Origin of the sequence: Thioclava sp. F28-4, from assembly GCF_002020045.1 — a bacterium.
Taxonomy (GTDB): domain Bacteria; phylum Pseudomonadota; class Alphaproteobacteria; order Rhodobacterales; family Rhodobacteraceae; genus Thioclava; species Thioclava sediminum.
Genome location: NZ_MPZQ01000002.1, coordinates 54,756 through 505,052, shown reverse-complemented (window position 1 = coordinate 505,052; position 450,297 = coordinate 54,756). Strand labels below are relative to the sequence as shown.

The window sequence follows — 450,297 nt, the reverse complement described above, 5'->3', positions numbered from 1 at the left end:
GCATCACACAGCTGCTGAACGATAAGCAGAAAGCGGAATCCGAACTTTCCGATGTGCGTGAGCGCCTCGACCTTCAACGTGGGTTGATGCGGCTGGCCGTGCCGAGCGCTATCGGCGCAGGCTTGGCAGGCGAAGAGGGCGGCCCGCAATTGCAGGTCGTCGTCACGCCTGCAGGCGGGGGGGCTGCGAAGACCGTTGCCGATTTCGACACGCGGCTTTCGCCGGGTGACCTCGTGGAGGTGACGCTTTCGCGTGACCCCAACGAGACAGCGGCCACGACGGAAGCTCCGCAAAAGCAGGCAACCGGAAGCAACGGCTGAGGCGCGTCCTGCCTATTCGCCCCGCTTTATTCGCCGCGTCGCAATCGGATCGCGTAAACCATCGCGCCGACTGTGATCACCGTGATCGGATCGAACTGGAAGAAATATGTCACTTCGACCAGCGACAGGACGAACTGGCGGATCATGAAGGCCGCGAAAAAGATCGTTTCGGCGCGCACATCGCGGATCGCCCAGACAATCACGACATAGCCGGCCCAGAAGACGATGCCGGTCTGCAGCAGCGCGAAGGGCAGGCCGAGCTCCACGGCGTTCGTGAGCAGGGTGTTGTGGAAGTGGAACCCGGATTTCGATGCGATCCCGAACTGCGCCCAGATTTCTTCGGCAACGGGCTGGCCCGGTATCCAGAACGCCTGGAAACCTGTGCCAAGAACCGGACGTTCGGCAATCTGTCTTATCGCGATCGCCCAGAGGTCGGTGCGCCCGGTGAGCGTTACGTCCTTGCCCGTCGAATGGAAGAACCACGACTCGACATGGCTGAAATTCGCCATGATGAGCAGAACTACCAGAAGCAGTAGCATCGACATCATGACGAGCAGGAAGAACCGCTTCCATGCCGAGGTTCGCGAGAGAAGCACGATCCCCACGGCGACGGCCAAAGCTCCCACGCTCGCAAGGATCGCGCCGACGGATTGCGCTTTCACGAGAAGCAGCGCGGCCAGCAGGGTCATCGCCACGCCCGAGTAGCGCAGCCATCGCGGCAGGCTGCGGTCGAAAAACAGTGGCGCCGCCGAGATGAGCAGCATCGAGGCGGTGCTCGCCATTGCGTTCTTGCTGTGGAATATCCCGAGGAAGCCCAGCCCATCCGCGCGCTCGCGCCCCAGCACCGCACTGATGATGTTGACCGCGGCAAACGAGTAGAAAACGGCCTTGTAGTAGTTGAGCGGGGACAGGCGCCGCGCAATCAGGATGGCGACCATGAAGGTGAATGTCAGAAGGATGCCGTATCGAAGGCTGAGAGCTGGCGCATCCGACCAGAGCACCGAAAGCAAGGTCCAGCCGGGCAGAGCGAGAAGCCACCACATATCGACGATCTCATCGCGCGAACGCCACGGTTGCCGAAGGATCAGGAAACACCCGACGATCAGAAAGCCAAGCGCGCCCAGCGTCCCAATCTTCGGCGTGATGTGCAGGATGAACAGCGCCAATGTCGCGAAGAGCGCCGTCGGGCTGATCACGATCTCATTTCGATACGGATAGCCGCCATGTGCAGTTTGGGCCGTCATGGTTCCTTGCACAACATCGATTCAGGGAATTGGCATGTCTCGCCGAGCGGCGTGTAACCGACCCAGTCGATCGTGTAGCGCAAGGGGCCGGGGGGCTTCTTATAGCGCCCCATCCATTCGCTCAGCGTCTGCGTGCTCCAGAAGGACAGATAGATCTTCTGAGCCGCGCTGGGTACGCCTGAAGTGACCTTCAGGATTTCCTTGCCGTCGGCATACCATGTGATCGCGCCCGGCTCCCAGCGGAAGGCAAGCGCCTGGAACCCTTCGGTCGTCGGTTTCGGCAGGGGGAATTCCCCGCCGCCCATCGGTTTGCCCGAGAGGTATCGATTGAGCGAGACTTTCGAGGGATCCTTGGTGAGAATTTCGATGTCGATCTCGTCATGGGGCATGCCGTGGACCGGCCCGATATAGGTGAAGAACGAAGCGTTGAGCCCCGAATTCTTCGGCGTGTTCAGCCGCACCTCGTAAGTGCCGTAGCTGTATCTCGCGCGGGTCTGAATTTCGGCGCACAGGTTGGTCTTGTCCGGTCCCGCTTCGGGTAGGAAGAACATGACCAGTTTGCTTTTCTCGAGCTTGAGGGCACGCCGTGCCCAGGTGCAGCTCTGGTGGTCGCCGTTGGTCCAGCCATCGGAGATATACCATCGCTTCTTGTTGAAGCTGTCGAAACTGTCGAAGAAGGCACCGCCCAGAGGTTTCTCCGCGCGGGCGAGGCTCGGTGCCAAAATGGCGAGAGCGACGAGACAAGAAAGGATGCGTAAGATCGACATGCAGCCTTTGTACCGCGCTCCGCAGTCGAATCGCTTGGGCTTTGGTGGCAGATGCAGGAGGCCTCCGGCGTAGCTGTCTTAAAGCGATGGATTTTTTGGCGTTTCGCCTTCTATGGCTCGCAAATGCAGCGTGATACAGACCTGACTTCGGCAGCTTTCTTGTCAGGCGCCCGTGCCGCCGACTCGGCAGCCTGCATGGGCTAGCGTGTCTTCATCACTGGTGGAGACTGTCTTGGCCGAGCGCATCACGGTTATCATGGCGAACTGGTGCGGCGCGTCCTATCTCGCGGCTGCAATCGCATCGCTACGCCGCCAAACGGTATCGGACTGGCGGCTGATCGTCTCCGATGACGGATCGGATGATGACAGCGTGGCGATAGCACAGGATTTCGCGCGGCAGGATCCGCGCATCGAGGTGCTGACGGCAGAGAAGTCGTCGGGACCGGCCACCGCGCGCAATCGCGCGCTCGAACGGGCCAAAGGCGAGTGGGTCGCCATTCTCGACAGTGACGACCTCATGCATCCAGAGCGGCTGGAGCGGATGCTGGAAGGAGCGGACGCGCTGGGCGCGGATGTTATCGCGGATGACATGGTGTTCTTCGGGACCGTGCCGGGCTCGGGGGGGCGTACTCTGCTTGAACCGATGTCGCTGGTGGCGCCGCTCGAAATTAAGGCGAAGCTGTGGGTCGAAGCCGCCGCGCCGGCAACGGAGCTCCCGCCGCTTGGGTATCTGAAGCCGATGATCCGTCGCGCGATCCTTGGCGATCTGCGCTACGACCCCGATCTTCGGATCGGTGAGGATTTCGATTTCGTCCTGCGTCTCTTGCTGAAGGGGGCGAAATTCTATGCTTTGCCCGACCCGATGTATCTGTACCGTCGACATAACGCCTCGATTTCACATCGGCTTTCGCCTGCCGCCATCGACGCAATGGTCCGCGCTCAGCAGCGGTTGTCGGAGGGGCTGGACCCAGCCGTCGCCGCGCAGCTGGCCGCGCGCCATCGCGGGTTGCAGAGGATGGCTGAGTTCGAAGCGCTCGTGGCCAACCTGAAAGCCCGGCAGTTCTCGGCGGCAGCGATAAAAATCGCGCGGCGTCCGTCTCTGGCGCAGGACGTTCTCCGAAGTCTCGCCGAGAGACGCAAAGGCAAAGACGCGACTGGCCCGGAGCGCCGGGCGGTTCAGGTCTCTCTCGGGGCCGAGGAAGGGGCTGACGTGCTGGCCGATGAAATCGCGACCGCATCCGTCGCGGAGAAAATGCATGTCAGCGTACCGAAGCCGGTCGCGCCCGGTGCGATGTGGGCCTCGCCGCCCGCGAAAATGGCCGCGAAGTTGAGCGCCCTTTCCGAAGCGAATGACGTCATTCCGGAGGCTCTGGATGGGGCAGGGGCCTGGGCGCGGTGGCTGTTGCCGCAATGGGCGCAGGAGCAGGCATAGGCGGCAGGCAGCGCTCTCTAGTCCTCGGGTCGAAGCAAGAGGCGGAGCGTATTCGTCACCGGTGCGGCGGGTTGCTTTTGTGCACGCAATTTGTCCCGCAGGATACCCGACGCGATCGGCATGAAGTTCCGCGGCGGCTTGATAGAGAAGCCGAAGGCCGCCCCGAGACCGTCCTGCGCCTTGATGTCGAGAAAGCGCCGCAGCAGGTAGCGGTCGCGGATCTGGTCGTGATGCCGACGCATGGCGGAATTCGCCGCGCGGGGCACCGATTGGTCGTCGAGATGTGCAGAGGCCGCTGTCATCAGCGCGCCGAGATCCTTCGTCCCGTGCCGGCCCGAGAGCGAATTTTCCCGCACGCGTGCAGCGTAGCCGCATTCATTGGAGACAAGAAATTTCGCGCCGCGCGCGAGCATGCGCACATAGAAATCGAAGTCCTCGCCCAACCGCAGGCTTTCGTCATAGCGCAGGGCGTGCCGCTCCAGAAAGGCGCGCGACATGAGCGGTTTGAGAAAGCCAAGTTCGCCCCGCGTCTCGCCGCGTTTGCCCATATTCCCTTCGACGAACCCAGCCAGATCGAGTTCGAAAACCCGCGTCTCACTGTCGGGAAGCCGGGTAGGGTCGAAGGCCTGCGCCATATCGGCGGGCACGAAGGCGATATTGTCCGCGATCAGATCCCAGCCTTCATAGGCGAGAAGGCGCGAGAAGCGGCCGGGGAGCAGAAAGTCGTCGGCATCGAGCACTGCCAGAAACGGGGACCGGGAGGCGGCGATCGCACGGTTGCGACCCGCGGCCGGTCCCTGATTGCTGTCGTTTCTAAGAACGATCAGGCGCGCGTCACCCGCTGCGGCGTCCTGCGCAGCCTCTGCACTTCGGTCCGTGGAGGCATCATCGACCACGACAACTTCCGCAACCTCTGCCTGTTCGAGTGCGGACCGGACCGCATCGCCGATCGTGTCTTCGGCGTTATAAGCCGTGATTACGACGCAAATCTCGGGGGTCATCGCTTGGTTTCTCCCACTTCGCCGACGGGCTTTCGTGTGCGCGCGATCACGTTAAGGAAGGCGTTCGAGAGGAAGGCCCGATTGCTTTCGCGCACCAGACGCCACAGGTCGCGCCCGCAGAGGCTTGCCAGAATTTCGCGCCGTCTGGGAAAACTCAGCCCTTTCTTCCAAGGCTGAAAGACCATGTCACGAACGGTTTCCGCAGAACGGTCGGCAAGCAGTTCGTGCGATCGCGGCGGGAGGCCGTCTTGCCCGATGCTGGTCGTTGCGAGGGCCATGGCGAAATCCAGCGTTTCCGAGAGGCCCGTCTGTCGGGCGAGCTGTTCGAGTTGATCGCGCTCGTCCAGCTCGAGACCCTCGAATGCCTTGATCATGTCGAGGGCCACAGAGCCCGCAGGTTCATGCGAAAGAAAGGCTTTGCAGAGCGTGATTGCGGCGATCAAACACATATCTGGCGGGGACGGCACCGGCAGTGTGCTGTTCGCGACCGACTGCCTCACCGCCCGATGCAGGAAGCCCACCAAGTTCCGAGGGCGCGGCAAGCCGGGCTGTTGGACGCTATGGTGCAAGTCCACGAAGATGGGTTGGTCGGGCGCTTCGAAATGGCGTTCGCCGAGGAAATGCACCCACCAGCTGCCGAGTTCGGCTTCCGTGGGCTTGAACCCAGCCTCTTCGAGGATCTTTCCCGCCGCGATCCGGTCCTTGGGGGCGACCAGTATGTCGACATCGCCGGACGGCTTGAAAAGGGGCGTGCCGTAGAGCCGGATTTGCTGCAGCGGGCCTTTCAGGTGGAGGTGCGGAATCTGGCCGGCATCGAGCGCTTCGGTGATCTCGGCGGCGAGCTTCAGCCCGCGATTATTCGAAAGCATTCCGCGCATGCGTCCGAAGTTGAGCTCAGCGTTCACCTGCTCGGCTGCATCGCCTTGAAGGTCTGGCCACCCGGGGTGCATCAGCAGCTTGTTCACGCGCGCGATTTCAAAGAGAAGGCGAGGGTCAGTGCTGATCGGCGGCGCTTGACCGGATGCCATCTTCCTGAGAATTTCGACCTGTGTCGAACAGTCGCGCCGCTTCACGTAAGTGAGCTCTTTCTCCGGAAAGCTCACGCGCCTACCTTCACGAAATCGCGAATCGAATCCATTGAGAAATCAACCCCAGGTTGAATTGCGCGACTTTTTAATTCCCCCAAGGTTGCAATTTTAAATGTCCAGCTTTCTGGCGAAATTTTAACGCGCTCATTTCTTGAGCGGGTTTTCGGACAGGATGCTCGCATATTGGACCCCCTGAAATCGGCCGCGGGAATATTGCCTTGATTTTGCCTGTTATTTTCGCAGCGAACTGAAGCTGTGACGCTCCGAATGGACTAAGGTTTGACTCAAGTGGAGCCTGATTAAAGACTTTAGGAGGCGCAAGCCAAAATGAGTACGTAACGTCAAAAGGGGGTATCTACTGATGAAAACGTATACTCGTCCGCAGCTGCAAAAGCACGGCAAGCTCGAAGACCTGACCCACGGTGCAGGTAGCACCACGATCGCCGACCAGGTGCTGCCGCCCGGTACGGATATTGCGGGTCTTACCTTCTCGTAATTCGTAAAAAAATGAGAAGGACAGGGGCGTGGTCTCGCCTCTGTCCACTCTATGCAACGTGGCTCTCAAGGTGTGGGTGGGTAGTCTATGAATGCAATGTCCCAGTATCGGGTTCGTTCCGAATGTGTTGCCTGTCCGTATGGTGACGGCGTCGCGATTTTGGATTTAAATTCCAATGCCTATTTCAGTCTGGATTCGATCGGCGCCATCGTCTGGAATCTATTGGGCGACGAAAAGAGCGTCGAAGAAATTATCGATACGATTTCGGGCGCTTATTCTGTCCCGCGTGACACCGTTGCCGAGGATGTCTCGGTGCTCTTGACCGACCTTCACGAAAACGGTCTCGTCGAGGCTTCTTGAAATGCGTTGGAGGCGGCCGATCCTTCACGACGCTCGACTGTTGTTCGAGGCGCTCGTGACAGTCGTGCGTGTGCGTATCGATCTGTGGCGCCACCGCCACGATGCGTTGCGCAAGATCGTGGTGTCCAACGCCGCGCGTTTTCCGGAGCCGAAAGCCGCCGACCGCGGCACTCTTGCCGAAATTTCATGGGCTGTGGCCGCTGCTGCGCGTCTCGTTCCGCAAGCGACCTGCTTGACGCAGGCCACGTCGGGGCAGCTCTTGCTCGCACGTCGCGGGATCGACTCCACCGTGCGCCTGTCGCTGCCGATGGGCGGGGATGAGTTTCGCCCGCATGCCTGGTTGATGTCGGACAATATTATCGTGCTCGGTGGAACGCGCGCGGAGTTCGCCCGCCATACGCTGTTGAAGAATATGACGGCGTTTTCGCAAGGCGAGGCGCGCCCATGAGCCGACCCGCCCTGCATTGCGCAATCGGCGGGTTCGCGGATCCCGCCAAACTGGCAGCCATTCCCGAGCTGCGGAACGCGGTGGTTGAGGCATCCGCGCATTGTTCTGTTCTCATGTCGGGGCCGCAGACGACGCGCAGCGCCACCGGCGCGCTTGTTGCGGCAGATCTGGACCTGACCCACCTGAGCGACACGGCGCGGCGTCTGGCGATGCCGCCAAACAGCTCGGCCATCGAACTTGTTGCCGCAGCCTATGATCGCTTCGACGACGAGCTCGGCCATGTGCTCGAGGGAGCTTTCGCGATCGCAATCTGGGATCCGAAGCGCGCAACCCTTGTTGTCGTCCGGGATAGGTTTGGTCTCAAGCCGGTGGTCTACCGGGCCAATGCGCGCGGGCTTGCGTTGGCGAGCGATCCCGAAGCTGTCATCGCGATGACCGGGGAACGCCCGGAGCACGACGTCCTCTGGATCACCGAACATCTCTCGGGGCAGCTGACCAATCAGACGCGCACGGCTTGGAAAGATATCGTCCGCTTGCCTCCGGGAAAGCTGATGCACTATCGCGATGGCATGCTGTCACCACCGCGCACGTGGTGGAGCCTCGAGCCCCGCGAGTTGAGCGCGGTCGAGCAAACTGACGAGGCCTTGCGAGATGCGCTCTCGGACGCCACCGGCGAGGCAATGAGCGGAGGCTCCGCCGCCGCGATGCTAAGTGGGGGGCTGGATTCAAGTTCGCTGGCGATCCTTGCATCGCGATTGTCGTCGGAGCCTTTCCCGACCTACTCGCTGCGGTTTCCCTCTGCGCCTGAACTCGATGAGGGCGAATATATCGATGCCGTTCTGGAGGCCGGAAACTTCCGGCCCAAGATGTTGAATGGCGGCGTTGGAACAGCACTCGATCCAACGCTTTCGGACCTTTTTCTGACGAACCAGCAACAGCCGTTTCCGGGCTTTGGCATGGTGACGACGCACACGATCTGTTCCGCGGCGCGCGCGGATGGGCATGCCGTTCTGATCGACGGGCATGGCGGCGATGAAGTCATCGGAGGCGCGTCCTTCTCCTATCTCAACGAACTCGCCCGGTCCGGTGAGTGGGCGAAGCTTTGGACGTTGCTGAGAAAGCTGCACGGGTTCGCGGGGGGGCGTGGTGCGGTCGCGTCCTTTGTGATGGCCTATGCGCGCCACGGCGGAAACCGTAGCGCCGCGAAATTGGCGGGTCGGTTGCAGCGTCGGCTTTTCAGCTCGAGCGATCCGGCCCAACCGGATTGGTTCAGCATTGTCGCGCCGGAGCTGGTTTCGCGTTTGGATCTGCGCGCGCGTTCCGAAGCCGCGAGCACCGCAATCTACTCGAACATGCCATTTGGGTTTGCGACGCATGCGCGCGCGCTGGCGGGGGATTTGACGCCGAGTGCGTTCGAGCTGCTCGACCGAGCCACGCGCCCCATGGGGCTACAATTGCGGTTCCCGTTCTACGACCGGCGCGTCGTCGAGCTTTGCGTAAACCGATCCGATGTGGACAAGATAAAGAACGGACAGCCGCGCGCGCTGATGCGCGATGCGATGAAAGGCATCCTGCCGGAGCATGTCCGATTGAGACCGACGAAGGTCGACTTCACCGCCAACAATCGCCGCGCGATGCGCGAGGATCCACAGGGTCGGCTGCGGCGGTATATCGACAACCCGCCCGAACGACTTGAGCCATACGTCAATATCGCGCGCCTTCAAGAGACCGCGCGGGCGCTTTTCGACACCTCCGCCGATGCCGGTGGATTGGAGGTCATGCAGCTCTGGCGCGCTGCTTGGCTCGACATGTGGCTCGAGCGCGAAGAACGCGCCCGCCAACCGATTGCATCTGGAATAGAACCGATAAGGGAGGTCCACGCGTGACCGAACTCGAACATATTGAAGCCGCGCAGGGGCTCGGCGCCCCCGCATATTCCTACAGCACATACGGCATGCAGGTCGTTTCCGATATTGAACTCCCGGAACTGGCCTCTGTCGTTGCCGGCTCGGTGGCAGAGCCGCGCAGCTTGCGCATTCGCCGTGCGCCGGTGGAACTGCCCGAAAACGCCAGATCTTTGCCGACCTGGTACGAGTTCGGGGCCACGGAAACACGGTTCTACTGGCAAACCGTCGGGGCCTTCTCCGTCAATCTCGACGGTACGGAAATTCTTTGCGAGCCCGCAGAGGGTGTCAGCGACGACCTCATCGCGTTTCCGCTGCTCGGTCCGATCCTGTTCGAGTCGCTCCGGCGTCAGGGGCATTTCGTCCTGCATGCGAGTGCGGTCGCCCTCGGGGGGCAGGCCGTCGTTCTGATGGCGGACAAGGGCACGGGGAAGTCGACCTCCGCGGCGGCATTGCTGAATGCAGGGGGCAAACTCCTTGCAGATGACCTTGTCGCCTTTACGCCGGATGGGGAGGTTCTGTCGGGCTTCGGTCAGGTGAAGCTGTCCGACGCGGCCCTTGAGGCCCACCGGCCGCAGAAGTCCGTCGCGCGGGGCGATGTGCATGCGGCAATCGACAAGAAGCGGGTGCAGCTTCCTCGCGATGCGACGGCAGAATATGCGGCTCCTGCCGTGCGTCTCTACATCCTCGAACGCGGAGAGGGCGAGATGGCTTCCACAGCCGACGTGGCCGCCAACCAGTCGCTACCCGCGATCCTGCGGTTTTCCTACGGAGTTCGCTTCGGAGAGAACCTGCTGTCGGGAGAGCCAGCCAATCGCCATTTCCGGGACGCCGTCGCGCTTGCCGGGAGGGTGAAAGTCCGCATCCTGCGCCTTCCCGCGACGCTTGACGCGATGACGACCCTCGCGGATGCCATTCGCGCCGATCTGAATTCGGATCGCGCAAAGGCTGGAGACGAGGATTGAGCGACGTTCTCTCCGCCAGGGCGTCTCTCAGCGAGGCGCGCAACCTCTTCACGACGATGCGTCGTGCGGCGGGCAACAAGCTCTATATCGCCTTGGGCATGCTGATGCTGAGCAGCCTCAGCGAAGGCATTTCCGTCCTTCTGCTTCTGCCGATCCTGAGCCTCGTGTCCCGGTCGGAGGAAGGCGCGCCGATCATTGAGATCACTGAGCGCGAATTCATGGGTGTGACGCTTCCCGCCTTCACGCTCCCGCTCGCCGTGCTGCTCTCGATGCTCGTCTGCTTTCTCATTCTGCAGGCTTTGTTCAACCGAATGCGCACGGTCTATGTCACCGACATCCAGCTGAGGTTCTCCGCGATCTTGCGGCATGGTTTGTTTTCCGCCATCGCCGAGAGCCGGTGGGATCATCTGGTTCGCCAGCGCAACGCAGACCTTGAACATGCGCTCGTCGGCGAGGTGGAGCGGGTTCGGATGGCGTCGATGTTGTTGATGTCGCTTATCCAGGGCTCTGCATCGCTTGTGCTCTACGTTGCGCTGGGGCTCATGATTTCCGTGCCGATGACGGTGTTATCCGCCGTATTTGGCGTCGTCGCATTTCTCGCGCTCAGGCCTTACCGGAAAATGTCTGCGGAATACGGAGTGAAGCTGCAGGGGCTACGGCGCGACCAGTTTCGTGCGGTCTCGGGTTTCCTGTCAGGGCTCAAGACGGCGAAAGCGATGAACCTCGAAGAGGCGGAGATCGCGGGGTTCGACGCGATCCTTGATATGGAGAGGACGGACACGCGCGAATTCGCGCGGCGCACCGCGACGGGCTCCGGGATTTTCCAGATCGCCCAAGCGATCGGTGCGGTGATCTTCATCTACCTGTCGCTCGTGCAGCTCGGCCTCGCGATTTCCGAGATCGTGGTCTTGCTGCTCGTGATGATGCGGCTGGCCCCGCGGTTCATGACGCTTCAGCAGCAAGCGCAGATGTTCCTGGTGAATTTACCGGGGTGGCAGCACATTCGAAATGTCCAGGGTGAGATGATCCGCCAGCGCGACGTTGCAGCGGGATTGCCGATCGCGACGCGCGCGCCGTGGCACGAAATCCGGCTGCAGAACGTATCCTATCGTCACGGCGAAGACCTGCCGCGTGCGTTGGAGGATGTCAGCCTTTCCGTTCGCGCGGGGGAGGTGACGGCGCTGATCGGGCCGTCGGGCTCTGGGAAATCGACCATCGCGGATCTGATTTGCGGCCTCATCCGGCCGGAGACCGGCAAGATCCTCGTAGACGGTCAAGACCTCGATCCGATGGATATTCGGAGCTGGCGGCACCGGATTTCCTACGTCACGCAGGACACCTATCTGCCACCGATGACGGTGCGCGAAGCTCTGCAAGTTGGCGCGCCGGAGGCGGATCAGCAAGACATGGAGGCGGCCCTCCGCGTCGCGTCCGCGGACTTCGTCTTCTCGCTTCCCGCGCAGCTCGACACTCTGCTGGGCGAGCGTGGCGTGCTGCTGTCAGGGGGCGAACGTCAACGGATCGCGCTGGCACGCGCTTTGCTGAGAAAGCCCGAGCTGCTGATCCTCGACGAGGCGACGAGCGCGCTCGACTGGCAAAGTCAGAACCGTATCGTGGCGAACCTTGCGAAGATCGAAACCCCGATGGCTATCCTCACGATCGCGCATCGTTATTCGATGGTCGAATTCGCGGATATGGTCTTCGCGTTGGAAGAGGGTCGGATCGTCGAAAGCGGTGCGCCTGCGATCCTGCGCACCAAGCCCGACGCAAGGTTCATGAAAATGCGTGATGCCGAACGCAGCACGAGCCGCGCGGTGTGACATTAAACGGTGCGCTGAAGCTCAGCGATTTTCCTGATTGAGGTAGGCGCCGCGCGAAACTTGCGACGTCGTATTGTCGTCCGAAGCCTCGCGACCGGCTTGCGCGCGCCCCTGATTCTTTCTCCGGGCCGTTTCCTCGCGGGTCATGATGGCGACGAGGCCGACGTACAGGATCTGACCGAGAAAGAAGATCGCAATACACAAAATCGCGACCATTCCCAAAGACATGCCATTCCAGAACCCGACCGCGCCAGCGATGATCGTGACAAGAGTCAGGACGACGAGAAATGGCATCAAGCGCATGGCTTGGCACTCCGAAACTTGGGCTGGGCTCCAGCGGTTACCTTCTCGATAATAACCGGTCAAGCATTTGAAATTCAATTGTTGCGTGTGTTGGTATTTGTGCCGCGCATTTCGGGCTTGTCCCAGCTTTTTCCCGGATCCCCGAAATACCCGTTGTAATCTTCGAAATAGGCCTCGGTGCTGGAGACATCGACGAAGTCACGCAAATCTTCCATATCCACGCGGTTCAGCACCGTTCCCAAGAGGCGCTCGCGCAACGCTGCATTGGCCGAGAGGATGCGGTTCAGCATCAACTTCGGCGTCTTGCCCCAGCTTGCCACGAGGAGCACGGTGTCGAGGTTCGGGATCATGGCACGCGCATCGACGATTGCGCCGAGCGGGGCGAGGTCGATGATCACGAAATCGAACTCGCCGCGCACCTCGGCAATCAACTCGCGCATGCCGCGTGAGGACAACAGCTCGGCGCTGTGGGTGAAGCCATTCGGCGGAATGCAGGGCAGGATATGCACACCGGTGCCTTCCACCTCACGCACCAAGTTGCGCCAAGGCGCGCGGCCGGCAAGCACTTCGACAAGTCCGTCGCCATGGCGGAAGTCGAGGCGCTGGCTGAGCCCCGGGCGCCGGATGTCGCTATCGATCAAGAGCACCCGTGCGTTGGACATGTTGAGCACGGCGGCAAGATTGAGAGAGACCGTCGATTTGCCTTCCTCGGGACGTGCGGAGGTGACGCCCAGAACGATTGCCCCGGTCTCGACCGGCGCGCGAATTTCTGCGGCGAGCCGCACGCTGCGCAAGGTTTCCGCGAAGAAAGATCTGGGGTGGCGCACGGCGTAGATGGCGCTTTCACTGGTCGAATGCGACCCGTTTCTCGGTTTCGAGATATTCTCGGCGAGCCCGTCCCGCAGGTTCTGGAACACGGCGGTGCTCGTGATCGATCGGACTGGTTCCGACTGCGCCGACGTTTCGAACTCCGGCAGATAGCCGAGGAACGGTCCGCCGGTTTCGTCCTGAACGTCATCCGAGGTGCGCAGGAAACGCTCCCGCCATTCCTGCCAGGCCGTGATCATCATCCCGATGATCAAACCGAGCACGATCGAGATCGCAAGCGCGCGCTTGGTGCTCGGACCGACCGGGTTGCGCGGCACGTCCGCCTTGGTCAGGATCCGAACGTTCGAGACGGGGAAGGATTTCTGTTGCTCGATCTCCTGAAACTTCGTCAGGAAGGCCTGGTACAGCGTCGAGAGCGTGTCGGCGCGTTGCTGTAGCGCGCTATATTGAACCTCGACGGTGCCGGAGCTCGTGTCACTGTCGATCGCGAGACCGAGGCTGTTCTTGAGCGCATCGACCTTCGCTTCGGCGCTTGAAAGATCGCTCTTCGCCTGTGCGCTTCCTTGCTTGAGAAGGGTGAACAGGCGTTCCGCAGCCGCCTGAACCTGCCGTTGGACGACCTTATACTGCGGGTGATCTTCGCCGAAATTGGTCTTGATCTGATTGAGCATCGCCAGCGAGTCGGTGAGCGTATCGCGGGCTTGCTGCAGGGCCGGGTCGCTCCCGCCGCCGACCCCGGTGGAGCCGCCATCGACGAGGGCTTGGACCCCGCCGGCAATGATCTGGTTGTAGGTATCGACGCGCGCCCGAGCGCGGGCCACATCGCTGACCGCATTGGCCATCTCGGCATTGAGCTGAACGACGGAATCCTTTGTCATCGAAACGCCGCGCGAGGAGACGAGCCCATGCTCGGCCCGGAAGGTCTCCGCATCCAGCGCGGCTTGCTGAGCCTGATTTTGCAGCTCCGTCAGCCGGTCCTGCATCCAGTTCGTCGTCCGCTCGGTCGCTTCGAAATTCGCATTGAGGACGTCGGCGATGTAGCCCTCGGCGAGCGAATTCACGATCGCGGCGCTCATGGCCGGATCGTAGGATTCGTAGCTGATCGAGATCACGGAGCTTCTGCCGACACGCCCGACATCGATGCGCGCTTGCAGGGCGCGCGCGGCGAGGTCTTGCCGCGCGGCGGTGATCTGTTCGGGCGTCAGAGTGGTTGTGCCGCTCGGTTCGGGCTTCGAGCGCAGCCAGTTGATCGGTGTGCGGATCGTATTGATCGCACCGCCGATCAGCCGGGAAAACAGCGAGCTCGGCGGCGACGTGAAGGAGGGATTATCGAGAAGATCGAGCTCTTTGACGACCGATTGCGAGATGCGGTCGGAGCGGATGATCAGCCGGGCATCTTCAAGGGCGGACTCGCTGAGATTGTTGCTCTCCGAAGCCCCGAGCTGTTCGATCGACCGGCTGATATTCGCATCCAGCAGCAGCAGTGAATTGGCAAGGTAACTGCGCGGCGTGGTCGCCAGATAGATGATCCCGAGGATGCCGAGGATCACGACGGGCACGATGATCGACCACCGCCGGCGACGCAGGATACGCGTGAGCTGGCCCAGCGTTACGGTCTCGGGCGGTTTCGAGATCGGCCGCTCGAGATCGTTGCTCGTATCTGCGAATTTGAATTGCGTCTGTCTCAAGAGGTCGTTCCTCGCGCGTTGCGCCTTGAGGCTGTGTTGTGCGTGGCATCGGCAGATGCGCCGCCATAGATTTCCGTTCGGCTTCCGCCGGCAAGTCGCCAGACGACACCGATATGCAAGGCCGCGCGCATCAGATTCCGGTTGCGCGCCAAGGGGTCGGTGACGTGGCCCAGCGAAAGTCCGAGGCAGGCGAGTGCTTTCGCACCGGCGCGTCCGAGTTCGATCATGCGTGCAGCGAACGTCTTGCCCTGCGAGACCAGAACGGCATGGGTCTGGCCCATGCGAAAGCGGCGCCGCAAAAGCCACGAAAGTGTCGCACGCTCCGCAGGGACATCCTCTTCGAGCCAAGCGTCCGGGGCGTAGGCAAGCGTCCCGCCGCGGCGCTTGATCTGGTCGAAGAAGATCGTGTCTTCGCCGCCGCTGCGACCGAATTCGGGATCGAACCGCAGGCCAGAGACGGCGGGGTGTTTCAGGTCGAGCAACACGTTGCAGGTGTAGCCCGCGCGCACGCGCCCTTCGCTATCAAGCTCGGCGAGGGTGTCGTGGATATGGCCTGCGCGCATCCACTCGGGGGCCGCGTCATTGTGGTAGGCGCGCACGGGGCCGATCGCCGCGGCGCTCTCTTCGGATCGGCGCGCCGCCATCAGGGCAGGGAGCCAGCCGGGCAGGGCGCGTTCGTCATCATCAAGGAAGGCGAGGCAGTCCAAGTCTTGCGCCTCGGCCGCGTCGAGAACCGCATTGCGCGCGATCGAGATGTTATGGGCGGGCGCGTGCAGATAGTGCAGCTCGAAGGGAAGCGGCACCGAACGAACCCGGTCTTCGGACGAGGGTTCAAGATCGTTATCCGCAACGATGACGCAGATATCGAGGTCCGGCGGGAGAGTTTCGGCAAGCGAGGCGAGGGTGTCGCGCACGATTTCGCGACGATAAGTACACAGGCCGATGCCGATCTTGTCTTTGCGCTTCGGACTGGTCACTCGGGCACCCCGCGACCGATGGTTGGCATGCTATTGCCCAAAATCTGTGCCCAGAACCCCGCGGACCAGGCCAGATGCATGATACCCGCAATCGGGCCAGCCGTGAGATTGGCGAGGCGCTTCGTCTGAATGGCGATCGCCAGTCCAGCAACCGCACAGCCCAGAAGCCAGACGATCGCAGGTAGGGCGAAGATCGGGTGCAGCGGGGCCAGCACGACAACGGCGAGTGCCGGCGCCAGGGCCGCGACGATCGCCTGCCGCATCGCCGGGCGTTCGCGATGCAAAGCAAGCGTGCGGGCACGTCCCTTGCCGAACCGGAAATATTGCGATGCGAGATCGCGCAGGGATTTGCGCGGGAAGTAGCGGACGAAGGTGCTTGCGGTCAGCCAGATCTTGAAGCCCGCGCGGATCAGGCGGTGATCGAGTTCCGCATCCTCGTTATGGCTGAATGTGGTGTTGTAACCTCCGACCGAGCGAAATGCGCTCAGCCGAAACAGGGCATGATGACCGTGAGTGACCCAACGGCCTTCCCCTGCGCCGCGATGTGCCGACCCACCATTCCCGAAACGAGAATTCTGAGCCCGCGCGATCTGGGTCTGTAGTGGGGACACCCCTTCGGCATGCATACGGACGACGACGCTGTCGGCGCCGGTGTCGATGGCCTCGTTCATCAGCGTTTCGCAGAAATCGCTCGGGTAGGCGCTATGTGCGTCCACGCGGATCAACCATTCCGCCTCGTCGCCGAAACGCTCCACGGCGAGGTTGACCGCTGCGGCCTGCAGCTTGTCGGGATTGTGCAGCAGGACGATTTGCGGCGTTGCCTGTGCCATCTTCTCAACCACGGCGCAGGTCCCGTCCGTCGATCCGCCGTCTGCCACTATGACGGTCGCGTCTTGGGCGCGCGCGAAGGGCAAAAGCGTCGAGAGGACCGAGGCGATATGGTCGATCTCATTCAGCGTAGGGATGACGATGAGGATGCGGCTCACGATTGCGCCTCCCGCAGATGCGTGGCGTCGCTGCGAGGCGCGCCAAGCGTGGGAAGATCCGCCAACCAGGACACGAGCGCGCGGCATTCTGCGCGACCCGCCTCCCAGGTGGAGCGCGGCTTTGCAGCGACCGCTTGCCGAAACCTCTGGATATCCGCATGGCTCAGACCGCTGAGGGCTTGCGCGACCGACGTGCTCGACGGTTCTGCCACCTCAACCCCGATGCCGAGAGTTTCGGTACGTCTTGCGACCTCGGTTCCCGCAAGAACCACCGGGATCGCACCATGCAGGCAGCCTTCGTAAAGGCGGTTTGGCAGCAACCAGTCCGAATTCTCTCCGGCCTCGTAGCGGTCGATTAGCCAGGCAAGATCGACCGCGTCGTAAATCTCATCGAGATCATCGGGCGCGGTATAGGGACCGCCAAATTCGAGGTCTGGATTTGCGGCGACGCGCTCATGGAAATCCGGGATTTGATCGAGCGCCGGACGTCCGCGCATTGTGACCCGGAAATGTCCTGGAGCACTGCGGGTGAGTTCGTCGAGCGTATCCAGCGACCAGCGGCACCGGAGAATTCCATTCCAGCCGATCTGCAGCGGCCCCTCCAGAGGGTGCACGCGTTCGCGAAGCTGTGCCGGATCAAGCGCGAGCGGCTTGTTTTCAATCAGGCACAGGTGCGGCGCGAGCTTCTCGAACGGCTGAGGGTGGCCGCGTTTGAACCCTTCCGAGGAATACAGAAGCCCCGATGCGGATTTGAGCGCCGCCGCTTCAATGGCGCGGATTGCCTTGGACGCCGGACCGTTCCCCGACAACAGGCGATGCACGTCGAGCAATTCGTAGACGAGACGTGCCGCCGGTGCGCGTCGCTTGAGGACCGCGCCGAGCGCGAGCATTTCGAGATTGCGGGCAATGATGACGTCAGTCTCTTGGAGCGTCGGAAACTGCTTGGCGAGACCGGGAAGGGCCTTGAGCACCGAGAGCGCGCGCTGGGCCATTTTCCCGTTTGCGGTATGCCCGAGAATGAGCGCAGGTTCCGGTAGTGGCCGTGCTGAGCGTTGGAAACCTGCGAGCATTACCTCGGCGCCGCCAGCGCGCAACATCTGAACGCGTCGCCAGATCGCGGCATCGTCGAGGTCGTGAACGAGGTAGATCAAACGCATCCTGAAAGCCGTCTTCCCCGCCGTCACGTCGCCGGGCGGCTAACAGCGTGGACCTCACCGATCCGCGAATGGTTCGAGCGACCGACGGTCTGCAGGGGCGGGACATTCGCATCGGGCCCATTTCGAGTCATTCAACTTCCTCCAGATCGCCTGAATCCCGGTGCGGAGCGGACGAAAACCGACCACCGCAAAATCAGGCTTCGATCTGGGCAGTTTCCGGTCAAATGCTAAGGAGGGCAGGTTTGCCGAATTACCGCGCGGCATGCGGAAACGTCGCGCGAATATCCAAGGCGCTTAGAAACTGTGCGTAATGTGAACGAATAATCGGCGGCGCTTTCTGCACTGCAGCGAGGCTGCTTGGCGCTTTGGTAGCGATTCTATTTACGCAATGAGAGTCCTTTCGACGCGCGCTCTGAGAAAACCCGGTTGGTTGCCTATTCAGAAATGGGGTTTGCGGGAATTCGTTAGTGGGTTGTCGACAAAATGCCTGCTGAATAGGCGCTTGGCATCTTTTGCACCCTTCACTGCTGAGTGATTGTGCGTCCATGGCTGCACGAGTGGCGGGAATTGCCTGCGGGCTGGCTCGGAGCGGCGCGTCATGGAAACCCTTGGAGGACATCTGAAGTGCATAGGGCGTCGCGTGCGGGGCATGTGATCCCCGAAAAGCCACTTCGGTTTGCGGCGCGATCGCAGCGCGAAGGGGAAGGTGGACGTTGGCTGGGGCAGCTTTCACGAACAAGGTTATTCCCGTCTTCTATGACGGTTACGAGATGCGCGCCTGGGAGATGCCTCTGGGGCGGCAGCTTTCGCAGCTGCGCGGGGTTGCGCGGCGCAGCTACCGCAAATTGAAGCGCAAGCAGCCCTATACCGGGTTCTTCACGGCGTTCCTGAACCTGACGGAAAGTCTTCGGCGAAACGGGTATGACGTTCGGATCAATGATTTCGCGCTCGCCCGTCGGTCACCGGACAGGCCGATCGCCATTGCCGGTCATCAGTCGGTCTGGAGCGATGTCGATCTGCCCAATCCGACCCTGTTCGGGCCCGGCTGGGTTCCCTATCCGGACCGCGCCGAGGCGATGCTGGCCGAGCGGAACTATCAGATCGTGACGCAGCCGTCGGAATGGCCGATCCGGCTGTATACACCGCAGGTCGCAGCAAAAATGGCCCCGATGTTCGTCGGGATCGATACGGACCGCTGGCCGCTTCTCGCTGAGAACCGAAAGCAGATCGACTGCGTTATCTACAACAAGATCCGCTGGAACCACGCCGCGCGCGAGGCGGATACGATGCAGCCGCTGCGGGCAATGCTCGAACGTCGCGGCCTGAGTTCGGTCGAGCTGAAATATGGCGAGCACGAGTTGGCCGAGTATCGCAGCGCCTTGGCCAAGGGGCGGGCGTTGATCTTCGTGACCGAGCACGAAACCCAAGGCCTTGCTTATCAGGAGGCGATGTCGTCCGGCGTTCCGGTTTTTGCGTGGGATGAAGGCGAACTCGTAGACCCGCTCGGTGCCAAGTTCGTCCCCGAAGGCTTGGAAGTCTCGGCCGTTCCTTATTTTGACGATCGATGCGGGCTGCGTTGGACGCGTGCGAACATGGAAGGCCGGTTCGAGGACTTCTGGGCGCGGCTGCCGGAGTATCAGCCGCGCGAATACATCCTCGACGAGCTTTCTCTCGAGCGTGGCGCGCGACGCTTTCTGGACCTGTTTGAGAGGATCGCGTGATGCCGAACTGTAAACGTCAGGCGTGCCGCGGTCGGTCAGACCTCTTTTCGACGAGGAAGGTGTTCCAATGCCGTTAGCGCTCGTGCGAATGCCGACCTATCGGCGCCCCGACCTGTTGCGGCGCGCCATAGGCACGCTTCAGGCGCAGACCTTCGAGGACTGGGTTTGTGAAGTGCGCGACGACTGCCCCGATGCGAGCGGCCGCGCGATGGTCGAAGAGATTGGTGATCCGCGGGTTCACTATGTGCAGAACCGCCCGCAGAAATTCATGACGCGCAATCTCGATGACTGCTTTCTCAAGGAGAACCCCTACAAGGCCGATTATTTCTGCATGCTGGAAGACGATAATCAGGTCTTCCCTGACTACCTTGCGCGAGGCCACGAGATTTGCACCCAGCAGGGAGTGAACCTCTGCATGCTGAGCCAGGTCATCGAGCACGAAAGCCGGACGCCAAACGCCTATCTCGGCGACAAGGGCATCTTCGATGATGTCTATGACGAGCGAACCTATATGCCCGAAGAGGTCCATCTGGCGATCTTTGGGTCGATCGGCGTGTCGAACGGTGCGCTGTTCTGGTCGCGAAACATGAAGGGCAGTCTGGCGGTGAAGGTCGATACGATCCCGACGCTGGAGGAATATCTGCGCACGGCCCTGATCTCCGAACCTGTCTATGTCAGCCGGGAGCGGTTGGCCGCGTGGGCAGAGAACGAGACATCGACCACTCGCAATCTGGGCCTCGACAAGGGGTGGCTGCGGCGCGAGCTCGATCTCAAGGCGTCAATCACGCGGCTTCAACGGGCGATCTGGGGCCGCACCTCGCCTGAAGCGAAGGACGCATTTCTGGCTGGCGAGGTTCTGCGGATACCGCGTTCGGCACGGATCGAGGCGCTCCAGAAGGCGGGGATTGCGGCGAATGGCGTGCCGGGAGATTTCCAGCCGAAGGCGGTCTTGAAGCGGAATGCCGTACGCTTTGTCGGCCGCGCTCATTCCTCCGTAGATGCCACTTTGCCGAGAGTAAGTAACTGAAATTAACACGCATTAAGTGTGTGAAAACAGAACGTTCCGCCGCGAATAGCTGACGGTCAGGCGATTCCCTCGTGTCTTGCGCAGGGGTTTTCGGCCAGCCGCCGCCGATCGCAATTCCGTTAAATTCAGGAATCCAGCCCGTAAATGCGCGTTTTTTAAGCATTTTTGGGTAACTTTTTAATGCGCGCGCAACCGCGGATTGAATCGCTGCAAAAACCGCTAGCGGTTCATCAGAGCTGTGTAACCCTTTCTATATTCAATCAAACGTGGGGGTATATGTGGTGATTGAAAATTCTCGAAGCAAAAATGACGCCATCCGGTATGAGCGGCCCAAATTGAAACATTTGGGGTCTCTCGAAGATCTGACGCATGGCGGCCGCGGTCGCGGACACAAGGATGACGATTATGACGGACACGGCTCGTACTGTCCGCCGGATTTGGCCTTCTCGCAACGGCGTTCGGAAAGCTCCGGGCGCTGCCAGTTGCCCGGTAAAGAAGTGGAAGCCTCGCAGCGATGCGAGGCTTTCGTCTTTCCCTTCCGCGCGTGTTGCTCTTTGATGGCGCGGCAAACGACAGGAAGGGAGCGCGCGCATGGCACGTATTTACGAAGACAATTCGCTCAGCATCGGAAACACGCCGCTGGTGCGGCTCAACCGCATGACCGAGGGCGCGGGCGCGACCGTTCTGGCCAAGATCGAGGGGCGCAACCCGGCGTGGTCGGTGAAATGCCGCGTCGGTGCGAACATGATCTGGGATGCCGAGGAACGCGGCGTGCTCGGTCCCGGCAAGGAGATCGTCGAGCCGACCTCGGGCAATACCGGGATCGCGCTGGCCTTCGTCGCCGCCTCGCGCGGCATCCCGATCACGCTGACCATGCCCGACACGATGAGCATCGAGCGGCGCAAGCTGCTGCTGGCCTATGGCGCGAAGCTCGTGCTGACCGAAGGGGCGCAGGGCATGAAGGGGGCGATCGCCAAGGCCGAGGAGATCGCGGCCTCCGATCCCAACCGTTACGTGTTGCTGCAGCAGTTCAACAACCCCGCGAACCCCGAGATTCACGAGAAGACCACGGGGCCGGAGATTTTCGAGGATACCGATGGCGTGGTCGATATCTTCGTCGCGGGCGTCGGCACGGGCGGCACGATCACCGGCGTTTCGCGCTATCTGAAAAAGGAAAAGGGCCTGCCGTTGATCTCGGTCGCGGTGGAGCCCGAGGCGAGTCCGGTTCTCACGCAGGCCCGCGCGGGCGAGGCGCTGCAGCCCGGCCCGCACAAGATCCAGGGCATCGGGGCGGGCTTCGTGCCGAAAGTGCTCGACATGGATCTCGTGGACCGGATCGAGCAGGTCAGCAATGACGAGGCGATCGAGACCGCCCGGCGGCTGGCGCGCGAAGAGGGTATCCTTGCTGGGATCTCCTGCGGCGCGGCTGCGGCTGCGGCCCTGCGCCTCGCGCGCGAACCGGAGAGCGCGGGCAAGACCATCGTCGTCGTGCTGCCGGATTCCGGCGAGCGTTACCTGTCTTCGGCGCTGTTCGAAGGGATGTTCGACGAGGCGTGAGCCGTCGCCTTCGCCGCATCCAGCAGTGCCGCCACCAGCTTCTGCGGGCGATAGTTCAGGTCCGACGGCGTCAGTCCCATCCGCACCACGACCATATCGGCCGAGGGGGTCACGGTGACGGTCTGTCCGTCATGCCCCTCGAGCCAATAGGTGTCGGCGGGCAGCCCGAACCGCGCATCATCGCCCGCTTTTTGCTGATCGCTCGGGCCAGCCAGCCATGTCATGCCCTGCCCATAGACCCCGTCGGTCGGGGCGGGCGCATGCATCCGCTGCACGAATTCGACGGGCAGCAATTGCCGCCCCTTCCATTTGCCATCTTGTAGCAGGAACTGTCCGAAGCGCGCCCAGTCCCGCGCGGTGGCGTAAAGGTAGGAGCTGCCCACGAAAGTCCCGGAGGCATCGGTCTCGAGCGTGGCCGAGCTCATCCCGAGCGGATCGAACAGCTTGCGGCGCGGCCAGGCGAGCGCGGTGGAGGTGTCGCCCACCGCATTTTGCCAGATGCGCGAGAGCAGAACGGCGGTGCCGCTGGAATAGCTGAAATGCGTGCCCGGCGGATGTTCGAGCGGCTGGGAGGCTGCGAATTTCGCCATGTCCGGCTCGAGGTAGAGCATCCGCGTCACATCCGAGACGTCGCCGTAATCCTCGTTGAAGCGCAGCCCGCTCGACATCGACATCAGCTGCGCGACGGTGATCTTCGCACGGTCGTCGCCCTGCCATTCGGGCAGCAGGTCGCTTTGGTCCATCCGCAGCTTGCCCGCCTCGATCGCGGTGCCGACAAGGGCCGCAGTGACGGTCTTCGTCATCGACCAGCCCAGAAGCGGTGTCGTCGCATCGAAGCCATCGCCGTAGCGTTCGGCCACCAGCTTGCCATCCTTGATCACCACCACCGCGCGCATCCCCGGCCCGGTCAGCGCATCGTCGCGCAAAACCGCATCGAAGCGACCTTGCCCGGTGAGGTCGGTTTTCGACCCCGTGGGCCAGAGGGCTGCGCTTTTGCTGGGCCCTGGCGCGGGCGGGGCGCTTTGATCGCCGGCGTCGGCCAGATTGCCATCGGGGTAGGTCGCGCAGCCAAGGCCCACGCGCTCCTCGGCGGTCGTGGGCGCGATGATCCCCGCGAAGGCGGCTCGGACCCGGCCTGCCCGGCGATCCGTGCTGACCCAGAAGGCGCGCAGCAACGGGTTGCCCGGCGCCTGCACATCGGTTTCGAGAACTTCGTCGGGGTCGCGACCTTGCAGCGCTTCCGCCGAGCAGGTGATCTTCGCGCTATAGCCAGCGCCCACGCGCAGCAGTTCCGGCGGCACGATCACCGCGTAGAGAACCGCCACCACGACAAGCCCGCCGATCCCGCCAAGCACCGCTTTCCATCCCCGCATCTCGTCCTCCCTCGGGTTCCCGCCGCGCCGGACGCGCCAAGTCACCCGCCTGTTTGCGCTCGCGCTGTAGTTTTGGCAAAGCGCGCGGCCTTGCCAAGAGGGCGAGGCGCGGACTGACGGAAGGTCATCTTGGGGTATGGTGCGTCTTTTGACACGAAATCCGCCCCTCGGTGCGGGAGCCGAGATCATGGACTGAGCGCTGCGAATGGGCTAGCGATAAGGGATGGGCGCCCGTTGCGCCCGGCTTTGAGAGTGTCATGTCGCGCGAGTCCGCACCCGATAGCCAGCACCCCTTGGACCCGACCTTGGCCGGGCTGTTGCGCCACGCGCCGGGCGCGGATGAGGGGGAGGGCGAAGACGTCTGGTTCGATGTGCTCTCGGCGGTCGACCGGACCTATGCCGATCTGGTGGACTATCAGGAGCGGCTGGAGCAGCAGAACCACGAGTTGGAGGACCTGCGGTCTTTCCTCGGGTCGATCCTCGCCTCGGTCTCGGATGCGCTGATCGTGATTTCGCGCTCGGGCGAGGTGCTGGAAACTTCGGCCTCGGTCGCGAGCCTGACGGGCGAGCCGCCCGGCGCGTGGCACGGTCGCAAGCTCGCAGGCATGTTCGACGCGCGCTCGGTCGATGCCTTGGATCGCGGGTTGGCGGAAGCTGCGAATACCCGCAAACCGGTGACGATCGAAGCGGCGCTGAGCGGGCCGGAAGGCCCCGCGCCGCTGGAGTTGTCGATCAGCCCGCGCATGGACGAACGCTCCCGCATCGCGGGCTATGTGCTGACCGGGCGACCCTTGGGCGAATTGCGCCAAGCCTATTCCGAGCTGGAGCAGAGCCACGAAGAGCTCAAATCGACGCAGGCGCAGCTGGTGCGCAACGAGAAGCTGGCCTCGCTGGGCCGTCTGCTTGCTGGCGTCGCGCATGAGCTGAACAACCCGATTTCCTTCGTCTACGCGAATACCCATGCGCTGGAACGCTACGCGGGCAAGTTCGAAGCCTATTTCGAGAAAGTGCAGGCGGGGGCGGATCGCGAGGCGCTGATCGCCCTGCGCGAGGAGCTGAAGCTCGACCGTGAAATCCGCAACCTGCGTTCGGCCATCGAGGGTGCGCGCGACGGGGCCGAACGGGTGCGCGACATCGTCGAGGATCTGCGGCGGCTGAGTGCCGAAGGCTCGGGCGAGATGGTCGTCTTCGATCTGGTCGAGACCGCGCGGGTGGCGGCGAACTGGGTTCAGCGCGGCTCCAAGGCCGGGGTCGAGATCGCCTTCACCGGCGCGGAGACGCTGCAGGTTCGCGGTCGGCAGGGGCATATCCAGCAGGTCGTGATGAACCTCGTGCAAAATGCGATCGACGCGCTCTCGGGGCTGGAAGAGGGCACCGGCCGGATCGAGGTCGACGCGCGCGTGATGGAGGGGCGCGGGACGCTGTCGGTTGGCGACAATGGCCCCGGCGTGACCGAGGAGCTGACGCAGGCGATCTTCGATCCGTTCTTCACCACCAAGGCGGTGGGTGCGGGCACGGGGCTGGGCCTCGCGATCAGCCATAAGATCATCGAGGAACATGGCGGGCGTCTGCGGCTCTGCCCGAAAGGGTCGGCGCTGGGCGGGGCCTGTTTCTCCTTCGATCTGGAACTGGGCGAGGGTGCGGAATGAAGGTTCTCTGGCTTCAAGCTGCAGGCTGCGGCGGCTGCACCATGTCGCTCCTTTGTGCGGAATCCCCGAATGTCTTCGACACGCTGGGCGGCGCGGGGATCGAGTTCCTCTGGCACCCGACCGTCAGCCTCGAGACCGGCGCGGAGGTGCGTGCGATTTTCGAGGCGGTCGAGAGCGGCGAGATCGCGCTGGACGTGCTGGCCGTCGAGGGCTCCATCGCCCGCGGGCCGCGCGGGACGGGCAGGTTCCAGATGGTGTCCGGCACCGGGCGCTCGATGCTCGACTGGGTGGTGAGCCTCGCGCCGAAAGCCCGCCATGTGGTCGCGGTGGGCACCTGCGCGACCTATGGCGGCGTGACCTCGGCGGGCGGCAACCCCTCCGATGCGGTCGGCGTGCAATATGACGGAGCGCTGCCGGGCGGGGCGCTGCCGGTGGAGTTCCGCTCGATCTCGGGGCTACCGGTGATCAACGTGGCGGGCTGCCCGACCCATCCCGACTGGGTGACCGAGACGCTTTTGCTGCTGAATGAAGGCGCGCTGGGGGCGGAAGATCTCGACGCTTTCGGGCGGCCTTTGTTCTATGCCAAGCATCTCGTCCATCACGGTTGCTCGAAAAACGAGTTCTACGAATACAAGGCCTCGGCGGTGGAGCTATCCGATATCGGCTGCATGATGGAGAACTTGGGCTGCATCGGCACGCAGGCCGTGGGCGATTGCAATATCCGGCCGTGGAACGGCGACGGGTCGTGCACCTCGGGCGGATACCCCTGCATCAACTGCACTGCGCCCGAATTCGAGGAACCACGCCATTCCTTCACCGAGACGCCGAAGATCGCGGGCATCCCGGTGGGGCTTCCGACCGATATGCCCAAAGCGTGGTTCATGGCGCTCGCCTCGCTGTCGAAGGCGGCCACGCCCGAGCGGATTGCGAAGAATGCGGTTGCCGACAGGGTCGAGGTGACGCCGACGATCCGCAAGCCGAAAGGACGCAGATGAGTGAGACGCCGCGCCTCGTCGTGGGCCCGTTCAACCGGGTCGAGGGCGATCTGGAAGTGCATCTCGATCTCGCCGGTGGGGCGGTGGCCGAGGCGCGCGTGAACTCGCCGCTCTATCGCGGGTTCGAGCGGATGCTGGAAGGCAAGGACCCGCGCGATGCGCTGACGATCACGCCGCGGATCTGCGGCATCTGCTCGATCAGCCAGTCGGCGGCGGCGGCACGTGCGCTGGGCGCGGCCATGGGGCTGGAGCCCACGCCGCAGGGCGCGGGTATGGCGGCGCTGATCCATGCGGTCGAGAATGTCTCGGACCATCTGTTCCATTTCAACCTGTTCTTCATGCCCGATTTCATCCGCCCCGTGTATGCGGACAGGCCGTGGTTCGACCCAGCCGTGGCGCGCTTCACCCCCGCCGAGGGCGGCGCGCAGCGCGCTGCGGTCGCGGCGCGTGCCGAGCTGATGCATATCCTCGGGCTGATGGCGGGCAAATGGCCCCATACGCTCGCAATCCAGCCCGGCGGCGTCACGCGCGCGCCGGGACCGCGCGACAAGGTGCGCATCGAGACGACGTTGCGCGCTTTCCGCCGCTATCTGGAGGAGGTGGTTTTCGGCGGGTCGCTGGAAGCCTTCTGTGCGATCGAAACCATTGATCAGCTGATGACGTGGGAGACCGGCGATGCGGGGCTGTTCCTGCGCATCGCGGCCGATCTGGATCTGGACCAGTTGGGGCGCGGCTCGGGCCGGTATATGAGCTTCGGAGCCTATCCGCTGGCCGAGGGCTATGGCTTTGGGCGCGGGCTGTGGGACGGAGCCTTGGACGCGGTCGATTTCGGCGCGATCACGGAAGACCTGAGCCATGCGTGGATGCTGGGGGCGCAGGCTCATCCCTGGCAGGGCGAGACACGGCCCGATGAGGCGATGCGCGAGGCGGCCTATAGCTGGTGCAAGGCGCCGCGGCTGGCGGGCCAGACGGTGGAGACCGGCGCGCTCGCGCGGCAGGTCGTGGACGGGCATCCGCTGGCGCGTGCGCTGGCGGGCGGCGGCGTTCTGGCACGGGTCGCAGGGCGGCTGTTGGAACTGGCGCGGACGCAAGCCTTCATGGAGGGGGTGGCGAAAGGCATCGATCCGCGTGCTGCGTTCATGGTGCAGGGCGACCTGCCCGAGGCAGGGCAGGGTGCGGGGCTGGTCGAGGCGGCGCGCGGCGCGTTGGGCCACTGGCTGCGCATCGAGGACGGGCGCATCGCTTCCTATCAGATCATCGCGCCCACGACGTGGAATTTCAGCCCGCGCGACGCGGAGGGTGTGCCGGGCCCGCTGGAGGCCGCGCTGGTCGGCGCGCCGGTCGGCGAGGGCGAGACCACGCCGGTCTCGGTGCAGCATATCGTGCGCAGTTTCGATCCCTGCATGGTCTGCACGGTGCATTGAGTAAGTTGGGAGCGCGGCCCCTGCCGTCGCCGGAGGGCGAGAAACGTTGACGAGAATGGGGGCTCTGCCCCCAAACCCCCGGGATATTTGAGCCAAGAGGAAGATGCAGGGTTTCGAGATCAGGGTGCGCGGGCAGGTGCAGGGGGTGGGTTTCCGCCCCTTCATCTGGCGGCTTGCGCAGGAGCGCGGGCTTGCGGGCCATGTGCTCAACGATCCCGAGGGGGTGCTGATCCGGGTGGCGGGGGCGCTGGACGGTTTGGCCGAGGCGATCTCGGATGAGGCACCGCCGCTTGCGCGGGTCGATGCGGTGGAGGTGTCGGAGCTTGTGTTCGACACCGCGCCTGAGGGGTTCGCGATCGTGGCCTCGCAAGGGGCGGGGGCCGAGACGCGGGTGACGCCGGATGCGGCGACCTGCCCGGACTGTCTTGCGGAAATCCGGGGTGACGGGCGCAGGCGGCACTACGCCTTCACCAACTGCACCCATTGCGGGCCGCGTTTCACGATCCTGCGCGCGCTGCCCTATGACCGAGCGCAGACCACGATGGCGCCCTTCGAGATGTGTCCGGCCTGTCGCGCGGAATATCAGAACCCGGCGGATCGACGTTTCCACGCGCAGCCGATCGCCTGTCCCGAGTGCGGGCCGCGGGTGTGGCTGGAGATGGGCGGGGAAGAGCGCCCTGCCGAAGAGGTCGGAGCGGTTTTGCAGGATGGCGGGATCGTCGCAGTGAAAGGCTTGGGCGGGTTTCATCTGGCCTGTGATGCAAGCAATGCCGAGGCCGTGGCGCTGTTGCGGGAGCGCAAGCGCAGGCCCGCCAAACCCTTCGCGCTGATGGGCGAAATCGAGACCATCCGCCGCTATGCCCAAGTTTCGGAAGCGGAGGCGGAACTGCTGCGCGATCCTGCGGCGCCGATCGTGTTGCTGCAAAAGGCGGGGGAGGCTTTGCCGGAGGCGGTGGCGCCCGGGCAGGACAGCCTCGGCTGGATGCTGCCCTATACGCCGCTGCATCATCTGTTGCTTCGCGAATGGGCGCGGGGGGAAGAGGGGCGACCCTTGGTGATGACCTCGGGCAATCTCTCGGGCGAGCCACAGGTGATCGGAAACGGTGAAGCGCGCGAGAAGCTGGCTGGCTTCGTCGATGCCTTCCTGATGCATGATCGCGAGATCGCGCGGCGGCTCGATGACAGCGTCGTGCGGGCCGATCCGCCGATGGTGCTGCGCCGCGCGCGGGGGCAGGTGCCGGGCACCTTGCCGCTGCCCGAAGGGTTCGAGGGCGCGCCCCAGGTGGCGGGTTATGGCGGGCAGATGAAGGCCGCGATCTGCCTGATCAAGAACGGGCAGGCGCTGCTGGGCCATCATCTGGGCGAGCTGGACGAGGCGCTGACATGGGAGGCGTTCGAGCAGGCCGATGCGGATTATGCGGCTCTGTTCGATCATCGTCCCGAGGTGGTGGCTGTGGATCTGCACCCCGATTTTCGGGCTTCGCGCCACGGGGCCGAACGGGCCGCGCGCGACGGGTTGCGGCTGGTTGAGGTGCAGCATCACCATGCGCATCTCGCCGCCTGCATGGCCGAGAATGGCTGGCCGCTGGAGGGCGGAAAGGTCGCGGGGATCGTGCTTGATGGGCTTGGCTTGGGCCTCGATGGCACGGTCTGGGGCGGCGAGTTGCTGCTGGGCGATTACCTTGGCTTCGCGCGGCGCGGCTGGCTTGAGCCCGCGCCACTGATCGGCGGTGACCGGGCGCAGGCAGAGCCGTGGCGCAACGCGCTGGTGCGGCTCGATGCGGCTGGGCTGGCTGGGCTGGCCGACAGCCTGTTCCCCGAGGCCCCGCGCGATCTGGCGCGTCAGGCGGCGGCGAAGGGGATCAACGCGCCGCTGTCGTCGTCGGCGGGGCGGCTCTTCGATGCGGTGGCGGCCTGCCTCGGGATTTGCCCGATGCGGCAGAGCTATGAGGGCGAGGCCGCGATGCGGCTCGAGGCGCTGGCGGCGCACGCGTTGGCCCACGGGGAGTCGGCGGAGGCCGGGGCCTATGCGTTCTCGGATGCGGGCGACGTGCTCGAGACCGGACCGTTTTTTCAGGCGCTCGCCGCCGATCTTGCCGCCGGGGTCGCGCCCGAGGCCGTCGCGCTGCGGTTCCATGCGGCGCTGGCGCAGGGCTTTGCCCGCCGGGCGCGGTCGCTGATCGAAAGTGGAGAGGCGAAAGCCGTGGCGCTCACGGGCGGCGTTTATCAGAACGCGCTGTTGCATCGGCTGACCTGCGCGGCGCTGCTCGATCTGCCGGTGCTGCGCCATCGCACGCTGCCGGCGAATGACGGCTCGCTGGCGCTGGGGCAGGCGGTGATTGCTGCGGCGCAGTCGGAAAGAGACTGACCGGAATCCCGGAAAGCTGGTCACTGACGTACCAGTGCGGCCCCGCACCGCACCGGGATTAGGGCCGGCAACATATTGGCAACAAACAGGAATTCGCGCCTGCGACATCCTGTCATTATTTCGTTCTGTTCGCGGATCCGACCTGCCAATCCTGAGACTACACATGCGAATTCCCCTCGGGAGGAGGGAGAATCCGGTCATCGGGATCACAGAGGGAGGGACACTTTGCCTGCGATCGAAACCTTTTACGACGTGATGCGTCGGCAGGGGATTACCCGCCGCAGCTTCATGAAATATTGCTCGCTGACGGCGGCCGCGCTGGGTCTCGGCCCGGCCTATGTGCCCAAGATCGCCCATGCGATGGAAACCAAGCCGCGTACCCCGGTGATCTGGGTGCACGGGCTCGAATGTACCTGTTGTTCGGAAAGCTTCATCCGCTCGGCCCACCCGCTGGCCAAGGATGTCGTGCTCTCGATGATCTCGCTCGACTATGACGACACGCTGATGGCGGCTGCGGGCGCGCAGGCGGAAGCCGCGCTGCAGGACACGATCGACAAGTACAAAGGGAATTACATCCTCGCCGTGGAGGGCAATCCGCCGCTCAACGAAGACGGGATGTACTGCATCGTGGGCGGCAAGCCCTTCGTGGACCAACTCCGCCACGCTGCCGAGCATGCGAAAGCCATTATCTCCTGGGGCGCCTGCGCCTCCTATGGCTGCGTGCAGGCTGCCGCCCCGAACCCGACGCGCGCCACCCCGGTGCACAAGGTCATCACCGACAAGCCGATCATCAAGGTGCCGGGCTGCCCGCCCATCGCCGAGGTGATGACCGGCGTGATTACCTACATGCTGACCTTCGACCGGATGCCCGAACTGGACCGTCAGGGCCGCCCGCAGATGTTCTATTCGCAGCGCATCCACGACAAATGCTACCGCCGTCCGCATTTCGACGCCGGTCAGTTCGTCGAGGCGTGGGACGACGAGAACGCGCGCAAGGGCTATTGCCTCTACAAGATGGGCTGCAAAGGGCCGACCACCTACAACGCGTGCTCGACCGTGCGCTGGAACGAGGGTGTCAGCTTCCCGATCCAGTCGGGTCACGGCTGTATCGGCTGTTCCGAGGACGGGTTCTGGGATCAGGGCTCCTTCTACGACCGGCTCACCAACATCAAGCAATTCGGGATCGAAGCGAATGCCGATGTGGTCGGCGGCACCACGGCGGCCGTCGTCGGCGGTGCGGTGGCAGTTCACGCTGCCGTCTCCGCGCTCAAACGCGCCCAGAAGAAGAACGAGGAGGCGTAATCCATGTCGGTTCTCAACACGCCGAACGGCTACACGATGGACAATTCGGGCAAGCGGGTCGTCGTCGACCCGGTGACCCGGATCGAAGGTCACATGCGCTGCGAAGTGAATGTGGACGAAAACAACATGATCACCAACGCGGTCTCGACCGGCACGATGTGGCGCGGGCTGGAAGTGATCCTGAAGGGCCGCGATCCGCGTGACGCCTGGGCCTTCACCGAGCGGATCTGCGGCGTCTGCACCGGCACCCATGCGCTGACCTCGGTCCGCGCGGTGGAAGATGCGCTGGGGATTCAGATCCCCGACAATGCGAATTCGATCCGGAACATGATGCAGCTCGCGCTGCAGATCCATGACCACATCGTGCACTTCTACCACCTGCACGCGCTCGATTGGGTCAATCCGGTCAACGCTCTGCGCGCGGACCCGAAGGCGACTTCGGAGCTGCAGCAGAAGGTCAGCCCGAGCCATCCGCTCTCCTCCCCAGGCTATTTCCGGGACGTGCAGAACCGTCTCAAGAAATTCGTCGAAAGCGGGCAGCTCGGGCTGTTCAAAAACGGCTACTGGGACAATCCAGCCTATCTGCTTCCGCCGGAAGCCGACCTGATGGCGACGACGCACTATCTGGAGGCGCTCGATCTTCAGAAGGAGATCGTGAAGGTTCACACCATCTTCGGGGGCAAGAACCCGCACCCGAACTGGCTGGTGGGCGGCGTGCCGTGCCCGATCAATATCGACGGCGTCGGCTCGGTCGGTGCGATCAACATGGAGCGGCTGAACCTCGTCTCCTCGATCATCGACAAGTGTCAGGAGTTCAACGAGAACGTCTATATCCCCGACGTGATCGCGATCGGCGGCTTCTACAAGAACTGGCTCTATGGCGGCGGTCTATCGTCGCAGGCCTGTCTCGCCTATGGCGACATTCCCGAGAACCCGAACGACTTCTCGCCCGAGCAGCTTCACCTGCCGCGTGGCGCGATCATCAACGGCAACCTCAACGAGGTGCATGACGTCGATCCGCGCGACCCCGAGCAGGTGCAGGAATTCGTCGATCACTCCTGGTACACCTATGGCGAGCCCGGCAAGGGCCTGCACCCGTGGGATGGCGTGACCGAGCCGCAATACGAGCTTGGGCCGAACGCCAAAGGCACGCGGACCAATATCATCGAGCTTGACGAGGCTGCGAAATACAGCTGGATCAAGGCCCCGCGCTGGAAGGGGCACGCGATGGAGGTCGGGCCGCTTGCGCGTTACGTCGTGGGCTACGCCAAGGGTCACGAGGACATCAAGAACCAGGTCGACGGTCTGCTGCGCAAGATGGACCTGCCGCTGAGCGCGGTCTTCTCTACGCTGGGCCGGACCGCGGCGCGGGCGCTGGAATCCGAGTATTGCTCGCGTCTGCAGCGGCACTTCTTCGACAAGATGATGACCAACATCAAGAATGGCGACGAAAGCACCGCCAATGTCGAGAAATGGGATCCGTCGAGCTGGCCGAAAGAGGCCAAGGGCGTCGGCATGACCGAGGCTCCGCGCGGCGCGCTGGGGCATTGGGTCAAGATCAAGGACGGGCGCATCGAGAACTACCAATGCGTCGTGCCCACCACCTGGAACGGTTCGCCCCGTGACACGCAGGGCAATATCGGTGCCTTCGAGGCGTCGCTGATGAACACCAAGGTGGAGCGTCCCGAAGAGCCGGTCGAGATCCTGCGCACCCTGCACAGCTTCGATCCGTGCCTTGCCTGTTCGACCCATGTGATGTCGCCCGACGGCGAAGAGCTCACCACCGTCAAGGTGCGCTGAGGGAGGAGGAAATCATGAAGAAACTCGCATTTGCTTTCAGCATGATCGCAGGTCCTGCGCTGGCCCATCCGGGTCACGCGGTGGCCCCCGGCGCGGAAGGGCACACCATCGCCCATGTCGCGATGGCGGCCGGCGCGATCGCCCTGGCCTATGTGGCCGTCGAGATCGCCCGCGCCGTCAAGCGCGTCCGCAAGGAGTAAGGGCGATGGAGGACACGATCCACACGCCAAACCCCAAGGCGACAGGGGCCTTCGAGGCCTCCCGCCTGACCGGCGACGCGACCGAGGAAGATCTCGACTCGATCCGCCGCCGGACCTCCGTCTATGTCTACGAGGCGCCCGTGCGCCTCTGGCACTGGCTCAACGCGCTGATGATCACGGTGCTGATCGTCACCGGCTATTTCATCGGCGCGCCCCTGCCGTCGATGCAGATCGGCGAGGCGACCGAGCAATTCGTCATGGGCTATATCCGCTTCGGCCATTTCGCGGCGGCGCAGGTCCTGACGGTGATCTTCTTCGGGCGCATCTACTGGGCCTTCGTGGGCAATCACCACGCCCGCCAGCTGTTCTACGTGCCGGTCTGGCGCAAGCGCTGGTGGAAAGAGCTGGGGCACGAGCTGCGCTGGTATGCTTTCCTCGAAAAGACGCCGAAGAAATACGTGGGCCACAACCCGCTGGCACAGCTTGCGATGTTCTTCTTCATGACGCTCGGGATCACCTTCATGCTGATCACCGGTTGGGCGCTCTATGCGGAAGGCGCGGGGCAGGGCTCTTTGCCCGACACCGCCATGGGCTGGGTGCTGGGCCTCGTGCAGAACTCACAGAGGCTGCACACGCTGCACCATCTGGGAATGTGGGCCATCGTGATCTTCATGATCGTGCACATCTACGCGGCGATCCGCGAGGACATCATGAGCCGTCAGTCGATGGTCTCCACGATGATCTCCGGCCACCGGACGTTTAAGGACGATCGTATCGAGTAACGGTTCGTGCGGTGGTAGGGCGAACGGGCGCGGGGCAATCCGCGCCCGTTCTGCATTCTGGCGCGGATTCGAGCTGTTTCCAGCGTTGCGCTGCCGGTGGAAGATTGCATTGCGAAAAATTCGCTTAGGTGGAAATATAGTTTCCACATTGGTGGCTTTGATAGTGGCGTAGTTCCAAATAAAATTTCGTAAAAACAATGGCTAGACAGATTGTCGCAGTTCCGCGCGATTTCCGTGAAACCCGCCCCTCTGCAAAGCCTATTGTCGATTCGAGGCGAGGATGGCAACGCGCTTGCCGCCTCGGGGAGAGGGAGGAAATCATGTCGGATTTTGCGCCGGACCGGGTGCTCGTTCTGGGTATCGGGAACGTTCTTTGGGCGGATGAGGGCTTCGGCGTGCGCTGCGTCGAGGTCATGGCCGAGACCCGCGCCGTGCCGGACAACGTCAAGCTCTTGGATGGCGGCACGCAGGGCCTGTATCTGCTGCCGTTTCTCGAAGAGGCCGATGCGCTGATCGTCTTCGATGCGATCGATTTCGGGCTGGAGCCGGGCGAGATGCGCGTGCTGCGCGACGGCGATGTTCCCGCCTTCATGGGCGCCAAGAAAATGAGCCTGCACCAGACCGGCTTTCAGGACGTGATCGCCACGGCGCAGCTGATGAACCGCTGCCCGGCGAAGCTGACGCTGATCGGCTGCCAGCCGGTCGAGCTGGAGGATTATGGCGGAGGCCTGCGCCCCGCGGTCGCCGCTCAGATCGAGCCCGCGATCCGCGAATGCGAAGCCGAACTGGCGCGCTGGGGCATTTCGGTCGCGGCAGGCGTGACGCAGGCCGATGACCTCGCCGATGTCTCGATCCGCCGTGGCGCGTACGAAGGGGGCCGCCCGACCGAGGGCGAGGCCTGCCGGATGGGCGATCACCGCTTCTTCCCCGGCGCCGAGAAGGTCCGCGCCTGATGTGCGTCGGAATCCCGGTTCAACTGGTGGCGGTCGATGGCATCCGCGGCGAGGTTCTCGAAGAGGGGCAGCCCAGCATTGTCGACCTGTCGCTGACGCCCGACGCCAAGCCCGGCGACTGGCTTCTGGCCTTTCTCGGGGCTTCTCGTGAGGTGATCACCGAGGACGAGGCGGCCAAGATCGCGGCCGCGCTTGGCGGGCTGCGAGCCCTGATGCAGGGCGGCGATCTCGGCGATGCTTTCGCCGATCTCGACGCTCGCGAGCCTCAACTGCCGCCCCATCTGCAAGCCGCGCGCGATGCCGGCAAAACGACTGCCTGAGGAGAGACACATGCACGATTTCGCAATGCCCGATACGGCCCCGCCCTCGGGCGCGATGCACCCGCTCGTGACCCGGCTGATCGATGAGATGGGCTATCCGCTTCTGGCGAACATGTCCGATGTGGCCGAATTCACCGCGCGTCCCGGGGCGCATTGCCTGTTCATTCCGGGCGACGCCAAGCGCAACCTCGAGACCCCCGATGCCGCCGTTGTGCTGCCGGAAATCCGGATGGCCTTCCAGCACGCCTTCGACTGCGCTGTGGTGGGCGATGCGATCGAGACCGAGCTGCGCCAGCAGACCCGCGCGCTGAAAGCCCCCGGTTTCCTGTTCTACCGCGAGGGCGAGTATCTCGGCGCGATCGAGAAGATCCGCGACTGGGACGATTACGTCGCCCGCACCTCTCATATCCTGACCGCGAAAGGCTGAGACGATGGTTTCCAATTTCCACCTTCCGCCCATGGGCTTCGGTCCCGGCTCGCAACCCGAAGACGAGGATGCGCAACTCGAATACATGCAGCTCCCTTCGGGTATGCGCACCTATTCGGCGCATATGCCTGACATCGACGACCCTTCCAGCGTGACGCCAGCGCTCAAGACGCTGGCCGATGTGGCGAAGGCCTGCGGGGCGGCGGCGCAAGGCGGCATGGCGAGCTTCGATCTGAGCCATCTCGACGCGGAGAACCGCGCGCTCATCGCAGAGACGATGGGGCAGGGCGAGGTCGCGATGAAGATCCGCGGTATCCCGGCGCTGGCGGTGCAGGAGTCGGTCTTCGCGGGCGTCTGGATGATCGCTGGCGCGGGTGTCGACAAGATCGAGGTCGGTCCCGTCCCCTCGGCGGCGCTGAGCCGCGCCTTCGAGCCGTTCCGCAAGGCCGAAGGTAAGACCCATCCGCGCGGTCCGGGCGTCGTGAACGCGCCGGCGCTGATGGCCGAACTGGAGGACAAATCGGGCAGCTTCATGGGCGGCGAGCCGCATGTGGTGAACCTGACCCTGCTGCCCCATACCGAGGAAGATCTCGTCTGGCTCGATGCGGCGACGGGCGAAGGCGCGGTGACGATCCTGTCGCGGGGCTACGGCAATTGCCGCGTCACCGCGACCGCGCTGCCTCATGTCTGGCGCGTGCAGTTCTTCAACTCGATGGACACGCTGATCCTCGACACGTTCGAAGTGACCACGATGCCCGAGGTGGCGATCGCAGCGAAAGAGGACCTCGTCGACTCCGCCGAGCGGATCGTCGAAGTGCTGGAGGCGATCCGATGAGCATCGCGGGGTTCGAGGGCAGCTACATGGGCGCCAATGACCGGATTTCCGATCAGGCGATCATGGAGTGCAAGATCTGCTGGACGCCTTACGATCCGGCGGAGGGAGACGATTTCCGTCAGGTCCTGCCCGGCACGCCGTTCTCGATGCTGCCCGAGGACTGGCATTGCCCCAATTGCGACGCGCCGAAAGAGCAGTTCATGGTGCAGGCCGATCCGGGCGCGCCCGCGATGCTGGAAGCGCGCCGGATCGAGGAACAGGTGGCCAAGCTCACGGCCGATTTCCGCGAGGTCTGGCATTCGAAAATGCGCGACGTGCCCTTGGTGAACAAGGCGCTTTCGGTCGAGCCGGTGGGCTTCGTCTCCCATGAGGGGCGCGGGCTCGGCGTACTTGTCAGCCCGTGGTTCATGAACCTGATCATGTTGCCGCGCGAGAGCGAGGATTGGTCGGCGCTGGTCCCCGGCGCCAAGGAAAACATCGATTTCCCGTCCGGCACGTACGAGTTCATCCATAACGTCCGCGAGATGGGCGGCGGCTACAAGGCGTGCTCGCTCTTCTCGCCGATGGGCGATTTCCAGACGCAGATGCAGGCGACCGATGTCGCCCGCGCGATCATGATGGAACTGTTCAAGGACGAGAACCGCGCCGAGACGGATCGCAAATCCGAAATCCGCGCCGGTCGCGAGGCCGAGCTTGCCGCGGTCGAGGAGGCAGAGGCTGCGCAGGCGGCGGAAGACGCACGCGTCGAAGAGATGGCGCAACCGACCCGGCGCAAGCTGATCTCGGCCGGTCTGGCCGAGGATGCACCGCGCGAAGAGGCGGATGACGCGGAATGAACCAGACGCTCGGCATAACCATTGCGCGCGACGGCGCTCGGCTGAAGGCGGTGCTAGCGCTGCCCGCGCCGAGCCCGGTCGAGGCGATGATGCTGGGCAAGACCCCCGAAGAGGTCGCTGAACTGATGCCCCGCCTGTTCAACCTGTGCGGCATGGCGCAGGGCCTCGCGGTGCGGTTGGCGACGGGGCTGGAGACCGCCGGATGCGACCCGCGGCGCGAGATCTTGCGCGACCATCTCTCCAAGCTGTGCCCGCGCTGGCCCGCGCTGATCGGTCACGACCCGATGCCGCTGCCTGCGGATTGGTCGAAGGGCGGCGCGGCGTTGCAGCGCTGGATCTGGGGCAATGCGCGGCCCTCGCAGCTCGAGGACTGGCTGAGTTCCGGTGCGGGGATCAGCCCGCTTCTGGCGGCGATCGCGGAGCGTTTCGCGCCGGGCGAAGCGGTGGCCGATCTGCCCGACCTGTCGCAGCCTCTCTCGCTGGTGCCGCAGGAGAATTCCGCCGCCGGGCGGGTGCGCGACGCGGATCTGATGCATCAGGCCGAAGCGCGCTACGGGCGCGGGCCGCTGTGGCGGGCGCTGGGGCGCGTGGTCGATCTGGATCGGCTGTGCTTCGATGCGCCGCCCGCGCGCCATTTCGCGCCGGGCGTGGCTTCGGTCGCGGCGGCGCGGGGCGCCTATACCTTGCAGGTCAGACTGAGCGGCGGTCGTGTGAGCGCGCTCACGCGGATCACGCCGACCGACCATCTGACCGTGCCGGGTGGGATGTTGCAGCGCAGCTTGGAGACCCTGCCCGCAGAGAAAGCGTCTTTGGCAAGCTTGGTTGTGGACATACTCGATCCCTGCGTGCCAGTTCTGATGCGGGAGGTCGCCGATGCATGAGATGTCGATCGCCGAAGGCATCCGCGGCGTGATCGAGGATGCGGCCAAGGCCAACAGCTTTTCGCGCGTGACCACGCTGCGGCTCGAAATCGGGCGTTTCGCAGGCGTCGAGAAACACGCGCTGGAATTCGCCTTCGACGTGGTGATGCGCGGATCGCCCGCGGAAGGCGCGGAATTGCAGATTATCGACATCCCCGGCAAAGCGCTCTGCTATGATTGCGCGGAGACTGTGGAAATCGAACATCGACTGGACCCTTGCCCGAACTGCGGCGGCGGCAAATTGCTGGCGCAGGGCGGCGAGGAGATGCGGATCAAGGATATGGAGGTGCTCTGATGTGCACGGTGTGCGGATGCAGCGGACATAGCGTGGAGGATCAGTTCCGCGCCCATCTGGAAAAGAGCAGTCAGGCCGTGCCGAAAGCGGCGCCTCTGGCGGTGCTCGCGCAAGGAGCTCCGGCACCCGCGCAGGGCCATCAGTCTCACGATCACGCCCCCCACCATCACCACCACGACCACGGCGATATCCATATCGGCCTTGGGGCGGCAGGCACCGAAGTGCCGGGTATGAGCCAAGAACGTCTGATCGAGATCGAGACCGATATCCTTTCGAAAAACAACGATTTCGCCGGGAAGAACCGGGCGCGACTGGCGCAGAAGGGCATCTTCGCGACCAACCTCGTCTCCTCTCCCGGCTCGGGCAAGACCACGCTCCTGTGCCGCACGATCGAGATGCTGGGCGATGCGCCGCTCGCAGTGATCGAGGGCGACCAGCAGACCACCAATGACGCGGACCGCATCCGCGCGACAGGCGCGAAGGCCATTCAGGTGAACACCGGCAAGGGCTGCCACCTCGACGGGCGCATGGTGGAAACCGCGCTCGACCGGCTCGCGCTGCCCGAAGGGTCGCTTCTGTTCATCGAGAATGTTGGCAACCTCGTCTGCCCCGCCGCCTTCGATCTGGGCGAGGATGCGAAGGTCGCGATCCTGTCGGTCACAGAGGGCGAGGACAAACCGCTGAAATATCCGGACATGTTCGCAGCCGCCGGTCTCGCGATCCTCAACAAGACCGATCTGGCCCCCTATTGCGATGTCGATCTCGATCTCTACGAGGCCAACATCAAGCGCGTGAACCCGGAGATCGAGGTGCTGCGCGTCTCGGCCCGCACGGGCGAGGGGATGCAGGCGTGGCTCGATTGGCTCAAGCGCGGGCTCGACCGGAAGGCCGCGTCATGACCGGCTCGACCCCGGCCATCCTCCTCGTCGATGACGAGCCCCATTCGCTTCAGGCGATGAAAATGGCGCTCGAGGACGAGTTCGAGATCCTCACCGCGCCGGGGGCTGAAGAGGCGATGTCGGTGCTCGAAGAGGAATGGGTGCAGGTGATCTTCTGCGATCAGCGCATGCCCGGCCGCTCGGGGGTCGATTTCCTCACCGAAGTGCGCGAGCGCTGGCCGGAAACGGTGCGGGTCGTGATCACCGGCTATACCGACAGCGCGTCGATGGTGGCCGCGATCAACGATGCGGGCATTCACCAGTTTATCGCCAAACCCTGGCATCCCGAGCAGCTTCTGGCCGTGGCGCGCAATGCCGCGCGGATGTTCCAGCTGTCGCGCGAGAACGAGCGGCTGACGCTGGAGATGCGGTTCCTCAACTCGACCACCGAGACGCGGGTCGAGAAGCGGCGGCGGTCCTTGCGCGAGGGGATGGGGTTCGAGACGATCCTGCGCGCGCCCAATTCCGCGATGAACGCGGCGGTCACTCTCGCGCGGCAATATGCCAGCTTCGACGTGCCGGTGCTGATGACGGGCGAGCCGGGCACGGGCAAGACGCAGATGGCCCGCGCGATGCATTACGGCTCGCTGCGTTCGGAGAAGCCGTTCTACGAATTGAATATTTCGGGCATGCCGGAAGATCTCGCGATGGTCGAGCTGTTCGGCGCCAAGCGTGGCGTGCTGCCCGGCGGCGTGGCCAAAATCGGGCTGGCGCAGAAAGCCGACCGCGGCACGCTCTATCTGGCGGGGATCGAGGGCGCGAGTCCGGCATTGCAGCTTGCGCTACACCGGATGCTGCGCGACGGGACCGTGACGCCGGTGGGCGGGCAGGAGGCGGTCTCGACCAATCTGCGACTGATCGCGGGTGCTGCGGGCGACCTGCGCGCAGGCGTCGCCGAGGGGCGGTTCCGCACCGATCTTTACTATGCGCTGAGCCTTGGCGAGATCGCGATCCCGCCGCTGCGCGCGCGGCGCGGCGATGTGGCGATGCTGGCGCAGGCGATCCTGTCCGAGGTCGCGACGAGCCACGGCAAGCCGGTGATGGGCTTCGAGGCGGCAGCGCTGGAATTTCTGGAAAATTACGACTGGCCGGGCAATCTGCGCGAACTGACCAACGAGGTCACGCGGATGCTGATCTTCGCGCAGGACAATGTGCTGGGCGCAGAGCTGATCTCGCGTCACATCCTGCAGGCCGATCCGTCGGATGAGGGCGCCGACCGCGCCGCCGAGGACGTGATGACCGCCGAGGGCACGCTGAAGGACCGGATCGAGCTGATGGAAATGCGCATCCTGCGCGAGACGCTCACCCGCAACCGCTGGAACAAGAGCCGGGCTGCGGCCGAGCTGGGCCTGTCGCGCGTGGGCCTGCGGGCGAAACTGGATCGTTACGGCATCGCCGACCCGTCGGTGGCCACTGAGGAGGAGAGTGACTGATGTGTTTGGGTATTCCGGGCCAGATCGTGGCGATCACCGATGAGACGCGCCAGATGGCGATGGCCGAAGTGTCGGGCGTGCGCCGCGAAGTGAATGTGGCCTGCGTGGCCGAGGGCGCGCTGGAGGGGCTCGTAGGCCAATGGGCGCTGATCCATGTCGGTTTCGCGATGAGCCTGATCGACGAGGACGAGGCCGAAAAGACGCTGATCGCGCTGCGCGATCTTGGCGAGGCGCAGGAGGCGCTGGAACAGATGGCCGCGGGCGACGCCGCGCTGGCAGGGGAGTGAGGCAGATGAAATTCGCATCCGAATTCCGCGATCCGAAAGCCGCCAAGGTGCTGCTGGCCGAGATCGCCAAGGTGGCCGATCTGATCGGCGCGACGAAGGACAAGCCCGTCCACATCATGGAGGTCTGCGGCGGGCATACCCATTCGATCTTCCGCTACGGGCTCGACAAGCTGGTCCATGAGGGCATCGAGTTCATCCACGGCCCCGGCTGCCCGGTCTGCGTGCTGCCGCGTGCCCGCGTCGATGAATGTATCGAGATCGCGGAACGTCCGGGCGTGATCTTCACCACTTTCGGCGATGCGATGCGCGTGCCGGGCACGAAGAAATCGCTTCTGCAGGCGAAGGCCGATGGCGCGGATATTCGCATGGTCTATTCGCCGCTCGACGCGCTGGAACTGGCGCGCCGTAACCCGGAGCGCGAAGTGGTGTTCTTCGGGTTGGGGTTCGAGACCACGACCCCCTCCACGGCGCTCGCGATCCGGCAGGCCGCGCGCGAAGGCTTGGGCAATTTCAGTGTGTTCTGCAACCACATCACCGTGCCCGAGCCGATCAAGGCGCTCTTGGACGATCCGCATATGTGCCTTGATGGCTTCATCGGGCCCGGTCATGTCTCGATGGTGATCGGGATCCACCCTTATGACTTTATCGCGCAGGATTACGGCAAGCCGATTGCGGTGGCCGGGTTCGAACCGCTCGATCTGCTGCAATCGGTGCTGATGGTGCTGCGCCAGATCGCGGAAGGCCGCGCCGAGGTCGAGAACCAATATGCCCGCGTCGTGCCCGAGCATGGCAATCCGGTCAGCCTTGCCGCGATCGACGATGTCTACGAGACGCGGCCGTCGTTTGAATGGCGCGGCTTGGGTGAGATCGACAAGTCGGGGCTGCGCATCCGTGCGCAATACGAAGCCTATGACGCCGAGGAGAAGTTCGGCATCGGCTATGCCACCGGTCGGCGCGAGGTCGAAGAGGCCGAGGGCTGCGCCTGCGGGCAGGTGATGACGGGGCGGATGAAGCCGGTGGAGTGTCCGCAATTCGGGCGCGGCTGCACGCCGGAAATGCCGCTTGGCGCGCTGATGGTGAGCTCGGAAGGGGCCTGTGCGGCATATTGGCAATATGGCGGCGCGCGCGCTGTCGAGCCGGCGGAGTAGGGGGCTCTGCCCCCCGTCGCCGGAGGGCGACAGTGATTGAGGGAGGAGGGGGCTCCGCCCCCGCGGCTTTGCCGCTCCCCCGGGATATTTGAACCAAAGCGAAGGTAGGTAGAATGGCTCTGCGCGACGAGCGGGTGACGCTGGCCCATGGCGGCGGCGGCAAGGCGATGCGGGATCTGATCGAGGAGGTGTTCACCTCGGTCTTCGCGCCGCCCGGCATGGAGGATCAGGCGCGGCTGCAGGCCGAGGCGCTGGCCGAGCCCGGCGCGCGGCTGGCCTTTACGACCGATAGCTACGTGGTGACGCCCATCGAATTTCCGGGCGGCGATATCGGCAAGATCGCGGTCTGCGGCACGGTGAACGATCTGGCGGTGGGGGGCGCAAAGCCGCTCTGGCTCTCGGCGGCCTTCATCATCGAGGAAGGCACCGAGATCGCGCTTCTGCGCCGGATCGTGGCGACGATGGCGCGCGAGGCTGAGGCTGCCGGTGTGAAGATCGTTACCGGCGATACCAAGGTCGTGGGGCGCGGGGCCTGTGACGGGGTGTTCGTCACGACGGCGGGCGTCGGCGTGATCCCCGGCGGGGTCGAGATGGCCGCAGGGCGGGTCGCGCCCGGAGACGTCGCCATCGTGAACGGGGTGTTGGGCGATCACGGCGCGACGATCCTTGCCGCGCGGGGCGATCTGGCGCTGTCGAGCGCGATCGAGAGTGATTGCGCTGCTCTGGGGCATCTGATGGTGGATGTGCTGACGGTGGCGCCGGGCGCGAAAGCCGCGCGGGATCTGACGCGGGGCGGGTTGGCCTCGGCGCTTAACGAAATTGCGGAGGCTGCGGGTTGCGGGATCGAGATTGAGGAGGATGCGTTGCCGCTGCGCACCGAGGTCGTGGGGATGTGCGAGATCCTCGGGCTCGATCCTTTGTATCTGGCCAATGAGGGGCGGCTCGTGGTCTTCGTGCCCGAGGCCGAGGCCGAGGCGGCGCTGGCCGCGATGCGCGCGCGCCCCGAAGGGTCCGGTGCAGTGATCGTGGGCCGTGCGGTCGGGGGGCATAAGCAGGTGCGAATGACGACGGCGTTCGGAGGTCAGCGCATCGTCGATATGCTGGTGGGCGAGCAGTTGCCGCGTATCTGCTAAAGCGCCCTCAGCAGGGCGCGCAGCGTGTTTGCGGCGCCGCTCAGCGCCCGTTCGTCGAAGGCGGCATAGCCCATGAGCAGGCCCTGCGGCGGGTCGGGCAAGCGGGCATGGGACGATAGCGCCCGCAGCGTGAGGCCCGCCGCTTTCGCGCGCTCGGATATTGCGCGGTCGCCCAAGGGAGCGAGGGCCGGGCCGAGGCCTGCGCAGAGATGCATTCCCGACGGGTCGGGCTGAAGCTGGAGAAAGTGCTCCAGCCCCGCCAGTTCGCTCAGCAGGTGACGCTGGCGCTTCGCGTAGTGGCGCCGCATCCGCCGCAGATGGGTTGCGAATTCGCCGCTTGCCATGAAGCTCGCCAGCGCCGGTTGCGGAACCATCGAAACCCGTGATCCAGTCGTCGCAATCGCGTCGCGCATCGGGGTCACCAGCCGTTCGGGCAACACCAGATAGCCGATCCGCAGCGCCGGGCTGAACAGTTTCGAAAAGCTGCCCATATAGATCACGCGCTGCAGCCCATCGAGCCCCGCCAGCGCCGGCAGGGGCTGACCGCGATAGCGGAACTCGCTGTCGTAATCATCCTCGACGATCAAAGCATCGCGCTCGCGTGCCCAGTCAAGCAGCGCCAGCCTGCGCGTCAGCGGCATCGCGATCCCGGTCGGGAAATGGCGCGAGGGGGTGATGGTGACCGCGCGGGTCTCGGGCGGCAGATCGGCGGGGTCGAGCCCCTCTGCGTCGATGCGCACCGGGCGATCGGTGATCCCGCTTGCGGCCAGCACTTGACCCATCGTCGCCCAGCCTGGGTCTTCGGTCGCCATCAGCGCGCCGGGGGGCAGCGCCGCCCGCGCAATCAGGTCGAACCCATCCCACGCACCGCCGGTGATCACCACCTGTTCGGTCGCGCAATCGAGGCCGCGCCACGCCGCGAGGTGGTCGCGGATCGCCTGCCGCAGCGGAGTCCAGCCGAACGGGTCGGGCCGGTCGAGAAGCGCGGGATCGGGGTTGCGCCATGCCCTTTCGAGGTGGCGTGCCCAGAGCCTGTGCGGGAACAGCGCCTGATCGGGCAGGCCGGGCTGAAAGGGCAGCCAGGCGGTGGCGGGCGTGTCCTGCCGAGCCTCTGATGCTTTGCTGGTCGCGTCCCGCGGCGCGGGCGGTGCGAGATGGGGCAGGTCCTCGGCCACATAGGTGCCGCCGCCGGGTCGCGTGCTCAGGTAGCCCTCGGCGATCAGCTGATCATAGGCGGTGGTCACCGTCATGCGCGAGACCGACAGCTCCTCGGCCAGTGCGCGGCTTGGCGGCAGGCGCTCTCCGGCTGCGGCGGGATCGGCGCGCAGCATCTCGCGCAGCGCTTGGGTCAGCTGCGTGTGCAGCGGCAAGCCGGAGCGGCGATCCAGCGACAGGCCGAAAAGGGAGGTGTTCAGATTGGACTGGTGCATTTTGGCGAAACTGGACATGTTTTACTATCCGATAGGGCGGTATCGCTGCCGGGACAAGATAGACCCGCTTTGATGAGAGCCCCATGACCGAGACCCTTCCCGTGACCGACCGTTCCCGCCTGCGCCGCCTGTATGAGCGGGGCCATTTTGACCGCGATACGATCAACGCGATCCTCGATGCGCAGCCGATGTGTCATGTGGGCTATGTCCGCGACGGCAAGCCTTATGTGACGCCGACCATGCAATGGCGCGAGGGCAATCACGTCTATTGGCACGGCTCTTCCGCGAGCCGCGCTCTGCGCAGCGAGACGCAGGCCGAGGTTTGCCTGACGGTGTCGATCCTCGACGGGTTGGTGCTGGCGCGCTCGGGGATGCATCATTCGCTGAATACGCGGTCGGTTATGCTCTACGGGACCGCGTTCAAGGTGGAAGACCCGGCGGAGAAGCTGCAGAAGCTTGGGAATTTCGTGAACCATCTCTATCCGGGGCGCTACGAGATGCTGCGCCCGGATCACGAACAGGATCTGAAAGCGACGACCGTGCTGGGGATGGAGATCGCCGAGGGTGCCGCGAAGATCCGCACCGGCGGGCCGAGTGACGACGAGGAGGATTACGCGCTGCCGATCTGGGCCGGGGTGATCCCGATCCGTATGGAGGTGGGCGACCCGATCCCCGATCCGCGCAACCTCGACGGTGTCGAAATGCCCGCGCATGTGCGCAATTTCCGCTATGGCGGTTAATTGGCCTGCGCGATCTGGTCCAATTCCCCAAGGCGCATCTCGTAAAAGAAGGTGAGGCAATCGATCAGGCTGCGGAATTGCAGCGGGTCGTTCGTGTCGATCCCGCCCGGACGACAGGCGCGGTCGCGAATCTTGAGCCAATGCCGCTGGCTCTGCTTCGTGCCCTCTGCGTCCTTCGCGACGGCGCGGGGATAGAGCTTGCCCAGCACCCCGTCGAGCTGCCCGAGCGGGCGGATCAGGCAGATCACCTCCGCCGCCGGATCGAGCTTGCCGGTGCAGTCGAAGCTGGGGCCGATGATATCGGGGAATTGGGCGAGGATCGGCGTGAGCTCTTCGGAGGGCTCGATGGCGGGGAAATTGTTCCAGACGCCGTCGGGGCCGAGGATGGTGAAATCGTTGATCGGGTAGGGGCCCTTGTAGTCGAGCACATCGCGCTGCGTGGCTGTTGTCCCGTTCATCGTGAGAAACGTATCGTTGTCATGGATGTCGATATTGTAGGTTTTGACATACCATTGGCCGTCAGCGTCCCTGAAAACATTGCAGTCGACGCGGCCCGGACCTGCGAGCTTCGCTTGCAGGTAATAGGAGTCGTCGCCCGCGGCGGGCAGTAAAACATTCGCCGTAAGGGGGCCGATTTTCACCTTCTTCAGCCTTGGGCGGGGATTGCCCGAGGTTTTAAGGCCTTCTTCCGTCGCATATCCGAAGCTTGAGTATCTTGACCACAAGCGGATCAGGCCGTGCTCGGGTATGGCCTCTGAAGATACTGGCGGGCCAGTCATCACCCGGCGACCGGTATTTGCGAATACCAGGAATTCGCAGGCGTTTATGGCGCCGAGAATGTCCACATTGGCCGGGTTCGGGGCGCGGTCGGCAAGGACAGTCGTTTTGGTCTGATCGAGCCGGTTATATGAATTGATCAGCAGGTACTGCTCGCCCAGCGGCCTGTCGTCGTCCTTCTGATATTTCTTGCCGATCATTTCGAAGACGAAACCCGGGGCGATATTCCATGTCCCCATCCGCTTCGTGAGTTCGTTGATCGCGTCCTGAGCCTGTGCGTAGAATTGCGTGGCGATTTGATTGCCGAGCGTGCTCGAAAACGGCGTGCCATCGGGGATCATCAGCGTATTCGAGAGGCTCGAGAACGGCGCGTGAAACCCGACGACGCCCTCGGTGTGAACGTATCGCGCGTTCCACATCGGGTAGCCGCGCAGCATCCTCTCTGAGCCGCCCAGGAACGCGATCGCACAGGCCGAGAGGCACCGGTCGCCTTTGCCGACGAATGTAGCGAAGCCGCGGATCGAGTCGGAGAGTTTGAGACCCTCGTAGAAATCGCCGCCGTCACTGTCGAGAGAGACGACGACGGGGCGCATATTCACCCCGCCCGAAATCGGATCGAAAATCTCGCTGGCCCTGTCGGTGATCAGGTTCCGGAATGTCTCTGCGTCGCCGGGCGCGATTTCGCCTCTAATATGAATGTGCAACGCGTTCTTGAAATCGAAGCTGTCGCCCGGCTTGGTCCCGGTGGCCATATCCACGCCGATATAAGGTAACACGAACTCATTCGTGATCGGCGGTGCCCAGTAGATGTCGGCTGCCTGGGCAGTCGGCGCGAAAGCGAGAGTGCTCAACAGGGCAACGGCGGGGATCAGTCGTCGCATCTGGCCTCCACGAAATTCTGCAGGCCGGCCCCGAGCCCGGAAGTGCCGAAGGTCTCGCGCACTTGGGTGAGCGGGCCTTGGTAGAGGTCGGCGAAATTCGCGGCGTAGCCACAGAAATAGTCGGTGGCGATCTGTGCGTCGCAGCGTTTGGTCGCGATGCATAGCTCGACCTGATCGAAGAAATTCGCCATCTCTGACACGGCCGCGAATTGCTCCTGACGCTTTACGGGAGGGCGTTTCTGGAACAGCAGGTCAAGAAATTTTTGCCGCTGCGCGGGAGGGATGCCGCCTTTGATCGCTGTGACTTTGGCTAGGGCGTCCGAGTTCTGCCACCAGAATTGCGCAAGTTCGCGGCGGGCGCTTCCTGCATATTCGAGGTCGGAAAACCGTGCGACCATTTCGAGCGAGAGATCGGCTTTCCGGTCCTCGCGCCATTGGTAGATTTGCCCGGCGGTGAAGAGGAGGGCAGCTATCGTGGCGATCCAGGAGCCCATCTCGATCTTATCCCGGAGGCTCATGGCCGCGTTGGACGCGACTTCGGGCGAAGCGGTCGTATCCGTTTCAGGCGCGTCTCTGGGCACATTGGGGGCGTCTGCGGCAGGGGGCGGCGTCTGCCCCGCGCTCACTGCGGGCATCCCGAGAAATCAAGCTCGGCCACCGGAATTTCGGTCTTCTCGTCGAGCTTTGCGACCTGCTTGCGCGCGACGCTGTCGAAACTGTCGCGCAGGCATTCGAGCTGCGCACGTGTCAACACGAGCACCGCAGCTTTGGGATTGGCGGGAATGACCGCGCCGGATTGCAACCGCGGCAGACCTTCCGAGTCGATGGCGGAATTGCGGCTCGTTCCCTGTGCGATCTCTGCTGCGGTGGGGTCGAAAACCCCGTCCTTACAGAAGCCCACGAAGAGGATTGACGGGAATGCCCGTTGCTCGAGGTAGTCGGTTGCATGATCGCGCAGGCATTCGGCCTGATCCCATCGCAGAGCGGGACCTTCACCGGAGCTTTGGGCGAAAGCTGCGCCCGTCGATGCGAGGGCGATCCCTGCGGCGGCAAGGATCGGAAAAGCAGAAAACTGATACGACGCAACGAACATGACGATGATCCGAACCGAATTGAACCATTTCAACAGGCTAGCAAATCGGAGGGATTCGGCAAAGCGCCGCCGGGGGCGAGGCGAAACATGCTCGGGCGTTGCGCGGAGCTGTCGGTTTTTGTTCGGTTTTGGTCGAAGCGCGCAAAAATGCGCTTCACAACATCGTGAGCAATGGATTGGCCTAACTTCGAGAAACTTCGAAATTCCTATGAAAAATAGGGATTGAGGGGGCGCGGCTCCGCATCGGGTAACGCGACCGAGCGTCAAAGCGAAAACGAAATCACTCTCTTGTTTTGTTCCTGTTACATCCGCACACTACGCCGCGTAGCGCGGAGGCTTCGCTTGGGGCCTCAGATCCATCCAACAATGAATCCCGCTACATATGGGAGGAAGACATGAAGAATTTTGCACTCGGTGCGGCGCTTGCGTCGGCCTCGCTCATTGCGCCTTTCACGGCCAATGCAGCGACGGAAATCCAGTTCTGGCACGCCTTCACCGGCCGTCTCGGCGAGCTCGTCGATCAGCAGGTCAAGGACTTCAATGCCAGCCAGGACCAGTATGAGGTCGTGGCGACCAACAAGGGCAACTACTCGGAAACGCTGAACGCCGGGATCGCGGCTTTCCGCGCCGGTGAGCAGCCCGACATCCTGATGGTGTTCGAGGTCGGCACGGCGACGATGATGGCCGCCAAGGGCGCGATCAAGCCGGTCTATCAGGTGATGGAAGACGCGGGCGTGGACTTCAATCCCGACGATTATATCGGCGCGGTGAAGGGCTACTACACCACCACCGACGGCAAGATGCTGTCGCTGCCCTTCAACTCCTCGACGCCGGTTCTCTGGGTCAACCGCGACATGCTCGACGAGGCAGGCGTGGCCAAGGATGCGCCGCTGACCACCTGGGAAGATGTCGGCAAGGTGCTCGACCAGCTGAAGGCTTCGGGCGTCGATTGCCCGATGACCACCGCGTGGCAGAGCTGGATCCAGCTCGAGAACCTCTCGGCCTATCACAACGTGCCGTTCGCCAGCCAAGAGAACGGCTTCGCCGGTCTCGACGCCAAGCTGGAATTCAACGGCCCCGTTCAGGTCAAGCATATCCAGACGCTGGGTGACTGGGCCAAGAAGGGCGAGTTCATCTACAAGGGCCGCCGCAACGAAGGTGGTGCGGACTTCCGCGCCGGCACCTGCGCGCTCTTCACCGAGAGCTCGGCCGGTTACGCGGGCATCAAGTCCGAAGCCAAGTTCAACTTCGAGGTTCACCCGCTGCCCTATTGGGGCGACGTGGACGGTGCGCCGCAGAACACCATCATCGGGGGCGCTTCGCTCTGGGTGATGTCGGGCAAGGAAGACAGCCATTACAAGGGTGTCGCCGAGTTCCTGAGCTATCTCTCCTCGCCGGAAGTGCAGGCGAAGTGGCACCAGGACACCGGCTACCTGCCGATCACCAAGGCTGCGGCTGATCTGACCCGCGAGCAGGGCTTCTATGACGCGAACCCCGGCACCGATGTGGCTGTGAAGCAGATGACCGCGAATGCGCCGACCGAGAACTCGAAGGGCATCCGCCTGGGCAATTTCGACCAGATCCGCGGCATCATCGACGAGGAACTGGAAGCTGTCTGGGCCGGTGACAAGACCGCTCAGGACGCGCTCGACAACGCGGTGGAGCGTGGCAACCAGCTGCTGCGCCGCTTCGAGCAAGCCAACCGCTAACCCAAATCCGGCCGCGGGCGGGGGAAACCTGCCCGCGGCTATTTCTATTCGAAGGCCCCGATCCCGACATGGAAAAACGCGTAACTTTCAAGGGCTGGCTCTTGCCGATGCTGCTGCTTGCGCCGCAGTTGATCGTCTCGGGCGTGTTCTTCTTCTACCCGGCGGGCGAGGCGGTGTGGCAATCGCTGTTCATCCCCGATCCGTTCGGCCTGTCGATGCAATATGTGGGCCTCGGCAATTTCGAATACCTCTTCAACGACCCCTATTATCGCGCGTCCTTCGTGACGACGGCGGTGTTCTCGACCCTCGTGACACTGGTCTCGATGATCCCGGCGCTGTTCCTCGCGGTGCTGGCGGATCGGCTGGTGAAAGGGGCGGGGACCTATCGCACGCTCCTGATCTGGCCCTATGCGGTCGCGCCCGCCGTGGCCGGTGTGCTGTGGCTGTTCATGTTCAACACGCGGATCGGTGTGGTCGCCTTCTATCTCAACCAGATGGGTTACGACTGGAACCATGTGCTCAACGAGCATGAGGCGATGGGGCTTGTCGTCGTGGCGTCGGCCTGGGGGCGGATCAGCTACAACTTCCTGTTCTATTTCGCGGCGCTGCAAGCGGTGCCGAAATCGGTGATCGAGGCGGCGGCGATCGACGGGGCGCGGTTCTGGCGGCGCTTCTTCACGATCGTGCTGCCGCTCCTGTCGCCCACGACCTTCTTCCTGCTGGTCGTCAACATCGTCTATGCCTTCTTCGAGACCTTCGGGGTGATCCACACGATCACGTCCGGCGGGCCGCAACAGGCCACCACGATCCTCGTCTACAAGGTCTATGCCGACGGGTTCGTCGGTCAGGATCTCGGAAGCTCCGCCGCGCAATCCGTGGTGCTGCTCGTGGTCGTGGGCTTCCTGACGGTGCTGCAATTCAAATTCGTCGAGAAGCGGGTGCATTACTGATGGCTGACATGCACAACGAACCGCCCCCGGGCATGGTGGAAAAGCGCGGCTCCGGTCTTTGGCTGACCCATGTGCTGATGATCGCGGGCGTGCTGGTGATCTTCTTCCCGATCTGGCTGGCCTTCGTGGCCTCGACCCACACGCAGCAGGAGATCGCGCAGGCGCCGATGCCGGTGATGCCGGGCTCGCACCTGATCGAGAACTATTCGGACGCGCTGTTCTCCGGGGTGAACGTACCGGTCGCGACGATGCTGGTGAACTCGCTGGTGATGGCGTTGGGGATTGCGCTCGGCAAGATCGCGATCTCGCTCTTGTCGGCCTTCGCGATCGTCTATTTCCGCTTTCCGGGGCGGCGCTTCTTCTTCTGGATGATCTTCATCACGCTGATGCTGCCGGTCGAGGTGCGGATCGTGCCGACCTACGAGGTCGTGGCGGGCTTCGGGATGCTCAACAGCTATTCCGGGCTGATCCTGCCTCTGATCGCATCGGCGACGGCGACCTTCCTGTTCCGGCAGTTCTTCCTGACGGTGCCGGACGAGCTGGCCGAGGCTGCGCGCGTCGATGGTGCGCGTCCGATGCGCTTCTTCTTCGATATCCTGCTGCCAATGAGCCGCACGAATATCGCGGCGCTCTTCGTGATCCTCTTCATCTATGGCTGGAACCAGTATCTCTGGCCGCTTCTCATCACCACCAATCCCGAGATGAACACCATCGTCATGGGGCTCAAACAGATGTTCCCGTCGGGCGACGATATCGCCGATTGGCCGGTCATCATGGCGACCTCGATCCTCGCGATGATCCCGCCGGTGATCGTGGTGATCTCGATGCAGAAACTCTTCATTCGCGGCCTCGTGGACAGCGAGAAATAAGGGCAGACAATGGCGACCGTTGAACTCGAAAATATCAAGAAACGTTTCGGCAAGACCGAGGTTCTGCACGGGGTCTCGATCGACATCCAGGATGGCGAATTCATCGTCATCGTCGGTCCTTCCGGCTGCGGGAAATCGACGCTTCTGCGTATGGTCGCGGGGCTGGAGAGCATCTCCGAGGGCGAAATCCGCATCGGCGAGGCCCGCGTGAACGAGCGTGAGCCGATGGACCGCGACATCGCGATGGTGTTCCAGAACTACGCGCTCTACCCGCATATGTCGGTGCGCCAGAACATGGGCTACGGGCTGAAGATCGCGGGCATGGCGAAACCCGAGATCAAGCGCCGCGTCGACGAGGCTGCGAAACTGTTGCAGCTGTCGGACTATCTCGAACGCAAGCCGCGCGAATTGTCCGGTGGGCAGCGTCAGCGGGTCGCGATGGGCCGCGCCATCGTGCGTGAGCCGTCGGTCTTCCTGTTCGACGAGCCGCTGTCGAACCTCGACGCCAAGCTGCGGGTGCAGATGCGCGTCGAAATCCGCGAGCTGCAGCGCAAGCTGGGCGTGACGGCGCTTTACGTGACCCACGATCAGGTCGAGGCGATGACCATGGCCGACCGGATGATCGTGATGAACGGGGGCGTGGCCGAGCAGATCGGCACGCCGCTCGAAGTTTATGAGCGCCCCGTGACCATCTTCGCAGCGCAGTTCATCGGCAGCCCGTCGATGAATGTCATCGATGCCGAGGTGCGCGCCGGTCAGGTGATGCTGGGCCATGTGACGCTTGGCCCGACCGATCTGCCCGATCGCCCGGTCAGCCTCGGCATTCGGCCCGAACATCTGCATCCCGACGATAACGGGCCGCTGACGCTGAACGTTACCCTGTCCGAGCCGCTGGGCGCGAATACGCTCCTGCACGGCACGCTGAAAGGGCGCGGCGAGGCGATGACCGCAGCGCTGCCGGGCGTGCATATGGAGAAGCAGGCGGTGGGGCAGGTGCGGCTTTCGGTGAACGCCGAGGACCTGCATCTCTTCGATCCGAAAACCGGTCAGCGGCTGAATTAAGCCGCCCCGATCCGGTGGCTGATCGCTTTCGCGGCCTGAGCGACCGCTTGCCCGAGGGCGGGCAGGCGGCTATCGGGAATTCGCTGTACGGGGCCGGAGACTGAAATCCCCGCCACCGCGTCACCATGTGCGTCGAAGATCGGCGCGGCGATGCAGCGCATGCCCAACGTGCGTTCTTCATCGTCCACCGCGTAGCCCCGCGCCGTGATCTGCTCCAGTTCTGCGCGCAAGGCTTCCGCATCGCCGATGGTGCGATCATTGAACTGCGCGAAATCGTAATCCGCGAGGAGCTGGTCGAGCCGGTCCGGGGCAAAGGTGCTCAGAAGCGCCTTGCCGATGCCCGACGCGTGCAGCGGCGCGACCGTGCCCGGCGGGAAGAACGCCCGGATCGGATCATGCGTCTCCACCTGCCCGGTAAACAGCACCTGTCCCGCGCGCTCGACACCCAGATTTGACGTTTCCCCGGTCGCGCGCATCAGATCCTGCATCAGCGGCCGGGCACGCTCGAACACATTGGTGCGCCTCAGGAAGGCTGAGCCGATGCGGAAGGCCGCCGGGCCGATATGCCAATCCTGCGCCTCGGGCTCCACGAAATCGCGGGCATGAAGCGTGGCCAGAACGCGGTGCATCGTTGCCGGAGACTGGTCCAGCTCGCGCGCGATGGCGCTCAGCGACAGCCCGCCATGCCGCGCCAGCAGGTCCAGCACGTCGAGCGCCCGGTCCAACGCAAGGATCGTGCCCTGCGCGGGGTCTGTGTTGAAGCCTTTCGGGCGGCCCTTCCGGCGGGGCGTGGTCATCGGGCGCACCTCTGAGCGGCAAAAAGAAATATCTTACGCAGTATAAAGCAAAATCTAATTTCACTGTGTGAAAAAATCAAAGCCCTGAATTCCCTAAGAATTCTCGAATGATGCGGTGCAAACGCCCACGAGCCGTAAAAATTTCTGCATCAGCCGCGCCATGGTAGAAACGCTTCCGACACATGGAGGAGGCGTCATGATCCATCTCAATCCCGTTTTCATTCCGGGCCCGACCAACATTCCCGAGACGCTGCGCAAGGCCGTCGATATCCCGACGATGGATCATCGCAGCCCCGGTTTCGCCGATATCATCCACCCGGCGCTGGACGGTGTGAAGAAGGTGCTCAAGACGACCAAGGGCGAGGCCTTCGTCTTCCCCGCGACCGGCACCGGCGGCTGGGAGACCGCGATCACCAACACGCTCTCACCCGGCGACAAGGTTCTGGCCTGCCGCAACGGGATGTTCAGCCATAAATGGATCGACATGTGCCAGCGCTACGGGCTGGAGGTCGAGGTGGTCAGCGTCGCATGGGGCGAGGGCATCCCTGTCGAGCGCTTCGCGGACATCCTCGGCGCCGACACGGGCCACCAGATCAAGGCGGTGCTTGCTACCCATAACGAGACCGCAACCGGCGTGACCTCGGATGTCGCGGGCATCCGGCGGGCGATGGATGCGGCAGGGCATCCGGCGCTGTTCTTCGTGGATGGCGTCAGCTCGATCGGGTCGATGGAGTTCCGGATGGATGACTGGGGCGTCGATGTGGCCGTGACCGGCAGCCAGAAAGGCTTCATGCTGCCGCCGGGCCTCGCCATCACAGGCTTTTCGCAAAAGGCGCTGGAGGCAGTCGAGGGCGCGAAGCTGCCGCGTTGCTTCTTCGACATTCGCGACATGCGCACGGGCTATGCGGCCAATGGTTATCCCTACACGCCGCCGGTGGGGATGCTGAACGGGCTGAAGGCGTCCTGCGACATGCTGCTGGAAGAGGGGCTGGGCAATGTCTTCGCTCGCCATGCCCGGATCGCGGAAGGCGTGCGCCGCGCGGTGGCCGCTTGGGGGATGGAGCTTTGCGCCGTCTCGCCCGATCTCTACTCCAACAGCGTCAGCGCGGTGCGTGCGCCCGATGGGTTCGACGCGGGTCGGATCGTGGCGCAGGCGCTGAATACCTATGGCGTGGCCTTCGGGGGCGGGCTTGGCGATGTCGCGGGCAAGGTGTTCCGAATCGGGCATCTGGGCCTGATGACCGATGTGATGGCGCTCTCGGGGCTGGCCACGGCCGAGATGGCGATGGTCGATCTCGGCCTGCCGGTGGAGCTGGGCAGCGGGGTTGCCGCAGCCCAGGCGCATTACCGCGAGACCGCCGCCACCCCTGTGCGACAAGCCGCCGCGTAAGAGCGGTCAGGTTCGGGCGCTGGCGAGCCTTCCCAGCATCGTCAGCGCCTGATCCATCTGCTCGAGCGAGACGAATTCGTCGGCCTTGTGGGCCTGCTCGATCGAGCCGGGCCCGCAGATCACGGCATCCATCCCGAGCGACTGGAACAGCCCGGCCTCGGTGTTGAAGGCGACGCAGCCTGCGTGGTTCTGGCCGGTCAGCGCGAAGACCAGATCACGCGCGGCATTGTCGTCCATCGGCTCGAGCCCGACGACCTCGCCGATGGTCTCGGTAGCGATCCCGGCCTCGGGCGCGATCGCGCGCATCTCTGGCAGCAGCGTGTCTTCGACGTAGCTCGCGATCTCGCCTTTGACGAACTCCATGTCGGCGGCGTTGATCGGGCGCATCTCCCAGGCCAGTTCGGCGCGGGGCGCGATCACGTTATGCGAGATGCCGCCTTTCAGCGCGCCCACGTTCAGCGTCGTCTGCGGCGGGTCGAAGCGCGAGCCTTCGGGGCAGCGCTTTACCAGTTCGGCGCGCAGCTCGAAGAGCCGGTTGATGTAGCGCACTGCGTATTCGACCGCGTTCACGCCCTTCTCGGGGGCGGAGCTGTGGCCCGGCAGGCCCTCGAAGCGCACGGTATATTCGCAGCAGCCCTTGTTGCCGTCGAAGACCTGCATCGAAGTCGGCTCGCCGATGATGCAAAGCGCGGGTTTGACCGGGCGTTTCGCGAGCAGCTTCACCAGTTCCTGCGCGCCCAGACAGCCGACTTCCTCGTCATGAGTGAAGGCGAAATGGATCGGGCGGGTTTTCGCGGCTTCGGCCAGCAGATCGAGCGAGCCGAGACAGGCCGCGATGAACCCTTTCATGTCGCAGGCGCCGCGCCCGTAGAGCTTGCCGTCACGCTCGGTCATGGTGAAGGGATCGCTGGTCCAATCCTGATCGGTGACCGGCACCACGTCGGAATGGCCCGACAGCACGAGCCCGCCGTCGCGCGGCGCGCCCAGTGTCGCGAAGAGGTTCGCCTTGTGGCCGCTTTCGTCGACCATCACTTCCACCGCCGCACCGACGGTTTCCAGTCGGTCCGCGATGTAGTGGATGATCGGCAGATTGCTGTCGGTCGAAATCGTCGGGTAGGCGATCAGGTCCGAGAGGATCGCGCGGGTGGTGTCGATCCGCATGGGCTCAGTCCTTGATGAACAGTTTGCGCTCGACGTTGCACAGGGGCAGGGCGGGGCCGTCCTCGGTGATCACGATGGTCTCCGTCGTCTCCATTCCCCAATGATCCATCCAGAGGCCGGGCATGAAGTGGAAGGTCATGCCGGGTTCAAGGATCGTCTCGTCGGTGTCGCGGATCGAGACGGTGTGCTCGCCCCAATCGGGCGGGTAAGAGCAGCCAACCGCGTAGCCCGCGCGGTTGGGCCGTTCGATGCCGACCTTCGCAAGCTCGACATTCAGCGCGCGCGCGATGTCGCAGGCGCGGTTGCCGGCGCGGGCGACCTCGATCCCGGCGTTCAGCCCCTCGGTCAGCGCCTCGGACGCGTCGATCATATGTTGCGGCGGTTTGCCTAGGAACACGGTCCGGCAGAGCGGCGCGTGATAGCGGCGATAGCAGCCGGATTGTTCGACGAAGGTCGCCTCGCCCGCCTTCAGCGCCTCGCCGTTCCATGTCAGATGCGGCGCGGAGGCGTCGGGGCCGGAGGGCAGCATCGGCACGATGGCCGGGTAGTCGCCCCAGCTGTCTTCCTCGCCCTGCACGGCGGTGCGATAGAGCTCGCCCACCAGATCGTGCTTGCGCAGCCCCGGCTCGGCCAGCTCCATCGCGCGTTCGATCACCAGTTCGGAAATCCGCGCGGCGCGGCGCATGAAGCGCAGCTCCTCGTCGGATTTGATCAGGCGCTGCCAGTTCACCAGCACCGAGGCATCGAGCAGCGTGGCCTCGGGTAGCCCTTCATAAAGGACCGCATGGGCCTTCGCGGTGTAGAAATAGGTCTCCATCTCGACACCGATCCGGGCTTTGCCGTAGCCCATGATCCGCAGGTGCGAGGCGAGGTCTTCCATCGGGTGCATGATGTCGGATTGCACCATCGCGTCGTTGTAGTGGAGGATGTTTTCCTCCTCCATCCAGACGGTGCGGCGCGCGCCATTGGCATCCATGAAGCGGCCCCACCAGTAGGGCGCGCCTTCCATCGGCAGGATCACCCCCTGATGCGTGTAGAAGGACCAGCCGTCATAGCCCGTCAGCCAGAACTGGTTCGAGGGGTTGGTGATGAAGAGAATGTCGATCTCGCGTTGCGCCATCGCCGCACGCACGAGCGCGATCCGGCGGGAATATTCGAGTTCGCTGAAGTGCACGTTTTCGATCGGCATTCGGGCTTCTTTCTGCTGGCGTTATTTCGGGCAGGTTGGGGCGCGCCCCCGAGCGAGGTCAAGGCCAAAACGAAAACGTGCGGCCCCCGGGAGGGCCGCACATTCGCGTCATTTGGGGCGGTGGATGTAACCGCTTACGGAATGAGCCGCTCGATGATCAGATCGGCCGCTTCCTCGGGGCTGATCGCGGTGGTGTCGATCCGCATCTCGGCATTCTCGGGCGCCTCGTAGGGCGAGTCGATGCCGGTGAAGTTCTTCAGCTGACCGGCGCGTGCCTTGGCATAAAGCCCTTTCACGTCGCGGGCCTCGGCCACTTCCAGCGGCGTATCCACGAAGACTTCGAGGAATTCGCCCGGCTGCATCATCGCGCGGACCATGTCGCGCTCGGAGCGGAAGGGCGAGATGAAGGCCGTGACCACGATCAGGCCCGCATCGGTCATCAGCTTCGCGACCTCGCCGACGCGGCGGATGTTCTCCACGCGGTCGGCCTCGGTGAAGCCCAGATCCTTGTTGAGGCCGTGGCGGACGTTGTCGCCATCGAGCAGGAAGGTATGGCGGTTCATCCGCGCCAGCTTCTTCTCGACGATATTGGCGATGGTCGATTTGCCCGAGCCCGAGAGCCCCGTCAGCCAGACCACGGCGGGTTTCTGGTGCTTCATGTTGGCATGATGCTCGCGCCCGATATCGGTCGCCTGCCAGTGGATGTTCTGAGCCCGGCGCAGCGCGAAGTTGATCATGCCCGCAGCCGCCGTCTGGTTGGTCATCTTGTCGATCAGGATGAACCCGCCCAGATCGCGGTTCTCGCCATAGGGCGCGAAGGGGATCTCGCGGTCGGTGGTGATGTTGGCCACGCCGATCGCGTTCAGGTCCAGCGTCTTCGTCGCCAGATGCTCCTGCGTGTTGACGTTCACCTCGTATTTCGGCTCGTGGACGGTCGCCGAAACCGTCTGCGTGCCGATCTTCAGCCAATAGGCGCGGCCCGGCACCAGTTCGGTCTCGTCCATCCAGACGAGTGTGGATTCGAACTGATCGGCGACTTCCAGCGGCTCTTTCGCGGCAACGATGACCTGACCGCGCGAGCAGTCGATCTCGTCGGCGAGCGTGATCGTCGTGGATTCGCCCGCCACCGCCGTGTCGCGGTCGCCCTCCAAGCTGACGATCCGCGCGACTTTCGAGGTCTTGCCCGAGGGCAGCACGCGGACTTCATCGCCCGGTTTCACGGTGCCCGAGGCGATCAGGCCCGAGAAGCCGCGGAAATCGAGGTTCGGGCGGTTCACCCATTGCACGGGCATGCGGAAGGGGCGCTCCTGATCGGAGGTCACGTCCACCTCGACCGCCTCAAGGTAGGGCAGCAGCGAGGGGCCCTTGTACCAAGGCGTGTTCTCGCTCGGGCCGGTGATGTTGTCGCCCTTGAAGCCCGAGATCGGGATCGGGGTGAAGCCTTCGATGCCGATGCTGTCGGCGAAGGTTTTGTAATCGGCCACGATCTCATCGAAGGTCGCCTGATCGTAATCGACGAGGTCCATCTTGTTCACGGCCAGCACGATATGGCGGATGCCAAGCTGGTGGACGAGATAGGAGTGGCGCCGCGTCTGGGTCAGCACGCCTTTGCGCGCGTCGATCAGGATCACGGCCAGATCGGCGGTCGAGGCGCCGGTCACCATGTTGCGGGTATACTGCTCGTGGCCGGGGGTGTCGGCGACGATGAACTTGCGCTTCTCGGTGGCGAAGAAGCGGTAGGCCACGTCGATGGTGATGCCCTGCTCGCGCTCGGCGGCGAGACCGTCGACCAGCAGCGCGAAGTCGATCTCCTGGCCCTGGGTGCCGACGCGCTTGGAGTCGGCCTCGAGGGCTGCCAGCTGATCCTCGAAGATCATCTTACTGTCATAGAGCAGCCGCCCGATCAGCGTCGATTTCCCGTCATCGACCGAGCCGCAGGTGATGAAGCGCAGCATGGTCTTGTGTTGATGCGCCTCGAGATAGGCGTCGATATCCTGCGCAATCAGCGCGTCGGTCTTGTAGATCGGATCGTTGGTCGTCATGTCGGCTCACCTGATAGGGTGGAAATGAAGGCGCGCGTGCGGCTCGGGAGAGGAAGGCTCAGAAGTAGCCTTCCTGCTTTTTCTTCTCCATCGAGGCGCTCTGATCGTGGTCGATCGCGCGGCCCTGACGCTCGGAGGTGGTGGTCAGCAGCATTTCCTGAATGACTTCCGGAAGGGTCTGTGCCTCGCTCTCGACGGCGCCGGTCAGCGGGTAGCAGCCCAGCGTGCGGAAGCGCACCGAGCGCATCTTCGGCTCCTCGCCGTCGCGCAGCGGGAAGCGGTCGTCATCGACCATCAGGATCAGCCCGTCACGTTCGACAGTCGGACGCGGGGCCGAGAAATAGAGCGGGACGATCTCGATCCCTTCAAGGTGGATATATTGCCAGATGTCCAGTTCGGTCCAGTTCGAGATCGGGAAGACGCGGACGCTCTCGCCCTTCGCTTTCTTGGCGTTGTAGAGGCGCCAAAGCTCGGGGCGCTGGTTCTTCGGATCCCAGCGGTGATTGGCCGAGCGGAACGAGAAGACGCGTTCCTTTGCGCGGGATTTCTCCTCGTCGCGGCGCGCGCCGCCGAAGGCCACGTCGAAGCCGTGTTTATCCAGCGCCTGTTTAAGACCTTCCGTCTTCCACATGTCGGTATGCAGCGAGCCGTGATCGAACGGGTTGATCCCCTTGGCCTTCGCCTCGGGGTTCTGGTGCACGATCAGCTCCATCCCCGCATCCTTCGCGGCCTTGTCGCGCAGGTTGTACATCGCCTGGAATTTCCACGTCGTGTCGACATGCATCAGCGGGAAGGGCGGCGGCGACGGGTAGAAGGCCTTTTTCGCGAGATGCAGCATCACCGCGCTGTCCTTGCCGACGGAATAGAGCATGACCGGATTATCGGCTTCGGCCACGACTTCGCGCAGGATGTGAATGCTCTCGGCTTCGAGCCGCTGCAGGTGAGTCAGGGTCTTGTTCATGAGGGAGGTCTCTGTCTGAACGCGGTTTTCCAAGATATAGGCGTCGGGTTTTGCTGGATAACCCCCCAAATGGGGGGTAAATACGGCTTATGTTGGGTCAGTCCGAAAACACACTGTTGATCAACGCGCTCTTCGCGGCGGCGAGTGAGGCGGGGAAAGCTGGCTGGGTGCGCTTTCTCGAGCGGCTATGTGAGGCTGCCCATGCCGAGGGCGCGGCGGTGCAGATTCTCGCGAACGAGGGGGAGGGCGCGGGCTGGCAGGTTGGCAGGATTGCTTTGCCCGATGCCGCGCGCCTGCACCCGATGCGTCTGGACCGCGTCTATTCGCAGATCGATCTGCCGGGCGATATCGAGTGGCCCGGGCCGCTCCGCGCGCTGAAAGTTGCGGCGGGGGCGGCGGGACAGGCTGTGTTGATGATCGCGCGTCCGCATCGGGATTTCCGCGCGGCCGAGGCGCTGGCGCTCTCGACGCTTGCGCCGCATCTGGGGCAGGCAATGATGATCCGCGAGGCGCTCGGTGGCGAGCGGGCCCGTGCTGCGCGTGATACTGAGGCTGCCGAAGCGCTCGGCGCTGGCTGGGTGGTGCTGACGCCTGCGGGCACGGTGCTCGCATTCGACCCGCGCGTGGCGGCGGAGTTCGATGCGCAAGGCTGGTTGCGGCTGCGCATGGGCGCACGCCCGGAATTCGCCGATCCCGACGCCGCGCTGCGCTTTCGTCAGAACCTTGCTGCACTTGGAGAGGGGCGGGAGGTCGTCCGGCCGATTCCACTGGGACCTGAGGGCCGGGGTGTTCTCTGTCTTGCGCCGGGACAATGGCGGGGCAGTCCCGCACTGATCGGTCATCTGCGCGACATGCCGCGGGCCGAAGCTTTGCCAGTCGCGCGGATCGCGGGCGCGCTCGATCTCAACCGCTCCGAGGCGCGGCTTGCGGCGCTTCTGTGCGACGGGGCGAGCCTGCGCGACGCGGCCGAGCGGCTGGGCTGGACGCTGGAGACCGCGCGCTCGACCTCGAAGCAGATCTACGCCCGCGCGGGTGTCAGCGGCCAGACGGGGCTGTTGCGCAAGATGTTCGGCTCGGCGCTCTGGCTGGGTTAGCCGCGTGCAAAGAAGACCGCCGCCATCACCAGCCCGACCGCGATGATGAAGCCGCGCAGCAGCGCCATGTTGGTGATCCGCTTCGACAGATGCGCGCCGAGATAGCCGCCGATGGCGCTCGCGATGCCCAGCACCAGCACCGCCTGCCAGTCGATCAGCCCGGCCACCGCATAGGTCACGACCGACACCAGCGACAGCACCGCCGAGACGAGGTTCTTCAACCCGTTCATCGCGTGCAGATCGGTGAAGCCGATCAGGCCGAGCGCCGCGAGCAGCATGATCCCGAGCCCGCCGTTGAAATAGCCGCCGTAGATCGTCACGGCCATCAGGAGGGCAAAGGCCGAAACCGCGCCCATCGTGCGGCCCGAGCGTTGCAGCGCCTTCAGCAGCAACGGCCCGAAAGCGAAGGCCGCCGTCGCCAGCAGCAACAGCCACGGCACCACGCCTGCGAACAGCTTCTCAGGGGTGATCAGCAGCAGCAGCGCGCCGAGAAAACCGCCGGCGACGGCCGCGATCAGGATCGTGCGCAGCGCCATCGGCCCCTTATGGCGCAGCTCGTGGCGGAAGGCCCATGCGCTCGACAGATAGCCGGGCAGGGCCGCCAGCGTCGCGGTCGCATTCGCGGTGATCGGCGGCACGCCGGTCCAGACAAGCGCGGGGAAGGACAGGAACGTCCCGCCGCCCGCGACCGCATTCAAAGCGCCCGCCGCGAGGCCGGCGAGCGCGAGGATCAGAAAAGACAGCATTATCTACCGTAATCAGCCGAGGTCAGGTGCGACCGGAACGACGATCCGCCCGCGCACCTTTCCATCGAGGAATTTCGGCGCGGTTGCAATCACGTCTTCCAGTGCGACTTCGGTCTCCATCGCGGCGAGCTTGTCCATGTCGAGATCGGCGGCCAGGCGACGCCATGCCTCGACGCGGTCCGCAACCGGGCACATCACGCTGTCGACGCCTGCGAGCGTCACGCCGCGCAGGATGAAGGGGGCCACGGATGTCGGCAGGTTCATCGAGCCCGCCAGACCGCAGGCCGCAACGGTGCCGCGATAGGTCATCATCGACAGGACATTGGCGAGGACTTCGCCGCCGACCACATCGACAGCCCCGGCCCAGCGTTCCTTGTTCAGCGGGCGTGGTTTGCCAGAGACATCCTCGCGCGGAACGATCGACGATGCGCCGAGGCCCTTGAGGTAGTCTTCCTCTTCGGGGCGTCCTGTCACGGCCGCGACCTTGTAGCCCAGCTTGCCCAGAAGCGCGGTCGCCACGCTGCCCACGCCGCCGGTCGCGCCGGTCACGACGACCTCGCCGCTCTCGGGCGTCACGCCATGCGCCTCGAGCGCCATCACGCAGAGCATTGCCGTGTAGCCCGCGGTGCCGATCGCCATCGCCTGACGCAAGGAGATCCCGTCGGGCAGCTTCACCAGCCAGTCGCCTTTCAGATGGGCGCGCTCGGCCAGCCCGCCCCAGTGCTTCTCGCCCACGCCCCAGCCGTTGAGCACGACCCGGTCGCCTTTCGCGAAATCGGGATGCTTGCTGTTGGCGACGACGCCCGAGCAGTCGATGCCCGGCACCATCGGGAAGCTGCGCACCACGGGGCCCGCGCCGGTAATCGCCAGCGCGTCCTTGTAGTTCATCGTCGAGTAGGCGACGTCGACGGCCACCTCGCCTTCGGTCAGATCGGGCAGGTCGATCTCCTTGAGCGAGGCGCTCTGGGTCTCTTCGGGTTTCTCGATCAGAATGGCTTTGACCATGGGGTATCCTTTCAGCTTCGGGCGAGCCGCAGGAAGCCGTCGGTAAAACGGCGCAGCGGCTCGGGGTTGCGTTGAAGTTTGGTGCGCAGGACCGCGCCTTCCCAGCCGGTCCAGAACAGCTCTGCGAGGGCGTCGGGGTCATGATCGGGGCCGACTTCGCCCACCGCTTGCGCGTCACGCAGGCAGGTCGCGGTGAGGCTCTGCCAGCGCTCGAATACCGCGATCAGGCGGGTGCGAAACTCCTCGGGCAGGCTGCCCATCTCCTGACCGAGATTGCCGATCAGGCAGCCACGGCGAAAATCGAACCGGGCCATGCCCGCCTCGGCCTCTTCGGTGAAGGCAGTGAGCCGGGCGAGGGGGCTGAGGTCGGTGCGATCGAAGGCGCGGCGGAGCTTGTCTTCGAAATAGCTGCCATAGGCGTCGATCAGGGTCGCGCCGAAGGCCGATTTCATCGGGAAGTAATGGTAGAAGCTGCCCTTGGTGACACCGGCGGCGGCGGTGATCTCTTCTAGGGCGACGCTTGCGTAGCCGCGCTCGGTCAGTTGCGCCAACCCCGCTTGGATCAGCGCCTTGCGGGCGTCCTGATCCTCCGGTTTGCGGCGCGGGCGCCCACGGCGCGATGGGGCTGGGGTAGCGGTCATGCGGAATTAATATACCATGCGGTATGATAAATCAATTGCCGCGATTTTCACCTTGAGCCGCGCCGGGTGTCATCGACCTGCGGCAGCGTTCCGAGCAGTAGCGCACGCTCTCCCAATCCCGGGCCCATTTCTTACGCCACGCGAAAGGGCGGCCACAGGTGGCACAGAGCTTGGTCGGCAGATCGGATTTGCGGCGCATCTTCATGCAGGGCGATACGCGGTCGGGGCGTCGCCGGATGACCCGCGCAAAAGAAAAGGGGCCGCCGCCGCGACCCCTTTCTCGTCCCTCTTCCCTGCGATCAGATCGCCGAGCTATGCCCGGCTTTCGACAGATCATAGGCATCGAAATGGCGCGCGATCATCCGGGTCAGGGGGCGGGCCTTGACCGGAATGCGCAGCCCCTCCGCACTCACCTGAACCATGTCGCCGAAATGCTCGGCGCAGGTGGCGAACAGCGCGGACAACTCCTCCGGATCGGCGCCGAAGTCCTGCACCAGTTCCGCTGCGCTCACTTCGAAATCGCACATCAGCGCCTCGATCAGCCGCGCGCGCATCTTGTCATCCGCGGTGAAGCGGTGCCCGCGCGAGGTCGAGAACCGATCCGCCCGGATCGCCGCGGTATGGGCCGAGGTGGCGGGCGCGTTCTGCGCATAGCCTTGCGGGAAGCGCGAGATCGACGAGGCGCCGAGCCCGACCAGCGCTTCGGCTTGATCGTCGGTATATCCCTGGAAATTGCGTCGCAGCTTGCCTGCCCTCTGTGCGATCGAGAGACCGTCGGTCGGCAGGGCGAAATGGTCGATGCCAATCTCGTCATAGCCGTCGGCCACGAACAATTCGCGCGCCACCTCGAAGAGCTTCAGACGCTCCTGCGGGGTGGGCAGGTGGTCCGACGGGATCATCGTCTGGCGCCGCGCCATCCACGGCACATGCGCGTAGCCGTAAAGCGCCACGCGGTCGGGGCCGAGAGACAGCAGCTTCTGCACCGAATCCGCGATCTTTGTCGGCGTCTGGTGCGGCAGCCCGTAGAGAATATCTGCGTTGAGGCTCGCGACATCGCGTTCGCGAATCATGTCGACCGCGGCCTTGGTGATCTCGTAGCTCTGATCGCGCCCGATAACGCCTTGGATTTGCGGGTCGAAATCCTGCACCCCGATCGAGGCGCGGTTCATTCCGGATTCGACCAGCGCGTCGATGCGCTCGGCGTCGATCTCATTCGGGTCGATCTCGACCGAGAATTCCGCACCTTCGCCCATGGGTACCGCGTCGAAGACCGCATCGGCGAGGCGACGCATCATGTCTCCGGGCATCAGCGTCGGCGTGCCGCCGCCCCAATGCAGTCGCGACAGCGTGACGCCGGGGGCCAAGCGTTCCTTGAATAGACGCAGTTCGGCCAGCAGCGTCTCGGCATAGGCGCGCACCGGTTCTTCGCTTTGCGTGCCTTGCGTGCGGCAGGCGCAGAACCAGCACAGCCGGCGGCAAAACGGCACGTGCAAATAAAGGGAGATCGACGCACCTTCGGGGATCGCTTCGATCCAGTGCGCGAATTCCATCGGCCCGACATCGCCCGCGAAATGGGGGGCGGTGGGGTAGCTTGTGTAGCGGGGCACCCGTGCGTCGAAGAGCCCGAGCCGGGTCAGTTGCGATTCCTGTTCCATAGGCGTATCTTTAGATGTAAGACGCGCAACAGAATTTGACCCAGATCAAGCAATATCCACATGGCACATGACGACGTTCAGCCGACTTCGCTCGCATGCGGAGACTGCCCGATCCAACATCGCGCGGTCTGCGCGCGCTGTGACGCAGACGAGCTCGCTCAGCTTGAGAAGATCAAGTATTACCGAAGTTTCGAGGCGGGCCAGACGATTATCTGGGCTGGCGACCAGATGGATTTCGTGGCCTCGGTCGTCTCGGGCATCGCGACTCTGACGCAGACGCTCGAAGACGGGCGCACCCAGATGGTTGGCCTGTTGCTGCCTTCGGATTTCGTGGGCCGTCCAGGGCGCAACCGTGCCGCCTATAATGTGACCGCGACCACCGACATCCTGATGTGCTGCTTCCGCCGCAAGCCCTTCGAAGAGATGATGGAGCGCACGCCCCATATCGCTCAGCGCCTGTTGCAGATGACGCTCGACGAACTGGACGCGGCGCGCGAATGGATGCTGCTTCTGGGCCGCAAGACCGCGCGCGAGAAGATCGCCTCGCTGCTGTCGATCGTGGCGCGGCGCGATGCGTCGATCAACATGAGCCCCAGCGCCCGGCATATGGTGTTCGATCTGCCGCTGACGCGCGAGGCGATGGCCGATTACCTCGGGCTGACGCTCGAGACTGTGAGCCGCCAGATGTCCGCGCTGAAACGCGACGGGGTAATCGAGCTGCAGGGCAAGCGCCATGTCACCGTGCCGGATATGGATCGGCTTCTGCTGGAAGCGGGCGATGACAGCGACGGCGGTTTCCTCATCTGAGCATCCGTCCGCTCAGGGGGACACGCACTGCCGATAGGTGAGGGGCTTCATCGAGTCCCGCGTGATATCCTGACGCGAGAGGTAGATGCCCGTGCTCGACAGGGTCAGCACGATGTCGCGCTGCCATTTTTGTCCTTCGCCAGTAAAATTCCACGTCGCCCGCACCACGCGATCGGTCGCGCTGTCGATCTCGGTGAGCTTGGCTTGCGACTCATAGAATTGCAGGCTGTCCGGCTTCACCACCATCAGGCCCTTGGCGTCATCGCGAGAGCCGTCGCAATCGGCCTGCGTCAGCCCCCAGCGCCCGATCATGCCCTCAGGCAGTGTCGTGGGCTTCGCTCCATCCTGTTTTGGCGTCATTTCCTGACAGGCGGCGAGTAGGGCGAGGCTAGCGAGAAGGGCGGGCAGGATATGGCGGGTCATTGGGGGCTCCGGTCTTTATTTAACCAGCCAACCCGTCAGCGCGACCGGGGTTCCGCGCAGGGCAGGGATGTCGCGACAAGGTCGCGAATTCGTGCGGGTTCTGCCCCGGTTTCGGCACTGTCGTTAGGTAAACAAGGGGTGGCAGCATCGAGGAAGGTCTTATGCGTATCCTGTTTACTTGTTTCTTCCTCGTTGCCGTTCCAGGCCTGAGTGTGGCGCAGCCGTTGTCGCAGAGTATGGCGCAATGCTCGGGCCTGTTTCACGGCGTCGGCACGATGATCTCCGACCCCGCGCGGGCGGAAAAGCTCGACCGGGCCGGGATGATCTGGCGTGGGGCTGCGATCAAGCAGGCCGAGGCTGAAGGGCGCACGGATGCCGCCAGCTGGGTCGCGGTTCATCAGCGTGAAAGCTTTGACGACTGGCGCGGGCGCGGCAAGATGGCGGCCTTCTCGCAGGACTTCCGCGACTGGGCCAGCTATTGCCGCAAGCTCGGCAAGGCGAAGGGCATAAAGACCGACCTGCACCAATGAAAACGGCGCCCCGAGAGGCGCCGTCATCCGTTCTGAAAGGTGATGCGCTCAGTGCGCCATGATCACCGGAACCTCGGCCATCTCGAGCATGTGGCGCGTAGCGCCGCCCAAGATCGCTTCGCGGAAGCGCGAATGGCCGTAAGCCCCCATCACGATCGCATCGGCCTCGCTGTCGCTGACATGACGGTTGAGCACGTCCGACACGCGCGGCATGGTCTTGGCCAGCACCGACACCTCGGCATGGACGCCGTGACGCGCCAGCATCTGGCTGAGCTGGCCGCCAGGATCGGAGCGCTCAGGCCCATGCGCGGGCGGGTCGATCACTGTGATATCGACCAGATCGGCGGATTTCAGAACGGGCAGGGCGGCGCGGACGGCACGCATCGCCTCATGAGATTGATTCCACGCGATAACGACGCGCTTGGCGGGCATGTCGCCGTTATACCCGTCGGGCACGATCGCAACCGGAACCTGGCCCTCGAAGAGCGCGGCTTCGACCGCGGCCTCGATTTCCGGCCCGCGGCCCTCGCCATAGGGGCGGCCCATCACGACCAGATCGGCGAAGCGGGCGCGCTGCCCGACAACGGTCGGCATCGCGCCGATTTGCGAGACGACCGCATCGACGCCCCAGCGGATATCTTCGGCTTCGAGCCGCGCGCGCACCGCGGTCTCGGCATTGCGCGCATCGTCCTGCGCGCGATCCATCGTTTCCTGCTGCACGAAGGCGGTCGCGCCCGCGTAGTAATAGCCGGTCTGCGTGCGGTCCACGCCGAGGCAGAGCACGTCGAGATGGGCGTCGCGCCGCCGGGCGACGGCCACGGCGGTATCGATTTGCGTCGCGGCCGCCTTGGGATCCGTGACGATCGTGAGAAGTGTCTTGTAAGCCATGGGTCCTGTCCTTGCGCCAAAAGCGAATAAGCATGTGAGACCAGAGACTAACCCGAAGAGATCGGCCGCACTTTGACGCGGATCAAGGGACGTGCCCGTCATATCACATAACTGCGACCGAATGGCGCACTGTGATCGCGAGCATTTGATGCAGATCAAGGCATCGTGCATACCCTCGGATCACAAGGACTCCAGTCAAGCCCAGGAGGATTCTCGGTTTACGAGGGTGCCGCAGGGGCAGACCAGACGAAGGGACGCACAAAATGTGGGATTATATCAAGCTGATCGCGCTTGGCCTTGTGGCGGTTCTGGCCGCCATTGCGGCCGGCTACGCGCGCGATCTTGCCTATCAGGTGAATGCAGTCGAGGTCATGCTGGCCGCGGCCATCGCATTCATCTGGGTGCTTCGCACCATGGGGAGCCGCCAGCCGGTGGCTCAGAACGAGTATTTCGACGGCGTGGTTCGCGCCGGGGTGATCGCGACGACCTTCTGGGGTGTCGTGGGCTTCCTGGTCGCCGTCATTATCGCCTTCCAGCTGGCCTATCCGGCGCTCAATTTCGAATGGGCTCAGGGCTATCTGAACTTTGGCAAACTGCGCCCGCTGCATACGTCGGCGGTGATTTTCGCTTTCGGTGGCAACGCGCTGATCGCATCGTCGTTCTACGTGGTGCAGCGCACCTCGGCAGCGCGGCTGTTCGGTGGCAACGGCCTCGGCTGGTTCGTGTTCTGGGGCTATAACCTGTTCATCGTGCTCGCTGCGACCGGCTACATCCTCGGCGCAACGCAGTCGAAGGAATATGCCGAGCCGGAATGGTATGTCGACATCTGGCTGACGATCGTCTGGGTCGCTTATCTGCTGGCCTTCCTCGGCACGATCTTCAAGCGCAAGGAACCCCATATCTACGTCGCCAACTGGTTCTACCTGTCCTTCATCGTGACCATCGCGATGCTGCACATCGTGAACAACCTGTCGATCCCGGTCTCGTTCTTCGGTTCGAAGTCGGTTCAGGTCTTCTCGGGCGTGCAGGACGCGATGACGCAGTGGTGGTACGGCCACAACGCGGTGGGCTTCTTCCTGACCGCAGGCTTCCTGGGCATGATGTATTACTTCGTGCCGAAGCAGGCTGAACGTCCGGTCTACTCCTACAAGCTGTCGATCGTGCACTTCTGGGCGCTGATCTTCCTGTACATCTGGGCCGGTCCCCACCACCTGCACTACACGGCGCTGCCCGACTGGGCCTCGACGCTGGGCATGACCTTCTCGGTGATCCTGTGGATGCCCTCCTGGGGTGGCATGATCAACGGTCTGATGACGCTCTCGGGCGCATGGGACAAGCTTCGCACCGATCCGATCATCCGCATGATGGTGGTGTCGGTCGGCTTCTACGGCATGTCGACCTTCGAAGGCCCGATGATGTCGATCAAGGCGGTGAACTCGCTGTCGCACTACACCGACTGGACGATCGGTCACGTGCACTCGGGGGCGCTCGGCTGGAACGGCATGATCACCTTCGGCATGCTCTACTTCCTCGTGCCGCGTCTGTGGGCACGTGAAGGGCTCTACTCGCTGAAACTGGTCAGCTGGCACTTCTGGCTCTCCACCATCGGGATCGTGCTTTATGCCGCTTCGATGTGGGTCGCCGGGATCATGCAGGGCCTGATGTGGCGCGAAGTGGACAGCCAGGGCTTCCTCGTGAACGCCTTCGCCGACACCGTGGCCGCCATGCATCCGATGTTCGTGGTCCGTGGTCTGGGCGGTGTGCTCTACCTCACGGGTGGCATCATCATGGCCTACAATCTGTGGATGACCGTCGCTCGTCAGCCGCGCGTGGAATCGCGTTCGGTTGCCGCCGTGCCGGCTGAATAAGGAGAGGAACAGATGGGACTTCTCGACAAGCACAGTGTTCTTGAAAAGAACGCCACGCTCCTGCTGATCTTCGCCTTCCTGGTCGTCACGATCGGCGGCATCGTGGAGATCGCACCGCTCTTCTACCTCGAAAACACCATCGAGGACGTCGAAGGGGTGCGGCCTTACACGCCGCTGGAGCTCACCGGGCGCGATATCTACATCCGCGAGGGCTGCTATGTATGCCACTCGCAGATGATCCGCCCGATGCGCGACGAAGTGGAGCGTTATGGCCATTACTCGCTGGCAGCGGAGTCGCAATACGACCACCCGTTCCAGTGGGGCTCGAAGCGGACGGGGCCCGACCTCGCCCGCGTCGGCGGCCGCTACTCGGATGCCTGGCATGTGGATCACCTGACCAATCCGCAGTCGGTCGTGCCGGAATCGGTGATGCCGAAATATGGCTTCCTGCTCAATCGCATGGTCGATCCCGCGCATATCGACGAGCGGCTCTCGACCGATGCGATGGTGGGGGTGCCCTATACCTCGGACATGATCGAGAACGCCAAGGCGGACTTTGCCGCTCAGGCCGATCCGATGAGCGACTATGACGGGCTGATGGAGCGTTATCCCAACGCGACGAACGTCCGTAACTTCGACGGTCGCCCGGGCATTTCCGAGATGGACGCACTCGTCGCCTATCTGCAGGTGCTCGGCACCATGGTCGATTTCTCGACCTTCGAACCCGTGGCCAGCCGGTAAAGGGAGCTGATCAATGGACTATCACATCTTCAGGGAATTCGCGGACAGCTGGTTTCTGATCTTCATGTTCGTCTTCTTCCTGGCCGTCGTGGCCTGGGTCTTCCGGCCCGGGTCTCGCAAGACCTACGAAGATACGTCCGAGATCCCGTTCCGGCACGAAGACAAACCCGCCAATGCCTCGGAGGCCGGCGAAAGCCGGTCCTCCAAGGACTGACGGCGCCACGTTGTAAGGAGGCGTGGAGAACATGAGCAAGAGACCAAGCAAGCACAAGCACGAGGTCGAGACCACGGGTCACCAGTGGGACGGCATCGAGGAATACAACAATCCGCTGCCCAAATGGTGGCTGTGGACCTTCTATGCCTGCGTCATCTGGGGGATCGGTTACTCGATCGCGATGCCGGCATGGCCGATCTTCAAATCCGGCGCGACGCCGGGGATCATGCACTCGTCGACCCGCGCGAATGTGCAGGCCGATATCGACAAGTTCGCTGCGGCGAATAAGCCGATCCAGGAGAAGCTCGTCTCGGTCGATCTCGACCAAATCTCGAGCGATCCCGAGCTGAACAACTACACCCAGAACGCCGGTGCGGCCGTGTTCCGGACCTGGTGCGCGCAGTGCCACGGTGCGGGTGCGGGCGGCAACTCGAAGCTGGGCTATCCGAACCTTCTCGACAGCGCATGGCTGTGGGGCGGCACGATGGAGGACATCCATTTCACCGTCACGCACGGCATCCGCAACGAGACGGACCCGGATGGCGAGGCACGTTACTCGCAAATGCCCGCTTTCGGCACGGACGAGCTTCTCGAGCCCGCGCAGATCGATCAGGTCGTGCAATACGTCCGCAAGATCTCGGGTCAGGACCATGACGAAGCAATGGCCACTGAAGGCGAGACCGTCTTCATGGACAACTGCTCGGCCTGCCATGCCGAAGATGGTACCGGTGACCAGATGCAGGGTGCGCCCAACCTGACCGACGCCGTCTGGCTTTACGGTGGGGATGTGGACACGCTGACCTACACGGTCACCAACGCCCGCTTTGGCGTTATGCCGAACTGGAACGAGCGTCTGTCGGAAGCGGATATCCGCGCCGTGGCGGCTTACGTTCACAGCTTGGGCGGCGGCCAGTAACGGTCGAAAACACAGAGATCCCGCGGGGCTTTGGTCTGGCGGGTCGCACCGGCACCCCGTCCTGTTCGCGCGTTTCCTGGGGGTGCCGGTGCCCAATTTCAGAGGGCCCCCGTCGCGGGGCCCTCTCGTTTGTCGAGGGTTACCTGTCGTCTATCTTGGGGTCATCCTTGGGCAAAACAAGCTCCGCGCTTGTCTTTGCACGCCGATGTGAACGCCGATGCGAGCGGGCCGCCGGTAGGCCGGGGCGCTGATCGAGGCCCGTGGCGATGGTGAAGCTCTGCGCACAGATCCCGATCATTTCCACATCTCCCGCAAACGTTGGCGCAGCGAGGGACGCGGTGCGCGATGGCGCGAGTCTATCGGGTCCGGCAGGTGCGGCCAGTTGCTTTGCGGCGGATGGAGGTTCATGCGGGCGAACAGCATCAGCGTGTCGGGCATAACTCTATCTTTCATGTCTGATCTCCTGAAGGCGGGTCAACTCTGGTCAGGATGCTTTATTTGCGCGAAGATGCGACTCAGGAAACTTTCCAATATGTAAGGTGAAGTTACGGATATGGACTGGCGGACCCTCCCCTCCCTGACCGCGCTGCGGGCCTTTTCGGCGTTTGCCGACTCCGGTTCGGTGGCTCAGGCGGGGCGTGCGCTCAACGTGTCGCATGCGGCCGTCAGTCAGCAATTGCGCGGGCTCGAAGAGCGGCTCGGTGTGACGCTTGTCGACCGGTCGGGGCCGCGGCCTGCGCTGACGTCCGATGGTAGACGCCTTGCGCAAGCCCTGCGCGACGGGTTCGGCACGATTGCCGAAGCGGTCGCTTCGCTGAGCGACACCGCCGACTCCCGCCCGCTGCAAATCTCCACCACGCCAAGCTTCGCCTCGGCCTGGCTGTTGCCCCGGCTGCCGGATTTTCGCGAAGCCCATCCCGAGATCGGTCTGACCATCGACCCTTCGGCGACCGTCTCCACGCTTGCGCCGGGCGGAGTCGAGATGGCGCTGCGTTACGGATCGGGGAACTGGCCCGGCCTCGAGTCGCGGCTTCTGGTGCGCTCGCCCATCGTCGTGGTCGCGGCGCCTGCGCTGGCGGGGGAGGGGCGGTATGACTGCCCGGCGGATTTGCGTGGCCTGCCGTGGCTGCAAGAACTCGGCACCTCCGAGTCGACCGACTGGTTCGCGCGCCATGGCGTCACGCAGGATCAGGCCAGAAGCCTGACAGCGATGCCGGGCAATCTTTTGCTCGAAGCAGCGCGCGGCGGGCAGGGGGTGGCGGTGACCGCCTTGGTCTGGGTGGAGCAGGATATTGCGGCCGGACGGTTGCGGCTTCTGTTTGAAGATAGCGAGGAAAAAGGCTATTACACGGTTACGCGACCGGGCGTGAGGCGACCGGCGCTACGCCAGTTCATGTCTTGGCTCTTCAAGCAAGCGGCGCATGCCGGTGACCAGTAAAAATATCAACCAGTGAAGATTTCCTGTATGGCAGACCTGTCTTTTTGACGCAGGTCAAAGCCTTCACGACTGTGTCATACCAGAAGAGCCTGTGACGCAGAGAAATATATGAACGGAGAGAGTCGTGAGCTCCACCGAACCAGTCGATCCCCCGCCGCTTTACGCTGCCCGCGAACCGATCTTTCCGCGCCGCGTGCACGGCCAGTTCCGCAACCTGAAATGGGTGCTCATGGCGGTGATGCTTGGCATCTATTACATCACGCCGTGGATTCGCTGGGATCGTGGCCCGGAACTGCCCGATCAGGCGGTGCTTCTGGACCTCGCGAACCGCCGTTTCTTCTTCTTCATGATCGAAATCTGGCCGCATGAATTCTACTTCGTCGCGGGCCTTCTGATCATGGCGGGCCTTGGCCTGTTCCTGTTCACCTCGGCGCTGGGGCGCGTCTGGTGCGGCTATGCCTGCCCGCAGACCGTCTGGACCGATCTGTTCATCCTTGTCGAGCGTTGGGTCGAGGGCGACCGCAACGCGCGTATCCGTCTGCTGCGTCAGAAATGGAACGCCGAGAAGTTCCGCAAGCGCATCACGAAATGGGTGCTCTGGCTGCTGATCGGCGTCGCGACCGGCGGCGCCTGGGTGTTCTACTTCACCGATGCGCCTACGCTGCTGACCGATCTGTTCCACGGCACCGCCTCGCCGATCGCCTATACGACGATCGCGGTGGCGACGCTCACGACCTTCGCCTTCGGCGGCTTCGCCCGCGAACAGATCTGCATCTACGCCTGCCCGTGGCCGCGCATTCAGGCGGCGATGATGGACGAAGACACGATCACCATCGCCTATCGCGAATGGCGGGGCGAGCCGCGCGGCAAGCTCAAGAAGGGCCAGCACGATCCGACGCAGGGCGACTGCATCGACTGCATGGCCTGCTTCAACGTCTGCCCGATGGGCATCGATATCCGCGACGGCCAGCAGCTTGAATGCATCACCTGCGGCCTGTGCATCGACGCCTGCAACGAGATGATGGACAAGATCGGCAAACCGCGCGGCCTCATCGGCTACATGGCGCTGAAGGACGAGGCGAACGAGCGCTCGGGCAATCCGGTCATCAATGTCTGGAAGCACATCATGCGCCCGCGCACGATCCTCTACTTCTCGATGTGGTCGCTGATCGGCATCGGTCTGGTGGTCGCGCTCTTCATGCGCTCGCCCATCGACTTCAACGTGACGCCGAACCGCGATCCGCTCTTCGTGGTGGAGCCCTCGGGCGCGATCCGCAACATCTACACGCTGCGGCTGCGCAACAAGGCGGGCGAGGCGACCGAGTTCAAGGTCTCCGTCAAAGCCCCCGATCCGGCCGATCAAAGCACGCTCAGCGTGTTGCTTGAAGGTCAGGACGGGAGCACCGTGACGGTGCCCGCAGATGAAACCATGACCCAAAGGGTCTATATTGTCGCCGAACCCGGTTCGTCCATCGCCACCAGCGAGCGTACCGAGCTGACGATGTGGATCGAGGACATGACCAATACTGATCGCGTGTCGGAGACGACCGTATTCAACGGAAGGGTACAATGACCGAGATGGCGAAACCGCTGACCGGAAGAAAAGTGCTGATGATCGCGGTGGGCGCCTTCGGGGTGATCATCGCGGTCAACCTCGTCATGGCATGGCAGGCCGTCAGCACCTTCCCCGGCCTCGAGGTCGACAATTCCTATGTCGCCTCGCAGACCTTCAATGAAGAGAAACTGGCGCAGGATGCGCTCGGCTGGACCGTGTCGCCGGAGTATTCCGACGGCAAGCTGAGCTTCGTGATCCGCGACGAGGACGGGCTGCCCGCGAGGGTGGCCGAGTTCAAGGCGCTCGTCGGGCGCACCACCCATGTCCGCGATGACATGACGCCCGATTTCGACTATGTCGGCGGCATCTTCACCACGAAGCTCGATCTTGCGCCGGGCGTCTGGCTGGTGCATCTCGACGCGAAAGCCGCCGACGGCACGGAGTTCCGCCAGCGGATTGACCTGTTCGTGAAAGGCTGAGCCGATGTCGGTGTCGCCCGCTTCTCCATCGCATAGCGAGCCGTTCGAGGACGAGCATGTCTCGGCTTCGGCCTGTCCCGCCTGCATCGCGGCCCCCTCGGCCGAGCAGATAGCGAAGTCGGGTGATATCAAGGGCGCGCGGATCATGCTGTCGCTGCCCACTGCGCATTGCGCGGTCTGCATCACCGATGTCGAACGCGAGCTGATGAAGCAGCCGGGCGTGAAATCGGCGCGGGTGAACCTGACGCTGAAACGTGCCTCGGTCGATGCGGCGGGCGATGTCGAGCCGGCGGGGCTGATCGCGGCGCTCGACAAGATTGGCTACGAGGCGCATGAGCTCGATCCCGGCATGCTGTCCGCGACCGAGGCCGACAAGCGCGGACGTGACCTCCTGATGCGCATGGGCGTCGCGGGCTTCGCGATGATGAACATCATGATGCTCTCGATCGCGGTCTGGTCGGGGGCGCAGGACTCGACGCGCGACCTCTTCCACTGGATTTCGGCGGCGATCGCGCTGCCCACCACGATCTTCGCGGGCCAGCCCTTCTTCGCCAATGCCTGGGCGAGCTTGCGCGGCGGGCGTCTCGGGATGGATGTGCCGATCTCGCTCGCGATCCTGCTCGCGCTCGGGATTTCGCTGTTCGAGACGATGCATTCCGGGGCACACGCCTATTTCGAAGCGGCGACGATGCTCACCTTCTTCCTTTTGGTGGGCCGCTATCTCGACTATCGGACCCGCGCCGTGGCGCGCTCGGCCGCCGAAGAGCTGGCCGCGCTGGAAGTGCCCCGCGCGACCGTGTTGCGCGACGGCGAAGAGGTCACCGTGCCCGTGGGCGAACTGGTCCCCGGCGATCTGATCCGGGTGCGACCGGGGGGCCGTATCCCCGCCGATGGCGAAGTGACCGAGGGCCAATCCGAGAGCGACCGCTCGCTGCTGACCGGCGAAAGCCTGCCCGTGCAGGTGCTGCCCGGAATGACGCTCTCCGCCGGTGAGGTGAACCTGACCGGGCCGCTGACCCTGCGTGTGACGGCAGCCGGGCGCGACAGCTCGCTGCATCGGATGGCCGATCTCGTCGCGATGGCCGAGAGCGCGAAGACCAAATACACCTCGCTCGCCGAACGGGCGGCGCGGGCCTATGCGCCGATCGTGCATATCCTGTCTTTCAGTGCGTTCTGCGCCTGGGCCTGGATCACGGGCGGCGATTTCCGTCTGGCGGTGAATATCGCGGCGGCGGTGCTGATCATCACCTGTCCCTGTGCGCTGGGGCTTGCGGTGCCTGCCGTGGTGACCGCCGCATCGGGCAAGCTGTTCCGCAAGGGCCTGTTGATCAAGGATGGCACCGCGCTGGAGCGTATGGCCGAGATCGACACGGTCGTCTTTGACAAGACCGGCACGCTGACCATGGGTGCGCCGCGCCCGCAGAACCTCTCCGATCTCTCGCCCGAGGCGCTGTCCGTCGCGATGGCGCTGGCCGAAGGTTCGAGCCATCCGCTCGCGCGCGCCCTGCACGAGGCGGCGGTAGGGCAGGGCGTTGCGCCCGCTGCGCTGAGCGATCTGCGCGAAGTTCCGGGCTACGGCGTCGAAGGCGTCTGGCAGGGCCAGCGCGTGCGGCTCGGTCGTGCGAACTGGATCGGCGCTGCCGAGGGCGCGACGACCGCAACCCATCTCAAGATCGGCGAGGCAGCCCCGATCTCGATCCGTTTTGCCGACACGCTGCGCACCGGGGCCGAAGAGGCCGTGGCCGGTCTGAAGGCGCAGGGCAAGCAGGTCTGGCTGGTCTCGGGCGACGTCGAAGGGGCGGTGAGCGATCTCGCCACGCGCCTCGGGATCGACACCTACCGCGCTGGCGCCTTGCCCGCGGAGAAAGCGCAGCTCGTGAGTGATCTCACCCAACAGGGCCACCGCGTGCTGATGGTCGGTGACGGTCTCAACGACACCGCCGCGCTGGCGGCCGCCCATGTCTCGGTCTCGCCCGCCTCCGCACTGGATGCGGCGCGCACGGCGTCGGATATCGTGCTTCTGGGCAAGGATCTCGCGCCGGTCTCCGATGCCGCCTCGATCTCGGTGCGCGCCCGCCGCCGGATCAAGCAGAACTTCGGCATCTCCATCGTCTACAATATCATCGCCGTGCCGCTCGCGCTGACGGGGCTCGCGACGCCGCTGATGGCGGCGCTCGCGATGTCGGCCAGCTCGATCACGGTTTCGCTCAACTCGCTGCGCCTGCGCTGAAAGGAGCCCCTCATGGAGGTTCTTCTCTATTCGATTCCGATCTCCCTGCTGCTCGGCGGGATTGGCCTCGGGGCGTTTTTCTGGTCGCTGAAGAACAATCAGTATGACGACCCGAAAGGCGATGCCGAGCGCATCCTGTCCGACGAGTTCGACGACCATCCGAAGCAGGACTGAGCGCGCGACGCGGAGGGCAGGACCGGACGGGCCAAGCCATGCAGAACCGCGCCCTTTCGCCTTGGCACAAATATCCCCGCCGGAGGCTCCTGTCGGTGCGATCCGCGCGGCGGGTGCCATAAGGTCCGGAAAAAGGAAAAGCCGCGCTGACCAAGCGCGGCTTTTCATATTTTGCCCCTAAGGGAAGACTCTCAGGGGCCGACCACTTTGCAGTCCATAGCGCGAGACTCGAGCCTTGCACAGGCCAGTTGTGCCATGTCTTGGGTCATTCCTACGAAATTCGCCTCATAACCGGTCTTTCGGGTGGCCACTTTGCGCAAAGCTTCGCCCAAAGTGTCGCTTTCCATCAATGCCGTGGTCAGCATGTGGCGCTCTGCGGCGAATCGCGAACCGAACAGTCCGAGGCTGACACCCCAGTTGCGCCCGCCCGAGCTGGAGACACGGGCGACCACGCGCGGTTTCTGTTCGGGAGCCGGGGCAGGGGGGGTGAGAGCGGCGAGGATGATCTCGCTTTTGCGCTTCTCGGGGGCAGCGGCCATCTGCGCGGTCTCGGGCTGCGGGTCCGTCGACTGCACGAAGCTGGACGGGGCCTTGCCGTTTTTGTCCAGATCGAGCGTATGTGCCTCGGCCAGCTCCATCGTCTCGGGCTGCGGCTGGGTGGACTGGACGAATTTCGGGCCGTCCGACGCGCCGGGCTCGTAGGAGGCAAGCTGCACGTCGCTCGGCTCTTCGCTTCCATCCGCGCTGGCCTTGCCGGCGGCGACGGCGGCGTCATGCGCCTGCGCCTGTGCCAGCGGGGTGGCCTTGGTCACCTCGGCAGGTAGCGCCTTCGTCGCGTCCGCGACCTGAATCTCGCGCGGGTTGCGCTGCGGGCGGGGGCTTGCGGTGATCTCCGCGCCGATCCCGAGCGTGCCGACATCGGCCACGACGACATCTTGCGTGTCCGCAGTAGCGTCCTGCGCGCCTTCGGCCACGTCCTCGGGGATGTCGGTGCTCTCATCCACCTGATCGGCCTGCACCGCGGCGGCGAGCGCCATCGAGATTGCATCGCTATCCGCAGTCGGCGCGGTCGGGCGGATATCGGGGCGCGGGCTCTTCTTTGGCGCGAGGTTGGCCATCAGCATCGGCGATTGCGCGGGCTCGATATATTGCGGGATCCGGGGGCGGTTCGTCGGCGCGTTATTCGGAGCGCGCTTGAAGCCCAGATCCAGCAGATCGGCCATTTTCGCGTTGCGCTGCGCAGTGGAGGTGCCGCCGAAGACGGTCGCGATGATGCGCTTGTTGCCGCGCTGTGCCGAGGCGGTCAGGTTGAAGCCCGAGGCCGAGGTGTAACCAGTCTTGATGCCGTCCGCGCCCTTGTAGGCTGCGAGGAATTTGCGGTTCGTCGAATAGACGGTGCGCACTTTCGCATCCGCCGAGCGGCGCGAGAAGATGTTGTAATATTGCGGATAGTCGAAGAACAGGTGACGGCCCATGATCGTCATGTCATGCGCCGAGGACAGGTGGCCCTTGCGGGTAAGGCCGTTGGCGTTGACGAAATGGGTGCTCTTCATGCCCAGCTGCCGCGCGGTGCGGTTCATACGCGCAGCGAAGCCTTCTTCCGAGCCGCCGATGTAATCGCCAAGCGCCGCTGCGGCGTCATTGGCGGATTTGATCGCGGCGGCGCGGATCAGGTAGCGCACGGCGATCTTCTGACCGGGGCGGAGGCCCAGACGCGAGGGCGGCTGGCTGGCGGCATGCTTCGTCACGGTGACGATGGAATCGAGGCTGAACTCGCCATGCTCGATCGCCTGGAAGGTGATGTAGAGCGTCATCATCTTCGTCAGCGACGCCGGATGCAGCGGCGTGTCGGCATTCTTGGAGTAGAGAACTTCGCCCGATCGCATGTCCATGACCATCGCCGCGTAGGGCGCGGCCTGCGCAGCGATCGGCGCAATGAGTGTCAGAAGGATTACGAATAGCCCATCACGGACCCAGCGCATCAGCGTGGTCACGGCTTCACCTATTTCACTGCCTCAATTTGACCCCTTTGCGGTACCGATCTTGAGCCGGTTTCCGGGGTTTATATTAGCGAGAAGCGTAGCACGGGTCTCTCAGGCTGAAAACTCCCTATTTTCAAGCGCTTTCACTGCGACATTCATGCAATACCGCAAGATGTGGTGGGCTTCTTGCGGCGGCATGTCTATAGGTGGTGTATTTCGGACACAGGTGCGTGAGGTCAGCGGAGCATGACGCCACGCAATGCAGGGCTCAATCGGTGATTTTTGCAATCAGATCGGGCAATGCGCCGAGGTCGGGCAATTCGGCGAAGCGCGGATGCTCCATCGGGGGCTCGGCATGCTCGAAGGCCCATGTCAATTCATGGGGCACATGCACGCCCCAGCCCCCCGCCTCGATCATCGGGATCACGTCGGATTTCAGCGAATTGCCCGCCATCAGCCCATGCTCCGCCCCTTCGGCATGGCGCGCGAAAATCTCGGTGTAGACCGGGGGCTTCTTGTCCGAGACGATCTCGACCGCGTCGAACAGATCGCCCAAGCCTGACTGCGCCAGCTTTCGCTCCTGATCGATCAGGTCGCCCTTGGTCACCAGAAGGATGCGGTAGTCGTCCGACAGCGCCTCGATCGTCTCGCGCGCATGGGGCAGCAGCTCGATCGGGTGGGAGAGCATTTCGCGCCCGGCCGCGAGGATCTCCGACAGGATCGTCGCGGGCACGCGGCCTTCGCTGACTTCAATCGCGGTTTCGATCATCGACAGGGTGAAGCCTTTGATGCCAAAGCCGTAATGCGCGATGTTGCGACGTTCCGCCGCGATCAGCCGCTCTGCCAGATGATCGGGCTCGGCGTGGTCGCGCAGCAATTCGGTAAAGTGGTCATGCGTGAGTTGAAAGAAACGCTCGTTATGCCAGAGCGTATCATCCGCATCGAAGCCAATCGCCGTGAGCCGCATCGTCCCGCCTTTCTCGCCGGAGGTGTTGAAAGACTTTTCATATGTCACGAAGACCCTATATTCCGCCAGAGCCCCTCAACGATTCCTGATGCCGGAGCGCCCTTGACCGAGCCTCTTTACATGATGTCCGACGACGACCAGGACGACAGCGACAACGATGCGTCCCTCGCGACCAAGACGCGGCCGAAGACGCAGCGTCCGCCGATGTACAAGGTCATGTTGTTGAACGACGATTACACGCCAATGGAATTCGTCGTCCATATCCTCGAGCGGTTCTTCGGTCTCAATCACGCGCAGGCGTTCGAGATCATGCTGACCGTGCACAAGAAGGGTCTTGCGGTGGTCGGTGTCTTCTCTTTCGAGGTGGCCGAGACGAAGGTGGCGCAGGTGATGGATTTCGCGCGCCGCCACCAGCATCCGCTGCAATGCACGATGGAGAAGGACTAAAGGCCGCCCAAGCGGTTCCTTGCAAATTCAGTCGCGCCCGCCTATTCGGCGGGCTCGTTTCTTTCAGAGGGTTCCCTGCATGAGCCATCCGCGACTTTCGCTCGCTCTCGAGATGCCCGAGGCGCTTCCGCCCGAGGGAGACATCGCGCTGTTCGCGCCCGTGGGCACGCTGGACCTCGGCGGTCTGCCGGTCGATCGCCTCGTGGCGATCCAGCCCGAGAAGCCCGATCATGACGTGCTCGCGCAGCGCGGCGTTCGTGTCTCGCCGAGTGCCGAGGGCAGCTATGCCGCCGCGATCATCTTCGCGCCCCGCGCCAAGGCCGAAGCCCGCGCGCTGATCGCCGAAGCCTGCCAGCGCGTGGCGCCGGGCGGGCCGATCTATGTCGACGGGGTGAAGACCGAAGGGATCGACTCGCTGCTCAAGGAGTTGCGGGGGCGGGTGGAGCTGTCCGCGCCGATCGCAAAGGCCCATGGCAAGATCGCATGGTTCTTCGCAGCCCCCGACCTGCTGACCGACTGGGCGGCTCAGGATATCCACCCGGTCGAAGGCTTTGTGACCCGTCCGGGCGTGTTCTCCGCGGATGCGGTGGATGAGGGCTCGGCGCTTCTGGCGGAATGCCTGCCCGATAGCCTGCCGTCGAAAGTCGCCGATCTCGGCGCGGGGTGGGGCTGGCTCTCGGCGCAGATCCTTGCGCGCAAGGGCGTCGAACGGCTCGATCTGGTCGAGTCGGATGCGGTCGCGCTGGACTGCGCGAAACGTAACATTTCCGATCCGCGTGCACAGTTCCTTTGGGCCGACGCCACGCGCCATGCGCCGGAAGAGCGCTATACCGCCGTCGTGATGAACCCGCCCTTCCACGGGGCCGCGCGCGGGGCCGATCCGGCGCTGGGGCTGGCCTTCATTCAGGCCGCACGCGGGATGCTGTCGCTCTCGGGCACGCTCTGGATGGTGGCGAACCGCCATCTGCCCTATGCCGACGCGCTCGCCGCCGCGTTCCACGAGATTGAAGAGATCACGCCGCCCAGCGGCCCTTCGACCCGTTTCCGTATCATCCGCGCTGCCAAGCCGATCCCCGCCGGGAAGACCCCGGGGAAATCGGCGGGCACGCGCGCCACAGCCGAGCCGAAACGCAGCCTTGCCCCTCGCAAGCGGCGCTAAGCTCGCCTAACCTGCCTCAACATCCACGAGGAGACACCCAATGTCCCTTTCTGTTTCCGGCAAGACCGTCATCGTCACGGGCGCAGCCCACGGTATCGGTCAGGCCATCGCGCGCCATTTCGTCGATCGCGGCGCGCAGGTGATGTTTGCCGATATCGATGAAGAGAAGCTTGCCGCCGAACTCGGCGACACGGCCAAGACCGAAGGGCCGGTGCGCTATTTCTCGGGCGATCTGTGCGAGAAGCTGGCGGTGAAGAACCTGCTCTCGGCCACGGTGGACGCGTTCGACCGGATCGACATTCTGGTGAATTGCGCGCGCACCTTCGCGCCATGCGATCCGCTCGATCCGTCCGTCGAGGTGCTCGACTCGATGCTGTCGCAGAACATGAAATCGGCGCTGCGGGTCAGTCAGATGACCGCGAAGCGGATGATCAAGCAGGCCGAGGATGAGGGTCGGACCGAAGGCGAGATCGGCTCGATCATCAACGTCTCGACACTGGCCTCGAACCGTACCCAGCCCGAGCTGATGGCCTATTCGATCGCCTGCGCCGCGCAGGATCAGGCGATCCGCTCGCTCGCCGTGGCGCTTGCGCCGAAGCGGATTCGGGTGAACGGCGTCAGCTTCGCTTCGGTGATGAGCCGCTCGCTGCAGGATGCGCTGAAGGAAAACGACGACTGGCGAGAGGCGATCTGCGAAGGCACGCCGCTGGGCCGGATCGCGCCGCCGTCGGAGCTGGCAGAGACGGTGCAGTATCTGGCGTCTTCGGGGGCGAGCTTCGTCACCGGGCAGATCATCAATGTCGATGGCGGGCGCAGCCTTCTCGACCGCGTGCAGGTCCCGGCCTTCTAAAGGCTCAGGACCGCGCCGCGCGCCGGTCCATCGCCCAGAGTGCGCCCGCGCCGGCCACGCCCAGAAGGGCGCCTGCGGCTGCGGCCAGCTCATAGCCCGCAAGCGCCGTGCCAATGGCGAAGATGGCCGCGGAGAACCCGTCGCCTGCCAGTTTTTGCAACGCCATGAGCGACGCTCCCGCGCCGGGCCGGTTCGACAGAAGGTCCTGCAGATAGGCCATCGGCTGGGTCAGCACGACCGCGCCGCCGATCGCGCCGGGCAGGGCGAGAAACCAGACGTAAGGCGTGGGGGCCAGCAGCGGCAGCAGCCCCAGATGGGTTGCGTAAAGCGCAGCCCCGATCCAGATCATCGTCGTGCGCTCGATCCGGCCCAGAACCAGCGGCAGCGCCAGCATGAAGGGCACCTCCAGCCCCGCCATGAGGCCCGCATAAAGCGCGGTATCGGCCGCGCCGCGCCCCGGCGTCGCCTCGAAGACCAGCCCCATCACGACGAGATAGAGCATGATCGACCCGTTGATCGTCCCAAGCGCCACGACGCGGGCGAGGATCGGCAGGTTCGCCATCTCGCGTAAGCTCTGCCGGAAAGTCAGCCCCGATTTCGGGTCGGGCCAGCGGGTCGCCCCGTCGCGTGGCCAGAACAGGAAGGTTAGCGCGAGGATCGTGGTCCCGAGCGTCAGCGTCACCGGGTAGATCGAGGTCATCGCCGCGCCTCGGTCGAAGACCACCGACCAGATCGGCAGCACCACCACCCAGGGCAGCGCGAAGAGCGCGCGCAGCGTCGAGAGGATCGCGGGGCGGTCCTCAGCGGGGTGGGTCGAGGCCGCCAGCCGCGACAGTGCGAAGAGCTGGCCGAAGATCGATGCCGAGAGCGGCAGGATCAGCGCGTTGGCGATCACGAAGACCACCCAGTTGTCTCCCGCCAGCACCAGCCCCGAGCCCACGATCAGCATCGCCGAGGTGCCAAGCGCGATGGCCCGGCGGTTCGCGCGCTGATCGGCGAGGATGCCAAGCCCGACCGAAGCCGATACCGACAGCACCGAGGCGACCATCAGCACGCCCGAATAAGCGCGGTCCGAGAGGCCGAAGACCTTGATGGCCAGCGCCGAGACATAGGGCCCCATCGTCGCCGCATGGGCGCCGAACAGCACCAGCAAAATGGCGGCGAGACGCAGAGCAGGATCGGAGAGGACAAGGCGGATCGGACGTAGCATGTCGCCGCTTTGCGCCTTCGGGCGTTCAAGTTCAAGAGGCAGCCGCGAAGCCTTACTCGTGGAGCTACAAAGGCTTAGCGAAATGCTAGGCGAAAAACCGCCACAGGCAGGGAACGGCGGCGCTGGAAACCTAGTTCAAAAGGCAGGGCGGGAGAGGTTGTACATGTAAAAGGAAGCATCATGCTCTCGCGTCATATCGCACTGAAGTTCGACAATGTGATCCGCAATATCCTGCTGCGCGCGGAGGTTCCGCCCGCGCAGGTGACGACCCCGCGGCTGGGCCGTCTGGAAGATGCCGAAACCGCTCTGGAACAGGAGTGCGCCCGCGTCGTGCTGGCGATGCCGCAAGAAGAACGCGGGGTTCTGAGCCTCACCTACGGCCTCAGCGGTCACGCCCCGATCCCGCCGCATCGCGCTGCCGACGTGCTCGGTTGGACGCTGATCCAGACGATGACGATCGGGGAGGGCGCGATCCTGCGGCTGCGCAATGCCAAATCCGCCCGTGCCGCGTTCGAGCCGCTTCTGGAGGCCCTGCATCCGCGCCTGCTCGCGGCGGCGGACGAGATCTATGAGATGCGTCTGGCCGATGTGCCGCGCAAGCGCCGCGACAAGGTGCTCAAGACCCTCTGGTGCGATATCAGCCCGCTGGAACGGCTTGCCCTGCGCGGCTTCGGCGACGGCGAAATCCCCGAGATGGAGCGGGCGCTGGAGCGCCGCGCCGCCGGTCAGCTTCTGTGCTGAGTGCTCAGCGCCAGTCGAAGAACCCTTCGCCCGCCTGAGATAGCAGATCGCGCGCGAGGTGTTCGCCCATCGCGGCGCCCTCGTCGATATTGCCCCAACGCTCGCCCGCGAGCGCCTCGGAGCCGTCGGGGCGCAAGATCTGGCCGCGCAGCCAGAGCCGGTCGCCCTCGATCAGGGCAAGCCCCGCAATCGGCGTCTCGCAGGAGCCGTCCAGCGTCGCGAGGAAGGCACGTTCGGCCAGCAGGCGCTGTTCGGTCACCAGATCATGGATCGGCGCGAGAAGCGCCTCGGCGCGGGCATCGGCCATCCGGCGCTCGATCCCGATCGCGCCCTGCGCGACGGCAGGTAGCATCTCCTCGGGGGCGATGGGCCCGCGCGCCGAGTCCTCCATCCCCAGACGACGCAGCCCCGCATAGGCGAGGAAGCTCGCCGCCGCGACGCCGTCCGCCAGCTTCTTCAGCCGGGTCTGCACATTGCCGCGGAACTCGACCAGTTTCAGATCCGGGCGCACATGGGCAAGCTGCGCCCGGCGACGCAGGCTCGACGTGCCGACCGTCGCGCCTTCGGGCAGGGCCATGATCGAGTCGTATTCGAGACTGACGAAGGCATCGCGCACATCTTCGCGCGGCAGGTAGCAATCGAGCACCAGCCCCTCGGGCTGCTCGGTCGGCATGTCCTTCATCGAATGCACGGCGATATCGATGCGGCCATCGACCATGGCCTCTTCGATTTCCTTCGTGAACAGGCCCTTGTTGCCGATCTCCTTGAGCGGCTTGTCCGCCGCGATCATCGCCCGGTCGTCGCCCGTGGTCTTGATCACCACGACTTCGAAAGCGTCTTCGGGCAGACCATGCGCGGCCATCAGCCGGTCTCGGGTCTCATAGGCCTGCGCCAGCGCCAGCGGCGAGCCGCGGGTGCCGATCTTGAGCGGGGATTTCGCATCGGGCATCTGTGTCATGGCCCCGGAATATCCGCGACAGATGGACCTTGCAAGAAGCCCTGCGCTTGACATGACGCCACAGGTCGCGTCGAAGGGGTGCAAAGAGGAGGCGCGAGAATGACCGACAAGACGATCCTGCGAGCTTTGAAAGGCGAAGTGCTGCCGACCCCTCCGGTCTGGATGATGCGGCAGGCGGGGCGCTACCTGCCGGAATATCGCGCGACGCGGGCGAAGGCAGGCGACTTCCTGTCGCTGTGCTACAATCCCGAACTGGCCGCCGAGGTGACGCTACAGCCGATCCGTCGCTACGGCTTCGACGCGGCGATCCTGTTTGCCGACATTCTGCTGCTGCCGCAGGCTCTGGGCGCCGATCTGTGGTTCGTCACCGGCGAGGGTCCGCGCCTCTCGACCATCACCGGGGCGGAGGGCTTCGCCAAGCTCAAGACCAAGGACGACATCCACGAGACGCTCAACCCGGTCTACGAGACCGTCTCGATCCTCTCGGAAGAGCTGCCGAAAGAGACCACGCTGATCGGCTTCGCCGGCGCGCCGTGGACCGTCGCTACCTACATGATCGCGGGCCGCGGCACCAAGGATCAGGGCCCGGCCCATGCGCTGAAGGCCGAAGATCGCGAGACTTTCGTGAAGATCATCGACCTGCTTACCGTCTCGACCATCGAATACCTGTCGAAACAGGTCGAGGCCGGGGCCGAGGTCGTGAAGATCTTCGACAGCTGGGCGGGCTCGCTCAAAGGTCAGGATTTCGAGGATTTCGCCGTCGAACCCGCCCGCAAGATCATCTCCGAGATGAAAGCGCGCTTCCCGGGCCTGCCGGTCATCGCCTTCCCGCGCGAGGCGGGCGAGGGTTATATCGGCTTCCACCAGAAGACCGGCGCCGATTGCGTCGCGCTCGACAATTCGATCACGCCGGAATGGGGCGCCGAGCATGTGCAGGTCTCTGGCTGCGTGCAGGGCAACCTCGCATCCTCGCATATGGTCACCGGCGGTCAGGCGCTGATCGACGAGACGCGCCATGTCGTCAAAGCGTTCAGCAAGGGCCCGCATATCTTCAACCTCGGCCACGGGATCACTCCCGATGCCGATCCGGAGAATGTGGCGCTGATGGTCGAAACGATCCGCAACGGCTGACGCGCGGTTTCGACCGAGCGCGCGCGTCCGAGTATGCGGGCGCGCACCCCTCCCTTCCTCTTGGCAAAAATATCCCGGGGTGAATGCGCGCAAGCGCAGAGGGGCAGCGCCCCTCCAACCTTGGCCCTATGCGCGCCTTAGCCGATCAATACCATTTCGCGACGGGCGGCAGGCTCATCAGAACCGCATCCGCGTTATGCCCGGTCTCGAGCCCGAATTTCGTGCCCCGGTCATAGACGAGGTTGTATTCCGCATAGAGGCCGCGATGGCGCAGCTGGGTCTCGCGATCCTCCTCGGACCAATCCTGCCCGCGGCGCTTCTCGATCAGCGGCTGGAAGGCGGGCAGGAAGCCCGCGCCCACCGATTGGGTGAAGGCGAAATCATCCTCCCACTCGCCGGTGTTCAGATCGTCGTAGAAAATCCCGCCGACGCCACGTGCCCGGCCGCGATGAGGGATGAAGAAATATTCGTCTGCCCAGGCTTTGAAATGGTTGTAATAGGTCTTGTCATGGGCGTCGCAGGCGGCTTGCATCTCGGCGTGGAAATGCGCGGTGTCCTCGTCATACTCAAGGCAGGGATTGAGGTCCGCGCCACCGCCGAACCACCACGCGCCGGGCGTCCAGAACATGCGCGTGTTCATATGCACGGCAGGGCAATGCGGGTTCTGCATATGGGCGACGAGGCTGATCCCCGCAGCCCAGAACCGCGGGTCTTCTTCCATCCCCGGTACGCCGCGTGCGGCCATCGCCTTTTGCGCGCGGGGCGCCAGTTCGCCCCAGACGGTGGAAATATTCACGCCGACCTTCTCGAAGACGCGTCCGCCACGCATCACGCTCATCTTGCCGCCGCCATGATCCTCGCCGTTCGGGCCTTTGCGCTCGGTGGGCGTCACCTCGAAGCGGCCCGGCGCCTGATCGGAAAGCGGGCCTTGCGCATGGCTGTCTTCCAGCCCCTCGAACGCCGCGACGATCCGGTCGCGCAGGTCGGAAAACCACTGGCTCGCGCGGGCCTTGCGGGCGTCGAAATCCTCAACCGTGTCAGTCATGCGTAGGGCCTCCCAAATCTTTAGCGTGATCCTTATCAGGCGCCGGGGGATGCGGGAAGGGCGCGATTGATCGCGGTCGGAAGCGGGCGTAGGCTCGACCCATCAAGGAGATAGCCCATGCGCCACGCCCTCATGCTGATCCCGCTCGTCCTGCTCGCCGCCTGCGGCACGCCGCAGGAGCGTTGCATCCGCCAGTCTACGACCGAATTGCGGCGCGTCACCAATCTGGTGAGCGAGGTGCAGGGCAACATCGCGCGGGGCTACGCGTGGCAGAGCTACGAAACCACGTCGAGCCGCTGGGAAATCTGCGGCTACGACACGATCACCAAGGGCGACAAGGTGATCCAGAAGCCGCGCATGTGCCTCGAGGATTACACGGTGACGCGGCAGCGCCCGATCCCGATCGATCCGGTCATCGAGAAGCGCAAGCTGGAAGCGCTGCTGAAGCGGCAGGCGGAGCTGTCGAAGGCCGCCGAGGCGCAGATCGCGGCCTGCAAGGCGGCCTATCCCGAAGAGGAGAGCTGAGCGCTCAGCTCCCCGGTTTCACCTTCGCCAGAAGCTCCAGCACCTTCGGCCCCAGCGCAGAGACCACCTTCTTCACCCCTTCGGGCGAGGGGTGGATATTGTCGGGCTGCATTAGGTCGGTCTTGGCGCGCTCCTCGATCGGGGTCTCCGTGATCGGAGCAAGCAGGTTGGGCACCAGAATCGCATCGTATTTCTGCGCCAGATCGGGATAGATCGCGTCGAAATCCTGCTGATATTTCGGCCCGAAATTCCCCGGCGCGGGCAGCCCCGCCAGCAGCGCCGGAATGCCCTTCGCCTGCAGTTTCGCCAGAATGCCATCGAGGTTCGCCCGCGCCTGTTCCGGCGGCAGCCCGCGCAGCAGGTCATTGCCGCCCAAGGCCACGATCACCGCGTCGGGCTGGGGCGTCAGAAGCCAGTCGATCCGCGACAGCCCGCCTGCGGTCGTATCGCCTGAGACGCCGCCATTAATCACCTTCACATCCTGCCCATGACCCTGCAGCCAGCCCTGCAGCTGCGGCACCAGCCCGTCCGCCGGATTATCGAGCCCATAGCCTTGAGTCAGCGAGTCCCCCAATGCGAGGATCGACACCTCCGCCATCGCGGGCCCGACCCCCAGCGCCAGCCCCGCGGCGATAAAACCCGCAGCGATCCGCTTGCGTATCCCCATCCGCGGCCCATATCCCTTTGAAGCAAAAGAAAGACGGCGCATGAGTGACACGATCCTTGAGTTGAAAGACGCGCGGCTTGCGCTCGATGGCAATACCGGGCCGGTCGAGATCCTCAACGGGATCGACCTGAGCATCGCGAAAGGGGAAAGCGTCGGGCTTACGGGGCCGTCTGGATCGGGCAAATCGTCGCTCCTCATGCTGATGGGCGGGCTCGAACGCGCCACCTCCGGGTCTGTCACCGCTTTGGGCCATGATCTCTCGAAGCTGTCCGAGGATGCACTGGCGCGGTTTCGTCGGGGTAATATGGGGGTGGTTTTCCAAAGCTTCCACCTCATCCCGACGATGACGGCGCTGGAAAACGTCGCGATGCCGCTGGAAATCGCGGGGGTGGAACGCCCGTTCGAGCGCGCGGCGGCAGAGCTGGAGGCCGTCGGGCTGGCGCACAGGCTCGATCACTATCCCAGCCAGATGTCGGGTGGCGAGCAGCAGCGCGTGGCCCTGGCCCGCGCAGTCGCGCCCCGGCCCGCGATCCTGCTGGCGGATGAACCGACCGGCAATCTCGACAGCGCCACGGGCGAGACGATCATCGAGATGCTGTTCGGCCTGCAGGAGAAACACGGCGCGACGCTGGTTCTCGTGACCCACGCACCGGAACTGGCCGCGCGCTGCGACCGGATCGTGGAACTGCGCGACGGCGAAGTCGTGGGCGATCACATTGCAACGGACGCGCCCGCATGAGCCTCGCGCTCTCCATCGCCCGGCGCGAGCTGCGCGGCGGCATTCGCGGCTTCTGGGTGATGCTGCTCTGCCTGATGCTGGGCGTGGCGGCGATCGCCTCGGTCGGTCTGGTGCGCTCGGCCATCGAGCGCGCGCTGTCGGATCAGGGCGCGGTGCTGCTGGGCGGCGACGCGCAATACGAATTCACCTATCGCCGTGCAAAGCCCGAGGAACTGCAATGGATCACCGACCGCGCCACCGCGGTCTCCGAGGTGATCGATTTTCGCTCGATGCTGTCGACCGGCACCGATCCCGCCGACCGCGCGCTGACGCAGGTGAAGGCAGTGGACGGGGCCTATCCGCTGACCGGCAAGCTGCAGCTTGATCCGCCCGTCGCCTCCGATGCGCTGAAGGGGCAAGGCGGTGTACCGGGAATCTTCCTCGATCCGATCCTCGCTGATCGGCTGGGCCTGAGCCCCGGCGATAAGGTGCAGCTTGGCGGGCAGGATTTCGTGATGATGGCGCGGATCGTGCGCGAGCCGGATTCGACCGGGACGGGGATGGGGCTTGGCCCGCATTCCATCGTCTCGCTGTCGGCCATCGAGAACACGCCGCTTCTCTCGCCGGGTTCTCTTTTCGAGACGGAATACCGCGCGACCCTTCCGCCCGATACCGACCTCGCCACCCTGAAACAGCAGGCAGAGACCCGGTTCGACGGAGCCGGCATGCGCTGGTCCGACCGCCGCCGCGCCGCGCCGGGGGCGGAGCGTTTCGTGCAGCGGCTGGGCTCTTTCCTCGTGCTGGTGGGGCTGGCAGGGCTGGCCGTGGGCGGGGTCGGCATCTCCGCCACCGTCGCTGCATGGATCGAACGCAAGGCGCCTACCATCGCCACTCTACGCGCGCTCGGCGCGACCGGAAGTACGATCCGCGCAGCGTTCCTGATCCAACTTGCCGCTCTCGGCCTCGCAGGCATTCTCGCCGGACTCCTCCTCGGCGCCGGTCTCGTCCTCGGCGCATCCGGGCTGATCGAACGCGCGCTGCCGCTGCCGGTCGAGATCGGCCTCGATCCCGGCCCGCTGGGCGAGGCCGCGCTCTACGGCGCGTTGGTCGCGATGCTGTTTGCCCTCTGGCCGCTCTCGCGCATGTCGAAGATGCGCGCGGCGACGCTTTACCGCGACACCGGCGCAGGCCGCCGCCTGCCGGGCTGGCCCACGCTTCTGCTGACGGCGGCGCTTCTGACAATCATCGTCACCGTTTCGGCGTGGTTCTCGGGCCTCTGGACGCTGACGCTGGCGAGCCTCGGCGGCATCGCCGTGGCGCTTCTGATCCTGACGCTCGCGGCGAGCCTGATCCGCTGGCTGGCGCGCCGCGCTCAGCATAGCGCCCGGGGCCGCCCCGTGCTGCGCGCCGCCCTTGCCGCCATCGGCGGGCCGCGCTCCGAAGCGCGCTCGGTCATCCTGTCGCTGGGACTTGGCCTCTCCGTTCTGGCCGCGGTCGGGCAGGTCGATAGCGGTTTGCGCGGGGCGATCGACCGCGATCTGCCGAAGGTCGCGCCCGCCTATTTCGTGATCGACATCCAGCCCGACCAGATCCAGCCCTTCACCGATCTGCTGACAGATATGCCCGAGGTGACCAAGGTCGAAAGCGTGCCGATGCTGCGCGGCGTCATCACCAAGATCAACGGCGAGGACGCGCGCAAGACGCATGGCGAGCATTGGGTGCTGCGCGGCGACCGCGGCGTGACCTATGCCGAGACCCCGCGCGAGAAGATCACCGCGGGCGAGTGGTGGCCGAAGGACTATAACGGCCCGCCGCTGGCCAGCTTCTCGGCCAAGGAGGCGCAGGAGATCGGCCTGAAGCTCGGCGATACGATCACGGTGAACATCCTCGGGCGCGACATCACCGCGAAGGTGACCTCGTTCCGCGACGTGGATTTCTCGACCGGGGGTATCGGCTTTGTCCTCACGCTCGATCCGGCGGCACTGCGCGGCGCGCCCCATACATGGCTCGCCACGATCTACGCGCCGCCAAGCGCCGAGGCGCAGGTGATGCGTGATCTTGCGGAGCGTTTCCCGAATATCACCGCGATCCGCGTGCGCGACGCCCTGCAGCGCGTGACCGATGCGCTCTCGGCGATCGCACGGGCGACCTCGCTGGCGGCGGGCGTGACGCTGCTTACGGGTTTCGTCGTGCTGATCGGCGCGGCGGCCGCGGGCGAGCGGGAACGTGCTTGGGAGGCGGCGATGCTCAAGACGCTCGGCGCCACGCGCGGTGCGATCCTAGCGAGCTTCGCGCTGCGTTCGGCACTGATGGGCGCGGCTGCGGGTCTGGTCGCGATCCTCTTCGGTGGGCTCGCGGGTTGGGCCGTGGTTGATCTGGTGATGGGGGCGGAGTTCCATTTCGCCCCGCTCCCCGCGCTCCTGATCGTGGCGGGCGGCGTTATCGCGACGCTGCTGGCCGGTCTGGTCTTCGCGCTGCGTCCCTTGGCGGCGCGGCCTGCGGGGGTGTTGCGCGCGCCCGAGTGAGGGCGGCATTGCCTGCAAAGGTTGGTTGCCTCCGGCGGGGATATTTCGGCCAAGAGGAAGGTAAGGCGCTTTGCTTGGCCTTGGTTTAAATATCCCCCGCGGAGCGTCCCTCCGGTCGGCCCCGCGCAGGTCGCGGGTCAGCGCAGGCCGGTTTCGCGGAGCAAGCCGCGCCGTTTTGCTTCGTAGTAATAGCCGCGCGAATACCATTTCACCGCGCGATCTTCCGAGCCGTCCGAGACCAACCACGCGCCGCGCAGGTATTTCACCGCGTATTTCAGGTTGGTGTCGGGATCGAGTAGGTCATGCGGCTTGCCGCGAAAACCCATGCCACGCGCGGTTTGCGGCAGGATCTGCATCAGCCCGTAATAGGGGCCATTGCGGGCATCGGCGCGGTAGCGGCTCTCACGCTGGACCACGCGGTGGGTGAGGCTGCGCGGCACGCCGTAATGGTCGGAATAGCGGTTGATTAGGGCGCGGATTTCCGGCGTCTCGTTGCGATGGAGCGGCAGTGCGTAGACCGGTTTCGCCATCGGACGCGGCGAGCCGCCACAGGCCGCGAGGGCGCCGAGCGAGAGCAGGAAGAGGCGACGAGTCAGCATGCGGGCGCTCCGGGTGGTGGGTCGTCGCAGCTAAACGTGCTCCTTGCCGCTTGGGAAGGGCGGAGTTCCAGCCTCGGCGCGCTCTCGCCGATGCCCGCCCGGCTCAGCGCAAGGCGCGGCGCAGGCGCAGTGCGTTGGTGACCACGAAGACCGAGGAGAACGCCATCGCGCCCGCCGCCAGCATCGGGGACAGGCCGGGGCCGCCGAAGGGCACGAGAATGCCCATCGCGACCGGGATCAGCGCGACGTTATAGGCAAAGGCCCAGAACAGGTTCTGTCGGATATTGCGCATCACTGCGCGCGACAGTTCCAGCGCCATCGCGACGCCGTTCGGGTCGCCGCGCATCAGCACGACCTCGGCGGCCTCGATGGCCACATCGGTGCCGGTGCCGATCGCGAGGCCCACATCGGCAGCCGCCAGCGCAGGCGCGTCATTGATGCCGTCGCCCACGAAGGCGACCGGACCGATCTGGCGCAGGCTCTCGACCGCGTCGCGCTTGCCGTCTGGCAATACTTCGGCCTCGATCCGGTCGATGCCGAGATCGTGGCCAACCGCTTCCGCAGTGGCGCGCGTGTCGCCGGTGACCATCGCCACCTGCTTGCCCGCCTTGTGCAGGGCGTCGATCGCTTCGCGCGCCTCTGCCTTGATCGGATCCGACAGCGCCATCAGGGCGACAGGGCGATCGTCGAGCGACATCCAGACCGGGGTGCGGCCTTTCGCAGCCAGCGCCTTCGCACGTTCGGCATAGGGGGCGATATCCGCGCCTGCCTCTTCCATCGCACCGGCATTGCCGATCCAGAGCTTGGCGCCTTCGGCTTGCGCGCGCAGCCCCTTGCCGGACAACGCCTTGACGCGTTTGACAGGCGCGTGGGGAATGCCGCGCGTCTCGGCCTCGGCGAGGATCGCACGGGCCAGCGGGTGTTCCGAGCGCGCCTCGGCGCCAGCGGCCAGCGCGAGGATTTCCGTCTCGGGCAGATCGGCGAGCGGTTCGAGATCGGTGAGGGCAGGGTGGCCTTCGGTCAGCGTGCCGGTCTTGTCGAAGCCCACGACTGCGACTTCCGAGAGCCGTTGCAGCGCGTCGCCACGGCGGAACAGCAGGCCCAGTTCGGCGCCGCGCCCGGTGCCCACGAGGATCGAGACGGGCGTCGCCAGACCCATCGCGCAGGGGCAGGCGATGATCATCACCGAGATCGCCGCGACGAAGGCATGCGAAAAGCCCATGCCCGCGATCATCCAGATCGCGAAGGTCAGGAGCGACAGCGCCATGACTACGGGCACGAAGACGCGGGTGACCTTGTCGACCAGCGCCTGCACCGGCAGTTTTGCGCCCTGCGCGGCTTCGACCATCGCGATGATCCGCGACAGGACGGTGTCGCCGCCGGTCGCGGTGACGCGGTAGCTGAGTGCGGATTCGCCATTCACGGTGCCGCCGGTGATCGGATCGCCTTCGGTTTTTGCGACGGGGACCGGCTCGCCGGTCAGCATGCTCTCGTCGATATGGCCGGCGCCCTCGGCGATCACCCCATCGAGGGCTACGCGCTCGCCGGGGGCGAGCAGAAGGATGTCGCCGGGCACGAGTTCCTCGATCGGACGTTCCTCGACACCATTTTCGGTCTGCACGCGCGCAGTTTTGGGCTGCAGACCGATCAGCCGCGAGATCGCCTCGCCTGCGCGGCCCTTGGCGCGCGCCTCAAGCCAGCGACCCAGCAGGATCAGCGTGACGATGGTCGCCGCCGCCTCGAAATAGACGCCGCGCGCGCTCTCGGGCAGAAGGCCGGGCGCAAGTGTGACGAGGGCGGAATAGACGAACGCGGCGAGCGAGCCCATCGCGACGAGCGAATTCATCTCGGGCGAGCCGCGCAGCAGGGCCGGGACGCCGATGCGCAGAAAGACGCGGCCGGGGAACGCCAGCACCAGCGCGGTGAGGATCATCTGCACCCACCAGCTTGCTTCGATCCCGATCGTATTGGCGATCAGGTGATGCATGCCGGGGATCATATGCGCGCCCATCGCGAGCACGAAGACCGGTGCGGTCAGCGCGAGCGCGGTCAGGAACTGACGCTTGAGCTGGCGCGCCTCCTGCATCTGGCGCTCGGCTGCGCTGGGGCCGTTGGCCATCTCTTCTTTCAGACGGCCCGGATAGCCCGCCTGGTCGAGGGCCGATTTGAGGCTTTCGAGATCGGCAGGCCCGTCGAATTCGACATGCGCACTGCGCGCCATCAGGTTGGCCGAGGCGTTCTGTACGCCGGGTTGTGCCATGAGTGCGCGTTCGACCCGACCGGTGCAGGCCCCGCAATGCATGGCGTCGATGATAAAAGTGGCTTCGCTCATAGGGCGTTATCTGATCCTGCACGGGGCTGCGGTCAAGCGTCGCGCGACATATGCAAGCAATTGAATTTGTCGTGAGGAACTGTTATATCTTCTGACAACGTAACTTTTTTCGTGGAGTGCCCTCGAATGAACCTCGACCGTGCGATTTTTGCCTTTGCTGGCGTGATGATCCTGATCTCGCTGCTGCTGGCCGTTTATGTCTCGATGTACTGGCTGTGGTTCACCGCCTTCATCGGCGCGAACCTGCTGCAATCGGCTTTCACCGGCTTCTGCCCGGCTGCGATGATCTTCGGCAAGTTCGGCATCAAATCGGGCTGCGCTTTCGGTAAGTAATCGACAAAGCGGCAACGATTGGCGCTGGCCTTTTTCTGACCCGAGACCAAATTCTTGAGAGGGTGGGGCGGCTTTGCTAGCCTCACCCTTGGTTTGTGTCGAACGCTTTGCCGGGAGACGCCGCAGGATTTTGCAGGAGTTTGATAATGGATCGCCGCGCTTTTCTTCTCTCGCTGGCCGCCTTGCCCTTCGCAAGCCTGCCCGCCTTTGCCGCAACCGAACCTGCGCAAAGCGTCGAGACCGGGCCGGCCAAGCGCTGGCCGATCGGGTCGCAATATTACCCGACGAAAGTGGCGGTGAAGCCGGATCTGCCGGTGGGCTCGATCATTATCGTCTCGGATAAGTTCTTCCTCTATCACATCACCGCGCCGGGCGTGGCGATGCGTTACGGCGTGGCCGTCGGCAAGGACGAGTTGAAGTTCCGCGGCACCGCGACGGTGGCGCGCAAGGTCAAATGGCCGAGCTGGACGCCCACCCGCGAGATGATCGAACGCAATCCGGCCTACAAGAAATACGAGGACGGTATGAAGGGCGGGCCGCAGAACCCGCTCGGCGCGCGGGCGATGTATCTGTATCAGAACGGGCGTGACACGGCGATCCGCATCCACGGCACGACCGAGCCGGGCTCGATCGGGCATGCGGTCTCGAACGGCTGCATCCGGATGGTGAACGATCATGTCATCGATCTGTTCAACAGCGTTCCCGTCGGCACGCAGGTTACTGTCTACTGATGAAACTTACCTCGATTGCCGAGGTCGCCGCGCTCGATTTCGACACGATCATCGATGTGCGCTCACCTTCGGAATTCGCCGAGGATCATATCCCCGGCGCCATTAATCTGCCCGTGCTCGACGATGAGGAGCGCGCCCGCGTCGGCACGATCTACAAGCAGGTCGCGCCGTTCGATGCGCGCAAGATCGGCGCGGCGCTGGTGGCGCAGAATGCCGCCAAACATCTGCAGGGCCCACTGGCGGACAAAGAAGGCGGCTGGCGGCCTCTGGTCTATTGCTGGCGTGGCGGGCAGCGTTCGGGGTCGTTCGCGACGATCCTAAAGCAGGTCGGTTGGCGCGTGGAACTGGTCGAAGGTGGCTACAAGGCCTTCCGGTCGCTGGTCGTGGAGGCCGGGCTTGCCGAGATGCCCTGTCCGGTCGTCGTTCTCGACGGCAATACCGGGACCGCGAAGACCGACATCCTGAAGGCCGCGCGGGCGCAGGGGGCGCAGGTGATCGATCTTGAGGGGCTCGCCAATCATCGCGGCTCGCTCTTCGGGGCGATGGAGGGTGGCCAGTCGAGCCAGAAGGATTTCGAGTCGCGGCTGATCATGGAGATCGCGGCGCTCGATCCGGCGCGGCCGGTGCTGCTGGAGGCGGAAAGCTCCAAGATCGGCGATCTGCAATTGCCCGCAGGGATCTGGGCCGCGATCAAAGACGCGCCGCGCCTGCGGGTCAGAGCACCGCTGTCGGAGCGGGCGCAGTATCTCGCGCGGGCCTATGCGGATATCACGGCGGATGCCGATCGGCTGCTGGCGGTACTCGATCAGCTGCGGCCCTTCCAACCCGCCGAGCGGATCGCAGCGTGGCAGGCACAGGCCACGGCGGGGGAATATGCGGCGCTGGCGGGCGAGCTGATGCGCGACCATTACGATCCGCGCTATGAGAAGCACCGCGCGCGCCATGTGGAACATGAGCGGGTGATCGAGGCGGAAAGCCTCGCGCCGGAGGCGATCGAAAGCCTGGCAGCGCAGGTGGTGAAAGAGGCGCAGGAGATGGCGGAGCGCTGAGGCCGTGAGCCCTCGGCGCGGGCGACCAGCCCGGGCCGCGCCCGACCCTCCCCCCGGGAGGGCGCATTGGCGATGTCATCGCGAGTAGGAATGTCGTCCGGACTTGCGTGATAAAGCGCCAAGCCACCGACCGGTCAAAGCGCCCACCCAAGGCTCGGGCGCGACCCTTTTCTCACCGCACCCGCAGGAACGCCGGACCCTCCGCAATCACCCCGATCTGCGCGGCGCGGTAGCCTGCCGTTTCCAGCTTTGCCAGCACCTCCGCAGCCTGCGCCTCCGGCACGCTGGCCAGCAACCCGCCCGAGGTCTGCGGATCGTGCAGCAGCTCCGTTCGCGGGCACGGCGGCGCGGTCATCCGGCCCGCGCAATTGGCGATGTTTTGCGGCAGAAGCGTCGAGTGCTCGCCTGCCTCGGCCAAAGCCTCGGCCCCATCGAGCAGCGGGATCGCGGCGAGGTTCAGCTCTGCCGAGACGTCCGACGCCTCGCACAGACCCAGCAGATGCCCCGCGAGACCAAAGCCCGTCACATCCGTCATCGCAGAGGCCACGGGCGCGAGGATCGTGGAGGCCTCGGCAGAGCTGCGACCCATGCTCTCCAGCGCGCCTGCAACTACCCCGCCCGGCGCGTGTTTCGCCATCTCGGCGGCGAGGATCACGCCCGTTCCAAGCGGCTTCGTCAGGATCAGCACCTCGCCGGGTTTCGCGCCGTCTTGACCCAAAGGCCGCTCGGCCAGCCCGGTCACGGTGAAGCCCAGTGTCAGCTCCGCGCCCATCGAGGTATGGCCGCCGACGAGATCGCAGCCCGCGTCGCGGAAAGCCTCGGACGCCGCGCTAAGCATTTCGCGCAGAGCCCGTGCGCCCAATTCCTCGGATTGGCGGGGCAGGGTGACCTGCGCCAAGGCCGCCTGCGGGGCCGCGCCCATCGCCCAAGCGTCGCTCATCGCATGCAGCGCCACGATCCGGCCCAGCAGCCACGGGTCTTCGGTGAAGGCGCGGACGTGATCTGTGGTGAAGACTTGCGTCTGCGCGCCGCAAGACAGTACGGCGGCGTCGTCGCCCGGACCGCTCAGCACATCGGCGCGCGCGGGAGCAGGCAGATCGGACAGCGCCTCGCGCAGCGCCTGACCGCCCAGCTTCGCGCCGCAGCCGCCGCACATCGGCTTGCTGCCCAGCACCTCCGCGATTCCCTGCGCGTGCTCGCGGGGCAGGGGCGGCGTCGGCATCGCGGGCAGATCGTGGACCTTCGCCATGAACTTGCGGTCGATATGGTCCTTCCAGCGCCAGAGCCATGCACCGTTCAGCGGCAGGCCCCATTTGTCGGCCACCGCCTGTTTGCCGCCCGTGGAGATCAGCTTCAGATAATCGCGCTGCGGCTGATAGCTCTTCATCACCCCGCCGGACGCCGCCGCACGCAGGTTGGCGAAAAGGGGCTTCGCTTCGCGCACCGCATAGACGCCCGCCTTGGGGCGCGGCGCGTGGCTGAGATGTGCGATGTCGCCTGCGGCGAAGATCGCGGGATCGGAGCTTTGCAGCGTCGGGCCGACCGTGACGAAACCGTCGGTCAGATCGAGCCCCGTTTCGGGTAGCCAGTCGGCGGGTTTCGTGGCCCCCGTGCCGATGATGAAATTGGCCTCCGCCGTGCGTCCGCCTTCCAGAAGGAGCCGCCCTTTTTCCGCGCCGATCAGCGCCGCGTCGGTCTCGATGGTCACGCCAAGCCGCGCGCAGTGCTCCAGCATCGCGTTCCGCGCGCCGGTGCCAAGCGCGCGCAGTGCCTCGGGGGCTGCCTCATAGACCGTGACCTGCGCTTGCGGCAGACGGTGGGCGCAGGCCATCGCGAGCTCCACCCCTGCCACGCCGCCGCCGACCACGGCGATCTTTGGCGACTCGGGCGGATTGGCGGCGAAGGCGTCCCAGGCGTCGGCGAAAGCGTCGAGCGGCTTCGCAGGCACGACATGGTCGAGAAAGCCCGGCAGCTGCGGCATCTCGGCGGTGATCCCGATATCGATCGAGGCCACGTCATAGGCGATCGGCGCACGCCCCGGCACTTCGATCAGCCGCCGCGCCCGGTCGATCCCCGTGGCGCGCCCCAGAACCAGCCGCGCGCCCGCATGCCGCGCAAGCTTCACCAGATCGAGCTGCAGCTCGTCGCGCGTGTAATGCCCCGCCACATGGCCCGGCAGCATTCCCGAATAGGCCGCGGAGGGGGTTGGGTTGATCATGGTCAGTCGCACACCCGGCAACGGGTTCATCCCCCACATCCGCAGTACCAGCGCATGGGTATGTCCGCCCCCGATCAGAACGATATCGCGTGTCAGGGGCAGGGCAGGGGCGGCGTGCATGGTCTCTCCTTTTCCCCTCATGCCTAGCCTTTGCGCGCGGCTTCGCCAATTCCCAATATGCCGCAGCGAAATGGGGGCAATTTTCCCGCAAAACGTCCTTGACTGGACGATCCGCTTTGCCTAGTTAGCCCCCCAGTGGCTAGGTAGCTCAGCTGGTTAGAGCACACGACTCATAATCGTGGGGTCGGGGGTTCAAGTCCCCCCCTCGCCACCACTACTCCCCCTCTTTCGGGAGAGATGCGAAAAGGGCGCCCCGCAGGGCGCCCTTTGCTTTTGTCTCAGGCTCAACCTCAGTTCGAGGCGGTGCGCAGAAGATCGGTGATCCGGCGCACCACGGCGCGGCGGTTGGCTTCCGAGGCGCCTTCGGTCTGCACCTTCAGGTCCTGTTCGCCATAGCCCTGCACCACGAGGTTCTCGGCGGGCACGTCGAAATACTCGCTCAGAGCCAGCGCGACCGATTCCGCGCGACGGTCCGAGAGCGCGAGGTTATAGGCGGCGCTGCCGACGGCGTCGGTATGGCCTTCCACGAGGAACAGCTCGCGCGGGTTCTCGTCGATGCGCTGCTGGATCGCCTGACCCAGAGCCGAGAGAGCCTGCGCCTGATCGGGCTGGATCGCGGCGGACCCGGTCTCGAAGTTGATGTTCTCGACCGAGATCGCCGGGGCGAGATCGCGCACCGGGGTGATGTTGCGCACCTGCGAGAGCGTGAAGGTACGGTCGATGCCGCTTTGACGGGTCAGCGCATCGCGCAGAGCCTGCTCGTTGCTGGACGACACCGTTGCGGTGGGCTTGGGCTCGGGAAGCGCCGAGACGTCGACCGGATCGGCCCCGCGCGCGTCGTCGACCAGCAGGTACTGCGTGCCGTCGGGCTGAACCAGCGTCCGTTTCAGGATCTGGCGCTGGGCGTCATAGACGGTGACGATCTGGCTGCCATCGGGCTTGGTCACGATCGTGCGCGACGAGCCGTCCGCGTAGTCCTGCGTGCGAATCTTCGAGCCGGGCTGACGCAGCAGCGCGTTGTCGTCCTTCACCAGTTGGTAAGAACCATCGGGCTGTTGCACCACAACGCGGTCGCCCGAGTTCACGGCCACTTTCGAGCCGTTGTTCAGGATCGCCCCCACGGCGAGCGCACCGAGACCCGAGAGCGCGGCGGTTTCCAGCGTGCTCAGACGGTCTTTCTTTTTCTTCTTCGACGAGTCGGTTTGCGCGGTTGCCTGCGCCTGAGCGTCGGGCTTGGCGTCGACCGAGGTCGCGAAGTCTTCGGATGCGCTGCGCGCGGTGTCTTCGGTCACCGTCTCTTCGGTGGCATTGGCGGTATCGGCGCTGTCGGTCGGCGCGTTGAGCGCCTCGTTCTGCACGGCTTCGCCTTCGATCGCGGCTTTCGTATCGGTCAGCGCGTTCTCCAGCAGCTTCGTCGCCTTGGTGGCCGCGGTGTCCTGCGTGTCCGCCTGCTGATCGGTTTCGGCATTCGCGGTCGTGTCCGCGCTGGCCGAGCCGTCTGCAGTCGCGTCGGCATTGGCAGCCTCTTCCGGCTGGATCACCTTCGGTTCGACTTCAGCGCCGGACCCGCCATTGCCTTCCTGCACGACCTGCGTGTCGGAGGTGGTGTCCGTCGAGGTCTCGCCTGCAGGTTTCGCCTCGGGCTCTGCCGTCGCGGTGCTGTCCGCCTGGGCCTCCGAGTTCTCCATCGCGTTTTCGGTGGTGTCGGTCACCGGGGCAGGGGCGTCCTGCGAGGTGGTGTCAGGGCTGAGCGTGTTCGTCGCCTCGGCGTCGGTCTGGCTATCGGCAGTGGCATCGGTCGAGCCATCAGCCGTTGCGGTGGTCGAGCCATCGGTTTCAGCCGTAGCGGAGCTGTCGGTCTCAGCGGTGGTCTCTGCGTCTGCTGTCGTATCCGCCGAGGTCGAGCCATCAGCCGTTGCGGTGGCCGAACCGTCGGTCTCTGCCGGTGCCGCAGCATCGGGCTGCGCGTCGGTGGCAGCGGCTGCGTCGGTCTCGGCAGAGGCATCGGTATTGGCATCCGTCGTCGCAGCGGCGGCCGCGTCGGCGTTTGTATCGGTGTTCGTGGTCTCGGATTGAGTGGTCACATCCGCGCCGCCTTCGACTGCGGCTTTCGCGCTGGCGTCGGGGGTGTCACCGCTCGCAGCCGGGTCCTGATCGGCGGGCGGGGCTGCGCCTTCGATCGCGGCTTTTGCGGCCTGATCGGCTTCGCTGTCGCTCATCGGCGCGTCGGCATTCGCCGGATCGGTGCCTGCCGCAGCTTCGGCGGAGCCATCGGCATTTGCCGCGTCGGCCTCGCAATCGGCTTTCGCCTTCTCCATCGGGGTGCCATCTGCGACCGCCTTCGCGATGCATTCAGCGGCGGCGGTATTGCTATCCTGGGCAAGCGCACTGAACGGCAGGATCGCCGGGCTCAGCGCGGCAAGGCCGGCAACGAGCGCAGTGGTCGTCTTCAACGTCTTCATGTCGTCTCCCTTTCATGCGGCATCTGGCCGCGTATCGGGGGGGCAAACGTTTCACGAGGCCGTGTGTTCCGGCGCCCACTTGGCCATCGGCGTGAATCAGCACGGGGCGGACCCGCAGGCCCGCCCCGTGATTTGGGAAGAAAAATCTGTGCCGGTTCGGCTCAGTGGGTCTTCTTGACCGCTTTCAGCTTGTCGATACCGAGCATCTTCATCGCGGTCTTCTCGTAGAACGGCTCCGAGGTGCCCTTGCGCAGTTTGCGCATGAAATACTTCTCGAAACCGATCTTGGCGAGGTGGACCCATTTGCCCTGGCTCGACCAGTTGACGTTGCGCGGCGGAAGCTGCGGCTGGGCCACGAAGGCGATGCCGCTGTCGCCGAAATCGGCCAAGCAAATCGCGTTCCAGGTGCCGGTCTCGTCGGGTTCCTGACCACGTACGATGTTGCCGAGGTTATGCGCGGTGGCGGTCACCATCGACTCGATCATGAAGCCGGTCTTCGGCACGCCGCAGGGCACTGGGGTCGGGCCCATGGGCGGGATCGCGATGCCGACGCCGATCCCGAACACGTTTTGGTATTTCGGGTTGCGCTGGTGCTTGTCGACGATGACGAAGCCGCGCGGGTTCACAAGGCCCTCAAGCCCCATCACCGCCGGGATGCCACGGAAAGGCGGCAGCATCATCGAGTATTTGAACGGCATCTCATGGGTCGCCTTGACGGAGCCATCATCGGCGATCTCTTCGACATGCATCACGCCGTCTTCGACCTTCTTCACGCGGCTCGAGGTCATCCACTTCATGTGCTTGTCGCGCATCGCGCCTTCGAGAAGACCCTTGGTGTCGCCGACGCCGTCGAGGCCGAGATGGCCGACATAAGGCTCGGAGGTGACGAAGGTGATCGGCACCTGATCGCGGATCTTCGCCCGGCGCAGCGCGGTGTCGAGGATGAAGGCGAATTCATAGGCCGGGCCGAAGCACGACGCGCCTTGCACCGCGCCCACGATGATCGGGCCGGGGTCTTCGCAGAAGCGCTTGAAGGCGGTGCCGGCATCCTCGGCGTGATCGACATGGCAGACCGAGTGGGTGAAGCCGTCGGGTCCGAGTCCTTCGATCTCGTCGAAGGCGAGTTCCGGGCCGGTGGCGAGCACGATGTAATCGTAGGAAACCTCGCGGCCATCCTCCAGCTCGACCTTGTTGTCATCGGGGTGCAGGCGCTTTGCCGCGACCGGGATGAACTTGATGTTCTTCTTCTTCATCGTCGGTTCGAGATCGACGGTGATGTCCTTGCGGTCGCGCCAGCCGACGGCGACCCAAGGGTTGGAGGGCACGAAGTGGTACTTCGGGTCCTTGGTAATGACGGTGATTTCGTCTTCCTTGCGGACTTGGTCACGCAATTCATAAGCCATGATGGCGCCGCCAAGACCTGCGCCCAGCACCACGATATGTGCCATTTTGTTCCCTCCCGTTACCCGGTCATCAACTTGTCACGTCTAACTCGATAGATGCAATTGTTTGAATGTGTCAAGAAGACCCGCCTTTCAAATCCTGCGACGAATCAGCCTGTGGAACAAGTCTGACGCTAACGTGAAGTGAAAAGACACTTGCGAAACAACGAAAAAGGGCCGGCGCGTGGCCGACCCTTTCCCATTCGCATCAGTAGGACTGACTTACTTCGGCGGTTCTGCCGTGATCCCCTCGACGTAGAAGGTCATCGAGTGAAGCTGATCGTCGGTCGCCATTTCGCCATCGGCGAGGAAGGCCGTGCCGTCCTGCTTGTTCAGCGGACCGGTGAAGGGATGGACCTTGCCCGAGCCGATATCTTCCTTGAGCTGCAGCGCCTCTTTCTTGACGTCGTCCGGCACCGCCGAGGAGATTTCGCCGATCTCCACCATGCCGCTGTCGATGCCGCCCCAGGTGGCTTCCGACTTCCACGAGCCGTCCATGACCGCACCGACGCGCTCGATGTAATAGGGCGCCCAGTTGTCGATGGTCGACGCCACGCGCGGCATCGGCGCGAAGCTCGACATATCCGACGCCTGACCGAAGGTGATGACGTTGCCCGCTTCCTGTGCCTTGGCCTGCGGCGCGGTCGAGTCGGTGTGCTGCAGCAGCACGTCCACACCATCGGCGATCAGGGCTGCAGCCGCGTCGGCCTCTTTCGCCGGATCGAACCAGGTGTAGGCCCAGACGACTTTCATTTCGACGTCGGGGTTCACCTTCTTCGCGGCCAGATAGGCGGAGTTGATGCCCTGATAGACCTCGGGGATCGGGAAGGAGCCGATATAACCGATCTTGTTGGTCTTGGTCATGCGGCCGCCGATCGTGCCCTGAATGGCGCGACCCTGGAAGAATTTCGCGTCATAGGTCGCGACGTTGTCAGCGAGCTTGTAGCCGGTGGCGTGCTCGAATTTCACGTCGGGGAATTTCTTGGCGACGTTCATCACCGCGTCCATGTAGCCGAAGGAGGTCGCGAAGATCAGCTTGTTGCCGTCCAGCGCCAGCTGGGTCAGCGCGCGCTCTGCATCGGGGCCTTCCGGCACGTTCTCGATGAACGAGGTCTTCACCTTGTCGCCGTATTTTTCTTCGATCGCCTGGCGACCTTGGTCGTGCTGGTAGGACCAGCCCATGTCGCCGACGGGGCCGACATAGATGAAGCCGATTTTCAGCGGCTCGTCAGCGGCGAAAGCCGGGACGCCGACGCCCGCGACGACGGCCGTGGCGGCGGTGGTTTTCAAAAAGGATCTGCGGTTCATCGCGTTACTCCAAGTTGGGTGGCGGGCCTCTTGATGGGGCCCTTCGAGAGATGCCTCAGCTCGAGGCGTGGAAAGATTTGCCGAGGCTGGCAGGGGCGGCCTGCACGCCGTGGCGGTGAATGGCGGACAGGATGACCAGCACCACGATGGTGATGACGTAAGGGGCCATCGAGAGGATATGCACCGGGATCGCGTAGCCTGCGGCCTGCAATTGCAGCTGCAGCGCGGTGATACCCCCGAAGAGGTAAGCGCCCAGCAGCACCCGCCACGGGCGCCAGCTTGCGAAGACGACGATGGCGAGTGCGATCCAGCCTGCGCCTGCGGTCATGCCTTCGGTCCATTGCGGCACGCGTACGAGGCTGAGATAAGCGCCACCCAGACCGGCCAGCGCCCCGCCGAAGGCCAATGCGGCGAAGCGCACGGCGACGACGCGGTATCCCAGCGCGTGGGCGGCGTCATGGCTCTCGCCCACCGCGCGCAGGATCAGCCCGGCGCGGGTGGAGCGCAGCACATACCAGACCACCGCGACGAGGATCAGCGAGAGATAGACGATCCAGTCATGGGAGAACAGGATGCGGCCCAGCACCGGAATATCCGAGAGCGGCCCGAAGTCGATCTTGGCCGTCGGCGGCGGGCGCACACCCTCGTAGCCCTTGCCGATCAGCGCGCTCAGGCCCAGCCCGAACAGCGTCAGCGCAAGGCCCGTCGCGACTTGGTTCGACAGAAGCTTCTGCGTCAGGAAGGCGAAAAGCGTCGCCAGCAAAGCACCGGCGATGGCACCCATCAGGAAGCCCAGAACCGGGCTGCCGGTGGCGACGGCGGCGGCGAAGCCTGCAACTGCGCCCATGATCATCATCCCCTCGACGCCGAGGTTGAGCACGCCCGATTTCTCGGCGACCAGTTCGCCGGTCGCGGCCAGCAGAACCGGGGTCGATGCGCCCATCAGCGTCGCCGTCAGAGTGATGATATCGATGCCGCCTACGATCATAGTGCGCCTCCATGTCCCCAGAACAGAACCGGCCCCCAAGCCAGATAGCCGCCGACGAGGCCGACGATGAGCCCGGCCACGGAGGCGTAACGCTCGCGTCCATGCAGGGTGGGGCGGCGGGGCTCTTCGCTGTCGGGGCGCGCGCCGATGCGGTAGATCACCGCCCGAGAGGCTCCCAGCGCCAGCTCGAACACCACCATCATCACCACGCCGATCACGACGAAGGCCCAGAACGCCTGAGCCACCGCGAGCAGGTAGTACAGGCCAAGCCCCATGACGGTGCCGCCAAGGAAGATGATCATCAGGCGCAGCGAGGGGAGTTTCTGCGTCATGCCGCGACCCTCCCGAAACGGATGCGGAAATTGGTCAGCACGTCGAAGGCCAGCAGGAAGAACAGCAGCATCCCCTGGAAGACCTGAATCGCCGCCGAGGGCAGGCCGAGCATCAGCTGCGCCATGTCGCCGCCGATATAGGTCAGCGCCATCAAGAGCCCCGCCAGCAGGATGCCGATCGGATGCAGGCGGCCAAGGAAGGCCACGATGATCGCGGTGAAGCCGTAGCCCACGTTGAAGCTGTCGGTGATCTGACCCGAGGGGCCGGAGACTTCGAACATGCCCGCAAGCCCCGCGAAGGCGCCGCCCATGCCAAGCCCGAGCATCACCAGCCGCGCCGGGATCACGCCTGCGAAGCGCGCAGCCCGCGGAGCCTCGCCCGCGACACGGATGCGGAAGCCGGTGATATGGCGGTGCATCAGCCCATAGGTGAAGATCACCGCGATCAGCGCCGCGACGACGCCCCAATGCATGCCCGTGCCCTCGATCAGCTCGTGATTGAAGGCCGAGGGGTAGTCTTGCAGGTTGCGCGAGCCGGGAAAGCCGAAGCCCTCAGGGTTCTTGAGCGGGCCGAAGGCCATATAGGCCAGCAGGTTCTCGGCCACGTAGACCAGCATCAGCGAGACGAGAATTTCCGAGGTGCCGAACAGCACCTTCAGCACCGCCGGGATCATCGCCCAGAGGAAGCCGCCAAGCGCGCCCAGCACGATCATCGCCGGGAACAGCCAGTGGCTCTCAGCCGGGTACATCTTCAGCGCCAGCCATGCCGAGAACAGCGCGCCCATGATGTATTGCCCTTCGGCGCCGATATTCCAGATGCCCGCGCGAAAGCCCACGGCGAGCCCGCAGGCGATCAGGATCAACGGCCCGGCCTTCACCAGAAGCTGGCCACGGAAATAGCTGGCATTGCCGCCGAAGAGCGGGTCCCAGAAGATCACGCGGATCGCCTCGACCGGGTGCTTGCCCAGTATCGCGAACAGGATGCCGCCCGCGATCATGGTGGCGATCACGGCGAGGAGCGGGGTCGCGTAGGACCAGAATTGCGACGGGGTGGGGCGTCGGACGAGGGTGATCATACCGCGGCCTCCTGCATCCCGTGCGCACCGCCCAGCATCATGCCGATCTCTTCGATCGTCAGCCCTTGGGTCGGGCGCGAGGCGCTCAGTCGGCCTTCGTTCAGCGCCGAGAAGCGGTCGGAGATTTCCATAAGCTCATCGAGGTCCTGGCTGATCGCGATCACCGCGGCCCCTTTCGCGGCGAGGTCCAGCAGCGCCTGCCGGATCGACGCGGCGGCGGCGGCATCCACGCCCCATGTCGGCTGGTTCACCACCAGCACGGCGGGGTTTTGCAGCACCTCGCGGCCGATCACGTATTTCTGCAGATTGCCGCCCGAAAGCGCGCGGGCCGCGACATGCGAACCCGGCGTGCGCACGTCGAAGGCTTGAATGATCTCGTCGGCGAAGGTCTTTGCCGCGCCCTGATCGACGAAGCCGTTGCGGGTCAGCGGCTTGCGCATCGTGCCGGTGAGGATCGCGTTCTCGGTCAGGCTCATCGCGGGGACGGCGGCATGGCCCAGCCGTTCTTCGGGCGCAGCCAGCAGCCCCTTCGCGCGGCGGCCGTTCGGCCCGAGCCCGGAGATATCTTCGCCCATCAGGCTGACCGTGCCGGGGGCGGAGGGCCGCTCGCCCGACAGGGTCGCCAGCAATTCTTCCTGACCGTTGCCCGCGACGCCGCCGATGCCCAGCACCTCGCCCGCGCGCAGCTCCAGGCTCAGATCCTTCAGCGAGGGGCCGAACTGCGACAGCGGCGCGAGCGACAGGCCCGAGACTTTCAGCACGACGTCGCCCAGTTTGCGCTCGGCCCGGTCGGTGACTTTCAGCTCCGCGCCGACCATCAGTTCGGCCAGCTCACGCGCGGTCTTTTCGCGCGGATTGCAGCTTGCCACCACCTTGCCCGCGCGCAGGATAGTCGCGCCTTCGCAAAGCGTGCGGATCTCTTCGAGCTTGTGGCTGATATAGAGGATCGCAGTGCCCTCGGCCGACAGCTTGCGCAGGGTGTGAAACAGGATTTCCACCTCTTGCGGCGTCAGCACCGAGGTCGGCTCGTCCATGATCAGAAGCTTCGGGTCCTGCAGCAGGCAGCGCACGATCTCGACGCGCTGACGCTCGCCCGCGGAGAGGTCGCCCACCAGTCGCGCGGGGTCTAGCGGCAGGCCGTAGGCGGTGGAGATCTCGCGGATACGCTTGGCAAGCTGGCGCATCGGCGGCGGGTTTTCCATGCCAAGGGCCACGTTCTCGGCAACGTTAAGCGCCTCAAAAAGCGAGAAATGCTGGAACACCATCGCGACGCCAGCGGCGCGCGCGGCGCGCGGATCGGCGGGCGCGAAGGACTGGCCCGCAAACTGCATCGTGCCGGAATCGGGCTTCACGAGCCCGTAGATCATCTTCACCAGCGTCGATTTGCCGGCGCCGTTTTCGCCCAGCAGGGCGTGGACCTCGCCCGGACGCACCGAGAAGCCGACGCCGTCATTGGCCACGACCCCAGGATAGGCTTTCGTCAGCCCGTCGATCTTGAGCAGCTCCGTCACCCGGCGCGTTTCCCTTTCCCCGTCGCCGCTTGCGCGGCGTTCAGCTCTTTCACTAGCCCGGTCGCTACCCCAAGGGCAATGGCTTGAGGATGCTTCCCCAAGGTCGGATCGCCTATCGGGCAGGCAATGCGCGAAATTTGTGCATCCGAATGACCGAGCGCGGCGAGGCGCTTGCGGAAGCGGACCCATTTGCTGTCCGACCCGATCAGGCCGAGCCCGCCGAAGCCATGGGCGAGCAGTCGGTGGCAAAGCTCCAGATCGAGAGAATGTGAATAGGTCAGCACGAAGTGGCGGGCCTCAGTTTGGGCGAGGGAAACCAGATCGGCCGGGTTCTCGGCGATCAGCGGTGTGACGCCTTCGGGTATCATGTCGGGAAACCGCTCCGCCCCGCTATCGGCCCAGAATAGCGCGAGGCCGGGAAGGGGGCTCAGCGCCCCGATCAGCGCGCGCCCGACATGGCCTGCGCCCCAGACCCAGATCGGGCTGGGCGGCGGCGCGACCCGCTCGATCAGCCAGTTCTCGACCAGCAGCGGCGGCGTCTCGCCGCGATCGCGGGCGCGGGCCAGCGCGCGGGTGACGGCGAGCGGCTCGGGCGTGCCCGGCGTCAGAGGACGGGCGTGCCAGTCGCTCGTGATCTGCGCGACGGTGGTCCGGTCCATTCGCTCATACCCCAGCACCACGGCCCCGCCGCAGCATTGGTTCATTGCGGGGCCCAGCGGGATTTTCTCGATCCCTGTCAGCCCGCGCCGCGCCTTCGTAATGGCGGAGAATTCCAGCGCCCCACCGCCGATCGTGCCTTCGACATGATCCGCCCAGACCAGCATCTCCGCCCCGTCTTCGCGCGGGGTGGAGCCTTGGGCGCGCGCGACCACGACGCGGGTGAAGGGGCCGCGGTCTGCCGCGCGGGCGAGGGCTGCGGGATCGAGGCTCATGCGTCCCCCCTTGCCCGATGGACGGCAGCCAGAACCGCCTCGGGCGTGGCAGGCGCTTGCAGATCGGGCCAGTTCGGGCCGCAGGATTTGCACGCGTCCTGCAGCGCGAGGAAGGCCGAGATCGCCAGCATGAAGGGCGGCTCGCCCACTGCCTTGGAGCGATAGATCGTGTCCTCGCGGTTCGGCTCGTCCCAGAGCGCCACATTGAACACACGCGGGCGATCCGAGCAGGCGGGAATCTTGTAGGTCGAAGGCGCATGGGTGCGCAGACGCCCCTTGTCGTCCCAGACCAGCTCCTCGGTGGTCAGCCAGCCCACGCCCTGCACGTAGCCGCCCTCGATCTGGCCGATATCGATCGCCGGGTTCAGCGAGGCGCCTGCATCATGCAGGATGTCGGTGCGCAGGATGCGGTTCTCGCCGGTGAGCGTGTCGATCACCACCTCGGTCACAGCCGCGCCATAGGCGAAGTAGAAGAACGGGCGGCCCTGACCCTTGATCCGGTCCCAGCTGATCTTCGGCGTGGCATAGAAGCCGGTGGACGACAGCGAAACCCGCGCCTCGTAAGCGAGCTTCACCAGTTTCGCGAAGGGCAGGGTGTGATCGCCCGCGCGCACCTCGCCATCGGCAAACGTCACGTCTTCCACCGCAGCGCCCGCGCTTTCGGCCATGAAATCCGCCAGCCGCGCCTTGATCGTCTCGCAGGCGGCCTTCACCGCCATGCCGTTCAGATCGGCGCCGGAAGACGCCGCCGTCGCTGAGGTGTTGGGCACCTTGTCGGTGGCCGTCGCGGTGATGCGCACATCCTCATCCGTGACGCCGAAGACCGAGGCCGCGACCTGACAGACCTTGCGATGCAGGCCCTGACCCATCTCCGTCCCGCCGTGGTTCAGCTGGATCGAGCCGTCGGCATAGACATGCACCAGCGCACCTGCCTGGTTCAGCTGGGTCAGCGTGAAGGAGATGCCGAACTTCACCGGCGTCAGCGAAATGCCGCGCTTCAGGGTCGTATTGGCGGCGTTCCACTCGGCCACGCGGGCCTTGCGGGCCGCGAACTCGGCGGATTTCTCCAACCGCTCGGTGATCTCGGGCAGGATGAAATCCTCGACCGGCTGGCCGTAATGCGTGCTCTGCCCGCCCTCGGGGTCGTAGTAGTTGCGCTTGCGCAGATCGAGCGGATCGATCCCCATCACATGGGCGAGGTGATCGAGCGCCGCTTCCGTGCCGATCATGCCCTGCGGGCCGCCGAAGCCCCGGAAGGCCGTCGCGCTTTGGGTATTTGTGCGCAGGCGGTGGCTCTCGATCTTCACATTCGGCAGGTAGTAAGAGCTGTCGGTATGCAGCATCGCGCGGTCGCAGACCGGCAGGCTCAGGTCCGGCGACCAGCCGCAGCGGGCGAGATGGGTGAACTCGGCCGCGACGATCTTGCCCTCGGCATCCGCGCCGAGCCGATACTTGATCCGGAAATCATGGCGCTTGCCGGTGATGACCATGTCGTCATCGCGGTCGTAGCGCATCTTGCAGGGCCGCCCGGTGGCGCGCGCGACCACCGCGCATGCGATGGCAAGCGCGTTGCCCTGGCTCTCCTTGCCGCCGAAGCCGCCGCCCATCCGGCGCATCTCCACCCGGACGTCATGCATCGCGCAACCGAGCGCGTCGGCCACCTTGTGCTGGACCTCGGACGGGTGCTGCGAGGAGCAGCGGATCACCATCCCCTGATCGTCAGGCAGCGCGAGGGCGGCTTGCCCTTCGAGGTAGAAGTGCTCCTGCCCGCCCATGTCGAAGCTGCCTTCAGCAATATGCTCGGCCTGCGCGAAGCCTTCGCCGGTATCGCCGCGCGCCCATGTGACCGGGCCGCCTTCAAAATGGCTGTTCGCGTCGAGCGCCTCATCGACTGTCAGGATCGCCGGACGGGGCGTGTAGTCGATCTTCGCCAGCCGCGCGGCCTTGCGCGCCGCATGATGGCTGGTCGCCGCGACCACGAAGATCGGCTGGCCGACGAAATGCACGACGCCTTCGGCCAGAACCGGTTCGGGTTCGGGCGCGGGCGAGGCGTTATTGGCAAACGGCATGTCCTCGGCCGTCAGCACCGCGACGACACCGGGCGCTGCGCGCACTGCGCTCAGATCGAGCAAGGCGATCTCGGCATGGGCCTCGGTCGAGAGGCCGAAGGCAAGGTGCAACGTGTTGCCTGGGCAGGGGATGTCATCGACGTAACGCGCCGCGCCAGTGACGTGCAGCTGTGCGGAATCGTGGGGTTTCTTCGTGCCGACGCTCATGGTTTCACCTCCAGAATGGAGAGGGCGCCTTGGGCATTGCGGACGTATCGGATCAGCATCGCCTTTGCCGCCTCCATCCGGTAGGCATCCGAGGCGCGCATGTCGGTGAGCGGCGTGAAGTCCTGCTCCAACGCGGGCAGGGCGGCCGTGATCGCCTCTTCGGTGAAGGGCTGACCTTCCAGTGCGGCCTCCATTGCCGTGGCGCGCTTCGGGATCCCCGCCATGCCGCCGAAGGCGATGCGCGGAGTGCCTATCTTGTCGCCATTGCGCGGGATATTCAGCGCGCCGCAGACGGCAGAGATGTCCTGATCGAAACGCTTCGACAGTTTGTAACAGGCCAGATCGGGCGCGGATTTCGGGAAGCTGACGCTTTCGACGAATTCGCCGGGCGCGCGGTCCTGTTTGCCGTAGTCGAGGAAGAAGCTCTCCAGCGGGATGGTGCGACGCGCCTCGCCCTTGCGCAGCGTCAGCTCCGCGCCCATTGCGATCAGGACGGGCGGGCTGTCGCCGATGGGCGAGCCGTTCGCGATATTGCCGCCGATGGTCGCCGCCTGACGTACCTGTTCGGAGGCGAAACGGCGGAGCAATTCGGCAAAGCTCGGGAGCGTGTCGCGGATCGCCTCGCGCAACGCGGCCAAGGTGACGCCCGCGCCGACGATATAGCGGTCGTCGGTTTCCTCGATGGTCTGCAGGTCCGTGCAGTTGTTGAGGAAGGCGACCTCTTTCAATTCGCGCAGCTGCTTCGTGACCCAGAGCCCCACATCGGTCGCGCCGGCGATCAACGTGGCGTCCGGATGGGCGAGATACCACTCCGCCAGCGCATCCGCGCTGTCCGGCAGGAAGACGTGATCGGCCATAGGCGCGACCTCTGCCAGATCGGGCAACGTGTCGTGCATCCATGCGGGCACGGCTTCGTCCTGCGCCGCCTCGGCGGCGCGGATGATCGGCGCGTAGCCGGTGCAGCGGCACAGGTTGCCCGCCAGCAGATCGTCGTGATCGCGGCGCCCGTTCAGATGACCCGCCGCCATCGAGGCGATGAAGCCGGGCGTGCAGAAGCCGCATTGCGAGCCGTGATGATCGACCATCGCCTGCTGAACGGGGTGCAATTCCCCCTTCGGCCCGGCGACGCCCTCGACGGTGCGCAGCGCGCGCCCGTGCAGATGGGGCATCATCATCAGGCAGGCATTGAGCGGTTTGGCGCCCTCCGCGTCGGTCACGATGACCGAGCAGGCCCCGCAATCGCCCTCGTTGCAGCCCTCCTTGGTGCCGGTCAGCCCCTCGGCGCGCAGCCAGTCGAGCACAGATTGCGTCGGATCGGTAAGCGCCACCGTCCGGGTTTCTCCATTGAGAAGAAACGTGATCTCCATACGAAAAATCCGCCGCCTTACCAGTCGTCCCTGCGGTCCCGCTCGATGCGGCGTAGAACGGGACCGGCCCAGCAAAGCCGATGCGCACAGGCTTTGGCAAGGGATTCGCGGCGGTGCGTTGCCCGAAACTTGATCCGGTGATCAAGAATTGGGCGCCAAGCTGCGCCGAGTGGTCGAGCGCGAAGCGTCGGGCGGACGCGGCGAGAGGCTGGCGCGGGGCGCTGCTACCCGCTAAATCTGGTGGCATGACCAGCCCCCGATTCATTCATCTGCGCGTCCATACCGAGTATTCCCTGCTCGAAGGCGCCGTGCCCGCCAAGAAACTCGTGAAGATGTGCGAGTCGGCGAAGATGCCCGCCGTCGCCGTGACCGACACGAACAACATGTTCGCGGCGCTCGAATTTTCCGTGACCGCGACGGGGGCGGGGCTGCAGCCGATCGTCGGCTGTCAGGTCTCGCTGGAGTTCGATCCGGCCAAGCCAGGCGAGCGTCCGCGCCTGCCTGCTCCGATCGTTCTGCTGGCCCAGACCGAGCGCGGCTACGAGAACCTGATGAAGCTCAACTCGTGCCTCTATCTCGACAAGCACGGGGCGCTGGTTCAGGTCACGCTTGAGGAGCTAGAGCGTTATTCCGAGGGGCTGATCTGTCTTTCGGGCGGCCCAGACGGCCCCGTCGGGCGGCTGATCCGGAACGGTGCGAAGGACCGCGCGAAGGCGCTGTTGCAACAGCTTGCCGGGATCTTCCCGAGCCGGCTCTATGTCGAATTGCAGCGCCACCCGGGCGAGGGCGGCACGCTGACCGAGGCCGAGATTGCGACCGAGCGGCCCTTCGTCGAATGGGCCTATGAGCTGGGCCTGCCGCTGGTCGCCACGAACGACGTCTATTTCCCGAAGCCCGCGATCTACGAGGCCCATGACGCGATGATCTGTATCGCGGAAGGCGCCTATGTCGATCAGATCGAACCGCGCCGGCGTCTGACTCCGCAGCACTATTTCAAATCCGAAGGCGAGATGGTCGCGCTTTTTGCCGATCTGCCCGAAGCCGTGGAGAACACCGTCGAGATCGCGAAACGCTGCGCTTTCTCGACCTATAAACGCGCGCCGATCCTGCCGAGATTCGCAGATGACGAGGTGGAGGAACTGCGGCGTCAGGCATGGGACGGGTTGCGCAACCGTCTTGACGTGATCCCGCATGCAGCACCGGTCGAGGATTACGAGAAACGCCTGCAATTCGAGCTCGACATCATCGAGCAGATGGGCTTCCCGGGCTACTTCCTGATCGTTGCCGACTTCATCAAATGGGCAAAGGATCACGACATTCCGGTCGGGCCGGGGCGGGGCTCGGGCGCGGGGTCACTTGTCGCTTACGCGCTGACCATCACCGACCTCGATCCGCTGCGCTATTCGCTGCTGTTCGAACGCTTCCTCAACCCCGAACGTGTCTCGATGCCGGACTTCGACATCGACTTCTGCATGGATCGCCGCGAGGAGGTGATCCAATATGTTCAGAATAAATACGGGCGCGAAAAGGTGGGCCAGATCATCACCTTCGGCGCGCTTCTGTCCAAGGCCGCCGTGCGCGACGTGGGCCGGGTCTTGCAGATGTCCTACGGGCAGGTTGACAAGCTCTCGAAGCTGATCCCGGTCGAGGGCGTGAAGCCCGTCAGCATCGAGAAGGCGCTGGCCGACGAGCCGCGCCTGCGCGAAGCGGCCCGCAACGAAGAGGTCGTGGCCCGGCTTCTCGATTATGCCAAGGCGATCGAAGGTCTGCTGCGCAACGCCTCGACCCACGCGGCGGGCGTCGTGATCGGCGACCGTCCGATCGACGAGCTGGTGCCGCTCTATCAGGATCCGCGTTCGGACATGCCCGCGACCCAGTTCAACATGAAATGGGTCGAGCAGGCGGGGCTGGTGAAGTTCGACTTCCTCGGCCTGAAGACGCTGACGGTGATCCGCTCGGCGATGGAGCTGATCTTCAAATCGGGCCGTCCGCTGCATGTCGATGCCGCCGGCAACCAGCTCTACGAGCCCGCGGAGGGCGCGGAGAACCATATCAACGCGATCCCGCTGGATGACGAGAAGACCTACAAGCTTTACGCGGATGCGAAGACCGTCGCCGTGTTCCAGGTGGAATCGGAGGGCATGAAATCGGCCCTGCGCCAGATGAAGCCCACCTGTATCGAGGATATCGTCGCGCTCGTGGCGCTGTATCGTCCCGGCCCGATGGAGAATATCCCGACCTATTGCGAGGTGAAGAACGGGCTCAAGAAGATCACCTCGGTCCACCCGACTATCGACCATATCCTTGAAGAGACGCAGGGCATCATCGTCTATCAGGAGCAGGTGATGCAGATCGCGCAGGTCATGGGGGGCTACTCGCTTGGCGGCGCAGACCTTCTCCGTCGCGCGATGGGTAAGAAGATCAAGGAGGCGATGGACGCCGAGCGCCCGAAATTCGAGGCGGGCGCGGCCAAGAACGGGGTCGACAAGAAAAAGGCCTCCGAGGTGTTCGACCTTCTGGAGAAATTCGCCAACTACGGCTTCAACAAATCCCACGCGGCGGCCTATGCGGTGGTGTCCTATTACACCGGCTGGCTGAAGGCGAACCACGCGGTCGAGTTCATGGGCGGCGTGATGAATTGCGATATTCATCTGACCGACAAGCTCGCGATCTATGCCGACGAGGTGCAGAAGAAGCTCGGGATCGAGATCATTCCGCCCTGCGTGAACCGCTCGCTTTCGACCTTCGACGTGGTCGATCAGAAGCTGGTCTATGCGCTGGGCGCGCTGAAGAATGTGGGCGTGGACGCGATGCAGATGATCGTGACCGCGCGCGGCGACGAGCCGTTCAAGGACCTGTTTGATTTCGCGCGGCGCGTGGACATGAAGCGGGTGGGCAAGCGCCCGCTGGAGATGCTGGCGCGGGCCGGGGCCTTCGATCTTCTGGACCCGAACCGCAAGCGCGTTTTCGAGTCGCTGGAATCGCTGATGGCGTGGTCGGGCGCGGTGATCGAGGCGCGCGAGTCGGCGCAGGTGTCGCTGTTCGGCGAGGCGGGCGACGATCTGCCGCCGCCGCGTCTGGCCGATACTGACGACTGGCTGCCGGGCGAGCGTCTGGCCGAGGAACACAAGGCCATCGGCTTCTACCTTTCGGGGCACCCGATCGAGGATTACCTGCCCGCGCTCAAGCGTAAGAAAGTGCTGAGCTGGGAAGAGGTGCAGCAAAAGGCCGTGGGCGGTCCTTTCGTGACCAAGATCGCAGGCGAGGTCGCCTCGGTGCGCGAGAAGAAATCCGCCAAGGGCAACCGTTTCGCCTTCGTGGCGCTCTCGGATGCGTCGGGGCCCTACGAGGTCGCCTTCTGGTCGGAGGCGCTGGAAGCCTGCCGCGACGTGCTCGAGACTGGCAACCTTCTGGTGCTGACCGTGAAGGTCGAGGTCGACGGCGAGTCGGTGCGTATGGTCGCCACTTCGGCCCAGACTGTGGAGAAGGCGACGGCCGATGCGGGCTCGTCGGGGCTTCTTGTTCATATCGACAACAATGACGCGGTCGCCTCTGTTGCGAGCCTCGTCGAGCGGGTCGCCCGCGAAGGGAAGGTCCATTCGCGCGGCCCGATCAGCTTCATGGTCTATGACAATGAGCGCGGCTGCCGCTACCAGATCACCGCGATGCCCGAGGCGCCGGTCAACGCACAGGTGAAAGGCGCGCTGCGCTCCTTGCGCGGGGTGAGCGAGGTCGAGGAGGTCTGAGCTTCACAGGCTGCGCGCCACCCATGCCAGCCGCAGCGCGATCGCGGCGGCAAGGGCGGTGGCGAACTCGCCCCAGCGCAGCAGCGCCACGCCGCGCAGCAGATCGGGCTCGTTGATCCCGTCGCGTACCGCACCGGAGATCATCCCCATCTCCAGCCACGCCGCCGCGCCCAGCACGGCAGTTGCCAGAAAACTCACTGAGACCAAAATCATCGCCTGTCGATGGCTGCGCAGCCGCCAGATCAGCCCGCACATCAGCGGCACGGCGAAGAACACCTGCATCGCAAGGATGCCGCTGCCCTGCCACAGCTCGAACCGGTCGAGTGTCGAACGAAGGTCGATGCCCGGGGGCCAGATCAGCAAAGCGGTGTAGATGAGCGCTTGGGCACTCACGAAAACACCGTTCAGCCCCCAGAGCGCCGCGTCCATTACCAGTGCGGCGGTTTCTGGTCGGCCAAGGGGATCGAGCTGCCGCTGTCATATTCGCGCTCGGCCTCGCGCTCCATCAGCAGACCCAGATGGCGCTCCAGCCGTTCGATCTGACGGGCCTGCGCGGCCGCGACATCGGACAACTCGTCCACCGTTTGCGTCAGATAGGCGATCTGTTCTTCCGCCCGTTCCAGCCGTTCCTGCATCTGCCGTTCCTATTGCTTGCCGGGGCCAGCCCCTTGGGCTACACCCTCGCGCGAGATAAGATCAGGTGCAAGCCGATGGCGAAACAGAAAAAGCAGCCCCGTCCCAAGGCAGAGGCCCCGAAGGGCTTCCGCGATTACTTTGGGACGGAGGTGACCGAGCGGGCCGATATGCTGGCGAAGATCGCAGAGGTCTATCGCACGCATGGCTTCGAGGCGCTGGAAACTTCGGCCATTGAGACGGTCGAGGCACTAGGCAAATACCTCCCCGATGTGGACCGCCCGAATGCGGGCGTCTTCGCGTGGCAGGAGGAAGACGACGGCAAGTGGCTGGCGCTGCGCTACGACATGACGGCGCCGCTGGCCCGGGTCGCGGCGCAATATCGCAACGACCTGCCGACGCCCTATCGTCGCTTCACGATGGGCCCCGTCTGGCGCAACGAAAAGCCCGGTCCGGGCCGGTTCCGCCAGTTCTATCAATGCGATGCCGATACCGTGGGCGCGCCCTCGGTAGCCGCCGATGCCGAGATTTGCGGCATGCTTTCGGACGCGCTGGAGGCGGTCGGCATTCCGCGCGGCGATTACGTCGTGCGGGTGAACAACCGCAAGGTGCTGAACGGCGTGATGGAGGTCGCGGGCGTTCTCGACCCCGCCGATCCGGCCAAGTTCGAGGAAGAGCGCGGCATCGTCCTGCGCGCCATCGACAAGTTCGACAAGTTCGGCGAGGAGGGCGTGCGCCTTCTGATGGGCGAGGGGCGTCTGGACGACTCCGGCGACTTCACCAAGGGCGCGGGGCTGTCCGAGGCACAGGCCGATACGGTCATGGGCTTCATGGAGGCCAAGCGCGAAGACAACGCCGCCACCGTCGCGCGACTGCGCGAGTTGGTCGAAGGCTCGGCGCTGGGTGCGGAAGGCGTGGACGAACTCGAGCAGATCGCCTCGCTTCTCGACGCGCAGGGCTACGGCCCCGACCGCATCGTGATCGACCCCTCGGTCGTGCGCGGTTTGGGCTATTACACCGGCCCGGTTTTCGAGGCCGAGCTGACCTTCGAGATCACCGACGAGAAGGGCCGTCCGCGCCAATTCGGCTCGGTCGCAGGCGGCGGGCGCTATGACGATCTGGTCAAGCGCTTCACCGGTCAGGTCGTTCCGGCGACCGGCGTCTCGATCGGCGTCGACCGCCTGCTGGCCGCGCTGCGCGCCAAGGGCCGCATCGGCGGCTCCGCGCAGGGTCCGGTCGTCGTGACCGTGATGGATCGCGACCGGATGGCCGAATACATGGCGCTGGCCTCCACGCTGCGCGGGGCAGGGCTGCGCGCCGAGGTCTATCTGGGCAACCCGAAGAACTTCGGCAACCAGTTGAAATACGCCGACAAACGCGAAAGCCCCGTGGCGATCATCCAAGGCTCGGACGAGGCCGAACGCGGCGTCGTCCAGATCAAGGACCTGATCCTCGGCGCGAAGATCGCGCAGGACGCGACGGTTGAAGAATGGAAATCCCAACCGGCGCAATTCGAGGTTCCGACCGGGGAAATGGTCGCAAAAGTGCAAGAGATCCTTGCGCGCTACGAGGCCGAGTGATGGCGGACAAGGCGCAAGCGCGGGGACAGGCAGGCCGTCTGCTGGAGCAATTCCTCAAAGCGGGTGCGGTCGAGGTCACGCCTGACATCTTGCAACCCGCCGAGGCGCTTCTCGACCTCTATGGCGAGGATATCCGCGCCCGCGCCTATGTCACCGCCGACCCGCTGCGCGGCGAGATGATGCTGCGCCCGGATTTCACTGTGCCGGTCGTGCAGGAGCATATGGCCAATGGCGCCGAACCTGCGCGCTACGCCTATGCGGGCGAGGTGTTCCGCCGTCAGGATCATCGCGGTGCCGCCCGCGCCCATGAGTATTTTCAGGCCGGGTTCGAAATCTTCGACCGCGCCGATCCCGAAGCCGCAGATGCCGAGGTTTTCGCGCTGTTCGCGGGGCTTCTCGCCAAGCTGAACCTGTCCGCCACGATCGGCGATATGGGCCTGCTGCGCGCCGCCGTCGACGGGCTCGACACGCTGCCCGAACGCAAAGCCGCGCTCGCCCGTCACATCTGGCGTCCCAAGCGCTTCCAGCATCTGCTTGCGCGCTATTCGGGGCAGGTCGAGGTGCCGAAAGCCCGCGCCGATCTGCTGACCGGTCAACGCTCCGGCGCGCCGTGGATCGGGCTGCGTTCGCGCGAAGAGATGGAGGCGCGGATCGCCACGCTGGCCGCCGATGCCGCCGCCGCGCCGATCCCGACCGATGCGGTTGCCGCGATGGGCAAACTGGCTGAGCTGCGCTGTGCTGCGGATCAGGCGCCCGCCGCCCTGCGCGCGCTGAACATCGCTGCCATCGAACCCGCCATCGCGCGGCTCGAAAAGCGCCTCGATGCGCTCGCCACGCGCGGCATAGACCTTGCCGCGATCACCTTCGACGCGAGCCACGGGCGCTCGACTATGGAATATTACGACGGCTTCGTCTTCACCTTCACTGCCACCGATCCGGCGCTGCCGCCGGTCGCGAGCGGAGGGCGCTACGACGCGCTGACCCGGCAACTGGGGCAGGGGCGCGAAATCCCCGCCGTGGGCGGCGTGATCCGTGCGGGGCTCATGGCCGATCTGGAGGCGCAGGCATGAGCGAGGCCATGATCAAACTCGGCGTGCCCTCCAAAGGGCGTCTGATGGAGAAGACGTTTCAATGGTTTGCGCAAGCGGGTATCACGCTCAAGCGCACCGGCTCGGAGCGCGAATATGCGGGCGCGGTCGAAGGGGCCGAGGGCGTGCAGCTCGTACTGCTATCGGCCGGAGAAATCCCACGCGAACTGGCGGCGGGGCGTATCCATCTGGGCGTCACCGGCTCCGATCTCGTGCGTGAGAAGCTTGCCGACTGGGAAAGTCAGGTCGCCGATCTCGCGCCGATGGGCTTCGGTCACGCCGATCTGATCATCGCGGTGCCGGCCTGCTGGTCGGATGTGGACAGCCTCGAAGACCTCGACGCGGCCGCCCACCGCTTCCGCGCCACCCACGGCTTCCGCCTGCGGATCGCCACGAAATACCACCGCCTCGTGCGCGAATTCCTGACCCGCGAGGGCGTGGCGGATTGGCAGCTCGTCGACAGCCAAGGCGCGACCGAGGGCACGATCGCGAACCTCACTGCCGAGGCCGTGGCCGACATCACTTCGAGCGGCGAGACGCTGCGCGCGAACCACCTGAAGATCCTCTCGGACGGGCTGATCCACCAATCTCAGGCGACGCTGTTTGCGTCGCGCGCCGCCGGCTGGTCGGGGCAGGAAAGCCGCCTTGCGGGTCTCGCGCAGCAGCTCGGACTGCCCGCGCCAACGCTCTGATCTTCCTCTTGGTCGAAATATCCCACGGGGGCCCGGGGGTGTGAAACCCCCGGCCTGCGCCGCTCAGTAACCCCGCGAGCGATCCACGAGATAGAGGAACGGTTCGCCCGCTTCGCCCCGCCGGATATTCTCCGCGATGACCTCCGAGGCGGTCTCAGCGCGGCTCTCGGCGGCGATATGGGGCGTCACCGTCACGTGGGGATGCGCCCAATAGGGATGCTCGGGGGGCAGGGGCTCCACGCGGAAGACGTCGAGCGTCGCATGGCCGATCTGGCCGCGATCCAGCGCTGCGAGCAGCGCGTCGTCGTCGATCAGCGTGCCGCGGCCCGGATTGATGATCCGCGCACCTTTCGGCATCTGCGCCAGCGTGTCCGCGTTCAGAAGCTCGGTGGTCTCGGGCGTGTCGGGAAGGATCGAGACGAGGATCTCCGCTTTCGACAGCGCCTCCGCCAGCCCATCGTCGCCGCTCAGGCAGGTGATCCCGGGGATGTCCTTGGGGCTGCGGCTCCAGCCGGTGACTTTGAAGCCCAGACCTGCCAGCGCCTCGGCACAGGCTTTGCCCAACGCACCCAAGCCCAGCATCACCACCGAGCGGTCCCGCGCCAGGGGCGGCACGCCCCCCTCATGGCGCCAGACACCGTCTTGTTGCGCCAGTGTCGCGTCGATCCCGAGGTGATAGCGCAGCACATGGCCGGTCACATAGTCGACCATGCCGCGCTCGAGCCCCGCATCCACCATCCGGCACAGCGGCTGGGTGAGGGTCTCGTTGCCCACCACGCGCTCGACGCCGGCCCAGAGGTTCAGCACAGCCTTTGCACCGGTATAGGCGGTGAAATCCTGCACCGGTCCCTGCGGCGAATAGACGACATAGTCGACCCGCGCGGGGGCGATCTCGTCCGGCTGGACGATCTGCGCCTCGACGCCGGTGGCCGCGATGGCCTCTGTCAGCGGGCGTTCGTAACGAGCCCAGTTCTCGGGCTTGTCGGCGAAAAGGACGCGGATCATCTTTGCCTCGGTCTATGGACATGGGCGCTTTGCACCAGCCCGAAGGCCGCAAGCAGGATCATCATGGCGGTGCCCCCGTAACTGACGAGGGGTAGCGGCACCCCCACGACGGGCATCAGCCCCATCACCATCGCCATGTTGATCGCGAAGAAGAAGAAGAACGTCCCCGCGACCCCGAAACTGAGCAGCGAGGCGAAGCGGTCCTTCGTTGCCATTGCGGTATAAAGCGCGAAGCCGATGATGCCGGTGTAGAGCATCAGGAGGGAGAAGGCGCCGACGAAGCCGAACTCCTCGGCGAGCGTGGTGAAGATGAAGTCCGTGTGCTTCTCGGGCAGGAAGTTCAGCCGACTTTGCGTGCCCTGCATGAAGCCGCGCCCTGACCAGCCGCCCGAGCCGAGCGCGATCTGCGCCTGCATGATGTTGTAGCCCGCACCAAGCGGGTCCGAGCCCGGATCGAGGAAGGTGTCGATCCGCTTGTACTGGTAGTCGTGCAGCAGCTGGTACTCGGTGCCGCGGCTTTCCATCACGCCGAAGACCAGCCCGACGACCAGCGCGATCACGGTGCCGAAGTACCAAAATGACACCCCGGCTGCGAACATCACGAAGGCCCCGCCCAGCACCAGCATTACGGCGGTGCCGAGGTCGGGCTGGGCCAGCACGAGGAAGGTCGGCGCAAGAATGATCACCGCGGGAATGAACACCCAGAGCGGACGCGAGACCTTCTCGACGGGCAGCCAGTCGTAATAGGCGGCCAGCAGCATCACGAGGGTGATCTTCATCAACTCGGAGGGCTGAATGCGCAGCGGGCCGATCTCCAGCCAGCGCTGAGCGCCCATGCCGATCGCGCCGAAGAACTCCACCGCCACCAGAAGCAAAAGCGCCACGAAATAGGCTAGCGCCGAGACATTGCGCCAGAACCAGACCGGGATGAAGGCCACGGTGAACATCGCGATCATACCGAGCGCGAAACGCTTCATCTGCGGCTCCGCCCAGGTATGGATATTGCCGCCCGCGACCGAGTAGAGCATCAGGAAGCCCGCGCAGGCCACCGCCGTCAGCAAGATCACCAGCGGCCAGTTCAGATAGAAGATCTTGCGCCATCCCGTCGGGACGGTCTTGAGATTGCTCTCGAGATAGCTCATGCGCGCGACCTCGATTGCGGCTTCTGCACGGTGTCGGGGTCGACCAGATCGAGCGTTTCGTTCAGCTCCTTGGCCTTCGCGCGGGCGAAGGACGGGTAGGCATCGTCCGGGGGCAGACCGCCCGCCAGCGCGAACAGTAACACGTCGCGCGCGATCGGGGCGGCGGCCGTCGAGCCGCCCGAGCCGTGTTCGACCACGACCGAGACCGCGTAGCGCGGATTGTCGATGGGGGCGAAGGCCACGAAGAGCGCGTGGTCGCGCCGGTTCCAGGGAAGCTGCTCGTTGCGGATCACGCCGCGGGCACGTTCGGCCTTGGTGATGTTGCGGACCTGGGAGGTGCCGGTCTTGCCCGCCATCTTCCATTCCTTCATCGCGATGCGCGAGCCGCGCGCGGTGCCGCGCGAGGAGTTCACCACCGCGGTCATCCCCTTGCGCACGCTATCGAGATAGACCTTCTCGACGCCCAGATCATCGGTGACGCGGATCGGTTGCTCGACCCCGTCACGGGCGCGGATCAGACGCGGCTCGACCTTCTTCCCGCTGGCGATGCGCGCCGCCATGATCGCGAGATGCATCGGCGAGGCCAGCACATAGCCCTGACCGATGGCCGCGTTCGCGGTGTCGCCGATCAGCCAGTCCTTGCCGTAGCGCTCCCGCTTCCACTCCTTGGTGGGGGCCACGCCCTCCTTCACCGCCGACATCGGCAGGTCGGGCCGGACGCCGATGCCCAGACGCTTGGCCATGTCGCTCATCTTGTCGATGCCGACGCGTTGCGACAGCTCGTAGTAATAGACGTCGCAAGACTGCTCCATGCTCTTGGTCATGTTCACATGGCCATGGCCCGCGCCCTTCCAGCAGTGGAAGCGGCGGCCCGCGATCTCGACATAGCCGGGGCACCAGATGGTTTCCTCCGGCGTCACCAGCCCCGCCTCCAGCGCGGCGAGCGCGGTGACCATCTTGTAGGTCGAGCCCGGCGGGTAGAGGCCCTGCACGGTCTTGTCGGCCAGCGGGCGGTGATCGTCCTGCGTGAGGCGCTGATAATCGGCGACCGAAATCCCGCGCACGAAAAGGTTGGGGTCGAAGCTTGGTGCGGAGGCGCAGGCGAGCACGTCGCCATTGGTCACATCCATCACCACGGTCGCGGCGGATTCTTCTTCCAGCCGCTGCAGCGCATAGTTCTGCAGACGATAATCGAGCGTCAGCTGAAGGTTCTCGCCGGGCTGGCCGGGTTCGCGCGACAGCTCGCGCATCTCGCGCCCGGCGGAGTTCACCTCGACGCGCCGCTGACCGGCCGCGCCGCGCAGCACGCTTTCCTCTTTGGCCTCGATCCCGGTTTTGCCCAGCTGGAATTTCGGGATCAGCAGCAGCGGATCGGGGTCTTCCATCTTGCTCAGATCGTAATCCGAGACCGGGCCGACATAGCCGATCACATGGCCAAAATCCTCGCGGCGCGGATAGAGGCGCGACAGGCCGACATCGGGGCTGACACCGGGCAGCGAGGGGCCGTTTACCGCGACGCGCGAGAACTCGTCCCATGTCAGGCGGTCGGCCACCGTGACCGGCGTCGTCGGCGGGCGGCGGCGGATGTCGTGCAGGATGTCTTTCGTATCGCCATCGGTAATCGGGATCAGACGGCGCAACGCGGCCAGCGTCGCATCGACGTCATCGGTATCCTCGCGGGTGATCGTGACACGGTAATTCTGCTCGTTGCCTGCAAGCATGACCCCGTTGCGATCGAAGATCAGACCGCGCGCTGGCGGGATCAACCGGATCTTCACCGAGTTGCCCTCGGCCAGCAGCCGGTATTGCTTGGCGTCTTCGAGCTGCATCTTGCGCATCCGTGCCGCGAGCACGGCCACGACCGCCGCCTGCGCGCCGCCCAAGAGCAAGCCGCGTCGCGTGATGCGGCGGGTGCTGACTTCGGTCTCTTTCGGGGATCGTCTCATTCTGGGCCCCCTCACATTCGATGTCCGTAGGCGTCGACCTCGCCGGGTGCGGCGCGGCGCAGCCCGAAGGCCACCCGCGACACCAGCACCACCACCGGGTAGGCGGCCAGCGTAACCAGCATCTGGAACAGTTCCAGCCCGAGGCTCGGCTGATCGACCATCGTGACCAGCAGGACGATGCGCTTCACCGCCACCATAGCGATCAGCAGCCCCGCGACCAATGCCCATTCCAGCGCGAAGGGCAGATCACGCAGGCTTTGCTCGCGGCGGCGCAGGAATTCGGTCGCGCCGAGGACGATCAGCGCCCAAAGCCCGATGGGCCGCCAGAACATGATGTCTTCAAGCAGGAAGACCAGAACGATCAGCAGGGCCGGGGCGTATTCGGGCCGCCGCAGTACCCAAGCGAGCGTCAGGGCCAAGGTCAGGTCGGGGCCGGGCAGGCCGCCCGGCGAATGGTCGACCGGCATCAGGCGCACGAAGATCAGCACGAGGCCGATCACGACGAAGAGCGTGCGGTAGCTGAGGCGGCGGCGGGTGATGGGGTCGATCATTGGCTGCCCCCGTTGCCGTCCTCCGACCCGTCATCGGGTTCGAGCGCGCCCTCGGCGGCCTCCGAGCGCGCCTTCTCGGCGGCTTCCTGTTCGATGACTTTCGGGTCGGGCGCGATCAGCCCGCCTGCATTCTCGATCCGCTCGGCCGGGTGCGAGCGCAGCACGCGCAGGAAGTCGAGCCGCTCGTAATCGGCCGCGAGGCGCACGCGCAGCCGCTTGTCGCGGCCCTGGAAAACCTGACCGACCAGCAGTCCCGCCGGGAAGACCCCACCATCGCCCGAGGAGATCACGCGGTCGCCCGGGCGCACGCGGTCGGGATGTTCGAGGAAATCCACGAACGGGTAGGGGGAGTTGTCGCCCGCGAGGATCGCGTTCTGCCCCGAGGCCGGGATCGAGACCGGGATGCGGCTCGAGGCGTCGGTCAGCAGCAGCACCCGCGAGGTCGAAGAGCCCACGCCCGAGATCCGGCCCACAAGGCCCAGCCCGTCCATCGTGGCCCAGCCATCGACGATGCCGTCGCGCTTACCGACATTCAGCAGCACCGATTTGCGGAAGGGCGAGCCGCTATCGGCCAGCACGCGCCCCGACACGGAGGTCAGTTTCGGATCGAGCCGCACCTTGTTCTGCGCCAGAAGCTTCGCGTTTTGCTGCTCCAGCTGAACGGCGGCTTCCTTCCACGCCTTCATCTGCTGCAGCTCGCGGCGCAACTCCTGGTTCTGTTCGTAGATGCGGGAATAGGATTGGAAGCCCTCGACCATGTCGGTCAGTTTCGTGACCGGGGCCATCGCCCAATCGAAGCTGGGCACGAAGCGATCCACGAGGGCAGAGCGGAACCGCTCCATCCGCGGGCTGTCGATGCGCCAGACGAGGAAGAGCGCGAGCAATATGACGACAAGAACCGCAACGCCCAGTCGGCGCAGCGGTCCGATATAGTCTTGGTCGTCGCGATTTCTGGCCAAATCCGTCTCCGGTCAGATCACTGGCCGGGCGTGGTGCGATCCCGGCCCCGTCTCAGCTGTCGTAATCAATGACGTGGCGAAGCTGCTTTTCATATTCAAGCGCCTTGCCGGTGCCGAGGGCAACACAGTTGAGCGACTGATCGGCGATCGAGATCGAGAGACCCGTCTGCTCGCGCAGGGCCAGATCCAGCTCGCCCAGAAGCGCACCGCCACCGGTCAGCATCACACCACGATCGACGATGTCGGCGGCGAGGTCCGGCGGGGTCGTTTCCAGCGCCTGCATCACCGCGTCACAGATCGACTGGACGGGCTCGGACAGCGCCTCGGCGACCTGCGCCTGGGTGATTTCGGTTTCTTTCGGCACGCCGTTGAGCAGGTCGCGACCGCGCACGTGGAGCGACATGCCGCGCCCGTCATCGGGCATCCGCGCGGTGCCGATCGTGGTCTTGATCCGCTCTGCGGTGGATTCGCCCACGAGAAGGTTCTGGTTGCGGCGCAGGTAGGAGATGATCGCCTCGTCCATGCGGTCGCCGCCCACGCGCACCGAGCGCGCATAGACGATGTCGCCCAGCGAGAGGACGGCCACTTCGGTCGTGCCGCCGCCGATATCGACCACCATCGAGCCCGTGGGGTCGGTGATCGGCATGCCGGCACCGATGGCCGCTGCGATCGGTTCTGCGATCAGGCCGGCGCGGCGCGCACCTGCCGAGAGAACCGACTGACGGATCGCGCGCTTCTCCACCGGGGTCGCGCCATGCGGGACGCAGACGATGATCTTCGGCTTCGAGAAGGTCGAGCGCTTGTGCACCTTGCGGATGAAATGCTTGATCATTTCCTCGGCGCTGTCGAAATCCGCGATGACGCCGTCGCGCATCGGGCGGATCGCTTCGATCGAGCCGGGGGTGCGGCCGAGCATCAGCTTGGCGTCTTCCCCGACCGCCAGCACCTGCTTTTTGCCGTCCTTGACGTGATAGGCGACCACCGAGGGTTCGTTCAGCACGATCCCCTTGCCTTTGACATAGACCAGCGTGTTCGCCGTCCCGAGGTCGATCGCCATGTCCGAGGAGAAGATCCCACCAACCATATTACGCCTGTCCCATCCCAAATTTCTTAGAAACACCGCGACTCGCGCCAAGCCACGGCCCGCGCCTCGTATAGTCAAAGCGGCCCTTACGGGGAAGCGGATTTGCGCTGTCGGCAAGGCCCCCCTGCGGTTATCCGCTGAGGCTAGGCCAAGGGATTGACCTTTTTCAACATTTTGGACGGATTTCGCCCGGAAAAAGTGCTTGAAATTACAGATATGCGATACGTCACGAAATCGTGCTGAAATCGGGGAATTCGCGGGGGCTGGATTGAAAACGGGCAGCCCTTCGCGGGCTGCCCGAAAGCTGTGCAGTTTGTGGTCGCCTCAGAGCTTGTAGCTCACCGTTTTCACATCCGCGTCGGGCGCGGTTTTCTGGCTGCGGAAGCGCAGGCGGTTGAGCGCGCCGACATAGGCCTTCACCGAAGCGAGGATCGTGTCGGTATCCGACGCGGCCCCCGTGCCGATCCGCCCGTCTTCCTCGAGGCGCACCGAAACGGTCGCCTGCGCGTCGGTGCCTTCGGTCACGGCATGCACCTGATAGAGCTTCAGCTTCGCTTGCGTCGGGTAGATTTCCTTGACGCAGTTGAAGACCGCATCGACCGGGCCGTCGCCTTGGCACTTGCTGGATTTCTCCTCGCCGTCGACGAGCATCTTCAGCTCGGCTTCCTGACCGTCCGAACCGCAGACCACGCGCAGCCATTTCACCTGCAGGTAGTCATCGGCGGTGTTCGCGGCGCTGTCGGTCATCAGCGCGATCAGGTCCTCGTCGTAGATTTCCTTCTTGCGGTCGGCCAGCGCCTTGAAGCGGACGAAGACGTCCTTGAGCTGGTTGTCGCCCAGCTCGTAGCCCAGATCCTTGAGCTTCGCGCGCAGAGCGGCGCGGCCCGAGTGTTTGCCCATCGCGATATTCGCCTCGTTGAGGCCGATATCGGCGGGCTTCATGATCTCGAAGGTCTCGACGTTCTTCAGCACGCCATCCTGGTGAATGCCGCTTTCGTGCAGGAAGGCGTTCTTGCCGACGATCGCCTTGTTGAACTGCACCGGGAAGCCCGAAACCTGCGCCACGCGGCGCGAGATATTCATGATCTTCGTCGTGTCTATATGGGTCTGGTAGGGCATGATGTCCTGACGGACCTTCATCGCCATCACCACCTCTTCGAGCGCGGTGTTGCCCGCGCGCTCGCCCAGACCGTTTATCGTGCATTCGATCTGGCGCGCGCCCGCATCGACCGCGGCCAGCGCGTTCGCCGTCGCCATGCCCAGATCGTTGTGGCAATGCGTTGCGAAGATGATCTCGTCGGCGCCCGGCACCCGCTCGAGCAGCATCCGGATCAGGTCGGCGGATTCGGTCGGCGCGGTATAGCCCACGGTGTCGGGGATGTTGATCGTGGTTGCACCCGCCTTGATCGCAATCTCGACGACACGGCAGAGGTAGTCATGCTCGGTCCGGGTCGCGTCCATCGGCGACCATTGCACGTTGTCGCACAGGTTGCGCGCGTGGCTGACGGTCTCGTGGATGACGTCGGCCATCTCGTCCATCGTCAGGTTCGGGATCGCGCGGTGCAGCGGCGAGGTGCCGATGAAGGTATGGATGCGCGGCGATTTCGCGTGCTGCACGGCTTCCCAGCAGCGGTCGATATCGGGCAGCTTCGCGCGGGCCAGCCCGCAAATCGTCGAGAACTTGGCGCGTTTCGCTATATCGCTGACGGCTTCGAAATCGCCCTCGGAGGCGATGGGGAAGCCGGCCTCGATGATGTCGACGCCCATTTCGTCGAGCAGATCGGCGATCTCGAGCTTCTCGTCATGGGTCATCGTCGCGCCCGGCGATTGCTCGCCATCGCGCAGGGTCGTGTCGAAAATCAGAACGCGGTTTTTGTCGATCATGGTCTGGGCCATCTGCTAGTCTCTTTCGTCTTGGCTCTTAGCGTTACTTGGTCCCGAAGGCCAGCATTGCGCGGTGGCTTTCGGAAGTTGTCCGGGCGCTGGTTACCCCTGAGCGTTCGCGCCCGAAGGCACGCTCAGAGGCTGCTAAGAAGAAGGAGACCACGGGGCATCGCGCCTTGGGCGAGAGCCCCGGCTGCGGTGAGTTGAATATGCTTAACCCGTGTCATGAGGGGCACTATAGGCGCCAAGCGATAAATGAAAAGCAAAAAAGGAACCGCTCGCGGCGGGGGCGCGTAGCCGTTGGGCGCATATGACGGAGGACAAGGTGGCGGGTCAGGCAATCGTGATCGGAGATACGGGCGGGATCGGTTCGGCGATCCGGGCCGAGCTGGAAGCGCGCGGCTTCACGGTGACGGGGTTGTCGCGGTCGCGCGATGGATTCGATGTGACCGATGAGGGTTCGGTCGAGGCGGGGCTGCGCGGGATCGAGGGGCCGGTCGATCTGATCTTCGTGGCCTCGGGCGCACTTGGCACGCCGGAAAAGGCGCTGTCGCATCTGACGCCCGAGGAATTGCAGACCCAGTTCGCCGTGAATGCGATGGGCCCGGCGCTGGTGCTGAAACACGCGGCCCGCCTGTTGCCCCGCGACCAGCCCGCACGGTTTGCGGCGCTCTCGGCGCGGGTCGGCTCGATCGGGGATAACGGCTTGGGCGGCTGGTATAGCTATCGGACCTCGAAAGCGGCGCTGAACCAGGTGCTGCACGGCGCGGCGATCGAACTGGGGCGCTCTCACAAGCAGCTCGTGGTCGCGGCGCTGCATCCCGGCACGGTCGACACCCCCTTTACCGCCGATTACCCGCGCGACAAGCTCGCCCCGGAAGACGCCGCGCGCCGGTTGCTGGATGTGCTGGACGGGCTGACCCCCGCGCAATCGGGCGGGTTTTACGATTACGCAGGCAAGGAGATCCCATGGTAACCCGAAACGCCATCGTCACCGGCGCCGCACGCGGGATCGGCCGCGCGATCACCGAGGCGCTGCTGGATCGCGGCTGGCAGGTCGCGGCGCTCGATCTGGATATCGACCCGCTGGAGGCGCGCGAAGGCTTGCAGGCGATCCGCTGCGATCTAGGGAGCGAGGATGACATTCGCGCCGCCGTCGCGGAGGCCGGGTTCGAGACGCTCGATCTCTTGGTGAATAATGGCGGTCCGGCCAATCCCGAATGCGGACCGCTGGAGGAACTGACGCTGGAAGCGTGGCATAGGTGGATCGATCCGCATCTGACGGGCACGTTCCTGATGACGCGCGAGGCTCTGCCCGCCTTGCGCAAGGGTCGCGGCGCGGTGGTCAACATGGCCTCGACGCGCGCGCTGCAATCCGAGCCCGACACCTTCGCCTATGCGGCGGCGAAGGGCGGCGTCACCTCGATGACCCATGCGATGGCGGTGAGCCTCGGGCCGGAAGTTCGGGTCAACGCCATCGCGCCCGGCTGGATCAATTCGAGCGGCGAGGCCTTGAGCAAAGAGGATCACGCGCAGCATCCGGTGGGCCGGGTGGGCGCGCCTTCCGACATCGCCGACGCGGTGTTGTACCTTGCCGATGCCGGCTTCGTGACGGGGCAGGTGTTGGTCGTCGATGGCGGCATGACCCGAAAGATGATCTATGACTAAGCTGATCGCGGTGCTGGGCGACCAGCTGAGCCATGATGGCGCGGCTTTGCGCTGCGGCGACAAGGGCACGGATGTGGTGGTCATGGCCGAGGTGCGCGAGGAAGCGACCTATACCGGCCATCACAAGCAGAAGCTGGCCCTGACCTTCGCCGCCATGCGTCGCTTCGCCGACGAGTTGGAGCGCGACGGCTGGCATGTTCGCTATACGAAGCTGACCGACGACGACAACGCAGGCTCGCTGGTGGGCGAATTCGCGCGCCGCGCCGAGGAAGAGGGGGCCGAGGAGGTGGTGACGCTCGCCCCCGGCGAATGGCGTTTGCGTCAGGCCTTCGAGAGCGCGCCGATCAAGATCCGGCAACTTCCCGACGACCGCTTCATCTGCTCCGAGAAACGCTTCGCGGAGTGGGCCGAGGGGCGCAAGGAATTGCGGATGGAGTGGTTCTACCGCGAGATGCGCCGCGAGACGGGGCTCTTGATGGAGGGCGACGATCCGGCGGGCGGCGAATGGAATTTCGACAAGGAAAACCGCAAGCCCGCCCAGCCTGACCTGTTCCGCGAGCCCGCGCCGACCTTCCGCAAGGATGCGCTGGTGCAGGAGGTGCTCGAGATGGTCGAGGCGGAATTCCCGAACAATTTCGGATCGCTCGACGAATTCAACTGGCCGGTCAGCCGCGCGCAGGCCGAACGCGCGCTGGAGCATTTCATCGCCCATAACCTGCGCGATTTCGGGACCTATCAGGATGCGATGCTGGCCGAGGACCGGCTGCTGCACCACTCGATCCTGTCGTCGAGCATCAATCTCGGGCTGCTCTCGCCGCTGGAGGTCTGCAAGGCCGCGGAAGAGGCCTACAAGGCGGGCGATGCGCCGATCAATTCGGTGGAAGGGTTCATCCGGCAGATCCTTGGTTGGCGCGAATATATGCGCGGGATCTACTTCGTTGAGGGGCCCGATTATACTTCGCGCAATGCGCTGCACCACAAGCGCGACCTGCCGTGGTTTTACTGGTCGGGCGAGACGGAGATGGCCTGCATGAAGGCGGCGATCGGGCAGACCCGCGATCTGGCCTATGCGCATCACATCCAGCGTCTGATGGTCACAGGCAATTTTGCGCTGCTGGCCGGGATCGACCCGCGCCAAGTGCAGGATTGGTATCTCGCGGTCTATATCGACGCCTATGAGTGGGTGGAGGCGCCGAACACGGCGGGGATGAGCCAGTTCGCGGATGGTGGGGTGGTGGCCTCGAAGCCTTACATTTCCTCGGGCGCTTATATCGACAAGATGTCGGATTACTGCGCGGGCTGCGCCTATGATGTGAAGGCGAAGGACGGCGAGAAGGCTTGCCCGTTCAACAGCCTCTACTGGCATTTCCTTGATCGGCACCGGGAGCGCTTCGAGGGCAATCCGCGCATGGGACTCGTCTATCGCAACTGGGACAAGCAGAAGAAAGAGACGCGCGACGCCAAGCTGAAGACGGCGGAGGCACTGCTCGCGAAGCTCGACAAGGGCGAGGCGCTGTAAGCCAGCCTAGAAGAGCGGATCAGTTCGCGGAAGGCTCTGTCGCCGCCGGTTCGTTCGCCGGGGCCGGCGGGGTCTCGGTACTGGCATCGGGCGTGGGCTGCGTCGCGGGGGCGCTGGTATCCTGCAGCTTGTCATTCGACCATTCGCCGCTCGCGACCGTGCCGGAGGCATAGGTCATCGTGCCTTGCCCCTCGCGTTTGCCATTCGAGAAGCTGCCCACATAGGTGTCGCCATTGGCATAGGTCGCGCGGCCTTGGCCGTCGATCGCGCCGTTGCGCCATTCGCCCTCATAGGTAAAGCCGTCGGGCATGGTCAGCTTGCCGGTCCCGTCGCGCTGGCCGTTCTTGAAGGCGCCCTCATAGGTCGTGCCATCGGCATAGCGCGCGGTGCCCTGGCCCTCACGCTGCCCGTTCACCCAGTCGCCCTCGTAGCTGTAGCCGTCCGGGTAGGTCATCTTGCCCTTCCCGTCATTGCGCGCGTTCTTGAACTCGCCCTCATAGACGAGCCCGTTCGCGTAGCGCGCGGTGCCGGTGCCCTGAATGACACCATGCGCCCAGCCGCCCTCGTAGCTGGAGCCGTCGGGATAGGTGATCTTGCCCTGACCGTCGGGCAGGTCGTTCTTGAAACTGCCCTCATAGACCGAGCCGTCGGGGTACTGCACCTTGCCCTGACCCTCGATGCGGCCCTCTTTCCATTGGCCGGTATAGACATAGCCGTCCTTGCCGCGGAACGTGCCGGTGCCGTGGCGCTTGTCGAGCAGGAATTCCCCCTCATAGGTGTCGCCACTGGCATAGGTGACCTTGCCCGCGCCGTGCCGCTTGCCGTTGACCATCTGACCTTCGTAGACGTCGCCATTGGGTTGGGTCAGCTTGCCGCGACCGTTCATCTGGCCGGCCTTCCAGTCGCCGACATAGGTCAGCCCGTCCGCCATGGTGAGTGTCCCGGTGCCGTCGCGCTGGCCATGCGCCATCTGTCCCTCATAGGTGGAGCCGTCGGGATAGGTAATCTTGCCGTTGCCCTGCTTGACGCCGCCCAGCCAGTCGCCCTCGTAGCGATAGCCGTTCGCGCTCTCGAGCGTGCCCTTGCCGTCATGCATCGCGTTGCGGAACTGGCCCTGATAGACCGAGCCGTTGGCGTAATGCGCGGTGCCGGTGCCGGTGATCTGACCGTTGAGCCAGTCGCCCTCGTAGGTGCCGCCATCGGCGAAGGTGATCTTGCCCTTGCCGTTGGGTTTGCCGTGGTCGAACTCGCCCTCGTAGATCGAGCCATTGGGGAAGCGCGCGCGGCCCTTGCCCTTGATCTCGCCCATCACCCATTGGCCTTCGTATTCGTAGCCCGAGGGCAGCTTGTAGCTGCCATAGCCGTCCTGCTTGCCATCGGTGAAGGTGCCCTCGTAGAGCCCGCCGTCATCGTATTGCTTGGTGATGACCTCTTGCGCCGGCGCGATCTGCGCGGTCCAGCCGATCAGAACTGCCAATGTCGCGATGCGAAGCTGCGCGCCTGCCATGCGTGCCCCCTGATGGTGCTGCCTGTGCTCCGGTCTCGCGAGCGCGTGGATTCGCGCTCTGCCGTGCTTGGGGAAAGGTTAATTGCGCGGGGGTAGCCTGACAAGCGGGCAGGGGGCGGTGTTGGAGCGGTCGTGTCGGGGTGGGTGACGCGGCGGGTCACGGGAGGGGCGGCAAATGCAGGGCAGCCATCCCCTTTTCACCTCAGCGTTTTCTGCTAAATGAGAGGGCGATAACAGCCCCGAGGACGCTTATGGCCGATCGTTTCCGCCTCACCATGGCCCAGCTCAACCCCACCGTGGGCGCGCTGGAGGCCAATGCCGAGAAGGCCTTTGCTGCTTGGGAAGAGGGTAAGCGCGCGGGTGCCGACATGGTCGTGCTGCCCGAGATGTTCCTGACCGGCTACCAGACGCAGGACCTGATCGCGAAGCCCGCTTTCGTGCGCGACGCGGTCGCTGCGATGGAGGCGCTGGGTGCGCGGATCACCGATGGTCCGGCGCTGGGCATCGGCGGGCCCTACTGGACCGAGCAGGGGCAGTATAACGCCTATTGGGTCTGGAAGGACGGCGCGCTGGTCGCGCGGATGCTCAAGCACGATCTGCCGCATCACGGGATTTTTGACGAGTATCGCATCTATGATACCGGTCAGATCTCGGGGCCCTATGCGATCAACGGCGTGCGGGTCGGGACGCCTATCTGCGAGGATGCGTGGCACCCCGACGTGGCCGAGACGCTGGCCGAGACCGGGGCCGAGATCCTGATCGTGCCGAACGGTTCGCCCTATCACCGGGGCAAGCTCGACGTGCGGATGACCCATATGGTCGCGCGCGTGGTCGAGACCGGGCTGCCGCTGGCTTATCTCAATTCGGTCGGTGGGCAGGACGATCAGGTCTTCGACGGGGCGAGCTTCGTGCTGAACCGTCACGGGCAACTGGCCGCGCAATTCGCGCCTTTCGACGAGATCATCGACCATGTCGATTTCGAGCGCGACGGCGAAGGCTGGGCCTGCGTCGCGGGGCGCGACGATCCGCAGCCCTCGGAATGGGAGCAGGATTACCGCGCGATGGTCGAAAGCCTTGGCGATTACCTGCGCAAGTCTGGGTTTTCCAAGGTCGTGCTCGGCCTGTCGGGCGGGATCGACTCAGCGCTGGTGGCGACGATCGCGGCGGATGCGCTGGGGCCGGAGGCCGTGCATTGCGTGATGCTGCCCTCGGAATACACCTCGCAGGGATCGCTCGATCATGCGGCCGATCTGGCAAAGCGGCAGGGGATGCGGCTCGATACGGTGCGGATCGACGGGGCGCGCGATGCGGTCTCGGAGGCGCTTGCCCATCTGATGGAAGGCACCGAGCCCGACGTAACCGAGGAAAACATCCAATCGCGTCTGCGCGGTGTGATGCTGATGGCGCTGTCGAACAAGTTCGGCGAGATGCTTCTGACCACCGGCAACAAGTCGGAAATGGCCGTGGGCTATGCGACGATCTATGGCGACATGGCGGGCGGTTACAATCCGATCAAGGACCTCTACAAGACCCGCGTTTTCGAGACCTGCCGCTGGCGCAATACGAATTACCGCGACTGGATGAAGGGCCCGGAAGGCGAGGTGATCCCGCGCGAGATCATCGACAAGCCGCCCTCCGCAGAGCTACGGCCCGACCAGAAGGACGAGGACAGCCTGCCGCCCTATCCGGTGCTCGATGGCATCCTCGAAGGGCTGGTGGAGCGCGACGCTTCGGTCGCCGATCTCGTGGCCGAAGGCTACGAGCGCGAGACGATCAAGAAGGTCGAGCATCTGCTGTATATCTCGGAGTGGAAGCGCCACCAGTCCGCGCCGGGCACGCGCCTGTCGAGCAAGGCGTTCTGGCTGGATCGCCGTTATCCGATCGTCAATCGCTGGCGCGACCACGGCTGAGCGCGGCGTTCGCGCTGCCGCTCAGTCTGCGTCGCTCCACGTCAGACGTGCGACGCGGGGGCGGGTGACGATGAAATTGTCGAACGAGATCGCGTCGTGGAAGCCGACGAAATGCTTGGTCGGATCCTCGCCGATTGACGTCAGATAGGCCTTGTACGCTTCAGAAAGCTTGAAGGGGAGGTCATAAGCGTAGGAGGTCTCCACGATGAGCGCCTGATCGCCCGCCGCGAGGACCGGAATGCGATCCGCCTCGAGATCGAGCGCCTCCTGCGTGTAGCTTTGCGCCAGACCGGTCGCGTAGGAATCGTCCAGCTTCACCTTTTTTGCGTCGCTGCCTTCGGTGGGATCGTTGCAGGCGTGTCCCAGATCAAGCGGATCGTCCCAACAGCTTACCAAGGTCACACGCATCCAGCTACGCGACGGGTCGCTATTGCCGGTCGCGAAATCGTAGACCTGTTTGATGCCTGCGACGAATTTCGGACCGATTGGATCCCGTTCGCGCGAGATCAGGTCCGAGACCGTTACATTGGCCCGTGTCGCAGCGCCGCGAATTTTAAACACGTCATACATTTCGATCGACAGGATCAGCCAGCCCGACAGCATGATGAAGGCCATCAGCCCTTCGATCGGGATGGATCCGGTCTCGTCGTCGCGGAGGCGGCGGAGTAAATTGCGCATCTTTGCCATGACCATCGCTCAGGTCCCTCCTGCAGCAGAGGCGACCGCCGGTTCGATCACGATCGCGGTCGTTGCCACCAAGGCATAATCGCCATCCGCGCCGACCGGCGATGCTTCGAGGAAGGCTTGTGCGATGAAATCTTCCAGCAGCATCGGCTTTTCGCGCAGGCAGACCCGCACGAGGATCAGTTGATCCGGGGCGGCGGATTCCAGCGTGCCGGCGGGCGGTGGCTTGGTTACGTCCGAGAAATCCTCGCAGCGCACCGGGTGATTGGCGATCGAGGAGGTCCAGTTCGTCTTGTCGACCTGGAACATCTCGACCGAAACCCGGTTCATGCAGCTGCTCCCGAAGAAGCCCGCCTGTTTGCAGATTTCGTGGCGCAGCGTTTTCTCGTCGATGCTGGAGTAGTTCCCGATACGGATGATCCGGCTCGTGGCTTCGGTCGCGCGGGTCAGCAGCGTCTGCTTGATGAAGATCACGCCCAGCTCGATGCCGGCGAACATGAAGAAGATCAGGAACACGATCCAGAGCAGGGCGGGGATCGTCACCGCCCCGTCCTCCGCCTTCAGGAAGGCTCGTTTATGTGTCAGGCTCAGTGCCATGCTCTGCGCTCTCCGGTCAGTTCGTCAGGCGCAGGGTAGAGATCTGCGTCGCGATCGAGGAAAACGCATCCGCGAGATTGGCGGAGTCGACGTCATACTCGTAGCTCGGACCCGAACTGCAATCGGCGAGCGCGGTCTTGCCGCTCTGCGGTGCATCCACGGCCACGGTGAAGACGATGATATCTTTGCTTTTCCCGGCCTGGCACACGTCGTGCAAGTTCTTGTCCTTCTCCGAGAACATCGAGGAGATAGCCATCTCGTCATAGATCGAAGCCACGGATTCCTGCGGGTCTAGGCGCTGGCGCGGCGGCAGAAGGAAGGTCTGGATCACATATTGCAGCGTCCATCCTTTGCTCCAGACGGTGCGCCAGTCGATCGCATGCAGGTCGCGATGCTCGAACTGAGGCACGTCCTCGCAGACAGTGTCCCAGTAGTAGCCGTATCTCCAGTTGTATTTGAGCTCTTTGTGGCATTCCCTCGTGGTCGTGTAGGTGCCGATGTCCTCCGGTGCGTACCAGTTGCGATCGGCGAAGGAGTAGTAGGGCTTCTCTCCCTGATCTGCGCGGTCTTGCGAGAACCAGTACATTTTCGACATGGTCGTGCTGTCGTCATTGAAGGCCGTCGAACTGTCGACAGAGAACAGGCCGGAATCGCCCGTCCGATACTGCATCCGCGTCGAGAAGGTGCGTGTGTTCTGACCGTCGGTCATCAGGATCATCACCTTCATCGAGCGTTCATCGATGCTCTGACCGGTCGCGGGATAGGGCAGGGGGCGGTCGTCCACATCAGCGGAGATCGTCCCGTTTTGGACCAGGGCAGCCGAGACCGGTTTGGCCGAAGGGTCGAGCAGCGCGAAGCCCCAGCGAGCGCCGATGTCGATCGCTGTGTCACCTCCTGCACGCAACGACGCAATCTTGTTCACGACGTCGTTCTGGTTGTCCTCGAAGGCCATGACGTCGGAATAGCTGTGATCGTAGCAGTTCTCGCCGGAGTTGCTGAGGTATTTCCGGACATACATGTTCTGGCCGATGAAATCGTAGCTCCAGCCATACATGGTGCGCTGCAGGCCGGTGGTCGGCAGGCTCACGCTGTTGAACCCCTGAAGCTGCACGTCGGCGCAAGTGTTGTAGCTGTGATCGTTCGACAGATTGTACGCCGCCGCCAGATCGGGGCCGAGCGAGACCTGCTGGTTGTACGGCACGATCGAGATCGAAAGGCGACCGGCCGGCGCGCCGGGAGGCTGAACGTTGTCGAACATCTTGTTGGTGAAATTCGTCGCGGCATCGCGCAGCGAGGCGATCTTCGTCTCGCCATAGTAGGAGCCGGAATCCGTCTGGCCCATGGAGCCGGAGACGTCGAGCACCATCGAGATTTCGACATTGCCGATGGATTCCTCGGCTTTGGCTGCGGTGTTGGAGCGGAAGGAATCGACGCCGAAGCCGATCAGGTCACCGAAGATCGTCGGCATGTCATCCTGCGCGGTCATCGATACGCGGCGGTATTCCTTCTGCGCGCCCTCTTCGACCACGGGCTCGATATTGAGATAGTCGAGGCCGCTGGTGGAGAGGTAGTCTTTCGCCACGGTCGCGGGATCGAGCGTCTGATCCAGATTGGCGGCGGCGAGCGCGGCTCGGTCGAGCGAGCTTTGGATAAGCGTACGGCGTTCGTCTTGGCGGACGAAATCAATCGCAATGCCGCCAATGACCATCAGCACGATCAAAACCTGTAGGCTGAAGATGAAAACCGCTCCATCCTCGTCCTGCGCGAACCGCCCCATTCGGGCGCGCGCGGCTTCGATACGGCGTGCCAAGCCGTTTTGTTCGGTTTTGTCCCTCATCCCCGACCTCCTTCTCCTTGTCCCATGGCCTCGCCGCCAGCGGAGAAAACTCGTAAAAAATCTCCGGATGAAACTGCATAATTCCTGAGGCGAAATTAAGGCAAAACCTTGTCTAACTTCATGGAATTGTTGTGCTTTAAATGTGGAATGCCGCAGTGTGTGTGAGATAGTTTCCCAATCGGCCACCAATCTGAGGGGCTTCTGACGCTGGGTGCCGTCTTAGCGGCTGAGTCGTTTAAACTAGGTTAACTCGCCTCAAGGGGCGGATTTCTCACCTTCGGCTGACGCGAAGTTCTTGGCGCGCGCGAGGCCGAAAGCTGTGGGTAGCTCCGCGGGTCCCCTCGACTCTGCCGCACATGGAGACAATATAGAGAGGATGAGCCTGCCACCCGGATTTCTCGACGAATTGCGCAGCCGTTCCTCGATCGCTCAGGTCGTGGGGCGCAAGGTCATTTGGGACATGCGCAAGTCGAACCAGGCCAAGGGCGACATGTGGGCGCCGTGCCCCTTCCATCAGGAAAAATCGGCCTCGTTCCATGTCGATGACCGCAAGGGCTATTACTATTGCTTCGGCTGCCACGCGAAGGGCGACGCGCTGAGCTTCGTGCGCGAGACCGAGAATGTCAGCTTCATGGAGGCGGTGGAAATCCTCGCCCGTGAGGCCGGGATGCAGATGCCCGCGCGCGATCCGATGGCGCAGGAGAAAGCTGATCTGCGCACCGAGCTGGCCAATGTGATGGAAGAGGCGGTGAAGTATTTCCGCCTTCATCTGAACACGCAGGCCGGGAGCGCCGCGCGCGACTATCTGGCCGGGCGCAGCCTGAACAAACCCGCGGTGGATCGCTTCGAGATCGGCTTCGCCCCGCCCGGCTGGCAGGGGCTGCGCGATGCGCTCAAGGCCAAGGGGATTTCCGACGAGCTGATCAAAGGCGCGGGGCTTGCGAAGGACAGCCAGAAGGGGCGCGAACCCTTCGACGTCTTCCGCAACCGCATCATCTTCCCGATCCGCGATCCGCGCGGGCGCTGCATCGCATTCGGCGGGCGGGCAATGGATCCGAACGATCCGGCGAAATACCTGAACTCGCCCGAGACCGCGCTCTTCGACAAGGGGCGCTCGCTTTATAACCACGGTCCCGCGCGCGAAGCCTGCGGCAAGGGCGCGCCGCTTGTGGTCTGCGAAGGCTATATGGATGTGATCGCCATGGTCGAGGGCGGCTTCGGCGGGGCGGTCGCGCCGCTCGGGACCGCGATCACCGAAGATCAGCTGCGCCTGATGTGGCGCATCCATGACGAGCCGATCATCGCGCTCGATGGCGATACGGCGGGTCTGCGCGCGGCGCTGCGGGTGATCGATCTCGCGCTGCCGCTGCTGGAGGCGGGGAAGGGCGTGCGTTTCGCGATCATGCCGCCGGGGCTCGACCCGGATGACGTGATCCGCAAGCAGGGCCGCGAGGCGATGGAGACGATCCTCGCCGAGGCGAAGCCGATGGTCTCGCTGCTGTGGCAACGTGAGACCGAGGGGAAAGTCTTCGACAGTCCCGAGCGCCGGGCGGCCCTGGACAAGAGCCTGCGCGCCGCGATTGCGCGCATTCAGGATCCCTCGATTCGCGGCCATTACGGGGACGAGATCAAACGCCTGCGCTGGGAGCTGTTCGGCACCGGTCCGCACGCTGGCCCACAGGGCGGCGCGCAAGGATCCCGCGGGGGCTTCACGCCGGGCGGTTTCGGCCCCGGCGGCAAGCGTGGCAAGGGCCGCTTCGGTGCGCCGCCGCCGGCCTTGCCCGAGACACGCTCCTCGCTTCTGGCGACCGCGCCGAGCGACGTGGCCGAGCATCTGCGCGAGGCGATGATCCTCGGCATCTGCGTCACCCACCCGGCGCTGATCGCGGAATTCGAGGCGGAACTGGAGGCCGTGCCGCTGCGCGACGCGACGCATGATCAGCTGCGGCACCGGATGCTCGCCCATGTCGCCGCGCCCGCCCCGGAAATCGCGAAAAACCTTTACGCGGAAATGGCGGCCGACCTTGAAAAACTGTTGAACCTGCCCCATTTGCGCTCTGCCCCTCCGGTTCGCAACGCTGAGAACCTCGATTTGGCGCGGATGTGCCTGACCGAGGAACTGGCCAAGCTGGACGCCGCTCGCGCCGTGCGCGAAGAGGTCGCCGATGCGATGGAGGATCTGGCGGGGCTTGCCGACGAAGGCGTGACATGGCGTCTGGCGCAAGCAGCATCGCTTCGCCATCGCGCAGAGAGATCGAAACTGGAGGACTCCTCCGATATGGGCGAAGATCAAGCGGCGCTGTCCGCGACGCTTCAGGCCATGATCGACGGGGAAATCTGGCGTAAGAAACATTGAGCCGGATGGCTGCGGGCCAACGGATTACGGAAAAGCGAATTGTTGCGGACACATTCAGAATCAACTTTCTGTCCACAGCCCTCGCGCCCCTGTGATTCGCCGCCGCGATTCGATACACAGACGAGATATGATTCGCTTTCGTCATAGCTTGAGCCCAACCAAGCCCTGACCGAGGAGCCCACATGGCCGCCAAAGACATCGACGACAATAAATCCGACACCCCGAGCGACGACGCGACGTCCTTCGATATGAGTCAGGCCGCCGTGAAGCGGATGATCGCCGAGGCGAAGGAACGCGGGTTCATTACCTATGACCAGCTCAACAAGGTGATGCCGCAAGATCAGGTCTCCGGGGACCAGATCGAAGATGTCATGTCGATGCTCTCCGAAATGGGCATCAACGTCATCGAAGCCGAAGAGGCCGATGAGGAAGAAAGCAGCAGCCAGGGCGGCGAAGTCGCGACGACGGCTTCGGGGTCGCGCGAAGTCGCGGTCTCGACCACCAGCTCGGAAACGCTCGATCGTACCGATGACCCGGTGCGGATGTATCTTCGCGAGATGGGCTCGGTCGAGCTGCTGTCGCGCGAGGGCGAAATCGCCATCGCCAAGCGCATCGAGGCTGGTCGCAACACGATGATCGCGGGCCTCTGCGAGAGCCCGCTGACCTTTCAGGCCATCACGATCTGGCGCGACGAACTTCTCAACGAAGAAATTCTGCTGCGCGACGTGATCGACCTCGAGACCACCTTCGGCAACTCGCTCGAAGGGGTCGAAGGCGAAGAAGAAGAAATCGCACCGCCCACCGTCGGAGCCGAGGCGACGACAGAGGGCAGCAAGAAATCCGAAGATAGCGGCAATTCGGAGCCCGAGCTCGACGCGGACGGCAACCCGATCCAATCCGACGATGACGACGAGGACGAAGGCGCGAACCTTTCGCTCGCCGCGATGGAAGCCGCGCTGAAGCCGCGTGTTCTCGAGACGCTCGAACTGATCGCGCGCGACTATGCTCAGCTTGCCGAAATGCAGGACCTGCGGATGTCGGCGACGCTGAACGAGGATGGCTCCTTCTCGGTCACCGAGGAAGCCGCCTATCAGAAACTGCGCTCCGAGATCGTCGAGCTGGTGAACTCGCTTCACCTGCACAACAACCGGATCGAAGCGCTGATCGACCAGCTCTACGGGATCAACCGCAAGATCATGTCGATCGACAGCGGCATGGTGAAGCTCGCCGATCAGGCGCGCATCAACCGTCGCGAGTTCATCGAAGAGTATCGCGGCTACGAACTGGACCCCGGCTGGTCCGAGCGGATGCAGGCAAAGTCGGGCCGCGCCTGGCAATCCCTGTTCGAGCGTTCCGCCGACAAGGTCGAAGAGCTGCGCGGGGAAATGGCTCAGGTCGGCCAGTATGTCGGCGTCGACATTTCCGAATTCCGCCGCATCGTGCAGCAGGTTCAGAAGGGCGAGAAAGAAGCCCGTCAGGCCAAGAAAGAGATGGTCGAGGCGAACCTGCGTCTCGTGATCTCGATCGCGAAGAAATACACCAACCGCGGCCTGCAATTCCTCGATCTCATTCAGGAAGGCAATATAGGCCTCATGAAGGCCGTGGATAAGTTCGAGTATCGCCGCGGCTACAAGTTCTCGACCTACGCGACGTGGTGGATCCGTCAGGCGATCACCCGCTCGATCGCGGATCAGGCGCGCACCATCCGTATCCCGGTCCACATGATCGAGACGATCAACAAGCTGGTCCGCACCGGTCGCCAGATGCTCCACGAGATCGGCCGCGAGCCGACGCCGGAAGAACTGGCCGACAAGCTGCAGATGCCGCTCGAGAAGGTCCGCAAGGTGATGAAGATCGCCAAGGAGCCGATCTCGCTCGAGACGCCGATCGGCGACGAGGAAGACAGCCAGCTTGGCGATTTCATCGAGGACAAGAACGCCGTTCTGCCGCTCGACTCCGCCATTCAGGAGAACCTGAAGGAGACGACGACGCGGGTTCTGGCCTCGCTCACCCCGCGCGAGGAGCGGGTTCTGCGGATGCGCTTCGGTATCGGCATGAACACCGACCACACGCTCGAAGAGGTGGGCCAGCAGTTCTCGGTCACCCGCGAACGTATCCGTCAGATCGAGGCGAAGGCGCTGCGCAAGCTCAAGCACCCGAGCCGGTCGCGCAAGATGCGTTCGTTCCTCGACCAGTAATAGCATTCGATCAGGACGCCCCCGGTTTCGGGGGCGTTTTCATGTCATCCGGGGGAGGGGAGCATGAAAGTCTTCACTACGTTTGTGGCTGTAGCCCTTCTGGTCGCTGGGTCCGCCAGCGCCGCCGAGCGCGCGCAATTCTACATTCCCGACAAGCCTGCCAAGCTGGTCTATCTCTTCACCTGCGAAGGGGAGAGCCAGGAGGCGATCGCCGAGAATTGGGAGAAGGCCAAGGCCGTCTTCGCCAGCGATCATCAGGAAGAGGCTGCGCGTCTGGAGGCGAAAACCACGGCGCAGCGCGAGTCCGGCCATGCCCCGAGCCAAGAGGCGATCGACGCCCATAACGTCGAATTCAACGCGCATAAAGCCGCGGTCGAAGCCGATCTTGCTCCGCTGGGCTGCAAGATGAACGGTCTCGTTCACGTGCCGTGACGGAGGGCGGTCCGCTTGCATTGCTGCGTCAAGGCGGCGGCCCCTAAACCGCATATTTCGCACATTTCTTGAGCATTTCGGGGGGTGGAACGGCTTTTTCGTCCCTCAAGTTGCTGGAAAGTTTGAAATTCCCCTGATCGTGTTATCGTCACCTTACGGACAATTGGGGTGTTCGTTGGGGGGAGTTAAATGCGGCTGCGCAATTACGCGCCAGCCCTGCTGAAACCGTTCAATGACGAGTTAACGCGAAAGTTTCTGTTCGCTTTGCTTTTCGTGGATGCAGTGCTGCTGGCTATTTTCATCACTTACAACGTCTTGGGGCTCAATCATGGCGACGGGCTGATCGCCGAACAGTTCTGGCGGTTCGATATCGGTCTCGACCTCAGCTTTTCCGAGAATTTCGGGTTCTTCAAATGGACCGCGATCATGGTGTTCATGCTCGCGTCGTTCCTGAAAAAGCCCAACGCCATGAGCGTGTTCATATTCGCCGTCTTCGCCATTCTGCTTGCCGATGACAGCAAGCAGTTGCACGAACACGCAGGCCGATTTCTGAGGGAGGGGGTGTTCGCGCAAGTCATCGCCGATCCGCATGCCGCGCAGACGATCGGAGAGCTTGTGTATTTCGCTGGACAGGGCGTCGTTGTTGTCGCGCTTCTTTGGCTCGCTTATCGCTTCGGGTCGCCGGAGCAGCGCCTCTATGTGCTTCGCTTTTCCGCTTCGATCTTCGGTCTCATCATCTGTGGAGTGGGGTTCGACGCAATCCATAGCGTGTTCGAGGGCGCTCCGCTCTCATGGGTTCTCGGCTTGATCGAAGATGGCGGTGAGATCATCTTCGCCTCGATAGCCTGCGGCTACGGTTTCAGTTACCTGCTCGCGCAGTTCCAGAGTGCGGAGGTTTCCCACGCGTAGTGGTGGCCTAATTCGTGTGGCGCGCGTGGGCGAAAGGCGTTGCCTGTCGTCTAGCGGCGGTCCAAATTGAAGCGACCCAATAACCGGAGATACCATGTTTAAGTTTGCGCCTGCCTTGCTCGCCCCTCTCGTTCTCGCTGCCTGTCAGGTCGGCACGATGCAATCGGGCACACCGCGCATGGATCAGGCAGGCACCTGTTTCCTCTATGTGCAGGAAGAGGCAGGTGGCACCTATTCAGTGATCTCCGGCGTCGGCGACGGCACGCCGCAACCCAAGGCCATGGTCAAGCGCGGGCTAAGCGGCGTGCAGGCTGACGCGGCTTGGGCGAAAGAGCGCAAGATCATGGACATCAATCCCGAATGCCTCGCGATCGTCGCGACGGATCGGTCCGAGGCGCGTCCCGCGCCGAAAAGCTGATGCATCGCCGGTTCGAGATCGCAACATCGGGCCCGGGGCTTTACGAATTCACGCGTGACGTGGCGGCTTGGGTCGCGGGCGCCGATGCGGAGGAGGCGTTGCTCACGCTGTTCATCCGTCACACCTCGGCCAGTCTCGCGATCCAGGAAAATGCCGACCCGGAAGTGCGCACCGATCTGAAGGAATTCTTCCATCGGCTCGTGCCGCCCACGACCGATCCCAGCATGTCCTACCTGACCCACACCTATGAGGGCCCGGACGATATGCCGGCCCATATCAAATCGGCGCTTCTACCGGTCAGCTTGCAGATTCCTGTCATTTCGGGGCGTATGGTGCTCGGAACGTGGCAAGGAATTTACCTTTTCGAACATCGCAGCCGGGCGCATCGCCGAGAGGTCATGGCGCTCCTGCGCTGAGTCTCATTCGCCACAGGCAACCGCCACATCTGGGGTCGAAAGATTTTTCCTACCCAAACCATCGACGCTAGGCTAAGGTCTTGTGGATAAGAGGGGCATGCAGACCCTATCGTGAGGCGGGACAACGAACGGGGGAAAGCGAATGCGCTGCCCATTTTGCGGAAATGTCGATACTCAGGTGAAAGATAGCCGTCCGGCGGAAGATCACGTCGCGATCCGGCGACGTCGGTTCTGCCCGGCCTGCGGCGGTCGTTTCACCACTTACGAACGCGTCCAGCTGCGCGATCTCGTGGTGATCAAGACCTCCGGCAAGCGTGAGGATTTCGATCGCGACAAGCTCGAACGCTCGATCCGGATCGCGATGCAGAAACGCCCGGTCGAACCAGAGCGGATCGACCAGATGATCTCCGGCATCGTGCGGCGTCTGGAAAGCATGGGCGAGACCGACATCTCCTCGAAGGTGATCGGCGAGATCGTGATGGAGACGCTCGCGCGGATCGACACGGTCGGCTACGTCCGGTTCGCCAGCGTTTACAAGAACTTCCAGGAAGCGGACGACTTCGACAAGTTCGTCTCCGAATTGCGTCCGCCGGGGGCGGGCGACCCCGAGTGACCGAAGAAGACCGGCGGTTCATGTCGATGGCCCTGACGCTTGCGCGCCGGGGCCTTGGCAATGTCTGGCCTAACCCGGCCGTGGGCTGCGTGATCGTGAAAGAGGGCGGCGTCGTCGGGCGCGGCTGGACCCAGCCGGGCGGGCGGCCCCATGCCGAGGTGCGCGCGCTCGCGCAGGCGGGGGAGGCGGCGCGTGGCGCCACGGCCTATGTCACGCTCGAACCTTGCGCCCATTACGGCAAGACGCCGCCCTGCGCGATGGCACTGCGCGAGGCCGGGGTGGTGCGTGTCGTCTCGGCGATGGAAGACCCCGATCCGCGGGTTTCGGGCGGCGGTCATGCGATGCTGCGCGACGCGGGGATCGACGTGGAAACCGGGCTCATGGAGGCGGAGGCGCGCAATCTGCAGGCCGGGTTCCTGAGCCGCGTGACCCGCGCGCGTCCGTGGCTCGCGCTGAAGCTTGCGAGCAGTTTCGACGGGCGCATCGCGACCTCGACGGGTGAAAGCCAATGGATCACCGGGCCGCAGTCGCGCGCGCTGGTCCATGCGATGCGCGCCGAGTTCGACGCGGTTATGGTGGGCGGCGGGACCGCGCGGGCCGACGATCCGCTGCTGACCGTGCGCAGCTTCACGCCGCTGCGCCAACCTCTGCGGATCGTGGCCTCGGCGATGCTGGATTTGCCGCGCAATCGGCTTGCCGGGTCGCTGGACGTCGCGCCGCTCTGGCTGATCCATGGGGCCGAGGCTCCCGATGAGGCGAAAGATTACTGGCGCGAAGCGGGCGCGGAACTGATCGAGGTGGCCGAGACGAGCGGCGGCGGTCTCGATCCGCTGGCGCTGATGGAGGCTCTGGCCGGGTTCGGCCTGACCCGCGTGTTCTGCGAAGGCGGCGGCAAGTTCGCGGCCTCTCTGATCGCTGCGGGGCTGGTGGACGAGCTGATCGGCTTCACGGCGGGCATGGTGCTGGGCGCGGATGGTCGCGCCGGGGTCGGCGATATGGGGCTGAGTGCGCTGGCCTCTGCGCCGCGCTACACGCTGGTCGAAAGCCGCCCCATCGGCGACGACCTGCTTCACCGCTGGCGGCGCCAGAGCCACGCGTAGGACGCGAACACCCCCTGCAGCTTGGCGCCGATCCGGTTGAGCGGCCCACGGGGTAGGGCGCGGCCCTCGCTCAGGCGATCCAGCGCGACCTCGACCGGGCAGGGCAACCCGCTGACCGGGTCGAGATAGCGCGGATAAGCGATCAGCGCGGCATGGGTGAGCTGCAGCAGATCGGGGCGCGCCGTTCTGCGCGCCGGAACAGACCCGAGATCGCGCGTGAGCCCCCAGCCGGCATAGAAGGGTGTGCCGAGGGTGGTGACGGCCTTGCCGCGCAAGAGCGCCTCGAAGCCGAGGCCGGAAGTCATCGTCCAGACCTCGTCCACCGCTTCGATCAGTGCGGCCGTGTCGGCTTCGGGCAGGATCAGATCGGCATATGTTTTCGCCACTTCATCGGGCACGACGCCGGGACGCAGACCCGCGACGACATCGGGGTGAGGTTTGAAAAGGATAACTGCATCGGGATTTTCGGCCCGGGTTCTCTCCAGAAGCATCGCATTTGTGCAAGTCTCCCCCGCGCCTAGGCGAATTGAGGCATCGTCTTCGACCTGGCCGGGCACGAGGATCTTATGGCCTTGGGGCAGGTCGGGAAGCGCGCCGCCGAGATTGTATTTGGTCAGGCCTTCGGTCGTAATCCGTTGGATGAGCTTGCGCGCCCGCACCTCGCCGCCCGGCGGCAGAGGGCGCGCGATCAATGCCTCCAGATCGCTGGGCCGGGTCGGGTCGTAGAAGATGCCTGTGCGATCCGCGATCAGCGAGAGCGGCGGGACGAGTTCGGCGCCGAGACCCCGCGAGCGCAGAAACCCGTCTTCGACGCGGATCGGGTCGCGGTCGTCGTCTGGGGTCGCGCGCGTGGCCCAGTAGAGAAAGGGCCGAGCAGGGTCGGGTGTCTCGCTGAACCGCAGCGGCCCGTGGCGCCCGAAGAACTTGCGCAGGTGCGGGCGTTTCCACAGCGACATGCCGCCCGCGACATAGCCCTGCCGATCCTCGCGATAGGCGCGGGTTTCGGCCTCGAGCTGATCCACCGCCTCCTCGAAGCTGCACAGGCGCTTGCGGCAAGGATCGTACCAGATCGGCGCGAGGATATGCGACACCGCGAAAATCTGCGCGCGGGTCAGGTTGCGCGATCTGCGCGGTACGGGGCTTTCGTCCTGCGTGAGCCCCCAGCCCCCATAGAATGGTTGGCCGAAGACGCGCGGCTTGTGGCCTGCGAGGATCGCCTCGTAGCCCATGAGCGACGACACGGTATAGACCGCGATTGCGCCTTCGAGCAGGGTCCATGGCGAGACCGGCGCGTCGTAAATCTCGGAATTCTCATCGCAGTCTTCCGGCCCATAATGGCCGCCCCGCAACCCCGCACGGGTTTCCGGATGGGTCTTGATCAGGATGCGCGCGCCGGGGTTCTCGATCCGCGCATAGGCGAGCATTTCGCGGAACGTGGCGGCGCTCGCCCCGCCATGGGTGATCGAGGCGTCGTCCCGTGTCTGGTCGATCACCAGAACATAGCCCGGGTCGGGAACGGGCAGGTCCGGGTCGAAATCGTTGTATTTCGAGAGCTCCGAGGTTTTCAGCCGGGCGATCCCGTCGCGGGCCCGCTGCAAGACGGCGCTATCGTCGAGCGGCTCTGTCGCAAGGAGATGTTCGAGCCGCGAGGGCTGGGCGCTGTCGAAATGCACGCCTATCGGGTCGACGATCAGGCCGAGAGGCGGCGCGCCGGTTCGGCCCGGATGGATCGAGCGCAGAAACGCATCCTCCACCCGGATCAGCGGCACGTCGCGCTTGGCGGCCACCGCCTCACCGCGCGCCGCATAGGGCGAGCGGCCCCAGACCATCACGCCATCGTCGGGGCCGGGCAGGCCGAGGCGCGGCGCATGACCCGCGGCGCGCAAAATCTCGCGCAGGCGCGTCTGGCGCAGCACCCCGCCATTGTAGAAAAAAAGCCGCCGGGGGATCGCCCCGGCGGCCTTGTGGTCACTGTCGCGGGGCATCAGTTCCCGGCGAGCGAATTGAGCGTGTTCACCGTCCCGATCGGCTGGGTCAGCGCCGAAAGCGTCTTCTGCCACTGCACGAAGGGTGCCTCAGTGACATAGACGGTGTCGCCGTCGCGGATCGCGAAATCGCGCGCCATGAACATGCCGTTGGGCTGGGTCAGGTCGAGCACGTAGATCATGCGCTGATCGCCGATCAGATCGGAGCGCCCGAGAACCTTGGATGCGATCTCTGCCGGCTCGTTGCGCAGAACGAAGACGCCGGTCGGGTCGGCGAGGTTCGACTGCAAGCCGCCCACGGTGGCGATCGCTTCGAGCGCCGAGAGGGTCTGCGTCTCGAAGGGCACGCGCGATTGTGCGCCAGTCGCGCCGAGTGCGGTGAAGGCGCGCTGGTCCTTCTCGACCAGGATCACATCGCCGTTGCGCAGCGCGATGTCCATCTTCGGGTTTTCATAGAGATCTTTGAGCCAGACCGATTCGGAGCGGCTGCCGCGCTTGACGGTGACGCGGGCGACCTCGGCCGGGATGCCGACGCCGCCGGCCCGCGCGATCATCGCCGAAAGCGTCCGGGTCGGTCGCTCGATCGGGTAGACGCCCTGACCGTTGATCGCGCCCATGACCGAAACCGTCGCGCCATCGCCTGCCACGCGGGTCACGAGAACCTGCGGGTCCGGCGTTTGCGCGTCGAGCTTGGTGGTGATGATGCGGCGCAGCCCGTCGGGCGTGTTGCCTGCGGCTTTGATGCGGCCCGCATAGGGGACGAAGATGAAGCCCGCGCCATCGACCTGCACCTCTTGCAGCTGGGTCGCGTTGGCGCCCTTGCTGGCGAGCAGCCCGTCATCGACGTTTTCCCAGATCGTCAGCGAAAGCGTGTCGCCCGGGCGGATCGTATCGGAGCCGATCTGGCCGGCATTGATGAAACTGGACGTAAAGCCGAGCGCCGGTTGCACGGCGGTTGCGCGGGTGACGAAGTCGTTCACCTTGACGACGAAGGCATCGCCCTGGCGCATCACGGAGCCCGCGAAGAGTTCGCGCTTGTTGGGGCCGGAGCGCGGAAGACCACAAGATGCGGTCAAAAGCGTGGCGGAAAGGCCCGTCAAAACGGCCCTGCGGGAAGGGGTCATGGTCACTGCTCGAGCTCCTCGTTCGGGATGCTGCTTATCGTTTTGCGATCAAGCTACCGAAGTCTCGGGAAAAAAACGAGAAAAATTATCGCACCACCTGCAACTGTTGCCGTGGGGCCGCGTTGCCTGCGACCAGCGCGTCATAGGGGTCTTCGGCGGCCAGCATCATGTCGACCACCTGTCTCAGCAGGGCGCGGCGTCCGCGCGCGGAGTAGAAGCCGCCTGGAACCTGGCTCGTTTCCAGCAGGTAGTGACGGTAGTCGCGATAGGCGCGGCTGTCGGGCCGAGCCGGGCTTGCGAAGAAGGCCTCGAGCGGTTGCGCGGAGGTGAATTCCGGCTTGTCGAAGATGGCGCGACCCAGAGATTTCAGCGGCAGCCCGCGCCAGAGCGCCTGCTGTGCGGCGGTCGAATTCACCGTGACGGCGGAGCGCGCCTGCGCCAGAAGCCCGGCCAACTTGCCGCCGCGCACGAAATGCACGCGCGACGCCAGCCCGTGGGCGCGGGCCGCCTTGCGGATCGTGTCGCGGATGGGCGCGCGCCCGTCTTCGAGCGGATGGGCCTTGAAGACGAGGTGATGATGGGGCGGGGCACCTTTCGCGAAATTCTCCATCACCAGATCGATGAACTCGGTCTGGCTCGCGAAGGGCGAATGCATCCGGAAGCTGGAATCGTGTTCGAGCTGCAGCAGCACGAGATGATAGGGGAAGCCGCCATGCCGGATGCGCCGCGTCGCGCGTTTACGCTCCAGCATATGCAGCGGCATCAGCAGCAGGCGGCGCAGCCAGAGGCGGAATTCCTGAAACACCGTGATGTCGCGATGCGGGCGGAAGCGGCGATAGGGACCGGGGCGGAGCATCACGAAGAAATGGTATAGCGCGCCGTAGTAAACGTGGTGGCGCATATCGCCCCAGCGGGGCGGGGCGTCGGGAAACTCGATCTCGGATTGGGCAAGCGCGGTGCGCATCTGCGCCACCGACATCTCCATCAGCCGGGAATGCCCGTTCGAGCCGCCGCGCTCGTAGGTGACCCAATAGGGGCGAACGTAACCCTCTTCGAAGACATGCACGCAGAGGCCCATCGCCTTCGCGACCTCGACCGCCTGCGCATGGATCGGGCGGGTGTCGCCATAGAGCACGAGATCGGTGATGCCTTTCTCGGCGATCAGGGCGCGCAAGTGATCGGCCCAATCCTCCGGCGGGGCGTCGAAGCGCAGGTAGGAGGCGCGGTCGAACCAGAACACCTCATCCCCGCGGTTGAAGCCCACGCGCCAGACCGTCGCCCCCGCCTGCCGGAGCATCGCGCCAAGCTGATGAAAGAAGGGGCCGTGGGGCCCCTGCAGCATCAGGAAGTGGCGATTTTCGAAACGGTTCATCCAGTCGTGGGTCCTTGGCCTGCCTCCGTGATTGCGCAGGATGCGCGCGAAGTCACGGAGTTTGTGGGGTAATCCCTTAAATGTTGGACAATTTTAGGGCAGGCGCTGTGCGGGGCTGCGCAGAGTGTGACGGGACGGCGAGGCGCTCATCTCTTGCGAAGGCGCGCCCTGCGGGCTAGCTAAGGTCCGAAATCTGAGGGGATATGCCATGTTCACCGGGATCGTGACCGATATCGGAGAAATTCTGGAGCTGGAGCAGCGCGGCGATCTGCGCGCGCGGATCGGCACAAGCTATGACGTGGGCAGCATCGAGTTGGGCGCGTCGATTGCCTGCGACGGCTGCTGCCTGACCGTGATCGCAACCGGCACCGAGCCGAAAAACTGGTTCGACGTGGAAATCTCCGCCGAGAGCCAAGCCAAGACCAATATCGGCGGCCGCGGCAACGATGCCAGCGGCGGCTGGCAGGTGGGTAAGAAGATCAATCTCGAACGCGCGCTGAAAGTGGGCGACGAGCTGGGCGGTCACATCGTCTCGGGCCATGTCGATGGTGTGGCCGAGATCGTGGCGATGGTGGATGAGGGCGACAGCACGCGCTTCACCTTCCGCGCACCCGAAGCTCTGGCGAAATACATCGCGCCGAAAGGTTCGGTCGCGCTCAACGGCACCTCGCTGACCGTGAACGAGGTCGAGGGCGCGACGTTCGGCGTCAACATCATCCCGCATACCAAGCAGGTCACCAACTGGGGCCATGCCAAGGCGGGCGACCGGATCAATCTCGAGATCGACACGCTCGCGCGCTATGTCGCGCGGCTGCAGGAGTGGAACGCATGACCACCGACGGCAAACCCCTGACCCCGGTCGACAAATCCGGCACCCATGACGTGCCCGGCGAGGTCGAGGAAAGCCTGCGCCATGTGATCGCGCCCGCTGAGGACATTATCGCCGAGGCGAAGGCCGGGCGCATGGTGATCCTCGTCGATCACGAGGACCGCGAGAACGAGGGCGACCTGTATATTCCGGCCGAGAAATGCACCCCCGAGGCGGTGAACTTCATGGCGACCTACGGGCGCGGGCTGATCTGCCTGCCGCTCACCTCAGATCGCGTCGATCAGCTGGGCCTTGCACCGATGGTGCGCGCCAATTCGATGCGCCACGAGACGGCCTTCACCGTCTCGATCGAGGCGCGCGAGAACATCACCACCGGCATTTCCGCCCATGACCGGGCGCAGACGATCAAGGTGGCGATCGACCCGAGCAAGGGGCCGCAGGACATCGCTTCGCCCGGCCACATCTTCCCGCTGCGTGCGCGCGACGGTGGCGTTCTGGTGCGCGCGGGCCATACCGAAGCTGCCGTGGACGTGGCGCGTCTGGCCGGGCTCAAGCCCGCCGGCGTGATCTGCGAGATCATGGGCGATGACGGTCACATGCTGCGCCTGCCGGGGCTGATCGAGTTCGGCAAAAAACACGGGCTGAAGATCGGCACGATCTCGGATCTGATCGCCTATCGCCGCCGTCACGACAATCTCGTGCGCGAGGGCTTGCGTCAGATGGTCACGTCGAGCCATGGCGGTGAGTGGGAGATGCGTGTCTTCACCGACATGGCCGAGGGGGTCGATCACATCGTGCTGGTGAAAGGCGATATTTCCACGCCCGAGCCGGTTCTGGTGCGCACCCACTCGCTCAACATTCTCGACGACGTGTTGGGCATCGGCCCCGGTCCTGCCGACGAGGTGCGTCGCGCGATGGAGATCGTGGCCGAGGAAGGCCGCGGCCTCGTCTGCCTGTTCCGCGACCCCTCGAACCGCCTCCTACGCGAAGAGGATCAGGGACCGCGCACGATCAAGCAGATCGGTCTGGGCTCGCAGATCCTGTCCTCGATGGGGCTGCATGACATGATCCTTCTCACCGACAATCCGCAGACGAAATATGTGGGCCTCGACGCTTATGGCCTGCGCATCGTCGGCACACGCCCCATCACGGAGTAAGACATGGCCGGAATCTCGCATTACACGCTCGACCTGCCGAAATTCGAAAGCGCGCCGCGGCTGCTGATCGTGGTCGCGCCCTATTACAAGGATATCGCGGACAACCTGATCGCGGGCGCGAAGGCCACGGCCGAAGAGGCGGGCGCCCATGTCGACGTGATCGAGGTGCCCGGCGCCTTGGAAATCCCGACCGCAATCGCGATGGCGGCGCGCATGGCCGATTACGACGGGTTCGTGGCCCTTGGCTGCGTGATCCGCGGCGAGACCACCCATTACGAGACCGTCTGCAACGACAGCTCGCGCGGGCTGACGCTGATGGGGCTCGAAGGGATTTGCATCGGCAACGGCATTCTGACGGTCGAGAATTACGAGCAGGCGGCCGTGCGCGCGGACCCTGCCGATCAAAACAAAGGTGGCGGCGCGGCGGCTGCGGCCTTGCATCTCATCTCATTGTCGCGCAAATGGGCGCGCCGGACGAAGGGTATCGGGTTCAAACCCGCCGAATCCTTCCGTATCGCCGGCGACACTGACGGATCGAACAACGCATGACCGACGACGCCTCCTCCGACGCGCCCCAAGACGCACCGAAACCGCGCAAGCTCACCCAAGAGGAGAAGCGCCAGATGAAATCCGCCTCGCGTCTTTACGCGGTTCAGGCGCTGTTTCAGATGGAAGCGGCCGGGCAGGGCGCCGACAAGGTGCGCCGCGAGTTCGAGAATTTCCGCTTTGGCGCCGTGGATGAGGACGGCACCGAAATGGCCGAGGGCAATCTCGACCTGTTCCGCCGTCTGATCGACGATGCGGTGACCTGGCAGGCGAAGATCGACCAGGCGACCGACCGCGCGCTGGTGGCGAAATGGCCGATCGACCGGATCGACCCGGTGCTGCGTGCGCTGTTCCGCGCTGCCGGGGCCGAGCTGATCACCCCCGCGACGCCGCCGCGCGTCGTCATCACCGAGTTCGTCGACGTGGCCCGGGCCTTCTTCCCCGAAGGCAAGGAGCCGAAATTCGTCAACGCGGTGCTCGATCACATGGCGCGCGCGCTGCAGCCCGACGCGTTCTGAGCGCGCTCGCTCGCGACACCATGCCACGGGCAAACACCCGCTTATCTCGCAATCGCCGCCCGTTTCCCTGTTTGAAACTTGGGAATATGCACTAGATTGTGAGGTAAGCAGGAGGATTTTTCATGCCCGAACTGGTCCGGCTCTACATCAAGAATGTCGTCATCGGCTTCTTCATCGCGCTTGCCTTCGTTGGCCTTCTTCTCGGCTTCAATGTCGGCAATCTGCGCCACCTGATTTTCACGTCCGATATCGGCTATATCGCGATGGCACTGTTGATCGTGTTCAACACGATCGTTTTCTCCGGTGTGCAATTCGCGATCGCGGTCATGCGCATGGCCGAGGATGACGACAGCTCCGGCGGCGGCAAACGCGACGGCATCCCCACCGATATGGCGGCCGAGCATCTGGCGATCCCGGTTCCGGTCGATACGCCGAAATCGCGCCAGCAGATGCAGCTTCGCCGCTGACCGCATCCAGGTCCCAAGACGACAAAAGCCCCGACCGATCCGGCGGGGCTTTTTGCTGTCTTGCGATGGATGGAGTGACGGAAACCGCAGCAGACGTGTAGACGAGAGTTCCCGGAGACCTGAAAAGTCAGGTGGGCGCCAGATACCGAGGCCAGGACCCCGGCAGAGCCAGCTCCCTCAGGAATGGTATAGGCCACTGGAAAAGGGTCTTTCACAGAAAGAGCAGTAACCGTCAGACCCCCAGATAGGGGTGAAATCGGGTTCCGACAAGGGGGGAGAATGAACAGCGCGTCTCGCGCGCCCCAGGTGCGACGGGGAAGGTGCGTGTGCCGGACGACTGGACTTTTGTTCACACTTCGTTCATGTTTGTCCGCATGACGCAGATTCCGCTTTCCGAACTTCAGCCGGGGCAGGTGCTCGCGCGTGGCACAGCCCGCGCGCTGTCCGAGCTCGGGCTCGACAGTTTGCCGGAGATGGTGCTGCGCCCAAGGCTGCGCGCCGATCTGATGGCGATCGACCGGAAGGGCGAAATCTGGATCGTGGAGTGCAAGTCGAGCCGCGCCGATTTCACCTCGGATCGGAAATGGGACGGATATCTGGACTGGTGCGACCGCTATTTCTGGGCGGTGGACCAGGATTTCCCCACGGATCTTCTGCCCGAGGGAACGGGGCTGTTCATCGCGGATGGCTACGGGGCCGAGATGATCCGCGAGGCGCCGCTGTCCAAGCTTGCGCCAGCGCGGCGCAAAGCGCTGACGCTCGATTTCGCGCGCGCGTCGGCGCGGCGGTTGCAGCGGTTGTGCGATCCGGGCGCGATTCCGCCCGGATTTTGAGGCTCAGCGCTTCTTGCCCTTGCCGCCCTTGCTCATTTCGCGCGCGGCTTCGGCGGCGGCCTGCAGTTCTTCGGCGATTTCCATCGCCTCGTCGGGATCGAAATCGAGCGGCAGCTCGACGCCTTCGCCCTCGACATAGATCCGCACCATTCCGAGCGAGGTCGGGCCGATTTGCAGATTCGCGGAGATGTCGCTTTCCTTGTCGATGCTCATCGAAAACTCCTGAGAGGTTGGATGGAAAATGCACCTAACCCCCGCGACGTGCGCAGGCAAGACTTGGTGCGAATTTCTCGTCATCGGACACTTGCATTCCGCGCGCGAGGGGTCTAAATCCCGCGCCAGTGCCGCCTTAGCTCAGTTGGTTAGAGCGCTGGATTGTGGATCCAGAGGTCCCCCGTTCAAGCCGGGGAGGCGGTACCATCCCCCCCCTTCAAATCGGTTATCGGTGGTATTTCGCCTCGCGCGCTGGACTTTTCCGCGCAATGATCAATCTTGTTTTCTCAAACGCAGCGGAGGCTTCATGCCCGTTTACACAGATTACGAACTGCCAGATGCGCTGGTCAGCTATTGCGACAAGTCGAATGTCGCACTGACCATTGCCGCGGCTGATCGTGAGGATGTGCCGCTTGTCTACGTGAATCAGGCGTTTCTCAATCTGACCGGGTATTCCGCTGAAGAGGTGCTGGGGCAGAACTGCCGCTTCCTCCAGGCAGGGGCCGCGACCGAGGAAGAACGCTCTGCGATGCGGGAGTTCATCGACGACGAGGACATCTCCGCGGGCCGTTTCCGCGTCACCAACAGCCGCGCGAATGGCGAGACCTTCCAGAACTTCGTGTTCATGACACGTCTGCGCGAACCCAGTGGCGATACGCGCTTGTTCCTCGGGTCGCAGTTCGACCTCACTTCCGCGGCGGAACGTCAGAACGTGAAGGTCGACATCGCTGCGCATGACGAGAGCCTGCTGCGCAATGCCGACGATCTCGCCGCGATGTCGCGCGGTTTCGGTCTGGCGATGATCGGCTCTGCCAAGGTTCTGTCGGAGAGCCTCTCCACGATGGCCACGATTATCTACCGCGAGGGCTAAGAATGGCTGCGGCCACGGTTATGTGTTCAGTACTATGTCAAATGTTATTGCAGGGCTCTGAGGCTAGTGACACCGATCTCCGGATGAACTGCAAAGAGAACTATAGAGAAGGGCGCGCAGGCCGCGCCCTTTTGGACGCGCGCTGCGCGGATCGGCGGGCCGTGCAGTGACGGACGCCCCCGAGGATCTATACGTTGTCGGCATCGGCGCCTCCGCTGGTGGGCTTGAAGCGCTTCGCGATTTGCTGGAGCCCGCGCGGGTGGATGACCCCAGCGCCTATGTCGTAGTTCAGCATCTCGATCCGAACCACGAGTCGCTTCTGGCGGAATTGCTCGGCCGGTCGACCTCGCTCGAAGTGCTTCAGGCCGAAGATGGCGCGAAGCTGGAGGCCGGGCATGTCTACACGATCCCGCCGGGCTACGGGCTGGAGGTCGAAAACGGGCGCCTGAAGCTTTCGGAATTCGCCCAACCCCGCGGTCTGCGCCGTCCGATCGACGATTTCTTCGTGTCGCTGGGCCAGGATCTCGGGCGCCGCGCGGTCTGCGTGATCCTCTCGGGCACCGGCACGGATGGCTCCGTCGGGTTGCGGGCGGTGAAAGAGCATGGTGGCTTTTGCATCGCGCAGGATGCAACGGCGCGTTACGATTCCATGCCGAATTCTGCGGTCGCGACCGGGATGGTCGATGTGGTCAGCGCGCCCTCCGACGTGATCGCGCGGATCACCGAATTTCGCAATGTCGACCCGGATCAGGTGAACACGGCGCCACCGGTCTCTGGCACGCTGGATGAGATCTGCGCGGCGCTGAACCGTCTGACGGGGCATGACTTTTCGCAATACAAGCGCTCGACCCTCGAGCGTCGGATTCAGCGCCGGATGCAGGTCGTCGGCATTCTGCACCCGCGCGAATATCTCGAACGGCTCGAGCGCGAAGAGGACGAGCCTCTGGCGCTGCTGGGCGACCTGCTGATCAACGTCACCCGCTTCTTCCGGGACAGCGCGCATTTCGAAGCGCTCAACGAGACGGCGATCAAGCCGATGGTCGAGAAGGCCGATGATGGCGGCGCGCTGCGCATCTGGGTGCCGGGTTGTTCGAGTGGCGAGGAAGCCTACACGCTGGCGATGCTCATCGACCGGGCGATCCATGCGAGCGGCAAGGAGATCGATTTCCAGATCTTCGCCACCGATATCGACGAACGGATGCTCGCGATCGCACGTGAGGGGCGGTACCCGGTGTCGGTCCTGCTCGATCTGCCGGAAAGGTACCGCGATCTCTACACGATCGGGCGCGAGGGCAATTTCCAGATCACCGCCGCGCTGCGCGACAGGGTGCGCTTCTCGCCGCATTCGCTGATCAAGGACCCGCCGTTCTCGCGGCTCGATCTGGTGTCGTGCCGAAATCTGCTGATTTATTTCGGAGAGAAGTTGCAGGCGCGGGCCCTGCCGATCTTCCATTACGCGCTCAATCCGGGGGGCGTTCTCTTCCTCGGCCCATCCGAGACGATCGGGCGGCATGAGGAACTTTTCGATCCCATAGATGGCGCGATGCGCATCTTCCGCAGCATAGGGCCCCGGTCTCCTTATCCGACCGAACTGCCGATGCGCTCCGACCCTCATGCGCGACTTGCGCCACTCCGACCGAAGGCGACTGACAGAAGAACCAAAGACTGGAACACGACCTTGGCCAGTAATCGTATCCTCGATCTTTATGCGCCCGCGACGCTGAATGTCGATCGTGATGGGGCGATCCTCGCCGCGACAGGGCGCTTGGGCAAGTATCTTGAGATCGACCCGTCCGAAACCGGGCAGGGCTATGCGCAATCGCTCGCGCGCGCGGGCCTGCGCGAGGCGCTCTCCGCCGTGATCCGCGAGTCGGCGGAGCTTGGCACGCGCAAGATCGTGCGCGACGTCGAAGTGATCTCGGAAACCGGGCGGCAGCGTGTCGATGTGCTGGCCGATCCGCTCTCCGACGATACGCTGCTGATCATTTTCCGCGACCGTGGTCCGTTCGAAGCGCTGGACGAATATGATTTCGACGAGATCGCGCCGTCGGAAAGCCATGTGCAGGTGCTCGAGGCCGAGTTGCGCGCGACCCGCAACCGCCTGCGCACGACGGTCGAAGAGTTGGAGACCGCCAACGAAGAGCTGAAATCCTCGAACGAGGAAATGATGTCGATGAACGAGGAGTTGCAATCGACGAACGAAGAGCTCGCGACGGTCAATGACGAGCTCAAGACCAAGGTCGAGGAACTTTCGACCGCGAATGCCGATCTGCGCAACATCTTCGATTCCAAGCTGCATGCGCTGGTGACGGTCGATCGCAAGCTGCGCCTGCGCAACTTCACCGATGGTGCAAGCGAGATGATCCGGCTGCGCGGCAGCGACCGGGGACGTCCGCTCGACGACATTCAGAACCTGCTCGACACGCCCGAGGTGATGATCGAACTGATCAATGTGGTCCTTGAGGGCGAGTTGCCGCGACCGCGCCGGGTCAAGTCCACCGAACTCGGCAAGGTCTGGTCGCTCTCCGCGACGCCGTATCTGAATTCGCGCGGCGAGGTGGAAGGCGCGACGCTCGTCTTCACCGACATCACCGAGGCGTTGCGCCTCGAAACCGAGCTGACGTTGAAGGGCGAGCGGCTGCAACTCGCACTGGAAATCGCGCAGATCGGGGTTTGGTCGATCACTGAGCCCAATGGAGATGTCGAAGTCGACGAGGCTGTCGCAGCCTTCTTCGAATTCGAAGCGGCTGGCACCTATCCGATCGAGCGGTTCTTCGAACGCATCGCGGAACATGACCGTGCCCGTGTCGAAGAGGCGGTGCGCGAGGCCCGCGAGACTGGTTCCGAATTGGAAGTCGATTACGAACTCGACCTCCCCTCCGGCACGAAGCGCCATCTGCGCGCAACGGGTCGGACGATGGGCGAGGGGAATGAAAACCGCCTGCTGGGGCTCAGCGTCGACATCACCGCCGATGAAGAGGCGGCGCAGATGCGCGAGCTGATGCTGCGCGAGATGAACCACCGGGTGAAGAACCTGTTCTCCATCGTCTCGGGCATGCTGCGCATCGCAGGACGTTCGGCGGCCAGCCCGCGCGCGTTGGTCGAAGATGTGGGCCAGCGGATCAACGCGCTGGCGCGCTCGCATGATCTGGCACGCACCCGAACCTCTGGTGCGGCGATCCCACTGCGCGAGGTGATCGAGACGACTCTGGCCCCCTATGACGATCCGTCGAAATTCCTGATCGATGGGCCGGAGGTTGATGTGCCGACGCATCACCTGACGGCTCTTGCGCTGATTTTCCACGAATGGAGCACCAATGCCGCAAAATATGGGGTATTAGGGCCGCGAGAGGGTGATCTCGAAATCACATGGTCGATGGAAAACGACGATACCGTGATACTTTCGTGGAACGAGCGGTACCGTGAAGCGTTGCAACTCGACACCAACAAACAGGGCTTCGGCTCGACGTTGGTCGATATTTCCGCCAGCCAGATATCGGCGCGGGTCGACACGCGTCAGACACCGGAAAGCCGTTGCAACAGGATTATCTTCGCGCATGAAATCGATGGCGACGCTGACTGAGAAAGCACCGAGCGAGGTGCTCCTTGTCGAAGATGAAGCCGTCGTCGCGCTTGATTTTCAGTTCATGCTCGAGGATCTCGGGATGGAGGTCTGGGGGCCGTGCGCCACCGTGCGCGCGGGTCTGGATCTGGTCCGCGATCGTTTGCCGGGAGCTGCGATCCTCGATGTGATGCTGGCCGATGGCGAAGTCTACGAACTGGCCGATCATCTTCACAAGGCGGGCGTGCCGCTCCTGTTCCATTCCGGCCATGCCGAAGCCAATCAGCTGCGCGAGCGCTATCCCGGCGCGGCGGTCTGTCCGAAGCCCGCACTCCCCTCGGAGATCGAGGCGAAGCTCGCGAATTGGTTCATTCCGTCCGAGTGAGATCGTCGAGCTGGGACTGATCGATCCGTGCCAGCAGGTCGCGCGTGGCGTGGCTGACATGGTGGTCGCGGTGGCGCAGCGCATAGAAGGGCCGCGGCGCGAGGCGCAAATCCCAGTCCCGGACCGTTCCAAGGCTCAGTGACCGCGCGACGACATGGGCCGAGAGTATGGTGATCCCGGCCCCTGCCTCGACCGCGCTCAGCACCGCCTCGTTCGAGGGCAGGACCAGCGCCGCTGAGAGCGCGTGCGGCGCGACACCCAGATCGGCGAGGGCCGCTTCCGCGGTAGAGCGCGTGCCAGAGCCCGGCTCGCGCAGCACCCAACTCGCCGCGCTCAACGCCCGCGCATCCAGCTTGCCGGGGGGCGGCGCGGCGCTGACCAGCATCAGCCGATCCGCCCCGATCTGAACCCGCTCCAGCTTCGCATCCTCGACATCGCCTTCGACAAGCGCGAGATCGTGCAGGCCCGCGCGCAGACGCTCTGCCGCTTCCTGCGTGTTGCCGATCTCAAGCGTGACCTCGATCCCCGGGCGGGCTTGCCGGAAAGCGGCAAGGTAGGGCGGCAGCCAGTAGCCCGCGATGGTCTGGCTGGCGATCAGGCGGATATGCCCGCGTTCGAGGCCGCGGGTCTCGGCGAGCATCGCCTCCGCCTCGGCAAACCGTGCCAGCACCGCGCGCGCCTCGGGCAGAAAGGCGCGGCCTTCCTCGGTCAGTGAAATTCCCCGCCCGATCCGGTCGAACAGCTTGATCTCATGACGCGCCTCTAGTGCCGCAATGGCGGCTGAGGCCGTCGATTGCGTCATGTTCAGCCGGGCCGCGGCGCGGGTCATGTGCTGCTCTTCCGCGACCGCGACGAAAACGCGGAGTTGTTCGGGGGTCATGCGTGTCTCTGGTTCGAATGATCGATAAAATCGATCATATCGACAAAAACATTTCGTTTGAAGAATGAATTGGCGCGGGCAAATACAGGACAAGACCAGACGATAGGAGGCCGCCGTGCCGCACCATTCGACCCTTGCCTGCAGCCTTACCCGCCCGCGGCTTGCGCTTCGCGCGTTCGCGCCGGGACTTGTGCTAAGCGCCGCTGTCGCCGCGCTCGCGACCTTGGGGGGCGCGGCGGAACGCGCGCTGTTCGGTGCGGCATGGCTGGAGCCGCTGGTGTTGGCGATCCTCATCGGTGCGGTGGTGCGCTCCCTCTGGACGCCGCCTGCGCGATTCGAAGCCGGTATTCGATTTTCCGCCAAGACGGTGCTGGAGATCGCGATCGTGTTGCTTGGCGCCTCGGTCAGTGCGCAGACGCTTCTGTCGGTGGGGCCGGGGCTTCTGGGCGGCATCGTCGCGGTGGTCGCGCTGATGGTGCCCGCGGCCTACCTGCTGGGGCGGGCCCTGCGCCTGCCGGCCCGCATGGCGCTGCTGATCGCTTGCGGCAATGGCATCTGCGGGAACTCCGCCATCGCCGCCGTCGCCCCGGTGATCGACGCCGATAGCGACGATGTCAGTGCCGCAATCGCGTTCACCGCCGTGCTGGGCGTGGCGGTGGTGCTGTTGCTGCCCGTCGTCGGTCATGTCGGAGGTATGAGTGTGAACGGCTACGGCATCCTGTCGGGGATCACCGTCTACGCGGTGCCGCAGGTTCTGGCGGCCGCAGCGCCGATGGGGGCCGCGGCGATCCAGCTCGGCACGCTGGTGAAACTGGTGCGCGTCCTGATGCTGGGGCCGATCACCGTGGTTCTGTCGCTTCTCGCGCCGCATCTGCCGGCGGACGGGCGCTCTGTCACGCCGGAGGGACGTGTGCGGCGCGGGCTGATGCCGCCGCTCTTTATCCTCGGGTTTCTCGGGATGATCGTGCTGCGCTCTGCCGGGGCGCTCCCGGAGGCTGCGCTTGCGCCGATGGGGCAGGGGGCGTCCATTCTGACGGTGATCGCGATGGCGGCGCTGGGGCTTGGCGTCGATGCGCGGGCGGTGGCAGCCGCCGGGCCGCGTGTGATCGCGACGGTGACGCTGTCGCTGGTGATGCTGGTGGGCGCAGGTCTCGGGCTTGTGACCTTGCTTTCCGCCTGAGCGCGAACGCTGAATGACAGCGCGATCCGGGGCCTTTCGCAATTACGCACGCCCCCCTGTGCGGGCTGCCTGTGTTGATCCTCGCGACCGAGACGATATGTGGGATGGGACGAAAACGTTAGCAGGCTAACTTTATTCCCGAGGCCCCCATGTCCGACCGCGCCGCTCTTACATCCGCACCCACCGAAGCCGCCCGCCGCGACCGTGCCGAGTTGACGCGCACGATGATGCTGCTGGCGCGGTCGGTGCGCGCGATGTTCGACGCACAGGCGAGGGATATGGGGCTGACCTTCGCGCGGGCGCAGGCGATCCTTGCGATCTCCCGCGACGAGGGGCTGAACCAGACGCAGCTGGCCGAGACGCTGGCGATCGAGACGCCGACGCTGAACCGGACGCTCGACGGGCTGGAAAAGCTCGATTTTGTGGAGCGCCGCGCCGATCCCGACGACAAACGCGTCCGCCAGATTTTCCTCACCGAACATGCCCGCGCAAATGCCTCCGAGATCGAAACCTTCGTCGAGGCTCTGCGCGCCCGGCTCTACGACGGTATCGACGCCGAGGAGGTCGCCCGCGCCCGCGAGACGATGGAGAGGATGCAGGCCAATCTCGAAAGGATGCGCGGCGAATGAACTCCCAGATTCGCGACATCAACGGCCCGGACGCGAGTCCGACGGCTGCCGAACCGGTATCGCCGCGCGAGCGCGTGCGGCCCGAGGCGGCTCCGGTCAACGACGCCGAGATCGCGCAGAACGAGGCCGCAGAGGCTGAGACCGCCGAGACGGAGACCGCGCCCCAGCCCGCCGCGCCTGCGGAGCCTGACCATTCCACGCCCAAGCGGCTCGTCTATGCCAGCGCCGCCGTCTTCGTGGCGCTGTCGCAATCGCTTGCCACCGGCTTCGTCTCGGCCAACCTGCCGCAGCTTGCGGGCGATTTGCACGCCACCACGAACCACACCTATTGGGTGATGGCGGCCTTCATGGCACCGCGCGCCTCGATGCCGCTGATGCTGATCCGCATCCGCGACCAGTTCGGCTTGCGCCGCTTCGCCGAGGTCGGGATCGTCTGCTTCGTGCTGGCGATGGTGCTCAACCTCTGGGTGGACGATCTGCATTCCGCGGTCATCGTGGCCTTCCTGAGCGGCTGCGCCGCGGCCCCGTTGTCGAGCCTCGGCTTTCTTTACATGCTGGAGGCCATTCCCGCCGCTCAGCGCCTCAAGGTCGCGATCCCCGCTGTCCTGACGATGATCATGGTGGGCAGGCCGTTGGCGCGGGTGCTGCTGCCCGAGCTCACCGCGAATGCCAGTTGGCACGCGGTGAGCCTGTTCCAGATGGGCATGGCGCTGGTGGCGCTGGCACTGATCTTCGCGCTGCCACTGACGCCGCGCCCGTTGCAAAAGGTGCTCAAACCGCTCGATTTCGTCTCCTTCAGTCTGCTCGCGGTTGGCTTCGGTGCGTTCACAAGCGTCTTCATGTTCGGTGCGCTCGACTACTGGACGCAGACCGAATGGCTGGGCGTGGCGCTCGTCGCTGCGATCGTGATGGTCGCGGGCGCGGTGCTGATCGAAATGCAGCGGGCCAATCCGCTGATCGATTTCCATTGGCTGCTGAGCCCGCCGATCCTGCATCTGGCTGGCACGCTGTTGGTGTTCCGCATCGCGCTGGCCGAGCAGAACGCGGGCGCAGTCGGTTTCCTGCGCACGATGGGGCTGCAGCCCGGGCAGGAGCAACTGCTGTTCGGGATCATTGCGCTGTCGATGCTGGCCGCGACCGGTGTCCTGATGCTGACCAATAGCGGGGCGCGCGCGCCGCTGTTCCACGGGATCGCGCTGGTGCTGATCGCGGCAGGGGCGTGGCTCGACTCGCAATCGACCGCGCTCACCGGGCCCGAGCAGATGTATCTTAGCCAAGCGATGATCGGCTTTGCCGGTATCCTGTTCCTGCCGCCTGCGATGGCGAAAGGGCTGGGAGCTGCCTTCGCGAAGGGGCCGCATTACCTGCTGAGCTTCGTCGTGCTGTTTCTGGCCACGCAATCCATCGGCGGGGTCATCGGCTCCGGTCTGTTCCGGAGCTTGGTGGTCGACCGCACCGCCTATCACATGGCGCAGCTTTCGCCGCAGATATCGGCCGACAACCCGATGTTGAGCCAGACCCTCGCGCAGAGTGCCGCATCGCTGGGCAGCCAGACTGCGGATGCCGGGGCGCGGGCAGGGGCCGCGCTGTCCTCCGTCGCGTCTACGGTGCAGCAGCAGGCCACTATTCTCGCCTATGACGATGCGTTCCGCGCCGTGTTCTGGTTCGCGCTGGCGGCCTTGGCCGGACTGATCGCCCATGTCGCCCTGCGCCAAAGCTGGCCCCTCCCGCGCCTGCGCCTCACGCCCTCCACCCCTGTTTCCACGAGTTGATCCGATGTCACAGACCCGCCGCTATCTCGCTTCCGCCCTGATCCTTCTCATTGCGCTCGCCGGTGTCGCGACCGTGCTCTATGCATGGCGCCTGCCGCCGTTCCGTTCTGACGTCGCTTGGACCGACAATGCCTATCTGCAGGGCAAAGTTACGCCGATCTCTGCACAGGTCGCGGCCGAGGTCACGGCTGTGCCGGTCAGCGACTTCGCAGAGGTCAAGAAAGGCGACGTGCTGGTGCGTCTCGACGATCGCGCGCTGAAAGCTTCGGTGGAGCAGGCGCAGGCCGCGCTCGAGACGGCGAAAGCTGCGCAATCCAACGGGGCGCAGGCGGTGAATTCGGCGAAAGCTACGCTCGAGGCTAAGCAGGCTTCGCTCGCCTCGGCGAAAGCAGCGCAAGCCACGGCGCAGACAGCGCGCGACCGGGCGTCGAAGCTGACGAAGAAAAGCTATGTCTCGCAATCGGATGCCGATCAGGCGCAGCTTACGCTCGATCAGGCGAAGGCGGGCGTACAGGAGGCGCAAAGCGCCATCGACGTGGCCGAGCAGGCGGTGCAGACGGCACAGTTGAACAAACGCTCGCTCGCCGCGAAAACCGATGCAGCTCAGGCCGCACTCGATGCGGCGCAGGTGGCGCTCGATCACGCGGTGATCCGTGCGCCCGAGGATGGGCGGCTGGGCCAGGTCTCGGCGCGAGTCGGCAAATTCGTCAGCGCCGGGAGCACACTGGTCTCGCTCGTGCCCTCCGATCTCTGGTTGATCGCGAATTACAAGGAGACCCAGCTTGCCGGGCTGCAGATGGGCGAGCCGGTGACCTTTACCGTCGATGCGCTGGGAAAGACGCAGTTCAAAGGCCATATCGAGCGGTTCTCGCCCGCGACGGCAGGGCAGTTCAGCCTGTTGTCGGGCTCCAATGCGACCGGGAATTTCACCAAGATCGCGCAGCGCGTGCCGGTCCGGATCGCGATCGACCCCGATCAACCGCAGGCCCAACGACTGGCCCCGGGCCTGTCCGCCGAGGTCAGCGCCCCGCAGCACGGATCGTGATCCGCCGTAAGCTATGCGGAAGGCGCAGCGCGGCTATGTCGAATAAGCTGTTTCTGCGGCGCAGCATTTGTGCGAAAACGATTTCAACGCAGCGAGCAACTCGTTGCAACAGTTCCTGAGGCTCTCTCCTCCTCCCTGAGCCTCGGAAATTGGCGGTGGCCTCTCTCCTCCTCCCTGAGGTCACCGCCTCCTCCTCCCCTTAGATGACCGGCATGCGCCACCAAACGGCGCCGTTTTCAATCGTGAAAACGCGTTCGAGCTGTTGTTCGGCGCGACCACATGAAGGTCCGGTTGGAATAGTTGGTCAGCATGATTCCGGCGGCGAAGTGAAGCCGTCCGTCCTCGAGCTAAGGGGGCTGCGATTTGTGGCCGTCGTTTGGGTCGAGAGAGCACAGCTCTGGAGACGTCGCGTCGCCGCCGCGTGTTACCAAGCCAAGCAGACGACGATCTCACGGCCTGAGCGGCCAGAGAAACCTAAAACGATTCAGTTCTACTGAGAAAAGTGGCTGGGGCGGTAGGATTCGAACCTACGGTGCGCGGTACCAAAAACCGGTGCCTTACCACTTGGCTACGCCCCAACGTGGGGGGGTATGTAGCCAAGTGGGCGCGGGGCTTCAAGAGGAAAATCCGACAAATTTCGATTGCGCGTCGCGCGCCGCTACGGCAAGCGAGACGGCATGGAAAATTGCGATGTTTTAGTGTTGGGCGCAGGGGCTGCCGGACTGATGGCCGGGATCGAGGCGGCGCGACGCGGGCGCTCGGTGCGGGTGCTCGACCATGCGCGGCGCCCGGGCGAGAAGATTCGAATCTCTGGCGGCGGGCGGTGCAACTTCACCAACCGTCTGCTGACCCGGCAAAATGCGACCGAGCGATTCCTGTCGCGCAATCCCCGCTTCGCGCTCTCGGCGCTGTCGCGCTACACGCCCGCGGATTTCATCGCGCGGCTCGATGCGGCGGGGATCGCCTGGCACGAGAAGCATCTGGGACAGCTCTTCTGCGACGGGAAGGCCACGCAGATCATCGACCTGCTGCTGCGGGATCTGCGCGCGGCAGGCGGCGTGCTGTCGCTCGAGACCGAGATCGAGCGGGTGGAACGCGCGGGCGACGGCTTCCTCGTCACAACCTCGCAAGGCCCGATCCGCGCGGCTTCGGTGATTGTCGCGACGGGCGGCAAGTCGATCCCGAAGATGGGCGCGTCCAGTCTCGGCTACGAGATCGCGCAGAAATTCGGCCTCGATATCGTGGAGACTCGGCCCGCTCTGGTGCCGCTGACCTTCGCCGAGCAGGATCTGGCGCGCACCGCGCCGCTGTCGGGTCTCGCGCGGCCCGTCGATCTGCGCCTCGGCAAGACGCATTTCGCCGAGGATCTGCTGTTCACCCATCGCGGGCTGTCAGGGCCCGCCATCCTGCAAATCTCCAGCTATTGGCGCGAGGGCGACACGCTCAAGATCGATCTGGCGCCGGGCAATGACATTGCGGCGGCCCTGTCGGAGCAGCGCGACGCGGCGGGACGGCAGGCGCTGCACAATGCGCTCGCGCGGCATCTGCCCGAAAAGCTCGCGCATTTCGTGGTGGCGGAGGCGAAGCTATCGGGGCGGCTGGCCGAGCAATCGAACAAGGACCTCGCCAAGCTCGACGATCAGATCCATCGCTGGCAGGTGCGGCCGGTCAGCTCGGAAGGGTATCGCACGGCGGAGGTCACGCTGGGCGGCGTGTCGACCGATGCGCTCGATGCAAAGACGATGCAGGCGAAGCAGGTGCCGGGGCTCTATTTCATCGGTGAAGTGGTGGACGTCACCGGCTGGCTCGGCGGCTACAACTTCCAGTGGGCCTGGGCGTCCGGCTGGGCCGCAGGGCAGGTGGCCTGAGCGGCTGACCCTTCCTCTTGGGAAAAATATCCCGGGGGGCCCGAAGGGCGGGGGCAGAGCCCCCTCCCTCTTAAGTTATGTCGCCCTCCGGCGACGGAGGCAGAGCCCCCTCCCTCTTAAGTTATGTCGCCCTCCGGCGACGGAGGCAGAGCCCCCTCCCTCTTAAGTTATGTCGCCCTCCGGCGACGGAGGCAGAGCCCCCTCCCTCTTAAGTTATGTCGCCCTCCGGCGACGGAGGCAGAGCCCCCTCCCTCTTAAGTTATGTCGCCCTCCGGCGACGGGGGCAGAGCCCCCTCCCGGATCGATTTCTATGCCGTCAGGGCTTACCGCCCGACCGCCACGTAATCCTCGAAGCCCGCCTTCCTGACGTCCTTCTCGGCGTAGATGTTGCGCAGGTCGGCCATGCGCGCGGTTTCCATCGTCGTGGCGATCTTCTGCAGATCGAGCGCGCGGAACTCGTTCCACTCGGTCAGGATCACCACGCAATCGGCCTTCTCGGCTGCCGCATAGGCATCGTCCATCCAGGACACGCCCGGCAGCAGCGCTTCGCCCTCGCGCTTGCCCTGCGGATCGACCACGCGCACCTTCGCGCCGCCGCCCACGAGCGCGGGCACGATGGTCAGGGCAGGGGCCTCGCGCATGTCATCGGTGTTCGGCTTGAAGGTCACGCCATAGATCGCGATCGTCTTGCCGTTGACCGAGCCGCCGCAGAGATCGACGACTTTCTCGATCATCCGGCGCTTGATGTCGTCATTCACCTTGATCACCGTCTCGACGATCTCCATCGGGCAGGAATAGTCCTGACCGATCCGCGCGAGCGCCGCGGTGTCCTTCGGGAAACACGAACCGCCGTAGCCCGGGCCCGCATGGAGGAACTTGTTGCCGATCCGGCCGTCGAGCCCCATGCCGCGCGAGACCTGCTTGATATCGGCGCCGGTCTTTTCGCAGAGCCGCGCGATCTCGTTGATGAAGGTGATCTTCGTCGCGAGGAACGCGTTGGCCGCGTATTTGATCATCTCGGCAGTTTCCAGATCGGTGTAGAGGATCGGGAATTCGCGCAGGAAGAGCGGGCGGTAGATCTCGCCCATCACAGCTTCGGCTTTCTCCGAGGTGGTGCCGACGACGACGCGGTCGGGCCGCATGAAATCGTCGATCGCCGCGCCCTCGCGCAGGAATTCGGGGTTCGAGGCGACGTCGAATTCGATATCGGGGCGGGTCTTGCGCACGACCTCGGCAACCTGACGGTTGGTGCCCACCGGCACGGTCGATTTCGTCACGATCACCGCATAGCCGGTCATCGCGTTTGCGATCTCCTCGGCGGCGGCCATCACATAGGTCAGATCCGCATGGCCGTCGCCGCGACGCGTCGGCGTGCCGACCGCGATGAAGACCGCATCGGCACCGGCGACCGCGGCCTTGAGATCGGTGGTGAAGGTCAGGCGCCCGCCTTCCACGTTCTTCACCATCAATTCGTCGAGCCCCGGCTCGTAGATCGGCACGCGGCCACCCTCGAGCATTTCGATCTTCGCGGGGTTCTTGTCGACGCAAACGACCTCATGGCCGAAATCCGAGAAACACACCCCCGAAACAAGGCCAACATAGCCCGTGCCGATCATCGCGATTTTCATATTCTCGTCCTTGCCTGTGCTGTGTCGGTGCCTTGATTCCCGGGCGGCGAAATTGCAAGCCGGTTCCGGACAAGTTCTCGTAATTCTTCTCAGAATCCGCGTCGCTCCAGAAGCGCGGAATGGTAGCCTGTGCCGCGTTAGACACGAATTCTGGGCATTTCATGCAAGAAAAGTGCCAAAGTGCAACAGTCTTCGCCTCTGCGTGAATGGGCCGTGTATTTCACTCTTTGCAATCCCGGGAAGCTGTGTAAGTCTCGCCGGGAAGCTGCCAGAAAAGTCCGGCGGCTCCCTACGGTAATGACGGAGATTACTATGAAAAAGATCGCTACCATCGCCCTGGCCCTCGGCCTCACCGGTTCGACCGCTTTTGCTGGCGGCTACACCGCTCCGGTCGTCGAGCCCGAGCCCGTTGTGGTTGAGCAGTCGTCGTCCTCGAACGCCGGCATCATCATCCCGGTTCTGCTGCTGCTCGGCGTTGCTGTCGCAGCCTCGAACAACTAATTTCGGGTAACACCGAATTGGAAGGGGCCGGACGTACGCGTTCCGGCCTTTTTCATTTCCGGAGATACGGGGTAGGGCCTGACGCTCCGGGGACAGGAAAAACCCGCGCTTGGCGCGGGTTTTTCTTTTGCGGCAAGGGGCGGATTTGCCATGCGTCGAGCGCCGCTGCTGTGACCGGACGACAGGTCCCGTCATCTCGCGAAAAGCAAAACTGGACGTTGGGGGCATCCGCCGGGTAAATCCGCTTTGGACCGCGTGAGAGGGAGACCCGCATGAGCCAGAGATTTACCCGCCGTGAGAGTTTCGCCCTTGCCGCCGGTGCCGCCGCCTTGGCCGCGCCGCCTGTGCTGGCCGCAGAGCCCGAGGTCACGCTGCGCCTGCATCAATTCCTGCCGCTGACCAGCTTCGTGCCCGCCCATATCCTCACCCCTTGGATCAATGCAGTCGAGGAGGCGTCGCAGGGCCGGGTGCGCATCCAGCATTACCCCTCGATGCAGCTGGGCGGGAAGCCGACCGATCTTATCGATCAGGTCACTGACGGGGTTGTCGACATTGTCTGGACGCTGCCGGGCTACACGCCGGGACGGTTTCCGCGCACCGAGGTGATGGAGCTTCCCTTCCTGGTCGCCGAGGCCGAGGCCGCGTCTGCCGCGCTTTGGGAGCTGGCGCAGGCGGAGATGGTCGATACGGATTTCCGCGACATTCACCTGCTGGGGACCTGGGTGCACGGGCCGGGCGTGATCCACGCGAACAAGTCCGTGCGCGCGATCCCCGATTTCGAAGGGCTGAAACTGCGTGGCCCGTCGCGGGTGACGACGAAGCTGCTCGAACACTTCGGCGCGACGGCGATCGAGATGCCGGTCCCGGCTGTGCCCGAGGCGCTCTCTCACGGGACGATCGACGGGGCGCTCCTGCCCTGGGAGGTCTCGGCCTCGCTGCGGATCGGCGAGCTGGTCCATCACCACACGCAATTTGCAGGCCCCTCGATCTACACGGCGAGCTTCATTCTCGCGATGAACAAGGACCGCTACGCCGCGCTCGACCCCGATCTGCAGGCCGCGATCGACAGCGTCTCTGGCGTTGAGTTCTCGGCGCAGGCGGGACACCTGCAGCAGGCCGAGGATATCCCCTCGCGTCAGGCCGCGATGGATCTGGGCAATGAGATCATCACGATCCCGGCCGAGGATACGTCGATCTGGAAAGACGCCTCGCAGCCGGTGATCGACGCATGGGTTGCCGAGATGGAAGAGAAGGGGGTGCCGGGTGAGAAGTTGCTGACCTCTGCCCGTGCCTTGATCGAGAAACATTCGTTCTGAGCTCGGGTCGCGGTGAGCTGGTTCGTGGGCGCCGATCTGATCCGCATCGCGCTGATCGTGGCGGTCCCGGCGCTGGCGCTTCTATCTCTGTGACGCAGGGTCGCAAAAGAGCGGTGATTTCTGCGCGCTTCTGTGCGAGCATGAAGTCGAGGAGGACCGCCCATGACCGAGATTACCAGCGATTTCAAAGGGCAGACCGTGATCTGCACCTTCGAGATGACGCCCGCCACAGCCGACGAGTTGATGGAGAAGCTGCAAGCCGCCTATTCCGAGGTGATCTCGAAAGCGCCCGGTTTCATCGGCGCGGGCCTGCATATGAACGACGCGCGCACGCGGATCGCGACCTATTCGAAATGGAACGAGCGGGGCGACTATCAGGCGATGCTGCGCAGCCCCGAGATGATCTCGCGCAACCGCGTGATCTACACGCTGTGCCGCAACTTCGAGCCGGTGATGTACGAGGTTTCCGCCGATTTCTGACGGGCGGGCACGGGTATTTCTGCGCTGCCGAAATGGTTGCGCGGAGAGGGAACTTCATCGCTCGCCTCGCGTTGTTGTGAAAAGACATATCGGAGTGACATCATGGAAAGCGTTCTGCAAGCAATCGGCACGGTCGGGCTGATCTTTCTCGTGCTCGCAGGTCTTCTGGCGGGCTGGATCGCGAGCGTCGTCTCGGGTGGGCGTCACAAGGCCGCCTATCTGGCGATCGGCGTGGTCGGCGCCCTCATCACCCCCTTCATCGTCGCCCTTCTGGGCGGGGCGGTGCTGGCGGCGGGCGGGCTGCTTGCGATCATTGCCATCGCGCTTGTCGGCGCAGTCATCGTGCTGGTCATCGGCAAGATGATCCTCGACTGACGCAAGGCGCGCGCCTCAGGGCAAAGGCCCGCCGCGCGCCAGCCACCATCCCAGCTTCAGGTAGGCGAACCCTTCACGGGCGCGAGCCTTCGCGCTCGCCCGATGCGGCGGGCAGTCCGCGCGCGCCTGTAGCCCCATCTGCCGCGCGATCATCACTGCGCGCGGCGCGTGATAGGGGTCGGTGACGATGATCACCTCGTCGCTCTCCAGATGCGCCCGGGCGAAGCCGATATTCTCGTAAGTGCTGGTCGAGCGATCTTCGAGAGAGATCGCCTCAGCCTCCACGCCTTCCGCGCGCAAGATCCGGGACATCACCTCCGCCTCGCTCGGCGGATGCCGCCCGACACCTCCGCAACAGATCACCCGCTCCGCCGCGCCTGAATGCCAGAGCGATGCCGCGTGCCGTGTGCGCCGCTGCAAGCTGGGTGAGGGGAGGCCATCTGCCCAAACCGCTGCACCAAGGATCAAAATCGCTCTCATTTCGTTGAGCTAAAGGTCCACACTGCCGGCGACAAGGCTGGCAGTCGTGTTATGATCACGAAAAAGGGAGGTTAACATGCGTTTCATTTTTCTTGCCGCGCTGCTGGCTGCCGCGCCTGTTTTGGTCAAGCCCGCTTTCGCCGAGCCGGTCAATATTCGCCCCGACGTCATGTCCGTCACGGTCGACACTGCCAAGGGCCCGGTCGAGATCAAGCGGATTCAGGATAACGAGAACAAGCTGGAAGGCGATTGGGCCAAGACCTCGCGCCCCTGTCCGAGCTTCTGCATCCAGCCGATGATCCCGGCCCCCGGCGTGACCCCAGTGGGGGAGCTGGAGATGCTGGAATTTCTCAAGGATCCCAACGTGGTGGTCGTCGACGGGCGGGTGACCCGCGACTTCGAGGGCGGCGCGATCCCCGGTGCGATCAATATTCCCTATATGGAAGCCCCCGACCGTCTGGGCGAGCTTGGCTGTCAGCCTGATTTCGAGGGCTTCATCTGCGACGGCGAGGATGTGAAATCGGTCGCGCTTTACTGCAACGGACCGTGGTGCGGTCAGTCGCCCACCGCCGCCCGCCGCATGATCGAAGCCGGTTTCCCGGCGGAGAAGATCTATTACTATCGTGGCGGGATGCAGCAATGGCGGCTGCTGGGCCTGACGGTCAGCGGGGGCTGAACCTCAGTCTCCGGGCTCTGTGCAAGGGTAGGCCTCGCCATCGGGTAGCCGGCAAAGCGCGTCGAAGAAGCTGCTGGAAAGCCGATCGTAGCTGAGCATTCTGTGTTCCCGGTCGCGGGACTCGAGATAATCGCTGCACGACGCGAGGTAGTATAGCTCGCGTCGTTCGTCATTCGCGTACCACTGGGTGAAAGCGGCGCTGGCCGCGCTGATGAGGTCGCCCGAGCGGCCCATTTCTGTCTCGAAGGCTGCGGCGATGTCGTCCTGCATCGGCCATCCTGCAAGCGCGTCCCAGGCGTCGGGCATCCCGGCTTCGCGCAGATCCCAAGCCACAGCGAGGCTGAAGGTCGTCGCGTCCGCCTCCATCGCGAAGATCGCGCGGGCATTTTCCTTCATCGACAGGTTCGGATCGGGACAGGAGCCGTGGAATTTCTGCTCCAGATGACGCAATTCATGAATCAGAACTGCCTTTTGCAGGGCGGGTGCCATGTCGGTGGCGATCACGAGCCGGGAGGAGCGCGGCTCAAAATAGCCACGTGCGTCGTGCAGCGTGTCGGCGAGACACAGCTCGCCAGCGTCTTGAAAGAGCGCGACATGCAGGCTCGGCCAGCGGTCGAGGGCGGGGCGCAGCTGTGTGACCAGCGCTGCGATTTCGGGTGGCTTGTCGAAGGGTGGGGCGGCGCAAGTGAGGATTTGGGCGTGCGCCGGTCCGGTCATCACACCGAGCCAGGCGCTCAGGGCAATGTGCCGGGCGAGCCTCACCGCCCCTTCTTCCGCTTCACGCCCCCGCGCTGACCCGGCCGTCCGGCAGTCGACCGCCCCTGCGCCTTGACGGCGGCCTCGCTGGCCGCCTCCACCGCCGATTGCCGCGCGAGCGGGTCGTCGTGGACGGCGAGGTCCACCGCCTCCAGACGTTTCACCTCGTCGCGCAGGCGGGCGGCTTCCTCGAATTCCAGATCCTCGGCGGCCTTGCGCATCTTCGCGCGCATGTCATCCAGATGCGCCTGCAGGTTCGCACCGGGTTTGACCGCATCGACCTTGGCGGTGACGCGCGACATGTCGGTGTCGCCCTGATAGAGCCCGGCCAGAACGTCATCGACATTCTTCTTGATCGTCTCGGGCGTGATGCCGTGTTCCTCGTTATAGGCGATCTGCTTGGCGCGGCGGCGGTCGGTCTCGTCCATCGCGCGCTGCATCGAGCCGGTGATCCTGTCGGCATACATGATCACGCGGCCCTCAGAGTTCCGCGCGGCGCGGCCGATGGTCTGGATCAGCGAGGTTTCGGAGCGCAGGAAGCCCTCCTTGTCGGCATCGAGGATCGCGACCAGCCCACATTCGGGAATGTCCAAGCCCTCGCGCAGCAGGTTGATCCCGATCAGCACGTCGAAGGCCCCGAGGCGCAGGTCGCGCAGAATTTCGATCCGCTCGATCGTGTCGATATCGGAGTGCATGTAGCGCACGCGAACGCCCTGTTCGTGCAGGTATTCGGTCAGATCCTCGGCCATCCGCTTTGTCAGCGTGGTGACGAGTGTGCGATAGCCGCGCGCCGCGACGGTGCGGATCTCATCGAGCACATCATCGACCTGCGTCTCGACCGGGCGGATCTCCACGACCGGGTCCAAGAGGCCCGTGGGGCGAATGACCTGCTCGGTGAAGACGCCGCCGGTTTGTTCCAGCTCCCACGCGGCGGGGGTGGCCGAGACGAAGACCGATTGCGGGCGCATCGCGTCCCATTCCTCGAATTTGAGCGGGCGGTTATCCATGCAGGACGGCAGGCGGAAGCCGTGTTCGGCCAGCGTGAACTTGCGCCGGTAGTCCCCGCGATACATGCCGCCGATTTGCGGCACGGTGACGTGGCTCTCGTCGGCGAAGACGATCGCGTTGTCGGGGATGAACTCGAACAGGGTAGGCGGCGGCTCGCCCGGCGCACGACCGGTGAGATAGCGCGAGTAGTTCTCGATCCCGTTGCAGACGCCGGTCGCTTCCAGCATCTCCAGATCGAAATTCGTGCGCTGTTCGAGGCGCTGCGCCTCCAGCAGCTTGCCTTCCTCTTCCAGCTGTTTCAGCCGGAGCGCCAGCTCCTTGCGGATGCCCTTCGCGGCTTGCTGCAGGGTCGGGCGCGGCGTGACGTAGTGGCTGTTCGCATAGATGCGGATCTGGTCGAAACTGTCGGTCTTCGCGCCCGTCAGCGGGTCGAATTCGGTGATCGCCTCTAGCTCCTCGCCGAAGAAGGAGAAGCGCCAGGCGCGGTCTTCCAAGTGGGCGGGCCACAGGTCCACCGTGTCGCCCTTCACGCGGAAGGCGCCGCGCTGGAAGGCCGCATCGAGTCGCTTATATTGCTGCGCCACCAGTTCGTTGATGAACTTGCGCTGCTCGATCAGATCGCCGGTCTTGAGGTCCTGCGTCATCGCCGAATAGGTCTCGACCGAGCCGATACCATAGATGCACGAGACCGAGGCCACGATGATCACGTCGTCACGCTCCAGAAGCGCCCGGGTGGCCGAGTGGCGCATCCGGTCGATCTGCTCGTTGATCTGCGATTCCTTCTCGATATAGGTGTCCGAGCGCGGCACATAGGCTTCGGGCTGGTAGTAGTCATAATAGGAGACGAAATATTCCACCGAGTTGTCGGGGAAGAAGCTCTTGAACTCACCGTAGAGCTGCGCGGCCAGCGTCTTGTTCGGCGCGAGGATGATCGCGGGGCGCTGGGTCTCCTCGATCACCTTGGCCATGGTGAAGGTCTTGCCCGTGCCGGTCGCGCCCAGCAGCACCTGATCGCGTTCGAGCGCCTCGACACCGGAAGACAGTTCCGCGATCGCGGTCGGCTGGTCGCCGGCCGGGTCGAACTGAGTGTGCATCACGAACCGCTTGCCGCCTTCCAGCTTGGGGCGGGTGAGCACGTCGGGGCGTTCGGAGGGCAGATTGGTATTGTTGTGAGGCATCGCGCAGACCTTTTGCTTGCCCCCCAAAGTTGTCCTCTTTTCGTTCGCATTCAAGGGTTTGCGAGGGAGGTTGCGGGATGCTTAATGCGTCCCGTCGAATTGTTCATATTTAACAGTGTCTTGCGGTTCGCTTCGCCTTGAATTGGTGGCGGGCTGCGCGCATATTGCCCACGCAAGCAGCATCAGACTGCCGGCCGGCGCACCACCCCCACCCCTTGCTCCCCAGCCGGTCGGCAGTTCCTCATCTTATCGGTGCTCCCGGTGTCCTTGGGACAGGGCGGGCGGCGGTGTTCGCTCCGGGGCCGGCATGTCATGCACAATCGCCGCGCCTCTTTCGTCTTTGCGCTCCGGGGCTTGCGATTTGGCTCAGATGCACTAAGAAAAGCGAGAGGTATCGCAGAGGAGTTTGCCCATGCGCGCGCGCATCTACCAACCCGCCCGCAACGCCATGCAATCGGGCACCGCGAAGACGCGGTTCTGGTATCTCGACTATGTTGCCTCCGACGCGCGTGAGATCGACCCGCTGATGGGCTGGACCAGCTCCAACGACACGCAGGCCCAAGTGCGGCTGCGCTTCGAGACCCGCGAGGCGGCCGAAGCCTATGCCAAGGAAAAGGGCATCGATTACGTCGTGACGGAGCCGCATAAGCGCGCTCCGAATGTCCGCGCCCGCGGCTATGGCGAGAACTTCGCCACCGACCGCCGCGCGAACTGGACGCACTGAATATTTGCGATTTCGGCGAAAGCTTTCCCGGCTGAGGGAGAGTTTTCCGTATCGCGATCACCCGTTTTCCACGTGAATGAAGCTGGGGCGTCAGGCTGCGTTTCGGTTTCTTCCTGCGTTCCAACCTGTGCCACCGACGGTCTCGCGCAGGTTGGAGCGGGGCCCGAATTTCCGACGTAGCTCTGCGTTCCATCCAAAGAGCCCGTCGCTTTGTTCCTTGGCATTATCGCGCTCACGATTTTCGACGTTTGAGCAGAGTTTTTCCGAGCCTGCTCGCGCTCAGGAACGGTGATCTTTCCGCAGTGTTCTCTCTCTGCCGGCTGACAGTCGGCGCATGAAATGCAAGGAGAACACTATGACCTACACCATCAAGTCGATCGCTCTCGCAGGTATTCTGGCCACTGCCGCGCCCGTTGCGGCCCTGGCTCAGGCTGACGTATCCACCGGAACGGACGCTGGCGCATCGGTCTCGGCGCAGGCTGCAGGCGCTGATGTCGGCGCAAGCGCGGATATGGGCGCATCGACGGACGCCGCAACGACTGCGGGCTCGAATGGTGGAATGGGCCAAGATGGGTCGGTGAAGACCTATGGTCAGCTCGTCGCGGACCTTCAGGCCAATGGCGCTGCGTCCACCGACCAGTTCGCCGATTATGAAGTGGGAACCGATGGCGAAGCCAAGATCGTCGCTCTGTCAGACCTGAAGGGTAAAGGCGCAGAGAATGGCTCCGCGGCTCTCGAGAACGCAATGGGCGCTGACGTGGATGCCGATTACAGCCAGCTTCCGTCCAGCGTCTTCGACGGCACCGACTACACGTCCGAGGATGTCGCTGCCGCGTATATCAACGCCGAAGGCAATCTGATCGTCGTGGTCGACAACAACGCCTGATCACCTTCGACGATACATGATCCCGAAGCCCCCTGTCCTACGCGACAGGGGGCTTTTTTGTGCCTGACATCTACTGATAATGCAGTGCATCGATCGGATCGAGCCGGGCCGCCCGCCGCGCAGGAAAGTAGCCGAAGACCATACCCACCACGGCGGAGAAGCCGAAGGCGAGGGCGATGACGTTCAGGCTGGGCGAGAAGGGGATCGCCATGATCTGCGCCGCGACATAGGCGAGGCCGAGGCCGAAGAGAATCCCGATGATCCCGCCCAGAACCGACAGCACCACCGCCTCGACCAGAAACTGCATCAAAACCTGATGCGCCTGCGCGCCGACCGAGAGGCGGATGCCGATCTCGCGGGTGCGCTCGGTCACCGAGACGAGCATGATGTTCATGATGCCGATCCCGCCCACGAGCAGGCTGACCGCCGCGACGGAGGAGAGCAGGCCGGTAAGAACCGAATTGACCGAATTCAGCATCGAACTCAGCTCGGCCATGTCGAAGACCGAGAAGTCGTCGTCTTCGCCGATGGCGATGCGGCGGCGCTCGCGCATCAGGGCCTCGATATCGGAGGTCGCCCGCTCCACAGAGGCCGTTCGGGCCACCTGAAGCGAAATCGAAGAGACGTCCTGACTGCCCATCAGCCGCCTTTGCACCGTTCGGACCGGCATCAGCACGAGGTCGTCCTGATCCTGCCCGAAGGACCCGGCGCCCTTGGACTTCAGCACGCCGATCACCTCGCAGGAGATCGACTTGATGCGGATCTTCTCGCCGGTCGGATCGGTCGCGCCGAACAGGGTTGTCCGCACGGTCTCGCCGATGATGCAGAGATTGGCGCCGCTGCGATCCTCCGCCGGGGTGAAGCTGCGCCCGAGCGCGATCGTCCAGCCGCCGATCTCGAGATAGGGCGACGTCGTGCCGGTGATCGATGTCGTGCGATTGTTGTTGCCGAAGACCGCCGTGGCTGCGGTCGAGACGACAGGAGCGACCGCCGAGAGGCTGCTGAGGTCCTCCAGCGCTTCTGCATCCGAGAGCTTGAAGGGCGGGGCGGTATCGCGCGAACCGGGCCCCATCATCCGCGCCCCCGAGCGCAGGACCAGCACATTGGTCCCGAGCGATTCCACATTGGCCGAGACCTGTTCTGAGGAGCCTTGCCCGACGGTCACCATCGCGATGACGGCGGCAACCCCGATCACCACGCCCAACACGGTGAGAAAGGACCGAAGCGCGTTACGGATGATCGCGGTAAGCGCGAGGCGGATGGTTTCCCAGAGCATCACAGGGCTCCTTCGTGCATCTTTTCGTCGCGCACGACGCGGCCATCGGTGAAGACGACGAGACGGGAGGCATAGGCGGCCATGTCCTCCTCGTGGGTGACCATCACGATGGTCAGCCCGGACTCGCGGTTGAGGTCCTGCATCAGGTTCATGATCTCGACGCTGCGTTTGGTGTCGAGGTTGCCCGTGGGCTCGTCGGCGAGCATCACCATCGGCTCGCCCGCCAGCGCCCGCGCGATGGCGACGCGTTGCTGCTGACCGCCCGAGAGCTGCGAGGGCGTGTGATCCTCGCGCCCCTCAAGCCCGACCCGCGCCAGAGCCTGACGGGCCCGCGCCACACGATCGGCCTTGCGCATCCCCTTGTAGATCAGGGGAAGCTCGACATTTTCCAGCGCGGTGGTGCGCGGCAGGAGGTTATAGCCCTGAAAGACGAAGCCGAGGTAGTGCCTGCGCAGCAGGGCGCGCTGGTCGCGGTTCAGGGTCGCCACCTCGACACCGTTGAACAGGTAGTTGCCCGCGGTCGGCCGGTCGAGACAGCCGATGATGTTCATCGCGGTCGATTTTCCCGACCCCGAGGGCCCCATGATCGCGAGGAATTCCCCAGGTTCGACGCGAAGATCGACGCCATCGAGGGCGCGTACGAGGGTTTCGTCGTGGCCATAGTGGCGCTCGATCCCGCGCAGCTCGAGAAGCGGCTCACTCATTTCGATGCATCCCGCTGGTCGGTGATGACCTGATCGCCGACGGCCAGATCGCCCTCGGTGACGATCGTGAATTTGCCGTTCGTCGCCCCCGGCGTGACCGCCACTTCGACGGGGGTGCCGTCGCGCAGCACCCAGACGGATTTGCCGCTTGCGGTGCCGCTCTCCGAACTCGGGCGGCTTGGCATCACGAGGCCGATGAGCCCGCTTCCGCCATTGCCCGCATCTTCGACCTCTTGCGGGGGCGCGTAGCGCAGCGCCGCGTTCGGGACCAGCAGCGCGTCCTTGGCCTCGTCCACGGTGATCGTCGCCGTCGCTGTCATGCCGGGGCGCAGGAGAAGATCGGCATTGTCGACCGCCAGCACGCCCTTGTAGGTCACGACATCGTCGGTGGTCTCGGGGGCGTAACGCACCTGCGTGATCGTCGCCGGGAAGGAACGACCGGAATAGGCGTCGACGGTGAAGGTGGCGTCATTGCCGACCGCGACCTGACCGATATCCGCCTCGTCGATATCGACCAGCAGCTGCATCCGGCGCAGGTCCTCGGCCAGCGTAAACAGGGTGGGCGCGGACAGCGAGGCGGCCACGATCTGACCGGCCGAGACATTGCGGTCCAGAACGACGCCGTTGATCGGGGAGCGGATCACCGATTTCTCCAGATCGTCCTTCTCCAGGGCAAGGTTCGCCTCGGCCAGCGTCAGCGACGCTTTCGCGGCCTGTACCGCGGCCACGGCGCGATCGCGCTGCGCGATATAGGTGACGAAGGTGCTATGGGTCGAGACGCCGCGCCGGTCCAGCTCGGCCTGGGTCTCATAGAGCGCCGTCGCTTCCGTCTGGGTGGCCTCGGCCTGTGCGAGCTGCGCCTTGGCGGCGGCAAGCGCGGCTTCGGCATTGGCGACCTGCGCCTTGAATTTCGTGTCGTCGAGTCGCGCGAGGACCTGACCCACTTTGACCTCGTCATTATAGTCGACATCGATGCTATCGAGCGTGCCCGACAGCTCCGAAGAGACCTCAACCTCCGTCGTGGGCTGCACCGTGCCGGTCGCGGTGACCGTGACGGTCAGATCACCGCGCGTGACCTCTTGCGTCACATAGCTCGTGCCCGTGGTGTCGCTGGAGGGCGCGAGCCAAAGCCACGCGCCTATCGCGATCACGACAGCACCCGCGCCGAAAGCCCAGAGTCGCCAAGGGCGTCCACTCTTCGCAGTGGACAGCATTTTCTCGATTTCGTCGCGGCTCTGGCTTGGCATCGTTTATCCGTTCCGGTGTCTCTTCCCGCAGGGCAGGGCAGGTTTACTACGTGCCGGAGCATGAACCCCGTCGCGCGCTATGGCTTTGCTCTGGAACAAGAAAGGAAAAAGAAACGCGCTTGTGATCGCTGGGGCGATGAATTTGTGACCTGTCTTTACTCTCGACGCGGAAAGCCTGCGCAGGAGAGTGTCAAAGGACGGTGCGCGTGAGGGTCTGGATCACCGCCTGAGAATAGCCATCAGCTTCCACGGTGCTGAGCTCCAGATCGAAGCGGCTGCGGCTCCCGTCGGGGGCGAGGACCGTGAGATCGTCGATATCCGAGGCGCGCTCCATCTGGTGACGCGCATATTTCGCGCCACGCAGGTTCGGCGGCAGCTTCGCGTTGATGAGCCCCGCGATCTCGTCCGCGCCGGTCAGCACGCCGAAGGGAGAGGCGGTCGACCAGACCCCGTCGGGATGAAACAGCTTTGCGGCCGCCGCACCGTCGCGCCGGTCCACGCAATCCAGAAAGCGCATCAGCAGCGAGCGCTCGGAATGTCTGGCGGCGTAATGGGTGTGGAGCAGACGGTGCGCCGTCGGGGAATTCGGCGCGCCCAGTTCCGAGGCATAAAGCGCCTGCACATCCGCATTCTCATAGGAGCGGCGGCGCGGTGCCTTCGCATCGACGCTGTAGATCGCCTTGGCGCGTTTTTGCAGAATATGCGGGTCCATGGATTTCGGCTCGCCGCCGCCGCCGAGGCAGCCGCCGACGCAGGCCATGACTTCGATCGCGACATAGTCGTCGCGCCAGGCCTCGTCTTCCAGCATGCGCTGGGCCGAGGCGATCCCGTTGCACACGGCCACGGTGCCGACGCCGGGAATGGTCGCGGTCTTCACGCCCTCACGAACGCCGCGCAGCGCCTCCCATTCCAGCGGCAGGTCGTGCTCGACCCCTTTGAAATGCGCGGCCGTGCGGACCATCGCCTCCATGACCCCGCCGGAGGCGCCGAATATCTGGGCGGCTCCGGTGCTCTCGCCCAACGGGCTGTCGAATTGCCCATCCTCGGAGAGCGCCCCGAACGGAATCCCCCGCGACCGGATCATCCGCGCCAGCTCTCGGGTGGTGAGCACATGATCCACATCGCCAGAGACGCCGGGGCGCTGGGCCTCGTCCTTCTTGGCGGTGCAGGGCATCACGCTCACGACATAGGGCTCGGCTTTGCCGTCCGCGAAATCGGGCCCGAGGGAGCGTGAAAAACGGCCCCGTTTCGCGATCGCGCCATGCATCTGCTGGGGGGATTTGGTCGTGCTCAGATGCGGCAGAAGATCGGGGCGGTTCAACTCGACCCAATTCACCCAGCCCGGACAGCAGGAGGTGAACAGCGGGAGCTCCGTCCCGGCTTCGAGCCGCGACAGCAGTTCGGTGCCTTCCTCCATGATCGTGAGATCGGCGGCGAAATTGGTGTCGAACACGTAATCGAACCCCAGAAGCCGCAGCGCATTGATCAAGCGCCCCGTGCTGACGGTGCCCGGCTCCAGCCCGAATTCCTCGCTGATGGCGATGCGGGTCGCCGGGGCCACCTGAACCACGGAGACGCGCCGATGGGCGTCGAGCGTTTGCAGCACCGCGTGCCAATGCGGCGCCTCGATCAGCGCGCCAACCGGGCAGACAAGCGTGCACTGGCCGCAGGAAATGCAGTTGGTCTGCGACAGCGGCACGTCGAAGACGGTGACAGGGCGGCGGTCAAATCCGCGATTGGCGAACCCGATGACATTCTGGTTCTGCACGCTGTCGCCGCAGACCTCCGCACACAACCCGCATTCGATACATTTCGACAGGTCGCGCCAGATGCTGGGGGAGGTGTGATCGGTCGCGAGCTCTTCCGAGGCGGCAGGCGCCCCGGCGGGCATCTTCGGCCAACGCTCCTCCCACTGGTTCTCATGGACGAGACGCTGGAGCTGGCACGCCCCGTTCACCTCGCAGCGCATGCAATCATTGGGATGGCGCGCGAGCAGCCATTGCGCATCGGCTTTCCGGAAGGCCGCCAGCGCCTCGGTGTCCGTCGCCACCACATCGCCATCCTTTGCCAGCGTGCGGCAGGCCGGTTGCGGGTTCGGCGTACCGTCGATCTCCACGAGGCACATGCGGCACACGGCATGGGCGGGCAGGCCGGGGTAATAGCAGAGCGTCGGGATGTGGATGCCAGCCAACTTCGCCGCCTCCAGCAAGCTGGTGCCCTCATCGACTTCGACGTGCCGCCCGTTGATCGTAAGCGTGATCATGCGAAGGGACCTCCCGTCCTCTCAGTATAGCAGAGGCATGGCTCGCCACAGAAGTCCCGCCTTCGGCCCGCCCGCAATCGCGTCCTTTCCAGCAGTTTCCCAATTTTCGGGTCAGTCGTGCTACACTGAAAACCGATGGTGCTCGAAAGGACGGCGTAAATGGCCCGAGCCACCCGGATATTTCAGCCCGCCTCACACTGGGGTCTCGGCAGCTACTGGCAGGGCGAGTGCCCGCCATGGATCGCGCTCGTCGTAGTGCTGATCGGTGGGCGGTTGGCTGTCGCCGAGCTGTGGCAAGCCATGTCGTCGCCGCTCTCGATGCCGCTTTTCGCGTTGCTGTTCCTCGCAGATATGACACTGGCGCTGTGGCAGTTGGTGGGCGCGTGGCGCAGCCTGTCGCACTGGATCGACGCGCAGGCGCGGGGCCATGTGCTGCTCGCGGGGCGCGTGGCGGTGGTCGCGGTCGCGGTGGTGACGGTGACCCATGCGCTCGATCAGGCCGCGCGGCAGACCACTGCCCTGGCGCCGATCGCCTATGCCGGGCCGCAGCCTTTGGAGGTGCGCAACGGCGTCGCTTACCTGACCGGCGATATCGGCTACAATCTTCTGGCGCGGTTCGAGGCAACCCCGGCGAGAGGTGTCGCGGCGGTCGATCTCGACAGTGCCGGTGGGCAGGTTTTCGCCGCGCGCGCATTGGCGCAACGCGTGCTGGCGCGGGGGCTGAACACGCAGGTGACGAAACGCTGCTATTCCGCCTGCACGCTGATCTTCATGGCGGGCGCGCATCGCGATCTTGGGCCGGAGGGAAAGCTGGGCTTTCACGGCTATAGCTTGAAAGCCTATCCGCTGCCGATCGACGTCGCGAAAGAGGAGGCGATCGACCGGGCCTTCCTGCGCGATCGCGGCGTGAGTGCCAGCTTCTCCACGCGTGCTTTCGCGACACCGCACCGCGATATCTGGCGCCCGGACCGCGAAGTGCTGGCCGCCGCAGGTGTGCTGCGCGACTAAGGCTCGGCCTCGACGTCGCTCTGGTGCCATGCCGGAAATCCCGCTAATTTTCAGCCATGCGAACCTTCCTCTCAGCCCTGTTTTTCTGTGTCCTCGCGGGGGCGCTGAACGCGCAGCCTTTGCGGGCGATGATCGGGCCTCCGGCGCCCGATCTGCGTTGTACCGAGGACGGGCGCCGATGCATCGGGCTGAAAAACTATTTCGCCGATACCTGCGGGCTTATCGAAAACGCGGCGCAGGAGGCGGGGATCGACCCGGGCTATTTCGCACGGCTTCTCTGGCGCGAAAGCCGGTTCGATCCGGCGGCAATCAGCCCGGCGGGTGCGCAGGGGATCGCGCAGTTCATGCCCGGCACGGCGCGGCTGCGCGCGCTTGCCGACCCGTTCAACCCGGCCGAAGCGATCGAAGCCTCGGCGCGCTATCTGGCGGAGATGGCGACGCGCTTCGGCAATCCCGGTCTCGCAGCGATCGGCTATAACGGCGGCGAGGACCGCGCGGTGGGGTTCATCGCGAAGACCGGCGGGCTTGCGGGCGAGACCCGCGCCTATGTGCGCGCAATCACTGGCCATTCCGCGGAGGATTGGCGCGACGCCCCGCCCGAGGAGGTGGATTTCCGGCTCGACGGGGAGACGCCTTTCCTTGCGGCCTGCACCACATTGGCGAAGGGCAGGGCGATCCGGGAGTTCCGCGATCCTGTCCCGCCCTGGGGCGTGATCGTGGCCGCTGGGCGCACCCAGCGGTCGGCTGAGGTCTTCGGCAAACGGGCCGCCGCGCGTCATTCCGGCGCGATTGGTGACGCCAAGCTGCGCTTCGTGCGCGCGGTGATGCCGGGCTTCGGGCGGCGCGCGCAATACACGGCGCAAGTCCCGGCAGGTTCGCGCAAGGAGGCGCTGGCGACCTGCGAGAAAATCCGCGGACAGGGCGGGTTCTGCAAAGTCATCCGCAACTGAGGCGTTTTCGCGCTGGAGGCTAGCGCGCCCCGCGCCTAATCTGCCGCCGATACGGATGAGGACGCCCCATGGAAGACACGATCGAAATCGCGCGCGAAACCCCGCTGGGCGCGGATCTTGCAGAGCTTCACGCCCGCCACGCTGCGGCGATGCACGAAGATACGCCGCCCGAGTCGATCCATATGCTGCCGCCAGATGCGCTGGCTGCGCCCGGCATTTCCTTCTTCGTGATGCGGCAGGCGGGGCGCCCGGTTGGCATGGGCGCGCTGAAGCGCATCGCGCCCGATGAGGGCGAGATCAAATCGATGCATATCCTCTCCGAGATGCGCGGGCAGGGGCTCGCGCGGCGGATGCTCGAGGCGCTGATCGCGGCGGCGCGCGACGAAGGGATGGCGCGGCTCTATCTCGAGACCGGATCGCAGGACTCCTTCGCCCCGGCGCGCCAGCTTTACCTGCGTGCGGGCTTCGCCGAATGCGGGCCTTATGTCGGCTACCAGCCCGATCCGAATTCCGTCTTCCTGATGCGCGCGATCTGAACTTGCACCGCGCGCGCCGATCGCGCATTTAGGGGGCCACGCGGTCCCTTAGCTCAACTGGATAGAGCAGCTGACTTCTAATCAGCAGGTTCGGGGTTCGAGTCCTCGAGGGATCGCCAAAATCCTCGCTTATTGCGACGCGGCCTCCGCCTGCGACTTATTCTCTCTTATTGTCCGAAAACAAGGAAACGCGCTCTGAATCGCGGCAAGCTTCTTTTACGCCCGGATGTCAAAGACATGCGGCGGAGCTACCATGGAGGTTCAAAATGCGTATTTTTCTTCTTGTTCTCCCTGCGGCGCTGAGCGTTGCTGCCTGCAACCCGACGCCGGGTCCCTATGCGAACGGTCCCTATACCAGTCCGGGTCCCGGCCCGCGCACCACCTACAGCTATGACAGCATCGAATATGGTCGCATCGTTTCGGTGCAGCCGGTCACGATGCGCCGCACCACCGACGGCGACCAGATCGTCGGCGCAGTCACGGGCGGCCTCGTCGGCGCGGTGATCGGGCACCAGTTCGGCTCCGGAACCGGCAAGGACGTGATGACCGGCGCGGGCGCGATCGCGGGCACAATTATCGGCAGCAACGTCGCCAGCCAAGGCGGCACCTACACGTCCTATGCGTGGACCGTGCGGCTCGACAATGGTGGCTCGATTACGGTCATCCAAATGTCGAACCAGTTCCGCGTCGGCGACAGGGTGAGCGTCGTGCGCAGCGGCAATCAGGTCTATCTGCGATAGCGCCGATGGGCACAGGTTCGGGTGAGGGCGTGACGTCGTTTTGCGTCCTCACTTGGGCCTGATCCGAAGGGCGCGCAGCGCGTTCAGGATCACGGCGACGTCGATCGCCTCTTGCAAAATGGCGCCCTCCACCGGCGTGAGGTAGCCATAGGCGGCCGCGATCATGCCCAGCACCGAGAGGCCGATCCCGGCGGCGACGCTCTCGAAGGCGATCCGCCGCGAGGATGCGGCGATTTCGATGCCCGCGCGCAGCTGATCGATCCGGTCGACGAGAAGCACCACATCCGCCGCTTCGGCCGAGGCGGCGGCCCCGCGTGCGCCCATGGCGACACCGACATCTGCCGCGGCGAGCGCGGGTGCGTCGTTCACGCCGTCGCCCACCATCATGACCGGCCCGTGTTTGCGCTCGGACAGCACGAGGAGAACCTTCTGGTCCGGTGTGAGCCCTGCGCGCAGCCCGTCGAGGCCAAGCCCCTCGGTCACGCGTTCGGCCACATCCGTCCGGTCGCCGGTGGCGAGCAGAATCCGTTCGATCCCCTCGTGACGCAGCCCGTCGAGCATGGCGCCCGCATCGTCGCGCAGCGGATCGGCCATCACCAGATGCCCGGCCATGCGCCCATCGACGGCGACGGCGACGAGAACCGCCCCGGCGGCCATCGTCGGGTGATCGCCCGGTTTGCGCCCGACCCGTGCCGCCACGAAGTCGTCGCCACCGACGATGACCTTGCGCCGCTCGACATGACCCACGACGCCTTCGCCCGCGATTTCCGCCACATCCGACGGGACGGGCAGGGTGAAGCCGCGCTCTTTCGCGGCGGTGACGATCGCTTGTGCCACCGGATGTTTCGAGGCCTGGTCGAGGGCCGCGGCAAGGCGCAGGATCTCGTCCTCCTCCATCCCGTCGTGGCTATCGATCGACACGATCTGCGGGCGGCCTTCGGTGAGGGTGCCGGTCTTGTCGAGGACCAGCGTGCCGATGCGCGCCATCGTCTCGAGCGGCCCCGCCCCCTTGATCAGCACGCCGTAATGCGCCGCGCGCGAGAGCCCCGCGACCAGAGCGACCGGCACGGCGAGGATCAGCGGACAGGGGGTGGCGACCACGAGAACCGCGACGGCCCGGATCGGGTCTCCGGTGAACCACCAGGCCGCGAAGGCGATGGCGATCGTGACCACGAGAAAGCCCAGCGACCAGCGATCCGCCAGCCGGGACATAGGCGCCTTGGAGGCCTGCGCCTCCTCGACCAGCCGGACGATCCCGGCATAGGTACTGTCCTTCGCAGGCCGCACTGCCAACAGATCGAACGCCTCGCCTGAATTGGTCGAACCGCTCATGACGTCGGCCCCATGCGCCAGACGCACCGGCAGAGACTCCCCGGTCAGCGCCGATGTGTCCAGAAAGGCCGTCTCGGAGGCTAAAGTCCCGTCCACCGGCACCACGTCGCCCTGATGGATCAGCAGGCGATCCCCGGGGGCGATCTCGTCGAGGGGAATATCCTCCAGCCCGCCGTCACGATGCCGCGTCGCGGTCCGTGGGACACGCGAGAGCAGGTCGTGCATTTCGCGCCGGGCGCGGCCCTCGGCGAAACTCTCAAGAAAGGTGCCGCCGGAATACATGACCGCCACGACCGCCGCCGCGAGCGTCTCGTCGAAGACGAGGGCGGCAGTCATCGAGAGCGCGGCCACGATATCCAGACCGACTTCGCCGCGCCGGAGGCTGCGAGAGATCTCGAATACAAGCGCGGTGAGGGTGGGCACGACGCCGACGGTCCAGCTGGCTTTCGCCAAGGCGTCCGCGCCAGCCGCCCAGAAGGCGAGGCCCACCACCAGTGCCGCTACGGCGAGCGCGAGGAGGGCGAGTTTCAGACGGTCGGTTCCGCGCTGTTCCATCCGGTCTGTGGTCCTTCTGCACGTCTCACGGTCGATGGCGCCTCACATCTCCAAAGCGTGCGCGCCGTCACCGTGATAGCGCATCCCGGTGATCGGTCCAGCCTCCAATTCGGTTTCGCGGGAGTGCTTCGCTCAGCGCAAAGGCGCGCGGCTGCGATCCGGGGTCAGAACAAGTGCAATCACTGCGATCAAACCCGCCGCGAGCATGTAGAGCGCAGGCGCGGTGATCATGCCGGTCGCGGCGATGAGGCTCGTGGCGATCATCGGGGTGAGGCCTCCGAAGATGCCGAGGCCGATATTGAAGGCGACGGAATAGCCTGACAGCCGATCCCGCTCGGGGAACATCTCCGCGAACAGGGCAGGGCCGGAGCCCAGCGGTACGGCCAAAAGCAGGAAGGTCACGGCATGTGCTACGACCACGGGCAGCAATGCGCCGCCCGACACAAGCATCCATTCGTGCAGCGGCCATGCGACCAGCGCCAGCAGCCCGATCGCCAGAGCGATCCAGACCCGGCGCGTCACCCACCGGTCGCCCACGATTGCCGCCAGCGGCATCGCGGGGATCACGAGCACCGTCATCGCGGTGTTGATCAGAAGGGCCGTGTCCCGCTCCATCAAGCCCTGACCCGACAGCCATTCCGGAAGATAGACGAAGGCGATGTAGTAGCAGGTGCCGTAACTGGCCGCGAAGGCCACCGCCAGAAGCGTTTCCCTGCGGTTCGTCGTGAAGGCTTCGAGCAGGGGCGATGTGTCGTCGCGCCCCTCCTGATGCTGCTGGAAATGCTCTGATGTGTGCAGGTTGCGGCGGATCAGGATCGCCACCGTGCCAAGAACCGCGCCGCCGAGGAAGGGCAGGCGCCACGCCCACTCCGCGAGCGTCTGAGCATCGAAGAGGTTCGTCACGAGCGCCGCCGCCCCGACCCCCAGAAGCGAGCCCGACATGGAGCCGATATTGGCCCAGCTGCCTGTCAGGCCGCGTTTCTTCAAGGGCGCGGTTTCGACGAGATAGGTCGCCGAGGACGAGAACTCCCCACCGACCGACAGGCCCTGCAACAGTCGCACCAGAACCAGAAGCGCCGGGGCCAGAACGCCGACCTGCGCATAGGTCGGCAATATGCCCAGAAACAGCGTCGGCATCGCCATCATCACGACCGAGATCTGCATCGTGCGTGCGCGCCCGTAGCGGTCGCCGAACCAGCCGAACACCGCTGCGCCAAGCGGGCGCATCAGGAAACCGGCCGCGAAAATCCCGTAAGTCGCGATCAGGCCCGCGGTCGGGTCGTTGGACGGAAAGAAGACCGGGGCGATGACGCCTGCAAGATAGCCGTAGAGCGCGAAGTCATACCATTCGACTACGTTGCCGATGAAACCGGCCATGATCCGATGCCGAAGCTCTGCCGGTTTTGCTGTGCTTCCGTCCGGTGCCATGGTCGAGCCTCGCGATTTTTCTGCTATCTCCGCGACATACGTAGCCTTTTCTTCGGGTTGGGCGCAAATCGCGACGCCTGAAACCCAAATCGCAGGGCCATCTCCGCGCCCGGCGGTCTCACGGCATCTGCGCTACCATGGTCAGATCGAGATCCAACGCCGCGACCAATCCTTCTGGCGTGAATTCGCGCGAGAAGCTGCCGCCAAGCGAGGTGGATACGGTAAGCCGGCAAAGCGAGGTGCCGAACCCTTTGTTTTCGTCCTTGCCGGATCCCGCTTCGGTGATGCCGGGCTCTTTCCATGCGAGCCTGAAGCGCCCGTCCTCGATCTCCGCGCTAATCTCGACGCCGTGGCCGCTCTGCGACAGGCCCCCATATTTCACCGAATTCGTCGCAAGCTCGAAAAGAACGAGCGTCAGGGGCGTGATCGCAGCAGGGCGCACCTGAATATCCGGAAGCGAGGTCTGAACGCTCGCCCCTTCGCTGAAGGGTTTCAGGATCGTGCTCACGAGATAGGAGAGCGGCATGCCATCGGGTTGTTCGCCCGAGGGGTCGTTCACGGTCATCGAATTGAGCGACGCGATCGCGTGAAGGCGGCTGCGCATCTCGTTACTGAGTTGCTCTGCGCTGTCTGCCTGCCGCGCGGCGACGGCAATCAGGGACGCGGCCACGGCGAAGGCGTTGCCGACCCGGTGGCGCATCTCGGACAGGAGCAGTCTCTGCTGCTCCGCCAGTTGATGCTGCAAGGTGATGTCGCGTGCGATCTTCGACGCGCCGACGACTTGGCCATCGGCATCGCGCACGGGCGAGACGGTCAGAGACACCGGAACGGGGCTGCCGTCCTTGCGCTGCCGGATCGTTTCGTAATTGGCGATCCGCTCGCCGCGCCGCAGACGGGCGATGAAATCGACCTCCTCATCCATCCGGTCGTCGGGAAAGATGATCGTGATCGGCTGACCGATGGCTTCTTTGGCAGTGTAGCCGAACAGGTTTTCCGCGCCGCGATTCCAACTCAGGATGATGCTGTTGAGGTCCTTGGTGACAATCGCATCTTCCGAGCCTTCCACAATCGCAGCCAAATGCTGTTGGATGCTTTCTGGTGAGTCCATGACAGGTCTGGCCTCCGTGCTCCTCGGGGGACACACATACTAAAAGGTGCATATCAAGTATAGCCCATCGCGGTCGGGGCGGGAGCGCACGCGATGGCATTGGAAAATCACGTCATTTCGCCGAGATCAGCGGCGGCGCGCTCACGGCCGTTCCAGAACGAAATCCGGAACGATGCCGCAGGAGGCGATGGCCGCCTGCGCGTCTTCGCCGCCGAAGAAACCGTATCCCGCGATCAGGGCAGAGCGGATTCCGGTCGCCTGTGCGCCGAGAATGTCGGTGTGCAGACTGTCGCCCACCATCAGCACGCGCGCAGAATCGACCGGACCGAGACGCGCGAAGGCGATATCGTAGATATTGTTGAAAGGCTTGCCGTAGAACTCCGGCGCCACACCCGTCGCATCGGCGAGCCTATGCGCGAAGTGACCCGGCTCCTGTGAGAACCCGACCTCACGGGGGGCGACGATATCGGGATTGCCGACCCAGACCGGGCGCGGGTTGTCGCGGATGGACGCTTCGAGCAGGCCCTGCCGCTCTTCGGTCCAGTCCGCCGCGCCGATCAGCAGGAAGCCTTCGGCGGCATCATAGGCGGCGCGGTCTTCAGCGAGCCATGTCACGTCGAACTGATCCAGCTCGTCATCGCCTGCCGTGTCGCTCGCCATCAGGCCCCATGCGCGGGGAGGGGCTGAGCGCAGCGCCGCGACAATGGCGGTGCGGCTGGTGACGACATCCTCGGGCGCGAAGGCATAGCCGAGCCGTGTGTATTTCCGCATCAGGCTGTCATGCGGAACACCGGCCGCGTTCGACACGACCATCACCCGCTTGCCCTGCGCTTGCAGCGTCGCGACGCGCTCGTGCGTGCCTTCGATCGCGGTCTCGCCGATATTGAGCACGCCGAACGCATCGAGCAGGAAGACGTCGAACAGATCGGCAAGCTCCGAGAGGTCGCGCGCCATCTGGCTGGTCGAGATCACGCCGGGGGAGGGCAGTCGGTGGCGCGCGCGCTCATAGGCTGCGAGCGCTTCCTGCGCTGTCATTGTCATCAGAGGGTCGTCCTTCGCGCCTGTGCCGATAGGGGCTCACTTATCACCACAGCGATAGCGATCACCAGCACGATCAGGTCTGCGGTGCGCTGGGCGACGCAGGGAGCTCTTGTGGGTGGCGTCACTTCGCGAGCAGAACCTCCACGTCGTTCTGACGCAGCGCCTCTTTCAGATCGGCGGGCGGCGCGCGGTCCGCCACCACCGAGGCGAGCGCGCCTAGCGTGGCGGCGCGGGTGAAGCCGTGAATGCCGAATTTCGACCCAAGGATCAGCAGCATTCCGGCCTGCGCCTGCGCGAGCATCACGCGTTTGATCGCGGCGAAGCCCGGAATGGTCTCGGACACGCCCTCGATCGAGAGCGCTGTGGCCCCGATCACCGCCCGGTCGACGTGATGGCGCGACAGGAATTCGAGCGTCTCTTCGCCCACGACCGCCGATTCCGTCGGCAGGTAATTCCCCGGGGCAAGGATCACCTCCGCCCCCTCGCTTCCGCCGAGAAGCATCGCGATGGGCAGCGAATTGGTGATGACGCGGCAGGGCGTGCCTGCCATGGCGAGAAACCGGGCCATCTGCTGCGTGGTCGAGCCGGAGTCGATCATCAGCGTTTCGCCGGGCGCGACCTGCGCGGCGGCCATGCGCCCGATCCGCTCGCGTTCCTGAAACTGGTCGCGTTCGCGCTCGTCCAGCGTCGGATAGTGCCCCGGATGGGGGCGCGAGGCACCGCCATGCGCGCGGTCGATCAGCCCCTTCTCTTCGAGCGCATCGAAGTCGCGCCGGATCGTTTCTGTCGAGACGCCGAACTGCGCCGCGAGTTGCGAGATGCGCAGGTGGGGGCGCAGCTTCAACTCGAACAGGATCTGCTCGCGCCGGTCGCGTTTGCGCAGTCGCTGTCCGTCTTGTTTCACGCTCGCATCCATCGCTTTTCCCGAAGGTGAGAAAACTCACCGAACTCTAAAATTGATGTGGCCTATGCCGCATAAATTCAAGAAAAATGTTGCGAAACCCACATTTTGATGCAGTTTAACGAGGTAGAACCGCGTGGTCGTGGAGGGCATCCGAAGCCAAACGCGGGATTTGGGAGAGCGCATGATCTATTTCCTGATCAATCTCGCGGGCGCGGTGGCGCTGCTGCTTTGGGCGGTTCGTTTGATCCGCACCGGGGTCGAGCGCGCCTTCATGGCCTCGCTGCGCCAGTTCCTGCGCCGCACGGCCGGGACGCGGATCAGCGCGATGGCCGCGGGGACCGGGGCGGCGATGCTGCTGCAAAGCTCGACCGCCGTCGCGATCCTGACTGCTGGTTTCGCCGCGAGCGGGACATTGGCTGCCGTGTCGGGTGTGGCGCTGGTGCTGGGCGCCGATCTGGGCTCGTCCATCGTGGCGCAGATCCTGCTCTCGCCGATCCACGTTCTCGTGCCCGCGCTGCTCGTGATCGGGGTGACGCTGTTTCTCAAATCGAAAGCCCGGCGGCCGCGGCAGGCGGGGCGCATCTTCGTGGGGCTGGCGCTGGTGCTGCTCTCGCTCGGCTTGATCGGCGAGGCGACGGCGCCCCTGCGCGACAGCGAACTGGTAGACGCGGTCCTGACCCGGCTGGGTAGCGATCTCGTCTCGGCCTTCGTCCTCGGGGCCTTGCTGACATGGGCGATGCATTCCTCGATCGCGGCGGTCTTGATGTTCGTGACCTTCGCGGGGCAGGGCCTTTTGCCGGGGACGGGCGCTGCGGCGATGGTGCTGGGCGCGAACCTCGGCGGGGCGATCATCCCGGTGATGCTGACGCTGTCGGCCGATCCGATCCCGCGCCGGATCATGGTTTCGAATTTCGTCCTGCGCGGGGGCGGCGCTGCGCTGGTTCTGATCGGTCTGATGGCCTTCCCGCATGCGCTCGATTTTCTCGGTGCGACGACGGCGCGACAGGTCATCAACCTGCATCTGGTCTTCAACCTCGGCGTCGCGATCCTGTCGCTTCCGCTCATCCCTGCGGTGCTGCGCCTTGCCGGGGCGGTCGTGGTCGAACGCAAGGATCTGTCGCCCACACGGATCACCGCGCTCGACCAAAAGGGCTTGGGCGATCCGGGCCATGCCCTTGGTAATGCCGCGCGCGAGTTGCTGCGCATGGGCGAGCAGGTCTTGGAGATGCTGCAACCCGCGCTCGGTCTTTTCGTTCATTGGGACCCGGAGGTCGCCGCCCGCATCAAGCGCAACGAAAACGAGGTCGACCGCATGCATTACGAGATCAAGCTCTATGTCGCGCGGCTGAATGAGACGCGGCTGAGCACCGAACAATCGCGTCGCGCGATGGAGATTGCGATGGTGGCGAACCATCTCGAGGATGCGGGCGATCAGATTTCGACCAATCTCGTCGATCTCGCCCAGCGCATCCACGAACGCGGCCTGACCTTTTCGGAAGAGGGGCGGCGCGAGCTGACCGATTTCCACGACCGCGTCACCTCGAACACGCGTCTGGCCCTGAACGTCCTGATGTCGGGGGAGATCGACGATGCGCGCCAGTTGGTCGAGGAGAAAGACCGCACCCGCGCCGCCGAGGCTGATTTGCAGGCGGCCCACCTTGCCCGGCTGCGCGCGAATAACAGCGCCTCTATCGAGACCACGAACATCCATCAGGAAACCGTGCGCGCGCTGAAGCAGATCAATACGGACGTGACCTATGTCGCCTATCCGATCCTCGAACAGGCAGGCGATCTGCGCGCGACGCGCCTGACCGGGTGAACCAAGCGGATCGGGATGTGGGGACGTGGTTGCTGTCTGAGATCAGCTTGCCTGCCCCGAGAGCTGCAACAGCTCCTCGCGAAGTCTGAGCGCGAGCGGAGACAGGGGCCGTCGGCGCAGGCCCAGCAGGTAATAGGACGACACCCGAAATTCCTGCTGGATGCGCAGAACCGCGAAGCCTGCGTTGACCGGGTCCCGGATCAGAAGCTGCGCGACCTCTTCCGAGACGGCGGCCACGGCGTCGCTTTGCGCGAGATAGGCGATGGTGAACAGCAGCGACGGGCTGTTCACGCAGTCGCGCGGCTCGGACAGGCCCAACGCCGCGAAGGCCTCGAAGGTCGCCTCCCGGATCGGCGCGCCGCGCTGCTGCAGGATCCATTCGTAATCCCCTAGTTCGGTCATCGTGACGAAGGGCGAGCGGGCCAGCGGATGATTGGCGCGCACGAGAAAGACGATTTTCTCGTCGCGCATCGGTGTGATGTCGAAAAGCTCGCTGTCGAACTCGGGCAGAACCCGGGCGAGGATGAAATCCATCTCTCCCGCCGCGAGATAACCCAACAGATCGCGTGACGGCAGAACCTCGACGGAGATGTCGCTCTCGGGCGAGGCGCGTTTGACGGCGCGGATCGCGGGCACGAGATAGCCCACCGCAGGACCGGTCACCGCGCCGATCCGCACGCGCCCGGCATGGCCGCTGCGCAGCGCCTCGATGTCGGAGCCCATGCTCTCGAGTTCGCGCAGAACGGCCCGGGCGCGGCGCAACACGGCCAGACCGATCTCTGTCGGCTCCATCCCCTTGGGCTGCCGGGTGAACAGCGGTGCGTCGACCCGGCGCTCCACCTCGGCCAGCATCCGGGACGCGGCCGGCTGGGTCATGGCGCAGCTTTCGGCGGCGAGCTGGAGTTGCCCGGACTCTGCTACCGCCCGGATGAGACGCAGCTGCGCAGGTTTCAGCATCAGGTGAGAAAGGGGCATATCACTTTCGGTATGCAGATTGCGTTGAATGTAATTTTATCATCATGCTCTCACATTGCTAGTGTTTCTCCCACGCCCGGTATCGGGCTGCGCGAGGAGGACAGACGGGTCGCGCACCGTCATAGGGAGGACACCATGAAAATCAAAACCGCCGCCGCAGTGCTGGCGATCGGCACCGCTTTGCTCGGTTCCGGGGCTTGGGCCGAAACCGTCGGCATCTCGATGCCGACCAAATCGTCGGCTCGCTGGATTTCTGACGGCAACTCGATGGTCGAACAGTTCCAGGAAGCTGGCTACGACACTGACCTGCAATATGCGGAAGACGATATTCCGAACCAGCTCGCTCAGGTCGAGAACATGATCACCAAGGGCGTGGACGTTCTGGTGATCGCGGCGATCGACGGAACGACGCTGTCGAACGCTCTGGCCAACGCGAAGGCCGCCGGTATCAAGGTGATCGCCTATGACCGCCTGATCCGTGACACGCCGGATGTCGACTATTACGCGACCTTCGACAACTTCAAGGTCGGCGTGGAGCAGGCCAATTCGCTGGTGCAGGGGCTCAAGGAGCGTTTCCCCGACACGAAGCCGTGGAATGTCGAGCTGTTCGGCGGCTCGCCGGACGATAACAACGCCTATTTCTTCTATAACGGCGCGATGTCGGTGCTGCAGCCGCTCATCGACTCGGGCGATGTCGTGATCCCGTCGGGCCAGATGGGCATGGACACGGTCGGCACGCTGCGCTGGGACGGTGCCGTCGCTCAGTCGCGCATGGATAACCTTCTGTCGGCCAATTACACCGACAAGCAGGTGCAGGGCGTGCTCTCGCCTTATGACGGGCTGTCCATCGGCATCCTGTCCTCGCTCAAGGGCGTGGGCTACGGCTCGGGCGACATGAAGATGCCGATCGTTACCGGTCAGGATGCGGAAGTGCCTTCGGTGAAATCGATCCTCGCGGGCGAGCAGTACTCGACCATCTTCAAGGACACCCGCGAACTGGCGAAAGTCACCGTGGGCATGGTCAACGCGATGCTCAAGGGCGGCGAGCCCGAGATCAACGACACCGAGACCTATGACAACGGCGTCAAGGTGATCCCGTCCTACCTGCTCCAGCCGGTGCCGGTGGACAAATCGAACTGGGAAAAGGTTCTGATCGGCTCCGGTTACTACACCAAGGATCAGATCGAGTAAGCCGGGCCTCCCCGCCTTGCCACTCGCTGGTCGCCCTTCGGGGCGGCCAGTCCCCCCACTCGATTTGACGCCGGAGAGGTCGGATGACCACCCTTCTTGAAATGCGCAACATCACCAAGACCTTTCCTGGTGTGAAAGCGCTCGACGACGTCTCGATCGCGGTCCGTGACGGTGAAATCCACGCGATCTGCGGCGAGAACGGCGCGGGTAAGTCGACCCTGATGAAAGTGCTCTCAGGCGTCTATCCCGCAGGCAGCTACGAGGGCGAGATCGTCTATGACGGCGCCGCTGCCGAATTCCGCGACATCCGCGACAGCGAAGATCGCGGCATAATTATCATCCATCAGGAACTGGCGCTCGTGCCGCTGCTGTCGATTGCCGAGAATATCTATCTGGGCAATGAGCGCGCCCAGAGCGGTGTGATCAACTGGCAGGAAACCTTCCAGCAGACCGAAGGCCTGCTGAAGAAGGTCGGGCTGCGCGAGGCGCCCGGCACGCTGGTCGACAGCCTCGGCGTGGGCAAGCAGCAGTTGGTCGAGATCGCGAAGGCGCTGTCGAAGAACGTGCGCCTCCTGATCCTCGACGAGCCGACTGCGGCGCTGTCGGAATCCGACAGTCAGGCGCTGCTGGATCTGCTGCTGGAACTGAAGGCGCAGGGCGTCACCTCGATCATCATCAGCCACAAGCTGAACGAGGTGAAGCGCGTGGCCGACAGCGTGACCGTGATCCGCGACGGCGCCACGATCTCCACCATAGACGCGCGCGGTGGCGATCTCACCGAAGACCGCATCGTGCGCGACATGGTGGGCCGCGACATGGCGCATCGCTTCCCCGACCGGACCCGTCGCGCGGGCGAGGTGCTCTTCGAGCTGAAGAACTGGAACGTGCGCCACCCCGAGCATCGCGACCGCCAGATGATCCGCGACCTGTCGATGCATGTCCGCGCCGGCGAGGTGGTCGGCATCGCGGGGCTGATGGGCTCGGGCCGCACCGAGCTTGCCATGAGCGTCTTCGGACGCAGCTACGGGCGCGACATCTCGGGCGAGGTGCTGATCCACGGCAAGCCCGCGGATGTCTCCACCGTCGACCGCGCCATCGCGGCGGGGCTCGCCTATGTCACCGAGGACCGCAAGAGCCTCGGGCTGATCCTCGAAGAGACGATCCAGCGCAACACCAGCCTCGCCAATCTCGGCGCGGTGGCGAAGAACGGCGTGGTCGAAGATTTCCGCGAGACCGAGGTGGCCGAGAAATACCGTCGCGACCTCAATATCCGCACGCCCTCGGTCTTCCAGAAGGTGATGAACCTCTCGGGCGGCAACCAGCAGAAGGTCGTGCTCGCGAAATGGCTCTTTACCGAGCCGGAGGTGCTGATCCTCGACGAACCGACGCGCGGCATCGATGTCGGCGCGAAATACGAAATCTACGGGATCATCAATGAACTGAGCGCGGCCGGGAAGGCCGTCATCATGATCTCTTCGGAGATGCCGGAACTCTTGGGCATGTCCGACCGGATCTACGTGATGAACGAGGGCAGCTTCGTGGGCGAGTTGAACGCCGACGAGGCCAGCCAGGAGCGCATCATGTCCTTGATCGTTAGGGAATAGGGAAAGTCATGGACCAGATCGAACAAGCGAATTCCGAGCCTTCGGGAGGCCTTGGGATCGGCGCCTATATCGCGCGCCACATCCGCGAATACGGACTGCTGTTTGCGTTGATCGCGATCATGCTGTTCTTCCAGATCGTGACGGGCGGCACGCTGCTCAAACCGGTCAACATCACCAACCTATTCCTGCAGAACAGCTATATCATCATCATGGCCTTGGGCATGTTGCTGGTGATCGTGGGGGGCAATATCGACCTCTCGGTCGGCTCGGTCATGGGTTTCATCGGGGCCTTCGCCGCGGTGCTGATCGTGTCGATGGACCTGCCGGTCGCGGTGGCGATCCCGGCGTGCCTCGTGATGGGCATGGCGATCGGCGCGGTGCAGGGCTATTTCGTGGCCTATTGGAAAATCCCCTCCTTCATCGTGACGCTGGCGGGGATGCTGGTGTTCCGCGGGTTGTCGCTCTGGCTACTCGAAGGCCAATCCATCGGCCCCTTCCCGAAATCGTTCCAGGCACTGTCGACCGGGTTCATCGCGGACCCGTTCGGCGTGGGCCGTCCGAACATGCTGGCACTGGCGGTCGGTGTCGCGGCTGTGGTGCTGCTTGTCTGGCTGGGCCTGCGGGCGCGGTCCCGCGATGCGCGCTACGGGATCGAGGGCGAACCGCTTGGCCTCTTCGTGCTCCGCAATGCGATCGTCGCCGTGGCGCTTCTCTTCGTGACGTGGAAACTCGCATGGTTCCGCGGTCTGCCGAACGTGCTGCTGTCGATGGTGATCCTGACGATCATCTATGTCTTCGTGACCGAACGCACCACGCTAGGCCGTCGGGTCTACGCGGTGGGCGGCAACTCCAAGGCGGCCAAGCTTTCGGGTATCCGCACCGAGCGGCTGACCTTCCTGACCTTCGTGAACATGGGCCTGCTGGCGGCGCTTGCCGGTCTGGTCTTCGCCGCACGTCTGAATACCGCGACCCCGAAGGCGGGCTTCGCGGTCGAACTCGACGTGATCGCGGCCGTTTTCATCGGGGGCGCATCGATGTCGGGCGGTTCCGGCAAGATCATCGGCGCGGTCGTCGGCGCTTTCATCATGGGCGTGATGAATAACGGTATGTCGATCCTCGGGATTGGCATCGATTACCAACAGGTCATCAAAGGGCTCGTGCTGCTCGCAGCCGTCTTCTTCGATGTCTACAACAAGAACAAGGAAGCCTGAGATGTTGCTCTCGCAATTGACCCTTGCCGACGGATCGCGCGCCGTGGCCGTGCGTGAAGACGGCCCCGCGCATCTGGTTCCGGGCGTCACCTCGACCCGCGATCTGGCGCTGGCCGCGATCGCCGCCGGGCACGATCTGGCTGCCGAGATCGCCGCGCGCGGGCAGGGGGAAGAGGTGGACCTGGAGGCCGCCTATGCCGAGGGGCGGATGCTGGTGCCGCTCGATCACCCCGATGCCGCGCATCTGCATCTCACGGGCACGGGGCTGACCCATCTGGGCTCCGCCTCCACCCGCGACGCGATGCATACCAAGGTCACCGAAGAGATGACCGACAGCATGAAGATGTTCCGCATGGGACTGGAGGGCGGCAAGCCCGCCGCTGGCTCGGTGGGCGTGCAGCCCGAGTGGTTCTACAAAGGCAACGGTCTGGCCGCCGTCGCGCCGGGCGCTGCGCTCACCTCGCCGGGCTTCGCGCTCGATGGCGGCGAGGAGCCGGAGGTCGCGGGGATTTACGTCATCGCGCCCGACGGTCAGCCGGTCCGTGTGGGCTTCGCGCTTGGCAACGAGTTCTCCGACCACGTGACCGAGCGCGGGAACTACCTGTGGCTCGCCCATTCCAAACTGCGCCCGGCGAGCTTCGGTCCCGAGATGCTTGTGGGCGATCTGCCGGATAGCGTCGAGGGCACCAGCCGCATCCTGCGCGATGGTGAAACGCTCTGGGAAAAGCCGTTTCTCTCAGGCGAGGCGAACATGTCTCACACGATCGCCAATCTCGAACATCACCATTTCAAATACGCGCCCTTCCGCGATCCGGGCGATGTGCATGTGCATTTCTTCGGCACCGCGACGCTCAGCTTCGCCGACGGGATCAGCGCCGAACCGGGCGACGTCTTCGAGATCGAATGCCCCGCGTTTGGCCTCGCGCTACGCAATCCGCTCGCCCGCAATTCCGACGCGTTGGCCCCCGTGGCCGTCGCCAGCCTCTGAGGTCCGATATGGCTTTCACTCCCGCCCCTTGGCCCCGCAAACTGCGTTCGCAGGAATGGTATGGCGGCAATACGCGCGACACGATCTATCACCGCGGCTGGATGAAGAACCAAGGCTATCCGCATGACCTGTTCGACGGGCGCCCGATCATCGGCATCCTCAACACATGGTCCGATCTGACGCCCTGCAACGGCCACCTGCGCGAGCTGGCCGAGAAGGTGAAGGCGGGCATCTGGGAGGCCGGCGGCTTCCCGGTCGAAGTGCCGGTCTTCTCGGCCTCGGAGAACACGTTCCGCCCGACTGCGATGATGTTTCGCAACCTCGCAGCGCTCGCGATCGAAGAAACGATCCGCGGCCAGCCGATGGACGGTGCGGTGCTTCTGGTGGGCTGCGACAAGACCACGCCATCCCTGATGATGGCGGCGGCGAGCTGCGATATTCCGTCCATCGTCGTGACCGGCGGGCCGATGCTGAACGGCTATTTCCGCGGCGAGCGCGTGGGCTCCGGCACGCATCTGTGGAAATTCTCCGAAGCCGTGAAGGCGGGGGAGATGACGCAGGAGGAATTCCTCGAGGCCGAGGCCTCGATGTCTCGCTCTTCGGGCACCTGCAATACGATGGGGACGGCAAGCACGATGGCGAGCATGGCAGAGGCACTCGGCATGGCGCTTTCCGGCAACGCCGCGATCCCGGCAGTGGACAGTCGCCGCCGGGTGATGGCGCAGCTTTCGGGCCGGCGCATCGTGCAGATGGTGAAGGACGATCTGAAACCCTCCGACGTCATGACCAAGCAGGCTTTCGAGAACGCGATCCGCACCAATGGCGCGATTGGCGGCTCGACCAACGCGGTGGTGCATCTTCTGGCGCTGGCGGGGCGTGTGGGCGTGGATGTCACGCTCGATGACTGGGACCGTTGCGGGCGCGATGTGAAGACCATCGTCAACCTGATGCCGTCGGGCAAATACCTGATGGAAGAGTTCTTCTACGCGGGCGGCCTGCCGGTCGTGCTGAAGCGTCTGGGCGAGGCGGGGCAACTGCACAAGGATGCGCTGACCGTGTCGGGCGGGGCGATCTGGGACGAGGTCAAGGACGTCGTGAACTGGAACGAGGACGTGATCCTGCCCGCCGACAAGCCGCTGACCGATCAGGGCGGCATCGCGGTGGTGCGCGGCAATCTCGCGCCGAAAGGGGCGGTGCTCAAACCCTCTGCAGCGAGCCCGCATCTGCTGACCCACCGTGGGCGCGCCGTCGTCTTCGAGGATATCGACGACTACAAGGCGAAGATCAACGACGACGCGCTCGATATCGACGAGACCTGCGTGATGGTGCTGAAGAATTGCGGCCCTAAGGGTTATCCCGGCATGTCTGAGGTAGGCAATATGGGCCTGCCGCCGAAAGTGCTGAAGAAGGGCATCACCGATATGGTCCGCATCTCTGATGCGCGGATGTCGGGGACGGCCTATGGCACGGTCGTGCTGCACACCTCGCCCGAGGCGGCGGCCGGAGGGCCGCTCGCGGTCGTGCAAAACGGCGACATGATCTCGCTCGACGTTCCGAACCGGAGCCTGACGCTCGAAATCTCGGACGCGGAACTGGCCGAGCGCCTTGCGAAGTGGCAACCGAGCCATGAGCGGCCGGAAGGTGGCTATGCCTGGCTGCATCAGGCGCATGTGATGGGCGCGGATACCGGAGCCGATCTCGATTTCCTCGTCGGCTGCCGGGGCAACCCGGTCGGAAAGGACAGTCACTGATGAAACTCGCGCTCGTCGGCATCGGCAAGATCGCTCTGGATCAGCACGTGCCCGCAATCGCTGCCAGCCCCGATTGGGAACTGGCCGCGACGGTCTCGCGGCATGGCACGGTCGAGGGGGTGCCCGCCTATACGCAGATCGAGGAGATGCTCTCCGCTCATCCCGAGATCGAGGTGGTGAGCCTCTGCCTACCGCCCGTGCCGCGCTTTCTGGCTGCGCGCGCCGCGCTGGACGCCGGGCGGCATGTGATGCTCGAAAAGCCGCCCGGGGCGACCTTGGCCGAGGTGCATACGCTCGAGGCGATGGCTTCTGCGCGGGGCCTCACGCTGTTCGCCACGTGGCATTCTCGCATGGCGCATGCGGTGGCCGCGGCCAAGGCGTGGCTGTCCGATCGCAAGGTTCAGTCGGGCCGGATCACATGGCGCGAGGATGTGCGCAAATGGCACCCCGGACAGGACTGGGTGTTCGAGCCCGGTGGAATGGGCGTCTTCGATCCGGGCATCAATGCGCTTTCGATCCTAACCGAGATTCTACCCGCGCCGGTTCACCTGACCTCGGCGGAGCTGGAGTTTCCCGTCAACCGACAGGCCCCCATCGCCGCGCGGCTGAACTTTACCGGCGCGATCGAGGCGGATTTCGACTGGCGACAGGAAGGCCCCCAGACCTGGGATATCGAGCTGGAAACCGATGCCGGGTCGATGGCGTTGCGCCTTGGTGGCAACGTCCTTGAGATCGGCGGCGCGAAAGCCGAGGGTGTCGAGAGCATCATGGAAGAATACCCCGCACTCTATGCCCGCATGGCAGAGCTGGTGCGGCAGGGCGCATCCGACGTGGATCTCGCGCCGATGGTGCATGTCGCCGACGCGTTCCTGCTGGGCCGCCGCACCGCTGTTGAAGACTTCGAATTCTGAAGGATACCAAATGACCTATACCCCGCATGGCAAGCATCTGATCGCAGGCGATTGGGTAAAGACCGAGACGCGTTTCACGTCTGACCCGGCGCATGGGCCCTCGCACGAGTTCTGCATGGGCACGGTCGAGATGGTGAATGCCGCCTGCGAAGCGGCCGAGGATGCGTTCTGGGACTATGGCTATTCGAGCCGCGAAACCCGCGCCAAGTTCCTCGAGATGATTGCCGACGAGATCGAAGCGCGCGGTGAGGCGATTACCGAAATCGGCACGCAGGAAAGCGGTCTGCCCGAAGCGCGTCTGAATGGCGAGCGCGGGCGCACCACCGGCCAACTACGGATGTTTGCGGAGCATATTCGCAAGGGCGACTATCTGGATCGCCGCCACGACAAGGCGCTGCCCGATCGCCAGCCGCTGCCGCGCCCCGATCTGCGGATGATCCAACGTCCCATCGGCCCGGTCGCGGTCTTCGGTGCGTCGAATTTCCCGCTCGCGTTTTCGACGGCGGGCGGCGACACGGCCTCGGCGCTGGCGGCGGGCTGCCCGGTCGTGGTGAAGGGCCATCCGGCGCATCCCGGCACCGGCGAGATCGTGGCCGAAGCGATCAAGGCCGCCGTCGAGAACTGCGGAATGCCCAAGGGCGTGTTCAGCCTCGTCCAAGGCGGCTCGCATGATGTGGGGCAGGGGCTGGTGCAGCACCCGCTGATCAAGGCGGTCGGCTTCACCGGCAGCTTGGGCGGCGGCAAGGCGCTTTACGACCTTTGCGCGCAGCGTCCCGAGCCGATCCCCTTCTTCGGCGAACTGGGCTCGGTCAACCCGATGTTCATGCTGCCGGAAGCGATCGCGGCGCGCGGCGAGGATCTGGGCGTGGGCTGGGCGGCCTCGCTGATGATGGGGGCGGGCCAGTTCTGCACCAATCCCGGCATCGTGGTCGTTCGGGAAGGCACCGAGGGCGAGAGTTTCGTGACTGCGGCTCTCGCAGCGCTCGAGGCCGGTGGCTCGCAGGTCATGCTGACTGACGGCATCGCCGAAGCCTATACCAAGGGCGCCGCGCGGTTCGAGGAGGCCGGAGGCGTTCAGCAATTGCTCACTCAGGTTTGCGACCGGCGCGAGGCGAAGCCCTACCTGTTCCGCGTCTCCGCCGCCGATTGGCTGGAGAACGAAGTTCTCTCTGAGGAAGTCTTCGGCCCGCTCGGGCTGATCGTGACGGTCAAGGATGACGACGAGATGCTGAAGGTCGCACGCAGCTTCTCGGGGCAGTTGACCGCGACGCTGCATATGGATGACGGCGATGCGGCGCTGGCCGGACGGCTGCTGCCGGTGCTGGAGCGCAAGGCGGGCCGGGTGCTCGCCAACGGTTTCCCGACCGGCGTGGAGGTCTGCGACGCGATGGTCCATGGCGGGCCTTACCCGGCGTCCACGAATTTCGGCGCGACCAGCGTCGGCACGCTCGCGATCCGGCGTTTCCTGCGGCCCGTTTGTTTCCAGAACATTCCCGAGAACCTCTTGCCCGAAGACCTGCAGGGGTGAGAGGCTTCCGCAAATTGCGGGAGGATTCATATGAGCGTGTTTGACGACAGGGTTTGCGAGCTGGGGGAGGGGCCGTTCTGGCATCCCGAGCGCAGCCAGTTCTTCTGGTTCGATATCCTGAACCGCAAGCTGCTGACGCGCGATGCCAACGGCCCGCTCGAATGGCAGTTCGAGGGCATGGCCTCGGCGGCAGGCTGGGTGGATCGCGAGCGGATGATCCTCGCGACCGAGACCGGCCTGTCGCTGTTCCACATCGGCGAGGGCACGCTCGAGCCGCTCGTCGAAGTGGAGGCCGACGATCCCGGCACCCGCTCGAATGACGGGCGGGCGGATCGGCAGGGTGGCTTCTGGTTCGGCACGATGGGCAAAGAGGCCGAGCGCGGGCGCGGCACGATTTATCGCTATTACCGGGGCGAGCTGCGCCGTCTCGTCTCGGAGATTTCGATCCCCAACGCGATCTGCTTCACGCTCGACGGTCGCACGGCTTACTACGCCGATACGCCCAGCCATAAGGTCTGGTGCCAGCCGCTTGATGCGGATGGCTGGCCCGAGGGCGAGAGCCGGCTGTTTCTCGACCTCTCGTCCGAGGACCTCTATCCCGACGGCGCGGTGGTCGATGCAGAGGGTGGCTTCTGGTGCGCGCTTTGGAGTTCGGGGCGGGTGGCCCGTTTCGATGCGGAAGGCCGCATGACCCATCATCTCGATTTGCCGGGGAAGAACAGCACCTGTCCGGCCTTCGGTGGCGCGGATATGCGCGACGTGCTGGTCACGAGCGCGCTGGAGGGCATGACCGACCCCGATGCGGATCAGGGGCTGTCCTATCTGCTGCGCGCGCCCTTCGTCGGTGTGCCCGAGCCGCACGTAATCTTGTGAGCCCCGCCGCGAGTCAGATCGTGCGGCATCCGCTCGCCGCACGTCGATTCTGAGTCGCGAGGGCAGGGCAATCTGGCCTTCGCGACCGCTTCGTGACACCGAAACTGTCACAAAAATCGCCTGCGGACTGTCATTTTCTCGGCGAAATTTACGTAAGGGTCGGCTGAAAACATCCATGCCTCGCGGCGTCGCGATTTCGGCGTGATGGCCAGGCGCGTGTGAAAGCGTCTTGTTCCCTGCCATTTCAGGGGCTTTCGCACAGCGGGGGTCGTGAGCCAGAAGTCCCTAAAAACGCCCGATTATCACGCTCTGTCACGCAATCGCGACTGTTACATAGCTGTCAAAAAGCCCCGTCATGAGTGCACCCAGCGGACGGGACGAGTTTCGTTACCGCGTTCATAGCATCCGAATTCTGACAGCGAGGACTGTTCAATGTTCATCACCCGCCTCACCCTCACCGCCGCGATCGCCGGTGCGACGCTGGCTTCGGCCGCCGCGGTGCAGGCCGCCGACATCTCCGGCGCCGGCGCGACCTTCCCCTATCCGATCTACTCGGCTTGGGCGAAAACCTACAAAGAGAAGACGGGCACGGGCCTCAACTACCAAGCCATCGGCTCGGGCGGCGGCATCAAGCAGATCGAATCCCGCACCGTGACCTTCGGCGCCTCGGACAAGCCGCTGGGCGGCGACGAGCTGAAAGAGAACACGCTGGTTCAGTTCCCGACCGTCATGGGCGGCATCGTCCCGGTCGTGAACGTCGACGGCATCAAGCCGGGCGAGCTGGTTCTCGACGGCGAGACGCTGGCGAAAATCTACGAAGGCAAGATCACCCAGTGGAACGATCCGGCCATCGCCAAGCTCAACGAAGGCGTGAAGCTCCCCGACGCGGCGATCGCCGTCGTCCACCGTTCGGACGGTTCGGGCACCACCTTCAACTACACCTATTACCTCGCCTCGGTCGACGAGACCTGGAAGAACGACATCGGCGTCTCGACCGCTGTCGAATGGCCGGTGGGTCTTGGCGCCAAAGGTAACCAGGGCGTGGCTGCGAACGTCGATCAGACCAAGAACTCGATCGGCTATGTCGAATATGCCTACGCGCTGCAGAACAACATGACCTACACGGACATGATCAACAAAGCAGGCAAGAAAGTCGCGCCGAAGGCCGAAGCCTTTGCCGCAGCCGCCGCCAATGCCGACTGGTCGAGCCAGCCGGGCTTCGGCGTCATCCTCGCCAACCAGCCGGGCGACAAGACCTGGCCGATGACCGCGGCGACCTTCATCCTGATGCACAAGGACGCCAAGGACGGTGCAGCTTCGACCGAAGCGCTGAAGTTCTTCGACTGGGCCTATGCGAACGGTGGCGATGCGGCGGCCAAGCTGGACTACATCCCGATGCCCGAAAACGTCGTGGCTCAGATCAAGAAGGAATGGGGTCAGATCAAAGGCAAGGACGGCAAAGCTGTCTGGTCGATGAACCACTGATCCTTCCTGCCATAAACACCTTCGGGGGAGGGCTGCATCTGCGGCCCTCCCTTTCTGCGATTTTGAGTGGAGTGCGCGATGACGGCGACAAGCGATTACGACAGAGGCGTGAAGAGCACGCGCCCGGTGGCCCAGTCCGACCGGATATTCGGCTCTTTGACGCTGGCCGCCGCGGTGGTGGTGCTGCTGGTTCTTCTGGGCGTGTTCGCCTCGCTCGTCATGGGGGCGTGGCCGGCGTTTAAGGAATACGGGCTGCCCTTCCTGTGGACCGCGAAATGGAACCCGGTGACCGACAAGTTCGGCGCGCTGGCGCCGCTTTACGGCACGGTCGTCACCTCGATCATCGCGATGGTCATCGCGGTGCCGGTGGGGCTTGGCATCGCGATCTTCCTGACCGAGACCTGCCCGCGCGTGCTGCGTCGCCCGCTGGGGATCGCAATCGAGCTGCTCGCGGGCATTCCCTCGATCATCTACGGCATCTGGGGCCTCTTCGTCTTCGCGCCCTTCATGCAGAGCTATATCCAGCCCTTCCTGATCGACACGCTGGGCCATGTCCCGGTGATCGGCGGGCTTTTCGCGGACCCGCCCTACGGGATCGGGATGCTGACCGCGGGGCTTATCCTCGCGATGATGATCCTGCCCTTCATCGCCTCGCTCGCGCGCGACATTTTCCAGACGGTGCCGCCGATGCTGCGTGAAAGCGCATACGGCATGGGCATGACCCGCTGGGAGGTGAACCGCCATATCGTGATCCCGCATGTGCGCACCGCGCTGGTGGGCGGCATCATGCTGTCGCTTGGCCGCGCGCTGGGCGAGACGATGGCCGTGACCTTCGTGATCGGCAACGCGCATCGCATCTCGGGCTCGATCCTCGCGCCGGGCACCACGATCTCGGCTGCCATCGCCAACGAATTCACCGAGGCCACGACGCCGATCTACACCTCGTCGCTGATCGCGCTGGGCCTCGTTCTGTTCATTCTCACCTTCATCGTGCTCGCTGCTGCCCAGTGGATGCTCAAGCGCATGAAGCAAAAGTCGGGAGCGTAAGACATGGCTTCGATGACCCGCAGAAAGACCGTCAACGCGGTGATGATGACGCTGTCCACGGGGGCGGCGGCGCTCGGCCTCTTCGTGCTGGCCGTGATCCTGCTCTACCTGCTCTACAAGGGGGCGAGCGCGCTGAACCTTTCCGTCTTCACCCAAGACACGCCCTCGCCGATGGAGCCGGGGGGCTTGCGCAACGCGATCCTCGGCTCGGTAATCATGTCGGCGATCGCGGTGGCGATCGGGACGCCGATCGGTATCCTTGCCGGGACCTACATGGCCGAATACGGGCGCTATGCGAAGCTGTCCAAGGTGATCCGCTTCGTGAACGACATCCTGCTGTCGGCGCCCTCGATCATCGTGGGTCTCTTCGTCTATCAGGTGCTCGTCGTCAGCCTCGGGCATTTCTCGGCGCTGGCGGGCTCGGTCGCACTGGCGATCCTCGTGATCCCGATCGTCGTGCGCACCACCGAGGACATGCTGCGCCTCGTGCCCGACCAGCTGCGCGAGGCGGGGCTTGCGATGGGCTGGCCGCGCTGGATCGTGATCCGCACGGTCGCCTACAAGGCGGCGATGGCGGGGATCGTGACCGGCGTGCTGCTGGCCATCGCCCGGATTTCGGGCGAGACCGCGCCGCTTCTTTTCACGGCGCTGTCCAACAACTTTTTCAGCCTCGATCTGACACAACCGATGGCCTCGCTGCCGATCACCATCTTCCAATTCGCGCTTTCGCCCTATGACAACTGGCAGGCCCTTGCCTGGGCTGGCGCGCTTCTCATCACCGTCGCGGTGCTGGCGCTGTCGATTGTCGCCCGCCTCGTCACCTCCAAGAAGGAGAAACACTGATGGATACCCTCACTCGCGAACGCTCTCCGATGACCTTCGACGGGGTCGATCCCGCGCCGAAACCGCGCATCTCGATCAAGAATCTCGATTTCTATTATGGCGATTTCAAAGCCCTGAAATCGATCAATCTCGACCTGCCCGAGAACCGTGTGACCGCCTTCATCGGCCCGTCGGGCTGCGGCAAGTCCACGCTCTTGCGCGTGCTCAATCGGATGTATGACCTTTATCCGAAGCAGACCGCGACGGGGGAGGTGCTGCTCGATGGCGAGAATATCCTTGGCAAGAAGGTCGATCTGAACCGGCTGCGCGCGAAGGTGGGCATGGTGTTCCAGAAACCCACGCCCTTCCCGATGACGATCCACGAGAATATCGCCTTCGGCCTACGCCTCGCGAATTACGCGAAATCCGAGATCGACGATCGGGTGCAGGCGGCGCTGAAGGGCGCGGCCCTTTGGGACGAGGTGAAGGACAAGCTGCAAAGCTCGGGCCAGTCTCTCTCGGGCGGTCAGCAGCAGCGTCTGTGCGTCGCGCGCACCATCGCAGTGGAGCCGGAGGTGATCCTGCTCGACGAACCCGCCTCGGCGCTCGATCCGATCTCGACCGGCAAGCTGGAAGAAACGATCCATCAGCTCAAGGAGCAGTTCACCATCGCCATCGTCACCCACAACATGCAGCAGGCGAGCCGCGTCTCCGACCGCACTGCCTTCATGTATCTGGGCGAGCTGATCGAAGAGGGCGAGACCGCGCAGATCTTCACCCGCCCGCGGGTGGAGCGCACCTCGGACTATATCACCGGGCGGTTCGGCTGACCGAACTGCTGCCTTGTTCTTGCAGGGACGTGGGCGTAGAACGCGCCCAGTAATCAGCGGAGTGGTGACATGGCTTTGAACAGACGGCGTCTTCTGCAACTCGGTGCGGCTTCGATGGCGCTGGCGGCCAGCCCGCGCGGTGCGATGGCCGCGTTCGATCCCAAGCCCACGGGCTGGCGCAGCTTCGAGCTGGTCACCAAGGTCAGCCTGCCCGGCGGTGGCGAGACGGCGCAGCTTTGGGTGCCGGTGCCCTCCGTGCATGGCGACGGCTGGATGAAGCCCGGCGCGGTGAACTGGGAAAGCGATGCGGACGAGGTGCAGATCGTGAATGCATCCGACACCGGCACGCCGATGGTGCATGCGGTCTGGGGCGCCTCCGACGGCCCGCGTACGCTGACCCTGACGACGCAGGCCCAGACGCAGGACTTCGTGGTCGATCTGAGTAAACCGGGCGACGTGGAACCGCTGGACGAGGTCGAGCGCGCGCGTTTCACCGCCGCGACCAAGCTGTTGCCGACCGACGGGATCGTGAAGCAGACCGCCGACTCGATCACCCGCGGGAAGACTGGCGATCTGGAGAAAGCTCGCGCGATCTACGAATGGATCGTCGAGAACACCGTGCGCAATCCGAAGACGCCGGGCTGCGGGTTGGGCGATATCGCCTTCATGCTGACGTCGGGCGACCTGTCGGGCAAGTGCGCCGATCTCAACGCGCTCTTCGTCGGGCTGTCACGGGCTGCCGGTCTGCCCGCACGTGATGTCTATGGCATCCGCGTCGCGCCCTCGCGCTTCGGCTACAAGAGCCTCGGTCTGAAATCCGACGACGCCACCGGCGCGCAGCATTGCCGCTCGGAAGTCTGGCTGAGCGGCTTCGGCTGGGTGCCTGCCGACGCCGCCGATGTGCGCAAGGTGATGCTGCAGGAAGGCGAGGGGCATCTGGGCCTCAAAGACCCCAAGGTGGTCGATGTGCGCGCGAAGCTCTTCGGCGCATGGGAAGGCAACTGGATCGGCTATAACTACGCGCATGACGTGGATCTGCCGGGATCGGACGGGCCCGAGCTGCCCTATCTGATGTATCCGCAGGCCGAGATCGACGGCAAACGCCGCGACTATCTCGACGCCAAGGACTTCACCTATCAGATCACCGCGCGCGAATTGTCCGCCTGAGGCGGTCTTTGCCCGTATCGGTGACAATCGCGCGCTTTCCCTTGGCGCCCTGCGGCGCTAAGGGCGTTTGCAGGAGGTGCGCCAGATGCGTGTTTTCATAAACGGGTTCGGACGGATCGGTCGCTCGGTGCTGCGCGCCTGGGCGGAGGCGCCTGCGCGCTGGCCGGGGCTGGAGATCGTCGGCGTCAACGATATCGAAGCGCCCGAGATGCTGGCTTACCTGTTCGAATATGACAGCGTCTTTGGCCCGTGGCGCGGCACGGTCGCGCTGGAAGAGGGGGCGCTGGTGATCAACGGCACCCGGATCGGGCTGCACCGGGCGGATGATATCTCCACGCTCGATCTGTCGGATGTCGATCTGGTGATGGAATGCACCGGCCGCGCCGACAGCCCGCAGATCGCGGGGCAGGGGATCGCGGGCGGGGCGTCTCGCGTGCTGATCTCGGGACCTGCGAAAGCCGCCGAGATCACCGTGGTTCTGGGCGCGAATGACGCGGCGCTGAACGGGCAGAAGATCGTCTCCAACGCCAGCTGCACGACGAATGCGCTGGCGCCGCTTGCACGGCTGATCGATGCGGAATTCGGGATCGTCACCGGCTCGATGACGACGGTGCATTGCTATACCGGCTCGCAGCCCACGGTCGACAAGCCGCGCGGCCCGATGGAGCGCTCGCGCGCGGCGGCGCTGTCGATGGTGCCGACGACGACCTCTGCGGGCAAGCTGATGGAAGAGGTGCTGCCCGATCTCGCCGGTCGCCTGATCGCGCAGGCGGTGCGCGTGCCCACGGCGTCGGTCTCAGCGGTCGATCTGGCGGTGACGGTGAAAAACCCCGCCACGGTCGAACAGGTCAACGCGGTGCTGCAAGGCGCGGGTGGCGTGATCGGCACGACCGGGAAGCCCCTCGTCTCCACCGACCTGCGTGCGCGCCCCGAGAGCATCGTCATGGCGCTGCCCGAGACGCACGCGACCCAGCACGGGCTGATCCGGGTCTTCGGCTGGTATGACAACGAATGGGGCTTCTCCAACCGCATGCTGGATATGGCGCTGCGGATGGGCTGACATGAAAAAGCCCCGCCGGAGGGGCGGGGCTTTCGATTTCTTGGGCTTGGGCTGCCGATTACTGGCGGTTGCCCATGAATTGCAGCAGGAACATGAACAGGTTCAGGAAGTCCAGGTAGAGCTGCAGCGCGCCGATGATGGCGGCTTTGCCCATGAACTCCGAGTCGCTGGCCGCAAGCTGCAGGTAGGTGTTCTTGATGTTCTGCGTGTCGTAAGCCGTGAGGCCCGCGAAGATCAGAACGCCGATCACCGAGATCGCGAAGGCCATCGCCGAGGAGGCGAGGAAGATGTTCACGATCGAAGCGACGATCAGGCCGATCAGACCCATCATCAGGAACGAGCCCATCGCGCTCAGGTTACGCTTCGTGGTGTAGCCGTAGAGCGAAAGACCCGCGAAGGAGATCGCCGTCACCAAGAAGGTCTGCGCGATCGAGATGCCGGTATAGGCGGCGAAGATGAAGCTGATCGACAGCCCCATAAGCGCGGCATAGACGAAGAACACGATCTGCGCCGTGCTGGTCGACATCTTGTTGATCATCGCACCGAAGGCGAAGACGATCGCCAGCGGAGCCAGCATCACAACCCATTTGAGGCCCGAGCCGAAGATCGCGGCAACGAGCGCCGGGTTCGTACCCACACCAAACGCCACGGCCCCGGTCACCAGCATCGCCAGCGACATAAGCCCGTAGACCTTGTTCATATGTGCGCGAAGACCCTCGTCAATCGCAGCCTGACGCGTGCCCGCCTGGGGGGTCCGCATCGTTTCGAAATCAGCCATCAGCACCTCCAACTATATCTCCCGGTCGTCCCTCGGACCGGTTTCGGTATCGATATTGGCAGAGCAGCCCCGAAATTCAAGATTTGGGGCCGCTCGAAAATGCCTCGTTTCACACTGTTTTCACGTCTTTTGTCTCAGCGGCCCGCGCGCCAGTGATCGGGGGCGTCCCAAATCCGGCGCCGTGCCTCGAATGCGGCCTCGGTCTTGCTCAGCCCGAGGTCGTCGAGAAGCCTTGAATCAAGGCGCTCGAGTGCCCGGCGCGACCGGTGATAGGCGGCCATGCGTGCGAGGGTCGCAAAGAAGCCGCGCCGGGCGGGACGGGCAGGGGCGCAGCAGGCGGCGTTGCGCCGGGTCAGGAAGGTCATCATCTCATCCTCCGTGGCTGATCGTTTCTGCCGAGAAGGATGGCGCAAGTTTATTGATGATGAAAACGAATGATTGTGCTAATAAGCATCACGAAACGTGATGGATAGTCCGACATGGCACAAAACCTCGATATTGCAGCGCTGCGGGCGCTGCTGACTGTCTCCGAGACCGGGTCGGTGACGCAGGCGGCGCGACTTCTGAACCTGACGCAATCGGCGGTGTCGATGCAGATCCGCCGCTTGGAGGAGGCGCTCGACAAGGTTCTCTTCGATCGGGCGAACCGCAAGATGGCGCTGACCCGTGCGGGGCGCTCGCTTCTGGACCACGCCCGCCGGATCTGTGCCGAGAACGATGCGGCGCTGGCGCGGCTGCGCGCGACAGATGCCGAGGTGACCGTGCGGTTCGGTCTGCCCTATGATCTGGTCAGCCCGCAAATGCCGGGCCTGCTGCGCGCGATGGCCGAGCAATGGCCGATGGTGCGCCTGCAGCTTGTCTCGCGCCGCTCGTCGGTGCTGCGCCGGATGTTCGATGCGGGGGAGCTGGATATTATCCTGACCACCGAAGACAAGCCCGGACACGAGGCCGAGGTGCTGGCTTCCGATGATCTGGTCTGGATCGGCGCGCAGCTCGGGCGGGCCTTTTGCGAGCGCCCGCTGATGCTGTCGATCGAGGAAAGCTGCGCCTTCTATGACGCGGCACTGGAGGCGCTTGAATCGGTCGGGATCGAGGCGAAATCCGCTTTCGAGGGACAATCGGACGAAATGGCAAGCGCAACGGTGGCGGCCGATATGGGCGTCGCGGTGCGTCTGTCGCGATATATCCCGCTGGGATGCGTGGCCTTGGGGCCCGAGAGCGGCCTGCCGGCGATCGGCCGCTCTCGCATCTGCTTCTATGACACGGGACGATTGACCGGCGACCCGGTCGATGCGTTTCGCGCCATGCTCCGGGAGGCTTATGCCTGAGCGCCGATCTCGATGACCAGCTTGCCGGTGGAGCGGCGCGCGCGCAGATCCTCCAGCGCGTCGGGGATCTGCTCCATCGGATAGGTCGCGCCGATATGCGGGGTGAGCCCGCCCTGAGCGAACCAGTCGAACAGCCGCGCCATCGAACCGGTCAGCACCTGCGGATCGAGCTTGAGATAGCCGCCCCAGTAAAGCCCGTGGATCGCGATATTCTTCACCAGCGCGTGGTTCAGCGGCAGTTTCGGCTGGCTGCCGCTGGCGAACCCGATCACGAGGTAACGCCCGCCGGGCTTCAGCGCGCGGAACGCCGCTTCGCCCGCCGGGCCGCCGATCGCGTCATAGACCACGTCGCAGCCGCCAAGTGCCTTGATGGCCCCCTTGAGGTCGTCGCTCTCGCTGTCGAGCGTCTCATCGGCTCCGGCGTCCCGCGCGATTTGCTGTTTCGCCTCGCCGCGCGCGCAGGCGATCACCCGCGCGCCCATCTTCTTGCCGATCTCGACCGCGGTGAGGCCGACACCACCAGCCGCGCCCAGAACCACCAGCGTCTCGCCCTCGGCAAGCGCTGCGCGCGTCTCCAGCGCCACATGGCTAGTGCCATAGGCGATCTGGAAGGCCGCCGCTTGCGCGTAGCTCATCGCGTCCGGCATTGGGGTGCAGCGGCTTTCCGGGAAATTGCCCGCCTCCGCCAGCCCGCCTTGGCCCGCAAAGACCGCAACGCGCGTGCCCGGGGCGAGGGTGCAGCCCTCGCCTGCCGCGATGACCTCTCCCGCGAGCTCCATCCCGAGCGTGAAGGGCGGGGTGGGGGTGTCTTGGTATTTCCCCTCGATCATCAGCAGGTCGGCGAAGTTCAGGCCGCAGGCCCGGATGGCCACCTGCACCTCGCCCGGCCCCGGCGCGGGCAGGGGGATTTCGGTCAGCTCGGGGCGTTGCCCGGGGGCGGTCTGAACATAGGCGCGCATCGAATGCTCCGGCAGGTTGTGTCTCGAGGCGGGTCGGCCAAGCGGGCGGACCCTTCGGCGTCCGTGATAAACCGCGCGAGAGATCAGGACCAGCCCGCACATTTGGCGCCGGAAGCGACCCCGCGGCAGGTCCGATCCGCGGGTTGACGCGCGAATCAATCCCTCGTGAAAGACCGGTTAGCGCCACCATCTTCCCCTACGGCACCTGAGTCGCTGATTTGCAAATCGCAAAACACGCGGAAGGCGAATAGCGGGCGACCTATCCTTTAGGTTAGGTGTGCTGCGGAAAGCCGCAAATTCCCTGTCTTTTTAGACAGGTTTGCGATTTTACCCGCGCAGGCCACACTCAGCGCACGGTAGTTTGCGGGTGAAATTGGCTTAAAGGGGAAAGAGTATGAAGCATCCGGTTGATGTCCACGTGGGCAAGCGGATCCGGCACCGGCGCTGGATGATTGGGAGGACCCAACAACAGCTTGCGGACAAAGTTGGGATCAAATTCCAGCAGATTCAGAAATACGAAACCGGGATGAATCGCGTCTCGGCGTCGCGTCTCTGGGATATCGCGGATGCGCTCGAGGTTCCAATTTCGTTCTTCTTCGAGGGGCTCGCGGATGACAGCGGGATGCAACCGGAAGTGGCGGGGGATATTCTGTCCGACAAGGAGGCGCTCGCGCTCGTGCGGTCCTACTACGCGATCCCGGAGGCACAGCGCCGCCGGCTGTTCGAATTGGCGAAGGTTCTGTCCGACGCCGCCTGAGCGCGGCGCGGACGAGTTTAGGCGCAACTGGCGACCGAATGTGGGGCGGTCGGCAGCTTGACCCGGAGAAGGGGGGCGGTTACCGCTCCCCTTATCTCATTTCTGGGGGTCGGTTGCGGTGACGGCACGGCCCGGGGAGGACACCGATGCTTGATCTCGATACCGACACCCGTGCGGCGCTCGCCGCGCTGGCCAATGACCTTGCCGATTGCGCCCGTCGCGAGACCCTGGCGCAGTTCCGGCCCGTGGGCGGGATCGGTGCGGATAACAAGCTTGAAGGCGGTTTCGATCCGGTGACCGAGGCCGACCGCTCCGCCGAGGCCGCGATGCGCGCCCTGATCGCGGAGCGCCGCCCGCAAGATGGCATCTACGGTGAAGAATATGGCGTGACCCGTGGCGAGAGCGGCCTGACCTGGGTGCTCGACCCGATCGACGGCACGCGCGGCTACCTGTCGGGCACGCCGACATGGGGCGTGTTGATTGCCCTTTGCGCCGAGGAACCGGATGGCCCCGGCGCGCCGATGATGGGCGTGATCGACCAGCCCTATATCGGAGAGCGCTTCACCGGCGGTTTCGGGCGCGCGACACTCGAGGGGCCACATGGCGGGCGCGAGCTTGGCGTGCGCTCCGGGCGTGGGCTCGACAGCGCGACGCTTTTCACCACCTTCCCCGAAGTCGGCACGCCTGACGAAGGCGCGGCCTTCGCGCGGCTGTCGCAGCAGGTGCGGCTGACGCGCTACGGGATGGATTGCTACGCCTATGCGCTGCTCGCTGCGGGGCAGATCGATCTGGTGGTCGAGGCGGGGCTGCAGCCCTATGACGTCGCGGCCCCGATCGCCGTGATCGAGGCGGCAGGTGGCCTTGTGACCAACTGGCAGGGCGGTCCGGCCCATCGCGGCGGGCAGGTGCTTGCTGCGGCATCGCCCGAGATCCACGCAGCCGCGCTCGACGTGCTGAACGGCTAACGTCTTCCTCTTGGCAAAAATATCCCGGGGGGCTTGCGCAGCAAGCGGGGGCAGAGCCCCCTCTCCCCTCAGTCCTTACGCTTGCGGAACAGCTTCTCGCGCCCGATCCGGTCCAGCAGTTCGCGCGTGGCTTCCGTGCCGAAATGCTGGCGATGGGCGAGGTCGGGCAGGCGGTTCGAGATCTCGCGACCCAGTTCCTCTGGAAGCAGCGAAAGCGTCGCCTCCGAGACCATCAGGCTCTCGACCGGGATGCCCTCGGCATAGATGATTTCGTGCCGGTCGAAGACCAGCGCGTAGTAATCGACGAAACCGCCCTCGCGCTGCCAGACATTCTCGCCATCGACGAGGTGCTTGGCCTGCACGAGGATTTCCGACGTGTCGCCCAGCTTGTGCACACCGCGGCGATAGAGGAACACGCGGTGATGGGGCGAGATCACCAGATCGCCCTCATTGCCCAGCACGCCCGCCGAAATGACGACCGGCGCGAAAGACCCCAGTGCGCGCATCGTCGCCTTCGCCACCAGCTTCACCGGCTGCGGGCCATTGTCGCGGGTCAGCACGCGCGCGCCCGGAGTGAGTTGCTCGATCGGCATCTGCGCGCCACCTGCCAGCGTGATCATCGTCCCGGTGGTGAAGGCCACGCAGACGAGGTCCGACAGCAGCGCCTCGCCGGGATCTTCGCTGGCTTCCAGCAGCGTGTAATCGAAGCGCGCCGCCATCGGTGAAAGCGGCAGAGCATAAAGCGCGCCCGTCGCGTCGTGGCGGATCATCAGGATATCGACCGTGTCGCCCTCGGGCGTGATCAGCAGGTGCCGCGCGATCAGCGCGAGCGCATCGCCTGGCGCGCCGATCTCGGAGCCTGTCGCCACGATGGGCGCGGCGCCTTGCTGGGCCAGCACGAGGCGGCGCGGTTTGGCGGCGCGATGAAGCTGATAGATGTCGCCGGGTTCGCAGTCTTCGGCAGGACCGAGCGCGTCGCCATGATTGGCCCCGGAAGTGACCCAGATATCCTCGGCCTCGAAGACGTGAACGATCTGGCTCGGGTTGGACACGCGCTCTACCTCGCCCTGCCGGGCCGTCTGAAACTGATGGATCGCATCGGCTTACCGCGTGCTGCTCCCGATGGTCAAGCGGCGACAGCGCGCTTGTCCTCCCCCGCGCGCAAGCTACTGTCCGATGCGAAGCTGGCAGGGCGGCGCGCGGCGTTTCGCGCGCGGGGCCCTGCCGGAGCACGCCGGAGAATGACAGCAAAGGAGAGGGTGCGATGGATCTTGGGATCAAGGGCCGCAAGGCGATCGTATGTGCGGGGTCGAAAGGGCTTGGACGGGGCTGCGCGATGGCGCTGGCGCAGGCGGGCGTCGAGATCGTGCTGAACGCGCGCGGCGCCGATGCGCTGGCCGCGACCGCGAACGAGATCATGGCTGCGACCGGGGTGACCGTGACGCCCGTTGCCGCCGACATCACCACGCCCGAGGGGCGTGCGGCGGTGCTGAGCGCGGCGGGCGAGGTCGATATTCTGGTGACCAATGCGGGCGGCCCGCCTCCGGGCAATTGGCGCGACTGGTCGCGTGACGATTTCATCGCGGCGCTCGACGCGAACATGCTCGCCCCGATCGCGATGATGCAGGCGGTTCTGCCTGCCATGATCGAGCAGCGCTGGGGGCGGGTGGTCAACATCACCTCGCAATCCGTGCGCGCGCCGATTGCGCAGCTCGGCCTGTCGAACTCTGCGCGCTCGGGCCTGACCGGCTTCGTCGCTGGCACCTCGCGGCAGGTCGCCGAATATGGCGTGAACATCAACAACCTGCTGCCGGGTCTGCACGCGACCGACCGCGCGGTGTCGCTCGATACGGCGGCGGCGAAGACGAAGGGCATCTCGGTCGAGGAGGCGAAAGCGCAGCGCGAAGCGACGATCCCGGTGCGCCGCTACGGCACGCCCGAGGAGTTCGGCGCGACCTGTGCCTTCATGTGTTCGGCTCATGCGGGTTTCATGGTCGGGCAGAACGTGATGCTCGATGGCGGGCTGAACAACATCTCGATCTAAGCCGGTCTGGCGGACCTGCCGGGCTTGCTTGGGGGGCGGGGGGCTGCTATCTCCCGCCCTGCATTGCCTGACACTTTCGGTCGAGATTTCGCTGCATGAGCGCACAATTACCCCCTCCGCGCCTCGAAGTTCGCGCGCTTGGCCGCGTGTTCGACGGGCGGGCCGTCGTCGATGACGTGTCCTTCGCGATCCCTGCGGGGCAGGTGACCTGTCTGCTGGGCCCCTCGGGCTGCGGCAAGTCGACGACGCTGCGGCTGATCGCGGGCGTCGACATGCAGGATACGGGCGAGATCTACGTCGATGGCAAGCTGATCTGCGACACGGTGTTCCGCATCCCACCCGAGCAACGCGCGATCGGGCTGATGTTTCAGGACTTCGCGCTGTTTCCGCATCTGACGGTGGCCGAGAATATCGCCTTCGGTCTCAAGGGCGACGCGGCGGCAAAGCGCGCCCGCGTGACGGAACTGCTCGAGAAGGTGCGGCTCACGCGGCATCGCGACAGCTATCCGCACGGGCTTTCGGGCGGCGAGCAGCAGCGCGTGGCACTGGCCCGTGCGCTTGCGCCCCGGCCGCGTATCCTCTTGATGGACGAGCCTTTCTCGGGACTGGACGAGCGCCTGCGCGACGATATCCGCGACGAGACGCTGGCGCTTCTGAAAGAGGAAAACACCGCCGTTCTGCTGGTCACTCATGAGCCACATGAGGCGATGCGGATGGCCGATGAAATCCTGCTGATGCGCGGCGGGAAAATCGTGCAGCGCGGTGCGCCTTATAACCTTTACAACGCGCCGGTGGATCGGGCGGCGGCGGCGTTCTTCTCGGATGTGAACGTGCTCAAGGGGAAGGTGCAAGACGCGCTGACCGTGACACCCTTTGGCGATTTCCTGACGCCGGGCCATGCAGACGGGACCGAGATCGATATCGTGATCCGCCCGCAGCATCTGAAGATCGATTTCGACCGGGCCGGACGCGGCCCGGCCCCGACGCCGCAGGACGGCACGCCCGCGCGTGGCGTCGTCGAACGTGCCCGCTTCTTGGGCCGCGAAAGCCTCGTCGAGTTTCGGATGGATTTCGACGGCACGATCCTGCGCGCCAGCGTCCCTAACGTCTTCCTGCCGAAGCCCGGCACGCCGATGTGGTTGATGATCCGCCGCGATCGTTGCTTCGTCTTCCCGGCGAAAGAGGCCGGCGCTTAAGCGCTCAGCGGTCTTGCCGGCCCGCGCGTCCGCCCCGGCGTTTGCGCAGTTGCGGCGCGCGCTCGGGCAGCTCCGCCATCACTTCGCGGCGCGCCTCGGGCGTCATTCGCGACCATGCGCCGATTTCTTCCATCGTGCGGTAGCAGCCGATGCAGATCCGCGCCTCGGGGTGGATCTGGCAGAGCTTGACGCAGGGGCTCTCGATCTCGGCGCGTTTCCAGATGCCGTCGCTGTCGGAAGGATTGTTCATGCCGCCCCCAGATAGCGCAGCCGATCCAGCGCGCCTTGCAGGATGAAGCTCGCCGCGACGTGGTCGATCGCCTCGGCGCGTTTGGCGCGCGACATGTCGGCCTCCAGCATTGCGCGTTCGGCGGCGACCGTGCTCAGCCGCTCGTCCCAATAGCCGATCGGCAGATCGGTCAGACGGCTGAGGTTGCGGGCGAAGGCGCGGGTCGATTGGCAGCGCGCGCCCTCGGTCCCGTCCATGTTCTTCGGCAGGCCGAGGATCAGGCCCTTCAGCTCGCGCTCCGCCACGATCTTCAGAAGCGCCTCGGCATCGACACCGAATTTCTTGCGTTTGATCGTCGAGAGCGGCGTCGCGACCGAGCGCAGCCCGTCGGACACCGCGACGCCGATGGTCTTGGTGCCCAGATCTAGCCCCGCGACCCCGCCCATGCGGGGGATCGCTTCGGCGAACTCTTCGATCGTCTCGCAGATCATTCCGCCACACCTGCCGATTTCGCCGCCGCCTCGACCTGAGCCAGCGCGTCCGGATTGTCGGCCAGCGCCTTTTGCGCCTCGCCCCAGGCTTCCTTGGCGCGTGCATTCTCGCCCAGCGTCGCGAGCGACGAGATCACGCGCGCCCATTCCTGCGGCGTGCCGCCGTCGGTGGTCAGCCGGTCAAAGAGACCGTCGACCATGCCCTGGATCATCTGCTGGCGCTCCTCGGGCGTCATCGACTGCGCGTCCTTCATCTGCTGGGCGCTCGGGCCGGGGAGGGCCGGTGCCGCTTGCGGTGCGCTTTGCCCCGCCGAGGCGCCACCCATATCCTTGAGCGCCTGACCGGCGGGCGCCTGATGGGCCGCGTCGATCTTCGCCATGTCTTCCGGGCGCGAGCCGAATTTGCCCTTCGCTTCGCCATAGATCGCATCGGCGCGGTCGACCTCGCCGATCATGCGCAGCGAGGAGATGAGACGTGCCCAATCATCCGCGCTGCCGCCTTCCTGCGCGAGCCGGTCGTTCAGCCGCTCCACCATCGAGCGGATCATGTCCTGACGGGCCTCGGGCGACATATCCGCCGCAGCCGCGACGTCGGCCTGCGACGGGCCGGGCGCGCCGCGCGGTCTGGGCGGGGTGTAGTCCTTCTCGCCCGCGAGCCATGCCAGTTCCTCGATGTTCTGCCGCATCATCGGCACCCAGGGGTCGCTATTCTCCGAGTTGCGCAATGCGCTGTCCCAGAAGCGGAACGCACGGTCGGCACGCCCGTTCTGCAGCATCATCAGGCCGACATAATAGAGCGACAGCCCATTCTTCGGATCCATCGTCAGTGCGGTCGCGAAGACTTTCTCCGCCTCGGGGGTGATCATTCCGCCTGCCGCCACGGCCATCATGTCGCCCAGCTCGGCGTAATCCTGCGCCGTCGCAGAATCCCCCTTGGTCGCGACGAGACGCTGCTGCGCCTTCCATGCGGCATCGAAGTTGCCCAGAGTCGCCTCGTTGCGTGCCAGCAGTTCGAGACCTTTCGGATCGTTGGGCTTTTTCGCCACGGCTTCGCGCAGCTTCTTCATCAGTGCGAGGAATTGCGGATCCGGGTTGGATTGGGGGGCGGTCGCGCGGGCTTTTGCCATTTTCTCGGCTTCGGCCTGCGAGGGGCGGCTGTCATAAAGCTTGTCGGCATCCGCAAGACGCACGCCGATAGGCTGGTCCTCGTACCCGTCCTGCCCCACGTAATCGTAAAGCGCGAATGCCCCGCCGAAAATCACGACGACGCCGAGCACGACTGCGATGGTCGCCCCTTTCGGCGCGCGGCCCAGATCGGAGCCTGCCTGTGCCTTGCGGTCGGCCTCGAGCATCCGGCGCGAAATTTCCAGCTTCGCGCGGTCGGCTTCCTCGCGCGAGGTGACGCCGCGTTCGACGTCGCGCTCCAGATCGCGCAGCTGGTCGCGATAGACCTGCACGTCATACGAGGCCGCAGGGGCCATCTCGTCCTCGCCGCGCCCACGCAGCAGCGCAAGGGCGAACAAAAGCGCGATGACCGCAACGAGCGCGGCGGCGATAATCCAGAACAGCATGGCGTCTCCTCATCCTTCGTTCCCCATTTAGGCGAGATGACGCCGCGCCGAAAGGGTCTAGCGCGTGAATGGAACTCGATGTCGCAGGCCCATGTCGCTTTTTTCCCTGCGATGCCGCAACAGGGGGGCTTTCGTCCGCCGCCCCGGTCCATCACAAAGGCGAAAGAGTCGAGACTGCTCGGAGGCGCGCTCATGAAACGCTATTCGATGTTTGCCGTTGCACGTGAGGCGATGCGCTTCCATCGCGGCTGGGAGCGAGCCTGGCGCTCCCCCGAGCCGAAGAAACGCTACAAGGTCATCGTCGTTGGGGCGGGCGGGCATGGCCTCGCCACCGCCTATTACCTCGGCAAGGTGCATGGCATCACCGATGTCGCGGTGATCGAGAAAGGCTGGCTGGGCGGCGGCAATACGGGCCGCAACACCACGATCATCCGCTCGAACTACCTGCAGGACCCCTCGGCGGCGATCTACGAGAAAGCCCGCGCGCTTTACGAGGATCTGAGTCAGGATCTGAACTACAACGTGATGTTCTCGCCGCGCGGCCTTCTGATGCTGGGCCAGACCGAGCATGAGGTGCGCGGCTACAAGCGCACGGTGCACGCCAACCGCCTGCAGGGTATCGACACCGAATGGATCGGGCCGCAGCAGGTCAAGGATCTCGTGCCGATCATCAATATCGACGGGCCGCGCTACCCGGTGCTGGGCGCTTTGCTGCAAAAACGCGGCGGCACGGCACGGCACGATGCGGTGGCCTGGGGCTATGCGCGGGCCTGTTCCGATATGGGCATGGACATCATCCAGAAATGCGAAGTGACCGGTGTGCGCACCGAAGGCGGCAAGGTGCAGGGCATCTCGACCAGCAAGGGCGAGATCGACTGCGAACAGCTCGCCATCGTCGTCGCGGGGCACTCCTCGGTCATGGCCGAGATGGCGGGCTTCCGTCTGCCGATCGAGAGCGTGGCGCTGCAGGCTTGGGTCTCCGAGCCGATCAAACCCTGCATGGATGTGGTCGTGATGGCCAACACCGTGCACGGCTACATGTCGCAATCCGACAAGGGCGAGATGGTGATCGGCGGCGGCACGGACGGGTTCAACAACTATACCCAGCGCGGCTCGTGGCACCATGTCGAGGAAACCACCCGTGCGCTGGTCGAGACCTTCCCGATCATCTCGCGCCTCAAGATGCTGCGCCAGTGGGGCGGCATCGTGGACATGACCGGCGACCGCTCGCCCATCCTGTCGAAAACTCCGGTCGAGGGCATCTTCGTCAATTGCGGCTGGGGCACCGGCGGGTTCAAGGCGATCCCGGGCTCGGGCTATGGCATGGCCGAACTGATCGCGCGCGGCCACTCGCCGCTGACCGACCAATTCGGGCTCGACCGTTTCAAGGAAGGCCGCTTCATCGACGAAAGCGTCGCCGCAGGGGTGGCGCACTGATGAAGACGACCTCCCTTTCGATCTGCTTCAAATCCCTCCCGGCGCTCTCCAGTAAAGAGGTGCTTCCCAAATGCTGACCCTCACCTGTCCCTGCTGCGGCGTCATTGCCGAGGAAACCGAATTCGCCCCGGGCGGAGAGGCGCATCTCAAGCGCTTCGGGCCGGGCTCGTCGGATGACGAGTTCGAGGGCTACCTGTTCGCCCGCAAGAACCCGAAAGGCGTCCATTTCGAACGCTGGCGGCATGCCTATGGCTGCGGCAAGTGGTTCCTGGCTGCACGCGACACCAACACGCTCGAGGTTTTCGCCACCTACAAGGTGCAGACCACCGAGCCCCCCGCCGATGTGATCGCGAAGATCAAAGCGAAACGCCCCGACTGGGAGGGCTATAAATGAGCACGCGTCTTTCCAAGGGTGGTCGTCTGATCGACCGCGCGAAACCGCTCGCCTTCACCTTCAACGGCAAGCCGATGCGTGGCTTTGCGGGCGATACGCTGGCCTCGGCGCTCTTGGGTGGCGGTCAGGTCATGGTGGGCCGGTCGTTCAAATATCACCGTCCGCGCGGCATCGTGGCGTCCGGCGCGGAAGAGCCGAACGCGCTCGTCGGTCTGGGCCGTAACGCGCGGTTCGAGCCCGATCAGCGCACGACCACGACCGAGCTGTTCGAAGGCGCCGAGACCACGAGCCAGAACCACTGGCCGTCGCTCGACTTCGATATCGGTGAGATCAACAACACCTTCTACAAATTCCTGCCCGCGGGTTTCTACTACAAGACCTTCATGGCGCCGCGGGCTGCGTGGAAGCACCTGTTCGAGCCCATCATCCGCAAATCCGCAGGTCTTGGCGGTGTGCCGAAAGAGGCCGACCCGGATCGCTATGAACAGGTCTATGCCCATTGCGACGTGCTTGTCGTGGGCGGTGGCGTGGCGGGTCTTGCCGCGGCGCTGAAAGAAGGCCGCGCGGGCAAGCGGGTCTGGCTGATCGAGCAGACCCCGAACTGGGGCGGGCGTACGCCGGTCGATGGCGGTCAGATCGACGGTCACGACGCGCAGACCTGGATCGACAGCGCGCTGGTCGAACTGTCCTCGATGGAGAATGTCACGATGCGCACCCGCCTGATGGCGGCGGGTCTGCACGATCATGGCTATGTCATCGGCTACGAGAACCTCGCCGACACCACCCCCGGCGATGGCCGTCCGCGCCACCGTCTCTGGCGCATCCGTGCGGGGCACACGATCACCGCGACCGGCGCGATCGAGCGTCCGCTGGCCTTCGCGGGCAACGACGTGCCCGGCGTGATGCTGGCCTCGGCGGTGCGCGACTACATCGTGAACTGGGCGGTTTCGCCCGGCGATCGCACGGTGCTCGTGACCAACAATGACGACGCCTACCGCACGGCGCTCGCGATCCTCGATGCAGGTCTGACAGTCTCAGCCGTGGTCGATGCGCGCGAGGAAACCCATGGCGCGCTGCCCGAAGCCGTGAAGGCGCGCGGCGTGCGTGTCCTCGAAGGGCGCGGCATCGCGAAAGTACTGGGCCGCAAGGGCGTCTCCGGCGTCGAGATCTGCGCACAGGCAGGCGAGGGCGGTGCGGTCGAGATGATCGACTGTGATTGCGTCGCGATGTCGGGCGGCTGGTCGCCGGTCGTGCACCTGTGGTCCCATTGCGGCGGCAAGCTGACTTGGGACGATGCGCGCGCGATGTTCCGCCCCGATCCCAACCGTCCGCCGACCGGCGCGGATGGGACCGGCATGGCGACGGTCGTGGGGGCCGCCAATGGCGATCTGACGCTCTCCGAGGCGATGGGCGGTCTGGGCATCGGTGCCGCTTCCGAGGAAGAAGCGCCGCTCGCCCCGGTCTGGATGATGCCCGCAGGCGCGCCCGATGCGCTGCGCTTCAAGAGCTTCCTCGACTACCAGAACGACGTGAAAGTCTCCGACGTGCAAGTCGCCGCCCGCGAGGGCTACGAGTCGGTCGAACATACCAAGCGCTACACTACGCTCGGCATGGCGACCGATCAGGGGAAACTGAGCAATATCAACGGGCTCGCGATCCTCTCGGACGCGCTTGGCCAACCGATCCCGGCCACTGGCACGACCACCTTCCGCCCGCCCTACACGCCGATTTCGCTCGGCGCTGTGACGGCGGAGGCCAAGGGCGAGCTATTCCAGCCGCTGCGCCGCACTCCGATCCAGTCCTGGCACGAGGCCAAGGGCGCGCATTGGGAACCGGTCGGCCATTGGCGTCGCCCCTATTGCTACCCGAAATCCGGCGAGAGCCACCGCGACGCGGTCAATCGCGAGATCACCAATACCCGCAAGAATGTGGGCATGCTCGACGCCTCGACGCTGGGCAAGATCGTGGTGAAAGGGCCGGATGCGGGGAAATTCCTCGACATGCTCTACACGAACATGATGTCGACCCTGCCGGTGGGCAAATGCCGCTACGGGCTGATGTGCAACGAGAACGGCTTCCTGATGGATGACGGGGTCGTGGCGCGGCTCGACGAAGATACGTGGCTGTGCCACACGACCTCGGGCGGGGCCGATCACATCCACGGCTGGATGGAAGACTGGCTGCAATGCGAGTGGTGGGACTGGAAGGTCTATACCGCGAACCTGACCGAGCAATATGCGCAGATCGCCGTCGTCGGTCCGAAATCGCGCGAGCTGCTGGAACGCTTGGGCGGCATGGATGTCAGCAAGGAGACGCTGCCCTTCATGAAATGGACCGAGGGCAAGCTGGGCGCTTTCGACGCGCGCATCTTCCGGATCTCCTTCTCGGGCGAACTGAGCTACGAGATCTCGGTGCCCGCGAGCCAAGGCCTCGCGCTTTGGAAGGCGCTCATGGCCGAGGGCGAGGCGCTTGGCGTGATGCCCTACGGCACCGAGGCGCTGCACGTGATGCGCGCCGAGAAGGGCTTCATCATGATCGGCGACGAGACCGACGGCACGGTGATCCCGCAGGATCTGGGGTTGAACTGGGCGCTCTCGAAGAAGAAGACCGACTATCTGGGCAAGCGCGCGCAGGAGCGGTCCCACATGACCGACCCGAACCGCTGGAAGCTGGTCGGCCTCGAGACGCTCGACGGATCGGTCATCCCCGATGGCAGCCACGCGCCCGCCGATGGGTTCAACGCCAACGGTCAGCGCCACACGCAGGGCCGCGTCACCTCGACCTACTACTCGCCAACGATCGGCAAGGGGATCGCGATGGGGCTGGTGCTGAACGGGCCCGACCGTATGGGCGAGGTGATCGAGTTCACCGGCGAGGGCGAGGAAATGGTCAAGGCGCGGATCGTCGATCCGGTCTTCTACGATAAGGACGGGGAGAAGCAGAATGTCTGAGGCCGTCAGCGCCCTTTCGGGCCAGACCCACGAAGGTTTCGTCACCGTGTCCGAGGCCGGGCTGGTGGGCATGATCTCGATCCGCTCCGATCTGGAGGCCAAGGGGCTCGCTAAAGCGCTCAAGGCCGAGGGGCTTCCCGTCCCCGGCCCGCGCCGGATCGAAACCGCAAACGGGCGCTCGATCGCCTGGATGAGCCCGGATGAGCTGTTGCTGATCTGCGCTCATGACGAGGCCCCCGCGCTGACCGATCGGCTGGCCGAGGCGCTTGCGGCGGACCACGCGATGGTCGTCAACGTCTCCGACGCCCGCGCGATGTTTACCATTCGTGGGGACAAGGCGGATCAGGTGGTGATGAAGCTCTCGCCCGCCGATATCGCGACCCTGCCCGAAGGCGAGATCCGCCGCTCCCGCACAGCGCAAGTCGCAGCCGCGTTCTGGCGCTCCGGGGAAAGTGAAATCTCACTCATATCTTTCCGCTCTGTTGCCGGCTATGTTATGGGACTGCTTGAAGTTTCCGCCCGCGAGGGCAGCGATCTCTTTTAACATCCGGGCGTTGGTCTTGCATTAATCGGGCCGCTTCGTGCCCGATTAATTTGTCGAGGCCATATGTTCCGTCCATTTCTTTTCGCAGCTTTCGTCGTCTTTTCCGCTGGCCCGGTGCTGGCAAATCCCGAGCAGCCGAAGCTGCCGCGCGGGACGCAGGTGATGCGTTGCACCTTCGAGACCGGCCATCTGTCGAATTCGACACCCGGCGAGGTCGATCTGCTGAAAATCCCGGGCGGGGAATGGAAGGTCTACGACACGTTCCTCCATCATTTCGACTTGCCGTTGCAGCCGGTGCAGGTGCTTGTCGACAATCCAAAGCGCACGACGTTTGGCTGGAAGGTCGACAGGCTCAAGACCAAGCGCAACTACTACACCCCGCGCGTCGAGTTTCGCGTGACCCGTTTGAAGGCCAGCGGTAAGGCCTCGATCGCGGTGTGCCCGCGAGGCTATCGGTCTGAGACGGCTTGGGGCTCCTGCGACCCGATCCATGCGATCCGAGCCGGGGCAGGGGGCGCGGCCTCTTCGTCGTAGAATTCTGACAAGACATCGCAATCAGAGGCGGGCGCCCCTGAGCGTCCGTCATCTGTCGAACGCGCAGAGGGTGTTTGGCGGCACGTCTGGCCATTGCCGACCTCTGGATGCGCGCGGACACGTTTTGCGACGCCGCGAGACGGAAGTTCAGCCCTCTACGGTGACCCTCGTCCCTCGAGCTTCATGCGCGAGCTCGTCGCTCAGGGCACAAGGACGTCCTCGGACGCCGCCAAATCTGGGTGCTGCGTCCTGAGTGCGACGCGCGTTTCGCTGGCTTTGCGGCGCGCGGCTGTCAGCTCCGCCATCGCCTGTTGGTCGTCGATGCGCCCGAGATCGGCGCCGCCGAATTCATAATCGAACGGGACGTCGTGAAGCTCAGGATCAACCTGGAAAATAATATCGTTAACTGCAAAGCTGTTTTTGCGATAACCCTCTTCGATTGAAAGAGACAGGGATATCAGATGTCGACTGTTGAAGGGCGACATGAAGAAGTTTCGCGTAAGTGCCGGGAAAATGAGCCCGATTGTCGAGCTGTAGTATATTTCGAGGAACATGAGATCGACTTGGCGCTTCGCAGCGTTTTCGGGAAGCGTTTCGACCCAGTTCTGATACTCGGGAAGAAACGTCCTGTATGTCTTGCGGTCGAACGCTTTGCCCGGAACGATCAGCAGGCGTTTGACTTGCCAGCGTAGGTTATTTCTTCCGTCCTCGCCCAGCTTGTCGATGAACACGGCACGCAACAAGTCGGTTTGGTGGCCGCGCAGGATCACCATCCTATCCTCGAGGCATTCATGCAGCCCGTGAGCGACTTCTCGGGTCAGCTTTTTCTTGAACCCGAGCGCGGCATGGAATTCGGCTTCGAACCGCGAAACATCCTCTTCAGAGACCTTGATATTCCGCTTGTCGTGGATTTCATGGTCGACCTGCAGGACCTTCGCGAGTGTTCCAGCGATCGTTGCGTCGATCCTGCTCGCGTAATTATGGATATGGGTGAAAAATTGGTCGAAGCCCGCGAGGTTCGTGCGCGATATCGAAGCGAGCAAGCGGCTATCCTGCCCTCCCGATAACGGGAGCGCGGTTTTGAAATTGGCGTTGATCTCTCCGATAACCTTCGAGGTTCGTTGAATTATTTCTCCGTAAATATCGTCATGCGATCGATCTGTCGTGAAATCCTCGTCGCGCGGCCAAAAGCGAGTTTCGGAAAAGTCATTGAGATCGAGATAGAAATTCGGATTACCGCGACGGACATCCTTATCGTAAGTGTGGAACAGGCTGTAATTGCCTTCGCCGCGCTCGATGAGAGAATGGTCGTATAGCGGATGGGGTGTCGTATCGCGCTCGATGCAAAGGGCAAGGCTCGACGCGACCTGTCGCTCTTCACGGTCATAGACCATGCCATTCATACCGACTGCGTCACTGTAAAATCGCTTTGAATCGCCTTTGGCAATAAATACATTATACCGACCGGAAACGTAAAAGAGCCAGTCTTCGAAATCCTCAAAGAAGCTATCGCGATCCAAATCGAGTGACGGGATTTTATGGGTGCCCTTCACCAAGGTCTCGTTATCGACTCCGATACCGATGAAAAGGCCGATCGCACGGCCCTTGGCATCTTCCAGCTTCGAAACGCATACTCCGTCGCCGACACGAAGGTGCCAGCCGCCGAAACTGTAACGCTTCAGGATCGTGTCCGTAATCTCACGTTGTGTCAGGAGATATTGCCAGCGCGAAATTTTCTCGAAATTGATGCCTGCTTTCGCGCAGTCGGACTCCGCTCTAATCGTCGTCATTCACAAATCTTTCTGAAAATTATGAATAGATTAAGATGCTGATAAAAATCGTTACGATCCTATAATCCCGGACGGTCTTGTCAATGTTGCCCGTAGGGCGGTCGACAAGAAACAGGGGCCTCCGTGTTCCCAATGACGTTCTGGACCTGATCTTTCCAACAAATAAAAACGCGCGCCGGGGGCGGGGCCTCGGCGCGCGTTTTTGTTTTGGGGATCGCGGATTACTCCAGTTCGACCAGCAGATCCTTCGCGTCGATCTGGGCGCCCGGCGAGACATGGATCGCCTTCACCGTGGCTTCGCGGTCGGAATGAATGCCGGTCTCCATCTTCATCGCTTCGATGGTCAGGAGCATATCGCCCGGCTTCACCTTCTGGCCGACATTGACCGCGATCGAGGCGATCGAGCCCGGCATCGGCGCGCCGATATGGTTCGGGTTGCCCGCCTCGGCCTTCGGTTTCGCCGCCGTCGTCGCCTTCACCGCGCGGTTGGGGACGCGTACGGCGCGGGGCTGGCCGTTGAGTTCGAAATAGACCTTCACCTCGCCTAGCTCGTCGGTCTCGCCGGTGGTGAGATAGCGGATTTCCAGCGTCTTGCCGGGGTCGATCTCGGCGGAGATCTCGTCTTGCGGCTCCATCCCGTAGAAGAAGACCGGGGTGGGCAGGGTGCGCACCGGGCCATAGGCTTCGTGGCGGCTCGCGTAATCGGTGAAGACCTTGGGATACATCAGGTAGCCCGCGAGATCCTCATTGTCGATTTCGCGCCCGTCGAGCTGCTCGGAGACCTCCTTGCGGGCGGCTTCCAGATCGACCGGGGGCAGGTTCTTGCCCGGGCGCTCGGTCGAGGGAGCCTCGCCCTTGAGCACCTTCGCCACGATCCCCTCGGGCCAGCCACCGGGCGGTTGGCCGAGATTGCCGCGCATCATGTCGATGACCGAATCCGGGAAGGAGACATCCTTGGCCGGGTCGAGCACGTCTTCCTTCGACAGGCCCTGCGCGACCATCATCAGCGCCATGTCGCCCACGACTTTCGAGGACGGCGTGACCTTCACGATATCGCCGAAGATCTGGTTGGCGTCGGCATAGGCCTGCGCCACCTCGTGCCAGCGCTCTTCCAGCCCCAGCGAGCGCGCCTGCGCCTTGAGGTTGGTGAACTGGCCGCCGGGCATCTCGTGCAGATAGACCTCGGAAGCCGGGGCTTCGAGGCCGCTCTCGAAGGCCGCATATTGGTGGCGCACGGCCTCCCAATAGTTCGACATCATGCGGATCGCGTGGATATCGAGGCCGGTATCGCGCTCGGTATGGGCCAGCGCCTCCACGATCGAGCCGAGGCAGGGCTGCGAAGTGCCGCCCGAGAAGGCGTCCATCGCCGCATCCACCGCATCGACGCCCGCATCTGCCGCCGCGAGAATGGTCGCGCCCGCGATTCCGCTCGTGTCATGGGTGTGGAAGTGGATCGGGATATCGACCTCTTCCTTCAGCGCCGCGATCAGCTTGCGGGCGGCGGCGGGTTTCAGCAGGCCCGCCATGTCCTTGAGACCCAGCACATGCGCGCCCGCGGCCTCCAGCTCTTTTGCCATCCCGATATAGTATTTCAGGTCATATTTGGCGCGGTCCGGATCGAGGATATCGCCGGTGTAGCAGATCGTGCCTTCGCAGATCTTGCCGCTTTCGATAACCGCATCCATCGCGACGCGCATGTTCTCGACCCAGTTCAGCGAGTCGAAGACGCGGAACACGTCGACGCCGCTCTCCGCGGCCTGCTTAACGAAGAATTGCACCACGTTGTCGGGGTAGTTCGTGTAGCCCACGCCGTTCGAGGCGCGCAGCAGCATCTGCGTCAGGATGTTAGGCATCTCCTCGCGAATGTCGCGCAGGCGCTGCCACGGGCATTCCTGCAAGAAGCGGTAAGCCACGTCGAAGGTCGCGCCGCCCCAGCATTCGACCGAGAACAGATCGCTGAGGTTCGAGGCATAGGCGGGGGCTGCCTTGATCATGTCGATCGAGCGCATCCGGGTCGCGAGCAGCGACTGGTGGCCATCGCGCATCGTGGTGTCGGTCAGCAGAAGTTTCTTCTGCGTCTTCATCCAGTCGGCGACCGCTTTCGCGCCTTCCTTCTCCAGCAGGTTCCGGCTGCCCGGTTTTGCCTCATCCCTGAAGGCGGGCAAGCGCGGCGGTTTCGCCTCCGCATGGGGTTTGTTGCGGCCCGCGGTCTCGGGGTGACCGTTCACGGTGATATCCGCGATATAGGTCAGGATCTTGGTGCCCCGGTCGCGGCGCTGCTTGAAGTCGAACAGCTCCGGCGTCGTGTCGATGAACTTCGTCGTGTAGCTCATGTCGAGGAAGGTCGGGTGCTTGAGCAGGTTGATGACGAAGTCGATATTCGTGCTCACGCCGCGGATACGGAATTCGCGCAGGGCGCGGTCCATCCGGCGGATCGCCTGATCGGGATCCTGCGCCCAGGCGGTGACCTTCACCAGAAGCGAGTCGTAATAGCGGGTGATGACGCCGCCCGCATAGGCGGTGCCGCCATCGAGGCGGATGCCGTTACCGGTCGCCGAGCGATAGGCGGTCAGGCGGCCGTAATCGGGGATGAAGTTGTTTTGCGGGTCTTCGGTGGTCACACGGCATTGGAGCGCGTGGCCCGACAGTTCGATCTCGTCCTGAGATTTCGCGCGGGTGGCTTCGGCCAGCGTCGCGCCCTCGGCGATCTTGATCTGGGCCTGCACGATGTCGATGCCGGTGACCTCTTCGGTCACGGTATGCTCGACCTGAACGCGCGGGTTGACCTCGATGAAGTAGAACTTGTCCGAGTCCATATCCATCAGGAATTCGACCGTGCCGGCACATTCATAGCCGACCGCCTGACCGATCTTCAGCGCGAGCTGGCAGACCTCTTCGCGCTGCTCGTCCGAGAGATAGGGGGCAGGGGCGCGTTCGACGACCTTCTGGTTGCGGCGCTGCACGGTGCAGTCGCGCTCGTAGAGGTGATAGAGATTGCCATGCGTGTCGCCCAGCAGCTGCACCTCGACGTGGCGCGCGCGGATGATCATCTTCTCGAGATAGCCCTCGCCATTGCCGAAGGCGGCTTCGGCTTCGCGACGTCCCTCGCGGACCTTCTCGACCAGTTCCTCCTCGCCAAGGATCGGGCGCATGCCGCGCCCGCCGCCGCCCCAGCTGGCTTTCAGCATCAGCGGGTAGCCGATCTCTGCGGCCTCTTTCTTGATCGCGTCGAAATCCTCGCCCAGCACCTCGGTCGCGGGGATGACCGGCACACCGGCCTTGATCGCCACGCGACGCGCCGAGGCCTTGTCGCCAAGCGCGCGCATCGTTTCGGCCTTCGGACCGATGAAGGTGATGCCGGCGGCGTCGCAGGCTTCGACGAAATCGGGGTTTTCCGAGAGCAGGCCATAGCCCGGGTGGATCGCATCGGCACCGCTTTCCTTGGCGACGCGGATGATCTCTTCGATGGAGAGATAGGCGCCGACGGGCGAAAGGCCCTCGCCAATGCGGTACGCTTCATCGGCCTTGAAACGGTGCAGGCCCAACTTGTCCTCTTCGGCATAGACGGCGACCGTCTTTTTGCCGAGCTCGTTGGCGGCGCGCATCACTCGGATGGCGATCTCGCCACGGTTGGCCACGAGGATCTTGTTGAACATAGCGTTCTCCCTATTGTCGAAAGTGGCGCTACGGTAGCGTTGCCGCGCCGCAGCGCAAGGGCCTACCTGCAAAGTTGGGCAAATTTACTGACCAAACCGCTCGGGTTTGCAAAGTCACGCTACGCGACCACAGGCCTGTCCCGGCCCGTCTGGGATTGACTAGACCGGCGCTCTGGGCAAGGTGGGGCGCATGATCGATCTGCGCCCGGTTGGATATATCATCGGAATGCTGACATCCGTGCTGGGGCTGACGATGCTTATCCCGGCGGCGGTGGATTTGGGTTATGGCGCAGCGCATTGGCTGGTCTTCGTCGAAAGCGCGGTGCTGACGACGACGGCGGGCGCGCTGCTGGCGCTGGCCTCGCGCGACGGGTTGGCTCGGACGCTGTCGATCCATCAAAGCTTTCTTCTGACCTCGCTCGTCTGGCTGACGCTGCCCTTCTTCGGGGCGCTGCCTTTCATGCTGGGCGTGCCGCATCTGTCGCTGGTCGATGCCTATTTCGAGGCGATGTCGGGGCTGACCACGACGGGGACCACCGCGATCCCGCATCTCGACGGGTTGCCGCCGGGGGTGAACCTCTGGCGCGGGCTGCTGCAATGGCTGGGCGGTCTGGGGATCATCATCGTCGCGATGATCTTCCTGCCGGTGATGAAGGTCGGCGGGATGCAGTTCTTCCGCTCGGAAGGGTTTGATACGCTTGGGAAAATCCTGCCGCGTGCGATGGACATCTCGACCGCGCTGATCCGCATCTATGTCGGGCTGACCATCGCCTGCGCGCTGACCTATCTCGGCCTCGGGATGAAGGGGTTCGACGCGATCATGCATGCGCTCACCACGATGAGCACGGGCGGGTTTTCCAATTACGACGCCAGCTTCGCCACCTATAAGGGCGCGCCGGAATACGCGGCTTCGGTCTTCATGGCGCTGGCGGCGATGCCGTTCATCCGCTTCGTGCAGGTGATGCGCGGCGACACGATGCCGCTCTGGCGCGACCCGCAGGTGCGCGCCTTCCTGCGCTGGATGGGCTATGCGATCGCGATCATCGTGCTTTACCGCATGATCCGCCACGAGGCGTCCTTCTGGCCGACGCTGCGCGAGGTGACGTTCAACGTGGTCTCGACCTTCACCGGCACGGGCTATGCCTCGGAGGACGTGACCCAATGGGGGCATCTGGCCTTCACGATCCTGCTGATTTCCGGGCTGATCGGGGGCTGCACGGCCTCCACCGCCTGTTCGGTCAAGGTGTTCCGCTACCTGATCCTTCTCGAGGCGATCAAGGCGCAGATCCAGCGGCTCTACTCGCCGCACCGTCTGCTGAAGGTGCAATATGACGGCCGCCCGGTCGAGGATAGCGTGGTCAACTCGGTGATGGCCTTCTTCTCGCTGTTCATCCTGATTTTCGGGATGCTGATCATCGCGCTGACCTTCACCGGCCTCGGGACGGAGACGGCGATGACCGCCGCCTGGACTTCGATCGCCAATATCGGCCCCGCATGGGGGCCGGAGATCACCGCGAACGGCTCGGTCGCGGATTTCCCGGACAGCGCGAAATGGCTGATGAGCGCGGCAATGTGCCTCGGGCGGCTCGAACTGATGAGCGTGCTCGTGCTGTTGCTGCCGCGCTTCTGGCGCGGCTGATCACTTCCAGCAGGAAATCTGCACCACCATCCCGTCCGCGATCTGCTGCAGGTCTTCGGGGTCTCGATTGGCCGAGATGCCTGCGGCCTTCGGGGTGAAACCGTTGTCCGACAGGCCCGGCGCCATCGCCTTCGCCTGCAGCGCAACGGTCAGGTTGTCGGGCAGCACGCGGTTGGCATTGTCATTCGAAGGCAGCAACATCCCCACGACCGCGCCGGAGCCGTCGAGAACCGGCCCGCCCACGTCGCCCGCGCGGGTCTGCGCCTCGATCCGGGCCTGACTGTCTTGCCCTTCCAGCCCCTTGAGGGCGGAGAGCGTGCCGAAATTGAGCACCGGCGCGGAGAGCGCTTCGGGATAGGAGAAGCCCGCCACCGCAACCTTGCTCCCGGCCATCGGGGCATCGGGGTTGAACTTCGCGACTTCCTTCGGCGCCAGCGTGTCTTTCGGGGTCAGGACCGCATAGCCCTTGGCGCCGCCGTCGAAGCTGAGCGAGGCGGGGTGATCCTCGATGGTGATCCGCCCGCATTGGTCGAGCCCCTCGGCGGCGGTCAACACATGGCCATCGGCATCGATAAAGAAGCCCGAGCGCGAGAAGATCGGCGCGCGTTTCTCGATCCCCGCCATCAGGGCGGCCCGCGTCACCGACATCGGCTGGCCGAGCGTCGCGTCGAGCGACGAGGTGCCGATGGGCGTGAAGCTCTTTTTCATCGCGTCGAGCACGCGGGCCCGGCGCGTGTCGTCCCCGGCGGGCCAAACCAGCGTGAAGCCCTTGATCTGCCCGCGCGAGAGTTCCGCATGGGTGTAGGACTGCACAGCAGTGTTCTGGCCTTCGATGGTGAAGCTGTTGCCGCGAATGTTGCGCTCGCCTCCCGTCGGCACGATTTCGAGCGTCTGCATCGCGTCATAAAGACCACGCAGCCGCGCGGCGTCGCCGGGCTGGGAAATCAGCAGAACCTGCACGCCGCTGCCATCCTTGGGCGCGTAATTCACGAAGGGCGCATTGTAGCGGTCGAATTTCACCAGCCCCATCGGCAGGTCGATCCGGATGCCGGCCTGATCTTCGGTCACGGTCTGCAGCCCCAGCGCCGCGCGCTCGGAGGCGACCTTGTCCAGAAGCGCCGCCTGCTGGGTCGAGGACAGTACGCCGGTCGGCTCGTAATCGTTCTTCATCTGCCAGTCGGCGATCGAATTGCGGGTGCCGCGGCCGAAAATTCCGTCGATCGCGCCCTGATAGCTGCCTTCCCATTCCAGAGCGGTCTGGATGTCGCGCTTGGTCTGCGGATCGAGTGCGGCCTCCAACCGGCGCGAGTCCCGTAGCGTCTCGACCGGTTCGGGCGCGGGCGTGACCTCCTGCGGGGCAGGGGTGTCGGCTGTGGTTGTGGTGTCGGGGTTCACCGGCTCAGGCGCGGTGGCGGTGTCTTGCGCAGCGGTGTCCGGGGGCGTGGTCTGATCGCCCGTTTGCGCGGTCGCATCCGGCCCGTCCAGAGGCTCCACGTCGATCGGGGCGGGCATCGGCGCGCCGCGCACGTCGCTTTGCGTGTCGGCTTGCGGGGCGGGCTGTTGGGGCGCCTGCGGGGGGGCGTTCAGGGTCGCGCCGACCGGCCAGAATTGCTGGCGGAAGTTGTTGCCATCGGCCACGAAACTGTCGCGCGGGATCAGCCCCTCGCGGCGCAGAACCCGGCGGCGCGCATTCGCCTCGGCATCATCGGCAAAGGGGCCAAGCGCGATCGCATACCAGCCGGAATCGAGCCGAAAACCGGTCGTGTCGGGGAACATGCCTGCCCAGTCGCGGGCGCGCGCTTCGGCTTGGGCGAGCGAGCTTTTCGCCTCGATCTGCACCCAGACTTCGGCCCAGGCCGTGCCGGTCCAGATCATGCCGGTGAGGCTGGCTCCGACGACGATCGAAACTGTCCGTGAAATTGCCCGCATTGCTGCCCCCGTAAAATATGCTTTTCCCCCGACCTTAGCGAAACGCGGGCGGAGGTCACCCCCCAAACGCCCTCTTTTGAGTCATGAAATCCGCCGTTGTGGGGCGGGGGCCGCAGCATTGCATGTTGAGTTGCGCAGATCGTCCGCCCTAATCCTTGCAGGGCGTTGACGCCCCCGCGCCCCTTGCCTAGAGAGAAGGCGCTTCAACGGAAGGTGCGAAATATGGCAAACCCGGACGCCCCGAAATCCTTTCAGGAAATCATCCTGCGCCTGATGAGCTATTGGGCCTCGAAAGGCTGCGCGGTGATGCAGCCTTATGACATGGAAGTGGGGGCAGGCACCTTCCACCCGGCGACGACGCTGCGCGCGCTTGGCTCCAAGCCGTGGGCGGCCGCCTATGTCCAGCCCTCACGCCGTCCGACCGATGGCCGCTATGGCGAGAACCCGAACCGCCTGCAGCACTACTATCAGTATCAGGTGCTCATCAAACCGAGCCCGCCGGACCTACAGGAGCTGTATCTCGGCTCGCTCCGCGCGATCGGGATCGATACCGAACTGCACGATATCCGCTTCGTGGAAGACGACTGGGAAAGCCCGACGCTCGGCGCGTGGGGGCTTGGCTGGGAGGTCTGGTGCGACGGTATGGAAGTCAGCCAGTTCACCTATTTCCAGCAGGTCGGCGGCCATGACTGCAAGCCGGTCTCGGGCGAGCTGACCTACGGGCTCGAGCGTCTGGCGATGTATGTGCTGGGCATCGATCACGTCATGGACATGCCCTATAACGACCCCTCCGCGCCGATCGCGTTGAAATACGGCGACGTGTTCCGCCAGACCGAGCAGGAATATTCGCGCTGGAATTTCGACGTGGCAGATACCGAGACGCTGCTGCGCCATTTCGAGGATGCCGAGGCCGAATGCGAACGTATCCTCGCCTCGCCCGAGGCGGACGATGCGGGTCGCAAGATCATCATGGCGCATCCCGCATACGACCAGTGCATCAAGGCGTCGCATCTCTTTAACCTGCTCGACGCGCGCGGCGTGATCTCGGTCACCGAGCGTCAGGCCTATATCGGCCGCGTTCGTGCGCTGGCCAAGGCCTGCGCCGACGCTTTCGTGCAGACCGAAGCGGGCGGGGCGGCCACGAATGAAGCCAACGAGGCTGTCGCGTGAATGGTAAGCTCATCGGAGGCGGCATCGTGGTAATCGCGCTCGTCTTCGGCGCGGTGGTCTATTATTCGCAGGAATACGGTTATTACGACGAGATCGCGCCGGGCTCCGACGCGGCGAAAGTGTCGCTGATGGAGCTGGACGGCACGACGCAGGACCAGCTGCAGGCCGAAGGCTACAAAGGGATCGACGCGGACAGCTCGCCCCTGCGCTACCGGGCCTGCTTCGACACCGATCTGTCGATTGCAACGGCGACCGAGACCTATGAGGTCTACGACCGACCGACCCCTCTGATCGGCCCGAAATGGTTCGACTGCTATGATGCGAAAACCATCGGCGCGGACCTCGAGGCAGGCCGCGCGGTGGCCTTCCTGTCGCAACACAATATCCACCCCGGCGTTGACCGCGTCGTGGCTCTTTATCCCGATGGCCGGGCCTATGTCTGGCACCAACTGAACGACGAAGCGGAGAAATGACATGCCCGATCTTCTGATTGAACTGTTCTCCGAAGAAATCCCCGCGCGGATGCAGCCCAAGGCTCGCGAGGATCTGAAGAAACTGATCACCGATGGCGTCGTCGAGGCGGGTCTGACCTATGCCTCCGCCGGCGCTTTCTCGACCCCGCGCCGCCTGACGCTGACCGTAGAGGGGCTGACCGCGAATTCGCCGACCCTGCGCGAAGAGCGCAAGGGCCCGCGCACCGACGCGCCCGAGAAGGCGATCGAGGGCTTCCTGCGCTCGACCGGGCTGAGCATGGATCAGCTTGAGGCGCGCGACGACAAGAAGGGGCAGGTCTATTTCGCCGTGATCGAAAAGCCGGGCCGCCCCGCGACCGAGATCGTGGCCGAGGTGCTGGAGAAAACGATCCGCAACTTCCCCTGGCCGAAATCGATGCGCTGGGGCGAGGGTTCGCTGCGCTGGGTCCGCCCGCTGCATTCGATCCTCGCGATCCTGACCGACGAGGCCGGCGCGACCGTCGTGCCGCTCGACGTGGACGGCATTAAGGCCGGCGACACCACGCGCGGTCACCGCTTCATGGCGCCCGATGTGTTTCAGGTCTCGGGCTACGAGAGCTACGCCAAGCAGTTGAAGGCCGCCAAGGTGATGCTCGACCCCAATGAGCGTGCCGAGGCGATCGACCACGATGCCGCGCAGATGGCCTTCGCCAAGGGCTGGGAAGTGGTGCCGGACAAGGGTCTGCTGGCCGAGGTCTCGGGCCTCGTCGAATGGCCCGTCACCCTGATGGGCGAAATCGACGGCGAGTTCCTCGACCTGCCGCCCGAGGTGCTGCAGACCTCGATGAAAGAGCATCAGAAATTCTTCTCGGTGAAGAACCCCAAGACCGCCCGGATCGAAGGCTTCGTGACCGTCGCCAACCGCGAGACCGCCGATCACGGCGCGACCATCCTCGCGGGCAACCAGAAAGTGCTCTCGGCGCGTCTGTCGGACGCCAAGTTCTTCTGGGAAAACGACCTGCGCACCGTTCAGGCCCACGGTCTGGAAGGCATGGGCGCGGGGCTCGACGCCGTGACCTTCCACAACAAGCTGGGCTCGCAGGGCGACCGCATCCGCCGGATCGAAAACCTCGCGCGCGAAATCGCGCCCTTGGTCGGCGCCAAGCCGGACCTCGCCGCCGAGGCCGCCCGCGTCGCCAAATCCGATCTGCGCTCGGAAATGGTCTATGAATTCCCGGAACTGCAGGGCGTGATGGGCCGCTATTACGCGCAAAAGGCGGGGCTGTCGGAGGCCGTCGCCGATGCTTGCCGCGACCATTACGCGCCGCTGGGCCCGTCCGATGCGGTGCCGTCCGAGCCCGTCTCGGTCGCAGTCGCGCTCGCCGACAAGATCGACACGCTGACCGGCTTCTGGGCGATCGACGAGAAGCCGACTGGCTCGAAGGACCCCTTCGCGCTGCGTCGCGCGGCGCTGGGCGTGATACGGTTGATCTCGGCGAATGGCCTGCGGATGTCGCTTAAAGCAATTTTCGCGGCAGGAATTACCGCAGTCGACAAGGACCGAGAAAAAATGAAAGTGGGAGATATGGCGAATATCGGGGACACGCCGAGTATCGCCGGAATTGGCGCGCCCGCTCCCACTGACCGGTCAAATGAAGTCGCCGACCTCATGTCCTTCTTCCACGACCGCCTCAAGGTCCACCTGCGCGACGCAGGCATCCGTCACGACGTGATCGACGCCGTGCTCGCCATGCCGGGCAGCGACGATCTCACCCTCGTCGTCAAACGGGCCGAGGCGCTGTCGGACTTCTTCAAGACCGACGATGGCGAGAACCTGATTCAGGGTTTCAAGCGCGCGAATAACATCCTCACGCAGGCCGAGGAAAAGGACGGCGTGGAATACAGCTTCGGCGCCGATCCGAAATTCGCGGAGACGGACGAGGAAAAGGCCCTCTTCGCCGCGCTCGACGCAGCCGAAGCCAAGATCGCCCCGGCGATGGCAGACGAAGATTTCGCCGCCGCCATGTCCGCCATGGCCGACCTGCGCGCGCCGATCGACGCTTTCTTCGAGGCGGTGCAGATCAACGCCGACAACCCGATCTTGCGGCGCAACCGTCTGAACCTGCTTTCGCGCATCCGGCAAATCTGTCTCGATGTGGCCGACCTCACCAAGATCGAAGGCTGATCCTTCCCCTTGGTGTAAATATCCCCGCCGGAGGCGCCCCCACGGCGCCTCCTGTCGCAAGGCCGAAACAGGGCGGGCCAGTGACGCCACGTCTTCTGTCCGAATGTCACACTTGCGAGGGCGGGGAATCAGCCTATCCTGCGTCGAGAGAGAAGGCGCGCTGCAATGCAGAAACCCGTTGAAAACGCTGATTTTGTGACCCTTACGCCCACGGCGTCGGTCGATAAGGCGCGCCACGGCTGGCGCGCGAAATGCCTTCAACGGCTGATCCGGCTCGACCTTCCCGTCCCGAAAACCGTCGCTCTGCCCGCTGAAACCGTGCGCGCGATCGCGTCGGGACAGGTTTTCGACATGGCCGCGATCGCGGATTGCTTCGGGCCGCAGATGCTGGTCTCGGTGCGACCGAGCCCGGAAAATCCCGAATGGGGCGGGCCGGGCACGGTTCTCAATGTCGGCATGAATGACGACATGCATGCGGTGCTGTCGAACACGCATGGTAGCGAGGCCGCCGACGCGCTCTATCTGCGCTTCGTGCAGCTCTACTCGATCCATGTGGCGCGGCTCGATCCGGACATGTTCCAGCAGGAGCCCGGGCCGGGCGCGCTGGAAGCCGCGCTCGACGCCTATGAAGAGGAAACCGACGAGCGGTTCCCGCAATCGGGCGCCCAGCAGCTGGCCGAGGTGCTGCGCTCCATGGCGCGGGCCTGGGAGGGCACGACGGCGCGGCTGCTGCGGCAGGCCAAGGGCGCGCCGCCCGATGCGGTGCTGGGGCTTCTGGTGCAGGAGATGGCGCTGGGGATCGGGCCGGGCCTGTCGGGCTCGGGCACGATGCAATTCGTCGATAGCGTGACGGGTGCGCCGCAGATCACCGGGCGGTTCCGCGGCCAGAGCCAGGGCCGCACGAGCGCGGTCGAGACGCTCTATCTGACGCGCGACCCGCGCGGGGCCTCGCTCGAAGAGGCGGATGGCCGCGTCTTCGACACGTTGAAGGATTTCGGCGCGCGCTGCCGGGTGAAGCTGCGCGAAGAGATGCAGATCGAGTTCACCATCGAGAGCGGCAAGGTCCATGTGATCGACGCGGTGCGGGTGCCGCGCTCGTCGCGGGCTGCCGTGCGCATCGCGGTGGCGCTGGCCAATGACGATGTTATCTCTCGCGAGGATGCGCTGCTCCGCGTCGAGCCGCGCGCGATCACCGAGCTTCTGCACTATCAGGTCGATCCGCGTGCGCCGCGCGACGTGCTGGCACGCGGGATCGCGGCCTCGCCGGGCGCGGCAACCGGCAAGATCGTGTTCTCGGCCGCCGCCGCGCAGGCCTCTGCCGCGCGCGACGAGCCCTGTATCCTCGTGCGCCGCGAAACCTCTCCCGAGGATATCCGCGGGATGCATGCAGCCGTCGCCGTGCTGACCGAACGTGGGGGGATGACGTCCCACGCGGCGGTGATCGCGCGCGGTCTGGGCCTGCCCTGCATCGTCGGCGCCGAGATCGAGATCAACAGCCGCGAGCGCCAGTTCCGCGGCCCCAAGGGGCGGCTCTTCCGCGAGGGCGATACGATCACGCTCGACGGGACCAATGGCGAGGTGCTGGTGGGGACGGCGGAGATGCTCGCGCCCGCGCTGGATGACGGGTTCCGCACGCTTCTGAGCTGGGCCGATCTGGTGCGCGATATCGGCATCCGCGCCAATGCCGACACGCCGGAGGATGCGCGCACCGCGCTGATGTTCGAGGCCGACGGGATCGGGTTGTGCCGGACCGAGCATATGTTCTTCGACGAAGACCGCCTGACGGTGATGCGCGAGATGATCTTCGCCGACGGGCCGGAAGATCGCCGCGCCGCCCTAGACCGGTTGCTGCCGATGCAGCGCGATGATTTCGGGGCTCTGTTCGAGCTGATGAAGGGCGAGCCGGTCTGCATCCGTCTCTTCGACCCGCCGCTGCACGAATTCCTGCCGCATGACCGCGAGGGGATGCGCGAGTTGGCCGAGGCGCTGGACCGTCCGCTGTCCGAGGTCACGCGCCGGGTGGAGGCCCTGTCCGAGTTCAACCCGATGCTCGGGATGCGCGGCGTGCGTTTGGGCGTGACCGTGCCCGAGATCTACGACATGCAGGCCCGCGCGATTTTCGAGGCCACCGTGGAGGCGCTCCGCCGGGGCGCCGAGGTGGTGCCGGAGATCATGATCCCGCTCGTTTCCGCCTCGCGCGAGGTGGAGATCGTGAAAACCCGGGTCGATGCGGTCGCCGCCGCCGTGCGCACCGAGACCAAGGAAGATTTCACCTACCGCCTCGGCGTGATGGTGGAGACGCCCCGTGCGGCCCTGCGCGCCGGTGAGATCGCCGAACACGCGGCCTTCCTGTCCTTCGGGACCAATGACCTTACTCAGATGACCTACGGGCTCTCCCGCGACGATGCGGGGCGCTTCATGTCGACCTATGTGAACCAGCAGGTCTATAGCGAAGACCCGTTCCATATCCTCGACGTCGAAGGGGTAGGGGAGTTGCTGCTGATCGGGGCCGCGCGCGGACGCTCCGCCCGGCCCGATGTCACGATCTCGGTCTGCGGCGAACATGGCGGAAATCCCGAATCAATCGCCTTCTGCCGGGCGGCGGGATTCGATTATGTCTCCTGTTCGCCTTTCCGGGTGCCGGTCGCTCGTCTCGCCGCTGCCCATTTCGCACTCCTTGCGCCGCGCGGTCGATCTTTTCCCTAGAGGTAAGGTCACAGAAGCGAAAATTTGGCCGTTTTTCTCAAATACCATTGGCAAATCTTTGCGCGTCGCGATATGCGATTCGATAGGGACATCGCACGCAAATCACCGTGCATTTTGGCAAGAATCCGCCGTGACTCCGTAGGGGGTCGCGCATTTTTTCGTGAAAACCTAGACATGGATAGCTCGCTCGGGTAAGCGATGCGCCGTCGCGGCTCAATGGGGGGTGCGCGGCGATTGACCTTATCGGAAGAAAACCATGTCACTGCTGAAAAGCTGGACGGGGGGTGCTGCCATCCTCCTCGCCCTCGCCGGAGGCTTGCGTGCCGAAGTCACGGTAAGCCAGTCGAACGACCCCACTGAGGTCGCCGAACAAGGACTGATGTCGGTCCTGTGGACGGAGCGCTCCGCGATGAGCGCGATCGACAAACGACGCGTCACCGCGCTCACCATGGCGCCGGAACGCTCGAAAAAACATGCGACTCTGCCGGAAGTCCTTTCGGCCAAGTGGCTGTCCGCGCAACCCGCTGCCAAGGGTGGCGAGCAGTTCCAATGCCTCTCGCAGGCGCTTTACTTCGAAGCGCGTGGCGAAGGTGTGAAGGGCCAGCAGGCCGTCGCCGAGGTCATCCTGAACCGTGTCGACGATCCGCGCTTCCCCGGTTCGATCTGCGGCGTTGTCCATCAGGGCAATTCGCGCGCCTGCCAGTTCAGCTGGTATTGCGACGGTCGCTCCGACACCGTCCGCAACAAGGGCGCCTACGCCGAAGTCGCGAAAGTCGCCCGGGCGATGATCGATGGCGCGCCGCGCTCGCTGACCGATGGGGCGACCTACTTCCACACGCGCGCCGTGCGCCCGAGCTGGTCGCGCCGCTTCGCGAAAACCGCGTCGATCGGCCATCACATCTTCTACGCCAACCCGGTGCGCACCGCCTCGAACTGAGGCCGCGCTTTCAGGGGCCCGCGTCGCGGGCGGGCGATGAAATGACGGTTGAGGGTGGGCTTCGGTCCGCCCTTTTTCTATGTTCGACATGACTGAAAAATTCCCGAGGCGCGCATGAGTTCCGATATTTCCCTCGCCTTTTCGCATCCCGAAGCGCGGGCGGCGGCCTCTGCGCCGACCGACCCCCGGGATCGCATCTCGCTGCGCGACCATGTGGTGGAGGCCGATATCGGCGCCTTCCAGCAGGAGCGTGGCCATACGCAGCGCCTGCAATTCAACGTGGTGGTGGAGGTGCGGCCCACGCCGGAGCCGCTCGAGGACGACGTGGATCGCATCCTCTCCTATGACCGGATCACCGAGGCGATCGCGGCGGAATTGGCCGAGGAACGGGTGAACCTGCTGGAGACGCTCGCGGCCGGTGTAGCAGAGCGTATCCTCGCCAGCCCGCAGGCGATGCGCGTCTTCGTGCGGATCGAGAAGCTCGACCGCGGCCCCGGCGCGCTCGGCGTCGAGATCGTGCGCTCCCGTGCCTCCGTCCCGGTGAAAAGCGTCGATGAGAGCGGGGTGGAGGAAAGCTTGCACCCGGTCGTCGCCTATCTGTCGAACGCGGCCATCGACGCGCCGGACCTTTCGGCGCGGCTCGACGTGCTGCAGGAAACGGGCCATCCGGTGATCCTTGCCGTGGGGCTGCCCGACGGCGCCGTGCCCGAAAGCGGGCAGGGGCCCACGCAGCGCCGCATTGACCTTCTCGCGATCGAGCAGAACGCATGGCGGCTCGCGGCCCGCGATCCGCGCTGCGTTGTGGTGGCGACCCGCACCGAGATCGACTGGGCGATGCGCCATGGCCAGATGGTCGTCTGGGCGCCCTCCAAGATCGTGCTGGACGCGACCGACGGCCCGAAAAGCCCCGCGCGCGACGCAATGGCCTTGGCGCTGTGGCTGGCCGAGCAGATGGCCGCGACCCGGCTGGAAGTTCACGGGACTGTTTCAGCCCCGGCAGGAAGCCGCGTGCCGGTCGAGACGCGCCCGCTCTGAACGGCTTGAACTCTCGGGCGCAATCGGGTGAATGGTGCGCATGGAGAAGCTCTATTATCGACCCGTCGCCCGAACCGACTCCGCCCGTCCCGACACGGCCCTGACCCTCGCCGGGGGCTGGTGCTGGTTCGATGAGGTGGAGATTCTGCGCCGCGATGGCGAGCCCGAGATCATCCCCGCGGCTCATCTGCCCGAAGAGGTGATGGAGCGGCTCTGCACCCCGCGCACGCCGGTCGCCGGGATCACGCTCGATGCGCCGCGGATCATGGGCATCCTGAACGTCACACCCGACAGCTTCTCCGATGGCGGGCGCTTCGACGTCGAGGACGCCGCGATCGAGCGCGCGGTCGCGCTGCGCAAGATGGGCGCCGACATTCTCGATATCGGCGGCGAGTCGACCCGTCCCGGCGCTACGGAAGTCGAGGAAGACGAAGAGATCGCCCGCACCGCCCCCGTGATTGCCGCGCTGCGCGATGCCGATTTCGACGCGCCGATCTCCATCGACACCCGCAAGTCGCTAGTCGCGGATCAGGCGCTGGAGGCGGGGGCCGCGATGCTCAACGATGTCTCCGCGATGGAATTCGATCCGGCCATGGTCGAGGTGGCGCAGGTCTCCGGCGCGCCGATCTGCCTGATGCATGCGCAGGGCCTGCCCGAGACGATGCAGGACGATCCGCGCTACACGGATGTGCTGCTCGACGTCTACGACTATCTCGAAGACCGCATCGCGCTCGCCGAGGATTACGGCATTGCGCGCGAGGCGATCATCGCCGATCCCGGTATCGGCTTCGGCAAGACCGCGCAGCACAATCTCGCCCTGATCCGCGGTCTCAGCCTGTTTCACGGGCTGGGCTGCCCGGTCCTGCTCGGGGTGTCGCGCAAACGCTTCATCGGGGCCGTGGGCGGTGCCGAGGAGGCCGATAGCCGCGCCCCCGGTACTTTGGCCGTGACGCTCGCCGGGCTCGATCAGGGCATTCAAATTCACCGCGTCCACGATGTGGCCGAGATCGCCCAAGGCATCCGGCTCTGGGACGCGATCAAAAGAGGTTTTGAGGAATGAGCAGGAAGCTTTTTGGCACCGATGGTGTCCGCGGCGAGGCCAATTCCGGCAACATGACCGCCGAGATGGCGCTGAAACTGGGCGCCGCTGCGGGCCGCTATTTCCGGCAAGACGACTCGCGCGGCCACCGCGTGGTGATCGGCAAGGACACGCGGCTCTCGGGCTACATGTTCGAGAATGCGCTGACGGCGGGGCTGACTTCGACCGGGATGAACGTGCTGCTGCTCGGCCCGGTGCCGACGCCTGCCGTGGGCTACCTGACCCGTTCGATGCGCGCGGATATGGGGATCATGATTTCTGCCAGCCACAATCCGGCCAAGGATAACGGGATCAAGTTCTTCGGTCCCGACGGGTTCAAGCTCAGCGACGAGGCTGAGACCGAGATCGAGGCGATGCTCGATGCCGAGATCCGGCTCGCGCGGCCCGAGAATATTGGTCGCGCGAAGCGGATCGACGACGGTCTGGGGCGCTATGTCGAATATGCCAAGACCACCTTCCCGAAGCTGCGCAAGCCCGACCTGAAAGTGGTCGTCGATTGCGCCAATGGGGCGGCCTATCGTGCGGCGCCGGCGGTTCTGTGGGAGCTTGGCTGCGAAGTGATCCCGGTCGGCGTCTCGCCCGACGGGCGCAACATCAACGATGGCTGCGGCTCGACCCATGTCAGCACCTGCGCCGAGGCCGTGGTGGCGCATGGCGCCGATCTCGGGATCTCGCTCGACGGTGACGCGGACCGGGTGATGATCATCGACGAGACCGGCCATGTCGCCGATGGCGATCAGATCATGGCGCTGTTTGCGAAACGCTGGGCTGAATCCGGTCAGCTTTCGGGCGGTGCACTCGTGGCGACCGTGATGTCCAACCTTGGTCTGGAGCGTTTCCTCGAGGCCGAGGGGCTGCGGCTCGAGCGCACCAAGGTCGGCGACCGTTACGTGGTCGAGCGGATGCGCGAAGGCGGCTTCAACCTGGGCGGCGAGCAATCGGGCCATATCGTCATGACCGACTACGCCACGACCGGCGACGGCCTGATGGCGGGGCTGCAATTCCTCGCCGCGATGGTCGAGACCGGGCTGCGCGCCTCCGACCTCGTGCGGCAATTCGAGACCGTGCCGCAAATGTTGAAAAACGTAAGGTATCAGGCGGGGCAGGAGCCTTTGAGCGCCGATAAAGTTGCAAAAGCGATATTGGACGCGGAGACCCGTCTGAACGGTCAGGGCCGTCTTTTGATCCGCAAATCCGGCACCGAGCCGCTGATCCGCGTGATGGCGGAATGCGAGGACGAGGGGCTGCTGGAAGCGACCGTCGACAGCATCGTCGCCGCCGTCGAGGCCGAAACCGCGTAAGGGGCTTTGCCCCCATCGCCGTAGGGCGACAATCAACGGAGAATGAAGGGGCTCTGCCCCCGGCCTGCGGCCGTCCCCGGGATATTTTGAAAGAGCGAAGTAGAGGGGGCGTCGCGCCCCCTCTTTTCTTACCCGCCGAAGAGGCCCAGCCCCAGCCAGATCAGGGCGACCGCTTCGAACACGGTCCAGAGCACGCCGACCCAGCGCCAGAATGTCGGGCCGGCCTCCGCGCGCCAGACCGAGCGGGTCAAACCGATCAACACAGCGATCCGGTAGATCCCCGCGGCCACAGCGAAGCTTCCGAAGAACGCGCCAAGATGGCCCGGCGAGATCAGCGCGGTGAACAGCGCCAGGATCACGATCAGCGGCACCACCACCAGCGCGGGTCCGTAATTCCCGGCCCAGAACGTATCTCCCGGTGCGAGCCGCCCGGCGAAGAGATCGCCGAACCATCTCGGGGTGAAGAATTTTGCGCGCTCCTCGAAGATCGCTTCGAGTTCCTCGTGGTCGGGTTCGGCCATCTGCTTCCCTTTCAATTCGCGGAACTGTGACAAGAAACCCGTAGCCCCGCAAGGCGACGCGCTGCCGCGGTCAGCGTCTGGAGTGACCAAAACGTGACTGAACTTCAAGGCCTTCCGCCGCTTTGGAGCAATGGAGGGGCGATATTTACCGGAGGTGCGTCATGGACCAATCATCCATTTTTCCCACATCAGATTTCTGGCCGCTCGCGATCGGCTTCCTATCGCTCTCGATCAACTATTTCGTCCAGGGCGGCGCGGCCGTCGCGAACGGCCCGAGCTGGTCCGGCGACCCGCTGGCGCAGGAGCGAACCTTGGGGCTTTGGGGCATCTTTCTCGGCGGGTTCGGCCAACTTTTGACCGGCATCTACCTGATGATCGGCCTGACTTGGTTCCCGGTCTTCGCCAATGCCGCGCCGCTCTACATGACGGCTGTCGCCTTCTCGCTCTACGGCATCCACTGGTTCGTCATCGGCCTGCGTCGCTACACCCATTCCGATCCCGGGCCCGAGGCGTGGATGGCGATCCCGCTGTTCGGGTTGAGCGCGATGGGCACGATCTCGTTCTGGGGCAATGGCGACATTCCCGCTGCGATCCTCTTCATCGGCCTGATGCTGATTTATCTCGCCGAATTCGGCGCGCGTTGGACCAATAGCGAGACGGCGGAAAAGGCGGGCGGCGTGTTCCAGCTGCTGACCGGCGTGTGGCTCTTCTACCTCGCCTGGGGCGTGACGATGAACATGGCCAACGGCGCCAGCTACTGGGTGTAACCCCCGCAAAAAAGAACCCCCGGCGCATAGGCCGGGGGTCCTATCTCGTCGCTGTCGTGCAGATCAGTTGCGCGACTTGTCGACCATCTTGCCCTTGGAGATCCAGGGCATCATGGCGCGCAGCTTCTCGCCGACTTGCTCGATTTCGTGCTCGTCGTTGATGCGACGGGTCGCCTTGAAGAAGGGCTGGCCGACCGCGTTTTCCTGCATGAAATCACGCACGAATTTGCCGGTCTGGATGTCGGTCAGGACGTCCTTCATGCGCTTCTTGGTTTCCTCGTAGGGGAGGATGCGCGGACCCGAGACATACTCGCCATATTCGGCGGTGTTCGAGATCGAGTAGTTCATGTTCGCGATGCCGCCTTCATAGATCAGGTCGACGATCAGCTTCACTTCGTGGAGGCACTCGAAATAGGCCATTTCCGGCTCGTAACCGGCTTCCACGAGGGTCTCGAAGCCCATGCGGATCAGCTCGACGAGGCCGCCGCAGAGAACCGCTTGCTCGCCGAACAGGTCGGTTTCGCATTCCTGACGGAAGTTGGTCTCGATGATGCCCGAGCGGCCGCCACCGATGGCCGAGCAGTAGCTCAGCGCGATGTCCTGCGCCTTGCCGGTCGCGTCGTTTTCGACCGCGAAGAGGCAGGGCACGCCGCCGCCCTTGGTGTATTCGCCACGCACGGTGTGACCCGGGCCTTTCGGCGCCATCATGATCACGTCGATGCCGGGCTTCGGCTCGATCAGGCCGAAATGCACGTTCAGGCCGTGGGCGAACGCGATCGCCGAGCCGTCTTTCAGGTTGTCATGGACGTACTTCTTGTAGGTCTCGGCCTGAAGTTCGTCGGGCATGGTGAACATGATCACGTCACACCAGGCAGCCGCTTCCGCGATACCCATCACCTGCAGGCCTTCGGCTTCGGCTTTCGCTTTCGAGGGCGAGCCGTCGCGCAGCGCAACGGCCACGTTCTTCGCACCCGAGTCGCGCAGGTTCAGCGCGTGGGCGTGGCCCTGCGAGCCATAGCCGAGAATGGCGACTTTCTTGTCCTTGATCAGGTTCACATCGCAATCGCGATCATAATAGACGCGCATGGCGTTCCTCCTTTTTGTCTGAGGGTGAGAATAGGAGGTTCTGCGGAAATATGCGTTCAGAAGTTGAGCGTATCTGCTAAAGGGGATAAAAGTCATTCGCGTTCTTGGATAAATTCGGAAAAATCATGCAGATTGACGATACGGACCGACGGATATTGCGTCAGATGATGGCGGAGCCGGGTCTCCCCTCGGCCGAGTTGGCCGAGCGCGCGGGCGTCACGCCCGCGACCTGTTGGCGCCGGATCGAGAAGCTGCGCGAAGGCGGGGTGATCCGCGGGGAAGAGGCGCTGATCGACTGGCACGCGCTCGGCTGGGCGGTCGAGGTGTCCCTGCGCTTCACCTTGGATAAGACCAACCCGCGCGCTTTCGACGAATTCACCGCCGCCGCGCGTGAGGTTCCGGAAGTGATTGAAATCCAAAGCTTCCTCGGCTCCACAGATATGCGCCTGCAGGTCATCGCCCGCGACATGGCGCACTATCAGGAGATCTACCGCAACCGCATTCTGACCCTGCCGCATATCGCCGAACTCGACGCCCTGATGCTGATCTCGACGATCAAATCCAGTGCGGAGCTGCCGATATGAGCCTCGATCTCGACGATTTCGACCGCCAGCTGCTGCGGGCGCTGAGCCGCGATTCCACGCAGAGCGCGGGCGCGTTGGGGCGCAAGCTCGGGCTCTCTCAGCCCGCGACATGGCGCCGAATCCGCCGGATGCAGGAGGCGGGCGTGATCGCGGGGCGCCGCGTGATCGTCGATCCCGAGGCGCTCGGTTTCGGCGTGACGGTGTTTCTGGGCGTGAAGCTCGCCGCGAAAGGTCGCGTCAGCCTTGAGGATTTCGAACGCGCAGTGACCGCGATCCCGGAGGTGCAGCTCGTGCAGCACGTCCTCGGGCTCTTCGATTACCGGCTGCGCGTCACTGCGCGCGATCTGCCCGATTTCGAACGGGTTTTGCGGCGTCGGATCATGACCTTGCCCGGTGTCGGGCAGGTCGAGGCGAATGTGCTGCTCAACGAAGAACGTCGTCCCGGCCCCTTGGGGTGATTCATTCCAGTTGAAAAATTGGGCAAACTGCGCGTGAAATGGGCGCGGCTGCCGTTGTGCTTTGGTCAAAGCCAAATCTGCGCGAGCAAGGCATGGACCGCTCCGTTGGTGCGGTTTTGGATCGGGAGGGAGGGACCCATGTTCGACGCGAAAATTCAGACCAAAGCTGCGGTAGAGATGCAGCGTTCGCGCGGCGTGGCGCGGGCCGCTTTCTCCGGTGCACGGCTGACCGGCCTCCATCAAAGCGGGTCCGCAAAAGCCATTCTGCCGCGCGTTCCGGGCGCGGCAGAAGTGGTTTTCCTGAATACTTCCGGTGGCTTGGCCTCTGGGGACCGGCTTTCCTACAAGACCGATCTGAAAGATGGCGCGAAGCTCGTTGCGACGACCCAAGCCGCTGAGCGCGCCTATCGCGCGGATGGTGGTCAGGCGCAGGTCGAGGTGCATCACAATGTCGGTGCCGGGTGTCATCTCGATTGGCTGCCGCAGGAGACGATCCTGTTCGATCGCGCGAAACTTGCGCGCGACACGACGATTTCGCTGGCCGCCGATGCGTCCTGCTTGATGCTCGAGGCGGTGGTTCTGGGCCGGATCGCTATGGGCGAGCGGGTGCAGGACTTGCAGTTTTTCGACATGCGCCGGATCGATCGCGCCGGAAAGCCTGTGTTTTTCGAGCCCTTCTTGCTGAATTCGAACATTTTGGCCAAGGGCGCACGCAGTGCGGTTCTGGGCGAGGCGCGCGCTTTCGCGACGCTCGTCCTGTGCCAGCAAGGTGCGGAAGACGCGGTGGAGCCCCTGCGCGCGGTGCTCGACGAGCCGGGCGTCGAAGGGGCGGCTTCGGGGTTCGACGGGAAATGCGTCATCCGCCTTCTCGCGCGGGACGGTTGGCCGATGCGGCGACAAATTCTACGACTTTTCAATACATTGCGACGCGGTGAAGCGGCGCCGCGCGTGTGGCAGATCTGAGGGAATACGATGAACCTGACACCGAGGGAAAAGGACAAGCTGCTGATCAGCGTTGCTGCGATGGTTGCGCGCAACCGGCTGGAACGCGGCGTGAAGCTCAATCACCCGGAAGCCATTGCAATCATTTCGGATTTCGTCGTCGAGGGGGCCCGCGAAGGGCGCTCCGTCGCCGATCTGATGGAGGCGGGGGCAGGGGTGATCTCGGCCGATCAATGCATGGAGGGCATCCCCGAGATGATCCATTCCATCCAGGTCGAAGCGACCTTCCCGGACGGAACCAAGCTCGTCACCGTCCACCATCCGATCCGCTGAGATAAGTTCAGCTTATACAGACCGATCCGAAATAAATTTTTCTAATGAAAGGCCGTCCGATGAAACTTCTAGCTGCTCTCGCCGTCCTCGCGCCCACTGCCGCGCTGGCCCATCCCGGCCACAGCGCGGGGAGCACATGGTTCTTCCACGACGGTCCGCTGATCGGGCTGCTTGCGCTCGCAGCGGTCGCCTATGTCGGGCCGGAACTGGCGCGCGCGCTGCGTCGCAACAAGGAGTGAGCCGATGATCCCCGGAGAAATCCTGCCCGCGGCGGGCGAGATCACGCTGAATGAGGGCTGCGAGGCGATCACGCTGATGGTCGCCAATACCGGCGACCGCCCGGTGCAGGTCGGCTCGCATTACCATTTCGCGGAGACCAATCCGGGGTTGGAGTTCGACCGGGACGCCGCGCGCGGCTACCGTCTGGACATCGCGGCCGGAACGGCGGTGCGGTTCGAGCCGGGCCAGAGCCGCGAAGTGCGGCTGGTGCCCTATCGCGGCTCGCGTGAAGTCTATGGATTCAATCAGAAAGTTATGGGGGCGCTCTGATGCCGGCCACGATCTCGCGTAGCACCTATGCCGATATGTTCGGTCCCACCACCGGCGACCGGGTGCGGCTCGCCGATACCGATCTGATCATCGAGGTCGAGCGCGACCTGACCACCTATGGCGAGGAGGTCAAGTTCGGCGGCGGCAAGGTGATCCGCGACGGCATGGGGCAGAGCCAGATCTCCCGCGCGGGCGGCGCGGTCGATACGGTCCTCACCAATGCGCTGATCGTGGACCATTCGGGGATCTACAAGGCGGATGTCGGCCTGAAGGGCGGTCAGATCGTGGCGATCGGCAAGGCGGGCAATCCCGACACGCAGCCGAATGTCGACATCATCATCGGGCCGGGGACAGAAATCATTGCCGCGGAAGGGAAAATCCTGACCGCTGGCGGGTTCGATGCGCATATTCACTTCATCTGCCCGCAGCAGATCGAGGATGCGCTGGCCTCGGGGATGACGACGATGCTGGGCGGCGGCACGGGCCCCGCGCATGGCACGCTCGCCACGACCTGCACGCCGGGGCCGTGGCATATCGCGCGGATGCTGCAGAGCTTCGACGCGCTGCCGGTCAACCTCGCGCTGTCGGGCAAGGGCAATGCTTCGCGCCCCGAGGCGCTGGTCGAGATGGTCGAGGGCGGCGCCTGCGCGCTGAAACTGCACGAGGATTGGGGCACGACGCCGGGCGCGATCGATTGCTGCCTGTCGGTGGCCGACGACATGGATGTGCAGGTGATGATCCACACCGACACGCTCAACGAGAGCGGCTTCGTCGAGAATACGCTCGCCGCGATCAAGGGACGTACGATCCACGCCTTCCACACCGAAGGCGCGGGGGGCGGCCACGCGCCGGACATCCTGAAGGTGGTGAGTGCGCCGAATGTGATCCCGTCTTCGACCAACCCGACGCGGCCCTATACCGGCAACACGATCGAAGAGCATCTCGATATGCTGATGGTGTGCCATCACCTCGACAATAAGGTGCCCGAGGATGTGGCCTTCGCCGAAAGCCGCATCCGGAAAGAGACGATTGCGGCCGAGGATATCCTGCATGACATGGGCGCGATGTCGATCATCAGCTCGGACAGTCAGGCGATGGGGCGCGTGGGCGAGGTGATCATTCGCTGCTGGCAGACGGCGGACAAGATGCGCAAACAGCGCGGGCGGTTGCCGGAAGAGCAGGGCGACAATGACAATGTGCGGGTGAAGCGGTTCATCGCGAAATACACGATCAACCCAGCGATTACCCACGGGATGAGCCAGCATATCGGCTCGATCGAAGTGGGGAAGCGTGCCGATCTGGTGCTGTGGAACCCGGCCTTCTTCGGCGCGAAGCCCGAAATGGTGCTGATCGGGGGCTCGATTGTCTCGGCGCAGATGGGCGATCCGAACGGCTCGATCCCGGCACAGCCTTTCTATACGCGCAATATGTTCGGGGCGCTGGGTGGCGCGCGGCACGCGAGTTCCGTCACCTTCGTCAGTCAGGCGGCGCAGGCCAACGGGCTGGCGGCGAGCCTTGGTCTGCAAAAGCAGACGCTTGCCGTCGAGGGTACGCGCGGCATCGGCAAGGCGCAGATGATCCACAATGCGGCGACGCCCGAGATCGACGTGCATCCCGAGACCTATGAGGTGCGCGCGGATGGCGAATTGCTGACCTGCGCGCCCGCGGAGGTTCTGCCGCTGGCACAGCGTTACTTCCTCTTCTGAGGATGGCGTCAACCGCCGGATACGAGGCGCAGCCCCACGTTGACGGGTCTGTCCCGAACGAGTTCGGGCAGGCGGTTCCGCGTCGGATCATGCGGTCGGGTCTGCAGCGTGCGGGTCACTTTCTCGCGCTGAAAGGCCGGGTCGGAGCGGATTTCGGGCGGCAGCAGGCGCGGCTCCAGCACCTGGCGGCGGCTGGTGACGATCTCCACCTTCGTCCAGCGGCCGAGACAGGGCATGTCTGGCTGGGTAAGATAGGCCTCGCGCAGCTCTGCCTCGCGGCGTTTGAGTTGTGCGATCTGCGCGCGGATCTGGGCCAGCTCGTCCGCGGGAGTGCGCGGTTCGAAGCAATGGTGGAACATTGAAAGACTCCTTTGCTGCGGAGCAGTCTGCGGTCGGAGGTTTGAGAAAGCGTTAAGGGGAGCCGAGAGAATGAGCGATTATCCGAAGGCCGAAAAAGTAGCGCCGAAAGGTGCCTGGCAGGCGGCGGTCGACTATGTGGCGCTGGATTACGAGGGGCGTTTCCTGCGCCGCAAGCGGCTGGTTGCGGGCGCGGGCGCGGGATTTCTCGTGGATCTGCCGGAGGTGACGAACCTCACGGGCGGCGAGGCCTTCGTGCTGGAGGACGGTCGCTTCATCGAGGTGCGCCCGGCGCTGGAGCCGGTGCTGGTAGTGACGGGCGATCTGACGCGGCTGGCCTGGCATATCGGCAACCGTCACACGCCCTGCCAGATCGAGGCGGAGCGGCTGGTGATCCGCGCCGATCATGTGCTGGAAGCGATGCTGAAGCAGTTGGGCGCGGAGGTGTCGCCCGCGGTCGAGACCTTCCAACCCGAGGGCGGCGCCTATGGGATGGGGCGCACGATGGGGCATGAGCACGGGCATTCGCATGGTCATGGGCATTCCCATTCGCATGACCACGACCATTCGCACAGCCACGACCATCATCACGACCATGCCTGATCCGACCGCCTCCCTCTCGCTGATGCAATGGCTCTCCCCGGCCTTTCCGACCGGGGCGTTCGCCTATTCGCATGGGCTGGAGCAGGCGGTTGCGGCGGGCGAGATCAGGGATGCGGCGGGGTTCGCCATTTGGCTTGGGGACGTGCTGGAGCATGGCGCGGGCTGGTCCGATGCGGTGCTGCTGGCCTGCGGGCTGCGCGGCGGCGATCTCGACGAGCTGGACGCGCTGGGGCGCGCGATGGCGGGTTCGGCGGAGCGGCTGCGCGAGACGGCAGAGCAGGGGGCGGCCTTCACGCTGGCGCAGGCGGGGTTGCGGGGCGTCGAGCTGCCGCCGCGGATCTTGCCGGTCGCACTGGCCGAGGCGGCGCGCGATCTGGACATGCCGGCCGCGCAGGTGATTTCCCTCTTCCAGCATTCTTTCGCGTCGAACCTCGTCTCTGCGGCGATCCGGCTTGTCCCTTTGGGGCAAATCGCGGGACAAACGGTTCTGAGCGGCCTGCACGGAAAAATCGCCGAGATCGCGGCACGCGCGGCGCAGGCGGAACTGACTGACCTGAGCTTCAGCGCCTTTCGCGCCGAGGTTTCGGCCATGAAACACGAGACGCTCGATGTGCGTCTCTTCAAGACTTGAGGTGAGGATATGGGCAACGGACCTTTGCGCGTGGGAATTGGCGGACCGGTGGGCGTGGGCAAGACCACGCTGACCGAGCAGCTGGCGCGGGCCTTGGCGTCGCGCGTGTCGATGGCGGTTGTCACGAACGACATCTATACGCGCGAGGATGCAGAGGCGTTGATGCGCGCGCAGGTGCTGCCGGGCGAACGGATTCGCGGCGTCGAGACGGGGGGCTGCCCGCATACGGCGATCCGCGAGGATGCGTCGATCAACCTCGCGGCCATTGCCGATCTGACCGCGAAGCTCCCCGATCTGGAGCTGGTGCTGATCGAAAGCGGCGGCGACAATCTGGCGGCGACCTTCTCGCCGGAGCTGGCCGATCTGACGATCTACGTGATCGACACGGCAGCGGGGCAGGATATCCCGCGCAAGCGCGGTCCGGGGCTGACGAAGTCCGATCTTCTGGTGGTGAACAAGGTGGATCTCGCGCCTCATGTCGGCGTCGATCTGGCGCAGCTGGAGGCCGATACGCAAAGCGCGCGCCGGTCGAGGCCCTATGTCATGGCGCGGCTGCGCCAAGGCGCGGGCATCGAGGAGATCGTCGCATTTCTCGAGCGCGAGGGTGGTTTGGCGCTCAAACCGATTCCAGCGTGATCACGAAATAGTTGCCCCTTTATTGGGCGAAAACTCACATTTTGTGCGAAAACTTCGGCAGACCCGCCCATTCGGCGGGTTTTTTGCTGCGTGGTGCCGGAATTTTTTGCCGCGTCGCAGCATGAGGGCTTGGATATCGGAGGCGCCCGGCTGTGCGCCCTGGTCGGAGGAATGGCCTCGACCGTTGCCAATAGTGGAGGTTCGGCACCTGCAGAATGAGCTCATCAAGGGCCGCGCAGGGTCGACGCTAACGAGGGAAATGAAATGATCAATCGGCGTAAACTCATGATGTCTGCGGCTCTGGCCGGGGCCATGTCGATGAGCGGGGGCCTCGCCTTCGCGCAGGAGGACGACAAGATCAAAGTTGGCGTTCTGCACTCGCTGTCGGGCACGATGGCGATCTCGGAAACCACGCTGAAGGACACGGTCCTGATGCTGGTCGAGGAGCAGAACAAGAAAGGCGGCATCAATGGCAAGATGCTCGAGGCGGTCGTGGTCGACCCGGCCTCCGACTGGCCGCTGTTCGCCGAAAAGGCGCGCGAGCTGATCACCGTGGACAATGTCGACGTGATCTTCGGGTGCTGGACCTCGGTGTCGCGTAAATCGGTGCTGCCGGTCCTTGAGGAACTCAACGGGTTGCTGTTCTACCCGGTGCAATACGAGGGCGAGGAAAGCTCGCGCAACGTGTTCTACACCGGTGCGGCCCCGAACCAGCAGGCGATCCCGGCGGTGGATTACTTCCTCGAAGAACTTGGCGTCGAGAAATTCGCGCTGCTGGGCACCGACTATGTCTATCCGCGCACCACGAACAACATTCTTGAAGCCTATCTGCAGGACAAGGGCATCGCGAAGGAAGATATCTTCGTGAACTACACCCCTTTCGGTCAGTCGGACTGGTCGAAGATCGTCTCCGACGTGAAGGCGCTGGGCGCGGACGGCAAGAAGGTCGGCGTGATCTCGACGATCAACGGCGACGCGAATATCGGCTTCTACAAAGAGCTCGCAGCGTCGGGCATCACCGCCGAGGACATCCCCGTCGTGGCCTTCTCGGTCGGCGAAGAGGAACTGTCCGGTCTGGGTGAGGCGGATCTCAAGAACCTTGTCGGTCAGTTGGCCGCGTGGAACTACTTCGAGAGCGCCGACACGCCCGAGAACGCGGCCTTCATCGAGCAGTGGCACGCCTTCACCGGCGACGACAGCCGCGTGACCAACGACCCGATGGAAGCCACCTATATCGGCTTCAACATGTGGGTGCAGGCGGTCGAGCAGGTCGGCTCCACCAATGTCGACGAAGTCATCGCCGCGATGCCGGGGCAGGAGTTCCCGAACCTCACCGGCTCCACCGCGAAGATGCTGCCGAACCACCACCTGACCAAGCCGGTCCTCATCGGCGAGATCATGGAAGACGGTCAGTTCGACATCATCTCGCAGACCGATCCCGTGCCGGGCGACGCCTGGACCGACTTCCTGCCGGAATCGGCGGTGCTCAAGTCGGATTGGCCGGGTCTCGATTGCGGCATGTACAACACCGAGACCGAAACCTGCGTTCAGAAGAAATCGAACTACTGATCGTGTCTTGGCCGGGAGGGGTGCGCCTCTCCCGGCCGTTTCATCCTAAGGGGACGGGATGCGCAAGTTTTTGATCGCGCTCGGGATTGTTCTGGCATTGGCTCTGCCGGGGCTGGCGCAGGACGCGGGCGACGCGCCGCAGGCGGAGGCCACGCAAAGCGAAGCCACGGGGCTGCGCGCCGTCCTTCAGGACTATGCCAAGCAGATCGCCAAGCCGTCGCGCCGCACGATCGGCCCGGTCATCGAGGCGGTCGCCGGTTCGGGCGAGGGGGCCTCGCGCTTCCTGCAGGCCTGGTCCGACAAGCGCGTGGGGCTGCGCGAAAGCGACGGCGCCTTCTTCATCGTGAAGAAATCCGGCAGTGAATACGAGCTGAGCGATCCGGTCACCGGAGAGCCCGCCGGCACGGCGCCGAAATCCGACATCAAGGAAGTGAAGCCGAATTCCGGCGTGCGCGCCGAGATCGGCGTGGCGCTGGTGCGGTTTCTCCTCAGCGATCCCGATCCGAAGAAACGCCGTGAGGCCCTGACCGCGATCGACCGCAATGGCGAGGCCTCGCATCTGGAGCCTCTGCGCGCCTCCATCCCCGACGAGCCCGATCCCGCGATCAAGGCCGAAAAACAGCGGCTGGAACGCCTGCTGACGATCCGCTTCGGCAAGGATGCCGCGGAGCGCGTCGCGGCGATCGACAGTTTCGGCGCCGATCTGGGGCTGGATTTCCGCGCGACGCTGAACCCGCTGGTGGCGACGACCCGCAAGGTGTTCGAAGGCGCGCCCAAGGGCAATGTCGCGGAAACGCTCAAGCCAGGCCGCGATCTCCCCGAGCATGAGGCCTATGCGATGCTGGTGTCGGCCGATCTGGCGCCCGCGCGGATTTCGGCCTCGGAAATGCAGCAGGCTTTGGCTGCGCATGTCGAGAACGGTCAGGTGGGTGGGCTGCCGCTGGCGGCAATGGCCGATCCGGCCAAGCGCGAAGAGGCCTATGCGACGCTCGCCGCCGCCGGAGAGGTGCCGACGCGGCTGACCGATGCAGAGGCTGAGAAACTCGTCGCCGATCACCAATTCGCCGATATCTATGCCGAGCCGGACCCGGAAGTGACCACCGCCGCCGAGGCCGCGCTGACCCGGGTGAGCCGTACGGTCGCGGGGATGCAGACGGTCGATCTCGGTCTCGATGCGCTCTCGCTCGCCTCGATCTATTTCCTCGCGGCCATCGGGCTTGCGATCACCTTCGGGGTGATGGGCGTGATCAACATGGCGCATGGCGAGTTCATCACGATGGGGGCCTATACAGGCTATGTCGTGCAGCTCTTCGTGCCCGACTATACGCTGTCGATCCTGATCGCGCTCCCGCTGGCCTTCGCGATCACCTTCGGCGCGGGCGTCGCAATGGAGCGGTTGGTGATCCGGTACCTTTACAAACGTCCGCTGGAGACGTTGCTCGCGACCTTCGGTATCTCGATCGCGCTGCAGCAGCTCTTCAAGAATATCTTCGGCACGCAAGCGCGTCCGCTGACCTCGCCGCCCTGGCTGGAGGGGGCATGGACGCTCAACGACGTGGTGTCGATCAGCTATATCCGCATCGCGATCTTCGTGCTCGCGCTGATTTTCCTCGCCCTCTACCTCTGGGTGATGCGCAAGACCCGCCTCGGGCTGGAGGTCCGCGCGGTCACGCAGAACCCGTCGATGGCGGCGTCTATGGGCATCAACCCGGATCGCATCAACATGCTCGCCTTCGGTTTCGGCTCTGGTATCGCCGGGATCGCGGGCGTGGCCATCGGGCTTTTCGCGAAAGTCACCTCCGAGATGGGGCAGGACTATATCGTGCAGAGCTTCATGACGGTCGTGGTCGGTGGCGTCGGCTCGATCTTCGGCACGCTGGCGGGCGCAACCCTGATCGGCGTGCTGCAAAAGGGGATCGAATGGCTCAACCCGTCGAACACGCTCGCGGCGCAGACCTACATGATCCTCTTCATCATCATCTTCATCCAGTTCCGCCCGCGCGGCATCATCGCGCTCAAGGGCCGGGCCGCGGGGGATTGAGCATGGCACACACCCTTTTCCCTTCCTCTTGGTCCAAATATCCCGCGGGGGTGCGGGGGTGCGAAACCCCCGCCGCAACCTCGGAGGTCCGCGCATGAAATCCGGATTTCTCGCCAAGAACCCCTCCGTCTTGTGGTTCCTGCTGCTCCTTGCGGTCTTCACGCTGGGCGTCACGTTCCTCTCTCACGCCTACGGGCCGGGGGCGATCTCGACCTCGATGGTCAAGACGCTGGGCAAGACGCTGTGCCTGTGCCTGATCGCCATCGCGATGGATCTGGTCTGGGGCTATACGGGCATTCTCTCGCTCGGCCATTTCGCCTTCTTCGGTCTGGGCGGCTACATGATCGGCATGTGGCTGATGTATGAGCGCACCCGCGACATCGTGCTGAAATCCGCGGGTGAGTTCCCGATGACCCCGCAGGAGGTCAATGACGCAATCGGCACGCAGATATTCGGCGTGGTGGGTGGATCGGACTTGCCCGCGATCTGGACCTTCGCGGGCAACCTGCCGATGCAGCTTTTGTTCGTGGTGCTGGTGCCGGGGCTCTTGGCGCTGATTTTCGGCTGGCTCGCGTTTCGGTCACGCGTCACGGGCGTGTATCTGTCGATCCTGACGCAGGCGATGACGCTCGCGCTGTCGCTCTACCTCTTCCAGAACGAGAGCGGGCTGCGCGGCAATAATGGTCTTTCGGGGCTGCAGAACATTCCGGGCGTAAGCGCGGGGCAGGACCATCTGTCGATCTGGTTCCTCTGGGCCTCGGCTCTGGCGCTGGGGCTGGGCTATATCGCGGCGTCGCTGATCGTGTCGGGCAAGTTCGGCTCGGTCATTCGCGGCATCCGCGATGACGAGGCGCGGGTGCGCTTCCTCGGTTATTCGGTCGAGGGCTACAAGCTGTTCGTCTTCACCCTGACAGCGGTGATCGCGGCCATTGCGGGGGCGCTCTATTACCCGCAGGCGGGGATCATCAACCCGGGCGAGATGGCGCCCATCGCGTCGATCTACCTCGCGGTCTGGGTCGCGATTGGCGGGCGCGGGCGGCTCTACGGCGCGGTGATGGGGGCGGCCTTCGTCTCCATCGTCTCGAGCTGGTTCACCGGGGGGCGTGTGCCCGATCTGCCGCTGGGTTTCTACACGATCGACTGGGTCGATTGGTGGCAGGTGCTGTTGGGGCTCGCCTTCGTGCTGGTGACCTTGTTCGCACCGAAGGGGCTGTCGGGGCTGCTCGACCTGTTCGAGGGCATTCGCCGCCCGAACCGCCATGGCGCGCCGCTCGGGCCCGACAAGGGCTCCTTCCGGGAAGAGGAGGCGCAGGAATGAATGTCGCGATCAAACCGGGGGCGGGGGCGCAGACCCTGTTGGAGGTCTCGGGCATCTCCGTCAGCTTCGACGGGTTCAAGGCGATCAATAATCTCAGCTTCAATATCGGCCCGACCGAGCTGCGCGCGGTGATCGGACCGAACGGGGCGGGCAAGACGACCTTCATGGATATCGTGACCGGCAAGACCCGGCCCGACGAGGGCTCGGTGCTGTGGGGGGAAAGCTCCACCAACCTGCTGCGGCTTAACGAGGCGAAGATCGCGCGGATCGGGATCGGGCGGAAATTCCAGAAGCCCACCGTGTTCGAGGATCAGACCGTCACCGAGAACCTGATGATGGCGCTGAAGGCCAATCGCAGCCCCTTCGCGGTGCTGGGATGGAAGGCCGGCGATGCCGATCGCGCGCGCGTCGAAGAGATCGCAGTTCAGGTGGGCCTCGCCGATCAACTGCCGCGCAAATCGGGCGAGCTGAGCCACGGGCAGAAGCAATGGCTAGAGATCGGGATGCTCTTGGCGCAGGAGCCGAAGCTGCTGCTGGTCGATGAACCCGCCGCCGGGATGACCTTGGCCGAGCGCGAACAGACGACTGCGCTGCTGGTCGATTTGGCGCGCGATCATGCGGTGGTCGTGGTCGAGCATGACATGGAATTCGTGCGCCGTCTGAACTGCAAGGTGACGGTGCTGCATGAGGGGTCGGTTCTGGCGGAAGGCTCGCTTGACCATGTGACCGCCGACAAACGCGTGATCGAGGTGTATCTTGGCCGCTGATCTGACAAAAACCGCGATGCTGAAGACCGAGGGGCTGACGCTCCATTACGGGGGCAGCCAGATCCTGCACGGGATCGACATGGTGGCGCGTGCGGGCGAGGTGACCTGTATCATGGGCACAAACGGCGTGGGCAAGACCTCGCTGCTGAAAGCGATCTCCGGGACGCATCTGCGCTCGGGCGGGTCTGTCACGCTCGATGGCGCCGAGATGGGCCGGGTGCCGCCGCAGGCAATGGCGAAGGCGGGGCTGGGCTATGTGCCGCAGGGCCGGATGATCTTCCCGCTGCTGACGGTGCGCGAGAACATGGTGACTGCTTTCGCCTGCCTGCCGAAATCCGAGCATGTCATTCCGGATGAGATTTACGAGCTCTTCCCGATCCTGAAGGACTTTCTCAATCGCCGGGGTGGGGACCTCTCGGGCGGGCAGCAACAGCAACTGGCGATTGCCCGCGCGATGCTGATGAAGCCGAAGCTGCTGCTGTTGGACGAGCCCACCGAGGGCATTCAGCCGAATATCATCCAGCAGATCGGGCGGGTGATCTCCTATCTGCGCGAGAAGGGCGATATGGCGATCGTGCTGGTCGAGCAGTATTTCGACTTCGCGCATGATCTGGGCGATAGCTTCTACGTGCTCAAGCGCGGCGCGGTCGCGATGGAGGGGACGAAAGAGACCCTGACGCGCGAGGCTTTGCGCGAGGTTGTCAGCGTCTGAGGCGAAGGGTGCGGCCCGCTCCGCGCCTTCGCGAGGTTCATGCCTCATCGCTGTCCGTTGCCTGAACACGGCTGCGAGACCCTGTCTTTTATCTAATTGCCCGACTCGCCCCTTTGGGCGCATCCTTTCCGCAAGGTCAGGTCTGTTTGGACGTAAGGCCGGACCTCAGGGAGAGACGCGCCGGGGAGGGGCGCGTCTGTTAGGGGAGGGAGAAACCCATGAAACGCGTTCTTATTCTGGCCGCGCTTGGCGCGCTGGCCAGCTCTTCGGCTGTTGTTGCTCAGGAGGTTTCGGTGGAGCGGGGCAAACTGGTCTCGATCATCTCGGGATGCCACGACTGCCACACGGCCGGGTACAACGAGTCCGGCGGCAAGATCGACCCGGAGGCGGCGCTCAAAGGCGTGCCACTTGGCTGGCAGGGGCCGTGGGGCACGACCTACGCGGTCAATTTGCGCCTTGAGATCAAGGACATGGACGAGGACGGTTTCGTGGAATACGCGAAGACCTTCGACGCCAAGCCGCCAATGCCGTTCTACAACGTGCATGCGATGCCCGAGAGCGATCTGCGCTCGCTCTACCAGTATATCAAATCGCTCGGAGACCCGGGGGAGCCGATGCCCGAGGCCTTGCCGCCCGGGGAGGCCCCCACGACGCCCTATATCGTGATGGCGCCGCCGATGATGCCGAACTAGGGCGGCGCGGCTTGCGCCATCGGCCCCTATGACCGGCGTCATTTTCGTGATCGCCGCTTGCCTGCTATCCTGTCAGGGAAGGAGGCGTGATGATCCGAGCCATCGTCATAGGGCTTGCGCTGTTATGTCCGGCAGCGGGCGGGGCCTGTCCCGCGCCGCTGCCGATGTCCGTGCCCGATGCGGTGACGGAAGCGCTCGCCGAATGGATCGAGGCGCATAGCGACTACACGGTGCCGCAGGGCGCGCCTGCGATCTTCATGTGCCAGAGCGGGGAGGTCATCACCTATGAGGGGCACGATCTTCTGGTCGATTCCGATCTGCGCGCGGCCTATGATCTCGTGGAGGATCGAATCTTTCTCGTCGGACCTTGGTCCGAAGACGATCCGATGCAGCTTTCCTCGCTGTTGCATGAGTTGATCCACCGCGCGCAGTTCCATGCGCGCGACTGGCCCTGTCCGGCGGCGGCCGAGCCGGAGGCCTACCGTTTGCAGGAGGCGTGGCTGGCCGAGCGGGGAATCGATCCGGGCTTTGAATGGGTCGAGATTTACCTGCATGCGCGCTGTCCCTCGGACCGTCACCCGTAGGGCACGCATCGCGAGATCGCAAAAGGTTCCCAAGATTACATTCCTGTAAGCGGATTGTCGCCAACCCGCTGATGCGCGACGAAATTCTCCTTCGGCGAAGGGGGTATTCGGGGCTATGGAGGAGGTAACGAAGACGCAACAATTCGACATCGACAGTGATCGCCCATGCTCTCTATCTCTGACCTTGCGGGCCGTGCGGCCCCTCTTTCGCTTGTTCTGATCGCGGCTCTGACCGTCTCGGCCTGCACCCCGACCACCGGCGACCGGATGGGCTTTGCCAGCGCGCGGGATCAGGCGGGTGCGGTCAATCTCGAGCGCCGCGCCTATGCGGTCGAAGTCGCCAAGCAGATGCGCGCCAAGCGCCAGCGTGTCTGGTGTGTGCCGTTTGCGCGCAACGCCTCGGGGATCGACATTCGCGGCAATGCCAAGACGTGGTGGTCGCAGGCCAAGGGGCTCTATGCGCGCGGTCATCAGCCGAAGGTCGGTGCGGTGATGGCGTTCTCGGCGACCGGTCGTAATCCGCTGGGTCATATTGCGGTGGTCTCGGGCGTCGACTCGCCGCGTCAGATTCGGGTCGATCACGCGAATTGGGAGCGTAACAAGGTGTCGCTCGACATGGTCGTGGTGGATGTCTCGGAAAAGAACGACTGGAGCCGCGTGCGCGTCATGAGCAATCCCGGCGCGCTGGGCCGCGTCTATCCGATCACCGGGTTCATCTCGAAAGGCTGAGGCCGGAGAGGGCGGGGGCGCTCAGCCCTCGCTGGTCAGCCGCTCGGCCTTTTTGCGCACCAGCACGCTGCGCAGGTCGTGCATCGTCAGCAACAGCGTATCCGTAATCTCTTCGAGCTGCGCGTCGGTCGCTTTCGACTGCGCCCATTGCGTGACGAGATTGAGGTGATCGACCGCGCGCAGGATGTCGTCGACATCGCGCTGGGCGAGCACCTCGCGGCGATGCGCCATCCACGCCTCGATCTCGGCGCGGTCTTCCTCGGTCAGAACCCGGTCGCCCTGCGGTTTGATCTCGCCATTGCGGATGTTGATATTGGCGATCGGGTCCATCTCGATCCGGCGCTGACGGTTCTCGGTATCGACGCGAAACACCGTCGCACCGTTTTCCTTCACCCGGAAGTAATACTCGGGCAAGTCAGTCATTCGCCAGTCTCCCTCGGCCGTTCCGCCTTATGACAGCCCTTCGCAGAAGGCCTTGATGCGGGCGCAGGCCTCGGTCAGGGCCGCGTCCGATGTAGCGTAGCTGATGCGGAAATTCGGTGAAAGCCCGAAGGCCGCGCCGAAGACCACCGCGACGTTGTTTTCCTCCAAGAGCGCATTTGCGAAATCCTCGTCGCTCTCGATCTTGCGCCCGCCTGCGGAGGTCTTGCCGATGCAGTCCGCGATCGAGGGGTAGACGTAGAACGCGCCCTCGGGCGTGGGGCAGGAGATGCCGGGGCAGGCATTGAGCCCGGCCACCACCAGATCGCGCCGCCGCTTGAAGGCGGTGCGGAAGGTGTCGATGAAATCCTGCGGGCCGTTCAGCGCCTCGACGGCGGCCCATTGCGAGATCGAGCAGGGGTTCGAGGTGGATTGGCTCTGCACCTTGCGCATCGCCGCGATCAGCTCTTTCGGGCCGGCCGCGTAGCCGATCCGCCAGCCGGTCATCGCATAGGCCTTGGAGACGCCGTTGACCGTCAGCGTGCGATCATAGAGTGCGGGTTTGACCTGCGCGGGCGTGGTGAATTCGAACCCGTCGAAGGTGAGGTGTTCATACATGTCATCGGTCATCACCCAGACATGCGGATGGCGCACCAGCACCTCGGTCAGCGCCTTGAGTTCCTCGCGCGAATAGGCCGCGCCCGAGGGGTTCGAGGGCGAGTTGAAGAGGAACCACTTGGTGTTCGGCGTGATCGCGGCTTCCAGCGCCTCGGGGCTGATCTTGTAGCCCATCGCGGGATCGCCCTGAACGAAGACGGGCGTGCCGCCGCCGATCAGCACCATATCCGGGTAGCTGACCCAGTAGGGCGTGGGGATTACCACCTCGTCGCCGGGATTGAGCGTCGCCATCAGCGCGTTGAACAGCACCTGCTTGCCGCCCGAGGAGACGGAGACCTGCTCGGGCGTGTAGCTGAGGCCATTCTCGCGGGCGAACTTGGCGCAGATCGCCTGTTTCAGCTCGGCGATGCCGTCCACGGCGGTGTATTTGGTCTTGCCTGCGTCGATCGCGGCTTTCGCGGCGTCCTTGATCGACTCGGGCGTGTCGAAATCGGGCTCTCCCGCCGAAAGGCCGATCACATCGCGGCCTTCGGCGCGCAATTCGGCCACCTTCCCGGTCATTGCGACCGTCGGCGAAGGTTTCACCCGTGCAAGCGTGTCGGAAAGGAATGCCATCGCGTCGCCCTTGATTTGTAACTCGTTCGGCAAACTTCTAGGCTCGGCACCAGAAGCGTTCAAGCGAAAGCGGGAGAGAGACATGGTCGACGATTGGTATGGCGAGGCGAGCGCAACGTTCGGCGACCGGCTTGCGGGCGCGCGCGAAGCGGCAGGGTTGAGCCAGGAGGATCTGGCGACGCAGCTGGGCGTCCGGCTCGAGACGCTGCAGGCTTGGGAAGAAGATGTGCTGGAGCCGCGCGCGAACCGGCTGCAGATGCTGTCGGGGATGCTCAACGTGACGCTGATGTGGCTGCTGACCGGATCGGGCGAGGGGCTTGACGGCCCGCCCGAACAGGGAGAAGAGGCAAAGGCGGAACGCGCCCTCGTGCGCGAAATCCGGGAAGTGCGGTCCGGGCTCGAAGATCTCGATGTGCGGCTGGCACGGCTCGAGAAGCGCTTGGTGGCAGGAGAGAGTTGATGACAGAGACGCGAGAGGCGCGGCTGAAACGGATGAAGATGCGCAGCTGGCGGCGCGGGATCAAGGAAATGGACCTGATCCTTGGGCCTTACGCCGATGCGTGTCTGCCGGAACTGGATGCCGCCACTCTCGATCTCTATGACCAGTTGCTCGAAGAAAACGATCAGGACCTGTATCCGTGGGTCTCGGGCGCGCAGCCTTGCCCGCCGAAATACCTCGATCTGCTCTCCGAAATCGGGAAATTCGCGCGCGAGCGCCACATTGCGAAAACCTGAAAACGGCGCGGAAACCCCTGATTGCATAGGGTTTTGGGCGAATTTTCTGAGAATTCGGTCCGCTTAACGGTATCTTTGCAATTTCCCGCCACTGTCTTGCGTCAGGGGCAGCGAAACTGGCGGAGAATGCTATGACCGTGCAGAAATCTGCAAGCGACATGACGCCCGTCCCGGCAACGCCGGGGCTGATGGCGGGATATCTGGACAGCCTTTCGCTGCTGGAGCGGCTGCACCGCTTGCTGCTCGACGTCATCAAGGACGAGTTCGAGCGGCTAGGCATCCTCGAGATCAACCCGGTGCAGGCGCTTTTGCTGTTCAACGTGGGCGAGAACGAGGTGACCGCGGGGGAGCTGAAGACCCGCGGCTATTATCAGGGCTCCAACGTCTCCTACAATCTCAAGAAACTGGTGGAGGCGGGCTACATGCACCACCAGCGCTGCGAGATCGACCGCCGCTCGGTGCGGGTGCGCCTGACCGCGAAGGGGCGCGAACTGCGCGAGAATGTGGCGACCCTGTTCGAGCGCCACGCCTGCGGGATGGAGACGCGCGGCGTCATCACCTTCGACGCGATGGAGGAGATGAACCACACCCTGCGCCGGATGGAGCGCTACTGGACCGACCAGATCCGCTATATCTACTGACCTTCGGGCGGGTCGCGTTTGCGCGATGACGCTTGGTCTTTCTTGCCGCAGCGGCGTGGGGCGTGCTTCCTTGCCGTGACGACATGCGGCGAGGGGACGCGCGATGAAACAGCTTGGACAAAAGGCGATGCGGGGGGCGATCCGGGTTGGCATGGCAGCGGCGCTGCCGATCGCGGGGCTCGCATGGTGGAAGCGCGACGAGATCGCCCGGCTGCGCGCGGTGAACCGGCTGTTCGAGCCCGACCGGATCGTGGGCAATTTCTCCAACATGCCCGCGCTGTTCCATTCGCGCGAGATTGCACGTGGCGACGGGCCGGTGTCGGACTTGCCGCGCGACGTGGAGGATGCGCTGCCCGAGGGAGTCGAAGATTGGATCGAGCGGCGCTGGGTCACCGCGCTGGTGAAGCTGCGCCACGGCCAGATCACCCATGAACGCTATTTCCGCGGCACTGCGCCGGAAGATCTACGCATCTCCTGGTCGATGGCGAAGAGCTTCCTCTCGGTCACGCTGGGTATCCTGCACCATCAGGGCGTGATCCCCGATCTCGACGCGCCGCTCACCCGCTTTGCGCCGCAGCTGAAGGGCTCGGGCTATGCGGGCGTGACGATCCGCGATGCGCTGGTGATGTCTTCGGGCGTGGCCTTCAACGAGGACTATCTGGATTTCCATTCGGATATCAACAAGATGGGCCGTGTTCTCGCGATGGGGCGGTCGATGGACGCCTTCGCCGCTTCGCTCAAGATCCGCGAGGCGGAGCCGGGCGCGCGGATGCTCTATGTCTCGATCGATACGCATGTTCTGGGCATGGTGATCGCGGGTGCGACCGGGGCCGATCCGGCGGAGGTGATGCGCGAGTTGCTGATCGCACCGATGGGGCTGGAGGCCGCGCCGGTAATGTTGACCGACGGGCTGGGCGTGAGCTTCGTCCTTGGTGGGCTGAACCTGCGGACGCGGGACTATGCGCGCTTTGGCCAGATGTTCCTGCAAAAGGGCTTCTGGAACGGGCGCCAGATCGTGCCCGAGGACTGGGTTACGCAATCGACCGCGCTGCAGGCGCCGAAGGGCGAGGGATACGGCTACCAATGGTGGGTGCCCGTCGACACGGCGGATCATGGCGGCGACTATTTCGCGCGCGGCATCTATGGCCAGCATATCTATGTCAGCCCCGCGACCGACACGGTGATCGCGATCAACGCCGCCGACTGGCGTTTCAAGGAGGAGGGCGTCGAGGAGGAAAACCTTGCCATGTTGCGCCGCATCGCAGAGGTTTCCTGACAGGGAGGGCCGCGCGATGCAGATGTATGAGGCGATCAACGTGCTGGGCGGCGCCTTGCAGCCCTGTTCGCTCAAGCCCCGGACCGGGTTCTTCCGCGATGGCAGCTGCAACACCTGCTGGGAGGATAGCGGCTCGCATACGGTCTGCGCGGTGATGACAGCGGAGTTTCTCGCCTTCTCGAAATATCTCGGCAACGACCTGAGCACGCCGCGCCCGGAATATGATTTTCCGGGGCTGAAACCGGGAGACCAATGGTGCCTGTGCGCCTCGCGCTTCTTGCAGGCGGTGCAGGAGGGTTGCGCGCCCGAGGTGATGCTGGCCTCGACGCATCGCGATGCGCTGCGGGTGGTGCCCTTCAAGATGCTGGCCGATCATGCGGCCGAGAAGAAGGGCGGGAAGGGCTGAGTTTCAACCCGTCGCGCCGCCCACCGGCACCCAGAGCACATCCTCGATCTTCGGCGCGCCGGTCGCGAGCATCACCAACCGGTCGAAGCCAAGCGCGATGCCCGACGCCTCGGGCATGATCTCGAGCGCTGCGAGGAAATCTTCGTCGATCGGGTAACGCTCGCCGTAGAGTTCTTCCTTCAGATCCATATCGCCCTCGAAGCGGCGGCGCTGTTCGGCCGGATCGGTCAGTTCGCCGAAACCATTCGCGAGTTCGACCCCGCAGGCGTAAAGCTCGAACCGTTCGGCGACGCGACCGTCATCCGGGGCAGGGCGGGCCAGCGCGGCCTCGGCCAGCGGGTAGCGATCCAGAATCGTCGCGTGGCCGTGGCCCAGATGCGGCTCGACCGTCGCGACTAGCAGTTTCGAGACGATATCCGACCAGCTATCCGCGTCGGCCACCGCAAAGCCGATCGCCTCGCATTGCGCGCGCAGGGCTTCCGCGTCGGTCTTCGCCCCGTCGCAGGTGGCGAGCAGATCGATCCCGGCATGGCGCTGGAAGGCGTCCGCGACCGACAGGCGCTCGGGTTCGGCGAAGGGGTCGCATTCGGCGGGGCCATAGCGCAGCACCGACGATCGCGCGGCCTCGGCTGCCAGCCGCAGCATCGCCGCGCAATCGGCCATCAGCGCGGTATAGTCTTCGCCCGCGCGATACCACTCCAGCATGGTGAATTCGGGCGAATGGCGCTTGCCCGCCTCGCGGTTGCGCCAGACATGGGCGAAGGCGGCGATGCGCGGCTCGCCCGCGGCCAGCAGTTTCTTCATCGCGAATTCGGGCGAGGTGTGCAGATACATCCGCCGCGCCGCGCCGTCATTGCCGATCATGTCGGTGGCGAAGGCGTGCAGATGCGCCTCGTTGCCGGGGGAGACCTGCAAGGCACAGGGGTCGACCTCGACGAAATCCTCTGCCGCCAGCCAGCCGCGGAGCGCCGCCTGAATGCGGTTGCGCGCGAGAAGGGCGGGGCGGCGGTCGGCGTGGCGCTCGGGCGTCCAGAACGGGGGCATGACAGGCCTTTCAGGCTGGAAATCGGGGCGCAAATGGTTTAGGCGCTCTGCAATCCGGGCGCCAGAGCCTGTTTTATCCGAATTCAAAGGGGTCCTTTCATGGCGAAAGTCATCGCTTCCTCTGTCCGCAAGGGCAACGTGCTTGAAATCGACGACAAGCTCTACGTCGTGATCACCGCGCAGAACATCCATCCCGGCAAGGGCACGCCTGTCACGCAGGTCGATATGCGCCGTATCTCGGACGGCACGAAGGTGTCGGAGCGTTGGCGCACGACCGAGCAGGTCGAGCGCGCCCATGTCGAAGAGCGCGAATACGATTTCCTCTACGAGGATGGCGAAGGCTATCACTTCATGGACCCCGAGACCTACGAGCAGCTCGCGGTGCAGGATGACGTGATCGGCGACGCGAAGGTGTTCCTGCGCGACGGTATCCGCGTCCACCTCAAGACCTTCCAGGAGAACGCGATCGCGATCGACCTGCCGCAGAAGGTCACGGTCGAGGTGGAAGAGACCGAGCCGGTCGTGAAGGGTCAGACCGCCTCGTCGAGCTACAAGCCCTCGATCTGCACCGGCGGGATCCGCGTGATGGTGCCGCCGCATATCGGCGTGGGTACGCGCATCGTGATCAACACCGAAGACACCACCTACGTGGAGCGCGCGAAGGACTGATCCGCGCCGCGATCTTTTGCAAAAGGCGCCCTGCGGGGCGCCTTTTTTGTTTGCGGATTGGGTGGGTCAGGCGGGGCGCTGCGTAGGGCGCGCGGGCCAGACCTCCAGCAGCCCTGCGCCCAGCACGAGCGCGCCGCCTGCAATCTCCAGCGCGGCGAGCCGCTCGCCCGCGATCAGTGCGGCGGAGACGGCGCCCACCAGCACCTCGCTCATCAGCAATATCCCGATCCGCGCCGGTTCGAGCCGTACGGTCGCCCACATGAGCCCGGCCGTCGCTGCGCCCCACCAGAACACCCCGGCGGCACCGATCAGCCCAACCGACTCCGCCCAATCGACGCCGCTTGCGGGCAGCGGCGCAAGGAACGGCGCGAGGCAAAGCGCGGTGAGTGCCGCGCCGGCCGCGAAGACGAAGGTGGCGGGGCCGGGCGAGAGCGTCGATCTGGTGCGCATCCCCGTTGTCGCGACCGACCAGATCACGCCGCCTACAAGCGTCATCCATTCGCCCAAGCTGCTCGGTAGGGGCAGGCCGCCGCTCGCGCCCAGCATCAGGCCGAGCCCCGCGAGGCCGATGAAGATCGCGGCCAGTCGCAGGCGCGAGACCGGCCAGCCGAGCACGAACCGCCCGATCAGCACCGACCAGACCGGGGTGAGGAACCACAGCAGGATCACCAGCGCGACGCGGCCGTAGAGAAAGCCGATCGAATAGAGCGCAAAGGCCGCCCCGCCAAGCGCGACCGAGATCAGCGCCGCGGGTGTGGCGGCGGCGAGTTCGCAGCGCTTGGTCCAAGCGACGGGCGCAAGGGCCACGCAGGCGACCAGGGTGATCGCGACGGTGCCCCAGGCTCCCGCCAGACCGTGCCCGTCCAGCGCGCGCACCGGGAGCCAGTATAGCCCCCAGAGCGCGCCGGTGATCAGCGTGATCGCGCTGGCGATGAGGGTGACACGGGCCTCGCTCACCCTTTGATCCGCTCGATCCACGCTTCGAGGGCGGCCAGCGCCTCGGGTTCGTCGAGGAAGGGGATGTGGGCGCGGTCGGCGACGCGGGCATAGATCATGTCCGGGCGTCGGCGCTGCATCTCTTCTGCGGTGGCGTCGCTCAGCAGATCGGAATTCACGCCGTGGATCAGCGCCAGCGGCAGCCCCTCGGTGGCTTCGAAGAGCGGCCAGGCTGGCTCGAGGCCCTTGAAGGCGCCGATAAACGCCTCGCGCAGGGCCGGGTCGTAATTGATCTTCAGGCCGTCCTCGGTCTCGACGTAATGGTGGCGCACCTCCATCGCCCAGCGGTTCGGCGGCACCTTGTCGAAGCCGATCATCGCCTCGGGCAGCTTCTCGGCCATTTCCGCATAGCTCTTCGCCGCCGGGTTGCGCCCGATATAGTCGAAGATCTTGTTCAGCCCCTCTTCTTCGAGGACGGGGCCGATATCATTCAGCGCGAGCCCGGTCAGCCGGTCTTTCGCGGTCAGTGCAATGAACATCCCGACGAGGCCGCCGCGCGAGGTGCCGAGGATCGCGGCCTTCTCGAGACCCAGATGATCGAGCAGTTGCAGCGCATCCGCCGCTTCGCGCGGCACGGTATAGGTGTCCCCGCCGGACCAGTCGCTCTCGCCGCGCCCGCGGTAATCCATGCAGATGAACCGCACGCCCTTGAGATGCGGCGCGACATAGTCGTAGTCGTGGGTGTTCCGCGTCAGCCCGGACAAAGCCAGGATCGGAATGCCGCTGCCACTGTCGCTATACGCAATCTTCGCGCCATCATCCGCGGTAAAGAACTCCATCACGCCACTCCTCTCTGGATTGCTTGTCTGTCAGCGATCATAGTGCCTTAGAGGGAGATCGCCATGGCTGACACGCTGGATAGATTACACGAAAAACTGAGCGCGCTCGAAGACGAGATCGAAGCGGAATGGGAGCGCAGACGGGACAAGATGGCGTTCCGGCTCGACCATAACCGGGTGGTCTTCGAGGCAGGCGTGCGCGATGCGCATCGGCGCGCGCGGGTGGGGCTGTTTCGCTTCCTGTCCTATGCGCGCCCGATGGTCATTCTGACCGCCCCGGTGATCTATTCGCTGATCGTGCCCTTCGTGCTTCTCGACCTCTTCGTGAGCCTCTATCAGGCGATCTGTTTTCCGATCTACCGCATCGCCAAGGTGAAGCGCGCCGATCATATCGTGGTCGACCGTCAGCATCTGGCCTATCTCAACGCGCTGCAGAAGCTGAACTGCGTCTATTGCGGTTATTGCAACGGACTTCTGAGCTATGCCTACGAGATCGCCGCGCGGACCGAGCAATATTGGTGCCCGATCAAGCACGCGCATCGGGTGAAGGGGCCGCATCTGCGCTACCGCGATTTCGTGGAATACACGGATGCGGAAGGGTTTCAGGCGCAGACGATGCGGCTGCGGCGCGCGCTGCGCGAGATGGACGAGTGAGCGCGGCTCAGAGGTGGTCCGGCACCGCGCGCAGGTCCGTCAGGATCGCCGCGGGTTTATAGGGCAGCCGCTCGACCGGGGCGCCCGCGCGGTTGACCCACAGCACGTGGAAGCCCGCCTTGGCCGCGCCCGCCGCATCCCAGCCATTCGACGAGACGAAGCAGGTCTTCTCCGGTTCGACGCCCATCTTCTGCGCGATCATCTCGTAGACGGCGGCGCGGGGTTTGTAGTGGCCGATCTCATGGATCGAGAGCACCTCGTCGAGTAGATGGCCCACGCCCGCCGCATGGACCGCAGCCCCCAGCATGTCCGGCGCGCCGTTCGACAAGATCGCACGCCCCACACCGCGGTGGTGCAGCGCGTCGAGCATCTCGGGCACTTCGGGGAAGGCGGGCAATTCGCGGTAAAGCGCCATCAGCCGCTCGGCCAGATCGGGATCGTCGAGGTCCTGCGCCGCCATCGCCCAATCGAGCCCGTCGCGGGTCAGTTGCCAGAAATCGACGTAATCGCCCATCACTTCGCGCAGCCAGCTATATTCGAGCTGCTTGCGGCGCCAATCGGCGGCAAGGCGCGGCCAGATCTCGGTCAGGCGCGGCTCCTCGGCGGCCAGATTGCGCGCGGCGGCGTCGACGTCGAAGAGCGTGCCGTAGGCGTCGAAGACGCAAAGCTGAATGGACATGATATTTCCTCCCGAGCCTCACCCTAGCGTCGGCGGGGCCAGGTGCAAGGGTCAGTAGATGTCGCGCGAGGCTTGCGTCGCGGCGCGCAGTCCTTCGGCCAGACGCTCGGCAAAGCCGTTGTCGCGCAGAGTGGTCAGGCCCTTCGCTGTCGTGCCCGCGTAGTCGATCATCTCCTGCACATGGGCCTGAGGGGTCGGGCCCTCGGCCATCATCTGCCCGGCGGAGAGGAATAGCTGGCGCACGGCGCGATCGGCGATCTCGGACGGAACGCCCTGATCTTCGGCATGACGCGCCATCGCGGCGGCGCAGGCCGCGATGAAGCCCGGCACTGGGCCGGTCATCGCGGTGAAGAGGTCGATCTGAGGCTCGTCGTGCAGCTCGTCCGTCTGCCCGCAGGCCTCAAAAATGGCGCGAGTGCGGGCGCGGTCGTCCTCGGTCACGGCATCGCTCGCGATCCATGGGCTATAGGCGAGGCCCATCGCGGCAGCCGGGCTCGACATGGCGCGGATTACACGCGGGCTGGCGCTGATGCGGGTGAGCTCGGCCAGTGGCACGCCCGCCATGACGGAGATCACCAGCTTGTCCTTCGCGTCGATCCTGAGGTCTCGGGCAGCGGCGGGCGGCACGCAGAGGATCACCACGTCGCATGCGTCCGCCAGCGCCTGCGGATCGGTCAGGACGTTCTCCGGCGGGAAGCCGTCAATGTCAGGCCGCGCGCCGGAGCGGTTGGCCATCAGAAGCGACTTGGGCTCCGCGCGCCAGAGCGCCTCGGCAATCGCTGCGCCGAGCATCCCTGAGCCGATGATGCCGATAGAGAAATCGAGTGCCATGCGCGCCTCCCTGCGTGTTCGCGAAAGACTAACGCGGGGCAGGGGATGGGGGAAGGGATGGCCGCCCGCTTCAAACAAGAGACTGCGCCCGGAACGCGGCGAAGCCGCAGGGCGCGCGGCGGCCCGTCCCCGCGGGCTGGCGCCTTGGCCAACCGCGCGAAACGCAGCCATGTTCAAGGTATGTGGCTTGGGTAAAGCGCTGCCGCACAGAGCGTGAGCCGCGCCACCCCACGGGCCGGCGCGCGCCCTGCTTGCGATTGGCTGAGCTTACAGGTTCTCCGCAGCGGGCATGCCCATGACGTGATAGCCGCTATCGACCGAGATGATCTCGCCGGAGGTGCAAGCGCCGTACTCCGAGAGCAGATAGACAGCCGTGCCGCCGATCGCTTCCAGCGTCGCGTTATGGCGCAGGGGCGAATTGTGCTCGGTGTGGCGGAAGGTCTTGCGCGCGCCGCCGATCGCGGCACCGGCCAGCGTCTTCATCGGGCCGGGCGAGATCGCGTTCACGCGGATGCCGTCGGGGCCCAGATCGGCTGCCAGATAGCGCACCGCCGATTCCAGCGCCGCTTTCGCCACGCCCATCACGTTGTAATAGGGCGTCACGCGCTGCGAGCCCATATAGGTCAGCGTGATCATCGAGCCGCCTTCGTTCATCAGTTCCGAGGCGCGCTTGGCCACGTCGATGAAGCTGTAGCAGGAGATCGTCAGCGAGTTCTTGAAGTTCTCGCGGGTGGTGTTGATGAACCGGCCCGCAAGCTCGCTCTTGTCGGAATAGGCGATGGCGTGCACGACGAAGTCGATCGAGCCCCATTCCTCTTTCAGCTTGGCGAAGGCGGCGTCCATCGAGGCGTCGTCATTCACGTCCACATCCAGCAGGAATTTCGAGCCCACGCTTTCGGCCAGCGGTTCGACTCGCTTGCCGAAGGCTTCGCCCTGATAGGAGAACGCCAGTTCCGCGCCTTGCTCGGCCAGTGCCTTCGCGATCCCCCAAGCGATTGAGCGCTCGTTGGCGACCCCCATCACGAGGCCGCGCTTACCCTTCATCAGTTCCGCCATTCCCGTCCCTGCCGCCGTTTCTGTCGCCGTTTGTTCTTGCCGTTAGTCTCGATACTTGCTCATCACGAGCGACGCGTTGGTGCCGCCGAAGCCGAAGCTGTTCGAAAGGACCGAGTCGAACTCGACATTGTCGATCCGCTCCATCGCGATCTCTTCGGGTTTGATCTCCGGGTCGAGCTCGGTGATGTTGGCCGAGGCCGTGATGAAGTTGTTTTCCATCATCAGCAGCGAATAGATCGCCTCATGCACGCCGGTCGCGCCGAGCGAGTGCCCGGTGAGCGATTTGGTCGAGGAGATCTTCGGCACGTTTTCCTCGCCGAAGACGCGGCGCACGGCCTGCACTTCGGTCACGTCGCCTGCGGGCGTCGAGGTGCCATGCGCGTTGATGTAGGAAATCTTGCGGCCTTCCGGAAGGGTGCCGACCGCGAGCTTCATCGACCGCTCGCCGCCTTCGCCCGAGGGGGCCACCATGTCGTGGCCGTCCGAGGTCGCGCCGTAGCCGGTGACTTCCGCGTAGATCTTCGCGCCGCGCGCCTTGGCGTGCTCGAGTTCCTCCAGCACGACGACACCGCCGCCGCCTGCGATGACGAACCCGTCGCGGGTCGCGTCGAAGGCGCGCGAGGCCAGCTCGGGCGTGTCGTTATATTTCGACGACATCGCGCCCATCGCGTCGAACAGACAGCTCAGCGTCCAGTCCAGTTCCTCGCCGCCACCGGCGAAGACGATGTCCTGCTTGCCCATCTGGATCAGCTCGGTGCCGTTGCCGATGCAATGCGCCGAGGTCGAGCAGGCCGAGGTGATCGAGTAGTTCACGCCCTTGATCTTGAACGGCGTCGCCAGACAGGCCGAGTTCGTCGAGCTCATGCAGCGGGTGACCATAAACGGCCCCATCCGCTTGGGCGAGCCCTTCTCCATGACGATGCGATGCGCCTCGAAGAAGTTCGAGGTGGACGGACCGCCCGAGCCCATGATCAGGCCGCTGCGCGGGTTCGAGATGTCGCTCTCTTCCAGACCGCTATCGGCCAGAGCCTGCTCCATCGCGATGAAGTTATAGGCGGCACCCGGACCCATGAAGCGCAGGTTGCGCTTGTCGATATGGTCCTCGAGCGTGATCTTCGGCTGGCCTTTGACTTGGCTGCGGAAGCCGCGCTCGGCGTAATCCTCGGCGAATACGATGCCGGATTTACCAGCTTTGAGGCTGGCGGTGACTTCTTCGGCATTGTTGCCGATGGGCGAGACGATGCCCAAACCGGTGATGACGACGCGGCGCATGCGGGCCTCCTGTCTTGTCTGTCTTTGGGGGTCAGCTCTCGGAGAGCGCGACCTTCATGTCCTTGACCTCGTAGATCACGTCACCGTCGGCCTCGACGATCCCGTCGGCGACACCCATGGTCAGGCGACGGGTCTGAATGGCCTTGGTGAAATCGACCTTGTAGGTCAGCATTTTACGATCGGGGCGGACCATGCCGGTGAGCTTAACCTCGCCCACGCCAAGCGCATAGCCGCGACCCTGCCAGCCACGCCAGCCCAGGTTGAAGCCGGTCAGCTGCCACAACCCGTCGAGGCCGAGGCAGCCCGGCATGATCGGATTGCCGGGGAAATGGCATTCGAAGAACCACAGGTCGGGGGTGATGTCGAACTCGGCGACCACATGGCCCTTGCCGTGCTTGCCGCCATCGCCCGAGATGTCGGTGATGCGATCCATCATCAGCATCGGCGGCGCCGGAAGCTGTGCATTGCCGGGGCCAAAAAGCTCCCCGCGTGCACATTTCAGAAGATCTTCTTTCCCGAAGCTCGTCGGAAACCCAGCCATCGGCGCTCCTTCCCGGTTTTGGCGTGCTTTTGCATCCCTCTATCACCGCGTGGCCGCGTGGCGCAAGGGCGACGGTGACAGGCCGCGCCCCTGCGCGGTCGCATTGAAACCTGAGTGGAAAAGTCTCATATAGGTACCGAGGAGACATGACATGGCTGTGACGAATTCGACCGAACAGCGCCGCGGGCAGGACTGGCTGAGCCGTGGCGGGCTGCGCCCCACCCGTCAGCGACTGGCGCTGGCCACATTGCTCGTGGGCGATGGGGAAAATCGTCATGTCACGGCCGAAAGCCTCTATGCGGCCGCCTGCGATGCGGGCGAGAAGGTCTCGCTCGCCACCGTCTACAACACGCTCAAGGCGTTCTGCGACGCGGGGCTGATGCATGAGATAACGGTCGACGGCGCGCGCAGCTATTTCGACACGCGCATGGACGACCACCCGCATTTCTTCTGGGAAGACGACAACCGCCTGTCGGATGCCCCGGCCGAGGAGTTGAAACTCGCCTCGATCCCGCAGGCCCCCGAAGGTGCCGAGATCACCCGCGTCGACGTTGTGATCCGCGTCCGCAAGGCCTGATTGCCGCTTCCTCTTGGTGAAAATATCCCGGGGTGAATGGCCGTAGGCCAGAGGGGCAGAGCCCCTCGACACGTCAGTCTTGTCGCCCTCCGGCGACGGAGGGGCAGAGCCCCCAAACCTCATGGCAGGATCGCAAGCCAGCCCCAGATCGTCAGAATCGACAGCGCCGTCGCGATCAGCACGGCCGAGGCCGCAACTCTGCGCGCCACCCCGTAGATATTCGCAAAGAGATAGGCGTTGACCCCCGGTGCCATCGCCGCCGTCAGCGTGGCCGACCGCAGCGCGGTCGTGTCCACCTTGAAGGCGAAATGCGCGAGGCCATAGGTGATCGCCGGATGAAGCAGCAACGACAGGCCGGTGACCATCGCGATCGCCTTCGCGTCGCCCTCGGGACGATAGCGATAGAGCACGCCACCCAGCCCGAACAGGGCCGCAGGCAGCGCCGCGCGCGCCATCATATCCATCCCCTCGCGGATCGGATGGGGCAGGGGCTGGCCGGTCAGCGTGGTGAGAATCTTGATCGCGAAGCCCGTCAGGATGCCGATCACCAGCGGGGTCCGCAGCACGCCGATCAGCGCGTTGAGCCCGACGCGCCCGAGCGACGTGCCGGTGCCCGACGAGCGCACCATCTCCATCGCGAGGATGCCGATCGTATAAAGGAAGGGCGAATGGACCGAGATGATCGCGAAATTGCCCGACAGCGCATCGGTGCCATAGGCGCGCTCGGTGATCGGCACGCCCAGCAGAAGCGAATTCGAGAACAGGCAGGCGAAGCCGATGGCGACGCTCTCAGGGCCGTTGCGGCCTATCATGCGCGCACCGGTGATGCCGATCGCGAAAGAGATCAGCGCGCCTGCGTAGAAAGCCGCCATCATCGCCCAGTTATAGCTCTGCGTCAGGTCGAGATTGGCAATCGAGCGCGCCAGAAGGACCGGCACCGCGAAGTTCTGCGCAAAGCGCATCAACCCGTCGACCGCGCCTTCGGAGAACAGCCCGCGCCAGGCTACGACATAGCCGAAGCCGATCACCAGAAAGACCGGCAGGATGACGTCGATCAGAACGCTCATCAGAGGCCGAAATCCAGAACCATCCCGTCATGGGCAGGGCGAATGTGATCCGGCGTTTCCTCGGCAACGGCGTCGTGGTCGAGGTCGATATGCATGTTGGTCAGCACCGCGCTCGCGGGCTGCGCACGCTCGATCCATTCCAGCGCGCGGGCCAGATGCGCGTGGGTGGGGTGCGGCGTGCGGCGCAGCGCGTCGAGCACCCAGCAATCGAGGCCTTCGAGATAGGCCCACGCCTCTTCGGGAATGTCCGAGACGTCCGGCAGATAGGCCAGCCCGCCGATCCGGAAGCCGAGCGCGTCGATATTGCCGTGCTCGACGCGGAAGGGCTGAAACTCGATCGAGCCGCCCGCGCCGGTGATCTGGAAGGGCCGCTCGCGATGGATCGATTTCAGCTCGCAGATCGGTTTGTAATTGCTGTCCGAGGGCTGGACGAAGGCATAGGCGAAACGGTCGAGCAGCGCGGCCTCGGTATCGGCATCGGCCCAGACGGGCAGGCGGGTGCGCATGTTGAAGACGATCTGGCGCAGATCGTCGAGCCCGTGGACGTGATCGGCATGGCTATGGGTGTAGACCACCGCATCCAGCTCGCCCACGCCCGCGGTCAGCAGCTGCTGGCGCATGTCGGGCGTGGTGTCGATCAGCACCCGCGTGGTGCCCGACTGGGCGACCCGTTCGACCAGCATCGAACAGCGCAGCCGGTGGTTCTTCGGATTCGCCGGGTCGCAGTCGCCCCAATTGTTGCCGATGCGCGGCACGCCCCCCGAGGAGCCGCAGCCGAGGATCGTGAAGCGCATCCGACTCATGCAGCGATGCTCCCCCGCTCGCCATGCTCGGCGGCTTTCCAGAACAGGCGGTCGAAATTGGCCTGCGTCGCTGCGGCGAATTCCTCCAGCGGCAGGCCGAAGACATCGGCGCCGACCTTGGCGGTGTGCGCCGTGTAGGCGGGCTCGTTGCGCTTGCCGCGATAGGGCGGCGGCGCGAGATAGGGGCTGTCGGTTTCGACGAGGATCCGGTCGAGCGGCGCGGCGGCGAAGATGTCGCGCACCTCCTGGCTTTTCGGGAAGGTCGCGATGCCGGACATCGACAGGTAAAAGCCCAGATCGACAGAGACCTGCGCGAGGCGCGGCCCCGACGAATAGCAATGCATGACGCAAGTATAGGGCTTGGCCTTCATCCCCTCGGTCAGGATCGCTTCCATGTCCTCGTCGGCATCGCGCGAATGGATGATCAGCGGCAGGCCGGTTTCCTGCGCGGCTTCGATATGCAGGCGCAGAGAGGTTTTCTGCACCTCGGCACTCTCGGCGGTGTAGTGATAGTCGAGCCCGGTCTCTCCGATGCCGACGAATTTCGGGTGTTTGGCCAGTGCCACCAGCTCGTCGACAGTGGCCATCGGTTCTTCGGCGACGCTCATCGGGTGGGTGCCTGCGGCGTAGAAGACGCCGCGATGCGCCTCGGCGATGGCCCGCACGGAGGGCTCGTTCTTCAGCTTGGTGCAGATCGTCACCATCCGCGTCACCCCGGCGGCATTGGCGCGGGCGATGATGTCGTCGCGCTCACCGTCGAAATCGGGGAAATCGAGATGGCAATGGCTGTCTGTGATCTCGGGCGGGAGGGTCAAAATCGGCTCCTTTCGCGCCGCATCAGGAGGCGGCGGCTGTGATCTCCAAGACGATATCCATCACGAGCGCGGCAGGGTCAAGGTTGACCGCCCGACCGTGGGCGGCGCGCGCGCCCATGCTCTGATGGAGGGCAGCCCATTTCATCGCTGCCTGATCGTCAGGCGACAATCGTGCGAGAAGCTGCGCCTCGCCGGGCGCAGCTTCGGGATGGGCCGGACCCATCACGCCCGCGCGCGCGGCACGCGAAAGGAAGAGGTCGATCAGGTTGAGGACGAGGATGAAGCGGTTTTCGTTCGCCTTGCCGACACAGCTTTCGGCCAGCGCCAGCGCGCCCAGACGGTCGAGCCGGGGCAGGGTACCCATCAGGTCGACGAGCTTGGCATAGGTCGTCATGCCGTCCTGATTGATCAGGCGGATCGCGGCGCCGACGGAGCCGCCCGACAGCGCGGCCAGCGCGTGGTGGTCGAGATCCGGCGGCTCGCCCTCCTCTTCGGCGGCGGCAATGGCGGCTTCCATTTGATCGGGTGTGAGCGTGCCCAGCCGCAATTCGCGACAGCGCGATCGGATCGTCGGCAGGAGCCGCGCTGGCTGATGCGCGATCAGCAGGAAGGTCACGCGCGGCGGCGGTTCTTCGAGCAGTTTCAGCACCGCGTTGGCGGCCTGGGTGTTCATCTCGTCGGCGGCGTCGATAATCACCACCCGCCGTCCGCCCTCGGCAGCAGACAGATGCAGGAACGAGCGCAGCTTGCGCACCTCATCGACGCGAATGTCCTGCGACAGCGCGGATTCGGTGGCGTTCGCGCCGCGCTTGAGCACGAAGATGCCGGGCTCCGATCCGGCGTGGATGCGGCTGAGCGCCGGGTGGTTCGGATCGGGATCGAGGCTGGTGGGCTGTTCCGGCTCGCCGAAGAGACCGGGGCCGTCGTCCTCGGGCCGGGTCATCAGGAAGCGCGTGATCCGCCACGCGAGCGTCGCCTTGCCCACGCCGCGCGGCCCGGTCAGCAGCCAGCCGTGATGCAGCCGCCCCATGTTGAACGCGTCGAGGAAGTCCTCTTCGGCCCGCGTCTGACCGACCAGACGCAGCGTGTCGCGCGGGTGTCGCGCACCGGGCGCAAGGGTTGGATCGGGAAGGTCGGCGAGGCTCATGGCGGCACTCTAGTTGCGCGCGCGGGCGGTTTCCAGCGGGGTTTTTGCGGAAGGCTGTTGGCGCGGGGCGACCGGCCCCGGGCCGCGTCCGACCGGCGCTTAGCTCTGCAGTTCAGCCTGCACGGCACTCAGCACATCGGCGGCAATCGCGTCGGCCTCGCGCGCGCCGTCGATTACCCGGAAGCGGGGCGCGAATTCCTTCGCCAGCGACAGGAACCCCGCGCGCATCTTTTCCTGCAGCCCGACGCCGAAATCCTCAAAACGCTCCTCGGTGCCCTGACGCCCCTTGGCGCGGGCGAGGCCGGTCGCGGGATCGATGTCGATCAGGACGGTCAGGTCCGGCTCGCGCCCGATCATCAGGGTGTGGAGCTGATCGACCACTGCGCGCAGATCGCCGCGCGAGAGGCCCTGATACATCCGGGTCGAATCCGCAAAACGGTCGCAGATCACGACCTTGCCTGCGGCGAGCGCCGGTTCGATCACGCGCTCCAGATGGTCGCGGCGCGCGGCGGTGAACAGAAGGATCTCTGTCTCTGCCGACCAGCGGTCCGGATCGCCCTCAAGCACCAGACGGCGGATTTCCTCGGCCCCCGGAGAGCCGCCGGGTTCGCGCGTCAAAACGACCTCGCGCCCCGCGTCCCGCAGGGTTTCGGCCAGCATCCGCGCCTGTGTGGATTTACCCGATCCGTCGATCCCCTCGAAGCTGATGAACATGCGCGCTTAGCTGTTCACCCGTTCCATCGCCGCCTCGAACGCCTTGCCCGACAGCCGCGCCAGCGCCGCTTTCACGCGCACGACAAAGCCGCCTTTCTTGACGTCCTCGGTGGCGACGAGCGGCACTTCGTTGGCATTGTCGAGACCCGGCACGGTGATCACCAGCTTGCCGACTTCCTGGCCCTGCTTGATCGGTGCCTGCAGCGGGCCTTTGAACACGGCCTCGGCGGTTACTTTGTCCTTCGAACCCGCGGGAACCAGCAGCGACAGATCGGTTTTCGGCGCGAGGCCGACCGTGGATTTGCCGCCCAGCCAGACCGGCGCTTCGGCGAGCTGGGTGCCCGCCTTCGCCACGTCCTTCATCACGAACTGACGGAAGGCCCAGTTCGCGACCGCTTCGCCTTCCGACCGGCGCGACTGCTCGGAGGGCATGCCTGCCAGCACGAAGACGATGCGGCGTTCGCCCATCACGGCGGAGCCTACGAGACCGTAGCCCGCTTCCTGCGTGTGGCCGGTCTTCATGCCATCGGCCTTCCAGTCGGCGGCGCGGATGTCCAGCAGAGGATTGCGGTTCTCGGCATTGGCCGGGGCGCGATCCTTATAGTTGAAATGGGTCTCGCTGAAGAAGTGATAATATTGCGGGAAATGGGTGATGATCCGGCTCGCGACGATGCCGAGATCATGGACCGACATGCGCTGGCCGGGGTCGGGCCAGCCGTTCGAGTTGGCGAACATCGAGTTCTTCATGCCCAGCTCATGCGCGCGCTCGGTCATCAGGTCGGCGAAGGAGGACTCCGAGCCCGCCAGCCCCTCGGCCACCACGACGCAGGCGTCGTTGCCCGAGTTGATGATGATGCCCTGGATCAGATCGCGCACGGTGGGGCGGTCGGTCGTATTGAGGAACATCGTCGAGCCGCCCATCGACTGCGCGTGCTCCGAGACCGGGAAAGTCGTGTCCATCGTGACCCGGCCGTCTTCCAGCGCCTCGAATAGCAGATCGAGCGTCATCAGCTTCGACATGGACGCCGGAGGCAGCGGGATATCCGCGTTCTTCGCCATCAGGACGGTCTTGGTCGACAGGTCATAGACCCAGGCGGCATGGGCCTTGGTGTCGAAGGCGGCGGCGGGCAGGGCGAACAGGCAGGCTGCAAGCGTGGCGGCGATCAGGCGAATGAAGGTCATATCTTCTGCGTAGTCCTATTTCGAGACGGGGTAGGCATCGGGATAGCCCAGCCCGTGAATTTTGGTCTTGAGCGCGTCGAGGTCGGATTTCGTGGGCGCAGGGCCCGCGATCACGCGCCAGAAGGTCTTGGAGTGGCTCTGTTCCTTCTTGATCTCGGCGATGACGCCCGCCTTGGCCATCTGGCTCTGGGCGCGTTTCGCATTCGCCTCGACAGAGAAGATGCCGATCTGGATATAGCCTGCGCCGGTGCTCATTTTCGGCGTGCTCGGCTGCGGAGCTGCCGAAGCCACCGGGGCTGCGGGGGCGGGCGCCGGGGCAGGGGCCGCACCGATTGCGGGCTTGACTGGTTTCGCTGCGGGCTTCGGCGTGCCTTGGGCCTTCGCGATTCCGGCCGCCGCGGTCGAGGTTACCTCGTCGAGCGATTTCTGCTCCACTTCTTCAGGTGCCGCGATCACCGGCTTGTCGACGAGTGGCGCGGGCTTGTCTTCCTTGACCGGCACCGTCTCGCGGCGCAGCGCCACGACGGAGAGCTCGGTCGGCGCGCCTGCCAGAAGCCCCAGCGCATCGGCCGCGTCAGAGCTGACCTGCAGCTTCGGGCCGGGATTGTCGGTCTCGCGCTTGAAAAGCGCCCCGATCACGAATTTGCCGTTCGACGGGTTGCGGATGATCACCCGCTCGGGGTCTTTCACGTTCGGATGCGCGACCCAAACGCCGCCCAGCGAGGGGCGCCCGTCCCACAGGCCCTTTTCATCTACAGAGAAGACCTGCGGCGCTTCGACGTCGCGCTCGATCATCTTCTGGCCGTTTTCGGTGACGGTCTCGGCGTCGCCGGGGCTTGCGGTCTCGTCCGCAGGCTTTTTCTTGAACATCCCGAACGGGGAGCCACCGCTTTCCTGACAGCCTGCCAGCGCGATCCCCGCGCCCAGCATCAGGGCAAAGCCTGTCACCCGCTTGCGCGTCATCTTCTTCTGCTCAGTCATCCTGTGCCCCTTTTCGCGCGGTTTGCCCGCCTCTTGCCTGCGCGTCTGCACCGCTTGCGCCATGCGTTACGCGCGATCCTAGCGATTTGCAGAGCCCGTGAAAAGCTGCCCCAACGCCCACGCGCGGAAAACGGCGCGCAAGACTTTCAGAATCGCGTGAAGCGGTCTAAGCGAAACCCGTCGGAGGAGTGGCAGAGTGGTTTAATGCACCGGTCTTGAAAACCGACGTAGGTGAAAGCCTACCGTGGGTTCGAATCCCACCTCCTCCGCCAGCGCGTCGCTTCCATGCCCAAGAACGATCCCGTCGCATGCCGGCAAAGCCTCCACCCGCAGGGGATGACCGCTCCTTCTCAGGACATCGCAGCTTCAGGGAAGGCGAGACCTGCCTGAGCATCCGGGTTGCGCTCAATTTGCGGGCAGTCTGCTTTGGGAACAGCTTCAATAACGTGCATGTGTGGGCTTGAGACGGGGGCGGTCATGGCGAAGTAACATGTCTATTGACAGGTTCGTGAACGATTCCCTAGCGTGAGGTAAGCGCCGAGCAAATGTGCTCGTCATGGCGCGTTGAACCCTCAGATATGTCGGCAATTCCGCCTCCAAAGCAGTTTCTGCTTCTGGGGGTTTTTGTCGTTGGAAGATCGAAAATGACACGTCTCGACCTACAGATCGGCCTGCTTTTCTCGACCACCGGCGCATACGGTAGAGTCGCGCATACGCAGCTCAACGGCGCGCAGCTTGCCTGCGACGAGATCAATGCGGATCCGAGCGCGGCGGTCACGTTCCATCCCATCCATATCGACCCCGAGAGTGATCTGCACAAATACGCGCCGGCGGTGCAGAGCATGTTCGACCAAGGCATCCGCCATATCTGCGGGTGCTACACCTCGTCGAGCCGCAAGGAAGTGATCCCGCTCTTCGAGAAGCATGACGCGCTGCTGTGGTATCCGACCCATTACGAAGGCTTCGAGAGCTCGACCAACGTCATCTACACCGGTGCGGCCCCGAACCATCACATGTCACCGCTCATCGATTTCCTCTGCGCCCGCTTCGGTCGCCGCGCCTATTGCATCGGCTCGAACTATATCTGGGGCTGGGAAAGCAACCGGGTGATGCGCGAAGAGCTGCAGCGGCGCCGCGGCGAAGTGGTGGCGGAGCGGTATCTGCCGGTCGGCGAGACCGATATGGCCGCCATCATCGAGGAGATCCTCGAGACCAAGCCCGATTTCGTGTTCAACGCGCTGATCGGCGAGTCCTCTTACGCGTTCTTCCGCGCCTTCCGGGAGACCTGCGAGGCGCGCGGGATCGAGCAGACCACGCGCTTCCCCATCGCGAGCTGTAACCTGTCGGAGCCCGAGCTTCGCGCGATCGGCCCGGTAGGGGCGGATGGGCAGATCAGTTCCAGCGTCTATTTCTCTTCCCTCGCAGGCGAGCGCAACACGCGCTTCGTCGAGGCCTATGGCAAAGCCTTCCCCGAGGGACCTGTCGTTTCCGCCGAAGCCGAAGCGGCTTATGTCGCCATTCATATGCTCGCGAAATCCATCGCCGATGCGGGCACCGCGTCGGTGGGGGCGGTTCTCGAAGCGGCTGCAGGTCAGGTATTCGACGCGCCGCAGGGCCGGGTCACGATCGACCCCGAAACCTACCACGCCTCGCTCACGCCCCGCATCGGGCTGTCGCGCGCCGATTTCGAGTTCGACATCCTGCTCGAAGCGCCCGAACCCATCGCGGCCGACCCTTACCTCGTCTCCTCGACGACGACCTTCGAGCCGGCGGAGCGGCGCAGGAACGTGAGGGTCGTACAATGAAGACACCCCGGATCGCGCAAAACTTCCGCGGCCGCAGGGCCGTCATCTTCACCACCGAGGGCCGCTCGCTGGGTATTCTCGAAACGACATTGCGTCGGCTGGGGCTGGAGCCGGATACCCGTCCCGTCTCGCCGCGCCAGGTTTTCGAACTGCCCGAAGACCTGAGCCCGGAGTCCGACCTCGTCATCATCGACGGCGACCTGAACCTGCCGCAGGCTTGGCCCGAGAGTTTCAACCTGTCGCCCCAGCATGCGCCGTGTCCGACGGTCGGGCTGGTCGGCACAGAAGCGCCGAGCCGTCTCAAGGCGATGCTCCAGCTCGGGGCCGCGTCCTTCCTGCAAAAACCGATCCATAGCGGGGCCGTCTATTCCGCTCTCTATCTGGGCGTGAACGCGTTCGAGCAAATCGACGGCCTCAAGGCGAGCCTCGACGATATGGGCGAACGCCGCCGCAAACGGATTTACGTCATCAAGGCTGTCGCGGCGCTCATGCGCCAGCGCGGGCTTAACGAAGATGCCGCATATGACCTTCTGCGAAAGGACAGCATGCGCGCGCGCGTCAGCGTCGAGGACCACTGCGAGTCCCTGATGCTGGCAAACCCGGACAGCGATCTCGATCGCGCTGAAACGAAAAAGAGGTGTCAGGCGCGCTAGCCCAGCAAGGCACCCAGGAAAACCTCAACAAGGAGTTGAAAATGACCAGGAAACTGATCAGCACCGCTTCGGTGCTCGCTACCCTATTGTCTTTTGCAGGGCCCGTGATGGCTCAGGACGCCGAGCCGATCAAGATCGGTGTGCTCGAAGACCAGTCGGGGGATTTCGCCCTCGCGACCATCGGCAAGGTGCATGGCATCCAGCTGGCCACCAAGGAAATCAACGACGCGGGAGGTATCGCCGGTCGTCCGATCGAGCTGGTGACCTACGACACCCAGTCGGACAACACGCGCTATCAGGAATTCATGCGCCGCGTGCTGCAGCGCGACAAGGTGGACGTGGTCTTCGCGGGTTTCTCCTCGGCCTCGCGTGAAGCCTACCGCCCGATCGTCAACCAGTTCGACGGGCTGGCCTTCTACAACAACCAGTATGAAGGCGGCGTCTGCGACGCGAACATGATCGTCACCGGCGCGGTGCCGGAGCAGCAGTTCTCGACGCTGATCCCCTACATGATGGAGAAGTACGGCAAGAACGTCTACACCATCGCCGCCGACTACAACTTCGGTCAGATCTCGGCCGAATGGGTGCGCAACATCGTCAAGGACAATGGCGGCGAGATGGTGGGCGAGGAGTTCATCCCGCTCGGCGTGTCGCAGTTCTCGCAGACCATCCAGAACATCCAGGCCGCCAAGCCCGACTTCGTGGTGACGCTGCTCGTGGGCACGGCGCAGTCGTCCTATTACGAGCAGGCCGGTTCGGCGAATGTCGACCTGCCGATGGCGTCGTCCGTGAACGTGGGCCAGGGCTACGAGCATAAGCGCTTCACGCCCCCGAGCCTGAAGGACATGTATGCGACGGTGAACTATGTCGAGGAAATCGACACGCCGGAAAGCAAGGCCTTCGTCGAGAAGTTCCACGCGATGTTCCCCGACGAGCCCTACATCAACCAGGAAGCCGAGAACTCCTACGCGGCGGTCTATCTCTACAAGGAGATGGTCGAGAAAGCCGGCGGCTCCACCGCTCTGGAAGATGTGCGCGCTACGCTCGCCGATGGCAACCTGTGCTACGACGCGCCCGAGGGCGAGATGTGCATCGATCCGAAGAGCCAGCACACCTCGCACACGATCTATCTGGCCCATGTGCTCGAAGATCACTCGATCGAATTCCCGAAGAAATGGGATGACATCAAGCCCTACTGGCTGGGCGATGTCGGCTGCGATCTGACCCAGAACGACCCGAGCGACCAGTACACCCCGTCGCACCTGCCGACGGAGTAATCCGACGCATCGCGGATGCGGGGCCGCGTGGCTCCGCATCCGTCCCCTCCCGGATTTTCCTGCCCGGATTTCCCTGAACGACGGCCACCAAGAAAGGGACGGTCTATGGAGTTCCTCTACTCTCTTTTCAGCTTCTTCTATCAGTTCGGAGACGCGTTCGCCTTCCTCGTGCTCAGCGCCTGCGGCCTCGCGGTGATCTTCGGCATGATGGGCGTGATCAACCTCGCGCATGGCGAGTTCATCCTCTGCGGCGCCTATGTCTCGACGAGTGCCACCCATATGGGCGTTCCCCTTCCGATCGCGATCGCGCTGGGCTCTCTGGCCGCCGGTATCGCCGGGATGATCGTCGAGGTCGTGGTGATCCGCCCGCTCTACAAACGTCCCCTCGATACGATCGTGGCCACCTGGGGGATCTCGATGATCGTCACCCAAGGCACGCTGATCGTGCTGGGCACGACGATGGCGGGCAGCGGCACGCCCTTCGGCAGCTTCACCGTCGGCGACTATTCCTATTCGATCTACCGCATCGTGCTCGTGGTAATGGCGCTCGCGACGCTGGCCGCCTTGTGGCTGATGTTCACCAAGACGCGCTTCGGTATCCTTGCCCGCGCCACGATCCAGGTGCCGCATGTGGCCGAGGCGCTCGGGGTCAATACCAACCTGATCTACAGCCTGACCTTCGGTCTGGGCGCGGCGCTCGCGGGGCTTGCCGGTGGGCTTTACGCGCCGACGATGACGCTCGTGCCGACGATGGGGGCCGCCTTCATGGTCGAGGCTTTTGTGACCGTCGTCGTGGGCGGTGCAGACATCTTCCTCGGGACGGCGCCTGCCGCGGTCGTGCTTGGCTTCATCAAAGCGTCGCTGACCTCCTGGCAGGGCCAGCTTGCCGGTCAGATCGGCATGCTCATCGCCGTCATCATCGTGATCCGCATCCTGCCGCGCGGCATCAGCGGCAAGATCCTGAAAGAAAGGGCCTGACGTGAGCAGCGCATCCCGTTTCACCTCCATTCTGAAGCTCATCGAGGGGCCGCAAACCCTCGGCAAGGGACCGAAATTCTGGTCGGGCTTCACTGTCGTCCTGCTCGCCGCCTGCGCCTATCCGGCCTTTGCGGACAGCTACGACGTCGGCAATAACGTCTACTTCTTCAACTGGCTCTTCATGGCGATGGGGCTGAGCCTGATCTGGGGCTATGGCGGGGCGCTGAGCTTCGGCCAGACTGCCTTCTTCGGGGTCGCGGGCTATGCCTACGGGGTCCTGACGATCAACCTCGGCGATGCCTACGGCCTGACGCTGCTCTCGCTGGTGCTGGCGGTTGGCCTGAGCGCACTTTTCGCGGCGATCCTTGGCTACTTCCTGTTCTTCGGGCGTATCAGCGGCGTGTTCCTCGGCATCGTGACGCTGTCGGTGACGCTGGTGCTCGAGCGCTTCATGGCGCAGACGGCGGGGCCCGAATGGGCGATCGGCAAGGCGCGTCTGAACGGCTTCAACGGCATGGGCGCGATGCCCTCGCTGACGATCCCGTGGCCGGGCGGCAATATCGTGCTCTATCCGGACGTGACCCTCTATTACGTCACGCTGGCGCTGCTGCTGGTCTGCTATCTCGGTCTGCGCATCCTCGTGAATTCGCGCTTTGGCAATGTCATCGTAGCGATCCGCGAGAACCCGATGCGCGCCGAGATGCTGGGCTATGACGTGCGCAAGTATCAGCTGGCGACCTTCGTGATCGGCTCCGCGCTCGCCGGGCTGTCGGGCGTGCTCTACACCTCTTGGGGCAATTACATCACGCCCGCCTCGATGGGGATGACGGCGGCCTCGCTGCCCATCGTCTGGGTCGCGGTCGGCGGACGCACGGACCTCACGACCACGATCATCGGCACGCTCGCGGTGCTGATGGTGTTCCAGTCGCTCACGATCTACGGCAGCCAATACGCGCTGATCGTGATGGGGACGCTCTTGGTGATCACCGTTCTGATCGCCCCGCGTGGCATCGTCATCGCGCTGCTCTCGCCCTTCATGCGCCGGAAATCCAAACTGGAAGGAGAGCGGTGATGGCCATTCTCGAAACACGCCAGCTCAACAAGCATTTCGGCGGGCTCCACGTCACGGGCAATGTCGATTTCGCGCTTCAGCCCGGAGAGATGCACTGCCTGATCGGTCCCAACGGGGCGGGCAAGAGCACCTTCTTCAAGCTGATCCTGGGCGAGCATCTGCCCGATAGCGGCGCGATCCTCTATGACGGCGAGGAGATCACTCGCGCGAAACCGTTCGAGCGCATCCGCAAGGGGATCAGCGTTAAGTTTCAGGTGCCCGGCATCTTCAAGGAACTGAGCGTCCAGCAGAACCTGACGATCGCGCTTCAGCACCATGTCGCGCCCGAGATCCTGCAAGAGGAGATCGACCGGCTGCTGGAGTTCCTCAAACTCTCGCAGGACCGCAAGCAGCTCGCGGGCAATCTCAGCCACGGTCAGAAACAGTGGCTCGAGATCGGCATGGCTGTCGCGCTGAAACCGCGCCTGCTGCTGCTGGACGAGCCGACCGCCGGGATGACGCCCGACGAGACCTTCGCCACCGGCGAGATGCTTCAGGAGCTGAACCGCGAGGGAATGACCCTGCTGGCGGTGGAGCACGACATGGCCTTCGTGCGCCAGATCGCCCACCAGGTCACGGTGCTCCATTTCGGCAAGATTTTCGCGCAAGGCACCATCGACGAGATCACCGCCGATGAACGTGTCGCCGCCATTTATCTGGGAGAAGTCGATGCGTAAGGATGTCCTTCTCGACGTGATCGAACTCAATGCAGGCTACGGCGGCAAGCCGGTGCTGCAGGGCGTCGATTTTCAGGTCCGCGAGGGCGAGATCGTCGCCGTGATCGGGCGCAACGGGGTCGGCAAATCGACCCTGATGAAGACGCTGATCGGGCTTTTGTCGACCGACAAGGGGTCGATCAACCTCGACGGCGCGTCGATCGATCTGCTCTCGGCGCATAAACGGGCGCGCAAGGGCATCGGCTATGTGCCGCAGGGCCGCGATGTCTTCCCGCGCATGACCGTGCTCGAAAACCTGCTCGTCGGTGAAAGCATCGCGGGCAAGTCCACACCGGGCAAGGTCGAAGAGATCTTCCGCTATTTCCCGATCCTCAAGGAGCGTGCCGATCAGCGCGCGGGCACGATGTCGGGCGGTCAGCAGCAGCAGCTCGCCATCGGGCGCGTGCTGATGGGCGATCCGTCGATGATCCTGCTCGACGAGCCGTCCGAGGGGATCCAGCCGAACATCGTGCAGGACATCGCGCGCATCATGGTCGAGCTGAACCGCGAGACCGGCGTGACCGTCGTTTTCGTGGAGCAGAATGTCGACATGATCCGGGCGATGGCGCAGCGCTGCTACGTCATGGACAAGGGCCGGATCGTGGCCGAGCTCGACCGCGAGATGCTGCAGGACCGCGACACGATCCGACGATACCTGTCGGTCTGATCTCCCCGGAACAATCATGGAATTTGCAAGTAAAAGGAGCAACTTATGAGCTGGTTTGAAGAATCCATCATGGCGCGCAAGGGCGTGGCGAAAGGTCAGACCCTCGAGAAACGCACGATCACCGAGGCAGAGCAGGGAAGCTATCCCTACATCTACACCGCCGGGATCGAGCCGGTCCTGACCGTCGATCCGGGCACCGTCGTCAGCGCCGAGACCCATGACGCGTTCGAAGGCGCGATCAAGTCGGAGACCGACAAGCCGACCGAGATCCTGAACTTCCCGTTCCTGAACCCGCAAAACGGCCCGATCTACGTCAACGGCGCCGAGAAGGGCGACACGATCGCGGTCTATATCGAGAGCATCGTGCCGCGCGGGCCGCAGCCGCGGGGCACCACGGTGATCATGCCCGAATTCGGCGGTCTGGTTCCCACCTTCGAGACGGCGCTCCTGACCGCGCCGCTGCCCGAGGTGGTGCGCAAGCTCGACATCACCGTCGAGGAGGGCACGAAGTGGAACGACAAGATCAGCCTGCCTTACGAGCCCTTCATCGGCACGATCGGCACGGCACCGATTGCCGAGGCGATCTCCTCGCTGGTGCCGGATTATTACGGCGGCAACATGGACCTTCCCGATGTCGCGCCGGGCGCGGTCGTCTATCTGCCGGTGCAGACCGAGGGCGGGTATCTGTTCCTCGGGGATTGCCACGCAGCCCAGGGCGACGGTGAACTTTGCGGCGTCGCGGTCGAGCACCCGACCGTCACCACCGTGCGCATCGACCTGATCAAGAACTGGACGATCAGCACGCCGCGTCTGGAGAACGAAGAGTTCTACATGACCGTCGGCTCGGCACGCCCGATGGAAGACGCCGCGCGCGGCGCATACCGCGAGCTGATCCGCTGGATGGCCGCCGATTTCGGCTTCGACGAGATCGACGCTTACATGCTGCTGACCCAATGCGGCCGCGTGCGCCTCGGCAACATGGTCGACCCGAAATACACGGTCGGGGCTTCGGTCCTGAAGTCGATCGTCGGCATCGCCGAATGAGCTTAGGGCCGCGCCCCTATCCCTTGTTGCGCGGTCTTTAACCTGTCGCCTCTGCCTTCGAGGGCAGCTTCTTGGGTGGGGGCGACCTTTTTCTTCCCGGCTTCGACCGTCCCTGCGGCCTCAGCGGTTCGCGCCACGGGTCGAGCTTTGTCACTTTCGATCCACCCCGCCCGGCTCCGGCTCGGGCGATGGCGGCACCATGCCCGCCAAACGGAAAAGGAGTCTCTCATGTCCGCTCAAACGAAACCCGATCTGCCCGATCTCGGAACGCTCACCGTCGCCGCCGTTCAGGAGGGGCTGGCTTCGGGGGCGTTCACCGCAGAGGCGCTGACCGAAGCCTGCATCGCTCAGGTCAAGGCGCTGAACGGCAAATACAACGCGATCATCTTCGAGAATGACGCAGCCCTCGAGACCGCCCGCGACATCGACCGGCGGCGCGCGGCGGGCGAGGCGCTGGGTCCGCTGGCCGGGGTGCCGATCGTCGTGAAGGATCCGATGGACATGGCGGGCATTCCCACCACGGCGGGCTGGCGGCTTCTCTATTCCGGGACCGGCGGCGTCGATCTGATGCCCGAACGCGACAGCCCCGTGGTGGCCCGGATGCGCGCAGCCGATGCGGTCATCCTCGGCAAGACCAACGTGCCGATCCTCAGCTGGACCGGGACGCATGCGAATGACAGCTGGGCCGGCCCCACGATCAACCCCGCGATTGAAGACCGCGCCCCGGGCGGGTCGAGCGCAGGCACGGCGGCGGCGGTCGCTACCCATATGTGTGTGATGGGGCTGGCCGAGGAAACCGGCGGTTCGATCCAGAACCCGGCCTCGGCGCAGGGGCTTGTGGGCATCAAACCGACCATCGGGCTGGTGCCGAATGCCGGGGTCGTGCCGCTCTCGGGCAATCGCGACGTGGTCGGGCCGATTGCCCGCACTGTCACGGATGCCGCCCTCGGCCTCGATGTCCTGGCGGGGTTCACCACCGAAGATCCCAAGACGCTGGCTTGCGTCGACAAGATCCCCGAAGGCGGCTACGCCTCGGGCCTGTCGAAGGACGGCCTGAAGGGCAAGCGGCTCGGGCTGTACGGGCCGGGCTGGCGGAAGAACGAACTCTCGCACGAGGCGTCGGATCTCTATGACCGCGCGAAGAGCGAGCTCGAAGACCTCGGCGCGGTTCTGGTCGAGGATCCCTTCGCAGGCACCGATTTCGCAAGCTACCGGGAGATCACGCCGGGCACGCCTTTCTTCGACGGGCGCGGGCTGGAATCCATCCCCTATGACATGACGAAATATCTCGAACGGCTTGGCCCGAATGCGGCGATCAAGACCTGGGAGGAGTTCGTCGAGGCCACGAAGGAGGAAAACGTGCTCGCGAAGGGGGCGATCCTCGGCTTCCTCAACGAGCTGCCCGATTTCGTCGAGGCGGTGAAATCCCCGACCACGCCGCCCGCGCTGCCTGCGTTCACGGCCCTGAAGCGGACCTATCTGCTTCTGATGGAGGAAGTCTTCGCGCGCCATCAACTCGACGCGCTCGTCTATCCGCAGATGCTGTGTGAATTGCCGGGCCTGCATTCGGGCGACGCGATCCTCGAGACCACCGTGGGGGAACTGAACATCGCCGGTATTCCGGGCGTCACCGTGCCCGCGGGCTACTACGCCTCTGGCGCGCCGTTCGAGCTGATCTTCCTCGGCCAGCAGTGGAGCGAGCACGCCTTGATCCAATGCGCCTATGCCTACGAGCAGGGCACGCTGCACCGCAAACCTGCGGTCTGATCGGGGCTAATCGGCGTCACAGCACCTTCTGGCCGTTGCGGTGTGAACTCGGCTTTTGCCCGAGCGCGCGCCGCAGCGGCCCTTTTTCCCGCGCCTGACGAAGATCAAGGCGCGGGCTGTGGAATCGTGTTTCTTTCCATCTGCGCAGCGAATGGCGCGCTAGCGGTGTGCGGCACGCGCGCTGCGACAACACCTCCGTGTTTACCCACAATTCGAGAGGAAGAGTTCGATGGAAGACGACAAGAAGCCCGAGCGCACCGTTTGGGAAGAAATCGAGGTCGCTGGCAACCAACTCGTCGATCGCGTCAAGGAATTGGCGCAGGAGGGGAGCGTGCGCCAGCTGCGTATCAGCTCCGCCGGCGGGGACCCCTTCGTCGAGGCGCCCCTCAATCTCAGCCTCGTCGTCAGCGGGGTCGTGGTGCTCGCCGCGCCTTGGCTGGCCGTCCTCGGCGTGATCGCCGGATTGGCCACCCGCGTGAAGGTCGAAATCGAGCGGGTCGAGGAACCCGGCGACGACGATAAGAAGGACGAGTAGGCCCCGGGCCGGGCGGAGCGGGAGCGCCATCAGCGTGGGGCTTGCGCTCCCACCCGGATATCCGGATCCAACGCCTCAGGACGCCGGGATCAGCACGATCTTCCCGGCGTGGTGTTTTTCCTGAAACACTTTTTGCGCCTCGACGATCTGATCGAGCGGGTAGGTGGCGGCCAGCAGGGACCGGATTTCGCCCTTCTCGACATAGGCGATCAGGTTGCCGAAGATGGGCTCGTCCCATGCGGTGCAGCCGATCAGGGTGATGTCCTTGAGATACAGGTCGCGCATGTCGAGCTCCACGACCGGTCCGGCAATCGCGCCCGATGAGGCATAGCGCCCGCCGCGTCGGAGCAGTTTCAGCATCGTGCCGAATCCCGGCCCGGCGACGTTGTCGATCACCACGTCCACGCTGTTCTCGCCGATCGCCGCTACGGGGTCGTCCTCGCGGCAGAGCACTTGGTCCGCGCCGATCTCCAGCACCATCTCGCGCTTGGCGGCGCTGGTGATGGCGACCACCTCCGCGCCGCGCCGTTTGAGGAGCTGGACCAGCGCCGAGCCCACGCCGCCCGAAGCGCCGGGCACCAGCACGCGCTCGCCCGCGGTGACGCCTGCGCGGTGGATCATGTTCTCGGCGGTGCCATAGGCGCAGGGCAGGGTGGCGAGTTCCGCGTCGCTCCAGTCGCTGTCGATGGCGAAGACTTCGTCCGCGGGCACTTTCACATATTGGGCGAAGGCCCCGTCGAAATTGGAGCCGAGCCAGACCGTGTCCATTGAGGAGAAATCTTTCTCGCGCATGCAGGAGCGCACCAGAACGCGGGTGCCGATCAGAGCCGCATCGCCACCGTCGCCCACCGCGACGACCCGGCCGCAGCAATCGGTGCCTTGGATCAGAGGGAAGGGAGTGGCCCCGCTCCAGCCGCCATCGGCATGCTCGGCGTCTTCGCGCGACTCCTGCGTGCCGGATTTGACGTCAGAAGAGTACCAGCCCAGCCGCGTGTTGATGTCGGTATTGTTGATGCCCGCCGCGAGCACCTGCAGCAGCACCTCGCCGGGCCCCGGTTCGGGCATCGCGACCTCGCGGTAGTCGAGCCGCTCGTAGCCGCCCGTTCCCGTCGTGACCGCGGCCATCATCGTGACTTTGGGCCTGTCGCTCATGCTGCTTTCCTCTCGAAACCGATCCGTCTGAGGAATGAGTTAGGGCGCGGTCGGGATAAACCGAGCCGCGCCCTGATATTGAGCCACGGAGCTTGATCGGGCCCGCCTCAGCGCGCCACGCAATCCGCGAAGTAATATGTCTGGCCGTCCTCGCCGGTCTCCGTCACGAGGCCGTGGATATCGGTTTCGAAGCCGGGACATTCGCGGGCGAATTCGCGGTTGAAGCGCAGGTAATCCACGATCTTCGCGTTGAAGACCTCACCCGGGATCAGCAGCGGAATGCCCGGCGGGTAGGGGGTCACGAGGCTCGTCGTTATCCGGCCCTCCAGCTCGTCGATCGAGACGCGCTCGGTCTTGCGCCGCGCGATATGCGAGAAGGCCTCCGACGGGGTCATCTCGGGGTGATGGTCGGTCAGGTAGATCTCGGTCGAGAGCCGCGCGACGTCGTATTTCGCGTAAAGCGAATGGACGTGCTGGCTGAGATCCTTCAGGCCCATGCGCTCGTAACGCGGGAACTTCGCCGAGAACTCCGGCATCACGCGCCATAGCGGCTGGTTCTTGTCGTAATGGTCCTTGAACTGCTGCAGCGCCGCCAGCAGCGTGTTCCAGCGGCCCTTGGTGATGCCGATCGTGAACAGGATGAAGAAGCTGTAAAGCCCGGTCTTCTCGACCACGACGCCATGCTCGGCGAGGTATTTCGACACGATCGAGGCGGGGATGCCGCTGTCGTCGAAACGCCCCTCGATATCGAGGCCGGGGGTGATGATCGTGGCCTTGATCGGGTCGAGCATGTTGAAGCCCGGCGCCATGTCGCCAAAGCCGTGCCAGCTATCCGAGCCGGTGGTTTCGACACCCTCGGCATCGGTCTTCTTGAGAACCCAGTCGCGGGTCGCGGCCATCCCGTCGCCATCGGCGCGGAAATCGGTCGGGCCCCAGACCTGGAACCACCAGTCCTCGGGGCCGTATTCCTCTTCGACCTTCACCATCGCGCGGCGGAAATCGAGCGCTTCGACGATGCTTTCCTCTACCAGCGCGGTGCCGCCCGGCGGTTCCATCATCGCCGCCGCCACATCGCAGCTTGCGATGATCGAATATTGCGGGCTCGTGGAGGTGTGCATCAGGTAGCTCTCGTTGAAGAGATGCCGGTCGAGCTTTTCTTCCTTGCTGTCCTGCACCAGCACATGGCTCGCCTGCGAAATCCCGGCGAGCAGCTTGTGCACCGACTGCGTCGCATAGGTGATCGACTTGGCGGTGCGCTCGCGCTTGCGGCCCATCGCGTGATACTGGCCGTAGAACGGGTGGAAGGCGGCATGGGGGATCCACGCCTCGTCGAAATGCAGGTTGTCGACCCAGCCGTCGAGCATCCCCTTGATGACTTCGGTATTATAGAGCACGCCGTCATAGGTCGACTGCGTCAGTGTCATGATCCGGGGCTGGACATTGTCGGTGTCGTAATCGGCCAGTAGCGGGTTCGCCTTCATCTTGGCGCGGATCGCCTCGGGCTCGAATTCCGAGCGCTGGATGGGGCCGATGATGCCCCAGTGGTTGCGCGTGGGCTTGAGGAAGACCGGGATCGCGCCGGTCATGATGATCGCGTGCAGAATCGACTTGTGGCAGTTGCGGTCCACGACGACCACATCGCCCGGCGCGACCGTGTGGTGCCAGACCATCTTGTTCGAGGTCGAGGTGCCGTTGGTCACGAAGAAGCAGTGATCGGAATTGAAGATCCGCGCGGCATTGCGCTCGGAGGCGCCGATCGCGCCGTTATGATCGAGCAGCTGGCCCAGCTCCTCCACCGCGTTGCAGACATCGGCGCGCAGCATGTTTTCACCGTAGAACTGGTGATACATCTGGCCGATCGGCGATTTCAGGAAGGCGACGCCGCCCGAATGGCCCGGGCAGTGCCACGAGTAGGAGCCGTCCTCGGCATAGTCGAGAAGCTGCTTGAAGAAGGGCGGCTGGATGCTCTCGAGATAGCTTTTCGCCTCGCGGATGATGTGCTTGGCGACGAATTCGGGCGTATCCTCGAACATGTGGATGAAGCCGTGCAGCTCGCGCAGAATATCATTGGGCAGGTGGCGCGAGGTCTTGGTCTCGCCATGCAGGAAGATCGGCACATCGGCGTTCTTCCAGCGCACTTCCTCGATGAAGGCGCGCAGTTTCTCGACCGCCGGGTCCAGTTCGGGACCGGAGGAGAATTCTTCGTCGTCGATCGCCAGCACGAAGGCCGAGGCGCGGCTTTGCTGTTGGGCGAATTGCGACAGGTCGCCGTAGCTGGTGACGCCGAGCACTTCGAACCCGTCGGCCTCGATGGCTTGCGCGAGTGCCCGGATGCCGAGACCGGAGGTATTCTCGGAGCGAAAATCCTCGTCGATGATGACAATCGGGAAGCGAAATTTCATCAGGGGGGTCCTCTCTCGGGCCTGTCTGGGTCGGGCGAATGGGGCGCGTGCGCCGCGCCCTGTTCATTTCAGCCGAATATAGGCAAGGTCAAGCCCGTGCGGGAGACCCTCCCGCACGGGCAAGGCCGGATCAGCTCTGGATATGGGCGAAGCCCTTGCCGAGGATCGGGCCGGTCGGGCGCCCCGTGGGCGAGCCGCCCGCGGGTTCCAGCGTGATCTCGTAGAGCTGCTGCGGCGCGGGAGCGGGCAGGTCAGGGCCGGTCAACACCGCAGGCGCCACCCGGTCGAGCGTGCCGAGCGACACCGGGCCCGTTTCCGGCGAAGGAAGGGTCCAGGCCTGAATGGTCTTGTCGGAGGGCAGCGTCACATCGGCTACGAAGCGGATCTTGGCGTCGCGATTGCCGTAATCCTCGATCACGGCTTGCGGCTCGCCCGATGCGTTCATCAGAACAGCGACCACGCGCGGCTCAGGCGTCGGGCGCAACGTGCCTGTGCCCAGCCCCACCGCAAGGCCGATGATCCCCGCCGCGATCAACCAGCGCCGCTTCGGGCGCGGGGCTTGCGGCAAGTTGTCGGCTTGCGGTGTGACCGGCGTGATCGTCACCCCCCGTGGGGCCGCGTCTTCGCGCGCCGGTTCCGCCGCGATGCGTTCGCGCAGGCGATCCATGAAATCGTCGGGAAGCTCGGCCTTGGGCGCGGAGAGGTCGAGCGGGAGCAACCCGTCGCGCAGCGCCGCCACGCGGGCCTCCAGCGCAGGGTCGCGCGCCAGCAGTTCCTCGAACAACTCGGCTTCGGTTTCTCCGAGCAGGCCAAGGACGTAATCATCTGCGATGGCGTTGAGGTCGGTCCGGTTCAGGCTCATGACAGGCACTCCCTCAGGCTGGCCAATCCGCGCCGGATCCAGCTTTTCGCCGTCCCCAGCGGCACCGATTGGCGCGCGGCGATCTCGCCATGGCTGAACCCGCCGACATGGGCAAGCAGGATCGAGTGGCGGCTGGCGGGGTCGAGCGCCTCCAGGCAATCGCGCAGGCGGCTGGAGCCTGCGAGCATCTGCCAGCCCTCTTCGGGCACGCTTTGCTCGCGCGCATCCTGCAACGCCCCCAATTCCTCGGGCGAGAGCAGGCTCAGTCGTTTGCCGTCGCGCAGAATGTTCAGGCAGCGGCTGCGCAGGACGGTATAGACCCAGCCCTTGGCCGAGCCGGGATTGCCGCTGAATTGCCCGGCCTTGCGCCAGATGCGCACCAGAGCCTCCTGCAAGGCTTCCTCGGCTAGATCGGTGCGGCCCAGGATGCGCTTGGCCACGCCCAGCATACGCCCGCCTTCCAACGCCACCAGCCGCTCAAGCGCGCCCGCATCGCCCTCGGCGCAATCGTGCAGCGCCTGCGCCACGGGGCAGCTTTCCGCTTTCGTCATAAACGCTCCCATGTTCCGCCTGCCGCGCGGCGGTCTCTCCCGGACCAAGTTCTTCACGATTTTCTCCCGTTTCCAAGCTCTAGACCCGCGAAACAGTCGATTGGATGAAAATAATCTTGGATTTTGGTCGAAAAGCGTGGCGCTCAACGCAATTGCCGCGCGGCTTCGGCGATCATCTCTTGCGTATGGAGCACCCGCGCCGGGGCGCTGCGACCGCGCCGGGAGGCCAGCCACAGTTCGTGCCAGCGACGCTTCGGTAGAGGGACGACAGAGAGCTGCGCCTTGTCCGCAAAGGCCTCGACCCCACTGCGCGGCAGGAGGGTGTAGCCGATCCCCTTGGCTACCGGGGCAGGGATCTGCCCAATCTGGTTGACCGAGCCGCGCAGGCGCAGCCGGTCAGCGCCGGGATAGTCCTCGGGGAAGTTCAGCTTCAGCAGGTCGTCGGCATAGGCGTAGCCGTCTGGATGGGCGATGAAGCCGTGCGCGTCGAGATCGGCGAAGGTGGCGGGCGGCGCGGCCCCGGCAGGCAGCAGGAGGCACAACTCTTCGCGCCCGATATGCTGCGCCTCGAGCCGCGCGTGATCCGGGTCCGTGCCGAGCACGCCGAGGTCGAACCGTCCCTCCAGCAGTCCCGCCAGAATATCCGCCTGTGGCGCGGCCTGCAGATGGACGCTCAGCTCGGGCGCGCTTTGCATCCACTCCAGCAGGATCGGGTAGAGCAGCATCGCGAAACTGCCTGAACAGGCGATATGCACCGGCCCCGCATCCCGGTCATCGGTCTCGATTGCGTCGCGCAGGCGTTTCTCTTCGGCCCGCCGCGACAGGCCGAGCGCGAAAACCGCCTCGCCCGCCGGGGTCAGCGTGAAGCTCTTGCCCTGCCACGTGATCAGCTTTTGTCCGACCTGAGCTTCCAGCTTCTTGAGGTGCTGGCTCACGCCCGGCTGGGTCATGTGCAACCGTTCCGCGGCGCGGGTGAAATGCCCGGCCTCGCAAAGCGCGGTGAAGGTTTCGAGCCAGGTTGCGTTGAGCATGAGGGATAACAGATTGTTATTGTTCAGATGAAATATGATAATTTCACATGAAAGGTGTGGCAATCCATATCGCTGTCATCGCAACCTGAAAGGAGCCTTGAGATGGCAACCACCCCGCGCACCTTCTCCCATATCGGCCTGTCGGTCCCCGACCTTGAGGCTGCCGTGAAATTCTATTCCGAGGTTCTCGGGTTCTACGTCGTGATGGAGCCCTCCGAGGCCGTCGAGGATGACAGCGCCATTGGCGTGATGTGCACCGATGTGTTCGGGCCCGGCTGGGGCTCGCTGCGGATCGCGCATCTGTCGACCGCCGATGGCATCGGTATCGAGATCTTCGAGTTCCCTGGCAATTACGCGCCCGAGGACAAGCTGGAACACAAGCGCCACGGCACCTTTCATTTCGCCGTGCAGGACCCTGATGTGGAAGGGTTGACCCAGCGCATCGTCGACGCCGGCGGGCGGCAGCGGATGCCGATCCGGGAGTACTTCCCCGGCACCAAGCCTTACCGCATGGTCTATGTCGAAGACCCGTTCGGCATCGTCTTCGAGATCTACAGTCACAGCTATGATCTGACCTATTCGGCGGGCGCCTACGTCTGATTTCTCACACCGGCCCCGTCACTCATGGGGCCGGTGTTTCCTTTGCCTCGCAGGGGCCGCGCACGACCTCGCGGAAAAATTTGGGGGTGTCCGCAAATCGTGTTGGTTCGCCGCATGTTCGCCGCTACGACCAGGGCAGAGGGTCCTTTGGTGGACCATCGACAATGAACACTGATGACCCGGAATGCGCCTCTCGGGCATGTGGTCTGCGACGGCACGGAACGACTTCCCGCAATCCTTCAGGCATTCTCCCCGGCTTCAAGCCGCCCGATGATCCGGTCCAGATTCGCGGCGGCCTCCTCGCGGGTCACGGCATAGCCGTAAGGCTCACCCTCCTCGACGCCCCAGGGCACGAGGATATCGAAGTCGATCTCCTTCAACAGCGCGAGGCTGCTCAGATAGGCCGCCCGATCGCTATCGCCGAGGAGAACCGCCTTCCACTCCCCACCTTCGACCCAGAGGCTGTCGCCCGGGAAGAGGAGGCGGTGCTCGCCATTGTCCCAGAGAAACATCGTGGTTCCGGCGGTGTGGCCCGGCGTCGGGATGATTTCCAGGTCATCATCGATCATCTGGCGTTCCGAAAAGGTACCGGCGATCGGCATGTCGACCCTGGAGCGGTCCGCCTCGTTGATCCAGACGGGCACATCAAGGCGGGGCGCGCCAAACATCGCCTCGTGATGGTGGTTCATGAGAAGACGCCAGGGCCGCCCCATCTCGCGTATCTCGTCGGCAGCTTTGCTGATCCCCGGGGCGTTGTAGAGGATGACGTTGCCCTGCGGCCTCTCGAGCACGAAGGCGCGGACCACGACGCCTTCGAGGAAAGGCAGCGGTGCGCTCGGTGACCCGTACAACCCTCGGATCGTGGATTGCAGTCCTCGGGAGGTGTCGTCGAAGGTGAGATCATCCGTCATCGGTCGTTCTCCTTTGCTTTCGGCCATTCAGGTCATGGCGTCCGGTGCGTGCGGCGTCCGCCGCTGGCGGCGCGGCTGAGAGGTGCGCCTCGATGCGGCGGAGTGCCTGCGTCGTCGCGGCGATCTTGTCACGCTCCAGCCCGACACCACTCAGGGCCGCCGCCCAGTGCTCGCGCATGCGAAGGCTGTTCTTCTCCGCCAGTTCGGTTGGGTGCAGATGCGCGATGCGCGCGTCTTGCGGATCGCTCCGCCGCTCCAGCAAGCCCTTCGCCACCAGGCCCTTCAACACGCGTGCAAAGTTGCTGGTCGGTAGTCTGCAGGCATCTGCGGCTGCCCGGGCAGATACCCCGGGGTTTCGCCCCACGAACCGCATCACGCTGATCTCGATCGGGGTGCAGGGGCCCGGTTCGAGATCGAGCGGCGCCGGGAGCCGCCGCGCCAGCGCGTGGACGAGATCAACCAACTCGTAAAGCTCCGTGGATCGTCCTTCACCCATGTTCCCCACCGAATGTTATTATCAGATAGCTGTCATTTAATAGCTAATGGTGCAACGTCAAGGACGCCCTGCTTTCAAGCGGGTCCAAGTGAGAGGAGTCCTGTGCACGGAAAGGGTGACCAACACGATTTGCGGCCGCCCCAAAAAAATTTCGATTTCCTGCATCCGATCCGCATCTGGCCGGGTCTAGGGGGGCATGGACGGCGCGAAAGGCGCTTGCCGCGAACAGGGAAACGAAAGGAATAACCATGCTGAAACTGACCCTCTCGACCGCTCTCGTCACCGCAATGGGCGCAAGCAGCGCACTGGCGGCCTCGGCTATCGGCCTCGTGGGCGACAAGACGCTCGTGATGTTCGACACCGACACGCTCGAAGTCACTGGCACGATGGATGTCACCGGCACCGCGAAGCTGCACGGGATCGACCTGCGCCCGTCGAACAAGACGTTGGTCGCGGTGGATGCCGATCAGGCGCTCTACACGATCGACATGGAAAGCGGCGCTGCGACGAAAGTCTCGCAGATGGACAAGATGCTGCCCGTGGACGGGCCGGTGATCGTCGATTTCAACCCGAAGGCCGACAAGCTGCGCTTCATGTCGGGCACCACCAATCACCGCGTCAATGTCGAGACCGGCGAAGTGACCGTCGATGGCAGCCTCGCTTATGAGGAAAAGGACATGCATGCGGGCGAGGCCCCGGCGATCGCAGCCGCTGCCTATGCCAACAGCTACGGGATGCCCGACAGTACCGCGATGTATGACGTGGATTCCACCATCGTCGCGCTGATCCAGCAGACCTCGCCCAATGACGGCACGCTCGCCGCCATCGGCAAGTTCGGCATCGACATGCCGGGCGAGGGCTATGCGTTCGACATCCAGACCACCGAAGACATGAAAAACACGGCGTGGCTCGCCACCGGGAACATGCTCTACACCGTCGACCTCGAGAGTGGTGAGGCGATGGGCAAAGGCATGGTCGAAGGGGTCGGCGGCAACATCCGTGACTTGACGATCCTGCCGGCGATGTAAGTGGGGCGCCGGTTGTGGCCGGTTCGTCAAGACGAGGCCACCCGGAGTCCCCCGGGTGGCCTCACCAATTCGGGTGCAGATCACGCGCGAAACCGCCGCAAGCGGGCGCGCGCAGGCGCAGGCTGAAGTAAACTATTCTTTCCAAACCCTTAAAATTCACGTCGCCGTGCCCCAATTGTGATCAATTCCGATCCCATTCCCGAGAAGGGCGAGCGCAGATGACAGATCCTAGAAAAAGACTGAGCGCGGCCGAGACCAAGGGCCTGCGCACCGCCAAGGAATTGGAGGGCCATCTTGCCTGGCTCGACACGATCACGCCGGCGGCGCTGGGCGTGCTGGCGATTGCCTCGGGGATCTACACCTATCTCGGTGTGTCCTCGATCCTCGAGGATAACGGCGCGATGAGCTTCTTCGCGGCGCTGGCCTATTCCATCGCCGTCTCGGTCGGGATCTTCGTCTTCTGGAGCTACATGCTGCGGCTTTTGCCCGCGATGCGCACGGCGAGCGGCTTTGTCGGGCTGACGGTGTCGACCATCGTGGGCTCTCTCGCCATCGTCGCGATGTCGAGCTGGCTCAATGCGGCGGCTCTGGCGGGGTCGGCGGCGGTGGAGCAGCATCTGGACACCACCGTGCGCGACTACCAGTCCGCGCTGGAGCAGGCTCATGATATCGCGCTCTCGGCGCAGGCGCTGGGCCGCGAGGTCGAGCGTGCGCGCGCCGCCTTCGAGGCGCTGGCGGATCAGGAACAGTCGGGCCAACTTTCGGGCACGGCAGGGCGGGGCGCGGTGTTCCGCGTGCTGACCCAGAAGACCGAGGAACTGGCCAATCTCGAAGAGCAGATCCGCGCGCAGCAGCCGCTGATCGACGACTCCTTCGAGACCGGCAACCAGATTCTCGGGCGGATGCGCGCGCTGATCGTGGCGCCCGGTCCGGTGGAGAAACGCTCGGTCGAATTCGCCGAGCAGAGCGTGCGACTGGCGGGCGTGATCGCGCGGCTCGATCAGCTTTCCGTCGCGCCATTGGTGGCCCGCGCGGCGCAGGATTTGCCCGCCTCGGTCGTGCTGCCGGAACTGGACGGGCGCACGACCAATGTCCGCGATGCGCAGTCGTCGACCATCGATTCCGTGCTGGAAGCGCTCGATCAACGGGGCCGCACGTTGGAGCGCGCCGCCGACGAGGTTCTGGCCCGCGATCCGCCGATCCAGACCGCCTATAACCCGATCACCAGCGCCGAGGCCGTGATCCGCTACGCGGGCAGCTTCGTGCCTTCCTGGGCCGGGGCGATTGCGATCGACCTGCTGCCCGCCGTGCTCGTCTTCGTTCTGGCGGTGACGCAGGCCGCGATCCGATCTGGCCGCGACGGGCTGCCGATCGAGGAGACGCTGACGCTGGCCGATCTGAAGGCCGCGCTGAACGCGATGCGCGATGTCGAGCAGACGATGGGTGGCGCGGATGCCGAGATGCTCAAGCGGGTGTCCGAGAAGGTCGATCCGCCTGCGCCCGCGGATCCGCCGCCGCGCCCTGCGGAGAGCTGAGCGATGCGCCTGTCGCTTCCGCGCTTTGACCGGTTCGACGTGCGCCGTTGGCTGCGCGTCGTGTTGCTGGTGCAGGTCGGCATCGCCGTGGTGATGATCGCGGGCGACTGGCTGGGGCGCTATCGCCCGCAGCCGCCCTCCGCCGTGCCGGAGATGACCACGCCGGTCGCGCCGGGCGATCAGCGCCGCCGCTTCGATCCCGCGCGCCCGACGCCGCGCCGCGATGCGCCCGCGCTGCCGCCGGGGATCGAACTGCCGTCGAACTATCCCGACCGGCTGACCTTCGAGCGCGAAGAGGTCGAGGGCATCGGCTCGGTGCTGCTGCTAAACGGGGCCATCGCGCCGGGCGATGCGGATCGGCTGGAAACCTATCTCGCGGGTCTCACCGAAGGCGACGCGCCCGAGGAGGCCCCGGCGACGATCGCACTCAGCAGTCCGGGTGGCGAAGTGACCGAGGCGCTGGCGATTGGCCGCGTGCTACGTGAAGCCGAGAAGAACACCGTGATCCTGCCCGGCATGGCCTGCATGTCGGCCTGTCCCTATGTTCTGGCTGCCGGCCAGGAACGTCGTGTCTCGCCCGACGGATATGTCGGGATGCACCAGCACTATTACGACGAGAACCTCTACATGCCCGCCTATTTCGCGGTCGAGGAAATCCAGCGCGGGCAGGGGCGGACGATGGAATATCTGATCGACATGGGCGTCGATCCCGGCGTGATGATCTATTCGCTGACGACGCCGCCGGAGGATATCTACATCCTGCTGCCCGAGGAGCTTCTTGACAGCCAGCTCGCGACGGCGATGCTCGAGTGATCCGGCCCGGCGACACGGCCTGACGACGTTGGGTCAATCCGCGATCCCGGCCTGCGTCTGCGCCTGAACACGAAAACTTCGTCTACTTCTGGTTGACGGCAGGATTTAGCCGAGTAGAGAGGCCATCGCGATTTTGTGCTGGCGTTTGCAGTGCGTGATCCGACACAACAAAGAAAAACAACGTGGGTGCACGATGCGCCCCGACTCCTGAGCAGAAGCGAGCTACCCTCGTGTCAGATACCCTATCTCCGACCGGGCAGAAGCCTGCGCCGGTCTCGGTTCAACCTTTCCAGTTCCGCGGTCTGTTCCTGACCGCCATCGCGCTACGGCTCGAGACAGACGCGCCTGATGACGTGTTCTATGCCGCGCTCGATGCGCAGCTTGCGAAGACGCCGCATCTGTTGGCTGGAGCGCCGATGGTGCTCGATTTCGCGCAGGTGCCGGAGTTCTCGAAACCGGCCGACGTGCGCGACATGATCGACAACCTTTTCGCACGCGATCTGCAGATCTTCGGGGCGCAAAACGCCACCGAGGCGCAGCTAAACGCCGCAAAAGGCTACGGAATTATTCCGATCAAGGTGGGCCGCGAAACCGCGATGCCCGAGCCGAAGCCGCAAAAGCCGCAAAACCCGCAGCCCGCGGCGAAGCGGGCGGCCCCGCCGGTCCCGCGCAACAAGGTCGTGCAGACGCCGGTGCGCTCGGGCCAGATGATCGTGGCCGAACATGGCGATCTGACGGTGATCGGCTCGGTCGCGTCCGGCGCAGAACTGGTCGCGGCGGGCAACATCCACGTCTACGGCACGCTGCGTGGACGGGCGATGGCAGGCGCACATGGCGATGAGAGCGCGCGCATCTTCTGCCGCCAGCTCGACGCTGAATTGCTCGCGATCGCGGGCCTTTACAAAACGAGCGAAACCATCCCCGCGGAGCTTCGTCGCAAGCCCGTGCAGGTTTTCCTCGACGATGACAAACTCTGTGTGGAGGCGTTCGAATGACGCAACTCAAGGACGATTCGCCGCTCGGCAAGGTGATCGTGATCACCTCGGGCAAGGGGGGCGTGGGCAAGACCACTTCCGCCGCCGCAATCTCTGCCGGTCTCGCCAAGCGCGGCCATAAGACCGTCGTGATCGATTTCGACGTGGGCCTGCGCAACCTCGACATGATCATGGGCTGCGAGCGCCGCGTGGTGTTCGACTTCATCAACGTCATTCAGGGCGATGCACGGCTCAAGCAGGCGCTGATCAAGGACAAGCGGGTCGAGACGCTCTCGATCCTGCCGACCTCGCAGACGCGCGACAAGGATGCGCTGACGCAAGAGGGCGTCGAGAAGGTGCTCGACGAACTGCGTCAGGAATTCGATTACATCATCTGCGACAGCCCCGCCGGGATCGAGCGCGGCGCGCAGCTCGCGATGTTTTTCGCCGACGAGGCGGTCGTCGTGACCAACCCCGAAGTCTCCTCGGTGCGCGACAGCGACCGGGTGCTGGGCCTTCTGTCGTCCAAGACCCGCCGCGCCGAAAGCGATGGCGAGCCGGTCAAGGCGCAGGTACTGCTGACCCGTCACGACCAGTCGCGCATCGACAAGGGCGAGATGATGACGGTCGAGGACGTGCTGGAGCTTCTGGCGGTCCCGCTGATCGGTATCGTGCCCGAAAGCACCGCCGTTCTGCGTGCGTCGAACACCGGCATGCCGGTCGTGCTCGACGAGCCGTCGAGCGCGTCGGCTGCCTATGACGACGCGGTCTCGCGCCTGCTGGGCGAGGATATTCCGATGCGCATTCCGGGCGAGAAGCGTCCCGGCTTCATCGGTCGTCTCTTCGGGCGGTCCGCATGAGCCTGTTCGGTTTCTCGCTCAAACCCCGCCGCGCGAAATCGGCGCAGACGGCCAAGGACCGTCTGCAGATCCTTCTCGCGCATGAACGCGGAAGCGGGTCGGCGCAGGCCGACTACCTTCCCGATCTGCAACGCGACATCCTCGCGGTGATCCGCAAATACATGCAGATCGAAGAGGATGGCGTCGATATCCGGATGGAGCGCAACGACGATATCTCGAGCCTCGAGATCAATATCGAGATGCCCTCGGATTCGGAGAAAGCCGCCAAATCCGCGAAGTCCGCGAAACCGGCCGCCAAGTCGGCTGCCCGGAAGTAAGCGTTACTAGAGATGCTCCGGCGCGGCGGATTGGCTGCGCCGGAGAACGCTTTGCCGATGGCCCGCGTGCCAGAGATAGAGCGCCAAGCTCCCGATCACGATCGCCCCGCCTGCCAGCATCGCGCGGCTCGGAGCCTCACCCGTTCCCCACCAGACCCAGATCGGCCCGAGGATCGTCTCGAGCAGCATCAGCAGGCTGACATTCGAGGCCGAGGTGTAGCGCGAGGCGAAGGACAGCGACATGAACGAGATCGGCAGCACCACACCGCCCGCCAGCGCGATTGCCCAGATTTGACCGCCCGTCACGGCCGCACCTCCCGTCCAGAGCAATGCTGAAAGTCCGGCCAGCCCGGCCCCGGAGCCGACGGCAAGCAGGATCGGCAAATGCGGATTGCGCCGGATCGTGACGAAAGTCGTCGACAGGCTCAAAGCGACCCCAAGCCCCGCAAGCGCGCCGTAGATCGAATTGCCGCCCACGCTCGCCGGGGCAGGGCCGAAGACGGCCAGACCGATCCCGCTGAGAACGGCGGCGATCGCGAGCCATGTGGACCAGTGGGTGTTTTCACGCAGGAGCAGCCGGGACAGCAGCGCCGCGAAGACCGGCACGGTCGAAACGCTGAACAGCACGACCGACACCGGGGCGGCGGCGATCCCCACGGCAAACAGCGTCATGTTCGAGAAATGGCAGGCGACCAGCACCAACCCCGCGCCGCTGGCGAGCGCGCGCAAGTCCCGCTTCAGGTGTCGTCTGCGCAGGGTGATGGAGGTCAGCCACATCGCGCCGCCCATCAGCAAGCCGCGCCACATCACCATCTGCGCGCCGCTCATCTCCGACCAGCGCATCAGCAGCGTGTCGGGCGAGATTGCCAGCGCGCCGAACAGCGCGAGGAATATCCCGAACATCGGATGTCTGGTCATGATGGGGCTCCTTTCGCGCGGACCGCGCGTCTGGCGATCTCTAGCGGTCCGCGCGCGCGGTTCCAAGGCCGGGCAAGAGAACACCGGCCCGAGGGAAGCGGGCCGGTGTCCCAGATCGCAAGGATTTTGGGAGATCAGTTCGGCAAGGCTCCGCAGAACCCGCCGCTTGCGACCTGACCGGATCCGAAGGCAAAGGCCGGTGGGGCTTGGTAAGGATTGAGCGGCGCCCCGATCAGATCGGCGCCGATCAGAAGAAGCAGCCCCGCGAGGGCGGTGAAGGCAGTCGCTTTCCGGGTCATGCGCGTGCCTCCAATCCAAGGCGGGGCCGTAGCCAGATGCCCAGATAGGCGCCCGCGAAGGCGGCGGCGAACCAGACCCAGCCATGCAGGCTGCCGGTCGAGATCCCCGAGAAGAAGGCTCCAACGTTGCAGCCGAAAGCCAGTCGCGAGGAATAGCCCAGCAGGAAGCCTGCGATGATCGTCGCGGCCCAAGCGCGGGCCGGATAGCTCGGCAGTTTCTGCGACAGCCCGCCCTGACGCCAAGCGGCGACCCCGAACGCGCCCGCGATCAGGCCGATATCGGTGAGCGAGGTGTAGTCGGTCAGCAGGCTCTCCTGCACGCGGGTGATCGAGCCGGGGGCCGCATAGAAGGCCGATTGCGTCAGGTCGAAGCCCATTCCGTTCACGCCTTTGGCGACCCAGAGGCCCAGCCCGTAGACCACGCCCCACGGTTGCCCCGCGACCAGAAGGTTCGCGATGGCGAGGGCTGCGAGGACGAGGGCCGCGATCACATAGCGCCGCGGCAGGCTCCGCGAGCCACGCTTGCCGAGGAAGAAGACCGTGGCCGCGACCAGCCCGAGAAGAACCAGCGTCACGGTCAGCCCGCTCGTGCCGCGCAGCGTCAGGATCGGCAGCGCGCCGAGATTGGTCCACCAGATCAGCCCATAGGCGCCGAAGAAGCTGCCGATGGCGAAGAACGGGAGCGCGAGCAGTCCGATCGGGTTGCCCGAGCCTGCGTTCACAAGCGTGCCCGAGCCGCAGCCCATCACGACCTGCATCGCCGCGCCGAAGACAAACGCGCCGCCGACCATCGCGAAGCCGATCGGGGCCTGCGCGCCGGTCAGCTCGCCCGGATGGCTCGAGATCGCCGGGATCGCGACGATGGACACCAGCGCGATGGCCAGAAGCTGCGCGAGGATGCCCGCAGGCTCACGCCGCACGATCATCGCGCGCCAAGGGCCCGCAAAGCCGAAGCGCAGCCCTTCCAGCGCGATACCGAAGCCCAGCCCGATCACCAGCATGAAGCCGTAGCGCGCGCCGCCGAACAGCGCGAGGGCCGCGACCGCTGCAAGGGCTGCGAGGATCAAAGCACTGCGCCGGGCGATTCCGCCCGACGCTGCCTGCCGTTCAAGAATGGCAGTGTTCATCATCAGCCTCCGGTGAGCTGGTTGAGCAGGTTGCGCAACAGGCCGGGCGTGTTCGCCATTTCACCATCGGTCTTGGAATATTCCACCATCGACCCGGGATAGAGCTTCACGTTCTCGATGCCTGCGAGCTCGGACATGGCGAACCAGTCGGTCGCCGCCCAGTGCCCGGTATTGCAGAAGGACACGACCTCTTCGCCGTCCTTGATGCCCAGCTGCTCTTTCAGAGCGGCCGCATCGGTTTTCGCGTCGATGACCGTCGCGCCCGAGCGGAAAAACTTGGTGTAGGGCAGGTTCTTGGCGCCGGGCAGGGTGCCGGGACGCGAAGCGGCGGAGTGCGCTTTCTTGCCCTCATAGAAGGCGGGCGGACGCGCATCGACGAGCACAGCCTTGCCCTTGCCGTTGACGACATCGCTCACGGCGGGCGTCTCCGCCGTCCAGCGGTCATTCCACGTCAGATCGAGATCGGTGGGCATCAGGTTCTCGGTCACGTCCGACATCGGCAGGCCCGCATTGGCCCAGGCGGTCGTGCCACCGTTCAGGATCGACAGATCGGTGAAACCGGTGCTTTTCAGCGTCCAGTAGACGCGTGCGGCGGCGCCGAAGTCAGTGTCGGTATCGCCCTGCGCGATGATCACGATGGGGCGGTCGGGCTCGAGGCCGATCTGCTCGAAGGACGCCTGCAGCTTCGTGATCGGCGGCACTTGGCCGGGATTGTTATCCGGGCCGCGGAACAGCGAATAGGGTGCATAGACGGCTCCGTCGATATGGCCTTTTTCGTAGCTGCCGGTGCGAATGTCGAGCAGCACCGGATCGACGGTGTCGATCTCGGCGTTCAGCTCGCTCGGGGTGACGAGTGGGCCGAGATCGCTGGCCATCGCAGAGCTGGCGGCGAAGAGAGCAGCGCCGGTCGCGACGGCTGCGGAAATACGTGCGAGACGGGTCATGGGTAACCTCGCTGGTTAAGGATTTTGTCCCAAATTGTTCAGGATTTTCGTGATGGCAAGCTTAAGCGGTTCACTGCTTCTATTGCGCGTGGGGAAAATATTCCAAATTCGTGATTGCTCGTCAGATATGTGTCCCTTTCCGTGTGGTGGGGTGGACGCGCGGTCCATCGCGGCGCTGAACCGCACGACCGCGTTTTTATTCGCAGCGGCACGCCTTTCGGCCGCGATATCGGGGTTCCGGCGGCGCGGCTGCTCTGTGTTGCGAGAATCGCCTGCCGCACCCCCGGGTTGGCAGTCGCCGCCCGATGCCGTTAAGGATTGGGCAAGATGCGCGCCTGGGGAGGATCAACGTGAGCAAATTATTCGTCGGTGTCGATGTCGGAACCGGTTCGGCGCGTGCAGGGATTTTTGATCGGGAGGGCACGCTTCTCGGCGTCGGCAAGCACCCGTTGGAGATGTGGCAGGACGATCATGGCCATGTCGAGCAATCGAGCGCCCAGATCTGGCAGGCGGTTTGCGATGCGGTGAAAGGGGCCTTGGCGGCCTCGGGGGTCGACCCGCGCGATGTGGCCGGGATCGGGTTCGACGCGACCTGTTCGCTCGCCGTGATCGGCCCGGAGGGTGGGCTGCCCGTGGGCGATGCTGATGCGCCCGAGCGCGATGTCATCGTCTGGATGGATCACCGCGCCCGCGATCAGGCGGCGCGGATCAATGCGGGCGATCACGACGTGCTGCGCTATGTGGGCGGCCGGATCTCGCCGGAGATGCAGACGCCGAAACTGATGTGGCTGCGCGAGGAGCGCCCCGAGATCTACGCGCAGGCCGTGCAATTCTTCGATCTCGCCGATTTCCTGACATGGAAGGCGAGCGGCGCGCTGGAGCGCTCCGCCTGCACGGTCACCTGCAAATGGACCTATCTTGCGCATGAGGGCCGCTGGGATCCGGACTATTTCCACGCGATCGGCCTTGGCGATCTGGCGGAGGACGGTTTCGCGCGGATCGGCGCGCGTATCGTCGATCCGGGCACGCCGCTTGGGGAAGGGCTGACCGAGGCAGCCGCCGCGCAGATGGGCCTGACGCCCGGAACGCCGGTCGCGGCCGGTCTGATCGACGCCCATGCTGGCGGGATCGGCACCGTGGCGGCGCAGGGCGGGTCGGGCGATCCGGCGCACTGTCTGGGCTATGTCTTCGGGACCTCCTCCTGCACGATGACCTCGACGCGCGAGCCTGCCTTCGTGCCCGGCGTCTGGGGGCCGTATTTCTCGGCGATGATCCCGGGGATGTGGCTCAATGAGGGCGGCCAATCGGGCGCGGGGGCGGCGATCGCGCAGCTCGTGCAATTGCATCCGGCAGCAGCGGAGGCGCGTGACCGGGCGCAGGCCGCGGGCAAATCCGTGCCGGAATTCCTTGCCGATCTCGCGCTCGAGGCGGCGGGTTCGCCCTCGGAGGTCGCAACGCTCGCCGACGGACTTCACGTTGTGCCGGAGTTCCTCGGCAACCGCGCGCCCTTTGCCGATCCCGATGCGCGGGCGGTGATCGTGGGGCAGGGGATGGAGACCGGGCTGGACTCGCTCGTGGCGCTTTATGTCGCGGGGGTGTGCGGGCTGGCCTATGGGCTGCGCCAGATTATCGAAGTGCAGGCCGAACATGGCGCGCCGATCTCGGAGATTTCGATCTCGGGCGGGGCAGGGGCGCATCCCGTCACCCGCCAGATCATTGCGGATGCGACCGGGCGCGACGTCGTGGTCACGCGCTGCGAGGAACCGGTGCTGCTGGGGGCTGCGATGCTTGGCGCGGTCGCGGCGGAGGGCTTCGACGATCTGCAAGGCGCGATGGGGGCGATGTCGCAGGTCGCGACCCGGTTTGCGCCCGCAGGCGGTGCGGTGGAGCGTTTGCACGCGGCGCGGTTCAGCGCCTTCCTGACGCTGCAATCGACGGCGCGATCCGTGCGCGAGACGATGGCCAAGGCGGCCGAGTGACGAGATTGGGTAACAAGGTGTGACGCTGCGGCGCAGTCTTGGTTGGAATGCAGTGCTTGCTTTCGCAGGTCCGGTTTCGGACACTCTGCGGATTATAGAATGCGTTTCGAAATCCAAATCTTGAAAGCCAAATCGTGACCAGACCCAGCCGCCAACAAGAGCGGATCGACCAGATAACCGCCTTGCTCGATGTCTCGCCTGCCCTGCGTTTGCGCGACCTGTCCGAGCAGATGGGCGTGACCGAGATGACCCTGCGGCGCGACGCGGCGCAGCCCGAAGCGGGGTTTGCCTGCCGGGGCGGCTATATCGTCACCACCCGCACGACCGAGCATTACGACTTCGACGCGCAGATGAACCGCGCCATCGACGCCAAGCGCGCGGCGGCGGGTCATGCGCTGGAGCTGGTGCCCGAGGGGGCTGTCGTGTTCCTCGATACCGGCACCACGCTGCCCCATCTCGCGCGGCTTCTGGCGCAGGGCAAAGCGCGGCGAATCATCACCCATTGTCTGACCACGGCGGAGATCCTGCAGGGGCGCAGCAGCGTCCCGGTCGAGTTTCTGGGCGGCGAAATCAAGTCGAGCACGCGTTCGTGTCATGCCGGAAATCCGCAGGACCGATTGGCGCCTTTGGGTGTTGATGTGGCGTTCCTGTCCGCGGGCGGGCTCGATTCCGACGGGGCGCTGAGCTGTTCGCACGAGTACGAAGTCCCCCTGAAACGTGCGGCGATAGAGCTTTCAAAACAATGTTTTGTGGTGATGGACGCCAGCAAGATCGGCCAGCGAAAGCCCGTCGTTTTCGCGACTCTCGACGAGGTTTCGGGCGTCGTCACCGAGGCCGGACTTCTCGCTGCAGCGCAGCTTAAGATGTAGTTGACACTTCTCTTCACGATCTAGATGGTCCCGAGTTATGTTGCGATCGTAACATTACTTGGAGGGCCGGTTTCGGCATGTGCCTGGACCGGGAATTGCGGACGAGGAGGTCCGCTTGAAGGGAGAATTATCATGAAGTTCGGATTCATTCCGGCGGCTGCGCTCGCGATTGCTGTCGCTACCCCCGCGCTCGCTCAGCAGGTTGTCGATACGAGCAACGTCGACAAGGAAATGCTCAGCTCCGACAAGACCTATCACATCGCGACCGTTGTGAAGGTGGACGGCATCGCGTGGTTCGACCGGATGCGTGACGGCGTGAAGCAATTCGGCGAAGACACCGGCAGCGACACCTGGATGGTCGGCCCCTCGCAGGCGGATGCGGCCGCGCAGGTGCAGCTGATCGAGAACCTGATCGCGCAGGGCGTGGACGCGATCGCCGTCGTGCCGTTCTCGGTGGAAGCGGTCGAGCCGGTGCTCAAGAAAGCCCGTGATCGCGGTATCGTCGTGGTCAGCCACGAAGCCTCGAACATCAAGAATGTCGATTACGACATCGAAGCCTTCGACAACAAAGCCTACGGCGCGGAGTTGATGGACCACCTCGCCAAGCAGATGGGCGAGAAGGGCAAATACGTCGCCACCGTCGGCTCGCTGACCTCGAAGTCGCAAAACGAGTGGATCGACGGCGCGATCGAGCGTCAGAAGGAAGCCTATCCGGACATGTCGCTCGCGACGGATCGTCTCGAGACCTACGACGACGCCAACACCGACTACAACAAGCTGAAAGAGGCGCTGACCGCGCATCCCGACATCGCCGGTGTCGTGGGTGGTCCGATGCCGACCTCGGCAGGTGCCGGTCGTCTGATCGCCGAAGGCGGTCTGCAGGGCAAACTGCATTTCGCGGGCACCGGTCTTCCGTCGGTCGCGGGTCAGTACATCTCGCAGGGCGATATCAGCTACATCCAGTTCTGGGATCCGGCGGTTGCTGGCTATGCGATGAACATGATCGCGCTGGCCGAGCTGAAAGCGCGTGATGCGGGCAAGGACCATGCCGACATCAAGGCGGGCACCAACCTCGGTCTCGAAGGCTATACCGATCTCAAGGAAGCCGATAGCGCGGACGCGAAAGTGCTCTACGGGGCCGGCTGGGTCGGCGTGACCAAGGACAACATGGATCAATACGACTTCTGATCCCTGACGGTTCTCAAGCTCGGGTGGCGCGCGCGGTCGCGCCACCCGTTGCCGACCTGCCTGCGAGGAGACCCCCATGGCCACCGCTCCCCTGATCGAGCTGCGCAACATCTCGAAGCGCTTCGGCGGCGTGCGCGCGCTCGATGACGTGTCGCTGACGCTCGACGCTGCCCGCATCCACTGCCTCGCCGGCGAGAACGGCTCGGGCAAATCCACCCTCATCAAGATCGTCTCAGGCGTCTATCAGCCCGACGAGGGCGAGATCCTGATCGACGGCAAACCGGTCGGTAAGCTCGACCCCGCGACCTCGATCGCCCATGGCGTGCAGGTCATCTACCAGGATTTCTCGCTGTTCCCGACGCTGACCGTGGTCGAGAACCTCGCGCTCAACACCTTCCTGCGCGAAGGCAAGACCCGGATCGACTGGACCCGGGCGCGCAAGATGGCGCGCGACGTGCTGGCGCGGCTCGATGTGACGCTCGACCTCGATGCGACCGTTGAGACGCTGCCCGCCGCGGGCCGTCAGATCGTGGCGATTGCGCGTGCGATGCTCGCCGATGCGCGGCTGATCATCATGGACGAACCCACGACGACGCTGACGGGGCGCGAAGTCGAACGCCTCTTCCGCATCGTGCGGGATTTGCAGGCCGACGGCATCGCCACGCTCTTCGTCAGCCACAAGATGCGCGAGATGCTGGAAATCTCCGAGCGTCTCACCGTCTTCCGCAATGGCAAGAAGGTCACCGAAGGCCCGATCTCGGATTATGACGAACGCTCGATCACCCGGGCGATGACCGGGCGCGATCTGCATCAGGGGCATTTCATAGCCCCCGATGTCAGCGGACGCGAACCGCGGCTGGAGCTGCGCAACGTGACCGTCGGCGACAAGGCGCAGGGCATCAACCTGACGCTGATGCCGGGCGAGATCGTCGGCATGTCCGGCCTGATCGGCGCAGGCCGCAAAGCCATCGCGCAGGCGATCTTTGGTCTGCGCGGCGATATGTCCGGCGAGATGCTGGTCGACGGCAAACCCGTGATGCCGAAGAACGTCCCCGAAGCGATCGCGGCGGGCATCGCCTATGTGCCCGAGGATCGCCTGTCGGAAGGGCTGTTCCTGACCCGCTCAATCCGCGACAACGCCATCGTCTCCTCGCTGAGCCGTTTCGCGCCGCATCTGTGGCTCGATGCCGAGAGGGCGGGGGAGGAGACCCACAAGATGTTCGGCGAGATGGCGATTTCGGCGCCCGGGATCGACGTGCCGGTGGGCACGCTCTCGGGCGGGAATGCGCAGCGCGTGATGATCGGGCGCTGGCTGATGACCGATGCGCGCGTGCTGATCCTGAACGGCCCGACCGTAGGTGTGGACGTCGGCTCGAAAGAGCAGATCCACGGCATCATTCAGGACCTGACCCGCAATAACGATCTGGCGGTGCTGATGATCTCGGACGACCTGCCGGAGCTGGCGGCGAACTGCAATCGCGTGCTGTGCATGACCGAGGGCCGCATCACCGGAGAACTGGCGGGCGACGCGCTGACCGAAGAGGCGCTCGACGCGGCGCTGTCCAATGAGAAACAAGGAGAGCCCGCATGAGATTCCTGCGCAGCTCCGACGCGATCATTCTGGCGATCCTCGCGGTCGCGATGATCTTCATCGGGTTGGTGAACCCGGCCTTCTGGCAGATGTCCAACCTGTTCAGCCTGCTCAAGGAAAACGTCGTCATCGGCATCATGGCGCTTGGCGTGCTGCTGGTGATGATCTCGGGCGGGATCGACGTGTCGTTCACCGCCTTCGCGGTCGCGGGGATGTATCTCGTGGTCCGCTCGATGGTGGCGCTCGACTATAACGGGCTGGTGCTGCCCTTCGCCTCGGCGATCATAATCGGCGGGCTTCTGGGCCTGATGAACGCGGGCATCATCCACAAGTTCAAGATGATCCCGCTGATTGTGACGCTCGGCACCGCGTCCGTCGTGCGCGGGCTGGTTCTCGGCCTCGTGGGCACATCGAACGTGAACATCAACAAGATGCCCGAGGCGCTGGTGAATTTCGGCAAGACGGACCTGTTCGTGCTCGAACGCGCGAACGGCTCGACCTACGGGCTGACCGCGATGATCGTGATCTATCTCGGCCTCGCCGTCGCGCTGCATCTGGTGCTCAAACACACGATGATCGGGCGTTCGGTCTATGCCTATGGTGCGGACCCGGAGGCGGCGAAACGCGTCGGCTTCTCGACCGGTCGCACGATGATCTTCGTCTATGTCACGGCGGGCGCGTTGGCGGGCTTTGCGGGTCTGTTGCACAGCTCGATGATCTGGCTCGCCAATCCGCGCGACTTCGTGGGGCTCGAGCTCGACGTGATCGCGGCGGTCGTGCTGGGCGGCGCGTCGATCTTCGGCGGGCGCGGCACGGTGCTTGGCACGGTGCTGGGGGTGTTCATCCTCGTGATGATCCAGAATTCGCTGATCCTGATGGGGATCGATACGACTTGGCAGCGGGTCGTCGTGGGCGCGATGCTGGTTGCGGCTGTGACCGTGACGGCGCTGCGCGACCGCCGGGCATTGGTGTGAGGCAGGGGAGATGATGATGAGCGAGACCAAGACCAACGCCACCTCCCGGCCCGGCCTGCGCGGCTGGCTCAAGGGCGAGGCGGCACAGACCAACGTGATGCTGGCCGTGACCTGCGTTCTGGTGCTGATCGCGATGACGGCGCTGCGGCCATCGATGTTCCTGTCGTCTTATAACTTCGAGTCGATGGCCTTCTTCATGCCGGAACTCGGCATCCTGTCGATCGCGATGATGATCGCGATGCTGACCGGGGGGATCGACCTGTCCATCGTGGGCGTCGCGAACCTCGCCGGCATCACCGCGGGCACGCTCTTCGGCGCGATGGCCGGCGATGGCGGTTCGGGCGCATTGGGCCTCGGCCCGGTGACGCTGGGTGTGAGCGCGGCCCTGATCGTGGGGCTGCTGGCGGGGCTGCTGAACGGCTTCCTGATTTCGGTGCTGAAGATCACGCCGATCCTTGCGACGCTGGGCACCGGACAGGTGTTCATCGGGATGTGCCTCGTGCTGACGGGAGGGCCTGCGATCGTCGGCTTCCCGCCGGGGTGGAACGCGATCGGCAACGGCAAACTGCTGGGCATCCCGGTGCCGCTGGTGATCTTCGTGCTGGTCTGCATCGCGCTGTCGCTGCTGCTCGCGCGGACCTCCTTCGGGCTGCGGCTCAAGCTGATCGGGACCAACCCGAAAGCTGCGGTCTATGCGGGCGTGAAGCGCGGCCAGATGATCCTCTATTCCTATATGCTGACGGGGATGCTGGCCGCGATGGCGGGGATCCTGCTGTCGGCGCGGACCAATGCGGCGAAGTCGGATTACGGCGCGTCCTACCTGCTGCAGGCGGTGCTGATCGCGGTGCTGGGCGGGACCAACCCGGCAGGCGGTCGCGGCAATGTGCTGGGCGTCGCCCTTGCGCTGATCTCGCTGACGCTGTTGTCCTCGGGCTTCCAGATGATGCGGGTCTCGAACCACCTGATCGATTTCGTCTGGGGCGCCTTCCTGATCGGGGTCATCGCCCTCAATTCCTGGCGCCGCCGGAAAGGAGCGTAAGATGAGCGTGATCATTCCTCTCCCGCGTGAGCGGTTCGGGCTGGCCCCGAGCGTGCTCGCCAAGACCGACAGCTTCACCGTCACCGGCTGGCGCACCGCGCTTGGCATCGAGATGATCGGCGTGGACACCCCGCGCGGCCGGGTCGAGATGCTGCCTTACATGGGCCAGATGCTCTGGGACGCGGTGTTCGACGGCGTGCGCCTGACGATGGACAGCGCTTTTGCCGAGCCGCGCCCCGCGCAGGTGATCGTCGAGACCTATGGCTGTCTCGCCTATCACTCTGGCTTGCTGCGCAACGGTTGCCCCGGTCCGCAGGACGACCATCCGCTGCATGGCGAGATGGCCTGCGCCACGATGGACGCGGCCCATCTGGAGATCGGCGAAGACGGGCAGGGCGCGTTCGTGCGTCTTGGCGGTCATGTCGATTACATCCGTGGCTTCGGCCCGCATTACCGCGCGATGCCCTCGATCACGGTGCGGGAAAACACGCTGATCGAGATGGCGATGGCGGTCGAGAACCGCTCGGCCCTGCCGATGGACCTGATGTATATGTGCCATGTGAACTTCGCCTTCGTCAAAGACGGGCGCATCCATCAGGCAGCCCCTTTCACACCCGAGCGCACCCGCGTCCGCCGCGACGTGCCCGCCCATGTCCAGCCGACGAGAGCCTATACCGATTTCATCGAACGGCTCGCCGAGGTGCCCGAAGACAGCGCCACGCTGGACGCGCCCGAGAAATGGAACCCCGAGCAGGTTCTCTATATCGAGCGCCCCGCAGCCGATGCATCGGGCGAAAGCCATGCGCTTCTGGAGCGGCCCGCGGGCGACGGTTTCTCGATGAGCTGGCGGCCCGATCAATTCGACCACCTCGCGCGCTGGATCCTGAACGGCGAAGATGCCTCGGTCGCGGCCTTCGCGCTGCCGTCCACCTGCGAGCCCGAGGGCTACACGGCGGAGAAGGCGAAGGGCCATGTCCGCAGCCTCGCAGCCGGAGAGACCGCGCATTTCGCGACGCGCTTCGGCTATACTGACAAGGCCGAGACTACCGCGCTCGCCAAGACGATTTCCGACCTGACGGAGAAAGAGAATGCCTGAGAAGATAGCCGTCGTCGGCTCGAACATGATGGATCTGGTGACCTATATCGACCGGATGCCGGGACGCGGCGAAACCTTGGAGGCCCCCGATTTCGCGATGGGGTTCGGGGGAAAGGGCGCGAACCAGGCGGTTGCCGCCGCGCGTCTGGGCTCGGATGTGGCGATGGTCACCTGCGTGGGCGATGACGGGTTCGGCCCGCAGGTCCGCGCCAATCTGGAGACTAACGGGATCGACACGACCCATGTGCGCACCGTCGAAGGCTCGGCCTCGGGCGTGGCGCCGATCTTCGTCGAGCGCGATGGCGAGAACGCGATCCTGATCGTGAAAGGCGCGAATGCGGCGCTGGCGCCTTCGGATGTCGATGCGGCGGCCGAGACGTTGCGCGCAGCCTCCGCGATCCTGATGCAGCTCGAGGTGGATCTGGAAACCGTCTATCACACTGTGGCTTTCGGGGCGCGCGAAGGGGTGACGACCATCCTCAATCCCGCACCTGCGCATCCCGATTTGGATATCGCGCGGCTCGACGGGCTCGACTGGTTCTGCCCGAACGAGAGCGAGCTGGCGATGCTCTCGGGTCTGCCCACCGGCACCGATGACGAAGTGATCGCCGCCGCGCGCAGCCTGATCGAACGCGGCATCCACAACGTGGTGGTGACGCTTGGCGGGCGCGGCGCGCGTCGGATCACCGCGGACACCGTCGAAGAGATCGCCCCGGTTTCCGTCAGCCCGGTCGACACGACTGGCGCGGGCGACGCTTTCATCGGCAGCTTCGCGCATTTCCTCGGCCAAGGAATGGAGCCCACCGCGGCGCTGACCCGCGCCGCGCGCTATGCCGCATTGTCGATCACCCGTCGCGGCACGCAGACCAGCTACGCGACGCCCGCCGAATTCGACGACTTTCTTTCCGAGCATGGGCTCGGCTGACTTATGCTGATCTTGTCCCGATCGCGCACGCCCGGGAATTATTCCGGACGTGGCGGCGAGGCTGTGACGAGTCCCGATTTAGGAGACACGCAATGAAGACCGAAATGAAAACCGAGACGCGCGCGGAAGGGGCTTTGGTGCCCACCGCGGCTGCGGCGGGGGAGCATGCGCGCAACCCCGGCATGGCGCTCGATGTGGGCATGTTCGAAGGCCACCGGGTGAACCGCGCCGCCGCCGAGCGCCGCTGCGCGACGCTGACGACCCGGCGGAGCGTGAAGAAAGCGCATCAGGCGGCGTGGCTGGTCAACGCGGTGCGCTGCGTCGATCTGACGACGCTTGCGGGCGACGATACCGAGGGCCGGGTGAAACGGCTCTGCGCGAAGGCGCGCAAGCCCTTGGCTTCGCATATCGAGGCGGGGCTGGGCCTGAGCGCGGGCGAGCTGACCGTGGGCGCGGTCTGCGTCTACCCGACGATGGTGCCCCATGCCGTCAAAGCGCTGGAGGGGACGGCGATCCCTGTGGCTTCGGTCGCGACGGGCTTCCCGGCGGGTCTGATGCCGCTGCATCTGCGGCTCGAAGAAATCCGCTGGGCGGTGGCGCAGGGCGCGGCCGAGATCGACATCGTGATCAACCGCGAACTGGCGCTGACCCGGAACTGGCAGGGCCTGCATGACGAGATCGCGGCGATGCGCGAGGCCTGCGGCGACGCCCATATGAAGGCGATCCTGGCCACCGGCGAGCTGGAGACGCTGAACAACGTCTATTCCGCCTCGATGGTGGCGATGCAGGCAGGGGCCGATTTCATCAAGACCTCGACCGGCAAAGAAAGCGTCAACGCGACGCTGCCTGTCAGCCTGACCATGCTGCGTGCGCTGCGCGATTACGGGATGGCGACCGGCCACCGCATCGGCTTCAAGCCCGCAGGCGGGATGAAGCAGGCGAAAGAGGCACTGGCCTGGCAGATCCTGATGAAAGAAGAGCTAGGCCGCGACTGGCTCAACCCCGACCTGTTCCGCTTCGGCGCAAGCTCGATGCTGGGCGATATCGAGCGCCAGCTGGAGCATTACGTCACCGGCCGTTACGCCGATAGCAGCCGTCACGCGCTGGCCTGAGGAGAGACAAAATGACCATTCAGAACATCCTCGAAACGATGGAGTATGGCGTGGCCCCCGAAGACGACAGCCAGGCGCGCAAATGGCTCGCCAAGCATGAAGGCGGCTTCGGCCATTTCATCGACGGTGCGATGACCAAGCCGGGCGATCTGTTCGAGGTCCGCGACCCGGCAAGCGACACGGTGCTGGCGCGCGTCACGCAAGGTTCGGCGTCGGACGTGGATGCCGCCGTCGCCGCCGCGCGCAAGGCGCAAAACGGTTGGGCGAAGCTGTCGGGCCATCAGCGCGCGAAGCACATTTACGCTTTGGCGCGCCATATCCAGCAGCACTCGCGCCTGCTCGCGGTGCTGGAGACGCTCGACAGCGGCAAGCCGATCCGCGAGAGCCGCGACATCGACATCCCGCTGGTCGCGCGCCACTTCTACCACCATGCGGGCTGGGCCGAGATCCTCGAGGACGAACTGCCGGGCCATTCCGCTCAGGGCGTTTGCGGCCAGATCATCCCGTGGAACTTCCCGCTGCTGATGCTGTCGTGGAAGGTCGCGCCGGCGCTCGCCGCTGGCAATACGGTGGTGCTGAAGCCCGCCGAATATACGCCGCTGACCGCGTTAGCCTTCGCCGAGATTGCGCAGGAATGCGGCATCCCGAAAGGCGTGATCAACATCGTCACCGGCGACGGCGAGACCGGCGCTGCCATTGTCGGCCATGAGGGGATCGACAAGCTGGCCTTCACCGGCTCGACCGATGTGGGCCGCATCCTGCGCGAACGCACCGCCGGGTCCGGCAAGGCGCTGACGCTGGAACTGGGCGGCAAATCTCCCTTCGTTGTCTTCGAGGATGCCGATCTGGACGCCGCCGTCGAAGGCGTGGTGGATGCGATCTGGTTCAATCAGGGTCAGGTCTGCTGCGCAGGCTCGCGCATCCTCGTGGCTGAGGCGGTGGCCGAGCGGTTCGAGACGCTGCTGCGCGCCCGGATGAAGACGCTGCGCACCGGCGATCCGATGGACAAGAGCACCGATATCGGCGCGATCGTGCATCCCTCGCAACTCGCGCGTATCCGCGATCTGGTCGAGAAGGGCGCAAGCGAGGGGGCGACGCTGACCCAAGGCTCCGCGCCGCAGGGCTGCTTCTTCCCGCCGACGCTGGTGACGGATGTGGAGCCTGCGAGCGTTCTCGCGACCGAGGAAATCTTCGGCCCCGTGGTCACGCTCACCACCTTCCGCACGCCGTCCGATGCGGTCGCGCTGGCCAACAACACGCGCTACGGGCTGGCGGCCAGCATCTGGTCGGAGAACGTGAACCTGTGCCTCGACATCGCGGGGCAGGTGAAAGCCGGGATCGTCTGGATCAACTCCACGAACATCTTCGACGCGGGCGCGGGCTTTGGCGGCTATCGCGAGAGCGGCTTCGGCCGCGAGGGCGGGCGCGAAGGCATGCGTGCCTATCTGCGCAACCCGGCGGCGGCAACCGGCAAGGGTAAGGGCACGACGCCCGCCGAGCTGGAGACCGGCCCCGCAGATACGATCAAGGGCGGCGAGATCGACCGCACCGCGAAGCTCTATGTCGGCGGCAGGCAGGCGCGGCCCGATAGCGGCTACAGCTATCAGGTGAAGGGCGGCAAAGCGGTCGTGGGGCTCGCAGGGCTCGGCAACCGCAAGGATATCCGCAACGCGGTCGAGGCGGCGCATAAGGCCAAGGGCTGGGGCAAGGCCACGGGCCATAACCGGGCGCAGGTGCTCTATTACATCGGCGAGAACCTCTCGGTGCGCGGCGCGGAATTCGCCGCCCGTCTCGAAAGCTTCGGCGCCTCGCGCAAGGCCGCCGAGGCCGAGGTCGAGACGGCGGTCGCGCGCTGCTTCTGGTATGCAGCCCAGGCCGACAAGTTCGACGGCGCGGTCCATGCGACCAAGTCGGACTTCGTGACGCTGGCGATGAACGAGCCGATCGGGGTGATGGGGCTGGTGGCCCCGACCGCGCAACCACTTCTGGGGGCGATCTCGCTGGTGCTCCCCGCGATTGCGATGGGCAACCGCGTGGTGCTGGTCCCGAGCCAGACGCATCCGCTGGCCGCGACCGACCTCTATCAGGTGCTCGACACCTCCGACGTGCCGGGTGGCGTGGTCAACATCGTCACGGGCCCGCGCGACGAGTTGGCGAAGACGCTGGCCGCCCATGATGGCGTCGATGCGATGTGGTATTTCGGGAATGCCGAGGGCTGCCAGATGGTCGAGGCGCAAAGCGCCGGGAACCTCAAGCAGACCTGGGTCGAAGCCGATGACGCACGCGACTGGGGTGCCCGTGCGGGGCAGGGGCGTCTGTTCCTCGACCGCGCGACGCAGGTGAAAAACATCTGGGTGCCCTACGGCGCGTGAGGCCTCTGACAGAGCATCGAGAAAGCGGCGCCGAGAGGTCAGGCCTTCTCAGTAAATGGTGCGCGTGAGAAACGTGAAGGCTCGAAGCGCAATGGTCGCTTCGAGCCCGAACTTGCATGATACGACGTTACGCGGGAAGGTCAGCTTTGGCGCTGTTGGGCTTCGATCGCGCTCATTTCAGATGCCACCGCAGGACCGCCGCAATGCTGAACTCTTCCATAGAAATTGGTGATTTCCGCATCTCAGAAGCAGATCAGCTCGGAGTCATATTCTTAGAGGCCGTGCGCGAAGGAGCTAGGGAGTTCTATAATTTTGAGCAGCGGCGGGCTTGGGCGTCGGGGCCGCCTTCTGGACCGAACTGGGCATCACGCCTGACCGCTCAGAGAACTATGGTAGCGCGTTTGGCAGGCCAGCCCGTTGGCTTCATGACTTTGGACGATGATGGCTACATAGATCTTGCTTTCGTCGCGCCCGGCCACCAACGACAGGGCGTCGGTGGATCTCTCTATGCCCGGATCGAGGCAATCGCACGAGACGGCAAGATAGCACGCCTTCACTCCCATGCGAGCTATCTTGTCCGAGGCCTTTTTGAGCAGCAGGGGTGGGACGTGGTTCGCGAGCAGAAGATCGAAAGGGCTGGCGTTACATTGACGAACTTCCTGATGGAAAAACGTCTCCATTATCCAGCCCGGCGCACTGGCATTGCTGCGCGTTCTGACGAAAGCAGACCGTGAGGACCGAGCGGCGAGGTTACGCAGCGTCATGCTTAGCCGACATCCGCCGCAGACGGCTCCCGAAGATCTTGTCGGGAGCTGCTGATCGACATGGCGTCGCGCCTACAAGGCGTACGGCTCCACGATGCACCATCTACTGCAAAGGGTTGGCCCCCGAAACGGGCCGCTTTTTCATGCGGGATCGACGCGCGCATAGCCGCGCCAGGCGACAAACGCAAACACGCGCGACCAAACGGCGCGTGATAGAATCTCTTTTAAATCAGGGGAGTATTGGCAGTCCGTAGGGGAATCGAACCCCTCTTTCCAGGTTGAAAACCTGGCGTCCTAACCGATAGACGAACGGACCGCACAACGCTCATTCAGGGCTCGGAAGTGGCAGTCCGTAGGGGAATCGAACCCCTCTTTCCAGGTTGAAAACCTGGCGTCCTAACCGATAGACGAACGGACCACTCTTAACCTTCCGGGCATACCTGCCTAAGGTGGAGCGGTGTTTAGGCCAGAGAACCGTGACTCGCAAGAGGGTAATTGCGGAATTTCGGAAAGTTTTTGCCCCTCCGTTACGGCAGGTTGGAAGCTTTGGAATTACAGTCCTTTTCCGCGTGCGGTGGCGGGGTAGCGGTTACGCTTCGGCGGCGTCTTCGAGGCGCAGCTGCACCTTGTTGCGCCCGCCCCATGTGTTGATCTCCAGCCGCCCGGCGAGGTGGAAGCGCTGCGCGCCCGGCTGGCTCAGCGCGGGGCCGAGCGGGCCGTCGAAGGCGCCGAAGCAGATCGCCTCGATCCGCCCGCCCATACCGTCGCCGAAATTGAAACGCAGGTGGCTTTCTCCGATCCGGCGCGCGCCCACGACCTCCATATCTGCGAAGGCGAAACGCGGGGCAGGGGCGCCCTGGCCGAAGGGGCCTGCGCGGTCCAGATCTTCGATTAGCTGCGGCGTCGCGGCGCCCGGCATCAGCATCCCGTCGAGGCGCAGGTCGCGCGGTCCGATTTCGCCCGCGCCCTGTTTGGCCAGAAGCTCCGACAGGCGCGCCATCGCGGGCTCCAGCTTGTCTTCCTCGACCGTGAGGCCCGCGGCCATCTTGTGCCCGCCGCCTTTCAGCAGCAGTCCCTCGGCAGCGACGCGTTGGATCGCGGCCCCGATATCGACACCCGCGACCGAGCGGGCCGAGCCTTTGCCAATCCCGCCCTCCACGCCGATCACGACCGAGGGGCGGTTGGTCGCCTCTTTTAGCCGCGCGGCCACGATGCCCACGACGCCCGGATGCCAGCCCGCACCCGCGGCCCAGACCAGCGGCGCATTCAGCCCGCGCTCCTCGGCCTGGCTCAGTGCGGCTTCACGCACGGCGTTCTCGACCTCTCTGCGCTCGGTGTTGAGCTGGTCGAGCCGGTCCGCAATGGATTGCGCCTCGTGCGGGTCGGTTGTCGACAGTAGCCGCGCGCCCAGATCGGCTGCGCCGATCCGTCCGCCCGCATTGATCCGCGGGCCAAGCACGAAGCCCAGATGATAGGCGGCGGGCGCGCGATCGAGCCGCGCCACGTCCGACAGCGCCACGAGGCCGGGCCGTTCGCGCCGCGCCATGATCTTGAGCCCCTGACGCACCAGCGCCCTGTTGCAGCCCGTGAGCGGCGCGACATCGGCCACAGTCGCCAGCGCGACCAGATCGAGAAGCGTCATCAGCGGCGGGCCTTGCACGCCTTCGTCACGCAGCTGCCGGTTCGCCTCCACCAGCATCAGGAAGACGACCGAGGCGGCGCAGAGATGGCCAAGCTCGCCGGTCTCGTCCTGCCGGTTCGGGTTCACCACGGCCAGTGCAGGGGGCAAGGTCTCTCCGCCCAGGTGGTGGTCGAGAATGACGACATCGGCGGGTTTCGCGGCGGCCACGGGCTCGTGGCTCAGCGTGCCGCAATCGACGCAGACGATCAGCGGATGCTCGGCGCCGAGACTTTCCATCGCGGGCACGTTCGGCCCGTAGCCCTCGTCGATCCGGTCGGGAATATAAAGCGTCGCCTCGCGCCCCATCGCGCGCAGCCAGTTGATCAGCAGCGCCGCCGAGGATCCGCCATCGACGTCGTAATCCGCGAAGACCGCGATCTTCTCGCCGGACTTCACCGCTTTCAGGAACCGCGCGGCTGCCTGCTCCATGTCGCGCAAGGATCGCGGATCAGGCAGCAACTCGCGGATCGTGGGCTCGAGGAAGCCCTCGCTCTCCTCCGGCGTGACGCCACGCGCGACGAGGATGCGGGCGAGCGGTAGGGGCAGGCGCGTCTGCTGCGCCATCGCCTCGGCCAGCCGGTCGGCCTCGGGTGTGGGGCCGATCCAGCGGCGGCCTGTCAGGGATTGCTCGACGGAAAGGAAACTGCTCATGCCTTCGGGTGTAGCCAAATCATGCGAGCCCTGCCAGCCACTATGAAGCGGAGCTTGCTCGGGCCGTCACTCAGGCCGTCACTCGGGTATGTCTTGCAGCAGAGCTTGGCGCGAGTCCGAGGCGAATTCGCGTCGCCACAGCATTCCCGTCGTGAACAGCGTCGCCGCAATGAGCGCATAGGGCCCCAGCAGCCACGCCAGCGTCGCCAACGCGAAATAGACCGAGCGCAGCCCGCGATTGAAGCTTTTCGCGGCGTTGATGTTCACCTGCGCCGCCTGTTCGGCGCGCGGATAGGCCAGCGGATCCTCGGGCTCGTTGGGCACCGCCGCCATTGCGATCGCGGCATAGGAAAACAGCCGGTGCGACCAGACGAATTTCAAAAACGCATTCGCCCCGAACAGAACGGCGGTGAGGATACGCGCCTCCCAAAGCAGATCGGGACCGCGCGCGATGTCGAAATCATCGGCGAGATTCGCCAGCGGCTGCGGATTCGCGATCAGCGCCAGCCCGGCACCGATGGCGATCAGCGAAGACGAGGCGAAGAAGGTCGTCGATTGCCGCAGCCCGTCCACCATCGCCGAATCGAAGATCCGCGGCTGGCGCGTCACAAGCTGGCGCATCCATTCGCGACGGTAACTCTCCATCAGCTTGCCCATCGAGGGGCGGGCGGCACTCGGATGCTCGGTCGTCCAGCCGATCCCCATCCAGCAGGCGACCAGAAGGGCGAGCGCCGCGAGGTCGAGCGGCCCCAGCGGGCCGATATGAAACGTCGTCATCATATCGACAGTTAGCGCGATGCGGCTTCTCTTGTCACCGGGGCTTATTGGTTATATTTTCTGACCAACCGGGAGGAGTTTGCCATGGAAATGCCCAAGCCGAAGGAGGATCTGCTGGCGCGCAAGCCGCAGATCATCGCCCGCCTGCGCGAGGTTCTGCCCGCGGATGCGGTGATCGACGACCCCAGCGAGACGCGCGCTTATGAGTGCGATGCGCTTTCGGCCTATCGCTGCCAGCCTCTGGGCGTGGTGCTGCCGCGCTCGACGGCGGAGGTCGCGGCGGCGCTGAAGGCCTGCCACGAGCTGGGCGTGCCGGTGGTGCCGCGCGGCGCGGGCACCTCGCTTGCGGGCGGTTCGATGCCGCAGGCGGATTCGGTGGTGCTGGGCCTTGCGCGGATGAATGCCGTGCTCGAGACCGATTACACCAACCGTTTCATCCGGGTCGAAGCGGGGCGCACGAACCTCTCGGTGACCGGGGCGGTGGAAAGCGACGGCTGGTTCTACGCCCCTGATCCCTCGTCGCAGCTCGCCTGCGCGATCTCGGGCAATATCGCGATGAATTCCGGCGGCGCGCATTGCCTGAAATACGGGGTGACGACGAATAACCTCCTTGGTGTGACGCTGGTCACGATGGAGGGCGAGGTGGTCGAGATCGGCGGGCCTTACCTGGATGCGGGTGGGCTCGATCTTCTGGGGCTGATCTGCGGCTCGGAGGGGCAGTTGGGTGTCGTCACCGAAGCCACGCTGAAGATTCTGCCGAAACCCGAAGGCGCGCGGCCCGTGCTGATCGGCTTCAACTCGAACGAGGTCGCGGGCGCCTGCGTGGCCGATATCATCAAGGCGGGCATCCTGCCGGTGGCGATCGAGTTCATGGACCGTCCCTGCATCGTCGCGACCGAGGCTTTCTGCCATGCGGGCTACCCCGATTGCGAGGCGCTGCTGATCGTCGAATGCGAGGGCAGCCCGGCCGAGATCGACGAGCAGATCGGCATGATCCGCCAGATCGCGACCCGTCACGAGCCGGTCGAGTTCCGCGAGGCGCAATCGGCCGACGAGGCCGCGCGGATCTGGCTGGGCCGGAAATCCGCTTTCGGCGCGATGGGGCAGATCAACGATTACATGTGCCTCGACGGGACGATCCCGGTCTCGGAGCTGCCCTTCGTGCTGCGCCGGATCGGTGAGCTGTCGAAAGATTACGGGCTCGATGTGGCCAACGTCTTCCACGCGGGCGACGGCAATATGCACCCGCTGATCCTGTATAACGCCAACGAGCCGGGTCAGCAGGAGCAATGCGAAAAGCTGGGCGCGGAAATCCTGAAGCTCTGCGTCGAGGCGGGCGGCTGCCTGACCGGCGAGCATGGCGTGGGCATCGAGAAGCGCGACCTGATGGATGTGCAGTTCGAGCCCGCCGATCTTGAAGCGCAGATGCGGGTGAAGGACGTGTTCGATCCGAAATGGCTTTTGAACCCGGCGAAGGTGTTCCCGCTGGGTGCGAGCGCGAGCCGCCGTGCGAGCTGACACGCGAGCTGAGGGCCGGGAGGGGCGCTGCCCCGCTCGCTGACGCGAGCCCCCGGGATATTTTTGCCAAGAGGAAGGCAGATTTTATGAGAGTTGAGAGCGAGGCGCAGCTGGCCGAGGCCGTCCGGGATGCGGGTGGCGCGCTGGCGGTGCGCGGAGGCGGTACGCGGCCTGTGGGCCGGTGTCTGGGAGAGCCGCTGGAAGTCGGGATTTCGGGCATCACGCTCTACGAGCCGGGCGCGCTGACGCTGGTCGTGGGCGCGGGGACGCCTCTGGCCGAAGTCGAGGCGGCGATTGCCGCCGAAGGCCAGCGCCTGCCTTTCGAGCCTGCGAATTGGGGGCCGGTTCTGGGTGCCCCGGGCACGAGCACCGTGGGCGGTGTCGTGGCCGCCAATGTCTCGGGGCCGCGTCGGGTGCAGGCCGGGGCCTGTCGCGACAGCCTGATCGGGACGCGTTTCGTCGATGGGCGCGGGCAGATCGTGAAGAACGGTGGCCGGGTGATGAAGAACGTCACCGGCTACGATCTGGTGAAGCTGATGGCCGGAAGTTGGGGCACGCTCGGGGTGATGAGCGAGGTGGCCTTCAAGCTGCTGCCTGCCGCGCCGTCTCAGGCGACGGTTGTGATCGACTTGCCCGCAGGGGCCGCGCAGGTGGCTCTGGCGGCGGGTTTGGGCTCGCCCTTCGACGTGTCCGGCGCGGGCTGGTTGCCCGGTGTCGGCGCGGTGGTGCGGGTCGAGGGGCTGGCCGAATCCGTCGCCTACCGGGCGGAGCAGTTGCGCAAGCTGATGGAGCCATTCGGCCCGGTGCGGGTCGAGGAAGAGGGCTCGGCCGCGATCTGGGCCAGCCTGCGCGATCTGGAGCCGTTCATCGGCAAGGAGGGCGATCTGTGGCGGCTCTCGGTGAAGCCTTCGGAGGCCTCTGACATCGTGGCAAGGCTCGGCGGCGAGGTGCTGCTCGACTGGGGTGGCGGGCTGATCTGGGCGCTTCTGCCCGAAGGCAGCGACGCCCGTGCGTTGGCCTCGCCCTATACCGGCCACGCGACCTGCATGCGCGGCGCGGCGGGCGTGACCTTCGAGCCCGAACCCGCGCCGATCGCCACGCTGACCACCGCGCTGCGGGCGCAATTCGACCCCAAAGGTATTCTGAACCCCGGAAGGATGGGCTGATGCAGACGAATTTTTCGCCCGAACAGCTGAAGGATCCCGGCGTCGCGCGCTCCAACGAGATCCTGCGCGCCTGCGTCCATTGCGGGTTTTGCACGGCGACCTGCCCCTCCTATCAGGTGCTGGGCGACGAGTTGGACAGCCCGCGCGGGCGCATCTACCTGATCAAGGACATGCTGGAGAATGACCGGCCTGCGGATGAGAAGACGGTCAAGCATCTCGACCGCTGCCTGAGCTGCCTCGCCTGCATGACGACCTGCCCCTCGGGCGTGCATTACATGCATCTGATCGACCACGCGCGCGCCCATGTCGAGAAGACCTACAAGCGCCCGATGATGGACCGGCTGCTGCGCTGGACGCTGGCGAAGATCGTGCCCTATCCGGGCCGCTTCCGTCTGGCGATGGGTGGGGCGAAACTGGCGAAACCTTTCTCGGGGCTGCTGCCGGACAAGCGGCTGCGCGCGATGGTGGGCATGGCGCCGAAAACCATCCCGCCGGTCAGCCGCAACGATGACGCGCAGGTCTTCGCGCCGATGGGCGAGAAGAAATACCGCGTGGCGCTGCAGATCGGCTGCGCGCAGAGGGCGCTCAACACCGATATCAACGATGCGACGATCCGGCTGCTGCGGCGGCTGGGCTGCGAGGTGGTGATCCCGAAGAATCTCGGCTGCTGCGGGGCGCTGTCGCATCACATGGGCCGCGAGGACGAGAGCCATTCGCAGGCCGCGCGCAACATCCGTGCCTATCTGAGCGAAGGCGATCTGGATGCGGTGATCATCAACACCTCGGGCTGCGGCACGACGGTAAAGGATTACGGCCATATCTTCCGCAACGACCCGATGGCCGAGGATGCCGCAAAGGTTGCAGGTCTGGCCTGTGACGTGTCGGAATTCCTTGTGAAGATCGGCCTGCCTGAGGGACAGGGCGGCATGCGTGTGGCCTACCACGCGGCCTGTTCGCTGCAGCACGGCCAGCAGATCAAATCCGCTCCGAAGGACCTGTTGAAACGTGCGGGCTTCGAGGTGGTCGAGCCTGCCGACAGCCATTTGTGCTGCGGCTCGGCGGGCACCTATAACCTGCTGCAGCCGGAGATTTCCGACGAGCTGAAAAAGCGCAAGGTGGCGACGCTCGAGGCCAAACAGCCCGAGGTGATCGCGGCGGGCAATATCGGCTGCATGGTGCAGATCGGCGGCGGCACCGAGGTGCCCGTTGTCCACACTGTGGAACTTTTGGACTGGGCGACGGGCGGGCCGAAGCCACCAGCGCTTGCGCAGGCCTGATCCACGCCACAATCTGGCCGCATCGGGGCGCTACGAAAGGCAAAACGCCCCGCAATCTTCGGAGCCCCGATGCGCCTTCTTGCTCTCGCTCTTGCCTGTCTGACCGCTCTGCCTGTGCTGGCGCGGGCCGAGACGATCACCCACGCGACGCCCTTGCGCGCGCTGGAAACCGGCGACGATACGCGCGGCTGGCAGGCGGTGGGGCGGCTCGATCTGGGTCACGGCAGCTTTTGCACCGGCACGCTGATCGCGCCCGATCTGGTGCTGACGGCGGGGCATTGCCTCTATGACAAGCGCAGCGGCGCGCTGATCGACGCGCGCGAGATCGAGTTTCGCGCGGGCTGGCGCAACGGTCGTGCCGAGGCCTATCGCAAAGTGTCGCGCGCGGTGCTGCATCCTTCCTATCATTATGGCGGGCCGGTCGGCGTGAAGCGTTCGGAATTCGATCTGGCGCTGATCAAGCTCGCCCAGCCGATCCGGCTGCCGCAGCTTCAGCCCTTCGAGGTGTCGCGCAGCGCGCCTTATCGCGGCGAGGAAGTGGGCGTTCTGTCCTATGCGCAGGGCCGCTCGGAGGCGCCATCGCTGCAACGCGATTGCTCGGTGCTGGAACGTGCGGGCGCGACGGTAGTGATGAGCTGTTCGGCGGATTTCGGGGCCTCGGGCTCGCCGGTCTTCAGCTTCGCCAATGGCCGCCCCGAGATCGTTTCGGTGGTCTCCGCCAAGGCCCAGATGGGCGCGCGCCCGGTCTCGATCGGGGCGCTGGCCAGTGGCGTCGCCGATCTCCGGCAGGCCATCGAGAGCCGCGACAACGTCGCCACCACCCGCGAAATTCGCGCGGGCGGGGCAAAATTCATCAAGGCGAAGTAAGCGCGATGGGCATTCGGCGGATCATCGTGGGTGTCGTGGCTCTGGCTCTGCTGGGCGGCATGGGCGAGGCGCAGGAGGCGCGCAATTCCGCGCTCGACCGGCTGTCGCAACGCGCCGATCTCTTCGGCTGGGAGGCCGTGGGCAAGGTCACCATCGGCGCTGACGGCTACTGCACCGGCGTTCTGATCGCACCCGATCTGGTACTTACGGCGGGCCATTGCATCTTCGACCGACGCGCCAAAGGGCCTCGAGACCCGGCGACGCTTGGTTTTGCAGCAGCCCAAACCGACGGGGCGGAGATCGCCGCGCGCCCGGTCGCCGCGATGGTCGCCGATCCTGACTATAACCCGTTCGTGCCGCTCTCGGTGGACACCGTGCGCCATGACGTTGCCCTTCTGCAGCTCTCGGCGCCGATCCCGACTTCGATCGCCGCACCTTTTCGCGTCGGCGATGTGCCCGCCGCAGGGGCCGAAGTGTCGGTCGTGTCTTACGCGCAGGGCCGGGCCAATGCGCTGTCTTGGCAAAAGGCGTGCCGCGTGTTCGGTCGCGCGAAAGGGTTGATCGGGTTTGATTGCGATGTCGACCATGGCTCTTCGGGCGCGCCGGTTTTCGACCGCTCCGGGCTGGCGGCAGGCGGGCGGGCGCAGATCGTGTCGCTGGTCTCCTCGGGCTCGCGCAAGAATGGCGTCTCGCGCGCCTACGGGATGGAATTGCCCGCGATCGTCGTGCAGCTGAAATCCGCACTGCGCAGCGGGCGGGGCGTGATCCGCGCCGCATCTACCAGCGCTGGCCCCAGCGCCTCCGCCGCACCGCAAATCCGGGGCACTTTGCCTGCGCAGGGCCAGCCGCGCATCCTGTCTGGCGGGGGCGCAACCGGGGCGAAATTCCTGCGTCCCTAAGGGCTTGGCCTGAAGCGGTGCCCCTCTTGAAACGTCGCGAGAGATTTCCCAAATTTATGAGTGCCGGAATGCCTGATGAGGGTTCTGGCGCCCAACTGCCCGGCCCCGCACGGGGCGGGTTTCATAACCATCGCTCAAGAGAGGATGATGATATGCGAAATTTTGATCTTTCGCCCCTTTACCGCGCCACCGTGGGCTTCGACCGCGTGGCTGATATGATGGACCGTGCGCTGACCAGCGATCTCGCCCAGCCAACCTATCCGCCCTACAATATCGAGAAGACCGACGAGAATGCCTATCGCATCTCGATCGCCGTTGCGGGCTTCGGGTCGGACGAGCTGAGCGTCGAACTGAAAGACGGCGCGCTGATCGTGACCGGTCGCAAGGCCGAGGACGATTCCGACCGCACCTACCTGCATCGTGGCATCGCGACCCGCGCCTTCGAGCGCCGCTTCGCGCTGGCCGATCATGTGAAGGTCACCGGGGCCACCCATGAAGACGGGATGCTCCACCTCGATCTCGTCCGCGAAGTGCCCGAGGCGCTGAAGCCGCGCCGGATCGAGATTGCAGGCCCGACGAAGTCCGAGGCCAAGCAGGTCGAGACGGTCGACGCCTGAGGCATCTATGATCGTTAAAAATGACGGGCGCGGGGGGAAACTCCCGCGCTTTTTGCTGTCTGGGGCTCAGGGCGGGGTGAGATCGCTGCCGCCGCGCTGGAACACCATCACATGGTCGCCGCTGCCCGAGAAGGTGACCGCCGCGCCTTCGACCTGCGCCTTCTTCATGTCGAAGAACAGCTGCGCGAGGCCCGCATCGGCCTTGAACTCCGGCGTCTCCTGCTCGCAGGCGAACGTGGGCGAGGCTGAGGTCGGTCGGATGCCAAGCGCGGGGTAGGGGGCGAACATCACCCCGGTCACGCAGAGGCAATGCCCGCAGACGGCGAAGCGCGAATTATCTCCGATATAGAAGCGGATCGCGCGGTTGGGTGCCTTGCCGTCCACCGTGGCGAGGTCATAGGCGCGCAGGGCCTCCACCTTCGAGGCGAGCGTCTGGGCGTCCGAGGTGCCGCTCGGCATACAGGCCGCGAGCGCGACTGCGAGCCCGAGAGTCGCGACGCGCGCGGCAATCTTCTTCGAAAGATCGAACATGGTCTTGGTCCGTTACTGGCGACTGCCAGCAGGATGCGCGAGCCTTAGTTCGATGCGCATTGATCCGGCGCAAGGACCTTGGGAACCTCAGTCGGCGACCATCGCGCCGATCAGGGCGATCTCTTCGGTGCCCGCCTCGCGGGCTTTCTCCTCCAGCCGCCGATAGGCGGCGAGGACCGCTTCGCCCTCAGGCGTCAGCGACGCGCCGCCCCCTTTCGCGCCACCGCGCGAGCGATCCACCAGCGGCGACTTGAAGCCCGCATTCATCTCTTCGACCAGCGACCACGCACGTTTGTAGCTCATCTTCATCGCGCGTCCCGCCGCCGAGATCGAGCCGTGTTCGGCGATTTCTTCCAGCAGCCGCACCTTTCCGGGGCCCAGCATCGCCTTGTCGAAATAGAGGCGCATCATCAGGCGGGTCAGTTCCATTCTGGCATCCCTCGCACTCGTCACGTCATGCGCCCCTTATCCTGATCCTGTGCCGGGGCCAAGACAAGGGGGCGGGCGCGCGAATGCACAGGGTCATGTGCTCTTGCCATTGCCTGCGCCTTGGGCGAGCGTGCGCGCGAAGGAGCCCCCGCATGTATATCTCGATCGCCTCGCTTGTGGGCGCCTATCTTCTGAGCCAGTTCTACCGCACCTGTCTGGCCGTTCTGACGCCCGTTCTGGGCAAGGAAATCGGCGTGACGCCGGGCGATCTCGCCGTGTCGCTGGGGCTTTGGTACGGGGCGTTTGCGCTGATCCAGATCCCGATCGGTGAGGCGCTGGACCGGATCGGGCCGCGCCGCACCGTGGGCGTGCTGATGGCGCTCGGCGGGGGCGGGGGCGCGGCCGTCTTCGCGATGGCGCAGGGGCCGATGGGTATCCACATCGCGATGATCCTGATCGGGGCGGGCTGCGCGCCGGTGCTGGTGGGCAGCTATTTCATCTTCGCGCGCAGCTTCAAGCCGGCGCTGTTCGGCACGCTTGCGGCCTCGATGATCGGGGCGGGGAGCCTTGGCAATCTCGCGGGCGCGGCCCCGCTTGCGGCCTCTATCGAGGCTTTCGGCTGGCGTCAGACGCTTTGGGCGCTCTCGGCGCTGACGCTGCTGGTGGCGGCGCTGATCCTGTGGCTCGCGCGCGATCCCGAGCGGGTGGAGCAGCCCGCAGGCCGCCGCGGCACCGCGCTCGATGTGCTGCGCCTGCCGGGCTTCTGGGTGCTGCTGCCGCTGACGGTCGCGAATTACACCGCCGCCGCCGGGATCCGCGGCGTCTGGGCGGGCTCCTATCTGGCCGATGTCTTCGGCGCGGATGCGCAGCTGATCGGCAAGGTGACGTTGGTGATGGGCCTCGCGATGATCGCGGGCAATTTCGCCTATGGGCCGGCGGACAAGATTTTCGGCAGCCACAAGCGGGTCGCGCTTTACGGCAACGCGGTGCTGGCCGTGGCCTTGGCGGTGCTCTTCGTGCTGCCGGGGCAGTCGCTGTGGTTGGCGACTGTGCTTCTGGCGGCGATCGGCTTCTTCGGCGCGTCCTTCCCGGTGATCATGGCGCATGGCCGCACCTTCTACCCGCCGCATCTGACGGGGCGCGGCGTGACGCTGCACAACATGTTCTCGATCATGGGCGTGGCCGCGATGCAATTCGCCTCTCGGCCGGTTTTCGATGCGGTCTCGGTGGGACATACGCCCGCTGTGGCCTATGGGCTGCTGTTCGCGTTCTTCCTTGCGCCGCTGATGATCGGGCTGGTTTTCTACGTTTTCGCCCGCGACAGCGGCGATGGCATGAGCTAAACCCATCGCATGACCCGGCTTGGATTTCTGATCAATCGCACGCTGCGGCGCGAGGCCCCGCTGGCCGCGCTCTCCGTCTCGCAAAATGCGCTGCTGGGCGATCTGGCAGGCAAATCCGTCGCGCTTGTCGGCAATGCGCGCGCGCTGGCCGAGGGGCAGGCGGGAGCGGAGATCGACGCGCATGACGTGGTGATCCGGATCAACCGGGCGCCGATGCCTTCGGCTGAAAGCCATGGCACGCGCACCGACTGGCTGGCGCTTGCCACCTCGCTTCCCGAGGCCGAGCGTGTCCGCATCGCGCCGTCGCGCATCCTGTGGATGAGCCATAAGCGCAAGCGGCTCGATTGGCAGACCGCCACGAGCCCCGGTTTCTACCTGCATCCGCTGGACGACTACGAGGGGCTGAAGCTCAAGCTCGGCGCGCAACCCACGACCGGCGCGATGCTGATCGAGATGCTCCTGCGCTCGGATCTGGCGCGGCTCGACCTCTACGGCTTCGATTTCTTCGCCTCGCTTTCGCTGTCGGGGCGGCGTTCGGCCGACAAGGTGCCGCATGATTTCGCCGCGGAAGCGGAGATGGTTGGTGGGTTTCTTGCCTCCGATCCGCGTATCATTCGGAACTGACTGCGCGTCGAGCCTCTTTCATTTCCTGACGTAAAGCGGTAGGAAGCCGCGTTCTATTCGAGCAAGGAGGTCCTCATGGGCTATAAAGTCGTCGTTGCGGGCGCCACGGGGAACGTGGGCCGCGAAATGCTGAACATCCTGGCCGAGCGCCAGTTCCCGGTCGATGAACTGGTGCCGCTCGCGTCGCGCCGGAGCCTCGGCACAGAGGTCAGCTTTGGCGATCAGACCCTGAAGACTAAAGATATCGAGGGTTTCGATTTCACCGGCTACGACATCGCGCTGTTTGCGATCGGCTCGGACGCCACGAAGAAATACGCGCCCATTGCCGCCAAGCAGGGCTGCGTGGTGATCGATAACTCGTCGCTCTATCGCTACGACCCGGACGTGCCGCTGGTCGTGCCGGAGGTGAACCCGGAAGCCGTCGACGGTTACGCGAAGAAAAACATCATCGCGAACCCGAACTGCTCGACCGCGCAGATGGTCGTGGCGCTCAAGCCGCTGCATGACCGCGCCAAGATCAAGCGCGTCGTGGTCTCGACCTACCAGTCGGTGTCGGGTTCGGGCAAAGCCGCGATCGACGAGCTTTGGGACCAGACCAAGGGCATGTATGTCCCCGGTCAGGAAGTGGAGCCGAAGGTCTACCCCAAGCAGATCGCGTTCAACGTGATCCCGCATATCGACGTGTTCCTTGACGACGGTTCCACCAAGGAAGAGTGGAAGATGGTCGCCGAGACGAAGAAGATCGTCGATCCGAAGATCAAGCTGACCGCGACCTGCGTGCGCGTTCCGGTCTTCGTGGGCCATGCCGAAGCGATCAATATCGAGTTCGAGGACTTCCTCGACGAAGACGAAGCGCGCGACATCCTGCGTGAGGCGCCCGGCATCATGGTCGTCGATAAGCGCGAAGATGGCGGCTACATCACCCCGGTCGAATGCGTCGGCGATTTCGCCACCTTCATCTCGCGCATCCGTCAGGACTCGACCATCGAGAACGGTCTGAACCTCTGGTGCGTGTCGGACAACCTGCGCAAGGGCGCAGCCCTGAACGCGGTGCAGATCGCCGAGACGCTGGGCAACCGCGTGCTCAAGAAGGGCTGAGGGTTCGGCCTTTTTGGAATTGGGAAACGCCCGGTCGGAAGATCGGGCGTTTTTCTTTTGGCGGTGTTTTCTGAGACGAGGGTTTGCCCGGGCGTCCAGCCCGGGCCGCGCCCGACCCTCCCCCCGGGAGGGCGCATTGGCGATGTCATCGCGCGCATAACCGTCACTCGGGCTTGCGAGATAAAGCGCCTGGCCACAGGCGGATCGAAGCGCCCACCCAAGGCTCGGGCGCGTCCCTTACCGCGTGACCCGCTTCACCCCCAGATACGGCCCTTCGCCCGCCGCCGCGATCCGCGCCTTGGCGGCCTCGATGCCCTCATAGGCCACGCTCATCGTATGACCGTTGGCATGGATCATCGTCTCGCGATCGCAGGCCAGCGCCACATGGCCTTTCCAGAACAACAGATCGCCACGCTTCAGGGGCGCGCCCTCCGGCACCACCTCTCCCATCTCCGCCCATTGTAGATCGCTGTCGCCCGGCACGGACATCCCGCATAGCGCGAAACCGATCTGCACCAGACCCGAGCAGTCGATCCCCCCGCGGCTGTTGCCACCCCACAGATAGGGCGTGCCCAGCAGCCGCTCGGCCACCGCGACCGGATCGTCCTCGGGCCGATCGAGCGCGCGCAGATGCTGGCGCGGCACGAATCCCTCGGCGGTCACGGCGAACATGCCGTCTTCGCGGGTCACGGAGAGCCGTGCGCCCATCGAGAGCTGCATGACTTCGCCACGTTTGATTGCCGCCTCGCGATAGACATGCGTCGCAGGCGCGGTGACGACATGGGTGGAAGGTTCGGGCGTGCCGAAGGTATCGGCGGCGACCCAGCCGCAATATCCGTCCCACGCGGCCTGCACGAAGGCGAAGCCGTCGCGCTGGTCGATCACCGTCACCTCGGCGCCAAACAGAAGCTGCCGGTCGCGCAAGCTGCCCGGCTCGGGGCCGAGATCGGTCACGGGCGCGACGATCCGCGCGGGCATCCCGTGGGTGAAGCCTTCCGCCTCGACCTGCCCGCGCAGGGTCTCCAGCGCGATCTCGCCTGAATAGGGCAGGCGGCGAGGGTCGGTCATTTCAGCACCTCGGGCAGGGCCGCGAGGATCGCCCGCGCGCCTTGCCCGACCCCGCCTTTCGGGCGGGCGGGGGCCGCGGCGGGTTGCCAGCCGTAGATATCGAAATGGGCGAAACGCTTTGTCTCGGTCACGAAGCGGCGCAGGAACAGCGCGGCGGTGATCGAGCCCGCCATGCCGCCCGAGGGGGCGTTGTCGAGATCGGCGATGCCGGGCTCGATCTTCGCCTCGTAGGGCGCCCAGAACGGCATCCGCCAGAGCGGATCGGCCACCGCGCCCGAGGCCGTCGCCAAGGCCTGCGCGACGCCCTCGTCATCGGTGTAGAACGGATGAATGTCCGGCCCCAGAGCGACCCGGGCGGCCCCCGTCAGCGTCGCCATGCAGATCAACAGGTCGGGCGGCGTCTCATCGGCATAGGCCAGCGCGTCGGCCAGCACCAGCCGTCCCTCTGCATCGGTATTGTTGATCTCGACGGTCAGCCCTTTGCGGCTGGTCAGGATGTCGCCGGGGCGGAAACTGTCGCCGCCGACCGAGTTCTCCACCGCCGGGACCAGCACCCGCAGGCGCAGCTTCGCGCCGGTCGCCATGATCATATGCGCAAGCCCCAACACGGTGGCTGAGCCGCCCATATCCTTCTTCATCAGCCCCATCGAAGCGCCGGGCTTGAGGTTCAGCCCGCCGGTGTCGAAGCACACACCCTTGCCGACCAGCGTCAGCGCCGGTCCTTCGCTGCCCCAGCTCAGCTCGATAAGCCGCGGCGTGCGCGGGGAGGCGCGGCCCACCGCGTGGATCATGGGGAAGTTCTGCGCCAGAAGATCGTCGCCCTTGATCACCTTGGCCTCTGCGCCATGACGCTCGGCGAGCAGTCGAGCTGCGCCCTCCAGTTCGTCCGGCCCCATATCGGAGGCGGGGGTGTTGATCAGGTCACGGGTGAAAGCCTCGCCCTCGGCCACGGCTTCGATCTGCGCGGCATCCAAGCCCTCCGGGCAGACCAGCCGCGCTTTCGGCGGCGTGGCTTCGGCATAGCGGCCGAACCGATAGCCCGCGAGCAACCAGCCGAGCGCCGTTTCCGCTTTCAACGTTTCCGACAGGTCGCCCTCGATCCGCCATGCGCCTTCGGGCAGGGCCGAGGCCGCCCGCGTGAGCGAGAACCGCTCGCGCGACCGGGTAGCAGAGGTCCCGAGGCCCAGAAGGGCCGCCTCCGCACCATCCGGCCCAGGCAGAAGCGCGACCTGACCTGCGCTCGCCTTGAAGCCCGTCGCTTCGGCGAAGGCGCGCTGCGCGGGAGGCAGATCGGCCAGAGCCTGCTCCAATCCTTCGGGCGCAACGGCGATCAGCGCGCGCGCGGGCGCGTCCGCCTCGGCGAAGCGCATCGCGGGGCGCGGGGCGAGAAAGGAAAACTCGGCGGGCACGTTTGCGGTCTTGTCTGCGCTCATGGGGGCGGCTCCTTGGCTCTGGTGGTTGCTTTCGTCCCAGAGCCTAGCGTTGCCGCGCCTGCCCGCAAGGGCCGATCGATCACGCCTCAGGAAGACAGGTTGCCGATATCCCAAACCTCGGTGAGCGAGCGTTCCGCGATCCGGCCCAGCCGCGCCATCACCGCCGCCTGCGCCACTGCATCGCCGCCCGAGAGGCAGTCCAGAAGGTCGCGCGCCGTGCTGACCATCGACACCAGCCCGACTTGTTCGGCAAGCTCCATCACCTCGGCGATCGCGCGGCGCAGCTTGCCGCATTGGCCGGATTTCGTGGCCTCTTCCAACGCGCTGAGATGGAAGGCGAGATCCTCGACCGTGGCGCAGATCACCCGCTCCGCCCCGTCCTGTCCCAGCTCCGCATAGAGCACCACCAGCCGCGCCGTATCCAACGACATCTTTTCCTTGCAGCGCAAGCGAGACACCTGTGTCACCCCGACACCCCTTTTGATTTCACCATCACCCGGGCGGTAACGTGATCGAGAGGTCTCAAGATTTCGTTGAGCGATACGGAAAATCTTCTCGAAACCGGGCGCGCAACGCGCTATTTGACGCAGCGATAAGACGCCAGACACCAGACGAGGGATCGATGAGAGAGCATGTGAAACCGCTGCCCAGCTACCTTGTGAGCCGTTATCAAGGATGGCACGCCACCACTTATAACGAGAACCGCGCCTGGTATCGCCGTCTCGCCTCCGAAGGGCAGCGCCCGCGTTCGATGATCATCGCCTGCTGTGACAGCCGCGTGCATGTGACCTCGATGTTCGGCGCCGATCAGGGCGAGTTCTTCATTCACCGCAATATCGCGAACCTCGTGCCGGAATTCACGCCCGATGGCGATCACCACGGCACCTCGGCTGCGGTCGAATATGCGGTGACCAGCCTGAAGGTCGCGCATTTGATCGTGCTCGGCCACTCCAATTGCGGCGGTGTCGCGGGGTGCCATGCGATGTGCTCGGGCCATGCGCCGGAGCTGGAGGAGAAAAGCTCCTTCGTCGGCACCTGGCTGAACCTGCTGCGTCCGGGCTACGAGCGCGTGAGCGAGCTGCCCGAGGATCAGCAGGTGCTGGCGCTCGAGCGTGAGGCGGTGAAAGTCAGCCTCGAGAACCTGATGACCTTCCCCTTCGTGCGCGAAGCGCTCGATGCCGACCGGATGACGCTGCACGGGCTGCGCCACGACATCGGCGAAGGCGTGCTTGAACAGTATGACGCCGACTCGGATCGGTTCGAGACGTTCTGAGGCTTTGCCATTCCCGTTGGCCCCCGCGCGGGGCCGACGGCTCCGCTGCGGCGGAAATCCGACTGGTGTTCACGGGCTGTTAAGCTTGATGCGCGAGGCTGGGGGGACCCCGCCAATGCGAACGAGCTTCGACCCGCCATGTCACAATCTGCATCCCGCTCCCATTCTCAGCATCGCCTTGTCTCCCTACGCCTGCCGCTCGATCTGATCGACCGCATCGCGGCGGAAGCGCGCGCGTTCGGTCTGCCCCCGGCAGAGCTGATCCGGCGCGTGTTGCAGGAAGGTCTGGCGGAGGAGGTGGCGCCCGAAGCGCCTGCTGCGAAAGCGCCGCTGCCGGAAATGCATGCGGTGCAAGAGGCGCTGGATCAGGCGCGCGACTGGTTCGATCTGCAACATCGACTGCGGGGGGAGGGCTTCGTTCTTCGGCTTGCAGGCGGCGGGGCCTTGGGGCTGCACGCATGGCCCACGAACCGCTTCCTGATGCTGCTCGACGAGATCGGGCCAAGCCTGACGGAGTTGGTGCTACGCTTCGGCGCGCCGTTTCCGGGCGATGATGGCGGGCGCACCAAGATCGTCGGTGCGACGGCAGGGCAGGGCGCGTCGGCACGGGCGGTCGCCGCCGAATATGCGGCAGCGCAGGCCGCGCAGGCAGTGGGACCGCAAGCCGCGCCGGACGAGAAGACGCCCGAGGCGACCGAGAAGAGCGGCGGTGCAGAGGCACAGCCCCCCGAGGCGGCGAAGGCCGATGCTCCCGCGCGCGGGTTTCTGCGCCTGTCGCCAGCGCTGCTCGCGAAACTGCGCGCTGCGGCCGATCCGCGAAACGCGGCCTGATCACGCGGGCCATGGCCGCGCGTAGGCCTGTTCGCGCAAGCTTGCCTTAGCGCAGCACCTGATCGGTGGGCCAGCTGAGCGTGGTCTCGGTGCGGATCGTCTTGGTCTCGCCTGCGCCCAGATCGAAGCGCCATGCGAGCACGCCACGGCGGTGGTCGTAGTCGGTCTCGCTTGCAGGCGGGGTCGCCTTGGTCGTGATCTTCAGGTCTTCCTGTTCGGAATAGGGCACCCGGTCGATCACCCGCATCGGCCAGCCTTTGTCGGTGAGGTTCTTCACCTCGATCTCGACCACCTCGCGGCGCTCATTGGATTTCGAGATGAAGCCGCTATCGCCCTCCATCGTGTCGGGCATGCGGCGGTCCACGCGGATGCCTTCGATCGGCCCGAAGCCAAGCGTCAGATCGTCACCCGCCGCGACCATCGGCAGATGCGACTGGCCAACCAGCGCGCCATCGGCATAGAGGTTCGCGGGGCCGGGCAACAGGATCTCGCCGGTGTCGTTCTTGCCCTCGGCTACGCGATAGGCCTGCGGATCGGTCAGCGGCGCGGCCTCGGCGAAGACCTCCATCGGCAGGGTCTTGGAATCGAGGCTCAGGCGCAGATCGTCCACCCCGTCGCGCAGGTCCACGGCGCTCGGGTAATGATAGGTCACCGTCTCGCCCTGCATCTGCAGATCGGCGCGGTCGCTGATCGCGGCCTCCATCATCGGGGCGGGGGCGGCGCCATCGGATGCGGCGAGGGAACGCTTCATCGGCACCGGCGTGGGCGGCGCGTCGGGATCACCGATCCGGGCAAGCCGCGGATAGACTTCGCCCGGCTCCGCCCGCCCGCCGGGACGTGCCGTCGAGAGGGTCAGATCGACGCCGCGCCAATCTTCGCCCGTTGCCTGATGGACCGAGACGAAGCGCTCCATGTCCACCGCGCTCTTGTCGCGGTCGAGCCGCAAATCATAGGAGGGCTGCCAGCCCGCGTTCTGGACGTAGGAGGTGATCGTCAGCGTGCCCGAACCCTGAACCTTGGCGCTCAGCACGTCACGATCCTGCGCCGGGTTCAGCAGCGCATCGAGCGCCGCTTGGGCCTGCTTCACAGCTTCCTTCGCGGGGTCGAGCGCCGCTTCGGCGCGGCGCGCCTCGGCTTCGGCGGCAATTGCGCGTTCGGTGGCGGAGAGGATCTGGTCCTCCACCATCTGCGCCAGCGCGCGGAGCTGTTCGGGTGCGGTTACCTGTGAGTCGGTGTTCTTGAGATAGGTGATCTGGTCGCGCGCGGCCTGCGCCTTCGCGCGGATCACGGCCACGGCGTCTTCCTGTTCCGCAAGCGCCTCTTGCGCCGAGGCCAACCGATCGCGCGCAGATTTCACTGCGGCGCTGTCCTGCCCGCTGATCGCAGGCGCGCGCCCGGAGATCAGACTCGCCGCGCCGATCTGCACACCGTCGCCCGACACGCGCAGCGTCGAGATGTCGGTGCCTTCGGGAAAGCCCGGCACCAGCAGGTCATGGCTGCCCTCGGGGGTGTCCAGCGTGACCTGCCGCACCACCTGCGCGCCGCGTGGGAATAGCGTCACGGCGGTGATCTTGCCCGGTGCCTCGATCGTGTCGGCCAAGGCGGGCAGGGCGGTCGCGGCCAGCAGGGCCGCGGTGAGGGTAATGCGCATCGGTTCCTCCCAAATCCGTTCCAGATCGAGCCTGCGTCGCGCCGCGCGCAGTTGCAAGCCATTGAAATCCGGCGCGGCTCGCCACTGGCGGGAACTCGCCAGAGGGTCCGGGACGCGGGGCAGGGACGCTGTGCCTGCTTGCCCTTGCGTCCGCAGCCGCGCGCGCTTACGTTGCGCCCTACCTCGGGGTGCCAGCGCAAGGCTGGCTGAGATGCGATCCGCGCGAACCCGTTGAACCTGAACCGGTTAAGACCGGCGGAGGGAAGGTAGCCGGATCTCCCGGCCCCACTCCGCCCGGCAAGCCCAAGGAGTGAGGCATGAAAACCCACCTGATGCTTGCGGGAGCCCTGAGCCTGATCGCCACGATGGCGGCGGCCGAGGACAAGCCCGTACTCACCGTCTATGCGCCCGATTATTTCACGAGCGAATGGGGCCCCGGCCCCGCGATCGAGAAAGGGTTCGAGGCGACTTGCGATTGCGATCTGAAATTCGTGGCGGGCGATGTGCTGCCGCGCATCCTGCTCGAAGGCGACAAGACGCAGGCCGATATCGCGATCGGCCTGAACACCGACGTGACCGCGAAGGCGCGCGCCACGGGTCTGTTCGCCCCGCATAACGAGGACACCTCCGATCTGACCATGCCGGTCAAATGGGACGATCCGATCTTCCTGCCCTTCGACTGGTCGGAGCTGGCCTTCGTCTATGACAAGACCAAGCTGAAAAACCCGCCCGCGAGCTTCCAGGACCTGCTGAATGCGCCCGACGATGCCTACAAGATCGTCATCGAGGATCCGCGCAGTTCGGTCGCGGGTCTGTCGCTGCTGCTCTGGGTGAAAGACATCTACGGCGACAAGGCCGAAGAGGCCTGGACGAAGATCGCGCCGAAGGTGCTGACGGTGACGCCGGGCTGGTCCGAGGCCTACGGGATGTTCACCGATGGCGAGGCGGATATGGTGCTCAGCTACGTCACCTCGCCCGCCTATCACATCATGGCCGAGGAGGATGACAGCAAGGTCGCCGCGATCTTCCCCGAGGGGCATTACTTCACTCCCGAACTGGTCGCGCAGCTCAAGACCTCGAAGCATCCCGAGCTGGCGCAGAAATTCCTCGATTACGTGCTCAGCCCCGATTTTCAGGGCATGATCGCGACGGCGAACTGGTCCTTCCCGGCGAAACTGCCGCATGACCAATTGCCGGAGGTGTTCCAGAGCCTGCCGATGCCCGACAAGACGCTCTATCTTGGTGAGACCGAGGCCGAGAAACTGCGCGGTCCGGCGCTGGACGAATGGCAACGCGCCTTCTCCAAATAAAACGCGCGCCCCTCTGGGCGGTGCTGGCGGGTGCGGCTTTGGCCGCGCTCGTCCTTGGCACGTTGGCGGCGGTGACGATCCGCGCGGGCGGGCTGACCGGCTTGCGCGAGACCGACCTCGCCGCGATCCGCTTCACGCTCTGGCAGGCGGCGGCCTCGGCACTGATCTCCTGCGTGCTGGCGATCCCGGTCGCGCGGGCGCTACATCGCCGTCGCTTTGCGGGGCGCGGGCTGCTGATCTCGCTCCTCGGGGCGCCGTTCATCCTGCCGGTGATCGTCGCGGTCTTCGGGCTGATCGCGGTGTTCGGGCGGCGCGGGCTGGTCAATGCGGCACTGGCGCCCTTCGGCATCGATCCGATCTCGATATATGGGGCGCAGGGCGTGATCATCGCCCATGTCTTCTTCAACCTGCCGCTGGCCACGCGGATGATCCTGCACGGCTGGGAGGCGATCCCGGCCGAGCGGTTCCGCCTTGCGGCCACGCTGGGCTTCGGCCCGGCCGAGGTCACCCGCCACCTCGAACGCCCGATGCTGCGCAGCGTTCTGCCCGGCGCGTTCCTCGCGATCTTCCTCGTTTGCCTGACCTCCTTTGCAGTGGCGCTTACCTTGGGCGGCGGGCCGCGCGCGACCACGGTGGAGCTGGCGATCTATCAGGCCTTCCGCTTCGATTTTGACATGGGACGCGCGGCGAGCCTTGCGCTGGTGCAGGTCGCGATCTCGGTCGCAGCTCTGCTGATCGCCGCGCGCGCGACCCTGCCGTCGAGCTTCGGCGCGGGGCATGACCGCCGCGCCACACCGATTCCGCAGTTGTCCGGCGGGGCGGATCGCGTGGCCTTCGATACGCTCGCGATCCTTCTGGCAGCCGTCTTCCTGCTGCTCCCCATCGGGGCGGTCTTTGCCCGTGGGCTGCCTGCACTGGTTGAGTTGCCCGAGATGGTCTGGCCCGCCACGCTGACCTCGCTGGTGATCGCGCTGGCCTCGACCGTGATCACTCTTGCCATCGCCCTGCCGCTCGCGCTGGTGGCCACGCGGCAACGCTGGGCGGAGATCGCGGCGATGTTGCCGATGACCGCGTCGAGCCTCGTGATGGGGACCGGCGCTTTCCTGATCGCGCGGCCTTTCGTGAACCCCACGGACCTCGCCCTGCCGATGGTGCTGCTGACCAATGCCGCGCTGTCGGTGCCTTTTGCGACCCGCATCCTGATGCCCGAGATCCGCACGCTTCAGGCTGATTACGACCGGCTCGCCGCCTCGCTCGGGCTGCGCGGCTTCGCCCGGCTGCGCCTGCTGACGGTTCCGCGCCTTGCCCGGCCACTGGGCTTTTCGGCGGGGCTGGCCGCGGCCTTCTCGATGGGCGATCTGGGCGTCATCACGCTGTTCTCGGATGGCCAGACCCGCACCCTGCCGCTGGCGCTTTTCCAGCTCATGGGCTCTTATCGCATGGATCAGGCAGCGGGCGCTGCGAGCCTGCTCCTGATCCTCACCTTCGCGCTTTTCTGGGCGCTCGACCGCGCGGGGCATTATGCTGACCCTCGATAGACTGACCCTCACACAGGGCGATTTCCGCCTCGATGCCGACCTCACGATCCAGACCGGTGCGCGCGTCGCGCTGATCGGCCCGTCCGGCGCGGGGAAATCGACGCTGCTTGCGGCCATCGCGGGGTTCTTGTCGCCCGCAAGTGGCCGCATCCTCTGGCAGGGCGAGGACATTACCGCGACGCCGCCGGGGGAGCGTCCGCTCTCGATCCTGTTTCAGGATCAGAACCTGTTTCCGCATCTGCGGCTCGAGACCAATCTCGCGCTTGGCCTGAACCCGAAAGGCAAGATCGACGCCACCGACCGCGCCCGGATCGAGACCGCGCTGGCGCGTGTGGGCCTTGAGGGGATGGAGAGGCGCAAACCCGGCGCGCTGTCGGGCGGGCAGCAAAGTCGTGCGGGGCTCGCGCGGACGCTGCTCCGAGGCCGGCCGATCCTGCTGCTCGACGAGCCCTTCGCGGCGCTGGGGCCCGCGCTGAAATCCGAGATGCTGGCGCTGGTGGCCGAGATCGCCCGCGAACAGGGCACGACGGTGCTGATGGTCAGCCACGATCCCGAGGATGCGCGTGCTCTTTGCCCGCAGACGGTTCTGGTGGCCGAGGGCCACGCCCATGCGCCGCAAGAGACCGGACCGCTTCTCGACGATCCGCCGCCTGCGCTGCGGGATTATCTGGGGAGTTAGGGGCGCTGCCCCTCTTCGCCTTGGTTCAAATATCCCGGGGGGTCCGGGGGCAGCGCCCCCGGCCTTGGGGTCAGTAAATCACGACCGAGCGGATCGACTCGCCCGCATGCATCAGGTCGAAGGCCTTGTTGATGTCTTCGAGCGGCATCGTGTGGGTGATCATCGAGTCGATCTCGATCTTGTCGTTCATGTACCACTCGACGAATTTCGGCACATCGGTCCGACCCTTGGCGCCGCCGAATGCGGTGCCTTTCCAGGTCCGGCCCGTGACGAGCTGGAACGGGCGGGTGGAAATTTCCGCACCGGCGGGTGCGACGCCGATGATGACCGAGACGCCCCAGCCACGATGCGAACATTCGAGCGCGTCACGCATGACCTTCACATTGCCGGTCGCGTCGAACGAGTAATCCACGCCGCCGATCTGGTCGCGCTCGGTCTTGGTGAGGTTGACGATTTCCTGCGTGACCGAGTGATCCAGCTTCGAGGGGTTCACGAAATGGGTCATGCCGAACTTGCGCGCCATTTCCTCTTTCGAGTCGTTCAGGTCCACGCCGATGATCATGTCGGCACCCGCCATGCGCAGGCCCTGGATCACGTTCAGACCGATGCCGCCGAGGCCGAAGACCGCCGCAGTCGAGCCGATCTCGACGCCAGCGGTGTTGATCACCGCGCCGATGCCGGTGGTGACGCCGCAGCCGATATAGCAGATCTTCTCGAACGGCGCGTCGTCGCGGACCTTGGCGAGCGCGATCTCGGGCATCACCGTGTGGTTCGCGAAGGTCGAGCAGCCCATGTAGTGATAGATCGGTGTGCCATCGAGCATTTTGAAGCGCGTGGTCCCGTCGGGCATCAGGCCCTGACCTTGGGTGTTGCGGATCGCGGTGCAGAGGTTCGTCTTGCCCGAGAGGCAGGACGGGCACTCGCGGCATTCCGGCGTGTAGAGCGGGATCACGTGATCGCCCGGCTTCAGCGTGGTGACGCCTTCGCCGACTTCCAGCACGACGCCCGCGCCTTCATGGCCGAGGATGGTCGGGAAGATGCCCTCGGGGTCAGCGCCCGAGCGGGTGAATTCGTCGGTGTGGCAGATGCCGGTGGCCTTGATCTCGACGAGAACTTCGCCCGCTTTCGGGCCTTCCAGCTCCACTTCCATGATTTCGAGCGGTTTTCCCGCCTCGAGCGCGACTGCGGCACGGGTTCTCATGGGCGCATACTCCTTGTATAAATTCCGCAATAGCCTGCGTTATCGGCGCGGCCAATGCAATGAAGGGTGCGACATGTTGAAACGATTTTTCGTCATGGGTTCGATGCTGGCGCTTGCGGCCTGCGATCCCGCGGGGCCGATGAGCGAGACCCCCACGGATGGCGCCTCTCCCGCGCCTCAGGCCGAAGCGCCCACGCCCTATGTCACCCCGCCTGTCACCCTCACCAAAGGCGGCCTGCAGGAGCGTGAGCCGGACACTTGCGGCGCGGTGAATTACACCTCGGTCCTGGGTCAACCGGCGGCGCAGATCCAGACGCTGGGGATCACCAAACCCTATCGCATCGTGGAATGGCGCGGCGTCGAGGATCAGGTCTACAACCCGCAGCGCGTCGTGTTCCGGCTCGACTCGCGCGGGAATGTCTACAACATCGATTGCGGGTGAGCCTGATGGAACGGAGCAGGGCGCGGATCGGTCTGATCGTCACATTGGGGGTCGCAGCTTTCGGGGTCGCGGCCTGCCAGCCGCGCGGTGGACCACCGGGGCCGGGTGCGCCTCGGGCCGGCACCTGTCCGCCGCCCGGGCTCGCGGCGCTGGAAGGGCGGCCTGAATCGGTGCTGGCGGAGCTTCCCCTCGCACGGCCCCATCGCATCATTCATCCGGGCGATGCGGTGACGATGGATTACGCCCCGGATCGCGTGAATTTCGAGATCGACGAGAACGGCACGATTGCGGCGGTGCGCTGCTACTAGGGCAGAGAGTGCGACGGATCGGGAAAAGGAAAAGCCCCGTGTCTGACCAGGACACGAGGCTTTTCTGCAGGAGGGAAAAGCGCCCGACGATACGAACTGGGTGGGGGCTGTTGACCGCACCGTCGGGCTTTAGCGTTTTCCGCTGATTTGAAGGTGGCGTGGAAACCCGGCAGGAAGGCGCAGGAAATCGGGCATTTTCGCGGTCTTATTCCGGCGCGGCAAAGGCGCATGCAACCTTAGCGCGGGTGGGCTTGATTTGCGCCACGCGCGATGTACCCTTTGTAAATGACGGTTCAAACGCCTTCCCCCTATCCGAACCCTTCCGGCGTGCCGGAGCAGATCGCGTTCGATCGCTCCGAGCTTGGCGTGATCCTGTCGCTTTACGGGCGCGCGGTCGCGGCCGGGGAGTGGCGCGATTACGGGATGAGTTTTCTGCGCGATGTCGCGGTCTTCTCGATCTTTCGCCGCGCCGCCGAAGTGCCGATCTACCGGATCGAGAAACGGCCCGCGCTGCGCTCGAAACAGGGGCAATATGCGGTGATCGGGCAGCAGGGGCAGGTGCTACGGCGCGGCCACGATCTGCGCCAGGTGCTGCGCGTGCTCGAGCGCAAGCTGATCCGCGCGGTAGAGTGAGCGCGTCCCGCGCGTAACCAAGGTCTTTCCAAGCTGCCGCGCGCAATGCCATGCGCGTTGCCTCGCAGCCCCTGACTTGCTAAGCCAGCGCCGAAGGAAACCTGCGAGGCGCGCGTCCCATGTCGTTCAACACTTTCGGTCACCAGTTCCGCGTCACTACCTGGGGCGAAAGCCACGGGCCTGCGCTTGGCGCGACGGTGGATGGCTGCCCGCCCGGCATCGAGATCGACGAGGCGTTCATCCAGCAATTCCTCGACCGTCGCCGTCCGGGCCAGTCGAAGGAGACGACCCAGCGCAAGGAGCCCGACGCGGTGCGCATCCTGTCGGGTGTGTTCGAGGGCAAGACGACCGGTACGACGATTCAGCTGATGATCGAGAATACCGATCAGCGCTCGAAGGATTACGGCGAGATCGCGCGGCAGTTCCGCCCCGGTCATGCCGATATCACCTATCACCAGAAATACGGTGTCCGTGACTATCGCGGCGGCGGGCGGTCGAGCGCGCGCGAGACGGCGGCGCGGGTGGCCGCAGGGGGCGTTGCGCAGGCCGCGCTGCGCCAGTTGATCCCCGATCTGCAGATCTATGGCTACATGGTGCAGATGGGCGCGAAACATCTGGACCGCGCGAAATTCGACCGCGATGCGATCCTTCAAAACCCGTTCTTCCTGCCCGACGGCGAGGCTGCGGATGAATGGGCCGATTACCTCGCCGCGATCCGCAAGGGGCAGAATTCGGTGGGGGCCGCGATCGAGGTGGTGGCCGAGGGCTGCCCGGCAGGTCTGGGCGCGCCGATCTACGCCAAGATGGATACCGAGCTGGCCGCCGCGATGATGTCGATCAACGCGGTGAAAGGCGTCGAGATCGGCGAGGGCATGGCCTCGGCAGCCCTGACCGGCGTGGAGAATGCCGACGAGATGGTGATGGGCCCCGAGGGCGTCGAATATCTGTCGAACCACGCAGGCGGCATCCTTGGCGGGATCACCACCGGCCAGCCGATCACGGTGCGCTTTGCGGTGAAGCCGACCTCGTCGATCCTGACGCCGCGCCGCTCGGTCAATGTCGCGGGCGAAGAGGTGGAGGTGATCACCAAGGGCCGTCATGACCCTTGTGTCGGCATCCGCGCGGTGCCGGTGGCCGAGGCGATGATGGCCTGTGTGATCCTCGATCAGTTCCTGATGGACCGGGCGCAGACCGGCGGTGTCCGCGGCACGATCGGCTGAGGGGGCGCTGCCTCCTTCGCCGGAGGGCGACATTATCGAGGCAAGAGGGGGCGCTGCCCCCGCTCCTTCGGAGCCCCCCGGGATATTTCGGCCAAGCCGAAGACAGGCAGCGGTCTGCCGGGCGCCGATGCAGAGTGCTATGACGTGGCGTGCGCGACCTTGCGGGATGTGAACCGCCCGGTTTATTCTGCGAGCCCCGGGGGCGTTTCCCGGAACCGGAGGGCAGATGTCACAGGCAGATCAGATCAATCGCGGGCGCAAGTTCGATCAGGTGCTCGAAGGGGCGCGGACGATCTTTCTGCGCGACGGGTTCGACGGGGCCTCGGTCGATGACATCGCCAAGGAAGCGGGCGTCTCGAAAGCCACGCTCTACAGCTATTTCCCGGACAAGCGGCTGATGTTCGTCGAGGTCGTGCGCTCGCAGCTCAAGGAGCAGACCGACAGCGCGGTCGCCACGATCGATTTCGGCGCCGCGCCCGAGGTGGTGCTGTCGCTCGCGGCGTCGCAACTCGTCGAGTCGATGAACTGCAAACTCAACCAGGGGCTCTACCGGCTCTGCGTCGCCGAATCCGAGCGGTTTCCCGAACTGGGCCGCGCCTTCTACGCGGCGGGTCCGGAACTGGTGCACGAGCTGCTGATGGAGTACCTGCGCTGTGCTGCCGACCGGGGCGAGCTGGTGATCGACGATATCGATCTTGCCGCCTACCTCTTCATCGAGCTGTGCAAATCGGAACTGCACCCGAAGCTCCTGTTCGGGATCTGCGACAGCTTCACCGGTGAGCAGAAAGAGCGCGTGATCCGGGGCGCCGTCGCGATGTTCCTTGCGCGCTACGCGGCGAAGGCCTGATCAGGCCAGATCGCGCACCATCCACTGATTGCCTTCACCGCGCTGCAACTGGAAACGGCCCGTCTTGATCAGCAGGTCCGACAGCTTCGCGCTGCCATAGGTGCGGGTGTCGAAATCCGGGTTGGCCTGCGTGATGAACTGGCCGAGCTGGCCCAGCGAATACCATTCCTCTTCCAGGCCGATCGCTTTCATCGCGTTGACGATGATCGGGATCGCGGCTTTCGGCTCCTGCTTGCCGCCCGAGGATTTCGGGGCGCTAGAACTGCTGGTCTTGTCCGAAGTCGGCTTGGCGGTGGTGTCGGCGGTGCTATCGCCATTGCCGAGGTTCTCGACATAGATGAAGCGTTTGCAGGCCTTGCGGAAGGCCTCGGGCGTCTTCTGTTCGCCGATGCCGTAGACGTCCAGCCCCTGCTCGCGGATGCGGGCGGCGAGGCGGGTGAAATCGCTGTCCGAGGAGACCAGCACGAAGCCGTCGAACAGATCCGAATGCAGGAAATCCATCGCCGCGATGACGAGGCCGATATCGGAGGCGTTCTTGCCCTTCGTATTGGCGAATTGCTGATCCGCGACGAGGCCCAGTTCGGCCACGCGCTTGGCCCAGCCCGCGAGGCGCTGCGCCGACCAGTCGCCGTAGATGCGGCGCACCGAGGCTTCGCCCAGCGAGGCGATCTCTTCGAAGATCGCTTCGGCATATCCGGCGGGGACGTTGTCGGCGTCGATCAGCACGCACAGGCGCGGGGCGCGGGAGGCGGGGCTGATATGGGGCAGGTCGGAAATGTCGGGCATTGTTACTCCTCTTGTCCCTTCCCAGATAGCCCTCTTGCCCGCGACATCCAAGAGTGCGGGCGCATTGCGCCGCGTCAGCAGAGGGAGAATTTCAGCGGCCCTCCGGCCCGTCATACTGGCGTTCGACCTTGGCGACACGCAGCGCGTAATGGCGATACCAGCGATCCTTGCCGAGTTGCTGCGCGAGCTGGTGCTTCGCCACCGCCTTCCACGCGATCAGAGCCGCCTCGTCGGCCCAGTAGCTGACGGTGATGCCGAAGCCCGTGCCATCGCGTGCGCTTTCCATCCCGATATATCCGGGCTGCTGAGCGGCGAGCGCGGCCATCTGTTCGGCCATCGCGCCATAGCCCTCATCGCTCGCCCCGGGCAGAGAGGCGAAGATCACCGCGTAATAGGGCGGGTCGGGCAGGGGTGCGAAGCCGGGGGGCGGGGTGGACATCGGGCAGCTCCAGAGAACGGAAAACGCCCCCTCGCGTACGAGGGGGCGTTCATCAGTCTAGCAGGTCGAGCCCGGGCTTACAGGTCGAACTTCTTGCCCTTATGGGGCGCCCAGAGCTTCTTGTTGGTCAGGTAGAGCAGCGTGCTCAGCACCGCCAGCATCAGCACCGCGACGAAGCCCCAGCGCTTGCGCGATTCTAGCTTCGGCTCGGCAGTCCACATCAGGTAGGCAGCAACGTCCTGAGCCATCTGTTCGACGGTGGCGGGCGTGCCGTCCTCATATTCGATGAGGTCTTCCGAGAGCGGCGGAGGCATGGCGATCCAACCACCCGGGAAGGTGTGGTTGCCGTAGAAATACGAGCCTGCCTCTTCCTTCTCTTCGCCGGTGTAACCGGTCAGGACCGAGTAGATATACTCGGGGCCGCCGATGCCGCGGAAGAACTGGTTGATGCCGAGGCCGTAGGGGCCGTGGAAGCCCGCACGCGCTTTCGCCATCAGCGACAGATCCGGACCCATGCCCATGCCGGAGATGAACGGGAAGTGGTCGGTCTCCTTGCCGGGGCGCTCTTCGCCGGTTTCCTTGTCCATCACAGTGAACTCGGCGGCATAGGCGCGCACCCAGGCCGGGTCCATCATCGGGCCGCCCTGATCAGCGAGCGTGCGGAACGCGACATAGCGCAGGCCGTGGCAGGCCGAGCAGACCTCCCGGTAGACCTGGAAGCCGCGGCGCAGCTGCTGTTGGTCGAAGGTCCCGAAGGGGCCCTCGAAGGAGAAGTCGATATCCTCGACATGGCTTTCGCCGCTTTCGGCCGCCATCGCCGGGGAGGCCAGGGCGCTTGCCCCGATCACCAGCGCCGACAGGGCAGAGATCAGAAGATGTTTCATTTGGTGTCCCTCTTCCTTACTCATTCAGCCGATTTGATGTCGTAGTGGTGGTTGAAGTCTTCCTCGATCGTCGCCGGCATCGGTTGCGGCTTCTCGATCAGGCCAAGCAGCGGCAGGATCACGAGGAAATAGACGAACCAGTAGGTCGCGCCGATCAGCGAGATGTAGGGGTAGATCCCGTCGGTCGGCATCGCGCCCACCCACATCAGCACCATGAAGTCGATCGCCAGTAGCCAGAACCACCATTTGAACATCGGGCGGTAGGCGCCCGAGCGCACTTTCGAGGTGTCGAGCCACGGGGCCAGCGCCATCACGAGGATCGCGCCGAACATCGCGAGCACGCCGAAGAACTTCGCGTCGACGATGCCGAAGGTGATCCAGTTGACGAACATCACGGCCCAGACGTCCGAGGTGAAGGCGCGCAGGATCGCGTAGAACGGCAGGAAGTACCATTCCGGCACGATGTGTGCGGGCGTCGCCAGCGGGTTCGCCTCGATGTAGTTGTCGGGGTGGCCGAGATAGTTCGGCATGAAACCCACGACCGCGGCGAAGACCAGCAGGATCACGGCGAGCGCGAAGAGGTCCTTGATCACGAAGTAGGGCCAGAAGGGCAGGGTGTCCTTCTCGGCTTCCGCTTTCGAGCCGGTGCGAACCGGAACGCCCGTCGGGTTGTTGTTGCCCGTGGTGTGGAAGGCCCAGATGTGAACGACGACGAGCGCCGCGATCACGAAGGGCAGCAGGTAGTGCAGCGAGAAGAAGCGGTTCAGCGTCGCGTTGTCCACCGCCGGGCCGCCAAGCAGCCAGGCCTGGATCGACTCGCCGATGCCCGGGATCGCGCCGAACAGGCCGGTGATCACGGTCGCGCCCCAGAAGGACATCTGACCCCAGGGCAGAACGTAGCCCATGAACGCCGTGCCCATCATGCACAGGTAGATGATCATGCCGATGATCCAGGTGATCTCGCGGGGCGCCTTGTAGGAGCCGTAATAGAGGCCGCGGAAGATGTGGATATAGACGGCGAGGAAGAACAGCGAGGCGCCGTTCGCGTGGATGTAGCGCAGCATGTAGCCGCCATTCACGTCACGCATGATGTGCTCGACCGAGGCGAAAGCCAGATCGACATGAGGAGTGTAATGCATCACCAGAACGATGCCGGTGACGATCTGCAGCACGAGGCAGAAGGCCAGCACGATGCCCCAGATCCACCACCAGTTCAGGTTCTTGGGGGTGGGGATCATGATCGTGTCGTAGATCAGCCCGATGATCGGAAGACGCTTATGCGTCCATTTCTCGAAGCCCGTCTTGGGCTCGTAATGGTCGTGGGGAATGCCCGACATTTAAATGCCTCCTCAGCCCAGCTTGATGGTTGTTTCATCGGTGAACTGGGCCACCGGGATATCGAGATTGCGCGGTGCGGGGCCTTTGCGGATCCGGCCGGCGGTGTCGTAATGCGACCCGTGGCAGGGGCAGAACCAGCCGTGGTAGTCCCCGGAGCCGTTGCCGATCGGCACGCAGCCCAAGTGGGTGCACACGCCGATCATCACCAGCCATTCGCCCGCCTCGTCGAGGGTGCGGTTCTCGTCGGTTGCTTCGGCGCCCGGCTTGTTCGCGTTCTCGGCGGAGGTGTCGACCAGATCGGAGAGCGGCACTTCACGCCCCAGTTCGATCTCTTCCTCGGTGCGGCGGCGGATGAAGACCGGCTTGCCGCGCCATTTCACCGTGAGCTGCGTGCCGGTCTCGACGCCCGAGATGTCGACATAGATCGACGAGAGCGCCTTGACGTCGGCCGAGGCATTCATCTGGTTCACCAGCGGCCAGACGGCTGCGCCGGTCACCACAGCGCCGGTGCCGGCGGTGGCGTAGTAGAGGAAATCCCTCCGGGTGCCTGCGTTATTATCTGCGTGGGACACGTTGTCTCTCCTTCCCGGGCCCGCGAGGGGGCCGATAGTGACGTGCCGGGGCACGTCGCGAGGTGCCGCCAAACATGGCCGCTCTCATACCAATCACGAATTTGTCAGTCCAGAACACAATCAACTGAATTTGTGCTGAGGGGCAGTTAATTGTCGCTCGTGCAACAGATCACCCAAGGTCAATGGCCATGCGCACCGGGGATGGGCCTCGTACGGCAAGGTCGACACGCAAATACCGCTCCCGATTGGGGAAAAGCGATTCGTGACATGTAAAACATACAACAGGTTCGCATTTTTGAAGATGAGCGAGCCTAACGCGGTGCCTTTCGTACGCCGCACAGGGGCCCCTCAATATGTAGTATCCGCCTTCATTCCATTCAGTCGGGGGCGAGCAGGTAACCCAGACCGCGCACCGTCTGCAGATAGCGCGGCTCGCGGGGGTCGCGCTCGATCTTGCGGCGCAGGCGCGTGATCTGAACATCGACCGCACGGTCGCCGCCGCCTTCCTCGCCATTGCCGCGCTCGCGGCCCAGCTCCTCGATCAGTTCCGTGCGGCTGACCACGTCGCCCGCATGAGTCGCGAAGATGCGCATCAGCTGCACCTCGGTCGCGGTCAGTTTCACCAGCGCATCACCATCCCACAGCTCGCCCCGCTCCTGATCGTATTTCAGGGGCCCCAGTGAGAGGTATTTCGGGCCGCTCTCGGTCTCCTGCGGCACCCGGCGCAGGATCGCGTTGATCCGCAGCAGGAGTTCCTTCGGTTCGAACGGTTTCGCGAGATAGTCGTCGGCGCCCGCTTCCAGCCCCTCGATCCGCTCGCGTGTTTCGCCGCGCGCGGTCAGTAGCAGGATCGGCGTGGCGATCGATTTGCCGCGCAGATCGCGGGTCAGCGACAGCCCGTCCTCACCGGGCATCATCACATCCATCACGATCAGGCTGAATTCCAGCCCCGACAGCAGCGAGCGCGCATGGGCCGCGTCGCGCGCGGCAGTGACGAGAAAACCGTTGCGCTGCAGAAAACTCTTCAGCAGCGTCCGGATGCGCTCGTCATCGTCGACGATGAGGAGATGAGGGTCGGCCGAGTAGGGCATCAATCGTCTTTCATCATTTGATAGAGCTTATGCAGGTCGGGGCCCATCATCGCCTCCAGCACCTGCCGGAAGCCTGCCACCGCTTGCGGCCCCGCCGCGCGATAGGCAGAGCGCATCCGGCCCCGCTGCGCCTCCGAGAGCGCGCGTTCCAGCGTCTCGCCCTCGGCCGTCAGATGCAACCGCCGCTCGCGCTTGTCGCGGGTGCCGACGCGGCTTTCCACCAGCCCGTCCTCGATCAGCGTGCGCAGCACCCGGTTGAGCGATTGCTTGGTCACGCCCAGAACGGCGAGCAGCGTCGTCACGGTCAGCCCTGGCTGGCGGTTGATGAAATGCAGTGCACGGTGATGCGCGCGCCCATACCCATATTCTTCGAGCAGGCGGTCAGGGTCGGCAGTAAAAGCGCGATAGGCGAAGAACATCGCCTCGATGCCCTTGCGCAATTGCTCGTCCGTCAGAAAAAGAAGTGTCTCGCCCCCGGGGCTTCCGCTATCTGCCATATCGTCCCTCTCTTTTGCGTGACTTTATGTCAGCCTTGTTGACTTTCCAAGACTCAACTGGTACCGCAGAGCAGTTTTCGCGCAACAAAGTGTCCACTTCGGACGTATGCTGCGCAATATTCGTAAAATGGCGTGACTGCAAGGAGAGTAAGATGTCGGGCTCGTATGACGATCGTGACGGCAAGATCTGGATGGATGGACAGCTTGTGGATTGGCGTGACGCCAATGTCCACATCCTGACTCACGCGCTGCATTACGCGTCCTCCGTCTTCGAAGGCGAGCGTTGTTACAACGGCAAGATTTTCAAAGGCGAAGAGCATTCCGCCCGCCTGCGCAGATCGGCGCAACTGCTCGACATGGAAATCCCCTATTCGGTCGAAGAGATCGAAAAGGCCAAATACGACATGCTCAAGGCCAATGGCTGGACCGACGCCTATGTGCGTGCGGTGGCCTGGCGTGGCGCGGGCGAGGATATGGGCGTCTCGGCGCGCAAGAATCCCGTGCGTCTGGCTGTCGCTGGCTGGGAATGGGGCAATTACTACGGCGATGCGAAGATGCAGGGCGCCAAGCTCGACATCGCGAAATGGCGTCGTCCCGATCCGCGCACCATTCCCGCTGAAGCGAAGGCCGCCGGTCTCTACATGATCTGCACCATGTCCAAGCACGCCGCCGAAGATCGCGGCTATTCGGACGCGCTGTTCATGGATTGGCGCGGCTACGTGGCCGAGGCGACCGGTGCGAACATCTTCTTCGTGAAGGATGGTGAGGTTCACACGCCCAAGGCCGACGTGTTCCTCAACGGGATCACCCGTCAGACCGTGATCGGCCTGCTGAAGGAAAAGGGCATCACCGTCCACGAGCGCCTGATCGAGCCGACCGAACTGGCCGAGTTCGAACAGTGCTGGCTTACCGGCACCGCCGCAGAGGTGACCCCGGTCAGCCAGATCCGCGACTTCAACTTCGAGGTCGGCGCGCTGACCCGCGATATCGCCGAGACCTACGAAAAACTCGTGCGCGCCTGATCCGCGCTTCGGTCGAGAAAACAGAAGGGCGTGCCCCCCGGCACGCCCTTTCGCGTTTTCACAGCTATTGAGCGCCGATCAGGTCGTCAGGTGGCTTCAGCCCGCTCGATCCGCAGGAACTGTTTCATCCGTGCGCCGTGGTCGGGCCGCCCGCGTTTGCTGAGCTCCTTGATCACCGGGTGGATGCCTTCGCGCCGTTGCAATTCGAGAAACCGCTTCACGCGCGGTCCTTCCGCCTTGAGTTCGGCGCGGTCGATGATGTGACGGGACATATCTTCCTCCTCTCGTCATCGCCTCTGATAGTCGCACCATAGCACGATTCGACCGAGTCGTGACGCAGGGGCAGGCAGGTTTATTGTCGCAGGCGGATCGGCGCTCAGCCCTGGGGCGTCGCGGCCTTGCGCGCGCGCTTGCGCTCCAGCCCCAGCCAGTGCTCGCGCAGGATGATCGCGATACCGGCCGCGATGATGAGCGCGGCCCCGGCGAGGGTCGCATGGGTCGGCACTTCCGCGAAAATGGTGTAGCCGATCACCAGCGCCAGCAGCATTGAGGCGTAATCGAAAGGGGCCACCAGCGAGGCATCGGCGAAGCGATAGGCCGAGGTGAGCATGATCTGCCCGGTGCCGCCGATCAGCCCTGCGAGGATCAGAAGCGTCGCCTCCCACGCGGTCGGCACGACCCAGCCGAAGGGCAGGGAGGCAAGCGAGAGCACCGAGGCGGTGCAGGAGAACCAGAAGACGATGGCAGAGGTCCGCTCCGACCCGACCATGCGGCGGATCTGGATCTGCGCCAGCGCCGCGCAGGTTGCGCCCGCCAGTGCCAGCCCCGCGCCAAGTGCCTCCGCCCCGCCTTCCGGCCCGCTGCCGCCCAACCGGGGCCAGAGCACGATCAGAACGCCCACCATACCCAGCCCCACCGCCGAGAAGCGGAAGATCCGGACCGTCTCGCCCAGCAGGAGCGCCGCAAAGACGACCGTCAGCAGCGGGGCCGCATAGCCCAGAGCGGTCGCCTCGGGCAGCGGCAGGAAGGCGAGCGCTGCGAAACTCAGCGCCATCGCGGTGGTTCCCACGACGCCGCGCATGACGTGGTTGATCGGTTTCTCCACCCGCAATCCGCCCTGCAACTCACCGCGCCACAGGAGCCACAGGATAATCGGCACGATGCCGAAGAAGGAGCGAAAGAATACCGCCTCGCCCGGCGGCACCCGGTCCGAGACCGATTTGATCAGCGCCTGCATGATGACGAAGCCCGTGACCGTGCCGAGCTTCAGCGCGATCCCAAGGAGTGGGCGAGGGGTCTGGGTGGTAACGGGTGTCATGACCGCGATCAGATAGGCCATGCGCGGGGCGCGGCAATCGCTTTCATCGCGATACCTGCCCGAGCTGGTCGAGCGCCCATCGCGCGGCCTCGGCCACCACCGGATCGGGATCGTCCAGATGCGGGCGCGCAGCCTCGGCCAGTTTCGGATCCTCGGAATTTCCGATCGCATAAAGGACGTTGCGCAGGAAGCGGTCGCGCCCGAGCCGTTTGATCGGCGAGCCCGAGAACCGCGCCCGGAACCCCGCATCGTCGAGCGCTGCCAGCTCCGCCAGGGGCGGCGCACCGACGCCGCCGTGATAGCGCGCCTCGCGCGCCTCTGCGGCGAACTTGTTCCACGGGCAGACGGCCAGACAATCGTCGCAGCCATAGATCCGGTTGCCCATCTTGGCGCGCAGCTCCTCGTCGATCGGCCCCTTATGCTCGATCGTCAGATAAGAAATGCAGCGCCGCGCATCGAGTTGGTAGGGTGCCGGAAAGGCCTCGGTCGGGCAGATGTCGAGGCAGGCCGTGCAAGACCCGCAATGGCTCATCTCCGGCGCGTCGGGCGGCAGCTCCACCGTGGTGAAGATCGCGCCGAGGAAGAACCAGCTGCCCAGATCGCGCGCCAGAAGGTTCGTGTGCTTGCCCTGCCAGCCCAGCCCCGAGGCCTCGCCCAAGGGCTTCTCCATCACCGGGGCGGTGTCGACGAAGACCTTGATCTCCTCGCCCTCAGGCGCCTGATCGAGCAACCAGCGCCCGACGCGCTTGAGCCGCTTCTTCACCAGATCATGGTAATCCTTGCCCTGCGCATAGGCCGAGATCACTCCGTGATCGCGCGCTTTCAGCAGGTCCAGCGGGTCGTATTCGGGCGTGTAGGTCTCGGCCAGCATCACCACCGAGCGCGCCTCGGACCACAGCGCCGCCGGATCGCCGCGCCAGCCCATGCGCTCTTCCATCCAGCCCATCTGGCCGTGCATGCCCGCGCCCACGAAGGCGGCCAGCCGTTCTGCGGCCTGCGGGATCGCGTCGGGCGTGGTGATGCGCGCCTTCGAGAAACCCTCGGCAAGGGCCGTCTCGATCAACCGCGCTTTCAACTCCGCACTCATGGCTTCGCCTTGGTCCAAATATCCCGGGGGGCCGCGCTGCAGGCCGGCGGGGGCAGAGCCCCCTCGGCGCGTGACGGATGCGGCCCGCATCGCACCGTCGCCGTATCCTTTCGAAGCCGGGCGGGCAAGACAAGGGGCGGGGCTGCGCGCGTCAGCTGGCGAAATGCGCCTCCGCGTAAGCCGCCACCGCGCTGGCTGCGTCGGTAAGCGGCGCGCTCAGTGCCACGTAGCCGTCGGGCCGCACCAACACCGCCGTGCCCTCGCGGCCGAAGACCTGCGCGAACGCCTCCGCGTGGTCGGGGGCAGGGCGCAGTTTCAGGCTTTTTGCAAAGCGGCTCTGCGGGGCGGGGTTATCCCCGGCGCAAAGCAGAACGAACCCCGACGGATCGACCAAATCCTGCGCGTGGGCCGGATGCCATGCCCCATCGCGGGCCACCTCCAACGGCGGGTCGGGAAGCCGCGCGCCCGGTGCGACGGTGCCGCGCGCATGCGGGCCGTCGGAAAGCGGTCCGCCCGCATAGCCGATCGCGATCTGGCCCATCCGGGCCGCGACTTTCTCCTGCACGAGGTCGCGGCTGCCGAGATAGGGGCTGATATGGTCGATCAGCATCCGGCGCACCTGCGAGGTCGAGGCCATATTCGCGGTCAACGCCTCGGTCCCGTGCAGCAGATCGCGGATCACCGGCAGACGCTCGGCCTCATAGCTGTCGAGCAGGCTTTCGGGCGCGCGGCCCTCGATCACCCGCGCGAGTTTCCAGCCGAGGTTCATCATGTCCTGCATGCCCGTATTCATTCCCTGACCGCCGGCGGGCGAGTGGATATGCGCCGCATCGCCGCCCAGCAGGAAGCGCCCCAAGCGCAGCGTCCCGACCATCCGGCTGTTGATCGCGAAGCGCGAGGACCACGTCAGGTCATGGAGCGTCGCAGGCAGATGGGCGCGGGCATCGAAGACCTGCTGCAGCGTCTGCAGATCGGGCTGCTCGCTGCCCGCCACATCGGAGGCGATGAGCCGGAAACGTCCGCCACCCAAGGGAAACATGCCCAGAAAGCCGTCGCTGGAGGAGAAGATATGCAGCTCTTCGGGGGCGAGCGCGCCCCTGACCATCTGATCGCTCAGCACGAAGCCCTGACCCACGGATTTCCCCTCGAAGGGCAGATTGAGAGTACGGCGGATCAAGCTATGCGCCCCGCCGCTGGCGATCATCCAATCGGGGTGCAGCTCTTCGAGCGTGCCGCCGGGTCCGCGCAGCACCGCTGTGGGTCGCGCCTGTCCGTCATGGCTCTCGCGGGCGATGGCGACGAGTTCGGTGTACCACTCCGTTTCCACTCCGAGGGCTGCGCAGGCCTCGCGCAGCACGGTCTCGGTTTCGACCTGTGAGACGAAGAGGATATAGGGGAAGCGGCTCTCGAGATGGGCGAAGTCGAGCCGGAAGAGCGGGGCGCCCTCACCATAGAACTGTGCGATCCGGGTCTGCACGCCGCGCGCCACAAGGGTGTCCGCCAGACCGCGCTGCGCCAGCATCTCCAGCGTGCGGGCCTGAACCGCGATCGCGCGCGAGGTGGTGGCGGGGCTTGCGGATTTCTCGATCAGACGGACGGGCACGCCCTGGCGGGCCAGTTCGTAAGCGGCGGTGAGACCGGTCGGGCCGGCCCCCACGATCAGCACAGGGTGGGGCATGGCAGTCCTCGCTTTGCAGTCCGGGCCAAGCTCTGGATCGGCTTGGGCCTGTCCCTGAGGTAGCGAAGCGAGTGATTAAATCAATTGTTTGAATTTCGTGAGGCGCGCACCTTTGCGTGAGCCAGCACCGTGCCGCGCAAAATGACTGCGCCGCCCGAGATGGTCGGACGGCGCAGTGAAAGTATGGCGATGTTGGGTAGGACGCGCGCGGCGCTTAGAAATCCAGCTCCGCATATTGCGACGCGGGCGGCATGCCGGGCAGCTGATCGGCCAGAAGCGAGCGGAAGGCCGGGCGCGACTTGATCTTCGCATACCAGTCCTTCACGGCCTCCTGCCGGTTCCAGTCGACGTCGGAAATGTAATCGAGGCAGCTCAGATGCGCGGCCGCCGAGAAATCCGCGAGCGTCATCACGTCGCCTGCAAGCCATCGGCGCTGCTCCAGCAGCCAGCCCATGTAATCGAGGTGATACTTGATCGCCGTAAGGCCCGCCTTCACCGTCTTGCTGTCCGGATAACCTTCCTTGCGGACCTTCTTCCAGACGCGTTCGCCCATGATCCGCGCGGTGACCTCGGCGTTGAACTTATCGTCGAACCACGCACACAGGCGGCGCACCTCGTAGCGCGCGGCGGGATCGCGCGGCATCAGCGGCGCGTCGGGATGGGTCTCGTCGATATATTCGCAGATCGCCTGACTTTCGGCCATCATCATGCCGTCCATCTTCAGCACCGGGACCTTGCCCGCCGGGTTGCGGCGCAGGAAATCGGGCTGCTGTTCCCAGTAGCGTTCCTCGACGAGTTCGACCTCGAGTTTCTTCTCGGCAAGCGTGAGGCGGACCTTGCGGCAGAACGGGGAGAGGGCGACATGGTAGAGGCGGATCATCGGGGCGACGCTCGCAATTCTCGTTGGGGGATTTGGAGAACTGATAACGGCGGGCGCGGGCGGGTTCAATGGCGACCATCCCGCCGATGGCGTTCCCTTGCCGGAAGGTGGCGCGGGGGGCACGGGTCGGATGCCTCCGGCGGGGATATTTTTGCCAAGCCGAAGGGGGCGGAGGCTAGGTTTTCGGTTTGGGTTTGCGTTTTTGTTTGGGGGTGGGCAGGGCGGCCTCGATGACGCTCAGAAGACCTGCGAGCCACTCCGTGTCTTCCCAGAGGTCCGGGTCGATCTGCCAGTGATCCTTGGCGCGCGGGTGGGGTTTGCCCGCAACGGGCGCGTGGCCGCTGTCTTCAAGGTAGCGCGTGGCCTCGGGCAGCTGGCGCACGAACAGCGTGTCGTCGCACAGAAGAGCCACCGTCTTGCCACCCATATAGACCGCGTATTCGCCGAACATCGGCCGGGTCGCGATCCGGTCTCCGAGACAGTCGCGCAGCAGCGCCTCCGTCTCGGGCCGGGTGCCCATCAGAAGCTTTTGCGCGCGCGCAGCGCCGCCTGGATCGTGCCGTCGTCGAGATAGTCCAGCTCGCCACCGATCGGCACGCCTTGGGCAAGGCTGGTCACCGCGATGCCGCGCCCTTCGAGCGCCTCGGCGATGTAATGCGCGGTGGTCTGGCCCTCGACGGTGGCGTTGAGGGCGAGGATTACCTCGGTGATGCCTTCCTCGGTGGCGCGTTCGAGCAGGTCGGGGATGCGGAGGTCTTCGGGGCCGATCGCATCGAGCGCAGACAGCGTGCCGCCAAGGACGTGGTAGCGGCCCTTGAAGGCGTGGCCGCGCTCCATCGCCCAAAGGTCGGCCACATCCTCGATCACGCAGATCTCGCCGGTGGCGCGTTTGGGGTCTTCGCAGATGTCGCAGATCGGCGCGGTCGAGATATTGCCGCAGCGCTCACATTCGCGCGCGGTGCGGGCGACTTGCGCCATCGCTTCGGCCAAGGGGCCCATCAGCTGCGCACGTTTCGAGATCAGATGCAGCACCGCGCGCCGGGCGGAGCGGGGGCCAAGCCCCGGCAGCCGCGCCATCAGGGCGATCAGCGCCTCTATCTCGTCGCGCGCGCCGCTCATCGGATCAGACCGGCAGGTCCATGTTCTCGGGCAGGCCCAATTCGCGCAGGAGGCGTTTCTGCTCTTCCTGCTCGCGGAACTTGGCCTTTTCCTGCGTGTCCTTGATTGCGGCGAGGATCAGGTCCTCGACGACTTCCTTCTCGGAGGCCTGAAGGATCGAGGGATCGATGGAGAGCCCGGTCAATTCGCCCTTCGCGGTGGCGCGGGCCTGCACGAGACCGGCCCCGGCCTCGCCGGTGACCACGATGGATTTGAGCTCTTCCTGGAGCTCGCCCATCTTCTCCTGCATTTCCTTGGCGGCCTTCATCATCTTGGCCATGTCGCCCATGGCGCCCAATCCCTTGAACATCGCTTTCTCCGTCACGTTTGGCTTGAGTGAGAGATACGCATCGCTGCGCGAAGGGACAAGGGACAAGGCGCAAAACGGCGCGGCAGGATCGCGCGGGGCCGCCCTTGGCGTGGCTCAGCCTTCCTCGAAGGGGTCCCATTCGTCTTCGACCTCGGCCAGAGCCTCGGCCTCGATCGCGGCGGTATCTTCCTCGGGCAGGATTTCGATCTTCGCGCCGGGGAAGCGGGCGAAGATCTCCGCCACCAGCGGGTTCTTCATCGCTTCTGCTTCGGCCTTCGCCATTTCCTCGGCCTTCACCTCGGCAATGGTCGGGGCGCCGCCTTCGGAGACGACCGAGACGCCCCAGCGCGCGCCGGTCCAGCCTTGCAGCCGGGCCGAAAGCGTCGCTGCGAGGTCGCGCGAGGCCCGCGGGGTCGGTTCGAACTCGATCCGGCCGGGGCGGTAATTCACGAGACGCAGATTGCTCTCGACCTCCAGCAGCAGGGTCATGTCGCGCATCCGGGCGATAAGGTCGACCACGTCGTCGAAGCTGGCGAAACGGGCCAGCGCGTCGGCCATCGGATCGTGCTGCGGGGCAGGGGCCGCGGCGGCGACCGCGCCGCCACCGGCGCGGCGGGCGCGCAGCGTGGCGCCATGCACGGGCCCGGTCGAAGGCGCGGGGCCCCGGCCTGCGGCCTGAGTCTGGGTGTTGCCCTGCTGGATCTTCTTGATCAGCGTTTCCGGGTCCGGCAGGTCGGCCACATGGGTCATGCGGATCACGGCCATTTCGGTCGCCATCATCGCATTGGGCGCGCTCGCGACTTCTTCGAGCGCTTTGAGCAGCATCTGCCAGAGCCGCGAGAGCACCCGCATCGGCAGCGCGGCCGCCATTTCCTGACCGCGATTGCGCTCTTCGGGCGGCACGGTCGGGTCTTCGGCGGCCTCGGGCGTGACCTTGATGACGGAGACCCAATGGGTGATCTCGGCCAGATCGCGCATGATCGCCATCGGATCGGCGCCATCGGCATATTGCGCGGCAAGTTCGGTCAATGCGTCGGCAGCCTGACCGTGCAGGATCATGTCGAACAGATCGAGGACGCGGGCGCGGTCTGCCAGACCCAGCATCGCGCGGACCTGTTCCGCGGTGGTCTCGCCTGCGCCATGCGCGATCGCCTGATCGAGCAGCGAGGTAGCATCGCGGGCGGAGCCTTCGGCGGCGCGGGTGATCAGCGCGAGCGCGTCATCGGCGATCTCGGCGCCTTCCGCATCGGCGATCCGGCGCAGCAGCGCGATCATCTCCTCGGGTTCGATCCGGCGCAGGTCGAAGCGCTGGCAGCGCGAGAGCACGGTGACGGGCACCTTGCGAATCTCGGTGGTCGCGAAGATGAACTTCACATGGGCGGGCGGTTCCTCGAGCGTCTTCAGGAGCGCGTTGAACGCGCTCGTGGACAGCATGTGAACCTCATCGATGATGTAGACCTTGTAGCGCGCCGAGGCCGCCCGGTAATGCACGCTCTCGATGATCTCGCGGATGTCGCCCACGCCGGTGCGCGAGGCGGCGTCCATCTCCATCACGTCGACATGGCGGCCTTCCATGATCGCGCGGCAATGCTCGCACACGCCGCAGGGATCGGTCGTAGGGGTGCCGTTGCCGTCGGGGCCGATGCAGTTGAGCCCCTTGGCGATGATCCGCGCCGTAGTGGTTTTCCCGGTGCCGCGAATCCCCGTCATGATGAAAGCCTGCGCGATCCGGTCGGCCGCGAAGGCGTTCTTCAGCGTGCGCACCATCGGCGCCTGTCCGATCAGGTCGGCGAAGGTCTCGGGACGGTACTTGCGGGCGAGAACCTGATATTGGGTGTCGGTCATCGAAGCTCCGGTGTCATAGGCAGCCGTCAGACTAGGCCCCCGGGGCGTCGGCGTCCACCCGGCTCATTCCCATTCCATCTGGCTGAATACCGCCTGCGCGTTGCGTTTGGCGAGCGTGTCGAAATCCTCGAGATATTCGAACTGCGACTGGTCGACATTGACCGAGCCGATGATGTCGCCACCCTCGTCGATATAATCGGCCATCTGGCTGCGCAGATTGGTCAGGTAATCATAGGTGTCCTTCGTCGCGGTCGCGAGGTCGGTGGCGGGGCCGTGGCCCGGAACGACATGAGCGGGCTCGTAGGCGGCCATCGCCTCGAAGGCCTCGACCCAGCCGATCGATGAGGACATGTCGAGCACGCCGAGGATGCGTCCCACGAAGACGATATCGCCGGTGAACATCACCTTCTCCGCGGGCAGCCAGACGAAGCTGTCGCCGGGCGTGTGGGCCGGGCCGGGATGGGTGATCTCGATCTCGCGCCCGCCAAGAGTGAGCGTGTAGCTCTCGTCGAAGGTCGTGTCGGCATAGACGGGTTCGGTGCCTGCAAGCGCGTCCTGCCCGACCAGCGCATCTAGCATCGTCAGCTCCAGCGAGGCGCGGGCCTTCTGGTCGGCGAGCGCATCCTCGGAGGTGATGATCTCGGCGCCATGCTCTTTCCAGTAGCCATTGCCGAGCCAGCGGTGATCCTGCCCGCCGGTGTCGATCACGTATTTCACCGGCTGATCGGTCAGCGTGCCGATCACTTCGTCGAGCGCCGCCGCCCCCTTATAGGTGCCGCCCGCATCGATCAGCACCGCGCCCTCATCCGTGACGATCAGCCCGAAGGTCGCGTTATTGCCAAGATTCTCGGCATCGCGCTGTCCGAAGGGGCCCTCGATCGCATAGGTGTTCGGTGCGACTTCGACGGTGGTAAGCGTGCCTGCGAAGAGCGGCACAGGCATAATGGCCAGAGCGGCCAGAGCAATACGAAACATGGTGAAACCTCCCCTTTGACGGGAAGTTTAGCTTGACGACGTCGTTGCACAATCGGGCATGGTGACGCGGCGGCAAAGCCAAGGGAGTTTGTGGGGGTAGGGTGAGAGGCTGGACAGCGACCCAAGCGGGGCTCGTTGCGGCTGCTTCCTTCCGGACCTGACCGGGTTGGCGAGGCGCTCGCCCGCGCCAACCTCTCGAGGGGCGATATAGGAAACCCGGATCAGATTCGCAAGCGTTGTGCGGGAAGAGTTCGGGGGAGAGGGGGCGCTGCCCCCTCGGCGCGTCCGCGCCTCACCCCCGGGATATTTCAGCCAAGCCGAAAACGGGCCGATTTGCGCGGCCGGGACTTACTCGGGCTGGAAGCCGTGGATCAGCTGGCGCAGGCCGATCAGACCGCCGATCACGATCGAGGCGAGCGTGACCGGTGCGGAGAAGGAGAGCACAGCCATCGCGCTCACCCCTTGGCCGATCGAACAGCCGACCGCGATCGTGCCGCCGATCCCCATCAGGGCCGCGCCGCTGACCTGACGGCCCAGCTCGCGCGGGTCTTCGCAGGCTTCCCATTTGAAGAGGCCGCGAATGGCCGAGCCGAGGAAGGCTCCGCCCAGCACGCCTGCGACGAGACCCACGGAGAAGGTGAGCCCGCCCGCCGTGGAGGTCATGAAATAGAGGATCGTGCGCCCGAGCGGGGCGGTGAAGGACGGCGCCTCGACGCCGGTCGCACCCATGCTCTGGTTGAAGAGATAGGAGGTGCCGACGTAGCACCAGACCACCGCGAGACCCGCGGCCACGCCCCAGGCGAGGCGGCGTTTGTCGGCGCGCAGCGGCTGATAGCTCAGCGCCCAGGCAAGGAAGCCGGCGGCGACGGGCAGGGCGAAGACCAAGGGCGGAAGCCCGGTCCGCGCCGAGAGCCAATGCGCGATGCCTTGCGGGGTGTCGGCGGCCTGCTGGTCAAAGATCAGAAGGCGCAGATGGGCGAGGGGGCCGGACAGCGTCACGAAGGCGAAGATGCCCATCACCACGACCACGACCATCGCGCGCAGATCGCCGCCGCCGAAACGCACCAGCGCACCGAAGCCGCAATTGCCGGCGAGCGCCATGCCATAGCCGAAGACGAGCCCGCCCACGATCGAGGCGAGCGGCGACCATTTGATCGTGTGATAGAAGCTGCGGGTGATGTCGGCATAGCCCAGGGCCTCGGCCACGAAGGCGCCGGTGATCGCCACGCCCAGCACGATCCCCCAGAGGCGCAGGCGCCTCTGGTCGTCGCCATAGGCCGCGCTTTCCAGCGCGCCGAGGGTGCAGAAATCGCCCAGGCGCGCAGCGAGGCCGAGAATGATGCCGCCGATCGCCCCGACCATGGCTGCCAAGGCACCCATCGGAATCTGTTCCATTGCCCTTCTCCCTCCCGGATCACCCAGTGTCCGGTCTCATGGCTCACCGGCGTCAGTCGGTGGCGCAGAACATGTCGTAAATCGTCTCGACGAGGCGACGCGCACGCGGATCCGAGAGCGTGTAGTAGATCGCCTTGCCTTCGCGGCGTGCGCTGACGAGCCCCTCGAGACGCAGCCGTGCCAATTGCTGGCTCACCGCGGCCTGGCGCGATTCCAGCAGGTTTTCCAGCTCGGTTACCGATTTCTCGCCCGAACTCAGATGGCACAGAATCATCAGCCGCCCCTCATGGGCGAGCGCCTTCATGAGGTTGGAGGCGTCTTGCGCGCGATCGAGTAGCTCTTCTGCATCCATGCGGGAACACCTCGACTCGGCCGTGGCAGAGGCAAGCTTTTCGGCATGACCGTCAGGCACCAGATGCCGCACCGCATCGTCCTTCCTTGGAAGCCGCACAGAGTGCGACCGTATTGATCGAATGACTCAGGCTTTAGCATGTCGATTCGCCGGAACAAAGCCCGAGAGCGTAAAAACCCGCCCGAAGCGGGACAAAAGCGCGCAGGTCAAACCTCAGTTTGACGGGGTCTGATACGTCGCGCCATTCTTTTTCAGGGCCTGATCAAGGAGGCCCCAGAAGAAATCTTCGCTCGCATAGCCTTCGATGCGGGCGACCTCGACCCCGTCCTGCAGCAGGATGAAGGTCGGCGTGAAAAGCGGTTTGCCCCCGGTGATCGTGATATCCTCGGGGAAGGGCTTGTGCAGATCGACCCGCTGCAGAGGCGCCGCCTTGCCCTCAGGCGTCTTCGGGTAGATCGGCGCGAGGTCGTTGTTCCACATCCGGCAATAGACGCAGCCGACCTGCTCGACCATCAAGAGGCGGAACTCGCTTTCGGCCTGCGCCTCGCTGGCCTCGGCCTCGGAGGTGGCGGCGACCGTCGTGTCGGCGGCTTGCGATGCGGTATCGGCCCGCGCGACATGGCCCGTCGCGCCCAGCGTGATCGCCAGCACCGCGGTCAGTGAAATCGTATGCCACACAATGCGGAACATTGACGGACCCCTTTTTACATATAAAGATCGTAATGTGTTTGACGGGCCCCTTCAAGGACGGTTGGGAGACCGAGGCCATATAGGCTAGGGCGCGTCACGAGGGAGGAAACAGTGCCGATCGATATTACCTATGGCGGGGCGTTTTTTGCTGGCCTGCTGTCTTTTCTGACGCCGTGCATTCTGCCGATGGTGCCGTTCTACCTGTCCTACATGGCCGGGCTGTCGATGTCCGAGCTGCGTGGCGACGGAAAGATTGCGCCGGGCGCGCAGGCGCGCATGGTGGCCTCTTCGGTGGCCTTCGCGCTGGGCGTGACCACGATCTTCGTGCTGATGGGGATGGGGGCGACCGCGCTGGGGGCTGCGTTCCGCGAATGGATGGGGCCGCTGAGCTGGGTGGCCGCGGCGATCCTGCTGGTCTTCGGTCTGCATTTCCTCGGCGTGATCCGCATCCCGTTCCTCTATCGCGAGGCGCGGATGGAGGCGAAGACCGATCCCACGACCTTCCTCGGTGCCTATGTGATGGGGCTCGCGTTCGGCTTCGGCTGGACGCCCTGCGTCGGTCCCGCGCTTGCGGCGATCCTGATGGTGGCGTCGGGCATGGGGGATATCTCGAAGGGCGGGCTGCTGCTCTTTGCCTATGGGATCGGGATGACCTTGCCTTTCATCATCGCGGCCTTCTTCACGCGGCCTTTCCTCGCCTTCATGGCGAAGCACCGCGCGAAGCTCGGCTATGTGGAAAAGGCGATGGGGGTTATGCTGATCCTGTTCGCGGTTCTCATCGTGACCGGGGGGCTGCGCTACATTGGTGAGTTTCTGATCGACGTCATGCCGAGTGGGAGTCTCGGCTGACAGTCTGTTTCTAGGGAGAACGATCATGCGTCATTTTCTGACTGCCGCTTTCACCGCCGCGATGCCGGCCCTGCCGGTCCATGCGGCCGAGCTGGGCGATGACGGGCTGCACAAGGAGCCGTGGTTCCACGACACGTTCAAGGACATGTCGGACGATCTCGCGACTGCCAATGACGAGGGCAAGCGCTTCATGGTCATCTGGGAGCAGCGCGGCTGCATCTACTGCAAGAAGATGCACGAAGAGGTCTTCTCCGACCCCGAGATCGCGAAATACATCACCGACAATTACTACGTCGTGCAGATGAACCTCTTCGGCGATGTCGAAGTGACCGATTTCGACGGCGAGGCTTTGCCCGAAAAAGAGATGGCGATGAAGTGGGGCGTGATGTTCACGCCGACCATGATGTTCTTCCCCGAAGAGGCTTCCGACCAGCCCGCCAACAAGCAGGCCGTGGCGCAGATGCCTGGGGCTTTCGGGAAGGGCACGACGATGGCTCTGCTCGAGTGGGTAAAGACTCACGGCTATGAGAGCGGGCAGAACTTTCAGAAGTACGTTGCCGAGAAAGTTATGGCGAAATGAGCGCTCTCTTGGCGATTCTGACAGAGTCGTGATCGCTTGCTTGCCAGTGCAGCATTCGTGCTGCACCCGCGAATGTTTCTGATTTTGCTAAAAAAATCTTGGGTATACGGCTGTATGCTTCGATATATCCGAGTGAACATATTGGAAAATATGCGGTTTTTTGAATTTATCCATTGCACCACTGTAGCGCGCTCGCTTAAAAGTGAGTCAGGGAGAGAATTTGGGAGGACTTCTATGAAACGCCACGTTGCGTGGGCCGCAATGGCCGTCACCTTCGCAGCCAGCGCCGCGATCGCAGAAACCGCGCCGATGGATGTCAAATTCACCGATGTGGGCGCGGTGGCCGAGTCGCTGACCGGCCAGCCGGGCGATGCAGCTAAAGGCGCAGAAGTCGCGGCGACCAAGTCGCTGGGCAACTGCGTGGCCTGCCATAAGGTCTCGGCGCTCGACGCGTCGTTCCAAGGCAATGTCGGCCCGGAGCTGAACGGCGCCGCCGACCGCTGGGACGAGTCGCAGCTGCGCGGCATCGTCGTCGATGCCAAGCACACGTTCGAAGGCACGGTAATGCCGGCGATGTATAAGACCGGCCCCTTCATTCGCCCCGGCGACGGGTACACCGGCAAGGCTGCGCCTGCCGATCTGCCGCCGATTTTGAATGCACAACAGGTTGAGGATGTGGTCGCTTTCTTGATGACCCTCAAGGAAGAGTGACCCTCTGAACGACAAACCCGAGAGGAGAAGATACAACATGACCATGACCAGACGTGACGCGCTGGCGCTGGCGATGGGCGGCGTTGCCGCTTCCATGCTGCCGCTGCCCGCGCTGGCCGATGCCGGTGCCGACGCCATCGCCAAGTTCACCGGCGGCGCCGATGCCGCAATGGGTGACGGCGTCACCCTGACCGCGCCGGAAATCGCCGAGAACGGGAACACCGTTCCGATCTCCGTGGATGCGCCTGGCGCAACCGAGATCGCGGTCTTCGCGACCGGCAACCCGACGCCCGACGTCGTGACCTTCAAGTTCGGTCCGTTGGCTGGCTCGCAGATGGCTTCGACCCGCATTCGCCTCTCGAAGACCCAGGACGTGATCGCTGTCGCCAAGATGGCTGACGGTAGCTTCGTTCAGGCGAAATCGACCGTGAAGGTCACCATCGGCGGCTGCGGCGGCTAAATTCGGTATCTGAGGAGACAAGACCATGAAAGGCGTGAGACCCCGCGTAAAAGTGCCGAAAAAAGCTTCGGCCGGTGACACGATCACCATCAAAACCCTGATCTCGCACCCGATGGAATCGGGTCAGCGCAAGGATAAAGACGGCAACGTCATCCCGCGCGAGATCATCAATCGCTTCACCTGCGACTTCAACGGTGAGAACGTCGTCGACGTGACCCTCGAGCCGGCGATCTCGACGAACCCCTACATCGAATTCGAGGCGAAAGTCCCGGAATCGGGTGAGTTCAAGTTCACCTGGTACGATGATGACGGCTCGACCTACGAAGACAGCCAGAAGATCGAAGTGAGCTGATCGGCCGAATGGCTAGCGGCGCGTGAGGGAGCGCGCCGCCTCACCAAGAACAGAGAACCGCGCCTGTTTGGGGAGATCGATGGGCGCGGGGCACACCCAGGGAGGACACAGAATATGACGTTGCGCACCAGCCGCACCATCCTAGCCGCCACTGCAGCCTTCGCGCTCAGCACCGCGGCGCTGCACGCCGAAATGGCTGACGACGAACTCGTCATCAACGGCGACACCCCGATCACGGTGAAGGCGCCCGCCGCCGATCACCTCGAAGGGCACCTCGACGAGGTCTATTCCGGCTGGCTCTTCCGCACGGACGAGACCCGCGCGATGGAACAGGACGACTTCGATAACCCGATCATGATCTTTGCCGAGCAAGGCCAGGAAACCTGGTCGACCGCTGACGGCTCCGAGGGCAAGTCCTGCGCGGATTGCCACGGCGACATCAGCGAAGGCATGAAAGGCGTCCGCGCCTCGATGCCGAAGGTGAACGAAGCCGGCAAGCTGTGGTCGATGGAAGATTACATCAACGATTGCCGCACCAACCGCATGGGCGCCGAAGCCTGGGGCTGGGACAGCACTCCGATGCATAACATGACCACCGCAATCGCGGTCGAGTCGCGTGGCATGCCCGTCAGCGTCAAGATCGACGGCGACGCTCAGCCTTTCTGGGAGAAGGGCAAAGAGATGTACTACACCCGCTACGGTCAGCTCGAGCTGTCCTGCGCGTCGTGCCACGAAGAGAACTACGGCAACTACATCCGCGCTGACCACCTCAGCCAGGGCCAGATTCAGGGCTTCCCGGTCTACCGTCTGAAGAACGCGGGCGTGGTTTCGATCCACAACCGCTTCAAAGGCTGTATCCGCGACACGCGTGCGGAAACCTACAGCCCCGGTTCGGACGAGTTCCGCAATCTTGAGCTCTACGTCGCCTCGCGCGGCCTGGGTCTCGACATCGAGGGCGGCGGCGTCCGTCCCTGACCTTTGACTTGATGCGCGGGGCAGGGGCCTCCCTGTCCCGCGCGTTTCGTTTCAACATATTCAATTTTTAATATCTGTCTGAATTTGTTTGTCAATTTACCCGAATGAAACGACCGCCGGGCGCACGGGCCCGGTGAGAAGAAGGAGACACATCGCATGATTTCCCGGCGGGAATTTCTTCAGGCGAGCTTGGCCGCCTCGACTATCCTCGGTGCTTCGGGCCTGTCGCGCTGGTCGCGCGCCATGGCGCAGCAGTCGCTGACTCAGGACCAGCTCCTGCAGTTCGAGCCGCTGGGCAACGTCACGCTGATCCACATCACCGACATCCACGCGCAAGCGATGCCGATCTATTTCCGCGAGCCGGAAATCAACCTCGGCGTGGGTGAGGCCAAGGGCCGTCCGCCGCATGTCACCGGCGCGGATTTCCTCAAGATGTTCAACATCGAGCCGAACACCCCCGATGCCTACGCGCTGACCTACGAGAACTTCACCGATCTCGCGAAGTCCTACGGCAAAATGGGCGGCATGGACCGCGTGGCGACGATCGTGAAAGCGATCAAGGCCGAGCGTCCCGACGCGCTGCTGCTCGATGGCGGCGACACCTGGCATGGCTCGATGGTCGCGCTGAAGACCAAGGGCCAGAACATGGTCGACGTCATGAACACGCTCGGCGTCGAGGCGATGACCTCGCACTGGGAATGGACCTATGGTCAGGACCGCGTGAACGAGATCGTCGACGGCCTTCCCTTCCCCTTCCTCGGCGCGAACATCTTCGACGCCGAATGGGACGAGCCCGCCTACGAGCCCTACAAGATCTTCGAGCGCAACGGCACGCAGATCGCGGTCATCGGTCAGGCCTTCCCCTACATGCCGATCGCGAACCCCGGCTGGATGTTCCCCGACTATTCCTTCGGTATCCGCGAAGAGCGCATGCAGGCGATGGTCGACGAGGTTCGTGCGAAGGGCGTCGATCTGGTCGTCTGCCTGTCGCATAACGGCTTCGACGTGGACCACAAGATGGCGAGCCGCGTGAAGGGCATCGACGTGATCCTCACCGGTCACACCCATGACGCCATTCCGGAGCCGGTCCTCGTGGGCGAGACGATCCTGATCGCCTCGGGTTCGAACGGCAAATTCGTCTCCCGCGTCGATCTCGACGTGCGCGACGGCAAGATGATGGGCTTCCGCCACAAACTGATCCCGATCTTCTCGGACGTGATCGAGCCCGACAAAGAGATGACCGACGTCATCATGGGGCATCGCGAGCCCTACAAGGCCGAGCTCGAGGAAGTCGTGGGCGAGACCAACTCGCTGCTCTATCGCCGCGGCAACTTCAACGGCACCTGGGACGACCTGATCTGCGAAGCGATGCTGTCCGAGCAGGACGCCGAGATCGCGATGAGCCCGGGCGTGCGCTGGGGGCCGTCGCTGATCCCGGGGCAGAAGATCACCATGGAAGACGTGCTCAACGCCACTTCGATGACCTATGGCGAGAACTATCGCACCGAGATGACGGGCGAGCTGATCAAGACCATTCTCGAAGACGTGGCCGACAACATCTTCAACACCGACCCCTACTACCAGCAGGGCGGGGACATGGTTCGTGTGGGTGGCATGGGCTACCACATCGACGTTTCGAAGCCGATCGGCGAGCGGATTTCCAACATGAAGCTCCTGAAGGACGGCTCCGATATCGACCCGGCACGCAACTACGTCGTGACGGGCTGGGCCTCGGTCAACGAAGGCACCGAAGGGCCGCAGATCTGGGACGTGATCGCCGATCACCTGCGCAAGATCAAAACCGTTGACTTGAAACCGAATGACTCGGTGGTCGTGACCGGCGTTTAAGCCGGTCCCGCCCGTCGATGATTGCGCCCCGCAGGGGGTTAGAGACTGGAGGAAAACACATGGACGACAAGGAACGCCAGGGCAACCCGGCCACCAATGCCGCCCTCAGCCGCCGCGGGTTCCTCCGCGCAGGGGCTGCGGTCGGTGCGATGGCCGCAGGTGCTGGTGCCGCGCGCGCGCAAACGCAACCCGATCCGTTGATCACCGAAGTTCAGCCTTGGGCTTCGGGCTGGGGCGACGGGGTCGATGCAACCCCCTACGGCCTGCCGATCGAATTCGAAGATGACGTCATCCGCCGCAATGTCGGCTGGCTGACGGCGGATACGATTTCGTCGATCAACTTCACGCCGATCCACGCCCTCGACGGCACGATCACCCCCACCGGCTGCGCTTTCGAGCGTCACCACTCGGGCGCGATCGAGCTGAAGAAGGAAGACTACCGCCTGATGATCAACGGCCTCGTCGATAAGCCGCTGGTCTTCACCTACGAGGATCTGGAGCGTTTCCCGCGTGAGAACCGTACCTACTTCCTCGAATGCGCCGCGAACTCGGGCATGGAATGGGCTGGTGCACAGCTCAACGGTGCGCAGTTCACCCAGGGCATGATCCACAACATGCAATATTCGGGCATCCCGCTGCGGACGCTGCTCGAAGAAGCGGGGATCACCAATCTCGGCGACCAGATCAAGGACAAGTGGGTCTATGCCGAAGGCGCCGACGCGTCCTCGAACGGCCGCTCGATCCCGCTGGAGAAAGCGCTCGACGACTGTCTCGTGGCCATCAAGGCCAACGGCGAGGCGCTGCGCAAGGAGCACGGCTATCCGGTGCGCCTCGTGGTTCCGGGCTGGGAAGGCAACATGTGGGTGAAGTGGCTGCGTCGCCTCGAAGTCACCGACGAGGCCGTTCAGTCGCGCGAAGAAACCTCGAAATACACTGACACGCTCGCCGATGGCACGTCGCGCAAGTGGACCTGGGTCATGGACGCCAAATCGGTCGTCACCTCGCCCAGCCCGCAGATGCCGATCAAGCACGGCAAGGGCCCGCTGGTCATCACCGGCATGGCCTGGTCGGGTCGTGGTCACATCACCAAGGTCGACGTGTCGATCGATGGCGGTGCGAACTGGCAGGAAGCCCGTCTGGCCGAGCCGGGCACCGACAAGGCGGTCTCGCGCTTCTACCTCGAGATCGACTGGGACGGTTCGGAGATGCTCCTTCAGTCCCGCGCTACCGATTCCACCGGCTACGTTCAGCCGACCAAGGACGCGCTCCGCGCGATCCGTGGCGAGAATTCGGTCTATCACAACAACGGTATCCAGACCTGGTGGGTCAAGGAAAACGGGGAGTCCGAGAATGTCGAAGTGTCGTCGTAATCTGCTGCTGGCCACGCTTCTGGCCGCTCCGCTCGTCGCGACGCCCGCTCTGGCCGAGAAATACGGTCTGGGGCGCGAAGCGCTGCCCGAGGAAATCAACGCCTGGACCGTCGAGGTCTTCCCCGATGGCAAGAACCTTCCCGAAGGGTCGGGTTCGGTTGCCGATGGCGAGAAAATCTTCGGCGACAATTGCGCGGCGTGTCACGGCGACTTCGCCGAGGGCGTCGACAACTGGCCGAAACTGGCCGGGGGCGATGGAACGCTGGCCGACAAGGACCCGGTGAAAACCGTCGGTTCCTACTGGCCGTACCTGTCCACCGTCTGGGACTATGCGCACCGCTCGATGCCGTTCGGCAACGCGCAGACGCTGACCGTCGACGAGACCTACGCCATCGTCGCCTACATCCTCTACTCGAACTATCTCGTGGACGACGATTTCGTCCTCACGAAGGATAACTTCCTCGACGTGGAGATGCCGAACGCCGATGGGTTCATCGTGGATAACCGCGATGAGGTCGAAGTGCCGAAGTTCTCGGAAGCCGCTTGCATGAGCGACTGTAAGACCGACGTGCAGATCACCAAGAAGGCGACCATTCTCGACGTGACCCCCGATGAGGGCAACGGCGAGGACACGGCGGCTGCCGATACTGCGACCGAAACCGACACGGCCCAAAGCGATACGGCCCAAACCGACACTGCCGAAGCTCCGGCGCAGGACGCTCCGGCGGCTGCGGAGGAAGCCAAGGCAGTGGCCGCACCGGCGGAAAGCCTCTCGGCTGACCCGGAGCTGGTCGCAGCTGGCGAGAAGGTCTTCAAGAAGTGTAAGGCCTGCCACCAGGTCGGCGAAGACGCGAAGAACCGCGTCGGTCCGGTGCTCAACGGTTTGATCGGTCGTCAGGCCGGGACGGCTGATGGCTTCAAATACTCGAGCGCGATGAAGCAGCACGGCGAGGACGGTCTGGTCTGGACCGAGCAAACGGTCGAGGAATATCTCGCCGACCCGAAGGGCTACATTCCGAAGAACCGGATGTCCTTCGCCGGTCTGAAAGACCCCGAAGACGTCAAAGCGGTGCTCGCCTATATCGAGAGCCAAGGTGGCTAATACCCTCCCCGGGCGGGGGCTTCGGTCCCCGCTCACTTAAACCGACAGGGGCCTTCCGCCTGATCGTGTTTCGACGCCCGCGCTCCCCGCGGGCGTCTTTTCATTTCGTGCCGCGTCTGGCTTGTCTTCCGCCGGCGGGGTTGCAGCCCGCCGCTTCCCGGGGATACTTGCACCAAACCAAGGGGGCAGGAATGGATCTGGACGCACGCGCGCGCGAATTGTTCGACATCGGGGTGAAGACGGCCGACCCGGCAGCGGGGGTGACCCGCGCGATGGGCTGGGCGATGGACAACCCGCCGGGACCGGGCGGGCGCTGGCAGGTGATCGCGCTCGGCAAGGCGGCGCTAGCGATGACTGCGGCGGCGCTGGACGCGCTGCCCGAAGAGGCGCAGGCGCTGGTTGTCACCAACCCCGAGAATGCCGAAGCGGCGCCCCCGCGCGCGGGCGTTACGCTGATCGCGGGGGATCACCCGGTGCCGGGCGAGGGCAGCGAGCGGGCAGGGCGCGCCATTCTGGAATGCCTGCAGGGCTGTGGGCCGGAGGATCGCGTTCTGGCGCTGATCTCCGGCGGCGGCTCCGCGCTGGCCGTCGCGCCGGTCGAGGGGCTGAGCCTGTCGGACAAGGCTGAGGTCAGCCGCCTTCTGCTCGGCTGCGGGGCGGATATCACGCAGATGAACCTGATCCGCCAGCAGCTGTCCCAGCTCAAGGGCGGCGGCTGGCTGGTGGCCAGCGCGGCCCCTGTGACCGGGCTGATCCTGTCCGATGTGCCGGGCGACGATCTGCGCGTGATTGCCTCGGGGCCTACGGTCGAGCCGATCGGCACGCGGGCCGAGGCGGCGCAGCTCTGTCGTGATCTCGGGATCTGGGAGGCTTTGCCCGCCCCTGTGCAGGCGCATCTTGAAACGTCCGGCGCTGAGCCCGCGCTGCCCGCCGCCCGCAATCGTCTGATCGGGGCGAACGGGCTGTCGGTCGCGGCGATGGTCTCGGCAGGGGCCGAGGCCGCGCCCTTCGCGCTCGACGGGGACGTGGCCGATCTTGCGCCGCAGATCGTGGCTCTGCTGCGCGATATGCCCTCAGGCGCTTTGGTCATGGGCGGTGAGACCACCGTTACTATCAAGGGTGACGGCCGCGGCGGGCGCAATCAGGAGCTGGCGCTGCGGGTGGCTTGCGCGGCGGAGGCGGCCGGGATCGAGGGCGCGTGGCGCTTCCTGTCGGGCGGTACCGATGGCCGTGACGGGCCGACGGATGCGGCGGGCGGTCTGGTGGGGCCGGGGACCTGCGCGGCGGCTCGGTCGGCTGGCGTCGATTGCGATGCGGCGCTCGCACGCAACGACAGCTATCACGTCCTGCAGGCGGCGGATGCGCTCTTGATGACGGGGGCGACCGGCACGAATGTTGCCGATCTCGCGGTTCTGGTGAAAGGCTAGCTTAGCCGCGCTCCGCTTCGGCAGAGCGCATCATCGGGCGCAGGCGGAGATAGACTTCGCGAATGGCTGCGACGGTGATGATCGCGAGAGCGAGAGTGTCGAAAGCAACCATGCGTGTTTTCCTCGTAACGAAGCCTGAGTGGCGCGGCCTGAACGGCGGGCGCCCTCGGAGCCTCGGTAAAGATTGAGGCGCAAAAAAGGCAGGATCACGACGATTGCGGGCCGTGCCCCCTCAGCGTTCGAGGATCAGTGTGCCCCGCGCGAATTCCACCTTCGCGAAGCGGGTGAGATAGGTCATGCCCAGAAGCGAGGTATCCATCGATCCGCGATTGACCACGGCGCGCAGGTTGCTGTCGTGGATCGGCCCCAGATCGAAGCGCTCCAGCCGCACCGGCGCGGTCGCGACGATGCCATTGGCGGTGCGCGCCTGCCCGATATAGGCGAGATCGGAAGTGTTGATGCCCGCGCGCTCGGCGGCGCGCTGGGTCAGTACGATCTGGCTCGCGCCGGTATCGACGACGAAGCGGATCGGCGTGCCGTTGACCTCTGCGGTGAGGTAGTAGTGGCCGTCGGGCGCTTGCGGTACCTCGATCCGGCCATCGCGCATCACCGCCTGATCGGGGATCGAGACTTGCCGCTGGATATCGGTCCAAAGCCCGACCGCGGCGAGGGTGCCCAGAAAGATCAGTCCCCAGATCGCGGCCTGTTGCATGGTGCGACCGGGACGGCGGCGGATTTCGAGCACGAAATACCCGCCCACGGCGACGAGCAGGAGGCTCAGATAGACCAGCCGTCCCCAGTTTTCGCTGATGATCGTCTCCACCATGATCCTCGTTACCCCTACCGATCTCTTTCAGATAGGTCCGCTCAGGTGACTTTCCCAGAGGGCGGATTGCCTCAGCCGGTCGGGACGCCGCCCATCAACCCCGCACCGTGCAGCCCGTCGAGGATGAACTGGATCGCCAGCGCGGCCAGCAGCATCCCCAGAAGCCGGGTGACGACCATCGTGCCGGTGCGCCCCAGCGCGCGCTCGATCGGCGTGGCGAGCAGGAACATCACGAGGACACAGCCCAGCACCAGAAGCATCATGGCGATGATCGCCACGACATGCAGCCAGTCGCCGCCCTCGCGCCCTGCCAGCAGGATCATCGTGGCCATCGCGCCGGGCCCGGCCAGCAGTGGCGTGGCCAGCGGGAAGACGGAGGGGTCGGTCTCAGGGTCGGCCTCGTGTTCTTCGCCCTGCGCCTCGCGGCGCTTGGTGCGGCGTTCGAAAAGCATGTCGAGCGCGGTGAGGAACAAAAGCACCCCGCCCGCGATGCGGAAAGCGGGCATGGAAATGCCGATCCCGGCAAGGATCTTGTCGCCGAAGATGCCGAACAGCGTCAGCAGCACGGCGGCGATGATGAGCGCGCGGAAGGCGATGCGCAGACGCGCGCGGTGGCTTTCGCCCAGCGTCAGCGCGATGAAGACCGGGGCCAGACCGATTGGATCGATGATGACGAAAAGCGTCACGAAAGCAGTGATGTATTCGGCACCGATCACGTGGGGGCATCCCTTCCAAGTTTCGCAGGCGAGCCTAGCGTCATCCCCGATCCCCCGCCAGTCCTTCCCCGGCGTCTTCGTGAGGCGCTTCGGCGGGCGCAGAGGGCAGGGCGGCGCGGATCTTCGCGGCCAGGCTTGCGGCCCCTCCGGCGAGGCGCGGATCGTCCACCGCCTCGGCCAGATCGAGCAGGTGATCGAGCGCGGCCAGCTCCTCTCGGGTCAGCACCAGAGGCGGCAGGCCCACGGCCCGGCGCAGGATGTAGCCCACGCCGCGTTCGCCCTCGACAGGCACCCCATAGGCCGAGATTTCCGCCATGTCGCGCCAGATCGTGCGGGCAGAAACGCCCAGCCGCTCGGCCAGATCACTGGCGCGATGCATCTTGCCGTCGCGCAGGATGGCGATGATCTGTTGCAGCCGCTCGTCGCGGGTCATGGGGCTCTCCGATAGGGTCGCGAGAAGGGTAACGCGAGGGAGGGCAACTGACAATGAACTGTCAGTAATCTGCCCCTCCAAGCCGCGAAAGGGCGGAATCGCTCTAGGATTGACGCCGCTATGATCCTAAAACTCGGGACCGACATAAGGCGCGGGCGGCGGGCCCGTGACCAGAGGGGAGACAACAATGCTCAACAATATCGGCCTTCCCGGCCTTCTTCTGATCGCCGTCGTGGTTCTGGTTCTTTTCGGCCGCGGCAAGATTTCCTCGCTCATGGGTGAAGTCGGCAAAGGCATCACCGCCTTCAAGAAAGGCGTGAGCGACGGCTCGAAAGAAATCGAGGACGGCACCGTCGACGAGGCACGTGACGTGACCCCGGCTGACGAAGTCCAGAAAGAAAAAGACAAGGCCTGAGCCTGATCGCATTCGGGGTTTGCGGGCTGGTGCCCGTTTGCCTTTGCGTCCTCAATCGGCCGGAGGCCTGAGCACTCATGTTAGACATCGGTTGGAGCGAGCTTCTGCTGATCGGCGTCGTGGCGCTGATCGTGGTAGGACCGAAAGACCTGCCCAAGATGTTCCACCAGCTTGGCCGCATCACTGCGAAGGCCAAGGCGATGGGGCGCGAGTTTTCGCGGGCGATGGAAGATGCGGCGAAGGATACCGGGCTCGATGAAGCCGCGGGCTCCGTGCGCGATCTGAAATCGCTGGCGTCCAAGAAATCGCTCGGGCTCGACGCGCTGGAAAAAGCGACCGACGCTTTCGAGAAATGGGAGCCGGGCCGGTCCGAGAGTGGGAAGACCTCGCTCAAGCCCGATCCCGAGGCGGAGCCGCCCAAGCCCGAGGCTGCCCAAGCCGAGGCGAGCCCGGCCGAGACGGCCAAACCCGAGACATCCAAGACGGCAAGCAAGCCGGCGGCCAAGCCCGCTGCGAAGAAAGCCGCGCCGAAGACCGCAGCCAAGACTGGCGCCAAGACGACTGGCACCAAGACGGGCACTTCGACCGCAGCGAAATCCAGCGCCAAGCCGGCAACCAAGTCGAGCAGTAAACCCGCCGCGAAAACCGGTGCCAAACCGGCGGCCAAGAAGACGGCGGCGAAGAAACCCGCCGCGAAGAAGGGTGACGCATGAGCGACAATAACGAGATCGAGGAAAGCTCGGCCCCGCTGATCGAGCACCTTGCCGAACTGCGCACGCGCATCCTCTATTCGCTGGGGGCCTTCATTGCGGCGATGGTGGTCTGCTACACGGTCTGGAACCCGATCTTCAATTTCCTGACCCGTCCGGTCTGCTCGGCACTGGAATCGCGCGGCGAGCAATGCGGCCTCTACCTGATCAAACTGCAGGAAGGCTTCTTCGTCGCGATCAACATCTCTTTCCTCGGCGGTTTCGCCCTGGCTTTCCCGATCATCGCCTATCAGATGTGGCGGTTCGTGGCGCCGGGCCTCTATCGCAACGAGAAGAACGCGTTCCTGCCCTTCCTGGTCGCCTCGCCGGTGATGTTCTTCCTTGGCGCGGCGTTTGCTTATTACATCATCTTGCCGCTGGCCTTTAACTTCTTCCTCGGCTTCCAGCAGGGCGAGATCGGCGCGACTTCGGGCGCGAACGAGATGGCCGCCATCGGCTTCCAGGGTTCGGTGCAGGAATATCTCAACCTGACGATCAAGTTCGTCATGGCCTTCGGGATCTGTTTCCAGTTGCCCGTGCTGCTGTCGCTGATGGGCAAGGCGGGGCTCGTGTCCTCCGAAGGCCTCGGCAACATGCGCAAATATGCCGTGGTCGCGATCCTCGTGGTGGCGGCGATCGCCACGCCCCCGGATGTGATCAGCCAAGTCATTCTCTTCACGGTGGTGTACGGTCTCTACGAGATTTCCATCCAGCTCGTGAAGCGGATCGAGAAGACCCGCGAAGCCCGGATGCGCGCTGAAGGCACCTGGATCGACCCCGACGAGTGGGACGATGACGAGGACGAAGAGGACGAGAAGGACGGCAAGGCATGAGTGACGCGGCGCTGAACCGGATCGCCACGGCGCTGGAGCGGCTCTCGCCCGCTCCGCAGCCCGCGCCCGACTTCGCCTCTGCCGGCGCGTTCATCTGGCACACCTCGCCGGATCGGCTCGAACCCGTGCCGCAGGTGAACCGCGTCGATCTGAGCCTGCTGCACGGCATCGACCGCTCGCGCGACACGCTGCTGGCCAACACGCTGCAGTTTGCGCGCGGGGCGGCGGCGAACAACGCGCTTCTCTGGGGCGCGCGCGGGATGGGGAAGTCCTCGCTCGTGAAAGCGGCCCACGCCGCGGCGGTGGCTGAGGGGCTACCGCTCAAGCTGGTGGAGCTTGCACGCGAGGATCTGCCCTCTGTCGGCCGTCTGCTCGCGCATCTGCGCGACGCGCCCGAGATGCGCTTCATCCTGTTCTGCGACGACCTCTCGTTCAGCCATGACGATCAGCATTACAAATCGCTCAAGGCGGTGCTGGATGGTGGGATCGAGGGCCGGCCCGCGAACGTGATCCTCTATGCCACGTCGAACCGGCGTCACCTGATGCCGCGCGACATGATCGAGAACGAACGCTCGACCGCGATCAGCCCGTCCGAGGCGGTGGAAGAGAAAGTCTCTCTGTCCGATCGTTTCGGACTGTGGCTGGGCTTCCACCCGTGTTCGCAGGACGAGTATCTCACGATGATCCGCGGCTATTGCGACAGCTACGGCGTGGAGATTTCCGACGAGGAGCTGCGCGCCGAGGCCATCGAATGGCAAGCGACGCGCGGGGCGCGTTCGGGCCGCGTGGCATGGCAGTATTTCACCGATCTGGCCGGACGGCGCGGCGTCGCGCTGTAAGCGCGCCTCGCCGCATCGTGTAAGGCGCGGGTAGGGGGCTTAGACCCCCAGCCGGTCGCGCAGCGCATACCACCACGACCCCGCGACCGAGTAGGGCACGCGGAAAGTGCGCCCGCCGGGGAACGGAATCCAAGGCAGTTTCGCAAACGTGTCGAACCGGGTCAGATCGCCGTTGATCGCCTCCGACAGGATGCGCCCGAAGGTGTGCGACCCGGTCACGCCGTGGCCGGAATAGCCATGCGCGAAATAGGTGTTCTGGCCGATCCGGCCCATCTGCGGCACACGGCTGAAGGACAGCGCGAAATTGCCCGACCAGGCGTAGTCGATCTTCGTGCCCTTGAGCTGCGGGAAGACCTTCTCGAGGTTCTTCCAGAGCTTCGCCTTGATGTCCTTCGGATCCGCCCCGCCATAGACCGTGCCGCCGCCGAACAGCAGGCGGTTGTCGGCGGACATGCGGTAATAGTCGAGGATGTAGCGCACGTCCTCGATACAGGCGTCAGACGGCATCAACTCGTGGGCTTTCGCCTCGCCCAGAGGCTCGGTCGCCATCACCTGCGTCGAGACGGGCATCACACGGCGCTCCAGCGTGGGCACGACATGGCCAAGATAGGCATTGCCGCACAGCACCAGCGTCTTCGCGGTGATCTGACCCTTCGCGGTCTTGATCACCGGGCGCGCGGCCTCGGTATCGACCGAGGTCACGGGCGACATCTCGTAGATCGTGCCGCCGAGCTTCTCGACTGCCGCCGCCTCGCCAAGCGCGAGGTTCAGTGGATGCAGATGGCCGCCCTTATGGTCGATCATCCCGCCCGCATAGAGGTCAGAATTCGCATGCTCGCGCATCTGCTCGCGGCTCAGCATCTCCTGGCTTTCGATGCCGTAGCTGCGCCAGAGCTTCCAGCGCGCTTCCAGCTCTTGCATGTGCTTGGCCGTCAGCCCCGCGAAGACGTTGCCGGGCTTCAGGTCGCATTGGATGTCATAGGTCGCGACGCGCTCGCGGATTATGTCGCCGCCTTCCATCACGAGGCCGGCCACGAAATTCGCGGTGTCCTGCCCGTAGCGGCTCTCGATCACGTCGAGGCTCGCGTTCAGCCCGTTCACGACCTGACCGCCATTGCGGCCCGACGCGCCCCAGCCGATGCGTGCGCCCTCGACGACGGTGACGCTATAGCCCTTTTCTGCCAGATGCAGCGCGGTGGACAGCCCCGAGAAGCCTGCGCCGACGACGCAGATATCCGCCTCCTGTTCACCCACCAATTCTGCGCGCAAGGGCGCCGGGTTGGCCGAAGCCGCATAGTAGCTGCCGGTATGGCTGCCGTCGCCCGCATAGGGGTGGGTCTGATGGGTCATGTCGCGCACTCGTCTGAAAGGGGCGTTTGGCTTTCGGTGCCACGCGCGCGCGCCGAGCGCAAGCGGGGCTCAGCCCGCCCGCGTCAGCATCCCGAACAAATCGCGCGGATCGTCGGGGTCTGCCATAAGATCGAGCATCTGCGCGTATTCGCCACCCTTCACGCGGTCATGGATGTAGCGCAGCGCGCTGAAATCCTCGATCGCGAAGCCCACGCTATCGAACAGCGTGATCTGTTTCGCGTCGCGACGGCCCTCGGCCTCGCCGCGCATGACCTTCCACAGCTCGGTCACCGGGTGGTCCTCGTCGAGCGCCTGAATCTCGCCCTCGATGCGGGTCTGCGGCGGGTATTCGACGAAGATCTCCGAGCGGGTGAGGATGTCGCGATGCAGTTCGGTCTTGCCGGGGCAGTCGCCGCCGATCGCGTTGATATGGATGCCGGAGCCGACCATGTTGTCGGTCAGGATCGTGGCATATTGCTTGTCGGCGGTGCAGGTGGTGATGACCTGCGCGCCCTCCACCGCTTCCTCGGCCGAGCGGCATTTGGTGACGCTGAACCCTTGCGCGGTCAGGTTCTTCGCGGCCTTCTCGGTCGCCGTCGGGTCGATGTCGTAAAGGCGCAGCGTGTCGATCCCGCAGATCGCGCGGAAGGCCAGCGCCTGAAACTCGCATTGCGCACCATTGCCGATCATGCCCATGACGCTCGCGCCTTTCGGGGCGAGGTATTTGCCCACCAGCGCCGAGGTGGCGGCGGTGCGCAGTGCGGTCAGCATCGTCATCTCGGTCATCAGCAGCGGATAGCCCGTGGCGACCGAGGACAGCACGCCAAACGCCGTCACGGTCTGGTGCCCGGTGCGGCCGTTCTTGGGGTGGCCGTTGACGTATTTGAAGCCGTAATTCTCGGCATCCGCGGTCGGCATCAGCTCGATCACGCCCTCCGCCGAATGGCTCGCCACGCGCGGTGTCTTGTCGAAATCCGGCCAGCGGCGGAAATCTTCTTCGATATAGGCGGCGAGATCGCGCATCACCTGTTCGGGGCCGATCTCGTTCACCAGCTTCATCATGTTGGCGACGGAAACGAAGGGCACGAAGGCCAGTTTGGAGGGGGCGAGAGGGGACATATCCATCAAAAGCTCCGTGTCATGCGGTCGAGAACGCGGCGGCCAAAGAGGCTGGCTGCGAGGTCGCAGAGCAGTTTCGCCGTGCGGCCGCGTTCGTCGAGGAAGGGGTTGAGCTCGACAATGTCGAGCGAGGTGACGAGGTCGCTGTCGCCGACCTCTTCCATGATCAGATGCGCCTCGCGGAAGGTGGCGCCGCCCGGTACGGTCGTGCCCACGGCGGGCGCGATGCCGGGGTCGAGGAAATCGACATCGAAGCTGACATGCAGCAGGCCGTTGGCTTCGCGCACGCGGTCGAGGAAGGCGCGCAGGGGCGCCAGCACGCCGGTCTCGTCGATGGCGCGCATGTCATGCACTTCCAAGCCGATCTGCTTGATGCGCGCGCGTTCCGCCGGATCGACCGAGCGGATGCCCATCATGCAGAAATTCTTCGGATCGATGCTGGCTTCCAGTGGCGGGAAGGCCTCGAAATCGGGCTGGCTGGTGACATAGGCCACGGGCGTGCCATGCAGGTTGCCGCTGGTCGTGGTCTCCAGCGTGTGCAGGTCCGGGTGCGCATCGAGCCACAGGACGAACAAGGGGCGATCTTGCGTCTTCGCATGCCGCGCGAGGCCGCTCAGCGTGCCTGCGGCCAGCGCGTGATCGCCGCCGATGAAGATCGGGCGGTCATGGGTCTGCGCGGCGTCGAAAGCCGCCTGCGACAGCGCCTCGATCCAGGCACGGGTTTCGGCCAGATCGTGGATCGCGGGGTTCTTGTGCGGCACCGGCTTTTGCGGGGGAATCGACAGGTCGCCCAGATCATCCACCTCCCAGCCCAGCTCGGTCAGGATGTCGCCCAGCCCCGCGATGCGCAGACTGGCCGGTCCCATGATGCAGCCGGGTTGCGAAGCGCCAGTTTGAATAGGCGCGCCCAGGATCGAAACTGTGCGTGTCATCGAGATCTCCCTTGTTGGTCTTAGTCTGACGAAATGGCGCAGAGGTTTCGCTTGTCAATTTGCGCAAAACGGAACTAAATTTGGTCAGTTTGACCAGCCAAGTGATCAAAACGGAGGGTAAATGCAGCTAGACGATACGGACCGCGCGATCATGGCCGCGCTGCGCGCGGATGCGCGGCTCTCGATGACCGATCTCGCGCTGCAGGTGGGGGTGTCGCGCACGACCGCGCGCGCCCGGCTGGAGGCGCTGGTCGCCTCGGGGCAGATCCGGCGCTTCACCATCGAGACAGAGACGGATGTTGAGGGGCAGGTGCGCGCGATTACGCTGGTCGAGTTGCAGGGCAAGATGTCGCGCGCGGTGATCCGGGCGCTGCATCGCATTCCGGAGGTGACGACGGTCTTCGCGACCAATGGCAACTGGGATCTGGTGGCGGAAATCCGGGCCGAGACCCTGGGCGAATTCGACCGGGCCTTGCGCGATATTCGGGAAATTCCGGGGGTGCTCAACAGCGAGAGCTGTCTGCTGCTTGCGCCTGTCGCGGGCTGAGCGGGCAGGGCGCGTGGGCGGGCCGGAACATCTCCGGCCCGCCGCAAAAGGTCAGTTGAGGTAGGGCATCGGATCGACGGAATCGATCCCCTTGCGGACCTCGAAATGCAGATAGCCCTGATCGCCGGACGCGACCTTCGCGATGGTCTGGCCGCGCTTAACGCTCGCGCCTTTCTTCACCGTGATGCCGGTCACATTGTAATAGACCGTCACCAGATTGTCGGGATGCTTGATTGCGAGGAAGGCGACATCGTCGGTGTCCTGGCTGATCAGCAGCACGGTGCCGCTCTCGGCGGCTTTCACCGAGGTTCCGGCCGAGGCAGAGATGTCGACGCCGTCGTTCTTGCCCTTCTTGTAGGGCCGGATGATCGAGCCGGGGACCGGCATCATCATCTTCGACGTGTCCGACGCCTTGGTACGATCGGTGCTCATGTCCGGGGTCTGCGTCTTGACCGGCGCAGAGGCTTTCGGCGGCGTCTTGTCGGGCAGGGGCTCTGCCGCGGAGGGCGGCACCGGGGTCGGCGAACCGGTGCCCGGCGCGGTGGTGGCCGTCGCGGTCTCGACCTTCGCGGGCTGGCGGTTCGATGCGACCGGGATGATCAGTACCTGACCTTCGCGCACGCGCAGGTCGTTGGGCAGCCCGTTCCATTCGGCCAGCGCCTTCACCGGCACCGAGTAGTAGCGCGCGATGGAATAGGCGGTCTCGCCACGCGCGACCTTGTGGCGGATCGGCTCGGCGCTGTTGGTGGAGACCGGGGCCGAGGCCGGGGTCGATTTGGCGGGCTGGTTCGCCTGCGCCTTGTCGATCGCGTTCGAGGCGAGCGAGGTGATGTCGATCGTCTCCGAGGTCAGCGCGCTGGAGTTACCCGGTGCCGCGGAGCCGCCTGTGGTCGCGACCTTGTTGGGCAGGGCCAGCACTTCGCCCGCGTTCAGCACCGCATCGGGGGCGACCGCGTTATAGCGGGCCAGCGCGCCGGGATCGGTGCCGATCCGCTGCGCGACGGAATTGACCGTATCGCCGCGGCGCGCCACGACGACCTGATAATTCGGGTAGGTGATGATGCCCTGCGCATTCGGGCGCGGGCGGTCCTGCACCGCCTGCCGGGCGGCGGCGCTCGTGTCGAGCCCGCCATTGCCATAGCCGCGCATGTCCAGATCGAACCCGTTCGGGTTACAGGCGGCCAACGCCGTCAGCGCGACGCCACCTGCCAGGATCAGCCGCAGCCGGGAAATCTTCGTTGCCATCCGCTCGTCCTCACTGTCTCTCAGACCTCTTCGGGGTCCGTTCTTACCTGCCACTCAATCGTTTGCCACGCCCTCGACGAGGGGGACAAAACGCACCGGGCGCAATTCTTCGTAATCGAAACCCGTCTCGAGCCGGCGCACCCGGATCAGGCTTTGCACCGTGTCCGACTGGCCCACGGGTAAAACCATGATACCCCCGATCTTCAGCTGGGCCAAGAGCGGCCCGGGAGGGTCTTCCGCAGCGGCAGTCACGATGATTCGATCAAACGGCGCCTGATCGGGCAGCCCGTGCGAGCCATCCCCGGAAATCGCGACGATATTGGTGAGCCGCAGCGCGTTGAAGACGCCTTCGGCCTCGCGCACCAGCCTGCGATGCCGGTCCACGGTATAGACGCGGCGGGCGAGCTGGCTCAGGATCGCGGCCTGATAGCCCGAGCCCGTGCCGATCTCGAGCACGGTGTCGCGCGAGCCCACATCCGCGGCCTGCGTCATCAGCCCGACGACCGAGGGCTGAGAAATCGTCTGCCCGCAGGCGATGGGCAGCGGCATATCCTCATAGGCGCGGTCGGCGAAGATGCCGCGTACGAACTGGCCGCGGTCGATCCCCTCCATCGCATGCAGGGTGCGCGCGTCGGTCACGCCCTTGGAGCGCAGCGCGAAGAGGAACCGCATCTTGCGCTCGGCCAGATCCTCTTCTGCGTCCTCGCTCATCCCAGACGGGCCTCCAGATCGGCGATCACGTCATGCGCGGTCAGATCGGCACGCATCGGCGTGACCGAGATATAACCGTCGAGATTGACGGCGGCATCGGTGCCCGGCTGCGTCGGCGTGTGCTGCGGGCCGCCCTTGATCCACAAAAAACGCCGCCCCGAGGGCGCGTGATGCGCTTCGGTCGAGAAGAAGCAATCCTTGCGGAAGCCCTGGGCTGCGACCTTGTGGCCTTTGACGTTTTTGGCCAGCACCGGCGGGAAATTGACGTTGTAGAAGACCCGGTAATCGCCGTCGTCCCAGATGCCCTGATCGATCAGCTTGCGCACGAGCGCCGCGCCATGGACCCGGGCCGCCTCGAACATGTCGGGGGCGTTGAAGACCTCGGGGCCGATGAATTGCGACAGGGCGATCGCGGGCACGCCTTGCAGCGCGGCCTCCATCGCGCCGCCCAGCGTGCCGGAATAAAGCGCGTTATCGGCGGAGTTGTTGCCCCGGTTCACGCCCGAGAGCACCAGATCGGGCCGTTGCTCCTCCAGCACGTCATAGAGCCCGGCCATCACGCAATCGGCGGGGCTGCCTTCGGCGGCGAAACGGCGCTCTGCCAGTTTCGAGATCATCATCGGCCGGGTGTAGGAAATGCAGTGCCCGACGCCCGATTGCTCGAAGGCTGGCGCGACCGTCCAGACCTCGCCATCGGGGCCGGCAAGCTCTTCGGCGATCTCGCCCAGAACGGCCAGTCCCGGTGCGTCGATCCCGTCGTCATTGGTGATGAGAATACGCATGTTGCCCCCAGTTCGCCGTCGCGTCACCCGATGCTTACCGTGCGGCGGATGAAGGGTAAAGCGGGGGCGGGCGACAGCGCGGATGTGTCGCCAAAGCGCCGCAGCCGGAGGGCATTTCGGCGGCGCTTTGGTCGTTCTCAGAGCGTGTCGAGGATGCGCCGCGCCTCGGCGTGGCGATCGGCCAGCGCGTCGCGATCTTCGCCAGGGAAGAACCGTCCGCGCAGCGCGGTCGCCATCGGCGCAGGCTCCGCGATGACCACGCGCGGCCCGATCTTCACGGTCTCGGCCTGCCACGAGCGCAGCATTGCCATCTGCGCGGCTTTCGTCGCCCCATAGATGCCGAAGAATTTCTGGCCCGCACGAGGATCGTCGAAGGCCAGCGCGGTGCCTTCGCGCACAAGCAGCAGCGGCTCCATCAGCCCGATGAGCTGCGCGGTCGCGGTCACGTTCACCTTGACCGAATTGGCCAGTTCCTTCGCGTCGATATGCCCGGTCGGCGAGAGCGGTGCGGCATGGATCGCGGTATGGACCCACAGATCGAGCCCACCCCAGCGCGCGCCGATCGACTGCGCGAGATGCGCCATCTGATCGGGTTCGGTCACGTCGAGCGGACCGAGCGAGGCGGTGCCGCCCTTCGCCTGAATGCGGTCGTCGAGCTCTTCCAGCGCGCCGGTCGTCCGCGCGACGGCCATGACGTGCCAGCCATCTGCGGCCAAAGCTTCGGCGATCGCCCCGCCAAGGCCACGCGAAGCGCCTGTGACAAGCGCTAGTTTCTTGCCCTGCGAAGGGTCTTGGGTCTGATCCGTGCTCATGGCGCGTTTCTTGCCACCACACCCGCCATCGCGCAAGCGTGCAGATGCACGTCCCGCACCTTTCCCGCGGTTTTGCAGACTGACGGGTGAGCGCGTTGGGCAGCTTTACAGTGCCGCCCTCCCGACCAAGGGTAGCGCTATTCTTTGTCCTGAAGTCGAGCGAGGGCGGCGGCGCACATGCCCGCGCTCAGCCATTGGCATTCGGCGCAGATCGTCTGATGCACATCGGCGGGCAGGGCGGCCATCCGCTCCAGCGCCTCTCCCCATGTCAGCACATCGCCCGGCGCAATATCCAACGCCTCGGCATGGGCCGCGTCCAGCCGGTCGATCTTCGCCTGTGCGGTGCAGCCCGATCCGCGCCGCGACGGGCAGGGGCCGCAGATATCATCCGCCGCGCCCACGACCTCGATCTCCACCGCCGCGCCGTCCGCGCGCCGCAGGCGTCCTTCAACGATCTCGGTCATATTCGCGGTGAAGAGATCCGAATATCCCTTCCCCTCGAAGCCAAGCGAGCAGAGGAAATGATGCGGGCGATATGTCAGGCGATCAGTGATGTCTTCGCTCTTGGGTAAATATCCCGGGGGATGAATGGCGCAGCCAGAAGGGGGCAGCGCCCCCTTGTCCCGGATATCAGAATAGAAAACGGGCCGGAAGGTCTCCCCTCCGGCCCGCAAAGACTTGGCTTACGCTCAGCGCTTGGCGATATCGACGTAATCGCGATAGGTCGCGCCGGTGTAAAGCTGACGCGGGCGACCGATCTTGCCGGTCGGATCCTCGATCATCTCTTTCCACTGCGAAATCCAGCCGACGGTGCGCGAGAGCGCGAAGATCGGGGTGAACATCGAGGTCGGGAAGCCCATCGCCTCGAGAATGATGCCCGAGTAGAAGTCGACATTCGGATAGAGCTTCTTGGAGACGAAATAGTCGTCCTCCAGAGCGATCTTCTCGAGTTCCTTGGCGACCTGAAGGGTCTCGTTGTCGTGGATGCCGAGCAGGTCGAGCACCTCGTCCGCCGATTCCTTCATGACCTTCGCGCGCGGGTCGAAGTTCTTGTAGACGCGGTGACCGAAGCCCATCAGGCGGAAGGGATCATCCTTGTCCTTGGCGCGCTTGATGTATTCCGGGATCTGATCGACGGTGCCGATTTCGCGCAACATCTCGAGGCAGGCCTGGTTTGCGCCGCCGTGGGCGGGGCCCCAGAGGCAGGCGATGCCGGCTGCGATACAGGCGAAGGGGTTCGCGCCCGAGGAGCCCGCCAGACGCACGGTCGAGGTCGAGGCGTTCTGCTCGTGATCGGCATGGAGCGTAAAGATACGGTCCATCGCCTTCGCGAGCGCCGGCTCGATCTTGTAGTCTTCGGCCGGGACCGAGAAGCACATATGCAGGAAGTTCTCGGCGTAGCTCAGCTCGTTCTTCGGATAGACGAAGGGCTGACCGATCGAGTACTTGTAGGCCATCGCGGCGATCGTCGGCAGCTTCGCGATCAGGCGGATCGAGGCGACTTCGCGCTGCCACGGGTCCGAGATGTCGAGGCTGTCGTGATAGAAGGCCGAGAGTGCGCCCACGACGCCGACCATGGTCGCCATCGGGTGGCTGTCACGGCGGAAGCCCTGGAAGAACTGCTTCATCTGCTCGTGGATCATCGTGTGACGGGTCACGCGATATTCGAAATCTTCCATCTGCTGCTTGCTCGGCAGTTCCCCGTAGAGAAGCAGGTAGCACACTTCGAGGTAATGCGATTCCGAGGCGAGCTGGTCGATCGGGTAGCCGCGATACAGCAGCTCGCCCTTACCACCATCGATGAAGGTGATCTTGGACTCGCAGGCTGCGGTCGAGGTGAAGCCCGGATCGTAGGTGAAGACGTCGGCTTGACCGTAGAGCTTGCGGATATCGAGCACGTCGGGACCAGCCGAGGGCGAGAGCACGGGAAGCTCATAGGTTTGTCCGTCAAGCGAGAGCGTGGCGGTCTTCGAGTTGTCTGCCATGTAAATTCCCTTTCATCCTCCGGCTGGGCCGCGCCGGTCTATCGCGTCCGGACAGGCGTCCGGAGAGGGCGGCCAGGCCTCAGGCCGCCTGATCGTCGAGTCGTGCCAGAGTTTCCTCTTGGCCCAAAACGAGCATCATATCGAATACGCTGGGGGTAGCCGCTCGCCCCGCCAAGGCCGCCCGCATCGGAGCAGCGACCTTCCCAAGGCCCAGTCCATGCGCTTCGGCAACCTGTCCGACGGCGGCTTCCAGGTCTTCCCGCGACCAATTAGCGCGTTGCAGCGCAAAGGTCAATTCACTCAGTATACCACGGGATACATCATCGAGCGCCTTGGCCGCTTTCTCCTCGATCTCGATCGGGCGCTGCGTCAGAGAGAAATGCGCCTTTTCAAGAAGTTGCGGCAACATCTTCGCCGACCCCTTCACGATGGGAAGCGTGCGCACAAGCGCAGATTTCTGTGCGTCACCCAGCGGGGGTTTTTCTGCAGCTGCGAGATAACCTTCGATTTCGCGCAGCAATTCGGCCTCATCGGTGATCGCGATATGCTGGCCGCAGATATTTTCGAGCTTCTTGAAATCGAGCCGCGCCGGCGCCTTGTTGATGCCGGTGATGTCGAACCATTCCTTCGCCTGATCGTCGGTGAAGAATTCGTCGTCGCCGTGGCTCCAGCCGAGCCGCGCGAGGTAGTTGCGCATTCCCGTCGCCGGGTAGCCCATGGCCTGATATTGCTCGAGGCCGACCGCGCCGTGACGCTTCGACAGCTTCTTGCCGTCGGGACCGTGGATCAGCGGGATATGCGCGAAGGTGGGCACGTCCCAGCCCATCGCGCGATAGACCAGCATCTGCCGCGCGGCATTGACGAGATGGTCGTCCCCGCGGATCACATGGGTCACGCCCATATCATGGTCATCGACGACAACGGCCAGCATGTAGGTCGGTGTGCCATCAGAACGTAAACAAATCATGTCATCGAGCTGATCGTTGCGGATCGTCACCTCGCCCTGCACGGCGTCGGTGATCACGGTCGTGCCCTCGCGGGGCGCTTTCAGACGGATCACGTATGGCGCATCCGGATGCGTCGACGGATCGGCATCGCGCCACGGCGAGGGGAACATCTGACCCTTGTTCGCCGGGTCCTCGCGGAAGGCCGCGATCTCTTCCTGCGTGGAGAAGCACTTATAGGCGTGGCCTTTCTCCAGCATCTGATGGGCGACCTCGGCATGGCGGGCCGCGCCCGCAGCCTGGCTCACCACGTCGCCGTCATAATCGAGCCCCAGCCATTCGAGCCCCTGCAGGATCGCCGCCGTGGCCTCGGGGGTCGAGCGTTCGCGATCGGTATCCTCGATACGGAGCAGGAATTTGCCGCCGCGCCCACGGGCATAGAGCCAGTTGAACAGGGCCGTGCGCGCACCGCCGATATGCAGATAGCCGGTGGGAGAGGGGGCGAAACGGGTGACAATCTGGTCGGACATGTCGGGACCTTTCTTCGCGGGCTCTTACCGGCCCGCGTTAACCTATCGGAAACCATCAAGCGCATAGGCTTTCTCGGCTCGATGCATAAGCAGGGACGGGGCCGAGGACAAGCATGGCGATCAATGCCGAACCCGGCGACTGGGCGCAGCCGGAGGGTGCGACGGGCGCGGGCCGCGCTCCGCGTCTGATCGCGGCGATCTTCGGCGGGCTCTCCGATCCGCTGGGCGCGCTGGCGCGGGCCCGTGCGCAGCTTTTCCTGTGGATGCCGGTGGCGCTCGGCGTCGGGGTCGGGGCGTATTTCACCCTCGGGATCGAGCCGGGATGGCCTATCTACCTGAGCACGCTCGTAATCTGCGCGCTCTCTCTCGCGCTTTGGCTGCGCGCTGCGGCATGGTTTCGGCTGCCCGCGGCGCTGATCGCCCTTGCGGCTCTGGGGCTGTTGCTCGCAGGGCTGCGCGCCCATCTCGTCGCCGCCCCGGTGCTGCAGTATCGCTATTACGGCCCCGTCAGCGGGCGGATCGTGAAGCTCGACCGCGCGCGCTCCGACCTGATCCGGCTGACCTTGGACCGGGTGCGGATCGACCGTATTCCGCCCGCCAAGACCCCGGCGCGGGTGCGGGTGACGCTGCATGGCGATCAAAGTCAGTTCAGCCCCGAGCCCGGCACGCAGGTCATGCTCACGGCGAATCTCTCGCCCCCGCCGCCGCCAGCCGCGCCCCGGGGTTACGATTTTCGCCGCACCGCCTGGTTCGACCGGCTCGGCGCGATCGGCTATACCCGCGCGCCGGTGCTGCGTGTCGCGCCGCCCGATCCCGGCGATTGGGCGATGGCAGCGCATCGCGCGCGGATGCGGCTCTCGGCGGCGATCCAGTCGCGGATCGCGGGCCAACCCGGTGCGGTCGCGGCGGCGCTGATGACCGGCGACCGCTCGGGGTTGAGCGAGGCCACGCGCGAGGTGATGCGCCGCTCCAGCCTCGCCCATCTGATCGCGATTTCTGGGCTGCATATGGGGATGCTCGCGGGCTTCGTCTTCGGTCTGGTGCGCTACGGTCTGGCGCTGGCGGGGCGCCCCGCCCTGATCTGGCCTACGAAGAAACTGGCCGCCATCGCAGCGCTGATCGCGGCCAGCGGCTACCTCTTGCTCGCGGGGCCTGCTGTCTCGACCCAGCGCGCGTGGATCATGGTGTCGATCATGCTCCTCGCCGTGCTCTTCGACCGGCGCGCGCTGAGCCTGCGTACCGTCGCGCTCGCCGCCACGCTCCTCATGATCTGGCAGCCTGAGAGCCTGACCGAGCCCGGCTTCCAGATGTCCTTCGCCGCGACCACCGCGCTGATCGTGGCGCTGGGGCCGTGGACCCGCACGTCGCGGCATCTGCCGCGCCTGCTGCGCCCGGTGCTGATGCTGGTTGCGACCTCTCTGATCGCAGGCGCAGCCACCGCACCGATCGTGGCCGCGCAGTTTCACAGGCTCTCGGAATACGGGGTGCTGGCCAATCTCTTCGCGGTGCCCGCAATGGGGCTCGTGATCATGCCGATGGGTGTGCTCGCGGCGCTGCTCGCGCCCCTCGGCCTCGCCGGGCCCGCGCTTTGGGCGATGGGGCAGGGCACGGCGTGGATCTTGCGCGTGGCGGAGTGGGTGAGCGGTCTCGACGGCTCGGTTCTTGCGATCATCCAGCCGGGGCCGTGGGTGATCCCTTTGATTGCGCTTGGCGCGCTGGGGCTGATCCTGACGCGCGGGGCCGGGCGCAGCGCGAGTGTCGGTCTGATCTTTCTGGGCGGCGCCCTTTGGCTGCGCGCCGACGCGGAGCGTCCGGCGCTGCTGATCGCGCCCGAGGCGCAGCAGGTCGGTCTGATGACCTCGCAGGGCCGGGCGCTGTCGAAACCGGGTGCGGGGTTCATCTCCGAGCGCTGGTTGGCAGCGGATGGCGATCCGGCTTCGCTGGAAGAGGCTGCCGCACGCCCCGCCTTCGCTGGGCCGCGCGGTGCGCGGATCGCGCAGTTTCGACGCGCGCCGCTCGCCCATCTCACTGGAAAATCGGCAAAAACGGTCCTTCCTGCGATTTGCGCGAAGGGGGGCATTGTCGTGATCTCCAGCAAGATCGAAGCGCCCACGGGCCCCTGCGATCTATGGGACGCCGCGCGCCTGCGCGAGACTGGTGCGGTCGCGATCAGCGCCAAGGGCGAGGTTACGACGACCGCGCAAATCAAAGGCCGCCGTCTCTGGACGCGCCCCTGACCTTCGCTCTTTCCAAATATCCCCGCCGGAGGCTCCCGCCCACGCAACCGGCGCGACATACGAAAAAGAGCGCCCGGCAAGACGCTCTTTCCCAGGAATTCACCAAATCTCAGTAGCTGCGGATCAGCCCGACGAGCCGCCCCTGCACCTTCACCTGATCGTCGCGCAGCCGCCGCGTCTCATAGGCCGGGTTCGCGGCTTCCAGCGCGATCATCCCGCTGCGACGGTAGAAGCGTTTCAGCGTCGCTTCATGCCCCTCGACCAGTGCGACCACGATATCGCCATTGTCGGCGGTGCCCTGTTCGCGGATCACCACGACATCGCCGTCGTTGATGCCCGCCTCGATCATCGAGTCGCCTTTGACTTCGAGCGCGTAATGCTCTCCGCGTCCGCTCAGCATGGAGCCGGGGACGGCGACGTGATGCGAGACTTCCGAGATCGCCTCGATCGGGACACCGGCGGCGATCCGGCCCATCACCGGCAGTTCCAGCGCGTGGATCACGTCGACCGGCATCGCGCCGCGCGGCGGGTCGGTCTTGTCGCCCTCGATCACCTGCGGCGCGAAGTTGCCAGCGCTGTCGCCCGCGGGGGCGCCGAATTTCTTCTCCAGCGCCTCGGGCAGTTTCACGATCTCGATTGCGCGGGCCCGATGAGCGAGGCGGCGGATGAAGCCACGTTCTTCCAGAGCGGTAATCAAACGGTGGATGCCGGATTTCGAGCGCAGGTCCAGCGCGTCCTTCATCTCGTCGAAAGAGGGTGGAACACCGTCCTTCATCATCCGTTTTTGAATGAATTCCAGCAATTCCAGCTGCTTGCGTGTCAGCATCCGCGACCCTCCGTTCCCCGGTCAAGGCACATGTTCAAGGATTGTTCTACCCTTGTTCACGGGGGCTGTCAACGCCCGGGGCGGGTGCGGCTCAGTCCAGCGGCAGGATTTCGACCGTCTCGCCCGCCTTGCGCGGCCCGTCGCCCAAGGGGCGGATCAGCAGGCAATCGGCCTGCGACAGGAGGCTTAGCATCGCAGAATCCTGATTGTCGAAGGGTGTGACGCGGGGCAGGGGATCGCCGGGCGCGAGGGTGGCGCGCATGTAATGGGTGCGCGGGCCGGTCGGGCCGGTATCGGTCGCGAGGATCGCCTGTTGCACGCGGCTTTCCGGCGGCAGACCCGCGAGCTTGCGCAGCATCGGGCGCAGGAACAGTTCTGCGCAGACCGTGGCCGAAACCGGATTGCCCGGCAGGCCCAGCATGGCAGCATCGCCCATCCGGCCCGCCATCAAGGGCTTGCCGGGGCGCATCGCGATCTTCCAGAAGCTGCGGTCGAGCCCCAGTTCCGCAGCCACTTCGCCCACCAGATCATGCGCACCGACCGAGGCGCCGCCGGAGGTCACCACCAGATCGGCGCCTTTCGCGAGCTCGAACACGGTGCGCAAGCTGTCACGGTCGTCGCGCGCGATCGGCAGCATGCGGGCCTCGGCGCCCATGCGTTCGGCCAGTGCCGCGACGATGAAGCTGTTGGAGCAGATGATCTGATCCGGGCCCGGCTCTTCGCCCGGCATCACCAGCTCGTCGCCGGTGGCGATGATCGCGACGATGGGGCGGCGGCGCACCGTGACCGCGGCCACGTTCATCGCGGCCAGCAGTCCGAGGTCGCGCGCGGTCAGCGGGCGGTCGGGGCAGAAGCTCTCGCCTTGCGCGAAGTCCTGGCCCTTGGGTCGGATATTGTTATGGGTTTCAAGCTCTTGCGGCAGGGTGATCGTGTCGCCTTCACGCGTCACGTTCTCCTGCAGAACGACCACGCCATTCGGGCCCGGCACCGGTGCGCCGGTGAAGATGCGCACCGCCTGACCGGGGGTGGGGGTGCCGTCATAGGCGCGACCTGCGGCGGCCTCGCCCTCGACGGTGAGCGTCGCGCCGGGCAGGTGGTCGGCCACGTCGATCCAGTAGCCATCCATCGCCGAGCCCGAGAAGGGCGGCTGGGTGAGCTGCGCCGTGGCGGGCTCCGCCATCACGCGGCCAAGGGCGTGACGCAGGCTCACGCGCTCGGTGCCGAGCGGTTCGACCAGTGCCAGAACCTTTTCCAGCGCCTCTTCGACGGGCAACAGGCTCATGATGCGCTCCCTTCGGCCTCGTATTTGCCGGATTTCCCGCCGTCTTTCAGCACGACGCGGATACCCTCGATCTGCATGGATTTCTCGACCGCCTTGAGCATGTCATAGACAGTCAGCGCCGCCGCCGAGACCGCCGTCAGCGCCTCCATCTCGACGCCGGTCTGACCCGAGGTCTTCACGGTCGCGCGGATGCGCACGCCGGGCAGGGCCTCGTCGGGCTCCAGGTCCAGCGTGACCTTGGTGATCGGCAGCGGATGACACAGCGGGATCAGGTCGGAGGTCTTCTTCGCGGCCATGATCCCCGCGATCCGTGCGATGCCCAGAACGTCGCCCTTCTTCGCGGTGCCCTTCAGGACATAGTCCAGCGTCTCGGGCAGCATCACGACGCGCCCCTCGGCCACGGCGATGCGGTCGGTCACCTCCTTATCGGAGACGTCGACCATATGGGCCTGACCGTCCTTGTCGAAATGCGAGAGGCTCATGCGACCTCCAGAAGCGTCCGGGTGGCGCCCGCGACATCGTCCTGCCGCATCAGGCTTTCGCCGATCAGGAAGCGGCGCGCGCCGACCTCGGCCATCGCGGCCATGTCGTCGCGAGTGAAGATGCCGCTTTCGCAGACCAGATCGCGGCCTTCGGCGAGGATGCTCGGCGCAAGTTCGCGGGTCACGTCGAGCGTGACCTCGAAGGTCTTCAGGTTGCGGTTGTTCACGCCCAGAAGCGGCGATTTCAGATGCTTGAGCGTGCGTTCGGTCTCTTCCATGTCATGCACTTCGACGAGCACATCCATGCCCCAACCGAAGGCTGCGTCTTCCAGCTCGGCGGCCAGATCATCCTCGACCGAGGCCATGATGATCAGGATGCAATCGGCGCCCCAGGCACGGGCTTCCGCGACCTGATAGGTGTCATAGAGGAAATCCTTGCGCAAAGCGGGCAGCGAACAGGCCGCGCGTGCCGCCGACAGGAATTCCGGCGCGCCCTGGAAAGAGGGCGTATCGGTCAGCACCGACAGGCAAGCCGCGCCGCCCTCTTCATAGGCTTTGGCCAGCGCGGGCGGGTCGAAATCGGGGCGGATCAGCCCTTTCGAGGGCGAGGCCTTCTTGATCTCGGCGATCAGCCCGTAGCCCGTTTCCGCCTTCGCAGTCAGGGCGTTGGCAAAACCGCGCGTGGGCGCCTGCGCCTTGGCCTGCGCCTCAACTTCGCTCAGCGGGCGCGCGGCTTTGGCCGCTTTGATCTCTTCCAGCTTATAGGCTTTGATCTTGTCGAGGATCGTGCTCATCCGGCGACCTCCTGCGTGATGCGGGCCAGCGTTTCCAGCGCGGTCCTCGCCTTTCCGCTATCGATGCTCTCGGCGGCCATTTCCGCCCCGGATTTCAGGTCTGCGACCTTGTCGGCCACGACGAGCGCGGCGGCGGCGTTGAAGATCACCGCGTCGCGATAGGCCGAAGCCTCACCATCCATCAGCGCGCGCAAGGCGGTGGCGTTCTCGGCCGCCGTGCCGCCGACCAGATCCTTGAACTTGTGCACGGGCAGGCCCGCATCCTCGGGGTGGATCTGGATCGACTCGATGCGACCATTTTCCAACGCGGCAACTTCGGTCGTGCCGCAAATGGTGATCTCGTCGGTCCCGTCCGAGCCATGCACCAGCCACGCCTTCTCGGAGCCGAGCATCTGCAGCGTCTCGGCCATCGGGAAGATCAGGTCGGGTGCGAAGGCCCCGGTCAGCTGGCGCTTCACGCCTGCGGGGTTGGTCAGGGGGCCGAGGATGTTGAAGATCGTCTTGCAGCCCAGTTCCTGACGCACCGGCATGACGTGACGCATCGCGGGGTGGTGGATTTGCGCCATCATGAAGCCGATCCCGGCCTCGGCCAGACCACGCTCGGTCGCCTCGGGACCGGCCATCACGTCGATGCCCAGCTCGGATTGCACATCCGCCGTGCCCGATTTCGACGAGGCCGCGCGGTTGCCGTGTTTCGCGACCGGCACGCCCGCGCCCGCCACGACGAAGGCCGCAGCCGTCGAGATGTTGAGCGTGTGCATCCCGTCGCCGCCGGTGCCCACGATATCCATCGCGCCTTCGGGGGCTTTGACCGGCACGCATTTCGCACGCATCGCGGCGGCGGCGGCGGCATATTCCGACACGGATTCCCCGCGCGCCCGCAGCGCCATCAGCAAGCCGCCGACCTGTGCCGGAGAGGCTTCGCCGTCGAACAGCAGCTGGAACGCCATTTCCGCCTGCGCGCGGCTCAGCGGACCTTCGGACGCCGCAAAGATCAGCGGCTTCATCGCTTCGCTCATCGGTTGGCTCATGCGGGCACCTTCAGGCTGACGCCTGCCTCTGTCAGGAAATTCTTCAGCATCGCGTGGCCATGCTCGGAGGCGATGGATTCCGGGTGGAACTGCACGCCCTCGATCGGCAGCTCGCGATGACGCAGCCCCATGATCGTGCCGTCGTCCAGCTCGGCGGTGATCTCGAGGCAGTCGGGCAGGCTCTCGCGCTCCACGATCAGCGAGTGGTAGCGCGTTGCTTTCAGCGGAGAGGGCAGGCCCTTGAAGCAGCCTTTGCCCTCGTGGCGGATCTCGCCCATCTTGCCATGCACGATCTCGGAGGCGCGCACGACTTTCCCGCCAAAGGCCTGACCGATGGTCTGATGCCCGAGACACACTCCGAACAAGGGCAGCTTCGCCTCGGCTGCGGCCATCACGAGCGGCAGGCAGATGCCCGCCTGATCGGGGTCGCAAGGCCCGGGCGACAGCACGATCGCCTCGGCGCCCATGCCCATCGCTTCCTGCACGTTCAGCGCGTCGTTACGCCAGACCTTCACATCGGCGCCCAGCTCGCCAAAATAGTGCACCAAATTATAGGTGAAGCTGTCATAATTATCGATGAGCAGCAGCATGGCCGGGCCCTTTCGTTTGTTGGCCCCCGGCGTCCCCCATGCACTCAAGCGCCGATGCGCTTATCAAGGGGGGTGAACCGGGGAACGGGTCGGGCTATAGATGCTATCAGCGAAGGGTCGGGGTCAAGGGCAGTCCCCGGGAAAAGCCGCGCATCAAGAGCGGTGAAGATGGAGGCAGGCAATGATTCGATCTGTGATGAAGGGCGGACTGGCCGGTCTGCTGGTCGCGGTACTCGGTGCGGGCGTGATGTCGTTGATCTTCCCGGCGCCGAAAGAGCCCGGCGCAGAGATCAAGCTCGCCGGAAGCCCGACGCCCGAAGAACCGGCGAATGTGGACCTGCCTGCGGGCTCCGATTTCTCGCGCCCTGCGACCGATCGCACGCCCTCGATGCCGACGCCGGACGGGGCGCCGATTTCAGCGCCGACCAAGACGCCGCGCGTGTCCGAGCCGCAGCCGAGCCTCGCGCCGCCCAGTGCCGACGAAATCCAAAGCGCCGCGCGCCCTGAGATGGCGACCGAGATGGCCGAGCCGCGTCCCGAGTCGGATGGGGAAACCGTCGCACTCGCCGAGCCTGTCGCGCCGGAGGCAGGGGCCCAGCCCGACAGCACCCAGCCTGCCGCTATGCAAGGCGCGCCCGCGCCCGACACCGCGCCCGAGATTGCCGCTACGCGCACGCCTGCGCCTGACGCGCAGCCAGAGCAGACCGCTGAAACTGCGCCCGCAGCCGAAATGCCCGCGTTGCCCGACGTGACCCTGCAGCCGCCGAAAGCGCCCGAGCAAGCGACGCCGCCTGCCGATGAGGGCGAAACGACCCTCGCAGCGAATGAGATGCCCGCATTGCCCGAGGCCGGGATGACGCCCCCCGAGGCGGAGCCCCAAGCGGCCCCGTCTCTCGGTGATATGCCCGCGCCGGATCAGCTGCCGCCCGAGGGGGAGGGCATCGACACCGCGCAGGCCGACAAACCCGAGATCTCGAACGATCCCGCCACAAGCCCGGACTTGCCCGCCGGCCGCGCCCTGCCGCAAGCCGGGGATGCGGCCCCGATCAAGCCGCGCATCTTCTCGTTGCAGGACGCCCCGTCGCTGCCGGGCAAGCCGGTGGGCGGGTTCAAATCCGCGCCCGGTGTGGTGGTGGATCGCCTGCCGCAAGTGACACCTTCGACCGCGCCAACGCCCGAGGAGGGCCCCGACGCGCAGTCTGCGCAGGACATGCCCGAGGTCGCGGCGGTCGATGCGGCCGATCTGAACCCGATCCGGAAATTCGCAGCCCCCGCACCGATCAGCGACAAGCCGCAAATCTCGCTGGTGCTGATCGATCCGGGCGTGGCGGCAGGCGGGCTCGACCCGGCGACGATCACGGCGAGCGATCTGCCGATGACCATCGCGATCGATCCCACCCGCGAAGGCGCTGCCGACGATGCGAAAGCCTTCCGTGCGGCGGGGTTCGAGGTCGCGATCCTTGCCGCCGGACTGCCCGCCAATGCCGCGCCCGAGGATGTCGAGGTGGCACTGGAGGCCTGGCGTCACGTGATCCCCGAGGCAGTCGCCGTAGTGGAACCGCCGCAGCCGCAGTTCCAGAACAACCGCCCGCTTGCGCGCCAGATGATCTCGGCGCTCAGCCGCGGCGGGCTGGGTGTGGTGACGCAGAAGAAGGGTTTCGACAGCGCCAACCAGATCGCGACCTCGGCCGATCTGCCGCGCGCACAGGTCTGGCGCGTGATCGATGACGGGCGCGAGAAGGCCGCGGTGATCTCGCGGATGCTCGCGCGCGCCGATTTCGAGGCGGAGCGCAACGGCTCGGTCGTGGTGATGCTCTCGGCCTGGCCGGAATCGGTTCAGGGGATCGAGGACTGGTATATCGATGCGCAGAACCAGGTGACGCTCACCCCGGTTTCGGCACTGGCGCTGGATAGCGTGGCGGCTGGCGCTCCGGACACCGAGCCGAAAATGGAAAACGCGGGCCAGTAAGCCCGCGTTCTCAAAGCTTGGGAAAAGGCGGCTGCCTCAGCCGTTGCCGCGTGTCGCCACGAACAGCCCCGCATCCTCGGCCGCCTTGCGCAGCGCCTTGGACTTGTTGACCGTCTCCATCCATTCGGCCTCGGGGTCGCTATCGTAGACCACGCCGCCGCCTGCCTGAATGTAGAGCGTCTTGTCCTTCACCACGGCCGTGCGCAGCGCGATGCACATGTCCATTTCGCCATTGGCCGCGAAATAGCCCACGGCGCCGCCATAGATGCCGCGTTTCTCCGGCTCCAGCTCGTCGATGATCTCCATCGCGCGGACCTTGGGCGCGCCGGACACCGTGCCTGCGGGCAGACCGGCCAGCAGCGCCGAGAGCGCGTCCTGATCGTCTGCCAGCTCGCCCACGACGTTCGAGACGATATGCATGACGTGGCTGTAACGCTCGATGATGAATTTCTCGGTCGGGTGGACCGAGCCGATCTTCGAGACGCGCCCCACATCGTTGCGGCCCAGATCGAGCAGCATCAGGTGTTCGGCCAGCTCTTTCTTGTCGGCCAGCAGGTCCTCTTCCAGCGCCTTGTCCTCGGCGGGCGTCGCCCCGCGCGGACGGGTGCCTGCGATCGGGCGGATCGTCACCTCGCCTTCGCGCACGCGCACGAGGATCTCGGGCGAAGCGCCCACGATCTGGAAGCCCCCGAAGTTCAGGAAGAACATGAAGGGGGAGGGGTTGGTGCGCCGCAGCGACCGATAGAGTGCGAAGGGCGGCAGCGGGAAATGCGCCGACCAGCGCTGCGCCGGGACCACCTGAAAGATGTCGCCCGCGCGGATGTAGTCCTTCGCGGTCTCCACGGCGGACATGTAGCCCTCTTTCGTGAAGTTCGAATGCATTTCGCCGACCTGTAGGCTCTCGCCCAGATCGCGGCTCTCCACCGGCGTGCGGTCGAGATCGCGCAGCGCATCCGAGACGCGTTCGGCGGCCTGCGCATAGGCGGCGCGCGCGGACTTGCCCTCGGCTTGGAAGGCAGGCGCACAGATGATCACGTCGCCCTTCACCCCGTCGAGCACGGCCACGACCGACGGGCGCAGCAGCATCGCGTCGGGCACGCCCAGCGGATCGGGGTTCACGTTCGGCAGCTTCTCGACCAGACGGATGGTGTCGTAACCGAGATAGCCGAAGAGACCCGCCGCTGCGGCGGGCAGATCGTCGGGCATCTCGATGCGGCTTTCCGCGATCAAGGCGCGCAGGCTGTCGAACGGGTGGCCCGGAAGGTCCTCCCACGCCTCGTCGAAGCGCGCCGAGCGGTTGATCCGCGCCTGCTCGCCCCGGCATTCCCAGATCACGTCAGGCTTCATGCCGACGATCGAGTAGCGCCCGCGCACCTCGCCGCCAGTCACCGATTCCAGCATGAAGGAATTGGGCTGCGCCTCGGCGAGCTTGAGCATCAGCGAGACGGGCGTGTCCAGATCGGCCGCGAGCCGCGCGTAGACCAGCTGGTTTTCACCCTTGGCCCAGCGTTCCTCGAACGCCTCGAAAGAGGGGGAGAGAGCGACCACGGTGGGCCTCCTTACTGCATCTGCGACTGCACGGCGGTCACGGTCTGGTTGTCGAGATCGAGCCCGGCCTCCGACTCCACGGCGGTCGCGTAGAAATTGAGCAGGTCATTGGCCAGCGAGTTCGACAGCTGGGTGCCGATCTGACCCGAGATCAGCTTGGTGTCGGCATCTTCCATATCCGCCGGGATGACCTTGTCGGTGACGAAGACATAGACCTTGCCGTTGGCGGTGATCTGCGCGGGCTTGCCCGGCTCGGTCTTGAAGACCTTGGAGATCACCGGCGGCGGCAGTTCGTCGGAATAGCCGCCACGGCCGATGCTCGCGACCTTCGTGGTCAGCACGCCGGTCTCGCCCAGCGACTTGCCGCCCTCGACCGTCGAGACGATCTCCTTGGCGCGGCCCTCTTCGGCCTGCACCACCTGATCGGCGCGCCAGGCCGCTGCGACCTCGTCCTTCACATCGGCGAAGGGCTTGGCCTGGGGCGGCACGATCTTGTTGAGGCGCAGCGCGAAGACGCCGCCATCCGAGAGCGTCTGCAGATCGGGATAGGCGTCGGTCGTGGCCTCGTCGGCCGCTTTGCGGAACTCGTCATAGCCCGCGATGCCGTCGGTGCTGTCGGCGGTGTAGGCGATCTGGCCAAGCTCCATATCTGTTTCCTTGGCTATCTCCTCGAGCGTCGCGCCGCCTGCCAGACGGTCCTGCAGATCTTCGCTCATCTTGCCGATCTCGTTGCGCGCCTTCTCGGCTTCGGCATCGCCCGCGAGTTCGTCGCGCGCTTCGGCAAAGGAGGTTTCCTGCGCATCGATGATGCCGTTCACCTTGAACAGGGCGGGGCCCAGATCGGTCTCGACCGGGCCGACCACGCTGTTGTTCTCGGCCGAGAAGACCGGATCGCCGGCCTTGCCCAGGTCGTCGCGGGTCACATCGCCCAGATCGGCGTCGTCGAGCGACAGTCCGCGATCCTTGGCGAGATCGGCAAAGGTTGCGCCGCCATCCAGCTTGGCTTTCGCGGCCTTTGCTGCATCCATGTCGGAATAGACGAGACGCTCCACGAGGCGCTTCTCGGGCTGTTTGAACTCGTCGGCGCGGCGCTCGTATTCGGCCTTCAGCGTGGCGTCGTCGATCTTGACCTTGTCGGCCAGCATGTCCGGGGTCAACCACGCATAGGTGATGTCGCGCGTCTGGGGCGCGGTGAACTGATCGATATGGTCGTTGTAATAGGTCTGAAGCTGATCGTCCGTCGGGTCCGGGATCGCCTTGGTCAGATCGCTCTCGCTCACCTCGGCCCAGGTGAAGCCGCGCTTCTCGCTGACATATTTGGTATAGGCGTCGACCACCGGCTTGGGCGCATCCACGCCGCCCGCGACGGCGCCCTGAATGATCGAGCGCGAGAGATCGTCGCGCAGCTGAGCCTCGAATTGCGGCTCGGTATAGCCCTGCTGGCGCAGCGCGAATTTATAGGTTTCGCGGTCGAACTTGCCCGAGGCGTTCTGGAACGCCTGAACGTCGTAGAGCTGCTTTTGCAACTGCTGGTCGCCCACCGACACGCCAAGACGCCGCGCACCTTCGCCGATCGCGGCCTGACCGATCAGCTTGCCCAGCACCTGCTGATCGACGCCGGAGGAGCGCATCTGCGCCATCGTGACCGGCTGGCCAAGCTGCTGGCTGCGTTGCTGCATCTCCTGACGCAGGGCGCGGGCGTAATCGTCGACGGTGATCTTGGTGTCGCCGACCGCGCCGACCGCTTTGGCCGAACCGGAGAAATTGCGTAGCCCGAAACCGCCGAGACCAAGGATCAGCATGGCCAGCAAGATCCAGACGACGACACTCTTGCCGTGGCTGCGCATCTTCATCGGGGTTCCTCCTCGGGCATTGTTTGTTGGGCGCTGTTTAGGGCTTTGATTACTGGCCTGCAAGGCTAGCCGCGCGCGAGGCCCGCCAGCCGGTCGCGAAGGGCCGCGATCCCGTCCGTGTCGACATTGGCGAAGGCGATCCGCATCTGCTGCGCGGCGCCGTTTGCGCCCTGCGGCATGAACATCGTGCCGGGCAGCATCAGCACCCCGGCTTCGCGCACGAGAGCCTGCGCAAAATCAGGAGAGGGGCGGGGATCGGGATGCGTCACATAGGCGAAATACGCCCCGCAGCCGAGCATCTTCCAGCCCTCCAGATCGGCGAAGGCGGCCTCCATGGCCGCGCGCCGGCGCAGGATTTCCGCGCGTTCGCCCGCGACCCATTGCGACAGGTGGAGCATGCCCCAAAGCGCGGCCATCTGGCCGAGTTGCGAGGGGCAGATCGCCACCGTGTCGAGGAATTTCTCGACCTCGGCGAGGCGTGTCTCGCCCGCGACGATTGCGCCGACGCGATGCCCGGTCAGCCGATAGGCCTTCGAGAACGAGTAGAGATGGATGAAATCGCGCGGCCAGTCGGGATCCGAGAACAGGTCATGCGGCGCGCCGCTACGCGAGTCGAAATCGCGATAAGTCTCGTCCACGATCAGTGCGAGCTTGTGCCGCTTGGCCAGATCGGCGAAGGCGCGCAGCAATTCGGCCGGATATTCCGCCCCGCCCGGATTGTTGGGCGAGACCAGAACGATCGCGCGGGTCTTGCCGGTGATCTTCGCGGCGGCCTCATCGGGGTCTGGCAGAAGCCCCGCGCCGGGGGCCAGCGGCACCGTCTGCACGCCCGCCATGTCGAGCCACATCTTGTGATTGAAATACCATGGCGTCGGCAGGATCACCTCGTCGCCGGGACCTGCGAGCGTGGCCAGCGTCGCGCAAAACGCCTGATTGCAGCCTTGCGTGATCGCGACCTGACGCGCTGCGATCTCGCCGCCATAGGCCAGCGACCATTGATGCGCGAGTTCGGCACGCAGATCGGGCAGGCCCAGAACGGGGCCGTAGAGATGCGCCTGCGGATCGTTCAGCGCGGCCTCTGCGATCGCCTGACGCAGCGCCTCGGGCGGCGGATCGACAGGGGCTGCCTGAGAGACATTGATCAGCGGGCGATCGGCGGCGAACTCGACCCCGTCGAGCCAGCGCCGCGCCTCCATGACCGGGGGCGGGAAGGTGGCGGCGAGGGCGGGATTGAGCGGATGCGGCATGGAGGTCCTTCTGGATGATCGGCGCGAGATCAGCAGAGCGTCGCGCGCTTGGCAAGAGGCGGGAGCCTCCGGCGGGGATATTTGGATCGAGAAGAAGGGGGTTGCGCTTCCTCTTGGCGGAACTATCCCGGGCAGGCGAAGGGAGGCAGCGCCCCCTAGCTGCGTTTCTCACGGTGGTTGCGCCACGCAAAGTTGTGCCGCACGTACCATTCGCGCAGGGTCAGCGCGATGACTACGAGATCCAGCACCGTCAGCGCCAGCATGCCCGCGCCATGGTTCAGGCTATAGAGATACATCTGGTAGGCCACGAAGCCCGTCATCATCACGATCGCCATCGGATAGGCCCAGATCAGTCCGCGGATCAGCAGCAGCACGACGACAAGTTTCAGCAAGCCGTGGCTAGTGAAATAGAAGCCGTAGAAATCCTGCGTCTGGATCGAGAAGTGATGGGCCGCGTTCAGGAATGCGTTGGCGATCCGGTCATTGGGATCCTCGCGCAGCTCGCGCGCGGTCAGCCAATGCGCCGCATCGAACAGCGCATTCTTCGGCAGGCCGAGCAGCGCGAGGCCAGACAGCGTTTCCGCGATCTCGAAGATCGCCTTGATGATCAGGCTGACCTCGAAGAGCCAGTGCAGGAACCGACCCAGAGGGGTTCCGGGGGCGCCGAATTTCACCGATCAGTCCGTGCCGCGATACGGCTGCACATATTGCAGCGCCATGTCCCAGGGGAAGAAGATCCAAGTGTCCTGGCTGACCTCGGTGATGAAGGTGTCGACCAGCGGCGCGCCCATCGGTTTGGCGTAGACGGTGGCGAATTGCGCCTTCGGGAAGAGGTCGCGCACCAGTTTCAGCGTGTTGCCGGTATCGACGAGGTCGTCGACGATCAGCACGCCTTCGCCGCCGTTTTCCATCAGGCTCTCTTGCGTCGGCTTGATGACCTGCGCCTCGCGTTGTTCCTGATGGTTGTAGCTTTTGACCGAGATCGTATCGACCGTGCGGATGTCGAGCTCGCGCGCGACGATTGCCGCCGGAACGAGCCCCCCACGGGTGATGCCCACCACGGCGCGCCAGCTGCCGTCGCCCGGGCCCTTGCCGTCGAGGCGCCATGCGAGCGCGCGCGCATCGCGGTGGATTTGGTCCCAGCTGACATGGAAGCCTTTTTCATGCGGCAGACGATCGGACATCGGGGGTCTCCTCAGCTCAGAGCGAGTTTCAGACCGAGCAGCGCCAGCAGGCCGCCAAAGCAGCGCTCGATCACGGTTTTCAGGTTCAGATAGGCCTCGCGCGTTTTCTCGAGCGAGAAGATCCGCGCGACGATGACGTTCCATCCCGCATCGTTGAACATCACGATGCCGAGGATCGCCACATAGGCCCAGGCGGGCGCGGAGGGCGGGATGAAGGTCAGGAAGACAGTGCCGAAGAACACGGCGGGTTTGGGGTTGGCGAGCTGGGTCGAGACGCCGAGCCAGATCAGCCGGGGGACGGAGCGGGTGCGCGGCAGGTCGGGGATCTCTTCATCCATCGGGTCGCCCGCATGGCGCCACATCTTATAGGCGAGCCAGAGCAGATAGGCGGCTCCCGCGATCTTGAGCGTGGTCAGCAGGGCAGGGGCGACCTTGAAGACGAGGGCGAGGCCGAAAAGTGCCGCCGCCGCCCAGATCACCGCGCCCAAGCCGATGCCGAGCGCGAGCCAGATGCCGCGTCCGAAGCCTTCGCGCAGACCCGTGCGCGCAGCCAGAAGCACCGCTGGCCCCGGCGACATCGCCGCGGCCAGATGCACGAAATAGATCGCGGTGAGGGCCGCGAGGGTCATCTCATTCCTTCCGCTTGGTGACCACGTCGATATCGGGCGCGTCGACCGCTTTCATGCCCACCACGTGATAGCCAGCGTCGACATGCAGCGTCTCGCCGGTGGTGCCGGAACCGAGATCGGAGAGCAGGTAGAGCGCGGCCTTGCCGACCTCTTCCTGGGTCACGTTGCGGCGCAGCGGCGAGTTCAGCTCGTTCCACTTCATGATGTAGCGGAAATCACCGATCCCGCTCGCGGCGAGCGTCTTGATCGGGCCGGCGGAGATCGCGTTGCAGCGGATGCCGTCCTTGCCCAGATCCTCGGCGATATACATCACGCTGGCTTCCAGCGCCGCTTTCGCCACGCCCATCACATTGTAATGCGGCATGACCTGCTCGGCACCGTAATAGGTGAGCGTGAGCAGCGAACCGCCCTCGTTCATCATCGCAGCCGCTTCCTTGCACACGGCGGTGAAGGAATAGACCGAGATGTCCATCGTGGTTTTGAAATTGTCGCGCGAAGTATCGACGTAGCGTCCGCGCAGCTCCGACTTGTCGGAGAAGCCGATCGCGTGGACGACGAAATCGATGCTGTCCCAATGGGTGCGCAGCGTCTCGAAGAGCGTCTGGATCGAGTCGCCGCTGGCGACGTCGCATTCCACAAGGATATCGGAACCGAGCTGTTCTGCCAGCGGGCCCACGCGCTTCTTGAGCGCCTCGCCCTGGAACGAGAAGGCCAGCTCCGCGCCAGCGTCCGCGAGGGCTTTGGCGATGCCCCAGGCGATGGATTTGTCATTCGCAAGGCCCATAATCAGCCCGCGTTTGCCTGCCATCAGGTTGTTTGACATGTCAGGTTTTCCCCCGCTTCGCTCTGGTAAGTCCGAATGCTTTAGGCGAAAGGTGGAGACGCATCAAGGCTACTGACCTCCGGTCAAGCATGATCGTGTGGATCGTGTTGCAGATCGGGGCGTTGCGCCGGATATGCGAAGCGGCGGCGAGACTGGAGGCGAGTATGAATGACAGAACCGGAATTTTCGCAGGCGACGATCCCTTTGCCATCGCGCAGACATGGCTGGATGAGGCCGCGGACACCGAGATCAACGATCCCAACGCGATTGCCCTGGCGACAGTCGATCCGGACGGCTTGCCCAATGCGCGCATGGTTCTTCTCAAGGAAATCGAGGGGCGCGACATGCCCTCCGGCGGGGCTTTCGTCTTCTACACCAACTACGGATCGGTGAAGGCGCAGGAGATCGAAAGCGCGGGAAAAGCCGCCTTCGCGATGCATTGGAAATCGCTGCGCCGTCAGATTCGGGTTCGCGGTATGGTTGAGCGCGAGGAGGGGCCGCAGGCTGACGCCTACTACAAGTCGCGCTCGCTGAAATCGCGTCTCGGCGCCTGGGCCTCACGGCAAAGTGAGCCACTGAGTTCCCGCAGCGCCTTGATGGCGGAGGTCGCGAAGGTCACCGCGAGCCACGGCGCGAATCCCGATCGACCGCCGTTTTGGGGAGGGTTCAGAATCAAGCCGTTGGAGTTGGAATTCTGGGCAGACGGTTCTTTTCGCCTTCATGATCGCTTCCGCTGGAGCCGGCAAACCCTTGCCGATCAGTGGGTTGTAACCCGCCTGAACCCCTGAAACTCGCGCTTCGTGAATTGCATAGGGTCTTGAAACTTTGGGCAATCTCTTGAAGTGTCCCCTAAACACCGCATTTCCAGAAGGGCGTGCGGAGGAAATGCGAACAGGAAAGCCCGCGAATGCAAACGGGATGGAATATGCTGGGGGAGTCCGAGGCAGAGCTTCGCGAGGTGACCGGCACCGTCAAATGGTTCGACCCTGTCAAAGGGTTCGGCTTCATCGTCGATGGCGAAGGGGGGCCTGACATCCTTCTTCATGCGAATGTTCTGCGCAATTTCGGTCAGGGCTCGATTGCCGATCACGCGCGGATTCGCGTCCAGATGCAGCTGACCCCGCGTGGCGCGCAGGCGGTCGAGGTTTTGGAGATTCTTCCTCCGGAAGGCGAGCCCGTCGCTCCGATCGAGGATTTGGGCGACAACACGTTCGACGATATCGCGGCGCTGCCGCTTGAGCCTGCACGGGTGAAGTGGTTCGAAAAATCCAAGGGCTTCGGCTTTGCCAATGTCTTCGAGAATGACGAGGACATCTTCATCCATATGGAAGTTCTGCGCCGGTCGGGTTTTGCCGATCTGACCCCCGGCGAAGCGGTGTGCCTGCGCGTGATCGAAGGCAAGCGCGGTCGGATGGCGGCACAGGTTCTCGCATGGGATGCAGGCTTGAAATCGGGGCGCTGAGCGCCGCGCTTTTCCTTGCCGTAACGCCGGGCCTCGCCGCGGCGGAAGGGGCGCAGTGCCGCGATGACCTCGCTATTCTGCGCACCGGGAACCAGCCGGTCAGCTTCACCGTCGAGATTGCCGATAGCAGCGCCGAGCGCGCGCAGGGCCTGATGGGGCGGCGCGAGATGGACGAAGGGGCAGGGATGCTCTTCATCTACGAGCATGCGCGGGAGGTCGCCTTCTGGATGCATGACACGCCGCTGTCGCTCGACATGGTGTTCATCGATCCGACGGGCGAGGTCGTGAAGGTCGCGGCCAATACGACGCCCAATGACGACACCCCGATTCCCTCCGGCGCACCGGTGCGCTACGTGCTCGAGATCAATGCCGGGATGGCGGCGCGCCACGGCATCGCGCCGGGCACGCAGCTGGCGCATCCCAGCGTCGATCCCGCACAGGCCGCATTTCCCTGCGAATGACCCTTTCCTTGGGACGAGCCTCTTTGTAAGGAGAGGGCGTCGGGGCGTAGCGCAGCCTGGTAGCGCGTCTGTTTTGGGTACAGAAGGTCGTGAGTTCGAATCTCGCCGCCCCGACCATCCCCTCGAAATCGCCGGAATCGGGCCCGCTATATCTAGTGGTAGGCTCTTGATTGTGACACTAGCGACACGCTCTTCGGCGTTGCACAATTTTTGCGCAAACCCGGCGAGGCTATCCACAAGATATTGCGTGCTGTGGATTGAAATTCCCAGATGAGCGGCTAAAGCCCCCGAATCTTCAATGAAATTTGGCCTTTATCGGTGCCGCAGTGCAGCGCCCGCACGTTAACCAAATGTGGAGGAATCGTGCAGCGCGCTTCCCTAGGGGCCGGTCAACTGAAAAATGGACTGACTCAAGGTGAAAGTTTCGTTGACGGCTTGATGCGCCTACGGCAGGTTGTGTCGTGTCGGAGGCTAACCCACCAGATGTAGTGGAGCCTAGGGCCAAGGGACAGATTTCGGACATTGCACCCCCGAATCCGGGGCGCGCAGCCCTCGCGGTGTCGACTGCGAGGCCCGGGCTTCTTTGTCTTCTGCGGCTCCCGCCGGCACCGGATTGGACTGACTGCAACGGGGACAGGGCAATGAAGATCGAACGGAAGTTCACCACCGACGAAACCGGCGCTTACGGCGCGCTGGACTTCACGACGACCACGTCTGAGATTCGCAATCCCGACGGGAAAGTGGTGTTCCGCAACGAGTCGGTCGAAGTGCCCGGCCGCTGGAGCCAGGTGGCGTCCGACGTGCTCGCGCAGAAATACTTCCGCAAGGCCGGCGTTCCGGCGGCGCTGAAGAAGGTCAAGGAAAAGGGCGTGCCGGAATTCCTGTGGCGCTCGGTCCCCGATGAAGAGGCGCTTGCTCAGCTCTCCGAAGAGGCGCGCTACACCGGTGAAAACTCGGCCAAGCAAGTGTTCGACCGTCTCGCCGGTGCCTGGTGCTATTGGGGCTGGAAGGGCGGCTACTTCTCCACGGAAGCTGATGCGCAGGCTTACTATGACGAGATGCGCTTCATGCTGGCCGAACAGATGGCTGCGCCGAACTCGCCGCAGTGGTTCAACACCGGCCTGCATTGGGCTTACGGCATCGACGGCCCCGGTCAGGGCCACTTCTATGTCGATCACAAGTCGGGCAAGCTGACCTCCTCGACCTCGGCCTACGAGCATCCGCAGCCCCATGCCTGCTTCATCCAGTCGGTCTCGGACGATCTGGTGAAAGAGGGCGGGATCATGGACCTCTGGGTCCGTGAAGCGCGCCTGTTCAAATACGGCTCGGGCACCGGCACCAACTTCTCGAGCCTGCGCGCCGAAGGCGAGAGCCTCTCGGGGGGTGGCAAATCCTCGGGTCTGATGGGCTTTTTGAAGATCGGCGACCGCGCGGCGGGCGCGATCAAGTCGGGCGGCACCACGCGTCGCGCGGCGAAGATGGTGATCTGCGACATGGATCACCCGGACATTGAGGAATTCGTCAACTGGAAGGTCATCGAAGAGCAGAAAGTGGCCTCGCTGGTCGCGGGCTCCAAGCTGCATGAGCGTGAACTGAACGGCATCTTCACCGCGATCCGCGAATTCGACGGCTCGACGGAGACCTCGGTCGATCCGAGCCAGAACGAGGCGCTGAAAGACGCGATCAAATCCGCCAAGCGCGTGATGATCCCGGAGACCTATATCAACCGCGTGCTGCAATATGCGCGGCAGGGCTACAGCTCGATCGAATTCCCGACCTACGATACCGATTGGGACTCGGAAGCCTATGTCTCGGTCTCGGGCCAGAACTCGAACAACTCGGTCCGCGTCACCAACGCCTTCCTGAAAGCGGTGAAGGACGATGCCGATTGGGAACTGATCCGCCGCACCGACGGCAAGGTCGCCAAGACCGTGAAGGCGCGCGATCTGTGGGAGCAGGTCGGCCACGCCGCCTGGGCCTGCGCCGATCCCGGCATCCAGTTCCACGACACGGTCAACGAATGGCACACCTGCCCCGAAGACGGTGCAATCCGCGGCTCGAACCCGTGCTCGGAATACATGTTCCTCGACGACACGGCGTGTAACCTCGCCTCGATGAACCTGCTGACCTTCTACAAGGACGGCAAGTTCGACGCGGAAAGCTACATGCACGCCACCCGCCTGTGGACCGTGACGCTGGAAATCTCGGTGCTGATGGCGCAGTTCCCCTCGAAGGAAATCGCGCAGCGCAGCTACGACTTCCGCACGCTGGGCCTCGGCTACGCGAATATCGGCGGCCTGCTGATGAACATGGGTCTGGGCTACGACAGCAAAGAGGGCCGGGCGCTGTGTGGCGCGCTGACTGCCGTGATGACCGGTGTCTCCTACGCCACTTCGGCCGAGATGGCGGGCGAGCTGGGTGCTTTCCCGGGCTACGAGAAGAACGCCAAGCACATGCTGCGCGTCATTCGCAACCACCGCAACGCGGCCTACGGCAAGACCGAGGGCTACGAGAACCTCGAGACCAAGCCGGTCGCGCTTGATCACAAGGGCTGCCCCGATCAGGACCTGATCGCGCTCGCCACCCAAGCCTGGGACGAGGCGCTGGCGCTGGGCGAGAAGCACGGCTACCGCAACGCCCAAGTGTCGGTGATCGCGCCGACCGGGACGATCGGTCTCGTGATGGATTGCGACACCACCGGGATCGAGCCGGACTTCGCGCTGGTGAAGTTCAAGAAGCTCGCGGGTGGCGGCTACTTCAAGATCATCAACCGCTCGGTGCCGGGTGCGCTCGAGACGCTGGGCTACGGCTCGGCGCAGATCGAAGAGATCATCGCCTATGCGGTGGGTCACGCCAGCCTTGGCAACTGCCCCGACATCAACACCACGGCGCTGATCGGCCACGGCTTCGGTCCGCGCGAGATCGAGAAGGTCGAGGCCGCGCTCCCGACCGCCTTCGATATCCGTTTCGTCTTCAACCAGTGGACACTGGGCGAGGAGTTCTGCACCCAGACGCTGGGCATCCCGGCCGAGAAGCTGAACGATCCGACCTTCGACATGCTGCGTCACCTCGGCTTCACCAAGGGTCAGATCGACGCCGCGAACGACCATGTCTGCGGGACGATGACGCTGGAAGGGGCGCCGCACCTGAAGGACGAGCACCTGAGCGTGTTCGACTGCGCCAATCCCTGCGGCAAGAAGGGCAAGCGCTACCTCAGCGTCGACAGCCACATCTACATGATGGCCGCCGCGCAGAGCTTCATCTCGGGGGCGATCTCGAAGACGATCAACATGGCGAACCACGCCTCGATCGAAGACGTGAAAGCGGCCTATGAGCTGAGCTGGTCGCTCGGCATCAAGGCGAACGCGCTCTATCGTGACGGATCGAAACTGTCGCAGCCGCTGGCCGCCGCGCTGGTCGAGGATGACGAGGAGGCCGAGGAAATCCTCGCCACCGGTTCGACCCAGGAAAAAGCCGCCGTGCTCGCCGAGAAGATCGTCGAGAAGGTGCTGGTCAAGGAGATCGTCCGCAGCCACCGCGAGAAGCTTCCGGAGCGCCGCAAGGGCTACACCCAGAAGGCGGTCGTGGGCGGCCACAAGGTCTATCTGCGCACCGGCGAATACCACGACGGCACGCTGGGCGAGATCTTCATCGACATGCACAAGGAAGGCGCTGGCTTCCGGGCTATGATGAACAACTTCGCGATCGCCGTGTCGGTCGGCCTGCAATATGGCGTGCCGCTGGAGGAGTTCGTGGACGCCTTCACCTTCACCAAGTTCGAACCCGCCGGCATGGTTCAGGGCAACGACTCGATCAAGAACGCGACCTCGATCCTCGATTACGTGTTCCGCGAACTCGCCGTGTCCTATCTCGACCGCACCGATCTCGCGCATATCAAGCCGCAGGGCACCAGCTTCGACGATCTGGGCGGTGGCGAGAACGAGGGCAAGCGCGCCGATGGCAATGTCGAGCCGATGTCCGAGAACGCGTCGAAATCGCTCGAAGTGCTGCGTCAGATTTCCTCGACCGGCTACCTGCGCAAGCGCCTGCCGCAAGAGCTGATGGTGCTGCAGGGCGGTGTGGACGTCGTGACCTCGCAGATGCCCGCACAAAGCGCGCAGGCCCGTGCTTCCAGGTCCACCGCGGTCTCCTCTGGCGGTGTCCAGATGGATGCGCGCGCCAAGGCGAAGATGCAGGGCTACGAGGGCGAAGCCTGCGGCGATTGCGGCAACTACACGCTGGTGCGCAACGGCACCTGCATGAAGTGCAACACCTGCGGGGCGACCAGCGGTTGCTCTTGAGGGACAGGGGCTCCGGTCTGGCGGCTGGGGCCCCGACGACGACCACACGCGATCCGCGTGTCGGGGACTGGGACGTGACGACTGGGGCCCATTCGCATGACGGGCCCGAGGGACAGAACGACCGCCAAAGGCGGCAAAAGGAGCGGAAATTGGATCTGATCGTCGGCAATAAGAAGGTGACCCCGAAAGCCACGCGCCGGATTCCCGGTGGCATCGAGGCCGAGCTGGTGGGCGAGGAACTGACCTCGCTGATCGACGCGACCTTCACGGGCATCGAGATCGCCTGCCTCGGCGGCGACCTCGATCACCACGCGCTCGACGTGACCGATATCCGCATGGGCGGCGGTGCGACCACCGTCACCCTGATGACCGCACGAGAGATGGCGCTGCACTGAAGGAGGTGTGATTGAAAAGTTTACGAGACATCTTCAAGCGTCTTCCGCAAAGTGGCGAGCATCGTCATCTGCTGAGGAACTTCAACTTTGCTCCGTCAATCGATGGCAAGGCGAAATCCGTACGGGTTCTGGCGGAAGCTTTGGGTTTCGATGTGGTTCGTACTCCGCTGCCTCGCAGAATGGCGGGGCGCTTGGTGCAGGATGCTTTCGCTCCAAATGGCTACCGCATCGAGGTTAACAGCGAGCAGTCTGTCACCGCACAGCGTTTCGCGGTTTTGCACGAAATCGGCCACTACTACCTGCACGCGGATCACACAGACCCGCTTGGCGCAGTCGCATATCTGGATCGCTCTGAAAGTAGTTTCTACGCCGATCCGAAAGAAGAGCGCGAGGCCAATCAATTTGCGGCAACGCTGTTGTTCGGTGATGGAGCGCTTGAGGCTGCTCGCTCACTACATGGTAACGACGTTCCCAAGCTTGCGCATTATTTCGGGGTGTCAGAACGCACCATCGAGATTGCGATGAAGCAATACTGAGATCCGGGGCGGGTGCGCTCGCCCCAGACGCTGAGAAGGCCCAGGCAAAACGACGATAAGCTCGGGCGGTAAACTAATGAGCCTGATCGGCGAAACTGGCCCTCTCCAACCCCCCGGAGAGGGCCGCATTATTTCTTGGGGGGAGGGCAGGGATGGGTTCTGGTCATTTGCGCCCCCGCGCGTCACGATATGCGCAGGGGCCCGAGGGGGCCGAGGATCGAAACCCGCAACCGGAAGGACCGCAGATGCCCGCATCCGGACCGACAGTCTCCTTCACCCAGATGAAAGACGGCACCCGCGAGGATTACGAACTGCTCGAAGAGCTGGAGAAACCCTTCCTTGCAGGCACGGCGGACCGGCTGTTGCGCGAATTGGCCGCGCAGGCGGAAGAGACGCTGTCGGGCTACCAGATCACGCGGCTCGAACACGGGCTGCAGGCGGCAACGCGGGCCCGGCGCGACGGGGCGGATCTCGACTGGGTCGTGGCGGCGCTGCTGCACGATATCGGCGACCGGCTCGCCCCGCAGAACCACGACCGGATGGCCGCTGAAATCCTGCGCCCCTATGTCCGCGAAGAGGTCTCGTGGGTGGTGGAGCATCACGGCATCTTCCAGATGGCCTATTACGGCCATCACTACGGTTGGGACCCGGAAGAGCGGCAGAAGTTCAAGGATCATCCCTGCTACAACAGCTGCGAGCAATTCTGCGAGCGCTGGGATCAGTCGAGCTTCGATCCGGCCTATCCGATGGACCCGCTGGAAAGCTTCGTCGAGGATGTCCGCACGGTGTTCGCCCGTAAGGCCTATGCGCCCGAGGTTCTGCGCGCGGGCGAGGTTCACGGTCTGCCCGATCCCGCCTGAGCGGGCTGGGACCGCACCGGTCCTCTCCCGCTTTTTGTCGCAGGTGAACGATTTTTCTGGCGATAACAGGCGCGTGAGACTAAGGGCATGACCCATGAGCGATACCTTGCCCCCGTGCCCCGAATGCAATTCGTCCTTCACCTACGAGATGGACGCCCTCCTGATCTGTCCCGAATGCGGCCATGAATGGTCGGCATCGGGTGACGCGGATGCGCCCGCCGAGGTGCGCGATGCGGTCGGCAACGTGCTGAACGACGGCGACACGGTGACCGTGATCAAGGACCTCAAGGTGAAGGGCTCTTCCTCGGTCGTGAAGGTCGGCACCAAGGTGCGTGGCATTCGTCTCGTGGATGGCGATCACGACATCGACTGCAAGGTGCCCGGCATCGGTCAGATGGGGCTGAAGTCGCAATTCGTGAAAAAGGTCTCCGAGTAAGCCTCCTCACTGACGCGTGGCGACCCAGCTGCCCCTGCATCCGTCGACGTTTTCATAATTCCCTACGAGGCGCCCCTTGACGAGGTGCCCCTTGAGCGAGCCGACAGAGCGCGTCCGGAAGTAGAAATTCCCGACGATCCGGTCGGCCCCGACGACATGCCCGGAAATCCTGTAGGAGGCTCCGTAGGTGTTGGTGGCCTGGCCCGAAACCCGGCCGTCCTGGATGAGTATCCCGCCATAGCCCGGCGTGCAGGGGCGATCCATCACATGCATGGTCTGGGGGGTGTACCTTCCGACCCAGTGCCCGTCGAGCGGGCTTGGCCGTCCGTCGGGTGGCTCTGGAACGCAGGCTGCGAGCGCGATCAGGGTCACGCCCGAGAGGATCGCGGTTGCGGCCCTGCGTGTGAGTGTCGTCATCCTCGTCATCTAGCTGTCCTCCCCGATTTGCGCCGCCCGCGCTCACTCGATCCCGACGATCATCGTGAAGGGGGCCGGGGCGTCACCGATATTGTAGACCGTGATCCGGTTCTCCCCGTTGAGCCAGAGCTGGCCGCGATAGTCCCGCCTGCCGCCGCGGCTCTCGTAGAGAAGCTCGCCGTCCGGGGTGAAGATGTTGAAATGCACCGCAGGCGAGTCGGTCTGGAGCTGTGCCGTCAGGAACTGCTTTTCCCGGGAGCCGAGCCGGTAGTTCACCGCGGCTCCGGGGGCGAGGGTCGATCTCAGCACCGCGCCGCTCGTGCCGGGGGCGAACTGGACCTGCTGATCGCGGGTCTCGGGTTCGGCCACGCGTGGCGGCGGGGAGGAGCCTTCACGAAGGTAGCGCCCGGCAACCCAGCCGGTCAGAGCCCCTTCGGTCGCCGCGACCTGACACCAGCGCTGGCCCTCGGCCATCCGACAACCCATGTTGCGCAGGATCGCCCCCTCGGGGAACCGCCCGAGGATCGCCGCCCCCGTCGAGGGCCCCGCGCGCAGGTTCAGCGGGTCGTTGATATCGCCGGTCTGGACCTGCCAGAAATCCGGCCCGCCCTGTAGCCCGTCGGCATAATCGCCCTGCACGATCGCGCCGGTCTTCCCGGTGATCCCGATCCGGATGTCGAATTTCGCAACTTCGTCGCGCCGCGCCGCCGAGCGCATCATGTAGACCGAGATCTTGTAGGTTCCCGAACTGGGCAGCGTGCCTGTGTAGTGGTTCAGCTCGGGCGTTAACTGGCTGGTCATGATCGCCTGATCGCCCGGGCCGCTCCCGGGACCGTAGAGGTTGAAATACGTGGCGGTGTGGTTCGTGGACAGCTTGATATCGATCGTCTGTCCGGCCTCGGCGCCGATCGTGTAGATCACGCTGTCATAGCCCTTGATGCGGTCGCTCAGAACCGCGTTATCCGCTCCGGCTGAGAAATAGACCGGAACCTCGCGCATCTCCTCGGCAAGGACAGGTGTGGTGAATGACAAAGCCGCGACGAAGACATAACCCAGAAACCGGTTCATACCGATCCTCCCTCTTTGGTTTATGGCGCGCGTCATCGGGGAGTGTAGCACGAAAATCGTACAGAGGCGCGGGGTCAGGCAGTGCCGATCTGCGGGCGTCCGAAATAGGCTCGCAGATGGGGCAGGGCGGCAAGTTGTACCGCGCTCAGGATCAGCGCGATCGGCCAGATCACCAGCGCGCCGGGCGCGGCGAGTGTGATCAGCGGGACCGCGACCAACACGAGTGCGGTCGTCAGCGCGGCGCGGCCAACTTGTGGCAGCGACATGACTTGCGACAGCCGCCAGAGCGCCACGCCAAGACCGATCGCCTCGCCCGCGACCCCGAGCCAGATCACCGGCACGACCGAGCCGGTCTCAATCAGCGCCCAATAGCTCAGCGGCAGCACCAAGATCCGGGGCAGGTTCCCCCAAAAGCCGTTATCGGTCTGCCCCGCCGAGAGCGCGGCCGTGCTCGGCCCGTTCTTGATCGCGCGGAGCGCATTCATCAGCGCGAAGGGGATCAGGAGCGGCAGGAGGCTTGCATATTTCGCCCCCAGAAGGGCCGTGACGACGAGCGGTCCGATCAGGACCGTGCCCAGCAGCAGGATCGATCCGGTGAGGAACATCCCCTCGAAGGTCGCCCCGGCAAGCTGGCGATGCGCGACGGCGTCCGCACGGCCATGCGCGGCCGAGAGTTTCGGCAAAAAGAGGTTCTGCACCGATTTCGCGCCGATCAGCGTGGGCGTCAGCGTCAGCGTCATGCCCATCGCGAAGATCGCCAGCGCCTCCATCCCCGCCAGCCGCCCGACGATGATCTTGTCGCCCTGAAAGACCAGATACATCAGGGCCGCATTGGCCAGAAGCGGTGCGCCGAAACGCAGGTTCGCGCGCATCTCGGCGCGGTCGAGGCGCAGGCGGTAGCGGCGCTCGGCCATCAGGTGCGAGACCAGAACGCCGAGGGCCGCGTGCAGTAAGATCGCCCAAAGCGCCACCTGCCAGTCGTCGAAGAGGCGCGAGAGCGGCCAGATCGCGATTAGCGCGGCCAGTGCGGGCAGGGCGCCCGTCAGCAGCATCGGGCGGTAGTGGCCCCTGCGCTGGGCGCGGTGGATGTCGAAATGCTGCGCCGCCGTCAGGAGCGGCACCAGCGCGAGCCAACGATAGGCAGATGCGGCCTCTGGGATCGCGAGGAAGTCGGCGATCGGTCCGGCCAGCACGAACAGCGCCGCCGCCGCAATCACGCCGCGCAGCAGTTGAAAACCTTGAAGTGCCGCCTGAAACGCCGGGTCGTCGCCGCGTTTCGACTGCACGATCTGCTGCTGCAGCCCCAGCGTCGAGCCCATCTCGATCACCGCCATCACCATCGCGAAGGTGGCGGCCACGCCGTAATCGGCGACCGGGATCAGCCGCGCGATCAGTAGATTGCGCGCGAGCATCAGCGCCGAGGTGGCGGCGTTCCCGCTGAGGATGAAGATCGCGGTGCGAAGCATGTACTGTCCGATATGGCGCGGGGTTTGGCCGCCCGCGCATGTTTTGCGCCCATAATCCCGCCCGAGGGGCCGTCGGGTCAAGCGCGCTGTGGCGGCTGTGGCTTGACGGCCACGTCACGCGCGCCGACCGACCCAGCCAAGCCTTGCCAGATTCACGGCTTTGCTGTTCAACTCCTTGAAAAACCAGATCGGCCGAGCATGACCCATCACAGCCCCATTTCGACGCCTTCGAGCGAGGCGCTCGCCCACGTCGCGGCGGGCGATCTCTGCGCGGGCTGCGGGCTGTGTGCCGGGGTCGCGCCGCAGGAGATCGCGATGGCGCCCGATGCGCGCGGCTTCCTGCGCCCGGTGCAAAGCGCCGAGATCAGCGCGCGAGCGGAGACCGCGATTGCCGCCTGCTGCCCGGGCTTGGGCCAGAGCGCGCAGCGCGTCGCGCCCGGAGAGGAGCCGCTCTGGGGGCGGTTCATGGAGATGAAGAGCGGTCACGCCACCGACGCGGACCTGCGCCATGCGGGGGCCTCGGGCGGGGCGCTCTCGGCGCTGGCGCTGCATCTGCTGCAATCGGGTCGCGTCGATGCCATAGCGCAGATCGAGCCCGACCCCGACAACCCGATCGGCAACCGGATGCGGCTGAGCACCACGCGCGACGAGGTTCTGGGGGCGGCGGGCTCACGCTATGCGCCTTCGGCCCCGCTGGCCGATCTGTCGTTGCTGATCGCGGACGGGCGGCGCTTCGCGGTGATCGGAAAGCCTTGCGATGCGGTGGCTTTGCGGGCGCTGGTCGCGCGCGATCCGAAACTCGCACGGAGTTTCCCGGTGATCCTGTCCTTCTTCTGCGCGGGCGTTCCCAGTGCGGAGGGCGCGCGGGAATTGCTGGCGGAAATGGGCGCACCCGAGGATCAGCTGGCGGGCTTTCGCTATCGCGGCAATGGCTGGCCGGGCAAGACGGTCGCCGCGCTGCGTGATGGCTCCACCCGCGAGACGAGCTATCACGCGGCCTGGGGCGGGGTGCTCTCGCGCCACATCCAGCACCGCTGCAAGATTTGCGCCGATGGCACCGGCGTCGCCGCCGATCTGGTTTGCGCGGATGCGTGGGAGGCCGACGAGGCGGGCTATCCGTTGTTCGAGGAGGCGCCGGGGCGTAGCCTGATCGTGGCGCGCACGCGCTTGGGGGCCGAGATATTGGCCGAAGCCGAAACGGCAGGAGCCGTGGAAACCACGCCGTTCGATGTGGCGGAACTGGCCGCGATCCAGCCCGGTCAGCGCGAACGTCGCCGCGCCCTGTTCGCGCGTCTCGCGGCGCTCAAACTGATGGCCCGCCCGATCCCGCGCTACGAGGGGATGAATCTGCGCGCCTGCGCATTGCAGAACCCGGTCACGCGGAACCTGCGCAATTTCGCGGGCACGATGCGCCGTGTGTTGCGGGGCCGAAAATGAGCCGCACGCTGCGCGTCTGCCTGATCTTCCACTCGACGCGCTCGGACAATCTTGGCGTCGGCGCGCTGACCGTGTCGGAGATCGCCCTGCTGCGCGATCTTGCCGCCAAAGCGGGGCGCGAGATTGCGATCACCGTGCTCGACTGGAAGGACCGGCGCGCGCCTTATGTGGCAGGCGACGACTTGCAGCTGATCGAGGTGGATGGCGCGTTTCTGAAATCCCCCAAAGGGTTGTGGGTCGAAGTTAAGGCAGCCGATCTGGTGATCGACATCGGCGGCGGCGACAGTTTCGCGGACATCTACGGCACCTCGCGGCTGGTGAAGATGTTCTGGATGAAGTTCGCCACCCATCTCGCGGGCACGCCTCTGGTGGTTGCGCCGCAGACCGTGGGACCCTTCACCAAGGGCTGGTCGAAGCGGCTGGCGCGGATGAGCCTCAACCGTTCTGCTTTGGTGGCGGTGCGCGACGAACGCTCGCGCGCGGCGCTGGACGATCTGGGCTATCGCGGCGCGCCGGTTCTGGCCTCCGATCTGGCGCTGCGGCTGCCTTTTGATCCGCCCGCGCCGCGCGACGCTGGGCCGGTGCGCGTCGGTATCAACGTCTCGGGGCTGTTGATGGCGGGGGGCTATCACGGGGGCAACGATTTCGGGATGGCGCTGGACTATCCCGCGCTGATCGCGCGCGCGATCAACTGGTTCAAGGGGCAGGGGGCCGAGGTCCATCTGGTCCCGCATGTGATCGTGCCCGAAGGCCCGATGGTGATCGAGGATGACCTGCGCGCCTGCGAGGTGCTGGCGGCCGAGCACGGCGTGATCTGCGCACCTGCCTTCGCAAGCCCGTCCGAGGCGAAGAGCTATATCGCGGGGCTCGATTTCTTCACCGGGGCGCGGATGCATGCCTGTATCGCGGCGTTCTCCTCCGGTGTCGCTGTGGTGCCGCTCGCCTATAGCCGCAAGTTTGCGGGGCTGTTCGGCGCGCTGGGATATGACCACACGGTCGATGCGACCTCGGCGGATGCGGATGCGGTGATGGCGGCGCTGGAGCAGGGCTTCACCAATCGCGGCAGGCTTGCGGCAGAGGCGAAGGCGGCGCTGGTGCGCGGGATCGACCGGCTTGGGGCTTATGACGCGGCGCTGCTCGAGTTGATGGAGGCGCTGTGATGGCCGAGGCCGCGATCATCATTCCGCATTACAACGACGTCACGCGGCTCTTGCGCTGCCTCGAGACGCTTGCGCCGCAGCTGGATACGCGTTGCGAGCTACTGGTGGTCGACAATGGCTCGACCGATGATCTGGGCCCCGTCCGCGCCGCCTATCCCGACCTGCGGATCGTGACCGAGACCAAGAAGGGCGCGGCAGAGGCCCGCAACCGCGGCGTGGCGGAGACGACGGGGGCGCGGCTGTTCTTCATCGACAGCGACTGCGTGGCCGATCCCGATTGGATCGCGACCGCGTTCGCCGTGGCCGGGCAGGGCGATCTGGTTGGCGGGCATGTCTTCGTGTTCGACGAGACTCCGCCCCCGCGTTCCGGCGCGGAGGCCTTCGAGACCGTCTTCGCATTCGATTTCCGCCGCTATATTGAGGAAAAAGGGTTCTCCGGCACCGGCAACCTGCTGACCCGGCGCGATGTCTACGAGGCCACCGGCCCCTTCATCGCGGGGCTGTCGGAGGATCTCGACTGGTGCCGTCGGGCGACCGCGAAGGGCTATTCGCTGATCTATGCCGACGGGCTGCGCGTAGGCCATCCGTCGCGGCAAAACTGGGCGGCGCTGTCGCGCAAATGGCGGCGGCTGACCGAAGAAGGCTTCGGCGTGAACGGGTCGAGCTTGTCCGCGCGGTTGCGCTGGGGGGCGAAGGCACTCTTGATGCCTGTCTCGATCCTCGCCCATCTGCCCAAGGTGCTGCGCCACCCCGATCTGCGCAACGCGACCGAGCGGTGGCGTGCCGTGGCGACGCTCGCGAGACTGCGGCTCGCACGGATGGGCTGGATGCTGCGGCAGGCGATTTTCGGGCGGCTTTAGCGGCGCGAAGGCCACAATGGCGATGTGCAAGGTTTAATCTGGGTTAAAGCGCTTGCTGCGTCGATCTTCCTCACGCTAGCGTGACGTCAAGATATCAGAGCCGCAAAAAGCGGCCCGGAACAGGCAGGCAGCGATGGAGCAGATCGCATTCACCACGAGGCATGCAGCCCGCGTCGGACGGCGTGGGCTTTTGGCCGTCGGTTTTCTGGTGCTCGGGGCGTGGCCCGCGATAGCGCGCGACTGGCAGGTCTCGGATACGGCCGGGCTGGCGCGGATCGGGGCGAAGCTGGCGCCGGGCGACACGGTTCTGATCGCGCCGGGCGACTATGACGCGCTCGATCTGCGGGGGCTGACGGGGCGCGAGGACGCGCCGATCACCTTCCGCTCTGCCGATCCGGACAACCGGGCGGTGATCGCGCAGATGAACCTGCGGGAAGTCAGTCATGTCGTGATCGAGGCCGTGACCTTCGATTACCGTTACACCGAGGGCGACCGGTCCAACTTCCGCCCGTTTCAGGTCTTCACCACCCGCGATCTGACGATCCGCAATGCGCTGTTCGATGGGGACCTCGCCCCCGCCGATCCCGATCTGATCGAGCAGGGCCCGCTGCCCACGGCCTTTGGCCTCGCCGTACGCGCCTCGACCGGGATCACGGTCGAACGCTCCGAGTTTCGTCGCTTCTACCGTGGCGCGATCTTCACTGACTGCACCGATCTGGCGGTGATCGCCAACGACATCCATGACATGCGGATGGACGGGCTGAACTTCGCCCAGATCGAACGCGCAGAGATCGCAAACAACCACATTCACGATTTTCGCCGTGCCGTCGCCTCGGGCGATCATGCCGACATGATCCAGTTCTGGACCGCCGGGACCGAACGGCCCAGCCGCGACATCGCGATCACGAACAACCTGCTCAATTCCGGCGAGGGCGGCTTCACCCAGTCGATCCTGATGCGCAACGAGCTGGTCGATCGCGGCAAGGCGGGCGCGGAGATGTTCTACCGCAATGTCGAGATCAGTGGGAACGTCATCATCAACGCTCATCTGCACGGGATCACGGTGGGTGAGGCGGAGGGCGTGAAGGTCGCCAACAACACGCTCATCCATGACGTCTATTCCGAGGGCGAGAAACGCGATCCGGTTCTCTGGATCCCGCAGATCCGCGTGGCGCGCGACGCCCGCGCCGTCGAGATCGCCCGCAATGCGGTGAGCGAGATCGCAGGCCCGGCGGGGCAGCCCGACTGGAAGCTCCGCGACAACCTACTGATTCAGGACATCACGCCGCAGCGGGCGAGCTATTACGACCAGCTCTTCGTCGCCGCACGCACCGGTGCGCCGCGTGAGATCATGAATTACGCCTATCTTCCGGGTGGGGCCTTGGCCGGGAGCGGGATCGGTGCGCCGATGCTCGATATCCTCGGCGGTCCGGACGCGTTCCAGCCGGTCATGCGGTTCGCGCGCAGCGAGGGCGGCGGCACCACGCTGCAATTCGACGCGCGCGAGAGTGTGCTGCCCGAGGGGGTGGATCCTGCCGAGGTTGCCTATCGCTGGCAGATCGACGGGCAGACCAGTCTCGACGGCGCGCAGGTGCCGGTGGGCTTCCGCATGCCGGGGCGGCACAAGGTGACGCTGTCGCTGACGCTGCCCGACGGGCGGAGCGCGCAGAGCAGCGGCTATGTCATGGTCCGCGACGACCGTATCCTCAGCTATGACCCCGAGCTGGGCCGTCTGATCTCGCATGCCGGGGCGCAGCCGGAGGCGCTCGACTCGATCCCGCTCAGCCCCGGCGCGCTGGAATTCGGGCTCGGTGGCGGAGCCGTGGTGATCCCGCGCGAGATGGTCGCGCCGCTCTACGGGGCGGACCGCTTCGCGCTGCATATGAAGCTGCGCGCGGTGGGCGATTACAAATCCGCCGGAGAGCTGTTGCGCCTGCATCAGTCGCTGATCGTGCGGGTGACGGGGCGCGGCACGTTCCAGGTCGAGTTCTGGCCCGAGAGCGGGCAGCGGCTGTTCCTGCGTACCAAGCGCGTCCCGATCTATGACGGCAAGTGGCACGACATCACCTTCCGTTACGCGTCCGACGATAGCCTGTTCGAGGTGCTCGCGGGCGATGAGGTGATCGGCAAGGGCACCGTGTCTGGGCGGCTCAAGCCGATGGAATATTGGGGCCTCGCGCTGGGCAATCCCTTCGGCAAGGGCAGCTTCCATGGCGAGCTTGAGGCGCTGGACCTGACTGCGAGCCGCCCGGCGGTGAGCGGGGCGATGCGCTGATGCGCGCCGGGGCGATTGGCCGTGCCACTCCGCAACGTGCGCGCCCGACTAGCCGCGCGGGCGGGCGAACCCGTATCGCAGAGACCGCCGCGCTCGCGACCGCGAAATTGCCGTGGCCGGTCTTGCTGTTCGTGCTGTCGATCCTGCTGCCCTTCAAGTTCAACCTCGGCCCGCTTGCGATCACCGGAAGCCGTCTCGTGCTGATGGCCTTCATCCTGCCCGCCTTCGCACGGGTCTTCAGCGGGCGGGCGGGGCGGATACTGCCTGTCGATTGGCTGTTCCTGTTCCATGCGCTGTGGCTGTCGGTCGCGCTGGCGGTGAACAACCCAGACCGGGTGATCCAGCAAGCGGGCTCTGTCGGGCTGGAGGTTCTGGGCGGCTACCTGATCGGGCGCGCCTATATCCGCTCGCGCGAGGATTTCGCGGCGCTGGGCAAGGTGCTGATCTGGTCGGTGCTGATCCTCACGCCGTTCTCGCTTTACGAGACGAAGACCGGCACGACCCTGATCCCGACGCTGATCGACAAGCTGCCGGGGATGGGCACGATCACCTACAACTTTCAGGAGCCGCGCCTGGGGCTGGAGCGGGTGCAGGGCCCCTTCGCGCATCCGATCCATTTCGGGCTCTATTGCTCGGTCGTTTTCGCCTTCGCCTTCGTGGCCTTCGACGGGATCAAGTCGCTGGGCTGGCGGGTGGTGGCGAGCGGACTGATCCTGCTCAACGGCTTTCTTGCGCTCTCCTCGGGGGCGCTTCTCTCGCTGCTGCTGCAGCTGGGGCTGATCGGCTGGTACATCACGTTCGTGCGGATCGAATGGCGCTGGTGGCTGCTGACGGGGCTGTGTGCCTTCGCCTATGTTACGGTCGACCTGCTGTCGAACCGCTCGCCGATCATGGTGTTTCTTAGCTACGCGACCTTCTCGGCCCATACCGCCTATTGGCGCACGATCATCTTCGACTGGGGGCTGAAGAATGTCTGGGCCAACCCGATCTTCGGCATCGGGCTGAATGACTGGGTGCGGCCGTGGTATATGTATTCCGGCTCGATGGATAATTTCTGGCTGGTGATGGCGGTGCGCTATGGCATCCCGGGCTTCCTGCTGGTCACGAGTGGCTACGTCTGGGGGCTGTTCAAGGTGATGTTCCGCGATTTCAGCGGCGATACGCGGATGCAGAATTTCCGCCGCTCCTGGGTGTTCACCTTCGCGGGCATGACCTTCACGCTCTGCACCGTCTATGTCTGGGAGTCGATCTACGCCTTCACTTTCTTTCTGTTCGGCGCGGGCATGTGGATGCTGACCGAGGCGGTGAAGGAGGGGGGCGATGAACCCGAGGATGCGGCACGGCCTGAGGCGCGCGGCACCAGCTACACGCGGTTTGCGCCGACGCATCGCCGGCGCGATTAACGCCCGATCTTCGCCCGTGCATCCGGGCTGAGCATCGCCAGAACTGGCGCGGGCGGGGCCATCCCGAAGAAGCCCCGCAACAGGGCTGCGGCTTCCGCCCCATGCCCCTGGGCCCGCAGCTGCGCGGCTTTCGCCAGCGACCACGCCGCACCGCCGATCAACCCGGCGGGGAAATGGCGGCGCAGGAACATCGCCCGCGCGCGATGCTTGAAGTACTGCGAGAACGGCGAGGCGACCGAGCCCATCCGCTGCGAGCCGATCGCCGTGCCCGCGACGTGATGGACGACCGCGCCTTCGCAATAGGAGATCGGCAGATCGCCCCGGCGCAGCGCCCAGTCGACCTCCTCGTAATAGAGGAAATAGTCTTCTGTCATCGGCCCTGCACGCTCGAGATGGGCGCGGGTGGCGACAAGGCTCGCGCCGGTGACGAAATCGATCTGGGACGGGTCCGGGGCAGGGCTGTCGGCGGGAGCGAACTGATTGAGGTTATGGGTGATTCCGGTGCGCCGGTCGATCACCCCGCCGTCGATCTGGATCGTGCCCGGATCATCGCCATAGACCACCCGATGCGCGATCATCGCGGCACCTCGCGGTCCAGTATCATGCGAGGCGAGAAGGGCAGGCGTCTCGGGCGGCACCACGCAATCGGGGTTGAGTAGCCAGAACCGGTCGAGCGCGGGATTGGCCGCCAGCCGCGCGAGCCCCAGATTGACGCCCGCAGCAAACCCGCCATTGCTCCCCGCCTCGATCAGCGCGATGCCGTCCTGACTCGCCTCCGCAGCTCCCATCAGATCGGGGACGGCTGCGCGGATCACCTCGACCGTGTCGTCGGGCGAGGCATTGTCGACCACCACCACATGCAGCGCCACGCCCGTTGCGGCGCGCAGCGAGGCGAGGCAGGCCGCGATCACGTCCGAGGACCGAAAGGTGACGATGACGACACCCAGAGCAGGACCGGTGGCGGGATGCGGCTCGGCCATGTCGCTCTGGCTCAGGCCCCGCGCGAGAGGGCTGCGACCCCGGTGCGGGCCACCTCGGCCAGACCCAGCGGGCGCATCAGATCGGCGAATGCGTCGATCTTTTCGGGCGTGCCGGTGATCTCGAAGACAAAGCTCTCCAGCGTCGAGTCGACGACATTGGCGCGGAAGATCTCGGCCAGACGCAGCGCCTCGATGCGCTTGTCGCCGGTGCCCGCGACCTTGATCAGCGCCAGTTCGCGCTCGACCGGATAGCCCTCGACGGTGAGGTCCTTCACTTCATGGACCGGCACGATCCGGCCCAGCTGCGCCTTGATCTGGTCGATCACGTTCTCGGTGCCGCGAGTGACGACGGTGATCCGGCTGCGATGGCCCTTATGGTCCACCTCGGCCACGGTCAGGCTGTCGATGTTGTAGCCGCGGCCCGAGAACAGCCCGATCACACGGGCCAGAACCCCGGCCTCGTTATCCACGATCACGGCGAGCGTATGGCTGCGCTCGATCTGGTCGTGGCTGTCGCGCAGGTCGTAAGCGGAATGGCTCGAGGAGCCTTTCTTGATCTTCAGAGCGGCCATTGCCTCTCTCCTTTTCCTAGTTCGGACCCGATCTTCGGCTTGGTCCAAATATCCCGGGGGTCCGGGGGCAGCGCCCCCGGCGTCGCTCACACCAGCGCCGCGCCTTCCTTGAAGACATCGGCATCGGCCGCCAGCAGCATCTCGTTATGCGGCTTGCCGGACGGGATCATCGGGAAGCAGTTCTCGTGCTTCTCCACGAGGCAGTCGAACAGCACCGGGCCGTCATGCTTGATCATCTCCATGATCGCATCGTCGAGATCGGCGGGGTCGGAGACCTGCATCCCCTTCCAGCCGAAGCTCTCGGCGAGCTTCACGAAATCGGGCAGGCTTTCCGACCAGCTATGCGAGTAGCGCTCGCCATGCAGCAGCTCCTGCCACTGGCGGACCATGCCCAGACGCTCGTTATTGAGGATGAACTGCTTGACCGGCACGCGGAACTGGGTCGCGGTGCCCATTTCCTGCATGTTCATCAGCCAGCTCGCTTCGCCCGCCACGTTGATCACGAGGCTCTCGGGATGGGCGATCTGCACGCCGATCGAGGCCGGGAAGCCATAGCCCATCGTGCCCAGACCCCCGGAGGTCATCCAGCGGTTCGGATCCTCAAACCCGAGGAACTGCGCGGCCCACATCTGGTGCTGGCCCACCTCGGTCGTGATGTAGCGATCCATGCCCTTGGTCAGCTCTTCGAGACGCTGCAGCGCATATTGCGGTTTGATCGTCTTTTCGGAGTTGGTGTAGGCGAGGCAGTTCACCTTCTTCCACTCGTCGATCTTCTTCCACCACTTCTCGATCGCGGTCTTGTTCACCTTGCGCCCGCGCGACTTCCAGACCTTGAGCACGTCTTCGAGCACATGGCCGATATCGCCGAGGATCGGCAGGTCGACGGCGATGATCTTGTTGATCGAGGAGGCGTCGATATCGACATGCACCTTGGTCGATTTCGGCGAGAAATCCGCCACGCGGCCGGTGATCCGGTCGTCGAAGCGCGCGCCGAGGTTGATCATCAGGTCGCAGCCATGCATCGCGAGGTTGGCTTCATAGAGGCCGTGCATCCCGAGCATGCCGAGCCAATTCTTGCCCGAGGCAGGGTAGGCGCCCAGACCCATCAGGGTCGAGGTGATCGGGAAGCCGGTCGCGTCCACCAGTTCGCGCATCAGCTGGCTCGCGGCGGGGCCCGAGTTGATCACGCCGCCGCCGGTATAGAAGACCGGCTTCTCGGCGGTCTCGATCAGTTCGACCAGCTTGGTGATCGCGTCGAGATCGCCCTTCACCTGCGGCTGGTAATGGTCGACCTTCGCGGCTTTCGGCTCGGTATAGGTGGCCACCGCGAATTGCACGTCCTTGGGCATGTCGATCAGCACCGGGCCGGGGCGGCCCGAGGTCGCCACGTGGAAGGCCTGATGGATCGTCTCGGAGAGTTTCGCGGGATCCTTCACCAGCCAGTTATGCTTGGTGCAGGGCCGCGTGATGCCCACGGTGTCGGCCTCCTGGAAACCGTCGGTGCCCACGAGGAAGGTCGGCACCTGACCCGACAGCACGATCAGCGGGATCGAGTCCATCAGCGCGTCGGTCAGCCCGGTCACCGCATTGGTCGCGCCCGGGCCCGAGGTCACCAGCGCCACGCCCGGCTTGCCGGTCGAGCGCGCATAGCCTTCGGCCATGTGGATCGCGGCCTGCTCGTGGCGGACGAGGATGTGACGGATGTCGTTTTGCTGGAAAATCTCGTCATAGATCGGAAGGACCGCGCCGCCCGGATAGCCGAAAATTACCTCGACCCCGTGATCCTTCAGCGCCTGAACCACCATCTTCGCGCCGGTCATCTGCCGTGCCATATGCTCACTCCATCCTTGCGCGAGGGCCACGCCGCCCACCGCTACCTGTCAAGCATCCACCTGTCCAAGAAAAAGCCCCCGGCTTTGAGGCGGGGGCGCATGGGAACCTTCATGGTTGTACCGTTACCGGCCCATGCGCTTGGCTCCTACGACGACAAGAAGAATCGCATCCATTGCGGATCCCTTTCGGACTGCTTTGCGCGGACATTAGGATCGGGCGTTGGGGGCGTCAATGCACAAACGCTGAATAAAATGTCGCGGGCGGCGGAATTTCCTTCCCGATTATTGCGCGCCGCGACCTGCGAGTCGCAACTTTGAGAAACCGGAAGAGGCGATCGAGGCGACTGCCGCAAGGGAAGTCGCGGGAAGTTGATCATATTGACGCTTGGTCAGCCCCTAGAACGGCCCCGGAGACCGCGTTTTCTGCCCGATCTGGTCAAGTGAACAGACCAGATGAAGCCTTAATTGCTTGACCTTTGTTGCCCACTCGGCCAATCACGGGCAAAGCCTCGCGCAGGCTTTCGGGACAAAATTAGGGAGGAAGTGAGATGGGCGCTTTGCTGGCCCTTTCACGCGCGATCGACCGGATAAACGAGACCATCGGCAAGGCAGTGTCGTGGCTTATTCTGGTGTCGGTCCTCGTGAGTGCGACCAACGCCATTGTGCGCAAAGCCTTCGACATGTCGTCGAACGCTTGGCTGGAACTGCAATGGTATCTTTTCGGCGCGGCGTTTCTGGGCGCTGCCGCTTACACGCTCAAGCAAAACGAGCATATCCGCATCGACATCGTCTATGGCGCGTTCTCGCGGAAAGTGCAGCACTGGATCGATCTGCTCGGGCATATCTTCTTCCTGATGCCATTCGTCGTGCTGATGCTGTTCAAGCTGACGCCCTTCGTGATGATCTCCATCCATTCGGGCGAGATGTCGACGAATTCGGGCGGTCTGATCCTGTGGCCGGCCAAGCTCCTGCTGCTGATCGGCTTCTGGCAGCTGTTCTTCCAAGGCGTGTCCGAGATCATCAAGAAGATCGGCGTGATGCGTGGGTTGATCGACGATCCCCATGCCGACAGCGCGGGCCATCACGGCCATGATCCCATCGCCGAAGAGGAGGGTCTGTAATGCTCGAGCTTATCGCTCAGAACATGGCCCCGATCATGTTCATCTCGCTGATCGTCTTCCTGCTGATCGGCTATCCTGCGGCCTTCGCGCTTGCGGCCAACGGTCTTTTGTTCTTCGTCATCGGCGTTGAACTGTCGGGTTACTCCGGCGGGACGATCAATCTTGACTGGCCGTTGTTGAATGCGATGCCGCAACGGTTCTACGGGGTCTTGTCGAACGAGACCTTACTTGCCATTCCATTCTTCACATTCATGGGCATCGTGCTCGAGAAATCGGGCATGGCCGAGGATCTCCTCGACACGATCGGTCAGCTGTTCGGCCCGGTGCGCGGCGGTCTCGCCTATGCGGTGATCATCGTGGGCGCGCTTCTGGCAGCGACCACAGGCGTCGTTGCGGCCTCAGTGATCGCGATGGGCCTGATCTCGCTGCCGATCATGTTGCGCTACGGCTATGATCGGAAGGTGGCCACAGGTGTCATTGCGGCGTCAGGGACACTGGCGCAGATCATCCCGCCCTCGCTCGTGCTGATCGTTCTGGCTGACCAGCTGGGCGTTTCGGTGGGCGACATGTACAAGGGCGCGCTGATCCCCGGTATGGTGCTGACCGGCATCTACCTCGGCTATGTGCTCGTGATGTCGATCATCAAGCCGAAGTCGATGCCGGCTCTGCCGAAAGAGGCGCGCACGCTGGGCTCTGGCGTGATGTCGCTCCTGGTGGCGCTGGCCGGTGCGGTCGCGATCTTCATGTTCGCCGAGAAGTATTTCGAGGCGAGCGGGTCGAGCGTCAACAACTCCGAGATCCTCGCAGCCGGTGTGGCCGTGATCGCGATCTATATCGTGGCGTTGCTGGACAAGGCGCTCAAAACCAACCTGATGAGCCGTCTGGCGCAGCAGGTGGTGATCGTGCTGATCCCGCCGCTGGCGCTGATCTTCCTCGTGCTGGGCACGATCTTCCTCGGCGTCGCGACGCCCACCGAAGGCGGCGCAATGGGCGCGGTCGGCGCGCTGGTGCTGTCGGCGGTGAAGAAGCGTCTGACCTTCCCCGTCGTGCGTGACGCGCTGGCGGCGACGACGCGCCTGTCGGCTTTCGTGCTGTTCATCCTGCTGGGCGCGCGGGTCTTCTCGCTCACCTTCTACGGGGTGAACGGGCAAGTCTGGGTCGAGCATCTGCTGACCTCGCTTCCGGGTGGCCAGTTGGGCTTCCTGATCGTGGTGTCGTTCCTGGTGTTCTTCCTCGCCTTCTTCCTCGATTTCTTCGAACTGGCCTTCATCATCGTGCCGCTTCTGGCGCCTGCCGCGCAGGCACTGGGGATCGACCTGATCTGGTTCGGGGTGATCCTGGGGGTGAACATGCAGACCTCGTTCATGCACCCGCCATTCGGCTTCGCGCTGTTCTACCTGCGCTCGGTCGCGGCCAAGGTGCCCTATATCGACAAGGTCACCGGCAAGAAGATGGAGCCGGTGAAGACCTCGCAGATCTACTGGGGCGCCATTCCCTTCGTGTTCATTCAGGTTGCGATGATTGCCATCGTGATCGCCTTCCCGGCCATGGTGATGCACTACAAGGGGCCGCAGGTGGATCTGAAGGATGTCGAGATCAAGCTGCCGCAGATGCCGGGCATGGGCGGGGGCGGCCTCGGTGGCCTGCCGTCGCTGGCGCCTCTGGGGGGCTCGACCTCTGGCGGGTCGGGCTCGGGAAGCGCGGCTCCGGGCGGGCTGCCTCCGCTTCCCACACCGGGCAGCAACTGATCGACCGGAAAATGAAAGATCGGGGCGGCCTTCAGGGGCCGCCCCTTTTTTATAGAGAGAGAGTGGAGGGCGAGGGATGCGGTATCCTCTTTTCGTTATTGTCGGGGTTTCGTTGCTTGCGCTGGCGGGCTGCGGCGAGACCAAGGAACAGCGCGCGGCGACGGGCGGCGTGGCCGGTCTCGTGGTGGCGGGACCTGTGGGAGCGGTCGTCGGAGCCGGACTGGGCGTCGTGACGCGCAAGAATTGACGGCCAGCTAATCGCGGTACTTGGGAACCGCGGCGGGCGTTTCGGCGTCTTGTCCTTGAGGAAGCCGCGCATTGTGGCTGCTATCGAAAGGACGAGAAGATGCGAATTGCGACGATCTTGATGGCGGGCGGCCTGCTGGTTTCGCTCGCGGCATGTGGTGACAACGCGACCGAACGTGCAGCCACCGGCGGTGTCGGCGGCCTCGTGGTTGCAGGTCCGGTTGGCGCCGTGGCGGGTGCCACGGTTGGCGCCGCCACGACGAAGTAAGATTTGTAACCAGACCAATAGAAAAGGCCCCGGGGCGCGAACCCCGGGGCCTTCTCAATTCATACGAGACGCTGCTCAGAGCTTGAGGTTGCCCGCAGCCTGCTGGCGCATCATGAAGTAGTCGAAGTTGAACTCCGACAGCTGCCACCAGCCATAGGCGTCGTTGCGGAATGCGAACTGGCTGTCGTAGATCTTCTTGAACGCAGCGTTCGAGCTGTTGATCTCGGCATAGACTTCGTTCGCCGCGTTGAAGCAGGCTTCCAGGATTTCCTGGCTGAACGGACGCAGCTGCGCGCCTTGGCCCAGCAGCTTCTTCAGCGCGCTCGGGTTCTTGTAGTCATAGGACGCCATCATGTCCGAGTTCGCCGCCTGCGTCGCCGCCGTCAGCGCGATCTTGTAGGCCTCGGGCAGTTGGTCATAGGCGTTCTTGTTGAACATGGCGTGCAGACAGGCGCCGCCTTCCCACCAGCCGGGATAGTAGTAATAGGGCGCGACCTTGTAGAAGCCGAGCTTCTCGTCATCGTACGGGCCGACCCATTCGGTGGCGTCGATCGTGCCTTTCTCGAGCGACGGGTAGATGTCACCACCCGCGATCTGCTGCGGCACCACACCGAGCTTCTCGACGACCTTGCCGCCGAAGCCACCGATGCGCATTTTCACGCCCTTCATGTCTTCGACGGTGTTGATTTCCTTACGGAACCAGCCGCCCATCTGGGCGCCGGTATTGCCGCAGGGGAAGGCCGTGATGTTGTAGTTCGCGTAGAACTCGTTCATCAGGTCGTTGCCGCCGCCATAGTAGAACCAGGCGTTCTGCATGCGCATGTTCAGGCCGAACGGCACTGCGGTCGCGAAGGCGAAGGTCGGATCTTTACCCCAGTAGTAGTAGGAGGCGGTGTGGCAGGCCTCGACGGTGCCGTTCGACACCGAGTCCATTGCTTGCAGGCCGGGGACGATTTCGCCCGCCGCGAAGACCTGAATGTTGAATTTCCCGTCGGTCATGCCCTTGACGTAGTTCGCCATCGTCTCGGCGGCGCCGTAGATCGTGTCGAGCGATTTCGGGAAGGACGAGGTCAAGCGCCACGTCACGGTAGGGGTTTCTTGCGCGATAGCCGGTGCGGCGAGTGCGCTACCAGCAGCTGCGGCTGCCCCGCCAAGCGCACCTTTGCGCAGGAAAGAACGACGATCCATATGGTATCCTCCCAAGTCGTGGATGTCTGTCAATTTTTCTGACCACACCGCTCCATTTATTGCGTTCCCTCCGGTGCGGGCATTGCGGTCACAATACTTGACCGGTTCCGCGTGTAAGCCGACCTGCAAGTAATTTTATGTCGCATATGGTCACAGTTTCGAAAGCTTGCTGCAGTGTGGCAATGCAGGCGCAGAATATCCGTTGGGAATCTTCGGTCGTCAGGGCATAGAAAAAGCCCCGGCGCAGGTTGCGCCGGGGCTTCGGTTCGCTGGCTTGACCAGTTTGGGCGGCTTACAGCTCGCCTTTGTTGGCTTCGCTCATCATGAAGTAGTCGTAGTTGAACTCGGCCAGCTGTTCCCAGGTGAACCAGTCCTTGCGGAAGTCCTTGATCGAACCCCAGATCTTCGCGAATTCGGCGTTGTTCGCCTCCATCTCCGAATAGACCTCGTTGGCTGCCTTGAAGCAGGCCTGCATGATCTCGGGGGAGAAGGCGCGCAGTTGGGTGCCGTTGGCGACCAGCGTCTTGAGCGCCTTCGGGTTCTTCATGTCGTATTTCTGCAGCATGTCCGCATCGGCCGCCTGCGAGGCGGTGTGCAGGAGCTGCTGATACTGTTTCGGCAGGCTTTCCATCTTCTCTTTCGAGAACATGAAGTGGACCGTCGGGCCACCTTCCCACCAGCCGGGGTAGTAGTAGTAGGGCGCGACTTTGTAGAAGCCGAGTTTCTCGTCGTCATAGGGGCCGACCCATTCGGTCGCGTCGATCGTGCCTTTTTCCAGCGCCGGGTAGATGTCGCCGCCGGCGATCTGCTGCGGCACGAGGCCGAGCTTTTCCATCACCTTGCCCGCGAAACCGCCGACACGCATCTTGAGGCCCTTGAGGTCTTCGACCGTCGAGATCTCCTTGCGGAACCAGCCGCCCATCTGTGCGCCGGTGTTGCCGCCCGGCAGACCGTAGAGGCCCTGCTTGCCGAGGAACTCGTTATAGAGCTCGATGCCGCCGCCGTGGTAGTGCCATGCGTTCATGCCGCGTGCGTTGAGCGAGAAGGGCACGGCCGCGCCGAGCGCCCAGGTCGGATCCTTGCCCCAGAAGTAGTAGCCGACGGTGTGGCAGGCTTCGACCGTGCCGTTCATCACCGCATCGGCGACCTGAAGGCCGGGAACGATCTCGCCAGCCGCGAAGACCTGAATCTTGAAGTTACCGTCCGAGGCTTCCTCGACCATCTTCGACATCACTTCCGCGCCGCCATAGATCGTGTCGAGCGACTTCGGGAAGGACGAGGCGAGACGCCAGGTGATTTGCGGGTTGCTCTGCGCGATCGCGGGGGCTGCCAGCGTGCTCGCGGCCGCGCTGCCCAGCGCGGCTTTCGTCAGAAAGGAACGACGGTCCATTTAGGATCCTCCCATTATTGCTCCGTTGTGCGAGGCCGGTCCTCGCCGCCCGCCTCGTGTCCTCCGCGGCGGGTCTGTCGGGACCGTTTCACCACGGGCCGGGAGTGTCCAGAGTTCACGCGCGCGTAATCGACGGAAGTCACGGAAAAGTTTTAAAAAAATGAGTTGACAACCGGCGTCTGCCGAACGGTTGGGCAATTGCCTGCGAGAGCGACGTCCGTAGCTGGGTGTTGCTCAACTATTGCGTGTATCGGGGAGTTGAATCCGGGCGACCTGTTCCGCGATGGGCGGCACGGAAAGCGGATGAGTCTCGGTCTCGTGCGTGGCCGGATCGCCGAGATCGGTCCACTGCCCGCCCTTGTAGATCTCGAGCGCGGAGAAGTTCGCCTTGTAGTTCATCTTCGGCGAGCCGGGTACCCAATAGCCCAGATAGACGTAGGGTAGGCCCACGCGTTGCGCGATCTCGACATGGTCGAGGATCAGGTAGGTGCCGAGGGAGTCGCGGATCCGCTCGGGCTCGTAGAAGGAATAAACCATCGACAGCCCGTCATCGAGCACATCGGTCAGGCAGGTCGCGATCAGGGCGCGCATGCTGTCTGGCGTGGCGGCGGTCTCGCGATATTCGATCACGCGCGACTTCACGGGCGTCTCCTCGATCATCGCGGCGAATTCGAAGATGTCCATGTCAGCCATGCCGCCATCGGCGTGGCGCGCATCGAGATAGCGGCGGAACAGTGCGAATTGCTCTTCCGTCGCCCAGGGCGAGGTCGCGGTACGCTTTAGGTCGCCGTTTTTCTTCAGCACCCGGCGCTGCGATTTCGACAGTTTGAAATCGGCGACCCGGATGCGCGCCGAAAGGCAGGCGGTGCAATCTGCACAAGAGGGCCGATAGAGCACATTCTGCGAGCGGCGGAAGCCTTGCCGCGACAGCGCATTGTTCAGCTTCTCGGCCGACTCCCCCTGCAATGCGGTGAACAATTTCCGCTCCGACCTGCCGTCCAGATAGGGGCAGGGCTGCGGCGCGGTTACGTAGAACTGCGGTGCAAGCGGAAGCGAATGGCGCATTAGTAGCCTCGTCGGGGAGGGGTCGCGGCAGGCTAGCAAAGGAGCGCGCACCCGCCAAGTGTTTCATGTTGATGACATAGAAAGCGCCCCGGTTACGTCAACCGGGGCGCCGAAATCGCATTGCGAACTGTCTATATGGTTAGGCTTTCGCGTCCTCGGAGGTGTCCTCTGACTGAGCCGCTTCCTTGGCGCGCTCTTCCATGTACTGGTCGAACTCTGCCTTGTCGCGGGCTTCGCGCAGACGGCCGAGGAACTCTTCGAATTCCTGCTGTTCGCGCTGCAGTCGGTCGAGCGTGTCGGCCTTGTAGGCGTCGAACGCCGCGTTGCCGGTCGAACGCGAGACATGGACGCCACCGACGCCGGAGCAACCGAAGCTGCGTTTTTGAACCGCCTGTCCCGTGCGCCAGCGACGCCCGAAGCGGCCGGTGAACAGGATGAAAGCGAGAATGACGAGGCCGAGGGGGCCTGCGAAAATGAAACCGGCCACCATCAGCGCGATCCAGGCGCCGGGGCCGTTCCCATCCATCCAGTTAACGGCGCGGGTAAACCAGTTACCAACCGCGACGGGCATGGAGTTGGTGGAATAGGCGGACATTTGAACCTCCGGGTTGAGCATGTGAATTCCTTTCACATACCCAAGATCGGAAGTCGGGGCGGTTCTTGCAAGGGGGTATGTAAATGATTTTTACATTTTTCTCGCAAATCACCGGATTCGCTTGGTTTTATTCGGTGAAATCGGCTTGTTTCGCGCCGCTGATCCGCTCCAGATCGGCCGGGGCGATGGCGAAAACATGCCGTGGCGTGCCTGCTGCAGCCCAAACGGTGTCGAATTCGAACAGTCGGGGGTCGAGGAAAGCCGTCACCGGGCCGACATGGCCAAGGGGCGCGACGCCGCCGATCGCGAAGCCCGTCTCCGCCCGGATCAGCGCCGCATCGGCCTTGCCCAAAGGCTGGCCCGCGACGGCGTTTGCCTTCTCGGCGCTCACCCGGTTGCCGCCTGCGGTGATGAACAGCACGACATGGCCGCTGTCTTCGCCGCGAAAGATGATGGATTTGGCGATCTGGTCGACCTCGCAGCCTACCGCCTGTGCGGCCATCTCGGCGGTGCGGGCCTCGCCCGGTTCGGTGATCTCGAAGGGCACGCTTGCGGCTTCGAGGGCGGCACGGACGCGTTTGAGGGATTTGCTCATGGCGAGGCTCCAGAGGATTTGAGATCGGGCGCGGGTGCGCCGGGCGGGTGTAGTTATGGCCAGATGTTGCGCGACAGCAATCCCCATTGACCGGCTCGCTCGGCGGCGTAAGCATGGCGCCATGCCGTTTGCCTCGCGTCTCACCCGTTCGCCCCTGCCTTTCGAGCGCGACCGCGCCGCCGAAGCCGAAGAGTTGTTCTCCGATCTCGCGCCGGAGTTGCGCGAATTGCTCGGGGGGACGGCAGGGTGCAGCCCTTATCTCAAAGGCCTGATGGAGAAAGAGGCCGAGTGGCTGCGTCCTGCGATTTCGGGCAATCCCGAAGCGGCGCTGGCCGAAGAGTTCGCGCGGATCACACCCATCAGTCTTGGCGATCTGCCGTCAGAGCTGCGTCGGGCGAAGCGTCGCGTCGCGCTGCTGGCCGGGCTTGCCGATCTGGGCGGTGTCTGGTGTCTCGAAGAAGTGACCGGCGCCTTGACGCGGCTTGCCGATATTGCGGTCGATCTTGCGATGAAGCGGCTGGTGGCCGAGGAAATCCGCCGCGGCAAAATCCCCGGGGCGACCAACGATGATATAGAGAATGCCGCCGGGATGGTCGCGCTCGCGATGGGCAAGATGGGGGCGGGGGAGCTGAACTACTCCTCCGATATCGACCTGATCTGCCTCTTCGATGAAAGCCGCTACGAGCCTGACGATGCGATGGAGGCGCGCAGCGCGCTGATCCGGGCGACGCGCAAGATGGCGGCGATGCTCAACGACCGCACCGCCGAGGGCTATGTCTTTCGCACCGATCTGCGTCTGCGCCCCGATGCCGCCGTCACGCCGGTCTGTATCTCAATGGGGGCGGCGGAGCTCTATTACGAGGCCGAGGGCCGCACATGGGAGCGCGCGGCCTATATCAAGGCGCGTCCCTGCGCGGGTGACATCGCGGCGGGCGAGCAGTTCCTCGAACGGCTGCGGCCCTTCGTCTGGCGCAAGCACCTCGATTTCGCGGCCATTCAGGACGCCCACGACATGCGCCTGCGCATCCGCGAGCATAAGGGGCTGCACGGCCCGATCGAGGTGGCGGGCCACAATATCAAGCTCGGCCAGGGCGGTATCCGCGAGATCGAGTTCTTCACCCAGACCCGGCAACTGATCGCAGGCGGGCGCGACGAGAGCCTGCGCGACCGGACCACCGTGGGCGGGCTGCGCGCGCTCGCGGCGAAGACTTGGGTGCCCGAGGATGCGGCGGAAGAGTTGATCGATCATTACCGCGAGCATCGCGAGATCGAGCACCGTCTGCAGATGGTGGGCGACGCCCAGACCCAGATCCTGCCCGGCAACGAAGAGGGGCTCGCGCGTATCGCCGCGATGATGGGCGAGGGGGATGTGGCGCGCTGGCGCGACCGGCTGCGCGACCGGCTGGAGCGTGTGGAAGGGCTGACGAATGAGTTCTTCGCCCCCGATGCCGCCGCCGAGCGTCCCGAGCTGAGCGAAGCCGCGCGCGAGATCGTCGAGGGCTGGACGGGCTATCCGGCGCTGCGATCCGAACGCGGGCGCGCGATCTTCAAGCGGCTGGAGCCGGAACTGCTCGACCGGATGCGCCGGGCGGCAAATATGGAGGAGGCGCTGACCCAATTCGACGGCTTCCTCAAGGGGCTGCCCGCCGGGGTGCAGTTGTTCTCTCTCTTCGAGGCCAATCCCCAGCTCGTCGATCTGATCGTCGATATCTGCGCCACGGCGCCGGGGCTGGCGAGTTATCTCTCGCGCAATGCCGGGGTGCTGGACGCGGTTCTGGGCGGCTCGTTCTTCGCACCTTGGCCGGGCAAGCCAACCCTTGAGGCCGATCTTGCGCGGCTGCTGGAGCGGGCGGGCGATTACGAGGCGGCTTTGATCGCGGCGCGGCGCTGGGCCAAGGAATGGAAGTTCCGCGTCGGCGTGCATCATCTGCGCGGCCTCGTTGATGCGTCAGAGGCCGCGGGCCAATATGCCGATGTGGCGGGCGCGGTTCTCGGCGCGCTCTGGCCGGTCGTGCAGGGCGAATTCGCGCGTCGCTACGGGCCGTGCCCCGGCAAGGGCGCGGTGGTTCTGGGGATGGGCAGCCTTGGCGCGCAACGCCTGAACGCGCAATCCGATCTCGATCTGATCGTGATCTACGACGCGGACGGGCAGGAGTTTTCGGAAGGGAAGAAGCCCATCGCCTCAAGGGCTTACTACGCGAAGCTCACGCAGGCCCTGATCACCGCGCTCAGCGCGCCGATGCCGGAGGGGATGCTTTACGAGGTTGATATGCGGTTGCGGCCTTCGGGGCGACAAGGGCCCGTCGCGACCTCAGTGCAAAGCTTCGAAAGCTATCAGATGGAGGAGGCCTGGACCTGGGAGCATCTGGCGCTGACCCGCGCGCGGCCCGTCGCGGGATCCGCCGATCTGGCCGACTGGGTCGAGGCGATCCGCCTGAAGGTTCTGGAGGCGAAAGGCGGCGGAGACGCGGTGCTCCACGAGCTGGCGCAGATGCGC

431 protein-coding genes, 8 tRNA genes, 1 other RNA gene and 1 riboswitch (2 of these 441 running past the window's edge) are annotated in these 450,297 nt (G+C 64.7%); of the genes, 251 read left to right on the top strand and 189 right to left on the bottom strand.

Annotated elements, in window-relative coordinates:
- Nucleotides 1-320, top strand: the 3' end of a protein-coding gene (locus BMI87_RS07175; RefSeq protein WP_146681530.1) for a polysaccharide biosynthesis/export family protein. The gene continues 1,036 nt to the left of window position 1, outside the view; 320 of the gene's 1,356 nt are visible here — the last part of the coding sequence; its start codon lies off the left edge, out of view; it ends in the stop codon at nt 318-320.
- Between the two features lie 26 nt (nt 321-346).
- Here BMI87_RS07175 and BMI87_RS07170 read toward each other — a convergent pair whose 3' ends face one another.
- Both BMI87_RS07170 and BMI87_RS07165 read right to left on the bottom strand, forming a co-directional pair.
- Entirely contained in the window at nt 347-1,564 is a 1,218-nt protein-coding gene (locus tag BMI87_RS07170) for an O-antigen ligase (protein WP_078520465.1), read from the bottom strand.
- Complete coding sequence (locus tag BMI87_RS07165) at nt 1,561-2,331, bottom strand: family 16 glycosylhydrolase (RefSeq protein ID WP_078520464.1); 771 nt, start codon at nt 2,329-2,331, stop codon at nt 1,561-1,563. Before BMI87_RS07165 ends, BMI87_RS07170 begins: the two co-directional genes overlap by 4 nt.
- A 232-nt stretch (nt 2,332-2,563) precedes the next feature.
- Here BMI87_RS07165 and BMI87_RS07160 point away from each other — a divergent pair, with 232 nt between their 5' ends.
- Nucleotides 2,564-3,763, top strand: coding sequence for a glycosyltransferase family 2 protein (locus BMI87_RS07160; RefSeq protein ID WP_078520463.1), 1,200 nt, complete (start codon nt 2,564-2,566; stop codon nt 3,761-3,763).
- A 17-nt stretch (nt 3,764-3,780) separates the two neighbouring features.
- Here the strand turns inward: BMI87_RS07160 and BMI87_RS07155 are convergent, their stop codons facing one another.
- Together BMI87_RS07155 and BMI87_RS07150 are read right to left on the bottom strand one after the other, a co-directional pair.
- Nucleotides 3,781-4,764, bottom strand: coding sequence for a glycosyltransferase family 2 protein (locus tag BMI87_RS07155; protein ID WP_078520462.1), 984 nt, complete (start codon nt 4,762-4,764; stop codon nt 3,781-3,783).
- Complete coding sequence (locus BMI87_RS07150; RefSeq protein WP_146681529.1) at nt 4,761-5,867, bottom strand: nucleotidyltransferase family protein; 1,107 nt, start codon at nt 5,865-5,867, stop codon at nt 4,761-4,763. The genes BMI87_RS07155 and BMI87_RS07150 overlap by 4 nt, the downstream gene beginning before the upstream one ends.
- Nucleotides 5,868-6,213: 346 nt before the next feature.
- On the opposite strand from BMI87_RS07150, the gene BMI87_RS22915 reads away from it, so the two are divergent.
- The 6 genes from BMI87_RS22915 to BMI87_RS07125 all read left to right on the top strand — a co-directional run bounded on the left by BMI87_RS22915 (nt 6,214) and on the right by BMI87_RS07125 (nt 11,845).
- Entirely contained in the window at nt 6,214-6,348 is a 135-nt protein-coding gene (locus tag BMI87_RS22915) for a hypothetical protein (RefSeq protein WP_256365664.1), read from the top strand.
- A gap of 87 nt (nt 6,349-6,435) precedes the next feature.
- Complete coding sequence (locus tag BMI87_RS07145) at nt 6,436-6,708, top strand: PqqD family protein (RefSeq protein ID WP_078520460.1); 273 nt, start codon at nt 6,436-6,438, stop codon at nt 6,706-6,708.
- Nucleotides 6,709-6,748: 40 nt separating this feature from the next.
- Entirely contained in the window at nt 6,749-7,156 is a 408-nt protein-coding gene (locus tag BMI87_RS07140) for a lasso peptide biosynthesis B2 protein (protein WP_210402463.1), read from the top strand.
- Nucleotides 7,153-9,042: an asparagine synthetase B gene (locus tag BMI87_RS07135; RefSeq protein ID WP_078520458.1), complete on the top strand. Its 1,890-nt coding sequence runs from the start codon at nt 7,153-7,155 to the stop codon at nt 9,040-9,042. The genes BMI87_RS07140 and BMI87_RS07135 overlap by 4 nt, the downstream gene beginning before the upstream one ends.
- Nucleotides 9,039-10,025, top strand: coding sequence for a hypothetical protein (locus BMI87_RS07130; RefSeq protein WP_078520457.1), 987 nt, complete (start codon nt 9,039-9,041; stop codon nt 10,023-10,025). The genes BMI87_RS07135 and BMI87_RS07130 overlap by 4 nt, the downstream gene beginning before the upstream one ends.
- Nucleotides 10,022-11,845: an ABC transporter ATP-binding protein gene (locus BMI87_RS07125; protein WP_078520456.1), complete on the top strand. Its 1,824-nt coding sequence runs from the start codon at nt 10,022-10,024 to the stop codon at nt 11,843-11,845. The genes BMI87_RS07130 and BMI87_RS07125 overlap by 4 nt, the downstream gene beginning before the upstream one ends.
- Nucleotides 11,846-11,866: 21 nt before the next feature.
- Here the strand turns inward: BMI87_RS07125 and BMI87_RS07120 are convergent, their stop codons facing one another.
- The 5 genes from BMI87_RS07120 to BMI87_RS07100 all read right to left on the bottom strand — a co-directional run bounded on the left by BMI87_RS07120 (nt 11,867) and on the right by BMI87_RS07100 (nt 17,784).
- Nucleotides 11,867-12,148, bottom strand: coding sequence for a hypothetical protein (locus BMI87_RS07120; protein WP_078520455.1), 282 nt, complete (start codon nt 12,146-12,148; stop codon nt 11,867-11,869).
- Nucleotides 12,149-12,222: 74 nt separating this feature from the next.
- Nucleotides 12,223-14,664, bottom strand: coding sequence for a GNVR domain-containing protein (locus BMI87_RS07115; RefSeq protein WP_146681528.1), 2,442 nt, complete (start codon nt 14,662-14,664; stop codon nt 12,223-12,225).
- On the bottom strand, nt 14,661-15,641 hold the full coding sequence (locus tag BMI87_RS07110) for a glycosyltransferase family 2 protein (RefSeq protein ID WP_078520453.1): 981 nt from the start codon (nt 15,639-15,641) through the stop codon (nt 14,661-14,663). The genes BMI87_RS07115 and BMI87_RS07110 overlap by 4 nt, the downstream gene beginning before the upstream one ends.
- On the bottom strand, nt 15,638-16,627 hold the full coding sequence (locus BMI87_RS07105; RefSeq protein WP_246832660.1) for a glycosyltransferase family 2 protein: 990 nt from the start codon (nt 16,625-16,627) through the stop codon (nt 15,638-15,640). The genes BMI87_RS07110 and BMI87_RS07105 overlap by 4 nt, the downstream gene beginning before the upstream one ends.
- Entirely contained in the window at nt 16,624-17,784 is a 1,161-nt protein-coding gene (locus BMI87_RS07100) for a hypothetical protein (RefSeq protein WP_078520452.1), read from the bottom strand. Before BMI87_RS07100 ends, BMI87_RS07105 begins: the two co-directional genes overlap by 4 nt.
- A 713-nt stretch (nt 17,785-18,497) precedes the next feature.
- Here BMI87_RS07100 and BMI87_RS07095 point away from each other — a divergent pair.
- The 3 genes from BMI87_RS07095 (at nt 18,498) to cysK (ending at nt 22,089) form a co-directional block, all read left to right on the top strand.
- The gene (locus BMI87_RS07095) at nt 18,498-19,505 is read left to right on the top strand and encodes a glycosyltransferase (protein WP_078520451.1); all 1,008 of its coding nucleotides are present in this window, start codon (nt 18,498-18,500) and stop codon (nt 19,503-19,505) included.
- Between the two features lie 67 nt (nt 19,506-19,572).
- Nucleotides 19,573-20,532 (top strand): glycosyltransferase family 2 protein, encoded by a 960-nt coding sequence (locus tag BMI87_RS07090; protein ID WP_078520450.1) that lies wholly within the window; start codon nt 19,573-19,575, stop codon nt 20,530-20,532.
- Between the two features lie 591 nt (nt 20,533-21,123).
- Nucleotides 21,124-22,089 (top strand): cysteine synthase A, encoded by a 966-nt coding sequence (gene cysK / locus BMI87_RS07085; protein ID WP_078520449.1) that lies wholly within the window; start codon nt 21,124-21,126, stop codon nt 22,087-22,089.
- Here cysK and BMI87_RS07080 read toward each other — a convergent pair.
- Nucleotides 22,044-23,462 carry a serine hydrolase gene (locus BMI87_RS07080; protein WP_078520448.1) on the bottom strand — a complete coding sequence of 473 codons (1,419 nt, stop codon included), beginning with the start codon at nt 23,460-23,462 and terminating at the stop codon, nt 22,044-22,046. The two genes, cysK and BMI87_RS07080, sit on opposite strands and share 46 nt — an antisense overlap.
- 257 nt (nt 23,463-23,719) lie before the next feature.
- Here BMI87_RS07080 and BMI87_RS07075 point away from each other — a divergent pair, with 257 nt between their 5' ends.
- From BMI87_RS07075 to hypE, 20 genes are all read left to right on the top strand, one after another.
- Nucleotides 23,720-25,111, top strand: coding sequence for a sensor histidine kinase (locus BMI87_RS07075; RefSeq protein WP_078520447.1), 1,392 nt, complete (start codon nt 23,720-23,722; stop codon nt 25,109-25,111).
- Nucleotides 25,108-26,106: a HupU protein gene (locus BMI87_RS07070; RefSeq protein ID WP_078520446.1), complete on the top strand. Its 999-nt coding sequence runs from the start codon at nt 25,108-25,110 to the stop codon at nt 26,104-26,106. Before BMI87_RS07075 ends, BMI87_RS07070 begins: the two co-directional genes overlap by 4 nt.
- The gene (locus BMI87_RS07065; RefSeq protein WP_078520445.1) at nt 26,103-27,530 is read left to right on the top strand and encodes a nickel-dependent hydrogenase large subunit; all 1,428 of its coding nucleotides are present in this window, start codon (nt 26,103-26,105) and stop codon (nt 27,528-27,530) included. The genes BMI87_RS07070 and BMI87_RS07065 overlap by 4 nt, the downstream gene beginning before the upstream one ends.
- Before the next feature lie 103 nt (nt 27,531-27,633).
- Nucleotides 27,634-29,898 (top strand): carbamoyltransferase HypF, encoded by a 2,265-nt coding sequence (gene hypF / locus BMI87_RS07060; RefSeq protein ID WP_078520444.1) that lies wholly within the window; start codon nt 27,634-27,636, stop codon nt 29,896-29,898.
- A 225-nt stretch (nt 29,899-30,123) separates the two neighbouring features.
- Nucleotides 30,124-31,200, top strand: a complete 1,077-nt coding sequence (locus BMI87_RS07055; RefSeq protein WP_078520443.1) for a hydrogenase small subunit — start codon at nt 30,124-30,126, stop codon at nt 31,198-31,200.
- A gap of 3 nt (nt 31,201-31,203) precedes the next feature.
- Nucleotides 31,204-33,000: a nickel-dependent hydrogenase large subunit gene (locus BMI87_RS07050; protein ID WP_078520442.1), complete on the top strand. Its 1,797-nt coding sequence runs from the start codon at nt 31,204-31,206 to the stop codon at nt 32,998-33,000.
- Between the two features lie 14 nt (nt 33,001-33,014).
- Nucleotides 33,015-33,200, top strand: coding sequence for a hypothetical protein (locus BMI87_RS07045; RefSeq protein ID WP_038145392.1), 186 nt, complete (start codon nt 33,015-33,017; stop codon nt 33,198-33,200).
- Between the two features lie 5 nt (nt 33,201-33,205).
- On the top strand, nt 33,206-33,982 hold the full coding sequence (gene cybH / locus BMI87_RS07040) for a Ni/Fe-hydrogenase, b-type cytochrome subunit (protein WP_078520441.1): 777 nt from the start codon (nt 33,206-33,208) through the stop codon (nt 33,980-33,982).
- A 320-nt stretch (nt 33,983-34,302) separates the two neighbouring features.
- Nucleotides 34,303-34,935, top strand: a complete 633-nt coding sequence (locus BMI87_RS07035; protein ID WP_078520440.1) for a HyaD/HybD family hydrogenase maturation endopeptidase — start codon at nt 34,303-34,305, stop codon at nt 34,933-34,935.
- Entirely contained in the window at nt 34,935-35,255 is a 321-nt protein-coding gene (locus BMI87_RS07030; protein WP_078520439.1) for a HypC/HybG/HupF family hydrogenase formation chaperone, read from the top strand. Before BMI87_RS07035 ends, BMI87_RS07030 begins: the two co-directional genes overlap by 1 nt.
- Nucleotides 35,256-35,265: 10 nt before the next feature.
- Entirely contained in the window at nt 35,266-35,682 is a 417-nt protein-coding gene (locus BMI87_RS07025) for a hydrogenase accessory protein (protein ID WP_078520438.1), read from the top strand.
- A 4-nt stretch (nt 35,683-35,686) separates the two neighbouring features.
- On the top strand, nt 35,687-36,517 hold the full coding sequence (locus BMI87_RS07020) for a hydrogenase expression/formation protein (RefSeq protein WP_078520437.1): 831 nt from the start codon (nt 35,687-35,689) through the stop codon (nt 36,515-36,517).
- 2 nt (nt 36,518-36,519) lie between these two features.
- Entirely contained in the window at nt 36,520-37,353 is an 834-nt protein-coding gene (gene hybE, locus BMI87_RS07015; RefSeq protein ID WP_078520596.1) for a [NiFe]-hydrogenase assembly chaperone HybE, read from the top strand.
- Nucleotides 37,350-38,234, top strand: a complete 885-nt coding sequence (locus tag BMI87_RS07010; RefSeq protein ID WP_078520436.1) for a hypothetical protein — start codon at nt 37,350-37,352, stop codon at nt 38,232-38,234. The genes hybE and BMI87_RS07010 overlap by 4 nt, the downstream gene beginning before the upstream one ends.
- Nucleotides 38,227-38,568: a hydrogenase maturation nickel metallochaperone HypA gene (gene hypA, locus BMI87_RS07005; protein WP_078520435.1), complete on the top strand. Its 342-nt coding sequence runs from the start codon at nt 38,227-38,229 to the stop codon at nt 38,566-38,568. Before BMI87_RS07010 ends, hypA begins: the two co-directional genes overlap by 8 nt.
- Complete coding sequence (gene hypB / locus BMI87_RS07000) at nt 38,568-39,467, top strand: hydrogenase nickel incorporation protein HypB (protein ID WP_078520434.1); 900 nt, start codon at nt 38,568-38,570, stop codon at nt 39,465-39,467. The genes hypA and hypB overlap by 1 nt, the downstream gene beginning before the upstream one ends.
- Nucleotides 39,464-40,939 (top strand): sigma-54 dependent transcriptional regulator, encoded by a 1,476-nt coding sequence (locus BMI87_RS06995; RefSeq protein ID WP_078520433.1) that lies wholly within the window; start codon nt 39,464-39,466, stop codon nt 40,937-40,939. Before hypB ends, BMI87_RS06995 begins: the two co-directional genes overlap by 4 nt.
- The gene (gene hypC, locus BMI87_RS06990; RefSeq protein WP_078520432.1) at nt 40,939-41,226 is read left to right on the top strand and encodes a HypC/HybG/HupF family hydrogenase formation chaperone; all 288 of its coding nucleotides are present in this window, start codon (nt 40,939-40,941) and stop codon (nt 41,224-41,226) included. Before BMI87_RS06995 ends, hypC begins: the two co-directional genes overlap by 1 nt.
- Nucleotides 41,227-41,231: 5 nt before the next feature.
- On the top strand, nt 41,232-42,374 hold the full coding sequence (hypD, locus tag BMI87_RS06985; RefSeq protein ID WP_078520431.1) for a hydrogenase formation protein HypD: 1,143 nt from the start codon (nt 41,232-41,234) through the stop codon (nt 42,372-42,374).
- A 113-nt stretch (nt 42,375-42,487) separates the two neighbouring features.
- A complete protein-coding gene (gene hypE / locus BMI87_RS06980; RefSeq protein WP_078520430.1) occupies nt 42,488-43,507 on the top strand; it encodes a hydrogenase expression/formation protein HypE in 1,020 nt (339 codons plus the stop codon).
- Here the strand turns inward: hypE and BMI87_RS06975 are convergent.
- A complete protein-coding gene (locus BMI87_RS06975; protein WP_078520429.1) occupies nt 43,504-44,955 on the bottom strand; it encodes a PLP-dependent aminotransferase family protein in 1,452 nt (483 codons plus the stop codon). The two genes, hypE and BMI87_RS06975, sit on opposite strands and share 4 nt — an antisense overlap.
- Before the next feature lie 65 nt (nt 44,956-45,020).
- On the opposite strand from BMI87_RS06975, the gene BMI87_RS06970 reads away from it, so the two are divergent.
- The gene (locus tag BMI87_RS06970) at nt 45,021-45,677 is read left to right on the top strand and encodes a pyridoxamine 5'-phosphate oxidase family protein (protein ID WP_078520428.1); all 657 of its coding nucleotides are present in this window, start codon (nt 45,021-45,023) and stop codon (nt 45,675-45,677) included.
- Here BMI87_RS06970 and BMI87_RS06965 read toward each other — a convergent pair.
- The 3 genes from BMI87_RS06965 to BMI87_RS06955 all read right to left on the bottom strand — a co-directional run bounded on the left by BMI87_RS06965 (nt 45,674) and on the right by BMI87_RS06955 (nt 48,428).
- On the bottom strand, nt 45,674-47,335 hold the full coding sequence (locus BMI87_RS06965; protein WP_078520427.1) for a hypothetical protein: 1,662 nt from the start codon (nt 47,333-47,335) through the stop codon (nt 45,674-45,676). The two genes, BMI87_RS06970 and BMI87_RS06965, sit on opposite strands and share 4 nt — an antisense overlap.
- Complete coding sequence (locus BMI87_RS06960; protein ID WP_078520426.1) at nt 47,323-47,853, bottom strand: hypothetical protein; 531 nt, start codon at nt 47,851-47,853, stop codon at nt 47,323-47,325. The genes BMI87_RS06965 and BMI87_RS06960 overlap by 13 nt, the downstream gene beginning before the upstream one ends.
- Nucleotides 47,854-47,957: 104 nt before the next feature.
- Nucleotides 47,958-48,428, bottom strand: coding sequence for a hypothetical protein (locus BMI87_RS06955; protein ID WP_146681525.1), 471 nt, complete (start codon nt 48,426-48,428; stop codon nt 47,958-47,960).
- Between the two features lie 395 nt (nt 48,429-48,823).
- Between BMI87_RS06955 and ugpB the strand changes: the two genes are divergently transcribed.
- The 4 genes from ugpB to BMI87_RS06935 all read left to right on the top strand — a co-directional run bounded on the left by ugpB (nt 48,824) and on the right by BMI87_RS06935 (nt 53,018).
- The gene (ugpB, locus tag BMI87_RS06950; RefSeq protein WP_078520424.1) at nt 48,824-50,137 is read left to right on the top strand and encodes a sn-glycerol-3-phosphate ABC transporter substrate-binding protein UgpB; all 1,314 of its coding nucleotides are present in this window, start codon (nt 48,824-48,826) and stop codon (nt 50,135-50,137) included.
- A gap of 68 nt (nt 50,138-50,205) precedes the next feature.
- Nucleotides 50,206-51,087: a sn-glycerol-3-phosphate ABC transporter permease UgpA gene (gene ugpA / locus BMI87_RS06945; RefSeq protein WP_078520423.1), complete on the top strand. Its 882-nt coding sequence runs from the start codon at nt 50,206-50,208 to the stop codon at nt 51,085-51,087.
- A gap of 32 nt (nt 51,088-51,119) precedes the next feature.
- On the top strand, nt 51,120-51,956 hold the full coding sequence (ugpE, locus tag BMI87_RS06940; RefSeq protein ID WP_075774334.1) for a sn-glycerol-3-phosphate ABC transporter permease UgpE: 837 nt from the start codon (nt 51,120-51,122) through the stop codon (nt 51,954-51,956).
- Between the two features lie 9 nt (nt 51,957-51,965).
- Entirely contained in the window at nt 51,966-53,018 is a 1,053-nt protein-coding gene (locus tag BMI87_RS06935; RefSeq protein WP_078520422.1) for an ABC transporter ATP-binding protein, read from the top strand.
- On the opposite strand, the gene bhcR is transcribed toward BMI87_RS06935, so the two are convergent.
- Nucleotides 53,015-53,815: an HTH-type transcriptional regulator BhcR gene (gene bhcR, locus BMI87_RS06930; RefSeq protein WP_078520421.1), complete on the bottom strand. Its 801-nt coding sequence runs from the start codon at nt 53,813-53,815 to the stop codon at nt 53,015-53,017. The two genes, BMI87_RS06935 and bhcR, sit on opposite strands and share 4 nt — an antisense overlap.
- A gap of 196 nt (nt 53,816-54,011) precedes the next feature.
- On the opposite strand from bhcR, the gene bhcA reads away from it, so the two are divergent.
- Nucleotides 54,012-55,205 carry an L-aspartate--glyoxylate aminotransferase BhcA gene (bhcA, locus tag BMI87_RS06925; protein ID WP_078520420.1) on the top strand — a complete coding sequence of 398 codons (1,194 nt, stop codon included), beginning with the start codon at nt 54,012-54,014 and terminating at the stop codon, nt 55,203-55,205.
- A gap of 6 nt (nt 55,206-55,211) precedes the next feature.
- Here the strand turns inward: bhcA and argE are convergent, their stop codons facing one another.
- From argE to cysD, 4 genes are all read right to left on the bottom strand, one after another.
- On the bottom strand, nt 55,212-56,366 hold the full coding sequence (argE, locus tag BMI87_RS06920) for an acetylornithine deacetylase (protein WP_078520419.1): 1,155 nt from the start codon (nt 56,364-56,366) through the stop codon (nt 55,212-55,214).
- 4 nt (nt 56,367-56,370) lie between these two features.
- Complete coding sequence (locus BMI87_RS06915; RefSeq protein WP_078520418.1) at nt 56,371-57,555, bottom strand: M24 family metallopeptidase; 1,185 nt, start codon at nt 57,553-57,555, stop codon at nt 56,371-56,373.
- Nucleotides 57,556-57,689: 134 nt separating this feature from the next.
- Nucleotides 57,690-59,597: a sulfate adenylyltransferase subunit CysN gene (gene cysN, locus BMI87_RS06910; protein WP_078520417.1), complete on the bottom strand. Its 1,908-nt coding sequence runs from the start codon at nt 59,595-59,597 to the stop codon at nt 57,690-57,692.
- Between the two features lie 58 nt (nt 59,598-59,655).
- Nucleotides 59,656-60,591, bottom strand: coding sequence for a sulfate adenylyltransferase subunit CysD (gene cysD / locus BMI87_RS06905; protein ID WP_256365665.1), 936 nt, complete (start codon nt 60,589-60,591; stop codon nt 59,656-59,658).
- 83 nt (nt 60,592-60,674) lie between these two features.
- Between cysD and BMI87_RS06900 the strand changes: the two genes are divergently transcribed.
- Nucleotides 60,675-61,652, top strand: coding sequence for a hypothetical protein (locus BMI87_RS06900; RefSeq protein WP_143594811.1), 978 nt, complete (start codon nt 60,675-60,677; stop codon nt 61,650-61,652).
- On the opposite strand, the gene BMI87_RS06895 is transcribed toward BMI87_RS06900, so the two are convergent.
- The 5 genes from BMI87_RS06895 to hemN form a co-directional block, all read right to left on the bottom strand.
- Entirely contained in the window at nt 61,649-62,398 is a 750-nt protein-coding gene (locus BMI87_RS06895; RefSeq protein ID WP_078520414.1) for a sulfite exporter TauE/SafE family protein, read from the bottom strand. The two genes, BMI87_RS06900 and BMI87_RS06895, sit on opposite strands and share 4 nt — an antisense overlap.
- A 12-nt stretch (nt 62,399-62,410) precedes the next feature.
- Complete coding sequence (locus tag BMI87_RS06890; protein ID WP_078520413.1) at nt 62,411-63,403, bottom strand: MDR family oxidoreductase; 993 nt, start codon at nt 63,401-63,403, stop codon at nt 62,411-62,413.
- Nucleotides 63,404-63,414: 11 nt separating this feature from the next.
- The gene (locus BMI87_RS06885; RefSeq protein WP_078520412.1) at nt 63,415-64,044 is read right to left on the bottom strand and encodes a TetR/AcrR family transcriptional regulator; all 630 of its coding nucleotides are present in this window, start codon (nt 64,042-64,044) and stop codon (nt 63,415-63,417) included.
- 31 nt (nt 64,045-64,075) lie between these two features.
- On the bottom strand, nt 64,076-64,243 hold the full coding sequence (locus BMI87_RS06880; protein ID WP_078520595.1) for a DUF2256 domain-containing protein: 168 nt from the start codon (nt 64,241-64,243) through the stop codon (nt 64,076-64,078).
- Nucleotides 64,244-64,343: 100 nt separating this feature from the next.
- Nucleotides 64,344-65,699: an oxygen-independent coproporphyrinogen III oxidase gene (gene hemN / locus BMI87_RS06875; RefSeq protein ID WP_078520411.1), complete on the bottom strand. Its 1,356-nt coding sequence runs from the start codon at nt 65,697-65,699 to the stop codon at nt 64,344-64,346.
- A 60-nt stretch (nt 65,700-65,759) separates the two neighbouring features.
- On the opposite strand from hemN, the gene fnrL reads away from it, so the two are divergent.
- The gene (fnrL, locus tag BMI87_RS06870) at nt 65,760-66,506 is read left to right on the top strand and encodes a transcriptional regulator FnrL (RefSeq protein WP_078520410.1); all 747 of its coding nucleotides are present in this window, start codon (nt 65,760-65,762) and stop codon (nt 66,504-66,506) included.
- Nucleotides 66,507-66,518: 12 nt separating this feature from the next.
- On the opposite strand, the gene BMI87_RS06865 is transcribed toward fnrL, so the two are convergent.
- Nucleotides 66,519-66,929 carry a hypothetical protein gene (locus BMI87_RS06865; protein WP_078520409.1) on the bottom strand — a complete coding sequence of 137 codons (411 nt, stop codon included), beginning with the start codon at nt 66,927-66,929 and terminating at the stop codon, nt 66,519-66,521.
- 161 nt (nt 66,930-67,090) lie between these two features.
- Here BMI87_RS06865 and BMI87_RS06860 point away from each other — a divergent pair, with 161 nt between their 5' ends.
- Nucleotides 67,091-67,459, top strand: a complete 369-nt coding sequence (locus BMI87_RS06860) for a hypothetical protein (protein ID WP_078520408.1) — start codon at nt 67,091-67,093, stop codon at nt 67,457-67,459.
- A 48-nt stretch (nt 67,460-67,507) separates the two neighbouring features.
- Here BMI87_RS06860 and BMI87_RS06855 read toward each other — a convergent pair whose 3' ends face one another.
- Nucleotides 67,508-68,347: a universal stress protein gene (locus BMI87_RS06855; protein WP_078520407.1), complete on the bottom strand. Its 840-nt coding sequence runs from the start codon at nt 68,345-68,347 to the stop codon at nt 67,508-67,510.
- Nucleotides 68,348-68,610: 263 nt separating this feature from the next.
- On the opposite strand from BMI87_RS06855, the gene ccoN reads away from it, so the two are divergent.
- The 4 genes from ccoN to ccoP are packed head-to-tail and all read left to right on the top strand — an operon-like array spanning nt 68,611 to nt 72,086.
- On the top strand, nt 68,611-70,215 hold the full coding sequence (ccoN, locus tag BMI87_RS06850) for a cytochrome-c oxidase, cbb3-type subunit I (RefSeq protein WP_078520406.1): 1,605 nt from the start codon (nt 68,611-68,613) through the stop codon (nt 70,213-70,215).
- A gap of 12 nt (nt 70,216-70,227) precedes the next feature.
- Nucleotides 70,228-70,956 carry a cytochrome-c oxidase, cbb3-type subunit II gene (ccoO, locus tag BMI87_RS06845; RefSeq protein WP_078520405.1) on the top strand — a complete coding sequence of 243 codons (729 nt, stop codon included), beginning with the start codon at nt 70,228-70,230 and terminating at the stop codon, nt 70,954-70,956.
- Between the two features lie 13 nt (nt 70,957-70,969).
- The gene (locus BMI87_RS06840; RefSeq protein WP_078520404.1) at nt 70,970-71,170 is read left to right on the top strand and encodes a cbb3-type cytochrome c oxidase subunit 3; all 201 of its coding nucleotides are present in this window, start codon (nt 70,970-70,972) and stop codon (nt 71,168-71,170) included.
- A 31-nt stretch (nt 71,171-71,201) separates the two neighbouring features.
- The gene (gene ccoP / locus BMI87_RS06835; RefSeq protein WP_078520403.1) at nt 71,202-72,086 is read left to right on the top strand and encodes a cytochrome-c oxidase, cbb3-type subunit III; all 885 of its coding nucleotides are present in this window, start codon (nt 71,202-71,204) and stop codon (nt 72,084-72,086) included.
- Between the two features lie 294 nt (nt 72,087-72,380).
- Here ccoP and BMI87_RS22495 read toward each other — a convergent pair whose 3' ends face one another.
- Nucleotides 72,381-72,539 carry a hypothetical protein gene (locus tag BMI87_RS22495; RefSeq protein WP_168175170.1) on the bottom strand — a complete coding sequence of 53 codons (159 nt, stop codon included), beginning with the start codon at nt 72,537-72,539 and terminating at the stop codon, nt 72,381-72,383.
- Between the two features lie 100 nt (nt 72,540-72,639).
- On the opposite strand from BMI87_RS22495, the gene BMI87_RS06830 reads away from it, so the two are divergent.
- The 5 genes from BMI87_RS06830 to ccoS all read left to right on the top strand — a co-directional run bounded on the left by BMI87_RS06830 (nt 72,640) and on the right by ccoS (nt 77,962).
- Entirely contained in the window at nt 72,640-73,524 is an 885-nt protein-coding gene (locus tag BMI87_RS06830; RefSeq protein WP_078520402.1) for a LysR family transcriptional regulator, read from the top strand.
- Between the two features lie 124 nt (nt 73,525-73,648).
- Nucleotides 73,649-75,097: a cytochrome c oxidase accessory protein CcoG gene (ccoG, locus tag BMI87_RS06825; protein ID WP_078520401.1), complete on the top strand. Its 1,449-nt coding sequence runs from the start codon at nt 73,649-73,651 to the stop codon at nt 75,095-75,097.
- Nucleotides 75,094-75,558: a FixH family protein gene (locus BMI87_RS06820; protein ID WP_348638848.1), complete on the top strand. Its 465-nt coding sequence runs from the start codon at nt 75,094-75,096 to the stop codon at nt 75,556-75,558. The genes ccoG and BMI87_RS06820 overlap by 4 nt, the downstream gene beginning before the upstream one ends.
- A 4-nt stretch (nt 75,559-75,562) precedes the next feature.
- Nucleotides 75,563-77,788, top strand: a complete 2,226-nt coding sequence (locus BMI87_RS06815) for a cation-translocating P-type ATPase (RefSeq protein WP_078520400.1) — start codon at nt 75,563-75,565, stop codon at nt 77,786-77,788.
- Nucleotides 77,789-77,800: 12 nt separating this feature from the next.
- Complete coding sequence (ccoS, locus tag BMI87_RS06810) at nt 77,801-77,962, top strand: cbb3-type cytochrome oxidase assembly protein CcoS (RefSeq protein ID WP_078520399.1); 162 nt, start codon at nt 77,801-77,803, stop codon at nt 77,960-77,962.
- Between the two features lie 191 nt (nt 77,963-78,153).
- Here ccoS and BMI87_RS06805 read toward each other — a convergent pair whose 3' ends face one another.
- Both BMI87_RS06805 and BMI87_RS06800 read right to left on the bottom strand, forming a co-directional pair.
- Nucleotides 78,154-79,956, bottom strand: coding sequence for a D-alanyl-D-alanine carboxypeptidase family protein (locus tag BMI87_RS06805; RefSeq protein WP_371326876.1), 1,803 nt, complete (start codon nt 79,954-79,956; stop codon nt 78,154-78,156).
- Nucleotides 79,957-80,212: 256 nt separating this feature from the next.
- Nucleotides 80,213-80,911 (bottom strand): HAD family hydrolase, encoded by a 699-nt coding sequence (locus BMI87_RS06800; protein ID WP_078520592.1) that lies wholly within the window; start codon nt 80,909-80,911, stop codon nt 80,213-80,215.
- 120 nt (nt 80,912-81,031) lie between these two features.
- On the opposite strand from BMI87_RS06800, the gene clpS reads away from it, so the two are divergent.
- The 3 genes from clpS to BMI87_RS06785 all read left to right on the top strand — a co-directional run bounded on the left by clpS (nt 81,032) and on the right by BMI87_RS06785 (nt 83,367).
- On the top strand, nt 81,032-81,358 hold the full coding sequence (clpS, locus tag BMI87_RS06795; protein WP_078520398.1) for an ATP-dependent Clp protease adapter ClpS: 327 nt from the start codon (nt 81,032-81,034) through the stop codon (nt 81,356-81,358).
- Between the two features lie 79 nt (nt 81,359-81,437).
- Entirely contained in the window at nt 81,438-82,517 is a 1,080-nt protein-coding gene (locus BMI87_RS06790) for a class I SAM-dependent methyltransferase (RefSeq protein WP_078520397.1), read from the top strand.
- Nucleotides 82,518-82,557: 40 nt separating this feature from the next.
- Nucleotides 82,558-83,367 carry an SDR family NAD(P)-dependent oxidoreductase gene (locus tag BMI87_RS06785; protein ID WP_078520396.1) on the top strand — a complete coding sequence of 270 codons (810 nt, stop codon included), beginning with the start codon at nt 82,558-82,560 and terminating at the stop codon, nt 83,365-83,367.
- 4 nt (nt 83,368-83,371) lie between these two features.
- Here BMI87_RS06785 and BMI87_RS06780 read toward each other — a convergent pair whose 3' ends face one another.
- The gene (locus BMI87_RS06780; RefSeq protein WP_078520395.1) at nt 83,372-84,577 is read right to left on the bottom strand and encodes a hypothetical protein; all 1,206 of its coding nucleotides are present in this window, start codon (nt 84,575-84,577) and stop codon (nt 83,372-83,374) included.
- A 180-nt stretch (nt 84,578-84,757) separates the two neighbouring features.
- Between BMI87_RS06780 and BMI87_RS06775 the strand changes: the two genes are divergently transcribed.
- A complete protein-coding gene (locus BMI87_RS06775) occupies nt 84,758-85,318 on the top strand; it encodes a hypothetical protein (RefSeq protein WP_078520394.1) in 561 nt (186 codons plus the stop codon).
- A 4-nt stretch (nt 85,319-85,322) separates the two neighbouring features.
- Here the strand turns inward: BMI87_RS06775 and hemC are convergent, their stop codons facing one another.
- Nucleotides 85,323-86,276, bottom strand: coding sequence for a hydroxymethylbilane synthase (gene hemC / locus BMI87_RS06770; protein WP_075774169.1), 954 nt, complete (start codon nt 86,274-86,276; stop codon nt 85,323-85,325).
- A gap of 99 nt (nt 86,277-86,375) precedes the next feature.
- Between hemC and hemE the strand changes: the two genes are divergently transcribed.
- A complete protein-coding gene (gene hemE, locus BMI87_RS06765) occupies nt 86,376-87,407 on the top strand; it encodes a uroporphyrinogen decarboxylase (protein WP_078520393.1) in 1,032 nt (343 codons plus the stop codon).
- A 145-nt stretch (nt 87,408-87,552) separates the two neighbouring features.
- Here the strand turns inward: hemE and hemF are convergent, their stop codons facing one another.
- Nucleotides 87,553-88,452: an oxygen-dependent coproporphyrinogen oxidase gene (gene hemF, locus BMI87_RS06760; protein ID WP_078520392.1), complete on the bottom strand. Its 900-nt coding sequence runs from the start codon at nt 88,450-88,452 to the stop codon at nt 87,553-87,555.
- Between the two features lie 117 nt (nt 88,453-88,569).
- On the opposite strand from hemF, the gene BMI87_RS06755 reads away from it, so the two are divergent.
- Entirely contained in the window at nt 88,570-88,977 is a 408-nt protein-coding gene (locus BMI87_RS06755; RefSeq protein WP_078520391.1) for a hypothetical protein, read from the top strand.
- 4 nt (nt 88,978-88,981) lie between these two features.
- Here the strand turns inward: BMI87_RS06755 and BMI87_RS06750 are convergent, their stop codons facing one another.
- Nucleotides 88,982-89,644, bottom strand: coding sequence for an arylesterase (locus BMI87_RS06750; RefSeq protein ID WP_246832659.1), 663 nt, complete (start codon nt 89,642-89,644; stop codon nt 88,982-88,984).
- A gap of 40 nt (nt 89,645-89,684) precedes the next feature.
- Here BMI87_RS06750 and BMI87_RS06745 point away from each other — a divergent pair, with 40 nt between their 5' ends.
- The gene (locus BMI87_RS06745; protein WP_078520389.1) at nt 89,685-90,383 is read left to right on the top strand and encodes an ABC transporter ATP-binding protein; all 699 of its coding nucleotides are present in this window, start codon (nt 89,685-89,687) and stop codon (nt 90,381-90,383) included.
- The gene (locus tag BMI87_RS06740; RefSeq protein WP_078520388.1) at nt 90,380-92,887 is read left to right on the top strand and encodes an ABC transporter permease; all 2,508 of its coding nucleotides are present in this window, start codon (nt 90,380-90,382) and stop codon (nt 92,885-92,887) included. Before BMI87_RS06745 ends, BMI87_RS06740 begins: the two co-directional genes overlap by 4 nt.
- 137 nt (nt 92,888-93,024) lie before the next feature.
- Here the strand turns inward: BMI87_RS06740 and BMI87_RS06735 are convergent, their stop codons facing one another.
- Both BMI87_RS06735 and BMI87_RS06730 read right to left on the bottom strand, forming a co-directional pair.
- Entirely contained in the window at nt 93,025-93,486 is a 462-nt protein-coding gene (locus BMI87_RS06735; protein ID WP_078520387.1) for a lytic transglycosylase domain-containing protein, read from the bottom strand.
- Between the two features lie 103 nt (nt 93,487-93,589).
- Entirely contained in the window at nt 93,590-95,818 is a 2,229-nt protein-coding gene (locus BMI87_RS06730; protein ID WP_078520386.1) for a heavy metal translocating P-type ATPase, read from the bottom strand.
- Nucleotides 95,819-95,944: 126 nt separating this feature from the next.
- On the opposite strand from BMI87_RS06730, the gene BMI87_RS06725 reads away from it, so the two are divergent.
- The 3 genes from BMI87_RS06725 to mnmH all read left to right on the top strand — a co-directional run bounded on the left by BMI87_RS06725 (nt 95,945) and on the right by mnmH (nt 97,931).
- On the top strand, nt 95,945-96,151 hold the full coding sequence (locus tag BMI87_RS06725; RefSeq protein ID WP_078520385.1) for a DUF2892 domain-containing protein: 207 nt from the start codon (nt 95,945-95,947) through the stop codon (nt 96,149-96,151).
- Between the two features lie 146 nt (nt 96,152-96,297).
- Complete coding sequence (locus BMI87_RS06720) at nt 96,298-96,882, top strand: L,D-transpeptidase (RefSeq protein WP_078520384.1); 585 nt, start codon at nt 96,298-96,300, stop codon at nt 96,880-96,882.
- Entirely contained in the window at nt 96,882-97,931 is a 1,050-nt protein-coding gene (gene mnmH, locus BMI87_RS06715; protein WP_078520383.1) for a tRNA 2-selenouridine(34) synthase MnmH, read from the top strand. The genes BMI87_RS06720 and mnmH overlap by 1 nt, the downstream gene beginning before the upstream one ends.
- A 172-nt stretch (nt 97,932-98,103) precedes the next feature.
- Here mnmH and selD read toward each other — a convergent pair whose 3' ends face one another.
- Nucleotides 98,104-100,269, bottom strand: coding sequence for a selenide, water dikinase SelD (selD, locus tag BMI87_RS06710; RefSeq protein WP_078520382.1), 2,166 nt, complete (start codon nt 100,267-100,269; stop codon nt 98,104-98,106).
- Between the two features lie 137 nt (nt 100,270-100,406).
- Here selD and BMI87_RS06705 point away from each other — a divergent pair.
- Nucleotides 100,407-100,483, top strand: a tRNA-Met gene (locus BMI87_RS06705).
- A 76-nt stretch (nt 100,484-100,559) separates the two neighbouring features.
- Here BMI87_RS06705 and BMI87_RS06700 read toward each other — a convergent pair.
- The 10 genes from BMI87_RS06700 to xdhA all read right to left on the bottom strand — a co-directional run bounded on the left by BMI87_RS06700 (nt 100,560) and on the right by xdhA (nt 113,963).
- Complete coding sequence (locus BMI87_RS06700) at nt 100,560-102,731, bottom strand: OmpA family protein (RefSeq protein ID WP_078520381.1); 2,172 nt, start codon at nt 102,729-102,731, stop codon at nt 100,560-100,562.
- A gap of 161 nt (nt 102,732-102,892) precedes the next feature.
- Nucleotides 102,893-104,179: an NAD(P)/FAD-dependent oxidoreductase gene (locus BMI87_RS06695; protein WP_078520380.1), complete on the bottom strand. Its 1,287-nt coding sequence runs from the start codon at nt 104,177-104,179 to the stop codon at nt 102,893-102,895.
- 216 nt (nt 104,180-104,395) lie between these two features.
- The gene (locus BMI87_RS06690) at nt 104,396-105,481 is read right to left on the bottom strand and encodes a BMP family ABC transporter substrate-binding protein (RefSeq protein ID WP_078520379.1); all 1,086 of its coding nucleotides are present in this window, start codon (nt 105,479-105,481) and stop codon (nt 104,396-104,398) included.
- Between the two features lie 55 nt (nt 105,482-105,536).
- Nucleotides 105,537-106,469 carry an ABC transporter permease gene (locus tag BMI87_RS06685; protein ID WP_078520378.1) on the bottom strand — a complete coding sequence of 311 codons (933 nt, stop codon included), beginning with the start codon at nt 106,467-106,469 and terminating at the stop codon, nt 105,537-105,539.
- Nucleotides 106,466-106,801, bottom strand: a complete 336-nt coding sequence (locus BMI87_RS06680) for a hypothetical protein (protein ID WP_078520377.1) — start codon at nt 106,799-106,801, stop codon at nt 106,466-106,468. The genes BMI87_RS06685 and BMI87_RS06680 overlap by 4 nt, the downstream gene beginning before the upstream one ends.
- Nucleotides 106,798-107,877, bottom strand: coding sequence for an ABC transporter permease (locus tag BMI87_RS06675; RefSeq protein ID WP_078520376.1), 1,080 nt, complete (start codon nt 107,875-107,877; stop codon nt 106,798-106,800). The genes BMI87_RS06680 and BMI87_RS06675 overlap by 4 nt, the downstream gene beginning before the upstream one ends.
- Nucleotides 107,874-109,388, bottom strand: a complete 1,515-nt coding sequence (locus BMI87_RS06670; RefSeq protein WP_078520375.1) for an ABC transporter ATP-binding protein — start codon at nt 109,386-109,388, stop codon at nt 107,874-107,876. Before BMI87_RS06670 ends, BMI87_RS06675 begins: the two co-directional genes overlap by 4 nt.
- A complete protein-coding gene (xdhC, locus tag BMI87_RS06665; RefSeq protein ID WP_078520374.1) occupies nt 109,385-110,320 on the bottom strand; it encodes a xanthine dehydrogenase accessory protein XdhC in 936 nt (311 codons plus the stop codon). The genes BMI87_RS06670 and xdhC overlap by 4 nt, the downstream gene beginning before the upstream one ends.
- The gene (xdhB, locus tag BMI87_RS06660) at nt 110,317-112,596 is read right to left on the bottom strand and encodes a xanthine dehydrogenase molybdopterin binding subunit (protein ID WP_078520373.1); all 2,280 of its coding nucleotides are present in this window, start codon (nt 112,594-112,596) and stop codon (nt 110,317-110,319) included. Before xdhB ends, xdhC begins: the two co-directional genes overlap by 4 nt.
- Nucleotides 112,593-113,963 carry a xanthine dehydrogenase small subunit gene (gene xdhA / locus BMI87_RS06655; RefSeq protein WP_078520372.1) on the bottom strand — a complete coding sequence of 457 codons (1,371 nt, stop codon included), beginning with the start codon at nt 113,961-113,963 and terminating at the stop codon, nt 112,593-112,595. The genes xdhB and xdhA overlap by 4 nt, the downstream gene beginning before the upstream one ends.
- A 245-nt stretch (nt 113,964-114,208) precedes the next feature.
- On the opposite strand from xdhA, the gene dnaE reads away from it, so the two are divergent.
- Nucleotides 114,209-117,709 carry a DNA polymerase III subunit alpha gene (gene dnaE, locus BMI87_RS06650; RefSeq protein WP_078520591.1) on the top strand — a complete coding sequence of 1,167 codons (3,501 nt, stop codon included), beginning with the start codon at nt 114,209-114,211 and terminating at the stop codon, nt 117,707-117,709.
- A gap of 3 nt (nt 117,710-117,712) precedes the next feature.
- On the opposite strand, the gene BMI87_RS06645 is transcribed toward dnaE, so the two are convergent.
- Both BMI87_RS06645 and BMI87_RS06640 read right to left on the bottom strand, forming a co-directional pair.
- Nucleotides 117,713-118,138 carry a hypothetical protein gene (locus BMI87_RS06645; protein ID WP_078520371.1) on the bottom strand — a complete coding sequence of 142 codons (426 nt, stop codon included), beginning with the start codon at nt 118,136-118,138 and terminating at the stop codon, nt 117,713-117,715.
- Nucleotides 118,138-118,344: a SlyX family protein gene (locus tag BMI87_RS06640; RefSeq protein ID WP_078520370.1), complete on the bottom strand. Its 207-nt coding sequence runs from the start codon at nt 118,342-118,344 to the stop codon at nt 118,138-118,140. The genes BMI87_RS06645 and BMI87_RS06640 overlap by 1 nt, the downstream gene beginning before the upstream one ends.
- A gap of 75 nt (nt 118,345-118,419) precedes the next feature.
- On the opposite strand from BMI87_RS06640, the gene hisS reads away from it, so the two are divergent.
- Genes hisS through hisG form a run of 3 tightly spaced genes read left to right on the top strand, consistent with a single transcriptional unit; the run spans nt 118,420 to nt 121,702 of the window.
- Nucleotides 118,420-119,922, top strand: a complete 1,503-nt coding sequence (gene hisS, locus BMI87_RS06635) for a histidine--tRNA ligase (RefSeq protein ID WP_078520369.1) — start codon at nt 118,420-118,422, stop codon at nt 119,920-119,922.
- Nucleotides 119,922-120,992 (top strand): ATP phosphoribosyltransferase regulatory subunit, encoded by a 1,071-nt coding sequence (locus BMI87_RS06630; RefSeq protein WP_078520368.1) that lies wholly within the window; start codon nt 119,922-119,924, stop codon nt 120,990-120,992. The genes hisS and BMI87_RS06630 overlap by 1 nt, the downstream gene beginning before the upstream one ends.
- Nucleotides 120,989-121,702, top strand: a complete 714-nt coding sequence (gene hisG, locus BMI87_RS06625) for an ATP phosphoribosyltransferase (protein WP_246832658.1) — start codon at nt 120,989-120,991, stop codon at nt 121,700-121,702. The genes BMI87_RS06630 and hisG overlap by 4 nt, the downstream gene beginning before the upstream one ends.
- Before the next feature lie 63 nt (nt 121,703-121,765).
- Here hisG and BMI87_RS06620 read toward each other — a convergent pair whose 3' ends face one another.
- The 7 genes from BMI87_RS06620 to BMI87_RS06590 all read right to left on the bottom strand — a co-directional run bounded on the left by BMI87_RS06620 (nt 121,766) and on the right by BMI87_RS06590 (nt 130,273).
- The gene (locus BMI87_RS06620; protein WP_078520367.1) at nt 121,766-122,707 is read right to left on the bottom strand and encodes a glyoxylate/hydroxypyruvate reductase A; all 942 of its coding nucleotides are present in this window, start codon (nt 122,705-122,707) and stop codon (nt 121,766-121,768) included.
- Complete coding sequence (rodA, locus tag BMI87_RS06615) at nt 122,704-123,849, bottom strand: rod shape-determining protein RodA (RefSeq protein ID WP_078520366.1); 1,146 nt, start codon at nt 123,847-123,849, stop codon at nt 122,704-122,706. Before rodA ends, BMI87_RS06620 begins: the two co-directional genes overlap by 4 nt.
- On the bottom strand, nt 123,846-125,795 hold the full coding sequence (mrdA, locus tag BMI87_RS06610; RefSeq protein ID WP_078520365.1) for a penicillin-binding protein 2: 1,950 nt from the start codon (nt 125,793-125,795) through the stop codon (nt 123,846-123,848). Before mrdA ends, rodA begins: the two co-directional genes overlap by 4 nt.
- 11 nt (nt 125,796-125,806) lie before the next feature.
- Nucleotides 125,807-126,346 carry a rod shape-determining protein MreD gene (locus BMI87_RS06605; protein WP_078520364.1) on the bottom strand — a complete coding sequence of 180 codons (540 nt, stop codon included), beginning with the start codon at nt 126,344-126,346 and terminating at the stop codon, nt 125,807-125,809.
- Complete coding sequence (mreC, locus tag BMI87_RS06600) at nt 126,343-127,305, bottom strand: rod shape-determining protein MreC (protein WP_078520363.1); 963 nt, start codon at nt 127,303-127,305, stop codon at nt 126,343-126,345. Before mreC ends, BMI87_RS06605 begins: the two co-directional genes overlap by 4 nt.
- A gap of 52 nt (nt 127,306-127,357) precedes the next feature.
- Nucleotides 127,358-128,389, bottom strand: a complete 1,032-nt coding sequence (locus tag BMI87_RS06595; RefSeq protein ID WP_038064670.1) for a rod shape-determining protein — start codon at nt 128,387-128,389, stop codon at nt 127,358-127,360.
- Nucleotides 128,390-128,713: 324 nt separating this feature from the next.
- Nucleotides 128,714-130,273: a 2-isopropylmalate synthase gene (locus BMI87_RS06590; protein ID WP_078520589.1), complete on the bottom strand. Its 1,560-nt coding sequence runs from the start codon at nt 130,271-130,273 to the stop codon at nt 128,714-128,716.
- 325 nt (nt 130,274-130,598) lie between these two features.
- On the opposite strand from BMI87_RS06590, the gene BMI87_RS06585 reads away from it, so the two are divergent.
- Genes BMI87_RS06585 through BMI87_RS06575 form a run of 3 tightly spaced genes read left to right on the top strand, consistent with a single transcriptional unit; the run spans nt 130,599 to nt 133,460 of the window.
- Complete coding sequence (locus BMI87_RS06585) at nt 130,599-131,249, top strand: SDR family NAD(P)-dependent oxidoreductase (protein ID WP_246832657.1); 651 nt, start codon at nt 130,599-130,601, stop codon at nt 131,247-131,249.
- Nucleotides 131,243-131,941, top strand: coding sequence for an SDR family NAD(P)-dependent oxidoreductase (locus BMI87_RS06580; RefSeq protein ID WP_078520361.1), 699 nt, complete (start codon nt 131,243-131,245; stop codon nt 131,939-131,941). Before BMI87_RS06585 ends, BMI87_RS06580 begins: the two co-directional genes overlap by 7 nt.
- The gene (locus BMI87_RS06575) at nt 131,934-133,460 is read left to right on the top strand and encodes a cryptochrome/photolyase family protein (protein WP_078520360.1); all 1,527 of its coding nucleotides are present in this window, start codon (nt 131,934-131,936) and stop codon (nt 133,458-133,460) included. The genes BMI87_RS06580 and BMI87_RS06575 overlap by 8 nt, the downstream gene beginning before the upstream one ends.
- Before the next feature lie 19 nt (nt 133,461-133,479).
- Here BMI87_RS06575 and BMI87_RS06570 read toward each other — a convergent pair whose 3' ends face one another.
- Nucleotides 133,480-134,967 (bottom strand): MORN repeat-containing protein, encoded by a 1,488-nt coding sequence (locus tag BMI87_RS06570; protein ID WP_078520359.1) that lies wholly within the window; start codon nt 134,965-134,967, stop codon nt 133,480-133,482.
- 251 nt (nt 134,968-135,218) lie between these two features.
- Here BMI87_RS06570 and BMI87_RS06565 point away from each other — a divergent pair, with 251 nt between their 5' ends.
- A complete protein-coding gene (locus BMI87_RS06565) occupies nt 135,219-136,877 on the top strand; it encodes an NAD+ synthase (RefSeq protein ID WP_078520358.1) in 1,659 nt (552 codons plus the stop codon).
- A 21-nt stretch (nt 136,878-136,898) separates the two neighbouring features.
- Here BMI87_RS06565 and BMI87_RS06560 read toward each other — a convergent pair whose 3' ends face one another.
- The 3 genes from BMI87_RS06560 to BMI87_RS06550 are packed head-to-tail and all read right to left on the bottom strand — an operon-like array spanning nt 136,899 to nt 139,995.
- Nucleotides 136,899-137,570, bottom strand: coding sequence for a TadE/TadG family type IV pilus assembly protein (locus tag BMI87_RS06560; RefSeq protein WP_078520357.1), 672 nt, complete (start codon nt 137,568-137,570; stop codon nt 136,899-136,901).
- 3 nt (nt 137,571-137,573) lie between these two features.
- Entirely contained in the window at nt 137,574-138,158 is a 585-nt protein-coding gene (locus BMI87_RS06555; protein ID WP_078520356.1) for a TadE/TadG family type IV pilus assembly protein, read from the bottom strand.
- Nucleotides 138,159-138,174: 16 nt separating this feature from the next.
- A complete protein-coding gene (locus BMI87_RS06550; RefSeq protein WP_078520355.1) occupies nt 138,175-139,995 on the bottom strand; it encodes a TadE/TadG family type IV pilus assembly protein in 1,821 nt (606 codons plus the stop codon).
- A gap of 376 nt (nt 139,996-140,371) precedes the next feature.
- Between BMI87_RS06550 and dnaG the strand changes: the two genes are divergently transcribed.
- The 8 genes from dnaG (at nt 140,372) to ribD (ending at nt 148,437) form a co-directional block, all read left to right on the top strand.
- Entirely contained in the window at nt 140,372-142,351 is a 1,980-nt protein-coding gene (gene dnaG, locus BMI87_RS06545; protein ID WP_078520354.1) for a DNA primase, read from the top strand.
- A 182-nt stretch (nt 142,352-142,533) separates the two neighbouring features.
- Nucleotides 142,534-144,549, top strand: coding sequence for an RNA polymerase sigma factor RpoD (gene rpoD, locus BMI87_RS06540; RefSeq protein WP_078520353.1), 2,016 nt, complete (start codon nt 142,534-142,536; stop codon nt 144,547-144,549).
- A gap of 63 nt (nt 144,550-144,612) precedes the next feature.
- Complete coding sequence (locus BMI87_RS06535) at nt 144,613-144,981, top strand: hypothetical protein (protein WP_078520352.1); 369 nt, start codon at nt 144,613-144,615, stop codon at nt 144,979-144,981.
- Between the two features lie 189 nt (nt 144,982-145,170).
- On the top strand, nt 145,171-145,890 hold the full coding sequence (locus tag BMI87_RS06530) for a hypothetical protein (protein WP_078520351.1): 720 nt from the start codon (nt 145,171-145,173) through the stop codon (nt 145,888-145,890).
- A gap of 94 nt (nt 145,891-145,984) precedes the next feature.
- A complete protein-coding gene (locus tag BMI87_RS06525; protein WP_078520350.1) occupies nt 145,985-146,308 on the top strand; it encodes a hypothetical protein in 324 nt (107 codons plus the stop codon).
- The gene (locus tag BMI87_RS06520) at nt 146,308-146,724 is read left to right on the top strand and encodes a secondary thiamine-phosphate synthase enzyme YjbQ (protein WP_078520349.1); all 417 of its coding nucleotides are present in this window, start codon (nt 146,308-146,310) and stop codon (nt 146,722-146,724) included. The genes BMI87_RS06525 and BMI87_RS06520 overlap by 1 nt, the downstream gene beginning before the upstream one ends.
- 142 nt (nt 146,725-146,866) lie before the next feature.
- Entirely contained in the window at nt 146,867-147,337 is a 471-nt protein-coding gene (gene nrdR, locus BMI87_RS06515) for a transcriptional regulator NrdR (protein ID WP_075774214.1), read from the top strand.
- Entirely contained in the window at nt 147,334-148,437 is a 1,104-nt protein-coding gene (gene ribD / locus BMI87_RS06510; RefSeq protein ID WP_078520348.1) for a bifunctional diaminohydroxyphosphoribosylaminopyrimidine deaminase/5-amino-6-(5-phosphoribosylamino)uracil reductase RibD, read from the top strand. The genes nrdR and ribD overlap by 4 nt, the downstream gene beginning before the upstream one ends.
- Here the strand turns inward: ribD and BMI87_RS06505 are convergent.
- The 3 genes from BMI87_RS06505 to BMI87_RS06495 all read right to left on the bottom strand — a co-directional run bounded on the left by BMI87_RS06505 (nt 148,407) and on the right by BMI87_RS06495 (nt 152,918).
- Complete coding sequence (locus tag BMI87_RS06505) at nt 148,407-150,422, bottom strand: capsular polysaccharide biosynthesis protein (protein ID WP_078520347.1); 2,016 nt, start codon at nt 150,420-150,422, stop codon at nt 148,407-148,409. The two genes, ribD and BMI87_RS06505, sit on opposite strands and share 31 nt — an antisense overlap.
- Nucleotides 150,422-151,546, bottom strand: coding sequence for a polysaccharide biosynthesis/export family protein (locus BMI87_RS06500; protein ID WP_078520346.1), 1,125 nt, complete (start codon nt 151,544-151,546; stop codon nt 150,422-150,424). Before BMI87_RS06500 ends, BMI87_RS06505 begins: the two co-directional genes overlap by 1 nt.
- 85 nt (nt 151,547-151,631) lie before the next feature.
- Nucleotides 151,632-152,918: a capsule biosynthesis protein gene (locus BMI87_RS06495; protein ID WP_078520345.1), complete on the bottom strand. Its 1,287-nt coding sequence runs from the start codon at nt 152,916-152,918 to the stop codon at nt 151,632-151,634.
- A gap of 208 nt (nt 152,919-153,126) precedes the next feature.
- Between BMI87_RS06495 and BMI87_RS06490 the strand changes: the two genes are divergently transcribed.
- The 6 genes from BMI87_RS06490 to BMI87_RS06465 all read left to right on the top strand — a co-directional run bounded on the left by BMI87_RS06490 (nt 153,127) and on the right by BMI87_RS06465 (nt 157,268).
- A complete protein-coding gene (locus BMI87_RS06490; protein ID WP_078520344.1) occupies nt 153,127-153,750 on the top strand; it encodes a riboflavin synthase in 624 nt (207 codons plus the stop codon).
- On the top strand, nt 153,747-154,904 hold the full coding sequence (gene ribB / locus BMI87_RS06485; RefSeq protein WP_078520343.1) for a 3,4-dihydroxy-2-butanone-4-phosphate synthase: 1,158 nt from the start codon (nt 153,747-153,749) through the stop codon (nt 154,902-154,904). The genes BMI87_RS06490 and ribB overlap by 4 nt, the downstream gene beginning before the upstream one ends.
- Nucleotides 154,905-154,907: 3 nt before the next feature.
- Nucleotides 154,908-155,453, top strand: a complete 546-nt coding sequence (locus BMI87_RS06480) for a 6,7-dimethyl-8-ribityllumazine synthase (protein ID WP_078520342.1) — start codon at nt 154,908-154,910, stop codon at nt 155,451-155,453.
- Nucleotides 155,450-155,968: a transcription antitermination factor NusB gene (gene nusB, locus BMI87_RS06475; RefSeq protein WP_078520341.1), complete on the top strand. Its 519-nt coding sequence runs from the start codon at nt 155,450-155,452 to the stop codon at nt 155,966-155,968. The genes BMI87_RS06480 and nusB overlap by 4 nt, the downstream gene beginning before the upstream one ends.
- 122 nt (nt 155,969-156,090) lie before the next feature.
- Complete coding sequence (locus tag BMI87_RS06470) at nt 156,091-156,435, top strand: hypothetical protein (protein WP_078520340.1); 345 nt, start codon at nt 156,091-156,093, stop codon at nt 156,433-156,435.
- A 374-nt stretch (nt 156,436-156,809) separates the two neighbouring features.
- Nucleotides 156,810-157,268 carry an MmcB family DNA repair protein gene (locus tag BMI87_RS06465; RefSeq protein WP_078520588.1) on the top strand — a complete coding sequence of 153 codons (459 nt, stop codon included), beginning with the start codon at nt 156,810-156,812 and terminating at the stop codon, nt 157,266-157,268.
- 3 nt (nt 157,269-157,271) lie between these two features.
- On the opposite strand, the gene BMI87_RS06460 is transcribed toward BMI87_RS06465, so the two are convergent.
- On the bottom strand, nt 157,272-157,481 hold the full coding sequence (locus tag BMI87_RS06460; RefSeq protein ID WP_078520339.1) for a DUF6324 family protein: 210 nt from the start codon (nt 157,479-157,481) through the stop codon (nt 157,272-157,274).
- A 130-nt stretch (nt 157,482-157,611) separates the two neighbouring features.
- On the opposite strand from BMI87_RS06460, the gene BMI87_RS06455 reads away from it, so the two are divergent.
- From BMI87_RS06455 to BMI87_RS06440, 4 genes are all read left to right on the top strand, one after another.
- Nucleotides 157,612-157,688, top strand: a tRNA-His gene (locus BMI87_RS06455).
- A gap of 100 nt (nt 157,689-157,788) precedes the next feature.
- A complete protein-coding gene (locus tag BMI87_RS06450) occupies nt 157,789-158,352 on the top strand; it encodes a PAS domain-containing protein (RefSeq protein ID WP_078520338.1) in 564 nt (187 codons plus the stop codon).
- Between the two features lie 166 nt (nt 158,353-158,518).
- Nucleotides 158,519-161,935, top strand: a complete 3,417-nt coding sequence (locus BMI87_RS06445) for a CheR family methyltransferase (protein ID WP_246832656.1) — start codon at nt 158,519-158,521, stop codon at nt 161,933-161,935.
- Entirely contained in the window at nt 161,910-162,299 is a 390-nt protein-coding gene (locus tag BMI87_RS06440) for a response regulator (protein WP_210402462.1), read from the top strand. Before BMI87_RS06445 ends, BMI87_RS06440 begins: the two co-directional genes overlap by 26 nt.
- Here BMI87_RS06440 and BMI87_RS06435 read toward each other — a convergent pair.
- On the bottom strand, nt 162,283-163,179 hold the full coding sequence (locus BMI87_RS06435) for a LysR substrate-binding domain-containing protein (RefSeq protein ID WP_078520335.1): 897 nt from the start codon (nt 163,177-163,179) through the stop codon (nt 162,283-162,285). The genes BMI87_RS06440 and BMI87_RS06435 overlap by 17 nt on opposite strands.
- A gap of 115 nt (nt 163,180-163,294) precedes the next feature.
- Here BMI87_RS06435 and BMI87_RS06430 point away from each other — a divergent pair, with 115 nt between their 5' ends.
- The 4 genes from BMI87_RS06430 (at nt 163,295) to BMI87_RS06415 (ending at nt 167,805) form a co-directional block, all read left to right on the top strand.
- Nucleotides 163,295-164,359 carry a YeiH family protein gene (locus tag BMI87_RS06430; protein ID WP_078520334.1) on the top strand — a complete coding sequence of 355 codons (1,065 nt, stop codon included), beginning with the start codon at nt 163,295-163,297 and terminating at the stop codon, nt 164,357-164,359.
- A gap of 149 nt (nt 164,360-164,508) precedes the next feature.
- Complete coding sequence (locus BMI87_RS06425; protein WP_078520333.1) at nt 164,509-164,988, top strand: MarR family winged helix-turn-helix transcriptional regulator; 480 nt, start codon at nt 164,509-164,511, stop codon at nt 164,986-164,988.
- Entirely contained in the window at nt 164,985-166,760 is a 1,776-nt protein-coding gene (locus BMI87_RS06420) for a hypothetical protein (protein ID WP_078520332.1), read from the top strand. The genes BMI87_RS06425 and BMI87_RS06420 overlap by 4 nt, the downstream gene beginning before the upstream one ends.
- A 4-nt stretch (nt 166,761-166,764) precedes the next feature.
- Nucleotides 166,765-167,805: an HlyD family secretion protein gene (locus BMI87_RS06415; protein WP_078520331.1), complete on the top strand. Its 1,041-nt coding sequence runs from the start codon at nt 166,765-166,767 to the stop codon at nt 167,803-167,805.
- Between the two features lie 503 nt (nt 167,806-168,308).
- On the opposite strand, the gene BMI87_RS06410 is transcribed toward BMI87_RS06415, so the two are convergent.
- Nucleotides 168,309-168,383: transfer RNA gene (locus BMI87_RS06410), tRNA-Gln, on the bottom strand.
- Nucleotides 168,384-168,482: 99 nt separating this feature from the next.
- Here BMI87_RS06410 and BMI87_RS06405 point away from each other — a divergent pair.
- On the top strand, nt 168,483-169,673 hold the full coding sequence (locus tag BMI87_RS06405) for an NAD(P)/FAD-dependent oxidoreductase (RefSeq protein WP_078520587.1): 1,191 nt from the start codon (nt 168,483-168,485) through the stop codon (nt 169,671-169,673).
- A gap of 323 nt (nt 169,674-169,996) precedes the next feature.
- On the opposite strand, the gene BMI87_RS06400 is transcribed toward BMI87_RS06405, so the two are convergent.
- Complete coding sequence (locus BMI87_RS06400; RefSeq protein ID WP_078520330.1) at nt 169,997-171,301, bottom strand: UDP-glucose/GDP-mannose dehydrogenase family protein; 1,305 nt, start codon at nt 171,299-171,301, stop codon at nt 169,997-169,999.
- Between the two features lie 312 nt (nt 171,302-171,613).
- Here BMI87_RS06400 and BMI87_RS06395 point away from each other — a divergent pair, with 312 nt between their 5' ends.
- From BMI87_RS06395 to BMI87_RS06380, 4 genes are all read left to right on the top strand, one after another.
- Nucleotides 171,614-171,802: a hypothetical protein gene (locus BMI87_RS06395; RefSeq protein WP_172976163.1), complete on the top strand. Its 189-nt coding sequence runs from the start codon at nt 171,614-171,616 to the stop codon at nt 171,800-171,802.
- Between the two features lie 272 nt (nt 171,803-172,074).
- Nucleotides 172,075-173,118: a TRAP transporter substrate-binding protein gene (locus BMI87_RS06390; RefSeq protein WP_078520329.1), complete on the top strand. Its 1,044-nt coding sequence runs from the start codon at nt 172,075-172,077 to the stop codon at nt 173,116-173,118.
- Between the two features lie 162 nt (nt 173,119-173,280).
- Nucleotides 173,281-173,598 (top strand): antibiotic biosynthesis monooxygenase, encoded by a 318-nt coding sequence (locus BMI87_RS06385; RefSeq protein WP_078520328.1) that lies wholly within the window; start codon nt 173,281-173,283, stop codon nt 173,596-173,598.
- A gap of 102 nt (nt 173,599-173,700) precedes the next feature.
- Nucleotides 173,701-173,973 carry a hypothetical protein gene (locus BMI87_RS06380; protein WP_078520327.1) on the top strand — a complete coding sequence of 91 codons (273 nt, stop codon included), beginning with the start codon at nt 173,701-173,703 and terminating at the stop codon, nt 173,971-173,973.
- A gap of 15 nt (nt 173,974-173,988) precedes the next feature.
- Here BMI87_RS06380 and BMI87_RS06375 read toward each other — a convergent pair whose 3' ends face one another.
- Complete coding sequence (locus tag BMI87_RS06375; RefSeq protein ID WP_078520326.1) at nt 173,989-174,453, bottom strand: YdcF family protein; 465 nt, start codon at nt 174,451-174,453, stop codon at nt 173,989-173,991.
- A gap of 76 nt (nt 174,454-174,529) precedes the next feature.
- Between BMI87_RS06375 and BMI87_RS06370 the strand changes: the two genes are divergently transcribed.
- Nucleotides 174,530-175,129: a rhodanese-like domain-containing protein gene (locus BMI87_RS06370; RefSeq protein ID WP_078520325.1), complete on the top strand. Its 600-nt coding sequence runs from the start codon at nt 174,530-174,532 to the stop codon at nt 175,127-175,129.
- A 3-nt stretch (nt 175,130-175,132) separates the two neighbouring features.
- On the opposite strand, the gene BMI87_RS06365 is transcribed toward BMI87_RS06370, so the two are convergent.
- Both BMI87_RS06365 and uvrB read right to left on the bottom strand, forming a co-directional pair.
- On the bottom strand, nt 175,133-175,846 hold the full coding sequence (locus tag BMI87_RS06365; protein ID WP_146681523.1) for a DUF6782 family putative metallopeptidase: 714 nt from the start codon (nt 175,844-175,846) through the stop codon (nt 175,133-175,135).
- Between the two features lie 41 nt (nt 175,847-175,887).
- Nucleotides 175,888-178,071 carry an excinuclease ABC subunit UvrB gene (uvrB, locus tag BMI87_RS06360; RefSeq protein WP_078520585.1) on the bottom strand — a complete coding sequence of 728 codons (2,184 nt, stop codon included), beginning with the start codon at nt 178,069-178,071 and terminating at the stop codon, nt 175,888-175,890.
- A 412-nt stretch (nt 178,072-178,483) separates the two neighbouring features.
- Here uvrB and BMI87_RS06355 point away from each other — a divergent pair, with 412 nt between their 5' ends.
- Nucleotides 178,484-178,795 carry an ETC complex I subunit gene (locus BMI87_RS06355; RefSeq protein ID WP_078520323.1) on the top strand — a complete coding sequence of 104 codons (312 nt, stop codon included), beginning with the start codon at nt 178,484-178,486 and terminating at the stop codon, nt 178,793-178,795.
- A gap of 355 nt (nt 178,796-179,150) precedes the next feature.
- The gene (locus tag BMI87_RS06350) at nt 179,151-179,681 is read left to right on the top strand and encodes a hypothetical protein (RefSeq protein ID WP_078520322.1); all 531 of its coding nucleotides are present in this window, start codon (nt 179,151-179,153) and stop codon (nt 179,679-179,681) included.
- Between the two features lie 70 nt (nt 179,682-179,751).
- On the opposite strand, the gene BMI87_RS06345 is transcribed toward BMI87_RS06350, so the two are convergent.
- From BMI87_RS06345 to BMI87_RS06330, 4 genes are all read right to left on the bottom strand, one after another.
- Entirely contained in the window at nt 179,752-180,957 is a 1,206-nt protein-coding gene (locus BMI87_RS06345) for an ABC transporter permease (protein WP_078520321.1), read from the bottom strand.
- A complete protein-coding gene (locus tag BMI87_RS06340; RefSeq protein WP_078520320.1) occupies nt 180,957-181,661 on the bottom strand; it encodes an ABC transporter ATP-binding protein in 705 nt (234 codons plus the stop codon). Before BMI87_RS06340 ends, BMI87_RS06345 begins: the two co-directional genes overlap by 1 nt.
- Nucleotides 181,658-182,908 carry an efflux RND transporter periplasmic adaptor subunit gene (locus BMI87_RS06335; RefSeq protein WP_078520319.1) on the bottom strand — a complete coding sequence of 417 codons (1,251 nt, stop codon included), beginning with the start codon at nt 182,906-182,908 and terminating at the stop codon, nt 181,658-181,660. Before BMI87_RS06335 ends, BMI87_RS06340 begins: the two co-directional genes overlap by 4 nt.
- A gap of 190 nt (nt 182,909-183,098) precedes the next feature.
- On the bottom strand, nt 183,099-185,171 hold the full coding sequence (locus BMI87_RS06330; protein WP_078520318.1) for a [FeFe] hydrogenase, group A: 2,073 nt from the start codon (nt 185,169-185,171) through the stop codon (nt 183,099-183,101).
- Between the two features lie 159 nt (nt 185,172-185,330).
- On the opposite strand from BMI87_RS06330, the gene BMI87_RS06325 reads away from it, so the two are divergent.
- The 5 genes from BMI87_RS06325 to BMI87_RS06305 all read left to right on the top strand — a co-directional run bounded on the left by BMI87_RS06325 (nt 185,331) and on the right by BMI87_RS06305 (nt 188,405).
- Nucleotides 185,331-186,179, top strand: coding sequence for a hypothetical protein (locus tag BMI87_RS06325; RefSeq protein WP_146681522.1), 849 nt, complete (start codon nt 185,331-185,333; stop codon nt 186,177-186,179).
- 56 nt (nt 186,180-186,235) lie between these two features.
- The gene (locus BMI87_RS06320) at nt 186,236-187,129 is read left to right on the top strand and encodes a lytic transglycosylase domain-containing protein (protein WP_078520316.1); all 894 of its coding nucleotides are present in this window, start codon (nt 186,236-186,238) and stop codon (nt 187,127-187,129) included.
- A gap of 68 nt (nt 187,130-187,197) precedes the next feature.
- The gene (locus tag BMI87_RS06315) at nt 187,198-187,665 is read left to right on the top strand and encodes a GNAT family N-acetyltransferase (RefSeq protein WP_078520315.1); all 468 of its coding nucleotides are present in this window, start codon (nt 187,198-187,200) and stop codon (nt 187,663-187,665) included.
- A gap of 42 nt (nt 187,666-187,707) precedes the next feature.
- Nucleotides 187,708-187,784: transfer RNA gene (locus tag BMI87_RS06310), tRNA-Arg, on the top strand.
- A gap of 147 nt (nt 187,785-187,931) precedes the next feature.
- Complete coding sequence (locus BMI87_RS06305; protein ID WP_078520314.1) at nt 187,932-188,405, top strand: glycine zipper 2TM domain-containing protein; 474 nt, start codon at nt 187,932-187,934, stop codon at nt 188,403-188,405.
- Between the two features lie 48 nt (nt 188,406-188,453).
- Here the strand turns inward: BMI87_RS06305 and BMI87_RS06300 are convergent, their stop codons facing one another.
- The 5 genes from BMI87_RS06300 to BMI87_RS06280 form a co-directional block, all read right to left on the bottom strand.
- A complete protein-coding gene (locus BMI87_RS06300) occupies nt 188,454-190,292 on the bottom strand; it encodes a heavy metal translocating P-type ATPase (RefSeq protein ID WP_078520313.1) in 1,839 nt (612 codons plus the stop codon).
- A 132-nt stretch (nt 190,293-190,424) separates the two neighbouring features.
- Complete coding sequence (locus BMI87_RS06295) at nt 190,425-191,720, bottom strand: MFS transporter (protein WP_210402461.1); 1,296 nt, start codon at nt 191,718-191,720, stop codon at nt 190,425-190,427.
- A 118-nt stretch (nt 191,721-191,838) separates the two neighbouring features.
- Entirely contained in the window at nt 191,839-192,828 is a 990-nt protein-coding gene (locus tag BMI87_RS06290; RefSeq protein ID WP_078520311.1) for a PAS domain S-box protein, read from the bottom strand.
- Between the two features lie 141 nt (nt 192,829-192,969).
- Entirely contained in the window at nt 192,970-193,869 is a 900-nt protein-coding gene (locus BMI87_RS06285; RefSeq protein ID WP_246832655.1) for an HAD-IIA family hydrolase, read from the bottom strand.
- A 121-nt stretch (nt 193,870-193,990) separates the two neighbouring features.
- A complete protein-coding gene (locus BMI87_RS06280; protein WP_246832654.1) occupies nt 193,991-194,773 on the bottom strand; it encodes a DeoR/GlpR family DNA-binding transcription regulator in 783 nt (260 codons plus the stop codon).
- Nucleotides 194,774-194,954: 181 nt separating this feature from the next.
- Between BMI87_RS06280 and BMI87_RS06275 the strand changes: the two genes are divergently transcribed.
- Nucleotides 194,955-196,592 (top strand): Na/Pi cotransporter family protein, encoded by a 1,638-nt coding sequence (locus BMI87_RS06275; protein WP_078520309.1) that lies wholly within the window; start codon nt 194,955-194,957, stop codon nt 196,590-196,592.
- A gap of 42 nt (nt 196,593-196,634) precedes the next feature.
- On the opposite strand, the gene BMI87_RS06270 is transcribed toward BMI87_RS06275, so the two are convergent.
- A complete protein-coding gene (locus tag BMI87_RS06270) occupies nt 196,635-197,549 on the bottom strand; it encodes a LysR family transcriptional regulator (protein ID WP_246832665.1) in 915 nt (304 codons plus the stop codon).
- A 153-nt stretch (nt 197,550-197,702) separates the two neighbouring features.
- On the opposite strand from BMI87_RS06270, the gene chvE reads away from it, so the two are divergent.
- The 14 genes from chvE (at nt 197,703) to BMI87_RS06205 (ending at nt 214,035) form a co-directional block, all read left to right on the top strand.
- Complete coding sequence (gene chvE / locus BMI87_RS06265) at nt 197,703-198,758, top strand: multiple monosaccharide ABC transporter substrate-binding protein (RefSeq protein WP_078520307.1); 1,056 nt, start codon at nt 197,703-197,705, stop codon at nt 198,756-198,758.
- Between the two features lie 83 nt (nt 198,759-198,841).
- Nucleotides 198,842-200,362: a multiple monosaccharide ABC transporter ATP-binding protein gene (mmsA, locus tag BMI87_RS06260; protein ID WP_078520306.1), complete on the top strand. Its 1,521-nt coding sequence runs from the start codon at nt 198,842-198,844 to the stop codon at nt 200,360-200,362.
- Between the two features lie 8 nt (nt 200,363-200,370).
- Nucleotides 200,371-201,573 (top strand): multiple monosaccharide ABC transporter permease, encoded by a 1,203-nt coding sequence (mmsB, locus tag BMI87_RS06255; protein ID WP_078520305.1) that lies wholly within the window; start codon nt 200,371-200,373, stop codon nt 201,571-201,573.
- Between the two features lies 1 nt (nt 201,574).
- Nucleotides 201,575-202,561 (top strand): AraD1 family protein, encoded by a 987-nt coding sequence (gene araD1, locus BMI87_RS06250; RefSeq protein ID WP_078520304.1) that lies wholly within the window; start codon nt 201,575-201,577, stop codon nt 202,559-202,561.
- Between the two features lie 8 nt (nt 202,562-202,569).
- On the top strand, nt 202,570-204,312 hold the full coding sequence (gene araD / locus BMI87_RS06245) for an L-arabinonate dehydratase (protein ID WP_078520303.1): 1,743 nt from the start codon (nt 202,570-202,572) through the stop codon (nt 204,310-204,312).
- Nucleotides 204,312-205,223, top strand: a complete 912-nt coding sequence (locus tag BMI87_RS06240) for a Gfo/Idh/MocA family protein (protein WP_078520302.1) — start codon at nt 204,312-204,314, stop codon at nt 205,221-205,223. The genes araD and BMI87_RS06240 overlap by 1 nt, the downstream gene beginning before the upstream one ends.
- 10 nt (nt 205,224-205,233) lie before the next feature.
- Nucleotides 205,234-206,751, top strand: coding sequence for an aldehyde dehydrogenase (NADP(+)) (locus BMI87_RS06235; protein WP_078520301.1), 1,518 nt, complete (start codon nt 205,234-205,236; stop codon nt 206,749-206,751).
- Nucleotides 206,752-206,775: 24 nt separating this feature from the next.
- Nucleotides 206,776-207,624: an SMP-30/gluconolactonase/LRE family protein gene (locus BMI87_RS06230; RefSeq protein WP_146681521.1), complete on the top strand. Its 849-nt coding sequence runs from the start codon at nt 206,776-206,778 to the stop codon at nt 207,622-207,624.
- 432 nt (nt 207,625-208,056) lie between these two features.
- A complete protein-coding gene (gene pstS / locus BMI87_RS06225; RefSeq protein ID WP_078520299.1) occupies nt 208,057-209,109 on the top strand; it encodes a phosphate ABC transporter substrate-binding protein PstS in 1,053 nt (350 codons plus the stop codon).
- A 78-nt stretch (nt 209,110-209,187) separates the two neighbouring features.
- Nucleotides 209,188-210,156 carry a phosphate ABC transporter permease subunit PstC gene (pstC, locus tag BMI87_RS22005; RefSeq protein ID WP_146681520.1) on the top strand — a complete coding sequence of 323 codons (969 nt, stop codon included), beginning with the start codon at nt 209,188-209,190 and terminating at the stop codon, nt 210,154-210,156.
- 3 nt (nt 210,157-210,159) lie between these two features.
- The gene (gene pstA / locus BMI87_RS22000) at nt 210,160-210,999 is read left to right on the top strand and encodes a phosphate ABC transporter permease PstA (protein ID WP_083079010.1); all 840 of its coding nucleotides are present in this window, start codon (nt 210,160-210,162) and stop codon (nt 210,997-210,999) included.
- A gap of 29 nt (nt 211,000-211,028) precedes the next feature.
- Nucleotides 211,029-211,808: a phosphate ABC transporter ATP-binding protein PstB gene (gene pstB / locus BMI87_RS06215; protein WP_078520583.1), complete on the top strand. Its 780-nt coding sequence runs from the start codon at nt 211,029-211,031 to the stop codon at nt 211,806-211,808.
- Between the two features lie 69 nt (nt 211,809-211,877).
- Entirely contained in the window at nt 211,878-212,975 is a 1,098-nt protein-coding gene (locus BMI87_RS06210) for a transglutaminase-like domain-containing protein (protein ID WP_078520298.1), read from the top strand.
- An 85-nt stretch (nt 212,976-213,060) separates the two neighbouring features.
- On the top strand, nt 213,061-214,035 hold the full coding sequence (locus BMI87_RS06205; RefSeq protein ID WP_078520297.1) for a type I glyceraldehyde-3-phosphate dehydrogenase: 975 nt from the start codon (nt 213,061-213,063) through the stop codon (nt 214,033-214,035).
- 58 nt (nt 214,036-214,093) lie between these two features.
- Here the strand turns inward: BMI87_RS06205 and BMI87_RS06200 are convergent, their stop codons facing one another.
- Nucleotides 214,094-214,813, bottom strand: coding sequence for a Bax inhibitor-1/YccA family protein (locus BMI87_RS06200; RefSeq protein ID WP_078520582.1), 720 nt, complete (start codon nt 214,811-214,813; stop codon nt 214,094-214,096).
- Between the two features lie 134 nt (nt 214,814-214,947).
- Entirely contained in the window at nt 214,948-215,178 is a 231-nt protein-coding gene (locus BMI87_RS06195) for a DUF1127 domain-containing protein (protein WP_078520581.1), read from the bottom strand.
- Nucleotides 215,179-215,292: 114 nt separating this feature from the next.
- On the opposite strand from BMI87_RS06195, the gene BMI87_RS06190 reads away from it, so the two are divergent.
- Nucleotides 215,293-216,141, top strand: coding sequence for a LysR family transcriptional regulator (locus BMI87_RS06190; protein WP_078520296.1), 849 nt, complete (start codon nt 215,293-215,295; stop codon nt 216,139-216,141).
- Here the strand turns inward: BMI87_RS06190 and BMI87_RS06185 are convergent.
- On the bottom strand, nt 216,132-217,100 hold the full coding sequence (locus BMI87_RS06185) for an NADPH:quinone oxidoreductase family protein (protein ID WP_078520295.1): 969 nt from the start codon (nt 217,098-217,100) through the stop codon (nt 216,132-216,134). The two genes, BMI87_RS06190 and BMI87_RS06185, sit on opposite strands and share 10 nt — an antisense overlap.
- Before the next feature lie 394 nt (nt 217,101-217,494).
- Between BMI87_RS06185 and BMI87_RS06180 the strand changes: the two genes are divergently transcribed.
- Complete coding sequence (locus tag BMI87_RS06180) at nt 217,495-217,857, top strand: helix-turn-helix domain-containing protein (protein ID WP_078520294.1); 363 nt, start codon at nt 217,495-217,497, stop codon at nt 217,855-217,857.
- A gap of 146 nt (nt 217,858-218,003) precedes the next feature.
- Nucleotides 218,004-218,822, top strand: a complete 819-nt coding sequence (locus BMI87_RS06175) for an inositol monophosphatase family protein (RefSeq protein ID WP_078520293.1) — start codon at nt 218,004-218,006, stop codon at nt 218,820-218,822.
- Between the two features lie 68 nt (nt 218,823-218,890).
- Here the strand turns inward: BMI87_RS06175 and BMI87_RS06170 are convergent, their stop codons facing one another.
- Nucleotides 218,891-219,874, bottom strand: a complete 984-nt coding sequence (locus tag BMI87_RS06170; protein ID WP_078520292.1) for a Hint domain-containing protein — start codon at nt 219,872-219,874, stop codon at nt 218,891-218,893.
- A 212-nt stretch (nt 219,875-220,086) separates the two neighbouring features.
- Between BMI87_RS06170 and BMI87_RS06165 the strand changes: the two genes are divergently transcribed.
- Nucleotides 220,087-220,866, top strand: a complete 780-nt coding sequence (locus BMI87_RS06165) for an SDR family oxidoreductase (RefSeq protein ID WP_078520291.1) — start codon at nt 220,087-220,089, stop codon at nt 220,864-220,866.
- A gap of 95 nt (nt 220,867-220,961) precedes the next feature.
- Nucleotides 220,962-222,062 carry an ABC transporter ATP-binding protein gene (locus BMI87_RS06160; RefSeq protein WP_078520290.1) on the top strand — a complete coding sequence of 367 codons (1,101 nt, stop codon included), beginning with the start codon at nt 220,962-220,964 and terminating at the stop codon, nt 222,060-222,062.
- A gap of 4 nt (nt 222,063-222,066) precedes the next feature.
- Here the strand turns inward: BMI87_RS06160 and BMI87_RS06155 are convergent, their stop codons facing one another.
- The 3 genes from BMI87_RS06155 to ccmI are packed head-to-tail and all read right to left on the bottom strand — an operon-like array spanning nt 222,067 to nt 224,353.
- Entirely contained in the window at nt 222,067-222,312 is a 246-nt protein-coding gene (locus BMI87_RS06155; protein WP_078520289.1) for a DUF1289 domain-containing protein, read from the bottom strand.
- The gene (ruvX, locus tag BMI87_RS06150; RefSeq protein WP_078520288.1) at nt 222,309-222,782 is read right to left on the bottom strand and encodes a Holliday junction resolvase RuvX; all 474 of its coding nucleotides are present in this window, start codon (nt 222,780-222,782) and stop codon (nt 222,309-222,311) included. Before ruvX ends, BMI87_RS06155 begins: the two co-directional genes overlap by 4 nt.
- Nucleotides 222,779-224,353: a c-type cytochrome biogenesis protein CcmI gene (ccmI, locus tag BMI87_RS06145; RefSeq protein WP_078520287.1), complete on the bottom strand. Its 1,575-nt coding sequence runs from the start codon at nt 224,351-224,353 to the stop codon at nt 222,779-222,781. The genes ruvX and ccmI overlap by 4 nt, the downstream gene beginning before the upstream one ends.
- Before the next feature lie 192 nt (nt 224,354-224,545).
- Between ccmI and BMI87_RS06140 the strand changes: the two genes are divergently transcribed.
- The 5 genes from BMI87_RS06140 (at nt 224,546) to BMI87_RS06120 (ending at nt 230,213) form a co-directional block, all read left to right on the top strand.
- Nucleotides 224,546-225,790 carry a sarcosine oxidase subunit beta family protein gene (locus BMI87_RS06140; RefSeq protein WP_078520286.1) on the top strand — a complete coding sequence of 415 codons (1,245 nt, stop codon included), beginning with the start codon at nt 224,546-224,548 and terminating at the stop codon, nt 225,788-225,790.
- 70 nt (nt 225,791-225,860) lie between these two features.
- Entirely contained in the window at nt 225,861-226,184 is a 324-nt protein-coding gene (locus BMI87_RS06135; protein ID WP_078520285.1) for a sarcosine oxidase subunit delta, read from the top strand.
- The gene (locus BMI87_RS06130; protein ID WP_078520284.1) at nt 226,181-229,135 is read left to right on the top strand and encodes a sarcosine oxidase subunit alpha family protein; all 2,955 of its coding nucleotides are present in this window, start codon (nt 226,181-226,183) and stop codon (nt 229,133-229,135) included. The genes BMI87_RS06135 and BMI87_RS06130 overlap by 4 nt, the downstream gene beginning before the upstream one ends.
- Nucleotides 229,128-229,679, top strand: a complete 552-nt coding sequence (locus BMI87_RS06125; protein ID WP_078520283.1) for a sarcosine oxidase subunit gamma — start codon at nt 229,128-229,130, stop codon at nt 229,677-229,679. The genes BMI87_RS06130 and BMI87_RS06125 overlap by 8 nt, the downstream gene beginning before the upstream one ends.
- A gap of 63 nt (nt 229,680-229,742) precedes the next feature.
- Nucleotides 229,743-230,213, top strand: a complete 471-nt coding sequence (locus BMI87_RS06120; RefSeq protein ID WP_078520282.1) for a hypothetical protein — start codon at nt 229,743-229,745, stop codon at nt 230,211-230,213.
- 200 nt (nt 230,214-230,413) lie between these two features.
- On the opposite strand, the gene BMI87_RS06115 is transcribed toward BMI87_RS06120, so the two are convergent.
- Entirely contained in the window at nt 230,414-232,003 is a 1,590-nt protein-coding gene (locus BMI87_RS06115; RefSeq protein ID WP_078520281.1) for a hypothetical protein, read from the bottom strand.
- A gap of 221 nt (nt 232,004-232,224) precedes the next feature.
- Entirely contained in the window at nt 232,225-235,659 is a 3,435-nt protein-coding gene (locus BMI87_RS06110) for a pyruvate carboxylase (protein ID WP_078520280.1), read from the bottom strand.
- A 190-nt stretch (nt 235,660-235,849) separates the two neighbouring features.
- Between BMI87_RS06110 and BMI87_RS06105 the strand changes: the two genes are divergently transcribed.
- Nucleotides 235,850-237,298, top strand: coding sequence for a TrkH family potassium uptake protein (locus tag BMI87_RS06105; RefSeq protein WP_078520279.1), 1,449 nt, complete (start codon nt 235,850-235,852; stop codon nt 237,296-237,298).
- On the opposite strand, the gene BMI87_RS06100 is transcribed toward BMI87_RS06105, so the two are convergent.
- Nucleotides 237,299-239,227 (bottom strand): trypsin-like peptidase domain-containing protein, encoded by a 1,929-nt coding sequence (locus BMI87_RS06100; RefSeq protein ID WP_078520278.1) that lies wholly within the window; start codon nt 239,225-239,227, stop codon nt 237,299-237,301.
- 222 nt (nt 239,228-239,449) lie between these two features.
- On the opposite strand from BMI87_RS06100, the gene BMI87_RS06095 reads away from it, so the two are divergent.
- The 8 genes from BMI87_RS06095 (at nt 239,450) to glmM (ending at nt 250,112) form a co-directional block, all read left to right on the top strand.
- Nucleotides 239,450-240,397, top strand: a complete 948-nt coding sequence (locus BMI87_RS06095; protein WP_078520277.1) for a glycine--tRNA ligase subunit alpha — start codon at nt 239,450-239,452, stop codon at nt 240,395-240,397.
- Complete coding sequence (locus BMI87_RS06090; protein ID WP_078520276.1) at nt 240,394-240,870, top strand: DUF6446 family protein; 477 nt, start codon at nt 240,394-240,396, stop codon at nt 240,868-240,870. Before BMI87_RS06095 ends, BMI87_RS06090 begins: the two co-directional genes overlap by 4 nt.
- Before the next feature lies 1 nt (nt 240,871).
- The gene (glyS, locus tag BMI87_RS06085; RefSeq protein WP_078520275.1) at nt 240,872-243,034 is read left to right on the top strand and encodes a glycine--tRNA ligase subunit beta; all 2,163 of its coding nucleotides are present in this window, start codon (nt 240,872-240,874) and stop codon (nt 243,032-243,034) included.
- Between the two features lie 165 nt (nt 243,035-243,199).
- Nucleotides 243,200-245,740, top strand: a complete 2,541-nt coding sequence (locus BMI87_RS06080; protein WP_078520274.1) for a putative PEP-binding protein — start codon at nt 243,200-243,202, stop codon at nt 245,738-245,740.
- 256 nt (nt 245,741-245,996) lie between these two features.
- Nucleotides 245,997-246,677: a cell wall hydrolase gene (locus tag BMI87_RS06075; protein WP_078520273.1), complete on the top strand. Its 681-nt coding sequence runs from the start codon at nt 245,997-245,999 to the stop codon at nt 246,675-246,677.
- Nucleotides 246,678-246,791: 114 nt separating this feature from the next.
- Nucleotides 246,792-247,712: a dihydroneopterin aldolase gene (locus tag BMI87_RS06070; protein ID WP_078520272.1), complete on the top strand. Its 921-nt coding sequence runs from the start codon at nt 246,792-246,794 to the stop codon at nt 247,710-247,712.
- A gap of 40 nt (nt 247,713-247,752) precedes the next feature.
- Nucleotides 247,753-248,772, top strand: a complete 1,020-nt coding sequence (folP, locus tag BMI87_RS06065) for a dihydropteroate synthase (protein WP_078520580.1) — start codon at nt 247,753-247,755, stop codon at nt 248,770-248,772.
- Complete coding sequence (gene glmM, locus BMI87_RS06060) at nt 248,769-250,112, top strand: phosphoglucosamine mutase (RefSeq protein WP_078520271.1); 1,344 nt, start codon at nt 248,769-248,771, stop codon at nt 250,110-250,112. The genes folP and glmM overlap by 4 nt, the downstream gene beginning before the upstream one ends.
- A gap of 128 nt (nt 250,113-250,240) precedes the next feature.
- Here glmM and BMI87_RS06055 read toward each other — a convergent pair whose 3' ends face one another.
- Nucleotides 250,241-250,633 carry a hypothetical protein gene (locus tag BMI87_RS06055; protein ID WP_078520270.1) on the bottom strand — a complete coding sequence of 131 codons (393 nt, stop codon included), beginning with the start codon at nt 250,631-250,633 and terminating at the stop codon, nt 250,241-250,243.
- A gap of 161 nt (nt 250,634-250,794) precedes the next feature.
- Here BMI87_RS06055 and BMI87_RS06050 point away from each other — a divergent pair, with 161 nt between their 5' ends.
- On the top strand, nt 250,795-251,400 hold the full coding sequence (locus tag BMI87_RS06050) for a hypothetical protein (protein ID WP_078520269.1): 606 nt from the start codon (nt 250,795-250,797) through the stop codon (nt 251,398-251,400).
- A gap of 63 nt (nt 251,401-251,463) precedes the next feature.
- Here the strand turns inward: BMI87_RS06050 and ilvC are convergent, their stop codons facing one another.
- A complete protein-coding gene (gene ilvC, locus BMI87_RS06045) occupies nt 251,464-252,582 on the bottom strand; it encodes a ketol-acid reductoisomerase (RefSeq protein WP_256376232.1) in 1,119 nt (372 codons plus the stop codon).
- A 29-nt stretch (nt 252,583-252,611) separates the two neighbouring features.
- Between ilvC and BMI87_RS06040 the strand changes: the two genes are divergently transcribed.
- The 7 genes from BMI87_RS06040 to ureC all read left to right on the top strand — a co-directional run bounded on the left by BMI87_RS06040 (nt 252,612) and on the right by ureC (nt 257,058).
- A complete protein-coding gene (locus BMI87_RS06040; protein WP_078520268.1) occupies nt 252,612-253,070 on the top strand; it encodes an Lrp/AsnC family transcriptional regulator in 459 nt (152 codons plus the stop codon).
- Entirely contained in the window at nt 253,067-253,528 is a 462-nt protein-coding gene (locus BMI87_RS06035; protein ID WP_078520267.1) for an Lrp/AsnC family transcriptional regulator, read from the top strand. The genes BMI87_RS06040 and BMI87_RS06035 overlap by 4 nt, the downstream gene beginning before the upstream one ends.
- A 138-nt stretch (nt 253,529-253,666) precedes the next feature.
- Nucleotides 253,667-254,491 carry an urease accessory protein UreD gene (locus BMI87_RS06030; protein WP_078520266.1) on the top strand — a complete coding sequence of 275 codons (825 nt, stop codon included), beginning with the start codon at nt 253,667-253,669 and terminating at the stop codon, nt 254,489-254,491.
- Nucleotides 254,492-254,500: 9 nt separating this feature from the next.
- Nucleotides 254,501-254,803, top strand: a complete 303-nt coding sequence (locus BMI87_RS06025; protein WP_075776945.1) for an urease subunit gamma — start codon at nt 254,501-254,503, stop codon at nt 254,801-254,803.
- A gap of 59 nt (nt 254,804-254,862) precedes the next feature.
- Nucleotides 254,863-255,042, top strand: a complete 180-nt coding sequence (locus BMI87_RS06020) for a hypothetical protein (RefSeq protein WP_133051986.1) — start codon at nt 254,863-254,865, stop codon at nt 255,040-255,042.
- Between the two features lie 4 nt (nt 255,043-255,046).
- Nucleotides 255,047-255,352, top strand: coding sequence for an urease subunit beta (locus BMI87_RS06015; protein WP_078520264.1), 306 nt, complete (start codon nt 255,047-255,049; stop codon nt 255,350-255,352).
- Complete coding sequence (gene ureC / locus BMI87_RS06010; protein WP_078520263.1) at nt 255,352-257,058, top strand: urease subunit alpha; 1,707 nt, start codon at nt 255,352-255,354, stop codon at nt 257,056-257,058. Before BMI87_RS06015 ends, ureC begins: the two co-directional genes overlap by 1 nt.
- A gap of 8 nt (nt 257,059-257,066) precedes the next feature.
- On the opposite strand, the gene BMI87_RS06005 is transcribed toward ureC, so the two are convergent.
- A complete protein-coding gene (locus BMI87_RS06005) occupies nt 257,067-257,417 on the bottom strand; it encodes a hypothetical protein (protein WP_078520262.1) in 351 nt (116 codons plus the stop codon).
- A gap of 70 nt (nt 257,418-257,487) precedes the next feature.
- Between BMI87_RS06005 and ureE the strand changes: the two genes are divergently transcribed.
- The 11 genes from ureE (at nt 257,488) to BMI87_RS05950 (ending at nt 267,697) form a co-directional block, all read left to right on the top strand.
- Nucleotides 257,488-258,018, top strand: a complete 531-nt coding sequence (ureE, locus tag BMI87_RS06000; protein WP_078520261.1) for an urease accessory protein UreE — start codon at nt 257,488-257,490, stop codon at nt 258,016-258,018.
- On the top strand, nt 258,011-258,649 hold the full coding sequence (locus BMI87_RS05995; protein WP_078520260.1) for an urease accessory protein UreF: 639 nt from the start codon (nt 258,011-258,013) through the stop codon (nt 258,647-258,649). The genes ureE and BMI87_RS05995 overlap by 8 nt, the downstream gene beginning before the upstream one ends.
- Nucleotides 258,650-258,658: 9 nt before the next feature.
- Nucleotides 258,659-259,285: an urease accessory protein UreG gene (gene ureG, locus BMI87_RS05990; RefSeq protein ID WP_078520259.1), complete on the top strand. Its 627-nt coding sequence runs from the start codon at nt 258,659-258,661 to the stop codon at nt 259,283-259,285.
- 264 nt (nt 259,286-259,549) lie between these two features.
- Entirely contained in the window at nt 259,550-260,854 is a 1,305-nt protein-coding gene (urtA, locus tag BMI87_RS05985) for an urea ABC transporter substrate-binding protein (RefSeq protein ID WP_078520258.1), read from the top strand.
- Between the two features lie 58 nt (nt 260,855-260,912).
- Nucleotides 260,913-262,895 (top strand): urea ABC transporter permease subunit UrtB, encoded by a 1,983-nt coding sequence (urtB, locus tag BMI87_RS05980; RefSeq protein ID WP_078520257.1) that lies wholly within the window; start codon nt 260,913-260,915, stop codon nt 262,893-262,895.
- Between the two features lie 94 nt (nt 262,896-262,989).
- Nucleotides 262,990-264,213 carry an urea ABC transporter permease subunit UrtC gene (gene urtC / locus BMI87_RS05975; protein WP_078520256.1) on the top strand — a complete coding sequence of 408 codons (1,224 nt, stop codon included), beginning with the start codon at nt 262,990-262,992 and terminating at the stop codon, nt 264,211-264,213.
- Nucleotides 264,210-264,980, top strand: coding sequence for an urea ABC transporter ATP-binding protein UrtD (gene urtD / locus BMI87_RS05970; RefSeq protein ID WP_078520255.1), 771 nt, complete (start codon nt 264,210-264,212; stop codon nt 264,978-264,980). Before urtC ends, urtD begins: the two co-directional genes overlap by 4 nt.
- Nucleotides 264,981-264,996: 16 nt before the next feature.
- Nucleotides 264,997-265,692 (top strand): urea ABC transporter ATP-binding subunit UrtE, encoded by a 696-nt coding sequence (gene urtE / locus BMI87_RS05965; protein ID WP_078520578.1) that lies wholly within the window; start codon nt 264,997-264,999, stop codon nt 265,690-265,692.
- A 218-nt stretch (nt 265,693-265,910) separates the two neighbouring features.
- Nucleotides 265,911-266,384, top strand: coding sequence for a hypothetical protein (locus BMI87_RS05960; protein ID WP_078520254.1), 474 nt, complete (start codon nt 265,911-265,913; stop codon nt 266,382-266,384).
- A gap of 89 nt (nt 266,385-266,473) precedes the next feature.
- Entirely contained in the window at nt 266,474-266,968 is a 495-nt protein-coding gene (locus BMI87_RS05955) for a DUF6647 family protein (protein WP_078520253.1), read from the top strand.
- A gap of 165 nt (nt 266,969-267,133) precedes the next feature.
- Nucleotides 267,134-267,697, top strand: coding sequence for a CHAP domain-containing protein (locus tag BMI87_RS05950; protein WP_078520252.1), 564 nt, complete (start codon nt 267,134-267,136; stop codon nt 267,695-267,697).
- Between the two features lie 21 nt (nt 267,698-267,718).
- Here the strand turns inward: BMI87_RS05950 and BMI87_RS05945 are convergent, their stop codons facing one another.
- Together BMI87_RS05945 and BMI87_RS05940 are read right to left on the bottom strand one after the other, a co-directional pair.
- Nucleotides 267,719-268,120 (bottom strand): hypothetical protein, encoded by a 402-nt coding sequence (locus tag BMI87_RS05945; protein ID WP_078520251.1) that lies wholly within the window; start codon nt 268,118-268,120, stop codon nt 267,719-267,721.
- 27 nt (nt 268,121-268,147) lie between these two features.
- Entirely contained in the window at nt 268,148-269,350 is a 1,203-nt protein-coding gene (locus tag BMI87_RS05940; RefSeq protein ID WP_078520250.1) for a pyridoxal phosphate-dependent aminotransferase, read from the bottom strand.
- 82 nt (nt 269,351-269,432) lie between these two features.
- Between BMI87_RS05940 and BMI87_RS05935 the strand changes: the two genes are divergently transcribed.
- From BMI87_RS05935 to BMI87_RS05915, 5 genes are all read left to right on the top strand, one after another.
- A complete protein-coding gene (locus BMI87_RS05935; protein ID WP_078520249.1) occupies nt 269,433-269,810 on the top strand; it encodes a helix-turn-helix transcriptional regulator in 378 nt (125 codons plus the stop codon).
- Nucleotides 269,810-270,085: a succinate dehydrogenase assembly factor 2 gene (locus BMI87_RS05930; protein ID WP_078520248.1), complete on the top strand. Its 276-nt coding sequence runs from the start codon at nt 269,810-269,812 to the stop codon at nt 270,083-270,085. The genes BMI87_RS05935 and BMI87_RS05930 overlap by 1 nt, the downstream gene beginning before the upstream one ends.
- Before the next feature lie 131 nt (nt 270,086-270,216).
- Nucleotides 270,217-270,726 (top strand): MarR family winged helix-turn-helix transcriptional regulator, encoded by a 510-nt coding sequence (locus BMI87_RS05925; RefSeq protein ID WP_078520247.1) that lies wholly within the window; start codon nt 270,217-270,219, stop codon nt 270,724-270,726.
- Between the two features lie 103 nt (nt 270,727-270,829).
- The gene (locus BMI87_RS05920; RefSeq protein WP_146681519.1) at nt 270,830-272,002 is read left to right on the top strand and encodes a serine hydrolase; all 1,173 of its coding nucleotides are present in this window, start codon (nt 270,830-270,832) and stop codon (nt 272,000-272,002) included.
- A 16-nt stretch (nt 272,003-272,018) separates the two neighbouring features.
- Entirely contained in the window at nt 272,019-272,408 is a 390-nt protein-coding gene (locus BMI87_RS05915; protein ID WP_078520246.1) for a DUF2237 family protein, read from the top strand.
- 3 nt (nt 272,409-272,411) lie between these two features.
- Here BMI87_RS05915 and epmA read toward each other — a convergent pair whose 3' ends face one another.
- Complete coding sequence (epmA, locus tag BMI87_RS05910) at nt 272,412-273,452, bottom strand: EF-P lysine aminoacylase EpmA (protein WP_078520245.1); 1,041 nt, start codon at nt 273,450-273,452, stop codon at nt 272,412-272,414.
- Nucleotides 273,453-273,551: 99 nt separating this feature from the next.
- On the opposite strand from epmA, the gene efp reads away from it, so the two are divergent.
- Nucleotides 273,552-274,121, top strand: coding sequence for an elongation factor P (gene efp / locus BMI87_RS05905; RefSeq protein WP_078520244.1), 570 nt, complete (start codon nt 273,552-273,554; stop codon nt 274,119-274,121).
- A gap of 66 nt (nt 274,122-274,187) precedes the next feature.
- Here efp and BMI87_RS05900 read toward each other — a convergent pair whose 3' ends face one another.
- Together BMI87_RS05900 and BMI87_RS05895 are read right to left on the bottom strand one after the other, a co-directional pair.
- The gene (locus BMI87_RS05900) at nt 274,188-275,078 is read right to left on the bottom strand and encodes a DMT family transporter (protein WP_078520243.1); all 891 of its coding nucleotides are present in this window, start codon (nt 275,076-275,078) and stop codon (nt 274,188-274,190) included.
- Entirely contained in the window at nt 275,075-275,899 is an 825-nt protein-coding gene (locus tag BMI87_RS05895; RefSeq protein WP_078520242.1) for an alpha/beta fold hydrolase, read from the bottom strand. Before BMI87_RS05895 ends, BMI87_RS05900 begins: the two co-directional genes overlap by 4 nt.
- Before the next feature lie 60 nt (nt 275,900-275,959).
- On the opposite strand from BMI87_RS05895, the gene BMI87_RS05890 reads away from it, so the two are divergent.
- Nucleotides 275,960-276,550 (top strand): hypothetical protein, encoded by a 591-nt coding sequence (locus tag BMI87_RS05890; RefSeq protein WP_078520241.1) that lies wholly within the window; start codon nt 275,960-275,962, stop codon nt 276,548-276,550.
- 7 nt (nt 276,551-276,557) lie between these two features.
- Here the strand turns inward: BMI87_RS05890 and BMI87_RS05885 are convergent, their stop codons facing one another.
- The 5 genes from BMI87_RS05885 to fabA all read right to left on the bottom strand — a co-directional run bounded on the left by BMI87_RS05885 (nt 276,558) and on the right by fabA (nt 280,929).
- Nucleotides 276,558-277,229: a haloacid dehalogenase type II gene (locus BMI87_RS05885; RefSeq protein ID WP_078520240.1), complete on the bottom strand. Its 672-nt coding sequence runs from the start codon at nt 277,227-277,229 to the stop codon at nt 276,558-276,560.
- A gap of 51 nt (nt 277,230-277,280) precedes the next feature.
- Nucleotides 277,281-278,060, bottom strand: coding sequence for a pyrroline-5-carboxylate reductase (locus BMI87_RS05880; protein ID WP_078520239.1), 780 nt, complete (start codon nt 278,058-278,060; stop codon nt 277,281-277,283).
- Between the two features lie 267 nt (nt 278,061-278,327).
- On the bottom strand, nt 278,328-279,116 hold the full coding sequence (locus BMI87_RS05875; protein WP_078520238.1) for an enoyl-ACP reductase: 789 nt from the start codon (nt 279,114-279,116) through the stop codon (nt 278,328-278,330).
- Between the two features lie 42 nt (nt 279,117-279,158).
- Nucleotides 279,159-280,388: a beta-ketoacyl-ACP synthase I gene (fabB, locus tag BMI87_RS05870; RefSeq protein ID WP_078520237.1), complete on the bottom strand. Its 1,230-nt coding sequence runs from the start codon at nt 280,386-280,388 to the stop codon at nt 279,159-279,161.
- A 31-nt stretch (nt 280,389-280,419) separates the two neighbouring features.
- The gene (gene fabA / locus BMI87_RS05865; protein ID WP_078520236.1) at nt 280,420-280,929 is read right to left on the bottom strand and encodes a bifunctional 3-hydroxydecanoyl-ACP dehydratase/trans-2-decenoyl-ACP isomerase; all 510 of its coding nucleotides are present in this window, start codon (nt 280,927-280,929) and stop codon (nt 280,420-280,422) included.
- A 151-nt stretch (nt 280,930-281,080) separates the two neighbouring features.
- Here fabA and irrA point away from each other — a divergent pair, with 151 nt between their 5' ends.
- Complete coding sequence (gene irrA / locus BMI87_RS05860) at nt 281,081-281,506, top strand: iron response transcriptional regulator IrrA (protein WP_078520235.1); 426 nt, start codon at nt 281,081-281,083, stop codon at nt 281,504-281,506.
- 119 nt (nt 281,507-281,625) lie between these two features.
- Here irrA and BMI87_RS05855 read toward each other — a convergent pair whose 3' ends face one another.
- The 7 genes from BMI87_RS05855 to BMI87_RS05825 form a co-directional block, all read right to left on the bottom strand.
- Nucleotides 281,626-282,573, bottom strand: a complete 948-nt coding sequence (locus BMI87_RS05855) for an AEC family transporter (RefSeq protein ID WP_078520234.1) — start codon at nt 282,571-282,573, stop codon at nt 281,626-281,628.
- Nucleotides 282,573-283,376, bottom strand: coding sequence for an MBL fold metallo-hydrolase (locus BMI87_RS05850; RefSeq protein WP_078520233.1), 804 nt, complete (start codon nt 283,374-283,376; stop codon nt 282,573-282,575). Before BMI87_RS05850 ends, BMI87_RS05855 begins: the two co-directional genes overlap by 1 nt.
- Nucleotides 283,373-284,191 carry a TatD family hydrolase gene (locus BMI87_RS05845; protein ID WP_078520232.1) on the bottom strand — a complete coding sequence of 273 codons (819 nt, stop codon included), beginning with the start codon at nt 284,189-284,191 and terminating at the stop codon, nt 283,373-283,375. The genes BMI87_RS05850 and BMI87_RS05845 overlap by 4 nt, the downstream gene beginning before the upstream one ends.
- Before the next feature lie 22 nt (nt 284,192-284,213).
- Entirely contained in the window at nt 284,214-285,338 is a 1,125-nt protein-coding gene (locus tag BMI87_RS05840) for a DNA polymerase III subunit delta' (protein WP_078520231.1), read from the bottom strand.
- A 99-nt stretch (nt 285,339-285,437) separates the two neighbouring features.
- Entirely contained in the window at nt 285,438-286,052 is a 615-nt protein-coding gene (gene tmk, locus BMI87_RS05835) for a dTMP kinase (RefSeq protein ID WP_078520230.1), read from the bottom strand.
- Between the two features lie 6 nt (nt 286,053-286,058).
- On the bottom strand, nt 286,059-287,234 hold the full coding sequence (locus BMI87_RS05830) for a D-alanyl-D-alanine carboxypeptidase family protein (RefSeq protein ID WP_078520229.1): 1,176 nt from the start codon (nt 287,232-287,234) through the stop codon (nt 286,059-286,061).
- A gap of 15 nt (nt 287,235-287,249) precedes the next feature.
- On the bottom strand, nt 287,250-288,215 hold the full coding sequence (locus tag BMI87_RS05825) for an SPOR domain-containing protein (RefSeq protein ID WP_078520576.1): 966 nt from the start codon (nt 288,213-288,215) through the stop codon (nt 287,250-287,252).
- Nucleotides 288,216-288,397: 182 nt separating this feature from the next.
- Between BMI87_RS05825 and BMI87_RS05820 the strand changes: the two genes are divergently transcribed.
- From BMI87_RS05820 to BMI87_RS05770, 11 genes are all read left to right on the top strand, one after another.
- Nucleotides 288,398-288,487, top strand: a tRNA-Ser gene (locus tag BMI87_RS05820).
- A 372-nt stretch (nt 288,488-288,859) separates the two neighbouring features.
- Entirely contained in the window at nt 288,860-290,020 is a 1,161-nt protein-coding gene (locus tag BMI87_RS05815) for a transporter substrate-binding domain-containing protein (RefSeq protein WP_078520228.1), read from the top strand.
- Nucleotides 290,017-290,673 (top strand): ANTAR domain-containing response regulator, encoded by a 657-nt coding sequence (locus BMI87_RS05810; protein WP_078520227.1) that lies wholly within the window; start codon nt 290,017-290,019, stop codon nt 290,671-290,673. Before BMI87_RS05815 ends, BMI87_RS05810 begins: the two co-directional genes overlap by 4 nt.
- A 41-nt stretch (nt 290,674-290,714) precedes the next feature.
- The gene (locus tag BMI87_RS05805; protein WP_078520575.1) at nt 290,715-291,950 is read left to right on the top strand and encodes an urea ABC transporter substrate-binding protein; all 1,236 of its coding nucleotides are present in this window, start codon (nt 290,715-290,717) and stop codon (nt 291,948-291,950) included.
- Between the two features lie 105 nt (nt 291,951-292,055).
- The gene (locus BMI87_RS05800) at nt 292,056-292,928 is read left to right on the top strand and encodes a branched-chain amino acid ABC transporter permease (protein ID WP_078520226.1); all 873 of its coding nucleotides are present in this window, start codon (nt 292,056-292,058) and stop codon (nt 292,926-292,928) included.
- Between the two features lies 1 nt (nt 292,929).
- Nucleotides 292,930-294,000 carry an ABC transporter permease gene (locus BMI87_RS05795; RefSeq protein ID WP_078520225.1) on the top strand — a complete coding sequence of 357 codons (1,071 nt, stop codon included), beginning with the start codon at nt 292,930-292,932 and terminating at the stop codon, nt 293,998-294,000.
- Entirely contained in the window at nt 294,000-294,716 is a 717-nt protein-coding gene (locus BMI87_RS05790) for an ABC transporter ATP-binding protein (RefSeq protein ID WP_078520224.1), read from the top strand. The genes BMI87_RS05795 and BMI87_RS05790 overlap by 1 nt, the downstream gene beginning before the upstream one ends.
- The gene (locus BMI87_RS05785) at nt 294,709-295,422 is read left to right on the top strand and encodes an ABC transporter ATP-binding protein (protein ID WP_078520223.1); all 714 of its coding nucleotides are present in this window, start codon (nt 294,709-294,711) and stop codon (nt 295,420-295,422) included. Before BMI87_RS05790 ends, BMI87_RS05785 begins: the two co-directional genes overlap by 8 nt.
- Nucleotides 295,423-295,467: 45 nt before the next feature.
- Complete coding sequence (locus tag BMI87_RS05780) at nt 295,468-296,466, top strand: acetamidase/formamidase family protein (protein ID WP_078520222.1); 999 nt, start codon at nt 295,468-295,470, stop codon at nt 296,464-296,466.
- A 228-nt stretch (nt 296,467-296,694) separates the two neighbouring features.
- Nucleotides 296,695-298,233: an amidase gene (locus BMI87_RS05775; RefSeq protein WP_078520221.1), complete on the top strand. Its 1,539-nt coding sequence runs from the start codon at nt 296,695-296,697 to the stop codon at nt 298,231-298,233.
- A 229-nt stretch (nt 298,234-298,462) separates the two neighbouring features.
- Nucleotides 298,463-298,768 carry a DUF4342 domain-containing protein gene (locus BMI87_RS05770; RefSeq protein ID WP_078520220.1) on the top strand — a complete coding sequence of 102 codons (306 nt, stop codon included), beginning with the start codon at nt 298,463-298,465 and terminating at the stop codon, nt 298,766-298,768.
- 75 nt (nt 298,769-298,843) lie between these two features.
- On the opposite strand, the gene BMI87_RS05765 is transcribed toward BMI87_RS05770, so the two are convergent.
- The 5 genes from BMI87_RS05765 to BMI87_RS05745 all read right to left on the bottom strand — a co-directional run bounded on the left by BMI87_RS05765 (nt 298,844) and on the right by BMI87_RS05745 (nt 304,766).
- Nucleotides 298,844-299,920, bottom strand: a complete 1,077-nt coding sequence (locus BMI87_RS05765; RefSeq protein WP_246832653.1) for an alcohol dehydrogenase family protein — start codon at nt 299,918-299,920, stop codon at nt 298,844-298,846.
- A gap of 107 nt (nt 299,921-300,027) precedes the next feature.
- The gene (locus tag BMI87_RS05760) at nt 300,028-302,322 is read right to left on the bottom strand and encodes an arginine/lysine/ornithine decarboxylase (RefSeq protein ID WP_078520219.1); all 2,295 of its coding nucleotides are present in this window, start codon (nt 302,320-302,322) and stop codon (nt 300,028-300,030) included.
- 130 nt (nt 302,323-302,452) lie between these two features.
- Entirely contained in the window at nt 302,453-303,184 is a 732-nt protein-coding gene (locus BMI87_RS05755) for an anti-sigma factor domain-containing protein (protein ID WP_078520218.1), read from the bottom strand.
- Nucleotides 303,181-303,735 carry a sigma-70 family RNA polymerase sigma factor gene (locus BMI87_RS05750; protein WP_078520217.1) on the bottom strand — a complete coding sequence of 185 codons (555 nt, stop codon included), beginning with the start codon at nt 303,733-303,735 and terminating at the stop codon, nt 303,181-303,183. Before BMI87_RS05750 ends, BMI87_RS05755 begins: the two co-directional genes overlap by 4 nt.
- A 143-nt stretch (nt 303,736-303,878) precedes the next feature.
- Nucleotides 303,879-304,766: a LysR family transcriptional regulator gene (locus BMI87_RS05745; RefSeq protein ID WP_078520216.1), complete on the bottom strand. Its 888-nt coding sequence runs from the start codon at nt 304,764-304,766 to the stop codon at nt 303,879-303,881.
- Nucleotides 304,767-304,868: 102 nt separating this feature from the next.
- Here BMI87_RS05745 and BMI87_RS05740 point away from each other — a divergent pair, with 102 nt between their 5' ends.
- Nucleotides 304,869-305,366: a lactoylglutathione lyase family protein gene (locus BMI87_RS05740; protein ID WP_078520215.1), complete on the top strand. Its 498-nt coding sequence runs from the start codon at nt 304,869-304,871 to the stop codon at nt 305,364-305,366.
- Between the two features lie 239 nt (nt 305,367-305,605).
- Here BMI87_RS05740 and BMI87_RS22675 read toward each other — a convergent pair whose 3' ends face one another.
- Nucleotides 305,606-306,277 carry an MBL fold metallo-hydrolase gene (locus BMI87_RS22675; RefSeq protein WP_078520214.1) on the bottom strand — a complete coding sequence of 224 codons (672 nt, stop codon included), beginning with the start codon at nt 306,275-306,277 and terminating at the stop codon, nt 305,606-305,608.
- Nucleotides 306,267-306,740, bottom strand: a complete 474-nt coding sequence (locus tag BMI87_RS05730) for a MarR family winged helix-turn-helix transcriptional regulator (RefSeq protein ID WP_168175169.1) — start codon at nt 306,738-306,740, stop codon at nt 306,267-306,269. Before BMI87_RS05730 ends, BMI87_RS22675 begins: the two co-directional genes overlap by 11 nt.
- 281 nt (nt 306,741-307,021) lie before the next feature.
- Here BMI87_RS05730 and BMI87_RS05725 point away from each other — a divergent pair, with 281 nt between their 5' ends.
- The 6 genes from BMI87_RS05725 (at nt 307,022) to minE (ending at nt 312,300) form a co-directional block, all read left to right on the top strand.
- Nucleotides 307,022-307,801, top strand: coding sequence for a DUF4394 domain-containing protein (locus BMI87_RS05725; RefSeq protein WP_146681517.1), 780 nt, complete (start codon nt 307,022-307,024; stop codon nt 307,799-307,801).
- 218 nt (nt 307,802-308,019) lie between these two features.
- Complete coding sequence (locus BMI87_RS05720; protein ID WP_078520211.1) at nt 308,020-309,336, top strand: hypothetical protein; 1,317 nt, start codon at nt 308,020-308,022, stop codon at nt 309,334-309,336.
- 3 nt (nt 309,337-309,339) lie between these two features.
- Complete coding sequence (locus BMI87_RS05715) at nt 309,340-310,149, top strand: hypothetical protein (protein WP_078520210.1); 810 nt, start codon at nt 309,340-309,342, stop codon at nt 310,147-310,149.
- Between the two features lie 230 nt (nt 310,150-310,379).
- Complete coding sequence (gene minC / locus BMI87_RS05710) at nt 310,380-311,144, top strand: septum site-determining protein MinC (protein WP_078520209.1); 765 nt, start codon at nt 310,380-310,382, stop codon at nt 311,142-311,144.
- Entirely contained in the window at nt 311,141-311,983 is an 843-nt protein-coding gene (gene minD, locus BMI87_RS05705; protein WP_078520208.1) for a septum site-determining protein MinD, read from the top strand. The genes minC and minD overlap by 4 nt, the downstream gene beginning before the upstream one ends.
- Complete coding sequence (gene minE, locus BMI87_RS05700) at nt 311,980-312,300, top strand: cell division topological specificity factor MinE (protein WP_198453191.1); 321 nt, start codon at nt 311,980-311,982, stop codon at nt 312,298-312,300. Before minD ends, minE begins: the two co-directional genes overlap by 4 nt.
- A gap of 6 nt (nt 312,301-312,306) precedes the next feature.
- Here the strand turns inward: minE and BMI87_RS05695 are convergent, their stop codons facing one another.
- From BMI87_RS05695 to BMI87_RS05685, 4 genes are all read right to left on the bottom strand, one after another.
- Nucleotides 312,307-313,218, bottom strand: coding sequence for a DMT family transporter (locus tag BMI87_RS05695; protein ID WP_078520207.1), 912 nt, complete (start codon nt 313,216-313,218; stop codon nt 312,307-312,309).
- A gap of 134 nt (nt 313,219-313,352) precedes the next feature.
- A complete protein-coding gene (locus BMI87_RS22490) occupies nt 313,353-313,517 on the bottom strand; it encodes a hypothetical protein (RefSeq protein ID WP_168173966.1) in 165 nt (54 codons plus the stop codon).
- Nucleotides 313,514-314,632, bottom strand: coding sequence for a YeeE/YedE family protein (locus tag BMI87_RS05690; RefSeq protein ID WP_078520572.1), 1,119 nt, complete (start codon nt 314,630-314,632; stop codon nt 313,514-313,516). The genes BMI87_RS22490 and BMI87_RS05690 overlap by 4 nt, the downstream gene beginning before the upstream one ends.
- 14 nt (nt 314,633-314,646) lie before the next feature.
- Entirely contained in the window at nt 314,647-315,588 is a 942-nt protein-coding gene (locus BMI87_RS05685) for a sulfurtransferase (protein WP_078520206.1), read from the bottom strand.
- 305 nt (nt 315,589-315,893) lie between these two features.
- Here BMI87_RS05685 and BMI87_RS05680 point away from each other — a divergent pair, with 305 nt between their 5' ends.
- From BMI87_RS05680 to BMI87_RS05630, 11 genes are all read left to right on the top strand, one after another.
- The gene (locus BMI87_RS05680; RefSeq protein ID WP_210402459.1) at nt 315,894-317,567 is read left to right on the top strand and encodes an FGGY-family carbohydrate kinase; all 1,674 of its coding nucleotides are present in this window, start codon (nt 315,894-315,896) and stop codon (nt 317,565-317,567) included.
- Between the two features lie 134 nt (nt 317,568-317,701).
- Nucleotides 317,702-318,436, top strand: coding sequence for a DeoR/GlpR family DNA-binding transcription regulator (locus BMI87_RS05675; RefSeq protein ID WP_078520204.1), 735 nt, complete (start codon nt 317,702-317,704; stop codon nt 318,434-318,436).
- A 132-nt stretch (nt 318,437-318,568) separates the two neighbouring features.
- Nucleotides 318,569-319,624 carry an autoinducer 2 ABC transporter substrate-binding protein gene (locus tag BMI87_RS05670; RefSeq protein ID WP_078520203.1) on the top strand — a complete coding sequence of 352 codons (1,056 nt, stop codon included), beginning with the start codon at nt 318,569-318,571 and terminating at the stop codon, nt 319,622-319,624.
- A 76-nt stretch (nt 319,625-319,700) separates the two neighbouring features.
- Nucleotides 319,701-321,215 (top strand): sugar ABC transporter ATP-binding protein, encoded by a 1,515-nt coding sequence (locus BMI87_RS05665; protein WP_078520202.1) that lies wholly within the window; start codon nt 319,701-319,703, stop codon nt 321,213-321,215.
- Nucleotides 321,212-322,189: an ABC transporter permease gene (locus BMI87_RS05660; RefSeq protein ID WP_078520201.1), complete on the top strand. Its 978-nt coding sequence runs from the start codon at nt 321,212-321,214 to the stop codon at nt 322,187-322,189. Before BMI87_RS05665 ends, BMI87_RS05660 begins: the two co-directional genes overlap by 4 nt.
- Before the next feature lie 16 nt (nt 322,190-322,205).
- Nucleotides 322,206-323,228, top strand: coding sequence for an ABC transporter permease (locus tag BMI87_RS05655; protein ID WP_078520571.1), 1,023 nt, complete (start codon nt 322,206-322,208; stop codon nt 323,226-323,228).
- A gap of 1 nt (nt 323,229) precedes the next feature.
- A complete protein-coding gene (locus BMI87_RS05650; protein WP_078520200.1) occupies nt 323,230-324,324 on the top strand; it encodes a DUF4432 family protein in 1,095 nt (364 codons plus the stop codon).
- Nucleotides 324,317-325,249: a ribokinase gene (rbsK, locus tag BMI87_RS05645; protein WP_078520199.1), complete on the top strand. Its 933-nt coding sequence runs from the start codon at nt 324,317-324,319 to the stop codon at nt 325,247-325,249. Before BMI87_RS05650 ends, rbsK begins: the two co-directional genes overlap by 8 nt.
- A 104-nt stretch (nt 325,250-325,353) precedes the next feature.
- Nucleotides 325,354-326,361 (top strand): deoxyribose-phosphate aldolase, encoded by a 1,008-nt coding sequence (deoC, locus tag BMI87_RS05640; protein WP_210402466.1) that lies wholly within the window; start codon nt 325,354-325,356, stop codon nt 326,359-326,361.
- Between the two features lie 11 nt (nt 326,362-326,372).
- Nucleotides 326,373-328,733, top strand: coding sequence for an aldehyde dehydrogenase family protein (locus tag BMI87_RS05635; protein WP_210402458.1), 2,361 nt, complete (start codon nt 326,373-326,375; stop codon nt 328,731-328,733).
- Between the two features lie 203 nt (nt 328,734-328,936).
- A complete protein-coding gene (locus tag BMI87_RS05630; protein WP_168175168.1) occupies nt 328,937-329,467 on the top strand; it encodes a GNAT family N-acetyltransferase in 531 nt (176 codons plus the stop codon).
- 271 nt (nt 329,468-329,738) lie between these two features.
- Here BMI87_RS05630 and BMI87_RS05625 read toward each other — a convergent pair.
- From BMI87_RS05625 to BMI87_RS05610, 4 genes are all read right to left on the bottom strand, one after another.
- Nucleotides 329,739-329,813: transfer RNA gene (locus BMI87_RS05625), tRNA-Glu, on the bottom strand.
- 27 nt (nt 329,814-329,840) lie between these two features.
- A tRNA-Glu gene (locus BMI87_RS05620) sits at nt 329,841-329,915 on the bottom strand.
- A 171-nt stretch (nt 329,916-330,086) separates the two neighbouring features.
- Nucleotides 330,087-331,829, bottom strand: coding sequence for a single-stranded-DNA-specific exonuclease RecJ (gene recJ, locus BMI87_RS05615; RefSeq protein ID WP_078520197.1), 1,743 nt, complete (start codon nt 331,827-331,829; stop codon nt 330,087-330,089).
- Nucleotides 331,830-331,907: 78 nt separating this feature from the next.
- Nucleotides 331,908-332,609 carry a DUF599 domain-containing protein gene (locus tag BMI87_RS05610; protein WP_078547869.1) on the bottom strand — a complete coding sequence of 234 codons (702 nt, stop codon included), beginning with the start codon at nt 332,607-332,609 and terminating at the stop codon, nt 331,908-331,910.
- A gap of 81 nt (nt 332,610-332,690) precedes the next feature.
- Between BMI87_RS05610 and BMI87_RS05605 the strand changes: the two genes are divergently transcribed.
- The 6 genes from BMI87_RS05605 (at nt 332,691) to BMI87_RS05580 (ending at nt 338,950) form a co-directional block, all read left to right on the top strand.
- Nucleotides 332,691-334,124: an FAD-linked oxidase C-terminal domain-containing protein gene (locus BMI87_RS05605; protein ID WP_078520196.1), complete on the top strand. Its 1,434-nt coding sequence runs from the start codon at nt 332,691-332,693 to the stop codon at nt 334,122-334,124.
- Nucleotides 334,125-334,210: 86 nt separating this feature from the next.
- Complete coding sequence (locus BMI87_RS05600) at nt 334,211-335,290, top strand: FAD-binding protein (RefSeq protein WP_078520195.1); 1,080 nt, start codon at nt 334,211-334,213, stop codon at nt 335,288-335,290.
- The gene (glcF, locus tag BMI87_RS05595) at nt 335,290-336,567 is read left to right on the top strand and encodes a glycolate oxidase subunit GlcF (protein ID WP_078520194.1); all 1,278 of its coding nucleotides are present in this window, start codon (nt 335,290-335,292) and stop codon (nt 336,565-336,567) included. Before BMI87_RS05600 ends, glcF begins: the two co-directional genes overlap by 1 nt.
- Nucleotides 336,568-336,636: 69 nt before the next feature.
- Nucleotides 336,637-337,434: a serine protease gene (locus BMI87_RS05590; RefSeq protein WP_078520193.1), complete on the top strand. Its 798-nt coding sequence runs from the start codon at nt 336,637-336,639 to the stop codon at nt 337,432-337,434.
- 5 nt (nt 337,435-337,439) lie between these two features.
- The gene (locus BMI87_RS05585; protein ID WP_078520192.1) at nt 337,440-338,333 is read left to right on the top strand and encodes a serine protease; all 894 of its coding nucleotides are present in this window, start codon (nt 337,440-337,442) and stop codon (nt 338,331-338,333) included.
- 152 nt (nt 338,334-338,485) lie between these two features.
- Nucleotides 338,486-338,950, top strand: coding sequence for an Hsp20 family protein (locus tag BMI87_RS05580; protein WP_078520191.1), 465 nt, complete (start codon nt 338,486-338,488; stop codon nt 338,948-338,950).
- A 66-nt stretch (nt 338,951-339,016) separates the two neighbouring features.
- On the opposite strand, the gene BMI87_RS05575 is transcribed toward BMI87_RS05580, so the two are convergent.
- Both BMI87_RS05575 and BMI87_RS05570 read right to left on the bottom strand, forming a co-directional pair.
- Nucleotides 339,017-339,481: a hypothetical protein gene (locus BMI87_RS05575; protein ID WP_078520190.1), complete on the bottom strand. Its 465-nt coding sequence runs from the start codon at nt 339,479-339,481 to the stop codon at nt 339,017-339,019.
- An 87-nt stretch (nt 339,482-339,568) separates the two neighbouring features.
- Entirely contained in the window at nt 339,569-339,910 is a 342-nt protein-coding gene (locus BMI87_RS05570) for a winged helix-turn-helix domain-containing protein (RefSeq protein WP_246831852.1), read from the bottom strand.
- Between the two features lie 152 nt (nt 339,911-340,062).
- Here BMI87_RS05570 and BMI87_RS05565 point away from each other — a divergent pair, with 152 nt between their 5' ends.
- From BMI87_RS05565 to BMI87_RS05555, 3 genes are all read left to right on the top strand, one after another.
- Nucleotides 340,063-341,253: an MFS transporter gene (locus BMI87_RS05565; protein WP_078520189.1), complete on the top strand. Its 1,191-nt coding sequence runs from the start codon at nt 340,063-340,065 to the stop codon at nt 341,251-341,253.
- Nucleotides 341,254-341,262: 9 nt separating this feature from the next.
- A complete protein-coding gene (locus tag BMI87_RS05560) occupies nt 341,263-341,877 on the top strand; it encodes a glycosyltransferase family 29 protein (protein ID WP_078520188.1) in 615 nt (204 codons plus the stop codon).
- Nucleotides 341,878-341,952: 75 nt separating this feature from the next.
- Complete coding sequence (locus BMI87_RS05555; RefSeq protein ID WP_078520187.1) at nt 341,953-342,975, top strand: aspartate-semialdehyde dehydrogenase; 1,023 nt, start codon at nt 341,953-341,955, stop codon at nt 342,973-342,975.
- Between the two features lie 237 nt (nt 342,976-343,212).
- Here the strand turns inward: BMI87_RS05555 and BMI87_RS05550 are convergent, their stop codons facing one another.
- From BMI87_RS05550 to BMI87_RS05540, 3 genes are all read right to left on the bottom strand, one after another.
- Nucleotides 343,213-344,043, bottom strand: a complete 831-nt coding sequence (locus BMI87_RS05550) for a C40 family peptidase (protein ID WP_078520186.1) — start codon at nt 344,041-344,043, stop codon at nt 343,213-343,215.
- The gene (locus BMI87_RS05545; RefSeq protein ID WP_078520567.1) at nt 344,040-345,413 is read right to left on the bottom strand and encodes a M17 family metallopeptidase; all 1,374 of its coding nucleotides are present in this window, start codon (nt 345,411-345,413) and stop codon (nt 344,040-344,042) included. Before BMI87_RS05545 ends, BMI87_RS05550 begins: the two co-directional genes overlap by 4 nt.
- A gap of 149 nt (nt 345,414-345,562) precedes the next feature.
- The gene (locus tag BMI87_RS05540) at nt 345,563-345,907 is read right to left on the bottom strand and encodes a hypothetical protein (RefSeq protein WP_078520185.1); all 345 of its coding nucleotides are present in this window, start codon (nt 345,905-345,907) and stop codon (nt 345,563-345,565) included.
- A gap of 191 nt (nt 345,908-346,098) precedes the next feature.
- On the opposite strand from BMI87_RS05540, the gene BMI87_RS05535 reads away from it, so the two are divergent.
- Both BMI87_RS05535 and BMI87_RS05530 read left to right on the top strand, forming a co-directional pair.
- A complete protein-coding gene (locus BMI87_RS05535) occupies nt 346,099-346,749 on the top strand; it encodes a carbonic anhydrase (RefSeq protein ID WP_078520184.1) in 651 nt (216 codons plus the stop codon).
- 138 nt (nt 346,750-346,887) lie between these two features.
- A complete protein-coding gene (locus BMI87_RS05530) occupies nt 346,888-347,580 on the top strand; it encodes a hypothetical protein (protein WP_078520183.1) in 693 nt (230 codons plus the stop codon).
- Nucleotides 347,581-347,626: 46 nt separating this feature from the next.
- On the opposite strand, the gene BMI87_RS05525 is transcribed toward BMI87_RS05530, so the two are convergent.
- Entirely contained in the window at nt 347,627-349,231 is a 1,605-nt protein-coding gene (locus tag BMI87_RS05525) for a DUF4139 domain-containing protein (protein ID WP_078520182.1), read from the bottom strand.
- A gap of 174 nt (nt 349,232-349,405) precedes the next feature.
- A riboswitch (TPP riboswitch) is annotated at nt 349,406-349,512 on the top strand.
- Between the two features lie 36 nt (nt 349,513-349,548).
- Here BMI87_RS05525 and thiB point away from each other — a divergent pair.
- The 3 genes from thiB to BMI87_RS05510 are packed head-to-tail and all read left to right on the top strand — an operon-like array spanning nt 349,549 to nt 352,758.
- The gene (thiB, locus tag BMI87_RS05520; RefSeq protein WP_078520181.1) at nt 349,549-350,541 is read left to right on the top strand and encodes a thiamine ABC transporter substrate binding subunit; all 993 of its coding nucleotides are present in this window, start codon (nt 349,549-349,551) and stop codon (nt 350,539-350,541) included.
- Nucleotides 350,517-352,079, top strand: a complete 1,563-nt coding sequence (locus BMI87_RS05515) for a thiamine/thiamine pyrophosphate ABC transporter permease ThiP (RefSeq protein ID WP_078520180.1) — start codon at nt 350,517-350,519, stop codon at nt 352,077-352,079. The genes thiB and BMI87_RS05515 overlap by 25 nt, the downstream gene beginning before the upstream one ends.
- A complete protein-coding gene (locus BMI87_RS05510; protein WP_078520179.1) occupies nt 352,063-352,758 on the top strand; it encodes an ATP-binding cassette domain-containing protein in 696 nt (231 codons plus the stop codon). Before BMI87_RS05515 ends, BMI87_RS05510 begins: the two co-directional genes overlap by 17 nt.
- A gap of 70 nt (nt 352,759-352,828) precedes the next feature.
- Here BMI87_RS05510 and BMI87_RS05505 read toward each other — a convergent pair whose 3' ends face one another.
- Nucleotides 352,829-353,959, bottom strand: a complete 1,131-nt coding sequence (locus tag BMI87_RS05505) for an S-(hydroxymethyl)glutathione dehydrogenase/class III alcohol dehydrogenase (RefSeq protein ID WP_078520178.1) — start codon at nt 353,957-353,959, stop codon at nt 352,829-352,831.
- A gap of 73 nt (nt 353,960-354,032) precedes the next feature.
- Here BMI87_RS05505 and BMI87_RS05500 point away from each other — a divergent pair, with 73 nt between their 5' ends.
- The 5 genes from BMI87_RS05500 (at nt 354,033) to BMI87_RS05480 (ending at nt 357,409) form a co-directional block, all read left to right on the top strand.
- Complete coding sequence (locus BMI87_RS05500) at nt 354,033-354,401, top strand: I78 family peptidase inhibitor (RefSeq protein ID WP_078520177.1); 369 nt, start codon at nt 354,033-354,035, stop codon at nt 354,399-354,401.
- Between the two features lie 5 nt (nt 354,402-354,406).
- The gene (locus tag BMI87_RS05495) at nt 354,407-354,709 is read left to right on the top strand and encodes an I78 family peptidase inhibitor (protein ID WP_078520176.1); all 303 of its coding nucleotides are present in this window, start codon (nt 354,407-354,409) and stop codon (nt 354,707-354,709) included.
- Between the two features lie 285 nt (nt 354,710-354,994).
- Nucleotides 354,995-355,342 carry a DUF2794 domain-containing protein gene (locus BMI87_RS05490; protein WP_078520175.1) on the top strand — a complete coding sequence of 116 codons (348 nt, stop codon included), beginning with the start codon at nt 354,995-354,997 and terminating at the stop codon, nt 355,340-355,342.
- 119 nt (nt 355,343-355,461) lie between these two features.
- Nucleotides 355,462-356,562 (top strand): chorismate synthase, encoded by a 1,101-nt coding sequence (gene aroC, locus BMI87_RS05485; RefSeq protein ID WP_078520174.1) that lies wholly within the window; start codon nt 355,462-355,464, stop codon nt 356,560-356,562.
- A gap of 226 nt (nt 356,563-356,788) precedes the next feature.
- Nucleotides 356,789-357,409 (top strand): TetR/AcrR family transcriptional regulator, encoded by a 621-nt coding sequence (locus BMI87_RS05480; protein ID WP_078520173.1) that lies wholly within the window; start codon nt 356,789-356,791, stop codon nt 357,407-357,409.
- Here the strand turns inward: BMI87_RS05480 and BMI87_RS05475 are convergent, their stop codons facing one another.
- The 7 genes from BMI87_RS05475 to BMI87_RS05445 form a co-directional block, all read right to left on the bottom strand.
- Nucleotides 357,410-358,195, bottom strand: coding sequence for an NYN domain-containing protein (locus tag BMI87_RS05475; protein WP_078520172.1), 786 nt, complete (start codon nt 358,193-358,195; stop codon nt 357,410-357,412).
- A 91-nt stretch (nt 358,196-358,286) separates the two neighbouring features.
- Nucleotides 358,287-358,634 carry an antibiotic biosynthesis monooxygenase gene (locus tag BMI87_RS05470; RefSeq protein WP_078520171.1) on the bottom strand — a complete coding sequence of 116 codons (348 nt, stop codon included), beginning with the start codon at nt 358,632-358,634 and terminating at the stop codon, nt 358,287-358,289.
- A 77-nt stretch (nt 358,635-358,711) separates the two neighbouring features.
- Nucleotides 358,712-359,518, bottom strand: a complete 807-nt coding sequence (locus tag BMI87_RS05465) for a cytochrome c1 (RefSeq protein WP_232621623.1) — start codon at nt 359,516-359,518, stop codon at nt 358,712-358,714.
- A gap of 20 nt (nt 359,519-359,538) precedes the next feature.
- Nucleotides 359,539-360,855, bottom strand: coding sequence for a cytochrome b (gene petB, locus BMI87_RS05460; protein WP_078520170.1), 1,317 nt, complete (start codon nt 360,853-360,855; stop codon nt 359,539-359,541).
- Between the two features lie 12 nt (nt 360,856-360,867).
- Nucleotides 360,868-361,428 (bottom strand): ubiquinol-cytochrome c reductase iron-sulfur subunit, encoded by a 561-nt coding sequence (gene petA, locus BMI87_RS05455; protein WP_078520169.1) that lies wholly within the window; start codon nt 361,426-361,428, stop codon nt 360,868-360,870.
- Between the two features lie 377 nt (nt 361,429-361,805).
- Nucleotides 361,806-362,519, bottom strand: coding sequence for a response regulator (locus BMI87_RS05450; RefSeq protein ID WP_078520168.1), 714 nt, complete (start codon nt 362,517-362,519; stop codon nt 361,806-361,808).
- On the bottom strand, nt 362,519-363,016 hold the full coding sequence (locus tag BMI87_RS05445) for a MarR family winged helix-turn-helix transcriptional regulator (protein WP_075775697.1): 498 nt from the start codon (nt 363,014-363,016) through the stop codon (nt 362,519-362,521). Before BMI87_RS05445 ends, BMI87_RS05450 begins: the two co-directional genes overlap by 1 nt.
- Nucleotides 363,017-363,168: 152 nt before the next feature.
- Here BMI87_RS05445 and BMI87_RS05440 point away from each other — a divergent pair, with 152 nt between their 5' ends.
- Nucleotides 363,169-364,038, top strand: coding sequence for a branched-chain amino acid aminotransferase (locus tag BMI87_RS05440; protein ID WP_078520167.1), 870 nt, complete (start codon nt 363,169-363,171; stop codon nt 364,036-364,038).
- 86 nt (nt 364,039-364,124) lie between these two features.
- Here BMI87_RS05440 and BMI87_RS05435 read toward each other — a convergent pair whose 3' ends face one another.
- The 14 genes from BMI87_RS05435 to BMI87_RS22760 all read right to left on the bottom strand — a co-directional run bounded on the left by BMI87_RS05435 (nt 364,125) and on the right by BMI87_RS22760 (nt 375,726).
- Nucleotides 364,125-364,310, bottom strand: a complete 186-nt coding sequence (locus BMI87_RS05435; RefSeq protein WP_078520166.1) for a hypothetical protein — start codon at nt 364,308-364,310, stop codon at nt 364,125-364,127.
- A 104-nt stretch (nt 364,311-364,414) separates the two neighbouring features.
- Nucleotides 364,415-365,377 carry a DMT family transporter gene (locus BMI87_RS05430; RefSeq protein ID WP_078520165.1) on the bottom strand — a complete coding sequence of 321 codons (963 nt, stop codon included), beginning with the start codon at nt 365,375-365,377 and terminating at the stop codon, nt 364,415-364,417.
- A gap of 22 nt (nt 365,378-365,399) precedes the next feature.
- Nucleotides 365,400-366,443 carry a tRNA epoxyqueuosine(34) reductase QueG gene (gene queG, locus BMI87_RS05425; RefSeq protein WP_078520164.1) on the bottom strand — a complete coding sequence of 348 codons (1,044 nt, stop codon included), beginning with the start codon at nt 366,441-366,443 and terminating at the stop codon, nt 365,400-365,402.
- Between the two features lie 151 nt (nt 366,444-366,594).
- On the bottom strand, nt 366,595-368,121 hold the full coding sequence (locus tag BMI87_RS05420; protein WP_078520163.1) for an FAD-dependent oxidoreductase: 1,527 nt from the start codon (nt 368,119-368,121) through the stop codon (nt 366,595-366,597).
- A gap of 214 nt (nt 368,122-368,335) precedes the next feature.
- A complete protein-coding gene (locus tag BMI87_RS05415) occupies nt 368,336-369,001 on the bottom strand; it encodes a glutathione S-transferase family protein (protein WP_078520162.1) in 666 nt (221 codons plus the stop codon).
- Between the two features lie 175 nt (nt 369,002-369,176).
- Entirely contained in the window at nt 369,177-369,521 is a 345-nt protein-coding gene (locus BMI87_RS05410; protein WP_078520161.1) for a TfoX/Sxy family protein, read from the bottom strand.
- Nucleotides 369,521-370,120: a recombination mediator RecR gene (recR, locus tag BMI87_RS05405; RefSeq protein ID WP_078520160.1), complete on the bottom strand. Its 600-nt coding sequence runs from the start codon at nt 370,118-370,120 to the stop codon at nt 369,521-369,523. The genes BMI87_RS05410 and recR overlap by 1 nt, the downstream gene beginning before the upstream one ends.
- A 4-nt stretch (nt 370,121-370,124) precedes the next feature.
- Nucleotides 370,125-370,469, bottom strand: coding sequence for a YbaB/EbfC family nucleoid-associated protein (locus BMI87_RS05400; RefSeq protein ID WP_078520159.1), 345 nt, complete (start codon nt 370,467-370,469; stop codon nt 370,125-370,127).
- Nucleotides 370,470-370,583: 114 nt separating this feature from the next.
- Nucleotides 370,584-372,314, bottom strand: a complete 1,731-nt coding sequence (locus BMI87_RS05395) for a DNA polymerase III subunit gamma/tau (RefSeq protein ID WP_078520158.1) — start codon at nt 372,312-372,314, stop codon at nt 370,584-370,586.
- A gap of 63 nt (nt 372,315-372,377) precedes the next feature.
- Nucleotides 372,378-373,289 (bottom strand): MBL fold metallo-hydrolase, encoded by a 912-nt coding sequence (locus BMI87_RS05390; RefSeq protein ID WP_078520157.1) that lies wholly within the window; start codon nt 373,287-373,289, stop codon nt 372,378-372,380.
- 100 nt (nt 373,290-373,389) lie between these two features.
- An RNA gene (gene ffs / locus BMI87_RS05385) (signal recognition particle sRNA small type) lies at nt 373,390-373,486 on the bottom strand.
- A gap of 151 nt (nt 373,487-373,637) precedes the next feature.
- The gene (locus tag BMI87_RS05380; RefSeq protein WP_078520156.1) at nt 373,638-374,684 is read right to left on the bottom strand and encodes a YeeE/YedE family protein; all 1,047 of its coding nucleotides are present in this window, start codon (nt 374,682-374,684) and stop codon (nt 373,638-373,640) included.
- Nucleotides 374,685-374,736: 52 nt separating this feature from the next.
- Entirely contained in the window at nt 374,737-375,036 is a 300-nt protein-coding gene (locus BMI87_RS05375) for a helix-turn-helix transcriptional regulator (RefSeq protein ID WP_078520155.1), read from the bottom strand.
- A 213-nt stretch (nt 375,037-375,249) separates the two neighbouring features.
- Nucleotides 375,250-375,726, bottom strand: coding sequence for a hypothetical protein (locus tag BMI87_RS22760; RefSeq protein ID WP_246832650.1), 477 nt, complete (start codon nt 375,724-375,726; stop codon nt 375,250-375,252).
- 111 nt (nt 375,727-375,837) lie between these two features.
- Between BMI87_RS22760 and BMI87_RS05365 the strand changes: the two genes are divergently transcribed.
- The 10 genes from BMI87_RS05365 (at nt 375,838) to BMI87_RS05320 (ending at nt 385,400) form a co-directional block, all read left to right on the top strand.
- Complete coding sequence (locus BMI87_RS05365; protein WP_232621622.1) at nt 375,838-376,575, top strand: cytochrome c biogenesis CcdA family protein; 738 nt, start codon at nt 375,838-375,840, stop codon at nt 376,573-376,575.
- A gap of 25 nt (nt 376,576-376,600) precedes the next feature.
- The gene (locus BMI87_RS05360; RefSeq protein ID WP_078520154.1) at nt 376,601-377,155 is read left to right on the top strand and encodes a thioredoxin family protein; all 555 of its coding nucleotides are present in this window, start codon (nt 376,601-376,603) and stop codon (nt 377,153-377,155) included.
- A 234-nt stretch (nt 377,156-377,389) separates the two neighbouring features.
- A complete protein-coding gene (soxX, locus tag BMI87_RS05355; protein ID WP_078520153.1) occupies nt 377,390-377,866 on the top strand; it encodes a sulfur oxidation c-type cytochrome SoxX in 477 nt (158 codons plus the stop codon).
- Nucleotides 377,867-377,903: 37 nt separating this feature from the next.
- A complete protein-coding gene (gene soxY, locus BMI87_RS05350) occupies nt 377,904-378,326 on the top strand; it encodes a thiosulfate oxidation carrier protein SoxY (protein WP_078520152.1) in 423 nt (140 codons plus the stop codon).
- Between the two features lie 25 nt (nt 378,327-378,351).
- Complete coding sequence (soxZ, locus tag BMI87_RS05345; protein WP_078520151.1) at nt 378,352-378,678, top strand: thiosulfate oxidation carrier complex protein SoxZ; 327 nt, start codon at nt 378,352-378,354, stop codon at nt 378,676-378,678.
- A gap of 114 nt (nt 378,679-378,792) precedes the next feature.
- On the top strand, nt 378,793-379,653 hold the full coding sequence (gene soxA / locus BMI87_RS05340) for a sulfur oxidation c-type cytochrome SoxA (protein WP_078520150.1): 861 nt from the start codon (nt 378,793-378,795) through the stop codon (nt 379,651-379,653).
- Between the two features lie 156 nt (nt 379,654-379,809).
- Nucleotides 379,810-381,501 (top strand): thiosulfohydrolase SoxB, encoded by a 1,692-nt coding sequence (gene soxB, locus BMI87_RS05335; protein WP_078520149.1) that lies wholly within the window; start codon nt 379,810-379,812, stop codon nt 381,499-381,501.
- Between the two features lie 59 nt (nt 381,502-381,560).
- Nucleotides 381,561-382,871: a sulfite dehydrogenase gene (gene soxC / locus BMI87_RS05330; RefSeq protein WP_078520148.1), complete on the top strand. Its 1,311-nt coding sequence runs from the start codon at nt 381,561-381,563 to the stop codon at nt 382,869-382,871.
- On the top strand, nt 382,852-383,973 hold the full coding sequence (locus BMI87_RS05325; RefSeq protein ID WP_078520147.1) for a c-type cytochrome: 1,122 nt from the start codon (nt 382,852-382,854) through the stop codon (nt 383,971-383,973). Before soxC ends, BMI87_RS05325 begins: the two co-directional genes overlap by 20 nt.
- 191 nt (nt 383,974-384,164) lie before the next feature.
- Nucleotides 384,165-385,400, top strand: coding sequence for a glycerate kinase (locus BMI87_RS05320; protein ID WP_078520146.1), 1,236 nt, complete (start codon nt 384,165-384,167; stop codon nt 385,398-385,400).
- A gap of 232 nt (nt 385,401-385,632) precedes the next feature.
- Here BMI87_RS05320 and BMI87_RS05315 read toward each other — a convergent pair whose 3' ends face one another.
- From BMI87_RS05315 to BMI87_RS05305, 3 genes are all read right to left on the bottom strand, one after another.
- Nucleotides 385,633-386,226, bottom strand: a complete 594-nt coding sequence (locus tag BMI87_RS05315; protein ID WP_078520145.1) for a TIGR02281 family clan AA aspartic protease — start codon at nt 386,224-386,226, stop codon at nt 385,633-385,635.
- Nucleotides 386,227-386,297: 71 nt separating this feature from the next.
- Nucleotides 386,298-386,942 (bottom strand): MarC family protein, encoded by a 645-nt coding sequence (locus BMI87_RS05310; protein WP_078520144.1) that lies wholly within the window; start codon nt 386,940-386,942, stop codon nt 386,298-386,300.
- A 40-nt stretch (nt 386,943-386,982) separates the two neighbouring features.
- Complete coding sequence (locus BMI87_RS05305; RefSeq protein WP_078520143.1) at nt 386,983-387,375, bottom strand: YafY family protein; 393 nt, start codon at nt 387,373-387,375, stop codon at nt 386,983-386,985.
- Between the two features lie 187 nt (nt 387,376-387,562).
- Here BMI87_RS05305 and BMI87_RS05300 point away from each other — a divergent pair, with 187 nt between their 5' ends.
- From BMI87_RS05300 to BMI87_RS05285, 4 genes are all read left to right on the top strand, one after another.
- Nucleotides 387,563-387,790, top strand: coding sequence for a twin-arginine translocase TatA/TatE family subunit (locus BMI87_RS05300; protein WP_078520142.1), 228 nt, complete (start codon nt 387,563-387,565; stop codon nt 387,788-387,790).
- A 77-nt stretch (nt 387,791-387,867) separates the two neighbouring features.
- Complete coding sequence (gene tatB / locus BMI87_RS05295) at nt 387,868-388,503, top strand: Sec-independent protein translocase protein TatB (RefSeq protein WP_078520141.1); 636 nt, start codon at nt 387,868-387,870, stop codon at nt 388,501-388,503.
- Nucleotides 388,500-389,372 carry a twin-arginine translocase subunit TatC gene (gene tatC / locus BMI87_RS05290; RefSeq protein ID WP_078520140.1) on the top strand — a complete coding sequence of 291 codons (873 nt, stop codon included), beginning with the start codon at nt 388,500-388,502 and terminating at the stop codon, nt 389,370-389,372. The genes tatB and tatC overlap by 4 nt, the downstream gene beginning before the upstream one ends.
- Nucleotides 389,369-390,211: an ATP-binding protein gene (locus BMI87_RS05285; protein ID WP_078520139.1), complete on the top strand. Its 843-nt coding sequence runs from the start codon at nt 389,369-389,371 to the stop codon at nt 390,209-390,211. Before tatC ends, BMI87_RS05285 begins: the two co-directional genes overlap by 4 nt.
- A gap of 39 nt (nt 390,212-390,250) precedes the next feature.
- Here BMI87_RS05285 and BMI87_RS05280 read toward each other — a convergent pair whose 3' ends face one another.
- The 3 genes from BMI87_RS05280 to rocF all read right to left on the bottom strand — a co-directional run bounded on the left by BMI87_RS05280 (nt 390,251) and on the right by rocF (nt 393,612).
- On the bottom strand, nt 390,251-391,561 hold the full coding sequence (locus BMI87_RS05280) for an FAD-binding oxidoreductase (protein ID WP_078520138.1): 1,311 nt from the start codon (nt 391,559-391,561) through the stop codon (nt 390,251-390,253).
- A gap of 69 nt (nt 391,562-391,630) precedes the next feature.
- Complete coding sequence (locus tag BMI87_RS05275) at nt 391,631-392,680, bottom strand: ornithine cyclodeaminase (protein ID WP_078520563.1); 1,050 nt, start codon at nt 392,678-392,680, stop codon at nt 391,631-391,633.
- A gap of 5 nt (nt 392,681-392,685) precedes the next feature.
- Nucleotides 392,686-393,612 (bottom strand): arginase, encoded by a 927-nt coding sequence (rocF, locus tag BMI87_RS05270; protein ID WP_078520137.1) that lies wholly within the window; start codon nt 393,610-393,612, stop codon nt 392,686-392,688.
- 121 nt (nt 393,613-393,733) lie between these two features.
- Between rocF and BMI87_RS05265 the strand changes: the two genes are divergently transcribed.
- On the top strand, nt 393,734-394,159 hold the full coding sequence (locus BMI87_RS05265) for an Lrp/AsnC family transcriptional regulator (protein ID WP_078520136.1): 426 nt from the start codon (nt 393,734-393,736) through the stop codon (nt 394,157-394,159).
- A gap of 51 nt (nt 394,160-394,210) precedes the next feature.
- Here the strand turns inward: BMI87_RS05265 and BMI87_RS05260 are convergent, their stop codons facing one another.
- From BMI87_RS05260 to gltX, 7 genes are all read right to left on the bottom strand, one after another.
- Nucleotides 394,211-395,404 carry a LysM peptidoglycan-binding domain-containing protein gene (locus BMI87_RS05260; RefSeq protein WP_078520135.1) on the bottom strand — a complete coding sequence of 398 codons (1,194 nt, stop codon included), beginning with the start codon at nt 395,402-395,404 and terminating at the stop codon, nt 394,211-394,213.
- Nucleotides 395,405-395,458: 54 nt separating this feature from the next.
- The gene (locus BMI87_RS05255) at nt 395,459-396,115 is read right to left on the bottom strand and encodes a protein-L-isoaspartate(D-aspartate) O-methyltransferase (RefSeq protein WP_078520134.1); all 657 of its coding nucleotides are present in this window, start codon (nt 396,113-396,115) and stop codon (nt 395,459-395,461) included.
- Nucleotides 396,112-396,897 (bottom strand): 5'/3'-nucleotidase SurE, encoded by a 786-nt coding sequence (surE, locus tag BMI87_RS05250; protein ID WP_078520133.1) that lies wholly within the window; start codon nt 396,895-396,897, stop codon nt 396,112-396,114. The genes BMI87_RS05255 and surE overlap by 4 nt, the downstream gene beginning before the upstream one ends.
- 137 nt (nt 396,898-397,034) lie before the next feature.
- Nucleotides 397,035-397,709 carry an SDR family oxidoreductase gene (locus tag BMI87_RS05245; protein WP_078520132.1) on the bottom strand — a complete coding sequence of 225 codons (675 nt, stop codon included), beginning with the start codon at nt 397,707-397,709 and terminating at the stop codon, nt 397,035-397,037.
- A 137-nt stretch (nt 397,710-397,846) separates the two neighbouring features.
- Complete coding sequence (locus tag BMI87_RS05240) at nt 397,847-398,251, bottom strand: DUF1284 domain-containing protein (protein ID WP_256376233.1); 405 nt, start codon at nt 398,249-398,251, stop codon at nt 397,847-397,849.
- 147 nt (nt 398,252-398,398) lie between these two features.
- Nucleotides 398,399-399,694 (bottom strand): citrate synthase, encoded by a 1,296-nt coding sequence (gltA, locus tag BMI87_RS05235; protein WP_078520131.1) that lies wholly within the window; start codon nt 399,692-399,694, stop codon nt 398,399-398,401.
- A 79-nt stretch (nt 399,695-399,773) separates the two neighbouring features.
- The gene (gene gltX / locus BMI87_RS05230) at nt 399,774-401,168 is read right to left on the bottom strand and encodes a glutamate--tRNA ligase (RefSeq protein WP_078520130.1); all 1,395 of its coding nucleotides are present in this window, start codon (nt 401,166-401,168) and stop codon (nt 399,774-399,776) included.
- Between the two features lie 113 nt (nt 401,169-401,281).
- Between gltX and BMI87_RS05225 the strand changes: the two genes are divergently transcribed.
- Nucleotides 401,282-403,405 (top strand): ComEC/Rec2 family competence protein, encoded by a 2,124-nt coding sequence (locus tag BMI87_RS05225; protein ID WP_078520129.1) that lies wholly within the window; start codon nt 401,282-401,284, stop codon nt 403,403-403,405.
- A 109-nt stretch (nt 403,406-403,514) separates the two neighbouring features.
- On the opposite strand, the gene lexA is transcribed toward BMI87_RS05225, so the two are convergent.
- From lexA to BMI87_RS05195, 6 genes are all read right to left on the bottom strand, one after another.
- Nucleotides 403,515-404,231: a transcriptional repressor LexA gene (gene lexA, locus BMI87_RS05220; RefSeq protein WP_078520128.1), complete on the bottom strand. Its 717-nt coding sequence runs from the start codon at nt 404,229-404,231 to the stop codon at nt 403,515-403,517.
- A gap of 91 nt (nt 404,232-404,322) precedes the next feature.
- Nucleotides 404,323-405,507 (bottom strand): gephyrin-like molybdotransferase Glp, encoded by a 1,185-nt coding sequence (gene glp / locus BMI87_RS05215; protein WP_078520561.1) that lies wholly within the window; start codon nt 405,505-405,507, stop codon nt 404,323-404,325.
- 2 nt (nt 405,508-405,509) lie between these two features.
- Nucleotides 405,510-405,995 carry a cyclic pyranopterin monophosphate synthase MoaC gene (gene moaC, locus BMI87_RS05210; protein ID WP_078520127.1) on the bottom strand — a complete coding sequence of 162 codons (486 nt, stop codon included), beginning with the start codon at nt 405,993-405,995 and terminating at the stop codon, nt 405,510-405,512.
- The gene (gene trpC, locus BMI87_RS05205) at nt 405,992-406,789 is read right to left on the bottom strand and encodes an indole-3-glycerol phosphate synthase TrpC (RefSeq protein WP_078520126.1); all 798 of its coding nucleotides are present in this window, start codon (nt 406,787-406,789) and stop codon (nt 405,992-405,994) included. Before trpC ends, moaC begins: the two co-directional genes overlap by 4 nt.
- Complete coding sequence (gene trpD / locus BMI87_RS05200; RefSeq protein WP_078520125.1) at nt 406,786-407,808, bottom strand: anthranilate phosphoribosyltransferase; 1,023 nt, start codon at nt 407,806-407,808, stop codon at nt 406,786-406,788. The genes trpC and trpD overlap by 4 nt, the downstream gene beginning before the upstream one ends.
- Nucleotides 407,809-407,816: 8 nt before the next feature.
- The gene (locus tag BMI87_RS05195; protein ID WP_078520124.1) at nt 407,817-408,410 is read right to left on the bottom strand and encodes an aminodeoxychorismate/anthranilate synthase component II; all 594 of its coding nucleotides are present in this window, start codon (nt 408,408-408,410) and stop codon (nt 407,817-407,819) included.
- Between the two features lie 181 nt (nt 408,411-408,591).
- Between BMI87_RS05195 and BMI87_RS05190 the strand changes: the two genes are divergently transcribed.
- Nucleotides 408,592-410,379 carry a divergent polysaccharide deacetylase family protein gene (locus BMI87_RS05190; RefSeq protein ID WP_078520123.1) on the top strand — a complete coding sequence of 596 codons (1,788 nt, stop codon included), beginning with the start codon at nt 408,592-408,594 and terminating at the stop codon, nt 410,377-410,379.
- A gap of 36 nt (nt 410,380-410,415) precedes the next feature.
- Here the strand turns inward: BMI87_RS05190 and trpE are convergent, their stop codons facing one another.
- From trpE to fabI, 7 genes are all read right to left on the bottom strand, one after another.
- A complete protein-coding gene (gene trpE, locus BMI87_RS05185) occupies nt 410,416-411,927 on the bottom strand; it encodes an anthranilate synthase component I (protein ID WP_078520122.1) in 1,512 nt (503 codons plus the stop codon).
- 11 nt (nt 411,928-411,938) lie between these two features.
- Complete coding sequence (locus BMI87_RS05180; protein WP_078520121.1) at nt 411,939-413,780, bottom strand: SurA N-terminal domain-containing protein; 1,842 nt, start codon at nt 413,778-413,780, stop codon at nt 411,939-411,941.
- 65 nt (nt 413,781-413,845) lie between these two features.
- On the bottom strand, nt 413,846-415,027 hold the full coding sequence (locus tag BMI87_RS05175; RefSeq protein WP_078520120.1) for an aminotransferase: 1,182 nt from the start codon (nt 415,025-415,027) through the stop codon (nt 413,846-413,848).
- Nucleotides 415,028-415,182: 155 nt separating this feature from the next.
- The gene (locus BMI87_RS05170) at nt 415,183-415,701 is read right to left on the bottom strand and encodes a DUF2127 domain-containing protein (RefSeq protein WP_078520119.1); all 519 of its coding nucleotides are present in this window, start codon (nt 415,699-415,701) and stop codon (nt 415,183-415,185) included.
- Between the two features lie 3 nt (nt 415,702-415,704).
- Nucleotides 415,705-416,211: a xanthine phosphoribosyltransferase gene (gene gpt, locus BMI87_RS05165; protein WP_075775650.1), complete on the bottom strand. Its 507-nt coding sequence runs from the start codon at nt 416,209-416,211 to the stop codon at nt 415,705-415,707.
- Nucleotides 416,212-416,222: 11 nt separating this feature from the next.
- Nucleotides 416,223-416,840 (bottom strand): LysE family translocator, encoded by a 618-nt coding sequence (locus BMI87_RS05160; RefSeq protein WP_078520118.1) that lies wholly within the window; start codon nt 416,838-416,840, stop codon nt 416,223-416,225.
- A gap of 1 nt (nt 416,841) precedes the next feature.
- On the bottom strand, nt 416,842-417,663 hold the full coding sequence (fabI, locus tag BMI87_RS05155) for an enoyl-ACP reductase FabI (protein WP_078520117.1): 822 nt from the start codon (nt 417,661-417,663) through the stop codon (nt 416,842-416,844).
- Between the two features lie 164 nt (nt 417,664-417,827).
- Here fabI and pdxH point away from each other — a divergent pair, with 164 nt between their 5' ends.
- The 9 genes from pdxH (at nt 417,828) to BMI87_RS05110 (ending at nt 426,114) form a co-directional block, all read left to right on the top strand.
- Nucleotides 417,828-418,451, top strand: a complete 624-nt coding sequence (gene pdxH, locus BMI87_RS05150; RefSeq protein WP_078520560.1) for a pyridoxamine 5'-phosphate oxidase — start codon at nt 417,828-417,830, stop codon at nt 418,449-418,451.
- A 119-nt stretch (nt 418,452-418,570) separates the two neighbouring features.
- Nucleotides 418,571-419,125 carry a cold-shock protein gene (locus BMI87_RS05145; protein WP_246832648.1) on the top strand — a complete coding sequence of 185 codons (555 nt, stop codon included), beginning with the start codon at nt 418,571-418,573 and terminating at the stop codon, nt 419,123-419,125.
- Nucleotides 419,095-419,586: a DUF192 domain-containing protein gene (locus BMI87_RS05140; protein ID WP_078520116.1), complete on the top strand. Its 492-nt coding sequence runs from the start codon at nt 419,095-419,097 to the stop codon at nt 419,584-419,586. The genes BMI87_RS05145 and BMI87_RS05140 overlap by 31 nt, the downstream gene beginning before the upstream one ends.
- Nucleotides 419,587-419,626: 40 nt before the next feature.
- A tRNA-Pro gene (locus BMI87_RS05135) sits at nt 419,627-419,703 on the top strand.
- 524 nt (nt 419,704-420,227) lie between these two features.
- A complete protein-coding gene (locus tag BMI87_RS05130; RefSeq protein WP_078520115.1) occupies nt 420,228-423,887 on the top strand; it encodes a vitamin B12-dependent ribonucleotide reductase in 3,660 nt (1,219 codons plus the stop codon).
- Between the two features lie 149 nt (nt 423,888-424,036).
- Complete coding sequence (locus BMI87_RS05125; RefSeq protein ID WP_078520114.1) at nt 424,037-424,282, top strand: hypothetical protein; 246 nt, start codon at nt 424,037-424,039, stop codon at nt 424,280-424,282.
- An 11-nt stretch (nt 424,283-424,293) separates the two neighbouring features.
- A complete protein-coding gene (locus tag BMI87_RS05120; RefSeq protein ID WP_146681515.1) occupies nt 424,294-424,818 on the top strand; it encodes an ImmA/IrrE family metallo-endopeptidase in 525 nt (174 codons plus the stop codon).
- A gap of 245 nt (nt 424,819-425,063) precedes the next feature.
- Nucleotides 425,064-425,678 carry an HD domain-containing protein gene (locus BMI87_RS05115; RefSeq protein ID WP_246832647.1) on the top strand — a complete coding sequence of 205 codons (615 nt, stop codon included), beginning with the start codon at nt 425,064-425,066 and terminating at the stop codon, nt 425,676-425,678.
- Between the two features lie 94 nt (nt 425,679-425,772).
- Nucleotides 425,773-426,114, top strand: a complete 342-nt coding sequence (locus tag BMI87_RS05110) for a zinc ribbon domain-containing protein YjdM (RefSeq protein WP_075775641.1) — start codon at nt 425,773-425,775, stop codon at nt 426,112-426,114.
- Nucleotides 426,115-426,120: 6 nt separating this feature from the next.
- Here BMI87_RS05110 and BMI87_RS05105 read toward each other — a convergent pair whose 3' ends face one another.
- The 3 genes from BMI87_RS05105 to BMI87_RS05095 all read right to left on the bottom strand — a co-directional run bounded on the left by BMI87_RS05105 (nt 426,121) and on the right by BMI87_RS05095 (nt 429,065).
- Nucleotides 426,121-426,531 carry a hypothetical protein gene (locus BMI87_RS05105; protein WP_146681514.1) on the bottom strand — a complete coding sequence of 137 codons (411 nt, stop codon included), beginning with the start codon at nt 426,529-426,531 and terminating at the stop codon, nt 426,121-426,123.
- A gap of 42 nt (nt 426,532-426,573) precedes the next feature.
- The gene (locus BMI87_RS05100; protein ID WP_168175167.1) at nt 426,574-427,599 is read right to left on the bottom strand and encodes an SH3 domain-containing protein; all 1,026 of its coding nucleotides are present in this window, start codon (nt 427,597-427,599) and stop codon (nt 426,574-426,576) included.
- A 74-nt stretch (nt 427,600-427,673) separates the two neighbouring features.
- Nucleotides 427,674-429,065: an oligosaccharide flippase family protein gene (locus BMI87_RS05095; protein WP_078520111.1), complete on the bottom strand. Its 1,392-nt coding sequence runs from the start codon at nt 429,063-429,065 to the stop codon at nt 427,674-427,676.
- Between the two features lie 198 nt (nt 429,066-429,263).
- Between BMI87_RS05095 and BMI87_RS05090 the strand changes: the two genes are divergently transcribed.
- From BMI87_RS05090 to BMI87_RS05070, 5 genes are all read left to right on the top strand, one after another.
- Nucleotides 429,264-430,502, top strand: a complete 1,239-nt coding sequence (locus tag BMI87_RS05090; protein ID WP_078520110.1) for a Coenzyme F420 hydrogenase/dehydrogenase, beta subunit C-terminal domain — start codon at nt 429,264-429,266, stop codon at nt 430,500-430,502.
- Nucleotides 430,499-431,662 (top strand): polysaccharide pyruvyl transferase family protein, encoded by a 1,164-nt coding sequence (locus BMI87_RS05085; RefSeq protein ID WP_078520109.1) that lies wholly within the window; start codon nt 430,499-430,501, stop codon nt 431,660-431,662. The genes BMI87_RS05090 and BMI87_RS05085 overlap by 4 nt, the downstream gene beginning before the upstream one ends.
- Entirely contained in the window at nt 431,662-432,522 is an 861-nt protein-coding gene (locus BMI87_RS05080) for a glycosyltransferase family 2 protein (RefSeq protein ID WP_078520108.1), read from the top strand. The genes BMI87_RS05085 and BMI87_RS05080 overlap by 1 nt, the downstream gene beginning before the upstream one ends.
- Before the next feature lie 133 nt (nt 432,523-432,655).
- Nucleotides 432,656-434,797: a right-handed parallel beta-helix repeat-containing protein gene (locus tag BMI87_RS05075; RefSeq protein WP_078520107.1), complete on the top strand. Its 2,142-nt coding sequence runs from the start codon at nt 432,656-432,658 to the stop codon at nt 434,795-434,797.
- Entirely contained in the window at nt 434,797-436,200 is a 1,404-nt protein-coding gene (locus tag BMI87_RS05070) for an O-antigen ligase family protein (protein WP_078520106.1), read from the top strand. The genes BMI87_RS05075 and BMI87_RS05070 overlap by 1 nt, the downstream gene beginning before the upstream one ends.
- On the opposite strand, the gene BMI87_RS05065 is transcribed toward BMI87_RS05070, so the two are convergent.
- From BMI87_RS05065 to BMI87_RS05055, 3 genes are all read right to left on the bottom strand, one after another.
- Complete coding sequence (locus BMI87_RS05065; RefSeq protein WP_078520105.1) at nt 436,197-437,180, bottom strand: glycosyltransferase family 2 protein; 984 nt, start codon at nt 437,178-437,180, stop codon at nt 436,197-436,199. The two genes, BMI87_RS05070 and BMI87_RS05065, sit on opposite strands and share 4 nt — an antisense overlap.
- Before the next feature lie 11 nt (nt 437,181-437,191).
- The gene (gene ilvN, locus BMI87_RS05060) at nt 437,192-437,752 is read right to left on the bottom strand and encodes an acetolactate synthase small subunit (protein ID WP_075775634.1); all 561 of its coding nucleotides are present in this window, start codon (nt 437,750-437,752) and stop codon (nt 437,192-437,194) included.
- 86 nt (nt 437,753-437,838) lie between these two features.
- Entirely contained in the window at nt 437,839-439,584 is a 1,746-nt protein-coding gene (locus tag BMI87_RS05055; RefSeq protein WP_078520104.1) for an acetolactate synthase 3 large subunit, read from the bottom strand.
- Between the two features lie 99 nt (nt 439,585-439,683).
- On the opposite strand from BMI87_RS05055, the gene BMI87_RS21990 reads away from it, so the two are divergent.
- The 5 genes from BMI87_RS21990 (at nt 439,684) to BMI87_RS22480 (ending at nt 442,967) form a co-directional block, all read left to right on the top strand.
- A complete protein-coding gene (locus BMI87_RS21990) occupies nt 439,684-439,902 on the top strand; it encodes a hypothetical protein (RefSeq protein ID WP_134330847.1) in 219 nt (72 codons plus the stop codon).
- Between the two features lie 230 nt (nt 439,903-440,132).
- Nucleotides 440,133-440,705, top strand: a complete 573-nt coding sequence (locus BMI87_RS05050) for a TRAP transporter small permease subunit (protein WP_078520103.1) — start codon at nt 440,133-440,135, stop codon at nt 440,703-440,705.
- Entirely contained in the window at nt 440,705-442,453 is a 1,749-nt protein-coding gene (locus BMI87_RS05045; RefSeq protein WP_078520102.1) for a TRAP transporter large permease subunit, read from the top strand. The genes BMI87_RS05050 and BMI87_RS05045 overlap by 1 nt, the downstream gene beginning before the upstream one ends.
- 76 nt (nt 442,454-442,529) lie before the next feature.
- Nucleotides 442,530-442,700, top strand: coding sequence for a hypothetical protein (locus BMI87_RS22485; protein WP_098411498.1), 171 nt, complete (start codon nt 442,530-442,532; stop codon nt 442,698-442,700).
- A gap of 99 nt (nt 442,701-442,799) precedes the next feature.
- The gene (locus BMI87_RS22480; RefSeq protein WP_158522199.1) at nt 442,800-442,967 is read left to right on the top strand and encodes a hypothetical protein; all 168 of its coding nucleotides are present in this window, start codon (nt 442,800-442,802) and stop codon (nt 442,965-442,967) included.
- Nucleotides 442,968-443,042: 75 nt separating this feature from the next.
- On the opposite strand, the gene BMI87_RS05040 is transcribed toward BMI87_RS22480, so the two are convergent.
- The 5 genes from BMI87_RS05040 to BMI87_RS05020 all read right to left on the bottom strand — a co-directional run bounded on the left by BMI87_RS05040 (nt 443,043) and on the right by BMI87_RS05020 (nt 447,800).
- Entirely contained in the window at nt 443,043-444,155 is a 1,113-nt protein-coding gene (locus tag BMI87_RS05040; protein WP_078520101.1) for a TRAP transporter substrate-binding protein, read from the bottom strand.
- A 292-nt stretch (nt 444,156-444,447) separates the two neighbouring features.
- Entirely contained in the window at nt 444,448-445,545 is a 1,098-nt protein-coding gene (locus BMI87_RS05035) for a TRAP transporter substrate-binding protein (RefSeq protein ID WP_078520100.1), read from the bottom strand.
- Between the two features lie 234 nt (nt 445,546-445,779).
- On the bottom strand, nt 445,780-446,610 hold the full coding sequence (locus BMI87_RS05030) for an arginyltransferase (RefSeq protein WP_078520099.1): 831 nt from the start codon (nt 446,608-446,610) through the stop codon (nt 445,780-445,782).
- A gap of 139 nt (nt 446,611-446,749) precedes the next feature.
- A complete protein-coding gene (locus tag BMI87_RS05025; RefSeq protein ID WP_078520098.1) occupies nt 446,750-447,205 on the bottom strand; it encodes a DUF2852 domain-containing protein in 456 nt (151 codons plus the stop codon).
- Between the two features lie 127 nt (nt 447,206-447,332).
- Nucleotides 447,333-447,800 (bottom strand): YbaK/EbsC family protein, encoded by a 468-nt coding sequence (locus BMI87_RS05020; RefSeq protein WP_078520097.1) that lies wholly within the window; start codon nt 447,798-447,800, stop codon nt 447,333-447,335.
- Nucleotides 447,801-447,921: 121 nt separating this feature from the next.
- Here BMI87_RS05020 and BMI87_RS05015 point away from each other — a divergent pair, with 121 nt between their 5' ends.
- Nucleotides 447,922-450,297, top strand: the 5' portion of a protein-coding gene (locus tag BMI87_RS05015; protein ID WP_078520096.1) for a glutamine-synthetase adenylyltransferase. 399 nt of this gene lie beyond the right edge of the window; 2,376 of the gene's 2,775 nt are visible here — the first part of the coding sequence; it begins with the start codon at nt 447,922-447,924; its stop codon lies off the right edge, out of view.

Coding starts and splice junctions, on each gene's coding strand:
- BMI87_RS07170 (WP_078520465.1), bottom strand. CDS start 1,564: ATGACGGCCCAAACTGCACATGGCGGCTATCCGTATCGAAATGAGATC.
- BMI87_RS07165 (WP_078520464.1), bottom strand. CDS start 2,331: ATGTCGATCTTACGCATCCTTTCTTGTCTCGTCGCTCTCGCCATTTTG.
- BMI87_RS07155 (WP_078520462.1), bottom strand. CDS start 4,764: ATGACCCCCGAGATTTGCGTCGTAATCACGGCTTATAACGCCGAAGAC.
- BMI87_RS22915 (WP_256365664.1), top strand. CDS start 6,214: ATGAAAACGTATACTCGTCCGCAGCTGCAAAAGCACGGCAAGCTCGAA.
- BMI87_RS07145 (WP_078520460.1), top strand. CDS start 6,436: ATGAATGCAATGTCCCAGTATCGGGTTCGTTCCGAATGTGTTGCCTGT.
- BMI87_RS07135 (WP_078520458.1), top strand. CDS start 7,153: ATGAGCCGACCCGCCCTGCATTGCGCAATCGGCGGGTTCGCGGATCCC.
- BMI87_RS07120 (WP_078520455.1), bottom strand. CDS start 12,148: ATGCGCTTGATGCCATTTCTCGTCGTCCTGACTCTTGTCACGATCATC.
- BMI87_RS07100 (WP_078520452.1), bottom strand. CDS start 17,784: ATGCGTTTGATCTACCTCGTTCACGACCTCGACGATGCCGCGATCTGG.
- BMI87_RS07090 (WP_078520450.1), top strand. CDS start 19,573: ATGCCGTTAGCGCTCGTGCGAATGCCGACCTATCGGCGCCCCGACCTG.
- cysK (WP_078520449.1), top strand. CDS start 21,124: ATGGCACGTATTTACGAAGACAATTCGCTCAGCATCGGAAACACGCCG.
- BMI87_RS07080 (WP_078520448.1), bottom strand. CDS start 23,462: ATGCGGGGATGGAAAGCGGTGCTTGGCGGGATCGGCGGGCTTGTCGTG.
- BMI87_RS07075 (WP_078520447.1), top strand. CDS start 23,720: ATGTCGCGCGAGTCCGCACCCGATAGCCAGCACCCCTTGGACCCGACC.
- BMI87_RS07070 (WP_078520446.1), top strand. CDS start 25,108: ATGAAGGTTCTCTGGCTTCAAGCTGCAGGCTGCGGCGGCTGCACCATG.
- BMI87_RS07065 (WP_078520445.1), top strand. CDS start 26,103: ATGAGTGAGACGCCGCGCCTCGTCGTGGGCCCGTTCAACCGGGTCGAG.
- hypF (WP_078520444.1), top strand. CDS start 27,634: ATGCAGGGTTTCGAGATCAGGGTGCGCGGGCAGGTGCAGGGGGTGGGT.
- BMI87_RS07050 (WP_078520442.1), top strand. CDS start 31,204: ATGTCGGTTCTCAACACGCCGAACGGCTACACGATGGACAATTCGGGC.
- BMI87_RS07045 (WP_038145392.1), top strand. CDS start 33,015: ATGAAGAAACTCGCATTTGCTTTCAGCATGATCGCAGGTCCTGCGCTG.
- cybH (WP_078520441.1), top strand. CDS start 33,206: ATGGAGGACACGATCCACACGCCAAACCCCAAGGCGACAGGGGCCTTC.
- BMI87_RS07035 (WP_078520440.1), top strand. CDS start 34,303: ATGTCGGATTTTGCGCCGGACCGGGTGCTCGTTCTGGGTATCGGGAAC.
- BMI87_RS07030 (WP_078520439.1), top strand. CDS start 34,935: ATGTGCGTCGGAATCCCGGTTCAACTGGTGGCGGTCGATGGCATCCGC.
- BMI87_RS07025 (WP_078520438.1), top strand. CDS start 35,266: ATGCACGATTTCGCAATGCCCGATACGGCCCCGCCCTCGGGCGCGATG.
- BMI87_RS07020 (WP_078520437.1), top strand. CDS start 35,687: ATGGTTTCCAATTTCCACCTTCCGCCCATGGGCTTCGGTCCCGGCTCG.
- BMI87_RS07010 (WP_078520436.1), top strand. CDS start 37,350: ATGAACCAGACGCTCGGCATAACCATTGCGCGCGACGGCGCTCGGCTG.
- hypA (WP_078520435.1), top strand. CDS start 38,227: ATGCATGAGATGTCGATCGCCGAAGGCATCCGCGGCGTGATCGAGGAT.
- hypB (WP_078520434.1), top strand. CDS start 38,568: ATGTGCACGGTGTGCGGATGCAGCGGACATAGCGTGGAGGATCAGTTC.
- BMI87_RS06995 (WP_078520433.1), top strand. CDS start 39,464: ATGACCGGCTCGACCCCGGCCATCCTCCTCGTCGATGACGAGCCCCAT.
- hypC (WP_078520432.1), top strand. CDS start 40,939: ATGTGTTTGGGTATTCCGGGCCAGATCGTGGCGATCACCGATGAGACG.
- hypD (WP_078520431.1), top strand. CDS start 41,232: ATGAAATTCGCATCCGAATTCCGCGATCCGAAAGCCGCCAAGGTGCTG.
- hypE (WP_078520430.1), top strand. CDS start 42,488: ATGGCTCTGCGCGACGAGCGGGTGACGCTGGCCCATGGCGGCGGCGGC.
- BMI87_RS06975 (WP_078520429.1), bottom strand. CDS start 44,955: ATGTCCAGTTTCGCCAAAATGCACCAGTCCAATCTGAACACCTCCCTT.
- BMI87_RS06970 (WP_078520428.1), top strand. CDS start 45,021: ATGACCGAGACCCTTCCCGTGACCGACCGTTCCCGCCTGCGCCGCCTG.
- BMI87_RS06965 (WP_078520427.1), bottom strand. CDS start 47,335: ATGCGACGACTGATCCCCGCCGTTGCCCTGTTGAGCACTCTCGCTTTC.
- BMI87_RS06960 (WP_078520426.1), bottom strand. CDS start 47,853: ATGAGCCTCCGGGATAAGATCGAGATGGGCTCCTGGATCGCCACGATA.
- BMI87_RS06955 (WP_146681525.1), bottom strand. CDS start 48,428: ATGTTCGTTGCGTCGTATCAGTTTTCTGCTTTTCCGATCCTTGCCGCC.
- ugpB (WP_078520424.1), top strand. CDS start 48,824: ATGAAGAATTTTGCACTCGGTGCGGCGCTTGCGTCGGCCTCGCTCATT.
- ugpA (WP_078520423.1), top strand. CDS start 50,206: ATGGAAAAACGCGTAACTTTCAAGGGCTGGCTCTTGCCGATGCTGCTG.
- ugpE (WP_075774334.1), top strand. CDS start 51,120: ATGGTGGAAAAGCGCGGCTCCGGTCTTTGGCTGACCCATGTGCTGATG.
- BMI87_RS06935 (WP_078520422.1), top strand. CDS start 51,966: ATGGCGACCGTTGAACTCGAAAATATCAAGAAACGTTTCGGCAAGACC.
- bhcR (WP_078520421.1), bottom strand. CDS start 53,815: ATGACCACGCCCCGCCGGAAGGGCCGCCCGAAAGGCTTCAACACAGAC.
- bhcA (WP_078520420.1), top strand. CDS start 54,012: ATGATCCATCTCAATCCCGTTTTCATTCCGGGCCCGACCAACATTCCC.
- argE (WP_078520419.1), bottom strand. CDS start 56,366: ATGCGGATCGACACCACCCGCGCGATCCTCTCGGACCTGATCGCCTAC.
- BMI87_RS06915 (WP_078520418.1), bottom strand. CDS start 57,555: ATGCCGATCGAAAACGTGCACTTCAGCGAACTCGAATATTCCCGCCGG.
- cysN (WP_078520417.1), bottom strand. CDS start 59,597: ATGACGACCAACGATCCGATCTACAAGACCGACGCGCTGATTGCGCAG.
- BMI87_RS06895 (WP_078520414.1), bottom strand. CDS start 62,398: ATGCTGTCTTTTCTGATCCTCGCGCTCGCCGGCCTCGCGGCGGGCGCT.
- BMI87_RS06890 (WP_078520413.1), bottom strand. CDS start 63,403: ATGGTCAAAGCCATTCTGATCGAGAAACCCGAAGAGACCCAGAGCGCC.
- BMI87_RS06885 (WP_078520412.1), bottom strand. CDS start 64,044: ATGACCGCTACCCCAGCCCCATCGCGCCGTGGGCGCCCGCGCCGCAAA.
- BMI87_RS06880 (WP_078520595.1), bottom strand. CDS start 64,243: ATGCGCCGCAAATCCGATCTGCCGACCAAGCTCTGTGCCACCTGTGGC.
- hemN (WP_078520411.1), bottom strand. CDS start 65,699: ATGGAACAGGAATCGCAACTGACCCGGCTCGGGCTCTTCGACGCACGG.
- fnrL (WP_078520410.1), top strand. CDS start 65,760: ATGGCACATGACGACGTTCAGCCGACTTCGCTCGCATGCGGAGACTGC.
- BMI87_RS06865 (WP_078520409.1), bottom strand. CDS start 66,929: ATGACCCGCCATATCCTGCCCGCCCTTCTCGCTAGCCTCGCCCTACTC.
- BMI87_RS06860 (WP_078520408.1), top strand. CDS start 67,091: ATGCGTATCCTGTTTACTTGTTTCTTCCTCGTTGCCGTTCCAGGCCTG.
- BMI87_RS06855 (WP_078520407.1), bottom strand. CDS start 68,347: ATGGCTTACAAGACACTTCTCACGATCGTCACGGATCCCAAGGCGGCC.
- ccoN (WP_078520406.1), top strand. CDS start 68,611: ATGTGGGATTATATCAAGCTGATCGCGCTTGGCCTTGTGGCGGTTCTG.
- ccoO (WP_078520405.1), top strand. CDS start 70,228: ATGGGACTTCTCGACAAGCACAGTGTTCTTGAAAAGAACGCCACGCTC.
- BMI87_RS06840 (WP_078520404.1), top strand. CDS start 70,970: ATGGACTATCACATCTTCAGGGAATTCGCGGACAGCTGGTTTCTGATC.
- ccoP (WP_078520403.1), top strand. CDS start 71,202: ATGAGCAAGAGACCAAGCAAGCACAAGCACGAGGTCGAGACCACGGGT.
- BMI87_RS22495 (WP_168175170.1), bottom strand. CDS start 72,539: ATGAAAGATAGAGTTATGCCCGACACGCTGATGCTGTTCGCCCGCATG.
- BMI87_RS06830 (WP_078520402.1), top strand. CDS start 72,640: ATGGACTGGCGGACCCTCCCCTCCCTGACCGCGCTGCGGGCCTTTTCG.
- BMI87_RS06820 (WP_348638848.1), top strand. CDS start 75,094: ATGACCGAGATGGCGAAACCGCTGACCGGAAGAAAAGTGCTGATGATC.
- BMI87_RS06815 (WP_078520400.1), top strand. CDS start 75,563: ATGTCGGTGTCGCCCGCTTCTCCATCGCATAGCGAGCCGTTCGAGGAC.
- ccoS (WP_078520399.1), top strand. CDS start 77,801: ATGGAGGTTCTTCTCTATTCGATTCCGATCTCCCTGCTGCTCGGCGGG.
- BMI87_RS06800 (WP_078520592.1), bottom strand. CDS start 80,911: ATGCGGCTCACGGCGATTGGCTTCGATGCGGATGATACGCTCTGGCAT.
- clpS (WP_078520398.1), top strand. CDS start 81,032: ATGATGTCCGACGACGACCAGGACGACAGCGACAACGATGCGTCCCTC.
- BMI87_RS06790 (WP_078520397.1), top strand. CDS start 81,438: ATGAGCCATCCGCGACTTTCGCTCGCTCTCGAGATGCCCGAGGCGCTT.
- BMI87_RS06785 (WP_078520396.1), top strand. CDS start 82,558: ATGTCCCTTTCTGTTTCCGGCAAGACCGTCATCGTCACGGGCGCAGCC.
- BMI87_RS06780 (WP_078520395.1), bottom strand. CDS start 84,577: ATGCTACGTCCGATCCGCCTTGTCCTCTCCGATCCTGCTCTGCGTCTC.
- BMI87_RS06775 (WP_078520394.1), top strand. CDS start 84,758: ATGCTCTCGCGTCATATCGCACTGAAGTTCGACAATGTGATCCGCAAT.
- hemC (WP_075774169.1), bottom strand. CDS start 86,276: ATGACACAGATGCCCGATGCGAAATCCCCGCTCAAGATCGGCACCCGC.
- hemE (WP_078520393.1), top strand. CDS start 86,376: ATGACCGACAAGACGATCCTGCGAGCTTTGAAAGGCGAAGTGCTGCCG.
- hemF (WP_078520392.1), bottom strand. CDS start 88,452: ATGACTGACACGGTTGAGGATTTCGACGCCCGCAAGGCCCGCGCGAGC.
- BMI87_RS06755 (WP_078520391.1), top strand. CDS start 88,570: ATGCGCCACGCCCTCATGCTGATCCCGCTCGTCCTGCTCGCCGCCTGC.
- BMI87_RS06750 (WP_246832659.1), bottom strand. CDS start 89,644: ATGGGGATACGCAAGCGGATCGCTGCGGGTTTTATCGCCGCGGGGCTG.
- BMI87_RS06745 (WP_078520389.1), top strand. CDS start 89,685: ATGAGTGACACGATCCTTGAGTTGAAAGACGCGCGGCTTGCGCTCGAT.
- BMI87_RS06740 (WP_078520388.1), top strand. CDS start 90,380: ATGAGCCTCGCGCTCTCCATCGCCCGGCGCGAGCTGCGCGGCGGCATT.
- BMI87_RS06735 (WP_078520387.1), bottom strand. CDS start 93,486: ATGCTGACTCGTCGCCTCTTCCTGCTCTCGCTCGGCGCCCTCGCGGCC.
- BMI87_RS06730 (WP_078520386.1), bottom strand. CDS start 95,818: ATGAGCGAAGCCACTTTTATCATCGACGCCATGCATTGCGGGGCCTGC.
- BMI87_RS06725 (WP_078520385.1), top strand. CDS start 95,945: ATGAACCTCGACCGTGCGATTTTTGCCTTTGCTGGCGTGATGATCCTG.
- BMI87_RS06720 (WP_078520384.1), top strand. CDS start 96,298: ATGGATCGCCGCGCTTTTCTTCTCTCGCTGGCCGCCTTGCCCTTCGCA.
- mnmH (WP_078520383.1), top strand. CDS start 96,882: ATGAAACTTACCTCGATTGCCGAGGTCGCCGCGCTCGATTTCGACACG.
- selD (WP_078520382.1), bottom strand. CDS start 100,269: ATGCACGCCGCCCCTGCCCTGCCCCTGACACGCGATATCGTTCTGATC.
- BMI87_RS06700 (WP_078520381.1), bottom strand. CDS start 102,731: ATGAAGACGTTGAAGACGACCACTGCGCTCGTTGCCGGCCTTGCCGCG.
- BMI87_RS06695 (WP_078520380.1), bottom strand. CDS start 104,179: ATGGCACATATCGTGGTGCTGGGCGCAGGTCTTGGCGGCGCCATCATG.
- BMI87_RS06690 (WP_078520379.1), bottom strand. CDS start 105,481: ATGAACCGCAGATCCTTTTTGAAAACCACCGCCGCCACGGCCGTCGTC.
- BMI87_RS06685 (WP_078520378.1), bottom strand. CDS start 106,469: ATGATCGTAGGCGGCATCGATATCATCACTCTGACGGCGACGCTGATG.
- BMI87_RS06680 (WP_078520377.1), bottom strand. CDS start 106,801: ATGACGCAGAAACTCCCCTCGCTGCGCCTGATGATCATCTTCCTTGGC.
- BMI87_RS06675 (WP_078520376.1), bottom strand. CDS start 107,877: ATGATCACCCTCGTCCGACGCCCCACCCCGTCGCAATTCTGGTCCTAC.
- xdhC (WP_078520374.1), bottom strand. CDS start 110,320: ATGAGCCTCGATCCCGCAGCCCTCGCCCGCGCGGCAGACCGCGGCCCC.
- xdhB (WP_078520373.1), bottom strand. CDS start 112,596: ATGAGCGTCGGCACGAAGAAACCCCACGATTCCGCACAGCTGCACGTC.
- xdhA (WP_078520372.1), bottom strand. CDS start 113,963: ATGGAGATCACGTTTCTTCTCAATGGAGAAACCCGGACGGTGGCGCTT.
- dnaE (WP_078520591.1), top strand. CDS start 114,209: ATGACCAGCCCCCGATTCATTCATCTGCGCGTCCATACCGAGTATTCC.
- BMI87_RS06645 (WP_078520371.1), bottom strand. CDS start 118,138: ATGGACGCGGCGCTCTGGGGGCTGAACGGTGTTTTCGTGAGTGCCCAA.
- BMI87_RS06640 (WP_078520370.1), bottom strand. CDS start 118,344: ATGCAGGAACGGCTGGAACGGGCGGAAGAACAGATCGCCTATCTGACG.
- hisS (WP_078520369.1), top strand. CDS start 118,420: ATGGCGAAACAGAAAAAGCAGCCCCGTCCCAAGGCAGAGGCCCCGAAG.
- BMI87_RS06630 (WP_078520368.1), top strand. CDS start 119,922: ATGGCGGACAAGGCGCAAGCGCGGGGACAGGCAGGCCGTCTGCTGGAG.
- hisG (WP_246832658.1), top strand. CDS start 120,989: ATGAGCGAGGCCATGATCAAACTCGGCGTGCCCTCCAAAGGGCGTCTG.
- BMI87_RS06620 (WP_078520367.1), bottom strand. CDS start 122,707: ATGATCCGCGTCCTTTTCGCCGACAAGCCCGAGAACTGGGCTCGTTAC.
- rodA (WP_078520366.1), bottom strand. CDS start 123,849: ATGAGCTATCTCGAGAGCAATCTCAAGACCGTCCCGACGGGATGGCGC.
- mrdA (WP_078520365.1), bottom strand. CDS start 125,795: ATGAGACGATCCCCGAAAGAGACCGAAGTCAGCACCCGCCGCATCACG.
- BMI87_RS06605 (WP_078520364.1), bottom strand. CDS start 126,346: ATGATCGACCCCATCACCCGCCGCCGCCTCAGCTACCGCACGCTCTTC.
- BMI87_RS06595 (WP_038064670.1), bottom strand. CDS start 128,389: ATGGTTGGTGGGATCTTCTCCTCGGACATGGCGATCGACCTCGGGACG.
- BMI87_RS06590 (WP_078520589.1), bottom strand. CDS start 130,273: ATGATCGACAAAAACCGCGTTCTGATTTTCGACACGACCCTGCGCGAT.
- BMI87_RS06580 (WP_078520361.1), top strand. CDS start 131,243: ATGGTAACCCGAAACGCCATCGTCACCGGCGCCGCACGCGGGATCGGC.
- BMI87_RS06575 (WP_078520360.1), top strand. CDS start 131,934: ATGACTAAGCTGATCGCGGTGCTGGGCGACCAGCTGAGCCATGATGGC.
- BMI87_RS06570 (WP_078520359.1), bottom strand. CDS start 134,967: ATGGCAGGCGCGCAGCTTCGCATCGCGACATTGGCAGTTCTGATCGGC.
- BMI87_RS06565 (WP_078520358.1), top strand. CDS start 135,219: ATGGCCGATCGTTTCCGCCTCACCATGGCCCAGCTCAACCCCACCGTG.
- BMI87_RS06560 (WP_078520357.1), bottom strand. CDS start 137,570: ATGGTCATGGCAAAGATGCGCAATTTACTCCGCCGCCTCCGCGACGAC.
- BMI87_RS06555 (WP_078520356.1), bottom strand. CDS start 138,158: ATGGCACTGAGCCTGACACATAAACGAGCCTTCCTGAAGGCGGAGGAC.
- BMI87_RS06550 (WP_078520355.1), bottom strand. CDS start 139,995: ATGAGGGACAAAACCGAACAAAACGGCTTGGCACGCCGTATCGAAGCC.
- dnaG (WP_078520354.1), top strand. CDS start 140,372: ATGAGCCTGCCACCCGGATTTCTCGACGAATTGCGCAGCCGTTCCTCG.
- rpoD (WP_078520353.1), top strand. CDS start 142,534: ATGGCCGCCAAAGACATCGACGACAATAAATCCGACACCCCGAGCGAC.
- BMI87_RS06535 (WP_078520352.1), top strand. CDS start 144,613: ATGAAAGTCTTCACTACGTTTGTGGCTGTAGCCCTTCTGGTCGCTGGG.
- BMI87_RS06530 (WP_078520351.1), top strand. CDS start 145,171: ATGCGGCTGCGCAATTACGCGCCAGCCCTGCTGAAACCGTTCAATGAC.
- BMI87_RS06525 (WP_078520350.1), top strand. CDS start 145,985: ATGTTTAAGTTTGCGCCTGCCTTGCTCGCCCCTCTCGTTCTCGCTGCC.
- BMI87_RS06520 (WP_078520349.1), top strand. CDS start 146,308: ATGCATCGCCGGTTCGAGATCGCAACATCGGGCCCGGGGCTTTACGAA.
- nrdR (WP_075774214.1), top strand. CDS start 146,867: ATGCGCTGCCCATTTTGCGGAAATGTCGATACTCAGGTGAAAGATAGC.
- BMI87_RS06505 (WP_078520347.1), bottom strand. CDS start 150,422: ATGCCCCGCGACAGTGACCACAAGGCCGCCGGGGCGATCCCCCGGCGG.
- BMI87_RS06500 (WP_078520346.1), bottom strand. CDS start 151,546: ATGACCCCTTCCCGCAGGGCCGTTTTGACGGGCCTTTCCGCCACGCTT.
- BMI87_RS06495 (WP_078520345.1), bottom strand. CDS start 152,918: ATGAACCGTTTCGAAAATCGCCACTTCCTGATGCTGCAGGGGCCCCAC.
- BMI87_RS06490 (WP_078520344.1), top strand. CDS start 153,127: ATGTTCACCGGGATCGTGACCGATATCGGAGAAATTCTGGAGCTGGAG.
- ribB (WP_078520343.1), top strand. CDS start 153,747: ATGACCACCGACGGCAAACCCCTGACCCCGGTCGACAAATCCGGCACC.
- BMI87_RS06480 (WP_078520342.1), top strand. CDS start 154,908: ATGGCCGGAATCTCGCATTACACGCTCGACCTGCCGAAATTCGAAAGC.
- nusB (WP_078520341.1), top strand. CDS start 155,450: ATGACCGACGACGCCTCCTCCGACGCGCCCCAAGACGCACCGAAACCG.
- BMI87_RS06470 (WP_078520340.1), top strand. CDS start 156,091: ATGCCCGAACTGGTCCGGCTCTACATCAAGAATGTCGTCATCGGCTTC.
- BMI87_RS06465 (WP_078520588.1), top strand. CDS start 156,810: ATGACGCAGATTCCGCTTTCCGAACTTCAGCCGGGGCAGGTGCTCGCG.
- BMI87_RS06460 (WP_078520339.1), bottom strand. CDS start 157,481: ATGAGCATCGACAAGGAAAGCGACATCTCCGCGAATCTGCAAATCGGC.
- BMI87_RS06450 (WP_078520338.1), top strand. CDS start 157,789: ATGCCCGTTTACACAGATTACGAACTGCCAGATGCGCTGGTCAGCTAT.
- BMI87_RS06440 (WP_210402462.1), top strand. CDS start 161,910: ATGAAATCGATGGCGACGCTGACTGAGAAAGCACCGAGCGAGGTGCTC.
- BMI87_RS06435 (WP_078520335.1), bottom strand. CDS start 163,179: ATGACCCCCGAACAACTCCGCGTTTTCGTCGCGGTCGCGGAAGAGCAG.
- BMI87_RS06425 (WP_078520333.1), top strand. CDS start 164,509: ATGTCCGACCGCGCCGCTCTTACATCCGCACCCACCGAAGCCGCCCGC.
- BMI87_RS06420 (WP_078520332.1), top strand. CDS start 164,985: ATGAACTCCCAGATTCGCGACATCAACGGCCCGGACGCGAGTCCGACG.
- BMI87_RS06415 (WP_078520331.1), top strand. CDS start 166,765: ATGTCACAGACCCGCCGCTATCTCGCTTCCGCCCTGATCCTTCTCATT.
- BMI87_RS06405 (WP_078520587.1), top strand. CDS start 168,483: ATGGAAAATTGCGATGTTTTAGTGTTGGGCGCAGGGGCTGCCGGACTG.
- BMI87_RS06400 (WP_078520330.1), bottom strand. CDS start 171,301: ATGAAAATCGCGATGATCGGCACGGGCTATGTTGGCCTTGTTTCGGGG.
- BMI87_RS06395 (WP_172976163.1), top strand. CDS start 171,614: ATGAAAAAGATCGCTACCATCGCCCTGGCCCTCGGCCTCACCGGTTCG.
- BMI87_RS06390 (WP_078520329.1), top strand. CDS start 172,075: ATGAGCCAGAGATTTACCCGCCGTGAGAGTTTCGCCCTTGCCGCCGGT.
- BMI87_RS06385 (WP_078520328.1), top strand. CDS start 173,281: ATGACCGAGATTACCAGCGATTTCAAAGGGCAGACCGTGATCTGCACC.
- BMI87_RS06380 (WP_078520327.1), top strand. CDS start 173,701: ATGGAAAGCGTTCTGCAAGCAATCGGCACGGTCGGGCTGATCTTTCTC.
- BMI87_RS06375 (WP_078520326.1), bottom strand. CDS start 174,453: ATGAGAGCGATTTTGATCCTTGGTGCAGCGGTTTGGGCAGATGGCCTC.
- BMI87_RS06370 (WP_078520325.1), top strand. CDS start 174,530: ATGCGTTTCATTTTTCTTGCCGCGCTGCTGGCTGCCGCGCCTGTTTTG.
- BMI87_RS06365 (WP_146681523.1), bottom strand. CDS start 175,846: ATGACCGGACCGGCGCACGCCCAAATCCTCACTTGCGCCGCCCCACCC.
- uvrB (WP_078520585.1), bottom strand. CDS start 178,071: ATGCCTCACAACAATACCAATCTGCCCTCCGAACGCCCCGACGTGCTC.
- BMI87_RS06355 (WP_078520323.1), top strand. CDS start 178,484: ATGCGCGCGCGCATCTACCAACCCGCCCGCAACGCCATGCAATCGGGC.
- BMI87_RS06350 (WP_078520322.1), top strand. CDS start 179,151: ATGACCTACACCATCAAGTCGATCGCTCTCGCAGGTATTCTGGCCACT.
- BMI87_RS06345 (WP_078520321.1), bottom strand. CDS start 180,957: ATGCTCTGGGAAACCATCCGCCTCGCGCTTACCGCGATCATCCGTAAC.
- BMI87_RS06340 (WP_078520320.1), bottom strand. CDS start 181,661: ATGAGTGAGCCGCTTCTCGAGCTGCGCGGGATCGAGCGCCACTATGGC.
- BMI87_RS06335 (WP_078520319.1), bottom strand. CDS start 182,908: ATGCCAAGCCAGAGCCGCGACGAAATCGAGAAAATGCTGTCCACTGCG.
- BMI87_RS06330 (WP_078520318.1), bottom strand. CDS start 185,171: ATGATCACGCTTACGATCAACGGGCGGCACGTCGAAGTCGATGAGGGC.
- BMI87_RS06325 (WP_146681522.1), top strand. CDS start 185,331: ATGGCCCGAGCCACCCGGATATTTCAGCCCGCCTCACACTGGGGTCTC.
- BMI87_RS06320 (WP_078520316.1), top strand. CDS start 186,236: ATGCGAACCTTCCTCTCAGCCCTGTTTTTCTGTGTCCTCGCGGGGGCG.
- BMI87_RS06315 (WP_078520315.1), top strand. CDS start 187,198: ATGGAAGACACGATCGAAATCGCGCGCGAAACCCCGCTGGGCGCGGAT.
- BMI87_RS06305 (WP_078520314.1), top strand. CDS start 187,932: ATGCGTATTTTTCTTCTTGTTCTCCCTGCGGCGCTGAGCGTTGCTGCC.
- BMI87_RS06300 (WP_078520313.1), bottom strand. CDS start 190,292: ATGGAACAGCGCGGAACCGACCGTCTGAAACTCGCCCTCCTCGCGCTC.
- BMI87_RS06295 (WP_210402461.1), bottom strand. CDS start 191,720: ATGGCACCGGACGGAAGCACAGCAAAACCGGCAGAGCTTCGGCATCGG.
- BMI87_RS06290 (WP_078520311.1), bottom strand. CDS start 192,828: ATGGACTCACCAGAAAGCATCCAACAGCATTTGGCTGCGATTGTGGAA.
- BMI87_RS06285 (WP_246832655.1), bottom strand. CDS start 193,869: ATGACAATGACAGCGCAGGAAGCGCTCGCAGCCTATGAGCGCGCGCGC.
- BMI87_RS06275 (WP_078520309.1), top strand. CDS start 194,955: ATGATCTATTTCCTGATCAATCTCGCGGGCGCGGTGGCGCTGCTGCTT.
- BMI87_RS06270 (WP_246832665.1), bottom strand. CDS start 197,549: ATGCTGAAACCTGCGCAGCTGCGTCTCATCCGGGCGGTAGCAGAGTCC.
- chvE (WP_078520307.1), top strand. CDS start 197,703: ATGAAAATCAAAACCGCCGCCGCAGTGCTGGCGATCGGCACCGCTTTG.
- mmsA (WP_078520306.1), top strand. CDS start 198,842: ATGACCACCCTTCTTGAAATGCGCAACATCACCAAGACCTTTCCTGGT.
- mmsB (WP_078520305.1), top strand. CDS start 200,371: ATGGACCAGATCGAACAAGCGAATTCCGAGCCTTCGGGAGGCCTTGGG.
- araD1 (WP_078520304.1), top strand. CDS start 201,575: ATGTTGCTCTCGCAATTGACCCTTGCCGACGGATCGCGCGCCGTGGCC.
- araD (WP_078520303.1), top strand. CDS start 202,570: ATGGCTTTCACTCCCGCCCCTTGGCCCCGCAAACTGCGTTCGCAGGAA.
- BMI87_RS06240 (WP_078520302.1), top strand. CDS start 204,312: ATGAAACTCGCGCTCGTCGGCATCGGCAAGATCGCTCTGGATCAGCAC.
- BMI87_RS06235 (WP_078520301.1), top strand. CDS start 205,234: ATGACCTATACCCCGCATGGCAAGCATCTGATCGCAGGCGATTGGGTA.
- pstS (WP_078520299.1), top strand. CDS start 208,057: ATGTTCATCACCCGCCTCACCCTCACCGCCGCGATCGCCGGTGCGACG.
- pstC (WP_146681520.1), top strand. CDS start 209,188: ATGACGGCGACAAGCGATTACGACAGAGGCGTGAAGAGCACGCGCCCG.
- pstA (WP_083079010.1), top strand. CDS start 210,160: ATGGCTTCGATGACCCGCAGAAAGACCGTCAACGCGGTGATGATGACG.
- pstB (WP_078520583.1), top strand. CDS start 211,029: ATGACCTTCGACGGGGTCGATCCCGCGCCGAAACCGCGCATCTCGATC.
- BMI87_RS06210 (WP_078520298.1), top strand. CDS start 211,878: ATGGCTTTGAACAGACGGCGTCTTCTGCAACTCGGTGCGGCTTCGATG.
- BMI87_RS06205 (WP_078520297.1), top strand. CDS start 213,061: ATGCGTGTTTTCATAAACGGGTTCGGACGGATCGGTCGCTCGGTGCTG.
- BMI87_RS06200 (WP_078520582.1), bottom strand. CDS start 214,813: ATGGCTGATTTCGAAACGATGCGGACCCCCCAGGCGGGCACGCGTCAG.
- BMI87_RS06195 (WP_078520581.1), bottom strand. CDS start 215,178: ATGACCTTCCTGACCCGGCGCAACGCCGCCTGCTGCGCCCCTGCCCGT.
- BMI87_RS06190 (WP_078520296.1), top strand. CDS start 215,293: ATGGCACAAAACCTCGATATTGCAGCGCTGCGGGCGCTGCTGACTGTC.
- BMI87_RS06185 (WP_078520295.1), bottom strand. CDS start 217,100: ATGCGCGCCTATGTTCAGACCGCCCCCGGGCAACGCCCCGAGCTGACC.
- BMI87_RS06180 (WP_078520294.1), top strand. CDS start 217,495: ATGAAGCATCCGGTTGATGTCCACGTGGGCAAGCGGATCCGGCACCGG.
- BMI87_RS06175 (WP_078520293.1), top strand. CDS start 218,004: ATGCTTGATCTCGATACCGACACCCGTGCGGCGCTCGCCGCGCTGGCC.
- BMI87_RS06165 (WP_078520291.1), top strand. CDS start 220,087: ATGGATCTTGGGATCAAGGGCCGCAAGGCGATCGTATGTGCGGGGTCG.
- BMI87_RS06160 (WP_078520290.1), top strand. CDS start 220,962: ATGAGCGCACAATTACCCCCTCCGCGCCTCGAAGTTCGCGCGCTTGGC.
- BMI87_RS06155 (WP_078520289.1), bottom strand. CDS start 222,312: ATGAACAATCCTTCCGACAGCGACGGCATCTGGAAACGCGCCGAGATC.
- ruvX (WP_078520288.1), bottom strand. CDS start 222,782: ATGATCTGCGAGACGATCGAAGAGTTCGCCGAAGCGATCCCCCGCATG.
- ccmI (WP_078520287.1), bottom strand. CDS start 224,353: ATGCTGTTCTGGATTATCGCCGCCGCGCTCGTTGCGGTCATCGCGCTT.
- BMI87_RS06140 (WP_078520286.1), top strand. CDS start 224,546: ATGAAACGCTATTCGATGTTTGCCGTTGCACGTGAGGCGATGCGCTTC.
- BMI87_RS06135 (WP_078520285.1), top strand. CDS start 225,861: ATGCTGACCCTCACCTGTCCCTGCTGCGGCGTCATTGCCGAGGAAACC.
- BMI87_RS06130 (WP_078520284.1), top strand. CDS start 226,181: ATGAGCACGCGTCTTTCCAAGGGTGGTCGTCTGATCGACCGCGCGAAA.
- BMI87_RS06125 (WP_078520283.1), top strand. CDS start 229,128: ATGTCTGAGGCCGTCAGCGCCCTTTCGGGCCAGACCCACGAAGGTTTC.
- BMI87_RS06120 (WP_078520282.1), top strand. CDS start 229,743: ATGTTCCGTCCATTTCTTTTCGCAGCTTTCGTCGTCTTTTCCGCTGGC.
- BMI87_RS06115 (WP_078520281.1), bottom strand. CDS start 232,003: ATGACGACGATTAGAGCGGAGTCCGACTGCGCGAAAGCAGGCATCAAT.
- BMI87_RS06110 (WP_078520280.1), bottom strand. CDS start 235,659: ATGTTCAACAAGATCCTCGTGGCCAACCGTGGCGAGATCGCCATCCGA.
- BMI87_RS06105 (WP_078520279.1), top strand. CDS start 235,850: ATGATCGATCTGCGCCCGGTTGGATATATCATCGGAATGCTGACATCC.
- BMI87_RS06100 (WP_078520278.1), bottom strand. CDS start 239,227: ATGCGGGCAATTTCACGGACAGTTTCGATCGTCGTCGGAGCCAGCCTC.
- BMI87_RS06095 (WP_078520277.1), top strand. CDS start 239,450: ATGGCAAACCCGGACGCCCCGAAATCCTTTCAGGAAATCATCCTGCGC.
- glyS (WP_078520275.1), top strand. CDS start 240,872: ATGCCCGATCTTCTGATTGAACTGTTCTCCGAAGAAATCCCCGCGCGG.
- BMI87_RS06080 (WP_078520274.1), top strand. CDS start 243,200: ATGCAGAAACCCGTTGAAAACGCTGATTTTGTGACCCTTACGCCCACG.
- BMI87_RS06075 (WP_078520273.1), top strand. CDS start 245,997: ATGTCACTGCTGAAAAGCTGGACGGGGGGTGCTGCCATCCTCCTCGCC.
- BMI87_RS06070 (WP_078520272.1), top strand. CDS start 246,792: ATGAGTTCCGATATTTCCCTCGCCTTTTCGCATCCCGAAGCGCGGGCG.
- folP (WP_078520580.1), top strand. CDS start 247,753: ATGGAGAAGCTCTATTATCGACCCGTCGCCCGAACCGACTCCGCCCGT.
- glmM (WP_078520271.1), top strand. CDS start 248,769: ATGAGCAGGAAGCTTTTTGGCACCGATGGTGTCCGCGGCGAGGCCAAT.
- BMI87_RS06055 (WP_078520270.1), bottom strand. CDS start 250,633: ATGGCCGAACCCGACCACGAGGAACTCGAAGCGATCTTCGAGGAGCGC.
- BMI87_RS06050 (WP_078520269.1), top strand. CDS start 250,795: ATGGACCAATCATCCATTTTTCCCACATCAGATTTCTGGCCGCTCGCG.
- ilvC (WP_256376232.1), bottom strand. CDS start 252,582: ATGACTTTTATCCCCTTTAGCAGATACGCTCAACTTCTGAACGCATAT.
- BMI87_RS06040 (WP_078520268.1), top strand. CDS start 252,612: ATGCAGATTGACGATACGGACCGACGGATATTGCGTCAGATGATGGCG.
- BMI87_RS06035 (WP_078520267.1), top strand. CDS start 253,067: ATGAGCCTCGATCTCGACGATTTCGACCGCCAGCTGCTGCGGGCGCTG.
- BMI87_RS06030 (WP_078520266.1), top strand. CDS start 253,667: ATGTTCGACGCGAAAATTCAGACCAAAGCTGCGGTAGAGATGCAGCGT.
- BMI87_RS06025 (WP_075776945.1), top strand. CDS start 254,501: ATGAACCTGACACCGAGGGAAAAGGACAAGCTGCTGATCAGCGTTGCT.
- BMI87_RS06020 (WP_133051986.1), top strand. CDS start 254,863: ATGAAACTTCTAGCTGCTCTCGCCGTCCTCGCGCCCACTGCCGCGCTG.
- BMI87_RS06015 (WP_078520264.1), top strand. CDS start 255,047: ATGATCCCCGGAGAAATCCTGCCCGCGGCGGGCGAGATCACGCTGAAT.
- ureC (WP_078520263.1), top strand. CDS start 255,352: ATGCCGGCCACGATCTCGCGTAGCACCTATGCCGATATGTTCGGTCCC.
- BMI87_RS06005 (WP_078520262.1), bottom strand. CDS start 257,417: ATGTTCCACCATTGCTTCGAACCGCGCACTCCCGCGGACGAGCTGGCC.
- ureE (WP_078520261.1), top strand. CDS start 257,488: ATGAGCGATTATCCGAAGGCCGAAAAAGTAGCGCCGAAAGGTGCCTGG.
- BMI87_RS05995 (WP_078520260.1), top strand. CDS start 258,011: ATGCCTGATCCGACCGCCTCCCTCTCGCTGATGCAATGGCTCTCCCCG.
- ureG (WP_078520259.1), top strand. CDS start 258,659: ATGGGCAACGGACCTTTGCGCGTGGGAATTGGCGGACCGGTGGGCGTG.
- urtA (WP_078520258.1), top strand. CDS start 259,550: ATGATCAATCGGCGTAAACTCATGATGTCTGCGGCTCTGGCCGGGGCC.
- urtB (WP_078520257.1), top strand. CDS start 260,913: ATGCGCAAGTTTTTGATCGCGCTCGGGATTGTTCTGGCATTGGCTCTG.
- urtC (WP_078520256.1), top strand. CDS start 262,990: ATGAAATCCGGATTTCTCGCCAAGAACCCCTCCGTCTTGTGGTTCCTG.
- urtD (WP_078520255.1), top strand. CDS start 264,210: ATGAATGTCGCGATCAAACCGGGGGCGGGGGCGCAGACCCTGTTGGAG.
- urtE (WP_078520578.1), top strand. CDS start 264,997: ATGCTGAAGACCGAGGGGCTGACGCTCCATTACGGGGGCAGCCAGATC.
- BMI87_RS05960 (WP_078520254.1), top strand. CDS start 265,911: ATGAAACGCGTTCTTATTCTGGCCGCGCTTGGCGCGCTGGCCAGCTCT.
- BMI87_RS05955 (WP_078520253.1), top strand. CDS start 266,474: ATGATCCGAGCCATCGTCATAGGGCTTGCGCTGTTATGTCCGGCAGCG.
- BMI87_RS05950 (WP_078520252.1), top strand. CDS start 267,134: ATGCTCTCTATCTCTGACCTTGCGGGCCGTGCGGCCCCTCTTTCGCTT.
- BMI87_RS05945 (WP_078520251.1), bottom strand. CDS start 268,120: ATGACTGACTTGCCCGAGTATTACTTCCGGGTGAAGGAAAACGGTGCG.
- BMI87_RS05940 (WP_078520250.1), bottom strand. CDS start 269,350: ATGGCATTCCTTTCCGACACGCTTGCACGGGTGAAACCTTCGCCGACG.
- BMI87_RS05935 (WP_078520249.1), top strand. CDS start 269,433: ATGGTCGACGATTGGTATGGCGAGGCGAGCGCAACGTTCGGCGACCGG.
- BMI87_RS05930 (WP_078520248.1), top strand. CDS start 269,810: ATGACAGAGACGCGAGAGGCGCGGCTGAAACGGATGAAGATGCGCAGC.
- BMI87_RS05925 (WP_078520247.1), top strand. CDS start 270,217: ATGACCGTGCAGAAATCTGCAAGCGACATGACGCCCGTCCCGGCAACG.
- BMI87_RS05920 (WP_146681519.1), top strand. CDS start 270,830: ATGAAACAGCTTGGACAAAAGGCGATGCGGGGGGCGATCCGGGTTGGC.
- BMI87_RS05915 (WP_078520246.1), top strand. CDS start 272,019: ATGCAGATGTATGAGGCGATCAACGTGCTGGGCGGCGCCTTGCAGCCC.
- epmA (WP_078520245.1), bottom strand. CDS start 273,452: ATGCCCCCGTTCTGGACGCCCGAGCGCCACGCCGACCGCCGCCCCGCC.
- efp (WP_078520244.1), top strand. CDS start 273,552: ATGGCGAAAGTCATCGCTTCCTCTGTCCGCAAGGGCAACGTGCTTGAA.
- BMI87_RS05890 (WP_078520241.1), top strand. CDS start 275,960: ATGGCTGACACGCTGGATAGATTACACGAAAAACTGAGCGCGCTCGAA.
- BMI87_RS05885 (WP_078520240.1), bottom strand. CDS start 277,229: ATGTCCATTCAGCTTTGCGTCTTCGACGCCTACGGCACGCTCTTCGAC.
- BMI87_RS05880 (WP_078520239.1), bottom strand. CDS start 278,060: ATGGCACTCGATTTCTCTATCGGCATCATCGGCTCAGGGATGCTCGGC.
- BMI87_RS05875 (WP_078520238.1), bottom strand. CDS start 279,116: ATGGCGGAACTGATGAAGGGTAAGCGCGGCCTCGTGATGGGGGTCGCC.
- fabB (WP_078520237.1), bottom strand. CDS start 280,388: ATGCGCCGCGTCGTCATCACCGGTTTGGGCATCGTCTCGCCCATCGGC.
- fabA (WP_078520236.1), bottom strand. CDS start 280,929: ATGGCTGGGTTTCCGACGAGCTTCGGGAAAGAAGATCTTCTGAAATGT.
- irrA (WP_078520235.1), top strand. CDS start 281,081: ATGGCTGTGACGAATTCGACCGAACAGCGCCGCGGGCAGGACTGGCTG.
- BMI87_RS05855 (WP_078520234.1), bottom strand. CDS start 282,573: ATGAGCGTTCTGATCGACGTCATCCTGCCGGTCTTTCTGGTGATCGGC.
- BMI87_RS05850 (WP_078520233.1), bottom strand. CDS start 283,376: ATGAGTCGGATGCGCTTCACGATCCTCGGCTGCGGCTCCTCGGGGGGC.
- BMI87_RS05840 (WP_078520231.1), bottom strand. CDS start 285,338: ATGAGCCTCGCCGACCTTCCCGATCCAACCCTTGCGCCCGGTGCGCGA.
- tmk (WP_078520230.1), bottom strand. CDS start 286,052: ATGTTCATCAGCTTCGAGGGGATCGACGGATCGGGTAAATCCACACAG.
- BMI87_RS05830 (WP_078520229.1), bottom strand. CDS start 287,234: ATGACCTTCATTCGCCTGATCGCCGCCACGCTTGCAGCCTGCCTGTTC.
- BMI87_RS05825 (WP_078520576.1), bottom strand. CDS start 288,215: ATGACTGAGCAGAAGAAGATGACGCGCAAGCGGGTGACAGGCTTTGCC.
- BMI87_RS05815 (WP_078520228.1), top strand. CDS start 288,860: ATGACACGTCTCGACCTACAGATCGGCCTGCTTTTCTCGACCACCGGC.
- BMI87_RS05810 (WP_078520227.1), top strand. CDS start 290,017: ATGAAGACACCCCGGATCGCGCAAAACTTCCGCGGCCGCAGGGCCGTC.
- BMI87_RS05805 (WP_078520575.1), top strand. CDS start 290,715: ATGACCAGGAAACTGATCAGCACCGCTTCGGTGCTCGCTACCCTATTG.
- BMI87_RS05800 (WP_078520226.1), top strand. CDS start 292,056: ATGGAGTTCCTCTACTCTCTTTTCAGCTTCTTCTATCAGTTCGGAGAC.
- BMI87_RS05790 (WP_078520224.1), top strand. CDS start 294,000: ATGGCCATTCTCGAAACACGCCAGCTCAACAAGCATTTCGGCGGGCTC.
- BMI87_RS05785 (WP_078520223.1), top strand. CDS start 294,709: ATGCGTAAGGATGTCCTTCTCGACGTGATCGAACTCAATGCAGGCTAC.
- BMI87_RS05780 (WP_078520222.1), top strand. CDS start 295,468: ATGAGCTGGTTTGAAGAATCCATCATGGCGCGCAAGGGCGTGGCGAAA.
- BMI87_RS05775 (WP_078520221.1), top strand. CDS start 296,695: ATGTCCGCTCAAACGAAACCCGATCTGCCCGATCTCGGAACGCTCACC.
- BMI87_RS05770 (WP_078520220.1), top strand. CDS start 298,463: ATGGAAGACGACAAGAAGCCCGAGCGCACCGTTTGGGAAGAAATCGAG.
- BMI87_RS05765 (WP_246832653.1), bottom strand. CDS start 299,920: ATGAGCGACAGGCCCAAAGTCACGATGATGGCCGCGGTCACGACGGGA.
- BMI87_RS05760 (WP_078520219.1), bottom strand. CDS start 302,322: ATGAAATTTCGCTTCCCGATTGTCATCATCGACGAGGATTTTCGCTCC.
- BMI87_RS05755 (WP_078520218.1), bottom strand. CDS start 303,184: ATGAGCCTGAACCGGACCGACCTCAACGCCATCGCAGATGATTACGTC.
- BMI87_RS05750 (WP_078520217.1), bottom strand. CDS start 303,735: ATGACGAAAGCGGAAAGCTGCCCCGTGGCGCAGGCGCTGCACGATTGC.
- BMI87_RS05745 (WP_078520216.1), bottom strand. CDS start 304,766: ATGCTCAACGCAACCTGGCTCGAAACCTTCACCGCGCTTTGCGAGGCC.
- BMI87_RS05740 (WP_078520215.1), top strand. CDS start 304,869: ATGGCAACCACCCCGCGCACCTTCTCCCATATCGGCCTGTCGGTCCCC.
- BMI87_RS22675 (WP_078520214.1), bottom strand. CDS start 306,277: ATGACGGATGATCTCACCTTCGACGACACCTCCCGAGGACTGCAATCC.
- BMI87_RS05725 (WP_146681517.1), top strand. CDS start 307,022: ATGCTGAAACTGACCCTCTCGACCGCTCTCGTCACCGCAATGGGCGCA.
- BMI87_RS05720 (WP_078520211.1), top strand. CDS start 308,020: ATGACAGATCCTAGAAAAAGACTGAGCGCGGCCGAGACCAAGGGCCTG.
- BMI87_RS05715 (WP_078520210.1), top strand. CDS start 309,340: ATGCGCCTGTCGCTTCCGCGCTTTGACCGGTTCGACGTGCGCCGTTGG.
- minD (WP_078520208.1), top strand. CDS start 311,141: ATGACGCAACTCAAGGACGATTCGCCGCTCGGCAAGGTGATCGTGATC.
- minE (WP_198453191.1), top strand. CDS start 311,980: ATGAGCCTGTTCGGTTTCTCGCTCAAACCCCGCCGCGCGAAATCGGCG.
- BMI87_RS05695 (WP_078520207.1), bottom strand. CDS start 313,218: ATGACCAGACATCCGATGTTCGGGATATTCCTCGCGCTGTTCGGCGCG.
- BMI87_RS22490 (WP_168173966.1), bottom strand. CDS start 313,517: ATGACCCGGAAAGCGACTGCCTTCACCGCCCTCGCGGGGCTGCTTCTT.
- BMI87_RS05685 (WP_078520206.1), bottom strand. CDS start 315,588: ATGACCCGTCTCGCACGTATTTCCGCAGCCGTCGCGACCGGCGCTGCT.
- BMI87_RS05680 (WP_210402459.1), top strand. CDS start 315,894: ATGCCGTTAAGGATTGGGCAAGATGCGCGCCTGGGGAGGATCAACGTG.
- BMI87_RS05670 (WP_078520203.1), top strand. CDS start 318,569: ATGAAGTTCGGATTCATTCCGGCGGCTGCGCTCGCGATTGCTGTCGCT.
- BMI87_RS05665 (WP_078520202.1), top strand. CDS start 319,701: ATGGCCACCGCTCCCCTGATCGAGCTGCGCAACATCTCGAAGCGCTTC.
- BMI87_RS05660 (WP_078520201.1), top strand. CDS start 321,212: ATGAGATTCCTGCGCAGCTCCGACGCGATCATTCTGGCGATCCTCGCG.
- BMI87_RS05655 (WP_078520571.1), top strand. CDS start 322,206: ATGAGCGAGACCAAGACCAACGCCACCTCCCGGCCCGGCCTGCGCGGC.
- BMI87_RS05650 (WP_078520200.1), top strand. CDS start 323,230: ATGAGCGTGATCATTCCTCTCCCGCGTGAGCGGTTCGGGCTGGCCCCG.
- rbsK (WP_078520199.1), top strand. CDS start 324,317: ATGCCTGAGAAGATAGCCGTCGTCGGCTCGAACATGATGGATCTGGTG.
- deoC (WP_210402466.1), top strand. CDS start 325,354: ATGAAAACCGAGACGCGCGCGGAAGGGGCTTTGGTGCCCACCGCGGCT.
- BMI87_RS05635 (WP_210402458.1), top strand. CDS start 326,373: ATGACCATTCAGAACATCCTCGAAACGATGGAGTATGGCGTGGCCCCC.
- BMI87_RS05630 (WP_168175168.1), top strand. CDS start 328,937: ATGCTGAACTCTTCCATAGAAATTGGTGATTTCCGCATCTCAGAAGCA.
- recJ (WP_078520197.1), bottom strand. CDS start 331,829: ATGAGCAGTTTCCTTTCCGTCGAGCAATCCCTGACAGGCCGCCGCTGG.
- BMI87_RS05610 (WP_078547869.1), bottom strand. CDS start 332,609: ATGATGACGACGTTTCATATCGGCCCGCTGGGGCCGCTCGACCTCGCG.
- BMI87_RS05605 (WP_078520196.1), top strand. CDS start 332,691: ATGGAAATGCCCAAGCCGAAGGAGGATCTGCTGGCGCGCAAGCCGCAG.
- BMI87_RS05600 (WP_078520195.1), top strand. CDS start 334,211: ATGAGAGTTGAGAGCGAGGCGCAGCTGGCCGAGGCCGTCCGGGATGCG.
- glcF (WP_078520194.1), top strand. CDS start 335,290: ATGCAGACGAATTTTTCGCCCGAACAGCTGAAGGATCCCGGCGTCGCG.
- BMI87_RS05590 (WP_078520193.1), top strand. CDS start 336,637: ATGCGCCTTCTTGCTCTCGCTCTTGCCTGTCTGACCGCTCTGCCTGTG.
- BMI87_RS05585 (WP_078520192.1), top strand. CDS start 337,440: ATGGGCATTCGGCGGATCATCGTGGGTGTCGTGGCTCTGGCTCTGCTG.
- BMI87_RS05580 (WP_078520191.1), top strand. CDS start 338,486: ATGCGAAATTTTGATCTTTCGCCCCTTTACCGCGCCACCGTGGGCTTC.
- BMI87_RS05575 (WP_078520190.1), bottom strand. CDS start 339,481: ATGTTCGATCTTTCGAAGAAGATTGCCGCGCGCGTCGCGACTCTCGGG.
- BMI87_RS05570 (WP_246831852.1), bottom strand. CDS start 339,910: ATGGAACTGACCCGCCTGATGATGCGCCTCTATTTCGACAAGGCGATG.
- BMI87_RS05565 (WP_078520189.1), top strand. CDS start 340,063: ATGTATATCTCGATCGCCTCGCTTGTGGGCGCCTATCTTCTGAGCCAG.
- BMI87_RS05560 (WP_078520188.1), top strand. CDS start 341,263: ATGACCCGGCTTGGATTTCTGATCAATCGCACGCTGCGGCGCGAGGCC.
- BMI87_RS05555 (WP_078520187.1), top strand. CDS start 341,953: ATGGGCTATAAAGTCGTCGTTGCGGGCGCCACGGGGAACGTGGGCCGC.
- BMI87_RS05550 (WP_078520186.1), bottom strand. CDS start 344,043: ATGACCGACCCTCGCCGCCTGCCCTATTCAGGCGAGATCGCGCTGGAG.
- BMI87_RS05545 (WP_078520567.1), bottom strand. CDS start 345,413: ATGCGCTTCGCCGAGGCGGACGCGCCCGCGCGCGCGCTGATCGCCGTT.
- BMI87_RS05540 (WP_078520185.1), bottom strand. CDS start 345,907: ATGTCGTTGGATACGGCGCGGCTGGTGGTGCTCTATGCGGAGCTGGGA.
- BMI87_RS05535 (WP_078520184.1), top strand. CDS start 346,099: ATGAGAGAGCATGTGAAACCGCTGCCCAGCTACCTTGTGAGCCGTTAT.
- BMI87_RS05530 (WP_078520183.1), top strand. CDS start 346,888: ATGTCACAATCTGCATCCCGCTCCCATTCTCAGCATCGCCTTGTCTCC.
- BMI87_RS05525 (WP_078520182.1), bottom strand. CDS start 349,231: ATGCGCATTACCCTCACCGCGGCCCTGCTGGCCGCGACCGCCCTGCCC.
- thiB (WP_078520181.1), top strand. CDS start 349,549: ATGAAAACCCACCTGATGCTTGCGGGAGCCCTGAGCCTGATCGCCACG.
- BMI87_RS05515 (WP_078520180.1), top strand. CDS start 350,517: ATGGCAACGCGCCTTCTCCAAATAAAACGCGCGCCCCTCTGGGCGGTG.
- BMI87_RS05510 (WP_078520179.1), top strand. CDS start 352,063: ATGCTGACCCTCGATAGACTGACCCTCACACAGGGCGATTTCCGCCTC.
- BMI87_RS05505 (WP_078520178.1), bottom strand. CDS start 353,959: ATGAGAACCCGTGCCGCAGTCGCGCTCGAGGCGGGAAAACCGCTCGAA.
- BMI87_RS05500 (WP_078520177.1), top strand. CDS start 354,033: ATGTTGAAACGATTTTTCGTCATGGGTTCGATGCTGGCGCTTGCGGCC.
- BMI87_RS05495 (WP_078520176.1), top strand. CDS start 354,407: ATGGAACGGAGCAGGGCGCGGATCGGTCTGATCGTCACATTGGGGGTC.
- BMI87_RS05490 (WP_078520175.1), top strand. CDS start 354,995: ATGACGGTTCAAACGCCTTCCCCCTATCCGAACCCTTCCGGCGTGCCG.
- aroC (WP_078520174.1), top strand. CDS start 355,462: ATGTCGTTCAACACTTTCGGTCACCAGTTCCGCGTCACTACCTGGGGC.
- BMI87_RS05480 (WP_078520173.1), top strand. CDS start 356,789: ATGTCACAGGCAGATCAGATCAATCGCGGGCGCAAGTTCGATCAGGTG.
- BMI87_RS05475 (WP_078520172.1), bottom strand. CDS start 358,195: ATGCCCGACATTTCCGACCTGCCCCATATCAGCCCCGCCTCCCGCGCC.
- BMI87_RS05470 (WP_078520171.1), bottom strand. CDS start 358,634: ATGTCCACCCCGCCCCCCGGCTTCGCACCCCTGCCCGACCCGCCCTAT.
- BMI87_RS05465 (WP_232621623.1), bottom strand. CDS start 359,518: ATGAAACATCTTCTGATCTCTGCCCTGTCGGCGCTGGTGATCGGGGCA.
- petB (WP_078520170.1), bottom strand. CDS start 360,855: ATGTCGGGCATTCCCCACGACCATTACGAGCCCAAGACGGGCTTCGAG.
- BMI87_RS05450 (WP_078520168.1), bottom strand. CDS start 362,519: ATGCCCTACTCGGCCGACCCTCATCTCCTCATCGTCGACGATGACGAG.
- BMI87_RS05445 (WP_075775697.1), bottom strand. CDS start 363,016: ATGGCAGATAGCGGAAGCCCCGGGGGCGAGACACTTCTTTTTCTGACG.
- BMI87_RS05440 (WP_078520167.1), top strand. CDS start 363,169: ATGTCGGGCTCGTATGACGATCGTGACGGCAAGATCTGGATGGATGGA.
- BMI87_RS05435 (WP_078520166.1), bottom strand. CDS start 364,310: ATGTCCCGTCACATCATCGACCGCGCCGAACTCAAGGCGGAAGGACCG.
- BMI87_RS05430 (WP_078520165.1), bottom strand. CDS start 365,377: ATGGCCTATCTGATCGCGGTCATGACACCCGTTACCACCCAGACCCCT.
- queG (WP_078520164.1), bottom strand. CDS start 366,443: ATGAGTGCGGAGTTGAAAGCGCGGTTGATCGAGACGGCCCTTGCCGAG.
- BMI87_RS05420 (WP_078520163.1), bottom strand. CDS start 368,121: ATGCCCCACCCTGTGCTGATCGTGGGGGCCGGCCCGACCGGTCTCACC.
- BMI87_RS05415 (WP_078520162.1), bottom strand. CDS start 369,001: ATGATCCGCCTCTACCATGTCGCCCTCTCCCCGTTCTGCCGCAAGGTC.
- BMI87_RS05410 (WP_078520161.1), bottom strand. CDS start 369,521: ATGGGCACCCGGCCCGAGACGGAGGCGCTGCTGCGCGACTGTCTCGGA.
- recR (WP_078520160.1), bottom strand. CDS start 370,120: ATGAGCGGCGCGCGCGACGAGATAGAGGCGCTGATCGCCCTGATGGCG.
- BMI87_RS05400 (WP_078520159.1), bottom strand. CDS start 370,469: ATGTTCAAGGGATTGGGCGCCATGGGCGACATGGCCAAGATGATGAAG.
- BMI87_RS05395 (WP_078520158.1), bottom strand. CDS start 372,314: ATGACCGACACCCAATATCAGGTTCTCGCCCGCAAGTACCGTCCCGAG.
- BMI87_RS05390 (WP_078520157.1), bottom strand. CDS start 373,289: ATGTTTCGTATTGCTCTGGCCGCTCTGGCCATTATGCCTGTGCCGCTC.
- BMI87_RS05380 (WP_078520156.1), bottom strand. CDS start 374,684: ATGGAACAGATTCCGATGGGTGCCTTGGCAGCCATGGTCGGGGCGATC.
- BMI87_RS05375 (WP_078520155.1), bottom strand. CDS start 375,036: ATGGATGCAGAAGAGCTACTCGATCGCGCGCAAGACGCCTCCAACCTC.
- BMI87_RS22760 (WP_246832650.1), bottom strand. CDS start 375,726: ATGTTCCGCATTGTGTGGCATACGATTTCACTGACCGCGGTGCTGGCG.
- BMI87_RS05360 (WP_078520154.1), top strand. CDS start 376,601: ATGCGTCATTTTCTGACTGCCGCTTTCACCGCCGCGATGCCGGCCCTG.
- soxX (WP_078520153.1), top strand. CDS start 377,390: ATGAAACGCCACGTTGCGTGGGCCGCAATGGCCGTCACCTTCGCAGCC.
- soxY (WP_078520152.1), top strand. CDS start 377,904: ATGACCATGACCAGACGTGACGCGCTGGCGCTGGCGATGGGCGGCGTT.
- soxZ (WP_078520151.1), top strand. CDS start 378,352: ATGAAAGGCGTGAGACCCCGCGTAAAAGTGCCGAAAAAAGCTTCGGCC.
- soxA (WP_078520150.1), top strand. CDS start 378,793: ATGACGTTGCGCACCAGCCGCACCATCCTAGCCGCCACTGCAGCCTTC.
- soxB (WP_078520149.1), top strand. CDS start 379,810: ATGATTTCCCGGCGGGAATTTCTTCAGGCGAGCTTGGCCGCCTCGACT.
- soxC (WP_078520148.1), top strand. CDS start 381,561: ATGGACGACAAGGAACGCCAGGGCAACCCGGCCACCAATGCCGCCCTC.
- BMI87_RS05325 (WP_078520147.1), top strand. CDS start 382,852: ATGTCGAAGTGTCGTCGTAATCTGCTGCTGGCCACGCTTCTGGCCGCT.
- BMI87_RS05320 (WP_078520146.1), top strand. CDS start 384,165: ATGGATCTGGACGCACGCGCGCGCGAATTGTTCGACATCGGGGTGAAG.
- BMI87_RS05315 (WP_078520145.1), bottom strand. CDS start 386,226: ATGGTGGAGACGATCATCAGCGAAAACTGGGGACGGCTGGTCTATCTG.
- BMI87_RS05305 (WP_078520143.1), bottom strand. CDS start 387,375: ATGACCCGCGACGAGCGGCTGCAACAGATCATCGCCATCCTGCGCGAC.
- BMI87_RS05300 (WP_078520142.1), top strand. CDS start 387,563: ATGCTCAACAATATCGGCCTTCCCGGCCTTCTTCTGATCGCCGTCGTG.
- tatB (WP_078520141.1), top strand. CDS start 387,868: ATGTTAGACATCGGTTGGAGCGAGCTTCTGCTGATCGGCGTCGTGGCG.
- tatC (WP_078520140.1), top strand. CDS start 388,500: ATGAGCGACAATAACGAGATCGAGGAAAGCTCGGCCCCGCTGATCGAG.
- BMI87_RS05285 (WP_078520139.1), top strand. CDS start 389,369: ATGAGTGACGCGGCGCTGAACCGGATCGCCACGGCGCTGGAGCGGCTC.
- BMI87_RS05280 (WP_078520138.1), bottom strand. CDS start 391,561: ATGACCCATCAGACCCACCCCTATGCGGGCGACGGCAGCCATACCGGC.
- BMI87_RS05275 (WP_078520563.1), bottom strand. CDS start 392,680: ATGTCCCCTCTCGCCCCCTCCAAACTGGCCTTCGTGCCCTTCGTTTCC.
- rocF (WP_078520137.1), bottom strand. CDS start 393,612: ATGACACGCACAGTTTCGATCCTGGGCGCGCCTATTCAAACTGGCGCT.
- BMI87_RS05265 (WP_078520136.1), top strand. CDS start 393,734: ATGCAGCTAGACGATACGGACCGCGCGATCATGGCCGCGCTGCGCGCG.
- BMI87_RS05260 (WP_078520135.1), bottom strand. CDS start 395,404: ATGGCAACGAAGATTTCCCGGCTGCGGCTGATCCTGGCAGGTGGCGTC.
- BMI87_RS05255 (WP_078520134.1), bottom strand. CDS start 396,115: ATGAGCGAGGACGCAGAAGAGGATCTGGCCGAGCGCAAGATGCGGTTC.
- surE (WP_078520133.1), bottom strand. CDS start 396,897: ATGCGTATTCTCATCACCAATGACGACGGGATCGACGCACCGGGACTG.
- BMI87_RS05245 (WP_078520132.1), bottom strand. CDS start 397,709: ATGAGCACGGATCAGACCCAAGACCCTTCGCAGGGCAAGAAACTAGCG.
- gltA (WP_078520131.1), bottom strand. CDS start 399,694: ATGGCAGACAACTCGAAGACCGCCACGCTCTCGCTTGACGGACAAACC.
- gltX (WP_078520130.1), bottom strand. CDS start 401,168: ATGTCCGACCAGATTGTCACCCGTTTCGCCCCCTCTCCCACCGGCTAT.
- BMI87_RS05225 (WP_078520129.1), top strand. CDS start 401,282: ATGGCGATCAATGCCGAACCCGGCGACTGGGCGCAGCCGGAGGGTGCG.
- lexA (WP_078520128.1), bottom strand. CDS start 404,231: ATGCTGACACGCAAGCAGCTGGAATTGCTGGAATTCATTCAAAAACGG.
- moaC (WP_078520127.1), bottom strand. CDS start 405,995: ATGAGCCTCTCGCATTTCGACAAGGACGGTCAGGCCCATATGGTCGAC.
- trpC (WP_078520126.1), bottom strand. CDS start 406,789: ATGAGCACGATCCTCGACAAGATCAAAGCCTATAAGCTGGAAGAGATC.
- trpD (WP_078520125.1), bottom strand. CDS start 407,808: ATGAGCGAAGCGATGAAGCCGCTGATCTTTGCGGCGTCCGAAGGTCCG.
- BMI87_RS05195 (WP_078520124.1), bottom strand. CDS start 408,410: ATGCTGCTGCTCATCGATAATTATGACAGCTTCACCTATAATTTGGTG.
- BMI87_RS05190 (WP_078520123.1), top strand. CDS start 408,592: ATGATTCGATCTGTGATGAAGGGCGGACTGGCCGGTCTGCTGGTCGCG.
- BMI87_RS05180 (WP_078520121.1), bottom strand. CDS start 413,780: ATGAAGATGCGCAGCCACGGCAAGAGTGTCGTCGTCTGGATCTTGCTG.
- BMI87_RS05175 (WP_078520120.1), bottom strand. CDS start 415,027: ATGCCGCATCCGCTCAATCCCGCCCTCGCCGCCACCTTCCCGCCCCCG.
- gpt (WP_075775650.1), bottom strand. CDS start 416,211: ATGTCCGATCGTCTGCCGCATGAAAAAGGCTTCCATGTCAGCTGGGAC.
- BMI87_RS05160 (WP_078520118.1), bottom strand. CDS start 416,840: ATGACCCTCGCGGCCCTCACCGCGATCTATTTCGTGCATCTGGCCGCG.
- fabI (WP_078520117.1), bottom strand. CDS start 417,663: ATGTCAAACAACCTGATGGCAGGCAAACGCGGGCTGATTATGGGCCTT.
- pdxH (WP_078520560.1), top strand. CDS start 417,828: ATGAATGACAGAACCGGAATTTTCGCAGGCGACGATCCCTTTGCCATC.
- BMI87_RS05145 (WP_246832648.1), top strand. CDS start 418,571: ATGCAAACGGGATGGAATATGCTGGGGGAGTCCGAGGCAGAGCTTCGC.
- BMI87_RS05140 (WP_078520116.1), top strand. CDS start 419,095: ATGGGATGCAGGCTTGAAATCGGGGCGCTGAGCGCCGCGCTTTTCCTT.
- BMI87_RS05130 (WP_078520115.1), top strand. CDS start 420,228: ATGAAGATCGAACGGAAGTTCACCACCGACGAAACCGGCGCTTACGGC.
- BMI87_RS05115 (WP_246832647.1), top strand. CDS start 425,064: ATGCCCGCATCCGGACCGACAGTCTCCTTCACCCAGATGAAAGACGGC.
- BMI87_RS05110 (WP_075775641.1), top strand. CDS start 425,773: ATGAGCGATACCTTGCCCCCGTGCCCCGAATGCAATTCGTCCTTCACC.
- BMI87_RS05105 (WP_146681514.1), bottom strand. CDS start 426,531: ATGACGACACTCACACGCAGGGCCGCAACCGCGATCCTCTCGGGCGTG.
- BMI87_RS05100 (WP_168175167.1), bottom strand. CDS start 427,599: ATGAACCGGTTTCTGGGTTATGTCTTCGTCGCGGCTTTGTCATTCACC.
- BMI87_RS05095 (WP_078520111.1), bottom strand. CDS start 429,065: ATGCTTCGCACCGCGATCTTCATCCTCAGCGGGAACGCCGCCACCTCG.
- BMI87_RS05090 (WP_078520110.1), top strand. CDS start 429,264: ATGACCCATCACAGCCCCATTTCGACGCCTTCGAGCGAGGCGCTCGCC.
- BMI87_RS05085 (WP_078520109.1), top strand. CDS start 430,499: ATGAGCCGCACGCTGCGCGTCTGCCTGATCTTCCACTCGACGCGCTCG.
- BMI87_RS05080 (WP_078520108.1), top strand. CDS start 431,662: ATGGCCGAGGCCGCGATCATCATTCCGCATTACAACGACGTCACGCGG.
- BMI87_RS05075 (WP_078520107.1), top strand. CDS start 432,656: ATGGAGCAGATCGCATTCACCACGAGGCATGCAGCCCGCGTCGGACGG.
- BMI87_RS05070 (WP_078520106.1), top strand. CDS start 434,797: ATGCGCGCCGGGGCGATTGGCCGTGCCACTCCGCAACGTGCGCGCCCG.
- BMI87_RS05065 (WP_078520105.1), bottom strand. CDS start 437,180: ATGGCCGAGCCGCATCCCGCCACCGGTCCTGCTCTGGGTGTCGTCATC.
- ilvN (WP_075775634.1), bottom strand. CDS start 437,752: ATGGCCGCTCTGAAGATCAAGAAAGGCTCCTCGAGCCATTCCGCTTAC.
- BMI87_RS05055 (WP_078520104.1), bottom strand. CDS start 439,584: ATGGCACGGCAGATGACCGGCGCGAAGATGGTGGTTCAGGCGCTGAAG.
- BMI87_RS21990 (WP_134330847.1), top strand. CDS start 439,684: ATGGGAACCTTCATGGTTGTACCGTTACCGGCCCATGCGCTTGGCTCC.
- BMI87_RS05050 (WP_078520103.1), top strand. CDS start 440,133: ATGGGCGCTTTGCTGGCCCTTTCACGCGCGATCGACCGGATAAACGAG.
- BMI87_RS05045 (WP_078520102.1), top strand. CDS start 440,705: ATGCTCGAGCTTATCGCTCAGAACATGGCCCCGATCATGTTCATCTCG.
- BMI87_RS22485 (WP_098411498.1), top strand. CDS start 442,530: ATGCGGTATCCTCTTTTCGTTATTGTCGGGGTTTCGTTGCTTGCGCTG.
- BMI87_RS22480 (WP_158522199.1), top strand. CDS start 442,800: ATGCGAATTGCGACGATCTTGATGGCGGGCGGCCTGCTGGTTTCGCTC.
- BMI87_RS05040 (WP_078520101.1), bottom strand. CDS start 444,155: ATGGATCGTCGTTCTTTCCTGCGCAAAGGTGCGCTTGGCGGGGCAGCC.
- BMI87_RS05035 (WP_078520100.1), bottom strand. CDS start 445,545: ATGGACCGTCGTTCCTTTCTGACGAAAGCCGCGCTGGGCAGCGCGGCC.
- BMI87_RS05030 (WP_078520099.1), bottom strand. CDS start 446,610: ATGCGCCATTCGCTTCCGCTTGCACCGCAGTTCTACGTAACCGCGCCG.
- BMI87_RS05025 (WP_078520098.1), bottom strand. CDS start 447,205: ATGTCCGCCTATTCCACCAACTCCATGCCCGTCGCGGTTGGTAACTGG.
- BMI87_RS05020 (WP_078520097.1), bottom strand. CDS start 447,800: ATGAGCAAATCCCTCAAACGCGTCCGTGCCGCCCTCGAAGCCGCAAGC.